The sequence below is a fragment of the Streptomyces sp. NBC_01092 genome (genome assembly GCF_045039535.1).
Taxonomy (GTDB): Bacteria; Actinomycetota; Actinomycetes; order Streptomycetales; family Streptomycetaceae; genus Streptomyces.
Window position 1 is genome coordinate 5,636,523 of the sequence record NZ_CP108659.1, and the last position, 450,471, is coordinate 6,086,993.

Annotated in this window: 429 protein-coding genes, 4 tRNA genes and 10 pseudogenes (2 of these 443 running past the window's edge); 233 read left to right on the plus strand and 210 right to left on the minus strand. The window is 70.7% G+C overall.

Going from position 1 to position 450,471, the window contains the following annotated elements:
• From OG254_RS25570 to OG254_RS25580, 3 genes are all read right to left on the minus strand, one after another.
• A protein-coding gene (locus OG254_RS25570; RefSeq protein ID WP_405595185.1) for a TIGR03943 family putative permease subunit crosses the window boundary here: on the minus strand, positions 1 to 82 show its 5' end (the start). 725 nt of this gene lie to the left of the window's left edge; 82 of the gene's 807 nt are visible here — the first part of the coding sequence; its start codon is at positions 80 to 82; its stop codon lies beyond the left edge, outside the window.
• Entirely contained in the window at positions 79 to 1,086 is a 1,008-nt protein-coding gene (locus OG254_RS25575; protein WP_405585864.1) for a permease, read from the minus strand. The genes OG254_RS25570 and OG254_RS25575 overlap by 4 nt, the downstream gene beginning before the upstream one ends.
• 73 nt (positions 1,087 to 1,159) lie before the next feature.
• Positions 1,160 to 2,509, minus strand: coding sequence for a tetratricopeptide repeat protein (locus OG254_RS25580; RefSeq protein WP_405585867.1), 1,350 nt, complete (start codon positions 2,507 to 2,509; stop codon positions 1,160 to 1,162).
• A 108-nt stretch (positions 2,510 to 2,617) separates the two neighbouring features.
• Between OG254_RS25580 and OG254_RS25585 the strand changes: the two genes are divergently transcribed.
• Positions 2,618 to 2,788, plus strand: a complete 171-nt coding sequence (locus OG254_RS25585) for a hypothetical protein (protein ID WP_405585870.1) — start codon at positions 2,618 to 2,620, stop codon at positions 2,786 to 2,788.
• Here the strand turns inward: OG254_RS25585 and OG254_RS25590 are convergent.
• The 4 genes from OG254_RS25590 to OG254_RS25605 all read right to left on the minus strand — a co-directional run bounded on the left by OG254_RS25590 (position 2,763) and on the right by OG254_RS25605 (position 5,421).
• Positions 2,763 to 3,389 (minus strand): Uma2 family endonuclease, encoded by a 627-nt coding sequence (locus tag OG254_RS25590; protein WP_405585873.1) that lies wholly within the window; start codon positions 3,387 to 3,389, stop codon positions 2,763 to 2,765. The genes OG254_RS25585 and OG254_RS25590 overlap by 26 nt on opposite strands.
• Positions 3,390 to 3,577: 188 nt before the next feature.
• A complete protein-coding gene (locus OG254_RS25595; protein WP_405585876.1) occupies positions 3,578 to 4,414 on the minus strand; it encodes a protein kinase in 837 nt (278 codons plus the stop codon).
• 70 nt (positions 4,415 to 4,484) lie between these two features.
• The gene (locus OG254_RS25600) at positions 4,485 to 4,928 is read right to left on the minus strand and encodes a glycine-rich domain-containing protein (RefSeq protein ID WP_405585879.1); all 444 of its coding nucleotides are present in this window, start codon (positions 4,926 to 4,928) and stop codon (positions 4,485 to 4,487) included.
• A 250-nt stretch (positions 4,929 to 5,178) separates the two neighbouring features.
• On the minus strand, positions 5,179 to 5,421 hold the full coding sequence (locus tag OG254_RS25605) for a hypothetical protein (RefSeq protein ID WP_405585882.1): 243 nt from the start codon (positions 5,419 to 5,421) through the stop codon (positions 5,179 to 5,181).
• 112 nt (positions 5,422 to 5,533) lie between these two features.
• Between OG254_RS25605 and OG254_RS25610 the strand changes: the two are divergent.
• Positions 5,534 to 6,872 (plus strand): annotated as a pseudogene (locus OG254_RS25610) (helix-turn-helix domain-containing protein).
• Here the strand turns inward: OG254_RS25610 and OG254_RS25615 are convergent.
• Positions 6,850 to 7,383, minus strand: a complete 534-nt coding sequence (locus tag OG254_RS25615; protein WP_405585885.1) for an NUDIX hydrolase — start codon at positions 7,381 to 7,383, stop codon at positions 6,850 to 6,852. The pseudogene OG254_RS25610 and the gene OG254_RS25615 sit on opposite strands and share 23 nt — an antisense overlap.
• A 506-nt stretch (positions 7,384 to 7,889) precedes the next feature.
• On the opposite strand from OG254_RS25615, the gene OG254_RS25620 reads away from it, so the two are divergent.
• A complete protein-coding gene (locus tag OG254_RS25620; RefSeq protein ID WP_405585888.1) occupies positions 7,890 to 8,312 on the plus strand; it encodes a YjbQ family protein in 423 nt (140 codons plus the stop codon).
• A 24-nt stretch (positions 8,313 to 8,336) separates the two neighbouring features.
• On the opposite strand, the pseudogene OG254_RS25625 reads toward OG254_RS25620, so the two are convergent.
• Positions 8,337 to 8,814, minus strand: a pseudogene (locus OG254_RS25625) (DUF5994 family protein).
• Positions 8,815 to 9,118: 304 nt separating this feature from the next.
• On the opposite strand from OG254_RS25625, the gene OG254_RS25630 reads away from it, so the two are divergent.
• From OG254_RS25630 to OG254_RS25645, 4 genes are all read left to right on the plus strand, one after another.
• Positions 9,119 to 9,679, plus strand: coding sequence for a DUF5994 family protein (locus OG254_RS25630; RefSeq protein ID WP_405585890.1), 561 nt, complete (start codon positions 9,119 to 9,121; stop codon positions 9,677 to 9,679).
• Positions 9,680 to 9,684: 5 nt separating this feature from the next.
• Positions 9,685 to 9,945, plus strand: coding sequence for a hypothetical protein (locus tag OG254_RS25635; RefSeq protein WP_363150029.1), 261 nt, complete (start codon positions 9,685 to 9,687; stop codon positions 9,943 to 9,945).
• A gap of 2 nt (positions 9,946 to 9,947) precedes the next feature.
• Entirely contained in the window at positions 9,948 to 10,238 is a 291-nt protein-coding gene (locus tag OG254_RS25640; RefSeq protein ID WP_405585893.1) for a hypothetical protein, read from the plus strand.
• A 218-nt stretch (positions 10,239 to 10,456) separates the two neighbouring features.
• On the plus strand, positions 10,457 to 10,705 hold the full coding sequence (locus OG254_RS25645) for a hypothetical protein (RefSeq protein WP_405585896.1): 249 nt from the start codon (positions 10,457 to 10,459) through the stop codon (positions 10,703 to 10,705).
• Positions 10,706 to 11,329: 624 nt separating this feature from the next.
• Here the strand turns inward: OG254_RS25645 and OG254_RS25650 are convergent.
• Together OG254_RS25650 and OG254_RS25655 are read right to left on the minus strand one after the other, a co-directional pair.
• On the minus strand, positions 11,330 to 11,521 hold the full coding sequence (locus OG254_RS25650; protein WP_405585899.1) for a DUF397 domain-containing protein: 192 nt from the start codon (positions 11,519 to 11,521) through the stop codon (positions 11,330 to 11,332).
• The gene (locus OG254_RS25655) at positions 11,502 to 12,329 is read right to left on the minus strand and encodes a Scr1 family TA system antitoxin-like transcriptional regulator (RefSeq protein ID WP_405585901.1); all 828 of its coding nucleotides are present in this window, start codon (positions 12,327 to 12,329) and stop codon (positions 11,502 to 11,504) included. Before OG254_RS25655 ends, OG254_RS25650 begins: the two co-directional genes overlap by 20 nt.
• A gap of 257 nt (positions 12,330 to 12,586) precedes the next feature.
• On the opposite strand from OG254_RS25655, the gene thrS reads away from it, so the two are divergent.
• The gene (gene thrS / locus OG254_RS25660) at positions 12,587 to 13,810 is read left to right on the plus strand and encodes a threonine--tRNA ligase (RefSeq protein WP_405585904.1); all 1,224 of its coding nucleotides are present in this window, start codon (positions 12,587 to 12,589) and stop codon (positions 13,808 to 13,810) included.
• 134 nt (positions 13,811 to 13,944) lie between these two features.
• The gene (locus OG254_RS25665) at positions 13,945 to 14,919 is read left to right on the plus strand and encodes a nucleoside hydrolase (RefSeq protein ID WP_405585907.1); all 975 of its coding nucleotides are present in this window, start codon (positions 13,945 to 13,947) and stop codon (positions 14,917 to 14,919) included.
• Positions 14,920 to 14,927: 8 nt separating this feature from the next.
• Here OG254_RS25665 and OG254_RS25670 read toward each other — a convergent pair whose 3' ends face one another.
• From OG254_RS25670 to OG254_RS25680, 3 genes are read right to left on the minus strand one after another with little or no spacing between them, the layout of a single operon-like run.
• On the minus strand, positions 14,928 to 17,456 hold the full coding sequence (locus tag OG254_RS25670) for an FtsX-like permease family protein (protein WP_405585910.1): 2,529 nt from the start codon (positions 17,454 to 17,456) through the stop codon (positions 14,928 to 14,930).
• Between the two features lie 3 nt (positions 17,457 to 17,459).
• A complete protein-coding gene (locus OG254_RS25675; RefSeq protein ID WP_405585913.1) occupies positions 17,460 to 18,224 on the minus strand; it encodes an ABC transporter ATP-binding protein in 765 nt (254 codons plus the stop codon).
• Complete coding sequence (locus OG254_RS25680) at positions 18,221 to 18,457, minus strand: hypothetical protein (protein ID WP_351195284.1); 237 nt, start codon at positions 18,455 to 18,457, stop codon at positions 18,221 to 18,223. The genes OG254_RS25675 and OG254_RS25680 overlap by 4 nt, the downstream gene beginning before the upstream one ends.
• Before the next feature lie 171 nt (positions 18,458 to 18,628).
• Here OG254_RS25680 and OG254_RS25685 point away from each other — a divergent pair, with 171 nt between their 5' ends.
• The 3 genes from OG254_RS25685 (at position 18,629) to OG254_RS25695 (ending at position 21,898) form a co-directional block, all read left to right on the plus strand.
• Positions 18,629 to 19,906, plus strand: a complete 1,278-nt coding sequence (locus OG254_RS25685; protein ID WP_405595187.1) for a sensor histidine kinase — start codon at positions 18,629 to 18,631, stop codon at positions 19,904 to 19,906.
• A complete protein-coding gene (locus OG254_RS25690) occupies positions 19,894 to 20,553 on the plus strand; it encodes a response regulator transcription factor (RefSeq protein ID WP_351195282.1) in 660 nt (219 codons plus the stop codon). Before OG254_RS25685 ends, OG254_RS25690 begins: the two co-directional genes overlap by 13 nt.
• 181 nt (positions 20,554 to 20,734) lie before the next feature.
• Complete coding sequence (locus tag OG254_RS25695; protein WP_405585916.1) at positions 20,735 to 21,898, plus strand: serine hydrolase domain-containing protein; 1,164 nt, start codon at positions 20,735 to 20,737, stop codon at positions 21,896 to 21,898.
• A 45-nt stretch (positions 21,899 to 21,943) separates the two neighbouring features.
• Here the strand turns inward: OG254_RS25695 and OG254_RS25700 are convergent, their stop codons facing one another.
• Together OG254_RS25700 and OG254_RS25705 are read right to left on the minus strand one after the other, a co-directional pair.
• Positions 21,944 to 22,282: a nuclear transport factor 2 family protein gene (locus OG254_RS25700; RefSeq protein ID WP_405585918.1), complete on the minus strand. Its 339-nt coding sequence runs from the start codon at positions 22,280 to 22,282 to the stop codon at positions 21,944 to 21,946.
• A 120-nt stretch (positions 22,283 to 22,402) separates the two neighbouring features.
• Entirely contained in the window at positions 22,403 to 23,323 is a 921-nt protein-coding gene (locus tag OG254_RS25705; protein WP_405585921.1) for an LAETG motif-containing sortase-dependent surface protein, read from the minus strand.
• A 250-nt stretch (positions 23,324 to 23,573) separates the two neighbouring features.
• On the opposite strand from OG254_RS25705, the gene OG254_RS25710 reads away from it, so the two are divergent.
• A complete protein-coding gene (locus tag OG254_RS25710; protein ID WP_405585924.1) occupies positions 23,574 to 25,238 on the plus strand; it encodes an alpha-amylase family glycosyl hydrolase in 1,665 nt (554 codons plus the stop codon).
• 1 nt (position 25,239) lies between these two features.
• Here OG254_RS25710 and OG254_RS25715 read toward each other — a convergent pair whose 3' ends face one another.
• The 3 genes from OG254_RS25715 to OG254_RS25725 form a co-directional block, all read right to left on the minus strand.
• Positions 25,240 to 25,890, minus strand: a complete 651-nt coding sequence (locus OG254_RS25715) for a DUF4142 domain-containing protein (protein WP_405595189.1) — start codon at positions 25,888 to 25,890, stop codon at positions 25,240 to 25,242.
• A 145-nt stretch (positions 25,891 to 26,035) separates the two neighbouring features.
• On the minus strand, positions 26,036 to 26,857 hold the full coding sequence (locus OG254_RS25720; RefSeq protein ID WP_405585926.1) for an ABC transporter permease: 822 nt from the start codon (positions 26,855 to 26,857) through the stop codon (positions 26,036 to 26,038).
• 31 nt (positions 26,858 to 26,888) lie between these two features.
• Positions 26,889 to 27,824: an ATP-binding cassette domain-containing protein gene (locus OG254_RS25725; protein WP_405585929.1), complete on the minus strand. Its 936-nt coding sequence runs from the start codon at positions 27,822 to 27,824 to the stop codon at positions 26,889 to 26,891.
• A gap of 167 nt (positions 27,825 to 27,991) precedes the next feature.
• Between OG254_RS25725 and OG254_RS25730 the strand changes: the two genes are divergently transcribed.
• The 7 genes from OG254_RS25730 (at position 27,992) to OG254_RS25760 (ending at position 33,671) form a co-directional block, all read left to right on the plus strand.
• Positions 27,992 to 28,705, plus strand: coding sequence for a TetR/AcrR family transcriptional regulator C-terminal domain-containing protein (locus OG254_RS25730; RefSeq protein WP_405585932.1), 714 nt, complete (start codon positions 27,992 to 27,994; stop codon positions 28,703 to 28,705).
• Positions 28,706 to 28,780: 75 nt separating this feature from the next.
• The gene (locus tag OG254_RS25735) at positions 28,781 to 29,059 is read left to right on the plus strand and encodes a hypothetical protein (RefSeq protein ID WP_351195269.1); all 279 of its coding nucleotides are present in this window, start codon (positions 28,781 to 28,783) and stop codon (positions 29,057 to 29,059) included.
• Between the two features lie 129 nt (positions 29,060 to 29,188).
• Entirely contained in the window at positions 29,189 to 30,031 is an 843-nt protein-coding gene (locus tag OG254_RS25740) for a carboxypeptidase regulatory-like domain-containing protein (RefSeq protein ID WP_405585935.1), read from the plus strand.
• Positions 30,032 to 30,310: 279 nt separating this feature from the next.
• The gene (locus tag OG254_RS25745; protein WP_351195268.1) at positions 30,311 to 30,823 is read left to right on the plus strand and encodes a hypothetical protein; all 513 of its coding nucleotides are present in this window, start codon (positions 30,311 to 30,313) and stop codon (positions 30,821 to 30,823) included.
• A gap of 125 nt (positions 30,824 to 30,948) precedes the next feature.
• Positions 30,949 to 31,794: a DUF4097 family beta strand repeat-containing protein gene (locus OG254_RS25750; RefSeq protein WP_405585938.1), complete on the plus strand. Its 846-nt coding sequence runs from the start codon at positions 30,949 to 30,951 to the stop codon at positions 31,792 to 31,794.
• A 93-nt stretch (positions 31,795 to 31,887) separates the two neighbouring features.
• Positions 31,888 to 32,892, plus strand: a complete 1,005-nt coding sequence (locus tag OG254_RS25755; protein ID WP_405595191.1) for an ATP-binding cassette domain-containing protein — start codon at positions 31,888 to 31,890, stop codon at positions 32,890 to 32,892.
• The gene (locus tag OG254_RS25760) at positions 32,889 to 33,671 is read left to right on the plus strand and encodes an ABC transporter permease (protein ID WP_351195265.1); all 783 of its coding nucleotides are present in this window, start codon (positions 32,889 to 32,891) and stop codon (positions 33,669 to 33,671) included. The genes OG254_RS25755 and OG254_RS25760 overlap by 4 nt, the downstream gene beginning before the upstream one ends.
• Before the next feature lie 49 nt (positions 33,672 to 33,720).
• Here OG254_RS25760 and OG254_RS25765 read toward each other — a convergent pair whose 3' ends face one another.
• Positions 33,721 to 34,179, minus strand: coding sequence for an FxLYD domain-containing protein (locus tag OG254_RS25765; RefSeq protein WP_405585942.1), 459 nt, complete (start codon positions 34,177 to 34,179; stop codon positions 33,721 to 33,723).
• 175 nt (positions 34,180 to 34,354) lie between these two features.
• On the opposite strand from OG254_RS25765, the gene OG254_RS25770 reads away from it, so the two are divergent.
• Positions 34,355 to 34,942, plus strand: coding sequence for a hypothetical protein (locus tag OG254_RS25770; protein ID WP_405585945.1), 588 nt, complete (start codon positions 34,355 to 34,357; stop codon positions 34,940 to 34,942).
• Here the strand turns inward: OG254_RS25770 and OG254_RS25775 are convergent.
• From OG254_RS25775 to OG254_RS25785, 3 genes are all read right to left on the minus strand, one after another.
• On the minus strand, positions 34,902 to 35,090 hold the full coding sequence (locus OG254_RS25775; RefSeq protein WP_351195260.1) for a hypothetical protein: 189 nt from the start codon (positions 35,088 to 35,090) through the stop codon (positions 34,902 to 34,904). The genes OG254_RS25770 and OG254_RS25775 overlap by 41 nt on opposite strands.
• Before the next feature lie 88 nt (positions 35,091 to 35,178).
• A complete protein-coding gene (locus OG254_RS25780) occupies positions 35,179 to 35,547 on the minus strand; it encodes a DUF6479 family protein (RefSeq protein WP_405585948.1) in 369 nt (122 codons plus the stop codon).
• A gap of 69 nt (positions 35,548 to 35,616) precedes the next feature.
• The gene (locus tag OG254_RS25785) at positions 35,617 to 36,069 is read right to left on the minus strand and encodes a VOC family protein (RefSeq protein ID WP_405585951.1); all 453 of its coding nucleotides are present in this window, start codon (positions 36,067 to 36,069) and stop codon (positions 35,617 to 35,619) included.
• A gap of 484 nt (positions 36,070 to 36,553) precedes the next feature.
• On the opposite strand from OG254_RS25785, the gene OG254_RS25790 reads away from it, so the two are divergent.
• Together OG254_RS25790 and OG254_RS25795 are read left to right on the plus strand one after the other, a co-directional pair.
• Positions 36,554 to 38,185 carry an IS200/IS605 family accessory protein TnpB-related protein gene (locus tag OG254_RS25790; RefSeq protein ID WP_405595193.1) on the plus strand — a complete coding sequence of 544 codons (1,632 nt, stop codon included), beginning with the start codon at positions 36,554 to 36,556 and terminating at the stop codon, positions 38,183 to 38,185.
• Between the two features lie 128 nt (positions 38,186 to 38,313).
• Complete coding sequence (locus OG254_RS25795) at positions 38,314 to 40,275, plus strand: right-handed parallel beta-helix repeat-containing protein (protein ID WP_405585954.1); 1,962 nt, start codon at positions 38,314 to 38,316, stop codon at positions 40,273 to 40,275.
• A gap of 57 nt (positions 40,276 to 40,332) precedes the next feature.
• Here OG254_RS25795 and OG254_RS25800 read toward each other — a convergent pair whose 3' ends face one another.
• Positions 40,333 to 40,962 carry a DUF305 domain-containing protein gene (locus OG254_RS25800; protein WP_405595195.1) on the minus strand — a complete coding sequence of 210 codons (630 nt, stop codon included), beginning with the start codon at positions 40,960 to 40,962 and terminating at the stop codon, positions 40,333 to 40,335.
• A gap of 120 nt (positions 40,963 to 41,082) precedes the next feature.
• Positions 41,083 to 41,523, minus strand: a complete 441-nt coding sequence (locus tag OG254_RS25805) for a DUF6153 family protein (RefSeq protein ID WP_405585957.1) — start codon at positions 41,521 to 41,523, stop codon at positions 41,083 to 41,085.
• A 185-nt stretch (positions 41,524 to 41,708) separates the two neighbouring features.
• Between OG254_RS25805 and OG254_RS25810 the strand changes: the two genes are divergently transcribed.
• From OG254_RS25810 to OG254_RS25855, 10 genes are all read left to right on the plus strand, one after another.
• Positions 41,709 to 42,092: a sortase-dependent protein gene (locus tag OG254_RS25810; RefSeq protein WP_405585959.1), complete on the plus strand. Its 384-nt coding sequence runs from the start codon at positions 41,709 to 41,711 to the stop codon at positions 42,090 to 42,092.
• A complete protein-coding gene (locus OG254_RS25815; RefSeq protein ID WP_405585961.1) occupies positions 42,089 to 42,742 on the plus strand; it encodes a class F sortase in 654 nt (217 codons plus the stop codon). Before OG254_RS25810 ends, OG254_RS25815 begins: the two co-directional genes overlap by 4 nt.
• A 124-nt stretch (positions 42,743 to 42,866) precedes the next feature.
• On the plus strand, positions 42,867 to 43,358 hold the full coding sequence (locus OG254_RS25820; protein WP_351190363.1) for an RNA polymerase sigma factor: 492 nt from the start codon (positions 42,867 to 42,869) through the stop codon (positions 43,356 to 43,358).
• Complete coding sequence (locus OG254_RS25825; protein WP_405585964.1) at positions 43,342 to 43,845, plus strand: hypothetical protein; 504 nt, start codon at positions 43,342 to 43,344, stop codon at positions 43,843 to 43,845. Before OG254_RS25820 ends, OG254_RS25825 begins: the two co-directional genes overlap by 17 nt.
• Before the next feature lie 135 nt (positions 43,846 to 43,980).
• Entirely contained in the window at positions 43,981 to 45,402 is a 1,422-nt protein-coding gene (locus OG254_RS25830; RefSeq protein WP_405585967.1) for a hypothetical protein, read from the plus strand.
• Between the two features lie 67 nt (positions 45,403 to 45,469).
• Complete coding sequence (locus OG254_RS25835) at positions 45,470 to 46,714, plus strand: AAA family ATPase (RefSeq protein ID WP_405585969.1); 1,245 nt, start codon at positions 45,470 to 45,472, stop codon at positions 46,712 to 46,714.
• A complete protein-coding gene (locus OG254_RS25840; protein ID WP_405585972.1) occupies positions 46,711 to 48,018 on the plus strand; it encodes a DUF2201 family putative metallopeptidase in 1,308 nt (435 codons plus the stop codon). The genes OG254_RS25835 and OG254_RS25840 overlap by 4 nt, the downstream gene beginning before the upstream one ends.
• Positions 48,019 to 48,178: 160 nt before the next feature.
• A complete protein-coding gene (locus OG254_RS25845) occupies positions 48,179 to 50,389 on the plus strand; it encodes an MMPL family transporter (RefSeq protein ID WP_405585975.1) in 2,211 nt (736 codons plus the stop codon).
• A gap of 120 nt (positions 50,390 to 50,509) precedes the next feature.
• Positions 50,510 to 51,736, plus strand: a complete 1,227-nt coding sequence (locus OG254_RS25850) for a sensor histidine kinase (protein WP_405585978.1) — start codon at positions 50,510 to 50,512, stop codon at positions 51,734 to 51,736.
• A gap of 421 nt (positions 51,737 to 52,157) precedes the next feature.
• The gene (locus tag OG254_RS25855) at positions 52,158 to 52,799 is read left to right on the plus strand and encodes a TetR/AcrR family transcriptional regulator (RefSeq protein ID WP_147997707.1); all 642 of its coding nucleotides are present in this window, start codon (positions 52,158 to 52,160) and stop codon (positions 52,797 to 52,799) included.
• Positions 52,800 to 52,904: 105 nt separating this feature from the next.
• Here the strand turns inward: OG254_RS25855 and OG254_RS25860 are convergent, their stop codons facing one another.
• The gene (locus OG254_RS25860; RefSeq protein ID WP_405585981.1) at positions 52,905 to 54,533 is read right to left on the minus strand and encodes an MFS transporter; all 1,629 of its coding nucleotides are present in this window, start codon (positions 54,531 to 54,533) and stop codon (positions 52,905 to 52,907) included.
• Positions 54,534 to 54,653: 120 nt separating this feature from the next.
• On the opposite strand from OG254_RS25860, the gene OG254_RS25865 reads away from it, so the two are divergent.
• Together OG254_RS25865 and OG254_RS25870 are read left to right on the plus strand one after the other, a co-directional pair.
• A complete protein-coding gene (locus OG254_RS25865) occupies positions 54,654 to 55,313 on the plus strand; it encodes a TetR/AcrR family transcriptional regulator (RefSeq protein WP_405585984.1) in 660 nt (219 codons plus the stop codon).
• A gap of 45 nt (positions 55,314 to 55,358) precedes the next feature.
• On the plus strand, positions 55,359 to 56,219 hold the full coding sequence (locus tag OG254_RS25870) for a DUF2993 domain-containing protein (RefSeq protein ID WP_405585986.1): 861 nt from the start codon (positions 55,359 to 55,361) through the stop codon (positions 56,217 to 56,219).
• A gap of 35 nt (positions 56,220 to 56,254) precedes the next feature.
• Here OG254_RS25870 and OG254_RS25875 read toward each other — a convergent pair whose 3' ends face one another.
• From OG254_RS25875 to OG254_RS25885, 3 genes are all read right to left on the minus strand, one after another.
• The gene (locus OG254_RS25875) at positions 56,255 to 56,926 is read right to left on the minus strand and encodes a hypothetical protein (protein WP_405585989.1); all 672 of its coding nucleotides are present in this window, start codon (positions 56,924 to 56,926) and stop codon (positions 56,255 to 56,257) included.
• A 48-nt stretch (positions 56,927 to 56,974) separates the two neighbouring features.
• Positions 56,975 to 59,179 carry a glycoside hydrolase domain-containing protein gene (locus tag OG254_RS25880; RefSeq protein ID WP_405585992.1) on the minus strand — a complete coding sequence of 735 codons (2,205 nt, stop codon included), beginning with the start codon at positions 59,177 to 59,179 and terminating at the stop codon, positions 56,975 to 56,977.
• A gap of 65 nt (positions 59,180 to 59,244) precedes the next feature.
• On the minus strand, positions 59,245 to 59,598 hold the full coding sequence (locus OG254_RS25885) for a hypothetical protein (RefSeq protein ID WP_405585995.1): 354 nt from the start codon (positions 59,596 to 59,598) through the stop codon (positions 59,245 to 59,247).
• A gap of 315 nt (positions 59,599 to 59,913) precedes the next feature.
• Here OG254_RS25885 and OG254_RS25890 point away from each other — a divergent pair, with 315 nt between their 5' ends.
• Positions 59,914 to 61,137, plus strand: a complete 1,224-nt coding sequence (locus tag OG254_RS25890) for an SLC13 family permease (RefSeq protein ID WP_405595197.1) — start codon at positions 59,914 to 59,916, stop codon at positions 61,135 to 61,137.
• 4 nt (positions 61,138 to 61,141) lie between these two features.
• A complete protein-coding gene (locus tag OG254_RS25895) occupies positions 61,142 to 61,633 on the plus strand; it encodes a universal stress protein (protein ID WP_405585998.1) in 492 nt (163 codons plus the stop codon).
• A 68-nt stretch (positions 61,634 to 61,701) separates the two neighbouring features.
• Here OG254_RS25895 and OG254_RS25900 read toward each other — a convergent pair whose 3' ends face one another.
• From OG254_RS25900 to OG254_RS25910, 3 genes are all read right to left on the minus strand, one after another.
• On the minus strand, positions 61,702 to 62,808 hold the full coding sequence (locus OG254_RS25900; RefSeq protein ID WP_405586001.1) for a CU044_5270 family protein: 1,107 nt from the start codon (positions 62,806 to 62,808) through the stop codon (positions 61,702 to 61,704).
• On the minus strand, positions 62,805 to 63,461 hold the full coding sequence (locus OG254_RS25905; RefSeq protein ID WP_351190394.1) for a sigma-70 family RNA polymerase sigma factor: 657 nt from the start codon (positions 63,459 to 63,461) through the stop codon (positions 62,805 to 62,807). The genes OG254_RS25900 and OG254_RS25905 overlap by 4 nt, the downstream gene beginning before the upstream one ends.
• A 100-nt stretch (positions 63,462 to 63,561) precedes the next feature.
• Positions 63,562 to 64,395 (minus strand): class I SAM-dependent methyltransferase, encoded by an 834-nt coding sequence (locus OG254_RS25910; protein ID WP_405586005.1) that lies wholly within the window; start codon positions 64,393 to 64,395, stop codon positions 63,562 to 63,564.
• Between the two features lie 56 nt (positions 64,396 to 64,451).
• Here OG254_RS25910 and OG254_RS25915 point away from each other — a divergent pair, with 56 nt between their 5' ends.
• The 3 genes from OG254_RS25915 (at position 64,452) to OG254_RS25925 (ending at position 67,001) form a co-directional block, all read left to right on the plus strand.
• Positions 64,452 to 65,171: a GntR family transcriptional regulator gene (locus OG254_RS25915; RefSeq protein WP_405586008.1), complete on the plus strand. Its 720-nt coding sequence runs from the start codon at positions 64,452 to 64,454 to the stop codon at positions 65,169 to 65,171.
• 374 nt (positions 65,172 to 65,545) lie between these two features.
• Positions 65,546 to 66,046: a DUF6415 family natural product biosynthesis protein gene (locus tag OG254_RS25920; RefSeq protein ID WP_405586011.1), complete on the plus strand. Its 501-nt coding sequence runs from the start codon at positions 65,546 to 65,548 to the stop codon at positions 66,044 to 66,046.
• Positions 66,047 to 66,347: 301 nt separating this feature from the next.
• Complete coding sequence (locus OG254_RS25925) at positions 66,348 to 67,001, plus strand: class I SAM-dependent methyltransferase (protein ID WP_405586014.1); 654 nt, start codon at positions 66,348 to 66,350, stop codon at positions 66,999 to 67,001.
• Between the two features lie 132 nt (positions 67,002 to 67,133).
• Here the strand turns inward: OG254_RS25925 and OG254_RS25930 are convergent, their stop codons facing one another.
• The 3 genes from OG254_RS25930 to OG254_RS25940 all read right to left on the minus strand — a co-directional run bounded on the left by OG254_RS25930 (position 67,134) and on the right by OG254_RS25940 (position 68,867).
• Positions 67,134 to 67,703, minus strand: a complete 570-nt coding sequence (locus OG254_RS25930) for a tellurite resistance TerB family protein (protein WP_405595199.1) — start codon at positions 67,701 to 67,703, stop codon at positions 67,134 to 67,136.
• A gap of 110 nt (positions 67,704 to 67,813) precedes the next feature.
• Entirely contained in the window at positions 67,814 to 68,335 is a 522-nt protein-coding gene (locus tag OG254_RS25935; RefSeq protein WP_405586017.1) for a signal peptide protein, read from the minus strand.
• Positions 68,336 to 68,546: 211 nt separating this feature from the next.
• On the minus strand, positions 68,547 to 68,867 hold the full coding sequence (locus tag OG254_RS25940; RefSeq protein ID WP_147998966.1) for a GYD domain-containing protein: 321 nt from the start codon (positions 68,865 to 68,867) through the stop codon (positions 68,547 to 68,549).
• Between the two features lie 237 nt (positions 68,868 to 69,104).
• Between OG254_RS25940 and OG254_RS25945 the strand changes: the two genes are divergently transcribed.
• On the plus strand, positions 69,105 to 70,544 hold the full coding sequence (locus OG254_RS25945; protein ID WP_405586020.1) for an MFS transporter: 1,440 nt from the start codon (positions 69,105 to 69,107) through the stop codon (positions 70,542 to 70,544).
• 140 nt (positions 70,545 to 70,684) lie between these two features.
• Positions 70,685 to 71,533 (plus strand): helix-turn-helix transcriptional regulator, encoded by an 849-nt coding sequence (locus tag OG254_RS25950; RefSeq protein ID WP_405586023.1) that lies wholly within the window; start codon positions 70,685 to 70,687, stop codon positions 71,531 to 71,533.
• Positions 71,534 to 71,596: 63 nt separating this feature from the next.
• On the opposite strand, the gene OG254_RS25955 is transcribed toward OG254_RS25950, so the two are convergent.
• From OG254_RS25955 to OG254_RS26000, 10 genes are all read right to left on the minus strand, one after another.
• Complete coding sequence (locus OG254_RS25955; protein ID WP_405586026.1) at positions 71,597 to 72,553, minus strand: 3-oxoacyl-ACP synthase III family protein; 957 nt, start codon at positions 72,551 to 72,553, stop codon at positions 71,597 to 71,599.
• A gap of 18 nt (positions 72,554 to 72,571) precedes the next feature.
• The gene (locus tag OG254_RS25960) at positions 72,572 to 73,552 is read right to left on the minus strand and encodes an aldo/keto reductase (protein ID WP_405586029.1); all 981 of its coding nucleotides are present in this window, start codon (positions 73,550 to 73,552) and stop codon (positions 72,572 to 72,574) included.
• Between the two features lie 9 nt (positions 73,553 to 73,561).
• Positions 73,562 to 74,116, minus strand: a complete 555-nt coding sequence (locus OG254_RS25965; RefSeq protein ID WP_405586032.1) for a carboxymuconolactone decarboxylase family protein — start codon at positions 74,114 to 74,116, stop codon at positions 73,562 to 73,564.
• Positions 74,117 to 74,160: 44 nt separating this feature from the next.
• The gene (locus tag OG254_RS25970) at positions 74,161 to 75,723 is read right to left on the minus strand and encodes an FAD-dependent oxidoreductase (protein ID WP_405586035.1); all 1,563 of its coding nucleotides are present in this window, start codon (positions 75,721 to 75,723) and stop codon (positions 74,161 to 74,163) included.
• Between the two features lie 15 nt (positions 75,724 to 75,738).
• Positions 75,739 to 76,032 carry a putative quinol monooxygenase gene (locus tag OG254_RS25975; protein ID WP_405586038.1) on the minus strand — a complete coding sequence of 98 codons (294 nt, stop codon included), beginning with the start codon at positions 76,030 to 76,032 and terminating at the stop codon, positions 75,739 to 75,741.
• On the minus strand, positions 76,029 to 76,721 hold the full coding sequence (locus tag OG254_RS25980) for a histidine phosphatase family protein (protein WP_405586041.1): 693 nt from the start codon (positions 76,719 to 76,721) through the stop codon (positions 76,029 to 76,031). Before OG254_RS25980 ends, OG254_RS25975 begins: the two co-directional genes overlap by 4 nt.
• 3 nt (positions 76,722 to 76,724) lie before the next feature.
• Entirely contained in the window at positions 76,725 to 76,985 is a 261-nt protein-coding gene (locus tag OG254_RS25985) for a phosphopantetheine-binding protein (protein ID WP_351190421.1), read from the minus strand.
• A 67-nt stretch (positions 76,986 to 77,052) separates the two neighbouring features.
• Positions 77,053 to 78,054: a beta-ketoacyl-ACP synthase III gene (locus OG254_RS25990; RefSeq protein ID WP_405586045.1), complete on the minus strand. Its 1,002-nt coding sequence runs from the start codon at positions 78,052 to 78,054 to the stop codon at positions 77,053 to 77,055.
• Entirely contained in the window at positions 78,051 to 79,064 is a 1,014-nt protein-coding gene (locus OG254_RS25995; RefSeq protein ID WP_405586048.1) for an AvrD family protein, read from the minus strand. The genes OG254_RS25990 and OG254_RS25995 overlap by 4 nt, the downstream gene beginning before the upstream one ends.
• On the minus strand, positions 79,061 to 79,552 hold the full coding sequence (locus tag OG254_RS26000; RefSeq protein WP_405586051.1) for a hotdog fold thioesterase: 492 nt from the start codon (positions 79,550 to 79,552) through the stop codon (positions 79,061 to 79,063). Before OG254_RS26000 ends, OG254_RS25995 begins: the two co-directional genes overlap by 4 nt.
• 237 nt (positions 79,553 to 79,789) lie before the next feature.
• On the opposite strand from OG254_RS26000, the gene OG254_RS26005 reads away from it, so the two are divergent.
• The gene (locus tag OG254_RS26005) at positions 79,790 to 80,767 is read left to right on the plus strand and encodes an aldo/keto reductase (RefSeq protein ID WP_405586054.1); all 978 of its coding nucleotides are present in this window, start codon (positions 79,790 to 79,792) and stop codon (positions 80,765 to 80,767) included.
• A gap of 252 nt (positions 80,768 to 81,019) precedes the next feature.
• On the opposite strand, the gene OG254_RS26010 is transcribed toward OG254_RS26005, so the two are convergent.
• Both OG254_RS26010 and OG254_RS26015 read right to left on the minus strand, forming a co-directional pair.
• Entirely contained in the window at positions 81,020 to 81,706 is a 687-nt protein-coding gene (locus OG254_RS26010) for a LuxR C-terminal-related transcriptional regulator (protein ID WP_405586057.1), read from the minus strand.
• Between the two features lie 229 nt (positions 81,707 to 81,935).
• On the minus strand, positions 81,936 to 82,739 hold the full coding sequence (locus tag OG254_RS26015; RefSeq protein WP_405586060.1) for a helix-turn-helix transcriptional regulator: 804 nt from the start codon (positions 82,737 to 82,739) through the stop codon (positions 81,936 to 81,938).
• Positions 82,740 to 82,903: 164 nt separating this feature from the next.
• On the opposite strand from OG254_RS26015, the gene OG254_RS26020 reads away from it, so the two are divergent.
• On the plus strand, positions 82,904 to 84,181 hold the full coding sequence (locus OG254_RS26020; protein ID WP_405586063.1) for a beta-ketoacyl-[acyl-carrier-protein] synthase family protein: 1,278 nt from the start codon (positions 82,904 to 82,906) through the stop codon (positions 84,179 to 84,181).
• A 140-nt stretch (positions 84,182 to 84,321) separates the two neighbouring features.
• Here OG254_RS26020 and OG254_RS26025 read toward each other — a convergent pair whose 3' ends face one another.
• From OG254_RS26025 to OG254_RS26035, 3 genes are read right to left on the minus strand one after another with little or no spacing between them, the layout of a single operon-like run.
• Positions 84,322 to 85,752 (minus strand): cytochrome P450, encoded by a 1,431-nt coding sequence (locus OG254_RS26025; RefSeq protein WP_405586066.1) that lies wholly within the window; start codon positions 85,750 to 85,752, stop codon positions 84,322 to 84,324.
• A complete protein-coding gene (locus OG254_RS26030; protein WP_405586068.1) occupies positions 85,749 to 86,639 on the minus strand; it encodes a menaquinone biosynthetic enzyme MqnA/MqnD family protein in 891 nt (296 codons plus the stop codon). The genes OG254_RS26025 and OG254_RS26030 overlap by 4 nt, the downstream gene beginning before the upstream one ends.
• Positions 86,640 to 86,650: 11 nt before the next feature.
• Positions 86,651 to 87,424 carry a class I SAM-dependent methyltransferase gene (locus tag OG254_RS26035; protein WP_405586071.1) on the minus strand — a complete coding sequence of 258 codons (774 nt, stop codon included), beginning with the start codon at positions 87,422 to 87,424 and terminating at the stop codon, positions 86,651 to 86,653.
• A gap of 203 nt (positions 87,425 to 87,627) precedes the next feature.
• Between OG254_RS26035 and OG254_RS26040 the strand changes: the two genes are divergently transcribed.
• Positions 87,628 to 88,239, plus strand: a complete 612-nt coding sequence (locus OG254_RS26040) for a dihydrofolate reductase family protein (RefSeq protein WP_405586074.1) — start codon at positions 87,628 to 87,630, stop codon at positions 88,237 to 88,239.
• A gap of 377 nt (positions 88,240 to 88,616) precedes the next feature.
• On the plus strand, positions 88,617 to 89,969 hold the full coding sequence (locus OG254_RS26045; RefSeq protein WP_405586076.1) for an MFS transporter: 1,353 nt from the start codon (positions 88,617 to 88,619) through the stop codon (positions 89,967 to 89,969).
• A 24-nt stretch (positions 89,970 to 89,993) separates the two neighbouring features.
• Here the strand turns inward: OG254_RS26045 and OG254_RS26050 are convergent, their stop codons facing one another.
• Together OG254_RS26050 and OG254_RS26055 are read right to left on the minus strand one after the other, a co-directional pair.
• A complete protein-coding gene (locus tag OG254_RS26050; RefSeq protein WP_405586079.1) occupies positions 89,994 to 91,703 on the minus strand; it encodes a transglycosylase domain-containing protein in 1,710 nt (569 codons plus the stop codon).
• Positions 91,700 to 92,764 carry a sigma factor-like helix-turn-helix DNA-binding protein gene (locus OG254_RS26055; protein ID WP_405586081.1) on the minus strand — a complete coding sequence of 355 codons (1,065 nt, stop codon included), beginning with the start codon at positions 92,762 to 92,764 and terminating at the stop codon, positions 91,700 to 91,702. The genes OG254_RS26050 and OG254_RS26055 overlap by 4 nt, the downstream gene beginning before the upstream one ends.
• A 209-nt stretch (positions 92,765 to 92,973) precedes the next feature.
• Here OG254_RS26055 and OG254_RS26060 point away from each other — a divergent pair, with 209 nt between their 5' ends.
• The 3 genes from OG254_RS26060 to OG254_RS26070 all read left to right on the plus strand — a co-directional run bounded on the left by OG254_RS26060 (position 92,974) and on the right by OG254_RS26070 (position 95,496).
• Positions 92,974 to 93,489 (plus strand): SigE family RNA polymerase sigma factor, encoded by a 516-nt coding sequence (locus OG254_RS26060; protein ID WP_405586084.1) that lies wholly within the window; start codon positions 92,974 to 92,976, stop codon positions 93,487 to 93,489.
• Positions 93,479 to 94,225, plus strand: coding sequence for a hypothetical protein (locus OG254_RS26065; RefSeq protein ID WP_405586087.1), 747 nt, complete (start codon positions 93,479 to 93,481; stop codon positions 94,223 to 94,225). Before OG254_RS26060 ends, OG254_RS26065 begins: the two co-directional genes overlap by 11 nt.
• Positions 94,226 to 94,296: 71 nt before the next feature.
• Positions 94,297 to 95,496 carry a cysteine desulfurase-like protein gene (locus OG254_RS26070; RefSeq protein ID WP_405586089.1) on the plus strand — a complete coding sequence of 400 codons (1,200 nt, stop codon included), beginning with the start codon at positions 94,297 to 94,299 and terminating at the stop codon, positions 95,494 to 95,496.
• Positions 95,497 to 95,523: 27 nt separating this feature from the next.
• Here OG254_RS26070 and OG254_RS26075 read toward each other — a convergent pair whose 3' ends face one another.
• Positions 95,524 to 96,210, minus strand: a complete 687-nt coding sequence (locus tag OG254_RS26075) for a DNA alkylation repair protein (protein ID WP_405586092.1) — start codon at positions 96,208 to 96,210, stop codon at positions 95,524 to 95,526.
• Between the two features lie 85 nt (positions 96,211 to 96,295).
• Here OG254_RS26075 and OG254_RS26080 point away from each other — a divergent pair, with 85 nt between their 5' ends.
• On the plus strand, positions 96,296 to 97,126 hold the full coding sequence (locus tag OG254_RS26080; RefSeq protein WP_405586095.1) for an alpha/beta fold hydrolase: 831 nt from the start codon (positions 96,296 to 96,298) through the stop codon (positions 97,124 to 97,126).
• Between the two features lie 51 nt (positions 97,127 to 97,177).
• Here the strand turns inward: OG254_RS26080 and OG254_RS26085 are convergent, their stop codons facing one another.
• The 7 genes from OG254_RS26085 to OG254_RS26115 all read right to left on the minus strand — a co-directional run bounded on the left by OG254_RS26085 (position 97,178) and on the right by OG254_RS26115 (position 101,577).
• On the minus strand, positions 97,178 to 97,465 hold the full coding sequence (locus OG254_RS26085) for an SCO5918 family protein (protein WP_147998954.1): 288 nt from the start codon (positions 97,463 to 97,465) through the stop codon (positions 97,178 to 97,180).
• Between the two features lie 60 nt (positions 97,466 to 97,525).
• A complete protein-coding gene (locus OG254_RS26090) occupies positions 97,526 to 97,936 on the minus strand; it encodes a CBS domain-containing protein (RefSeq protein ID WP_405586098.1) in 411 nt (136 codons plus the stop codon).
• Positions 97,937 to 98,016: 80 nt separating this feature from the next.
• Positions 98,017 to 99,600 carry a DEAD/DEAH box helicase gene (locus tag OG254_RS26095; RefSeq protein ID WP_405586100.1) on the minus strand — a complete coding sequence of 528 codons (1,584 nt, stop codon included), beginning with the start codon at positions 99,598 to 99,600 and terminating at the stop codon, positions 98,017 to 98,019.
• A 146-nt stretch (positions 99,601 to 99,746) separates the two neighbouring features.
• Complete coding sequence (locus OG254_RS26100; RefSeq protein ID WP_007383480.1) at positions 99,747 to 99,950, minus strand: cold-shock protein; 204 nt, start codon at positions 99,948 to 99,950, stop codon at positions 99,747 to 99,749.
• Between the two features lie 243 nt (positions 99,951 to 100,193).
• Positions 100,194 to 100,532 carry a MerR family transcriptional regulator gene (locus OG254_RS26105; protein WP_405586102.1) on the minus strand — a complete coding sequence of 113 codons (339 nt, stop codon included), beginning with the start codon at positions 100,530 to 100,532 and terminating at the stop codon, positions 100,194 to 100,196.
• A 214-nt stretch (positions 100,533 to 100,746) separates the two neighbouring features.
• Positions 100,747 to 101,241, minus strand: coding sequence for a DUF5994 family protein (locus OG254_RS26110; RefSeq protein ID WP_405586105.1), 495 nt, complete (start codon positions 101,239 to 101,241; stop codon positions 100,747 to 100,749).
• A 132-nt stretch (positions 101,242 to 101,373) separates the two neighbouring features.
• Positions 101,374 to 101,577 (minus strand): cold-shock protein, encoded by a 204-nt coding sequence (locus OG254_RS26115; protein ID WP_147998950.1) that lies wholly within the window; start codon positions 101,575 to 101,577, stop codon positions 101,374 to 101,376.
• Positions 101,578 to 101,937: 360 nt separating this feature from the next.
• Between OG254_RS26115 and OG254_RS26120 the strand changes: the two genes are divergently transcribed.
• Positions 101,938 to 103,278, plus strand: a complete 1,341-nt coding sequence (locus tag OG254_RS26120; RefSeq protein ID WP_405586108.1) for a VanZ family protein — start codon at positions 101,938 to 101,940, stop codon at positions 103,276 to 103,278.
• Here the strand turns inward: OG254_RS26120 and OG254_RS26125 are convergent.
• Entirely contained in the window at positions 103,272 to 103,790 is a 519-nt protein-coding gene (locus OG254_RS26125; RefSeq protein ID WP_405586110.1) for an SRPBCC family protein, read from the minus strand. The genes OG254_RS26120 and OG254_RS26125 overlap by 7 nt on opposite strands.
• A gap of 138 nt (positions 103,791 to 103,928) precedes the next feature.
• Between OG254_RS26125 and OG254_RS26130 the strand changes: the two genes are divergently transcribed.
• The 4 genes from OG254_RS26130 (at position 103,929) to OG254_RS26145 (ending at position 108,417) form a co-directional block, all read left to right on the plus strand.
• A complete protein-coding gene (locus OG254_RS26130) occupies positions 103,929 to 104,840 on the plus strand; it encodes a helix-turn-helix domain-containing protein (RefSeq protein WP_405586113.1) in 912 nt (303 codons plus the stop codon).
• Positions 104,841 to 104,928: 88 nt separating this feature from the next.
• Positions 104,929 to 105,903 (plus strand): SMP-30/gluconolactonase/LRE family protein, encoded by a 975-nt coding sequence (locus OG254_RS26135; RefSeq protein ID WP_405586115.1) that lies wholly within the window; start codon positions 104,929 to 104,931, stop codon positions 105,901 to 105,903.
• A 54-nt stretch (positions 105,904 to 105,957) separates the two neighbouring features.
• Positions 105,958 to 106,863 carry an MBL fold metallo-hydrolase gene (locus OG254_RS26140; RefSeq protein WP_405586117.1) on the plus strand — a complete coding sequence of 302 codons (906 nt, stop codon included), beginning with the start codon at positions 105,958 to 105,960 and terminating at the stop codon, positions 106,861 to 106,863.
• 33 nt (positions 106,864 to 106,896) lie between these two features.
• Positions 106,897 to 108,417: a carboxylesterase/lipase family protein gene (locus tag OG254_RS26145; RefSeq protein WP_405586119.1), complete on the plus strand. Its 1,521-nt coding sequence runs from the start codon at positions 106,897 to 106,899 to the stop codon at positions 108,415 to 108,417.
• 37 nt (positions 108,418 to 108,454) lie between these two features.
• Here the strand turns inward: OG254_RS26145 and OG254_RS26150 are convergent, their stop codons facing one another.
• From OG254_RS26150 to OG254_RS26185, 8 genes are all read right to left on the minus strand, one after another.
• Positions 108,455 to 110,347: a protein-arginine deiminase domain-containing protein gene (locus OG254_RS26150; RefSeq protein ID WP_405595201.1), complete on the minus strand. Its 1,893-nt coding sequence runs from the start codon at positions 110,345 to 110,347 to the stop codon at positions 108,455 to 108,457.
• Between the two features lie 224 nt (positions 110,348 to 110,571).
• Positions 110,572 to 111,165: a hypothetical protein gene (locus OG254_RS26155; RefSeq protein ID WP_405586121.1), complete on the minus strand. Its 594-nt coding sequence runs from the start codon at positions 111,163 to 111,165 to the stop codon at positions 110,572 to 110,574.
• Between the two features lie 212 nt (positions 111,166 to 111,377).
• On the minus strand, positions 111,378 to 111,953 hold the full coding sequence (locus OG254_RS26160) for a hypothetical protein (RefSeq protein ID WP_405586123.1): 576 nt from the start codon (positions 111,951 to 111,953) through the stop codon (positions 111,378 to 111,380).
• Entirely contained in the window at positions 111,950 to 113,341 is a 1,392-nt protein-coding gene (locus OG254_RS26165; RefSeq protein ID WP_405586126.1) for a hypothetical protein, read from the minus strand. The genes OG254_RS26160 and OG254_RS26165 overlap by 4 nt, the downstream gene beginning before the upstream one ends.
• Entirely contained in the window at positions 113,338 to 114,147 is an 810-nt protein-coding gene (locus tag OG254_RS26170; protein WP_405586129.1) for an ABC transporter ATP-binding protein, read from the minus strand. The genes OG254_RS26165 and OG254_RS26170 overlap by 4 nt, the downstream gene beginning before the upstream one ends.
• Before the next feature lie 20 nt (positions 114,148 to 114,167).
• Positions 114,168 to 114,986 (minus strand): zf-HC2 domain-containing protein, encoded by an 819-nt coding sequence (locus OG254_RS26175; protein WP_405586131.1) that lies wholly within the window; start codon positions 114,984 to 114,986, stop codon positions 114,168 to 114,170.
• Positions 114,983 to 115,543 carry an RNA polymerase sigma factor gene (locus OG254_RS26180; protein WP_405586134.1) on the minus strand — a complete coding sequence of 187 codons (561 nt, stop codon included), beginning with the start codon at positions 115,541 to 115,543 and terminating at the stop codon, positions 114,983 to 114,985. Before OG254_RS26180 ends, OG254_RS26175 begins: the two co-directional genes overlap by 4 nt.
• A 62-nt stretch (positions 115,544 to 115,605) precedes the next feature.
• Positions 115,606 to 116,820: an Ig-like domain-containing protein gene (locus OG254_RS26185; RefSeq protein WP_405586136.1), complete on the minus strand. Its 1,215-nt coding sequence runs from the start codon at positions 116,818 to 116,820 to the stop codon at positions 115,606 to 115,608.
• 219 nt (positions 116,821 to 117,039) lie between these two features.
• Between OG254_RS26185 and OG254_RS26190 the strand changes: the two genes are divergently transcribed.
• The 6 genes from OG254_RS26190 to OG254_RS26215 all read left to right on the plus strand — a co-directional run bounded on the left by OG254_RS26190 (position 117,040) and on the right by OG254_RS26215 (position 123,900).
• Positions 117,040 to 118,251, plus strand: coding sequence for a lipid II:glycine glycyltransferase FemX (locus tag OG254_RS26190; RefSeq protein WP_405586139.1), 1,212 nt, complete (start codon positions 117,040 to 117,042; stop codon positions 118,249 to 118,251).
• Positions 118,248 to 119,894, plus strand: coding sequence for a murein biosynthesis integral membrane protein MurJ (murJ, locus tag OG254_RS26195; RefSeq protein ID WP_405586142.1), 1,647 nt, complete (start codon positions 118,248 to 118,250; stop codon positions 119,892 to 119,894). Before OG254_RS26190 ends, murJ begins: the two co-directional genes overlap by 4 nt.
• A 23-nt stretch (positions 119,895 to 119,917) precedes the next feature.
• Positions 119,918 to 120,601 (plus strand): response regulator, encoded by a 684-nt coding sequence (locus tag OG254_RS26200; RefSeq protein ID WP_405586145.1) that lies wholly within the window; start codon positions 119,918 to 119,920, stop codon positions 120,599 to 120,601.
• The gene (locus tag OG254_RS26205; protein WP_405586148.1) at positions 120,598 to 122,076 is read left to right on the plus strand and encodes an ATP-binding protein; all 1,479 of its coding nucleotides are present in this window, start codon (positions 120,598 to 120,600) and stop codon (positions 122,074 to 122,076) included. Before OG254_RS26200 ends, OG254_RS26205 begins: the two co-directional genes overlap by 4 nt.
• Positions 122,073 to 122,693 carry a hypothetical protein gene (locus tag OG254_RS26210; RefSeq protein ID WP_405586151.1) on the plus strand — a complete coding sequence of 207 codons (621 nt, stop codon included), beginning with the start codon at positions 122,073 to 122,075 and terminating at the stop codon, positions 122,691 to 122,693. The genes OG254_RS26205 and OG254_RS26210 overlap by 4 nt, the downstream gene beginning before the upstream one ends.
• Positions 122,694 to 122,757: 64 nt before the next feature.
• Positions 122,758 to 123,900 (plus strand): hypothetical protein, encoded by a 1,143-nt coding sequence (locus OG254_RS26215; protein ID WP_405586153.1) that lies wholly within the window; start codon positions 122,758 to 122,760, stop codon positions 123,898 to 123,900.
• An 83-nt stretch (positions 123,901 to 123,983) separates the two neighbouring features.
• On the opposite strand, the gene OG254_RS26220 is transcribed toward OG254_RS26215, so the two are convergent.
• The 6 genes from OG254_RS26220 to OG254_RS26245 all read right to left on the minus strand — a co-directional run bounded on the left by OG254_RS26220 (position 123,984) and on the right by OG254_RS26245 (position 128,810).
• A complete protein-coding gene (locus OG254_RS26220; RefSeq protein ID WP_405586156.1) occupies positions 123,984 to 124,757 on the minus strand; it encodes a polysaccharide deacetylase family protein in 774 nt (257 codons plus the stop codon).
• A 543-nt stretch (positions 124,758 to 125,300) separates the two neighbouring features.
• Entirely contained in the window at positions 125,301 to 125,522 is a 222-nt protein-coding gene (locus tag OG254_RS26225) for a hypothetical protein (protein ID WP_351190505.1), read from the minus strand.
• A gap of 165 nt (positions 125,523 to 125,687) precedes the next feature.
• Positions 125,688 to 126,854: a DSD1 family PLP-dependent enzyme gene (locus tag OG254_RS26230; protein WP_405586159.1), complete on the minus strand. Its 1,167-nt coding sequence runs from the start codon at positions 126,852 to 126,854 to the stop codon at positions 125,688 to 125,690.
• A 33-nt stretch (positions 126,855 to 126,887) separates the two neighbouring features.
• Complete coding sequence (locus tag OG254_RS26235) at positions 126,888 to 127,523, minus strand: transcriptional regulator (RefSeq protein WP_405586162.1); 636 nt, start codon at positions 127,521 to 127,523, stop codon at positions 126,888 to 126,890.
• Positions 127,524 to 127,624: 101 nt separating this feature from the next.
• Positions 127,625 to 128,086, minus strand: a complete 462-nt coding sequence (locus tag OG254_RS26240) for an NADPH-dependent F420 reductase (RefSeq protein WP_405586164.1) — start codon at positions 128,084 to 128,086, stop codon at positions 127,625 to 127,627.
• Between the two features lie 61 nt (positions 128,087 to 128,147).
• Positions 128,148 to 128,810 (minus strand): TetR/AcrR family transcriptional regulator, encoded by a 663-nt coding sequence (locus tag OG254_RS26245; RefSeq protein ID WP_405586167.1) that lies wholly within the window; start codon positions 128,808 to 128,810, stop codon positions 128,148 to 128,150.
• 126 nt (positions 128,811 to 128,936) lie between these two features.
• Between OG254_RS26245 and OG254_RS26250 the strand changes: the two genes are divergently transcribed.
• Positions 128,937 to 129,968 carry a medium chain dehydrogenase/reductase family protein gene (locus tag OG254_RS26250; RefSeq protein ID WP_405595203.1) on the plus strand — a complete coding sequence of 344 codons (1,032 nt, stop codon included), beginning with the start codon at positions 128,937 to 128,939 and terminating at the stop codon, positions 129,966 to 129,968.
• 57 nt (positions 129,969 to 130,025) lie between these two features.
• On the plus strand, positions 130,026 to 130,679 hold the full coding sequence (locus OG254_RS26255; protein WP_405586169.1) for an SRPBCC family protein: 654 nt from the start codon (positions 130,026 to 130,028) through the stop codon (positions 130,677 to 130,679).
• Positions 130,680 to 130,702: 23 nt separating this feature from the next.
• On the opposite strand, the gene OG254_RS26260 is transcribed toward OG254_RS26255, so the two are convergent.
• A complete protein-coding gene (locus tag OG254_RS26260) occupies positions 130,703 to 132,865 on the minus strand; it encodes a protein kinase domain-containing protein (RefSeq protein ID WP_405586172.1) in 2,163 nt (720 codons plus the stop codon).
• Positions 132,866 to 133,171: 306 nt separating this feature from the next.
• Here OG254_RS26260 and OG254_RS26265 point away from each other — a divergent pair, with 306 nt between their 5' ends.
• Both OG254_RS26265 and OG254_RS26270 read left to right on the plus strand, forming a co-directional pair.
• Positions 133,172 to 133,378: a hypothetical protein gene (locus tag OG254_RS26265; protein WP_405586175.1), complete on the plus strand. Its 207-nt coding sequence runs from the start codon at positions 133,172 to 133,174 to the stop codon at positions 133,376 to 133,378.
• A gap of 9 nt (positions 133,379 to 133,387) precedes the next feature.
• Positions 133,388 to 133,942: a GNAT family N-acetyltransferase gene (locus OG254_RS26270; RefSeq protein ID WP_405586178.1), complete on the plus strand. Its 555-nt coding sequence runs from the start codon at positions 133,388 to 133,390 to the stop codon at positions 133,940 to 133,942.
• Positions 133,943 to 134,021: 79 nt separating this feature from the next.
• Here the strand turns inward: OG254_RS26270 and OG254_RS26275 are convergent, their stop codons facing one another.
• Together OG254_RS26275 and OG254_RS26280 are read right to left on the minus strand one after the other, a co-directional pair.
• A complete protein-coding gene (locus OG254_RS26275) occupies positions 134,022 to 134,414 on the minus strand; it encodes a nuclear transport factor 2 family protein (RefSeq protein ID WP_405586181.1) in 393 nt (130 codons plus the stop codon).
• Between the two features lie 42 nt (positions 134,415 to 134,456).
• Positions 134,457 to 135,680, minus strand: coding sequence for an alpha/beta hydrolase family protein (locus tag OG254_RS26280; protein WP_405586183.1), 1,224 nt, complete (start codon positions 135,678 to 135,680; stop codon positions 134,457 to 134,459).
• A gap of 99 nt (positions 135,681 to 135,779) precedes the next feature.
• On the opposite strand from OG254_RS26280, the gene OG254_RS26285 reads away from it, so the two are divergent.
• From OG254_RS26285 to OG254_RS26295, 3 genes are all read left to right on the plus strand, one after another.
• Complete coding sequence (locus tag OG254_RS26285; protein WP_405586186.1) at positions 135,780 to 136,373, plus strand: TetR/AcrR family transcriptional regulator C-terminal ligand-binding domain-containing protein; 594 nt, start codon at positions 135,780 to 135,782, stop codon at positions 136,371 to 136,373.
• A 343-nt stretch (positions 136,374 to 136,716) separates the two neighbouring features.
• Positions 136,717 to 138,381: a serine/threonine-protein kinase gene (locus OG254_RS26290; protein ID WP_405586189.1), complete on the plus strand. Its 1,665-nt coding sequence runs from the start codon at positions 136,717 to 136,719 to the stop codon at positions 138,379 to 138,381.
• The gene (locus tag OG254_RS26295; RefSeq protein ID WP_405586192.1) at positions 138,378 to 139,067 is read left to right on the plus strand and encodes a hypothetical protein; all 690 of its coding nucleotides are present in this window, start codon (positions 138,378 to 138,380) and stop codon (positions 139,065 to 139,067) included. The genes OG254_RS26290 and OG254_RS26295 overlap by 4 nt, the downstream gene beginning before the upstream one ends.
• Here OG254_RS26295 and OG254_RS26300 read toward each other — a convergent pair.
• The 8 genes from OG254_RS26300 to OG254_RS26335 form a co-directional block, all read right to left on the minus strand.
• Positions 139,048 to 141,900 (minus strand): SpoIIE family protein phosphatase, encoded by a 2,853-nt coding sequence (locus OG254_RS26300; RefSeq protein ID WP_405586194.1) that lies wholly within the window; start codon positions 141,898 to 141,900, stop codon positions 139,048 to 139,050. The two genes, OG254_RS26295 and OG254_RS26300, sit on opposite strands and share 20 nt — an antisense overlap.
• 393 nt (positions 141,901 to 142,293) lie before the next feature.
• Complete coding sequence (locus OG254_RS26305) at positions 142,294 to 143,535, minus strand: PP2C family protein-serine/threonine phosphatase (RefSeq protein ID WP_405586197.1); 1,242 nt, start codon at positions 143,533 to 143,535, stop codon at positions 142,294 to 142,296.
• 303 nt (positions 143,536 to 143,838) lie between these two features.
• Positions 143,839 to 144,105 carry a hypothetical protein gene (locus tag OG254_RS26310; RefSeq protein ID WP_405586200.1) on the minus strand — a complete coding sequence of 89 codons (267 nt, stop codon included), beginning with the start codon at positions 144,103 to 144,105 and terminating at the stop codon, positions 143,839 to 143,841.
• A gap of 76 nt (positions 144,106 to 144,181) precedes the next feature.
• Complete coding sequence (locus OG254_RS26315) at positions 144,182 to 146,743, minus strand: FtsX-like permease family protein (RefSeq protein WP_405586202.1); 2,562 nt, start codon at positions 146,741 to 146,743, stop codon at positions 144,182 to 144,184.
• Positions 146,740 to 147,501 carry an ABC transporter ATP-binding protein gene (locus tag OG254_RS26320; protein WP_405586205.1) on the minus strand — a complete coding sequence of 254 codons (762 nt, stop codon included), beginning with the start codon at positions 147,499 to 147,501 and terminating at the stop codon, positions 146,740 to 146,742. The genes OG254_RS26315 and OG254_RS26320 overlap by 4 nt, the downstream gene beginning before the upstream one ends.
• 32 nt (positions 147,502 to 147,533) lie before the next feature.
• On the minus strand, positions 147,534 to 147,953 hold the full coding sequence (locus OG254_RS26325) for a hypothetical protein (protein ID WP_405586208.1): 420 nt from the start codon (positions 147,951 to 147,953) through the stop codon (positions 147,534 to 147,536).
• A 138-nt stretch (positions 147,954 to 148,091) separates the two neighbouring features.
• Entirely contained in the window at positions 148,092 to 148,766 is a 675-nt protein-coding gene (locus tag OG254_RS26330) for a response regulator (RefSeq protein ID WP_405586211.1), read from the minus strand.
• Positions 148,763 to 149,917 carry a sensor histidine kinase gene (locus OG254_RS26335; protein WP_405586214.1) on the minus strand — a complete coding sequence of 385 codons (1,155 nt, stop codon included), beginning with the start codon at positions 149,915 to 149,917 and terminating at the stop codon, positions 148,763 to 148,765. The genes OG254_RS26330 and OG254_RS26335 overlap by 4 nt, the downstream gene beginning before the upstream one ends.
• A 321-nt stretch (positions 149,918 to 150,238) precedes the next feature.
• Here OG254_RS26335 and OG254_RS26340 point away from each other — a divergent pair, with 321 nt between their 5' ends.
• Positions 150,239 to 150,604 carry a hypothetical protein gene (locus OG254_RS26340; RefSeq protein ID WP_405595205.1) on the plus strand — a complete coding sequence of 122 codons (366 nt, stop codon included), beginning with the start codon at positions 150,239 to 150,241 and terminating at the stop codon, positions 150,602 to 150,604.
• A 74-nt stretch (positions 150,605 to 150,678) separates the two neighbouring features.
• Positions 150,679 to 151,305, plus strand: coding sequence for a hypothetical protein (locus OG254_RS26345; protein WP_405586217.1), 627 nt, complete (start codon positions 150,679 to 150,681; stop codon positions 151,303 to 151,305).
• A gap of 45 nt (positions 151,306 to 151,350) precedes the next feature.
• Here the strand turns inward: OG254_RS26345 and OG254_RS26350 are convergent, their stop codons facing one another.
• The 17 genes from OG254_RS26350 to OG254_RS26430 form a co-directional block, all read right to left on the minus strand.
• Positions 151,351 to 152,493 (minus strand): serine hydrolase domain-containing protein, encoded by a 1,143-nt coding sequence (locus tag OG254_RS26350; protein WP_405586219.1) that lies wholly within the window; start codon positions 152,491 to 152,493, stop codon positions 151,351 to 151,353.
• Positions 152,494 to 152,526: 33 nt separating this feature from the next.
• Entirely contained in the window at positions 152,527 to 153,288 is a 762-nt protein-coding gene (locus tag OG254_RS26355; RefSeq protein ID WP_405586221.1) for a phosphodiesterase, read from the minus strand.
• The gene (locus tag OG254_RS26360; protein WP_405586223.1) at positions 153,285 to 154,259 is read right to left on the minus strand and encodes an EamA/RhaT family transporter; all 975 of its coding nucleotides are present in this window, start codon (positions 154,257 to 154,259) and stop codon (positions 153,285 to 153,287) included. Before OG254_RS26360 ends, OG254_RS26355 begins: the two co-directional genes overlap by 4 nt.
• Entirely contained in the window at positions 154,249 to 155,508 is a 1,260-nt protein-coding gene (locus OG254_RS26365) for an ATP-grasp domain-containing protein (RefSeq protein WP_405586226.1), read from the minus strand. Before OG254_RS26365 ends, OG254_RS26360 begins: the two co-directional genes overlap by 11 nt.
• A gap of 11 nt (positions 155,509 to 155,519) precedes the next feature.
• On the minus strand, positions 155,520 to 157,202 hold the full coding sequence (locus OG254_RS26370; protein WP_405586229.1) for a CTP synthase: 1,683 nt from the start codon (positions 157,200 to 157,202) through the stop codon (positions 155,520 to 155,522).
• A 97-nt stretch (positions 157,203 to 157,299) separates the two neighbouring features.
• Complete coding sequence (locus tag OG254_RS26375; RefSeq protein ID WP_405586232.1) at positions 157,300 to 158,646, minus strand: cation:proton antiporter; 1,347 nt, start codon at positions 158,644 to 158,646, stop codon at positions 157,300 to 157,302.
• The gene (locus OG254_RS26380) at positions 158,633 to 159,160 is read right to left on the minus strand and encodes a dCTP deaminase domain-containing protein (RefSeq protein WP_351190579.1); all 528 of its coding nucleotides are present in this window, start codon (positions 159,158 to 159,160) and stop codon (positions 158,633 to 158,635) included. Before OG254_RS26380 ends, OG254_RS26375 begins: the two co-directional genes overlap by 14 nt.
• Positions 159,157 to 159,720, minus strand: coding sequence for a hypothetical protein (locus OG254_RS26385; protein WP_405586235.1), 564 nt, complete (start codon positions 159,718 to 159,720; stop codon positions 159,157 to 159,159). The genes OG254_RS26380 and OG254_RS26385 overlap by 4 nt, the downstream gene beginning before the upstream one ends.
• A complete protein-coding gene (locus tag OG254_RS26390; RefSeq protein ID WP_405586237.1) occupies positions 159,717 to 160,808 on the minus strand; it encodes a hypothetical protein in 1,092 nt (363 codons plus the stop codon). The genes OG254_RS26385 and OG254_RS26390 overlap by 4 nt, the downstream gene beginning before the upstream one ends.
• On the minus strand, positions 160,805 to 161,269 hold the full coding sequence (locus OG254_RS26395; protein WP_405586239.1) for a type II toxin-antitoxin system RatA family toxin: 465 nt from the start codon (positions 161,267 to 161,269) through the stop codon (positions 160,805 to 160,807). The genes OG254_RS26390 and OG254_RS26395 overlap by 4 nt, the downstream gene beginning before the upstream one ends.
• A 20-nt stretch (positions 161,270 to 161,289) precedes the next feature.
• Positions 161,290 to 161,889, minus strand: a complete 600-nt coding sequence (locus tag OG254_RS26400) for a DUF6031 family protein (protein WP_351190587.1) — start codon at positions 161,887 to 161,889, stop codon at positions 161,290 to 161,292.
• The gene (locus tag OG254_RS26405) at positions 161,886 to 162,995 is read right to left on the minus strand and encodes a DUF6001 family protein (RefSeq protein WP_405586241.1); all 1,110 of its coding nucleotides are present in this window, start codon (positions 162,993 to 162,995) and stop codon (positions 161,886 to 161,888) included. The genes OG254_RS26400 and OG254_RS26405 overlap by 4 nt, the downstream gene beginning before the upstream one ends.
• Before the next feature lie 4 nt (positions 162,996 to 162,999).
• Entirely contained in the window at positions 163,000 to 164,703 is a 1,704-nt protein-coding gene (locus OG254_RS26410; protein WP_405586243.1) for an alkaline phosphatase family protein, read from the minus strand.
• Positions 164,700 to 165,482, minus strand: a complete 783-nt coding sequence (locus OG254_RS26415; RefSeq protein ID WP_405586245.1) for an HAD-IIA family hydrolase — start codon at positions 165,480 to 165,482, stop codon at positions 164,700 to 164,702. Before OG254_RS26415 ends, OG254_RS26410 begins: the two co-directional genes overlap by 4 nt.
• The gene (locus OG254_RS26420) at positions 165,479 to 166,726 is read right to left on the minus strand and encodes a hypothetical protein (protein WP_405586247.1); all 1,248 of its coding nucleotides are present in this window, start codon (positions 166,724 to 166,726) and stop codon (positions 165,479 to 165,481) included. The genes OG254_RS26415 and OG254_RS26420 overlap by 4 nt, the downstream gene beginning before the upstream one ends.
• A 2-nt stretch (positions 166,727 to 166,728) precedes the next feature.
• Positions 166,729 to 169,233 carry a dCTP deaminase domain-containing protein gene (locus OG254_RS26425; protein ID WP_405586249.1) on the minus strand — a complete coding sequence of 835 codons (2,505 nt, stop codon included), beginning with the start codon at positions 169,231 to 169,233 and terminating at the stop codon, positions 166,729 to 166,731.
• A 221-nt stretch (positions 169,234 to 169,454) separates the two neighbouring features.
• A complete protein-coding gene (locus OG254_RS26430) occupies positions 169,455 to 169,592 on the minus strand; it encodes a hypothetical protein (protein ID WP_405586251.1) in 138 nt (45 codons plus the stop codon).
• Positions 169,593 to 169,984: 392 nt separating this feature from the next.
• Here OG254_RS26430 and OG254_RS26435 point away from each other — a divergent pair, with 392 nt between their 5' ends.
• A complete protein-coding gene (locus OG254_RS26435; protein WP_405586253.1) occupies positions 169,985 to 170,779 on the plus strand; it encodes a helix-turn-helix domain-containing protein in 795 nt (264 codons plus the stop codon).
• 25 nt (positions 170,780 to 170,804) lie between these two features.
• Here OG254_RS26435 and OG254_RS26440 read toward each other — a convergent pair whose 3' ends face one another.
• Positions 170,805 to 171,281, minus strand: a complete 477-nt coding sequence (locus OG254_RS26440) for a DUF6578 domain-containing protein (RefSeq protein ID WP_405586255.1) — start codon at positions 171,279 to 171,281, stop codon at positions 170,805 to 170,807.
• Positions 171,282 to 171,382: 101 nt separating this feature from the next.
• On the opposite strand from OG254_RS26440, the gene OG254_RS26445 reads away from it, so the two are divergent.
• Together OG254_RS26445 and OG254_RS26450 are read left to right on the plus strand one after the other, a co-directional pair.
• Positions 171,383 to 172,066 (plus strand): SMI1/KNR4 family protein, encoded by a 684-nt coding sequence (locus OG254_RS26445; protein WP_405586258.1) that lies wholly within the window; start codon positions 171,383 to 171,385, stop codon positions 172,064 to 172,066.
• A gap of 183 nt (positions 172,067 to 172,249) precedes the next feature.
• The gene (locus OG254_RS26450) at positions 172,250 to 172,582 is read left to right on the plus strand and encodes a hypothetical protein (protein WP_405586261.1); all 333 of its coding nucleotides are present in this window, start codon (positions 172,250 to 172,252) and stop codon (positions 172,580 to 172,582) included.
• 577 nt (positions 172,583 to 173,159) lie between these two features.
• On the opposite strand, the pseudogene OG254_RS26455 reads toward OG254_RS26450, so the two are convergent.
• Positions 173,160 to 173,237 (minus strand): annotated as a pseudogene (locus tag OG254_RS26455) (VapC toxin family PIN domain ribonuclease); the annotation flags it as partial.
• Between the two features lie 13 nt (positions 173,238 to 173,250).
• On the opposite strand from OG254_RS26455, the pseudogene OG254_RS26460 reads away from it, so the two are divergent.
• The 3 genes and pseudogenes from OG254_RS26460 to OG254_RS26470 form a co-directional block, all read left to right on the plus strand.
• Positions 173,251 to 173,346, plus strand: a pseudogene (locus OG254_RS26460) (DNA-binding protein); the annotation flags it as partial.
• A 147-nt stretch (positions 173,347 to 173,493) separates the two neighbouring features.
• Positions 173,494 to 173,985 (plus strand): hypothetical protein, encoded by a 492-nt coding sequence (locus OG254_RS26465; protein WP_405586264.1) that lies wholly within the window; start codon positions 173,494 to 173,496, stop codon positions 173,983 to 173,985.
• Entirely contained in the window at positions 173,982 to 174,302 is a 321-nt protein-coding gene (locus OG254_RS26470) for a transcriptional regulator (RefSeq protein WP_405586265.1), read from the plus strand. Before OG254_RS26465 ends, OG254_RS26470 begins: the two co-directional genes overlap by 4 nt.
• An 858-nt stretch (positions 174,303 to 175,160) precedes the next feature.
• On the opposite strand, the gene OG254_RS26475 is transcribed toward OG254_RS26470, so the two are convergent.
• Complete coding sequence (locus tag OG254_RS26475) at positions 175,161 to 176,255, minus strand: peptidoglycan-binding protein (RefSeq protein ID WP_405586268.1); 1,095 nt, start codon at positions 176,253 to 176,255, stop codon at positions 175,161 to 175,163.
• A gap of 275 nt (positions 176,256 to 176,530) precedes the next feature.
• On the minus strand, positions 176,531 to 177,070 hold the full coding sequence (locus OG254_RS26480) for a peptidoglycan-binding protein (protein WP_405586271.1): 540 nt from the start codon (positions 177,068 to 177,070) through the stop codon (positions 176,531 to 176,533).
• Between the two features lie 336 nt (positions 177,071 to 177,406).
• Here OG254_RS26480 and OG254_RS26485 point away from each other — a divergent pair, with 336 nt between their 5' ends.
• The 4 genes and pseudogenes from OG254_RS26485 to OG254_RS26500 all read left to right on the plus strand — a co-directional run.
• Positions 177,407 to 178,204, plus strand: coding sequence for a peptidoglycan-binding protein (locus tag OG254_RS26485; RefSeq protein ID WP_405586273.1), 798 nt, complete (start codon positions 177,407 to 177,409; stop codon positions 178,202 to 178,204).
• A complete protein-coding gene (locus OG254_RS26490; RefSeq protein WP_405586276.1) occupies positions 178,201 to 179,091 on the plus strand; it encodes a helix-turn-helix domain-containing protein in 891 nt (296 codons plus the stop codon). The genes OG254_RS26485 and OG254_RS26490 overlap by 4 nt, the downstream gene beginning before the upstream one ends.
• A gap of 195 nt (positions 179,092 to 179,286) precedes the next feature.
• A pseudogene (locus OG254_RS26495) lies at positions 179,287 to 179,484 on the plus strand (sigma factor); the annotation flags it as partial.
• A 76-nt stretch (positions 179,485 to 179,560) separates the two neighbouring features.
• A pseudogene (locus OG254_RS26500) lies at positions 179,561 to 180,193 on the plus strand (replication initiator); the annotation flags it as partial.
• Positions 180,194 to 181,403: 1,210 nt separating this feature from the next.
• Here the strand turns inward: OG254_RS26500 and OG254_RS26505 are convergent.
• Complete coding sequence (locus tag OG254_RS26505; protein WP_405586278.1) at positions 181,404 to 182,315, minus strand: hypothetical protein; 912 nt, start codon at positions 182,313 to 182,315, stop codon at positions 181,404 to 181,406.
• 494 nt (positions 182,316 to 182,809) lie between these two features.
• Between OG254_RS26505 and OG254_RS26510 the strand changes: the two genes are divergently transcribed.
• Positions 182,810 to 183,169, plus strand: coding sequence for an ATP-binding protein (locus tag OG254_RS26510; protein ID WP_405586281.1), 360 nt, complete (start codon positions 182,810 to 182,812; stop codon positions 183,167 to 183,169).
• A gap of 21 nt (positions 183,170 to 183,190) precedes the next feature.
• Positions 183,191 to 183,412 carry a hypothetical protein gene (locus OG254_RS26515; protein ID WP_405586284.1) on the plus strand — a complete coding sequence of 74 codons (222 nt, stop codon included), beginning with the start codon at positions 183,191 to 183,193 and terminating at the stop codon, positions 183,410 to 183,412.
• 544 nt (positions 183,413 to 183,956) lie between these two features.
• Here the strand turns inward: OG254_RS26515 and OG254_RS26520 are convergent.
• From OG254_RS26520 to OG254_RS26555, 8 genes and pseudogenes are all read right to left on the minus strand, one after another.
• The gene (locus OG254_RS26520; protein WP_405586286.1) at positions 183,957 to 184,310 is read right to left on the minus strand and encodes a MerR family transcriptional regulator; all 354 of its coding nucleotides are present in this window, start codon (positions 184,308 to 184,310) and stop codon (positions 183,957 to 183,959) included.
• A 681-nt stretch (positions 184,311 to 184,991) separates the two neighbouring features.
• Positions 184,992 to 185,303 (minus strand): SCO5918 family protein, encoded by a 312-nt coding sequence (locus OG254_RS26525; RefSeq protein WP_405586289.1) that lies wholly within the window; start codon positions 185,301 to 185,303, stop codon positions 184,992 to 184,994.
• 48 nt (positions 185,304 to 185,351) lie between these two features.
• The gene (locus OG254_RS26530) at positions 185,352 to 185,636 is read right to left on the minus strand and encodes a hypothetical protein (protein WP_405586291.1); all 285 of its coding nucleotides are present in this window, start codon (positions 185,634 to 185,636) and stop codon (positions 185,352 to 185,354) included.
• A gap of 104 nt (positions 185,637 to 185,740) precedes the next feature.
• The gene (locus OG254_RS26535) at positions 185,741 to 187,243 is read right to left on the minus strand and encodes a DEAD/DEAH box helicase (protein ID WP_405586294.1); all 1,503 of its coding nucleotides are present in this window, start codon (positions 187,241 to 187,243) and stop codon (positions 185,741 to 185,743) included.
• Between the two features lie 244 nt (positions 187,244 to 187,487).
• The gene (locus tag OG254_RS26540; protein WP_093912074.1) at positions 187,488 to 187,691 is read right to left on the minus strand and encodes a cold-shock protein; all 204 of its coding nucleotides are present in this window, start codon (positions 187,689 to 187,691) and stop codon (positions 187,488 to 187,490) included.
• A gap of 372 nt (positions 187,692 to 188,063) precedes the next feature.
• Positions 188,064 to 188,132: pseudogene (locus OG254_RS26545) on the minus strand (twin-arginine translocation signal domain-containing protein); the annotation flags it as partial.
• Positions 188,133 to 188,328: 196 nt separating this feature from the next.
• Positions 188,329 to 188,796, minus strand: coding sequence for a DUF5990 family protein (locus OG254_RS26550; RefSeq protein WP_405586297.1), 468 nt, complete (start codon positions 188,794 to 188,796; stop codon positions 188,329 to 188,331).
• Between the two features lie 8 nt (positions 188,797 to 188,804).
• Positions 188,805 to 188,939 carry a fumarylacetoacetate hydrolase family protein gene (locus OG254_RS26555; protein WP_405586300.1) on the minus strand — a complete coding sequence of 45 codons (135 nt, stop codon included), beginning with the start codon at positions 188,937 to 188,939 and terminating at the stop codon, positions 188,805 to 188,807.
• A gap of 245 nt (positions 188,940 to 189,184) precedes the next feature.
• Between OG254_RS26555 and OG254_RS26560 the strand changes: the two genes are divergently transcribed.
• Entirely contained in the window at positions 189,185 to 190,123 is a 939-nt protein-coding gene (locus tag OG254_RS26560) for an SGNH/GDSL hydrolase family protein (protein ID WP_405586303.1), read from the plus strand.
• Positions 190,124 to 190,214: 91 nt separating this feature from the next.
• Positions 190,215 to 190,496 carry a hypothetical protein gene (locus OG254_RS26565; protein WP_405586306.1) on the plus strand — a complete coding sequence of 94 codons (282 nt, stop codon included), beginning with the start codon at positions 190,215 to 190,217 and terminating at the stop codon, positions 190,494 to 190,496.
• A 202-nt stretch (positions 190,497 to 190,698) separates the two neighbouring features.
• On the opposite strand, the gene OG254_RS26570 is transcribed toward OG254_RS26565, so the two are convergent.
• Positions 190,699 to 190,764: transfer RNA gene (locus OG254_RS26570), tRNA-Ser, on the minus strand.
• 271 nt (positions 190,765 to 191,035) lie between these two features.
• A complete protein-coding gene (locus tag OG254_RS26575; RefSeq protein ID WP_405586309.1) occupies positions 191,036 to 191,617 on the minus strand; it encodes a hypothetical protein in 582 nt (193 codons plus the stop codon).
• A 319-nt stretch (positions 191,618 to 191,936) separates the two neighbouring features.
• On the opposite strand from OG254_RS26575, the gene OG254_RS26580 reads away from it, so the two are divergent.
• Positions 191,937 to 192,884, plus strand: a complete 948-nt coding sequence (locus OG254_RS26580) for a restriction endonuclease (protein WP_405586312.1) — start codon at positions 191,937 to 191,939, stop codon at positions 192,882 to 192,884.
• 768 nt (positions 192,885 to 193,652) lie between these two features.
• Here OG254_RS26580 and OG254_RS26585 read toward each other — a convergent pair.
• The 4 genes from OG254_RS26585 to OG254_RS26600 all read right to left on the minus strand — a co-directional run bounded on the left by OG254_RS26585 (position 193,653) and on the right by OG254_RS26600 (position 200,586).
• Positions 193,653 to 194,348, minus strand: coding sequence for a hypothetical protein (locus tag OG254_RS26585; protein ID WP_405586313.1), 696 nt, complete (start codon positions 194,346 to 194,348; stop codon positions 193,653 to 193,655).
• Between the two features lie 1,730 nt (positions 194,349 to 196,078).
• Complete coding sequence (locus OG254_RS26590; RefSeq protein WP_405586316.1) at positions 196,079 to 197,503, minus strand: serine/threonine-protein kinase; 1,425 nt, start codon at positions 197,501 to 197,503, stop codon at positions 196,079 to 196,081.
• 551 nt (positions 197,504 to 198,054) lie between these two features.
• Positions 198,055 to 199,053 carry a pentapeptide repeat-containing protein gene (locus OG254_RS26595; protein WP_405586319.1) on the minus strand — a complete coding sequence of 333 codons (999 nt, stop codon included), beginning with the start codon at positions 199,051 to 199,053 and terminating at the stop codon, positions 198,055 to 198,057.
• Between the two features lie 426 nt (positions 199,054 to 199,479).
• The gene (locus tag OG254_RS26600; protein ID WP_405586322.1) at positions 199,480 to 200,586 is read right to left on the minus strand and encodes a DUF1152 domain-containing protein; all 1,107 of its coding nucleotides are present in this window, start codon (positions 200,584 to 200,586) and stop codon (positions 199,480 to 199,482) included.
• A gap of 81 nt (positions 200,587 to 200,667) precedes the next feature.
• Between OG254_RS26600 and OG254_RS26605 the strand changes: the two genes are divergently transcribed.
• The 9 genes and pseudogenes from OG254_RS26605 (at position 200,668) to OG254_RS26645 (ending at position 206,907) form a co-directional block, all read left to right on the plus strand.
• Entirely contained in the window at positions 200,668 to 201,408 is a 741-nt protein-coding gene (locus OG254_RS26605) for a GntR family transcriptional regulator (protein ID WP_405586324.1), read from the plus strand.
• 274 nt (positions 201,409 to 201,682) lie between these two features.
• Positions 201,683 to 202,120, plus strand: coding sequence for an ATP-binding protein (locus OG254_RS26610; RefSeq protein ID WP_405586327.1), 438 nt, complete (start codon positions 201,683 to 201,685; stop codon positions 202,118 to 202,120).
• Positions 202,121 to 202,209: 89 nt separating this feature from the next.
• On the plus strand, positions 202,210 to 202,938 hold the full coding sequence (locus OG254_RS26615) for a GntR family transcriptional regulator (protein WP_405586330.1): 729 nt from the start codon (positions 202,210 to 202,212) through the stop codon (positions 202,936 to 202,938).
• A gap of 124 nt (positions 202,939 to 203,062) precedes the next feature.
• Positions 203,063 to 203,413, plus strand: coding sequence for a hypothetical protein (locus OG254_RS26620; RefSeq protein WP_405586332.1), 351 nt, complete (start codon positions 203,063 to 203,065; stop codon positions 203,411 to 203,413).
• Between the two features lie 5 nt (positions 203,414 to 203,418).
• A complete protein-coding gene (locus OG254_RS26625) occupies positions 203,419 to 204,798 on the plus strand; it encodes an FtsK/SpoIIIE domain-containing protein (RefSeq protein WP_405586335.1) in 1,380 nt (459 codons plus the stop codon).
• Positions 204,799 to 204,801: 3 nt separating this feature from the next.
• Positions 204,802 to 205,059 (plus strand): annotated as a pseudogene (locus OG254_RS26630) (DUF2637 domain-containing protein); the annotation flags it as partial.
• A pseudogene (locus OG254_RS26635) lies at positions 205,047 to 205,532 on the plus strand (replication initiator); the annotation flags it as partial. The pseudogenes OG254_RS26630 and OG254_RS26635, both read left to right, overlap by 13 nt.
• Positions 205,529 to 205,741 carry an excisionase family DNA-binding protein gene (locus OG254_RS26640; protein ID WP_405586338.1) on the plus strand — a complete coding sequence of 71 codons (213 nt, stop codon included), beginning with the start codon at positions 205,529 to 205,531 and terminating at the stop codon, positions 205,739 to 205,741. The pseudogene OG254_RS26635 and the gene OG254_RS26640, both read left to right, overlap by 4 nt.
• A complete protein-coding gene (locus tag OG254_RS26645) occupies positions 205,741 to 206,907 on the plus strand; it encodes a tyrosine-type recombinase/integrase (protein WP_405586339.1) in 1,167 nt (388 codons plus the stop codon). The genes OG254_RS26640 and OG254_RS26645 overlap by 1 nt, the downstream gene beginning before the upstream one ends.
• Before the next feature lie 90 nt (positions 206,908 to 206,997).
• Here OG254_RS26645 and OG254_RS26650 read toward each other — a convergent pair.
• Positions 206,998 to 207,071: transfer RNA gene (locus OG254_RS26650), tRNA-Gly, on the minus strand.
• Positions 207,072 to 207,639: 568 nt separating this feature from the next.
• On the opposite strand from OG254_RS26650, the gene dcd reads away from it, so the two are divergent.
• The 3 genes from dcd (at position 207,640) to OG254_RS26665 (ending at position 209,161) form a co-directional block, all read left to right on the plus strand.
• Positions 207,640 to 208,215, plus strand: coding sequence for a dCTP deaminase (gene dcd / locus OG254_RS26655; protein ID WP_147994749.1), 576 nt, complete (start codon positions 207,640 to 207,642; stop codon positions 208,213 to 208,215).
• Between the two features lie 23 nt (positions 208,216 to 208,238).
• Positions 208,239 to 208,739, plus strand: coding sequence for a phosphoribosyltransferase (locus OG254_RS26660; RefSeq protein ID WP_405586342.1), 501 nt, complete (start codon positions 208,239 to 208,241; stop codon positions 208,737 to 208,739).
• Positions 208,740 to 208,831: 92 nt separating this feature from the next.
• Positions 208,832 to 209,161 (plus strand): hypothetical protein, encoded by a 330-nt coding sequence (locus tag OG254_RS26665; RefSeq protein ID WP_405586345.1) that lies wholly within the window; start codon positions 208,832 to 208,834, stop codon positions 209,159 to 209,161.
• Between the two features lie 47 nt (positions 209,162 to 209,208).
• Here the strand turns inward: OG254_RS26665 and OG254_RS26670 are convergent, their stop codons facing one another.
• The 11 genes from OG254_RS26670 to OG254_RS26720 form a co-directional block, all read right to left on the minus strand.
• The gene (locus OG254_RS26670) at positions 209,209 to 209,526 is read right to left on the minus strand and encodes an immunity 53 family protein (protein WP_405586348.1); all 318 of its coding nucleotides are present in this window, start codon (positions 209,524 to 209,526) and stop codon (positions 209,209 to 209,211) included.
• A 20-nt stretch (positions 209,527 to 209,546) separates the two neighbouring features.
• Positions 209,547 to 210,182: an MSMEG_1061 family FMN-dependent PPOX-type flavoprotein gene (locus OG254_RS26675; protein ID WP_405586351.1), complete on the minus strand. Its 636-nt coding sequence runs from the start codon at positions 210,180 to 210,182 to the stop codon at positions 209,547 to 209,549.
• Between the two features lie 110 nt (positions 210,183 to 210,292).
• The gene (locus OG254_RS26680; RefSeq protein WP_405586354.1) at positions 210,293 to 211,303 is read right to left on the minus strand and encodes a Yip1 family protein; all 1,011 of its coding nucleotides are present in this window, start codon (positions 211,301 to 211,303) and stop codon (positions 210,293 to 210,295) included.
• Between the two features lie 100 nt (positions 211,304 to 211,403).
• Positions 211,404 to 212,855, minus strand: a complete 1,452-nt coding sequence (locus tag OG254_RS26685; protein WP_405586357.1) for an FG-GAP and VCBS repeat-containing protein — start codon at positions 212,853 to 212,855, stop codon at positions 211,404 to 211,406.
• 45 nt (positions 212,856 to 212,900) lie between these two features.
• The gene (locus tag OG254_RS26690; RefSeq protein WP_405586360.1) at positions 212,901 to 214,331 is read right to left on the minus strand and encodes an FG-GAP and VCBS repeat-containing protein; all 1,431 of its coding nucleotides are present in this window, start codon (positions 214,329 to 214,331) and stop codon (positions 212,901 to 212,903) included.
• Between the two features lie 60 nt (positions 214,332 to 214,391).
• Complete coding sequence (locus OG254_RS26695; protein ID WP_405586362.1) at positions 214,392 to 215,810, minus strand: hypothetical protein; 1,419 nt, start codon at positions 215,808 to 215,810, stop codon at positions 214,392 to 214,394.
• Between the two features lie 41 nt (positions 215,811 to 215,851).
• Positions 215,852 to 217,258, minus strand: coding sequence for an FG-GAP repeat protein (locus tag OG254_RS26700; RefSeq protein ID WP_405586365.1), 1,407 nt, complete (start codon positions 217,256 to 217,258; stop codon positions 215,852 to 215,854).
• A 132-nt stretch (positions 217,259 to 217,390) separates the two neighbouring features.
• Entirely contained in the window at positions 217,391 to 218,866 is a 1,476-nt protein-coding gene (locus tag OG254_RS26705; RefSeq protein WP_351190636.1) for an FG-GAP and VCBS repeat-containing protein, read from the minus strand.
• A 257-nt stretch (positions 218,867 to 219,123) separates the two neighbouring features.
• Positions 219,124 to 219,783, minus strand: a complete 660-nt coding sequence (locus tag OG254_RS26710) for a DUF5701 family protein (RefSeq protein WP_405586368.1) — start codon at positions 219,781 to 219,783, stop codon at positions 219,124 to 219,126.
• A gap of 138 nt (positions 219,784 to 219,921) precedes the next feature.
• Complete coding sequence (locus tag OG254_RS26715) at positions 219,922 to 221,385, minus strand: FG-GAP repeat domain-containing protein (protein ID WP_405586371.1); 1,464 nt, start codon at positions 221,383 to 221,385, stop codon at positions 219,922 to 219,924.
• A gap of 99 nt (positions 221,386 to 221,484) precedes the next feature.
• A complete protein-coding gene (locus OG254_RS26720; protein ID WP_405586374.1) occupies positions 221,485 to 222,825 on the minus strand; it encodes an FG-GAP repeat domain-containing protein in 1,341 nt (446 codons plus the stop codon).
• A 217-nt stretch (positions 222,826 to 223,042) separates the two neighbouring features.
• Between OG254_RS26720 and OG254_RS26725 the strand changes: the two genes are divergently transcribed.
• Positions 223,043 to 223,558 (plus strand): MarR family winged helix-turn-helix transcriptional regulator, encoded by a 516-nt coding sequence (locus OG254_RS26725; RefSeq protein ID WP_405586376.1) that lies wholly within the window; start codon positions 223,043 to 223,045, stop codon positions 223,556 to 223,558.
• Positions 223,559 to 223,692: 134 nt separating this feature from the next.
• Here the strand turns inward: OG254_RS26725 and OG254_RS26730 are convergent, their stop codons facing one another.
• A complete protein-coding gene (locus OG254_RS26730; RefSeq protein ID WP_405586379.1) occupies positions 223,693 to 224,343 on the minus strand; it encodes an FMN-dependent NADH-azoreductase in 651 nt (216 codons plus the stop codon).
• A gap of 190 nt (positions 224,344 to 224,533) precedes the next feature.
• Here OG254_RS26730 and OG254_RS26735 point away from each other — a divergent pair, with 190 nt between their 5' ends.
• From OG254_RS26735 to OG254_RS26755, 5 genes are all read left to right on the plus strand, one after another.
• The gene (locus OG254_RS26735) at positions 224,534 to 225,232 is read left to right on the plus strand and encodes a nitroreductase (RefSeq protein ID WP_405586382.1); all 699 of its coding nucleotides are present in this window, start codon (positions 224,534 to 224,536) and stop codon (positions 225,230 to 225,232) included.
• Positions 225,233 to 225,421: 189 nt separating this feature from the next.
• A complete protein-coding gene (locus tag OG254_RS26740) occupies positions 225,422 to 226,342 on the plus strand; it encodes a calcium-binding protein (RefSeq protein WP_405586384.1) in 921 nt (306 codons plus the stop codon).
• An 89-nt stretch (positions 226,343 to 226,431) separates the two neighbouring features.
• Positions 226,432 to 227,055: a Chromate resistance protein ChrB gene (locus OG254_RS26745; RefSeq protein WP_405595206.1), complete on the plus strand. Its 624-nt coding sequence runs from the start codon at positions 226,432 to 226,434 to the stop codon at positions 227,053 to 227,055.
• A complete protein-coding gene (locus OG254_RS26750; protein WP_405586386.1) occupies positions 227,052 to 228,245 on the plus strand; it encodes an MFS transporter in 1,194 nt (397 codons plus the stop codon). Before OG254_RS26745 ends, OG254_RS26750 begins: the two co-directional genes overlap by 4 nt.
• Before the next feature lie 248 nt (positions 228,246 to 228,493).
• Positions 228,494 to 229,204 carry a DUF2637 domain-containing protein gene (locus tag OG254_RS26755; protein WP_351190658.1) on the plus strand — a complete coding sequence of 237 codons (711 nt, stop codon included), beginning with the start codon at positions 228,494 to 228,496 and terminating at the stop codon, positions 229,202 to 229,204.
• 43 nt (positions 229,205 to 229,247) lie between these two features.
• On the opposite strand, the gene OG254_RS26760 is transcribed toward OG254_RS26755, so the two are convergent.
• Together OG254_RS26760 and OG254_RS26765 are read right to left on the minus strand one after the other, a co-directional pair.
• A complete protein-coding gene (locus OG254_RS26760; RefSeq protein WP_351190660.1) occupies positions 229,248 to 229,541 on the minus strand; it encodes a zinc-ribbon domain-containing protein in 294 nt (97 codons plus the stop codon).
• Positions 229,542 to 229,640: 99 nt separating this feature from the next.
• Positions 229,641 to 231,923 carry a (Fe-S)-binding protein gene (locus OG254_RS26765; protein ID WP_405586389.1) on the minus strand — a complete coding sequence of 761 codons (2,283 nt, stop codon included), beginning with the start codon at positions 231,921 to 231,923 and terminating at the stop codon, positions 229,641 to 229,643.
• A 184-nt stretch (positions 231,924 to 232,107) separates the two neighbouring features.
• Between OG254_RS26765 and OG254_RS26770 the strand changes: the two genes are divergently transcribed.
• From OG254_RS26770 to OG254_RS26790, 5 genes are all read left to right on the plus strand, one after another.
• The gene (locus OG254_RS26770; RefSeq protein WP_405595208.1) at positions 232,108 to 233,172 is read left to right on the plus strand and encodes an MraY family glycosyltransferase; all 1,065 of its coding nucleotides are present in this window, start codon (positions 232,108 to 232,110) and stop codon (positions 233,170 to 233,172) included.
• Positions 233,173 to 233,266: 94 nt separating this feature from the next.
• The gene (dnaK, locus tag OG254_RS26775; protein ID WP_351190664.1) at positions 233,267 to 235,114 is read left to right on the plus strand and encodes a molecular chaperone DnaK; all 1,848 of its coding nucleotides are present in this window, start codon (positions 233,267 to 233,269) and stop codon (positions 235,112 to 235,114) included.
• Positions 235,114 to 235,758 (plus strand): nucleotide exchange factor GrpE, encoded by a 645-nt coding sequence (gene grpE / locus OG254_RS26780; RefSeq protein ID WP_147994771.1) that lies wholly within the window; start codon positions 235,114 to 235,116, stop codon positions 235,756 to 235,758. The genes dnaK and grpE overlap by 1 nt, the downstream gene beginning before the upstream one ends.
• A gap of 36 nt (positions 235,759 to 235,794) precedes the next feature.
• The gene (dnaJ, locus tag OG254_RS26785; protein ID WP_147994772.1) at positions 235,795 to 236,979 is read left to right on the plus strand and encodes a molecular chaperone DnaJ; all 1,185 of its coding nucleotides are present in this window, start codon (positions 235,795 to 235,797) and stop codon (positions 236,977 to 236,979) included.
• A gap of 5 nt (positions 236,980 to 236,984) precedes the next feature.
• Positions 236,985 to 237,431, plus strand: coding sequence for a heat shock protein transcriptional repressor HspR (locus tag OG254_RS26790; RefSeq protein WP_351190667.1), 447 nt, complete (start codon positions 236,985 to 236,987; stop codon positions 237,429 to 237,431).
• 100 nt (positions 237,432 to 237,531) lie between these two features.
• Here OG254_RS26790 and OG254_RS26795 read toward each other — a convergent pair whose 3' ends face one another.
• Positions 237,532 to 239,277, minus strand: a complete 1,746-nt coding sequence (locus OG254_RS26795; protein ID WP_405586393.1) for a fibronectin type III domain-containing protein — start codon at positions 239,275 to 239,277, stop codon at positions 237,532 to 237,534.
• 293 nt (positions 239,278 to 239,570) lie between these two features.
• Between OG254_RS26795 and OG254_RS26800 the strand changes: the two genes are divergently transcribed.
• Together OG254_RS26800 and OG254_RS26805 are read left to right on the plus strand one after the other, a co-directional pair.
• Complete coding sequence (locus tag OG254_RS26800; protein WP_405586395.1) at positions 239,571 to 240,695, plus strand: sugar ABC transporter substrate-binding protein; 1,125 nt, start codon at positions 239,571 to 239,573, stop codon at positions 240,693 to 240,695.
• Between the two features lie 443 nt (positions 240,696 to 241,138).
• Complete coding sequence (locus tag OG254_RS26805; RefSeq protein ID WP_405586398.1) at positions 241,139 to 242,212, plus strand: LuxR C-terminal-related transcriptional regulator; 1,074 nt, start codon at positions 241,139 to 241,141, stop codon at positions 242,210 to 242,212.
• Here OG254_RS26805 and OG254_RS26810 read toward each other — a convergent pair.
• Positions 242,166 to 243,158 carry a LuxR C-terminal-related transcriptional regulator gene (locus OG254_RS26810; RefSeq protein ID WP_405586401.1) on the minus strand — a complete coding sequence of 331 codons (993 nt, stop codon included), beginning with the start codon at positions 243,156 to 243,158 and terminating at the stop codon, positions 242,166 to 242,168. The genes OG254_RS26805 and OG254_RS26810 overlap by 47 nt on opposite strands.
• Positions 243,155 to 244,192, minus strand: coding sequence for a helix-turn-helix transcriptional regulator (locus OG254_RS26815; protein WP_351190679.1), 1,038 nt, complete (start codon positions 244,190 to 244,192; stop codon positions 243,155 to 243,157). The genes OG254_RS26810 and OG254_RS26815 overlap by 4 nt, the downstream gene beginning before the upstream one ends.
• A 307-nt stretch (positions 244,193 to 244,499) precedes the next feature.
• On the opposite strand from OG254_RS26815, the gene OG254_RS26820 reads away from it, so the two are divergent.
• Complete coding sequence (locus tag OG254_RS26820; protein WP_147994775.1) at positions 244,500 to 244,835, plus strand: hypothetical protein; 336 nt, start codon at positions 244,500 to 244,502, stop codon at positions 244,833 to 244,835.
• A 151-nt stretch (positions 244,836 to 244,986) separates the two neighbouring features.
• Here the strand turns inward: OG254_RS26820 and OG254_RS26825 are convergent, their stop codons facing one another.
• Positions 244,987 to 245,400, minus strand: coding sequence for a pyridoxamine 5'-phosphate oxidase family protein (locus tag OG254_RS26825; RefSeq protein WP_405586403.1), 414 nt, complete (start codon positions 245,398 to 245,400; stop codon positions 244,987 to 244,989).
• Between the two features lie 120 nt (positions 245,401 to 245,520).
• Here OG254_RS26825 and clpB point away from each other — a divergent pair, with 120 nt between their 5' ends.
• Positions 245,521 to 248,130 (plus strand): ATP-dependent chaperone ClpB, encoded by a 2,610-nt coding sequence (gene clpB / locus OG254_RS26830; RefSeq protein ID WP_405586406.1) that lies wholly within the window; start codon positions 245,521 to 245,523, stop codon positions 248,128 to 248,130.
• A 58-nt stretch (positions 248,131 to 248,188) separates the two neighbouring features.
• On the opposite strand, the gene OG254_RS26835 is transcribed toward clpB, so the two are convergent.
• A complete protein-coding gene (locus OG254_RS26835) occupies positions 248,189 to 248,683 on the minus strand; it encodes a hypothetical protein (protein WP_405586419.1) in 495 nt (164 codons plus the stop codon).
• A gap of 135 nt (positions 248,684 to 248,818) precedes the next feature.
• Here OG254_RS26835 and OG254_RS26840 point away from each other — a divergent pair, with 135 nt between their 5' ends.
• Positions 248,819 to 249,346: a YbjN domain-containing protein gene (locus OG254_RS26840; protein WP_147994779.1), complete on the plus strand. Its 528-nt coding sequence runs from the start codon at positions 248,819 to 248,821 to the stop codon at positions 249,344 to 249,346.
• An 87-nt stretch (positions 249,347 to 249,433) separates the two neighbouring features.
• On the opposite strand, the gene OG254_RS26845 is transcribed toward OG254_RS26840, so the two are convergent.
• Complete coding sequence (locus OG254_RS26845) at positions 249,434 to 250,618, minus strand: pyridoxal phosphate-dependent aminotransferase (protein ID WP_405586422.1); 1,185 nt, start codon at positions 250,616 to 250,618, stop codon at positions 249,434 to 249,436.
• Between the two features lie 756 nt (positions 250,619 to 251,374).
• Between OG254_RS26845 and OG254_RS26850 the strand changes: the two genes are divergently transcribed.
• From OG254_RS26850 to kynU, 10 genes are all read left to right on the plus strand, one after another.
• A complete protein-coding gene (locus OG254_RS26850; RefSeq protein ID WP_405586425.1) occupies positions 251,375 to 251,950 on the plus strand; it encodes a DUF2617 family protein in 576 nt (191 codons plus the stop codon).
• Between the two features lie 61 nt (positions 251,951 to 252,011).
• Positions 252,012 to 253,649 carry a polyamine aminopropyltransferase gene (locus OG254_RS26855; RefSeq protein ID WP_405586427.1) on the plus strand — a complete coding sequence of 546 codons (1,638 nt, stop codon included), beginning with the start codon at positions 252,012 to 252,014 and terminating at the stop codon, positions 253,647 to 253,649.
• 110 nt (positions 253,650 to 253,759) lie between these two features.
• Positions 253,760 to 254,695, plus strand: a complete 936-nt coding sequence (locus OG254_RS26860; RefSeq protein WP_405586430.1) for an SRPBCC domain-containing protein — start codon at positions 253,760 to 253,762, stop codon at positions 254,693 to 254,695.
• Between the two features lie 71 nt (positions 254,696 to 254,766).
• Complete coding sequence (locus tag OG254_RS26865) at positions 254,767 to 255,564, plus strand: aldose 1-epimerase (RefSeq protein ID WP_405586432.1); 798 nt, start codon at positions 254,767 to 254,769, stop codon at positions 255,562 to 255,564.
• A gap of 10 nt (positions 255,565 to 255,574) precedes the next feature.
• Positions 255,575 to 256,123 (plus strand): orotate phosphoribosyltransferase, encoded by a 549-nt coding sequence (pyrE, locus tag OG254_RS26870; protein ID WP_147994785.1) that lies wholly within the window; start codon positions 255,575 to 255,577, stop codon positions 256,121 to 256,123.
• 183 nt (positions 256,124 to 256,306) lie between these two features.
• Complete coding sequence (fbaA, locus tag OG254_RS26875) at positions 256,307 to 257,329, plus strand: class II fructose-bisphosphate aldolase (protein WP_405586435.1); 1,023 nt, start codon at positions 256,307 to 256,309, stop codon at positions 257,327 to 257,329.
• A 113-nt stretch (positions 257,330 to 257,442) separates the two neighbouring features.
• Entirely contained in the window at positions 257,443 to 258,918 is a 1,476-nt protein-coding gene (locus OG254_RS26880; RefSeq protein WP_405586438.1) for an MFS transporter, read from the plus strand.
• A 203-nt stretch (positions 258,919 to 259,121) separates the two neighbouring features.
• The gene (locus tag OG254_RS26885; protein WP_351190702.1) at positions 259,122 to 259,535 is read left to right on the plus strand and encodes a DUF3151 domain-containing protein; all 414 of its coding nucleotides are present in this window, start codon (positions 259,122 to 259,124) and stop codon (positions 259,533 to 259,535) included.
• 147 nt (positions 259,536 to 259,682) lie between these two features.
• Positions 259,683 to 260,555 (plus strand): tryptophan 2,3-dioxygenase family protein, encoded by an 873-nt coding sequence (locus tag OG254_RS26890; RefSeq protein ID WP_351190704.1) that lies wholly within the window; start codon positions 259,683 to 259,685, stop codon positions 260,553 to 260,555.
• On the plus strand, positions 260,548 to 261,801 hold the full coding sequence (gene kynU, locus OG254_RS26895; RefSeq protein ID WP_405586442.1) for a kynureninase: 1,254 nt from the start codon (positions 260,548 to 260,550) through the stop codon (positions 261,799 to 261,801). The genes OG254_RS26890 and kynU overlap by 8 nt, the downstream gene beginning before the upstream one ends.
• Positions 261,802 to 261,813: 12 nt before the next feature.
• Here kynU and OG254_RS26900 read toward each other — a convergent pair whose 3' ends face one another.
• A complete protein-coding gene (locus tag OG254_RS26900; protein WP_405586445.1) occupies positions 261,814 to 262,416 on the minus strand; it encodes a TetR/AcrR family transcriptional regulator in 603 nt (200 codons plus the stop codon).
• A 209-nt stretch (positions 262,417 to 262,625) separates the two neighbouring features.
• On the opposite strand from OG254_RS26900, the gene OG254_RS26905 reads away from it, so the two are divergent.
• The 10 genes from OG254_RS26905 to OG254_RS26950 all read left to right on the plus strand — a co-directional run bounded on the left by OG254_RS26905 (position 262,626) and on the right by OG254_RS26950 (position 273,596).
• On the plus strand, positions 262,626 to 263,585 hold the full coding sequence (locus OG254_RS26905; protein ID WP_405586448.1) for an alpha/beta hydrolase: 960 nt from the start codon (positions 262,626 to 262,628) through the stop codon (positions 263,583 to 263,585).
• Positions 263,586 to 263,813: 228 nt separating this feature from the next.
• Positions 263,814 to 264,926, plus strand: coding sequence for an alpha/beta hydrolase (locus tag OG254_RS26910; RefSeq protein WP_405586450.1), 1,113 nt, complete (start codon positions 263,814 to 263,816; stop codon positions 264,924 to 264,926).
• The gene (locus tag OG254_RS26915; protein WP_405586453.1) at positions 264,919 to 266,151 is read left to right on the plus strand and encodes an acyltransferase; all 1,233 of its coding nucleotides are present in this window, start codon (positions 264,919 to 264,921) and stop codon (positions 266,149 to 266,151) included. The genes OG254_RS26910 and OG254_RS26915 overlap by 8 nt, the downstream gene beginning before the upstream one ends.
• 10 nt (positions 266,152 to 266,161) lie before the next feature.
• On the plus strand, positions 266,162 to 267,709 hold the full coding sequence (locus OG254_RS26920) for a sensor histidine kinase (RefSeq protein WP_405586456.1): 1,548 nt from the start codon (positions 266,162 to 266,164) through the stop codon (positions 267,707 to 267,709).
• A complete protein-coding gene (locus OG254_RS26925) occupies positions 267,706 to 268,380 on the plus strand; it encodes a response regulator transcription factor (RefSeq protein WP_147994795.1) in 675 nt (224 codons plus the stop codon). The genes OG254_RS26920 and OG254_RS26925 overlap by 4 nt, the downstream gene beginning before the upstream one ends.
• A gap of 814 nt (positions 268,381 to 269,194) precedes the next feature.
• On the plus strand, positions 269,195 to 270,532 hold the full coding sequence (locus OG254_RS26930) for a sensor histidine kinase (RefSeq protein ID WP_405586459.1): 1,338 nt from the start codon (positions 269,195 to 269,197) through the stop codon (positions 270,530 to 270,532).
• Positions 270,529 to 271,194: a response regulator transcription factor gene (locus tag OG254_RS26935; protein WP_147994796.1), complete on the plus strand. Its 666-nt coding sequence runs from the start codon at positions 270,529 to 270,531 to the stop codon at positions 271,192 to 271,194. Before OG254_RS26930 ends, OG254_RS26935 begins: the two co-directional genes overlap by 4 nt.
• A gap of 24 nt (positions 271,195 to 271,218) precedes the next feature.
• Positions 271,219 to 271,653 carry a VOC family protein gene (locus OG254_RS26940; protein ID WP_405586462.1) on the plus strand — a complete coding sequence of 145 codons (435 nt, stop codon included), beginning with the start codon at positions 271,219 to 271,221 and terminating at the stop codon, positions 271,651 to 271,653.
• 41 nt (positions 271,654 to 271,694) lie between these two features.
• A complete protein-coding gene (locus OG254_RS26945) occupies positions 271,695 to 272,915 on the plus strand; it encodes a cytochrome P450 (RefSeq protein WP_405586465.1) in 1,221 nt (406 codons plus the stop codon).
• An 87-nt stretch (positions 272,916 to 273,002) separates the two neighbouring features.
• A complete protein-coding gene (locus tag OG254_RS26950) occupies positions 273,003 to 273,596 on the plus strand; it encodes a Uma2 family endonuclease (RefSeq protein ID WP_405586468.1) in 594 nt (197 codons plus the stop codon).
• Between the two features lie 6 nt (positions 273,597 to 273,602).
• Here the strand turns inward: OG254_RS26950 and OG254_RS26955 are convergent, their stop codons facing one another.
• A complete protein-coding gene (locus OG254_RS26955; RefSeq protein ID WP_405586471.1) occupies positions 273,603 to 275,207 on the minus strand; it encodes an ABC transporter permease in 1,605 nt (534 codons plus the stop codon).
• Entirely contained in the window at positions 275,204 to 276,160 is a 957-nt protein-coding gene (locus OG254_RS26960; RefSeq protein WP_405586474.1) for an ATP-binding cassette domain-containing protein, read from the minus strand. Before OG254_RS26960 ends, OG254_RS26955 begins: the two co-directional genes overlap by 4 nt.
• 73 nt (positions 276,161 to 276,233) lie before the next feature.
• On the opposite strand from OG254_RS26960, the gene OG254_RS26965 reads away from it, so the two are divergent.
• Both OG254_RS26965 and OG254_RS26970 read left to right on the plus strand, forming a co-directional pair.
• A complete protein-coding gene (locus OG254_RS26965; RefSeq protein ID WP_351190729.1) occupies positions 276,234 to 276,731 on the plus strand; it encodes a MarR family transcriptional regulator in 498 nt (165 codons plus the stop codon).
• A complete protein-coding gene (locus tag OG254_RS26970; RefSeq protein ID WP_405595210.1) occupies positions 276,728 to 276,922 on the plus strand; it encodes a pentapeptide repeat-containing protein in 195 nt (64 codons plus the stop codon). Before OG254_RS26965 ends, OG254_RS26970 begins: the two co-directional genes overlap by 4 nt.
• On the opposite strand, the gene OG254_RS26975 is transcribed toward OG254_RS26970, so the two are convergent.
• Entirely contained in the window at positions 276,829 to 277,686 is an 858-nt protein-coding gene (locus tag OG254_RS26975; RefSeq protein ID WP_405586477.1) for a diacylglycerol kinase family protein, read from the minus strand. The genes OG254_RS26970 and OG254_RS26975 overlap by 94 nt on opposite strands.
• Positions 277,687 to 277,881: 195 nt before the next feature.
• Between OG254_RS26975 and OG254_RS26980 the strand changes: the two genes are divergently transcribed.
• On the plus strand, positions 277,882 to 279,165 hold the full coding sequence (locus tag OG254_RS26980; RefSeq protein WP_351190733.1) for an adenylosuccinate synthase: 1,284 nt from the start codon (positions 277,882 to 277,884) through the stop codon (positions 279,163 to 279,165).
• 75 nt (positions 279,166 to 279,240) lie between these two features.
• On the opposite strand, the gene OG254_RS26985 is transcribed toward OG254_RS26980, so the two are convergent.
• Positions 279,241 to 279,687 carry an anthrone oxygenase family protein gene (locus OG254_RS26985; RefSeq protein WP_405586480.1) on the minus strand — a complete coding sequence of 149 codons (447 nt, stop codon included), beginning with the start codon at positions 279,685 to 279,687 and terminating at the stop codon, positions 279,241 to 279,243.
• Positions 279,688 to 279,778: 91 nt separating this feature from the next.
• Here OG254_RS26985 and OG254_RS26990 point away from each other — a divergent pair, with 91 nt between their 5' ends.
• The gene (locus OG254_RS26990; protein ID WP_405586483.1) at positions 279,779 to 280,357 is read left to right on the plus strand and encodes a TetR/AcrR family transcriptional regulator; all 579 of its coding nucleotides are present in this window, start codon (positions 279,779 to 279,781) and stop codon (positions 280,355 to 280,357) included.
• A 51-nt stretch (positions 280,358 to 280,408) separates the two neighbouring features.
• On the opposite strand, the gene OG254_RS26995 is transcribed toward OG254_RS26990, so the two are convergent.
• Complete coding sequence (locus OG254_RS26995) at positions 280,409 to 280,660, minus strand: DUF397 domain-containing protein (protein WP_405586485.1); 252 nt, start codon at positions 280,658 to 280,660, stop codon at positions 280,409 to 280,411.
• Positions 280,657 to 281,502, minus strand: a complete 846-nt coding sequence (locus OG254_RS27000; RefSeq protein ID WP_405586487.1) for a helix-turn-helix transcriptional regulator — start codon at positions 281,500 to 281,502, stop codon at positions 280,657 to 280,659. The genes OG254_RS26995 and OG254_RS27000 overlap by 4 nt, the downstream gene beginning before the upstream one ends.
• 116 nt (positions 281,503 to 281,618) lie before the next feature.
• Here OG254_RS27000 and OG254_RS27005 point away from each other — a divergent pair, with 116 nt between their 5' ends.
• From OG254_RS27005 to OG254_RS27025, 5 genes are all read left to right on the plus strand, one after another.
• Positions 281,619 to 282,014 carry a hypothetical protein gene (locus OG254_RS27005; protein WP_405586490.1) on the plus strand — a complete coding sequence of 132 codons (396 nt, stop codon included), beginning with the start codon at positions 281,619 to 281,621 and terminating at the stop codon, positions 282,012 to 282,014.
• A gap of 228 nt (positions 282,015 to 282,242) precedes the next feature.
• Positions 282,243 to 282,851 carry a hypothetical protein gene (locus tag OG254_RS27010; protein WP_405586492.1) on the plus strand — a complete coding sequence of 203 codons (609 nt, stop codon included), beginning with the start codon at positions 282,243 to 282,245 and terminating at the stop codon, positions 282,849 to 282,851.
• 50 nt (positions 282,852 to 282,901) lie between these two features.
• Complete coding sequence (locus OG254_RS27015) at positions 282,902 to 283,168, plus strand: hypothetical protein (protein ID WP_261989235.1); 267 nt, start codon at positions 282,902 to 282,904, stop codon at positions 283,166 to 283,168.
• On the plus strand, positions 283,165 to 283,608 hold the full coding sequence (locus OG254_RS27020; RefSeq protein WP_405586496.1) for a hypothetical protein: 444 nt from the start codon (positions 283,165 to 283,167) through the stop codon (positions 283,606 to 283,608). The genes OG254_RS27015 and OG254_RS27020 overlap by 4 nt, the downstream gene beginning before the upstream one ends.
• A gap of 135 nt (positions 283,609 to 283,743) precedes the next feature.
• Positions 283,744 to 284,040 (plus strand): hypothetical protein, encoded by a 297-nt coding sequence (locus OG254_RS27025; protein ID WP_405586499.1) that lies wholly within the window; start codon positions 283,744 to 283,746, stop codon positions 284,038 to 284,040.
• 3 nt (positions 284,041 to 284,043) lie between these two features.
• On the opposite strand, the gene OG254_RS27030 is transcribed toward OG254_RS27025, so the two are convergent.
• The 4 genes from OG254_RS27030 to OG254_RS27045 all read right to left on the minus strand — a co-directional run bounded on the left by OG254_RS27030 (position 284,044) and on the right by OG254_RS27045 (position 289,534).
• Positions 284,044 to 284,694 carry a hypothetical protein gene (locus OG254_RS27030; protein WP_405586502.1) on the minus strand — a complete coding sequence of 217 codons (651 nt, stop codon included), beginning with the start codon at positions 284,692 to 284,694 and terminating at the stop codon, positions 284,044 to 284,046.
• Positions 284,695 to 284,803: 109 nt separating this feature from the next.
• Positions 284,804 to 287,263, minus strand: coding sequence for a dolichyl-phosphate beta-glucosyltransferase (locus OG254_RS27035; RefSeq protein ID WP_405586504.1), 2,460 nt, complete (start codon positions 287,261 to 287,263; stop codon positions 284,804 to 284,806).
• On the minus strand, positions 287,260 to 287,961 hold the full coding sequence (locus OG254_RS27040) for a GntR family transcriptional regulator (RefSeq protein ID WP_405586507.1): 702 nt from the start codon (positions 287,959 to 287,961) through the stop codon (positions 287,260 to 287,262). Before OG254_RS27040 ends, OG254_RS27035 begins: the two co-directional genes overlap by 4 nt.
• 217 nt (positions 287,962 to 288,178) lie before the next feature.
• Complete coding sequence (locus OG254_RS27045) at positions 288,179 to 289,534, minus strand: aspartate aminotransferase family protein (protein WP_405586510.1); 1,356 nt, start codon at positions 289,532 to 289,534, stop codon at positions 288,179 to 288,181.
• 171 nt (positions 289,535 to 289,705) lie between these two features.
• Here OG254_RS27045 and OG254_RS27050 point away from each other — a divergent pair, with 171 nt between their 5' ends.
• The 6 genes from OG254_RS27050 (at position 289,706) to OG254_RS27075 (ending at position 298,051) form a co-directional block, all read left to right on the plus strand.
• On the plus strand, positions 289,706 to 290,341 hold the full coding sequence (locus OG254_RS27050) for a type 1 glutamine amidotransferase family protein (protein ID WP_405586513.1): 636 nt from the start codon (positions 289,706 to 289,708) through the stop codon (positions 290,339 to 290,341).
• Entirely contained in the window at positions 290,338 to 290,796 is a 459-nt protein-coding gene (locus OG254_RS27055; protein WP_405586516.1) for a MarR family winged helix-turn-helix transcriptional regulator, read from the plus strand. Before OG254_RS27050 ends, OG254_RS27055 begins: the two co-directional genes overlap by 4 nt.
• 78 nt (positions 290,797 to 290,874) lie before the next feature.
• Positions 290,875 to 292,815: a protein kinase domain-containing protein gene (locus tag OG254_RS27060; RefSeq protein WP_405586519.1), complete on the plus strand. Its 1,941-nt coding sequence runs from the start codon at positions 290,875 to 290,877 to the stop codon at positions 292,813 to 292,815.
• A gap of 162 nt (positions 292,816 to 292,977) precedes the next feature.
• On the plus strand, positions 292,978 to 294,534 hold the full coding sequence (locus OG254_RS27065) for a substrate-binding domain-containing protein (protein ID WP_405586522.1): 1,557 nt from the start codon (positions 292,978 to 292,980) through the stop codon (positions 294,532 to 294,534).
• A gap of 89 nt (positions 294,535 to 294,623) precedes the next feature.
• Positions 294,624 to 296,027: a M20/M25/M40 family metallo-hydrolase gene (locus OG254_RS27070; protein ID WP_405586525.1), complete on the plus strand. Its 1,404-nt coding sequence runs from the start codon at positions 294,624 to 294,626 to the stop codon at positions 296,025 to 296,027.
• Between the two features lie 149 nt (positions 296,028 to 296,176).
• Positions 296,177 to 298,051, plus strand: a complete 1,875-nt coding sequence (locus OG254_RS27075; RefSeq protein WP_405586527.1) for a LamG-like jellyroll fold domain-containing protein — start codon at positions 296,177 to 296,179, stop codon at positions 298,049 to 298,051.
• 59 nt (positions 298,052 to 298,110) lie between these two features.
• Here the strand turns inward: OG254_RS27075 and OG254_RS27080 are convergent, their stop codons facing one another.
• Positions 298,111 to 298,863: an SLATT domain-containing protein gene (locus OG254_RS27080; protein WP_351190770.1), complete on the minus strand. Its 753-nt coding sequence runs from the start codon at positions 298,861 to 298,863 to the stop codon at positions 298,111 to 298,113.
• Between the two features lie 292 nt (positions 298,864 to 299,155).
• On the opposite strand from OG254_RS27080, the gene OG254_RS27085 reads away from it, so the two are divergent.
• From OG254_RS27085 to OG254_RS27095, 3 genes are all read left to right on the plus strand, one after another.
• Complete coding sequence (locus tag OG254_RS27085; protein WP_351190772.1) at positions 299,156 to 299,500, plus strand: YbaB/EbfC family nucleoid-associated protein; 345 nt, start codon at positions 299,156 to 299,158, stop codon at positions 299,498 to 299,500.
• Positions 299,501 to 299,594: 94 nt separating this feature from the next.
• Positions 299,595 to 300,194 (plus strand): recombination mediator RecR, encoded by a 600-nt coding sequence (gene recR / locus OG254_RS27090; protein ID WP_186283470.1) that lies wholly within the window; start codon positions 299,595 to 299,597, stop codon positions 300,192 to 300,194.
• Positions 300,187 to 300,849 (plus strand): DUF5063 domain-containing protein, encoded by a 663-nt coding sequence (locus OG254_RS27095; protein ID WP_405586532.1) that lies wholly within the window; start codon positions 300,187 to 300,189, stop codon positions 300,847 to 300,849. Before recR ends, OG254_RS27095 begins: the two co-directional genes overlap by 8 nt.
• 7 nt (positions 300,850 to 300,856) lie before the next feature.
• On the opposite strand, the gene OG254_RS27100 is transcribed toward OG254_RS27095, so the two are convergent.
• Positions 300,857 to 301,693, minus strand: a complete 837-nt coding sequence (locus OG254_RS27100; RefSeq protein WP_405586534.1) for a PhzF family phenazine biosynthesis protein — start codon at positions 301,691 to 301,693, stop codon at positions 300,857 to 300,859.
• 178 nt (positions 301,694 to 301,871) lie between these two features.
• Here OG254_RS27100 and OG254_RS27105 point away from each other — a divergent pair, with 178 nt between their 5' ends.
• The 3 genes from OG254_RS27105 to OG254_RS27115 all read left to right on the plus strand — a co-directional run bounded on the left by OG254_RS27105 (position 301,872) and on the right by OG254_RS27115 (position 303,249).
• Positions 301,872 to 302,288: an SsgA family sporulation/cell division regulator gene (locus tag OG254_RS27105; protein WP_405586537.1), complete on the plus strand. Its 417-nt coding sequence runs from the start codon at positions 301,872 to 301,874 to the stop codon at positions 302,286 to 302,288.
• Between the two features lie 116 nt (positions 302,289 to 302,404).
• Positions 302,405 to 302,599 carry a hypothetical protein gene (locus OG254_RS27110; RefSeq protein WP_405586540.1) on the plus strand — a complete coding sequence of 65 codons (195 nt, stop codon included), beginning with the start codon at positions 302,405 to 302,407 and terminating at the stop codon, positions 302,597 to 302,599.
• Between the two features lie 137 nt (positions 302,600 to 302,736).
• On the plus strand, positions 302,737 to 303,249 hold the full coding sequence (locus OG254_RS27115; RefSeq protein WP_405586543.1) for an SgcJ/EcaC family oxidoreductase: 513 nt from the start codon (positions 302,737 to 302,739) through the stop codon (positions 303,247 to 303,249).
• Here the strand turns inward: OG254_RS27115 and OG254_RS27120 are convergent.
• The 4 genes from OG254_RS27120 to OG254_RS27135 all read right to left on the minus strand — a co-directional run bounded on the left by OG254_RS27120 (position 303,215) and on the right by OG254_RS27135 (position 307,243).
• Positions 303,215 to 304,567, minus strand: coding sequence for a sensor histidine kinase (locus tag OG254_RS27120; RefSeq protein WP_405586546.1), 1,353 nt, complete (start codon positions 304,565 to 304,567; stop codon positions 303,215 to 303,217). The genes OG254_RS27115 and OG254_RS27120 overlap by 35 nt on opposite strands.
• The gene (locus OG254_RS27125; RefSeq protein WP_405586549.1) at positions 304,564 to 305,250 is read right to left on the minus strand and encodes a response regulator transcription factor; all 687 of its coding nucleotides are present in this window, start codon (positions 305,248 to 305,250) and stop codon (positions 304,564 to 304,566) included. Before OG254_RS27125 ends, OG254_RS27120 begins: the two co-directional genes overlap by 4 nt.
• A 69-nt stretch (positions 305,251 to 305,319) precedes the next feature.
• Positions 305,320 to 306,507 (minus strand): cytochrome P450, encoded by a 1,188-nt coding sequence (locus OG254_RS27130; protein WP_405586552.1) that lies wholly within the window; start codon positions 306,505 to 306,507, stop codon positions 305,320 to 305,322.
• A complete protein-coding gene (locus OG254_RS27135) occupies positions 306,497 to 307,243 on the minus strand; it encodes a tRNA-dependent cyclodipeptide synthase (protein ID WP_405586554.1) in 747 nt (248 codons plus the stop codon). The genes OG254_RS27130 and OG254_RS27135 overlap by 11 nt, the downstream gene beginning before the upstream one ends.
• Before the next feature lie 261 nt (positions 307,244 to 307,504).
• Here OG254_RS27135 and OG254_RS27140 point away from each other — a divergent pair, with 261 nt between their 5' ends.
• The 4 genes from OG254_RS27140 to OG254_RS27155 all read left to right on the plus strand — a co-directional run bounded on the left by OG254_RS27140 (position 307,505) and on the right by OG254_RS27155 (position 312,071).
• Positions 307,505 to 308,779 carry an aspartate kinase gene (locus tag OG254_RS27140; RefSeq protein WP_405586556.1) on the plus strand — a complete coding sequence of 425 codons (1,275 nt, stop codon included), beginning with the start codon at positions 307,505 to 307,507 and terminating at the stop codon, positions 308,777 to 308,779.
• A complete protein-coding gene (locus OG254_RS27145) occupies positions 308,776 to 309,828 on the plus strand; it encodes an aspartate-semialdehyde dehydrogenase (RefSeq protein ID WP_405586559.1) in 1,053 nt (350 codons plus the stop codon). The genes OG254_RS27140 and OG254_RS27145 overlap by 4 nt, the downstream gene beginning before the upstream one ends.
• A 423-nt stretch (positions 309,829 to 310,251) precedes the next feature.
• A complete protein-coding gene (locus OG254_RS27150; protein ID WP_405586562.1) occupies positions 310,252 to 310,938 on the plus strand; it encodes a SigE family RNA polymerase sigma factor in 687 nt (228 codons plus the stop codon).
• Entirely contained in the window at positions 310,935 to 312,071 is a 1,137-nt protein-coding gene (locus tag OG254_RS27155) for a hypothetical protein (protein WP_405586564.1), read from the plus strand. Before OG254_RS27150 ends, OG254_RS27155 begins: the two co-directional genes overlap by 4 nt.
• Positions 312,072 to 312,096: 25 nt before the next feature.
• Here the strand turns inward: OG254_RS27155 and OG254_RS27160 are convergent, their stop codons facing one another.
• Both OG254_RS27160 and OG254_RS27165 read right to left on the minus strand, forming a co-directional pair.
• Positions 312,097 to 312,888 (minus strand): SURF1 family protein, encoded by a 792-nt coding sequence (locus OG254_RS27160; protein ID WP_405586566.1) that lies wholly within the window; start codon positions 312,886 to 312,888, stop codon positions 312,097 to 312,099.
• A gap of 44 nt (positions 312,889 to 312,932) precedes the next feature.
• Positions 312,933 to 313,760, minus strand: a complete 828-nt coding sequence (locus tag OG254_RS27165) for a class I SAM-dependent methyltransferase (RefSeq protein WP_405586569.1) — start codon at positions 313,758 to 313,760, stop codon at positions 312,933 to 312,935.
• 71 nt (positions 313,761 to 313,831) lie between these two features.
• On the opposite strand from OG254_RS27165, the gene OG254_RS27170 reads away from it, so the two are divergent.
• A complete protein-coding gene (locus OG254_RS27170; protein ID WP_405586572.1) occupies positions 313,832 to 315,670 on the plus strand; it encodes a prolyl oligopeptidase family serine peptidase in 1,839 nt (612 codons plus the stop codon).
• A 7-nt stretch (positions 315,671 to 315,677) separates the two neighbouring features.
• On the opposite strand, the gene OG254_RS27175 is transcribed toward OG254_RS27170, so the two are convergent.
• Both OG254_RS27175 and OG254_RS27180 read right to left on the minus strand, forming a co-directional pair.
• Positions 315,678 to 317,306: an IS200/IS605 family accessory protein TnpB-related protein gene (locus OG254_RS27175; protein ID WP_405586575.1), complete on the minus strand. Its 1,629-nt coding sequence runs from the start codon at positions 317,304 to 317,306 to the stop codon at positions 315,678 to 315,680.
• The gene (locus OG254_RS27180; RefSeq protein WP_405586577.1) at positions 317,299 to 317,874 is read right to left on the minus strand and encodes an IS607 family transposase; all 576 of its coding nucleotides are present in this window, start codon (positions 317,872 to 317,874) and stop codon (positions 317,299 to 317,301) included. The genes OG254_RS27175 and OG254_RS27180 overlap by 8 nt, the downstream gene beginning before the upstream one ends.
• 227 nt (positions 317,875 to 318,101) lie before the next feature.
• On the opposite strand from OG254_RS27180, the gene OG254_RS27185 reads away from it, so the two are divergent.
• The 3 genes from OG254_RS27185 (at position 318,102) to OG254_RS27195 (ending at position 320,316) form a co-directional block, all read left to right on the plus strand.
• Entirely contained in the window at positions 318,102 to 318,803 is a 702-nt protein-coding gene (locus OG254_RS27185; RefSeq protein WP_405586580.1) for a flavodoxin family protein, read from the plus strand.
• Between the two features lie 24 nt (positions 318,804 to 318,827).
• The gene (locus OG254_RS27190; protein ID WP_405586583.1) at positions 318,828 to 319,691 is read left to right on the plus strand and encodes a hypothetical protein; all 864 of its coding nucleotides are present in this window, start codon (positions 318,828 to 318,830) and stop codon (positions 319,689 to 319,691) included.
• A gap of 118 nt (positions 319,692 to 319,809) precedes the next feature.
• Complete coding sequence (locus tag OG254_RS27195) at positions 319,810 to 320,316, plus strand: DM13 domain-containing protein (RefSeq protein ID WP_405586586.1); 507 nt, start codon at positions 319,810 to 319,812, stop codon at positions 320,314 to 320,316.
• Positions 320,317 to 320,389: 73 nt separating this feature from the next.
• On the opposite strand, the gene OG254_RS27200 is transcribed toward OG254_RS27195, so the two are convergent.
• The 6 genes from OG254_RS27200 to OG254_RS27225 all read right to left on the minus strand — a co-directional run bounded on the left by OG254_RS27200 (position 320,390) and on the right by OG254_RS27225 (position 326,741).
• Positions 320,390 to 321,733, minus strand: a complete 1,344-nt coding sequence (locus OG254_RS27200) for a hypothetical protein (RefSeq protein WP_405586589.1) — start codon at positions 321,731 to 321,733, stop codon at positions 320,390 to 320,392.
• Complete coding sequence (locus OG254_RS27205; protein WP_405586592.1) at positions 321,726 to 323,396, minus strand: NAD(P)/FAD-dependent oxidoreductase; 1,671 nt, start codon at positions 323,394 to 323,396, stop codon at positions 321,726 to 321,728. Before OG254_RS27205 ends, OG254_RS27200 begins: the two co-directional genes overlap by 8 nt.
• A 96-nt stretch (positions 323,397 to 323,492) precedes the next feature.
• Positions 323,493 to 323,723, minus strand: coding sequence for an anti-sigma factor family protein (locus tag OG254_RS27210; protein ID WP_405586595.1), 231 nt, complete (start codon positions 323,721 to 323,723; stop codon positions 323,493 to 323,495).
• Positions 323,720 to 324,391, minus strand: a complete 672-nt coding sequence (locus OG254_RS27215) for an RNA polymerase sigma factor (protein ID WP_147994834.1) — start codon at positions 324,389 to 324,391, stop codon at positions 323,720 to 323,722. The genes OG254_RS27210 and OG254_RS27215 overlap by 4 nt, the downstream gene beginning before the upstream one ends.
• Positions 324,392 to 324,553: 162 nt before the next feature.
• Positions 324,554 to 324,808, minus strand: a complete 255-nt coding sequence (locus OG254_RS27220; protein ID WP_405586598.1) for an anti-sigma factor family protein — start codon at positions 324,806 to 324,808, stop codon at positions 324,554 to 324,556.
• A gap of 10 nt (positions 324,809 to 324,818) precedes the next feature.
• Positions 324,819 to 326,741, minus strand: a complete 1,923-nt coding sequence (locus tag OG254_RS27225) for an NAD-binding protein (RefSeq protein ID WP_405586601.1) — start codon at positions 326,739 to 326,741, stop codon at positions 324,819 to 324,821.
• Between the two features lie 204 nt (positions 326,742 to 326,945).
• Between OG254_RS27225 and OG254_RS27230 the strand changes: the two genes are divergently transcribed.
• The 4 genes from OG254_RS27230 to OG254_RS27245 all read left to right on the plus strand — a co-directional run bounded on the left by OG254_RS27230 (position 326,946) and on the right by OG254_RS27245 (position 330,275).
• Entirely contained in the window at positions 326,946 to 327,983 is a 1,038-nt protein-coding gene (locus OG254_RS27230) for a permease (RefSeq protein WP_405586604.1), read from the plus strand.
• On the plus strand, positions 327,980 to 328,708 hold the full coding sequence (locus tag OG254_RS27235) for a TIGR03943 family putative permease subunit (RefSeq protein WP_405595212.1): 729 nt from the start codon (positions 327,980 to 327,982) through the stop codon (positions 328,706 to 328,708). The genes OG254_RS27230 and OG254_RS27235 overlap by 4 nt, the downstream gene beginning before the upstream one ends.
• A gap of 77 nt (positions 328,709 to 328,785) precedes the next feature.
• Positions 328,786 to 330,006: an amidohydrolase family protein gene (locus OG254_RS27240; RefSeq protein WP_351190815.1), complete on the plus strand. Its 1,221-nt coding sequence runs from the start codon at positions 328,786 to 328,788 to the stop codon at positions 330,004 to 330,006.
• A gap of 83 nt (positions 330,007 to 330,089) precedes the next feature.
• Positions 330,090 to 330,275: a ferredoxin gene (locus OG254_RS27245; protein ID WP_405586608.1), complete on the plus strand. Its 186-nt coding sequence runs from the start codon at positions 330,090 to 330,092 to the stop codon at positions 330,273 to 330,275.
• Between the two features lie 182 nt (positions 330,276 to 330,457).
• On the opposite strand, the gene OG254_RS27250 is transcribed toward OG254_RS27245, so the two are convergent.
• The 4 genes from OG254_RS27250 to OG254_RS27265 form a co-directional block, all read right to left on the minus strand.
• Entirely contained in the window at positions 330,458 to 331,222 is a 765-nt protein-coding gene (locus OG254_RS27250) for a glycosyltransferase family 2 protein (protein ID WP_405595214.1), read from the minus strand.
• Between the two features lie 264 nt (positions 331,223 to 331,486).
• On the minus strand, positions 331,487 to 335,524 hold the full coding sequence (locus OG254_RS27255; protein ID WP_405595216.1) for an AAA family ATPase: 4,038 nt from the start codon (positions 335,522 to 335,524) through the stop codon (positions 331,487 to 331,489).
• A 398-nt stretch (positions 335,525 to 335,922) separates the two neighbouring features.
• Complete coding sequence (locus tag OG254_RS27260; protein ID WP_405586611.1) at positions 335,923 to 336,855, minus strand: RNA polymerase sigma-70 factor; 933 nt, start codon at positions 336,853 to 336,855, stop codon at positions 335,923 to 335,925.
• A gap of 35 nt (positions 336,856 to 336,890) precedes the next feature.
• Positions 336,891 to 337,364: a carboxymuconolactone decarboxylase family protein gene (locus tag OG254_RS27265; RefSeq protein WP_405586613.1), complete on the minus strand. Its 474-nt coding sequence runs from the start codon at positions 337,362 to 337,364 to the stop codon at positions 336,891 to 336,893.
• A 194-nt stretch (positions 337,365 to 337,558) separates the two neighbouring features.
• On the opposite strand from OG254_RS27265, the gene OG254_RS27270 reads away from it, so the two are divergent.
• From OG254_RS27270 to OG254_RS27280, 3 genes are all read left to right on the plus strand, one after another.
• The gene (locus tag OG254_RS27270) at positions 337,559 to 340,216 is read left to right on the plus strand and encodes a LuxR C-terminal-related transcriptional regulator (protein WP_405586616.1); all 2,658 of its coding nucleotides are present in this window, start codon (positions 337,559 to 337,561) and stop codon (positions 340,214 to 340,216) included.
• On the plus strand, positions 340,216 to 340,707 hold the full coding sequence (locus OG254_RS27275) for a hypothetical protein (RefSeq protein ID WP_405586619.1): 492 nt from the start codon (positions 340,216 to 340,218) through the stop codon (positions 340,705 to 340,707). Before OG254_RS27270 ends, OG254_RS27275 begins: the two co-directional genes overlap by 1 nt.
• Positions 340,708 to 340,825: 118 nt before the next feature.
• Positions 340,826 to 341,023 (plus strand): hypothetical protein, encoded by a 198-nt coding sequence (locus OG254_RS27280; protein WP_147999898.1) that lies wholly within the window; start codon positions 340,826 to 340,828, stop codon positions 341,021 to 341,023.
• A 24-nt stretch (positions 341,024 to 341,047) separates the two neighbouring features.
• Here OG254_RS27280 and OG254_RS27285 read toward each other — a convergent pair whose 3' ends face one another.
• On the minus strand, positions 341,048 to 342,460 hold the full coding sequence (locus OG254_RS27285) for a DUF2252 domain-containing protein (RefSeq protein ID WP_405586622.1): 1,413 nt from the start codon (positions 342,458 to 342,460) through the stop codon (positions 341,048 to 341,050).
• A gap of 212 nt (positions 342,461 to 342,672) precedes the next feature.
• Between OG254_RS27285 and OG254_RS27290 the strand changes: the two genes are divergently transcribed.
• The 4 genes from OG254_RS27290 (at position 342,673) to OG254_RS27305 (ending at position 346,342) form a co-directional block, all read left to right on the plus strand.
• A complete protein-coding gene (locus OG254_RS27290) occupies positions 342,673 to 343,314 on the plus strand; it encodes an HdeD family acid-resistance protein (RefSeq protein ID WP_405586625.1) in 642 nt (213 codons plus the stop codon).
• A gap of 78 nt (positions 343,315 to 343,392) precedes the next feature.
• Positions 343,393 to 343,851: an SHOCT domain-containing protein gene (locus tag OG254_RS27295; protein ID WP_405586628.1), complete on the plus strand. Its 459-nt coding sequence runs from the start codon at positions 343,393 to 343,395 to the stop codon at positions 343,849 to 343,851.
• Positions 343,852 to 343,888: 37 nt separating this feature from the next.
• Positions 343,889 to 344,308, plus strand: a complete 420-nt coding sequence (locus OG254_RS27300) for a hypothetical protein (RefSeq protein WP_405586631.1) — start codon at positions 343,889 to 343,891, stop codon at positions 344,306 to 344,308.
• A 138-nt stretch (positions 344,309 to 344,446) separates the two neighbouring features.
• Positions 344,447 to 346,342: a glycoside hydrolase family 15 protein gene (locus tag OG254_RS27305; RefSeq protein WP_405586634.1), complete on the plus strand. Its 1,896-nt coding sequence runs from the start codon at positions 344,447 to 344,449 to the stop codon at positions 346,340 to 346,342.
• Positions 346,343 to 346,379: 37 nt separating this feature from the next.
• Here the strand turns inward: OG254_RS27305 and OG254_RS27310 are convergent, their stop codons facing one another.
• Entirely contained in the window at positions 346,380 to 346,616 is a 237-nt protein-coding gene (locus OG254_RS27310; protein WP_405586637.1) for a twin-arginine translocase TatA/TatE family subunit, read from the minus strand.
• 193 nt (positions 346,617 to 346,809) lie between these two features.
• On the opposite strand from OG254_RS27310, the gene OG254_RS27315 reads away from it, so the two are divergent.
• The 3 genes from OG254_RS27315 (at position 346,810) to OG254_RS27325 (ending at position 349,692) form a co-directional block, all read left to right on the plus strand.
• Positions 346,810 to 347,217: a BlaI/MecI/CopY family transcriptional regulator gene (locus OG254_RS27315; protein ID WP_405586639.1), complete on the plus strand. Its 408-nt coding sequence runs from the start codon at positions 346,810 to 346,812 to the stop codon at positions 347,215 to 347,217.
• A gap of 6 nt (positions 347,218 to 347,223) precedes the next feature.
• On the plus strand, positions 347,224 to 348,156 hold the full coding sequence (locus OG254_RS27320; RefSeq protein ID WP_405586642.1) for a M56 family metallopeptidase: 933 nt from the start codon (positions 347,224 to 347,226) through the stop codon (positions 348,154 to 348,156).
• Positions 348,157 to 348,300: 144 nt separating this feature from the next.
• Positions 348,301 to 349,692, plus strand: coding sequence for an LCP family protein (locus OG254_RS27325; protein WP_405586645.1), 1,392 nt, complete (start codon positions 348,301 to 348,303; stop codon positions 349,690 to 349,692).
• A 55-nt stretch (positions 349,693 to 349,747) separates the two neighbouring features.
• On the opposite strand, the gene OG254_RS27330 is transcribed toward OG254_RS27325, so the two are convergent.
• Complete coding sequence (locus OG254_RS27330) at positions 349,748 to 350,203, minus strand: tellurite resistance TerB family protein (protein WP_147999889.1); 456 nt, start codon at positions 350,201 to 350,203, stop codon at positions 349,748 to 349,750.
• A gap of 126 nt (positions 350,204 to 350,329) precedes the next feature.
• On the opposite strand from OG254_RS27330, the gene OG254_RS27335 reads away from it, so the two are divergent.
• Positions 350,330 to 351,538, plus strand: coding sequence for an acyltransferase family protein (locus OG254_RS27335; protein WP_405586648.1), 1,209 nt, complete (start codon positions 350,330 to 350,332; stop codon positions 351,536 to 351,538).
• Here OG254_RS27335 and OG254_RS27340 read toward each other — a convergent pair.
• Genes OG254_RS27340 through OG254_RS27355 form a run of 4 tightly spaced genes read right to left on the minus strand, consistent with a single transcriptional unit; the run spans position 351,535 to position 355,652 of the window.
• Entirely contained in the window at positions 351,535 to 352,284 is a 750-nt protein-coding gene (locus OG254_RS27340; protein WP_405586651.1) for an ANTAR domain-containing protein, read from the minus strand. The genes OG254_RS27335 and OG254_RS27340 overlap by 4 nt on opposite strands.
• A 12-nt stretch (positions 352,285 to 352,296) precedes the next feature.
• A complete protein-coding gene (locus OG254_RS27345) occupies positions 352,297 to 353,151 on the minus strand; it encodes a GAF and ANTAR domain-containing protein (protein WP_405586654.1) in 855 nt (284 codons plus the stop codon).
• Between the two features lie 20 nt (positions 353,152 to 353,171).
• Positions 353,172 to 355,037, minus strand: coding sequence for a CheR family methyltransferase (locus OG254_RS27350; protein ID WP_405586656.1), 1,866 nt, complete (start codon positions 355,035 to 355,037; stop codon positions 353,172 to 353,174).
• A gap of 15 nt (positions 355,038 to 355,052) precedes the next feature.
• Positions 355,053 to 355,652, minus strand: a complete 600-nt coding sequence (locus OG254_RS27355) for a chemotaxis protein CheB (RefSeq protein WP_405586659.1) — start codon at positions 355,650 to 355,652, stop codon at positions 355,053 to 355,055.
• Positions 355,653 to 355,964: 312 nt separating this feature from the next.
• On the opposite strand from OG254_RS27355, the gene OG254_RS27360 reads away from it, so the two are divergent.
• Positions 355,965 to 356,339 carry an STAS domain-containing protein gene (locus OG254_RS27360; protein ID WP_405586661.1) on the plus strand — a complete coding sequence of 125 codons (375 nt, stop codon included), beginning with the start codon at positions 355,965 to 355,967 and terminating at the stop codon, positions 356,337 to 356,339.
• A 475-nt stretch (positions 356,340 to 356,814) separates the two neighbouring features.
• Here the strand turns inward: OG254_RS27360 and OG254_RS27365 are convergent.
• The 3 genes from OG254_RS27365 to OG254_RS27375 form a co-directional block, all read right to left on the minus strand.
• Positions 356,815 to 356,888, minus strand: a tRNA-Pro gene (locus OG254_RS27365).
• A 33-nt stretch (positions 356,889 to 356,921) separates the two neighbouring features.
• Positions 356,922 to 357,731, minus strand: a complete 810-nt coding sequence (locus OG254_RS27370) for a Pr6Pr family membrane protein (protein WP_405586664.1) — start codon at positions 357,729 to 357,731, stop codon at positions 356,922 to 356,924.
• 143 nt (positions 357,732 to 357,874) lie between these two features.
• Positions 357,875 to 358,801: a metallophosphoesterase gene (locus tag OG254_RS27375; RefSeq protein WP_405586667.1), complete on the minus strand. Its 927-nt coding sequence runs from the start codon at positions 358,799 to 358,801 to the stop codon at positions 357,875 to 357,877.
• Positions 358,802 to 358,978: 177 nt separating this feature from the next.
• Here OG254_RS27375 and OG254_RS27380 point away from each other — a divergent pair, with 177 nt between their 5' ends.
• Entirely contained in the window at positions 358,979 to 359,443 is a 465-nt protein-coding gene (locus tag OG254_RS27380; RefSeq protein WP_405586670.1) for a GatB/YqeY domain-containing protein, read from the plus strand.
• 170 nt (positions 359,444 to 359,613) lie between these two features.
• On the opposite strand, the gene OG254_RS27385 is transcribed toward OG254_RS27380, so the two are convergent.
• A complete protein-coding gene (locus tag OG254_RS27385; protein WP_405586672.1) occupies positions 359,614 to 361,905 on the minus strand; it encodes a transglycosylase domain-containing protein in 2,292 nt (763 codons plus the stop codon).
• Positions 361,906 to 362,431: 526 nt separating this feature from the next.
• On the opposite strand from OG254_RS27385, the gene wblA reads away from it, so the two are divergent.
• Positions 362,432 to 362,770, plus strand: a complete 339-nt coding sequence (wblA, locus tag OG254_RS27390; RefSeq protein WP_030943388.1) for a transcriptional regulator WblA — start codon at positions 362,432 to 362,434, stop codon at positions 362,768 to 362,770.
• 87 nt (positions 362,771 to 362,857) lie between these two features.
• Here wblA and OG254_RS27395 read toward each other — a convergent pair whose 3' ends face one another.
• Together OG254_RS27395 and OG254_RS27400 are read right to left on the minus strand one after the other, a co-directional pair.
• Positions 362,858 to 364,240 (minus strand): ArsA family ATPase, encoded by a 1,383-nt coding sequence (locus OG254_RS27395; RefSeq protein ID WP_405586675.1) that lies wholly within the window; start codon positions 364,238 to 364,240, stop codon positions 362,858 to 362,860.
• Positions 364,241 to 364,313: 73 nt separating this feature from the next.
• Entirely contained in the window at positions 364,314 to 365,291 is a 978-nt protein-coding gene (locus OG254_RS27400) for an ArsA family ATPase (protein ID WP_405586677.1), read from the minus strand.
• A 350-nt stretch (positions 365,292 to 365,641) separates the two neighbouring features.
• Here OG254_RS27400 and OG254_RS27405 point away from each other — a divergent pair, with 350 nt between their 5' ends.
• The 3 genes from OG254_RS27405 (at position 365,642) to OG254_RS27415 (ending at position 367,225) form a co-directional block, all read left to right on the plus strand.
• The gene (locus tag OG254_RS27405; RefSeq protein WP_369390941.1) at positions 365,642 to 365,812 is read left to right on the plus strand and encodes a DUF4177 domain-containing protein; all 171 of its coding nucleotides are present in this window, start codon (positions 365,642 to 365,644) and stop codon (positions 365,810 to 365,812) included.
• Positions 365,809 to 366,276, plus strand: a complete 468-nt coding sequence (locus OG254_RS27410) for a RidA family protein (RefSeq protein WP_351190913.1) — start codon at positions 365,809 to 365,811, stop codon at positions 366,274 to 366,276. The genes OG254_RS27405 and OG254_RS27410 overlap by 4 nt, the downstream gene beginning before the upstream one ends.
• Positions 366,277 to 366,403: 127 nt before the next feature.
• Complete coding sequence (locus OG254_RS27415) at positions 366,404 to 367,225, plus strand: nucleotidyltransferase domain-containing protein (protein ID WP_405586682.1); 822 nt, start codon at positions 366,404 to 366,406, stop codon at positions 367,223 to 367,225.
• A gap of 30 nt (positions 367,226 to 367,255) precedes the next feature.
• Here the strand turns inward: OG254_RS27415 and OG254_RS27420 are convergent, their stop codons facing one another.
• From OG254_RS27420 to OG254_RS27430, 3 genes are all read right to left on the minus strand, one after another.
• Positions 367,256 to 368,086: an MBL fold metallo-hydrolase gene (locus OG254_RS27420; protein WP_351190917.1), complete on the minus strand. Its 831-nt coding sequence runs from the start codon at positions 368,084 to 368,086 to the stop codon at positions 367,256 to 367,258.
• Between the two features lie 49 nt (positions 368,087 to 368,135).
• Positions 368,136 to 369,005, minus strand: a complete 870-nt coding sequence (locus OG254_RS27425) for an NUDIX hydrolase (RefSeq protein ID WP_405586686.1) — start codon at positions 369,003 to 369,005, stop codon at positions 368,136 to 368,138.
• A 588-nt stretch (positions 369,006 to 369,593) separates the two neighbouring features.
• Positions 369,594 to 370,268, minus strand: coding sequence for a Crp/Fnr family transcriptional regulator (locus OG254_RS27430; RefSeq protein WP_030046018.1), 675 nt, complete (start codon positions 370,266 to 370,268; stop codon positions 369,594 to 369,596).
• Positions 370,269 to 370,658: 390 nt separating this feature from the next.
• Here OG254_RS27430 and nth point away from each other — a divergent pair, with 390 nt between their 5' ends.
• From nth to OG254_RS27445, 3 genes are all read left to right on the plus strand, one after another.
• The gene (gene nth, locus OG254_RS27435) at positions 370,659 to 371,732 is read left to right on the plus strand and encodes an endonuclease III (RefSeq protein ID WP_405586689.1); all 1,074 of its coding nucleotides are present in this window, start codon (positions 370,659 to 370,661) and stop codon (positions 371,730 to 371,732) included.
• Between the two features lie 151 nt (positions 371,733 to 371,883).
• Positions 371,884 to 372,579, plus strand: coding sequence for an NUDIX hydrolase (locus tag OG254_RS27440; protein ID WP_405586691.1), 696 nt, complete (start codon positions 371,884 to 371,886; stop codon positions 372,577 to 372,579).
• Positions 372,580 to 372,699: 120 nt separating this feature from the next.
• A complete protein-coding gene (locus tag OG254_RS27445; RefSeq protein WP_405586694.1) occupies positions 372,700 to 373,899 on the plus strand; it encodes a MarP family serine protease in 1,200 nt (399 codons plus the stop codon).
• 55 nt (positions 373,900 to 373,954) lie between these two features.
• Here the strand turns inward: OG254_RS27445 and OG254_RS27450 are convergent, their stop codons facing one another.
• The 6 genes from OG254_RS27450 to OG254_RS27475 all read right to left on the minus strand — a co-directional run bounded on the left by OG254_RS27450 (position 373,955) and on the right by OG254_RS27475 (position 382,341).
• Complete coding sequence (locus OG254_RS27450) at positions 373,955 to 374,137, minus strand: hypothetical protein (RefSeq protein WP_147994865.1); 183 nt, start codon at positions 374,135 to 374,137, stop codon at positions 373,955 to 373,957.
• 127 nt (positions 374,138 to 374,264) lie between these two features.
• Positions 374,265 to 375,215 (minus strand): alpha/beta hydrolase, encoded by a 951-nt coding sequence (locus tag OG254_RS27455; protein ID WP_351198860.1) that lies wholly within the window; start codon positions 375,213 to 375,215, stop codon positions 374,265 to 374,267.
• The gene (locus OG254_RS27460) at positions 375,212 to 375,709 is read right to left on the minus strand and encodes a phage holin family protein (protein ID WP_405586699.1); all 498 of its coding nucleotides are present in this window, start codon (positions 375,707 to 375,709) and stop codon (positions 375,212 to 375,214) included. Before OG254_RS27460 ends, OG254_RS27455 begins: the two co-directional genes overlap by 4 nt.
• Positions 375,710 to 375,787: 78 nt before the next feature.
• Positions 375,788 to 377,227 (minus strand): Na+/H+ antiporter NhaA, encoded by a 1,440-nt coding sequence (nhaA, locus tag OG254_RS27465; protein ID WP_405586701.1) that lies wholly within the window; start codon positions 377,225 to 377,227, stop codon positions 375,788 to 375,790.
• A gap of 246 nt (positions 377,228 to 377,473) precedes the next feature.
• Entirely contained in the window at positions 377,474 to 379,432 is a 1,959-nt protein-coding gene (gene acs / locus OG254_RS27470; protein ID WP_405586704.1) for an acetate--CoA ligase, read from the minus strand.
• Between the two features lie 278 nt (positions 379,433 to 379,710).
• Positions 379,711 to 382,341, minus strand: coding sequence for a bifunctional SulP family inorganic anion transporter/carbonic anhydrase (locus tag OG254_RS27475; RefSeq protein ID WP_405586706.1), 2,631 nt, complete (start codon positions 382,339 to 382,341; stop codon positions 379,711 to 379,713).
• 296 nt (positions 382,342 to 382,637) lie between these two features.
• Here OG254_RS27475 and OG254_RS27480 point away from each other — a divergent pair, with 296 nt between their 5' ends.
• Positions 382,638 to 383,942 (plus strand): hypothetical protein, encoded by a 1,305-nt coding sequence (locus tag OG254_RS27480; protein WP_405586709.1) that lies wholly within the window; start codon positions 382,638 to 382,640, stop codon positions 383,940 to 383,942.
• Between the two features lie 17 nt (positions 383,943 to 383,959).
• On the opposite strand, the gene OG254_RS27485 is transcribed toward OG254_RS27480, so the two are convergent.
• Positions 383,960 to 384,967, minus strand: coding sequence for an ATP-binding protein (locus tag OG254_RS27485; RefSeq protein WP_405586712.1), 1,008 nt, complete (start codon positions 384,965 to 384,967; stop codon positions 383,960 to 383,962).
• Between the two features lie 148 nt (positions 384,968 to 385,115).
• Between OG254_RS27485 and OG254_RS27490 the strand changes: the two genes are divergently transcribed.
• Positions 385,116 to 385,940 carry an oxidoreductase gene (locus tag OG254_RS27490; protein ID WP_405586715.1) on the plus strand — a complete coding sequence of 275 codons (825 nt, stop codon included), beginning with the start codon at positions 385,116 to 385,118 and terminating at the stop codon, positions 385,938 to 385,940.
• A gap of 443 nt (positions 385,941 to 386,383) precedes the next feature.
• Here the strand turns inward: OG254_RS27490 and OG254_RS27495 are convergent, their stop codons facing one another.
• Entirely contained in the window at positions 386,384 to 387,217 is an 834-nt protein-coding gene (locus OG254_RS27495; RefSeq protein ID WP_405586717.1) for an HAD family hydrolase, read from the minus strand.
• Between the two features lie 557 nt (positions 387,218 to 387,774).
• Between OG254_RS27495 and ssd the strand changes: the two genes are divergently transcribed.
• The 7 genes and pseudogenes from ssd to OG254_RS27530 all read left to right on the plus strand — a co-directional run.
• A complete protein-coding gene (ssd, locus tag OG254_RS27500) occupies positions 387,775 to 388,902 on the plus strand; it encodes a septum site-determining protein Ssd (protein WP_405586720.1) in 1,128 nt (375 codons plus the stop codon).
• A gap of 314 nt (positions 388,903 to 389,216) precedes the next feature.
• Complete coding sequence (locus OG254_RS27505) at positions 389,217 to 390,410, plus strand: TadA family conjugal transfer-associated ATPase (RefSeq protein WP_405586722.1); 1,194 nt, start codon at positions 389,217 to 389,219, stop codon at positions 390,408 to 390,410.
• A gap of 1 nt (position 390,411) precedes the next feature.
• Complete coding sequence (locus OG254_RS27510) at positions 390,412 to 391,263, plus strand: type II secretion system F family protein (RefSeq protein ID WP_405595218.1); 852 nt, start codon at positions 390,412 to 390,414, stop codon at positions 391,261 to 391,263.
• A gap of 40 nt (positions 391,264 to 391,303) precedes the next feature.
• Positions 391,304 to 392,119 carry a type II secretion system F family protein gene (locus tag OG254_RS27515; RefSeq protein ID WP_405586725.1) on the plus strand — a complete coding sequence of 272 codons (816 nt, stop codon included), beginning with the start codon at positions 391,304 to 391,306 and terminating at the stop codon, positions 392,117 to 392,119.
• A gap of 217 nt (positions 392,120 to 392,336) precedes the next feature.
• Positions 392,337 to 392,546, plus strand: coding sequence for a DUF4244 domain-containing protein (locus OG254_RS27520; RefSeq protein ID WP_405586728.1), 210 nt, complete (start codon positions 392,337 to 392,339; stop codon positions 392,544 to 392,546).
• Positions 392,547 to 392,655: 109 nt separating this feature from the next.
• Complete coding sequence (locus tag OG254_RS27525) at positions 392,656 to 392,946, plus strand: TadE family type IV pilus minor pilin (RefSeq protein WP_405595220.1); 291 nt, start codon at positions 392,656 to 392,658, stop codon at positions 392,944 to 392,946.
• A pseudogene (locus OG254_RS27530) lies at positions 392,943 to 393,305 on the plus strand (Rv3654c family TadE-like protein); the annotation flags it as partial. The gene OG254_RS27525 and the pseudogene OG254_RS27530, both read left to right, overlap by 4 nt.
• A gap of 40 nt (positions 393,306 to 393,345) precedes the next feature.
• Here OG254_RS27530 and OG254_RS27535 read toward each other — a convergent pair.
• On the minus strand, positions 393,346 to 396,105 hold the full coding sequence (locus OG254_RS27535) for a DEAD/DEAH box helicase (protein WP_405586731.1): 2,760 nt from the start codon (positions 396,103 to 396,105) through the stop codon (positions 393,346 to 393,348).
• 82 nt (positions 396,106 to 396,187) lie between these two features.
• On the opposite strand from OG254_RS27535, the gene bldG reads away from it, so the two are divergent.
• The 16 genes from bldG to OG254_RS27615 all read left to right on the plus strand — a co-directional run bounded on the left by bldG (position 396,188) and on the right by OG254_RS27615 (position 421,580).
• Positions 396,188 to 396,529, plus strand: a complete 342-nt coding sequence (gene bldG / locus OG254_RS27540; RefSeq protein ID WP_003975386.1) for an anti-sigma factor antagonist BldG — start codon at positions 396,188 to 396,190, stop codon at positions 396,527 to 396,529.
• 122 nt (positions 396,530 to 396,651) lie between these two features.
• Positions 396,652 to 397,089 carry an ATP-binding protein gene (locus tag OG254_RS27545; RefSeq protein ID WP_405586734.1) on the plus strand — a complete coding sequence of 146 codons (438 nt, stop codon included), beginning with the start codon at positions 396,652 to 396,654 and terminating at the stop codon, positions 397,087 to 397,089.
• A gap of 325 nt (positions 397,090 to 397,414) precedes the next feature.
• Positions 397,415 to 399,820: a sodium-translocating pyrophosphatase gene (locus OG254_RS27550; protein WP_405586737.1), complete on the plus strand. Its 2,406-nt coding sequence runs from the start codon at positions 397,415 to 397,417 to the stop codon at positions 399,818 to 399,820.
• Between the two features lie 196 nt (positions 399,821 to 400,016).
• On the plus strand, positions 400,017 to 400,631 hold the full coding sequence (locus OG254_RS27555; protein WP_405586740.1) for a small secreted protein: 615 nt from the start codon (positions 400,017 to 400,019) through the stop codon (positions 400,629 to 400,631).
• Between the two features lie 61 nt (positions 400,632 to 400,692).
• Positions 400,693 to 402,231 (plus strand): methyltransferase, encoded by a 1,539-nt coding sequence (locus tag OG254_RS27560; RefSeq protein WP_405586743.1) that lies wholly within the window; start codon positions 400,693 to 400,695, stop codon positions 402,229 to 402,231.
• 192 nt (positions 402,232 to 402,423) lie between these two features.
• Positions 402,424 to 404,799: a protein kinase domain-containing protein gene (locus OG254_RS27565; RefSeq protein ID WP_405586746.1), complete on the plus strand. Its 2,376-nt coding sequence runs from the start codon at positions 402,424 to 402,426 to the stop codon at positions 404,797 to 404,799.
• A 189-nt stretch (positions 404,800 to 404,988) separates the two neighbouring features.
• On the plus strand, positions 404,989 to 405,186 hold the full coding sequence (locus OG254_RS27570) for a hypothetical protein (protein ID WP_351198900.1): 198 nt from the start codon (positions 404,989 to 404,991) through the stop codon (positions 405,184 to 405,186).
• Between the two features lie 250 nt (positions 405,187 to 405,436).
• Positions 405,437 to 408,274: a type I DNA topoisomerase gene (gene topA / locus OG254_RS27575; RefSeq protein ID WP_405586749.1), complete on the plus strand. Its 2,838-nt coding sequence runs from the start codon at positions 405,437 to 405,439 to the stop codon at positions 408,272 to 408,274.
• Positions 408,275 to 408,504: 230 nt separating this feature from the next.
• Complete coding sequence (gene tmk / locus OG254_RS27580; protein WP_405586752.1) at positions 408,505 to 411,711, plus strand: dTMP kinase; 3,207 nt, start codon at positions 408,505 to 408,507, stop codon at positions 411,709 to 411,711.
• Positions 411,712 to 412,021: 310 nt separating this feature from the next.
• A complete protein-coding gene (locus tag OG254_RS27585) occupies positions 412,022 to 413,227 on the plus strand; it encodes a DNA polymerase III subunit delta' (RefSeq protein WP_405586755.1) in 1,206 nt (401 codons plus the stop codon).
• A gap of 183 nt (positions 413,228 to 413,410) precedes the next feature.
• Entirely contained in the window at positions 413,411 to 415,039 is a 1,629-nt protein-coding gene (locus OG254_RS27590; RefSeq protein WP_405586757.1) for an alpha/beta hydrolase, read from the plus strand.
• Between the two features lie 95 nt (positions 415,040 to 415,134).
• A tRNA-Thr gene (locus tag OG254_RS27595) sits at positions 415,135 to 415,211 on the plus strand.
• A 162-nt stretch (positions 415,212 to 415,373) separates the two neighbouring features.
• Positions 415,374 to 418,214, plus strand: coding sequence for a tetratricopeptide repeat protein (locus OG254_RS27600; RefSeq protein WP_405586760.1), 2,841 nt, complete (start codon positions 415,374 to 415,376; stop codon positions 418,212 to 418,214).
• Positions 418,215 to 418,469: 255 nt separating this feature from the next.
• Positions 418,470 to 419,876: a Tat pathway signal sequence domain protein gene (locus tag OG254_RS27605; RefSeq protein ID WP_405595222.1), complete on the plus strand. Its 1,407-nt coding sequence runs from the start codon at positions 418,470 to 418,472 to the stop codon at positions 419,874 to 419,876.
• Between the two features lie 95 nt (positions 419,877 to 419,971).
• Positions 419,972 to 420,472: a DUF3052 domain-containing protein gene (locus tag OG254_RS27610; RefSeq protein ID WP_405586763.1), complete on the plus strand. Its 501-nt coding sequence runs from the start codon at positions 419,972 to 419,974 to the stop codon at positions 420,470 to 420,472.
• Positions 420,473 to 420,686: 214 nt separating this feature from the next.
• Complete coding sequence (locus OG254_RS27615) at positions 420,687 to 421,580, plus strand: glycosyltransferase (protein ID WP_351198916.1); 894 nt, start codon at positions 420,687 to 420,689, stop codon at positions 421,578 to 421,580.
• A 315-nt stretch (positions 421,581 to 421,895) separates the two neighbouring features.
• Here the strand turns inward: OG254_RS27615 and OG254_RS27620 are convergent, their stop codons facing one another.
• Both OG254_RS27620 and OG254_RS27625 read right to left on the minus strand, forming a co-directional pair.
• Entirely contained in the window at positions 421,896 to 423,599 is a 1,704-nt protein-coding gene (locus OG254_RS27620) for a bifunctional 3'-5' exonuclease/DNA polymerase (protein ID WP_405586765.1), read from the minus strand.
• A 64-nt stretch (positions 423,600 to 423,663) separates the two neighbouring features.
• Positions 423,664 to 424,428 (minus strand): Clp protease N-terminal domain-containing protein, encoded by a 765-nt coding sequence (locus OG254_RS27625; RefSeq protein ID WP_351198920.1) that lies wholly within the window; start codon positions 424,426 to 424,428, stop codon positions 423,664 to 423,666.
• Between the two features lie 90 nt (positions 424,429 to 424,518).
• On the opposite strand from OG254_RS27625, the gene OG254_RS27630 reads away from it, so the two are divergent.
• The gene (locus OG254_RS27630) at positions 424,519 to 425,634 is read left to right on the plus strand and encodes a DUF2786 domain-containing protein (protein ID WP_405586768.1); all 1,116 of its coding nucleotides are present in this window, start codon (positions 424,519 to 424,521) and stop codon (positions 425,632 to 425,634) included.
• Positions 425,635 to 425,649: 15 nt separating this feature from the next.
• On the opposite strand, the gene OG254_RS27635 is transcribed toward OG254_RS27630, so the two are convergent.
• The 4 genes from OG254_RS27635 to rpmB form a co-directional block, all read right to left on the minus strand.
• Complete coding sequence (locus tag OG254_RS27635) at positions 425,650 to 426,174, minus strand: DUF4232 domain-containing protein (RefSeq protein WP_405586771.1); 525 nt, start codon at positions 426,172 to 426,174, stop codon at positions 425,650 to 425,652.
• A gap of 53 nt (positions 426,175 to 426,227) precedes the next feature.
• Positions 426,228 to 426,746 (minus strand): hypothetical protein, encoded by a 519-nt coding sequence (locus OG254_RS27640; RefSeq protein WP_405586773.1) that lies wholly within the window; start codon positions 426,744 to 426,746, stop codon positions 426,228 to 426,230.
• A gap of 111 nt (positions 426,747 to 426,857) precedes the next feature.
• The gene (gene rpsN, locus OG254_RS27645) at positions 426,858 to 427,163 is read right to left on the minus strand and encodes a 30S ribosomal protein S14 (RefSeq protein ID WP_147994896.1); all 306 of its coding nucleotides are present in this window, start codon (positions 427,161 to 427,163) and stop codon (positions 426,858 to 426,860) included.
• Complete coding sequence (rpmB, locus tag OG254_RS27650; protein ID WP_405586776.1) at positions 427,163 to 427,399, minus strand: 50S ribosomal protein L28; 237 nt, start codon at positions 427,397 to 427,399, stop codon at positions 427,163 to 427,165. The genes rpsN and rpmB overlap by 1 nt, the downstream gene beginning before the upstream one ends.
• Positions 427,400 to 427,461: 62 nt before the next feature.
• On the opposite strand from rpmB, the gene rpmG reads away from it, so the two are divergent.
• From rpmG to OG254_RS27690, 8 genes are all read left to right on the plus strand, one after another.
• The gene (gene rpmG, locus OG254_RS27655) at positions 427,462 to 427,626 is read left to right on the plus strand and encodes a 50S ribosomal protein L33 (RefSeq protein WP_351198928.1); all 165 of its coding nucleotides are present in this window, start codon (positions 427,462 to 427,464) and stop codon (positions 427,624 to 427,626) included.
• Positions 427,627 to 427,634: 8 nt separating this feature from the next.
• Positions 427,635 to 427,883 carry a type B 50S ribosomal protein L31 gene (locus OG254_RS27660; RefSeq protein WP_405586779.1) on the plus strand — a complete coding sequence of 83 codons (249 nt, stop codon included), beginning with the start codon at positions 427,635 to 427,637 and terminating at the stop codon, positions 427,881 to 427,883.
• A 4-nt stretch (positions 427,884 to 427,887) separates the two neighbouring features.
• Positions 427,888 to 429,081: a CobW family GTP-binding protein gene (locus OG254_RS27665; protein WP_405586782.1), complete on the plus strand. Its 1,194-nt coding sequence runs from the start codon at positions 427,888 to 427,890 to the stop codon at positions 429,079 to 429,081.
• Between the two features lie 4 nt (positions 429,082 to 429,085).
• Positions 429,086 to 429,316, plus strand: coding sequence for a 30S ribosomal protein S18 (gene rpsR, locus OG254_RS27670; protein ID WP_405586784.1), 231 nt, complete (start codon positions 429,086 to 429,088; stop codon positions 429,314 to 429,316).
• Positions 429,317 to 429,393: 77 nt separating this feature from the next.
• The gene (locus tag OG254_RS27675; RefSeq protein WP_405586787.1) at positions 429,394 to 429,765 is read left to right on the plus strand and encodes a VOC family protein; all 372 of its coding nucleotides are present in this window, start codon (positions 429,394 to 429,396) and stop codon (positions 429,763 to 429,765) included.
• Positions 429,766 to 429,780: 15 nt separating this feature from the next.
• A complete protein-coding gene (locus OG254_RS27680; protein WP_351198938.1) occupies positions 429,781 to 430,134 on the plus strand; it encodes a metalloregulator ArsR/SmtB family transcription factor in 354 nt (117 codons plus the stop codon).
• Positions 430,131 to 430,616: an SRPBCC domain-containing protein gene (locus OG254_RS27685; protein WP_351198939.1), complete on the plus strand. Its 486-nt coding sequence runs from the start codon at positions 430,131 to 430,133 to the stop codon at positions 430,614 to 430,616. Before OG254_RS27680 ends, OG254_RS27685 begins: the two co-directional genes overlap by 4 nt.
• Positions 430,617 to 430,748: 132 nt before the next feature.
• A complete protein-coding gene (locus tag OG254_RS27690; protein WP_351198941.1) occupies positions 430,749 to 431,027 on the plus strand; it encodes a DUF397 domain-containing protein in 279 nt (92 codons plus the stop codon).
• A 92-nt stretch (positions 431,028 to 431,119) separates the two neighbouring features.
• Here OG254_RS27690 and OG254_RS27695 read toward each other — a convergent pair whose 3' ends face one another.
• Positions 431,120 to 431,644, minus strand: a complete 525-nt coding sequence (locus OG254_RS27695) for an ATP-binding protein (protein ID WP_405586791.1) — start codon at positions 431,642 to 431,644, stop codon at positions 431,120 to 431,122.
• 333 nt (positions 431,645 to 431,977) lie between these two features.
• Here OG254_RS27695 and OG254_RS27700 point away from each other — a divergent pair, with 333 nt between their 5' ends.
• From OG254_RS27700 to OG254_RS27720, 5 genes are all read left to right on the plus strand, one after another.
• Positions 431,978 to 432,802, plus strand: a complete 825-nt coding sequence (locus tag OG254_RS27700; protein ID WP_351199017.1) for a helix-turn-helix transcriptional regulator — start codon at positions 431,978 to 431,980, stop codon at positions 432,800 to 432,802.
• A 91-nt stretch (positions 432,803 to 432,893) separates the two neighbouring features.
• Positions 432,894 to 434,354 carry an aldehyde dehydrogenase family protein gene (locus OG254_RS27705; protein ID WP_405586794.1) on the plus strand — a complete coding sequence of 487 codons (1,461 nt, stop codon included), beginning with the start codon at positions 432,894 to 432,896 and terminating at the stop codon, positions 434,352 to 434,354.
• Between the two features lie 69 nt (positions 434,355 to 434,423).
• Positions 434,424 to 435,065 carry a PadR family transcriptional regulator gene (locus OG254_RS27710; protein ID WP_405586796.1) on the plus strand — a complete coding sequence of 214 codons (642 nt, stop codon included), beginning with the start codon at positions 434,424 to 434,426 and terminating at the stop codon, positions 435,063 to 435,065.
• A gap of 74 nt (positions 435,066 to 435,139) precedes the next feature.
• Positions 435,140 to 436,120 carry an ATP-binding cassette domain-containing protein gene (locus tag OG254_RS27715; RefSeq protein WP_405586798.1) on the plus strand — a complete coding sequence of 327 codons (981 nt, stop codon included), beginning with the start codon at positions 435,140 to 435,142 and terminating at the stop codon, positions 436,118 to 436,120.
• The gene (locus OG254_RS27720; protein ID WP_405586801.1) at positions 436,117 to 436,878 is read left to right on the plus strand and encodes an ABC transporter permease; all 762 of its coding nucleotides are present in this window, start codon (positions 436,117 to 436,119) and stop codon (positions 436,876 to 436,878) included. The genes OG254_RS27715 and OG254_RS27720 overlap by 4 nt, the downstream gene beginning before the upstream one ends.
• 19 nt (positions 436,879 to 436,897) lie before the next feature.
• On the opposite strand, the gene OG254_RS27725 is transcribed toward OG254_RS27720, so the two are convergent.
• Positions 436,898 to 438,316 carry a glutamate decarboxylase gene (locus OG254_RS27725; RefSeq protein ID WP_405586804.1) on the minus strand — a complete coding sequence of 473 codons (1,419 nt, stop codon included), beginning with the start codon at positions 438,314 to 438,316 and terminating at the stop codon, positions 436,898 to 436,900.
• Positions 438,317 to 438,404: 88 nt separating this feature from the next.
• Here OG254_RS27725 and OG254_RS27730 point away from each other — a divergent pair, with 88 nt between their 5' ends.
• Positions 438,405 to 439,166 carry a MerR family transcriptional regulator gene (locus tag OG254_RS27730; RefSeq protein WP_405586807.1) on the plus strand — a complete coding sequence of 254 codons (762 nt, stop codon included), beginning with the start codon at positions 438,405 to 438,407 and terminating at the stop codon, positions 439,164 to 439,166.
• 25 nt (positions 439,167 to 439,191) lie between these two features.
• Here OG254_RS27730 and OG254_RS27735 read toward each other — a convergent pair whose 3' ends face one another.
• Positions 439,192 to 439,557 (minus strand): YbjQ family protein, encoded by a 366-nt coding sequence (locus tag OG254_RS27735; protein WP_351198955.1) that lies wholly within the window; start codon positions 439,555 to 439,557, stop codon positions 439,192 to 439,194.
• Between the two features lie 137 nt (positions 439,558 to 439,694).
• Here OG254_RS27735 and OG254_RS27740 point away from each other — a divergent pair, with 137 nt between their 5' ends.
• On the plus strand, positions 439,695 to 440,654 hold the full coding sequence (locus OG254_RS27740) for a DedA family protein (RefSeq protein WP_405586811.1): 960 nt from the start codon (positions 439,695 to 439,697) through the stop codon (positions 440,652 to 440,654).
• Positions 440,655 to 440,713: 59 nt separating this feature from the next.
• Here OG254_RS27740 and OG254_RS27745 read toward each other — a convergent pair whose 3' ends face one another.
• Both OG254_RS27745 and OG254_RS27750 read right to left on the minus strand, forming a co-directional pair.
• Complete coding sequence (locus OG254_RS27745; RefSeq protein WP_405586814.1) at positions 440,714 to 442,345, minus strand: threonine/serine exporter ThrE family protein; 1,632 nt, start codon at positions 442,343 to 442,345, stop codon at positions 440,714 to 440,716.
• Between the two features lie 117 nt (positions 442,346 to 442,462).
• Positions 442,463 to 442,954, minus strand: a complete 492-nt coding sequence (locus tag OG254_RS27750) for an inorganic diphosphatase (protein WP_147994916.1) — start codon at positions 442,952 to 442,954, stop codon at positions 442,463 to 442,465.
• A gap of 79 nt (positions 442,955 to 443,033) precedes the next feature.
• On the opposite strand from OG254_RS27750, the gene dacB reads away from it, so the two are divergent.
• The 6 genes from dacB to folE all read left to right on the plus strand — a co-directional run.
• Positions 443,034 to 444,665: a D-alanyl-D-alanine carboxypeptidase/D-alanyl-D-alanine-endopeptidase gene (gene dacB / locus OG254_RS27755; protein ID WP_405586817.1), complete on the plus strand. Its 1,632-nt coding sequence runs from the start codon at positions 443,034 to 443,036 to the stop codon at positions 444,663 to 444,665.
• Positions 444,666 to 444,737: 72 nt separating this feature from the next.
• Positions 444,738 to 445,862, plus strand: coding sequence for a zinc-dependent metalloprotease (locus tag OG254_RS27760; protein WP_351198963.1), 1,125 nt, complete (start codon positions 444,738 to 444,740; stop codon positions 445,860 to 445,862).
• Positions 445,863 to 446,073: 211 nt separating this feature from the next.
• Positions 446,074 to 447,240: a tRNA lysidine(34) synthetase TilS gene (gene tilS / locus OG254_RS27765; RefSeq protein ID WP_405586819.1), complete on the plus strand. Its 1,167-nt coding sequence runs from the start codon at positions 446,074 to 446,076 to the stop codon at positions 447,238 to 447,240.
• 73 nt (positions 447,241 to 447,313) lie between these two features.
• A complete protein-coding gene (gene hpt / locus OG254_RS27770; RefSeq protein WP_147995251.1) occupies positions 447,314 to 447,874 on the plus strand; it encodes a hypoxanthine phosphoribosyltransferase in 561 nt (186 codons plus the stop codon).
• 207 nt (positions 447,875 to 448,081) lie between these two features.
• Positions 448,082 to 450,121 (plus strand): ATP-dependent zinc metalloprotease FtsH, encoded by a 2,040-nt coding sequence (gene ftsH, locus OG254_RS27775; protein WP_405586822.1) that lies wholly within the window; start codon positions 448,082 to 448,084, stop codon positions 450,119 to 450,121.
• A 141-nt stretch (positions 450,122 to 450,262) separates the two neighbouring features.
• A protein-coding gene (folE, locus tag OG254_RS27780; RefSeq protein ID WP_147994920.1) for a GTP cyclohydrolase I FolE crosses the window boundary here: on the plus strand, positions 450,263 to 450,471 show its 5' end (the start). 397 nt of this gene lie beyond the right edge of the window; 209 of the gene's 606 nt are visible here — the first part of the coding sequence; its start codon is at positions 450,263 to 450,265; its stop codon lies off the right edge, out of view.

Genomic DNA, 450,471 nt, shown 5'->3' on the forward strand with positions numbered 1-450,471 from the left:
GATACAGCTCGCTGAACAGCGAGATCCGCAGGATCGCCGCGCCCGTCAGAAGCAGCAGTGCCGCCGGTCCGTAGCGCCTCACAGCAGCCACCACCCCACCAGCGCGCTGCACACCACGGCCACCACCCAGGTCACGGACGAGAACCGCAGGGCGAAGGACCGTCCGAACGTGCCCGCCTGGAGGGCGATCAGCTTCAGGTCCACCATCGGGCCGACCACCATGAACGCCAGCCGCGCGGTCGGCGAGAAGCCGCTGAGCGACGCGGCGACGAACGCGTCCGCCTCGCTGCACACGCACAGCACGACCGCCAGCAGGGCGAGGAGCAGCACCGACAGCCAGGGCGAGCCGGTGAAGAGGTCCAGTACGGAGCGGGGCACCGCGATGTTGAAGGTCGCCGCGGCCGCCGCGCCGAGGACGAGGAAGCCGCCCGCGTGCAGGAAGTCGTGCTGGAGCCCGGCGGTGAAGGCGCGCGGGCCGGTGGCGGCCGGGCCGGAGGGCCGCTTCGGCAGCCGCAGCCACTCCTCGCGGCCGAACCGCGCCCACAGCCAGCCCATCACCACGGCCGTGGCCAGCGAGGCGACCAGCCGCGCGAGGACCATCGCCGGCTGCCCGGGAAAGGCGACGGACGTGGCGACCAGGACGACCGGGTTGATGGCGGGCGCGGAGAGCAGGAAGGCGAGCGCGGCAGCCGGGGCGACCCCGCGCCGCATCAGGCTTCCGGCCACCGGCACGGACGCGCACTCGCAGCCCGGCAGGACGACACCGGCCGCTCCGGCGACGGGTACGGCGAGTGCCTGGTTGCGGGGCAGCAGGCGGCTGAAGACCCTCTCCGGTACGAAGGCTCCGATCGCCGCCGAGACGACCGTGCCGAGCAGCAGAAACGGCACGCCCTGCACGGCGATGGCCGTGAAGACGGTCCACCAGGCGGCGACTGCCGGGGTGTAGAGGTCCAGCGCGACCATGGGCCCGAGGACCGAGGCGACCGTCGCGATGGCGATGAGCGCGGCGCCGCCGAGTACGGCGTACACGAGCGCCCGTACGACGAGCCGCAGCCCGTCGACCACGCCGGTCCGCTGGTTCTCCACCGTGCCCGTCCCCACCTGTTCGAATCGCCCCGCGAAGGCTAACCGGTGGGAGCTGTGGACAGGCTGGGGTTCCTCACAGAGGAGGCTGTGCGGGAGCGGGCCCCAGGGTGGTGGTGCCGGGGGCCGTGCGGTGGCCCAGGCCCGTGCGGTACGCGTCCAGCGCCGCCTCCACCCGGCCGGTGCGGCGCAGCAGGTCGCCGAGCAGGCGGCACAGGTCGGCCAGGTCGCCCGCCGCGCCCGCGCGCTCCAGCAGGCTCAGTGCGCGGACGTAGTGCTCCTCGGCGGTCTCGGTGTCCCGGGCGTCCTCCGCGATGATGCCGAGCAGCCGGTGGGCGGCGGCGGAGTGCAGGGCGCCGCGTTCGGGGCTGAGGTCGCTGAGCACCTCGTGCAGAAGGGCGGCGGCCTCCTCCGACTTGCCGCGCCGGTGCAGTACGTCGGCGAGTTCGACGGCGACCTGGCTCGTGTAGAGGGCGGCGCGCTTGGCGGTCAGCATGGTCTGCGCCTCGCGCAGTTCCGCCTCCGCCCGCTCCAGGTCGCCGTTCTGGGCGTAGACGTAGCCGCGCATCCAGTGGCAGTTGGCGAGCTCCGTACGGATCTGCAGCTGCCGGTACAGCTCGGCGGCCTTGGCGAGCGAGGCGTCGGCCTCGGCGACGCGGCCCTCGGCGAGCAGGGTGCGGGCGACGGACCGGTGCATCCGGGCGACCAGGGCCGGGTCGCCGGCGTGCGGGGCGAGCGCGAGGGCGTACTCGGCGGCCTGGGCGGCACGCGCGTGGGCGCCCATGTCCATGTACGGGCCGATGACGCTCGCGTAGAGCAGCAGAAGGGCGTCGGGGTCGTGCAGTCCGCCGCGGTTCAGCTCGTCCAGGGTGGATTCGAGGAGGTAGACCGCGTACCGCAGCTCCCCGGCGAGGTAGTGCGACACGGCCCGCCCGCGCATGGCCGGGACACGGGCCGGCAGGGGCGCGTCGACCTCGGCGAGCACCTGCTCGGCAAGCTCGAAGTGGCGCCGGGCGGAGTCGAGTTCACCGGCATCGATCCCGCACTCGCCGAGCCCCAGCAGCGCGGCGGCCCGCTCCTCGGCGAACCCGTTTCCCTCCGCCTCCGCGAGCAGCGCGGTGTACTGCTCCGCGGCGGCCTCGGCGTCGCCGGTCGCGAGCACCCGCTGGGCCTCGGTCAGCTTCATCCGAAGGTCCGTGACGAGGTGCGCGGGGCGCCCCGTGGCGAGCTCCTCGAAAGCGACGCCGAGCCGCTCGGCGATATGCCGCAGCGCGTCGTCGGAGGCACGCACCCGGCCCGCCTCCAGGGTGGAGATGTACGCGGGGGTGTAGGCCGGCTCCGCCAACTGTCGCTGCGTCAGCCCCCGGTCGGCCCGCAGCATCTGAACTCTTCGCCCGATCGTCCCGGGATCATCGCGGTCCGACATCGCTCAACGCCCCCAACTCGCCCTGTGCCCCTTGCCGTTCGAGTCTGACAGCGCTTAGGTTAAACCGCGTATTAAACATGGTTAACCCAGAGCTGTTGCGAGGTCGCCGTGCAGGAACGCACCAGCCCCACCGAGCGCTACACCCGAGGCGCGGCGGCCGCGTTGGTCGCCGTGGCGACGCTGATCCTGGCGGCGAACGCCGGTCCGGCACGGGCTGCTGCACCGGAACCGGCACCGCAGCGGACTCAGCATGTCATCCCGGTGCAGTCGCTGCCGTAGATCTCGCCGACCTGGAGGTTGTCCATGCGGCCCTCCTGCTGGTGCCCACTCGGAATTCCGCTGTGTCCAGCTCGAATCCCAGGGGCGCGGGGAGCGGGATGGTGAGGCCGAGCTTGTACCTGGGGCTCTGGGTGTATTCGTCGCCGGACGGCTCGGAGTAGACGGTGACTTCCGCTACTTCGCGGTCGATCAACAGGTAGACGGGGATGCCGGCGCGGGCGTAACCGTGGATCTTCTTCTCGCGGTCGCGTTCGGCCGTGCTGTCCGAAGTGACCTCGGCGACGAGGAGGACGGAGGACGCCTCGTGCCACTCCTCCCCGTCGTCGAAGCTGCCTTTCGGGGCGATGACCAGATCGGGGACAACATGGCCGGTCTCGGAGGCTCCAGGGACATTGAGGCCGATGCCCGTATACCGGCCCAGCCTTTTATCGTGGTCCCTGAACTGCCCGCTGAGCTCGGACACGATCTCCTCGTGCTCCCCGTTGGCCGGTGGCGTGAGGGAGATCTCCCCTTCGATCAGCTCCACGCGCCAGCCCAGGGGGACTGCCGCACTGATGCGCTCGAAGGCGGTCTCTACGCTCGAATCCGAGTAGTCGGGCAAGCCACTGTTCTCCCAGCCTGTACCGGCGGCCGCAGAGAGAATCCGGAGCCGTTCGCTCGAACGAGTGTGCTATTCGGGGGTTCCGCGACCGGACCGCCCCGACTAGCTGTCCAGGCTGAGGGGTGGTCCGGTCTTTGGTTGTTGGGTTCAGCCGTGCGAGAGACGCCGGATGAACCGGGGCTTCGGGATCAGCTCAGGGCCGCACCCACCTCGTAGATGGTGGGCCGATCCTCGGGGGCATGGCTGAGCATCGCGTCGATCAGCTTGCCCAGCTCGCCAGGCGCCTTCACTGGCCGCCGCCGACCGTTCGCCACGGCCTCCCGCTGCACAGGACGCGGGGCATCGTCCGGATACTCGACCGCCCGCCAGCCCGTGGCTGAGATCAGCAAGGAAGCGCCGAGAGCATAGACATCGGCTTCCTCCGTCGGCTCGGCCTCTCCCGTGTCGAGCACGCTGCGGGAGATCTCCGGTGCCTCGTAGTGGACGAGGCAGCCGCGGAAGGGGAAGTCGTACCCCTCGGGCACGCGTCCGCCTCGGGCAAGGGCAAGGTCGATGAGGTACGTCCGCTCCGGCCCGACGATGAAGTGGGCGGGCTGCACATCACCGTGTGCCCAACCCTGGGAGTGGAGTTCGGCCAGCGCATCGACGCACCCCAGCGCCACGCTGATGTGCGGGGCGATGGCGGAGTCTGGTTTACGGCAGGGCTCCCACAATTGGTACAGGTCCGGCCCCTCACGCCACGGCTGGAAGTTCCACGTCCCGTGGTCCCACTCGCCGTACGCGAAGTCAGCGAAGCCGAGGTGATACAGAACGGCACCTTCACGGGCGGGCGCAAGAGCGGTCCAGGGCTGGGCGGGCCAGTCGGCCGTGGCCTCGATCGGATAGCCGACTTTCACGGCGTAGTGGCCTCGAGGGCCCTCCACCTCCCAGACCGTCGAGCCCCGACGATTGAGCACCAGGCGCCAAGCCGTGGGCATGAGCGCGTCGAGCACCACGATCGGCAGTTCAGGGGTTGAGCCGGACAACGTCTCTTCTCCTTCCGAGCGAACGCGGCCGACCACGAGTCGAGGCCGGCCGCGCCGCTGATGTCGCGTGCTACGCCTGACCGTACGGTCGGCCACAGTCCGAGTCGCACTGAGCGAGGTTCGAGCCGTCCACAGTCCACAAGTCATCGAAGACCATGAACCCAGCCGCCTTCATGGCACGCACCGAGGCGGCCACCAACTCCGGATCACGGCCTCCCCCACCCGGCTTCGGGTTGTGGTGCAGGAAACGGCCCGCGTACTGCTCGCACAGCTCCGCGTACTCCTTCGTGTGCAGAATGAGCGCGTGCAGGCCGAGGTCCACGTCGTCCGACGGAACCATGGGGATGGTGGCGGTGGCTGCGGTGACCACGAAGGCGACCGCCTGGTCCGCGATCCGCTCGGCACGCTCGGGCGACTGCCCGTTGTGGACGACCACAAAGTGGGCGAGGCTTTCGAACAGCTCCTCACCAGCCACCGCGCGACCGGTCCTCTGATCGTTCGCCGTTGCCGTCATACCAGTACTCCTTGTGTGTAGCGGTGCGTGGCACTTACCGCCCGCATCGGTCGCTGAGCCGTGGCTCATGGACGACCAGGAAGCGGGCTTGGATGGCCGCCCCGAACGGGGAAGGGGGGAACCGGGGATGGCACCCGTCCGGGGCGGCCTGTCTACTGGCCCATGGCGAGAGCCATGCCGATCACCAGGCCGCACGATCCGCTGATCATGACGATGAACAGGACTCCCGCGTACCGGCCGATGACGCGCATCACAGCCCGTCCCGACTGCTGCCGTTCCTGATGGCCAGGTGTGCGCTCAGTGCCTCCCGCGCACTCGGCGGCTCCACGTTGTCCGGGATGGCGTCCCACTCCGTGCCGCCGCCGATCGGCCTTATCTGCACACGGCCGCCGAGCTTGCCCATGACGACGCCGATACGTCCCCTGGCGGTGTCCTTCGCCAGTTCACCGATGCCTGGTCTGGTATGCCGGTTGCTCGCCATGGACAAGAGCATCGCGATCCGAGGACCGCCGCCAAAAGGTCAGGCTGATTACCCAACTTGGGTAACATCGCGGCAAGTAGACACCCAACGACGTTGCGTAGCCCTCGCAGTGGGGAGCCACCCAATGCCCGATCCCGACCGGCCGCAGGAACTGCCTGCCAGGCTGCTCACTGATCCCGAGATGATCAATGCGTGCCGGGTACGGGACTTCGCCAGAGTCTTCCGGCTGGTCAAGACCAAAGCGGGCATCTATCCGTCGATGATCGCCAGACGCTGTGAGCTGACCCCCAGCCGTGTCGGCGAAGTGATCGCAGGCCGACGCCAGTTGCAGCACATGGACGTGGTCGAGCGCATCGCGGACGGCTTGCGCATCCCAGGGCACATGCTTGGGCTGGCCCGTCGACCGTGGGAGACGCCTCAGGCCCTCGTCGTAGCCGAGCGCAAGGCGCCAGAAGCACCAGAGCCCGAGCAGCAGATACCCGCGTCTGCCAGGGCCCGATGTAGACAGCATCCTGGCGCTGGCCACTCGAACGAGCCTCAACGCAGCCACACTTGAAGCCTTCCGCTCCTCCATCGAGGACTATTGGCGACGGGACAACCAGCACGGCGGCGAGGCGCTGAGGCCGGCCATCGTCGGCCAACTCCGCCATGTCGTTGGACTCCTGAAGGAGAACCGGCCCCCGTCCCTCCAGAACGGCCTGTACGGAATCGCAGCCGAATTGGCACGCCTCACCGGCTGGACCTACTTCGACGCCCGCCAGTACAACCAAGCCCGCGCGTATTTCACCGAGGCCCTGCAACTGGCCAAGGAAATCGATGACCGGCAGTTCATGGCCAACGTACTGGCCTGCATGAGCTTGCAGGCTACCTACCAGGACAAGCCCGCGGATTCGCTGGCACTCGTAACGGCCGCCCAGGACCAAGCCCGCTCGGACCTTGGCACCACCCCACGCGTCCTGTCCATGCTGTCCATGCGCGAAGCCTTCGCTCATGCCACCCTCGGCAACCGGGACTCCACTCACCGGGCGATCCGAGAAGCCCACCGCCACTACGAGCAGATCCAGACCAGCGACCCCGACCCGTCATGGGTGACCTACTTCGACCAGCCGAAGCTCATCGTGGACACAGGCATCGCGCACGGCCGACTCGGCGAAGCAGCCACCGCCGAACCCTTGATCGCGGACGCCTTGCGGCGCGAAGATCACACCAACCAGCGCGGCCGAGCGTTTCACTCGTTCTGGCTGGCACGTACGCAGCTAGATCAAGGCAAGCTCGAACAGGCATGCCACACCGCTACACGAGCACTTGAACCCGCATCAGCGGTGACCTCCGAGCGAGTGTCAGGCCATCTCAGGGAGTTCTACGGCCAGTTGGCCCCGTACAGGCAAGAACCCGTAGCCCTGGCCTTCGAGGCGAGGCAACGGGAACTCCTACCACCGGTCAGCGGATCGATTCATCCATGAGCAGGTACAAGAGACCGACCAGCGATCCGCTGCTCACGACCTCGCGGCGGTCGATCATCGCCCGCACCTCGCTGAGAGGGATCCACTCGATGCGGTCGGACTCGTTCTTCTCCGTGGGCGGCCCCGCGTAGGTCGCGCCATCCACGCGGAAGACGTGGTGCTGCGAGTCGGTGATGCCGTTGGCCGGCTCGGCGTAGATCAGGGGCTTGATGGGGCCGGGACGCCAGCCCGTCTCTTCGAGGACTTCGCGGGCGACCGCCTCTTCCGGGGTCTCGCCCTCCTCGATCAGTCCCATGGGCAGCTCCCAAGCCCACGCGTCGGTGATGAAGCGGTGCCGCCACATCATCAGGACTTCTTGGCGATCGTTGACCACGGCGGCCACGGCCAAGTGCCGGAGGCGAACGACGTGGTACTCCCACCTGCGCCCGTCGGGTTGCTGGACGTCAACCAGACACAGGTTCACCCACTTGTTGGTGTAGATCTGACGTTCACCGTGGGTCTTCCACTCCATACCTGCGGCCCCTCTCGATCGGTCTCCAGGATCTCAGACCGACGGAGCGACGGACACGGGTTGGGTCATTTCACGTCAGCCTGACGAGATGGCCCTACCGTACTCCTCCGAATGACGGCAATCGAATGACGGCAGCGACGGCACTCAGAGACCGACGATCACCAGCGTCAGCGATCAGGTGGGATGAAGGCGGAGTCCACGCCCAACAAGCAGAAGCCGAGTACTTTCGCCACAGGCTGCCCGATCGGACCCGTATGATGTCCGTCCTCTCAATACACCTGATCGCTCGGGGACGGCATGGACTTCCGCATGGGGCTAGGGCGTGTCCGGTGGGTCACGGGTGACCCACCGGACACGCCCTAGTCCTGCCTGTACGTCGCGAACAGGGATGAACCGACCGGCCCTTGACGTGGGTCGAGCGGCGGGGCGGCTTCGGTGATCGGAGTCCGGCGGAACAACCCGTCCAGCCGTCAGCGCTGCTCCTGTACAGCGGGTACTGGTGAACCATGACCGGCACCTTCACCACCCGCACCGTCGACGTGACAACCGGCTCCGCCGAAACCATGCACGACCTGACGAACGCGTGCTCCGCGTTCCTCCGGGAGGTCGCTCACGGGAGAGACGGACTGCTGAACCTCTTCACCCCGCACGCGACGTCCGGCCTGGCCGTCATCGAGACCGGAGCCGGCAGTGACAACGACCTGCTGGCGGCCCTCCGTGAGGTTCTTCGCGCGGACGACCGCTGGCAGGACCGCCACGGCGGTGCGGTCCCCGGCCGCGAGCACATGCTCCCGGCCCTGGTCCCGCCCCACGCCACGCTGCCCGTGGTCGGCGGTGAGCTGGAGCTGGGGACCTCGCAGTCCGTCGTTCTGGTGACCACCGGCCGGGACACCCCCGACCGAAAGGTCCGGCTGTCCTTCCTCGGCTGACCGTACGTCGCGCCACCCAGGCGTTCAGGTCCGCGGAGTGCTGCCGGTGTCGATGAGGATCTGTTCGGCCTGGGTGACATTGTCGGCCCGTACGGCTCTGGCCATTGCGGCCCGTGCCGCGTCGGGTGCCGCGTCGGGCGGGACCACCAGCAGGGCGAAGTGATCGTTGTCGCCCCGGGTAATGAGGACCGTGTCGTCACCGACAGGGAAGGAGTCGACGCGCACGACCCGGTCGTCGACGGTCTGCCGCGCCGGGAGCTCCTCCCAGGCACTCCCGTCCAGGCCCACGCGCATGATGGGACCGAGGTGCTCGGTCAGGGCGGTGATCAGACCGGGAAGCTCGGCATGGATGTCGCGGGAGCGCGGCCACCACGCACCGTTACAGGACTCCCCCGCGTTCTTGCGTCGTCTCCAGCCGCAGGAGCGCCGTCCCAGGTCTCACGGAATGGTGAATCGCATCCGGCAGAAGCCCGGGAAGGCATGGGGTGTCGGAATCGGCCATGATGTGCTCGCCTGTCTCCGAGAGTTCCGCGCATTCGCTCGTCGTCCGGAATGTGCCGGCAACACCGGGCAAGGGCTCACGGTAGCCCCACCGTACTCCGCAGGCCAGCGGCGGGTCGCCCACAGGGTCGTCGCACGCCCGCGTTCCCGCAAGGTTGCCTGGTCGCGCGAGGCCTGTGGGCCCGCCTGCCGGAGTAGGGTGAAGAAACCGGGAACACTTCACACACCGGCGCCCATGTGGGTGTCGTCCCGGTGATTCGGACTGCCGGGCCGTCGACGACGAGCCCGGGGGCAGGGTTCGCATCATGGCTGTCACTGTCGACCGTACGACCACCGACGAGCATGCCCCTTCGCCGCCCGCTCGCCTGTCCCTGACGCCGGGAACGGCGCCGGGGCTTCTGGACGGTGCCTGGTGGCCTCGCTCGCGTGACCTCTCCCGCGAGCTCCCCGCACTGGCGGAGAGGCTGGACCACTCCTGGGGGCGGGTTACCCACGTCACGGTGAATCCGGCCTTCTGGCCCGTGATCCCGCGCAAGGTTCCCGTCACCGGACACACGGTGCACGTGGGGTGGTTCACGAATGAGCAGGACCCGCACAAGCTCCTCGTGTTCTCCTACACCGCGGAGCGCCTGGACCTGCTGATCATCCCGCCGGAGACCGACCCGGCCGCGGCCGCCAGGCTGATGTCCGCCGCGACCACCCCCGGAGGCCTCCTCACCGCGAGCAGGCTGATGGAGGACGAGCGAGCGGCCGACGACGCGAGGGAGTCACGGGACCGCGAAGAGGAATGGGAGACCGAGGGTGGGACCACACCACCACCGGCCGGGAACCCGACCGGGCCTCCGCCCTCCGCCCGAGGGATGTGAGGGCAGTGGAGATCGCCGTCACCCTGGCCTTGATCCTGGGCCTGATCACTGTGGGAGCCCTCCTGATCCGTCGGCTCAACGCCCAGCACGACGAAAGGATCGCAAGCTTCCACTACAGCGGCGTCCTGCCGTGGCGCGACAGCAGCAGCCGGAAGCGCCCCCGGTCGACCATCGACCCCGCCGGCCCCCTCCTCGCCCGTAACCGCCGCGAGCAACCGCACGGGGACCGCGGACGCCGCCGGATCTTCTCCGGACGGAGGCGGTGAACATGACGTCCGCACACGCCACGCCCACCCCCGCACCAGCGGATCCGGTACCCCCGGCGGGGTACGCCGACATCCGCGTCGTCGCCGCGTCCCCCGAGACCGCCCGCCGCGTCGCGGAAGTCCTCCGGCACTGCTTCGATTCCACCGAGCAACGCAGCTGCCCGGCCGGCCGCGAAGGCGGTACCCGACTCCACCTCACCGTGGACACCACGCATCCCGCCGAACCCGCGCGATCCTGGCTGGCGACCAGCCGGGCTTCGGCCGCCGACCGCTCACAGCACGGCGACGTCTGAACAGCCCGTGCAGTGCATGCCCTGCACAAGCCCTCAGGTCAGCAACCTGAGGGGCATCGGTGAATCGCCACCTCGACTTGATCGGCTTCACCCCGCGTGAAAGAGGCTCCGCCCCCTGCCAGGCTGCCGTGAACAGGAGCAGGGCCCCAGCCAGCGGACGCCTCGACCTCCCCTCGTCCCGGAGGGCGAAGCTCACGAATGGACCGTACCGTTGGCCCATGAGCGTCTTCATCAAGCTGGTGGAGAATCGGCCGCCAAACGAATACGCGAACGAGCGTAGGGCGGATATCTCCTACGACGACACCGTCGAGGAGAATTCCGAGATCACTTACCAATACGACGTACTTTCCAGCGGGGCCCTGAGAATCCTCCGGGTCACGAGAGGAGAGGAAGCCGTCATCCATGCGGTCTACGCCCCGGGTCTGTGGTTCCGCGTCGAGGGCCTCTGCCGCGGCACTACGGAATAGCGGCCCGAACAGGGCCCGAACAGAAAACGTCATACCTCGACTGCTGGAACGAGGCCGGATCGCGCGGGAGCGACCACACGAGATCTACCGACCGAGCCGAACGCGGCGACGTCACCCAGCTCGGGCATCCACTTGAGGCCGTCCAGCCCCGAGAACACCTTGCCGGGGGTGCTCGCCCCATGTCCCGCGCCTCTCCTGTTCAGCAGGACCGTTGCCAGTCAGGAGCCTTCAGGGACTGTCCGGGGACGTTGATCACCCTGCGGTGGCTCTTCCACCGCCCGCCTCGCCCACACGGATCTCGTCGACTCCGCCGACTCGGCTATCAGTTTCGAGGTATCGACCCTCACCTGAGAGCCCCGTTCAAGGCCGTCGTTGGGTCAACGCGGCGTTCGGAGTTGACGGCAACCCTGACGGCAACGACGACACACGACGACCGTTGATCACGATCATCAACGTTCAGTTCGGAAGCAGGCGGAGGCCCAGCCCAACAGCCTGCCCGATCCTACGGATCAGAGGGTTACAAGTTCGAATCCTGCCGCAATACCGGACCCGGTCGGCCGACTCACCGCGAGGCACGCTCGGACTCGCCACCGAGTGGGACGTGTCCTGGGCGGCCGTGGCCCGCTAGCGCATGGAGGTCTTGGGCCTGCGGACGTAGTCGATGAATGCGGCGTAAGTCTCCGGGCCGAGGGTGAGGGCGCCGACCTCGGGGTTCTTGGAGTCGCGGACGGCTATGTGGGGGGTGGCATCGGCGACCTCGACGCAATCGCCGCCGCTGCTGCCGCTGTAGGACGACTTACGCCACTTCAGCTCCATAGCGTTCCTCCATCACCCGTGCGATCAGTGCCGCTGATTCCTTCGGCGAGAGAGCCTCGGCCTGAAGGCGAGCGTAACCGACCGAACGCTCCCTGATCACTGCAGGATTGGCCGTCATGTGCCCCTGGTCGTAGGTCTCGCTGTAGAACAGGTCGGGGTGCTCGTCGAAGCGCAGGAGATTGAAGGAGCCCATCGTTCCGGAGTGCTGTCCGACCGAGAACGGCAGCACTTGGATGTGCACCGATTGGTTGTCCTGGAAGGCCAACAGGTGGGCGAGTTGCTCGCGCATGACCTCTCGGCCGCCGATCTCCCGGTACAGCACCGCCTCGTCCAGTACGACCCACAACGACGGCGGCTGTTCGCGCTCCAGGACGCGCTGCCGTTCCATCCGTGCCGCCACCATCTCGTCGAGTGTGTCGGTGTGGTCCACCGCCATTACCGCCCGCGCGTACGCCCTCGTCTGCAGAAGCCCGTACACCAACTGGCACTGGTACGTGGAGATGTAGGTCGCCTTCGCCTCCATGTCGGCGTACGGCTGGAACCACGTGGGCAGCTGGCTGCGCAGCACCAGGCCCACGAGCCTCGAAAAGTAGCCGTCCGTCACCAGCGCCGCATCCACCCGCTCGGCGAAATCTCGCGTCGGCACCTTCAGGGTCGTCTCGACCTGGCCGATCAACGACCCCGTGCAGAACATGACCGAGCCGAACTGCTTCAGCGTCAGTCCCGCCTCCTCCCGTTTCCTCCTCAGCTCGTAGCCGAAGTAGTCCAACGGAGAGGCCGTGGGATCGAGTTGACGAACGTGAACCAAGGCGTACACCCCCAAGTCGGTCTGTAGCTGAGCGTAACCACACGACTTCGCATGGGTGACGGGAACTGCAAAAATCACCGCGCCCTCGCGCCCGCCCCCCTGTTACCGTCGGCCCATGCAGCGCGCCAATCCGTCTCTCACGACGACGCCGGACCCCGTCCCGGCGCCGCGCTGACACCTGAGCGAATCCGAAGCCCCGGGGCGAGTGCCCCGGGGCTTTGTCGTGGGTGCTCGTCCCTCCATCCGAAGGAGCAGCCATGCACGACCACCGCCGCCTCGGCCGCGAACTCGACCTCTTCGACACCGACCCCCTGATGGGCGCCGGCCTGCCGTACTGGCTGCCCGACGGGGCCGTCGTCCGGCATGCCCTGGAGGAGTACGTCCGGGACGTGGAGCGTGAGGCCGGCTACCGGCACGTCTACTCGCCGGTGCTCGGCAAGCGTGAGCTGTACGAGATCTCCGGGCACTGGGACCACTACAGCGACGACATGTTCCCGCCGATGGAACTCGGGTCCGAACAGGTCGTCCTGCGCCCAAGCCTCTGCCCGCACCACGCCCTCATCTACTGCTCCCGCTCGCACAGTTACCGTGAACTACCGCTCCGCATGGCCGAGCTGGGCGGCATGTACCGCGCCGAGCTGTCCGGCGTTCTCGGCGGCCTCACCCGCGTCAGAGCCATCCAGCTCAACGACGCCCATATCTTCTGCACCCTCGACCAGGCGATCGACGAGGCCCGTGGCGCCCTGAAACTCATCGCCCGCGCTTACGCCGATCTGGGCATCCGGGCCGTCCGCCACCGTCTGTCCCTCCCCGGCGAGGGCGGCAAGTACGTGGCCGACCCCGGACTGTGGCAGCGGGCCACCGCCCTGCTCCGGGAGGTTCTCGACGGCTCCGGCGTGCCGTACGAGGCCGTCGAGGGCGAGGCCGCGTTCTACGGCCCCAAGATCGACGTCCAGATCGCCGACCCGGCGGGCCGCGAGGCGACCCTGTCCACCGTCCAGATCGACTTCCACCAGCCCGAACGCTTCGACCTGCAGTACATCGGCCCCGACGGCGCCAAGCACCGCCCGGTCATGGTCCACCGCAGCATCATCGGCAGCGTGGAGCGGGTCGTCGCTCATCTCATCGAGCAGCACGGCGGTGCTTTTCCGGCCTGGCTGGCGCCCGTGCAGCTGGTGATCCTCCCCGTGGCGGAGGCGCAGATCGGACAGGCGGAAAAAATTCTTGCCCGAGCCCGCCAAAAGGGTCTGCGCGCGGAACTCGCCGGTCCCGAGCACGGCACCCTGGGCGCCCGCGTCCGCGCGGCACGCCTCGTGCCGTATCAGGCGGTCATCGGAGAGCGGGAGGCGGCGGCGGACGGCGACCTCGTGGCCGTACGGCTGCGGGACGGGCGTAGGCCGGGGGGCGTACCCGCGGAGGAACTGGTCGCCCGGATCGCCGACCGCGTCGCGGCGCGCGGGCTTGAGCTGTGGGATGTGTGAGGCGCCAAGACGCCGTATGGCGCCGCGCGCACGTGACCGCACGGCGGCGCCATACGACGACGCACTCCACCTGTGAGACACCGTAAGGTCGCACTCGTACCGCCCGCCACCGCACCCGTGAGGGGAGCTCCGCCGTGACGAACGCCGACGGTCAGCGCATCCCGGTGATCATCGACTGCGACACCGGTGTCGACGACGCCCTGGCGCTGTTGTTCGCCGTACGCCATCCGGGGCTGGACCTGCGCGCGGTCACCTGCGTGGCCGGGAACACGGACGTGGACGGCGTCGTACGCAACACCCTGACCGTGCTGGAGCAGGCCGGTGCCCCCGAGATCCCCGTGGCCAGGGGCGCCGGACGCCCGCTGATCGAGCCCGCCCGCTCGGCGCGGCATGTGCACGGCGACGACGGCATGGGTGACATCGGTCTGCCCGCCCCGACCCGCGCCCCGGCCGACGTGGACGCGGTGACGCTGCTGCGCCGCGAGATCCTGGCGTCCCCGCGCCCGGTCACGCTGGTCCCCACCGCGCCGCTGACCAACATCGCCCTGCTGCTGCGCACGCACCCCGAGGTGACCCGCAACATCGAGCGGATCGTCTTCATGGGCGGCGCGGTGGCCTGCGGAAACGCCACGCCGGTGGCGGAGTTCAACGTGTGGCACGATCCGGAGGCCGCCGCGATCCTGCTCACGGCCGGGGTCCCGATCACCATGTACGGCCTGGACGTCTTCCAGCAGGTCGTGGTCCCCGGAGCGGACGTACGCCGACTGCGGTCGAGCGCGGAACGCGGCGCCCGGCTCGCCGGTGAGCTGCTGGCCCACCGCCCGTCCGCGCCGGACATCACCACCGACGCCGAGGCGGGCGGCATCGGCGACGCGGGCGCGGTCTGCGCGGTCGTGGACCCGGCGGGCATCACCACGCGCCTCCTCCCGGTCGAGGTCTCCCTCGCCCCCGGGCCGACGCGCGGTCAGACGATCGTCGACCGCCGTCCCCGCCCCGGCGAGTCCGAGATCCACACCGGCACCCGCGATCTGCACCTGGTGGACGTGGCCCTGGACGTGGACGTGGACCGCTTCGCGAAGCTGTACCTGTCGACGGTCGAGCGTCTCTGACACCGTCGTCACTCCCGTACCGACAGCGCGTCCGCGGGTGCCGTCCGCAGGGCCTGGCGGGTGGGCAGTTCGACCGTCAGGAAGGCCGTGCAGACGACCAGTGCGGCGAGGCCGGGCAGCAGCCATGCCGGGCCGGCGGGCCAGGGGCGCTCCAGGAAGCCGATGCCGAGGAGGGTCAGCGGGATCGCTGACAGCAGTACGCCTGTGGTGACGGCCGCCGTGGCGATCACCGCGGCCTCGCGGCGCATCATCGCCAGGATCTGCCGGGGTGTGGTGCCGTTCAGTCGGAGCGTGGCGATCTCGTTCCGGCGCTGGGCGGTCGTGGCGACCAGCTTGTTGGCGATGCTCAGCAGGAGATAGCCGAGGAGTACGACGATGACGGCCAGGTTGACCCAGACCTCGGGCGGAGCCTCGTCCAGGCCGTCGGCGTCGCCGGTGTCGGTCGGTGCGAGCAGCAGGCCGGGGTGCGCGGCGGCCGTGGCGGCGAGACTGCGCTCCGCCGCTTCCGTGCCGTCGGTGCGGACCAGGACGCTCTGGTCCAGCCCGGCGGTCGTGTGGTTCCGCGCGAGGTCGTGGGACAGGGCGACCGAGCCGAAGCCGAGGCCGCGTTCGTAGACGGCGACGACCCGGGCCGTGACGGGCGTGCCGTCCCCGAGCACCAGCCGCAGGGTCCGGCCCAGCTCCGCCCCGCGCGTCCGGGCGGCCTCGCTGCTCACCGCGACGGTGTTGCCGGTGAGCCGGTCCAGGTCGCCGTCCCGTACGTCGAGGTCGAGCACCGACCCCGCGTCCGGCGTGAGGATCATCGCCGTACCTGAATCGACCTCGTCCTCGCCGAACATCTTGTACGGCCACACCACGGTCGTGGAACTGACGGGGGCCGCCGCTGTGACGCCATCCGTGTCGCGTACGGCCGTCAGGGCGTCGGAAGGCAGTCCGCCGAGGCCGGGTGCGGTCAGGCGGTGCTGGGCGAGGGTGCCGTCGGAGACGTCGTCCGCGGTGGCCGCCATCACGGTGGTCTGCGCGAAGGTGTACGTCAGCACGAACACGACGGCCATCGCGAGGGCACTGACGACGCCCGCGAGCCGCATCGCGTAGCCGCGGATGTTGGACACCGCCAGCCAGGTCGGCGCCGAGACGCCGGGGCGCAGACGGCGGGCCGCCGTGTTGCCCAGGCCCTTGACCAGCGCGGGGCCCGCCAGCGCCAGGCCGATCGCGCCGAGGATCCCGGCGAGGGAGGTGGCCGTCGCGCCGAGGACCGTCCGGCTCAGCAGCGGCATGGCGGAGAGGGCGGTCGCGGCGACGATCAGCAGCAGACCGGAGTTGGTGCGCAGCTTCGACGGGGTGCGGGGTTCGCTGCGGGACTCGGCGACCGCCTCGGTGGCCGGCATGCGCGAGGTGCGCCATGCGGCACCCCGGGCCGAGACCTGGACCGCCCCGGCCAGCAGCAGGATCGTGGCGACGGCGGGGATCGGGCTGAGGGTGAGGGGGAGGGATTGCGGCAATACCCCGCGGTCGACGAGGAGGTCGCGGAACTGGCCGGCCAGCAGATAGCCGAGGGCCACGCCCGGCACGAGCGCCACGCCCGCGATGAGAGTGCCCTGTGTGGCCGCAAGTCGACGTATTTGCTTGGGAGTTGCGCCCACCGCCCGCATCAGGGCCAGGTCGCGGCGCTGCCCGGCGACCGCCACGGCCAGCGCGCTCGCCATCACGAAGCCGATGATCAGCAGCACGATGCCGGCCAGTGAACCGGCGAGCAGGATCAGCAGGGAGCGTGCCGCTCCGGCGCCGGGGGACTCGATGTCGCCCCGGTCGGCCCCGGTGGTCACGGTGAGGCCCGTGCCCTGGACTTTCTCGCGGGCCGCTGCCGCCACCTCGCCCTCGGCGCCGGGTTCGGTGCGCAGGGCGACCAGGTCGACGGTGGCGCTGCCGGACAGGCGCCGGGCCGTCGTGTCGGCGAAGAGGATTCCCGCGCCGGGTGCGTCGACCACCGCGGAGAGACGGTAGTCGGCGGCGGGGCGGCCCACCGCGACGATCCGTACCCGGTCGCCGACCCGGACGCCCGCGGCCCGCGCGGTCGCGCTGTCCACGGCGACCTCGCCGGAACGGGCGGGTGCGTCTCCCTGGACCTTCGGGTCCGTCAGCAGACCCGTCGAGGACCAGCCGTGCCCGGCGGTCTGCGGTTCCTCGGAGGACGGTACGACCCGGCCGCGGGCGTCGACGAGGGCGGCGGGGAAGCCGACGTCGCCGACCGCCTTGGTGACGCCGGGCAGCCGGGAGAGGTCGGACACCAGCTTCGCCGGGACGGTCCCCCGCTCCGGGAGCGCGATCGGCAGGTCACCGGCGGGGTGGTAGTTCTGGTCGGTGGAGACCACGACGTCCGCGCCGGCGAGGCGGTCGGCCGGGAGCTGGGAGCGCAGGCCGGACTCGGCCAGGACACCGGTGGCGGTGATGAGCGCCGCGCCGCCGAGGACCGCGCAGGCCACCGCGAGGAGCGCGGCGATGCGGTGACCGGCCATGCGTACCGCGAGATGCAACATGACTTACGCCTCTCCCAACGCGACGAGACGGGCGGCCAGTTCGGGTGCGGTGGGCTTGTGGAGGGTTTCCGTCACCTTGCCGTCGGCCATGACCAGGGCCTGGTGGGCCTGGGCCGCTGCGGCCGGGTCGTGGGTGACCATCACGACCGTCTGGCGGAGTTCGTCGACGAGCTCGCGCAGCAGGTTCAGCACCTGGTGGGCGGTACGCAGATCCAGCGCGCCGGTCGGCTCGTCGGCGAACACGACGGCCGGCTTGGCGACCAACGCCCGCACGATGGCGGCGCGCTGCTGCTGGCCGCCGGAGAGCTCGGCGGGCCGGTGACCGAGCCGGTCGGCCAGGCCGACCCGCTCCACCAGCGTCCGCAGCCACTCCTGGTCGGGGGCGCGGCCCGCCAGGCGCAGCGGGAGGGTGATGTTGTCGGCGATGGTGAGGGACGGGACGAGGTTGTAGGACTGGAAGACGAAGCCGATGCGCTCGCGGCGCAGTTCCGTGCGGCGGGTCTCGTTCAGGCCCGCGATCTCGTGCCCGTCGATCGCGATGCTCCCCTCGGTCGGGGAGTCCAGCCCGGCGGCGCAGTGCATCAGCGTGCTCTTGCCGGATCCGGACGGCCCCATCACGGCGAGGAACGTGCCGTGCGCGACCGTCAACGACACGTCGTCCAGGGCTCGTACGCCGCCAGCGTAGGTCTTGCTGACGTGCGCCAGCGCGATGGCGGGCGCGACGCCGGTGACCGTGGAGCGGTGGGCGCGCGCGAAGGGCGCCCTCATCGCCGGTCCCGCAGCCGCTGGACGACGAGCGCGGTCACGCAGAGCGCGGTGACCGCGCCGCAGGCCAGGTGGGCGGGCGTCGCGGCGCCGGCGTAGGAGGCGGCCATGTTGCCGACCACGCTCAGCACCAGCACCACCCACAGGACCGTACGGGCGAGGTCCGCGCCACTGAGGGTTCGCGGCAGGGGGTCGTCGGGGCCGGTCGTGAGGCGGTAGGGGTCGGTGGGCGTCATGGCCTGCTCCTTCGGCGGTCGCTGTCGGTCACCGAAGCTACGGATCGTGACCCCCTGTCTCCGAGCCCGCAGGCCGCCGTCTTCGGGGTACAGCAGGCTGTACTTCCGACCTCCCGGCCGTGACGGAGAACCGGCCGACGCCCTAGGGTCGTTGACGTGCACGCCGAAACCATGGAGGGCACGTCGGGCGGCGAGAAGGCCGCCCCCCTGCGCCCCGGCATCCGGGACACCGTCGTCCGCGCGGCCGGTGGCGCCGTCGCCGCGCTCGAACAGCTCGCCGGCGGGCTCGGTACGGCCTTCGTCGCGCTGGTCGTCCTGCTGCGGCTGGTGTTCGCCGCCGTCACCGTTCCGCTCGGCGTCGGGCTGCTGATGGCGCCCAAGGCGATACGCGCCCTGCACTCGCTGGCCGACCGCGAACGCGAACGGCTCGGCCGCTGGGGGCCCGAGGTCATCGGCCCCGGTCCGGCACCGACACAGCTGCGCCTTGCCCTCGTCGACCTCACCACCCGGCGCGAGCTGCGCTGGCTGCTGCGCCACGCCACGCTGGGGTTCGCGCTGGGCATCTTCGGCATCCTGCTGCCGCTCATGGCCGTACGCGACTCCCTGTTCCCGGCGTACTGGCAGTGGATCCCGAAGGACGCCGACAGTACGTCGGTGGGGTTCGGACCCGCTCAGACCTGGGCGGACGCCTTTGCCGTCGCGCTGCTGGGCCTCGGCTGGATCGCGATCATCGTGGGGCTCACCCCGGGCATGGCCCGGCTGCAGGCGGCGCCCGGACGGCGGCTGCTGTCCGCCGGACCCGACGTGGACCTGTCCCTGCGGGTCGCCGAGCTCACCGCCACGCGGGCCGCCGCGCTGGACGCCCACGCCATCGAACTGCGCCGCATCGAGCGCTCGTTGCACGACGGCACCCAGAACCGGCTCGTCACCGTCACCGTGCTGCTCGGCGCCGCCCGCCGCATGGCGGCCCGCGACCCGGCCGGCGCCGACGAGATCCTGGAGCGCGCGCAGGGCGCCGCCGAACAGGCCCTCGCCGAACTCCGCTCGGTCGCCCGGGGCATCCTGCCGCCGGTGCTGGCCGACCGCGGCCTCGAAGGCGCCCTCACCGGACTCGCCGCGTCCTGCGCGGTGCCCTGCCGGATCGACGTCGACGCGCCCGCCCGGTGTGCCGCGTCCGTCGAGGCCACCGCTTACTTCGTCGTCGCCGAGGCCCTCACCAACATCGCCAAGCACAGCGGCGCCGAGGAGGCCACCGTCACCGTCCGCTCGCACGGCGGGCGGCTGCGGCTGACCGTGACCGACGACGGCCGGGGCGGCGCCGATGAGGAGGGGGGCTCGGGGCTGACGGGCATCCGCGGCCGCGTCGCCGCCCTCGACGGCACCCTGTCCCTGACCAGCCCACGCGGCGGCCCGACAACTCTGGAAGTGGAACTGCCATGCGGATCGTGATCGCCGAGGACGACCCGTTGCTGCGCGAAGGGCTCGCGCTGCTGCTGCGGGCGGAGGGCCTGGAGGTCGTCGCCACCGCCGGCACGCCCGACGGCATCCTGGACGCCATCGACGAGCACAAGCCGGACGTCGCCATCCTCGACGTACGGATGCCGCCGACGCACACCGACGAGGGGATCGTCGCGGCCGTCGAGGCGCGGCGCCGGCGGCCCGACCTCGCGGTGCTCGTGCTGTCGGCGTACGTCGAGCAGAGCTTCGCCAGTGACCTGCTGGGCGGCGGGGTGGGCGGACTCGGGTATCTGCTGAAGGAACGGGTCGGCCGGGTCGAGGAGTTCCTCGACGCGCTGCGGCGGGTGGCCGACGGCGGCACCGCCATCGACCCCGAGGTGGTCGCCCAGCTGTTCACCCGCAGCCGCCAGGACACCCGCCTGGAGCGGCTCAGCCCCCGGGAGCGGGACGTGCTCGCGCTGATGGCCGAGGGCCTCGGCAACAGCGCCATCGCCGAGCGGCTCGTCGTCACCGACGGCGCCGTGCACAAGCACATCCGCAGCATCTTCGCCAAGCTGGACCTGTCGCCCGCGGACCAGGTGGACCGCCGGGTGGCCGCGGTGCTGCGGTATCTGGAGGACGTGCAGCGGCGGGGCTGAGGTGTCGCAAGGACGCACGGCAGCGGGGTGAGGTACAGCTGGCTGTACCTCGCCACGGGCCCAACCACCACCACACAGACGCCAGTTGGCCTGATCGTCCGAACGCGGCCCGGTTCCTAGGTTGGTGACCGCAGCGCAGACGGCGTTGCTGACACCGACCGATCCGCAAGGAGCACCTGCCATGAAGCGCACCGCCACGGCCCTGGTCGCCGCGATCGCCGCGTCCGTCCTGACGATCCCCGTCGCGTCGGCCACCGCCCAGTCCCCGCACCCCGCTCAGGACTCGCTGCGGGACCGCGTGGGCGCCGTGATGGAGACCGGAACCGTCGGCGCCGTCGCCCGCTCGACCGGCCCGCGCGGACAGCGCTCCGCCGCCGCGGGCGTCATCGACAAGGCCACCGGCGAGGCGGCGCGCCCCGGCGACCGGTTCCGGATCGCGAGCGCGAGCAAGACGTTCGTCGCCACCGTGGTGCTGCAGCTGGCCGGCGAGGGGCGGCTGTCGCTGGACGACACCGTCGAGGACTGGCTGCCCGGCGTCGTCTCCGGCAACGGCAACGACGGCAGCACGATCACCGTACGGCAGCTGCTCCAGCACACCAGCGGGCTGTACAACTACACGGGCGACTTCCCGCTGCTGGCGAGCGTCGAGGGCTTCGAGGCCGGCCGGTACACCACCTGGACCGACGAGCAGCTGGTCGCCATCGCCATGAAGCACAAGCCGGACTTCGCGCCCGGCACCAAGTGGTCGTACTCCAACACGGGTTACATCCTCGCCGGGATGATCATCAAGAAGGCCACGGGCCACAGCTGGCAGCAGGAGGTCACCCACCGCATCATCAAGCCGCTGCACCTGCGCAACACCTCCGCCCCGACCACCGAGACCCACATCCGCGGCCGCCACCTGCACGGCTACTCCAACTTCGGCGGCTCCGGCGCGACCATCGACGTCACCGAGTTCAACCCGAGCGCGGCGGGCGCGGCCGGCGCCATGATCAGCACGACCGCCGATCTGACCCGCTTCTACCAGGCCCTCCTCGGCGGGCACCTGCTGCGCCCGGCCGAGATGAAGGCCATGAAGACGACCGTGCGCACCCCCGACCTGGACGTCGTCTGGCCCGGCGCGAGCTACGGCCTCGGCCTGATGCGGATCCCGCTGACCTGCGGCGGGTCGTACTACAGCCACGCCGGCGACCTCCCCGGCTACACCACCCGCGACGGCGTCAGCGCCGACGGCCGCCGGGTCGTGGTCCTGTCGACCACGGGCGACGGCGCGGCCGACATGTCCACCGAGCACGCCCAGAACAAGCTGATCGACGGCGAACTCTGCGCACCCGGCCGGAAGTAGCGCCAGTAGCGTCGAGCGGTTGGTGTACTTCGGCGGGGCGTCCCCTCACACCGCGCCGCCGAAGTACACCTGCACTTCCCTGATCAGCCCGTCCCGGACGGTGATGGCCTCGACGTTGCGGTAGCGGCCGCCCGCGGCGAGCTCGTACTCGTAGTAGGCGAAGACGAGTTCGGCGTCGGCCGGGGTGACCTGCAGCATGCGCTGTTCCTTCATGCGGTCGGCGGTCGGGAAGCACCGCTCGAAGAAGGCCGCCTTGTCGATGTGGTCGTCCCTGGGGCTGGTGAAGGTGAAGTCGTCGGCGTACAGGGGGAAGGCGGCTTCGCGGTCCTGCGCCTGATAGTGGCGGAACGCCGCCCTGACGATGTCCGTAGGAGTGCTGGTCATGCGGGGCTCCTGAGCGGTGGGACGGTCCTCTCCGTCACCGTACCCATCGCGGACGCACGCTGCGGTCGCACCACGAAGGGGCCCGGGGAAATCACCCCGGGCCCCTTCACATGCCGTCGGTCAGGAGCGCGCCGTGCGCCGGCGCTTCGACGCCACGACGAACGCCGCGCCACCCGCGACCAGCACGAACGCGCCGATCGCGATCGGGCCGGTCGCGCTGCTGCCGCCCGTCCGGGCGAGGTCGCCGCCACCGCCGCTGGGCGAGGGGGCCGGGGTGGAGGCCGACTCGGAGGGCTCCGGGGCCGGGGTCTCGGAGGCCGGCGGCGTCGTCTCCTCGGCCGGGGTCGAGGGCTCGTCCGTCGCCGGCTCGGACGGCTCGGCGGGCGGCGTGGTCGGGGGCTCCTCGGTCGCCGGGGGCTCGGTCGTGCAGTCCTTCGTGCCGCCGTTCCAGGCCGCGATCAGCTTGTCCTTGATGACCGGGCGGTCCGGGCCCTTGGGCAGGTCACCGTGCTCGAAGCCGTCGTTCGCGTCGAGCTTGCCGTCGAACTTCACCGCGCCCCGGTACAGGTCGACCTGCGCGAAGCAGCCCGCGTCCGGGACGGCGATGTCGAGGGTGTCGGTCCCGCCGGGCTTGACCGTGACCGAGTCGAAGTCGACGAAGACCTGCTCGCCGGAGGTCGCGAAGGTCGACCCGTGGGCGAGGTAGGAGGCGAGCGAGGCGGTGCAGGTCGTGGCGTCGGCGGCGGCACGCACCGAGACGTGGACCTTGCCGTCGTCGGTGACCTTCAGGTTCTGGTCGTCGACCTTGACCGAGTCGTAGAAGTTCGTGCCGTCCAGCGAGAACTGGCAGCGGTCGGTGGCGGTTTCCGTGCCGGCGCCGGTGCCGGGCTGGTAGGCGCCGCCCGACTTCCAGCCGTCCCCGCCGGGCGTGCCGTGGGCCCAGGCGCCGGAGGCGGAGGCGACGGTGGCCGCGCAGAGGGCGAGCGACGCGGCGCCCGTCCCCAGCAGGCGTCGCGCGATGACACGTCTCGCTATGGACATGCGTATCCCATCGTGGGGTGAGTGAGCGAAGGAGAAACACTGGGCTCATTGGTCACATGCGCCTCAGAGTGAGCACATCGTCGGGGGCGGGGAGACCGCTGTCAACCTGCGTAAACGCAACGGAAGTTCAAGAGGCAATCACAATTCCATCACGCGGGGAACGATCCCCTCCGCTCCTCGCGGTGTTCGCTTTTCTGGCGAAGTGGACAGAGTTCTCACTGTCGTCCGTACGCACCCACGAGGAGACCGCGTGACTGACCGCACCACCACGCCCGACCTCTCGTCCAGCAACCCCGACTGGTGGCGCCAGGCCGTCATCTACCAGGTCTACCCGCGCAGTTTCGCCGACGCCGACGGCGACGGGCTCGGCGACCTCAAGGGCGTCGCCCAGCGCCTCACCCACCTCGCCGCGCTCGGCGTGGACGCCCTGTGGCTCAGCCCCTTCTACCCCTCCGAACTGGCCGACGGCGGCTACGACGTCGCCGACTACCGCGACGTCGACCCGCGCCTGGGCACCCTCGACGACTTCGACGCCATGGCCGCCGAGGCCCACCGCCTCGGCCTGAAGGTGATCGTCGACCTGGTCCCCAACCACACCTCCCACCAGCACGTCTGGTTCCAGGAGGCGCTGCGCGCCGGCCCCGGCTCCGCCGCCCGCGAGCGCTACGTCTTCCGCGACGGCCGCGGCCCGCACGGCGAACTCCCGCCCACCGACTGGCAGTCCGTGTTCGGCGGCAGCGCCTGGCGCCGGGTCCCCGACGGCCAGTGGTACCTCCACCTGTTCACCCCGCAGCAGCCCGACCTCAACTGGGAGCACGAGGAGGTGCGCGCCGACTTCCGCACCACCCTGCGCTTCTGGTCCGACCGCGGCGTCGACGGCTTCCGCGTCGACGTGGCGCACGCCCTCGCCAAGGACCTGAGCGAGCCGCTGCGCGATCTCGGCGCCCCGGAGCTGAGCGGCGAGGACGCGCTCCCCGCCTTCCCGCCCGGCACCCACCCCTTCTACGACCGCGACGAGGTCCACGAGATCTACCGCGACTGGCGCAAGATCCTCGACTCCTACCGCCCGCCCCGCATGGCCGTCGCCGAGGCCTGGGTGAACCCGAGCGCCCGCCGCGCGCTGTACGCCCGCCCGGACGAACTGGGCCAGGCCTTCAACTTCGAGTATCTGCAGGCTGGTTGGGACGCCGGTGAACTGCGGCAGGTCATCACCGACTCGCTCGCCACGGCGCACGCGGCCGGCGCCTCCGCGACCTGGGTGCTGTCCAACCACGACGTCGTACGCCACACCTCCCGCCTGATGCTCCCGCCCGGCACCGACGACAACGCCTGGCTGCTGTCCGGCGGCCACGCCCCGGCCGTCGACGACGCCGCGGGCCTGCGCCGCGCCCGCGCCGCGACCCTCCTCATGCTGGCGCTGCCCGGATCGTCGTACGTCTACCAGGGCGAGGAACTCGGCCTGCCCGAGGTCGCCGACCTGCCCTTCGAGGTCCTCCAGGACCCGATCTGGGAACAGACGGGGCGGGTGCGCAAGGGCCGCGACGGCTGCCGGGTGCCGCTGCCGTGGACGACCACGGGGCCGTCGTACGGCTTCGGCGCGGGCGGGTCCTGGCTGCCGCAGCCGTCGGGCTTCGCGGCGTACGCCGTCGAGGCGCAGGACGGTGTGGAGGGCTCGACGCTGGAGCTGTACCGCAGGGCTCTGCGCCTGCGCCGCAAGCTGCTGGAGGGGGAGGAGTTGGAGTGGGTCGCGGACAGCCCGTCCGGGGTCCTGCACTTCGCCCGCTCGGAGGGCTGGCGGTGCGTGGCCAACCTCTCCGCGGCGGCCGTCGAGTTGCCGCCGGGTGAGGTGCTGCTCGCCAGCGCGCCGTTGCAGGACGGGCTGCTGGGCCCGGACACGACGGTCTGGCTGGCGTAGATCAGGGTTTCAGCGTCACCTGCGGTTCGCCCGATGCCGGTGGTGGCGGGGTCAGGTCCTGGGACGGGAGCTTCGGCGGGGTCGTCTCCTGGAACAGGACCTGGTCGAAGTCGACCAGCCCCGTCTTCTCCATGACCGTGATGTGGTCGAGCACGGTGTCGTTGGCCTGGTCGGCGAGTTGCCGTACCAGGGAGTTCTCGGTCGTGGCCCGGATCTCCGCGACCGTGGAGAAGATCTGGCCGTGCGTGGTGCGCAGGATGTTCGCCATGTCGCTGTCGAACTGCTTGCCGGAGTCGGCGTCGAGCGTCGCGACGAAGCCCTGCTGCTGGGGGCTCGGCCGGTTGGGCAGGGTGATGTGCAGCCGCGCGGCGATCCGGCGGCAGGTGGCGTCCAGCGCCGCGTGCCCGGAGACCAGGTGCTGACCGGCCGTGCGCACCGCACCCGTGGTCCCTTTCCGCAGGGCCATCTTCCCCACCGGGTACTCCCACAGCCCGGCCGCCCGCACCTTGACGACGAAGTCGCGGTCGGCCTCGGTCAGCGGGCCGGTCGGGGTCTGGGCGATGACCCGGGTCTGGGAACTGGAGACCGTGCTGAAGCCGAGCATCGAGGGATAGGCGAGGGCGGCGAGGGTGAGACTCAGGGCGCCGCCCACCAAGAACGTGCCGGTTGCCTGTCGAGTGATGCGCACCGAACTGCCTCCTGCCCCGGGGTCGTCGTACGTGAAGTACGGACCCCGGGGCGTGGAAAACCTTTTGGCTTGGCATCTGTCCCGTAAAGCGATTCCCGTGGCGGGCGCCTCAGCGCTCGGCGCCCTTGCGGAAGGTCGAGCGGGCCCACAGGTAGCCGATCAGGGCGAGGCCCGCGCACCAGGCGAGCGCGATCCAGGCGTCGTTGCCGATGCCGGTGCCGAGGAGCAGGCCGCGCAGGGTCTCGTTGATGGGGGAGAAGGGCTGGTACTCGGCGAACCAGCGCAGTCCCGTGGGCATCGAGTCGGGGGTGACGAAGGCGCTGCTGAGGAAGGGCAGATAGATCAGCGGCATCGGGGCGTTGCTCGCGGCCTCGATGGTCTTGGAGTTCAGGCCGATCGCGGCGGACAGCCAGCTCAGGCCGAAGGCCAGGAACATCAGCAGGCCGAGGGCGGCGGCCCACTCGACGGCCGAGGCGTCGGGGCGGAAGCCGATCGCGTACGCCACCCCGGTCACCAGGGCGAGGATGCACACGACCTGGACCATGTTGCCCAGCACATGCCCCGTGAGCACCGAACTGCGCGAGATCGCCATGGTGCGGAAGCGGTTGATGATGCCCTCGGTCATGTCGGTGCACACGGAGATCGCGGTGGTGATCGTGCCGGAGGTCACCGCCATCACGATGATGCCGGGGACGAGGTAGTTGATGTAGGCGTCGCGGTCACCGACGCCGATGCCCTCGCCGATCGCGCCGCCGAAGACGTACACGAACAGCAGCAGCATCAGGACGGGCAGCGTGACGATCTGGACCGTCAGGGACGGATAGCGCTGCATGTGCTTGAGGCTGCGCCGCAGCATCGTCATGGAGTCGCGCAAGGCGTAGGAGCGGGTGGGCGCGGCGGCGGTGGTGGCGGGGGTGGTGGCGGTGGTCATCGTGGTGTCCTTACGGCAGGTCGGGTGGGGGTCAGGCGGCGACGGACTGGTGGGTCTCGGTCAGCGCGAGGAACACGTCGTCCAGGTCGGGCGTGTGCACGGTGAGCGACTCGGCCTCGACGCCGGCCGACTCCAGCAGGTCGAGGACCGCGCGGACGGTGGCGGGGCTGCCGTCGCCGGGGATGTGCAGGGCGAGGTTCTCCGGGTCGCGGGAGGCGACGTCGAACACCGCGGCGGCGACGTCGAGTCGGCGCTCGTCGGCGAACCGCAGCCGGATGTGGGCGCCGGGGATGCGGCGCTTGAGCTCGTCGGCGGTGCCCTCGGCGACGATGCGGCCGCCGTTCAGCACGGCGATGCGGTCGGCGAGCTGGTCGGCCTCCTCCAGGTACTGCGTGGTGAGGAAGATCGTGATGCCGCGGTCGTCGACCAGGCCGCGGATCAGCTGCCACAGCATGCGGCGGCTGCGCGGGTCGAGGCCGGTGGTCGGCTCGTCGAGGAAGATGATGCGCGGGTCGCCGACCAGGGTCATGGCCAGGTCGAGCTTGCGGCGCATACCGCCGGAGAAGGTGGCGGCGGTCTTCTTCGCCTCTTCCGCCAGGTCGAAGCGCTCCAGCAGGTCAGCGGCCCGGCGGCGGCCCTCGGCGCGGCTGAGGTGGTGCAGGTCCGCCATCAGCAGGAGGTTCTCCTCGGCGGTCAGCAGCCCGTCGATCGCGGCGAACTGGCCGGTCACGCCGATCGACCGGCGTACGTCGTCGGCCTGCCGGGTGAGGTCGTGACCGGCGACGCGGACCTCGCCGGCGTCGGCGCGGATCAGCGTGGACAGGATCTGGACGGTCGTGGTCTTGCCGGCGCCGTTCGGGCCCAGCAGGGCGAAGACCGAGGCCTCGGGGATGCGCAGGTCGATGCCGTCGAGCACCGGCTTCTCCCCGTACGACTTGCGCAGGCCCTGTGCGTGGATGGCGGTCATGACTCTCCCCGGTGACGTGGATCGGTGACGTGGATCGCGGTGTGGATCCGCAACTTGAACGGTGTGCAACTCGATGACTTGCACACCGTAAAACCAGACTTGCACGGTGTGCAAGTCCTTTCGTCCGAGAACTTTTACGGTGTGCAAGTGACGGTTAGGCTGGACCCATGGCGCGAGAGACCCTGAACCGAGAACAGATCGTCCGCGCGGCGATCGAGCTGCTGGACGCCGAGGGCATCGACGGGCTGAGCATGCGCAAGCTCGGCCAGAAGCTGGGCTCGGCGGCCACGGCGATGTACTGGCACGTCGGCAACAAGGAGAACCTGCTGGTGCTCGCGGCCGACGAGGTGTGGAGCGAGGTCCGGCTGCCGGACGTCCCGGCGGTGGGATGGCGGACGGCGGCGCGCGAGCTGATGTACGCGGCGCGCGAGCTGTGCGACCGGCACCGCTGGCTGGTGCGGGTGATCACCACGTACGCGGGCTACAGCGAGGGCATGGCCGGCTTCCAGGAGCGTGCGTACGAGACCTTCGAGGCGGCCGGGTTCCGGGACGCCGACCTCGACTGGGCGGTGAGCACCCCGTTCATGTTCGTGACGGGGCTGGCGTTCATGAGCTCGACCGACGCCGCCGAGGTCAAGGAGCGGACGTCCGCGGACGGGGCCGCGCAGTCCGAGGCGGATGCCGCGCTGGTGGCGCAGGCCGGCGCCATCGCGGAGAAGTACCCACGGCTGCTGGCCAGCATGGAGGGGCAGGCGCAGCGCGGGCAGACCTTCTCGGAGCAGGTCGACGCGGTCTTCGCGTTCGGCGTGGAGACGATCCTCGACGGGCTGGCGGCCCGGCTTGCGGCGCGGGCGGACGCCGTCCGAGTGGTCTCCGAGTGAGATCCGGGTGAGAGGCGCGCGCCGCACGCGTGGCACATCGGGCGGCGCTGCCCCGCTGCCCGAGGATCCGATCGCGTGGCAGGCACCTTCGACGAACTGGTCGCGATGCAGCAGGCGGCGGACCAGGCACACAGCCGGGTGGAGGAGCTGCGGGACCGGTACGGCCCGCCCACCCGCACCCCGTGGACCCAGCCGCAGACCGAGGCCTACGAGACGGCCTGGCGCACCTGGCGCGACCTCGCCCTGGCCGTCCAGACGGCCGTCACCGAACACGCGACGGAGCAGGGCGCGGCCCGCAGCCAGACCGAGGCGGACGTGAAGACGGCGGCCCGGCATCCGGGCGGCGGGCTGTGAAGCCGGACGGGTGGTAGGCGTCGCGCGCTCGGCTCGTACGGGCCAACAGTGCGTGTCATCGGCGGGCGTCGCCGGGAGAATCGCAGGTGGGGGTGGGGTGCCGCCGACGTGTGAGGAGCTCCGCCGACGATGAGCAGGTCTTGCAGGTCCCGCAGGTCTTGGAAGACGTCGGCTCTCGGGTTGCTCGCGGTGGCGGGCGCGGTGGCGGTCGCGCTCGTCGCGCCGGGGACGGCGTACGGCGGTGCGGGCCCCGCAGGACCGGTCGGCCACGACTTGTGGGGCGCCGCGACCATCGAGCCCGGCCGCGAGGGCATCGTCCAGGTCGCGGGTTATGCCGGGGAACCGCTGGGCGCGGGATCGGTGCTGACGTTGACGGCGCCGGCGAAGACGCGCGTGACGGGTGCGCCGTTGGCCTGGCTCGGATACCGGGGCGCGGTGGCAGTGGGCGGGAACAGCGGGACGTACACCTTCGTGGGGGCGTCCCCGTCGGCAGGGGCGCCGGTGTCGGCGTGGCACAGCCCTGCCTTCCCCTTCGTCCTGTCGGTCCCGGCGAACGCCGAACCAGGCACCCGCCTCCCCGACTGCACCCTGACCCTGAGGGACGCGACGGGCGCCGTGCGCGGGCGCGGCACCTGTTCCGTGACGGTCGGTCTGCCCGCGCCGACCCTGTCCCGCCCCACGTCGGGCGTACCGCTGGGCGCGTTGCCGCAGGCGTCGGGCGCGGCCTACCCGGGCGCCCAGGTCACGGTCCGCGACGCGCTGGAGCAGGAGGTCTGCGCGACGACGGCGGCGCCGGACGGCACCTGGTCCTGCGTACCCGGCCTCGCCCTCCCGGCCGGGACGGGCCGCCTCCAGGCGACGGCCACCCTGAACGGCGTCAGCGCGCTGAGCGAGCAGATCGACATCATGGTGGTCGGGTCGGCAGGGGAGCAGCACGACACCGTGTCGGACGGTGGGGGCGGGCGGCTCTAGGGCGCGGGGAGCGCATTGCGCGGCGTTGCGTGGCATCGCGTGGCATCGCGTGGGCCTTGCTCGGCGCCACATGGTGCCGGGTGGCGCCATCGCGTGCCACTTCGGCGCCATTTCATGCTCGTCGGCGCGCTTGGCTGCACATGGCGCCACCGTGGCTCAGATCGGCCGCGGAGTGTTTTCCCAGGTCAGGGCGTTCTGTCGACGACTCCCGGTGGTGTGCGCCGCGCGCGGCACCCAACGGCCTTGCGCATGGCGCCATTGTGGTGCCATGATGGCGTCATGGACCTCACCCCGTATGTCGACACCCTCCGCCGCGAACTCGCGGTGGCCGCCGAAGCCGGTGGGGAGGACGCCCGCGAGCTGGCCGAGCGGCTCGTCGCTCCGCTGGAGTCGGCGACCCGACTGACCATGCTGAACGTGCTCTCGGCCGCGATGGACGAGATCACCCGCGAGCTCGCCCCCGGCTCGGTCGACGTACGGCTGCGCGGGCTCGACCCCGACTTCGTGGTGACGCTGCCGCACACCGACGCCGCCGTCCCCGCGGAGCCGATCGCGCCCGCCGAGGCACTCACGACCCCGGCCGAGGGCGACGAGGGCGGCACCGCCCGCGTCAATCTGCGGCTGCCGGCCCACCTCAAGACCCGCGCCGAGGAGGCCGCGAGCCGCGAGGGCCTGTCGGTCAACGCCTGGCTGGTGCGAGCCGTGTCGGCGGCGGTCGACGGCGGCGCACGGCCGCGTACGGCACAACGGACCCACACCGTCGGACAGAGCTTCACGGGCTGGGTGCGCTAGCCGCACCCCCGACCCGCACCACTTCACCGGCAGCACTTCACCCGCACCACTTCGCCGGCAGCACTTCAACCCCACCACGTCCCATCAGCGGGGACGCCACCAAGACCCAAGAGGACGCCACAGCCATGCCTTCTTTCGACACTCCCGGACCGATCTCCGTCGCCGCCTACGTGGACGCCGGCTCCATCCGCTTCGCCGCGAGCGACCGCCTCGACACCGTCGTCGAGGTGGTGCCCCGCGACCCGAAGAAGGACCGTGACGTGCGGGCCGCCGAGCAGGTCGAGGTCACGTTCGCCGGCGGGACCCTGACCGTCCGGACCCCCAAGCAGCGCAACTCGCTGCGCCGCCCCGGCATCCTCGACGTGACGGTCGAAGTGCCCACCGGCTCCCGCATCGACATGACCGGCGCCTGGACCCAGGTGCTCGGTGAGGGCCGGCTCGGCGAGACCCGCGTCAAGACCTCGTCCGGCGACGTCCGCCTCGACACGACCGGACCGCTGCATCTGACCGCGTCGCACGGCTCGATCACCGTGGACCGGGTCGAGGGCGCGGCCGAGATCACCACCAGCACCGGCAGCCTGCGCGTCGGCACCGTCGACGGCTCCGCCGTCCTGAAGAACTCGCACGGCACGACGATGGTCGGCGCCGTGACCGGTGACCTGCGGGTGAGCGGTGGCCACGGGGACATCGACATCGCGCACGCCGAGAGCTCGGTCGTCGCGACCACCGCCCACGGCACGGTGCGCGCGGCCGACGTGGCCCGCGGATCCGTCCAGTTGGAGACCGCCTACGGCGCCATCGAGGTCGGCATCCGCGACGGCTCGGCCGCCTGGCTCGACGTCAGTTCCGGCTCCGGGCAGGTGCGCAACGCGCTCACCGCGTCCGAGGCCCCGGAGAAGACCGAGGACACCGTCGAGGTCCGCGCCCGCACCCGGTACGGCAACATCGACGTCCTTCGCGCCAGGGCCTGAGCGCCGGCCCCCGCGACCTCGCCCGCACCGCCCAGTCACCTCACCACCCTTCGATCGGGAGGGCCCATGCCTTCTTCTGTCATGCCCATGCCCATGCCCACCCCGCGGCGGGGCGACGGCACGCAGTCGCCCGCCGCCATCTCCACCATCGGTCTGCGCAAGTCGTACGGCGACAAGACCGTCCTCGACGGCATCGATCTGCGCATCCCGGCCGGCACCGTGTTCGCGCTGCTCGGGCCGAACGGCGCCGGCAAGACCACCACCGTGCACATCCTGTCCACGCTCATCGCCGCCGACGGCGGCCAGGCCCAGGTGGCCGGGCACGACGTCGCCGCCTCACCCGACGGCGTCCGTGCCGCGATCGGGGTCACCGGGCAGTTCGCCGCGCTCGACGATCTGCTCACCGCCGAGGAGAACCTGCTCCTCATGGCCGACCTGCTGCGCCTCGGCAAGCGTGAAGGGCGCTCCCGTACGACGGAGTTGCTCGAACGGTTCGAGATCGCGGACGTGGCGAAGAACCGCGCCGCGACCTTCTCCGGCGGTATGCGGCGCCGCCTCGACCTCGCCATGACGCTGGTCGGCGACCCGGAGGTGATCTTCCTCGACGAGCCGACGACCGGGCTCGACCCGCGTAGCCGCCGCACCATGTGGGACACCGTGCGCTCGCTCGTCGCGGGCGGCACGACCGTCTTCCTCACCACCCAGTACCTGGAGGAAGCCGACCAGTTGGCCGACCGGATCGCCGTGCTCGACGGCGGCCGGATCGTCGCCGAGGGCACCGCCGACGAGCTCAAGGCGCGGATCCCCGGCAGCCACGTACGGCTGCGGTTCACCGACCCCGCCGAGTACGAGCGCGCGGGCGCCGCCTTCCCCGGCGCGGCCCGCGACGACGAGAACCTCGCCCTGCGGGTGGCGGGCGACGGCGGCCTCGACGCGTTGCGCGCCCTGCTGGACCGGCTCGACGCCGCCGGCATCCGGGCCGCCGACTTCTCCGTGCACACCCCCGACCTCGACGACGTGTTCCTCACTCTGACCGGCCACGGCACCGCCGACGCCGGTACCGGCACCCCGCTCCACGTCAAGGAGACCTCGCGATGAGCACCCTCACCCTCGCCGTGCACGACTCGACGACGATGCTGCGGCGCAACCTGAAGCACGCGATCCGCTACCCGGCCGTCGGGCTCGGCAGCGCCATGACGCCGATCCTGATGCTGCTGCTGTTCGTGTACGCCTTCGGTGACTCGATCGGCGCCGGGATGGGCGGCGGCCGGGACGCGTACCTGAACTACCTCACCCCCGGCATCATCGTCATGGGAGTGGCCGCCGGCTCGATGTCGACCTCGATCGCGGTCTGCTCCGACATGACCGAGGGCATCATCAACCGCTTCCGCACCATGAACATCACCCGCTCGTCGTTCATGACGGGGCATGTCATCGGCAGCGTCATCCAGACGATGCTGTGCATGGTCCTGGTCGTGGGCGTCGCCCTCGCCGTCGGCTTCCGCTCCGGGGCGAGCCCGCTTCGGTGGCTGGCCGCGGCCGGCCTCCTGGCAGCCATCGCCTTCGCGGTGACCTGGCTGTCGGTGGCCCTCGGCCTGATCTCGAAGACCGTCGAGTCCGCGAGCAACAAGCCGCTGCTGATCCAGTTCCTGCCGTTCCTCGGCTCGGCGTTCGTGCCGGCCGAGTCGATGGCCCCGGGCCTGCGTTGGTTCGCCGAGAACCAGCCGTTCACGCCGATGACGGAGACACTGCGCGGCCTGCTCTCCGGCACGGAGATCGGCAACAGCGCCTGGATCTCCCTCGCCTGGTGCGCCGGCATCGCCCTGCTCGGGTACACCTGGTCGCGCTCACTGTTCAACAGCACGACCAAGAGCTGACTGTTCAACAGCACCACCAAGAGCTGAAAGCCGACCGCCCGCTCCGGTGCTAGTAGCGCACCGCCCGCTCCACCTCGGCCCGTACATCCCCGCTCAGGTCGCGCGTGCTGCGGGCCGTGGCCTTGCCGGACTTGTTCGCCGCCACGTCGGACACCGTCACCACCGCCGCGTCGAGCAGATTGCCGTTCTCGTCCTTGAAGTTGACCTGGACGGCGAAGGACTTCGTCGAGTCCGTGGTGTTGTCCGCCGTGACCTCCACCGACGCGCGGCCGTCGGAGTCGGTCGTCGGGTCGCCCAGCTTCACCGCGTCCGTGGCGTCGATGCCGCCCGCGATCTCGTCGAGTTGGCGGTTCGCCTCCGCCGTCGCCGAGGCGTAGGCCGACGCCGCCTCGCTGGCCACCGACGAGGGGGTGTCGTCGTCGGAGCAGGAGGCCAGGGCGGGGACGGCCAGGGCGGCGGCCGCCAGGAGGATCGTGGTGGTTCTCCGGCGGGGGCGGTGAGCGGGCATACGGGGCTCCAAGGGTTCGATCCGGTCTCCTCAGTGAAGATCCGCATCGCCCCCCGCGCACTCCGGGCGTCACCCGATCGGCGTCTCCCCCGTGGTGGGCACCCCCTGACCGGCCGATCGTCGTACCGACCGCGGAACCGTCCGCGGAACACGCGAGAAGTGGGGTACGGCAGCCATGAGCCAGCAGCAGCCGCAGTCGCATGCGAGCGATGCCGCCCATAGCCCACCGGGAACGCAGACGGCCGGTGGACCCGGTGGACCGGGTGGATCCGGTACGTCCCGGGCGACCTGGCCGTCCGCAGGCGCCGACACCACGCCGGGCACCGCACCCGGCCCCGCCCCCGCCTCCGGCTGGGTCACCGGCTCACTCGTCTTCGCCGGTGTGCTGATGCTGGTGAGCGGGCTGCTCGCCATCCTCCAGGGCATCTCCGCCATCGCCGAGGACGACGTGTACGCCCGGATCGGCGACTACGTGTTCAAGGCCAACCTCACGGCATGGGGCTGGATCCTGCTCTGCCTCGGCGTCGTCGCCGTCGGCGTCGGTGCGGGCATCCTTCAGGGAGCCTGGTGGGCGCGGATCACCGGTATCTTCCTGGCGTCCTTGAGCATGGTCGCCCACTTCCTGTTCCTGCCGTACACACCGGTCTGGTCCGTGGTCATGGTGGGGATCGACTTCTTCGTGATCCTCGCGCTCGCCCTGGCCCCGGACGCCTCGGACGCGGCTAACGCCGCGCAGCGCGGTAACGCCTCAGCAGCTCGGTGACCCTGGCCGGGTCCTTGCGGCCGTTCAGCTCGGTGAGCAGGTCGTCGGGGCACAGCTCGTAGTGATCTCCCCAGAAACGGCGGCCGTGGTTGTCCCAGATGCGATAGCCGCCGGGCACACCCCGGGCCACATAGCGCCGCCTGCTCAATCGACCCCCAGCCCGAGCCACCCTGTCCTGTCCGGACAGGGTGGCATCAGGCCATGGCCCCCGTCGCGCTCTTTTCCGGCTCCCCGGCTCAGCCGTGTCCCAGGCCGCCCCCGCCGAAGGCCCCGCTCTTCCCGGGCAGCCAGCGTTTGCGGTGCTGGTCCTCGCTGCGCCTGCTGCCCGCGTGGTGCAGCTCGTGCGGCAGGAGGCGTTCTCGGCCCACCGCGTGCGGGACCTCGTCCGGCTCCCTCAGCTCGCGTTCCTCATGGACCGCGCCGGTGTCCGGCAGATGTGTTTGTTCCTCGGGAGTGGGCCGTGGCAGCTCTCGGTCACGGACCCGCATGCCGAACTGCACCGCCCAGACCAGTGCACCGGCGATGACCATTCCACCAACGAAGGCGGCGATCACGTTGAGTACTTCGCTCGACGTGGCCGCTAGTTCAAGCGTCGCCGTACTCATGCCCCAATTATCACCGAAACGGGTGAATAAGCTCCCGCAGGAATGAGCGGTTCCGTCGCTCCGGCGGATCTACGCGCGTTCACCTGCTTCGGCGTCCGCCTCATCCAGTTCCGTGAACAGCGTCAGCTGAAGCGCGCCGGGCGCTTCGAGGCGTGAGTTGAGGGAGTTCCACGGCGTGCGGGTGGGTTCCGCCAGGACCTCGGCCCCGGCCGCCGCCAGCCTCGCCGTGGTGGCCGTGGAGTCGTCCACCTGGAAGGCGACCCGGATGTGCCCGGCGACCCGGCGGCCGACCTCCACCTCGTCGATGAAGCCAGCGTGGTTCGGGTCGGTCAGCTCCAGCGTGGCCCTGCCCGCCTCCAGGATGGTGACCCGGCCGTCGGGGGAGGAGAACGCGGCGCGCTCGGGGAGGCCGAGCTCGTCCCGGTAGAAGCGCAGCGCCTCGTCGTAGTCGGCCGCCGTCACCACCAGGCGGAGCTCGTGCACGCGGGCGGCGGGTTCGGCCGGTGTTGCGGACTCTGACATGTGCGGCTCCTCTTCGACGGTCTTGACTGGTCAACCCGGCCGCCGGGGCGGGTGATTCCCGCGCCCGTGCCCGCCTCGCCCACCTCGTCCCGGTCTTCCTCACCCGGCCCTGACCGCGGCCCGCTCGGTCCCGCCCGCGGTGGCTGCCCGGTCAGGAACTCCCGTGCGACGAGCCGGCTCCACCGGCCCAGTACCCCTCGTAGGCGGCTCCCGACGTCCATACGTCGAAGTGCTGCTCTGCCATGCCCGTAACGATCCTCCGTCCGGCGGGGGTTTGGAGCTGCTGTCGCTGTGGTGTGCTCAAGCGTGTTGTGGTGAGCAGGAGCGAGTGCCGGTGGTCTTGGCTCCGCGCGTGCCGGCCATGGCGTCGCCTCTCCGGGAAGGAGCAGATGTTCTCTCTTCGAATGTGTGACCTTTTCGGGCGATGCTCGTTGGTTGCGGTGACGGGATCTTCGGCGTGGGGCCGGGCGGGGGTGACGACGGGGTGGGCGGGCTGCGAGCACTGGCGAAGCCGTTCGTCGGGTCCGGCCCCACCGGTGCGGCGGTTCGGACCCGGCTCAAGCACCTGACGCCTGAGGATGAGAAGGTGCTTGAGCTGGTTGGCGCACACCTCGGCTCGCTCGCCTCGAAGGATCTCAAGACCCGCTGCGCAGACGGTCAGGAACACTCAGCCGACGCGTGGGCTGTGCGTAAGCGGGAGCTGACAGCGGTGTCGTCGTCGCGGTGGGCGGGCAGCATCACCAAGGCCACGCATGATCAGTGGGCGCTCGCCCGCCGCTGCCAGTCGGCCCATATCCACAGCCTCGTAGTGGGCATCAGCACGATCGGGCACCGACTGTCGCTCCCCGTGGGCGAGACGGGCAGCAAAAGAGCTCCGGGCGGCTACCGCTCCCGTCAGGAGTGGCACGCCAAGGCCCGCCGCCTGCACGTCCTCGAAGACCGGCTGGCCACCGAGCAAGCCGACCGCGACGCTGGGATCGTGCACGTGACGCGCGGAGGGAAGCGCCTGGCCCTCACCCGCCACCACCTCAAGGCCGCCCAGCTCACCGAGGACCAGTGGCGGCAGCGGTGGGAAGCCGAACGCTGGTTCCTCCAGGCGGACGGCGAGTCGGGAAAGCGCTACGGCAACGAGACCATCCGTGTCAGCCCCGATGGCGAGGTGAGCATCAGGCTGCCCGCGCCGCTGGCAGACCTGGCGAACGCGCAGCACGGCCGCTATGTCCTCGCCGCGCGGGTCGCTTTCCTGCACCGGGGGCCGGAGTGGTCCGACCGCGTTGAAGCGAACCGAGCCGTCGCCTACCGCATCCACCTGGATGTAGCACGGGGCCGCTGGTACCTCACCGCGTCCTGGCAGTACCAGCCGACGAGCACGATCCCGCTTCAGGCTGCCCTGGCCGAGGGCGTGATCGGCGTGGACACCAACGCCGACCACCTTGCCGCCTGGCGTCTCGATGCCTACGGAAACCCGATCGGCAGCCCGCGCCGCTTCTTCTACGACCTGTCCGGCCCCCGCGATCATCGCGACGCCCAGGTCCGGCATGCCCTGTCCCGACTCCTGAACTGGGCGAAGACCTGTGGCGTCAAAGCGATCGCGGTCGAGGACCTGGACTTCGGTGCGGAGAAGACCCGGGAGAAGCATGGACGTAAGAAGCGCTTCCGACAGCTGATCTCCGGCATGCCCACCGGAAGGCTCCGCGCCCGGCTGACCTCCATGGCCGACCACACGGGCATCGCGATCATCGCCGTGGATCCGGCCTACACCAGCCGCTGGGGCGCCCAGCACTGGCAGAAGCCCCTCACCGGCAAAAACCGCAAGACCACTCGCCACGACGCTGCCGCCGTGGCGATCGGAAGGCGCGCCCAGGGACACCCGATCCGGCGACGGACGGCACCGCCCCCTGCTCACCGGAGTGATGAGCAGGGGCATCGGACCGCCCAGGCCAGGCCGGGCGCCCTTGGGCGTGAGGGAACCCGCCCCCGCATCCCCGGACCACGGACACGATCCGTCGGCGCCGGATGTGGAGCGAACGCGGGGGACCAGAACGCCCAGCACCGTTCGGGGCGTTCGGCTGAGCATGAGTTCTGGCAACAGGACTCACTCCCGCTCAGTCCTTAGGAACGGTCCGAAACCTCCGTATGCCGCGACAGCGACCAAAGACGCGGCGCGAGCGACGATCGGCCGACGCGCGCCGGGCCGCCCTCGCTCGACCATGGACACGTCCGGCTGACGGGAGGAGCGGGAACATGGCGGACCTGCGGGTAGGGGCGGTCGTCTCGGCGATGGTGGTGGCGCTGTCCGGTGGGGCGTGGGCGGCCCCGCCCACGGCCGCGGCGACGGGCGGGCGCCCGGCCGCGCAGGAGTTGTACGTGGCGCCGTGGGGGAACGACGGGTGGCCGGGCACGTTCGAGCGGCCGTTCGCTACGCCGGGGCGTGCCCGGCAGGCGGTGCGGGCCAAGACTGCCTCGATGACCTCGGACATCGTGGTGAATCTGCGGGGCGGGACGTACCGGCTGACGGCTCCGCTGCGGATGTCGCAGGCGGCCGGCGACTCCGGCCGGGGCGGCCACCGGGTGGTCTACCAGGCGTACGGCTACGGCACGGCGCGGCAGGAGCCGGTGACCCTCAGCGGTGGCCGGCGGATCGGGGGATGGCGGCCCGATCCGCAGCGGCGGGGCGTGTGGCGGGCGGACGTCGCCGCGCTGGAGACCCGGCAGCTGTACGTGGAGGGCAGGCGGGCGGCGCGGGCGAGCCTGGGCGACGGGATCCCCGGCGAGCTGAAGGTGACCGGCACCGGCCTCACCACCACGAGCGCCGTCCCCCGTGGCTGGCGCGCGCCGCGCGACATGGAGCTGCGGTTCCGGTTCGACTACCTGGAAGGGCGCTGCGGCATCGCGGGCATCTCGCGCGGCCCGCGCGACGGGACGACGATCACCATGGACCAGCCGTGCTGGCGGCTGGCCCGCGACCTGTACGGGCCGGAGCTGCTGGCCCTGCCGTCCGACGTCGAGAATTCACCGGACTTCCTGGACGAGCGCGGGAGTTGGTACCTCGACCGCTCCCGTCCCGGACACCACGCGCTGCTGTACCGGCCGCGGGCGGGCGAGGACATGCGGCGGGCGGACGTGACGGCGCCGGTGCTGCAGACGCTGGTCGGCGGGAGCGGCGGCGCGGGCCGGCCGGTGCACGACATCGCGTTCAAGGGGCTGACGTTCGCGCACGCCGGCTGGACGGCGCCGAGCGAGCCCGCCGGATTCGCCGCCGCGTGGAGCATGTACCTGCGGCCGGGCAGGGGCGATGAGATCAGGCTGCTCACCGTGCCGGGGAACGTCGCCTTCCGGCATGCCGAGCGGATCGCCTTCCAGGGCAACCGGTTCGTCCATCTCGGCGCCCAGGGGCTCAGGTTCTCCGGGGACAGCTCGCACAACACGGTGGACGGCAACGTCTTCACCGACATCTCCGACGGCGGCGTCGCGCTGGGCGTCCTGCCTCCCAGCGCGACGGGCACGAGCCGCGGCAACCGCGTCACCGACAACTGGATCCACCACACCGGGGCGGATTACCACGCCTCCTCCGGCATCTGGGACGGCGGCAGCCGGCGGACGACGATCGCACACAACCAGGTCGACCACGTGCCTTACACCGGCATCCTCTCCGGCCCCGCCGAGGACGTGCGCGGCCTGATGAGCGGCAACCGCATCGTCGGCAACCGGGTCTTCGCGACCAACCGGCTGCTGGCCGACGGCGGCGGCATCTACCTGCGCGGCGAACAGGGCACCTCGTACGCGGACGGCGCGGTCGTCAGCGGCAACGCCGTCACCGACAGCGCGTACGGCATCTGGAACGTCGGCATCTACACCGACGACAGCAGCAGGTGGATCACCGTGCGCGACAACGCCGTCCACGACTACCGGGCCTCGATCGGCGGGTGCAGCGAGGACTGGGGCGACCGGCCCGTCCGCGACGTCCGCTTCCATGGCAACTTCTGGGACGACACCGTCCCCGACTGGCTGCCGCGCCGGGACCACCCCGGGGGCTGGCCGCCCGCACCGGACTGCGGCGACCCGAAGAACCTGGAGTTCAGGGGCAACACCCTGCTGACCCCGGCCGACGCCGCCGCGGACTGCGCGGCGCGTGCGGTGTGCGCCGGGATCGTGGATCGGGCCGGGCCCAGGGAGTCGTATCAGCGGCGGTTGGGGCTGAGGTGACGGGGGCGGCGGGCGGCGGTCCGTGGGTGTGGGGGAGGGCCGCCGCCCGCCGGAACGTCAGCTGCCGGTCTTGCCGAGCAGCTTGTTCATCTCCTCGATCTCGGCGCTCTGGGCGGTGACGACGGCGTCGGCCAGCTTCGTCGCCGGTCCGAACCGGCCCTCGGCCTTCTCGGTCCGGGCCATCTCCACGGCGCCCTCGTGATGTTCGACCATCAGGGTGAGGAACAGGGTGTCGAAGGCCTTGCCGGACGCCTTCGTCAGCTCGGCCATGTCCTTGTCGTCCATCATCCCGGCCATGCCGGAGCCGCCGCCCGAGTGGCCGGAGTGGTCCATGCCGGGCGCGGCCGACGGCACGTCCTCACCCCAGGACTTCAGCCAGCCCGACATGGTGCGGATCTCGGGGTCCTGGGCCTCGCGGATGCGCGCGGCGAGGTCCTTGACCTCGGCGGACGAGGCGCGGTCGGCGGCCGTCTCCGCCATCTGCAGCGCCTGCTGGTGGTGCGGGATCATGCCCTGCGCGAAGGAGACGTCCTGGTCGTTGTGCGCGCCGGCGCTCGCGGAGGACGAGGCGGACGGGCCGGCGGCGGTGTCCGAGCCGTCGCCGCCGCACGCGGCGAGGACGAGGGCGGCGGTGACGGCCGTCGCGGCCAGGGCGGCGCGACGGACGAGGGGACGCGTGCGCGTCATGCTGGTCATGGTGAGAACTCCTGCGGTGTACGTGAGTTGCCGCGCCCTCGCGAGGGCGTGACACGGGCATGGCTGAGTGCCGTACGCCCCAGCGATGAGGGGGGACGGCTCGGCCTTGTCCTAAGTCCGCAGGATCTGGAGTTCGGCCAGTGAGGGAGGCGCGCGCCCGCTGTCCGGCGCGGTCGCCGGGGAGCGGTGGCCGAGGTCGCCCGTGACGCCGGACCCGGCCGGATCGGGCGCCGGGGCGGGGAGCGCGGGACCGCCGCCGACGGCACCGGAGGCGCAGGTCGGGTCGGCGTGCTGGGCGTGTCCGCCGCCCGTGCCGTTGCCGTGGCAGACGGCCTCGTCGGTCATGGCCGTCATGGCCGTCATCGCCGTCGCAGGGCCGCTCATGGCGCGGGCGTGCCCGTGACCTTGCGCGCTGTGCGGGGCGAGCGGGTTGCCGGGCCCGAGGGCGTGCATCCCGAACAGCCCGGCGAGCAGCCCGAGCAGCACAAGCAGACGCCACGGTCCCGGGATCGGGAGCCGCGGCGCACGGTGCTGCTGTCCACGGGCTGTCACGCCCTCATCGTACGGATGCGACGGGCGAGCGACTCAACGGGTCACCGTCGGCGCGTGCGGGCGCACCCGACGACTTTGCCATCTCTTTACAACCCGCCCCACGGCCGGTTCGTCTCTTCGCTCGACCCGTCACCCAGCCCGCCGGGCACGGCAGTACCGGCGGACCGACGAAAGAGAGCACGTCCATGCGCCGAACCACGCTCAGCGCCCTGGTTCTGACCTGCGCCGCCGTCCTGGCGGCCGGCACGCCCGCGTTCGCCGACTCGGCTTCCCCGGTCCCCAGCGACGAGCCGACCCGGGTCTCGTCCCCCGCCCCCAGCGAGCCGTCGGCCGAGCCGACCCGGGCCCCCTCCCCCGTGCCCAGCGAGGTGTCGCCCGAGCCGACCCGGGCGCCGGGCGGCGGTCAGGTCTCCGTCCGGCCGTCCGGAGCGCCCGACACCGGCGTCACGCCGACGTCCGGCACCGGCACCGACCAGGGCGCGCTGATCGGCGGGGGCGCGGCCGCGCTGCTCGCCGCCGGGGGCGCTGCCACCTTCGTCGTACGGCGTCGGCGGGCGAACGGCGCATGACGGGGCTGTCCAGGCGGGCGTTCACCACGGCGGCGATGGCGTCGCTGCTGGTGGGCTGCGCCGGGCAGGCCACTGAGCAGGACGCGAACGCGAGCAACAGAAGGTCGCGGGGGAGGGAAACGGCGAGGGAAGGGGCGGACGAAGGCCCGTCCTCCGGCTCCTCGGCCTCCACGAACTCGGCGCGCGCACTGGGCCGTTCGGCCCCGGTCCGGCTGCGGATCCCGGCGATCGGCGTCGACACCCCCGTCATCCGGCTCGGCCTGGCGCAGGACGGCACCGTGGCGGTGCCGCCGGTCACGGCCGACGACCGGGCGGGCTGGTACCGCCACTCGCCGACGCCGGGCCAGGTCGGCTCGTCGGTGATCCTCGGCCATGTCACGGTGGGCTCCTACGGGGACGGCGTCTTCCGCCGGCTCGCCGAGCTGCGCCGGGGGGACCGGATCGTGGCCCGCCGGGAGGACGGCACCTCGGCGGAGTTCGTGGTCGGCGCCGTACGGACGGTGGCCAAGGCGGACTTCCCGGCGGAGGAGGTCTACGGGGACGTGGACCGCCCGGAGCTGCGCCTGATCACGTGCGGGGGCCCGCGCGAGGGCGCCGAGTACCGCGACAACGTCATCGTCTTCGCGACGCTGAGCTCGACCGCCCCTTGACCGAGGGAGGAGGATCCGGACCGGGCGGCCGACGGAACGCGAGCCGACGGCCCGGCATCCTCCTCCACGAGTCCCCACGAACCGGTCCCCGCACGTCGTTCCGCCGTCCCGACCATGGAGAGCGTTGAAACGGTCCCGAGACAAGGCAGCGTCCGAGCTGTTCGCCGCCCTGTACCCGCGCCTGGCCGGCTGGTGCCGCCGTCTCGTCGACGACGACGAGACGGCCCACGAGATCGCCTCCGAGGCCTTCACCAGGCTGTGGGCGCGCTGGAGCCGCGTGGAGGAACCGCGCGGCTTCCTCTACGTCACCGCCGCCAACCTCGTCCGGGACCACTGGCGCAAACTGGAGCGTGAACGCAAGGCGATGCGCCGGGTCACGACGGAGGCGGCGGTCACCGCGCACCCGGAACAGACGGACCCGTCGGTGCGCCTCCTCGTCCAGTCCCTGCCGGAACGACTGCGCACCCCGATCCTCCTCCACTACTACGCCGACATGCCGATCCGGGAGGTGTCCGTGCTGACCGGACGCAAAGAAGGGACCGTCAAGGCCGACCTGCACGCGGCCCGCGAACTGCTCCGCGTCCACCTGAGGAGAAGCCTTGACCACACGCTTTGACGAGGACGACGTGGACGGCCCGGAGTTCGCCCCCGACGACCCCCTGATGGTCATCCTCGGCCCGCCCGGCGACCGCCTCGCCCCACCCCCCGGCCACTACGAGACGCTCCGCCGCAGGGCGTCCCGCCGACGCCTGGTGCGTACGGCGACCGGGGTGGGCGTGATGTGCGCCGTGGCGCTGCTGGTCGCGCTGCCGTTCGGCCTGAGCCGCCCGGACACCCCGACCTCCCCGGCGCCCCCGCTCGCACCCCCGCCCGCGAGCGACCGCACGACCGCGCCGACCCCGCCGCCCACCCCGACTCCCTCGGAGCGCCGGACCCGGGCTCCGTCCCCGGTCCGAACGGTGTCCCCGACACCGACGTCCCCGTCGCGGGTGCCGACCTCGGTGCCCTCCGGAGAGCCACAGCCCGCGGACTCCCGGACGCCGGACGAGCGGGTGTCTCCCACGGCCGTACCGTCGATGGACCCGACGCGGGGGGCCGGTTGAGTCAGCGCCCCGCGAACTGGACCGGGGCAGGCGGAAAATCCCTCGCGGCCCGATGCGCGCGGGGCTACGCTCGGCCGCGATGACGACTCACTCTGTTGCCAGATTGGGGGTCCCGTCCGCGCAAGGTGAGTGCTGATGGGCACTCCTTCCGCGAACGGGGAATCCCGGGTTTCCTTTTGGCCGCGCGTGCGCGAGTTCGCCGTGCCGGCCTCCATGATCGAGACCGCGACCGCCCGCCGGCTCACCGGGGACTGGGCGGGGGCGTGTGCCGCCGCGGGGATCGACGTCGATCTCAGTCTGCGTTCCCTGGCCCGCGACCACGGGCGGGAAGTCGCCGCTCTGGTCCGGGACGACCTGCGCGCTCTCGCTCCCGATCTCCTGCGCTGGCACATGCCGCGGATCGCTCCCGACGGGCTGCTGCGTCCCGGCGTGACCCTCGCACTCGCCCGGTACGGCGGCGCGGGGCGGGGACGCCGGCAGCCGCTGCATCTCGTGGTGCGGACGCCGCCCGCCTGGGCGGACGCCGGTCAGCGGATCAGCCTCGCCGTGTGGGACGGGGGACGCGGGCCGGACGGTGTCGCAACCGACGCGGGCCCGCATCCGCATCCACGGCCCAGCCGGCGGTTCCGGCTCGATCTGCATCGGCACCTCTGGGACGCCCGCCGGGCCGGTGAGCTGCGGAGTCGGGCGGGGCGCGGTGCCGCGGCCGACGGCCGGCCGGGGACGGGACGGCCGGATCTGCCGGGGGGTGTTCCGTACGGGGACTTGTGGGCCGTTGACCGGTGGGCCGACGAGGCGTTGGTGCTGCTCCGTGCCGAGGGGCGGTCCTCCGGGGCCGTGATCGTGCGGTTGGGGGGTGGCCGGCGGCTCGTCCTGGAGGTGCCCGCAGAGGCGGAGGCGGAAGCGGGCGGGCTGCGGATCGTGGAGTCCGTCGGCCGCAGTGCCTGCGCTCTGCCCGTGCTGCCCGACGCCGCGACCTGGGTGCTGCCCGACGTCGAGTTGCTGCGGGCCGGTGCGATCGAGGCCGGACGGCTGCATCCGCTGGTCGCCGCCGCGCTCGTACCGGAGTGTGCCGGGGCCGGACGAGCCCCCTCCCCTCAACGGCCCGGACAGCCCCGGTTCGTGCAGTGCCGGGGCGAGCGGCACCGGATCGGGCTGGTCGACGGTGTGCTGGCCCCCCTCGACCACGAACCCGACGAGATCCGGCGCGAAGAACTCCTCGCCGCGCTCACCGGCACTCCGCTGCCCTGCCTCCAGGCCGTCGACGACGCGCACCGCCGTCCCGAGTGCCTGCCCGACGTGCGGGAACGTCTCTGGCACGGCGACATCGCCGGCGCGCTGGCCGTCGTCGAGGGGCTGCTCGGGCCGGACGCGGTGCTGCGGGACGGTGCGCTGCGGGACGAGCTGGCGGCGCTCGCGCGGCGGCGGGTGTCGTACGGACTCTTCAGGGCCGGGCTGGCCGGCCCCCGGCCCGGTCCCGTCCGTTTCGACGAACGCGTGCCCCGCCGTCCCGGTGACCATCGGCGCCGCCCGCGGCACGCGACCTTCTTTCCCTGACCGGCCTGCGCGAAGCGACCTCTCGTACCTGTCCCACGCCCCCTCACGAACCCCACGGTGATCACCCATGCCCACGTGCACTCAGCCCGCCTCCTCCCAACTCGACGTGGCCTCCGACCTGTTGGCCCTCCTGCGCGACACCACGACCGAACCCCGCCCCGACCCCCAGCTGGAGGCCCTCACCCTCGCCGTGGCCGCCGATCTGCCCGTCCTGCTCTGGGGCGAGCCCGGGATCGGCAAGACCGCCGCGCTCACGCAACTCGCCGCCGAACTCGGCCTCCCGCTGACCACGGTGATCGCCAGCGTCCACGAGCCGTCCGACTTCTCCGGGCTGCCCGTCGTCGGGGACGACCCGGCCGAGCAGGGCGTGCCGATGGCCCCGCCGGACTGGGCCGTACGGCTGGTGCGGGCCGGGCGGGGGCTGCTGTTCCTGGACGAGCTGTCGACCGCGCCGCCCGCCGTGCAGGCCGCGTTGCTGCGGGTCGTGCTGGAGCGCAGGATCGGGGCGTTGCGGCTGCCGCCCGGGGTGCGGATCGTGGCCGCCGCCAACCCGCGCTCCTCGGCCGCCGACGGCTGGGAGCTGAGCGCGCCGCTGGCCAACCGGTTCGTGCATCTGCAATGGGCCCACGACCACGAGGTCGTCGTACGCGGACTCGGCGGGACCTGGCCCCGGGCGACGCTGCCCCGGCTCGACCCGCGGAAGCTGGCCGAGGCCGTGGACTTCGCCCGGCGCGCGGTCTGCGGGCTGCTCTCCGGGCGGCCGGCGCTCGTGCACCGGTTGCCGAGCGGGGAGGCGCGGCGGGGCGGGCCCTGGCCCTCGCCGCGCAGCTGGGAGATGGCACAGTCCCTGGTCGCCTTCGCCACGGCCGCCGGATCCTCACGGGAAGTGCTGTCGATGCTGGTGCGGGGCACGGTCGGGGACGGGCCGGGCCTTGAGCTGCTGGCGTGCGTGGACCGGATGGACCTGCCGGACCCGGAGGTCCTGCTCGCCGACCCCGCGGCCGCCGAGCTGCCCGAGCGGGGGGATCTGCGGCAGGCCGCGCTGGACGGTGTGGTGGAGGCGGTACGGGCCCGTCCCGACAAGGCCCGCTGGGACGCGGCCTGGACGCTGCTCGTGCGGGCCGTGGAGACCGGCGCACCCGACCTGGTCGTCGTCCCCGCGAGCACCCTCGCGTCACTCCGGCAGGAGGACTGGGACGTCCCGACGTCGATCGAGCGGCTCTCCGGTGTTGTGACCCTGTCCCGGCGAGCGGACCAGGCGGCTGCCAGAACGGCGGCGATCACCGCGAAGGCGAGGGCGGGCGGCCGATGAGCGCCGACGGCGGCAGGGCCCCGGCCGTGAACGGGGACGACGGCTCGCGCCTCGACCGCGACAAGCTCTTCTCCGCCCGGCTGCACGCCGCCCGGGTCCGTCCCTATCTGGCGACCGCCCTGTTCGCCCTGCATGTCGTCGAGTCGCGGCGGGTGCCGACCATGGCGGTTGACCGGCACTGGCGGTGCTACGTGTCGCCGGGGTTCGTGGAGCGCACGCCGGTGGAGGAGCTGGCGGGGGTGTGGGTGCACGAGGTGTCGCATCTGCTGCGTGACCATCACGGGCGGGGCGACCGGGTGGCGCGTGAGCGGGGGCTGACCGGGCCGGGGGACCGGCTGCGGATGAACATCGCCGCGGACTGCGAGATCAACGACGACGTGTACGGCGACGGGTTGGCCCGGCCCGAGGGCGCCGTCGACCCGGCGGCCCTGATGCTGCGCGACGGTGAGCTGATGGAGGACTATCTGCGCCAGTTCCGGCTGGGCCCGCAGACGCAGGACCTGGCGTGGCTGGACTGCGGCAGCGGGGCCGACGGGCTGGAGCGGGAGTGGGATCTGGGCGCGGGCGGCGCGCACGGGCTGAGCGCGCAGGAACGGGACGCCGTCCGGTTCCGGGTGGCGCAGGGCATCACCGGGCGCCCCGGCAACGCCCCCGACGGATGGCAGCGGTGGGCCGAGGAGGCGTTCCATCCGCCGCAGCCGTGGCGGGAGTTGCTCGGCGCGGCGGTACGGTCGGCCGCGTCCGGTCCCGGCGCCGGCGAGGACTACACGTACGGCCGCCTCTCGCGCCGCTCGGCCTCGGTGCCCGGCGCCGTACTGCCGAGCCTGCGGCGCAGACCGCCCCATGTGTGTGTCGTCATCGACACCTCCGCCTCGGTCAGCGACGCCGAACTGGGCAGCGCGCTGCTGGAGGTCGCCGCGATCTCCCGTGCCGTGGGCGGGCGCCCCGACCTGGTCAGCGTGGTGTCGTGCGACGCGGCGGCAGGAGGTGTGCACCGGCTGTGCCGCGCCGAGGGGATACCGCTGGTCGGGGGCGGCGGTACGGATCTGCGCGAGGGCTTCGCGACGGCGCTGCGGGCCCGGCCCCGGCCCGATGTCGTCGTCGCTCTGACGGACGGTCAGACACCGTGGCCGAGCACCCGGCCGCCGTGCCGGACGGTGGTGGGGCTGTTCCCCCGCTTCCCGAGCTCGTCCCGGCGGGCGCGAGGCGGCTCAGGGGACGAGGACGGCTCGGAGTACGTGCCGGACACCCCGCCGGCCTGGGCACGCGTGGTCGAGATCGGGACGGGCGCCGGGGGGACGTGAGACCTGGGGCCCATCGGGCGGTCGTCCTCCTGGCGGACCCGCCCCCGCCCCGTACTGCATTCTCAGTACCGGCGATTGTCGGCAGCCGCACGACGACACGGCACCCCCCTCCCCGAGAGCCTGGGCACACGTTCGAGTCCCAGATGTGGAGACCCCTGCCGTGGCTACTTTCCTTTATCGCGTGGGCCGTCTGGCCTTCCGGCGGCGTTGGTACGTCGCCCTGGTCTGGGCGGCCGTGCTGGCCGCCGTCGGTCTGGGTGCACTGAAGGCACCGGGAGCCGCCGACGAGGAGTTCTCCATGCCGGGCATCGAGTCCCAGAAGGCGTTCGACCTGATGGACGAGCGCTTCCCGGGAGCGACGGCCGACGGGGCGACCGCCCGGGTCGTCTTCGTCGCGCCGGGCGGCCAGAAGGTGACCGCCGCCGAGAACAAGAAGGCCGTCGAGGAGGCCGTGGCCGAGCTGGGGGACGGCTCGCAGGTCGCGTCCGCCGTCGATCCGTTCCAGGCGAAGGCGGTCAGCAAGGACGGCACGACGGCGTACACGACCGTCACCTACAAGGTCACCGCCAACGACCTCACGGACGCGAGCAAGACCCACCTGGAGCGGACGCTCGACGAGGCCCGCGACTCCGGGCTGACCGTCGAGGCCGGGGGCAGCGCGATGGACGAAGGGGGCGGCGCGGGCGGCGCCGCCGAGGTCACCGGCATGGCGATCGCCGCGGTCGTGCTGCTGATCACCTTCGGCTCGCTGGCCGCCGCCGGGCTTCCGCTGCTGACCGCGATCGTCGGCGTCGGCGTCAGCATGGCCACCATCCTCGCCCTGTCCGACGCCCTCGGCCTGTCCACCACGACCGGCACGCTGGCGATGATGCTGGGCCTCGCCGTCGGCATCGACTACGCCCTGTTCGTCGTCTCGCGCTACCGCGAGGAGCGAGCCAATGGCCTTACGCCGCAGGAGGCGGCCGGGATGGCCGTCGGCACGGCCGGTTCCGCGGTCGTCTTCGCCGGGCTCACCGTCGTCATCGCGCTCGCCGGGCTCTCGGTCGTCGGCATCCCGATGCTCACCAAGATGGGCCTGGCCGCGGCGGGCGCGGTCGTCGTCGGAGTACTGATCGCGCTGACGCTGGTCCCGGCGTTCCTCGGCTTCTGGCCCAACGCCGTCCTGCCGAGGCGGGCCCGCAAGAGCGGCCGTATGGCGGAGACCAAGGCCGACAACGGCGGCACCCGCTGGGCGCGGTTCGTGCTGCGCCGGCCGCTGCCCGTGCTGCTCCTCGGCGTCGTCGGGCTCGGCGCGCTCGCCGTGCCGGCGATGGACCTGCAGCTGGGCATGCCCGGCGACGAGGCCAAGTCGACGTCCACGACCGAGCGCCGCGCCTACGACGCGCTCGCCGAGGGCTTCGGGCCGGGCTTCAACGGGCCGTTGACCGTCGTCGTGGACGCCAAGGGCGACGCGGATCCGAAGGGTGCCGTCACGACGATCTCCAAGGAGATCGGCGGCACGGAGGGGATCGTGTCCGTCTCCCCGGCCCGTTTCAACGAGGCCGGTGACACCGCCGTCTTCTCGGTCGTGCCGTCCACCGCGCCGACCGACGAGAAGACGAAGGACCTGGTGACCGTCATCCGGGACGAGCGTCCGGGCATGGAGGCCGAGACCGGGGCGACCTTCGAGGTCACCGGGACCACGGCCATGAACATCGACATCGCCGACAAGGTGCAGGCCGCGCTGATCCCGTATCTGATCATCGTGGTCGGGCTGGCGATCGTGCTGCTGCTGGTGGTGTTCCGGTCGCTGCTCGTCCCGCTGAAGGCGGCCCTCGGCTTCCTGCTGTCGGTCCTCGCGTCCCTCGGCGCGGTCGTCGTGGTCTTCCAGCAGGGGCACGGCGCCGAACTGCTGGGCGTGGAGCAGACCGGGCCGATCATGAGCCTGATGCCGATCTTCCTGGTGGGCATCGTGTTCGGGCTCGCCATGGACTACGAGGTCTTCCTCGTCTCGCGGATGCGGGAGGCGTACGTCCACGGGGAGCGGCCCGCGCAGGCGATCGTCTCCGGGTTCCGGCACAGCGCCCGCGTCGTCGTGGCCGCCGCGCTGATCATGATCGCGGTGTTCGCCGGGTTCATCGGCGAGAGCGACTCCATGATCAAGATGATCGGTTTCGGGCTCGCCTCCGCCGTGCTGTTCGACGCCTTCGTCGTACGGATGGCCATCGTGCCCGCGGTGCTCGCCCTGCTCGGCGACAAGGCCTGGTGGCTGCCGAAGTGGCTGGACCGGATCCTGCCGCGCGTCGACGTGGAGGGCGAGGCGCTCGGCCGGCGGCCGCAGGCGGAGCCGGACCCGGCCGGGGCGGCCGATCTGGAAGTGGCCCGCACCTGATCGACCGGCCACGCCCGCCAGGGGCCGCCCATGACCTCGTCCTGGGGCATGGGCGGCCCGTCGGCCGTCCGCGACCGCGATCGTCCACCATGGGCCTCAGCCCATCGACCGGAGAGCCGCATGACCACCAGCCAGGAGCGCCGCTACGCGGACCGCCTCGAGGAGTTCTCGGACCGCCGTCCCTTCGCCGTGGACCTGGTACTGGCCGCGGCGCTGATGGGCTGCGCGACCCTCGGCGGCAAGCTCACCCTGCCCGGTGCCACCCCGCCGGACCAGGACGGGACCGCCATCGCCTTCATGGGCGTGGCCTGCCTCGTCCTGCTCAAGCACCGCAGCCACCCGCGCGCCGCCGTGGTCGTGAACGCGGCCTGCACGACCGTCGTGATCGCGCTGGGCTATCTGCTCACCCCGCTGCTGCTGGCCCCCGTCATGGCGGCCCTGTACTGGCTGGCGACCCACACCGACCGCAGAACCACCCGCGTCTACGGTCTGACCACCATGCTGGCGGTGACCGCCGCGGCGGCGATCTCCGACTCCATGGACCATGTGTCGCTGGTGCTCAGGACGATCGGCCCGTTCTTCTGGCTGCTGCTGCCGCTGGCCGCCGGCAACATGACCCGGCTGCGGCGCGCCTACCTCACGGCCGTGCAGGCCCGCGCCGAGCACGCCGAGCGCACCCGGGAGGAGGAGGCGCGGCTGCGGGTCACCGAGGAGCGGATGCGGATCGCCCGCGAGCTGCATGACGTCGTCGCCCACCACCTGGCCCTGGCCAACGCCCAGGCCGGTACGGCCGCGCACCTGGCGCTCAGCAACCCGCAGCAGACGCAGAAGATCCTCACCGACCTGACCGGCACCACGTCGTCCGCACTGCGCGAGCTGAAGGCCACGCTGGGGCTGCTGCGGCAGAACGACGACCCGGACTCCCCGCCGCTGGAGCCGTCGCCCGGCCTTTCCCGGCTGCCCGAGCTGGTCTCGGCGTGCGCGTCGGCCGGGGTCGCCGTCACGGTCAGCACGGAGGGGGAGCCACAGCCGCTGTCCCCCGGCGTGGACCTGACCGCGTTCCGCATCGTGCAGGAAGCACTGACCAACGTCACCAAGCACGCCACCACGGAAGCCGCCTCCGTCCGCCTCACCTACTCCGGCTCCCGCCTCCAGATCACGGTCACCAACGACGGCCCCGCCGCCCCGGTCGCGCAGAGCCGCGGCTTCGGCGTGATGGGCATGCGCGAACGGGCCCACTCGATCGGCGGCGAACTCCACGCGGGCCCACGCCCCGAGGGCGGTTTCGAGGTGACGACGGCTTTGCCGCTGCAGCCGCACGGCGCGGGGGAGGAGGCGGGGGTGTGAGGGGGGCGGGGGTGCGGGGGCGCTGTGCGGCTCGGCTCCTCGGGCTCTCTTCTGCTGATCGCGGTCGGCAACGAAGGCCTGCGCCGCCGCGGTCGCGCAGAGTCGCAGGTTCGGCGTGAACGCGCCCTCTCCGTCGGAGGCGCCCGAGGGCGGCTTCGAGGTGGCGACGGTCCTGCGGCTCCAGCCCGCACGGTGCCGGGAAGGAGACGACCGGGTGGGCGGCGCGGGGCCGCCGGGCGGCTCGGCTGCTCGGGGCTCCCGTGTCCAGAACGACGGCCCTGCCCCGACGGAGGCATCGGCGTGGCGACCGTCCTGCCGCCGCAGCCGCACGGTGCCCGGGACGACGCGACCGCGTGAGGTGTGTAAGGCCATCGTGCGAGAATCCGCGTACGTGTATCCGTCCCGATCCATCGAGGTTTCCGTGACCAAGCCCGTCGCCCGCGAGCCGTTGCGGCGCAATTCGCGGGCCAACCGGGAGCGCATCCTGGCCACGGCCCGTCAGGAGCTCGGGCGGAACCCGGACGTCACGCTGGAGGAGCTGGCGCGGGCCGCGGGAGTCGTACGGCGCACTCTGTTCGGTCACTTCCCGGGGCGGGAGGCGCTGCTGGAGGCGCTTGCGGAGGAGGCGTCCGAGGCGTTGCGCAGCGCGCTGGCGGACGGCGCGCGGTTCGCGGAGACCGAACCGGCCGAGCGGGCGCTCGCCGGCTTCGTGTTCTCGCTGTGGCCGGTCGGTGATCGCTACCGTCTGCTGCTGTCGCTGGCCAAGCGCGACCTGGGCGCGCAGCGCGTCGCCGAGGTGCTGGCGCCCGCCCGCGCGACGGCGACGGCCATCCTGGAGCGGGGGCAGCGGGACGGCGTCTTCCACACGCATCTGCCGGCCCCCGCGATGAGCGCGGGTCTTGAGGCGATGACGGTCGCGCTGCTGGAGTCGGTCAACGCCGGGCTGCTGGAGGACGACGGAACCCGGATCGCCGTCACCACGCTCATCGCGGCCGGGGTGCCGGAGGAGCGGGCGCGGGGTGTGGTCGAGGCGGTCGCGCCCACGGTGGCAGACAGCGACTGAGTCGCCGCCGCTCTCCCCAATGGCCCGTCCCCTCCCGGCACCGTCCGGGGCCGTACGCCGCTCAAGGCACGGCCCGTTCAGGGGTGACGTCCGCGTCCGCTCCGCTCAGGCGGTGCCCGACGCGGCCTTCTGCGAATCGGCCGTCTCCCGCGGCGCGGTCCCGTCCTGGCTAGTGTGCGCGCCCGCCTTGCGGCGACCCGGCAGCACCGCGAGGACGATCATCGTCCCGGCGGCCATGATGATCCCGCCGGTCAGGCTGGTCTGGGCGACGCCGTGGGCGAAGGACTCGTGCACCGCGTCGACGAGGGCCTGCGCCTGCTGGGCGCCGCCGGCGGGGTTCTTCGCGATCTCCTCGGCGACCGCGAGACCGCCGCCCACCGAGTCCTTGGCCGTCTCCAGCGCGGCGTGCGGAAGCTGCGACCCGCCGATCAGGTCCGTGAGCCTGTCGCGGTATGCGGTGCCCAGCAGTGAGCCGAGGATCGCGATGCCCAGGGCGCCGCCCAGCTCCAGCGAGGTGTCGTTGGCGCCGCCGCCGACGCCCAGCTCCGACTCGGGGAACGAGCTCATGATCGTGTCGGTGGCCGGGGACACGCTCAGGCCGATCGCGAAGCCCAGCATGATCAGCGACGCCAGGAAGTCGGTGTACGAGGAGCTCTCGTCGATCCGGGTGAGCAGGAACACGGCGACGGTGCCGATCAGCATGCCGGTGACGACCATGGCCTTCACCCCGAGCTTCGGGGTGAGCCGTCCGGTCACCGCGGCGCCGACGAAGACGGCACCGGCCAGCGGCAGCAGCCGTACGCCGGTCTCCAGCGCGCCGTAGCCGAGGACGAACTGGAGGTACTGGGTGGCGTAGTACAGCGCGCCGAAGGTGCCGAAGAAGAAGAACAGCACCGCGAGCATCGAGCCGCTGAACGGCCGCTGGGCGAACTTGCGCACGTCCAGCATGGGGTGCGGGTGACGCAGCTCCCAGACGACGAAGGCCAGCAGACCGACACCGGCGACCACGGCCGCGGCGACCGGGCCGGCGCCCCAGCCGAAGTGCGGGCCCTCGATGGCCGCGTAGACCAGCGAGCCGACGGAGACGATGGACAGCAGCCCGCCGACGTAGTCGATCCGGCCGATGCCCTGCGCCTTCGACGGCGGCACGAGCGCCAGCGCGCCGACGGCGGCGACGATCGCGATGGGCACGTTGATCAGGAAGGTCGAGCCCCAGGCGTGGTCCTCCAGGAGCCAGCCGGCGACCAGCGGGCCCACGGCGATGGCCAGGCCCGAGGTGGCGGTCCAGCCGGTGATGGCCTTGGCGCGCTCCTCGCGGGGGAAGATCGCGACCAGCAGGGACAGGGTGGCCGGCATGACGACGGCGGCGCCGACGCCCATGACCGCGCGGGCGGTGATGACCAGGCCGGTCTCGTCGACGAGGCTGCCCATCACCGAACCGGCCGCGAAGATCAGCAGACCGGTGACGAGGGCGCCGCGACGGCTGTACTTGTCGCCGATCGCGCCCAGGACGAGCATCAGCGCGGCGTACGGGACGGTGTAGCCGTCGATGACCCACTGCAGGTCGCTGCTGCTCAGGTCCAGATCCCGGGTCATGTCGGGCGCGGCCACGATCAGCGACGTGTTCGCCATGACGACGATCAGCAGGCTCAGGCAGAGCACGAGCAGTGCCCACCAGCGCCGCGCGTACGGGCCGGTCATCTTCTCGACGGGTGTGTTGGCAAGGAAGGGCACGGGGACTCCCAGGGGGCTGCGAGTTATTTGCACATCGATGAGCAGACTAGTTTCTTGCTCGCCGATGTGCAAATATCGCGGTCAGCTTCTCTGAACCCCCCTCCGCACCGAGGTGCCGCCGTGAGCAGCCCGACGCCCCAGCCACCCGCACGAACCCGCCGTACGACGACGGTCACGCGCGCCCGCATCCTGGACGCGGCCCTGCGGGAACTGGGCCGCAACCCCGACAGCAGCCTCGGTGACATCGCCGAGGCCGCCGGGGTGGCGCGCCGCACCCTGTACACGCACTTCGCGGGACGGGCGGCGCTGGTGAAGGGCCTCGCCGAGGACGCCGTAGGGGCGATACGACGTGCGGTGGCCGACGCGAGCGCTCCCGGCCCGGGCGCCGACTGCGGCCCCACGGGTGCCCTCGCCCGCTTCGTCCTCACCCTCTGGCCGGTCGGTGACGCCTATCGCACGCTCATCGGCCTCGCCCGCCAGGACCTGAGCCCCGCGCAGGTCGGCGAACTCCTCGGCCCGGCCCGCGAGACGGTCGCCGGCATCCTCGCCGAGGGGCAGCGCCGGGGCGTCTTCCACACCGTCGTCCCGCCCGGCCCGCTCAGCGCCGCCATCGAGGCCCACCTGCTCGCACTCCTCGACACCGTCCACACCGGGATCTGGGCGGACGACGGTTCGGCCGCCGCCACCTCCGCCCTGATCGCCGCCGGGGTCGACAGCGCCGCCGCCGCCGCGACGGTGCGCCACCTCTCGACGACCCGACCGCCCCACCCACACCCCTGACGACCGACCCATCGACCCACCGACCCCACGCAGGAGGGCAGGCCCATGCGCCGGATGCAGCACGGACACGACGACTACGACTACGGCTACGGCTCTGACGGACACGACAACGGCTATGGCGAACCCGGCTACGGCTACGACCACGAACGTGAGAACGCCTACGCGGGCGCAGACGAAGGGTCCGGCGAGCCCCGCCGCCGACGGCGAACGCTCGCCCTCCTCGCCGCCGGACTCGTCACCCTGGCCCTCCTCCCCGTCGTCGTCGACCGGGCCGTGGCCGCCCGCATCGAGTCGCGTACGGCGAAGGCGTTCCAGCAGGGCATGGACACACCCCTGCCGCCGGAGGTCCATGTGCGCGGCTTCCCGGTCGTGACGCAGGCGGCCTCCGGCACCCTGCGACGGGTCGACATCACCGCCCACGACATACCGGCGCAGGGCACCACCCGCCCGCTGCCGGTGTCCGAACTCTCCCTCCGGCTGGACGGGTTGACGAAGTCCGACGACGACAGCGAGGCCCGGGCCCGCAGCGCGCGGGCGACCGCCTCACTGTCGTACACGGACGTCTCCGACACTCTCGGTCTGGAGATCTCCCAGGGCAGCCGCCCGGGTCGGGTGAGCGCGGTCGTCGTGCTGCCGCTGGGCGGGGAGGTCACCGTGGAGACGTCGGTCTCGGCCGTCTCCGGCAACCGCATCGCCTTCAAGGACTTCGAGGTCACGGGCGGTGCCCTGCCCGCCGCCGGAAGCCTGATCCTGGACCGGGTCTTCGAACGGCCGATCCCGCTGCGGAACATCCCCGACGGCCTGCACCTGCGCTCGGTCACCACCACGGCCGACGGCCTCGACGCCGACTTCACGGGCCGCTCGGTCACCTTCCGACCTCAGGACACGGCGCGGGATGACACCTAGCCAGGTAGGGGCAACCGCAGCGGAGGACGCCGATGTCAGGCGCCCAGGGCGAGCGTCCCCGCCCCCTGGCCGGGCATGTCCTCCCAGCCGCGGATCCTGTCCGCGAGGCGCTTCAGGCGCGCGTCCGACGGGGGCACGTCGATCTGGAAGTGGGACTCGTTCGGGCGGCGGAAGTCTCCGGCCCAAGCCACCACGCCCTGGCATTCCTTGAGGATGTCGCGGACCGTCGCCAGTTGGTGGGGGAAGAGACCGCCCCTGGCGCCGGCCGGGTACCAGGTCGGGCGGATCGCGACCGCCGTCCCCGAGGCGTGGTTGGTCGCGTAGCCCTTCAGCGTCCTGTCCGCCGGGCGGAAGCCGATCACCTCGCCGTGAGCGAGAGTGTCGATCTCGTAGTGGTAGCGCCGGATGACATGCACGAGCACGGTGGCCGCCTCACCGATGCGCAGGGCCACGGAGACCGAGCTGCCCGGCACCTGGCGGGTCCAGATGGCGCCCGACTCGTCGGCCTTCGGTTCCATCGGCCAGCCGTTGGCACTGGTCGGGTGCGTACGCGGGCCGTCCACGGCGGCCCGCGCGGATGCGGACCCGGACCCGGACGCGGACGCCGGGGAGGGGAGCGCGAGCGTCGCGAGGCCCGCCGCCGTGGTCAGGCCGACGCCGGTGCGCAGTACGGAACGCCGCGGCGGGTGTGGGGATGAGAAGGTCATGCCCGTCCTCTCTGAGAGCGAGTGGTGCGATGGGTGGGGACGGGTGCGTCACAGGCCGCGCAGGGGCGCGTTGTACTTCTCGAACACCCGGTGGAGGCCGAGCATCGCGGTGCCGTAGTTCTGGGCCCGGTCATCGGTGCCGTTGTAGCGGGCCAGCGTGCGGCGGGTGTCCTCCTCGCCCGTGAACATGGACGGCTGGGGAACGCCGACGTCGTTCGCGCCCTCGATCAGGACCGCGGGCACTGAGCTGATGTTGTAGTGGTGGTCGTTGTGCAGTTGCTGCCAGACGTTCCACAGATCGTTCTCGTTGGCGGAGTCCAGGATGGAGCCGCCGATCAGGCCCGCCCGGATGCAGTGGTTGCGGCCGCGGATGGCGGTGGCCGCGAAGATCTGCGCGAGACCGGTGCTGGCGTCGTTCTTCGTGCTCAGTCCTGTCCCGTCGTAGTGGTCGATGACCGCCTCGTCGCCGACGACGTCCAGGGTGTTGTACATCCGTATCTCCCAGAGCAGCGGACTCTGGATGATGGCCTTGCGCATTCTGAAGGTGCGCGCGAGCTGGGTGACCAGCCCGTCGAAGCTCATCAGAATGTCGAACGCCTGCGTGGTCGACCGGTAGGTGAGAACCTGGGCGCCCTGGTTTCCGCCCTCCTCCGGCACACCCATGCTGTTGAGGAGATACGACTGGACGTCCGCGAGCAGGGAGCTCCGCCTGGACATGTCCATATCGACGTCCAGTTGACCGGTGATGTGCTCGGGGCTGTAGGTGTTCTGGCCGGCGTCACGGCCCGACACGATGTTGTTGTCGATCTCGATGAGACCGCTGCCCGCTCCCACCGAAACCGTGGAGATCTGGTCGAAGGCCCAGTCACCGGGCAACGGATAGCCGAGATTCCCGGAGAAGCCCGTGGACATGTCGCAGACGAAACTCGCCGAGGTGTAGCCCGCGGCGGCGACGCGGCTGCATACGTTCCGGGGTCCGTAGATGCCCGTCAGGTACCCCTGGCCGTGCTCGTTCATGATGTCCCGGATGCCACGGAAATGCGGAAGGATGTTGTCGGTCACCTCGTGGTCGAGCGCGTCGAAGTCGACGGCGAAGTAGATGCGCGTGCCGGGCTTGAAGCCGTAGCGCTTGGCGCACTCGATGGCGGCGAAGGCGTCGGCGATTCCCTGCTCGCGGCGGAAGTAGGCCGCCTCCCCGCCCCAGGTCTGGTAGATCGGGAAGCAGCTCAGACCGTAGGAGGCCATCCGGCTCAGCTCGCCGGACTTGATCTTCTTGTCGAGTGAGGTATTGGGGACGTTGGACAGGTAGCGGCCCACGATCTGGTAGCCGGCGTCCCTGAGCGCCGCCGCCCGCGCGTCGGTGACCTCGGTGACGCAGTCGGCCGCGGTCCCCCTGCGGGTGGCGTCGCCGGTGGACACCAGCAGCGAGGCCCAGGTCTGGAAGTCGCCGCGTCCGGTGACCGGGAGCTTCGCGAAATTCTGGAAGCTGCGCACGCGTGTCGCCAGGTCGGCGTCGAAGTGGCTGTCGAAGAACACCCCGCCGCGCTTGTTGAAGATCATGGCCGCGGTGAAGAGACTCACCCACGTCCCCGACGAGCCTTCCGACAGGGGGTTGTTCCTGATGCCCTGCTGGGTGCCGGGGCCGAAGACCCCGTTCGCGACGTCGTCGCTCATTCCGATCTCGTACTGGATCGCGAACATGAGCGCCTTCTGTACGTCCCGTGAGAAGTGACCGTCGCACGGCACGATGAAGAAGTTGCGGCGGCCGACATAGCGGCCGTTCATCCACTGCTGCACCGCGCGGGTCAGTTCGCTGCCGCCCTCGATGACGACATACGCGTCCATGGTGAGCAGCGCCTTGAACACCTTCGGCGACACACCGTCCGGAAAGACCCCGTCGACGCCCATGTTCTGCGTCAGCTCACGGACCGACGCCGCGACGGAGTTGTTGTACGTGCCGTCGATGCCGCCGCCGTCGTAGCCCTTGCAGTACAGCGCCGACTGCAAGATCTTGAGGATCTTCTCGTGCCGGGTGCCCGCACCGATGACGGGGTGGCGGGACTGGAGAGTGGCGAGCGTCGTCGGGCCGAAGCTGTCGGACAGGGAGGTGATGCCCAGCTCGTGCTGGAGCGCCCGGGTCAGCGCGAACATCACGGCCCAGCCGGTGCGGCCGTTCTCCTCCACTTTCGGGATTCCGGCAACGTCGTAGGAATTGATGAACTTCTGTGCCTCGATGACCATTTGGTCGGCCATGCCATCTCCTTTCACGCGCGCCCGGCCGAGTGCTCCGACCGGGCGCGGACGTCGTCATGGCCTCGTCAGCAGTCCTCGACGCCGTCGATCCAGTCGGTGGTGTTGCTGATGTAGTAGCTGGCCATGTAGCCGCGGTGGCCGCTCGGGGTGAGCACCCACACCCAGTACGGGTTGCCGCCGACGCTCTGCGCGCCCTCCTGCTGGCAGTACACCCACACCTGGGCCGGGTTGCTCACGGTGGTCTGGATGTCGGGGCAGTTGGCGGCCGACGGGTAGAGATAGCACTGCTCCCCGCCGCCGGCACGGACGTTGACGCCGGAGGCCCAGACGCCGTAGTTGCCCGGACCATGACCGGTCGCGTGGGCGGAGCCGGCCGTGCCGAAGACGAGGCCGGCGGCGGCGATGACGGTGGATGCCATGGTCGCGGCAGCGACTCTCGCAGAGTGGATCATGTCTGTTTCCCCTTTGGAACGGTCGGACGGTCGGACGGTCGGTCCGGGCCTGTGGGCGTAACTCCAGCCGCTGGAAACCGTATGGAGCCGACGGTCGGACCGGTCCTGACAGACGTCAGGACAACAACCTCGCCGAGGTACGGGCTCCCCGGCAGCCGCCGCCCGGCGGAGTTACCGTGCGGCGAGAGTCACCGGTGGCGTGCCGTCGCCGGTCGCAAGGACCCGTAAGCCCGGAAGGACCCGAAGCCGAACACCCCGCTCGCGGAGACCCTGTCCGTGGCCATGCTGGTGCTCGTGCTGGTCGGTGCCGTCGTCCGTCCCTTCGGCCGGCCGGAGGCCGTGGTCGCCGTGCCGGCCGCGGCGCTGGTGGTGGCGACCGGGGCGATCTCGTTCGGCGACGCGCTGGACGAGGCCGAACGGCTAGGGCCGGTGATCGGGTTCCTGGCCGCCGTACTCGTCCTCGCCCAACTCTGCGACGACGAGGGGCTGTTCCAGGCGTGCGGGGCCTGGATGGCGCGTACGGCGGCGGGCCGGCCGCGCCGGCTGCTGGCGCAGGTGTTCCTGGCCGCGTCGGCGATCACGGCCGTACTGAGCCTGGACGCCACCGTCGTACTGCTCACCCCCGTGGTGTTCGCCACCGCGGCCCGGATCGGCGCCCGACCCAAGCCGCACGTCTACGCCTGCACCCATCTGTCGAACACGGCCTCCCTGCTCCTGCCGGTGTCCAACCTGACCAACCTGCTGGCGTTCGCGGCCGGCGGGCTGAGCTTCACCCGGTTCGCCGCGCTGATGGCGCTGCCGTGGCTGGCCGCGATCGCTGTCGAGTACGCGGTCTTCCGGCGCTTCTTCGCCTCCGACCTGGACGCCGGTGCACAGGCCCCGTCCGCCGGCGACGCGCCCGAACTGCCGCTGTTCGCCCTGCTGACCGTGGCGGGCACGCTCGCCGGGTTCGTGCTGACCTCGGCCGTCGGCGTCGACCCGGCCTGGGCGGCCCTGGCCGGCGCGACGGTGCTCGCCGTGCGGGCGCTGGTGCGACGCCGTACGACGCCGAAGGCGCTGGTGAGTTCCGCGTCGGTGCCGTTCCTGGCGTTCGTTCTGGCGCTCGGGGTCGTGGTCCGCGCGGTCGTGGACAACGGGCTCGACACGGCCCTCGGGCACCTGATCCCCGACGGCACCGGGCTCGCGGCCCTGTTCGGGATCGCCGCGCTGGCCGCCGTACTGGCCAACGTCATCAACAACCTGCCGGCCGTCCTGGTGCTGCTGCCGCTGACCTCCGGCTCCGGCCCGGGCGCCGTCCTCGCCGTGCTGCTCGGGGTGAACATCGGCCCCAATCTCACCTATGCCGGATCGCTGGCGACGCTGCTGTGGCGGCGTATCGTCCACGCCCATGACGCGGAGGTGGAGCTGCGGGAGTTCACCCGGCTCGGCCTGTACGCCGTACCCGCGAGCCTGTGCGCCGCCGTACTGGCACTGTGGGCCTCACTGGCCGTGATCGGAGGAGGCTGATCCCATGGCGGTGGTCGTCTGGGTCGTCGAGGGCACCTGGCCCGCCTGCGTGGACGCCGCGCGCACGCACGCGCCCGAGGGCGCCGAGATCGTCCTGCTGCATGTCACCGGGCACGAGGTCGCGGACGCCGCGCACGGCGCGTTCGCCGGGCTGCTCGGCCGCGGCCACCCGGAGCGTGACCCCGGCACCCGGGTCGAGGACCTCGCGGCAGCCTCCGCCGAGAGCCTCCTGCAAGCTGCAGCCGAGCGCCTCGGGCGGCCCTGCACCCGCACCGAGCGCACCGGCCGGGTCGAGCGGGAGGTCGTCGCCGCGACGGAGGGCGCCGACCTGCTGGTCCTGGCCCGCGACGGCGACCGCGTCCGGCTCGGCCCGCACAGTCTCGGCCCGGCGAGCCGGTTCGTCGTCGACCATGCCGCCTGCCCGCTGCTGCTGGTCTGGCCCGAGCCGGCGCCCGACCTGACGACGATGCCGCCCCCGCCGCCGCAGCACCGGTGAGGTCGCCGGCGGAAGGGGCGGAGGGGGCGGAGGGGGCCGTCGGGAGCCGTCGAGAGCCGTCGGGGGTTTCAGCCCGCCTGAGACGGGGTCTGCTTCATCTCGTCGACGATGGCCCGCTGCATGATCGCGCTGGTGTAGAGCACGGTGCCGGGGGTGATCAGGGCGTCCGTGCCGCTGTTCTTGCTGACCTGGACGGTGCGCTGGCCGAGGAAGACATCGGTCTTCCGGTCGAAGATCCACTCCTCGCGCTGCCCGCTGGTCTCGTCGAGCCGGGCCACCGCGATCCCGTGCCGTCCGGCGGCGTCCACCGCGTCGTCGACCACGACGACACCAGGGATCTTCGCGGCGGCCTTGAACAGCGCCGGGTAGAGCTCGGCCGGCGGGTAGCTCTCGCCGAGCAGGTCGCCGATGGTGGTGAACGCCTGCTGGTCGGGGGTGTTGCCCATCCCCTCGGTCTCCTTGTAGATCTTGGCGAGCAACTTGTCCGGGTCGGTGGTGAGCGCGGCCAGGTAGTCGTACGAGGGGGCGTTCAGCGTCGCCTCCGGGGTGTTGCCCTGCTCGTCGGGGAGGCTCAGGGTCTCGCCCTCGGGGCCGTCGTTGACCGCGGGGTCGATCAGCCAGCCCTCGGTGCCGTCCGCGGACTCCCACACCTGACGGGTGTGCAGCGCGTGACTGGCCAGGCTGGACTTGTCGCCGACGGTCTTCACGAAGCTGTCGGCGGACTTGGACTCGACGTAGATGAACTGCCCCGGCTTGACGTCGGGGTGGGACGTGTCGGCCGCCGCCAGCGAGATCCGGTCGAGCAGCTGGGGCATGCCCTTGGTGGTCGTCGCGCCGATCCGCGTGGTCAGCGCCGGTCCGGTGGCGACGCCGCTGTCCCGGACCCCGCCGGCGCCACCGCTGCTCTGCCACACCCCGGCGACGACCGCGGCCGCCACGGCGACCGCTGTCAGGGGCAGCGCTATCGCCGGGCGCGGGAGGCGCAGGCGGCGCTTCCGCCCGGGCGCCGGCGTCGCGTTGTGCTCGTCCTGCCGCATGTCGTGGATCTGGGCCATCAGACGCTCCTTGTGGAACTCGTGGCGGCCCGACGGCAGGTCACGCGCCGTATGCGAGAGCAGCTCGGTGGCGCTCTCGTCCCACTCGGCCGGGTGCGGCCGGGGCGTGTTCGCGTTCATCGGTTTCCCTCCTGTGCGGGCCGGATCACGCTTGTGTGATCACCTCTTGTCTGTCGCGCGGGCCGGCCGCCTTCCCGAATTCCGCGAACTTTTTCGTACGAGGTCCTGGCCGTGGCGCGGGCCGACGCGTCCTCGGCGTGGGTGCGCAGCTTCTTGCGGGCGCGGGAGAGCCGGGAGGCCACCGTGCCGACCGGGATCCCCAGTGCCTGCGCGGCGGCCTCGTAGTCCAGGCCCTCGCCCAGACAGAGTGTGACGACCTCGCGTTCGGGTCTGCGCAACTTGGCGAGCGCGGTGAGGGCCACCGTCAGACGGTGCCCGTCGTCGACCCGGTCGGCCACCTCGTCGGCATGGTCGGGCACCGACAGCTCGGCCGCCGCGGCGGCGTTCGCGGCGGCCCGGTAACGCCGGTTGCTGCGGTACTGGTTGCGGGCCGTGTTGGTCGCGATGCCCAGCAGCCAGGGCCGCAGCGAGCCGCCTTCGGGGTCCACCCTGTCGCGCAGCCGCCATGCCTCCAGGAAGGTCGCGGCCATGACGTCCTCGGCCACGGACCAGTCGGCGGTCAGCCGGAAGGCATGGTTGTAGACCGCGCGGGCGTAGCTGTCGAAGAGCTCCGCGAACGCGCTCGATTCCCCGGCCCGTACCCGGGTTCGCATATGAGTGCTCACTTCAATGAGCTGTCCGGCACGACGTATTGGCTTCCCGTGAGCTGAGTCACATGCCGGGGAATCTATCTCGGGGATGGCTCTGGAGCGGTCATGTCGTTCCTTCAGCGCCACCATGACGCCGCCCGACGGCCAGCAGGTGGGAGCTTGCCGCCAGCAGCTCGGGGTACGGCTCCGCCATCCGGGCCGCAACGAGCGCCGATTCGAAGAGCGCGGAGTGCCGGAAGTCGTTACCGGTGTTTCGCTCGGCCGCGGCGAGCATGGACCAGGCCGGGCCCTCGACACCGAACACCTCGGTGGCCTCGAAGCCCGCCGCGGCCACCTCGTCGCGCAGCTGCACGCCGCTGTGGAAGTAGGCAGCCGTGAATGCCTTCTTCCCGTCGTGGATCTGGGAGTCGAGGATGCCGCTGATGCTGCATCGCATCGCCTCCTTGTGCAGGTGCGCGTAGGCAGCGTGCTCGAACAGGCTGGCGTACCGGTTGATGCCCGCGGCCGCCAGGAGGCCGCCCGGCTTGAGTACACGGCGGGCTTCGGAGAGAGCCTGGTCGCGGTCGGCGCGCTCGACCAGGTGATAGAGCGGGCCCAGCATGAGGACCACGTCGTAGGAGGCATCTTCGGCGGTGAGTCGGCGGGCGTCGCCGAGTTCGACGGTGGCGCCGGTCTTCCTGGCCTGCTCGATGTGACGGGCGATCGGGTCGATGAGGTGCAAGGCGTAACCGTCTTCGACGAGCCACTGGGCGTGAGCGCCGGGCCCGCCGCCGACGTCGAGGATGCGGGCGGGCGGTGGGGGCAGGTACCGGCGCAGCAGTTCCTGCGTGCGTACCATCTCAAGCCGGCCGTCAGCTGTCGTAGTCAGCCGCTGGGCCTCGTCAATGGTCTCGGCGTAGAACCTCACGATCTCCGGCGCTACCTCGGGGCTCGTCATGGGGGCATTCTGGGGGCTTACCGGTGGACCAGTCCAGTGATCGGAAGTGCGCACCGATGTCGTTGCTGAAGTACGAGCAGATTGCCGAGGACCTGCGGACCCGGATCGCGGGCGGCGAGTTCGGTCCCGGCGAACTGCTGCCGTCCGGCCGTGACCTGGCAGAACAGTGGTCTGTGTCCAGGGCGACGGTGGTGAAGGCGTACGACGTGCTCCGCAACGACGGCCTTGTCATCGCACGCCAAGGCGCGGGGTTCACCGTCGCGGAGACGCCGGTTGCGCGGCCTGCTGGTGGGCGCCGGGCAGGCTCTGCCCGGGTGTCGGGCGGTGCGCCTTTTCGGCGGCTGGGCGTACCCGACCGGGTTGAGCCGCCGGAGCATCTGAGAGATGTCCTTGGGCTGAGCGTCGGCGCGACCGCATTGCGCCGGGCGCGACTGGTCCTGCTGGACGACGGAACTCCGGGCACGCTGGTCACCGCCTGGTTCCCACCGGATATCGCGGACGCTGCGCCTCGGCTGGCCATGGCGGGCCCGATCGCCGAGGGAACGACCCACTATGTGCGGCGTGAAACAGGTCGCTCGCCCTTGGAAGGCGTTGACGTCAAGACAGTGCGACTGGCTACCGAGGAGGAGGCCCGTCTGCTGGACGTGGACCAGCCCGTTGCCGTCGCTGTCGTGCTGCACACGGCGTATGACCAGGACGGACGCCCGCTGGTTTGCGAGGAGGGCGTCACCGCGTCGCACGTGTTCGAGGAGATCGACAGGTACCCGATGGGGTAGCGCCTTTCCCGACCCGCTTGACTGGACCGGTCCACCGGTCCAGTCTCTCTGTTGTGCCGTGCTCGTGGTCGCGTCTGCGGTCGCGCTGTGCCCGGCTTTGGGAAATGCGGACCCCGGCGACCGCTGGCACGGCCCCGGGGAGCGGCCAACCTGAGAGAGCAGGTCGACATGACGAACGCTACAACCCCGCCGAATTCCGGGGTCAAGATGACTTTGCGTGTGTACACCGTGGATCGCTGCGGCGCTGTGACCAAGGACCGTGGCACGTTGGACATCCTGCACGACACCGAGCCGCAGCCGCCGCTGCCGCTGATGTCTCCGACCCCGCCCTGCGCATGCCCTCGCTGCCGGACCGAACAGCCGGCGGTGACCCGATGAGCACCGCCCAAGAGGAGGCGGACACTCACGCGCCCAGCCCCGCCGCGATGCGCGCCGCGGTGTCCTGGTTCCTCGATCAGCGGACGTTGCCGCGGCACGAGACGCTGAAGCTCTGGCGCCAGGACCTCGACAGCTTCCTTCGGCAGCTGATCCCGGCGGTCGAGGAGCTCGCGGTCAGCCTGCCCCCGAGCGACGTGCCCGGGCGAGTCGCGTTGGCCGGCGTCGGCGAGGCGAAACGGCGGCTGGACGAGCCGGAAGCGGCAGGCCTGCACGGCGAGACCGAGCGCGTGAAGCGACTCGCCCGCTCCGTCGTCTCCCTGTGCGACCACCACGCCACCCTCACTGACCTGAGCCTGCGCATGTGCTTGGCGTGCGACCAGCCGATCAAGAGCGACGAAGCGTCGGTGCCGTACGAGAACTCCAGCCCCTCCGGGGGCGCGAAGCAGTCCGGCTGCATCCACGCGTCCTGCGCCGGCACAGGGCGTCCCCGCCGCTGACGCCTCGCCGCCCTGCCCCGGCGTGAAGGGGCCCCGCGGCGACCACCGGGTCAGGGTCGCACCCACACACCCGTCCCGCCGGGGGGCCGCAGACTCCGGCGGCACGAGTCCCACAACTCCCGCTCCAGGTCCCCACCCTGGACAGGCCGGGCCGGGGGCAGTCTTCGTACGGCAAGACAACCCAGCTCGCCCTGCGACAACAAGGTCCCCGACAGCCACTGAACCACTACAGTCACCCCCGCCCTCGCGTTCCCCCGGAGGGCGGGGCCCCGCATCCCGACACCACGCGGAGGAACAAGCCGTGCCCGTACCGCACGACATCGCCGCCGAGACGGAACTCTGGGACACCTTCGCCGAGTCCGCTTTCAAGGACGACGCCGAGCCGGTGTTCTGCTGGACTCAGTACGCCGGGCACGGACCCGGGCCGGAACTGCTCGGCAGCCCGCACCGGGTTCTGGAGATCGGGTGCGGCACCGGGCGGGCACTCGCCTACCTGGCCCAGCAAGGGATCCAGGCTCGCGGCGTCGATCTGTCCCCGGTCATGGTGAAGAAGACCAGCGAGCGGTGGGCCCGCACCGGCGCGACGTTCGAACGCGGCGAGGTCCTGGAGTGGCTCGCCGCGTGCGAGGACACCTTTGACGCCGTGTACTCGATCTTCGGGGCGGCCTGGTTCACCGACCCGGGCCGCCTCTTCCCCCTCGTACGGGCCCGGCTCAGCCCTGGCGGCCATTTCGTGTTCGCTCAGCCGCCGGCGATCCCCGGCGCGTACGGACCCCAGGGCATGTACAAGGGCGGCTTTGCCGGGAAGGCGATGTTCACGTATCGCTACAGCTACAAGCCGCAGGTGTGGGAGCGGCACCTGCTGAGCGCCGGCTTCGTCACGGCTGAGGCTGTGGTGCTGGACGCCCCGAAAGAGGGGCACATCGGAACGCTCATCGTGCGCGCCGGGGCATAGCCCACCAGAGCTGGTCCCTCTCGGCTGCTTCCGCCGTGGGGAAGAGGCGGAGTCCGAGCCGGAATGGCCGTGCCGCCCCGCCCGAACATCGCTGACGTCGGCCGGGGCAGCCGTGGCCTCACCGCCGCCCTGTCAGAGGCCGAACTCCTGGGCCGGCAGCCCGAGTGCCTGGCACGCCTCGCGCAGGACCTGCTCCTCCGCCGGTGCGATGTAGCCGTCTGCACCTGCCACCACGAACCCGGTCTGTACGACCGCCCGGGCCTCCGTGGGCTTCTTCGCGGCCTTGGCGATCTCCTGAAGGGCCTCGGCCTTGCCCTGCTGGAAGTTGAACGACAGCTGGTCGACGTGCTTGTTGAACCGCTGGCGCAGCTGCTCGGACGGGAAGTTCTGAAGGACGTCGTTGTTCAGGATCAGCGACTCCACGTGCTGGCGCTCGGCGGGGTCCACATTCCCGTCGGCCGCGGCGACCAGGGCGCACATGGCCATGCTGGCGTCCCGGTAGGCGCCGCTCTTCAGCTCCGTCTTGAGGGAGGTGAGCTGGGTCTTCAGCGCGCTGACCAGCTGCGCCTTGGACCCCCCGCCCGACCGCCCGTGCCCACCGGACCCCGCCCCGGGCCGCCCGTGTCCACCGGCCCCCCGCGCGCCCTGGGCCTGCTGCTGCAACCCCTTGGCCTGGTCCTTGATCCGATCCCACATCGCCATCCGTGCCACCTCGGCTTCAGCCGTGTCGTTCCGGTCGTCCTCGTGCGCTTCGCGTGCCATCCAGCCAACGTCCGCCCCGCCCCAGGAGTTCCACGGCGTCCCGAGGCCGGTCAGCCGTAGAGGGCCACCCTCGGGGCCACCGTGCCCCGGGCGCGCGGGTCGACGACGGTGAAACGGTAGACCTGGGTGAAGGTCTCGCCCGGGTGCAGGGTGCGCCGGGCGGCCGAAAGGTCGGTGAACAGCGTGCCGGCCTGGGTGCCGACCGGCACGGGCACCCAACTTCCGTACGCGGTACGTCGCTCCACCCTGATGTCCGCCGGGTCGAGGAAGGGACCCGCGTCCGGCGACAGCACCAGGAGCTGCGGGGCGACGGTCCGGTCCGCCGTCGCGTCGTTGCGGTGGGCGACCTTGACCTCGTGCCGCCCGCCGTCGGCCCGGAGGGGGCTCGTGGGCAGATCGACGAAGCCGGTGGGTGCCGTGGCGGCCGTACGGGCCCGCTCCCGCGGGGCGGCCTGCGCTCCCGCCACGGCGTCCGGCGTGGCCGCCATCGTCGGTCCCGCCGCGGCCAGGGCGGACAGCGCCACCACGAGGGCGACGAAAGCGAGCCTGGGGCGACTGTTCTTCAAAAACACGTTCGCTGATCCTTCGGATTCGCCCGGGTGAACCGGCCTGACCGGCAAGGCTGTCGGCCACGCACTTCGTCAAGGGTACGCAGGGTACGCAGTCCATGCCGGGCACCGGATCCCGTCCATCGAGGCGGGTGCGGCGGCCCGCGATCCGAACCGGATGCGAACGCGAATGAGCGGGGGGGGGCTCGTCCTCGGGGAAGAGCGACGGGACCGCCTACGAACCCGGCGGGCGGAATTGGACCTGTCGGCGTGACGCCTCGTCGATCTCGTCGACGGTGAGCAGGGGCGTGGCCCGTGTGTGGAGGGCGCCGCTGGCCTTGACGGTGAGGCTGACGGCGGCCATGGACACCGGGTCGGGGAAGTCGACGATGAGGACGAGGTCGTCCTGCCCGAACGTGAAGTACATGGCCTCGACCTTGCCGCCGAGGCCGCTGACGACCTGGTCGACGGCGGTGCGGCGGCCGCTCGCGCCCTCCTTGAGCAGCCCCTTGGTGCCCTCGGACGTGTAGGTCGCCTGGATGAGGAACTTCGGCATCGGGACGCTCCTGCCCATCGCTGGTCCGGTATGCGCAAGGGCCTTCCCGCTGCCGGGGCGGCCACCACGCACCGCCCGGCCGGATTCACCCGTTGGCGACGGATCGCCACCGGCCGGCAGGGCTACAAGGACCTGCTCCGGCCGGACCGCGAAGGTGGCACTGCCAGTGACAGTCCCGGCAGTGCTGCCGTCAAGGAGGATCTGGCTGGCCCGGGCCGCGCACCCGAGTCTGGGGGCATGACCACCGCAGATACCACCACGAGCGCGGCCACCGCGCACTCAACCCCGGTCCGGATGACCGGACGCCAGGTCGCCGCTCTGGTGGTGCTCCTGGCCTCCCAGTTCATGATGGCCGCCGACTTCTCCGTGCTGAACGTCGCGCTGCCCGAGGTGGGTACCGCCCTCGGGTTCTCCACCGGCAGCCTCCAGTGGATCACCACGACGTTCGCCCTGTGCGCCGCCGGCTGCACCCTGGTCCTCGGACGTGTCGGCGACTACGTGGGACGCCGGCGCATCTTCACCGTCGGCATGGCCGTCCTCGCCGTCTCGTCCCTCGTCGGCGGTGTCGCGGACTCGCCCACGATGCTGCTGATCGCCCGTACCCTCCAGGGTCTGGCCACGGCCGCCGTCACACCGGCCGCGCTCGCCCTGCTCACCACCGCCTTCACCGAGCCGGCCCTGCGTACCCGCGCGCTCGGCCTGAACAGCGTGATGATGAGCTCCGGTTTCAGCGTCGGCGCCATCCTCGGCGGCTTCCTCACGGACGTGTTCTCCTGGCGCTGGGCGTTCTTCATCAACATCCCGGTGGCCATCGCGGCGATCCTGGTCGTGCCGCTGGTCGTCGACGAGAGCCGGGCCGAGCGGCGCACCCGGATCGACCTGCCCGGCGCCCTGCTCATCACCCTCGGCCTATTCTCCGGGATCTACGGCGTCACCCGCGTCGGTGAGGAGGGCTTCGACCTCGTCGCCGGTGGCTGTCTCATCGCCTCCGCCGTCCTGTTGGGTGTGTTCTGGGCCGTGGAGAGCCGCACCGCCGACGCGCTGGTGCCGGTGCGGGTCCTGAAGAAGCCCGACATCGCGTTCGGCAACCTGGCCGCCCTGTTCATCTTCGGCGGCGAGACCGCACTGATCTTCTTCACCGGCCTGTACGTCCAGGACGTGCTCGGCCTGTCGTCCCTCGTCGCCGGTCTGGTGCTGCTCGGCATCGGCGTGGGCCAGATCATCGCCGGCACGCTCGGTCCGCGCATCCTCCAGCGCGTCCAGCCGCGCACCCTGCTCGGCGTCTCCCTGTTCCTGCAGGGCGCGTTCATGCTCCCCGTGCTGTGGGCGACCTCCGACTCGCGCTGGCTGATCCCGCTGATCGCCACCCAGTTCGTGAACGCCTTCTTCTCCATGACGGCGGCCCTGTCCTTCATGGTCATCGCCACGTCCTCCGTCGACTCGGACATGCAGGGCATGGCGACCGGCATGGCCACGCAGAGCCAGCAGGTCGGCATCGCCATCGGCATCCCGCTGACCAGCGCGGTGTTCGCGACCGTCATCGGACACGGCACGGTGAGCGTCACCGACGAACTGACCGGCATCCACACCGCGATCGGCGTCGCCGGCGGCTGCCAGGTCGTGGTCGGCCTGCTGCTGTGGGTGGCGCTGCGCCGCAGGACGGCCCTGCCGGGCTGATTGCCCGGGCAGCGGCCCGCGGCCGGGAAGACGGTTCTCCCCCGTCCCGTCTTCCCGGCCGCCGTGGCATAGGTCACGCCGTTCGGGGCGGCATTGCCGATCCCGGACGGCACCTCATAATCGAAAGGGTGGAGCACATCGTGAACACGGATCTCGGCAGCTACCTGCGGCAGATGCGCGAGCGTGTCCGGCCCGAGCAGATGGGACTGCGCTCCAGCGGCTCCCGGCGGGTTCCGGGGCTGCGCCGCGAGGAGGTGGCCGCGCTCGCGGGAGTCAGCCAGACCTACTACACGCGGCTGGAGCAGGCGCAGACCGCGCACGCCTCGCCGCAGGTCCTGCTCTCCATCGCCCGCGCCCTGCAACTGAGCGCCGACGAACGGGACTTCCTGCTCAAGATCGGTACGCCCGTACAGAACCCGCACGAGCCGGAGCCGCGCGGCGACCAGGTGAGCCCGTACACCCGGATGCTGGTGGAGTCGCTCGGGAACGTGGCGGCGGCCGTGCTCAACTACCGCTGCGACATCCTCAGCTGGAACTCCCTCTACCACCGGCTGTTCGCGCCGCACCTCGACTTCGAGGCCCCCGAACACGCCGAGCAGCGCCCGAACATCATCAAGATGAACTTCCTCGACGACGACGTCCGCTCGCTGTACGCGGACTGGGCCACCGAGTCCGAGTCGAACGTGACGTATCTGCGGTTCATCTCCGGAAGCCACCGGCACGACCCGCTGCTGGCCGAGCTGATCGGCGAACTCACCATCCAGAGCGAGGAGTTCGCCGCGCTGTGGTGCCGGCAGCGGGTGTCCAACTGCATCGAGGGCACCAAGCTCTTCGACCATCCGGTCGTCGGTGAGCTGGAGTTGATGTACCAGTCCGCGGATCTTCAGGACGGCAACATCCTGAAGTTCTACCACGCGGAACCGGACTCCCCGCACGAGGCGGCCCTGCAACTGCTGACGATGGACCTGAACTCCGTTCACCACCGCTGACCTGCGCATACGACGGCACCCCGGCCCTGATGGACCGGGGTGCCGTCGGCTGAAGGGGGCGCGTCACGTCCGCCGCAGAGCCGTGACCCCCCAGGTGAAGCCCGATCCGGCGGTCGCGACGATCACCAGGTCGCCGGCGCCGATGCGCTCCTCCTGCTCCAGTTCCTCCAGGGCCTGAAGCGGATCGGCGCCGCCCAGGTGGCCGTCGCGCTCGTACTGGAAGACGCTGCGGGAGGCGTCCACGCCGAGCGCGGCCAGGTACTTGCGGTGGGTGTCCTGGTTGCCATGTGTGACGAGGAAGTAGGCCACATCGGCCACTTCGGCGCCGATGCCGGCGAGGACCTTGTGCGTCAGGGTGGTGAAGTTATCCAGGAAGGCCTCGCCGAGGCCGTCCAGCTTCTCGCCCCGCTCTACCTTGACCTCGCCGTTCTTGATCTCGCCGTAGTAGGAGTCCACCCACTGCGGGTCGGTGTGGTGCGCCCCGCCCAGCACCTCGTACCGGGTGGCCGCCGAGTCCGCGGTGAGCAGTACGGCGGCCGCGCCGTCGGCGAAGTTGAACAGCTCGACGTAGCCGGTGCCGTACTCGACGAGCTCACTGAGCCGGTCCGCGATGACGACGAGGGCGTACTTGTGCGTGCCCGCCCGCACCTGGTCGTCGGCCAGCTGCACGGCCACCATGCCGGCGTTGCAGAAGTTGGAGACCTCGTAGCAGTGCGCCTGCGTGATCCCCAGCTCGCCGGCGATCTTGGCTGCGGGCGACCAGAACGGCGTGCCCCATTCACTGGAGCCCGCGTAGAGGACGAGGCCGATCTCGTCCAGCGGCACCGGGCTGCGGTCCAGCAGCCGGGCCGCCGCGTCCCGGCCCAGACCCCAGGCGGTCTCGCCCTCGGCCAGTACCGAGAACTTCCCCGACGGCAGGATCTGCCCGAGCTTCTCCGGGCCGCAGCCCGACTCCCGGCTCACCTCGTCGACGCTGCGTTTGCCGCTGGGCATCGCCAGGGCGTAGTCGGCTATTCCCATGGTTTCTCCACCTGCCTGTCAGACGTATTCCACGACGGCGTGCGGCACATAGGGCGCCTGGAGCCGGGCCACTTCGGTGTCGTCCAGCTCCAGTTCCAGGGCGGCCACCGCGTCCTGGAGGTGATGCGGCCTGGTCGCGCCGACGACGGGCGCGGTGACCGCCGGCTGCCGCAGCAGCCAGGCCAGGGCGACCTGCGCCATGGGCACGCCCCGCTCGGCGGCGATCTCGGCGACCACCCGGACGACCGCGCGGTCGGCCTGTTCGGTGGGTCCGTAGAACCGCTCCTGGATCGGGTCGCCCGCCGTGCGCGCCGACTCCGTCTCCCAGGGGCGGGCCAGCAGGCCGCGGGCCAGCGGGCTCCACGGGGTGACGCCGACGCCCTCGGCGAGGCAGTACGGCAGCATCTCCCGCTCTTCCTCGCGGTTGATGAGGTTGTAGTGGTTCTGCATGCTCACGAACCGTGTCCACCCGTGCAGATCGGCGACGTACTGCGCCTTGACGAACTGCCAGGTGTGCATCGACGAGGCGCCGATGTAGCGGACCTTCCCTGCGCGCACCACGTCGTGCAGCGCCTGCATCGTCTCCTCGACCGGTGTGTCGTGGTCCCACCGGTGGACGATGTAGAGATCGATGTAGTCGGTGCCCAACCGGCGCAGGCTGGCGTCGAGTTCGCGCATGATCGCCGAGCGGGACAGACCCCCCGACAGCGGGCAAGCGTCGAGCTTCTCGTACACCTTCGTCGCGACGACGACGTCCTCACGGCGGGTCAGCTTCCCCAGCGCCCGGCCGAGGAACTCCTCGCTGGTGCCGAGGGAGTAGATGTTCGCCGTGTCGAAGAAGTTGACGCCGAGGTCGAGGGCCTGCGCGATGAAGGGCAGGCTCTCCTCCTCGGGCAGCGACCAGGGGTGGGTGCCGAGGCCGCGCTCGCCGTAGCTCATACAGCCCAGCGCGAGGCGGGAGACCTTCAGGCCGGACGAGCCCAGTCGTACATACTGCACGTCGCTACCTCAGCCCTTGACCTCGTCCTGGACCTCGGTCAGCCGGCCCCAGGAGGCGATGCCCTCGTCGAGCGGGATGTCCAGGCTGGCCAGGTACATGGCGGTCATGGCGCTGTGCCCGGCGAGGTGTGTGACCTCGGCGATCTCGTTCTGCGAGTAGTGCTTGCGCAGCTCCCGGAACGCCTCCTCGCTCGCCTTGTGGTCGACCATGCAGTCGGTGACGTAGCGGACCAGCGCGGCACGGTCGGCGGGCAGTTCGTCGTAGAGGGCGTCCTCGATCGCCTTGATCTCGGTGTCGCCCAGACCGGCCTTGCGCGCCAGCGGGTAGTGCAGCAGGCGCTCGAACTCGCTGTCGCGCAGCTTGGCCACCCGCAGCACGATCACCTCGCGGTCCAGCAGGCTCAGCAGGCCGACCGTGAAGGTGCCGCCGAGCGCGAGGTGGGCGGCGGCCGAGTTCTTGGTCAGCAGCAGCGCACGGGTCAGGTTCGACTCGAACTTCTCGTAGACCGCCAGCTGTTCGGGCGTCATGTCTGCGACTTCGGTGAGGGTGACGCGGGGGGACATGGGGAGCTCCTTGTGTCGTGAGGGAGAGGGGGTGGGGTGAGGGGTCATGCGGGTACGGCGGTGAGGGCCGCCGGTGCCGTGTCGCGCACATGGCGGGCGAGCGCCCGGGTGACCGTGTGCAGGCAGGACTCGGGGGAGCGGGCGTCCAGCGGGACGAGGACGTCCAGGTGACCGTCCGGCCTGACGACCAACGCGTGGGCCTCGCGCGGGAGTTTGCCGAGCAGCGGGCCGGGGGGCCGGCCGCCGAGGTCGGCGAGCGCGGCGCCGGACACCTTGGCGCGCAGTGCTTCGACGACCTGGGTCCAGAGCTCGTGGCGGTACTGAAGTCCTGGCCACAGCAGGACCGTGAACCGGTCCACGGAGAGCACCGGCTCGGTGCTGGACTCGCGCCAGCCCAGCGGCAGCCGCTCGCCCGGCACCAGGCTGCGCCGCCTCGGCCGGGGCCCGTAGTGGGTGTCGATCTGGGCGAGGCGGGGTGCGAGGGCCTTCTCCAGGGTCCGGGTCGCGGTGCCCAGCCGGTAGACGGCGTCGCGGGCCAGGGTCTGGTGCCGGGTGGAGTACAGCCCGATCCGGGCGAGCCGGGTGGACAGCGCGGCCACCTCGTCGACGGCCGGCCGGCGCTCGGTGTCGTAGCTGTCGAGCAGTTCGGGGCGGTAGTCGCCGCGCACCACGCCGCCCAGCTTCCAGCCCAGGTTGACCGCGTCCTGCAGGCCGGTGTTCAGGCCCTGCGCGCCGGACGGGCTCATGGCGTGCGCGGAGTCGCCGACGAGGAAGACACGGTCGGCGCCGTAGGTGCTCGCGGAGCGCACGTGTGCGGTGAAGACGCCGCTGAACCGCATCTCGCCGAGCCGCCGCGCGCCGGGGACGCGTTCGGCGAGCAGCCGCTCGAAGAAGGCCCGGTCGGGGGTGTCGCCGGTGTAGTCGTCGGGGACGCTCGCGCCGACCCGGAAGACGCCGTCGCCGAGCGGCGCCAGCACCATGTTGCCGGTGCGGGTCAGGTAGTACGCCGCCTCGCTGCTGGTCGTCTCGCCGAGGATCTCGGCGTCGGTGATGGCCAGCCGGGTCTTCAGGGTGCGGCCGGCGAACCGGAAGCCGAACGCCTCGCGCACGCCGCTGTTGTAGCCGTCGGCGCCCACCACGTAGTCGTAGGCCCGGGTCTCCTCGGTGCCGTCGGGCAGGCGCAGCCGGCAGTTCACCGCGTTCGCGTGCCGGGTGCCGGTGAGGAACTCGTGGTCGTAGTCGATACTGCCGCCGAGCGCGGTCAGGTGCTCTTCGAGGATCGCCTCGGTGCGCCACTGCGGGATGGTGATCGCGAAGGGATAGCCGACGCCCCGCAGCCGGTCGAAGCGGACCAGGCCGATCATTTTCTTGTTCGAGTAGTAGTTCATCTGGTCGAAGTAGTGACCGCCTTCGACCAGTTTCCGGCCCACGCCCACCCGGTCCAGCAGCTCCAGGACGCGCGGCCACAGGATCGTGGCCCGCGAGTGCGGACTCTGCCTGCGGAGCTTGGAGATGACGTCGGCCCGTACCCCGTGCCGCAGGAGCTCGGCGGCGAGCACCATCCCCACGGGACCGGCCCCGACGACGAGGACGCGCGGTCGCTGCATGTCGCTCACCACGGCTCAGGCGTCGAGCGCGCGCAGGCGGTGGACGTACGGCGGGCGGACGAACGCGCCCTCGGTGCGGGCGAGGAAGTCGGCGACGTACGGCTCCTTCATGTGCAGGTCGATGGCCTCCTGGTCGGCCCAGTCCTCCACCAGCACGACGACGTCCGGGTGCTCCCCGGACCGGAAGGCGTCGAAGCGCAGCGCGCCCTCCTCCTCGCGGGTCGCGGCGCACAGGTCGTTGAAGGCGGCCGTCACCGCGTCCATGCGGTCCGGTACGACGTCGAAGAGAACGGTGATCTCGATGCTCATGTGTGGGTCACTTCCTTGGCGGTGAGGTCGTCGAGGTCGACGAAGGAGTCAGGTGCGAGGGGGTGGCCGGCCTCGGCGCCCTCCCGCGGGTCGGCGTTGCGCCGGCGTAGCGCGATCCGGGCGCGCCCCTGTGCGGTCCACTCGGCGTCCAGGCAGAGCGCCCGGCAGGTGCCGACCATGCCCCGGGGCTCGTCGTCGCGGGCGGCGACGAGGGCTGCGGCCAGCAGGTTCAGCACTCCGCCGTGCGCCACCACCAGGACCCGCTCGGCGGTGCGCTGCGCGGTGAGCACGTCGTGCAGGGCCGCACAGAAGCGGGCCCGCGCGGCGTGGCCGCTCTCGCCGCCCGGCGGGGCGTAGCCGGGGTCGTCCAGCAGCCGCCGCATGGTCGCTGGGTGGCTCCGCGCGAACTCGGCGCGGTGCAGCCCGTCGAGGCTGCCGAGATGGCGTTCACGCAGGCCGTCGACGCGGTGGTGGGGCACGTCGAGCCGGCCCGCCGCGTACGCGGCGGTCTGGGCCGCCCGGGCCAGCGGGGACGAGTGGACGGCTGCCCAGCCTCCGGCCGGCAGCGAGCGTGCGGCCCGCTGCGCCTGCCGTACCCCGTCGTCGTTGAGCGGGATGTCGGCCTGGCCCTGGAAGAGGTCGGCGGCGTTGCGGTCGGTCTCTCCGTGCCGGAGCAGGACGACGCGCACGGCTCAGGCGGCGGTGCCGGCGGGCGCCGGAGCGCCGAGCGCCTCGACGGCGCGGGCGGCCTCGTCGATGGACTGCTGGGAGGTCAGCACGCCCTCGGCGATGGAGACGCCGAGCCGCTTCTCCAGCAGCAGCGACACCTCCAGCAGGGCCAGGGAGTCCACCGACAGGTCCTCGAAGACGGTGCTCTGCGCGACCTCTTCCTGGGGTATGTCGAACTTGCCGGTGAGGATCTCGATGATCATCGTGGACACGGAACCGGTCATGGGTCACCTCGAAAACGTGGTGGGTGCAGGGGAGTCGAGCAGGCCGCGACGCTGGGGCCCGCCGGGTTCAGCCGATCGGCAGCTCGGGCCAGACGAGAGTGGCCGAGCCCCAGGTGGCGCCGCCGCCGAACGCGGTCAGCAGCACCCGGTCGCCCGCGGTGAGGGTGCCGTCGGCCAGGCCGTCGGCGAGGGCGAGCGGGATGGATGCGGCGGAGGTGTTGCCGACACGCTCGATGTTGAGCACGGCGCGCTCCGGCGGCAGCCCGAGCTGTTCGGCGACGGCGTGGATGATGCGGGTGTTGGCCTGGTGGCCGACGAGCCGGTCGACGTCGGCGACCTCCCAGCCGGTGCGGGCCAGCACGGTGCGCGAGGACTCCGCCATACGGCGCACCGCGGCGAAGAACACGGACTTGCCGTCCATCCGGAAGTACCGGTCCTCGGGGCGAGGCGTCCCGCCCCGGGACCGCTCCTCGGCGCCGCCGCCGCGCACCGTGATCAGGTCCGCCATCGAACCGTCGCTGCCCAGGTGGACGTCGAGCACGGCACCGGGCTCGGCGCGCTCCCCGGCCCGCAGCAGCACCGCGCCCGCCCCGTCGCCGAAGATCACGGACGTGGTGCGGTCCTCGGGGTCCAGGATGGTGCTGAACGACTCGGCGCCGATGACCAGCACCCGCTCGGCGAACCCCGCGGTCACGGCGGCAGCGCCGGCCTGGAGGCCGTAGACGAAGCCGGAGCACACCGCCGCCACGTCGTACGCCGGGACATCGGTCAGACCCAGGCGGGCGGCCACGGCCGGAGCCGTCGCCGGGCACGGGCGGTCCGGGGTCGTGGTGGCGACGATCACCAGGTCGGCGCCGTCCGCGCCGGCGTTCTTCAGCGCCCGCTCGGCGGCTTCGACGGCCAGGTCGCCGGTGCTGGTGCCCGGGTCGACGAAGTGGCGCCGGGCGATGCCGGTCCGGGTGCGGATCCAGTCGTCGGAGGTGTCCAGCCGCCGGGACAGCTCGTCGTTGGTCACCACGCGCGGGGGCACGAAGCCGCCCACGCCGGCGAGCACGGCCGCTCGGGTCATGCCGCCACGTTCCCTTCCGGGAGCTGGTGGGCGACCGCCGAGCGGACCTGGAGGCCGGCGAGTTCGGCCACGACGTCCAGCGTGCGCCAGGTGCCGCCGCCCATGCGCAGCAGCCCCGGCTCGTCCAGCCTGGTCGTCACCGGTACGGCCGTCGTGGGGCGGTCCGGGCGGGAGGCGGTCAGCGTGGTCTGGCGCATCCACAGGGTGTTGCTGTCCTGGCGGCGCATGCCGTCGAGGTCGTAGAGCATGATCTGGGCGAGCTGGAGGGCCGTGACGAAGGCGTCGATCATCGACACGGACGGCTGGTGCGCCCCCTCCAGACCGGCGGTGGGCACCGCGGCGCCGTCCTCGTGGACGACGGTCAGCGCGGCGTCGGCACGCAGGGCCCCCCGGTCCACCGCCACCTCGCGGATGTACTGCCGCCGGGTGGTGAACCCGGTGCCGAAGCAGCGGTCGGGCGCCGGGCCGAGGAGGGCGTCGAGGCCGGAGTACGTACGGGTTTCCTGCGCCGTCCCCGTCGGCAGGGCGTGGACGACCTCGCAGCGCACCCGCATGCTGCCGACCGTGCAGTCGACCAGGGACACGGCGCGTCCGGGTTCCCCGGCGAGCGGGTCGGTGCGGCGCAGCGTCGCGTCGGCCGGCAGCCGTTCGAGGTCCTCCTGCGGGCTGGTGCCGGCCGTCATCCGCACCTTGCGCAGCCAGGCGTCGCGCAGATCCGTGACCGGTCCGGTGAGGCACGCCTCGGCCAGCTGGGCGGCGACGACCAGGCCGTCGACGGTGCTGAAGTGGGGGCGCAGATCGGTGCCGGCGGCCTTCTTCGACCAGTCGGCGGGGTAGCTGACGCCCACCGAGGAGGCGGCGTGCACGGCCGCGTCGGCGCCGCGGGTGAGGCGCAGTTCGCCGATGTCGTAGCCGACCCGGCGAAAGCCCCGGCCGAAGAAGCGCTGCTCGGCCGGGCCGAGAAGATCGTCGACGGACGCCACCACGGTCCGTGCTGAAGTCGGGGTCATCGGTGCTCCGTTCGTGTGGGTTGGTCCCCTGCCGGTCTCGGGGCGGACGCGGTGCGAGCGCCCGGTCTGCGGCCGCCGCCGCGCCGGATGGCGCAGGTGAGCCGTGCCGTGCAGGTCCGGTTGCCGGAGTCGTCGGTGATGACGATCTCGTAGCTGGCCATGGCCTGGCGTTCGCCCAGGGGCCGGCACACCCCGGTCACGGTCCCCGAGGAGACCCAGCGGTGATGGGTGCAGGACAGGTCGACGCCCACCGCGTTGCCGCCGGGGCCCGCGTACAGGAACGCGGCCAGGGAACCGAGGGTCTCGGCGAACACGGCGTTCGCGCCGCCGTGCAGAATTCCCACCGGCTGGCGATTGCCGGAGACCGGCATGGTGCCCACTACAAGTCCCGGTTCGCAGGTGATGATTTCAATGCCCATGCGTCGGGTGAGTTGTTCGCCTTCGTATGCGCCGTCGACCCGCATCGGGCCCAGCATCATGTTCGGCATCACGCTTCTCCGTCTGTTTCCGGGCCCGCACCGGCGGGCCGATTCGAGTCAAACACCGTGATGCGGCCGGCGACAGGTTCGTGGCCTGTTGCTGCCAACTCGCTGACGGTTTTACCGAATCCGGGAAGTCTTGTTCTCGCCAAGTAACCCGAAGGAAAACTGGGAATGCTTCGGTGCGCCCGCCAACTGTGCTTGGGTGGGTACGGAGTTGACGAACAGGAAGGGAGCGCGGTCTCAGTGCAGCGCGTTTCGCTCGGCGGTCTCGATGTATCAAGCATCGGCCTGGGCGCCATGTCGATGTCCGACTACTACACGGGAGCGGGCAGCGACGAGGAGGAGGCGGTCCGCACCATCCGAAGGGCGCTGGACCTCGGCGTCGGCTTCGTCGACACCGCCGAGATCTACGGCCCGTTCGTCAACGAGGAGCTGGTCGGGCGGGCGATCGCCGGACGCCGCGACGAGGTGGTGATCGCCACCAAGTTCGGGCTGGTCTCGCACGACGGCGCCGGCCCCAACGTGCTCGACAGCTCACCGGCCAATGTGCGCAAGGCGGTCGAGGGCTCGCTCAGGCGGCTGGGGACCGACCGTATCGACCTGTACTACCAGCACCGCGTCGACCCCGGCACGCCGATCGAGGACACCATGGGCGCGCTGGCCGACCTGGTGCGCGAGGGCAAGGTCCGGCACGTCGGGCTGTCGGAGGCCGGCCCCGAGACCATCCGGCGCGCTCACGCCGTGCATCCCGTCGCGGCGGTGCAGATCGAGTACTCGCTGTGGTCCCGCGAGCCCGCCGAGACGCTGCTGCCGCTCTTTCGCGACCTGGGCATCGGGCTCGTCGCCTACTCGCCGCTCGGCCGCGGGTTCCTCACCGGCACGATCCGCTCGACCCGGCAGTTCGCCCCGGACGACTTCCGGCTGACCACGCCCCGGTTCGCCGACGGCAACTTCGAGCGGAACCTGCGGATCGTCGACGAGGTGGAGGCCGTGGCCAGGACCGTCGGCGCCACCCCGGCGCAGGTCGCGCTCGCCTGGCTGCTGGCCCAGGGCGACGACGTCGTTCCCATCCCCGGCACCCGGCGGGTGACCCGCGTCGAGGAGAACGCCGCCGCGTCCGAAGTCACCCTCACACCGGACCAACTGGCCCACCTCGACACCCTCACCCCACCGACGGGCGAACGCTACGCCGAGCAGGATCTGGCCCGGACGGGGTTGTAGGGCGACCGGGCCGAAGGCGGCGCCGCCTTCGGCAGGAGTGGCACCGGCCCGCTCCGGGAACGCCCATGGTCCGGGCGCCGGTTGGGGCCGACGACGTTCGTGGCGAGGCCGGCGGGCTTTGCCTCGGGTGCCCGGTTCGGGCGGGCAACGTCCCCGACGTCCCGGGTTCGGCCGACGCATCATGCCCCGGCCCAACCTCCCCGGTTCAGGCCCGCGCCCGCTCACCGCATGCCCAGGCCCGCTGAAGTCGGATCAGATCCACTGCCGTCGAGCCGCTTCCGCCCCCGCCTGGAAGCGGCTCTGGGCGCCCATCCTGGTCATCATGCCCGCTATGGTCCGGCGGACCGTGCGGACGGACAGGCCGGTGCGGCGGGAGATGCCCTCGTCCGTCAGCCCCTGGGCGAGCAGCACCAGCGCCTCCCGCTCCCGCTCGTCCAGCCCGGCGGAGCCTGCCGGACCGGCGCGGTTGTCCCGCGGCGCGCTGCTCGCCCAGACCTGGTCGAACAGGGCCTGATGGCCCGCCACCAGAGACCGTCCGCGCAGCAGCGTGGCCGGCGAGTCGCCCTGCCCGGGGTCCGACGGCACGATCGCCAGGTCCCGGTCGGCCACGGCCATCCAGATCGGCAGATGCGGCAGCGCCCGCAGCTGGGCGCCGGACGCCGCGATCCGCCGCAGGTCCTCGGCCTGGGCGGGATCGCGGGCGACGTCCGCCAGATGCAGGACCCGCACCTGCGCCCCACGGCGCACGAGTTCGGAGCTCAGCAGCGCCGCCCGCTCGCGCACCCGGCGGTCGTAGGGGCGACGGGGCAGCGCGAGGCGCAACTCCCGCACCGTACGAAGGCGCAGGGCGTCCAGCAGTGCCGCCACGGAGTCGGAGTCGGTCAGAGGTTGAAGTGTCGTCCGGGTGGTGTCGGATCTGACGAGCAGCTGACTTTCCATGTCACCATTCCGCAGCAAAAAAGACGGACCTGGCACGGACCCCCCGTGCACCACAGCCGCAATCCCAAAAAGAGGTAAAGACCCTGGCTGCCCAGCCGGCAGAAACCGAACGGATCTCAGGATGCGCCTGAATGAGGTTGCAAGGGTCGTTAGGGCTTGTCAAGCGGCAAAAACTTGCCGCTTGGCAGTCGTCTCTTTCTGTGTAGAGTTGGCCGCGGGGCGGGCGCCGCTACGCCGGCATCAGAGCCACGAAGCGGGCGCCTGGACGGTAAGCGGGGAGGAGGACCTGGGCGGTGACAACCAACTCGGTCTTTGAAATGTGGGGGAGAGACAGGCGGAATTTTCCGCCCTGCCGGAACGCGATGATGCGTGGCCCGGCGTTCCAGAGTTCTCGGCAATCGGGTTCGTGCTGCACACTCGTCAGCACATCATTGAGCGTCGGATCGTCCGGGCTCCGGAAGAGTGCGAACCTCAATTGCGCAAGATACAGCGCGGCCTGTTTCTTCCAGTCCACTATCTGTTCCCGTGATTCCGGGTTCTGCAGAACCCAGCGCATCAGATTGGCTTCCGGCTCACGGACCCAGGGGAACCACCCGGCCATGAGCGCGTTGTAGGCGATGACATTCCACGCGTGGTCGATGAGGTAGGCGGGAAACGTTGTCTGCGCGTCGACCAGTTCCCTGAGCTGGCCGAACCTGCCGCCGCCGTCGTCCGACGGCTGTCTCTCGTCCGACACCTCGGTGATCCGGTACCAGTACAGCGCCGTACGTTCGTCCGGACCGAGGTCCAGTGCCTGCGCGAGCAGCGTCAAGGTGTCCAGCGTGAGCGGGACCTGAGCGCCGCTCTCCAGTGCCCGGTACCAGCGCTCGCTGACGCCCATCCGCTGGGCGACCTCCTTCTGCGGCAGCGCCTTGCCGCGCCCGAGCTTCAGTCCCGCTTCGGTGCGCCAGGCGCGCAGCAGATGCGGAAGGTCGGCGAATTCCAGCTGGAATTCGGCTGGTTCGGGTATCTCCGTATCGCGCGACTCCGTCATGTCTCCCCCGTTCGTGTAAGTCCTCGAACGATCAAACAGTAGCCGGAGGCGCCATCGACCCCTTCGGACGTGAGCATGCCTCACATCGCGCCCGCGCGCAGTCGGTCGGCGAGTCCGCCGGCGGAACTCATCGAAGTCGCAGGAAATGAAGGGAAGCGTTTGCCATGCACAGTGACAGGTACATGCCTCGGCGGGTCGTCGTCACCGGACTGGGCGCGATCACCCCGCTCGGCGTCGGCAACTCCCGCCTGTGGGAAGGGCTGCTCGCCGGCCGCTCGGGCATCCGGCCGCTGACGGGGCCCGAGTTCGCGGACCATCCCGTACGAATAGCCGGGACCGTCCCCGTCGACCCCGCCGAACTGCTGCCCAAGCCACAGGCGCGGCGCATGAACCGGGCCGCCCTGTTAGCCGTCACCGCGGCCCGGGAGGCATGGCGGGACGCCGGGTTCGTGGCGAGCGGCACCCGGGGCAGCGGTCTGGACCCGGAGCGGGTCGGCGTGAGCGTCGGCACCATCATCGGCGGCGCCGCTGTCCTCGTGGCGGGCGACCGCCGGCTGCGGGCCAAGGGCGCCCGGGCGGTGCCGCCGCTCACCGCGCCCATGACCGTGCCCTCCCAGGCGGCGTCCCAGATCTCGATCGACCTGGGCATCACCGGGGAGGCCCGCACCGTGGTCAGCGCCTGCGCCTCCGGCACGGAGGCCATCGGCCAGGCCATCGACCGTATCCGGTACGGCCATGTCGACATCGTGCTCGCCGGCGGGGCGGAGGCCGCCGTGACGCCCGAGGTCATGGCCGCGTTCTCGGCGATGCGCGCGCTGTCCGCCCGCAACGACGCCCCCGAGGCCGCGTCCCGGCCGTTCGCCAAGGACAGGGACGGCTTCGTCAACAGCGAGGGGGCCGGGCTGCTGGTGCTGGAGTCGGAGGAACACGCACGGGCCCGCGGTGCCCGCATCTACTGCGAGGCCGCCGGCTGGGGCCTGTCGGCGGACGCGCACCACATGGCCGCCCCGGACCCGACGGGAGGCGGGATAGCGGCCGCCCTGCGCCGCGCGCTCGCGGACGCCCGGGCCGGCGCCGCCGACGTCACGCACATCAACGCGCACGCCACGGCGACCGTCGAGGGCGACCTCGCGGAGGCGGCCGGCCTGAGCACCGTCTTCGGCGACGCGGACGGCGCGGTGCCGGTGCCGGTCACCGCCCTCAAGGGCAGCCTCGGGCACCTTCAGGGAGGCGCGGGCGGGGTGGAGGCGGTGGTCACGGCGCTCACCCTGCACCACGGGATCATCCCGCCGACCAAGGGCTGCGACGACCTCGACGACGCGATCCCGCTCGACGTGGTCACCACCTTCGCCCGCCCCCTGCCCACCCGCGGCGACCTGGCCTTGAGCAACTCGTTCGGCTTCGGCGGCCACAACGCGGTCCTGGCACTGCGGCGCCGCTGACGCCAGGGCCGGCCGGTGGGGTGCGGGTCGTCGTCCCGCTCCCTCACCGGCCGTGCGCAACGCAGCGTTCCGCCGGTCCGCACCGACCCGCCCACGGTGCCGTGCCCCAACGGGGCTTCCTGCCTTGCCGGTCCGGTCGCTCATGGCGCGTCGGCACCCCAGGGCGTGCTGCGGTCGAGGATCGCGTCGGCGTGCAGGGGGAGGGACGCCGGGCCGCGCAGGACGACATGCGGGCGGTAGCGCGGGGCGCCTTCGGCGAGGCGCGGCCGGACGATCCGCTGGGCGAAGCGGGTGAAGGCGAGTTCGGCCTCCAGCCGGCCCAGCGGCGCACCGAGGCAGTAGTGCGTGGCCAGGCCGAAGGACAGGTGCCGGGCCGCGTCGGTGCGCGCGGGGTCGAAGCGGTGCGGGCGGTCGAACGCGGCGGGGTCGCGGTTCGCGCCGGCCAGCAGCAGCACCATGGTCGTGCCGCGTGGCACGGGGGTGCCGCGTACGTCCATGTCCTCGCGGGCGTGCCGGTGGACGAGCTGCAGCGGGGGCTGGAGGCGCAGCAGTTCCTCGGCCACCGCGGGCGCCGTGGCCGCCGGATCGTCGCGCAGCGCGGCCAGGGTGCCGGGCTCGTCGAGCAGGGTGAGCAGTCCGTTGGCTATCAGGCTGACCGTCGTCTCGTGCCCGGCGTTCAGCAGCAGCCGGCAGGTGGTGACGATCTCCTCGTCGGTGAGCGGTTCGCCGTCGATGTCCGCCGCCAGCAGGTCCGAGACGATGTCGTCACGGGGCTCGGCCCGCCGCTGCGCCGCCAACCGGCCGAAGAACTCGGTGAGTTCGGCCTCCGCCCGCCGACGCCGGTCCAGGCCCGGTGCGGGAACCCCGAGGAACGCCAGGTAGGGGTCGACGGCCTGCCCGAGCAGGGAGGAGCGGGTGCGGTACCACTCCCGCTCGCCGGTGTCGATGCCCAGCACCCGGCAGATGACGGTCACGGGCAGCGGGGACGCCAGGTCCGCGACACCGTCCAGGCGTGCCCGGGCCGCGGCCTCGTCCAGCAGGTCGTCGATCAGTTCCCTGATCATCGGCGTCAGCCGCCGCACGGCCCGCGGGGTGAAGCCGGGGGCGGCGAGGCGGCGCAGCGTGCCGTGCCTGGGCGGGTCCATGAACAGGAAGGACGGCAGCTCTGCCGGGGGCGGGGCCCCGCCGTCGGCCGGGTCGGACGTCCGGTGCAGCAGGGCGTGACGGCGGTCGTTGCTCGCGCGGGGGTCACGCAGCACGGCGTCGCACGCCGCGTGGGAGGCGAGGACCACCACCGGGCGGCCCGGCACCCACACGGGTTCCGCTGCCCGGATCTCGTCGTACAGGGGATACGGGTCGGGCCGCGACGCGGGATCGAGAATCCGCGGCAGCGCGGCCACCGCGCCACGCCCGGCCTCGGCGTCCTGCCCGGCCTCGTCCACAGACTCCGCTCGGCCGTACCCCGCCGGGCAGACCGAGGCGAACCCCGTGCCGGACCGTCCCCGAAGGGCGGACCCGGGAGCCGCCTCGCGGGTCACCGCCGAACCCGACGAGGTCTCGTCAATGCTCACCGTGCCTCCTCGAACCGGCGCAGGGCCCAGTCGCCGGGGACCAGCCCGCGTTGCACGGCGAGGTCGGCGAAGCGGCCGACGGCACGCTCACCCTCCCTTGTGAGGTCGTAGCGCAGGGTCTCGTAGTACGAGAGCAGCTGGGCCTCGGTGAAGCCCGAGCCGACGGACGCTTCGGCGGCGATCCGCGGCAGCCGCTCCAGCGCCTGGTCGCGGGCGGCCAGCAGCGCCCGGTGCACCTGCGCGACGGTCCCGGGCCGGCGCTCGGCGTACTCCCGCCGGACCGCCCACACGGCGAACACCATGGGCAGCCCGGTCCACTCGGTCCACAGCCGCGCGGTGTCGTGGACGAGCGCGGTGCCACAGCCCGGCACGCCCTCGAAGTGGACCCGCAGGGCCGGGTCGCCGATGACGACCGCCGCGTCCGCCCCGCGGAGCAGGGCCGCGGGGTCGGGCGGTCCGGTGAAGTAACGCGGCATCAGTCCCAGCCGCTCCTCCAGCAGGAACCGGGCCAGCAGCACCGTCGTCCGGCTGGTGGAGGTCAGGCCCACGCGCGGGGCGGGGAAGTCGTGCAGCGGGGCCCGGCTGACGATGTGGCACGACATGACGGCACCTTCGGCCGCGATGGCGAGCCCCGGAAGCAGCAGCAGCTCGTCGGTGTGCCGCAGGTACTCGGCGAGGCTGATCGGCCCCAGGTCGAGTCCGCCCGCGAGCAGCCGGTCACCGGCCTTCTCGGCGGAGAGCGACAGCGGCTCCAGGCCCGGTAGCAGGCCCTGTTGCCGCAGCCCCCAAAGGATCGGACGGCAGTTGAGGAAGGACAGGAGACCGACGCGGGGCGGCTGTTCGGCGACGGTGTCCGCTCGGGTGGCGGCGACCTCGGTGGGCGGCATGGCCGGCGCCCCTACTTGTGACCCCAGGACTGCACCAGGGCGGGTGCCAGGTCCCAGAAGGCGTCGTCGTGCAACAGGGCGTAGAACTCGTCCAGTTCGTACGGTGTCACGAAGCCGCCCGCTATCAGCTGCTCGCGGGACATGTCCACGGTCTGCAGCCAGAAGTCGGCGAGCCGGGTGCCGCCGCGCAGGTTCTGCGTGAGCGTGTGGGCGCCGACGTCGCGGTAGCCGTAGTCGAGGAACGACCCGGGCTGACTGCGGGCCCACCAGCTGTCCGTGCCCAGCGTCCCGCAGATCAGGCTGCTCCAGCGCTGCATCACCTTGCGGTACGTCGGATGCGGCGCGCTGTCGATGGGGAACCAGCAGAACGACTCGATCAGCACGAACCCGCCGGGCCGCAGCCAGCGCAGCATCCGCCGCATGACGTCGTCGCGCTGCGGGAGATGGCTGAGCACCAGCCGGGCGTGGATGACGTCGAAGGAGCCGTCCGGGAAGGGGTCGGTGGTGACGTCGTGCACCAGTCGGCGCAGCCGGGGCTCCTGCACGCGTTCGAGCAGCCGCAGATCCAGGTCGGTGGCGATCACCTCGCCGTCCGGGGCCTGCCGGCACAGCCACTGCGCGACGGACCCGGAACCCGCGCCCACCTCCAGACAGCGGGCGTCACGGGCCACGCCGAGCGTGTCGAGGGTGCGGGTGCACAGCGGGTCGAACACCTCGGCGAGCAGACGCAGGCGTGTCTCCTCGTCCTGGTCGAGAGCGAAGAGCGTCTCGCCGTACTTCTCCATCTGGGCCCTCCGGACAGCGTCGGATTCCTCGGAACTCCGGGAAGCCAAACACGCGAGCGGCGGCCGTAGCGGGTGCTGCCGTCGGACTGACAGGTTGCTGCCAAGCTCCCGCCGGACGTGTCGAATCCGCCGCCCCCCGATCGACGTGAGAGTGAGGCAGGACTTCCCCCTACTTCCCCCTACGCATCTCAGGAGCGCCCATCGTGACCGTGACCGCGGACCTCGCCATCTCCCTCGACGGCTTCATCGCCGGTACCGGAGTCACCCTCGACAACCCGGGCGGCGACGGAGCCGAGCCGCTCTTCGAGTGGATCCACAACCTGGCGAGCTGGCGTGAGCGTCAGGGGATGGCCGGTGGGGAGAACAACCGTGACTCCGAGGTGATGCGTGAGTGGTTCGACGCCACCGGGGCGGTGGTGATGGGCCGGACCATGTACGACACGGGCGAGGAGTTCTGGGGCGACAACCCGCCCTTCCGCACCCCGGTCTTCGTGCTCACCCACCGACCGCGCCCCACCCTCGTCAGGGAGGGCGGCACCACCTTCACCTTCGTCACCGACGGTATCCACAGCGCCCTCGACCGGGCGAGGGCCGCGGCCGGGGACCGGAACGTCGACATCGCGGGCGGCGCGAGCACGGTGCGGCAGTACCTCGCTCAGGGCCTCGTCGACGAGCTGCAACTGCACGTGGTGCCCGCACTCCTCGGAGCGGGACTACGGCTCTTCGAGGGACTCGGCCGACGCGACCTGGAGCCGCTCAGGGTGGTGGACACGCCCCTCGCCACCCACCTCAAGTACCGCTTCGTGGGCGGGTGAAGTCCGGCTCCGGTCACCGGCCCGCGTCCAGCGCGGCCACGAACTGTTCGCCGCCCGCACCCGCGCCACGAGCCGCGCCGCCTCACCGGCCGGGATCGGCCGGGTCCGCTGCATGGTCCCGTCCGGCGCGTGTACGGCGGCCCCGTTGGCCGCGATGACGAAGTGCGGCCCGAGCGCCTTCAGCAGAGGCGGCACCGCCCGCGGCGGGCGCCGTCGCTGCGCAGGAGCGTCCCGTCCAAAACCCGTTGCAGCACCGTTGACACCCGGCTGCCCCGGCCAGAGACTCATGCCCAGTCGAAGACGAAGGAATTTTCACCCAGCGAACAACTCGAACAAGCTCGACCGAGCTCACGCTCCCCACCACCCCAAGGACGCAGATGTCCCGCTCCCTCACACCCCCCGGACCCCGTCCCGCGCACACCTTCCGCACCGTGTTCCCGGTCCTGGCCCTGTGCTGGCTGGCCGTGTTCTTCGACGGCATGGACGTCAACATCTACGGCGCCGTCATGCCGCACATGCTCGACGACCCCGGCCTCGGACTGACCCCGGACACCGCGGGCACCATCGGCAGCTGGACCACGTTCGGCATGCTCATCGGCGCGCTCACCGCCGGGAACCTCACCGACTGGCTCGGCCGCCGGCTGATGCTCGTGGCCAGCGTGAGCCTGTTCTCCGCCGGGTCCGCCCTGTGCGCCCTGGCCGACGGCGTCGGCATGTTCGGCGCCGGACGCTTCGTCGCCGGTCTCGGCCTGGGCGGGCTCATGCCGCTGTGCCTCGCCATGGTCCTGGAGTTCGCGCCGCCGCGCCGGGCCGCCCTGACCACCGGCCTGCTCATGACGTCGTACCACTTCGGAGGCATGGCGGCGACCGGCCTCGGCCTGACGCTCGCCCCGGCCGCGGGCTGGCGCTGGGTCTTCTGGGCGGGCGTGCTCCCGGCCGTCGTCGCCGTACCGCTGCTGCTGCGCCTGCTGCCCGAGTCGCCCGGAGTGCTGCTGGCGCGCGGTGAGCGGGACAGGGCCGACGCCGTCGCCGACCGCTACGGGCTGCCCCGGCCCGTCGAGGTCGCCGCCCCGGCCGCCGGCGCGGCGGGCAGGCTCGCCGCCGTACGGGAGCTGTTCCACCCGCGCTCACGCTGGGCGACCCCGCTGCTGTGGCTGGCGTCCTTCTGCGGGCTGCTGCTGGTGTACGGCGTCAGCACCTGGCTGCCGCAGATGATGCGCGCCTCCGGCTACGGCCTGAACTCCTCCGTCAGCTTCCTCCTGGTCATCAACGCGGGCGGCATCGTCGGACTGCTGATCGCCGGCCGGGTCGCCGACCGGTTCGGCGCGGTACGCGTGTCGGCGATCTGGTTCGTCCTCACCGCCGCCGGCGCCCTGCTGCTCAAGGCCCACCTGCCGCTCGGCGTGACCTACGTCGTCGTCGCCGTCACCGGTGTCTGGCTGTTCAGCGCACAGGTGATGGTCTACGCCGCCACCAGCACCGTCTACCGCGACAGCGAACGCGCCGCCGGACTCGGCTGGGTCACCGGAGTCGGCCGCACCGGAGCCGTCGTCGGCCCCTGGCTGATCGGCGAACTCGCCGCGAGCGGCAACGAGAGCTGGGGCTTCACCACCTTCGCCCTGGCCGGACTCGGCGGCGCTCTCGCCATCAGCCTCGTCCCGGCGGCCCGCAGGTTCGCCCGCGACGACACCAAGGCCCCGGCACCGGCGGCGGCCGGCGCCGGCACCTGAACCAGGACGCCGACACTTCCCGCGTCAGCCGCCCCCCTCCGCCTCGCTCTTCGTCGCGGCCCCCCAGATCCCCGCCGCCACCTGCTCGGCGAACTTCGTCGGCGGTGGATCGTTCGGCAGCTGCGCCGGAACCGTCGTGCCCTTCTTGCCGCCCGCCCGGTCGGCGAACAGGGTGACCGTCAGGGCGAGTCGGGTGTCGTAGCCCGTGGTCCACACGGTGCGGCGGGTGGTGCCGCCGCCCGCCCCGCCGGTGATGAGGACCCTCTTCTCCGCCGGGAAGGCGGCGGCGTCGGCGGGGCCCCCGGCGACCGGCACGGACCCGGCCCCCGTTCGCGCGTCCGCCCAGTACGCCATCTGCTCGTCCAGCACGCGCCGCACCTCGGGACGCGCCCGGTAGACGGTGCGGCCCTCCCGGGTGATGCGCGCGACGGTGTAAGGGGTGGCGTACTTGCCGCCCGCCCCCAAAGTCGCGTACGCCGACGTCAGGTTGAGCGGGGTCGGCGCCGGCGTCGCCAGCAGCGCGCGCAGCGGGTCACCCGGCTTCACCTTGCCGAACGGCTCCAGTGCCGTGCCCGCCTCCACCGCCCCGCTCACCGCGTCGTTGAACGGCTGGCGCGCGTAGTCCGAGCCGCCGTACAGCAGCCGCAGCGCTCCGTCGCCGGGCACCATCCCCACGACGGCGGTGTGCACCCGCACGCCGCGCCCGCCGCCGGGACGATCCTGGACCAGCTGCGTGGCACGGTCCTGAAGGGCCAGGTCGAAGGTGGTCGTCACGCTGTAGCCGCCGCTCGCGAGCTGGTCCTCGGTGATGCCGAGCCGGCCGGCGGCCTCCTTCGAGGCGACGTCGATCAGATACTGCCGCTGCCCCTCGGTCTCGCCCGGCGGATAGAACCGGAACGCCGGGAAGCGCGCCTCGGCCCGCTGCTTCGCCGTGATGGCGCCGCTCGCCGCCATCGCGTCCAGCACCCACTCCCAGCGGTTCTCCAGCCTCGCGGTCACCTTCCCGTCGGAGCCCGCCTTCTCGTAGTACGACGGGATGTTGACGATGGACGCCAGCGCCGCGCCCTGCGCGACGTTGAGGTCCTCGGCGTCGACGCCGAAGTAGTTGCGCGCGGCGGACTGGATCCCGGCCGCGCCGCGCCCGAAGTACACGGTGTTGAGATAGCCCTCGAGGATCTCGTCCTTGCTGCGGGTGCGGTCCAGCTTGATCGCGATGAGCGCCTCGCGCGCCTTGCGGGACAGCGACCGCTCCGGGCTCAGCAGCGCGTTCTTCACATACTGCTGGGTGATGGTGGAACCGCCCTGCTGGTCACCGCCCGTCAGCGTCGCCAGCGTGGCCCGCGCGAGGGCCCGCGGCGAGATCCCCCGGTCGGTACGGAAGGAGCGGTTCTCCGCGGCGATCACCGCCTCCTGCACATGCCGGGGCACCGCGGACAACGGCACGTCCTGCCGGTCGACCGGCCCGCGCCGGCCCAGATAGGCGCCGCCGGAGTCGAGGAACACGGTGCTCTGCGTGACGGTCTCCGGGTGCGGCTTCGGAATGGTCGTCAGGTGGTACGCCACGACGACCGTCGCGCACAGCAGTGCGATCAGGGTGAGGAAGGCGTAGCCCAGCCGGCGCAGCCGTCGGCCCCGGGTGCGCCGGAACCGGATCCGCAGCGGGGTGCGCTCGCGGTGCCGGGGACCCGGCGTCGTCGTCCTCGCGGTCACGTCCGCCACCACTTTCGCGTTCATATCCGCCACCACTCCTCGGCCGACCGTGCGGCGACCCTGCCCGAGGCGTCGTACACCGTGACGATCCGTTCGTCCCCGCCCGTGTCGAGGAGCGCCTGCATGTTCCGCTTGGGCAGCGGGGCGCTCGTGTACCAGATGCCCCAGCCCGGACTGCCCGCCAGGACGAGAACCTTCGCGGTGGCCCTGCCGCCCTCGCCGGTGCGGACCTCCACGCGGTCCGGTTCGCCGTTCAGGCCGTGGAAGAGGCCCGACAGGAAGAACCCGCCCTTCACGTTGTCCACCCGCAGGGTGACGCCCGGATCGTCGGACGGCCGGTCACTGTCCTGAAGCCCCTCCGGGCGGACGGGCACCGACCAGTGCCCGCCGTCGGCCGTGAGCCACACCCGCACCCCCGGCCCGGCGCTCACCCGCTCGCCGGGCGCCACGACCCGCATCGGGCTCGCCGCCGACGGCGCACGGCGCCCGGCCGCGGACGCCTCGTCCCGCTCGCCCCCGCCCCCGATCCGGTCGGCGGCGAACAGGGCGCCGGGCGCGATCAGCGCCGCGCAGACGGCCGAGACCACGGCGACCCGGCGCCGCCGCAGCACCCGGCCCCGGGCCTGGACTTCGGCCAGCGGCACCTCGGACGGCACGACGTCCAGGGCGGCGCCGGCGTACACCTCGCGCACCCGCTCGGCGTCGGCGCCGGACGCCCGCAGCCCTTGCCGGACCTGGGCCCGCACCGCACCCGCCGAGCAGCCCAGCACCTGGGCGATCTCCGCGTCCGTCAGCCCCTCCCAGAACCGCAGCACCAGGACGGTCCGCCGCCGCGCGGCCCGCCGCCCGCGCAGCCGGCGCAGATGGCCCCGCACCAGGCAACGCCGTACGTGGAAGTCCACGTCGTCGCGCGGAACCCGCCGCCACCACGCGCACATCCGCGCCAGCGTTCTGCGCACCAACTCCTGCGCCGCACCGTCGTCGTCGGTGAGCAGCCGCGCCGTCACGACCAGCCGGGGCCAGTGCGTGCGGGCGTAGGTGGCGAAGTCGTGGCCGGCGGGGAGTGCGTCGTGAGTCGGGGGCACGTGGGGCTGTCCTTCGGCTCGGGAACTCGGTCGGTCGTGCGGGTAGGTTGAACAGCCGAGGAGCCAACACCGTTGAGGAAAAGGGAGCCTGGGACCCCCGTGCGTCGTCTTACGGGTGGGTTGCGCTGCGCTGGATGCGACCTACGGGACCTGTACGCACGGCGGAGGTGGCCCGGTTGCACGGCAAGGGCAGGGAATCCGGTGGGGGCATGACCGAGGACGAGTTCGACGCGTTCTACGCGGCCGCGTTCCCCCGGCTGACCGGCCAGCTCTACGCCTTCACCGGAGACCACGGCGAGGCCCAGGACGTCGTACAGGAAGCGTTCGTACGGGCCTGGGACCGGCGCGGGCAGTTCCTGGCGGACAGCGCACCCGAGGCGTGGATCCGCACGGTGGCCATGCGGCTGGCGGTGAGCCGCTGGCGGCGCGCGAGGCGCTGGCTGGAACTGGTACGGCGCACTCCGCCGCCCGACTCCACCCCGGGGCCGGGCCCCGAGTACACCGCGCTCGTGGCCGCCCTGCGCGAACTGCCCGAGGCTCAGCGGATGGCGATCGTCCTGCACCATTTGTGCGACCTGAGTGTCGAACAGGTAGCCTCCGAGACCGGTGCTCCCGTGGGGACCGTCAAGGCGAGGCTGTCCCGGGGGCGAGCGGAACTGGCGAAGCGTCTTGCGGGGGACGAGGCCGACGGGCCGGTCCGGAAGGAGAGCGGCCGTGTCCGATGAACTCTCCGCCGCGCTGCGCGAGTTGGCGGCCACGCAGGCAACCGCGCCGGTCGTCGACGGCGCCGGGATCCGGGCCCGCGCGATGCGCCGCAGACGCCGCCGTCGTACGGCCGTCACCCTCGGCGCGGGGACCGTGGCCCTCGCCGTCCTGGGCTTCGCGCTGCACCTCGAACTCGGCGCAGGCCCGGATCACCCGCCCGGGAACCGGATCCCGCCCGCGACGCACTCCTCTTCCTCCCCGCCGCCCACGGCCACCCCGTCGCCCGCCTCCGCCACGCTCGACCTGCGCCGGCACTCCCTCACCGTCGACGGCCGGGTCCTGCGGGTCCTGTCGGACCTCGACGGCCGCACCGGGTTCGCGGGCCCGCTCACGGTAAAGGCGAAGCACGCCTCACTCGTCCTGGGCGTCGAGTTGGCCTCCAAGGGCCCCGTCAAGCTGAAGGTGCCCTACGTGGTCGAGCTCCGCGACACCCGGGACCAGCCCCTCTACGTCGGCGCCCTCGTCGAGCCGCCGGGCCTGGGCGCCCTGGACACCACCGGCGACTGGATCGGCCTGGAGGTCAAGGACGCCGTGTGGTTCCAGGCCCGGGTCCGGGCCGGCGACGCCGTCGCGGTGACGACCGTCACGAGACCGTCGCCGACGCCGACGCCGACGGAGACCTCCACGGGAGCGGAGCCCGCGGTGTCCGCGCCCGAGGAACCCTCTTCACCCACGCCCGAGGAACCCTCTTCTTGATCCACCGCTTTACGGGTCTCGTCCGCGGATGCCAGAGTCTAGGGACTCCCGACCGAAAGCCGAGGCAGGCCATGGCCTTCGACCTGACCGCCCTGCGGGCCCAGTTCCCCGCCCTCGACCAGGGCCTCGCCTTCTTCGACGGCCCGGGCGGGACCCAGACCCCGCGCCCCGTCGCGGACGCCATCGCCAGGGCGATGACCCGCCCCCTCTCCAACCGGGGCACTGTCAGCCCGTCCGAGCTCAACGCCGAGCGCGCCGTGACGGACTTCCGCACCGCCTACGCCGACCTGCTCGGCACCCCCGCGAGCGGCATCGTCCACGGACGCAGCGCCACGCAGCTCACCTACGACTTCTCCCGCCACCTGGCCAAGGGCTGGAAGCCCGGCGACGAGATCGTCGTCAGCCGCCTGGACCACGACTCCAACGTCCGCCCCTGGATCCAGGCCGCCGAGCGCGCAGCGGTGACGGTCCGCTGGATCGAGATCGACCCGGAGACCACGGAGCTCGACCTCGACTCGTTCGAGCGGGCGCTGTCGCCCCGGACGCGGCTGGTCGCGGTCACGGCGGCCTCGAACGTACTGGGCACCAAGCCGCCCGTCCGCCGCATCGCCGACGCCGCGCACGAGGTCGGTGCGCTGGTGTTCGTCGACGGAGTCCACTACGCCGCACACCACCTGGTGGACGTACGGGCCCTCGGCGCCGACCTGTTCGTCTGCTCGCCGTACAAGTTCCTCGGACCGCACTGCGGTGTGCTCGCCGGGGCGCCCGAACTCCTCGAAACCCTCCACCCGGACAAGCTCCTGCCGTCCCCCGACAGCGTGCCGGAGCGCTTCGAGTTCGGCACCCTGCCCTACGAGATCCTGGCGGGCGCCACCGCGGCGGTGGACTTCCTGGCCGGCCTCGCCCCGAGCACCGCACCGACCCGCAGGGAACGGCTCGCCCACTCCCTGGCGGCCCTGCACGAGCACGAGCGGACCCTGCGCACCAGGCTGGAGGACGGCGTACGCGCACTCGGCGACGCCGTCACCGTTCACTCCAGGGCGGCCGACCGCACCCCGACCCTGCTGATGACCCTCGAAGGCCGCGACGCCCGCGAGGCCCAGGCACACCTCGCCGCCCGCGACGTGGTCGCCCCCGCCGGATCCTTCTACGCCTACGAGCCCTTCACCGCGCTGAAACTGCAGAGCCCGGCGCTGCGGGCGGGTCTGGCGCCGTACAACACGACCGAGGACGTGGACCGTTTCCTTCAGGGCCTGTCCTCGTTCCTGTGATCCGCGGCGCCGCCGCCCCGACTCGCGCTACTTGCCGTCCTGCCGGCGCACCATCTCGTTGATCCAGACGGGAGCGAAGGGAGACGTGCAGCCCGGGGAGGTCGGATAGTCCTTGAGCACCTCCAGGCGCTCACCGATGGCGAGCGCACGGGCGCGGTACTCGGCGTGCTCGATGCCGATCTGCGCCAGGCAGTGGTTCATCGCCCACTGCAGGCGCTGCGGAGCGTCCTTCATCTCCGCCTCGATGACGTCGAGCAGTCCCGCGAGGTCGAGGCCCTCCGGCTGCTTCGCCACGCGTTCGGTGGTCAGCGCCCACCCGGCGCTCGCGACCACCGGGTCCGGATCGGCGAACCAGGCCAGGCGCAGCTCCTCGGCGTGCGGGTTCTTCTTCACCACGTAGTTCACGAGCCAGTCGTGCACCTTGGGCGTCCGCGCCTCACGCAGCATGGCGTCCAGCTCGTCCCGTTCGAACGCCTTGGGGCGGCAGATCAGCAGCGCCAGCAGCCGCGCCGCGGTGTCGTCCGTCTCCCAGAGCCCGCGGGCGAGTTCCTGCTGCGTCTTGAGCCGCTTCGCGAGCGCGCGCAGTTTGCCGAGGTTCACACCGTGATCGTCACCGTGCTTCTCGTTCACCGCCCGCGCCTTCGGATCCTCGAGCCCGGCCAGCTCCTGAAGCACCTCGGCCACCGTCGCCTCGGTCGGTGTCGTCCCGGCCACGTCGGCCTCCTGTCGGTCGTGTGCGCTGCGGATGTGCCGTGCACGGCCCGAGCGTACGGTGGTCCGGAGGAGCGGAGGATCAGCGATGGGCACAGTCACGACCGGCGACGGCACCACGATCTTCTACAAGGACTGGGGTCCACGCGGCGGGCAGCCGGTCGTCTTCCACCACGGATGGCCACTGAGCGCCGACGACTGGGACAACCAGATGTTGTTCTTCCTGGCGCAGGGCTACCGGGTCATCGCCCACGACCGCCGGGGGCACGGCCGCTCGACCCAGACCCCGGCCGGCCACGACATGGACACCTACGCCGCCGACGTGATCGCGCTCGCCGAAGCGCTCGATCTGCGCGGCGCCTTCCACATCGGCCACTCCACCGGCGGCGGCGAGGTCGCGCGCTACGTCGCCCGCGCCGAGCGCGGCCGGGTCGCGAAGGCGGTGCTGGTGGGCGCCGTGCCGCCGCTGATGCTCAAGACGGAGTCCAACCCGGGCGGCCTGCCCATCGAGGTCTTCGACGGCTTCCGCGAGGGTGTCGCCACCAACCGCGCACAGTTCTTCATCGACGTTCCCTCGGGACCGTTCTACGGCTTCAACCGCCCCGGTGCGAAGGTGTCGCAGGGGCTGATCGACAACTGGTGGCGGCAGGCGATGATGGGCGCCGCGAACGCCCACTACGAATGCGTCAAGGCGTTCTCCGAGACCGACTTCACCGAGGACCTGAAGCAGATCGACGTACCCGTCCTCGTCGCCCACGGAACCGACGACCAGGTCGTCCCGTACGAGGACTCGGCGCCGCTGTCGGTGGGGCTCCTCAAGAACGGCACGCTCAAGAGCTACGAGGGCCTCCCGCACGGGATGCTGTCGACGAACCCGGACGTCCTGAACCCCGACATTCTCGCGTTCCTGAAGTCCTGAGGAGCTCGCCGCGGGGACCGGCGGGCCGGCTCCTTGCCTACGCGGGCAGCGTCACCAGCCCAGCAGTCCCTCGCCGGCCCGCGCGTCCTGGACCGGCGCGGCCGGAGGGACGTCGTGGCAGGTGAAGCCGAGCCGGGTCAGCGCCCGGCGCATCTCGCCCGTGGTGAAGTCGCGGCGGTCCTGCCGGGTGAGCACTTCCCCGACCTGCATCACGGGGTAGACGCGGCGGCCGATGGTCACGGCCACTCCGGTGACGGGTTCGGGCGTGACGCCCTGCATCGACTGCTCGACCTCGCTCTTGATCAGGTCGAAGGGGAAACCGGCGATGACACAGCGCATGGATGCCTCCACAGACTCGGGGGGAAAAGGACCGGAGGGGGTCGACCGCGCGAACGGCCGTCAGCAGGTGAGGGCGAGGACGCCCAGGGCGTAGCCGTGCTCGTCGATCACGGGGGACACGTCCTGGGCCCGGGCCCGTATGGCGGCTTCCGCATCGCTGAGCACGGCCACGGACGACGTGAACGGTCCGCGGTCGAGCGGGATGTCCCGCAGCCGCGTCCGGTCGCTGTACCAGGTGCCGCCGCCGCGGTGCTCGGAGAGCTGGGCCCGGGTGACCAGTCCCGTGCAGCGCCCGTCCGCGTCCTGGAGGAGCAGGTGCGGGACGCGGGCGCTGATCAGCACGGACAGGGCCACGTCGACGGTCATGTGGTCGTCGACCTGGGGCCCGGGGGCGTGCATGGCGTCGCGGGCGGTCAGGCCGGTGCCGTCGGACTGCTCGGCCTGCCGGGTGCGGTACGGAGTCGGCGTCAAGGGGTGCTCCTCTTCGTGGGTGCGGTCGGGACGGGTGACGGCTTCGTCCCGACCGCTGTGAGTGAGTCCCGTTGCCTGGGCTATGGGTTGTTCCTCGGGGCGGACCGACGGGTCCGGCCGGAGCCTCGTCCGCTCCCACCGCGGCCATTGGCCCCGGCGCTGCCACCGCGGCCGTTTGCCCCTCCGCTCCCGCCGCCGGTGCGCCTCCTGGAGCCGCGGCCCGCGGACCCCGTGCGTTCGGGTTGTTCGGCGACCGGTACAGGGATGGTGACGGGCACGCCGGACGGGGGCCGGGCGCCGGTGATCCGGTGCAGTTCGTCCTCGCCCGGGCGGACCCGGGCCGTCTGCGCGGTGACACCGGCATCGGCCATCAGACGGTCCATCGAGCGACGCTGGTGCGGCAGGACGAGGGTGACGACGGTGCCGGACTCGCCCGCGCGGGCGGTACGGCCGCCGCGGTGCAGGTAGTCCTTGTGGTCACCGGGCGGATCGACGTTCACGACGAGGTCGAGGCCGTCGACGTGGATGCCGCGGGCGGCGACGTTGGTGGCCACCAGGACCGTGACACGGCCGTCCTTGAACTGGGCGAGCGTCCGGTTGCGCTGCGGCTGGGACTTGCCGCCGTGCAGGGCCGAGGCACGCACACCCACGGACAGCAGGTGCTTGGCCAGCCGGTCCACGGCGTGCTTGGTGTCCAGGAACATGATCACCCGCCCGTCGCGGGCGGCGATCTCGGTCGCGGTGGCGTGCTTGTCGTCGTCACGCACGTGCAGCAGATGGTGCTCCATGGTGCTGACGGCGCCCGCGGACGGGTCGACGGAGTGCACCACGGGGTCGCGCAGGTAGCGGCGCACCAGGAGGTCGATGTTGCGGTCCAGGGTGGCCGAGAACAGCAACCGCTGGCCACCGGGGCCGACCTGGTCGAGCAGCGCGGTGACCTGCGGCATGAAGCCCATGTCGGCCATCTGGTCGGCTTCGTCCAGGACGGTGATGGCGACCTGGTCCAGTCGGCAGTCGCCCCGCTCGATGAGGTCCTTGAGGCGGCCGGGCGTCGCCACGACGACCTCGGCGCCGCCGCGCAGCGCACTGGCCTGCCGGCCGATCGCCATGCCGCCGACCACGGTGGCGAGCCGCAGACGCAGGGCGCCGGCGTAGGGGGCGAGCGCGTCGGTGACCTGCTGCGCCAGCTCCCGGGTGGGGACCAGCACGAGGGCGAGCGGCTGTCGGGGCTGGGCCCGCTGTCCGTCCAGCCGGGCCAGCACGGCCAGGCCGAAGGCGAGCGTCTTGCCCGAGCCCGTGCGCCCGCGGCCCAGGACGTCCCGGCCGGCCAGCGCGTTCGGCAGCGTGGCTGCCTGGATCGGGAAGGGGACGGTCACGTCCTCGGCGGCCAGCGCGGTCAGCAGACGTGCGGGCATGTCCAGTTCGGCGAACGTCCGAACCGCCGGCAGCGGCTCGGTGAGGGTCACGGGCAGGGCGAATTCCTGCGAACGGGTGGTGGAGCGTGCTCCAGAGCCGCTCCTTCGTCCGGCGGCCGGACGGGAGCTCTGCCCACCATTGCTCTGCGCGTGAATACGGCCGCTGCGCGGGTTGTCCGCCGAGCGCGTGGAACTTCTGTCCGCACGAAAGCGACCCGGATTTCCGCCGGTACGGCGGGTTCGGTTCATGGAAGGAACCTTCCTCGATGCGGCGTATCGAGGAATTCCGACCGGCGGCGCCGAGCCGCACACGGATTCACAAGAATGAGCCGAAGAAATACGAAAAGGCCCGCACCCCAAAGAGTGCGGGCCTCAGTCGAACGGTCGCGTCAGCGTCAGGCGGGAACGATGTTCTCGGCCTGCGGGCCCTTCTGACCCTGCGTGACGTCGAAGGTAACCTTCTGGCCTTCCTGAAGCTCGCGGAAGCCGCTGGTGGCGATGTTCGAGTAGTGGGCGAACACGTCAGCGCCGCCGCCGTCCTGCTCGATGAAGCCGAAGCCCTTTTCCGCGTTGAACCACTTCACGGTGCCAGATGCCATATTGAATCTCCCTAGGGGGGCAGTGCCGGAATCCGCACTTTACGGATCCGAGTCGCCGCGATGATCACCCCTCCGGAAAGATCCGGAAAGCTGTGCAAAGAAACAAGTCTCTGAAACAAGTCTCTGGCAATCAAAACTGCAACTTCTATTACGCTAACACAGGTCGGGCCGAAGTTTCATGCCTTTTTTGGGTCCGACCACGAATCCTCGTCCGTGCCGACCCGTATTTCTGTACCGGCGGCACTAGGTATCCGTGCCGCGCTCGGCCAGCTTGCGGCGCATGTCCCGGTTCAGGCGCAGCGCGTCGTCGAGCTGGTCCTCCAGGGAGACGATGCGGCAGGCGGCCTCGATCGGGGTGCCCTGGTCGACCAGTTCGCGGGCCCGGGCGGCGATGCGCAGCTGGCGGCGGGAGTACCGCCGGTGGCCGCCCTCCGACCTCAGCGGGGTGATGAGCCGGGCTTCGCCGACGGCCCGCAGGAAGGCGGGGGTGGTACCGAGAACGTCGGCTGCGCGCCCCATGGTGTAGGCGGGGTAGTCGTCGTCGTCGAGGTTCCCCGCGACAGGGGCGTTCTCAGCGTGCATGGCACCTTCGTTCCGGGGGCGGGCGACGGACCCGGGCGGGCGCGGCACGCGCGCTGCGAAGGACTCGGTACGTCTGCCTCGTGCGACAACCCTAGCGCCGTCGGCCGGGAAAATGTGGCCTCGCCGCTACAGACTTTTCCCAGACCTCCCGTGCGGGCCGAGAAGGGCCGGCGCACAGGCATCCACGAACGCGCCGGAACCGGTCATGGACCGTTCACGTGGTGGTCACGCCTGGCGGAAGAGGAGGCTCCGCACGGGTGTCGAGGAGGATCTGCTCGGCCCCTTTGAGGTTGTCGGCGCGCACCGCCTGGGCCATCGCCGCCCGCGCCGCGGCGGGCGACGCGTCCGGCGGTACGACGAGCAGGGAGAAGAGATCCTGATCACCTCGCGTGATCAGGACGGTGTCGTCGCCCACCGACGAGGCGTCGAGGTGCACGACCTGGCCGTCGACGACCAGGCGCGTATGCAGTCCGTCCCAGGCGGCGGAGTCCAGGCCGACCCGGGAGATCGGTCCGAGGTGTTCGGACAGCGTGCGGATCAGGCCTGGTAGTTCGGTGGCGATGTCACGGGAGCGCGGCCACCACGCGCCGTCGAGTAGTCCCGTGCGCTCCTGTGTCGTCTCCAGCCGCAGGAGGGCGGTCCCGGGGCGGACGGCGTGTACGCCCTCCGGGAGGCGTCCCGTGGCGGGTGACGGATCGGTACCGGCCACTGTGCTCACCTCCTGCGCGTCCTGCGAGGAATTCTGGTGGCAATATGAACGGAGCGCAGAATCGCGAGAACGAGCTGGGGCCCGCACCTCATGGTGCGGGCCCCAGCTGCGAAGTACGCGTCAGCGCCGGTGTCAGGCGGGAACGATGTTCTCCGCCTGCGGGCCCTTCTGGCCCTGCACGATGTCGAACGACACCTTCTGGCCTTCCTGCAGCTCGCGGAAGCCCTGGGTCGCGATGTTCGAGTAGTGGGCGAAGACGTCGGGGCCGCCGCCGTCCTGCTCGATGAAGCCGAAGCCCTTTTCGGCGTTGAACCACTTCACGGTTCCGGTGGCCATTCTGTTTCTCCTTCGGGAGACGGTGTTCGGACCCCGCCCTGTGCGGAATCCGGTCGCCGTGATGATCTCCCGTCGGAAAAATCTTCCGGGAACCACACCTGCAACTGTTACCGACACTAGCACGGGCCGATTGACCACGCGTGTTAAACAATTCCAGCAAGTTCGCTGATCAGGGAATATTCCTCGCACGCCCCACGGAAATCCCCCGTACCGCCGTCAGCGATTGCTCCGTCGGGGCGATGCGCCGCGCCACGATCCGCGGCCCGGTCGGCCGAGGGGTGGCCGACGGAGGTCTCTGCCCCACCTCTATACACAACCTCTATACATCGTGCGTATACGCGCTGTGTATAGTGAGGCGCCATGACGGAGACCTACCTCCTGCCGATCCGTACGGCCGCGCTGATCTTCCCCGCGCTGGCCTTCGTGATGTTCGTGCCGACGGCGATCGTCCTGTACCGGCGGCACGGTGTCATGACCCGGTGGCGGGTGCTGTCTCTGTACGGTGGCGTGTTCTACGGGCTCACCGCCTTCTGCATGACGATCGTGCCCCTGCCGAGGCGGTCGATGGACGTCTGCAAGGCCTATCCGACCTTCGCCGAACCCCAGCTCACACCGGGCGTCGCCTTCTCCGACATCTGGAAGGAGGCGCACCACCGCGTCACCCTCGACGCGCTGGTGCTGCACAACCCCGCCTTCTGGCAGACCGTGTTCAACCTGATCCTGCTGGTGCCGCTGGGAGTGTTCGTACGGACGCACTTCCGGCGCGGCCTCGCCGCGGCCACGGCGGCCGGGTTCGCGGGATCCCTGTTCTTCGAGCTGACCCAGTACACCGGGCTGTGGGGCCTGTACTCGTGCCCGTACCGCCTCTTCGCCGTCGACGACCTCATCGTCAACACGGCCGGTGCCGCCCTCGGGTGGGCGCTCGCCGGACCGCTGGTCCGCGCGCTCCCCGAGCTGGACGCCCTGGACGGCCGCGCGCTCGCCCAGCTCGCCGCCGGCCGGATCCCCTTCGGGCGCCGTCTCGTCGCGCTGCTGCTGGATGTCGTCGGCGTCGTGCTGCTGACCCTGGTCGCCGGGGTCGTCGCGCACGTGGTGACCGGCGGGGAGGGGGACCTGCTCGTGCCGCCGGCCGTCCTAGGACTGTGGTTCGTCGTCATTCCGTGGCGGACGGGTACGACGCCGGGCAAGCGCGTCCTGCTGCTGCGGCTGGCCACGCCGGACGGAGAACGGCCGGGCCTCGCCGGGCTCGCGCTGCGCGCCCTGGCCCTGAGTCCCGTCCTGGCGCTCGCGTGCCTCGCCGCGGGCGGGGTCCTCGCCGGCGGGACGGTCACCCTGGCCATGCCGTCCGTGCTGACCGCGATCGCGGACGGCGCGGTGGACTACAGGAACGTGGCCTACCGCCTCGCGGCCGACCCGGTGCTCGGGCTCTTCCTGCTGCTGCTCCCGGTCCTCTGTCTGCTCCTGATCGGCGGTTATGTGAGGCCCGTCCGGCGCCATCGGCAGGGCCTGGGCCCGCACGAGCTCCTCTCCGGCGTCCGTAACCAGGCCCTCCCGCCCACACGAGTACGACCCCGACCGCGGACGCCGGCCGATCCCGGCGATTCACGGCCGGTTGCCACGGTGGCCGGGCCGCGCTCGGAAGGCTCCGACGGCCGGCCTGCGATCGCGCGTCGTCCCGAGTACGAGCACTCTTCTCACTGAGGCCCGGAGCGCTCTTCGGTGAGCCATTCGGCGAGGGCGGTCAGGGTGGCCTCGACGCTGCTCGTCATGTACCGGCGGAGTGCGTCCAGGTCGGCGCGGGTCGTGCCCAGCACCGGGTCGAGGCGCAGCAGGTGCCAGGACTGCCGGACGACGGTTCCGCGCCCCTGGGGGCGGAAGGCCCAGTCCCAGCGCACGATGCCGTCCTCGGCGCCACCGACGACGAAGCCGAACGCGGTACCGGGGTCGGCCTGCACGACCTGGGAGCGGGTGGTCCACTCCTTGCCGTCCCTACGGTTGCGGCCGCTGAACCAGGCGCCGACCCGGGGCCCGGCGCCTGGTTCGTCGAAGGCGACGTCGGTGGCGTTCGGACTCCAGCGACCGATCGCGGACACGTCGCTGATCGCTTCGTAGACGCGGGCCGGTGCGGCGTCGACCCACGCACACCTGGTGAAGGCGAAATCGGCTGCGTCCAAGGCCTCGAAGGGGTCGTGTTCGGTGCTGGTGGCGCTCAAGGCGTCCTCCTGGGTGCGTGCGGGATGCCGGATCGGCGACCCCACTCAACCGACGGCGGGACCGGTCGGCCAGACCCACCGCTGCCTATCCACAGCTGGGTCAGGCTGTGTGTTCCCAGTCGCCGGATACTCGGATCCATGAACGGAAAATCGCAGCTCGGCGACTTCCTTCAGACGCGGCGCGGACAGCTGCGCCCGGAGGATGTCGGGGTGCCCACCTACGGGGAGCGCCGCCGTGTGCCGGGTCTTCGGCGCGAGGAACTGGCGCTGCTGGCCGGCGTGAGCGCCTCCTACTACACCCGGCTGGAACAGGGACAGTCACTGAGCGCCTCGCCCGAGGTGCTGGACGCGATCGCCGGTGCCCTGCGGCTGGACGAGTCCGAGCGGCGGTATCTGCACGACCTGGCCCGAGTGGACAGGCAGCGCAGCCGGGGCCGGCGTCCCGCGCCGGAACGGGTGACGGAGGCGACCCGCCAGTTGCTGGACGTGCTGGCGGACGTTCCCGCGATCGTGCTCGGCCGACGCAGCGACGTGCTGGCGTGGAACCGCCTGGGCCACGCCCTGTTCGCCGGTCACCTGGACCCGGACGGTCCCGACCTGCCGGCCCGGCGTCCCAACATGGCCAGACTGGTCTTCCTCGACTGCCACACCCGCGACCTGTACACGGACTGGCCGGGCAAGGCCAGGGCGGTGGTCGGGAATCTGCGCCTGGTGGCGGCCCAGCACCCGCACGACGCGGCACTGCACGCCCTGCTGGGCGAACTGTCCGCGAAGAGCGCCGAGTTCGCCGCGATGTGGGCCGACCACCGGGTCAAGGCCTGCACCGTCGCAGCGTACGAGATGCGGCATCCGCTGGTCGGCCCGCTGACCGTCATCCAGCAGACCCTGAGCAACGGGTCGGGCCCCGGCGTCGTGGTCGCCACCACAGAAGCGGGCTCGCCCTCGCGGTCCGCGCTGGCCCTGCTCGCCCAGGCCACCGGCCGCCCCACCACGCAGGCCGACTCCTCGGCGGCCCCGGCGCGGACGCTGCCCCGCGCAGACAAGGGCTGACCCCTCACCCACATCGCCATCCCACCCACGTATCCCCACCCATGCGTCGGCGTGCTGCTGCCGCATGCCCGAAAACAGCGAAGGAACCATGTTCAAGAAGATCAAGAAGCTCAAGAGGTCCGCAGTGACGGTGGGCGTCCTGGTCGCGGCCGTTGCGGCTGCCGCGCATCCCGCTCCCGCCTCGGCCGTCTCCCCGCCGCTGAGCGGCGCCCGGATCGCCGCGCACTTCGACCTGGCCCAGGGCCGGACACCGGAGAACGTCGCCCTGGCACCGGGCGGCGCCGCGTACGTCACCTTCGCCAAGGCCCGTCAGGTCGCCGAGGTCTCGCCCAAGGGCGCCGTCCGGATCCTGGCCACCCTCCCCGAACCCCCCGACGGCGGCGTCCACACCCCGGCTCTGGGCTTCCCGCTGACCACCGGCCTGGTCCGCGCCCCCGACGGCACGCTGTACTTCCTGTACGCCACCGGCACACCCGACCTCACCGGCGTATGGCGCCTGCGCCCCGGCGGCACACCGCGGCGCATCGCCCCGCTGCCGGCCGACGGCCTGCCCAACGGCCTGGCGCTGGACCCCTGCACCGGCACCCTCTACGCGGCCGACTCCGTGCTCGGCACCATCTGGAGCGTGCCCACCGCCGGCGGCGCTCCCACCGCCTGGTCCACCGCTCCCGAGCTGGCCTCCGCCGGCTTTCTCGGCGCCAACGGCCTGAAGATCCACAACGGGGCGCTCTGGGCCACCAACTTCGACAAGGGCACCGTCCTGCGCATCCCCGTCCGCCGGGACGGACGCGCCGGCGATGTCCGGACCAGGGCCACCGGCCTCCCGGGGATCGACGACATCGCCTTCACCGGCCGCGGCGACCAGCTGCTGGCCGCCCTCGACGGGCCGAACGAAGTCGCGCTCGTCCAGTCCGACGGCAGCCGCTCCACCGTGCTGACCTCGGCCGACGGCCTGCAGAACCCGACCTCCATCGCCCTGCGCGGCGCCACCGTCCATGTGCTGAGCGCCGGCTGGCTCACCGGCAAGGACCCCAACCTGATCCGCGCCCGCCTGTCCCGGTAGGGCCGCAGGCACAAGAACCGACCCGAGTAAAACCGAACCGTACGGAGAAGCACCATGCAAGACGCATACGAGATCACTCTGGGCGAGGTCACCGTCACCCGGATCGAAGAGATGCACGGGCCGATCATGCCCGCGGACCAGTTCTTCCCGGACCTGCCCGAGCAGGCCTGGCGCGACCACCGCGAGTCGCTCGTGCCCGACCACCTGGGTGCCGAGGACGCCATGGTCCATGTCGCCATGCAGACGTGGCTGTTGCGCAGCGGCGGGAGGACCATCCTGGTCGACACCGGTGTCGGCAACGACAAGGCCCGCCCGGCCGTCGCCGCGTGGGACCACCTGCAGCTCGACTACCTCGGCAACCTCGCCCGCGCCGGTGTGCGGCCCGAGGACGTCGACGTGGTGGTCAACACGCACCTGCACGTGGACCACGTCGGCTGGAACACCCGCCTCGTCGACGGCGTCTGGGTGCCCACCTTCCCGAACGCCACCTACCTGATGCCCAAGGCCGACTTCGACTTCTGGAACCCGGCGAACAACCCGGACATCGCCGGAGGCGTCAACGAGAACGTCTTCGAGGACAGCGTCGCGCCCGTGCACGCCGCGGGCCAGGTACAGCTGTGGGAGACGAGCCACCCCATCGACGCGCACCTGCGCCTGGAAGCAGCACCCGGCCACACTCCCGGGTCCAGCGTCGTCAAACTGCATTCCGGCCGCGACCGAGCCCTGTTCGCCGGCGACCTGTTGCACACCCCGCTGCAGGTCACGCACCCGGAACACAACAGCTGCTTCTGCGAGGACCCCGCGCAGGCCCGCTGGACCCGCCGCAGGCTGCTCGGCTGGGCCGTCGACAACACCGCCCTCGTGCTGCCCGCCCACTTCAGCGGCCACAGCGCCCTGGAGGTCAAGGACATGGGCAGCGGCTTCGCGATCCGCAAGTGGGCACCGTTCGCCCGGTACTGACACCGCCCCCAGGGCTACGGCCCGTAGAAGGGAATGACTGTGCACCACCCTCACCACCCGGTCGTGACCACCGCACAAGGAGCGGTCCGCGGCGTCGGCCAAGGCGACACCGCCGTCTTCCTGAACATCCCCTACGCCGCCCCTCCGCACGGCGCCGCCCGGTTCGCCCGGCCGCAGCCGCATGCGTCCTGGGACGGCATACGGGACGCCACGGTGCCGGGGCCCAACGCCCCGCAAACCGAGCGCAGGCTCGGCAGCGTGGACATGTCCCCCTACTTCGGCACCGGTTGGAGCCGTGGGGAGGACTACCTCACCGTCAACGTCTTCACGCCCGCGGCCGCGGGCGGCGGCCTGCCCGTCATGGTGTTCGTCCACGGCGGCGGATTCGTCGCCGGCTCGACGCGCTCCGCGATGTACGACGGCTCCGCCTTCGCCCGTGACGGCGTCGTCCTGGTCACCCTCAACTACCGCCTCGGCATCCCCGGGTTCCTCCACCTGCCCGGAGCACCCGCCAACCGGGGCCTGCTCGACGTCGTCGCGGCGCTGACCTGGGTCCAGGAGAACATCGCTGCATTCGGCGGTGACCCGCACCAGGTCACCCTCTTCGGCCAGTCGGCCGGGGCGACCATCGTCGGCGGCGTCCTCGCGACCCCCGAGGCCGCGGGCCTCTTCCGCCGGGCGATCGTCCAAAGCGGCAGCGGCCTGGGCGCGTTCACGAGCGAGCAGGCCGAGCGCGTCACCAGGGCGGCGGCCGAAGCCCTGGGCATCGAGCCACGCGTCGACGCCTTCGCGGAGGTCTCCGACGAGCGCCTGCTCGATGCGGCGTCCCGGCTCGCGGGCATCGACCTGCGGACCGAGACGCACACCGACCCACTCGTCGGGCTCAGCCCCTTCAGCCTGGTCCTCGACACGCAGCCCGCCCGCTCCGTGGCCGCCGGACTCGGCGCCGGCATCGACCTGCTCATCGGGACCAACACCGAGGAGGGCAACCTCTATCTGGTCCCCGTGGGCAGGTACGGCACCTCGACCGCCGCTGACGTCGACGCCGAGGCAGCGCGCTCGCACCCTGATCCGGGCCGGCTCGTCCTCACCTACAGGAAAACGCGTCCCGAGGCGTCCTTCGGCGAGCTGCGCTCCGCAGTCATGGGCGACGCCCTGTTCGGCGCGGGCAGTAGGGCCCTGGCCGAAGCACATGCGGCCCACCCGGAGTCCGCCACCTTCAGCTACGAGTTCGCCTGGCGCTCCCACGCCCTGGACGGACAGCTCGGCGCGACCCACACGATGGAGCTCCCCTTCGTCTTCGACCTCGCCCATCTGCCCCGGCTGCACGGACCCGCCGGCCTGCTCGGCCCCGACGAGCCTCCCGCGGACCTCGCCGCCCGCATGCACCGGGCGTGGGTCCGGTTCGCCAGGACGGGCAACCCCGGCTGGGACCCGTACGACAAGGAGCGCCGGGCCACGATGCGGATCAACGCCGAATGGACGCAGCTCGACGACCCACGCGGCCGGGAACGGCGGGCGTGGGCCGGGGCCGACCGGACCAGCCGTACGTGACGGCCGGTCCGGGTTATGGACGGACTGGAGTCATCGGCTACCGGAGCCGCCACCACGCGGCCGACGCGTCGCGCAGGGTGTTGGTGCCGCAGTGCACCTCGCCCATGCCGAGGTGGTACGTGTACCAGTCGTCGATGTACGACACCTTGAAGCCGACCTTCCGGTACACGGCGGTCACCGCTTCCGTGAAGAGGTCCTTGCCGCCCACGACGGGGCCCCACTGGCGCGGGGCGAGGTAGCGGTCGCGGGCCAGGAGCACGCCGTTGACGGCTCCGGGGACGTATGCGCTGGTCATGACCGAGGCGGCCGGGTTCTCGGCGAGCCACTTCTGCTGGCCGCGGTCCTCAAGGGTGTCCACGAGGGGGGAGCCGGCGCCCATGCGCGTCAGGCGCGGCACGGGGATGGCCTGTCCGTCGTCGGTCGGTGCCTCCGACTCGCGGGTGTACAGGGCCGGAACCCGCACGATCTCGTCGTCGGTGACGCCGGTCTCGCGCCCCAGGATCTCCAGGTTGGCGGCGATGCGCCGCGCCGCCATCTCGTTGTCGGCGACGAGGTGCGGGGAGGCGAGCGCCTGGTCGATGGTCTCCTTCGGGGCCGGGGCGCCGGCGCGGCCCGGGACGGAGAACATCTTCGTCCTGCCATGCCCGTCGCGTGCGGCGTCGCGCAGCAGCCGCAGACCGGCCTGCGGGTCGGCGACGCCGATACGCCAGCCACGCGGGGTGTTCGCGGGCAGGAACTGCACGAACTCGTCGACGTGCCCGACGCCCAGCCAGGAGGTGTCCAGCAGCAGCGGGTCCTGGAGCCCCTGCGACTTGAGCAGCGTGCGCATCACCTTGGACGGGCGGGCCCCGGCCCCCCGCTCGCCCATGATGACGCGGCCGGCCGGGAAGGAGCGCCCGCCGTGCGCGTAGGGCGGGATGGTCTCCAGGTTGCCCATGGAGTTGAGCGACCAGTCCTCCGGCTGCGCGGAGTCGGTGACCTGTACGACGCCGACGTCCCGCCCGCGTACCTTCTCGAACAGCTCCCGGCCCGCCTCCCGGTCCGGCTGGGCGGAGCGCAGCATCACGCGCATCACCTGCCGGTGGCCGCCCGGTCCGGTCATGCTGACGTAGGCCGGCTCGACGAAGTCCTGGGCCCAGGGGTCGCCGTACTTGTCGAAGGTGACCAGCGGCTTGGTGACACCGGCCGCCTTGACCTCCTTCTCCAGGTCCTTGACGAACTTCCGCTGCAGGCGCCCGTACTCGCCCCCGCCGCGGACCTTGGTGACCATCACCTGCTGGGTTTTCTGGAGGTGATGCTGGGTCAGCAGCGGTGCGACGCGCAGGGTGACCGAGTCGGACGTGGTCCCCTGGGCGGAGTCCACGGTCAGACGGATCACCGCCCGCCCGTCCCACTTGGCGCTGTCCCGGACGACGTCGGTGGCCTCGACGCCGAGCTCGGCACCCGAGTGCAACTCGGCGGCGGTCAGCCGGGTCCGGGACGTCACCGGTAGCCACTCGCCCGCGCGCTTGAGGAAGAGGTGGGTGTGCTTGCCTCCGGTGGTGACCTTCAGGCTGCCCTTGGCGTCGGCGGGCAGGCCGGGCAGGGGCACGGACCGGATCCGGGCGAGGTCGGCGGCATCCGCGCTGCCGTTGACCAAGTTGTCGGAGGCGTCGTTGCAGGCGGCCAGCTTGGCGTCGGACAGCGGTCTGCCGCCGGGACCGGTGACCGGGCAGCGCTTGGTGTCATCGTCGATGTTGGGCAGGGTGACCGCACCACGACCGACGGACCAGCCGTCCTCGCCGGTCGCGTCGGTGTCGCCGGTGACGTCGACCCGCCCGTCGCGGTTCACATCGGCGCGCAGATCGGCGTGGCCGGACGGTCCGGTGACGGGGGCCGACCAGGCCGGGCCCGCCAGTGCGGACCCCGCGGCGGCGAGCGCCAGCACCAGGGAGCCGGCGGGGTACAGGGGTATGCGTGCCCGAGTACGCGTAGGTGTACGTGAACGCACGGCGCGTTCCTCTCGGTTGGGGGGTGTCGCCGTGCAAGAGGAGGAACCGTGCGTGGTGCGTTCACTGTGAGGCGGGACTTACCACCTGGGTCTGACGACGTCAGGCGCAACGGTGGGACGGACCGGACGGTCGGGGGATTGACGTCGGCGGAACCGGGGTGGGTTCAGTGGTCGTCGCGGACGGTGGTCGCGATGCCGTTGCTGATGACGACCTCCGCGCTGAAGCCCTTCTTGGCGGCCGACTCCAGCTCGGCCTCGGTGCACTCGGTGCCGCCCTGGCCGCCCTCGCCGGTGTTCGCGTCACCGCAGATGTCGCCGTAGCCCCAGATCTTCGTGTCCTCGGCGAGGAGGAACTGCTGCTCCACGCCCTTCATGTCGGAGACCGTGTACTTGCCCGGCGCCAGGTAGGAGACGTTGCCGAACCAGGTTCCGTTGACGCCCTTGCCCTTGTTGATGCCTTCGACGACGGTCTCGTCGGAGTCGGAGTCGGAGTCGGAGCCGGAGCCGGAGCCGGAGCCGGTGTCCTGCTGGGCGGCATTGGACGAGCCGTTGTCGCCCTTGGAGCCCGCGGAGTTCTTGGAGCTCTCGGTGTTCTCGGAGTTCTTGGAGTCCTGCGTCTTCTCCGCGACCGCGGTCGCGCCGCCCGTTCCGCTCTTGTCGGCCGAGCCGGTGTCCGTGCCGCTCTGGCACGCCGTCATCAGCAGCCCGGCGGTGATCGCGGCGGTGGCGACGGCGGCCTTGCGGAGGTGGCGGTTCATCACGGGAGGGTCCTTCCGGGGCGGGTGTAGTGGGGAGCCGGCGGCGTTCTCCGCCGGCTTCCCGCTCTGTGCTGACTAGGAGGAACCCCAGAGACCTCAGGTCACGCCTGTCCTTCCTTCAGGACACCGCCGTGGCGCGGCCGTGACACGGCAACACATCGGCAGTGGACGGTGGTTCGCCGTCGCGCCGCCTTGCGCCGCACCCGGACCGGCTACCGCCTCGGCCCCGTGAAGGCGTACGCCGTGGTGCCGGCGATCGTGAGGGCCAGGGCCGTCCAGGTGGCCGCCGGTGTGCCGGGGGGCAGCAGCATCCAGGACGCCACCTGCGTCGCCGTACTCGTGGCGGGCGGGGCGAAGAACGAGAACGAGAGCCAGGCGAACGGCAGCGTCCATGCGTACTGGCCGCCCGAGAGCGCCGCGCCCAGGGCGGCCAGTCCCATCAGGCCCGCGCTGTCCCGGACGACGAACGCGGTGGTGCCCATGTCCGCGCCCATGGCCTGCACGGCGAGCAGCATCGCGCCGACGACGGCGGCGGCGAGCAGCACGTGCGCCGCTCTGCGGGGCACCCAGCGGATCGCGGCCGTCCGGTCCAGCGCGACGTCCTGTCCGCCGAGCCCGATCGAGGCCGCCATCGCCCCCATGGCGAGGACGAGCACGGGCAGCCGCGGATCAGCGGGCCCGTCGCCCCCGTCCCCGGCGAGTGCCCACACCGCCACCGCGCTGATCACCACCACGGCGAGCGACGCGGGCACCTGACGCGAGCGCGCGTACAGCGTCAGCCATCTCATCGGAAGGCACCGTCGGTCAGCACGTCGAACGCGTCGCCCTTGCAGGAGAGCGCGGTGGCGTGCATGGCGTTGATCCGCGAGAGCTGTTCGGCCCGTGGCAGCGCCTTGAGTTCCTTCCACGCCGGGCGGGCCAGGGCGAGCTCCGAACCCGAAACGGGGCCGGGGTCGCCGAGCGGCTTGAGGTCCCCGAGGACCCAGGCCGCCGCGACGATCTGCGCGGCGTCGTCGCCGCCCGTGCCGCTCCAGCCGGCGGGGGAGCACCCGGGCACCAGGCCCTTGGCGACCAGGGCCCGGGTCAGCTCCTTGTCCTGCGCGGCGGCGATGATGTCGTCGTCGAAGTCGAAGAACACGGTCTCGCGGGACCACTTCGGCGTGGCGCCGTAGGGCAGTAGGGCGGTGTTCTCCCGGAGCGAGGCAGGCGCGCGTCCGCCCAGGGCGTCGTGCAGCAGACGCAGCGCTTCCTTGCCGGGACCCGCCAGGTCGGCGAGTCGCTGCTGGTGCGTCCTGGTCACGCACACCGGGCCGTCGCACACCGGCGCCGCGGCGGCCTCGTCGACGACGTACATCCGGCGCGGGTCGGAGGGGAGGACGAGCAGGGCGAGCGCCGCGCCCGCCAGGACGGGCGTCAGGGCGACAAGGCGGGTGCGCGGGGTCGCGGCGACCAGCAGCGCGAAGCCGGTCGCGGCCATGCCGAGCAGCCAGATCGTCTGCCCGAGGTGCACGGAGGCGGCGAGCGTGACGAACACGTTGCGCACCTCTTCCACCTCCGGTGACAGCAGGGAGACCCGGTTCGGCTCCGAGTTCGTGAGCCCGTCCGCCATCGTCGTCCGCGTCCGGCCCAACGACATGTGCATCAGGGCCGTGAAGGCGAAAGCGGCCATGGCCAGCGCGGGCGGGGTGAGCACGGACGGCAGGGCCCTCCCGGCCCCCATCCCCAGCACGGCACCCGCGACGAGGAACAGGGCCCCCACCAGCGAGATCGGCAGCCACCCGAGGTGTGTGTAGTCGGTGTTGGCGAACACCTGGACGCCGCCCACGAGGACGAGGAGCGCGTAGGCCGAGGCCAGCGTGATCGCCGTCGCGCCCGCCAGGGTGGCCGCGCGGTGCCGGGCGGGCCTCGGTGTGCTCGTCAGCAGCTCGGGCATCTTCGAGCGGCGGTCGCGCAGGCCCTGCAGCGCCCCGAGCCCCACGGCGAGCGGCCACAGGTAGAACAGCAGGGAGCGGGTCCACATGGCCAGGGACGTCCACTGGGCCGTCCACGCCGTGGTGCCCCTCCACCACCCGGCGTTCAGCAGGTACAGGAACGCCAGCGCGCTCGTCAGGACCACGGCGCCGGCCCACGGGGCGACGGAGCGCTTCAGTTCGATGCGCAGGACGCGGGTGTTCACCAGGTCCCCTTTCCCTGGTTCGGGTTGAGCAGCATGGCCGAATAGCCGCGCTCCAGCGGACTGTCACCCACGTGCTCGGGGCCGCCCACCGAGGCCAGTTCGTCCGGAGGCCCCTGGAAGACCAGCTGCCCCTCGGCGAAGAGCACCACGTCGGTGCAGGCGGCGGCGACGTCCTCGACCAGGTGGGTCGAGACGAGCACGCAGGTGTCCGTGCCCAACTCCTGCAGCAGCTCGCGGAAGCGCAGCCGCTGCGCCGGGTCGAGGCCGACCGTCGGCTCGTCCAGCAGCAGGATCGTCGGATCGTTGACGATGGCCTGAGCGATGCCCACCCGCCGCACCATGCCGCCGGACAGCGTCTTCATCCGCGAGTCGGCGCGGTCCGCCAGACCCACCCGCTCCACGGCACGCTGCACCGCCGCCGGTATGTCCGCCTTGGGCACCTCTTTCAGCCACGCCATGTACTCGACGAACTCGCGCACGGTGAAGCGCTTGTAGTAGCCGAACTCCTGCGGCAGATAGCCGATCCTCCGGCGCAGCGCACGGTGCTCGCCCCGGCCGCCCGCGGACTCGCCGAGCAGCTCCAGGGTGCCCTCGGTGGGGCGCAGGACGGTGGCCAGCGTCCGGATGAGGGTGGTCTTGCCCGCCCCGTTGGGGCCGAGGAGGCCGTGCACACCGATGCCAAGCGACAGGTCGAGCCCGTCCACGGCCATCCGATTCCTGCCGACCCTGACCTTCAGCCCGGTGGCCCGGATCTCCCAGGCGTAGGCCTTCGGTGCGAGGTCGGCCGCGCTCACCGAGGGCGTCATGTGGTGTTCCTTTCCGATGGTCAACGGTGGGCTCCCAGCACGGAGTACGCGCCCCTGCGGGCGATCACGACACCGATGCCGAGCGTGAGGATCAGCCCCCACACGGGCATGCCGCCCGACTGCAGGGCGAAGGTCGTACGGCTGGTGGCCAGGGTCGGCGCCACGACCACGGCGGCCCATACGGCGGCCAGCACGACGGCGGCGCGGGTCACCCCGACGACACCGCCGAGCGCCAGGGTCGTGGAGGTGAAGGCCAGACAGGGCAGCAGCCACTGAGCTGCCGTCACCCCCGTCACCCAGCCGGCCACCAGCAGCGCGGGAACGACCACGGCGAGCACGGACGTCGTGCGCCGCAGCACCAGCTGGAGCCCGGCCCTGGGCGCCGACGCCGTCAGCTCGTACGCCGGGTCGAGACCGCGCGACCACGACGCCGCGACGCCGAGCACCGGCAGGACCGGGGCCAGCAGCAGCACCAGCGACACCGCGCCGGAGTCGATGTCGACCAGGTCGAGCAGCAGCGCGAACAGCGTCACGCTCACGACCATGCCCAGCCACGGGACCATCGTGGGCGTCAGCCAGCTCGACAGCCGTGCCGACCGGTGCCGTCGGTGCGACACCGGTGCGATGGCGGCCAGTTGGGGTTCGAGGCCGGACCACACGGTGCCGACCAGCGACGCCACGGCCGGGGCCTGCGCCTCGACGGCGGCCGAGAGCCGGTCACGGCAGACCCGGCACGTCTCCAGATGGGCCTCCACGGCCCACACCTCGTCGGCGGCGAGGTCCGTGCCGCCGCGCGCGTAACCGTCGATGATCCGCATCGACGCGTGTTCCACGCTCATGTCAGCGCCCTCCGCATCGCGATCCGGGCCCGGCGGGCACGGGTCTTGACCGTGCCCTCGGGCAGCCCGAGCAGGAGAGCGGTCTCCCGGACGGACAGCCCGTCGAGCACCATGGCCTGCAGTACCTGCCTGAGTTCCGGTGCCAGATGCCGCAGCGCGTCACCGACGTCCCCGCCGACGGTCACCGCGAGCGCTTCCTCCTCGGCGGCGGGCGCGGCGCCCGCGAGCGCGGCGGCCGGCGGCGGCTCGGCGTGGTGGGCCCTGCGCCGGAAGGCGTCGACGAGGCGGCGCGCCGCGATCGTCCACAGCCACCCGACGGCCGTCCCGCCCACCGAGGCCCCCGCGAACGCGCCCGCCGCGCGCCACACCGCCAGATACGTCTCCTGCATGACCTCGGCGACGATCTGCTCGTCGGCACAGCGCCGGCGCAGCCGCACCGCCATCCACGGCGCGGTGCGCCGGTACAGCTCCTCGAACGCCGCGCGGTCACCCGTGGCAACGAGCTGGACGAGTCGCTCCTCGTCCAGCTCGCCGGGTGCCTTTCTGACTGATCTCACACCCGCTAGACGCCGGGCCCGGACCGTCGGTTTTCCCCTTTACGTGATCCCCGTCACATGTCTCAGCGCAGCGCGCTCTTCCCCTGCCACTCGCTCCACGAGAGATTCCACGCCCCGAACCCGTTCCCGGGCGCGACCACGCCCTTGGTGTCCTTGCCGGTGATCTCGAACGGGTCGCCCGGCCGCACCTGCCCGTAGAACCAGGCCGCGTTCGCGTCGCTCATCCCTATGCATCCGGAACTGTGGTTGGCGTTGCCGAAGTAGCGGGCGTTCCACGGGGCGGCGTGCGCGTACATGCCCGACCAGGTCAGCCGCATCGAGTAGTCGACCATCTTGTCGTAGGCGTCGGCCAGGCCCACGGTCTCGGAGTTCATGTTGATCGTGCCCTCCTTGGCCATGAGGACGGCGGTTCCGCGCCAGGAGCGCTTGTCGCCGCCGGGCGTGCCGCCGGAGACCGGTATGCGCCGGACCGTCTCGCCGTCACGGACGAGGGCGAGCTGGTGGCTGTCGAGGTCGACCTTGACGATCTGGCGGGCGCCGATGGTGAAGGTGGTCGTGTAGTCGCGTACGAACCAGCCGCCGTCCGCGCCCGAGTCGGTGCCGTTCAACTCGGCGTTCAGCGTGACCTTGGTTCCGGCCTTCCAGTACGTCCGGGGCCGCCAGTCCACCCGGTCCAGGCCCGACCAGTCGCGTATCCAGCCCCAGGAGCCCTCGGTGTCGTTCGAGGTGGTGATCTTGAGCTGCTTCTCGACCTCGGCCTTGTTCTTGACCGGATGGTCGAAGACCAGGGAGATCGGCTGGGCGACGCCGACGGTGGCGCCGGCGCCCGGTCGCCAGTCGACCTTGTTGACCTTGTCCGCCTCAGCCGTGGTGAAGGCGGCCTTGCTGGTCCTGACGGTTCCGCCCTCGGTCCGGGTCGCCGCCGTCACCGCGTACGACGCGCCGGGTACGGACTTGCGATCGGAGACCCACGAGCGGCCGTCGGCGGCGACCTTGCCGGGGAGCCGGTGGCCCTCGGCGTCGGTGACCGTCACGGAAGTGAGCCTGCCGCCCGCGGCCGTTACCCGCACGGGCTCGCCCGCCGGGACCCGTTCTCCCTTGGGAGTGACGGTGACCGTGACGGGGCGGTCGTCGGCGGTCGGCTTCGCCTTGCCGTCCGGGGCGCTGGGCGAGCCGCCCGACGAGCAGGCGGCGAGCGGCGCCAGCAGGGCGGCCGTGGCGGCGGTCACGACGACGGCCCGGACGCGGGCATGGGTGAGTACACGTGTGCGCGACAACGGGACCTCCGGGAAGGGCGGTTACGGGGTGGGTGAGTCGGCGATGTCGTGACTGTAGAACCGTAAAAACCCGAGGTCAGCCGCTCCGGAGCCATGTGACGGCGACTGGTGAGGAACGGTCATGGTCCGGTCACATTCGCCGGACGGAGCGGTCATGGGCCGCTGTGAATCTCCTTTGTGTCCCCGCGACAGGCCCGGGGAGAAGGAGAGGTTCAGACTGTGTCAGCGCTGCTCGTGCCGCCCGGCCGCGTGCCCCAGGCACGGAACCGGGACGTGGCCCTGCGAACCATCACCGCTCAGACCTACCGCGCCTTCCTCGCGACCCCCGCCGGCGCGGCTCTCGGCGCCGGATTCCTGCAGTGCCCGTCCTGGGCCGACGTCAAGGAGGGCTGGCGCTCCCAACTGCTCGGCTGGGGACCGGATCCGGAGGCAGGCCGACTGACGGGCGTGGCCCTGGTGCTGCTGCGCCAGTTCCCCGGCACCCGCAAGTACTTCGCCTACCTCCCCGAAGGGCCCGTCGCCGACTGGAGCGACCCCGACGTCGACGGCTGGCTCGGTCCGCTCCTTGAACACCTGCGCCGCGCGGGCGCCTTCGCCGTACGCATCGGCCCGTCGCCCGCCTACCGGCGCTGGGACGCCGCCCTGCTCAAGCCGCTCACCGGCCCGGGCCGACGCCTGGGTGACGTCCTCGCCAGTGAGGTCGACCCGCTCGGCACCGCCGTCGCCGAGCGGCTGCGGGCCCGGGGCTGGCACCGCTGCGGTGGTGACGGGACCGGAGGGGAGGGGACCGGAGGGGACGGGGACGCCCAGCCCCGGCACGTCTTCCACGTGCCGCTCGCCGGACGCACCACCGAGGACCTGTGGTCCGGGCTCAACCAGGAGTGGCGACGCAATGTCCGCCGATCCCAGAAGGAGGGCGTGGAGGTGGTGGTGGGCAGCGCGGCCGAACTCCCCGAGTTCTACCGGCTGCTCGGCATCACCGAGCGACGCGACGGCTTCCGGCTCGGCCGCTCCCTCGCCTACTACGAGCGTCAGTACGCGGCGCTCAACGCCGAGGAACCGGGCCGGATGAAGCTGTACCTCGCCCGGCACCGGGGAGAGATCCTCGCCGCCCACACGATGATCACGGTGGGCCGCCGGGCCTGGTACCAGACCGGCGCCTCGGCCGACCACCGCCGTGAGGTCCGCCCCTCCAACGCCCTGCAGTGGCGGATGCTGCAGGACGCCCACGCGCTCGGCGCCGACGTGTACGACATGCGCGGGGTACCCTCCACACTCGATCCAGACGAACGTGCGTACGGACTGTTGCGCTGGAAGCTCGGCACCGGGGGACAGGTCGTCGAGACGTTGGGGGAATGGGAGAAACCCTTGGGCGGCCACGCCAACCACACGCTTTACCGCGCCTTCCAGGCGTACCTGAGCCGCCGATGAAGCAGACGACGCCGGCGGCACCGACCAAGCCGGCCGGCCCGGAAAGCGCGAGCGCGACGAACGCCGCCCGCGGCAGCGCCGTCATGGCCGCCGGATCCCTCGTCTCCCGGGCCACCGGATTCGCCCGGTCCGCCGTGGTCGCGGCGGCGCTCGGCACCATCGGGCCGACCGCCGACGGCTACGCGGTCGGCAACGCCCTGCCCACCATCGTCTACGTGCTGCTCCTGGGCGGCGCGCTGAACGCCGTCTTCGTGCCCGAGCTGGTCAAGGCCGCCAAGGAGCACGACGACGGGGGTGTCGCATACACCGACCGGCTCGTCACCGTCTGCGTCGTCGCCCTGCTGGCGATCACCGCGACCGCGGTGTGGGCGGCCCCCGCGATCGTCGACGCGTACACCGACTACACCGGCGAACAGGCGGCCATGACGACCGCGTTCGCCCGCTACTGCCTGCCCCAGATCTTCTTCCTCGGACTGTTCACGCTGCTCGGGCAGGTGCTCAACGCCCGCGGCCGGTTCGGCGCGATGATGTGGGCGCCCGTCCTCAACAACCTCGTCGTCATGGCCGTGTTCGGCCTGTACCTGGTGCTGGCCATGGGCGGCGGGGACACGCTCACCGCGACCGAGACCGCCGTGCTCGGCTGGGGCACGACCGCCGGTATCGCCGCCCAGGCACTCGCCCTCGTCCCCGCCCTGCGCGCGGCCCGCTTCCGCTGGCGGCCCCGCTTCGACTGGCGCGGCAGCGGACTGACCCGCCCGCTGCGCGCGGCCGGCTGGCTGGTGCTGCTGGTCCTGGCCAACCAGGCCGCCTACTGGGTCACCACCCGGCTGGCCACGACCGCGGGCCTCGGCGGCGGCCCCGGATACGGCGCGTACAACAACGCCTATGCCCTGTGGGTCGTACCGCACGGCATCATCACGGTCTCCGTGGTGACCGCGCTGATGCCCCGGATGAGCGCGGCCGCGGCCGACGGGGACACCGCCGCCGTGCGCCGCGACGTCTCGCACGCCCTGCGCGTCAGCGCCTCGGCCGTCGTACCCGCCGCCTGCGCGCTGTTCGCCCTCGCCCAGCCGGTGATGGCCCTCGTCTTCGGATACGGCAGGACCAGCGCCGCCGACACGGCCGCCATGGCCGGGATCCTGATGGCCTTCGCGCCGGGACTCATCGCCCTGTCGGGCCAGTACGTCCTGTCCCGCGCCTTCTACGCGCTCTCCGACACCCGTACGCCGTTCCTGCTCAACCTCGTGATCGTCGCCCTCAACGCGGGACTGTCCCTGGCCGCCGCGCACCTGCTGCCGGCCCGCTGGGCCGTGACGGGCATGGCCGCGGCGTACTCGCTGGCGCTGTGCGCGGGCTGGGCGCTGACCGGCCTGGTGCTGAGCCGCCGGCTCGCCGTCGAACGCCCCCTGCGCTCGTCCGCGGTCGGCGCCCAGGTGCGGCTGGTGGCGGCGGCCGTCCCGGCCACCGCGCTGGGCCACCTCGCGGCCGTGGGAACCGCAGCGGCGGGGGCGGTGGTCTCCACGGTTGCCGGCGCGATCGCCGTCATCGTCACCTTCGCCCTGCTCGCCCGTCCGCTGCGGCTCACGGAACTCGACGCGCTGCTCTCCGGAGTACGCCGGCGATGGACCCGGACCCGGACCTGACCATCATCGAGGGAGAACCACCGATGCCCCGCGTGCTTCTCATCGAGGACGACCCCTCCGTACGCGAGGGGGTCGAACTCGGTCTGCGCCGCCGCGGCCATGAGGTACGGGCGGCCGCGACCGGCGAGGCCGGCCTGGCCGCGATGGCCGAGTTCCGCCCCGATCTGATGCTGTTGGACCTGATGCTGCCCGGAATGAACGGCGTACAGGTCTGCCGCCAGGTCCGCGAGCACAGCCAGCTGCCGATCATCATGCTCACCGCCCGCGGCGACGACTTCGACGTGGTCATCGGCCTCGAAGCCGGCGCCGACGACTACATCGTCAAGCCCGCCCGCACCGAGGTGATCGAGGCCCGGATCCGGGCCGTACTGCGCCGCCTGGACGACGGCGGTTCGGGCCGCCAGGCCATCGAGTTCCACGGCGAACTCGCCATCGACCGGGTCGGACTGACCGTCACCAAAGCCGGCCGCCCGCTCGCGCTCGCCCCCTCGGAGCTCAAGCTCCTGCTGCACCTCTCCGGCGCCCCCGAGCAGGTGTTCAGCAGGCAGCAACTGCTGGAGCACGTCTGGGATCACAGCTACCACGCCGACGCCCGGCTGGTCGACGCGTGCGTCGCCCGTCTGCGCGGCAAGATCGAGGACGAGGTCGGCAGCCCCCGCTACGTCCAGACCCTGCGGGGCTTCGGCTACCGCTTCGGGCCGCTGTGACCGCCGGCTCCGGGCGGTCGCGCTTCAGGGCGTTCGGGCTGCGTACGCGGTTGTTGTTCGCCTTCCTGCTGGTCGCCGCCGTCAGCGCCGGCACCACGGCCGCGCTGACCTACCGTGAGGCCCGCACCGCGCTGCTGGAGACGGCCCAGGACACGGCGGTCACGTCGTTCCGTGACCAGGTGCAGCAGACCGCCTTCGGGCTGCCCGTGCAGGGCGGGGAGGACCTGGAGTCGCTCCTGCGTGACATCGCCCGCAAGGGCAAGCCGCACCCCTGGGTGGTGTTCGCCGAGTACGGCTCCGTCCGCGCCTCCTCGGGCGAGAACCCCGTCTCCACCGTCATCACACCCGAACTGCGCCGGGCCGCACGGGCCAACCCTCACGGCAGCTTCGAGCGGGTCGTCAAGGACGGCGTGCCCTACCTGACCATCGCCATGCCCATGGTCTTCAAGACCAGCCCCGACAGCGTGCTGCCCAGCGGACTCGTCCTGTACGCCGTCATGCGGATGACCGACGAGCAGGTCAACGTCGACGCCCTCCTCATGGCCGGCCGGGACGGCGCCCTGCCCGGCCTCGCCATCGCGCTGATACCCGGCCTGATCGCCGCGCGCAGCGTGCTGCGCCCGGTGCGGGAACTGCGCCAGGCGGCCCGGAGCATGGGCAGCGGCAGACTCGACACCCGGATCGCGGTGCGCGGCAGCGACGAACTGGCGGACCTGGCCCGTACCTTCAACGAGTCCGCGGGCCAACTCGAACAGTCCGTACGGGAACTGCGCGAGGCCGAGGCCCGCGCCCGCCGCTTCGCCTCCGACGTCTCGCACGAACTGCGCACCCCCCTCGCCGGAATGCTCGCCGTCACCGAGGTCCTCGACGAGGACGCGGATCACCTGGACGCCGACACCGCCCGCGCGGTCCGGCTGGTCAGCGCGGAGACCGGCAAGCTCGCCGTGCTCGTCGAGGACCTGATCGAGATCTCCCGCTTCGACGCCCGCGCGGCCGAACTGAACGCCGACGAGGTCGACGTGGCCGAGGCCATCCGCAAGACGCTGCAGAATCGGCACTGGACCGACAGCCGGGTCCGTGTCGAACTCCCCGACGGCATCCGCGCCCGGCTCGACCCGCGCCGCTTCGACATCGTGATCGCCAACCTCGTCGGCAACGCCCTGCGCCACGGCAGCGAGCCGGTCACGGTACGCCTGCGCACCGACGCCCGCTCCCCGGCCACCCCCAGCGTGCTGATCACCGAGGTCGCGGACAACGGCCCCGGCATTCAGCCCGCCGTGCTCCCGCACATCTTCGACCGCTTCTACAAGGCCGACGCGGCCCGTACCCGCTCGGCGGGCAGTGGCCTGGGACTGGCGATCACCCTGGAGAACGTGAAGCTGCACGGCGGGACGATCCGCGCGGGGAACCTGCCCGGGGGCGGCGCCGTCTTCACCGTCGAGATACCGCTCCATACGGAGGAGGCCGGCGGATGAGCGTTGCGCGGACGCGCCGACGTGCGGCGGCCGTCGCCCTCACCGTCGCGACGACGGCACCGCTCCTCGGCGGCTGCGGTATCCAGGAGACCGACGTCATCGAGGCGGGCGGTCCCGCCAGCTTCCAGGCCTTCCTCGACCGCGACTTCGACATGCTGCTCTTCTTCCGTTCCCCCGACGGAGGGCTGAGCGCCGTGATCCGGACGACCGAGCCCTCGAACGGGTCCGGCGAAGAGGCCGGCCCGGTGCCGACGGAGAAGGTCGTCCTGGCGTTGCTCGCCGGCCCGGGGAAGGACGACCGGGCCGCCGGCCTGAGCACGGCCCTCCCCGCCGCCCGCCCCGGTGGAACCGTCAAGGTCGAGCCCGCCTCGAACGGCAAGGTCACGACCCGCCTGCCCCTCGCCCTGAAGGGGCTGGACAGCACGGCGCTACGTCAGCTGACCTGCACGATCGCCTACAGCCAGGACGCCGATGGCAAGGTCGTCGTACAGCTGACGGGCCAGGACGGAGCATCGAACTCCGGCACCTGCCCACTCGCCCCCGGCAGCACCGGGAGCGCATCCGCGGAGCCCGAGGTCCGCGCGCGGACCACACCGCCGCCCGGCACGAACGGCTGAGACGGCGTCACCTCCCGCCATCCGAACGGGCCATGGCCTGCGAGCGCCGCCGAGAACCGAACGCGTGGGCAACACCTGGTCCACCAACGGCGTGCCGCCGATGCGCACCGCCGCCCTCGGCCCGGCCTCCGACACGCTGCGGGCCCAGTTCACAGGGGTGTGGAAGACGCACGGCGCGGCCGGCAGGAACGTCGACTACCGGCTCGCCTTCAACCGCAAGGGCAGCTTCTTCACCGGCCTGACCCGCACCCTCACCCGGGCCGATGTGGCCGAGGTGAAGCTCGGGTTCGGCGCGTCCGTCACCGGGGCCAAGGGACAGGTCACCATCAGGCCGATGGACGAACGCGGGATGACCATCGACGTGTCGGAGCCGCAGGAGCAGAAGCTGCCGCAGGCCACCACGCACTACCTCAGCACGGCCGGCGTGCGCTGGTCCTGGACGGCCGCGCAGCTCAACGCCGGCAGCGAGGTACGCATGCTGTACACAAAGGAGTTGGTGACCTACAAGCCGGGCTCCAGCCACACGCTGAGGTTCAACACCGGTGTGGTCGGCCCCGATCTGGCGGCGGGGAGGCAGGAGGAGCAGGGCGCCGAGCGGACCGGTGACTACATCAGCGCCAGGATCCCGCTGTTCAACGACGGCAGCGGCAACCCGGGTTCCTCGATCGTCACCGGCGGCTTCGCCCGGCTGGAGTCCGGCGGGCGGATCCTCGCCGAGGGCCCGGCCACGGACTGGGTGGGCGCCGAGGTTCTGGCCGCGTCAGCCGCGTACCGCCTGACGGTCGAGGCGAGCCGCTCCGCCGAGGACACCTCCACCAGCACGAAGGTGGCGGGGGTGTGGACGTTCAGCTCGGCCCGGCCGGCGTGGGACGGCACGGCCAGGCTGCCCCTGTCCACGGTGCGACTCGCGCCGAAGCTGAGCCTGCAGGGGACGGCTCCGGCGGGCGGCACGCTCACGGTGCCGCTGAAGCTGAGCGGCCCGGCCGCCGCGGCCGGGCAGGTCGCCGCGCTGACCGTGAAGGTCTCCTACGACGGCGGCCGGACCTGGAAGCCGCTCACCGTGACGACCGGTGCGAACGGGGCGCGCTCGGTGAGCGTGAAGCACCCGGCGACCGCCAGGGCCGCGACCTTCCGGGTGGACCTGAAGGACAGGGGCGGCAACACGGTGCGCGAGACGATCACGAACGCCTACCGGCTCGCCCCGTGAGGTGACCGTGCGACGCCAAAACGAACCGGCCTGGTCCCCGCACTTGCGGGAACCAGGCCGGATCCGTGTCCGCTCGCGCCGGCTCAACGCACGGGGAAGCCGTAGGAGTAGCCCTGCTCCTTGAGCCGGGGCAGGATCCGGCGCAGGGCCTCGACGGTCTGGGAACGGTCGCCGCCCGCGTCGTGGAAGAGGACCGTCGGCCCGTTCGGCAGCTCCCGCTCGACGGTGGCGACGATGGCGTCCGCGCCCGGCCCCTCGAAGTCCTTGGTGTCCACGTTCCAGCCCAGCGGGCGCATCCCGCGGGAAGCGGCGAGCCCCCGGCTGTAAGGGGTGAAGGCCCCGCCGGGTGCCCGGTAGTACACCGGCCGTACGCCCCCGGACGCCTCGGTGATCATGCGTTCGGCGTCGAGTATCTGCTGCGACTGGTAGGCCTCGGACTGCTTGTCCATGGTGGTGTCGTGCGACACCGAGTGGTTGCACAGCAGGTGCCCGTCCGCGACCACCTTCTTCACGAGGTCCGGGTGGGCCTGCGCCTGCGTCCCCACCATGCAGAACGTGGCCTTCACGCCGTACTCCCGCAGCACGTCGAGGACTTGAGGGGTCCACACGGGGTCGGGGCCGTCGTCGATGGTGATGTTGACGCCGCGCGCCCCCTTGTCCGAGGCATGCACGATCGTTTCCGCGACCGCCTTGACGTCACTGGCCGGCTTGGCCGACGCGGTCGCCTTCGGCGACGAGTCGCCCGCGAGACTGGCCTGCGCGGTCCACACCGAGGCACCGGTGGCGAGCACCGTCACCCCGAGCGCCGCCCCGATCAGCTTGCCGTACCAGCCCCGCCCGCCGCCGTGCCGTGCCATGTCCGCCCCCGCTTCCGCGCAGTTCCTCGCCGATCCCCGGTCGCCTCGCGACCAACTGGCAGGACGAGGAACGGCGGCCACGGGATCCGTCCGTTACCGATCACGGACAATCTCGGGGGCGTTCGCGGACAACTCAGCCGACACCGGCAATGGTTCGGGGTGATGAGGGCCTGGGGCATCGAAGGCCGGGCGCACGCCTTCCAACTGTGTTGGTGGGCGGCCTGCTTACGGGAAGGTCAGGCACAAGGTCTCGTCCGAGCGACGGTGAACGGGGCTGAACGAGACAGAGACGAGCTAGGCCGCCTCGGGGCGCGCCCCACGCATGCCCGAGGGGGGCTCCTGCGCGTCGTCGAGCGGGAAGGTCTCGTCCTCCCCGAAGTCCGGAGCCTGGAAGGGGTTCGTCGCCGGAGGCGGCGATGCCGCGTTGGAGTTGCGGGTTTGCCCTTCCAGGGCGGAGAACAGCGACGTCAGATCGATGAGAGTCTCTCTTTCATTACAGGTCCCTGAAGGGGACCTGGTGTGCCGTGACCGGGCACAGCGGACCTACAGCTTGGTCATCTTGGAGTACGGGCTCAGGATCCGCATCTGCGACGAGCCGAAATCCACGAGTGCCGCGATTCCGTCCTCGATGCCGATGACACGGCCGAGACCGTACATGTCGTGTGTGACCTGGTCGCCCACGGCGAAGTGCTTGGGAGCCGGGGCTACCGGGGCCTTGAAGGGGCTGGTAGGCAGATGGCGCTTAGGAGCAGCTGGCTTTGTCATTGCCCCCAGTATGCGCCAAGGGCGGTCCCGTTCGCTGTGGTCGTCGGCACAGATCCGAACTGCAACAACCGCTTTGCGAGATCGGTCCGCAAGCGAGACCTGATCCCTCTGGACAGCGATCAAGGCCCAGGTCTCTGACCTGGGCCTTCTGCGGTCCGTGCCGGATCACCAGCCGCTGACCCGGTCCCAGAGGGCCTGGACGGCGGGCGCGTCGTGCGTCGGCCGGGTGCTGTCGACGACGTGGTAGCCGCGGTGCTGGGCCGCGGTCGCGCACGCGTGGTTGGGCAGGATGCGCAGACGGGTGCCGACGGGCAGGTCCGGCAGGACGGCGCCGTCGCGCACGGTGAGGGTGCCGTGTTCCTGGCTCGCGGCGCTCATCACCAGGCCCTCGACGAGATTCCCGCGCAGGTCGGTGACCAGGCCGTAGCCCTGGTCCTGGGGCTGGCCCGCGGTGCCGCGGTCACGGGACATGGCCATCCAGCCGCCGTCGGTGAGGATCCAGCCGTACTCGGGGCGGTGGCCGATGACGGTGACGACGACCGACAGAGCGAGGTCGTCGATCCGGCAGACGCCCAGTCCGGCCATGACCAGGTCGAAGAAGACGTAGTTGCCGGCGCGCAGCTCGGTGACGCCGGTGAGGTCCTCGGCGGCGTGCGCGGTGGGGGTCGAGCCGACGCTGACGGTGGGCACCGGCAGTCCGGCCGCGCGCAGCTTCTCGGCGGCCGCGACGGCGGTGTCGCGTTCGTTCCGCGCGGCCAGCCGCTGCTCTTCGGGGGTGTGGGCGAAGTAGGACTCGCCCGCGTGGACCAGTACGCCGTCCAGGCAGCCGGCGTCGTGCAGGATGCGGCCGATGTCGACGAGTGCGGGGGCGTCGGTGTGGACGCCGCCGCGGTGGCCGTCGCAGTCGATCTCGATCTGGGTGGGGATGCCGAGGCCGGCCGCGCGGGCGGCTTCCACGACGGATGCCGCCTGCTCGGTGCTGTCCAGGATCACGCGCAGGGTGACCCCGCGGCGCAGGAGGGCGGTCACGCGGGGCAGCTTGTGGGGGTCGATGCCGACGGCGTACGTGATGTCGGTGTAGCCGCCGTCGGCGAACGCCTCGGCCTCGGCGAGGGTGGAGACGGTGACGGGGCAGGGTGTGCCGCCGTGCAGGAGGGCGGCGACGTCGAGGCTCTTGGCCGTCTTGACGTGCGGTCGCAGGGCGACGCCGAGCCGGTCGGCCCTGACCGCGAGGCGCTCGATGTTCCGCCGGGCCTTGTGTACGTCGACGACGGCGAACGGGGTGTCGGGGTCGGCCAGGGTCCGTGCGGGGGCGGGCGGGGTGCTGTTCACAGGGCGACTTCCGTGTTCTTCATGAAGACCCTTTCACTTCGTGTAGTTGTAGACCGTCGCCCTGGACACGCCGAGGAGGTCCGCGATGGCCTGCGCGGCGTCGCGCGAGTCGAAGTAGCCGTCCTGGTGCAGCTGTCGTACGAGCGCCTTCTTGCCCTCCCGGCTCAGCGACCTCGGCGTGCCTCCGCGCTGCGCGGACAGCGCCTCCACCGTCCGGCGCAGCTCGCGCGCGTTGCGGTTGCGCAGGGTCTCCAGGGGCTGGTCGCGGGGCTCGGTGTCCGTGGCGACCAGGTTGGACAGGGCGAGTGTCACCGGTGACAGCACGGAGACGTCGAGGTTCAGGCACAGGGCCGCGATGTATTCGCCCGCCGCGTTCTTGATACCGATGGAGGTGCTCTTCGCGGGGCGGCCGTCGGGGAACCGGTTGGGGTAGTTCTGGATGACGCCCGGGTACTGCGGGTCGGCGATGCGGGCGAGTCCCAGCTCGGTCGCGGAGTCCCCGACCTGGCGACCGGAGAGGTTGTTCTCGATCGCCCGGATCGCATGCTGCGGGTCACGCAGATCGTGCAGGACCACTTCGCACAGGCCGGGAAACATCCGGCCCAGGGCCACGGCGATCTTCTCGGCCTCCCGGATGAAGTGCTCGTCCGTATCCGTGCCGTGGTCCATGGATCCTCTTCCGCTGTGGGCACCCAGGCTGCCTTGGGAACAGGAACGCTATCCACGGCTGGCTCAACTGTCCAGATTTGGATTCACAGTCCAAAACCTGGTCAGGAGACGACGCCGAACCCGCCGGTCCACGAGATCTTCTCGCCGGCCGCGAGGCTGATCTGCGGGAACGCCATCGCCTCCAGCTCACGGGCTCGCTTGAGCCCGCCGGCGTCCACGGCCCGCAGGCCGGCCGCGCCGACCACGTCGGCCGGCAGTGCCTTGGCGTCCGCGTCGTCGCCCGCGATGAGCACCGTGGTGGGCTGCCCGCCGACGGTGCCGGCCGCGAGGGTGGCCGCGAAGTTGGTGTTGAACGCCTTGAGGACCCGCGCCTCGGGCAGTGCCGCCGCGATCTCGGCCGCGGCGGAGCTGTCGGCCGCGACGGTCAGCCCGTCGAACGTCGCGGAGTCGATCGGGTTCGTGATGTCCACGACCACCTTGCCGACGAGTTGATCACCACGTTTGGCGACGACGTCGGCGACGGCCGGATACGGGACCGCGAGCAACACGATCTCGCCGGTCACCGGCTTGTCACCGGCGGAGGTGTTGAGCTGCTCGACGGTGTGGCCGCCCTGCCTGTCGGCGTCACCCGGGGGAGGGCGCGCCGGTGACCAGGTCGTCCAGCTCGGCGGCGAAGAGCAGTGCGGGGTCGATTCCCATGCCGGTGAAGTGGCCGGCGAGTTCCAGGGACAGAACGCCGTGCAGCCGGGTCCAGAAACTCAGGGCCCGGTGCAGGGCCGCGGGCGGAGCGGGATGGTCGCCCGCCCAGTCCCGGTGGTCCTCGAGGTGCGCGTCGAACGGTGTCGCCGGTCCGCCCAGGGGCAGCGCGGCACAGGCGTCCAGCAGGGTGGTCATGATCTCCGCCGAGATCGCGGTGGTGTCGTCGGGCGCCCGGTAGCCGGGGACGGGCGTGCCGTAGATGAGGAAGTAACGCTGGGGGTCCTTCAGCGCCCACTCCCGCAGGGCGTGCGCCAGCCCGGTCGCGTCGGCTCCGGCCTGCGCGGCCGCGCCGAAGGTGTCGGCAAGGCTGCGGTACGCGTCCCTGACGAGCTCGGTGATCAGATCGTCCCGGCCGCCGAAGTACCGGTACAGAGCGGGTCCGCTCATGCCCATCTGCTTGGCGATCGCGTTCAGGGAGAGCGCGGACGCGCCCGCCGTGGCGATCTGTTCCCACGCGCGCTGCTTGATCTCCGTACGCACCTGGGCGCGGTAGCGCTCACGCGGGGTCTTCGCTTCCGAGTTCACCATAGTTAGAGGTTATCACTGAAGCTATTGACACTCTCGGATTCGAGTTATAGCTTCTAACTAACGCGAAGCCAAGTAACTCAGGACTCTGTGGAGGTCGCCATGAACGCCATGAACACCGTGAGCGCCATGAACACCGACGTACTCGTCGAGGTCGTTCTGCCGGGCAAGGTCGAGCCCGAAGGACTTCGGATCCGGCAGGGAGCCGTACCCGCCGCGGGCCCTGGCCAGGTCGTGATCCGGATGGAGGCGACCGGCGTCTCCTTCGCCGAGCAGCAGATGCGGCGTGGCCGCTACTACGACCAGCCCCCCTTCCCGTTCGTGCCCGGCTACGACCTCGTGGGCACGGTGCTGGCGACCGGCGAGGGCGTCGAGCCCGGCCTCGCCGGCACTCGGGTCGCCGCGCTGGTCAAGGTCGGCGGCTGGGCCAGCCATGTGCTCGTCGACGCGGCGGACGTGGTGCCGGTGCCCGACGGGATCGGCGCGGCGGAGGCGGAGACCCTCGTCGTCAACGGCATCACCGCCTGGCAGATGCTGCACCGCAAGGCCCGCGTCCGTGCGGGGCACACCGTCGTGGTGCACGGCGCGAACGGCGGTGTCGGTTCGGTCCTGGTCCAGCTCGCCCAGGCCGCGGGCGCCCGGGTGATCGGCACGGCGTCCGAGCGCCACCACGACGCCCTGAGGGAACGGGGAGTCGCCCCGGTCGACTACCGCGCCGCCGACGTCGCCGCCCGCATCCGCGAACTCGCCCCCCATGGCGTGGACGCCGTCTTCGACCACATCGGCGGCCGCGGCATCGTCGACTCCTGGCGACTCCTCGCCCCCGGCGGCACGCTCGTCTCGTACGGCAGCGCCTCGACCCGGGACGACGAGGGCTCCAAGCAGTGGCCCGTGCTCAAGCTGCTCGGCCGGGTGTGGCTGTGGAATGCCCTCCCCAACCGCCGCCGCGCGTACTTCTTCAATGTCTGGGCCGGCCGGGCCCTGTCCAAGAACCGCTTCCGCGCCCGTCTGCGCAGCGACCTCACCCAGGTCTTCGCCGCCCTCCAGCGCGGCGAGGTCACGGCCCAGATCGCCGCGCAACTGCCGCTCACCCGCATCGCCGACGCCCTGCGGCTGGCCGAGTCGGGCACCGTCGCCGGAAAGGTCGTACTGAACCCGTAGCAAGCACCGCACCCGAGTGGCCCGATCCGATCACCGCAACGCATCGAGAGGAACACCATGTTCAGCACCGGCCCGTCGAAGTCGCCCCGCGCGGGTAAGGCCGCGGTCACGACCGCGCTTGCCGTCGCCGCCGTTCTCGCGAGCACCATCCCGACCGCCCAGGCCACACCCCATGGCGGTACGTCGTCCCGGTGCGGCGGGCGAGGCGTGGACTCCGCCGCCCTCATCCGCTACGAGTCCGACGTCCTGATCAAGGCGCCGCTGAGCACGGTCTGGAGGCTGCAGACCGACGTCGAACGCTGGCCGTCCTGGCAGCCGCCTTTCACCACCGCCGAACGTCTCGACCCCGGCCGTCTGAAGCCGGGTTCGCGGTTCCGGTGGACGACCCCCGCGCCCGCCACCCCCACGACCCCCGCCACCACACTCGCCATCACCTCCACCGTCCAGGAACTGAGGCGCCACGACTGCATCCTGTGGAGCGGACCCGCGATCGGCGAGGGGCTGCGTATCGACGAGGGCGTCCACCTGTGGACCTTCAAGAAGGTCAAGGGCGGCGTGCGCGTCCACACCGAGGAAACCTGGACCGGCGACCAGGTCGAAGCGGACGTGCCGACTGCGACCGCGGCCCTGGCCGGGGGCCTCGAAGCGTGGCTCGACGACCTGAAGACCACCGCCGAAGCCGACGCCGGCGAGCACCCGCGTTCCCACTGACCGGATCGGGCGGCACCGGCCGGTCAGGTGGGCCCGTCCGGGCTACGGGAGAACGCCGTGTCGCCGGCGGTCGCCACGATCGCGTCCTTGACGAGCAGCACGCGCGGCGGGGTGCCCTGCGCCTTGTCCCCGGGGTCGTCCAGCGCCGAGGTGCGCCACACCTCCGCTCCGGTGCGGCTGTCCAGTGCCAGCAGGCGGCCGAAGCGGTTGGAGAAGTAGACCCGCTTGTACGTCGCCGACACCACGGGCGCGGACAGACTCTCCATGTCCGTCGTCTTCTGCCAGAGTTGCTTGCCGCTGTCCGCCGACACCGCGGTGACCGACCCGTTGGACCGGACGAAGTAGACGACGCCGTCCACCAGCGTGGCCGCGCCGGTCAGCGGACGTGCCAGCGGTATCCGTCTGACCTGCCGGGTCTCCGGGTCCACTCGCAGCAGCGCGTTGTACGGCCGCTCGTACCCGGATTCGTAGACGTCCTTCGCGGTCTGGGGGGCGAGGAACAGGGGGTGCCCGCCGACGGCGCCGAGCGCTTGCGCCTTCTTGGGCAGTGCGGCGGTTTTCGTCAGGCGGTCGGGTTCGAGCTTCATCAGGTCGACCGGAGCCTGGCCGGGCTCGGTGCCGGCCGAGCACAGGGCGTAAGGGGCGTCTCCCAGCACCGACGTCGTGCAGTACTCGTCCAACGAGGGCGCCCGCCACAGTTCCTTGCCGGAAGGCCCGTAGGCGACGAACCACCTGTGGTCGTCGGACAGGGTCAGCAGTCCTCCGTCGTACAGGATCGCGTCCTCGGACCCGCTGATGTCGCGCTGCCACCGCCGGTGTCCGGTGCCGGCGTCGAGGGCCACCAGACGCCTGGTCGTATCGTCCGGGTCCTCGTAGACGTAGACCAGTCCGTCGCGGACGCCGATCGGTTGCACCCCCTGAGGGCGGGTGCCGGCCCGCCACAGGGTGCGGCCGGAGGCCGCGTCGATCCTGGCGGCGGTGAAGCCCGTACCGCCGCAGAACAGGGCCTTTCCGTCCGCCACGCATCCGGGGGCCTGGTAGTCGAGAGGGACACCCGGCACGTCGTACCGAAGGGCCGTGCGCCACGGTCGCCAGCCGTCGGGCAGCGACGCGGCACGAGCGGTGGCCGTGGCGGCGGCGTTGTCGGAGGGGGTGGTCGTGTCCCGGCCCGAGACGAAGACGCCCGCCCCGATGGTCAACCCCGTGACGGCCAGCGCCGTGCCGAGGCCGGCCAGCAGCATCCGGGTTCGCCGTCTCTTGCCGGCTCCGGTTCCGGTGCGGGTCGCGGCGTGCGCGGAGGCGGTGGCCGCGCCCCAAGGGGCGGGGCGGGGACGGGGTTTCGCGGACTCTCTGACCCTCTGGGGCGCGGCGGCGTCGGATTCCGGCAGCGCCCGGAGCGTGCGATGCAGATCCGCCAGTTCCGGCCGTGCGGCCGGGTCCTTGTCGAGGCAGCGCTCGACAATGCGCAGGAGCGCTTCGGGCACCCCGTCGAGGTCCGGGGATTCGTGCATCACCTGATAGCCGGTCATATAGGGGCTGTCGGAGTCGAACGGCCCTGTGCCGACGGCCGCGAACACCAGCAGTGACCCCAGCGAGAAGACGTCCGAGGCCGGCGTGACCTCTCGGGGAGAGGCCAGCTGTTCCGGCGACATGAAGGGTGGAGTGCCGATGATGCGGCCGGTCACGGTGAGGCTCTGGTTGTCGGAAGCGCGCGATATGCCGAAGTCGATGACGCGCGGCCCGTCCTCGGTCATCAGGACGTTGCCCGGCTTGAGGTCCCGGTGCACCAGGCCAGCCCGGTGGATGTCGCGCAGCGCCTCGGTGAGCCCCAGCCCCAGCGCGCGCAGTTTCCGCCCGCTCAACGGGCCTTCCTTCTCCACGACTTCGGCAAGCGTGGGCCCCGGCACGTAGAGCGTCGCCATCCACGGCCGGTCGGCGTCCGGGTCGGCGTCCACGACAGGCGCGGTGAAGGCGCCGCTCACTCTGCGCGCCGCCGCGATCTCCTGCCGGAAGCGGGTGCGGAACTCTTCCTCCTGGGCGTACGACTCGCGCACGAGCTTGACCGCGACCTGCCGTCCCGAGGCGGAGACTCCCAGATAGACGACTCCCATGCCGCCCACCCCGAGCCGACCGAGAAGGGTGTACCCGCCTATGGACTCCGGGTCCCCGGTGCTCAGGGGCGTCATCGCCGATCATCCTCCCCAGCGCCTGCCTGCCTCACGGGGATCAGCGTAGGGCCTGCCGCCGGAGGCGCAGCGGCGCCTGTCAGGGATCTGCGTCACTGTGCCCCTTGGCCGAGCGAGGGGCATCCGTCCTGTGGGGGGCTCAACTCGACGCGTTCAATGGGTAGTTATACGGGGCCCTCGCCTGCCGGGCCGTGACACCCCGTTCGGAGGGCAGACGGATCACCGCCCCGGCCCCGGCCCCCCACGCGACGTCGACCCGTCGATTACGGGCCGGCCGCACCAGGTGACGGGCTCCACAGCGGGGACGTGGACGGAGCCGCGCAGGTCATCCGCCCGATGCTGGACCTGGAGCCGATGTACCGCAACAACGGCATCATCGTGTCCGCGCAGCGGGTCCGGCAGGCGCTGGCGACGTCCCGTGCGCGTACCGCGGTCGTGGCCCGCGACCTGAGAGAGGAGATCTCCGTGTACCCGCCCCGGCGGTCGTCGTTCCCTACTTCGCCGCGTCGATAGGGTTCCCGCATGTATCCGGTCCAGCGTTCCGGCCGACGTCTTGGCCTGCGCGAAATCACCGTCGATGACGTCGACGCGGTGCTCGCCGTCTACGGTGACCCCGAGGCGACGGAACACCTGTCGTTCGAACCCCGCACCCGGGAACAGACCGGCGACATCGTCGCCCGTTCCATCGCGGCGGCGACGGCGGAGCCCCGTACCGAGTACGCGCTCGCCGTGGTCGCCCCGCCCTCCGGCGGGCTGATCGGCGTCGCCCGGCTGGCGATGGACCCCCACCAACAGCGGGCGGCCACCATGGGTTTCGCCCTCCGCCCGGACACCTGGGGCACCGGCCACGGCACCGAGACCGTACGTCTCCTGCTGGCCCTGGCCTTCGAGGACCTGGCCCTCCATCGCGTCTGGGGCGCCCGCTCCCCCCTCAACACAGCCTCGGCACGCACGATGGCCGCGGCAGGCATGACGCAGGAGGGCACGATCCGCGGCCACATCCAGAAGGCGGGCCAGTGGCGGGACTCGGTGGTCCACGCGATCTTGGCGGAGGAGTGGAAGCCCCAGCCGGACTGACGGCTCAGTTGACGGTCAGGTTCTGCGCGACGGAAGGCGTCACCGGCGGCGGACACGCGTCCTCGCGGCGTGCGGGTGGTCAGCGGGCGCTGCCGAGGGTGCGGTCGGCGTCGGAGCCCTTGAGCATGAGGGTGGTTTCCTCGATGCGCTGGAAGCGGCCGTCGGGGGCGAGGTCGGCGAACACGTAGACCTCCATCGTGACGGTGGTGCCGTCCTTCTTGGTGATGTGGCAGGTGTGCCGGTCGGCGTACCTGTCGCCGTCGTAGAGCTCCTCGTGGACCTCGACCTCGCCGTCGGCGACGAGCGTGCGCAGGTGGCTGATGTGGTCGAGGAACTGGGCGCAGTCGGCCCACTCGCCGTCGGTGCGCTGGCGGTAGTCGGGGGTGAAGTGGCGGTCGGCGGCCTCGGTCAGGGTGATGTCGTCGTTGAGGAGAAGGTCGGTGAGGGCGGCCTTGATGCCGGTGCGGGTCATGAGAGGTCCTACCAGGAGATTCGGACGGGAGGGATGCGCGGGTCACGCGCCGGTGGTGGTGAGGGTGGCGTCGAGCCAGTCGTAGATGCGGGCAAGGGAGAGGCGCATGGCGCCGGGGTGGCAGTGGGCGCCGGCGCCTTCCTCGGCGGTGAACACCATCAGGGTCTTGGGGCAGGTGAGGTGGTCGTAGAGCTGCTCGGGCTGGCCCTTGAAGAACTCGTCCTCGGTGGCGTCGCAGACGAGGGTGGGGCACTGGATCTTTTCGGCGATGCCGCCGCCGAGGGTGTAGTCGAGGTAGGAGGCGCTGAAGGCTCGGGGGGTGTCGACGCCCATGACGTACATGCCGTGGTTGATCGCCCACCGCGCGGTCGCGTCGGTGGCCATGATCCGCTCCATCGCGTCGTCGAGTTCGGGGGCGGAGTCGGCGCGCAGGAGGCGTTCGGCTGCCTCGCGGTCGCCGGGGATGTTGCGGACGGACACCTGGCCGAGGTCGTAGACGCCGTCGACGGCTATCAGCGCGGCCAGGCGCTGTTCGAAGGCCGCGGCCCTGGGGGCGAGTACGCCGCCCATGCTGCAACCGAGGAGTGCGATGCGGCTGTTGTCGACCTCGGGGAGGGTTTCGGCGAAGTCGATCACCGGGGTGATGACGTTCTCCCAGTCGGGGCGGAAGACCAGGTCCTGGTGGTGGCGCGGTCCGGGCTGGCCGGGGCCGTCGAAGACCAGCACGGTGTAGCCGCGCTCGACGCCGGCCATTGCCCCGAAGAAGTGCATCTCCTCGGCCGTGCCGTCGAAGCCGTTGTGCATGATCAGGGTCGGCCGCGGCTCTCCTGTGGTGTCGGCCCGGTAGAGGTAGCCGGGCAGGGTGGTGTCCTCGTAGGGGATGCTGACCGGTTCGATGACCTGGGTGAACAGTGCCGCCGCCGAGCGGAAGCAGGCCACGGAGCGGTCGTAGGCGTGGTCGTGGCGGGGGTCGCAGGGGTGGCCGTGCAGGAAGAACTCCGCCGAGCGGTAGTAGTTCGACGCCCGCAGGAATCCGTCCCGGGCGCTGATCGTGTGGCCGGCGTCCAGGGCCTTCTGCGCCTCGGCGGACACCCGGTCGGCGGTGGCCAGCCACTCCTTGTGCCAGCTGTCGTAGTCGCCCTCGACGATGCGCTCGCTGGTGGAGACGACCTCGCCGAAGTCGGCGCCGCCGTAGGCGATGTGGCTCATCGAGCGCAGGGTCTCGTACCAGAACTGGGCGTTGTTCGGGAACAGCAGCTGCTTCATGGTGCCCTCCTCGGGACCACAAGCACAGATCTGTGCTTGTGGAGATGACAGTAGACCCGCGAGCGCCGCGAAGCAAACATCTGTGCTTACGATGTGGGGGTGACTTCGAAAGAACCGGCCGCCCGTATCCGCAAGAGCTCCGAGCAGGTCCGCTCAGCCGTCCACCAGGCGGTCATCGACCTGCTGTCCGACTCCGCGGGCGCGGACCTCACCATCCCCGCGATCGCTCAACGCGCCGGGGTCAACCACACCAGCATCTACCGGCGTTGGGGCGGTCTTGAGGCTCTCCTGGCCGACGTGGTCACCACCCGCCTCGAACGGGACTGGCCGCTGACCGACACCGGCACCCTGCGCGGGGACCTCACCGCCTGGGTGGAAGCGGGGGTGGAGAGCATCCGCACCCCCGAGGGCCGGGTACTCGTGCGAGCCGTCGTCCTGTCCATGCCGAGCAGCGCCCCCACGCAGGCGGAACGCGCACAGCAATTCCGGCGCCGGCTCCACTCCATTGAGCGCATCCGCGAGCGGGCCGCGGCCCGTGGCGAAACGCCCCCGCCCGTGGAGGAGATCCTCGACCAGCTCATCGCCCCGCTCTACCTGCGGGCGATCTTCGGCATCGACCTGCCGGCCTCCGGCTACGCGGAACTCCTCGTGGACAGACTCCTTGGCGACGCGGGTGCGCCGGGCCCGGCGTAAGCCGCAGCAACCCGTGCGTAAGCCGCAGCAACCCGTGCGTAAGCCGCAGCAAAGAGGAGTCCACCGGCAGTCGGCCCGGCGCAGAAGTCGGCGCGGCAGACCTTGAGGACCAGGCGCACCTCCCGGATACTTCCGGCCACGGCGTGCGAGTCGAGCCTCACCGGCCCGGCAGCGCCATCGATCCGTGCCGTCCAGTGCCTGCCGCGTCGGCCGGTGCCCGGAGCGGGAACCCGTGGACGCCGTACCGCAACCGCTGTGGCCGAAAATGTGTCTCTCTTCGCGCGTGGCCCGGTCGTTCGGGCGCGGGTGAGGTTCCGGTGGCGCGGAGGCCTGGGGGGATGGAATGAACGCATGGGCAGTGCCCGGATACGCCGAATCACTGGAGCTCGGGTCCGGGGCGAGCGGGCGGGTCGTCCTGGCCGTACACGAGGAGACCGGCGTTCCGGTCGCGGTGAAGTACCTCAGCGATTCACTGCGCACCCGGCCGGGCTTCGTGCACGACTTCAGGGCAGAGGCGCGGCTGCTCGGCGGGCTTCAGAGCCCGTACGTCACCGGCTTGTACGAGTACGTGGAGAGCCCGCACGGCGCCGCCATCGTGATGGAGCTGGTGGACGGTGTCTCGTTGCGGGCGCTGCTGACCGGACAGGGCCCGCTCACCCCCGAGGCCGCGCTCGTCGTCCTCAAGGGATCACTGCTCGGTCTGGCCGACGCGCACCGCGTCGGCGTCGTCCACCGCGACTACAAGCCGGCGAACGTCCTGGTCGTGCCGGACGGATCGTCCAAGCTCGTCGACTTCGGGATCGCGGTGGACGCGGGCACCAGCGCCGGTGTGGCGGGAACCCCGTCCTACATGGCCCCGGAGCAGTGGACGGGCGCGCCCGCCTCACCCGCCGCCGACGTGTACGCGGCCACGGCCACGTTCTTCGAGTGCCTGACGGGCCACAAGCCGTACGCGGGTGACAATCTCGCCGAACTCGCCCTGCAGCACGTCGACGCACCGATCCCCGTGGACGAGGTCCCCGAACCGATCCGGGATCTGGTACGGCGTGGTCTGGCCAAGGACCCCGAGGAACGGCCCGCGCAGGCCGAGGCGTTCGTCACGGAACTGGAGGCGGCGGCCGACGGCGCCTACGGGCCCGACTGGGAGGAACGCGGTCGCGGCCGGCTCGCCGCGCTGGTGGCACTGCTGCCGCTGCTGCTGCCCTCGGCCCGGAGCGCGCCCCGGACCACCACGGACACGGCACGTACGGTCCTGAGCAGGGAGGCGGGGCACGGCTCGGCGCGGTCGTGGCTGCCCGGCCGGCCCGGGATGCTCGTCTCAGGTGCCGCCGTGCTCCTGGGTGTTCTCCTGACCTACGGAATCCAGTACAGCCCAGGAGCTGATCAGCAGCAGGCGGCGCAGTCACTGGCCACCACCGGCGCCCGGCCGGGCGCGGAGCCCGCAGCGTCCACCGCTCCCACCGCTCCCGGCGGGTCGGCCTCCACGTCCTCGTCCCCGACGCCCACCGCGTCAGCCGACCTGTCGGCGTCACCCGGTCTGTCGCCGTCAGGAGCGGCGTCCACCGGGACGGGGGGACCCTCGGCCTCCGCCCCCTCGGCCGGGGGCGAGGAGACAACTACGCCCGGCGGTGCGACCACCACGGCGACGCCGACGACCGCTTCCCCCGCCTCGCCTGCCGCTCCGTCCGTCAAGGACGTCGCGGTGTCGGCCTTCCGGCAGACGGGCCCCACGACCGCCACGGCAACCATCGAGGTCACCACGGACGGCACGGGTCCGGTCTCCATCACGGTGTCGTGGTTCAGAGGCGACACAGCGGGACAGCTCGGCACCCCGGACGGTGCGCCCCAGACCTTCGAGCGCAGCGGCGCGAGTCAGTACACGATCACCGTCGACCACACGTTCCCACGCGACGGCTGCTACTGGGCGGTTCAGGCCACGACCACCCCGGCCGCTGCCGGCGGTGGCGCCTCGCAGCAGCTTCTGACCAGGCAGTGTGAGATCCGATGACCGCATCGAACGGCGGAACTCCCGCGCCCGCCGACGACCCCGAGCCGACCGGGCCGACACAGGTGCTGCCACTCGCCGACGCCGAGTACAGCGCCACCGTGCTGGCCAGCCACTGGATCCAGAGACCTGAGTCGCGCGACACGCTCGTCGAACCGCCCTCGGCGCAGACGGGGCCGACGCTGCCCGACCGCATCGAAGGCACCGTGCTGCGTTTCGGCCCGGGTGTGACCGCCGACGTCGCGCACCGCACCCACCGCACTCTGCCCGCCGTGCCGCCGCCTCGCACGCCCCCGCGCAGACGCCTGCGCAGGCACGCCCTGCCCGCGTTGGTGGTGCTCTGTGTCCTCGCGTTCCTCGCCTGGCAGCGCCTCGGTCCGTCGGCCGCGGTGAGCGCGGTGGCGGTCACCGCCCGGTCGACGGTTCTGGGGTGCGACGGCACCGCGGACATCGTCGGCCTCGTCACGACGAACGGCCGTCCGGGCACAATCTCCTACCGCTGGATCCGAAGCGACGGCACCACCTCGGGCGTGCTGCGTGAAGTGGTGGTCCGGGGCCAGCGACAGGCGCGTCTTCACCTGCTGTGGACGTTCCAGGGCGAGGGCCACCACTCGGCACAGGCCGAGCTGCGCATCCTCTCCCCGACCCGGCACGGGGTCACCGCTCACTTCACGTACGACTGCCCCTGACGGGAGCGCCGTCGTGTGCGGGCGGGGCGGCCGGCAGCGGCTGCTCGGTCCAGATGCACTTGCCGTCGAGCGTGTAGCGGACGCCCCAGCGCTGGCTGAGCGCGGCGACCAGCTGCAGTCCGCGCCCGCCTTCGTCGGTGTCCTGGGCACGGCGGACGCGGGGGGTCGTAAGGCTTCCGTCGGAGACCTCGCAGATGAGGGTGCGGCTGCGAACGAGGCGCAGTTGAAGAGGTCCCCTGGCGTGCCGCACGACGTTGCCCACCAGCTCGCTGGCGAGCAGTTCCGTCGTCATCACCAGCTCGTCGAGCTGCCATTCGGCGAGTCGGCTACGGATGAGGGAGCGGGCCTGACCGGCCGCGACGGGGCCGTCCGGGAGCGTCCAGACAGCTATGTCCTCGGGGCGCAGAGCGTGCACCCGGGCGACGAGCACGGCCGCGTCGTCGCCGGTTCGCTCGCCCTCCGGCAGCAGGGCCGCGGTGAGCGAGGCGCACAGTCGGTCCAGGCGGCCGGCCTCGTCCGTCCGCTCCTTGACATCGAACGGCGCCCACGGTCCGGTCGCACGCGCCGGGGGCGCGACGTCCGCCACCGTGGCGAGGGCGGTGGCCAGTTGCACGATGCCGGTGTCGATGTCGCGGCGCGCGGACTCGATGAACCCGTCGGTGTAGAGGACCAGGAGGCTCCCCTCGGGCAGCACCAGCTGGGTCGTCTCGAAGGGCGGGTCGGCAGCGCCGAGGGGTGGGTCGGCCGTCACATCGAGGAGGCGGACCGTGCCGTCTGGGCCGACCACGGCCGGCGGCGGGTGCCCCGCGCTGGAGACGGTGCAGCTGCCGGTGGCCGGGTCGTACACGGCGTACAGACAGGTGGCGTAGAAGTCGTCGCCGAGATCACTGACCAGGTCGTTGAGGTGCGCGAACAATTCGTCGGGGGGCAGTTCGAGGCCGGCGAGGGTGTGTACGGCGGTACGCAGCCGCCCCATGGTCGCCGCCTCGGACAGGCCGTGGCCCATGACGTCGCCGATCACCAGCGCGACCCGGTCGCCGGACAGCGGGATGACGTCGTACCAGTCGCCGCCCAGCATGCCCTCGCTGGCCGGGAGGTAACGGGCGGCGGTGGTGACGGCGGGCAGCAGCGGCAGTACGCGCGGCAGCAGACCGCGCTGCAACTCCTGTGCGCGGTGATGCTCGGCGTCGTAGAGCCGGGCCCGCTCCAGCGTCTGCGCGATCAGCCCGCTCAGCGCGATCAGCAGTCCGCGCTCGGTGTCCTCGAGGTGGCGCGGCTCGTCGAAGGAGATGACGCAGCCGCCCACCACGTGCCCGGAGACCATCAGCGGGAGGAAGGCCCAGGAGTGTTTTCCGCCGAGGGACGCGAAGTCGGCGAGCCCGGGATATCGGGCCTCCAGTTCCTGCGGCGAGCCGATGAACCGCGGCACACCGTCGCGAAGTGCCTGGTCGAAAGGGTTGTGCTCGGGCCGGTCCGGGAGCCGGTCGATGTACGAGCGGGGGTAGCCGACGGATTGGATCGTCGGGGCGGCGCCGGGACCGGAGGCCTGCACGATCAGCCCCGAGGCACCGACCAGCGGCAGCATCCGCTCCGCGACGGCGTTGATCACGTCCTGCACGGTCAGCGCCTCGGCGAGGGCCCTCGTCAGTCCCCCGATACGGGTGGTGCGCTCGGCGGCCGCGCGCTCCTCGGCGGCCCGTCTGGCCTGCGTCTCCCGCTTGTCGGTGACATCGGTCAGATAGACCGTCAGCCCGTCGGGCACCGGGATGATCCGCAGGTGGTAGGAGCGCCGGTCGGTCGGCGACCGCACGTCGAGACCGGTGGCGACGCGGTCCGCCATGGCACCGCGGCACCGTGCTGCGAGGGCGGGCACGGCGACCGCCGACAGTTCCCACAGCACTCGGCCGATGAGATCGTCCGAGGGGCCGAGCAGCATCTGGGCCCGCTCGTTGACGTACATGACGCGCCCGTCGGAGTCGACGGCGAGGAAACCGTCGCTCATGTGCTGCAGGGCACGGCCGACCGAGTCCATGGCTGCCCGGGTCTCGGTGGTCTCCCACAGACGGCCCACCATACGGGCCGGAAGGCCGTCGTCACCCTCGGTGATCCGCCCCCTGGCCTCCACCCACCCGACAGTGCCGTCGGGGCGCAGCACCCGGTGCCTGACGCTGTACTCCCCGCCCTTGCGCAGGGACTGCTCCGCCTTGGTCACCACAGCCGGCAGATCCTCGGGATGGACCAGTGCGCGCCAGGTCTCGATCCGTCCGTCGAAGTAGTCCGGGGGCAGGCCGAGCACGAGCGCCATCTCGTCGTCCCAGACGATGTCACCGGTACGGATGTTCCAGTCCCACGCGCCGACCGGCACGGCCTCCCGTGCCGCCCGGAAGTCCGAGGCGGTGTGCCGGTCCGCGGAGCCGGCACCCAGCAGGTCGGCGATCCACCGTGCGGCCACGTCGAGAAGGTCTCGCTCGGCGGCGGTGGGCGGCCCGGGCCGCCTGGTCACGAGGGACAGTGCCCCGAGGGTGCCTCTCCCGTCGGACAGCGGAACGCCCACCACGCCGGTGTGCGGGGCGGGGGTCCGGCCGGGGGAGGCCGGAAGCCACACCACCGCGCGCTCCTGGATCGCCCGAGCGGCTGCTGCCCCTGCCTCGGCCCCGACCTCCTCCTGGCTGAGGCGGAGGCCTTCGGGTATTGCGCTGGTCAGCGCCGGTTGCAGGCGAAGACGGCCACCGGGCCCGTCGCACAGGTAGACCATGCCGATCAGGGCGTCGGCGGCGGTCACCGTCTGCCGCACCGCCGATCGCAGCGGAGCGGTTTCTGTATGTTCGCCCACTTTATTATCTTCGCACCGGGCGGCGTGGGGCAGCGGTGGGGTTCACGCCCCCGCGGGGCGCCCGAGCCGATGGGCTCGGCTGCGGGCGCCACGAGGTCGATGCCGCCTGTACGACGGCCTGGGTACGGGGCGCGGCGACGGACCCGGCGTCACCGTCCTCGACGACGATGTTGCCCGCACCGTCCGGCAGCCCGGTCACGGGCGTCTGCCCGGCCCCGCCCCCGCGTTGAGGATCTGCGTGGCCCTGGGGACGGCACGCGGGGGCGGCTGGCGGCCGGCAGTACGAACTCTCCTGCCGCGGCGGCCGACTGCGGCGCGGCTGCCGCCGAGGACGGGACGGCGGCGGGCGCGGTGACTTACGGTCCGGCGGGCGGCGCGCCCTTCATCGCGGGCTCAATCGAGGGTGGCGAGATGATCGGCGTCGCCGCCGCGCCACTCGATCAGAAGGATGGTCGCGTCGTCACTCGTGCTGCCGCCGCGTTCCTGCTTCAGGGCGTGGGAGAGCGCTCGCACCACTGCCCGTACCTCGGTGCGGTCGTGGAGAATGCGGTTGGTCCACTCGATGAGCTGCTCCTCACCGAACTGTTCCCCGCCGGTCTGGTGCTCCTCGAACAGGCCGTCGGTGAAGCACAGCAACCGGTCACCGGGTTGCAGCGTCCGCTCGCTGACCACCGGGTCCTCACCGCCGAAGCCGACCGGCAACGTGGTCGGGCTGTCCAGCCGGTCCACCACAGCGCGGTCTCGGATCAGGAACGGCGCCGGGTGGCCGGCGTTGACCCAGTGCAGCCGGCCTGTGGCGATGTTCAGAACCATCATCTGTGCGGTGACGAAGTGGTCGTGGCCGAACTGCTCATTGATGGCCCTGTCCATGAACGCGTACACCTGGGACAGATCGGTATCGGCCCGTCGCGTGTGGCGATAGGCGCCGATGGCCACCGTCGCCATGGTCGCCGCGTCCAGCCCGTGGCCCATCGCGTCGATCATGGCCAGGTGAAGGAGGTCGCCGTTGAGGGCGTAGTCGAAGCTGTCGCCGGCCACGTCGTAGGCGGGCTCCAGGATTCCTGCCACCTCGACCTGCGGAACAGTCATCGACAGCGGGGGCAGCAGCGACCACTGGATCTCCGCGGCCACACTCATCGGGGCGCTGCGGCGGGCCTGGAAGAACAGGTCGGTGTAGGCGTCCTTGGTGACGATCATGTCCGCGACCAGACCGGCGAGTCTGCGGAGCAACCGCCGGTCATCGTCATCGACGATGTCCAGAGTGACGGCCATCGCCCCGATCTGGTCGCTGCCGTCCAGGAGAGGCAGGTACATCCGCACACTGCCGTCCTGCGGCACCTCTACCACTCTGCGGCTCAGGAACGCCTCGCCGGCCGGGGAGCCGTCGACCGGCTCGGGGCTGCCGACCCTCAGCCTCCGGCCCGGCAGCGGCACCAGCAGCAGCTGTTCGTAGTCCTGCAGGAGGATGGAGACGTCCCGCCCTCCGACCCTGGCCACCTCTTCCGCGACGAGTGGGGCGATCAACTGCGGCGGCATCTCGTGGGCCCGGTCCAGCAGCACACCCAGCAGTCGTTCGCCAAACCCCTCCGACCGGTCCACCCCGATCCTGTCCGGCTTCCGCCCACCGTCCGTCATCGTGGTTCTGCTTCCCTTCGTCCCGGGGGATGGGGAACTCATTGGGCGGCAGTGTCCGCATGGTGTCCGCCAGGCGGTCCGGTGCCCCGGCTTCGTCGAACCGCAGCGGGGTGTGGGGCGATGCCGGCCGGAGCGACGCCGGCGCCTTCAGGCCCGACGCCGCCGACCGGCACAGGCTTGCATCGCCGATCGTGCAACGAGCCGATTACGCCACAGGCGGCATGTCGCCCCCCGACGCCCCTCGCCACAGCCACAGCGGCTACGAAGAGGCGGGTGTGCACGGCCCGTGTGAGTGGAGGGAACCTACCGCGGCTGTCGTGAATGCCGCTTCGGGCGTCGACGCACGGTAAAGGCGCAGGCGAGCATGCCGAGGCCCCAGGCGATCAACAGGGCACCCCACAGCGGCATGGTCACCTCTGGGACGAGAAGGCGGATCTCGACGCTCGTGCGGTTCTGGAAGATGAAGACCAGGGCGATCGCGGTGATCACAGCGAACGGTATGAGGCGGCGGACGCCGGGGCGGGAAAGGAACGGCGTGTGAGCCTTGTGGTCTGTGCTGGTCCCGGCCATGGGGTGCCTCTCCCTCAGGTGCCCCTGCATCCAGCATCCACTTTCCCCACGTGGCCCGCCACCGAAGGCGCCCGGCTCATTCGTCGTCGCCCAGCGCGGTCATCGGCGTGACACGGGTGGCACGGCGGGCGGGGAGGAGGCCGGCGAGGGCGGTGAGGACTGCCAAGCCGACGAAGACCAGCAGGAGTTGGGCTCCCGGGAGTCTCAGCGGCGCCTCGGTGACGACGGTGCGGATGAGGAGCCAGGCGTAGGGGACGCCGAGGGCCAGGCCGAGGACGCCGCCGAGGACTCCGTACAGGCCGGCCTCCATGGTGACGGTCCGGCGCAGTGCGCCGCCGCCCAGGCCCAGGGCGCGCAGCAGTCCGAACTCACGGGTGCGTTCGATCGCGGTCAGGCTGGTGGTGGCGGTGACGCCGACGACGGCGATGAGGACGGTCAGGGCGACCAGCCCCAGCGCGATCGTGCCCATCATCCGGACCGTTTCCCGGCCGCTGTCGCGCGTCTGAGCCAGCACGCTGATGCCGATGTCGTCGCGGTCGGGGAGTTCTTCCCGGATCAGGCTCTCCAGCGCCCGCTGTGCTTCTGCGCGGTCGCCGTCGGCATCGGCGATGACACCGCTCGCGTTCCTGGCGGCACCCAACCGGTCGAGATCGGCCGGTACGACGACTACGTCCGCGAGCAGCGGGCCCTGCCCCGGCAGCGTGGCCGCGACGGTCAGCTCGACGCCGCCGCGGCGATGGGGGTCCCCCCGCTCGAGCGAAGTCGAGAGTGGGGGAGGGAGCGTGAACGTGTCGCCCGCCGTCAGCCCGAGCCGCTCGGCCATCCTGGACGCGACGACCGCGTGCCCCGGGCCCAGGTCGGCGAGGGAGCCGGTGGCCGTGGCGATGTCCTTGCCGGTGGACAGGGCGCCCGGATCCAGGTCCGACACCTCGAACTCCGCGCCGCTGAGGGCGACTTGATGGGTGCGGTAGGCGGTGACATGGGTGAGCTGCGGGGATGCGGCGAATTGCCGTACGACGGTGGAGTCCAGGCCTGCACTGCCCGCCGCGACCCGGAAGTCGGCGGGGGCCTCGACCGCGTCGGTGCGTTCCATGTGGCCGCCCAGACAGGCGACGCAGACGAGGGCGCCGGAGACCAGGGCGACGCCGAGGGCGACGACGACGGAGACGGCCGCGGCCCGGCGCGGGGTGCCGCCGACGCCGCCGACCGCCAGCCTGCCGGTGGTGCCCGGGCGGCGCAGCGGCCATCCGGCGACTGCCAGGACCGGGCGGACCAGGAGCGGGCCCAGGGCGATCAGCGCAAGGAAGGCGAGACCCGCGGACGCGACCGTGGCGATCATGGCGAAGTCGCGGTCGCCGTCCTGCCCGGGCTGCGCGGCGAGCCACGCGGCCATGGCGGCGAAGGCGATCCCGGTGATGAGCCGGGCGGGGCCGATGCCGCGTTCGCCGGTGACCGTGCCCGCCGCGCGCAGCGCCTGAAGCGGGGACACGCGAGCCGCCGACAGGGCGGGGGCGAGGACCGCGCCGACCGTCAGCAGCATGGTCCCTACGACGACCAGCACGGCGTACGTCACGGGGAACCCCGGCGCGGACAGCTCCTGCCCCGCCCATCGGGCCACCAGGGGAGCCAGGTGCCCGGCACCCAGCGCCGCCGACACCCCGAGGCCGCCCGCGACCGCGCCCACCAGGGCGCCCTCGACGGCGAGTGCCGTCACCAGCCGGCTCTGCGGAGCGCCGATGGCGCGCAGGAGCGCCAACTGCCGCAGCCGTTGCGCGAAGACGATACGGAAGGTGGAGGTGGCGACCAGGGCCGCGGCGCCCACCGCCACGGCCAGGAACACGGAGATGAGCACGAAGATCTCACGCAGGTCCCCTCCGAGGATCTCGCGTTCCTCCTGGGCACGGACCGCGCTGCCGGACGCGAGCGACGCGCCGTCGAGCACGCCGCGCACCTGCTGGGACAGCTCGTCCGTCGGCACACCGTCCTTCGCGCGGATGTCGACGTGCTCGTAGCCGGGCAGATGCGCGAGGCGCCCGATGTGGGCGTCGGTGGTGTAGCCGCCGGACTGCTGCTCGGCGGTCGCGGTGCTCTTCACGACACCGGTGACGGCGACCGCGACCTTGACGGTCTTCTCGGCGTTCTCGGGGTCGGGGACCAGCAGGGTCGTGCGGGTGCCGGGGGCGAGCTGCAGTTCCTCGGCGGCCCGGCGGTTGACCGCGACCTCTCCGGCGCGGTCGGGGTAGTCGCCCTCGACCAGCCGGACCTGGGACAGCGGTCCGGTGCCGGGATCGGAGTGCAGCTCCAGCCAGTGCTCGGACGGACCGGCGATCGGTGCGCCGGAGTTCACGCGGCCGACGGCCTCGGCGACACCCGGCAACGCGCGGATCTGCCGCAGCGCGGCAGCGCTGATGTCGGAGGCGTCGGAGGTGTCGGCCGTCGCGACGAGGCTCACGGCCTCGGGTGTGCCGCGGAAGCGGTCGAGGGTGGTGTTCGTGGTGATCTGCTGGGCCATGACCGTGGCGAAGACCACGAAGGCGGCGACCAGGACCGACAGTCCGGTCGTCAGCGACCTGCCGGGCCGCCGCAGCAGTTCGGCCAGCTGCGAGCCGAGGACGCTCGCGCGCCAGGGGGCGTTCACCTGAGCCTCCTCACGGTTCCCACGGCCTGCGGGGCCTGCGGGTCCTTTGGGCCCTTCGGGTCCTGAGTGGCATCGACATCGTCGTCGACGACACGCCCGTCGGCGAGGACAAGCACGCGGTCGGCGTAGGAGGCGGCCTGCGGGTCGTGCGTCACCATGACCACGGTCTGGCCGAGGTCGCGCACGGATCGGCGCAGGAGGTCGAGGACCTCCGCGCCGGACTGCGAGTCGAGGTTGCCGGTGGGCTCGTCGGCGAACAGCACGACGGGCTGGGCCAGCAGGGCGCGGGCCAGCGCCACGCGCTGCTGCTGGCCGCCCGAGAGTTCGGAGGGCCGGTGGGACATCCGGTCGCCGATGCCGAGCACGCCGACGAGGTGGTCGAGCAGGTCGCTGTCGACGCGCCGGCCGGACAGGGTGACGGGCAGCACGACGTTCTCCAGAGCGGTCAACTGGGGCAGCAGATTGAACGACTGGAAGACGAAGCCGACCTTGTCCCGCCGTACGCGGGTCAGCTCCCGGTCGGACAGCCCGTTCAACTCCGTGTCACCCAGGATCACTTGGCCCGAGGTGGCCGAGTCGAGACCGGCCAGGCAGTGCATCAGCGTCGATTTGCCCGAGCCCGAAGGGCCCGCGATCGCCGTGAACCGTGCCCGGGCGAAACCGACCGTCACTCCGTCCAGGGCCCTGACCTCTGCCTGCCCCTGCCGGTAGACCTTGACCAGATCCACGGCCGCCGCGATGTGCCCTTGATTACCCATGGTTTCCCTTGGTCTCCCTTGGTCGCGGCGCGTCAGGACGCGATCGGAGGGAATTCGAGGGTGACCTTCGCGGTCGAGCAGTGGCCGTTGGCCTCGTCCGCCAGCTGTTCCAGCTCCTTCTTCTGCGGGGGCGTGCCCACCCCCTTCGCCTGCTGGGCCGCCCATCCGTTGTAGATCGATATGTTGGCGCCGAGGTATCCGTCATCGAGCTGCGACCTGAGCTGCCGCTCGCTCTTCACCCACTCCTCGACGCCGGCCTTGCCGCTGGGGATCTCCTGCGCGGAGTCGACGAGCCTCTGCGCCAGTCGGCAGTCGGCCCTGGACGCCTGGCTGGGCCGGTTGTGCTGGTTCCACCAATAGCTGCCCGCGACCGCGACGGCCGCGAAAACCAGCAGTGCGATGACGCCGAAAAGAATTGCCCTGCTGTTCTGCGGACGTGCGAGAGCAGCCATGATGACCTCCGGAGAATTCCGTACGACGCTCTTTTCGCCGTCCGGTACGGGCAATTCTCGAAGGCCGGGCATCGCGGCACATCGGCTCGGAACCTGATCTCCGCGCCGCGGATCTGCGACCGCAGTCAGAGGGCGGGACTACGACTGTGGGCTGACGAGCCCCGAGTCGTAGGCGAAGATGACGGCCTGCACGCGGTCGCGCAGGTCCAGCTTGGTCAGGATCTTGCCGAAGTGGGTCTTCACGGTCGCCTCGGCGATGAACAGCCGTTCGGCGAGCTCGCTGTTGGACAGGCCCTCGGCGATCAGACCGAGCACCTCTCGTTCGCGCAGGGTCAGCAGGTCCAGCCGCTCGTCGTGACGGGCCGAGGGCGCCAGTTTCCCCGCGAACCGGTCCAGGAGCCGGCGGGTGACGCGCGGGGCGACGACGGACTCGCCGCCCGCCACGACACGGATCGCTGTCACGACCTCCTCGGGCGGGGTGTTCTTCAGCAGGAAGCCGCTCGCCCCGGCCTGCAGCGCGGCGAAGGCGTCCTCGTCGGTGTCGAAGGTGGTGAGCACCAACACCCGTGGCGCATCGGCGAGTTGGTTCAGTCGCCCGGTCGCCTCCACCCCGTCCATGACGGGCATCCGGATGTCCATGATGACGACATCGGCTTCGGTGCGGGCCAGCAACGTCAGGGCGTCCGCGCCGTTCTCCGCCTCGCCCACGACCTCGATGTCGCTCTGCGCGGCCAGCACCATCGCGAACCCGGCCCGGATCAGCGGCTGGTCGTCCACCACGACGACCCGGATGGGCCTGCTCATGTCACTCATGCACCTGTCCTCACCGGAAGTTCCGCCTCGACCTGCCATCCCGCGCCCAGACGCGGCCCGGCGGTGAAACTGCCGCCGGACACCTCAACCCGCTCGCGCATCCCCACCAGCCCGTTCCCACCGCTGACCCGCTCCGCCGCCGCCCCGGGGCCGGCCAGCCTGCCGCCCCCGTCGTCGACCACGCTGATCAGCACGGCATCCCCGTCGAACCGCAGCGTGATCGCGACCTGCGCACCGGGACCGGCATGCCGCAGCACATTGGTCAGGCTCTCCTGGACCACCCGCAGCACGGTCAGCTCGTCTCCCGTCGACAGCCCGCCCCGGTCCCCCTCGACCACCAGGTCCACCTTGAGCCCCGCGGCACGGGCCCGCTCGGCCACCGTCTCCAGGTCCTCAAGCGACACCCGGCGGCGACCGGTGTCCGCATCCTGCCCGGAGGTCCGGCCGGCCCGCAGGACCCGCACGATCCGGTGCATGTCCTCCAGCGCGTCCCGCCCGGTGTCGCCGATCGCCTTCAGAGCCGAACCCGCCTTGTCCGGATCCGACTTGAGGGCGTACCCGGCGCCGTCCGCCTGAAGGATCATCACCGCCAGACTGTGGGCCACCACATCGTGCAACTCCCGGGCGATCTCGGCACGCTCCTCGGCGGCCGCGATCCGCACCAGGTGCTCACGCTCCCGTTCGGCGGTGGCGGCCCGGGCCTCCAGGCTGTCCACGTAGAGCCGGCGGGTCCGCAGCACCAGAGCGGTCATCCACACGGCCGCACAGACACCACCGAGGGCGACGATGTCGGCGACGCTCTCGTCGCTGCCCAGAGCCACTGCCGAGCCCAGCACCACGACCGCGCCCGCCGTGTAGGCATGCCACATCCGCCGGGCATGGGTGACCACCGAGACCATCGCGACGATCAGTGCGATGTCGTACGCCGCCGGCGCGGACGCCAGCGCGTACTGGACCAGCGCGAGCACCGAGACCATGCCCATCACGGCCATCGGCCGACGCCGACGGAACACCAGAACCAGAGCCATCGCCGAGCCGACAAGCTGGTCGTACCCGTCGTCGTACCGCAGGGCCACGCAGACCACCAGCACCGCGATGGCGATGTCGTACGCCGTGTGTATCCACGGCAGTGCCTGTATCCGGCGCAACATGCCGAACAGGCTACGACATTGCTCCGCGCTGTTTTCCTGAAGGGAAGCCAATTCCAGACGCCAGGCAGCACACAACACACCGACAATTCCAGAGCACAAAGTTCGAAGTCACCGTCAGGATCCGCGATCCAGAATCAGAGGGAACTCGTGCGTAGATTGAGGCCGGTCGTCGTCGGCGCCTGATGGCATCCGCCGGAATGCGCGGCAACGACCGGAACCCCCGCCCAGACGCCGCAACAACCAACTGTCCGCCCCAAGTCAGGGGCAGTGGAGACTGTGAGGCAGTTCTCCCCGATGTGATCAGGAGCCCCAGTGGACGACATGGAATTCGCCGACGCTCTGGAGACAGTCTTGCGGGACCTCAAAGCACAGTGCGCGGTGCAGCCAGACATACGTGCGGACGACGAGTTCGGGATCGTGCTCTGGGCCCCGGACGGTTCCGGCCATGGCGTGACTCCGCATCCGGATGGCACCGCCGCAGAACTGCTCGTGCACCTGGCAGATCAGGTCCAGGACTGGGCGGTGGAGACACTGTGGTCCGAAGGCGCATCGGCGGTCTGGCCACAGTGCCCGACACACCCTGACACGCACCCGCTGACGGCGACTGTCCGTACGGACACGGCGGTGTGGGCATGCCCGAAGGGGGGAAGGACGGTGGCCCGGATCGGGGAGCTGAAGACCCGCTAGAGCGGGCCAGGAAGAGCGGGGCGCGTCCTCCGCGGAGGGCTGCGTAGAGTACGCGCGGTCATCGATGGGAGAAGATGGTGGACGCGGTCGAGTTCCCCCTCAGCGCGCGGGTGCGTGGGGCCCGGCGATGGCTCGTCGCCGCGAGCGCGGCGGGTGCCGTACTCGTGGGAGCCGCCGTGGCGTCCGTGGTCGCCGACGCCTCCGGCTGGGCGTCCGTGCCGCGGGCGATTCAGGCAGGTTTGGTGCTGGTGACGCTGCTCGTGCTGCCCGTCGCATGGGTGGGAGTGCACGCTGTGTGGGCGCTGCGCGGGCGCGCCGAGCTGTTCCGCGCCGCCGAAGAGCACCCGCGGCGGCGTCCCACCGACCGGCAGTTGGTCGACCACCTGCGCAACGAGCACCCGCTCACGCCACTGTGGTGGATGGTTGCCGTCCTCGGCAGCCTCGGCGTGTTCTGTCTCGGGTTCGCGCTTCCGTTCGCCCTGGCGGACGGCGCCGTACTGGCCGGTGCACTCCTCGGGGCCGGGCTCGCCGTGTCCCTGACCGCCCTGGCCTTGGCCGTGCCCGGCATCCGCCGCGCTGCCCGCCAGGGCTCCGAGGACCGAAGGCTGCGTACCGAGCTGTGGCACCTGCCCACCGCCGTCGAACGCCGGCTCACGATCCCGCTCCTCGGCGCCGGCGACGGGGCACATCTTGGTGCCTGAACACACGGCCGGCGCCTCCGGCTCGGGATTCATTCGGAGGCGGCCTCAGCCGGCAGCCAGGACCTCATTGATGAGCAGTGTGTTCTCCCGGTCCGCAGCGTCGCCGACGGCGAACTGGCCGCGGACGTAGGCGTACGCGATGCCGAGGCCCGGGCTGGCGAACGCGGCGGAGCCGGCTGCCCCCGCGTGGCCGAAAGCCTGGGAGCCGAGGGCGGGGGAGCGGACGTCGTAGAGCTGGAAGCCCAGCGTGAACCGGCTCTCGGCCTTGGTGACGACGTCCGGTCCCACCGAGTGGGGCCGGGTGAACGTGGCGACCGTGTCCGCGGTGAACAGCGGCGGTGTCCCGTCGAGACCGCCGAGGAGAGCCGCGTACGCTCCCGCCGCACCCCGTGCGGAGGCGACACCGCCCGCCGAGCCCTGGCCGAGTTCCCGGACGCGCCGGACGTTCGAGAAGGTGGCCAGGTCGGGCAGGTGCCGGGTGCTGAAGGCGATGGCGCCGAGGTCCTGGCCCTCCGGGGGGTCCTCGGGGGGCGTGATCTGTCCGGGCTCCGGGGCGGCGGGTCGCATCGGCCGGTAGCGGGGCTCCAGCTCCTGCGGCAGGCCCAGATGGAAGCTCAGCCCGTGCGGGCGGCGCACCCGGTGCTCCCACCAGTCGTGCAGGGTCCGGCCCGTGGCACGGTGTACGACCTCGCCGACGAGTGCGCCGATGACCAGGCCGTGGTAGCCGAAGGCCGTGCCGGGCTTCCAGTAGGGCTTCTGTGCGGCGAGCCGCTCGGCGAGCACACGGTCGTCGGCCAGTTCCTCGACGGTGAAGTGCTCGTCGACGCCGATGACGCCGGCCTGGTGGGCCAGCAGTTGCCGCAGGGTGATGTCCGCCTTGCCGGCCTGTCCGAACTCCGGCCAGTACGCGGCCACTTCCCGGTCGAGGTCGAGACTTCCGTCCTGGACCAGCAGGGCGACGACCATGAACACCGCGCCCTTGCTCACCGAGTACACGCCGAAGAGCGAGTCGCCGTCCACCTCCGGACCCGCCCAGAGGTCCACCACCAGCCGCCCGTTCCGGTACACCGCCAACTGTTGTCCAGGGGTCTCGGGCTGTGCGTCGATCACGTCGGCGAAGGCGGCGCGCACTCCTTCGTACCCGCTGTCCGTCCACCCGTGGACCGGGTGTGCCTCATGGGCCTTCATGTCGGTATCTCCTCCTTGGTCGGCGTCCGCGGGTCACAGGGCCCTGACATGGCTGGTGACACGTCCCTCCTCGTCTCCCTCCTCGTACAGGTGGAAGGTGAGCGCGAGTGGGGCTTCGTGGGTCTTCCAGGATTCCTCGGGGCCCTGCTCCCAGGGGAGGAGCGCCGTGGACGCGATGCCCGGGGCGCAGAGCAGGGGCCGGCCCGCGAAGGCGGTCGTGGCCGCTGTGTGGGCGTGGCCGCACAGGACGGCGAGCACCTGGTCGTGACGTTCGAGGACCTTTGCCAGGGCCGTCGGCTCGCGCAGGGCGATCCCGTCGATGTACGGCAGGCCGAGCGGCGTCGGCGGGTGGTGGAACGCGACGAAGGACGGCCGGTCGGGGGCGGCCGCGAGGGTGTCGTCCAGCCACCGCAGCGTCTGGGGTTCCAGCGCGCCCTCGGGCCGCCCGGGAACGGAGGAGTCGCACATGAGGATCCGTACGCCCCCGATGTCGTGGACCTCGTCGACCGGGGCCGGCCCGGCGGGAAGGCCGAGCAGGACCTCGCGGAACTGCGGCCGGGAGTCGTGGTTCCCGGGACACAGCAGGACGGGGTGACGGTCGTGGAGCGGAGCCAGTACCTCGCGGGCCTGGTGGTACTCCGCCTCGGTCCCGTGATCGGCGATGTCGCCGGTGATGAGAACGGCATCGACCGTGCCGGGCAGAGCGGTGAGGTACTCCACCACTCGCCGGGCACGGTCCGCGCTCTCGGCACCGCCGTCCAGGTGCAGGTCGCTGAGGTGGGCCAGCACGGTCATGCCTTGGCTTCTTCGACCGGCTGTTGCGCGGGATTCTGCGCCTTGGTGCGCTTCCCGTGGCGCCAACGGGCCCAGGTTCCCAGGCACATCGCGGCGGACACCGCCATGATCCCGATGAAGGTGTGCTGCGACTGGTGCAGCCTCGGGTCGAGGAACTGGGTGATGTAGGTGATCAGCAGGTTCGTCCCGAACAGCATCGAGACGGTGATCGGCTCGGTCCGCACGATGCCCTGCTGCAGCAGGTAGAGGGAGATGATGACTCCGACGACGCTGATCGCGAGGATCGCCCCCACGTTGCCCGGGGAGTACGGCCCGAAGCTGTCGCGGACCACGAGCAGGGTGAGCGTGGCCACGATGAGGGCCACGAAACGCGAGGCCATCATCTGCGGGACGGTCATGCCGGCGTCGCCGAGCCGCTTGGTGTAGTAGGTGACCCCCGACAGGGAGATCGAGGTGAGGAAGCACATCACCAGCCCGAAGACCAGTTCCCCGGTGGGCACTTCACCGATGGCCGACGCCCCGTCGGACGCCATCGCCAGCAGGTAGCCCATGGCCGCCAGCATGGCCGCGGCCGCGGCCAGCTCCAGCGGGAGGGCCTTCGTGCCGGGGCGGAGCTTGAAGCCGAGCACGATGGTGATGGTGGGCCCGAGCCCGATGATCACCGAGTTGGCCACGGCGGGCTCAAGGACGGTGAACGCGTACAGCACCGCGATCCAGCAGACCGCGGTGGAGATGTTCAGCATGATCACGTCGGGCAGGCAGCGGCGCACCACGGACTTCAGCGCCTGCTTGTCGCGCAGGGTGAGGAAGTAGAAGGCCTGGGCGATGACGAAGGAGTTGAAGGCGATGAACTCCGGTGAGAGGCCCTGGACCAGGGCGCCCTCGAAGACCGACTTGGTGGAGTTGATGACGCAGTAGCCGAGGACCAGCAAGGGGCCGGCGGCCAGGGCGAGGCGGGCTTCAGACGACATCGTAGAAGCCCTCGCCGTCCAGGTAACGGGCCGTCATGTAGTCGTGCGTGACCACGCCTTCCACCTCGTGGAGGAGGTGGACGAGCATCGGGTAGGTGATGTCGTTGACCGTCCGGGACATCTCGTCGCCCGGCTGCACCTTCAGGAGCACGTCGTGGAAGCTCTCCAGGGCGCGCAGTTCGGACAGCTTCGGGTAGTCGACGAGCTTGCCGCCCTCCGGCGCGATCATGTTGACGCAGACCGCGTGCCGAGCGACCTCGTAGTCGGTGTGCCTACGGGCTTCGAAACCTGCCGGGTCGGTGTAGGCGAGCACCGTCCACTCCAACTGGCTCTCACCGATCGCCGCTCGGGTGAGCAGCGGGAGCATCGCGCCGCAGACCCGGGCGCCGGTCTCGACCAGCCGGGGGCCCTGCGGGGTGAGCTTCAGCTCGGTGTGCGCGGGGCCGTTGCGGATGCCCAGTGCGTCGAGCACGGAGAAGGCGTAGGCGGCCAACAGGTCCTGTTCGGGGCCCTGTCGGACCATCAGCGCCGAACCGCCGAGCAGATCCCGGACCCCGTTGACCCCGAGGTGCTGGGTCTTCCACAGGTCGCACACGTAGTGCTCGCCGTCCAGGCTGACCGTGTTGACGTAGTACTCGGCCCCCACCAGGTACTCCTGGGCGACCACCGCGTCGTTGCGCAGCCCCAGGGCGCTGTCGGCGCCGACGAGTGACGCGAAGGCGGAACGGACTTCCGCGGCGGTGGAGCAGAAGGACACGCCGTCGTTGAGCGCACTGCGCACCGGCTTGAGGACCACGGTCCGGTCGGTTTCGCCGTACCAGGCCAGCAGGGTGTCGAGATCGCCGGCGAGAATCTGGTCGGCGGCCGGCACTCCGGCGGCCTTGACCGTTTCCACCATCCGGAACTTGTCCCGTCGAGCGGTGCTCAGCGCGGTTCCGTTGGTCCGCAGGTCCAGTGCCTCGCTGAGTACGTCGGCCAGTTCGACGCCTATCTCGGCGCCGGGCAGCAGCGCGACCGGGGTGTAGGGGGCGATGGCGGCCAGCGTCTCGGCCACGTCACCGCGGTGGACGACGGTGCCCAGGAAGTCGTCGGGCCGGAAGGTCGCGCCGAAGACCGGGGGTGGTTCCTCCAGGCTCTGCACATGGAGGCAGTCGTAGCCCCGGGCGCGGAAGAGCGGCGCGAGATGGCATGCGCTGGAGTAGGCGTCGACGATGGCGACGACGGGGCGCGGGCCCTGGGGGGTGCTCATACGGGGTTCCTTCAGTTGTGGGCGCGGGGTGCCGCGCAGGGCGTGGAGGTGATGCGGTCGACAGCGGCTCTGACCAGGCCCACGAAGAGCGGGTGCGGGCGGGTCGGGCGCGAGCGCAGCTCGGGGTGGGCCTGCGTGGCGACCAGGTAGGGGTGGATCTCCCGCGGGTACTCGACATGCTCGACGAGCCTGTTGTCCGGGGAGGTGCCGGAGAAGACGATGCCGCTCTTCCTCTCGAGGTCCCTGCGGTAGGCGTTGTTGACTTCGTAGCGGTGGCGGTGGCGTTCCGCGACGTACTCCTTGCCGTCGTACACCTCGCGGACAAGGGAGCCCTCGGCGAGCTTCGCCGGGTAGGTGCCCAGGCGCATCGTGCCGCCCAGGTCGCCCTCGCCGGCCACGATGTCGAGCTGCTCGGCCAGGGTGGAGATGACCGGGTGGGCGGTGGCCGCGTCGAACTCGGTGGAGTCGGCGTCCAGGATGCCGGCGAGGTTGCGGGCCGCCTCGATCACGACGCACTGCAGGCCGAGGCAGATACCGAGCAGCGGCACCCTGTTCTCACGGGCGTACCGGATGGCGCCGATCTTGCCGGAGACCCCTCGGTCGCCGAAGCCGCCGGGGACCAGGACGGCGTCCACGTCGGAGAGTTGCTTGTGTGCACCGTCCTGCGTTCCGCACTTCTCCGACTCCACCCACTTGATCTTGCACCGCGTTCTGTTGGCGAAACCTCCCGCGCGCAGCGCCTCGGTGACCGAGAGGTAGGCGTCGGGCAGGTCGATGTACTTGCCGACCAGCGCGACGGTGATCTCGTGGTCGGGGTTGTGGACGCGGTCGAGCAGGTCGTCCCACCGCGTCCAGTCCACGTCGCGGAACGGGAGGTTCAACTTGCGCACCACGTAGGCGTCCAGGCCCTCGGTGTGCAGCACCTTCGGGATGTCGTAGATCGACTTCGCGTCGACGGCGGCGACCACGGCGGCCTCGTCGACGTCGCACATCAGCGAGATCTTCTGCTTGATCGCCGCCGGTACGTCGCGGTCGGCGCGCAGCACGATCGCGTCCGGCTGGATGCCGATGTTCCGCAGGGCGGCAACCGAATGCTGGGTGGGCTTGGTCTTCAGCTCTCCCGAGGGGCCGATGTACGGCAGGAGCGAGATGTGGACGACGAAGACGTTGTCACGACCGACCTCGTGACGGACCTGGCGGACGGTCTCCAGGAACGGCAGCGACTCGATGTCGCCGACCGTGCCGCCGACTTCGGTGATGACCACGTCGACGTCATCCGTGGCCATGCGGCGGATGCGGTGCTTGATCTCGTGGGTGATGTGCGGGATGACCTGCACGGTGTCGCCGAGGTACTCGCCGCGCCGCTCCTTGGCGATCACGGTCGAGTACACCTGGCCGGTGGTGACGTTCGCCGAACCGTCCAGGTCGACGTCGAGGAAGCGCTCGTAGTGGCCGATGTCCAGGTCGGTCTCGGCGCCGTCGTCGGTGACGAACACCTCGCCGTGCTGGAAGGGGTTCATCGTGCCAGGGTCGACATTGAGGTACGGGTCCAGCTTCTGCATCGTGACCCGAAGACCCCGCGCCTTCAGCAGCACCCCCAGGCTGGAGGCCGTCAGGCCCTTGCCGAGCGAGGAGGCGACACCCCCGGTGACGAAGATGTGCTTGGTCGTCGTTGCTGTGCGCGGCTTGGCCAAGGCGGGGCTCCGGTGGTCGCGAGGGCAGGGGAAGCGGGGGCGAGGAGAAGCGGGGCAAGGAGAAGCAAGCAGGGCGAGGGAGCTGCCCCGGGCGTGCTCAGTCCGCCGTGGCCTTCACGGGCCGCGTGAGCTGCCCGTCCGGAGGCGGATCCAGATCGGGCGGGTCATGAGAGAAGGCCCCCCGGGCCACGGCCCGCTCCAGCCACCAGCCGGCGAACTGTGAGGTGAAGATGGCGGTGAGCACCAGCGTGGTGAACAGCGAGGCGTTGATGATCCCCGCGTCGTAGGACACGGTGGCGAGCACGATGCCCGGCCCGCCGCGCGCGTTCAGCGCGACAGCGAGGTCCAGGGACTCCGCCTTCGGCCGCTTGGCCAGCCGGGCCCCGCCGTACGCACTGGACGCCTTCGCGACACAGGCCACCAGGATGAATCCCCCGGTGAGCCAGGGGTCGAAGGAATGGACCAGGTCCAGCTTCAGGCCGACGACCGCGAAGTACACCGGGATGAAGAACCCGGACGCGAAACCCCGGAGATGACCGAGCGCGTCGCTTCGCGAGAGGCCCCCGGCCATGCCGGACAGCAGACCCACGACGAACGCGCCGAACATGGGCGCGACCCCGAGGAACACGCAGCTCGCGGCCACGGCAAGGATGACGGCCATCCGGACCGCCACCTGGCCGAGTGACCGGTCCGCCGTACCGGACGTGGCGCCCGGCAGGCGCCGCAGCGCCGCTGCCGCCAGCACCATCAGGCCGAAGAAGGCCACCGACGCCACGGAGTGGTAGGCCGCCGAGCCGTTCGCCGAGCTGATCCCCAGCGTGTGCGCCAGGCCGAAGCCGTTCTCCTTGCCGCCCGCGACCATACCCAGCGCCACGGACAGGATCACGTTGAGGACGATGTCCTCCAGCACCGCGACCGACAGCACGATCCGTGCGAACGGGGTCCGGATGATGCCCAGGTCCAGCATGATCCGGGAGATCACCGGGATGCTGGTGATCGCGATGGAGCAGGCGATGACCAGCGTCAGGGCCGACACGTTGGCGGCCGACCCGAGCACGTCCCCGGTGTCGATCGCCTTGACCATGAGCAGGCCCAGTGCGAAGGGCACGACCATGCCCGCCACCGCGATCAGGACCACGGACCGGCCGTCCTTGCGGGAGAAGACCGTACGCATCTCCACGCCCGCGGTGAACATCAGCAGCAGCATGCCGACCTGGTAGACCAGCGTCAGCCCGGACGCCACGGGACCCGTCCCGGGGAAGAGCCAGGTCTGCGCCTGCGGCAGCAGCTGGCCCAGCACGGTCGGCCCCAGGAGCAGCCCGCCGAGGATCTCACCGATCACCGGGGGCTGCCGGAACCTGGCGAAGAGCCGCCCCACCGCGTGGGCCGAGGCCAGGAGCAGGGCGAGGGCCGTCAGGACGCGGAAGAGATCAACCTGTGACACGGGCGTCCAGGCTGAAGCGGGAGGCCACGGCGGAGGAGGAGCCCGTGTACTTGCCGTCGTAGCCGACCGGCTCGCCCTGCATGGACCAGAAGGCCAGCTTGCCGATCACCATGCCCGGGTACACCCGCACCGGGTGAGCGACCTTCATCTCCAGCGTCCACGGGAAGACGGCACCGCTGTGTCCGAGCGGGGCGGAGAACTGGATCCAGATGCCGAGCGTCGAGGCGGACCGGCAGGCGTAGAGGGTGGCGGCGTAGTGCGGGCTTCCCATCGCCTCCATGGTGCCGCCGAGGTAAAAGCGGCCCGGTTCGAGGATCATGCCCTCGGGGCCCATCTTCACGTGCGAGGCCTCGGGCGGCTCGAAGCAGTCGATGACGTCCTGCTCGTACCAGAGGAGGTCGTCGGCGAGCCGGAAGCCGTAGCTGTTCGGCTCGATGCGCTCCGCGTCGAAGTCGTCGATGTGGATACGTCCCGCTCGCACCTCGGACAGGATCTCGGGCCCGCTCAGAATCACAGCCAGCTCCCCAACAGCTCGTGGACGGTGGACCGGTAGGTGTCCAGGCCCGCCCCGTTGTCGATCACGGCATCCGGCTCGATCAGGTCGATCTCCCGGGTGGAGCGGTCCGCGCGCGAAGGGTCGCCGCGCCCGGCCAGCCGTTCCTGGCGCAGTTCCTCGGCACAGGTGATGCGCAGGACCCGGAACCCGTGCCCGCGCAGCGCCGGGGCGTCCACGTGCGGGTCGCGCAGATCGTCGTTGACGACGAGATCCGCGTCGACCGCGGCGAGCCGCGCGGCGAAATCGTCCGCCAGCGACTCGGGCCGGATCCGGCGCATCGCGTCGGCGAGCGCCTCCATCAGGACCTGGTCCTGGGCCCCTTCGTGGAGGGAGCCGCCCGCCCTGCGGTACACCTGCTCCTGCAGGTCGTACAGCGGGGTGGCGAGCTTGACCCGGGCGTACGCCAGGCCCTTGTCCCGGGCGAACTCCTCGATGAGCGTGGCGCAGGTGGACTTGCCCGCGCCGGCCAGGCCGACGACGGCTATCCGTAGGGGGCGGCGGGCTTCGGTCGTCGTCATCGGTTCTCCTGCTCGGAGGTCGTGGTGGTGTCGGCGGGGCGACGGCCGAGGACCACGTCCGGGTCGACGTCGAGCGTGCCGTGCAGCCGCACCATGGCCACAGAGCCCAGCACGGTGCGCAGTTCGCCCAGTGAGCGGTAGAACCGCGTGTAGTCCGGGACCAGGTGCGACTGCCAGGTGAAGAAGGTGGTGTCGACCTGACGGTCCACGATCTTGTTGAGGTGGGCCCAGCGCTCGTTGTCGTCCGTGAGTTGCCGGACGGTCAGCGGCTCCCCGGGCTTGACCTCGGGCAGCAGCAGCGCGGTCAGCCGCTTGGGCTCGGCCGTGAACTCCGCGCCGAGCCAGGACTCGAAGACATCGGGGTCCATGAGGATCTTGTGGCCGGGCTCGTACGTGTCGACCTGATCGTCGACGCCGTCGCGGACCATCTGCTCCAGCCGCGCGTCGGCCCGGATGGTGCCGACGCCCACATACGGGTAGTCGCGCCACGGGTGGACGAGGACCGCGCCGTCCTCGATCGTGCAGAACAGCTTGTCGCCGGTGAAGTACCGCCATCCCGGCCGCCGCAGGACGGACAGCAGGGTGGTGGTCTTGCCGGCGCCCTTCGGCCCGGCGATGATCACGGCCTCGCCGTCGCGGTGCACCCCCGAGGCGTGGAGGACGACCGTGCCGAGGTTCTCCTCGTTGCGGATCACGAGATCGCGGACGAAGTCGAGGACCTGGACGGTGGACTTCTCGGTGATGCGCAGCGCGAAGGTGTTGTCCTTGGCGGTGTCCACGGGAGCGTCGAGCAGGGTCGCCCGGTTGATGTACCGGCGGCGGCCGCCCCCGTCCACGATGTGCGCGTCGAAGTTGAACTCGGCGGCGTTGCTGCGGCGCACGATCGACTGGGGCGTCTCCCAGACCTCGGCGGCGACATCCGCTTCCGGGTCGTAGCCGCGCACGTCGATCCGGAAGGTCGGCTCGTGGGCCGCCTCGGCGGAGATCAGGTGCCGGAAGAAGCGACGCACCGGCTCGAAGACGGCCTCGGCGTCCGTGGCCACGTCGAACCGCACGGTGGTGTGCAGGAAGTTCAGGTACAGGCTCATGTCAGGTCTTTCTCCGGTGCACGGTGTGACGCGGCGCAGGCCGACAGGGAGCGCATCAGCGCGTCCGCGTGAGCCTGGAAGGACTGGGACCAGATGGGTTCGAGGAGCGGGGCCAGACCGTCGACGCCCAGCTCGAACGCGAGGGAGAGACGGACCTGGGTCCCGGCCGGCGCGGCGGTGACGGCCCACTCGCCCGACAGCTGCTCCAGGTCGCCCGTGGTCTGCTCGAAGCGCAGCCGCAGGCCCGGACCGGCGGCCTCCCGCTGCACCCAGGTCACTTCACTGCCGTTGAGCAGCACCTTCCACTCGTTGAGCCGGAAGGTCTTGTCCTGCTCCGACAGCGGGCGTACGCCGACCACGTGCCGGGCCTGCGACGCGATCCTCGCGCTGTCCTTGACCAGCGCCCACATCTCGTCGGGGGTTCGCCCCTCGACGAGCATCTCCGCCTGAATCTCAGGCATGTTCACCTCACCTCTCTGTTTCAGGCGGCCTTCATGAAGGGGGCCAGGAATCCGATGTCGAGCCCGGCCGCGCGGGCGAGGACGGCCCAGACCCGCAGGGTGTGCAGCATGTCCCGCTGTCCCTCGGCCACCAGCCGGTCGGGCAGCTCCCCGGGGAAGGCCGCCAGCAGCCGTTCCCACAGGATGTGGATCTCCTCGACCGCGCAGCTGTCGCCGCCGAACTCCTCGTACAGGCCGAAGACCTCGGCCAGTTCGGGGCCGGTGGCGTCGACCACCTCCCGCATCCCGTACTCCAGGGCGACCGCCAGGCAGTGGGCGTCATCCACCGGGGCGCGGCCGGCCAGCCGCTGGTCGATGTCCAGGAGCTGCTCCAGGAAACGGAGCTTCGCGGCCTGCTGCATCTGCGGCTGCTCCGTGCCTCCTTCGAGGTCCTCGATGTACGCCCGCCCCTCGGCCAGCATCAGCCAGGCGGCCTGCACCCAGGCCTCGACGGCCTGCGGACCGGCCATGACGTGCCCGGCCCGTACCGACGGGAACGCCGTCAGCTCGGCGGCTGCCCGCGTGGCGCGGGGCGTGCGGCCCTCGGTCATGTCCGACTCCTTGTTCGCGTACGTGGTCATCGGCCCGCCTCCGTGACCGGGTAGCCGATGCGCAGTGCGGCCGCGCCCGCGCGCAGCGCCCGCAGCAGCGAGGCCGCGGACTTCGCGTCGAGCCCGGCCAACTCGTCCAGGCCGACGGCGGGGCCGGTGAGCGGAAGGTCCCTCTCCGCGCCGACACCGGGGAGCACGACCCCGTTTCCGGAGCCCATCAGGAGCGCCGAGCCGGCGAGGAACGGCTGTACGGATCCGGTGAGTTCGGCGCGCACGGTGACCGTCTCGGCGGTACCGGTGGCCCGTACGGCGTCGAGGGCGAGCGCGGCGAACGCCCCGGCCAGCGGCTCGCCGGCGGCGGCCGGACGCAGGGCGGCGCCCACGCCCTTGCGCAGCCGCTCCACGTCGGAGGCGACCGCTTGGAGCCGGTCGTCGTGCCAGCCGCCCTCGGCCACGAGCCGCGTCCAGCGCAGCGCGTACCACTTGCGTGTGGTGTAGACGTCGCCGTGGTGCGACAGCAGCGCGTCCATCAGGTGCAGGAGCACGTTGTACGCGTAGCCGACCCGTCCGCGGGCCTCCCCGGCGGCCTCGGCCAGCACGCAGTGGACGGCCTGCTCGACGGCGGTCTGCACAGAGGCCCGGCTCCAGACCCGGCTGAGCGGGGGCAACCAGTCGAGATACGGCGCGGAGCCGTCCAGGGCGATGCCGTTGACAATGCGTTCGGTCTGCTTGCGGCGCGGCTCGCGCTGCTTGTCCCAGGCCCGGAAGCCGGACACGGTCTCCTCGGCCGGCAGGCCGGCGAGCCGGTGCAGCTCGTCGAGGTTGGAGGCGAGTTCGGCCCGGCTGAAGGAGACGACCTCCAGGTGGTGCCCGTTCTCGAAGATCTTGGTGGAGATCCGGGGGCCGTCGATCTCGGCCTCCTGGATGCGGATGAAGTCGAGGTCACTGGTGGGGTTGGCCAGCCCGTGCACCGGGGAGCTGGTCAGCATCAGCAGGCCCTCGCCGACCCGTTCGCGCATCAGGTCGGACAGCCACTCGGCGTCCAGGGACCGGCTCGCGAGGAACGCGGCCACATGGGCGTGGCGGCGTGCTGTCAGGTCGGCCGGGGCCAGGACGTGGGGAAAGCCGGACGGCATACCATCAACTTTCTTCGGTCGGTTCGAATGTGCCGGGGGCGTGTGGGCCCGCCAGGGCGGGGTCCACGCCGAGCTGGCCGAGGACCAGCGCGGCCGGCCAGGTGTTGTCGATGACGCCCTCCCGGCCGTCGGCCGCGATGCCCGGACCGACGGCCGCGTGGACGGCGTGGAGCCTGCTGTCACCGGTGTAGACGACGTGGGCGCCCGTCTTCGGGACCCGCCGCACCACCCCCTCCTCGCCCAGGAGTTGGGCGGTCGGCTGGTAGTCGTCGGCGAGGGCGACATAGGCGACGAAGGGATCGGCGCCCGGGTCGGCCGCACGGACACCGTTCCGGTCCAGGAAGCCGGCCACGACGGGCCGCCCCGTGTCGGGGTCGGTGAGGGAGCTCAGGGCGGTGCGGGCCTGCTCCATGGCGGCCCGGGCTCGTACGGGGTCGCCGGCCAGGCTCGGTCCGGTCCACAGGGAGCCGTTGTTCGCCGGGTGGTAGAACACCGTTGAGCCGTCGGCGTCGAGGCTCCCGTCCGGGGCCGTCCGGGCCAGGCCGGCGCGCACCAACTGGTCGTTGACGTGGACGAGATGAGTGCTCCCGACCATGCCGTGGTCCGCGCCGAGCACCACCGTGTCCTCGGGCCCCGCACGGTCCAGCATCCGGCCCAGCACGGAGTCGGACCACTGGTAGCAACGCCGGATGTACGACCACACCGCCTCGGAGATGTCCGGGCGGTGGGCCGCGCTCTTCTCGTCGCACCAGCCGAGCAGTTCATGACCGACGTCGTCCGTCATCGGAAGGTAGACGACGACCAGATCCGCTTCGTGCGTCTCCAGTACGGCATCGGCCGCGGCGCCGAAGGAGCGGGCCACGCACTCCACCGAGGAGAGGAACACCTCCTCGGCGCTGCCGTCGCCGCCCTCCGCCAGCCGGGGGCCGAAGACCCCCTCCCGGTAGAGCGGGCCCACCCCCTCACCGGCGAACGGCGGGCACTGGGCGAGCCGCTGCAGCGTCTTGCGATTGCGCCCGGCGAAACGGGGCTGCCAGACACCGGTGTGCGCCAGCAGGAGCCGGCCGCCGGTATCGACGCAGGAGATCCAGGTGCCGTGCTCGCGGTCCAGCTCCAGCGGCTGCCAGCCGGTACCGGGTTCGAGCAGCAGTCCGTCCCCGCCGTGGCCCCCCGGCGCCCCGGTGACCTGCACCCGGACCCGCCGGGAGGGCTCCGCCTCCACCGAGACCGCGACCCGGAACCCACCGATCCGCCAGTCCTGGCCCTCGGTGTTCAGCTCGTGTACCGCGTGCCGGGTCACGCGGCGGCTGTACGCCTCCACCGCGCCGTCGATGTGCGGGCCGACCCGGCCCCCGTGGTCGAAGACCCAGGGGGCGTGAACGAGCGCGCTGCTGAGATCGCGTTCCGACAGGGTTTCCCAGACCGGCGGCACCGCGGGGAACCCCGGGGAGAAGCCGCTGACATGGCTGGCGATGCCCTCGCCCGCGCCGGGCACGGTGTACCCCGTGACCTTGTGCTCGCGGGGCCAGGTACCCGTGAACAGGGTCGCCAGCGACGGCGGGGTCTGGCAGTTGGGGTGCGCCGGACGGGCAGCCGCGAAGGCGCCGCGCTCCCGCATGCGGCGCAGCGAGGGCAGGGCGCCCTCCCGTTCCAGCCGGTCCACGACCCAGTGCGCCGCCGCGTCCCACACCACCCAGTACACCGTCATACGGCGACCAGCTCGCGCAGCAGCGTGGGAAGAGAGGCCACGGAGTCGATCTCGTGGTCGGCCCGGCCGGTGAGTCCCTCGGCCCGCTGGTCGGTGTACTTGCCCGTCCGTACCTGCACGGTCCGCATGCCCGCGGCCCGGCCACCGGAGATGTCGGTGGTGGCGTCGTCACCCACCACCACACACGCGTCGGCGGGCAGTTCCAGAGACTTGGCCGCGAGCTCGAAGAAGTCGGTGGCAGGCTTCCCCAGCACCCGGGCCCGCGCGCCCGAGGCGTACTCGACGGCCGCCACCACGGCACCGGTGTCCAGATGGTCGCCGTCGGCCCGCTTGAAGTAGCGGCCGGTCTGCAGCGCGAGCAGTTCGGCCCCGTCGCGCACCGCCCGGAAGGCGCTGTCGAGCGCCGCGTAGTCCAGCGTGTCCCGGCAGTCCCCGATCAGCACATGGGTGTACGGCGGCTCGTCGGCCAGCGTGGGCAATGCCGCGCTCAGCTCCCGCGAGACCATCGCGCGGGTGCGTGCCCCGGCGGCGGTGAGCAGCTGCGTCGCCGCGACCACGGGGGTGAACAGTTCGTCCACCGCCACCGTCAGCCCGTACTCCGCCAGTTCGGCGTGGATCCGGTCCGCCGTCTTGGAGTCGGTGTTGGTCAGGAAGCGCAGCCCGATCCCGAGTTCGCGCAAGGCGGCCACCGCTTCCACCGCACCGTCGACGGCGGCTCCCCGGGCGTACAGGGTGCCCTCCAGGTCGAGCAGGACCGCGCGCACCGGCGTGCCCGTCATCGGTCCACCTTCCGCGCCAGCTCGGGCCGGGCGGCCACGGCGTCCTTGAGGAAGGTCCGCTTGGAGTAGAAGCCCCGCTGGTCATTGAGGCCGCGCGCCCGCAGGAACCCCTCCAGCCAGCCGACGATCTCCGTCATCTCCGTCAGCACCTCGGCCTCGTCCGGCTCGACGGCGACGCGGCTGCGCAGGTACTCCAGCTCGCACTGGTTGAGGGTCACGTCGCGGGCATCGACGAGACTGCAGTGGTCGAAGAAGATCCCGTAGACGTGCCCCGTGCGCACGGACTCGAAGTTGATGTCGTAGCGGACCCGTCGGAACGACGGCAGCCGCACGGCCTGGACCTGGAGTTCCTCCCGGATGTACCGCTCGAACCGGCCGTCGTCCGCGAGGTCGAGGCCGTAGGTGTGCGATTCCCGGCGCTCGAAGGTGTCCTCCGCGTACCACTTGCGCTTCAGCAGGTGCTTGCCGTCGGTGGTGGGGATGAAGGAGGCGTAGCCGCGCTCCTCCTCGGGACCGGTGATCTCGAAGAGGTGGTTCAGGTAGTCCCAGGCCTGGTACTCGTCCCGGTACTCCATGATGTAGCCCGGCAGCCCGCCGGCCAGCATCTCCTGGTACAGCTCGACCGTCAGCGTCCAGGAGTCGACGGGCGGGGTGAGCGTGTACTTGTACTCCAGCTCCTTGCCGCCGAAGCACTTGCGGTAGTAGCGCTGGTGGTTGTTGAGGAAGAGGAACTGCTCCGCGTGCAGCCGCACCGCCTCCGGCAGCCAGCCCAAGTTCTCGACCTCGGAGGTGGCCACCGGCTCGGGGGTGATCCGGATGAAGCAGGCGTCCTCGGCCAGGAACCTGATCTGGCTGTGCACATGGGCCCGGTCGCCCTCCGCCGTCACATAGAAGAGCGGCACCAGGGGGCCGGCCTGCCCGTCGGCGACCGCGGCCACCGCCGCCCGCAGCGCCTCACCCGGCAGCATGCCGGGGAACAGGTCGTCGCCCTGGGCCTTGAGCGTGTGCCGACGCGAGCCGTCGACCGTACGGGCGGACAGTTCCAGCGGCCCGAGGCGGTCCCAGTGCACCACGACCGTGTTGCTGGGAAAGGGCTGCTCCACGGGAGCGTCGAGCTCCACGAGGACCACCGCGTCGGTGCCGGCCAGCGGGGCCGTTCCGTTGAGCAGGTGGAGCCCGCCGAGGGCCAGCCAGGCGCGGCGGCGGCCGGCCGTGTCGGCCGTCGGTACGGAAGTGTCGCTCATGTTCATTCTCCCTTGCGGCCGGTGGTGGCGACGGTGCCGTCGCTGATCACTGCCTCGGCTCCGGTGATTCCGGCGGCGGTCACCGCGGGGATCCGGGCCTCGCGCAGCAGGATCGCCAGGTGTCCGAGCGCGGATCCCTGGTCGAAGACGAATCCGGCGACGTGCTCGATGAGGACGGAGAGCACGGCGTACGGCCGGGAGGCGCTGATCACGGGCTTCTCGTCGTACGACGAGACCAGTTCGAGGATCCGGGCCAGGCCCTCGTGCTCGCTGACGTCCTGGGACTTGTCGATGCTCACGGCCGGGCCGATGGAGAGCCGGCGCAGCAGCGCGTCGTCGTCGAGCCGCAGCAGCGGTCCGCGGGCCGTGCCGGGCGAGATGCAGACCTCGCCGTGGGAGACGGTGACAGAGTCGTCGCCGCCGAGCACCGAGTAGTCGACGAAGTAGAGCGTGCCGTTGTCGTACACCCACTCCAAGGTGACCGGCCCGTGCCCCGCGTGCATGGCCGCGGTGAAGCGGGCGATTTCGTCGAGGTGCGGACGCAGGACGGCCCCGGCGGGCGGGAACGTCGCGTTGGCGGGGTCGTCATAACCCGCCGCCACGTCCTTGACGACGATCGTCTCGCCGCCGGCGGTGCCCCGGTTCAGGGCCATCAGGCCCTCGTCCGTGTACTCGACGACCAGGCCCGTCTCGCCCACCTGACGGGAGATCACCCCGAGTTCGCCGCGGATGAAGTCGCGTACGACCACGCTGTGCAGCGCCGTACCGTCCGCGGACGCCCCGGTCGTGACGGCGAGCTGAGGCAGCACTTCCTCCTTGGGCACCACGATCTGGCGCAGGGTGTCGCCGAAGTCCAGCACGCACTCGTCGCTGCCGCCGCCGAGCATCTCCCGTAGGGACGCGGCGGTCTCGGCACCGTGCAGGCCCCTGCCGTTGAACCGCACGACCCAGCCGGCCCCGGTGGACACACCGTGCTCGTGGGCCATCCGGTGGGCGGGCCCCCGCTTGGCGGTGTAGCCGCCGTAGACGGCCGCCACCGCACCGAGGTTGAAGGAGGAAGGGAGTTCGTCGAGGTAGAGCCGGTGGCCCTCGGCGACCGGCACGGGGGAGGTGGTGGACACCTCACGGGCCGCGGTCAGCGGCCGGACCTGGACGAGATGGACACCGTCGGCGTCGGCCGCCCACTCGACGTCCACGTGGTGGCCCCGGCTCTCGCGCAGGCGCCGGACCATGTCGATGACCTCGACGAGCACAGGGTGGTCCGCGGCGGTCTGGGGCGACGGCCCGGCGGCCACCTCGGCCGAGTCGGTACGACGCGGTACGGCGACACCGGCGACCAGCGCGTCGGCCAGCCCCTCGACGTACTCGACGACCACTGCGTCGTCGTCGGCACCGTCGAGTCCGGTGAACGCCACACCGGCCAGCGTCGGCCGCACCAGACGCTGGACGATCACCGCGAGGCGCGGCGTGGACCTGAAGTTCCCGGCTCGGACCCGGGCTGCGACCGCCGGAGCCTCGTAGTAGGACCTCCAGCACTGCTCGACGGCGTCGATCACCGCGTCGAGGCCGCGAACGCCCAGGACGGACTGGTGTACACCGGCGAGAGACGAGTCCTCGGTGTCCTCGTCCAGGCCCGAGGAGCGGACCGCCAGCTCCACCCCGTCGACGTCGCCGAAGACCTCCGTCACCCGGGCGGCGAGAAGTGCGCGGGCCTGCTCCGGGACACGGATCTCGGCGCTGATCTTCTGGATCTTCGCGACGGAGTCCGTGAAGAAGGCGCCAACGGTGGCCTTGAGATCGGCGAAGGTGCCTGCGAGTGCCGTCTTCTGATCGTCGGTCAGTGCGTCCGCGAATTCACCTGCCGGCACACAGAATGCGGTCGGCACCTTGAAATCGTGGCTGGAGGCGCCGAGTTGGGAAAACTTGGGACCCACTTCGTTCGGCTCGAAGGTGGCGCCGAGTCCAGGAAACCGCTGACGTGCGAACTGCTTGTCGAAGTCCACGTGGATATCGCTGGACCGGGGGCCGACGGAGCCCTGGTACTTGCCGTCGTAAAGGATGATGTCGCCCTGCGGGCGCCACCACATCATCTGGCCGATATTGATACCGGGGTACACGCGGACCCGGTTCATGCTGTAGAGCTGCAGAGTCCACTGGCCGGTGTAGCCGATGTCCCCGAGGCTGGCGGACAGGTTGATGAACAGGCCGAGCCGGGCGACGGAGGAGCGCGCGGCGAAGGTGGGCGCGTAGTGTTCGCTGCCGAGCCGCTCGATGGTGTGGGCGAGATAGAGCCGGCCGGGCTCCAGGACGTAGCCGTCGTCCGGTATCTCTATCTCTTCGAATTGGTTGGTATGCCGGGCATCGAGCGGCATGTCCTGGTAGACCCTCAGGGTCTTGCCCAGGCGGAAGTTGTAGCTGTTGGGATTGACCTGTTCCGGAGTGAACGGCTCGATCGTTATCCGACCATTCTTGCGTTCACGCTCGATTTCGGTCCCGGTCAGAATCATGGATCGCCTATTCGCTAATTCCCGGTGGGAGTGCATGCCGGCACAGCAGTGGGACGTCAGTCGTCCGGTTCGGCGCACACCTGTTGGTCGGGGCAGACATGAAGGGCATCGGTAGCCGCGCCCCCTGCGACGGAAATGGTCTGGCCAGAGGGTGGATGGCGAGGAGAAGAGGGGCCGGGGGCCGGGGGGCCGGGGGGCCACCTGGAGACGGTGGGGGTTGCTCAGCCCCAGCCGGTGTCCTGTGCGGCGACGCCGACCACGCCGGAGGCCGTGGCCGAGACATTCGTCAGTCCGCTCACTGCGCCGACGGCCAGGGCCAAGGCCCAGCCGACGAGAACGGTCTTGTGTAGGAGCTTCATGAGCCTGTCCTTCGCCTGCACGTGGGGTGCTGTTCACCTCCTGATCACACGAGTTGGTGCGAGGTGATGGAGGCGAGACGAATCACCATGCCATTCCATGCATGATGATTACATAATGAAGGGGCGTCATCATGTTGCCTGGCAGCATGATGACGCCCCGAAAAATTGGACAAATACAGCATAAACGGGGGTTGTTGGGCTTGATCGAGGTGGACCGTGGGACCCTGCAAACTGTGTATAAACATGCTCTTGATCACGGTGTGGGGCAGGGGTTCCTCAGAGCCGAAGTGGGCCCGGCCATCGGGCTGCCCGACGCCCTCGCCGCCGCCGCTGTGGAGAAATTGATCGCGATGGGGCTGTTACGCGGTCACTCCAGGGGCAGGCTGTGTGCAGTGGCACCCGGAGGAGCGGTCGACGAAGTCGTGATCCCCATCGAGCGGGAAATCCGGGCTCGCCGCGCCCTCGTCGAGGACACGCGCGCATCCATCATGTCCTTCCTCCCGCTCTTCGAGGCGGCCCAGGTCGCCTACGAGAACAAGAACCGTTTCGAAGTCCTGAACGACCTCTCGAAGGTCCGCATCGCGATCGCCGACCTGACCACTCGGGCCCGCAGCGAGATCCTCACGGCCCAGCCCGGCGGTGCCCGCGAGGAAGGCATCCTCGCCGAAGCCGCCCCCCGGGATCGTGCCGCTCTCGAGCGGGGCGTGAAAATGCGTGTCCTCTACCAGCACACCGCCCGGTTCGGTCTGGGCACCGGTGAGTACGTCGACCGCATCACCCACCTGGGCGCGGAAGTACGCACTCTGGACGACCACTTCAGCCGCCTCCTGGTCTTCGACGACGAGGCGGCGGTCATCTCCGTGCCCGACAACCCCCTTGCCGCGACCATAGTTCGGGAGGCGAACGTCGTCGCCTTCATCAGGGAGACCTACGAGCGGCTCTGGCTCGCGGCCGACCCCTTCACCATGGCGTTCCGCGCCGGGAGCGAGATCACGGACGACATCCGCCAGGCCATAGTCCGTCTCCTCATGGAGGGCATGACCGACGCCTCCATAGCCCTGCGCCTCGGCATGTCCGTCCGCACCTGCCGCCGACACATCGCGGACGTCATGGTCGAACTGGGCGCCCAGAGCCGCTTCCAGGCGGGCTACCTGTGGGCCATGCGCGCCCGACGGAACTCGGCGTAGCAGGCTCGCTCGCCACGAGGGGACTTCACCGAGTCGCGGCCGGTGAGCGCTCGTGGCCGATCGATGCACCGAGCTTGGCTCCCCGCTCCCGAGAAGCTGGGCCTTCCTGCCCCCCGTCTGCGGTCCGCTCGGCAGTCACGAGGTAGCCGGTGAAGCTGACGTATGGGCGAGCCTCTGCCCATCCGTTCGCTACTTGGACCGGTACCAATTCGGTCGTGCCCGGCACTGGATGCTGCACGTTCGACGTGCTGTCTGAAGGGACTTCGTACCGGCAGTGCACTTCTGTGATGGTCAGCACTTGCAACCGGGTTGGCGGGCGCCCGCCTTCCCGGCCGTGATGCTCCTCGCAGAAGTCGATCTCGGCAGCACGTTCGCTACCAACGAGGTCGGCGTAATCCTCGGGATCGATCTCCAGCAGGTGCCACGAGACGACATCACCCGGCGTGAAGGCCTCCCCGCAGCACTGGATCTGCCAGTCATCGACCCAAATCGTCAACGTCATGGGGTCATTGTCCGCAGGGTGCCCGGCGCTCACCAGGGCTTTTGCCCGCCCCCTCCGCACGGACCTCAATCCACCACTCTCCCCTGGCCTACGCTCCGTTCATGGGGGCGGTGATCTGGAGGGATGTCCGAGAGCGGGTGGAGATTCTGGCCCGTGCCGACAAGGCGCGGGAGGTCTTCGGCGCGTGGGACAAGTACGGGGGAACTGGTCACCACTTCAAGCTTGCTGATCCGCTCTCGGAGGCGAATGTCGCCGAGGCAGAGGCTCGGTGGGGTGTCTCGCTGCCTGCGGACTACCGGGCCTTTCTCCTCGAAGTCGGTGCCGGCGGTGCCGGACCCTTCTATGGACTCGCGACCCTGTCCCGCGCAGATGCCGGGTGGCTATGGACTGACCCCGGTGGCGGTACCGCCCACGAGCGACTGCGCTTCCCCTTCCCGGATGCGGAAGAGAGCGTGCGTGCCGAGGAAGAGCAGGAGCGCAAGGAGCCCGTCGAGTCCGACTTCGAGGACGAAGCAGCCTTCGACGCGGCGTACCGCGCCTGGCTGGAGGAGGACGAGAAACTGTCCGACTGGTTCTTGTCCGGCGCTGTGTGCCTCAGCCACGAAGGGTGCGGCTACTTCCACTGGCTGGTCGTGTCCGGCCCACAGCGCGGGCAAGTGTGGCTCGACGAGCGTCCTGGGGACGGACGGTTCAGTCCCCTCGGACAGGTCGGATTCGCTGGCTGGTACCTCGACTGGGTCGAGAAGACTGAGACTGTCGTACGGCGTGGCCGACAGGGCGGCTAGGGCCTGTCGTTTGGATCATGTCGGCGTCGCGGGGCGGCTGGAAGGCGCAGTTCCTTTCAGCCGACCTGATCCAACGACAGACCCTGGGCCGGGCACCCTGACAGATGTCAGGTACCCGGGGCCGCTCCCGTGCCCTTCACTGAGGTCAGCACATGCAAGCCGCAACCTTTCGGGGGCACGAAAATGATCCGCAGTACGAAGATGTTCGCCGCAGGTCTGGCCACCACCGTCTCGGCGGTGGCCCTGTCCGTCGGCGCCATGGCCGCCCCGGCGTCGGCCGCGGGCTCGGTCGACTGCCGTGGCGCGGTCCACGGTGTCGACACGGACCGGGGCATCGCCAGCTGCACGAACAACAGCGACCGCACCATCCGGTTCCGCGCCGAGGTCGTCTGCGGCCGGGCCCCCGACGTCTCCGGTGACTGGGTGACCCTGAACCCGGGCCAGTATGGCCAGTCCTCCGCCACCTGTGCCTGGTACAGCACGGGTGTCGGCAGCGTCGGCTGGACCATCGAGTAGTACCCGGTCGAACGGGGGAAGGGGCGGCGGCCGGATGCTCTCAGGAGTACGGCCACCGCCCCTCGGGCTTGGGCCGTTCCTTCGGATCATCTGATCGTTGGTTTGGTTGTGCGGCTGACTGACGCCCAGTGGGCGCGAGCCTGGCAAGCCGCCTGGCACGGACCTGGCACGCGACCACTGATCACGACAGACAGCTAAGGCCCGGGTCCATGACCTGGGCCTTGGTCGTGGAGCGGGTGACGAGAATCGAACTCGCGCTCTCAGCCTGGGAAGCGACGGCGCTTGGGCGGGCCATACGGCTCTGACGTGCGCAGATGACTTTTGCTCGGGCGTTCGTGCGGGTCGGACCGCACCGCTGTCGACCGTGGTTGTCCGCTCTCATGGGCACACTGTGGGCACGGGCGCGAAGAATGGTGGGCAGATCGTGTTCTCGGACGGGCTCGGTGTTGAGCCGGTCTCGCTCGGACGTCCAGTCGGGGAATGCCTTCGCGTGTGCACAGCGCTCGAGTGATGTCCGTTCTGCGCTGCGAGGCCGATGGGCGCGGCTTTCGCGGAACGGTTGAGGCTCGCCCTTGGTTCATTTGCCGGCTACGGGTCCGTACCGCTGGAGTGCCTGGCCGGTGACGGCGGCGATGCACTCGAAGTCCCGGTCGCGGAGAGCCCACCGTATGAATGACCGCTACCTGTCCGTGGACCAGGTCGCCGAGCTGCTAGGCGCGACCGCCCGCTTCCCTCGGTGGCTGATCGAGGAGCGGCGCATCCGGTAGGTGAAGGTCGGCCGACATGCCCGCATCCCGGAGAGCGCCCCGATCACGAGCGGACAGACAGAACCAAAGCGGCCGAGCCAGTCACTTGCCGTACCGGAAACTCGTTTCTTTCCATGCTGGAAACTGTCCGCTACTCTTTCCGTCATGGAAACTCACGGGGTACGTCTGACGCCGGGGCAGGCCCATGCCGCCCTGGCCGACACTGAGCACATCCGGGCCTCCGCCGCAGCACTGTCGGCCACACCCTGGCCGAACTGGTTCTTCATCACGCTCACGCTCTACATCGCCGCGCTCCCGATCACCTACGGCGGCGTCATGGCGGACTCGGACTGGCTGCTGCCGCGCCCCGCCTGGATGGCCATCATGCTGACGAGCACCGCGGTGTACCTGGCCCTCTTCGCCGTTGCGGCGAAGGCGTGGCGCGACAGGACCGGGGTGGCGCTGCGGTTGGACGTGCTGCCGAAGCGGGCGACCGTGCCGCTCGCGGTCGGCCTGCCCGTGCTACTGGTGGCGGCAGTGCTCGCTTTCCGCGTCACGGGACGGCCGGTGTGGCTGATCGCGGCCTCGCTGATCGGTGCCGCCGTGTCCGTCGGCTTCCACCTTGCCTTCGTCCGCCTGCACCGGAAGACCCCGTGAGCGCCGAAACCCCCGACCGGCTGGAGGGTTTCGACACCACCATCCACGCCCCGAACCGGCTGCGCATCTGCGCCCTCCTGGACGCTGCGGGCGAGGCGGAGTTCGGCCTGGTCCAAAAGCAACTCGACCTCTCCGCCTCCGTGCTGAGCAAGCACGTCACCGTGCTGATGGACGCCGGCTACGTCGAGCAGCGCAAGGCCGTCCGCGACACCCGGCAGCGAGTGTGGCTCCGGCTGACCCGACGAGGTCGGGATGCATATCAGAGGCACCTTGAGGCGCTGCGGGCGATAGTGGGGCCGTCGGATCCGGCTCTCTGATCACGATCTGAGCCGGGTGAGGCGCGCGGCGGCGGCGACCGTGCCGACGTAGAGACGTAGACGCGTCCGGGTTCATTCCGGAGGCCGTCCGCCGCGTGAACTCCGCTGCAGGCGAGCGGCCTTGAGGTCTCTCATGCTGGGCACGGCGGCGACCGCGGCCCGGAAGGCGGCCGACCGTCCGCCGATCAGGCGCGGCAGATCGGGCAACTCCAGAGTCCTTTCCACGTCACCCTCAGATTGGCCTAGACAACAAACAAACCCCAGGCCACTGACCTGGGGGTTTCACATGGAGCGGGTGACGAGAATCGAACTCGCGCTCTCAGCTTGGGAAGCGACGGCGCTTGGGCGGCCAGATAGCTTCTGACCTGGGTAAATGTCTCTCGGTCCAGCGCCCGAAGGTGCGGGATCGCACCGCTGTTGACCGTGGTTCACCGGTCTTACGGGGCCGCCAAGGGCACACCGTGCGGACGGGGCCGCTGGGAGCCCCTCTCCGTGGCCGGCGGACTGCCGATGCCGAGGCGGCTCCTCAACGTCCCCAAGCTGAACTCTGAGCGTCCGGGTCGGCGAAACTCGCCAACTGAGGCGCTCAGTCACACCGGTCCGGGGAGCGCTCACATATCCGCGGGGTCCCACGCGCGCCGTCCAGCGCATCCGCGTTCAGTCTCACCACCGTGCGCCCCCGATCGGGTCCTGCTCCGACCAGCCCGGCGAGTCGGCGTACGAGCGTGCCGTGCCCAGTCAGTAGCCCTCGGGGACGCTGCCACGCCTCCATCGGCTCCACGGATGTACAGCGACGGCTCCTTCCCGCTGCGGGCGCAGTGGGAAGGAGCCGTCGGTCGGCCGCCGGGACCGCTCGCGTCAGCGGGTGCCGAGCAGGGCGCGCCAGGTCTGCGGGCCGATGACGCCGTCGGCCTGCAAGTGGTGGTTCTTCTGGAAGGCGACCGTCGCCGACTTCGACTTCGAGCCGAACCTGCCGTCGGTCGCGAGGCCGTAGCCGTAGACGTTCAGCTGCGTCTGTGCTGCCGTCACCGCCTGGCCGGACGAGCCGTACTGCACCGTCGTGATCAGCTTTGACCAGGTGTTCGGGCCGATGACGCCGTCAGCGGCCAGGGAGCGGGACTTCTGGAACTGGATCACCGCGGAGCGGGTATTCGGGCCGAAGATGCCGTCGGCCTCGACCGTGTAGCCCCGCGCGGTCAGCAGCTGCTGGGCGGACCGCACGTCCGCGCCCTTGGAACCGCTCTGGAGGATCGGCCAGGAGACACCCGGGGAGGGGAGCTGTCCGCCGCCACCGCCGTCACCCAGGTTGACCGGGCGGAAGGGGTCGTAGTTGTCACTGCCGATCCCGTACTTGAGCTGCCGGTGGGTCGTGCCGTACGTACCGCGCTGTTCGTACGCCCAGTAGGCGCTGTGCGACGTGTCGGCCCACTTCTCGAAGATCACTACGTGACGGAAATCGCCGTCAGTGGTGCTGTAGTCGATCAGCAGGTCACCCTTCTTGAGCTGACTCATGCTGCTGAGCCGTGTGGTGACGCCGTTTCGCGAGTCGGCCAGCCCGACGGTGTTCAGGCCGGGCTTCCCCAGCCCGAGTGCCATGGAGACATAGCCGGAGCAGTCCTGGCGGTAGCCGTCCTTCCAAGTGCGCTCCATGCTGTAGGGGACCGGGGCTCCGTTGTTGGCCGTGAGCCAGGTACGGGCCCGGTTGATCATCGTGTCGGGCGAGAGCGTGGCCGTGGCCATGGTCGACAGCTCGCCGGCCTGGGTGACGAGCTTGCTGTCGGCCTCGGGCTCGGGCCCGTAGTCGGTCTCCTTCTGGGCGGCGACCGTCGCCGGCTCCGAGGAGTCGCTGTCGGCGAACGACGGTACGACGGCGATTGCGGCCGCGACACCTCCGGCGGCGACGCCTATGAGAGTGACCTGCGCGCGGCGCGTGAGTCGGCTGCGAAGAGACATGATTCCCCCGTATTTCCTTTCGTTGTGGCACGCCGAGCCGAGTGGGCCGACCAGGGCTTGGAGTGCTTGTCGTTCATCGAGTGCCACCTGCGGCCTGTCCCCTCCTGCACGAGGGATAGGCCGCGTGTGTCAGGGGCGCCGGCCGTCCTTGATGCGGCCCTGCGGCACCTGCCAGGTGCCCGCTGCACTTCCCGTCGTCGGGGTCGCGCCAGATCTTGATGGCGTCGGCGTCGTTCGCCTGGCTGCCGACCGACGGCCCTCGGAAGGACGTGTGGTCAGCTGCAGGTGCGGTAGTTGTAGCCCGCGAGGCGCCAGGCACCGTCCTGGACGAACCCGTACCGGTTGCTGTCGTCGCGCCTCAGGGTGAAGTCGTGGGCCGCGCCGTCGTACGTGAGGTAGAGCGTCCCGGAGGACGTGCTGCCCGAGCTGTACCGCAGCTTGTTGTCCGCCTTGCCGAGCGTCAGGGGGCCGACCCGTCCGTCGTCGTCCAGGCCCCAGCGCGTCTGAAGCCGCTTGCTGGCGTATGTGGTGTTGGAGCCGAAGACGCCGTCGATGTCCGCGTAGTCGTAGGCGGTGCCGTTGCTCTCCGTCGCGCCCTCGGCCCAGAGGATCTTCTGCCACAGGCAGGTGGCGTTGGACCTGGCGTAGCTGCCGGACGACAGCGTTCCCTCGTTGCTCCAGTCGTCCGTCCATGTGGTGCCGTAACCGGTGAAGTACCCCTGGGAGGAGGTGGCCGAGGCGGGCGAGGCGCTCACGGCCAGCGCGCCCGTCGCGACGGTGGCGGCGACGGCGGCTGCGAGGCGGGTCCGGGTCATACCGAAGTTCATTGTGTTCCTTCCCCAATTGGCGTGCGTTTGCCGGAGCCGACCGCACCGGCCGGCTCCGCAACGAGCCTGCGGGTTCGGTGTGATGTTGGGCCACAGCTGACGCAGAAGTGACCTCATCCCGGGACGTCCCGCGCGCTGACCTGCGGAGATGTCGCCCGCCGAGTCCCTGGGGCGGGACCGCGACGAGGGGATGGCTGATTCCGCGCCAGGGCGGGGTCGCGCCGGGGCGGGGTGCCCACTCTGTGATCCCCGTGACAGCTGATGCAGAATGAGACGGGGACACGGGGGGCGGGCCTGCGGTCCCGAACGCGAGTGGGGGAAAGCGTGTCGCGCTGGAAGGCACTGCCTGGAGAACTGCACCCACACGCCCATCAGTTGATCGTGCGACTGCGCAGGCTGAAGGACCGCAGCGAACTGAGCACGCGGCAACTGGCCGCGAAGACCGGGTACAGCGCGAAGTCGTGGCAGCGATATCTGAACGGCAGGTCTCTGCCGCCCCGGGAGGCCGTCGAGGCGATGGCCCGCGTCGGCGGTGACGATCCGCACCGGCTGCTGGCGATGCACGAGATCGCCGCCCAACGCTGGGCGGAGGGAAGGGCGGTCACCACCGACACCCCCGAGGACTTCTCCGCGACACCGGAACACACCCCCACGGAGCAGCAGCCGTACGGGCGTCACCTGCGCGTCGCGGTCACGGCGGGAGCCGTGGTCACGGCGCTGTCCGTCTCCGCCGCGCTCCTGCTGGCCGTGCGGCTCACCGAGGCCCGTGCCCAGCTCGCGCACGACCGCAGCGATGCTGTCGCGACGGCCCCGGCCACCGTGTCGGAGTCCCTGGTGCCGGTCATCTACACCTGCCGGCTGGAGCAGCGTGACGGCCGCTGGTACGCGGGCCTGAGCCGGACCACGGACATCCTCCTGTCCAACACCCACGTGGGGCTCGAAGTGGCCGAGGCGCAGTGCCTGCTGCACCGGGCGGGCACCGCGCCAGGGGACATCGACGGCGTCTTCGGCCCCAAGACGCGCCGAGCGGTCGAGCGCATGCAGAAGCAGAACGGGCTGATCGTGAACGGAGTCATCGACCCGCCCACCTGGCAGGCCCTGCGGTCGGCGGATGCGAAGTGACCGCGGAACACACCCGGCTGGCCGCGGCGCTGCGGGAACTGCGGGCCGGTGCGGGGCTGAGCCTGGCGGCGCTGGCGGAGCGGACGGCGTACAGCAAGTCCTCGTGGGAGCGTTACCTCAACGGCAAGAGCCTGCCTCCTCGCCAGGCCGTACAGGAACTGTGCCGGCTCGCGAACGAACCGGACGGGCGTCTGCTGGCCCTGTGGGAGATCGCCGAGTCGCACTGGAGCGGACGCGCGGTGGCCCCCGCGCCCGCCCCTCCCACGGACGAGTCGCCGCGGCCACAACCTCAGGAGTCGCCGCCGCCCGCCGGGAGCGGGTGGCGGCGACTCCGCAGGGGCAGGCTCCTGGTGGTGCTGGCGTCGGCGTACACAGTGATCGTCGGTGGTGCTGCGGCTCTGCTGTTCCTCCTGCTGCCGGACTCGGAGGCTCAGGAAGCCGAGCCGCCACCGGCCTCCGTCCCGTTCTCACTCGCTCCCCAATGCCAAGGAGCCGCCTGCGAGGGCCGGGACCCGATGCGTCTGATCTGCGGCATCGGCCCCGACACCCTCGCCTCGTACCGCACGGCCACCGGCGCCCACGTCGAGCTGCGCCACAGCAAGAAGTGCGGCGCGAGCTGGGCCCGGACCTGGGGGACCGAGATCGGCGACCGGGTGGACGTCACGGCAGGCGGCCCGACCCACAGCGTGCGCATCAGGAACAAGGACGACGCGGCAACCTTCATCTATACGGAGATGACCGAAGTCCGTCCCGGCAGCACCGTCCGGGCCTGCTTCCGGCCCGCGTCGGCCGACGGCGAACGGGAGTGCTTCGAGGCCCGCGTGGGCGGAGCCGCCACCACGACCCGGCTGCCCTCACCTCCAGTGGCGTCAGGCTCTCGCGAGTAGCGTCCGGCCCTCGGACGTGTCGATGCCGAAGTCGGGAATTCCCAGTGGGGGTAGGCGGGTGGGGAGGCCGTCGGTGGTGGTCGGAAGAGCTCGGCGTCGGGACCCGGGGGTTGCGCGTGAGTCGCTGACTTCTTGTGGTTCGAGGGAGCCGATGCGAGGGAGCCAAGTGGCACGGCGCAGCGTGACAAGAGAGGCATGCGACCACCAGATGAACCGCGCGGCGGCCAGGGTGCCGACGAGCACGAATTCGACGCCTTTTACGCCGCGAGCGTCGGTCGACTCATCGGCCGGCTGTATGCGATGACAGGCGACCTCGCCGAGGCGCAGGATGTGGTCCAGGAGGGTTTCGTCCGGACCTGGGAACGCCGGGCCGAACTGGACTTGAACGGCGCCGGAGGCCGTCGCCCTGTACGTCCGGAGGAACGGTTCCAGCCTGGCCGGCCCTCCGACCGGCGGTCCGGAGATGTGCTGGACGCCTGCGGAGCAGGCAGGGGACGCGACCCCGTACGGCGTGCAGCACCTGCTGTCGAGGGCCAGGTGGGATGCCGACGCGGTACGTGACGACATCCGCGGCTTTGCCATCGAGCGTCTGCGCCACGAGGACGGCCGGACGCACACCTTTGCCTTCGGCCGTCAACTCGACGTCCGCACGATCCGCTCGGCCGACTTCGAGGGCGGCCAGGAGCTCACCGAGCGGGCGGTGGCCGCGTACATCGCGAAGTACGCCACCCAGGGCGCCGAGACAGCGACCGGCACCCTGGACCGGCCGATCAAGTTCCTCGCCGAGCTGGCCGGGGCCCGGATCACCGACCATGCCCGTCGCATGATCCGCACCGCCTGGGACCTCGGCGCACGCCCCGAGCCGGCAGACCTCAGGCTCCGCGCCTGGGCCCACATGCTCGGATTCCGCGGCCACTTCTCCACCAAGTCCCGCCGCTACTCCACCACCCTCGGCGCTCTCCGCGACGCCCGCGCCGACTGGCGCCGCGCCCAAGTCGCCCCGGCCGTCCCGCAGGACGACGAAACCACGCTCGTCCTCGCCCACTGGGTCTTCGCCGGAACTGGTTTCAGCAGTGGTGAGCAGTGGCCGGCCGCATCCCTCGAACCCGCCGCCGGAACGGAAGGCGCGTTACAGGAGGGCTGCCTGATGGCCAACAGCAAAGGCAGGCGGCGCCGTTTCGGGGCGATCAGACGGCTTCCGTCCGGCCGGTACCAGGCGCGCTATCCGGGGCCTGACGGCGTTATGCGCCCGGCGCCCGTCACCTTCGAGACGACGGCTGACGCGGACGACTGGCTTGCTGAAAAGCAGACAGAGGTCCGCCGAGGCGAGTGGCGTGACCCGGATGCCGGGGCTGTGAGCTTCCGTGCCTACGCCGACAAGTGGGTGGAGGAACGGGAGTTGGCGCCACTGTCTCAGGACCTCTACCGATACCTCCTCGACAAGCACCTGTTCGCCCTCGCCGAGTTGGACTTGGATGAGATCACCGCACCGCGCGTCCGCGAGTGGCGGGCCGAACGGCTGCGCCGAGTTCCTAGGCCGCTGGCTGTGGTGATTTGGCCGGATCGGCCAGTGACGGCCATTCCGGCCGCTACCGGGCCCCGGAGGACGCTGCCGGACCTGGGCGATTGCTGGGGTCGCGGTACCTGGCTGCCGTACCGCAGGGTCCTGGCGGGAGTGACCATGGAACGGCATTTGCTGGAGAGGCTGTTGGCCGGTGACGACGAGGCGTCCGCGGCTGCTCTGGCCGCCCTCCGCGGCGGCGCCACCTACCACGTGAGGCTGCGGGAAGGTGGGACGCGTCGGTGAAGCCGTCGATGATTTCGTCATCAGCCTCGTTCCGGCCGAGCAGCGAGAACGAGCCGCAAGCGCCACGGCACCTCGCGGAAACGGGCGATGTCCTCGGTCGGCGCCTCAAGTACTGCCTCGATGAAGGGTCGTGGTCGAGGTCCATCTGCGCCCCGACGGCGCGGGCAACGAACCTGTAGGTCATGACCGCGCTCGCTCAGGGAGCCGACTGCTTCCTGGCTGACCTGCGGCACCTCGCTACGAGTGACGACCCTCATACGGTCAACTATCCCTGGAGTGTCTTGCCTCCAGTACATACGTCGGGTGAGGCGGCCAAGGAGAACAAGGAAGCGCCCCTGCCTGCGCTTTAGGTCTTCGCCGCGTGCTGTCGACGATAGGGGCCCCTCGATAGGCATCGAGGGGCCCCTATGTCATCCGAGGGCTGGGTCACTGCTCTGATCGATCGGGGCTGTTCGCTCGCGTTGCTGTCAACCCGTGATGTCAGCTGATCTTGCGCCCAGCTGGGTCAGGGCTTGGAAAGCGTGACCTCCGACTCCTGCTGTCCCGTGTCGACAGTCACCGGGTAGTCCCGGTCATCTGCTCGGGCCCTGCTGCGCATCGTCGCGGTGCCAGGCTGGAACGAGGTGCCAGGTTCCTGGCTGGTCAGCCTGACAGACCACGGGACGGGAGCGCCCGGGGTGCAGGCCACGGTTGTCTCATAGGACGCGCCCGGCGTCCCCTTCTTCTGGATCTGGAAGACCTGGCCGACGAGCGAGACGCTCGCAGGCTTGTTGCACGTCACGGTGCCACCGACGGTGATCTGGCCATCTGGGACGTCCACCGTGCCCGCGGAGTCGACGTTCATCCCCATGGCGAGTTCGACCGGAGGTTCGGGCATGACCGCGTGAACCGCACCGCGCAGAGGCACTGTCGATCCATTGCAGTACTGCTCGAAGGTGGCATCGAGTTCGCGGACGTAGCCGTAGGGGCCGAAGGCGATGTGCTCGATGGTGAAGGAGCCGGAGTTGGTGTTGCACCCCTTCTCGGTCCCGTTGTCGATTCCGCCGAACGTGAGTTCAGGATCCTCTGGCTGGGCGTAGGGCCATTGCTTCGCCCCGCTGTACGTGGTGCCTTCAGCCAGCTTCTGACCGTCGGGGGCGGCGACGATGAGACGCCAGAGCGTGCCCTGGTCCGAATCTATTGCGACGGTGAGGCCGTTCTGGTCCGTGCCGCCCTGGACGTCGAACATCTGGACTGCTCCAGCCGAGTACTCATACGGCTGACCGCCTGAGATGGGCTCACCGGCGTCGCCGCTGAAGCTCAGCGTTCCCGACGTCGCGCTGTAGGCCTGTGCAGTGCCCGCCAGCGGTGCGGCTATGAGTGCGACTGCCATTGCTGCGACAACGCCCACTGACCGGGTCAGGATGCGTCTCGGCATGGTGCTTCTCGTCAAGGTTCCCCCCAAGGGAATATTTCGATCTTGCCGAATCAGGCATCCGACATATGCGCTATTGAGGGCCAAATCGGATGAAAAGCAACTTTTAGGGGGCCGGCGAACCCCCACTGTAGAAGCGCAAGATCTTTCGCAAGCGTCACAGTGGCCTCAGAAGTCGCGCTGGCCACAAGTCCGCATGCCGTCTTGCCGGTTGCTTTGCCTTCGCCGCTCAACTCACCACTCTCCCCAGCTCCCATCCCGTCCGCCGTCGACCCACACACCGTGGAGCGGGCGTGGTTCATGTCGTCCAGGTGGAGCGCGCCACTGTACGAACGACCTGGACGCCATGGGCCGCGTCTGCTCGGCTCTGCCTGGGTCGATGGCGGACGGGATGGGAGCCCACAGCGTTCACCTCGAACCGGCCGGCACTCGCGTACGGCGCCCCCTCCATCCCAGAGTCCGAGCGCCCCCGCCGGAGGCATGTCTTTGGCCCGCGGATGACGTTCTCGCTTCCGCCCGCATGCACGCAGTTCATCGCCCCGTACAACCCGGCCTGCTCGGTTGACGACTGCCTGTTGATGGTCTCGGAGTTGGTGACCAACGCCATCGCCTACGGTCGGTCGGAAGACCCGTGGCACGTCCGGGTGGAGTGGTTCCGCGAGGGGACCTCGCTCCGTGTCGAGGTACACAACCCAGGGTTTCCGGCGAATGTGAGGCTGCGGCATCCCGACGCCGCCGACGCGCATGGTCGTGGGCTGCTCCTCGTCGACGCCATCGCCGAGTCGTGGCACTCCGGGCCCAGTCGGTGCGGTGGGACGGTCGTTTCCTTCGTGATGGCCGATGCCTGGCCTGTCTGAGACAGGTGTGGCGCCGCAGTATTGCGTAATGGCCTTTATCGCCGGGACATCGACCCCGACGATCTGGTGATCCGCGTCCGCGTCGCCGAGCCGGAGCCGGCCAACGGCAAGCGCGCCCCCGGTGAGGCTGAGTCCGACGCGGGCGTCCGCGTCGTAGTCCTCCCGGCCTTCCTCCGCAAGGCGGTGAAGCACAATCTCGTTTGGTTCGCAGAGAAGGCTCGGCGGCCGGGGCTTCGGCGGTGAGAAAAGGAGCTCCACTCGTCACACTGGACATACGCTCTCGACCCGTTCTGGCGCGACCCTCAAAGGCGCGATGGTGCGGGCGGGCTATTACTCGGAGAAGGCTGCGGGCCGCGCTGATCTACCAGAAATCCGACGACGAGCGGCGGCGCGGCGTAGCGGCCGGGCTCGACGACATGCTCCGTTCCGAGCGTGTGAAGCAGGCAAAGAACAGTCGTGTGCACCACAAGGAGAAGCCCACCGGAAGCCGGCCAAATCTTTATGGTGCGGTCGTGATGTGCGCCCCACCCAGTGGTCAGACAACAAACAACCCCCGGGTCACTGACCAGGGGGCTTTATATGGAGCGGGTGACGAGAATCGAACTCGCGCTCTCAGCTTGGGAAGCGACGGCGCTTGGGCGGCCGTATGGCCGTTGACCTGCGCGGATTAATCGTGCTGGGGCCGTTGCGCGGGACTGATCACACCGCTGTTGACCGTGGCTGTCCGTTCTTACGGGCACGGATGGGGCACGATTCCGGCTTGAGCGACCGGCACGCGCCCACGTGATCAGCTGTCACCGGGAAGGGAGCTGTCGGGCGCTTCGTGCTCGGCACGGCTCCGGTACTCGGCGTTGATGCGCTGAGCTTCCTCGAGCTGGTCCTCAAGGATGACGATGCGGCATGCAGCCTCGATCGGGGTGCCCCTGTCGACGAGCTCGCGGGCGCGCGAGGCGATCCGTAGTTGGTAGCGGGAGTACCGGCGGTGTCCGCCCTCCGAGCGAAGCGGAGTGATCAGACGGGCCTCACCGATGGCTCGGAGGAAAGCCGGGGTGGTTCCGAGCATTTCGGCGGCCCGCCCCATGGTGTATGCGGGGTAGTCGTCGTCGTCCAGACGATCACTGAGGGGGATATCTGCTGTCATGTCACCTCGTTGCGCAACGCGTCGAGGGGCCCTGGTGCCGTACGGCACCAGGGCCCCGAAGGAAATTCAACACCATCTGTCGGCCCTATTGCTGTGCCGACCTTCTGTTCCCGCTACCAGCCCTGCAGAAGGGGGGTGCGGGGATCGAGGCTGCGTGACCGGGGACCACCTTCCAATCCGGGGTCTTGCGGTACCCGGCCGAGTGCTTCCCGGGCCGGGCGATCCTGATGGCGTCTGTGTCCTCCGTCCTTCCTCTGAACCAACCGCTTGGTGAACTGATACTGCGGTACTGCTGTCGGCGGCCCCTCGACCTGCGGGCCGCCCAGTGTGGCCCTCAGCCCCGTCACCGTTCTACGAGCCTTGGCTTCGGGACTCCAGAGCCGCACTGGCCTGCGAACTTCATGTACTGCAACCCGCCAGTTCGTGTCTGCCGGGTTTCGCTTGACCGGTGTCAACGAGAAAAAGGCTAACCGTGCCAGGGCTCAATGTCTACTCTGGCAAGAGTAGATTTCAGCTCTTTGGGGGAACATATAGCCTGTGACCTGCAACAACGGGTGACGCAGGCCGTTGTGGTCGGCGGTCCAGTCGCGGAGAACGGGCGTCGAGACGGCCGTGAGGGCCCTGCCGACACATGTCGGCAGGGCCCTCACGGGGATCCTGATGGCGGTTTGCCGCCCGGCCTCACGCGTCCATGGAGGCGGCGCCGAGCAGTGTCGACGCGGTCTGGAGCGGAGTCGGGACACGCACCGGCGCGGCGTCGGGGCGGGCATGGCAGGTGAAGCCGAGGCGGGTCATGGCCCGGATGACTTCGCCGCCGGAGAAGTCGCGGCGGTCCTGTCGGGTGACGACCTGGCCTACCTGCTTGACGGGGTAGCGGCGGCGGCCGATGGTCACGGACTCACCCGTGACGATCTCGGGCGTGACGCCCCTCATCGAGGCCAGCACTCCGCTCTTGGTCAGGTCGAACGGGTACCGGGCGATGACACAGCGCATGATGCCCTCACAGAGAGAAGGAGAACGGGCTGACCGGGGTGAGGCGGATCAGCGGGAGAGGGCGAGGACACCCGGGGCCCGCCCGTGTTCCCCGACGGCGACGGGCCGAGGAGCGGGCGAGGTGAACGGCCCGTCGAGGACGTCCCGTAGACGGAGTCGGTCCGTGTACGTGGAACTGCGGCGGTGAACGGCGAGTTCGGCCCTGGTGATCGAGCCCGTGCACTCGTCGTCCCCGTCGCACAGGACGAGGTACTCGACATCGGCACTGGCCATGACGGCCAGGGCGACCTCGACGGTCATGTCGTCCCGGACCCGGGGCCCGGCCGCGTCCATGTCGTCGACTGCGCTCCTGGGGGAGGGAACCGTTCGTTGCCGCCGCCTCTGTACCGGTGTCAAAGCTGTCTCCTCGGGGATGCGTGAGCTTCTGATCGATGCCTCTAGGCAGCCGGGTCGAAGGCGGGCCGCTGCGTCCTGCCCCGCCCCGCTCGTCCGGTGGCGCGCCCCTGGGCGGGGCGGGCGCGGCGGCCTCGGGGCGAGGAAGCCGCGGACGACCCGGCGCGGCGGGGGCGTTCCGCAACGGGGGCGGTGATGACGACGGGAATTCCGGAAGGGGCCTGGGCCCCGGTGATGCGACTCAGTTCCTCCTCACCCGAACGTACCGGGGTGATCCGAGGGGTGATGGCGGCCGAAGCCATCAGTCGGCTCATGCCGCGGCGCTGGCCGGGGGTGACGAGGGTGACGACGCTGCCGGACTCGCCGGCGCGGGCGGTGCGGCCGCCGCGGTGCAGATAGTCCTTGTGGTCGGTGGGCGGATCGACGTTGACGACCAGGTCGAGATTGTCGACGTGGATGCCGCGGGCGGCGACGTTCGTCGCCACCAGTACCGTCACATGTCCGGTCTTGAACTGGGCGAGGGTCCGGGTGCGCTGGGGCTGGGACTTGCCGCCGTGCAGGGCCGCAGCGCGGATGCCGCTGTTCAGCAGGTGCTCGGTGAGCCGGTCCACGGCGTGCTTGGTGTCCAGGAACATGATCACCCGGCCGTCTCGTGCCGCGATCTCGGTGGTCGTCCGGTGCTTGTCCGCCTCGTGCACGTGGAGTACGTGGTGCTCCATCGTGGTGACCGCTCCCGCGGAGGGGTCGACGGAGTGGACCACCGGGTCGATCAGGTAGCGGCGGACGAGCAGGTCGACGTTTCGGTCCAGGGTGGCGGAGAAGAGCATCCGCTGTCCTTCGGGCCGCACCTGATCGAGCAGGGCGGTGACCTGCGGCATGAAGCCCATGTCGGCCATCTGGTCGGCCTCGTCGAGGACGGTGATGGCGACGTCGTCCAGCCGGCAGTCGCCACGGCCGATGAGGTCCTTGAGCCGACCCGGCGTCGCGACGACGACCTCTGCCCCGGCCCGCAGCGCCCCGGCCTGCCTGCCGATGGACACCCCGCCGACCACGGTCGCCAGCCGCAGCCGCACGGAGCGGGCGTACGGGGTGAGCGCGTCGGTCACTTGCTGGGCCAGCTCGCGCGTGGGGACGAGGACCAAGGCAAGCGGCTGCCGTGATTCCGCGCGCCGCCCCGCTGTACGGGCCAGCATCGCAAGACCGAAAGCGAGGGTCTTGCCCGATCCGGTACGGCCGCGGCCGAGCACGTCACGTCCGGCGAGGGAGTTCGGCAGGGTCGCTCCCTGGATGGGGAACGGTACGGTCACGCCCTCGTGCCCGAGCGCGGCCAGCAACGGCGCCGGCAGGGCGAGGTCGGCGAACGACTCGACGGCGGGCAGTGCGGGCGTGATCGTCTTCGGCAGCGCGAACTCGCCCTGGCGCGCGGCCGGCCGACGTTCGTAGCCGTTGGAACGCCGCGCCGCTCCCGAGCGCTGGGCGGCAGCCCCCCGGGAGCGGTCGTAGGTGCGGGTTGTGCGGGTCGTGAGTGCGGTGCGTGCGCGGTTCAAGCGGAACCTTTCCTCGATGTGAGCACGTGGGCACGTAGCAAGGAGATTCCGCAGCAAAATGAATGGCGCAGAGAATCGCGAGAACGGGCCGGAGGTGATGGGCGCCGATTCGGATCGACGCGGTAATGCGTCACCGTTCGGTGATGCGGTGAGGCATTCCCGTTATGCGCCCTGAAATGCAGCGAGCTGGGGCCCGCACCCCAAGGTGCGGGCCCCAGCTGCGAAGTATGCGTTGCTGCCGGGGTCAGGCAGGAACGATGTTCTCGGCCGTCGGGCCCTTCTGGCCCTGCCCGATGTCGAACGACACCTTCTGGCCTTCCTGCAGCTCGCGGAAGCCCTGGGTGGCGATGTTCGAGTAGTGGGCGAAGACGTCGGCGCCGCCGCCGTCCTGCTCGATGAAGCCGAAGCCCTTTTCCGCGTTGAACCACTTCACGGTGCCAGTAGCCATGTCATTTCTCCTTCGGAGACGATGTGCGGAATTCGCCCTGTGCGGATTCCGCGTCGCCGTGCTGATTAACCCGTCGGAAAATGAACCTTCTGGCAACCACACCTGCAACTGAGATCAACATTAGCATGCCGCGATCGGCCCTGCGCGGGAAAATAATTCCGCCAGGGTCTGTGATCGAGGAATACTCGCAGTGTGCCGCACCTATTTCTCACTTCACGGATACAGATATTGATCCGCGCGGATGCAGTGTTCCTGCCGAGCGCTTCCGGCCACAGCGCCATGACCTCCGTCGATGAGCCATGCGCCGCTGCCATCGTCATCAGCGGATGGTGCAACGGGTACCCCGCCGAGACCCCACTACCGCGATGAAGGTCACATCGGCCAGAAGGGTACGACGCCGACGGCCGCAGCCACGGCGGTTCCCGTGAGCACCCCGCGTCGTCAACCGGACGGGTGGCCGGTTCGTCGGTCAGGTGCTTTCGCCCGGCTGCCGGCCGCGTTCCGCCCGTACGGCGACGACATCGTGCCGCGCCTGCCGCTACGAGAATCGCTGTGTCTCGCTCAGCCTCACCACCGGTGAGCACTGACCGCGGGTGGCGCGCAGGCGATGCCGGCGAGGGACGGTATGCAACCGCTCTTAGCCGGCGCGTGCGGCGGTCCAGGTGATGTGCGGGGGCTCGACGCGTCCGCACAGGGGCCCGCCCTGCCCGTCGGTCAGGCCGAGTCGTCCGACCAGCAGCCCGTCGCGTGCGGCGGCGGCGAGTACGTGGGCGGAGATGACGTCGAGCATGAGCTTGGCGCGGCGGAACATAGTGAAGGTGCCCGACTCGTCGACCGTGCCCCACGACAGGTAGATGAACCGTCGGCCCAGACGGTCCTGCACGTAGGGCCCTTTGACCTTGGTGCCGGTCGGCGAGGAACTCGTGGTGCACTCCAGGGTCCATGTCGCCGACGGTGCGTCGCCGGGCTGCGGCTCCAGGAGTTCGGCCGGACGGTCGCGGCGTTGCACGGCGATGTGGATGTTCCCGTAGGCGGGCACTTTGCCGTCGACGGAGGCGGGGCGGGTGAGCCCGGGCAGGTCGACGGCGTCGATGCGGATGCGCATGGCGGCCATCATCCCGTCATCGTCCGCGCAGAGGTCAGCCGACCGAAGACATGACCCAGGGCTTCGTCCGTCGTGACGTCAGGGATCGGACGGCCGATGACGACGCCGAGTTCCCCGTCCGAGTCGGCCCGGGTCCTGGGCACCACGGGCTACGCGGCGACGGATGCGGGGATCCTCCGCCACGACCACGCGGCCTGAACTCTGCACCGTCGACGGTGAGTTGCATACGCGTCACAGCCGGCGAACGCCAGCCCTCCGGATGTACTGGTTCTGTCACGCGACAGCCATCAGGTGGTCTCACCAGTAACCACATGCAGCACTGCTTGATGTTCTCTGACAGCACCGGAGCGGACCACACCCCCATGAACCATGAAGACAGGAGCACCTCGTGGCAACGGAGACACCCCGACGAAACGCCCTGATGGCCTGTGCGGCCCTGGTCGTCGGTGCCCTCACCCTCACGGCCTGCGGTGGCAGCGCAACAGCGGACGGCTCCAGCCGGCAGTCGAAGGCGCAACTGGCCCGGACCGCCGACTCGGTCACCACGAAGACCGCTCAGGCGGGGACTGCCTCTACCACGGCGGCCGGTCTCGACTACGTCGCGTTGGGCAGTTCGTTCGCCGCGGGCCCGAGCATTCCGCCGCTGCAGTCGAGTAGCGGGGCGGCGGCGTGCAGCCGGTCGGCCAACAACTACGCCAGCATCGTGGCCCGCGACACCGGGGCGAACCTGACGGACGTCACCTGCAGCGGTGCCACGACGGCGAACATCCTCACCACCAACCAGGGTTCGCAGCCGCCGCAGATCAACGCCGTGAACAGCGGGACCGACCTGGTCACCATCACCATCGGCGGCAACGACGTCAACTACCTGGGGAGCATGGTCACGTACTCCTGCCAGAACAGCGGCGGCACGAACTGCGGCACCGTGGACCAGGCCCCGATCAACACCGCCCTCGGTGTGGTGGGCCAGCGGATCGAGAACGTCGTGAACGCCGTCCACGCCAGGGCCCCGCAGGCACGTGTCCTCCTGGTGAGCTACTCCACCCTCCTGCCCGACACCGGTGGTTGCGCCGGTGTACCGCTCACCGCCGATCAGCGAGTGTTCGAGCGCACCGTCGCCCAACGCCTGGCGCAGGCGACCATCACCGCGGCGAACGACACCGGGGCGACCCTGGTCCGCCTCGCCACCGCCAGCCACGGTCACGACGCCTGCGCGGCCGACCCGTGGGTGGAGAAGTACAAGCCGGCCTCGGGACGGACCACGTACCACCCGAACGAGGCCGGCATGAAGGCCGCGGCCTCCTTGGTGGAGTCCGCGTTGGGGTGAGGCCCGGGCGCCAGGTACCGACACTCTGCGCCCGGGCTTCAGCCGGTGCGCGAGCGAGGGCGGCACCTGCACTTTCACCGGCACCCGCGCGGTGGCCTACGGCGCCGGAACGTACACCTACGAGACGGCGACCGGCAGCACCGGCGCCTCCTTCGGTGGCGCCCCGGCGGCCGACATCATGAAGTCCTGCTCCGTCGCGCCCCTCGGCAACCCGGCCGGCGGCTGGGCCAAGTTCACTTCCCAGAACGGCACTTGTTCGACCGTCGCTGGCATGCCCAAGAGGGTCGCGCAGGACTGGAAAACCATGGAGGGGCTGGTCCAGAGGGACGTGGATGCCCGCATGGGCGTCAGCATCGGTCGCGCGGCAGGCTGAGGGCTCTCTACGTCATCTTGCATTGCTCGGGCGTGAAACCACAGGTCAGCAGTGTGCGCCGCTATGGGGGGCAGCCCCGGCATGGTCTCGACCAGCGTTTGTGCCCTCCACGTGCCCAATCTTCGAGCGCACGCTGTGGTGAAAAACGCCGGAAAACCAGTGAAAAAACGCAAACCCCAGGCCGCTGACCTGGGGTTTCGCATGGAGCGGGTGACGAGAATCGAACTCGCGCTCTCAGCTTGGGAAGCTGCGGTTGTTTGACGCCCGCTTGGTCGCTGACCTGGACGAACGCCCAAGGGGCAGCCTCCTTAAGCCGGGCTGCTTTCACCGTGATTCCCCGCTGTTCCCCGCTCGATCTGGTGCGCTTGTGGTGTGGCCGTGGTGGGTGCCCATAGGCACAACTTTCTGATCCGTAGCTCTATGTGGATCGGCCATTGACGGTCGTATCGGGTGCACCTCGGTCAGGCGTGGCTCCCGTCGGACGGGACTGGTCGTTGCGGTTGCTGTACTTCATTGCTGTACCGCGGCGACGAACCGAGTTACATCGTGCTGTCTGACTCGAGTGCTGGCTCTCGCCGCCTTGGACTCGGAGGGGTGTGGATCACCTGGTGAGCGGCGCTGAAGAACTTTGTGCGTGCTGCATCGGCGCGGTCTTGCAGCTCGTGCAGTTCCTCGAAGGCTGCCTCATCCAAGGGGAAGCGGACTCGACGAACCGTTTGGACTGCCATCTCCGCAGTGTCGGCGAGGGTGACACACGCGACATGAACGATGTTGGGGCCCAGCAGTTGCACCCGTTCAAGGTGCTTTCTGAGGTCCTCTTTGATCTGGAGAGACTCGTTCCAGATGCTCTCTTCCGTCGCCTCGATCAGGTCTCCCTGGTATGTGGCCTCTTGGTGAGTCCAGTACTCCCCGTACGGGGGTAGATCGATGAGCTTCGAGACGCTCACGTCCCAGGCAGCGAGAAGCGCCGTATAGGCCTCCAGCCGTTGTCCGCGGAGCCATTGCTTGTGCTCCACTACCGCCTCGTCCCGAACCTGCCAACGCCCGATGTAGACGCCAACCAACCCCCCACCTACGACACCTATCAAGGCCGCGACCACGGTCGCCTGCTCGGCAGTCATGCCTGAAGTGTGCCGGGTGCTGGCCCTTAGCCGTGTGCTCTCGGCAGGATTCGAACCTGCAACACCCGCTTTAGGAGTTCGATCCGAGCGCTGCCCGCAGCGCCTCTGCTCGATCGGCGGGTACGTGCCGAGCCGTGCATGGGTACCTACGTCCGATGCCGTTGATGTCACCTGTGGATGTCAGCCCGACCAGAATCATCTTGGTGTCGGCGCAGGATCAAAGCCCTTCCGGGATCAAACCCCGTCATACAGGCTGGTCATCGACTGATCGCGCGGTACCGTGATAGGTCGGTCATCGTGCGTAAGGAGGAGGGGGACGGTGCCGCAGCCCAACAACCGCAGTAAGGCCATCCGCCCGGCCGCATACACGGCACTGGTCGAGGCGCTGACCACGATTTACTGGAACAAAGGCCCTTTTGAGCTCTACGTCCGAGCAATGCTGAAGGACCACAGTGAGCTCCTGTCACAGCTGAGCTTCCCGTCGTCCACCAAGCGGGAAGTGTCCGGCCAGTTGGTCAACCTGCTGCAAGCCAATGAGGCCCGGTACCTCGACCTGACGGTCGCACTCATGCTCGACATCGCCGACATGGAGACCTTCCCTAACCTGACTTCCCAGCAAGATGGGGAAGAGAAAATAGCCAAAGCGACTGCGGCTGTAGCGGAGTTGAGGCGTTGGACTGCCAAGCAGCGTGAGGTCATCGCGGAGCATGAGGCACACGCGGTTGCCATCGCGGAGAGCGCCAAGCAGGCCCAGGACGGCCGAGCGTTTGCCCAGGCTCATGAGGAGCTGAAACAACGGTTCATCGTGATGCACTCGGCTACCAACCCGCAGCAGCGGGGGAGAGACTTCGAGGGCTTCATCAATGAGCTGTTCGCCCTGTATGACCTGGAACCGCGGGCAGCATACAGCTTGGACCACGAGCAGATCGACGGTGCGTTCTCTTTCGACACTGACCACTACGTCCTCGAAGCCAAGTGGTGGAAAGCGGCCATCGGTCGCCGGGAGCTGGACGTCTTCAAGAGCAACATCGAGCGGAAGGGAAAGAACACCCTCGGCCTATACATCAGCATGAGCAACTTCACCTCGGACGCCCTGGCGGTCTACAGCCTCAGCACGCCGTTCATCACGATGGATGGGGGCGACTTTATGGCTGTGCTCGACCAACGCATCCGCCTGGACGAGCTGATGCGCCGCAAGAAGCGGCACGCGAGCGAGACAGGGCACTGCTTCCTACCCGTCTCCAAGATCTTCTTCGAGTCGGACTGAGCACTCTGCATCTTGCCGGGTCGGACGGCATCAAGAGCAGACGGCAGGACTGCCCGCCATCCGCCTATTGTCCGTCCGCCGGCGATCACAGTCGTTGCCCCAGACCAGCCCCCGGGGGCTTATCTGTGCCTCAGCCGACGACGGTCAGCCACGAGGGCGCCAACCGATCATGAATGCGTATGCCTCGCTGCCCCCCATCGGACTCAGCCACGCGTTGGGCTAACTCCTAGAGAGGCACACGACGGCCAGCACGTGGCCCCGACACCTGCGCCGTCGGCTTTGATCTTGGGGCTCGGCGGAAGTGGAAGACGTATACCTCCGAGGTCACCCAACACTATCTTCCGTTACTCATGTGGGGTGACCCTGTGCAGGTGCCAGCCTCAGCTTGGCCGATGTCCAGCGGGACCGAAGATTCGATCCACCACTGCGAGTGCGGCTTCCCGCCGTTCCGCCTTCCTGGACCAGACTGCTGGCCCGAGGACAAGCAGAAGGAGCAGACCGACAACACCAAGCACTGCCAGAAGAGCGCTTGGGCTGCCAGTTGCTGCCGAAATGACTCCAGCGGTGATTCCTCCTCCCACTGCGCCTCCCATAGCGGGGGCGAGGGCGGTGGGGCCCGCAGGCGCTGTTCCTTCGGTCGGCCTGTTGACTGGTGTCTGGCTGGCCGCACGCTCGTAGGCGTTGATAGTGGTCTCCTGTCTGATGTTCATTTTCAATGTGTGTCGGTGGCTCTCTGATGATGCAGGGAGCTACCCCCGTCCTCCTGCGCTAATCAGGTCGAATGCTGCGGATTACCACCTTCCCCTTTCCGCTCGAGGGGCCCATTGGGGAAGGTTGAGCCAACCCGTTACGAATGTTCCGGTTGAATGGATCTTCTAGCCTGTAGTAAACGCGCCTCCCGAAGCCGTGCATTTCTTTGAGGCTGGAAGTCGTCTCCTCTCGCGACACGGCGATGATTCCCTCGGCCTCCAACTTGGCTCGCCCCCGCGTCACGGTTGCTTCGGAAATCCCGTACCACTCTGAAGTCCAGCGGTCTGGCAAAGTAAATTCAGGTTTGCGCAGACTCATTGCAATGAATAGGACCGCCTTTGCGGGAAGCGTAAGACGGTTGTGCCAGTTTGAATCCCAGTATTCATACGGAAGTTTGAAATAGACCTCGCCGAGCCGCCCATCCCTTTCAGCCAAGGGTCGCGTGTAGGGCTTCCCGGTGCCATCTTCTCTGAGTTTTTTGACATTCGCCTGCCGTCCGCTCTGGCTCCGCGTGATCAACTTATGGCTTTCGAGTTGGCGCCAGAGGCGAGAAATTTGCGCGGAAGCGCTTCGTTCGTCGTACGAGCCGTTGATGGCTCGGGCCCACGTCGTGGACCAATGAGAGGTGCTGAAGTCTTCCTTTACGGTGACGGCGTACACGAGTAGGAGAAGATCCAATGCCTTCTCTTGCCTGCTCGCCACGAGCTGAGCCATTGGTCCTGGCTTGCTGCGCGCCGCTCCATTTTTTGACCGTAGTGGCCGTTGCACGAAAGACCGCCGGATAGGTACCGCTTTCCCGAGCCTTCGGGAGGATCGAAGCAGTTCCGCAATGGTGTCTTCATGGCTGAGCCTGGGTTCGGTTCGCACGTCCCCAATGTTGGACTGCCTTGCCGGATCTCTGGTAGCTGAGTGCACGGAATGGGGCGCGACGGCGATGCGCAGTACAGCGAGTGCCGTAGGACAACTAAGTATCACTTCACATATATCACCCCTAGTTATAACGTCCTCTACGCGGGTCAACCACGCTGCATGGTGGGGCGATAGTTTTCGATCTTTAACGGCAAGACGGGCCTTTGCTGGCGGCTCGACAGCCGACAGTTGTGTACCTCATCGAGAGCGGATGCACGGGTGGGGCGGCGCTTCACAGCGCGCCGCAGGTCGGGTCGACCAGCCTCCGCGCGTGATCATGATCCGTGAGCGTTGGAGCTGCCCGACCCAGGCTCCAGAAGGTGCGTCCGCGTTCATCGTTGAGGGGGTGCGGCTGGCCCGTCCTCCACAGGCCGACAGACTGGAGGTGAAGGAGAAGAAGTCCGGTCTGGAAATCCCCGCGCGCGTCGGTTCGGTGCGGCGCGTGCTCGCCCGTCGGCGCTGGCGCGCTAAGCGACATCTGGCGGCTGACGCCTACGTCCTGTCACCGACCCCCGGCGACCTGAAGCTGCGTCGACGTGAGCGGTACCGGCAGGCGACTTCCTCCCGGGGTGCGTTGACGCGCGTCAGGACGTCGCCCGAGCGCAGCGACGAGCCCCCTGCCCGCGGAACAATCGCAGGCAGGGGCCGCAGAGAGAGCGAGTGGGCGACATTTCTTCTTGCCCTTGGTCTTGCCGGGGATCTTGGCGAGCTGGGTTTTTGCTGGTCAGGGCGGTGGGCCCGTGTGCCTGGTGGTCGTCGTCGACCGTCATTGGCCGTTGTTGAGCGACCTCGGACGGCCCAAAGACGGCCCCAGCTCTGCCGCACTCGGCTGACTGCCAGCACTGTCGATGCGTCCCGTCTGAACCTCAACCGACGACAGTCAGCCACGACGGCGGGTGCGCCGACCGACCACGCACGCGTATGCCTCGCTGTACCCCGACCGGCCTCCGCCACGCTGCCGGTGCCGTCGACCAGAGCGGGCCACGACGGCCGGCCCGTGACGAGGATGCCGGATCCCTCAGCTTGGGAAGCTCAGGTGATCCGTATGTGCCTTCCTTGCTGCCCTGCGATGGTGCTGCAACGTCGGATGGATCGCTGCCGCCTTGGTCCGCGGTATTCCCCGTTCCCCGTGGCTCCCCGTCCGATCTGGCACATCCGGCCTGGTCGGCTCAGACTCGATGCCGACCAAGTGCTTAGAAGATGCGGGCACCCTCCTGTGGCCCGTTATCACCAGCCCATGTCACTACCGTGACGGGCTGCCGGCTGCCGGCTGCCGCTGCCGTCCGCCGTCGCCGTCGCCGCTGCCGTCACTGCCGTCGACGGCAGAGCCTGGAACACGCCGATGTCAGCAGCCGCCTTTAGGGTGAGGCGCTCATTGAGACCGGTCAGACCGTTAAGGGCAGCGGTCTAAGGGGGGCGGGATCTGAAGTCCCCGGGTTCCGCCTCGGGAATGTAGTTCATGCCAGAGCACCGCCCCCTCCCCCGCATAGTTTGCTGACGAGACCGCTTCGTTCCGAAGCAGCTGCCACTCAGTTTCAGAGAGAAATCAGATCACCAAGGAGTTCGAGAATTACATCTGAGTTCAACTTTTGCTTGGTCATGGTCCACGAGTTTGAATCTGCGCGCAAAATTTCGTACCGATCGGCAATGAACTGCTCTCTTGAGAGGCCGTGCGCGCGATCCCTAGGCCCCTTGGAGTAGTAAGGAATGTACGGGCTCGCCTCGAACTGCACGATATGCCAACTCAGTCGACCCTCGGGCTCCTTTTCGCAAAGAATGTTGGCGTGCGGATCTCGGATATTCAAGGCGGCAATTTTGTGAAGGTAAACTGCGCCTGCGGAAATCAATGGCTGCGTCGACGCGCTGTCAAGTGACCATCCTTCGAATTCTAGACGGCCGCCAGGCACCAGCAGCCAGAAATTCCTCTCGTCGAAGCTTGCTCCGGCAGTCAATTCTGGAATGATGGGCCGTGCGATATTTTCTGCTTCTTCCAGCACGAGACTAAGCTCCGCGTACGCCTGCTGCTGGAAGTCTTCCCGCTGGGGGGCACTCTGGGGGACTTTTGCCTCGACCTGCAAGCGCCGAGCCTCTGCTTGCTGAGCTCGAGTGGCCAAGCGTTGCTGCGCTGGCGTCAGTGGGCCCGTCCTGGACCGGAGCGCCTCGACTACCGCCCGCGCATCGCGAGGTCTCCGTGCCGGGTCCTTTTGAAGGAGTCGGTAGATCAAGGGGGCCACTGATGTCGGTGCCTGGTCCCCCAAGTCGGCTGGAGCCTCAGTCAGGTGCTGGCGCCTGTAGTCAGAATTCTCGGGCCCTCGGAAAGGGCACTGTCCGGTGAGCACCTGGTATGCAAGTACTCCGAGTGCATACAGGTCGGACTTCACCGATGCGCTCTGAAATTCCCACAGTTCCGGTGCGACATATGGCGCGGTTCCAAAGGCGCTTAGAGTATACGTTGCTGTTTTTTGTGCCGTGTCTCGTGAAATCCCGAAGTCTGCCAGCAGCCACCGTTCGTCAACCTGTAGCACGTTATCTGCTTTCAAGTCTCGATGTAGAATTCCAAGACTGTGGAGTTCTTCCAATCCCTGCGCGACTTGGAGCAAGACGCCAATGCGGCTGCCTTCGTCGAGTGTGTCCTCTTGAATGGCCTTCGCAAGTGAGCCTTCGGCGATCGGCATAACGATCAACAGCACGTCATCGACAACAGCGTGGTCCAGCGGGACCAATACATGCTTCAGCGCTTCGGCAGCATGGCTGGCAGCGATTAGATCACCAATTTCAATCTCGCGATCTCGTCGACGCTGCGCTTCCAGGCCTGCGTCTGAAAGATTTACCTTTTTAACTGCTACGGGCGCGCCGTCTTCGTAGGACCCAGCAAAGACAACCCCGCCGCCGCCACGGCCGATGTTTTGGCGTTCATCGTACGTCCATGTCTTCCCAGTGAGGCCTACGAAGCGAGTCATGGGTTCATGATTTGCCTACTGCTGCCCCCGCTCTGGAGCCACGCCACGTGTGGCAACCCGCCTTCGATCGCATGGAGTAAAAGCTCCTACAGTAACGGCGTCGCGGCTCCGCGCTGAGGACCGCTGTAGGTGGGCATGGGGTGCGTCGACCGGTCGGCGCCACTCGATGTCCGGTTGGCCATGCGTCTCCCGTCACCTGTGGCCGTGCTAACACCCTTCAAGTGGCTGATTGCTGTGCGCGCGGCACGGGCGCCGGCCGGGCTGGAGCGGGACGCAGGCAGGAGCGCAGGCCCGGCCGGGGACCGTGCCGCGGGCGGTGAGCGGAGCGAGCCGCCTTGAACCCGTAGAGAAGGTTGTTACTCAGGCATCAGCTGGGATCTTGTCTTGTCTCGGTTGATGCTTGACGCAGTGGCCTCACTTGATGCTTGACACCGCTTGCCTCGGCTTGGCTGTGCGCCTGGATGTGGCGCATGGTGAGGGTCGGGGCCGTGCTGGTGGAGTTGAGCGTGGTCGAGCAGCGCTATCACGCGGTCAGGGACGTGATGCATGGATCACCCTCGATCCTCGACCTCTGCGATCCGCGCTCGCACTCGGGGATCTTCGGCGATATCCGTGGGCAACAGCGTCTTGGAGTCTGGCACTGCCGATACGACCTGCTCGGTCGTGAGTGTGAACGTTCCTCGCAGATCAGTGCCCCGGATATCGGCTCCCCGCAGGTTGGTCGCGTTGAATCCGGCGTGGTAGAAGTGCGCCCCGCGTAGGTCAGCGCCTCGCAGATCGGCTCCGCGCAGGTGCACGCCCTCCATCCGCGCACCGCGGAGATACGCCCCGCGCAGGTCGGCCTCCCGCAGGTAGGCGAACCGCAGCCAGACGCGATTCAGGTCTGCGCCCCTGAGGTCCGCAAGGTTCAGAAATGCCCCCTCCAAGCGGGCTCCGTACAGGTACGCGCCGCGGATCGCGGCATTACTGAGTTCGACGCCCAGTGCGTCGCCACGGCGAATGGTCCGGCTGCGCAGCACTTCGAGAGCGGCAGAGACGTCGGCGGCTGGATAGGGCGGGATCACAGCGATCTTGCCACTGGACGCATTGTGGGGCCTGCGGGCCGGCGCGTGCACACGCACGAAGGCGCACAGGATCCGGACGATGCTTGGCCGGTCGCGTGGCGAGTCCTTCATGATGCGCTGGAGGGCGAAGGCTCCGCCAATGCGCTGGTCGATGGAGTCCGCTCCGAGGTTGGTGACTGCCGCGGTGTAGCGGTCGGTAATCTGCCCCTGCTCTGCGATCCGGAGTTCCTCGCGTGTCTGGTTCACCGAAGTGAACGTGAAGATCAGCGCAAAGAGTGCGGCGAAGCCGGGCAGGAGTGTGGCGAGCACCGTGGCCATCTGGATGCGTAACAGGCGCTTCTCCGTGGGCGTGACAGGATCCGCTACCGGTTGGCTTCCACGATCCGGCAGGCCTTTCGGCGGCGCATCGGCTGCAGCATCGGGGGCACCCGGTGTGCCATCCGGCTGTGCGGCGCCTTCCGGCTCTCCGCTCGGCTCCGGTGACAAGTCGTCCGATTCTCCGTCCGTGCCTATTGGCGACGCTCCTCACCTCACCCTAACCACCGCATAATGGCCCAAACTTGCAGCACGCCGGAGCAGCGTGAGGCGATACGCCGATCTGGTGAGCTGTGGTTGTTGCGTCTCGTGTCGCTGGCTGAGGAAGCCGCATCAGCTCGCCTCGGGGATCAATCCGATCGCAAGGTGCGGTCCAAATGCGTTCTCTTGGTCATCTATGCATGCACCGCAGGGCGCGGTTCGGAGGCGGCCGCCCATCTTTGACCAGATCGGAAACCGCGGTGCACCCTGCCCCGCACCACTGCCAAGTCGTGGCCCGCTTCAAGGCCTACGGCACGAAGAACCGCACGACAGGCTAGGAACCGGAAAGCATCAAGCGACACACATCCGTCAAGCCTCATCTGAAGCTAGACAGCATCAGCTGGGATCCGACACTTCAGCTGGGATGTGCCACAGCGGTGCAACGTAGCGCTCCGGACGGCTGTTGATGAGGAGCTGGCGCAGGTCGTCGCGCTGTGACCCGTCGAAGTTCAGGACCTCTGTGAGGTGCCGGAACGTCGTGTGGGTGACTCCGCGGCTTCGGGCCTCGTCCTCGAACCGGTCGAGCTGCGAGAGCACGTTGTCGCGGTCGAGTTTCACTGCTGGCTGTTCCTTGAGCCAAGCGGCCTTGTTGCGCTCGTAGTCGATTTCCGAGTAGCCGCAGACTTCGCGACTGTGGGCCTCCACCTCATCCAGGGTGGCGGTCGACAGGATGGCGCGAGCCAGCTCATTGCGGTTCAAGGCGTCGTCCAGGTCGACTTCATGGACCGTCGGGCCATCGTCCGTGAGCGGAATGGGGAGTCCGGCGTCCCGTACTTCGCAGATACCTCGTACTCCTCGCGCCGTTGCAGCGAGCATCCCGGTGGCCTCGGACGGGTGCCATTCCAGGACGGAGCTGACCGGCTCCGTGTTTTGCGCGGTCAAGGTGAGGACGAGGGGGCCGAGCATGCTGCGTACTTCGTCGAGCGGGAGTTCACCGTCCAGGCCGGGACCGGCGACCAGGAGCCTGACGGGAGCGTTCATCCGGCAGCACGCGGCGAGCGTAAGGGCGTCGGCAAGGGGGCTCTTCAGGGTCGGTTCGTCGCCTCGCGCGAGGATGTCACCGCCCACGTCCAGGAGGTCGATCGAGGTCGGCTCCAAGTGGCCAACCAGCTCTTCGAGTTGGCGCGTGATGCCCTCGGCTCCGTGGTGCGGGTCGATCAGGGCGAAGGTGTGTGGGAGCTCTGCCGCGAGGCGGGGGAGAGTGGATCCCGCCGGAGCGATCGGGCGGGCCTCGGCCGGCACCGACCAGACCGAGGGAGTGATCGCTTCGAGGCCCGTGAAGTCGGATGGCCCTCGGGGGCCTGGCACGGGGTCGACCAAGAGGCGGTCCCACGCGTAGGTGAGGATCACCGCCTGGTCCTCGTCGCCGTACAGGGCGGCGTCAAGCATTGCGGCGGCGACTGCGTCGCCCCCTCCTCCTGCTGCGACGATCAACCGCGTCATGTGGTCAACATTACGGGTTCGGCATCTGGCCACTCACCCTATAGTGGCTAGAGGCCATAGCCACTTGGATGAGGAGGGGACATGCCTCAGATCGAAGAGGCGCAGCCGAAGTATCTCCAGATCGCTCACTACATCCGCGATCAGATCCTTCGGGGCGACCTGAGGCCGGGGGACGAGGTCCCTTCGGAGCGGCAACTGGCGGCGAACTGGAAGGTGTCCAGGCCAACGGCGGCGCGGTCGTTGGAGGCGCTGAGCCACCAGGGGCTTGTTGAGAAGAGGCAGGGTTCGGGCACGTACGTGCGGAGCCTTGAAGTCAATCGGCGAGCACGGGAGTTGTACGGGCGGGCGCGGCAGACCGGGAAGATCTACACGCCTGGTGAGTACGCGGTCATCACCTCGGCCGGTTGGATGGAGGCGCCGGATCACGTGGCTGAGGCGCTGGGCCTGCTGAAGGATCGTCGGGCAGTGCACCGCCGGCGCGTGACCAACAACCAGGACGGGCCCATCACGCTGTCCACGTCGTGGTTCGCGCCGGATGTCGGGCAACGGGCGCCCAAGCTGCTGGAGCCCGAACGCATCCAAGAGGGCACTCTGATGTACGTCGAGAACATGACGGGACGGCAGGGGAGTTACGCCGAAGACCGCATGTGCGCTCGGCAAGCGAGCGACGAGGAGAGCGCAGACCTCCAACTGGTGTCCGGATCTGCCGTGTTGATCGTGCACCACGTCGTGTTTGACCTCCAGGACCGGCCGTTGGAGTTCGCCGAAGCCACCTACCCGCCGAACCGCTGGGCGTTCGAGCAGGGCTACCCGCTCACCTGATGGACCGTCATTTCGGCGAACTGCTTGCGTCGCGCGAGTGGCTAATGCCACTATCCAGTAAGTGGCTAAGGCCACTTACGAAAGGGGGCATGGCGTGACGGGTCAGCGGCCGGCACATGGCGCGCACTTACCTTGCCGGGGATGTCGTGGGCGGGGCTGGAAGCGAGTCAGCACGCGCACGGCCCTGGCGCTCTCCACCGTCAACGACCGTGCCCGTGCCGCATCGAAACGGCGCTGCCTCGACTGTGACGGCAGCGGCAAGGAGTGAGCACGGATGGCCTACACGATCGACCGCTACCCCTCCGAGGACTCGCCGCGACTCGGTGCGATGACCTTGCACCCCGTGGCGGAGTCGGTGCCTCGGGCCCGGCGCTGGTTCCGGAAGTTCATCGCCCCGTACAACCCGGCCTGCTCGGTTGACGACTGCCTGTTGATGGTCTCGGAGTTGGTGACCAACGCCATCGCCTACGGTCGGTCGGAAGACCCGTGGCACGTCCGGGTGGAGTGGTTCCGCGAGGGGACCTCGCTCCGTGTCGAGGTACACAACCCAGGGTTTCCGGCGAATGTGAGGCTGCGGCATCCCGACGCCGCCGACGCGCATGGTCGTGGGCTGCTCCTCGTCGACGCCATCGCCGAGTCGTGGCACTCCGGGCCCAGTCGGTGCGGTGGGACGGTCGTCTCCTTCGTGATGGCCGATGCCTGGCCTGTCTGAGGCAGGTGTGGCGCCGCAGTATTGCGTAATTGGATTTATCGCTAGTCTGGTTGACCAGTTGACTTGGCCAATCTCGACAGGCGGCGTTCATGGCGTATGAAGTGGAGGCACCTAAGTACGTCCGCCTCGCCCAGACGATCCAACGCCGCATCGAGGATGGCACGTACCCGCCGGGCACGCGGGTCCCCAGTGAGAATCAGCTGGTCCAATCCTTCGGGATGTCCCGCCCAACCGTTGTGCGCGCCCTTGAGCTGCTGAAACGGGACGGTTGGCTGGAGTCCCGGCAGGGGTACGGCACGATCGTGCGGGGGCGGCCGGCCGTCGTCGAGCAGAAAGACCGCCGCGGGCGCGAAGCGCTGGAGCGCGACGAGTCACGGACTCCAGGGCGTCTGGTTGTAGTTGAGCAAGTCCCGGTTCCGGCGCGCGTCGCTTCCGTACTCGGGCTGCCGAAGCGAGCCAAGGTTCTGATGCGTCGGTTCCTGGTCGAGGAGGACGGGGAGGCGGTCGAACTCGTCTCGTCGTACTTCCCCGCCGGCCTTGTCGAGGGCACCGAGCTCGGGAGCTCCGAACCGCTGGGTATCGGCGCCCGGGAACACCTGGAGGGTCGGAGAAAAGTCCGCTTCGACCACGTGACGGAGAGGGTCTCGGCTCGGCTGCCTGATGCAGGTGAAGCTGAGCTGCTCGGATTGCCTGACGGCATGCCTGTCCTCAGTGTCCTGGTCATCGCCCGCGATGCGTCCGGCCAAGCTTTGCAGGTCTCTGACGTGCTGCTTCCTGCCGATGGGCAGGAACTCGAAGACACGTATCGCTTGAACTGAGCTCGTTGCGGGGGCAGTTGAACTTCCTTCCCGCTTGACAAGTCAACTTGGCAACCCTAGCTTCGAACTTGCTAAGTCAACCTGTCAGGTGATGGGTTGATCGATCTCAGAAGGAGAACTCTCTGTGCGTGTGATCCGCGTTGACGCCTCGTCCGCCACGATCCTGCTGACCGAAGCTCCGGCGCCGAAGGTGCGTGACCGGCAGACCGGCGAGATCGCCAAGGACACCGTGAGCGGTGAGGCGCTGATGACCGTCGGCGTTGTCTTCATCGACGAGGGGGACTCGTCGCTCATCCAGGTCACCATTCCTGAGGGCGGTGTTACGGAGGGCCTGACCGTTGGCTCTCCGGTATCGCTGCCGGGCCTCATCGCCCGGCCGTGGGAGAGCGTGTTCAACGGCCAGCAGCGGCACGGGATCGCCTACCGCGCCACCGCGATTGCGCCGGGCGCCTTCCCGGTCGCTCAGGCGGGCTGATCGTTGTGGCGGACCTGATCACGGTGGCTGAGCTGGGCGGCTCGCTCGCTGCGATAGGCGGCGCGGCCTATGCCCGGCACGCTCACCCGGCGGCGTACTGGTCCACAGTCGGGCTGCCGGTTTCGGTGGCCCGGCTGTTGGCCTCGTACTCCTCGACCATGGACGCCTGCGGTCTGACCGTCGAACCGTCCCGGTTGCGGGTGTTGGCCATCAAGGCGACCAGTCGGCGGGAGATTCGTCCCGTCCCGCCCCGCCGGGGCATCATCCGACCCACCACAACCGGGCTGTGTGTCCGGCTCCGGCTGGCGCCGGGCCAGGAACCTGCTGACGTCGCCGCCTCGGCGGAACGGCTCCGCCACGCGTGGGGCGTGCACGGCGTGTACGTGAAAGACGTGAAGCCCGGCGTCGTCGAACTGCGGCTCATCGGTTTCGACGTCCTGCGCAAGGTCCGGATGCCCCGGCGGAGCGACGGCGGGTTCCTCAAGGTGCCGGTGGCGCTGCGGGAGGACGCTACGGCGTTCTTACGCGACTACCGCGCCGTACCGCATGAACTCGTCCTCGGCGCAACGCTGTCGGGCAAGTCCATGTACCTGCGCAACCTGATCGCTGGTCTCGCCCGACAGCCCGTCGCCCTGGTCGGCATCGACTGTAAGCGCGGTGTCGAGCTGGCGCCGTTCGCCTCCCGGTTCGCCGCGCTGGCGACCGATCCGGACGAGGCGTCAGAACTTCTGCCGGTCCTGGTGAAGGAAATGGAGGACCGATACGACCTGATCAAGGCGCGGCAGGGCATCGCCCCGGGCACGCCGGACGAGGAGATCACCTCCGACATCTGGGGCCTTCCCGACTACCAACGACCCGTTCCCATCGTGCTGTTCGTCGACGAGGTGGCAGAACTCTTCCTTGTCGCTACGCGCAAGGACGAGGAACGCCGGGATGAGATGGTCACCCACCTCATCCGGCTCGCCCAACTCGGCCGCGCCGCCGGCATCTACCTGGAGGTGTGCGGACAGCGCTTCGGCGCTGAACTCGGCAAGGGCGCGACCATGCTGCGCGCCCAGCTCACCGGCCGGGTCTGTCACCGCGTCAATGACGAAGCCTCGGCCAAGATGGCTCTGGGTGACATTGCGCCCGAAGCGGTCTACGCCTCTTGCGCCATCGCCGCCGAGCTGCCGGGCCTGGCCGTGGCCGGTGACACCTCCGGCGGCTGGTCCCGCATCCGCACCCCTTACCGGTCGCTGGCCGATGCTGCGGCCACCTGCCGAGACACGGCCCATCTCGCCCCGGACGTTCCTGCGCTCACGCCCTTCCGGCCGTACGTCCCGCCCGTAGCCCCCGCCACACCGGTACCTACGGTGCGCCTCGCCTCTGAGACAGCGGGGGACTGACGAATGCGCACCCATCGGATCCGGCTTGACCCCGTGCTGGTCCAAGCGGGCATCGCTGCCGCGCTGTCCTTCGCCCACCTGCACGACCTCGCTGCGGCGGCTGGGCAGGACGGGTGGAAGGCGTGGGCCTACCCGGTCAGCGTTGACCTGCTCCTCGTCGCGGCGTGGCGACGGCTGCGCTCCGGCATGGCGAAAGCCGCTGGATGGTGCTGGTTCGTTGTCGCGCTGACCGCGTCACTGGGTGCCCATCCGCCGACTTCAACGACGGCCAGGAGCTCACTGAACGAGCCGTAGCGGCCTACATCGCCAAGTACGCCACCAAGGGCGCCGAGACGGCGACGGGCACCCTCGACCGGCCGCTCAAGTTCCTGGCCGAGCTGGCCCAAGCACGCATCACCGACCACGCCCGACGCATGATCCGCGCCGCCTGGACGCTTGGCGCCCGCCCCGAGCTCGCCGAGCTCCGCCTTCGGGCCTGGGCGCACATGCTCGGCTTCCGCGGCCACTTCTCCACCAAGTCCCGCCGCTACTCGACCACTTTGGGCGCCCTTCGCGATGCCCGCGCCGAATGGCGCCGCGCACAAGCCGCTGCCGCCGTCGAGACCGAGGCACCGGAAACCACCCTCGTCCTCTCGCACTGGGCCTTCGCCGGAACCGGCCTCTCCCGCGCCGAAGCCTGGCTTGCCGCATCACTCGAACCCGCTCCCGGAACGGAAGGAGAACCCACCGCATGACCGACCGCTACCTGTCCGTGGACCAGGTCGCCGAGCTGCTCGGCACGACCGCCCGCTTTCCCCGACGACTGGTTGAGGAGCGGCGCATCCGCTACGTGAAGGTCGGCCGGCATGTCCGCATCCCCGAGAGCGCGGTCGAGGAGTTCATCGAATCCCGCACAGTCGAGCCGATCAGGCTCCGTCGCACCGGACTTCGGAGGGTTGCCTGATGGCCAACAAGAAGGGGAGACGTCGCCGCTTCGGCGCGGTGCGCCAGTACCGGTCCGGTCGCTGGACCGCGTCGTACCTCGGGCCCGACAACGAGCGCATCCGCGCGGACGAGACCTTCGAGACCAAGAAGGATGCGGAAGTCTGGCTGTCCCAGGTAGAGGCAGACCTCACCCGAGGGGACTGGCGTGCGCCCGACGCCGGAGAGGTCAACTTCCGTGTCTACGCGGAGAAGTGGGTCGAGGAACGGGAACTGGCCGTTCGCACCGAGGACCTGTACAAGCACCTCCTCCGGCTGTACATCCTCCCGACCTTCGGCCCGCTCGACCTGGACGAGATCACGGCTCCGCGCGTGCGTGAGTGGCGGGCGGAGCGGCTCCGCACCAGCAAAGCGAAGACGGCCGTCGCCAAGTCGTACCGCCTCCTCAAGGGCATCCTTGAGACGGCCGTCGACGACGACCTGATCACCCGCAACCCGTGCCGAATCAAGGGCGCGGGTAAAGAGTCAGCCGCCGAACGCCGTATCGCCACCGTCACCCAGGTCGACGCCCTCGCCAACGCGATCGGTATCCGCTGGCGCCTCATGGTCTATCTCGGCGCCTACGGCCCGATGCGGCCCGAGGAGCTGGCCGGCCTTCGCCGCCGGGACGTCGACCCCGACAACCTGGTGATCCGCGTCCGCGTCGCCGAGCCGGAGCGGACGAACGGCAAGCGCGCCCCCGGTGAGACCAAGTCCGACGCGGGCGTCCGGGCCGTCGTCCTCCCGGCCTTCCTCCACAAGGAGGTGAAGCAGCACCTCGCTTGGTTCGCAGAGAAGGGGGTCGACGGCCTGGTCTTCGTCGGCGAGAAGGGAGCTCCCTTCCGGCGCACCTCCTTCGGCCGGAAGTGGCGTCGGGCCCGTGCGGCCGTCGGCCTCCCGGACGGCTTCCGGTTCTACGACCTTCGTCACACCGGGCACACGCTCTCGACCCGTTCGGGCGCCACGCTCAAGGACACGATGGTTCGGGCGGGTCAGTCCTCTGAGAAGGCCGCGCTGATCTATCAGCACTCCGACGAGGAGCGGCAGCGCGACATCGCGGCGGGGCTCGACGACCTGGTCCGCGCTGAACGTGCGAAGCACCACAAGGACGACCGAGCGCACCACAAGGAGAAGCCCACTGGCAGCTAGCCCGGCTCTTATGGTGCGGTTGTGGTGCGCACCCTGCCCACCGGTCTAGACAACAAAGAACCCCCGGGTCAATGACCTGGGGGTTTCGCATGGAGCGGGTGACGAGAATCGAACTCGCGCTCTCAGCTTGGGAAGCTGATGTTCTACCATTAAACTACACCCGCGTAAGACGCTCGCTTCGGGAAGATTCGAGATCATCCGGGCGGTGTCCGATCGCCTGGTCACTGTACCCCATCACCGGCCCCCGGCGCTGACGCCGTGGGGCCTGAGTGCGTTTCAGGGGGTGGATCCTGGTGCGAGGGGCCGGAGTTGGGGCGTACCGTGGAGGGGTGGGAGAGGGTCCGCGAGGGGTCGGAGTGCCGCCTGGAGGGCCGTCCCTTTGATCCCGTAATGTGGCCTCTCGTCGTCCGGCAGGCAGCAGCCGGACGCGGCTCTTGGGGAAGGGACTCTAGGACTTGATGGAGCGCACCGTCGTCCGTTGTGCCGATGGGCACGTGTTCAGCACCGCTTCGTTCCCGATGCAGCAGGCCGAGCGCCTCGGCCCCGGCCGGCTCGTCCGGTGTCCCCGCTGTGCCCGGCTCCGCAGTGTGGTGCCGGTGCAGTTGGAGAAGCATTAGCGGAGCGGGAAGCGGGAGTGGAGCAGCACCCGCACCAGTAGGAACAGCAGTATCAGTCCTGGCGCGCGGACGGCGCGATTGTGGTCGTTCCGCGCGCCTTGCGTATCCTCGGGGCGTGCTTCTCTCAGACAAGGACATCCGGGCCGAGATCGATGCCGGGCGGGTACGGATCGATCCCTACGACCAGACCATGGTGCAGCCGTCCAGCATCGACGTACGGCTGGACCGGTACTTCCGGGTGTTCGAGAACCACCGGTACCCGCACATCGACCCCTCCGTCGAGCAGGCGGACCTCACGCGGCTCGTCGAGCCCGAGGGCGATGAGCCGTTCATCCTGCATCCCGGGGAGTTCGTTCTCGCCTCTACTTACGAGGTCATCTCGCTTCCCGACGATCTTGCCTCCCGGCTTGAGGGGAAGTCCTCCCTCGGGCGGCTCGGGCTCGTCACCCACTCCACCGCCGGGTTCATCGACCCTGGGTTCAGCGGGCACGTCACTCTTGAGCTGTCCAACCTCGCCACGCTCCCCATCAAGCTCTGGCCCGGCATGAAGATCGGCCAGCTGTGCATGTTCCGGCTCAGCTCGCCCGCCGAGTTCCCGTACGGCAGCGAGCGCTACGGCTCCCGGTACCAGGGGCAGCGCGGGCCCACCGCCTCCCGGTCCTTCCAGAACTTCCATCGGACCCAGGTGTGAGCGAAGGGATACGTGAGACGCCCGTGCGGGAGAATCTGACCTACGAGCGGTTCGGCGTCGCCGTCCGTGAGCTCGCTCAGACCATCGCCGACGACGGGTACGAGCCGGACATCGTGCTCAGCATCGCCCGGGGCGGAGTCTTCGTCGCCGGCGGGCTCGCCTACGCGCTCGACTGCAAGAACCTTCACCTGGTGAATGTGGAGTTCTATACGGGCGTGGGGACCACGTTGGAGATGCCCGTCATGCTCGCCCCCGTCCCCAACGCGATCGACTTCACCGACAAGAAGGTGCTGATCGCCGACGACGTTGCCGACACGGGCAAGACGCTGAAGCTCGTCCATGACTTCTGCCTCGACCATGTCGCCGAAGTCCGCTCCGCCGTGATCTATGAGAAGTCCCACTCCCTCGTGAAGTGCGAGTACGTGTGGAAGCGGACGGATGAGTGGATCAACTTCCCTTGGAGTGTTTTGCCTCCAGTGGGGAAGTCGGGCGCAGCGGCCAAGGAGAACAGGGAAGCGCTCTGATCTGCGCCTCAGGGCTTCGCTGAATCAGGCGAGACCGATACGGATGGCGGGCCGGGCTCGCCGGCATCCACCTCGCTGCCGAAGGGGAAGCCATGGCACTGGTCCGCAAGGGATCACGACGGATCGACGTCGACGGCACGGTCTACCGCTGGCGGCTGCGAGGCCGACCGACCTACTTCCAGGGCCTGGCCTGGGCACCGTGCACATTCGCGGTCGAGCATGCGGACACCCCGGGGATGACGCTCGTGGTCGCCACCGACCAGCCGCATCCGAGCAACTGGATCGGTCGCGAGGCTGAGCCCGTGCTGCCGTCCGGCGTTGCGGCAGCAGTGCGGCTTGCCCTGCGGGAGGGGTGGACTCCGACGGCTCCGGGCTCGGCGTTCCACCTCGACCAGTCCGCCGGCTTTACGCCCTCCCACTGATCCGGCCGAGTGCACCCCCGCCGGGCTTGACGTAGGCGCACAACCGGCTACTGGAGCTCCGGGCCATCCGCGGTGGCCCAGTCTCGGAACAGGCGCAGTACTTCCCCGAGGTTGAGCGGGCCGCAGGACGCCTGGAAGACGTCGTCGGACACCTTCGCCATCACCCAGTCGCAGTCGCTGCGCCGGAAGTCGGTGCGGGCGTAGGGCCGGCCGGCCAGGGACGTCTCTTCGAGGTCGATGTCGACTGTCCAGCCAGGGTTGTCGAGCGTCGCGATCCGAACGCCCCACTCGTGCTCCCAGTCACCGTCACACTGGGCTTCGTACCAGTGTTGGAGCCAGCTGAGTTCCCCGCCTATGTCCGACATGGCAACCAGGGCTCGGTCCCTCAGGCCAGTCGGTGCAGGAGGGAGTCACGCTGATCCTGCTCGACCTCGGCGAGCGTCAAGTCGGGGTCGCGCTGATGAGCGAGAGCGACCTCGGCCGGCGTCGGCTGCTCTTCCTTGAGCGGCCAGGCCTCGGGGCGCCAGATCTTCGACCGGACGAACGCCTTGGCGCAGTGGACGTATACCTCGTCGGCCCGCACGACCAGCGCAGTTTTCGGCGGCTTGCCGACCGGGGTCAGCCGCGCCAGCAGATCTTCATCGGCCGTGATCCAGGCCGCGCCGTTGACACGAAGCGTCGTGTCCCGGCCAGGGATGACGAAATTGAGCCCGGCGTGGCCGTTGGCCAGGATGTTGCGACAGCTGTCCAGCCGGTTGTTCCCCGTCGCGTCCGGAATCACTACGTGACGCTCGTCGAGGACCGTGACGAAACCGGGGGTGCCGCCCCGAGGGGCCACGTCACAGCGGCCATGGGCATCACTGGTGGCGACGAACACCACGGGCGAGACCGCGATGAGGCGGCGCGACATCTCGTCGATGTGGTCGAGTTCTTTGCGTACCGCCCGCTCTCCGGGGTCCGCGTACAACTCTCGGAGTTGCGCCTCACTGGTCAGAGCTCGGGGTATCCGGGTGTCATCCACTCTGGCGATCCTAGCCCTGTGGGTCGAAGCCCAGACAGTGAGAAAGGGCCCCGGCTGTGTGCCGGGGCCCTTGCGTTGCTGTGGGCTCAGAGCGTGGGTGCCCGGTGTCTCTAGAACGTGCCCAGCTTCACGATCGACAGCAGTGCGATCAGCTGGATCGCGCTCGCGCCCAGGGCCTTCGGCCACGGCAGGTCGTGGGACTTGGAGACCATCAGGGTGAGCAGGGCGCCGCCCGCCACCCACGTCGCCCAGCCGAGCATCTGGACGAAGGTCGCGTCGCCGCCCGCGAACGTGGCGAAGATCAGGCGGGGGGCGTCCGTGAGGGACATGATCAGCATCGAGAGGCCGACGGTGGGCTGCCAGGCGCCGTCGCCGCCGAGCTGGCGGGCCATGGTGTTGGTGACCACGCCCAGGACGAAGGACGACAGGACCATCGCGACGGCCGTCACGAGGACGATCGGGACCGCGTTGGAGAGGGTCGCGTTGATCGCGTCCTCACGGGCGGTGTCGAAGCCGAAGACGGCCAGGAGGCCGTAGAGGAACGTCACGATCAGGGCCGGGCCCCACATCGTGTAGTCCCGCATCTGCAGGAAGGTCTGGCCGGGGGAGAGGACGATCCCTCGCAGCAGGGGCTTCCAGTGCAGGCGGGGGCCGACCGGGGCCGCCGGGGCCGAGCCCGCCCGGTAGGTCCCGCCCTGGTTGTAGGGGTCCTCGCCGACCGCGAACGCCTGGGTGTGGCCCGGTTGGTTCGCCGCGTACGGGTCCGGGGCGCCGCCCTGGCCGTGCGGGTAGCCGCCGTCGCCGAAGTACTCCGGCTCGCCGTGACCCCCGTGGCCCCCGTAACCGCCTTGGCCGCCGCCCCCGTTGGCCTGCGGCCAGCCGCCTGCGCCGCCGCCCGAGCCGCCGTACGGCTGCTGGGGCGGCGGGGGATAGCCGTACGCCGGTCCCTGGGGCGCCTGCTGCCCGTACGGAGGTTGTTGGGGGCGCGTCTGCGGGGTGCCGTTGTTCCGGCTGCCCCGTCCGATCCTGAATCCAGCCACGTCTTCGAACGTACCTGGTCCCGGAGAATCGCGTGCCGGGCCCCGGCATTCGGGCCCGGCTTTGCGGCCGACCTGTGACATCCCTTAGGGGGCGCCGCGGTCCCGTTCTCCGTGGTCCGTCAGGGTTCGGCCGTACGGGCGGGGCCTTGACCCGTACGGCCGTGGGGAGCGGGCCGGTGAGTCAGCGCAGCATGACCTGGCCCAGCCGCAGATAGCCGGACGGCAGGCCCAGCGAGCCCGGGCCGAAGCTGATCGCCTTGCTGGTGGTCACGCCCGACGCCGCGCCGCGCAGGCTGTAGATCGCGCCCGCCGGGTGGTTCTCGCCGTCCGCGCCGACGGACAGGTCGGCCTTGCCGTCGCCGGTGAGGTCGGACAGGCGTACCGACGCGCCGAAGCGGTCGGCGGACTCGGCGGTGCCGGGGACGCCTGCGGTGTTCTGGGTGAAGGACTGGGCGCCGGTCGCGGTCAGGCCGGCGGCCGAGCCGCGCAGCACCGTGACGCTGCCGGCGATCTTGGCGGCGCCGATGGTCTCGTGGAGCGCGCCGACGGCCACCTCCGCCCTGCCGTCACCGTTGACGTCGGCGATCGAGAGGGCATTGCCGAAGAAGTCGCTCTCCTCGTCCGAGCCGGGGACGCCGGGGGTGTCCTGGGTGATCGTGGTCTGGGGCTGGGTGCGGACGCCGGACGCGCCGCCGAGGTAGGCGCTTACGGAGCCGCCGAGGCTGGTCCGGCCCTCGTCTCCGTACGTCGACGTGACCACGTCCGCGTAGCCGTCGCCGTTGAGGTCGCCGACCGCGGCGAGCTCGTAGGCGCCGTTCTTGATGAACGCCTGGCGGGTGAGGCCCGAGGCGGAGCCGAGGTAGACGAAGGTGCCGTTGTCGTACGTCTCCGCCTGGCTGCCGCTGACGACCAGGTCGGCGGCGCCGTCGCCGTTCAGGTCGCCCGCGGCCAGGCTCTGGGCGCCGTAGATGCTGTTGCCCGTGCTGTACAGCTCGGTGGCGAGCTTGTAGCGGGAGGCGGCGCCGGAAGCCTTGAGGAAGCCGCCCTTGTGGATCCAGATGTCGCTGCCGGTGCTGCCGACGGCGAGGTCGGCCTTGCCGTCCCCGCTGAAGTCGCCGACGGTCAGGGACATGCCGTACTCGTTGTGGTCCGCGGGAGCGGCGTCGGGGACGACCTGGCCGCCGGACAGGCCGCTCTTGGCACCCCAGACGATCACGACGGCGCCGGCTTCGGCGTTCTCGCCCGTGGCGGCGACGACGAGGTCGGCGTACCCGTCCCGGTTCAGGTCGCCGGAGGTGAGGGACCGGCCGAACTCGTCGTCCTGCTCGGCGGTGCCGGGGATGCCGGCCGTGTTCTGGGTGATGACGGTGCGGCGGGCGGCGCTGATGCCGTTCGCGGAGCCGTAGTTGACGACGACCGCGCCCGCGTCGGTCTTGCCGCCGACCGGGGTGTACGGGGCGGCGGTGGCGAGGTCGCGGTAGCCGTCGCCGTTGAAGTCGTCGGCGTACTTGGCGGGGGCCGCGGCGGCCGGGGCGGCGCTGAGCAGCGGGGCGGCCGTCAGGGTGGCGGCGACGGTGGCCGTGGCGAGGGCCAGGGAGTGGAGGCGGGTGCGGTTCCGGTGGGGCCGGAGCATGGCGGGTTCTCCTGGAGTGGGGTGGATGGTCGGAGAGCGGGCGGGTCAGCCCGCCAGGACGTCGCCGAAGTACGTGAGGCCCGACGGGCCGCCCACCGTCGTGCTGCTGAAGGACTTCGCGCCGGTGGCGGTGATGCCGGAGGAGCTGCCGCGCAGGGTCCAGACGGAGCTCGCGCCGTCGTTCTCGCCGCGGGCGCCGGAGACCAGCTCCGCGCGGCCGTCCTTGCTGACGTCGGTGAGCAGCACGGAGTGGCCGAAGTAGTCGTACGACTCGGCGGTGCCCGGCACGCCGCTGGTGTCCTGGGAGAAGGCCTTGGAACCGGTGCCGGTCAGGCCGGAGGCGGAGCCGCGCAGGATCACGACCGAACCGGCGTCCGTCTTCCCGCCCAGGTCCTCGTTGGCGACGCCGACCGCGATGTCGGTGTAGCCGTCGCCGTTGGTGTCACCGGCGTCCAGGCTCCAGCCGAAGGCGTCGTTGCGCTCGGACGCGCCCGGCACGCCCGCGCTGTCCTGGGTGAACCGGACCGGGGTGCGGGTGCTCAGGCCGCTCGCGGCGCCGTACGTCACGGTCACCGCGCCGCCGGAGCCGCCGTTCGGCTCGTCCGTCGACTTCTCCATGAAGTTGCCGGTGACGATGTCGCCGTAGCCGTCCTTGTTCACGTCCGCGATGACCGCCGCGTAGCCGCCCGCGACCTTGCTGCCGGGCGTGAGGCCGAGCGCCGAGCCCTTGTAGAGAACGCTGCGGGTGCGGTTGCCGCCGCTGATCTCCTCCTGGCCCATCACCAGCAGGTCCGACTTGCCGTCGCCGGTGACGTCGCCCGCGACGATCTGGTCGGTGCTGATGCCGGTCTCCGCGGAGGTGTCGATGCCGCCGAGTTCCTCTGCCCTGCCGGTGCGGGGGATGGGGCCCTCGAAGACGTTCAGTCCCGGGGAGGCGATGTTCGCCGCCGCGAGGTCGGTGTCGCCGTCGCCGTCGAAGTCGCCGGTGGCCACGGACCAGCCCAGCTCGCTGCGGTACTCGGGGAGCGTGGAGATGTCGGTGCCGGACTTGATCCCGGTCGCCCCGCCCCACAGCACCGTCAGGACCCCGGTGTCGTCGGTCGAGCCGATCTGCTCGGCGTGCACGCCGACGACGATGTCGGTGTAGCCGTCGCCGTCCAGGTCGCCGGTGGTGGCACGGTCGCCGAAGTAGTCGCCGCTCTCCGGGACGCCCGGGATCCCGGCGGTGTCCTGGCTGATGACCTGCCGGTTGCCGGTGTTGAGGCCGCTCGCGCTGCCGTAGACGACGGCGACATAGCCGGCGTTGCTCTTGCCGGCGACCTTGGCGAGGGGCGCGGTGATCACGGCGTCGCGGTAGCCGTCGCCGTTGATGTCGCCGGCCAGCCCGGAGGGCGCGGCGGAGGCGCTGGTGGCCGGGAGGGCGGTCAGCAGGCCCGTGGTGAGCGTCGCCGCGAGCAGGAGAGTGCGCTTGCGCAAGGTGAAGTCCCTTTCGGAATAAAGGAGTTCAGGAGTTCAGAGGCTCAGGAGGTCAGGAGGTCAGGAGTTGAGGGCCGTGCCGTAGCCGGGGGTGCCCGCCGTGGAGACGCCCGTCGTTCCCGGACCGAAGCTCGTCGCCCCGCCCGTCGTCACGCCGCTCGGCGCACCCCGCAGGGACCACACCGCGCCGTCGCCGTTCTCGCCGGTCGCGGACACGGTGAGTTCGGCGCGGCGGTCGCCGGAGTGGTCGGTGAGCAGGACGCGGGTGCCGAAGCGGTCGTTCGGCTCGGAGGCGCCGGGCACGCCCGCGGTGTTCTGCGTGAAGGACTGGACGCCGGTCGTCCGCAGGCCGGCCGCCGAGCCGTACAGCACGGTCACCGAGCCGGCCCCGGAGTTCTCGCCGGGCGCGCCGACGGCCAGGTCGGCGTAGCCGTCGCCGTTGACGTCACCGAGGGAGACCCCGGTGCCGAAGCGGTCGCCGGACTCGGACGCGCCGGGGACGCCGGCCGTGTCCTGGGTGAGGACCAGGGGCGTACGGGAGGAGTCCAGGCCCGCCGAGCCGCCGTAGACGACCGTGACCTTGCCGCCCTTGGCGCCGGCCGGGTCGGCGGACGGCTCGCGCTCGTTGCCGATCGCGATGTCCGCGTAGCCGTCCTTGTCGATGTCGCCGATCGCGGAGACGTAGCCGGCGGGCAACTCCTGCATCCAGTCGGTGTAGTTGCCGATGCGCGGTTCGGTCACCAGGTGGGTGATCGCCTCGCCCGTGCCCGCCTTGCGTCCGTGCACGACCAGGTTGGTGTCCCATGCGGCCGTGACCGGTCCGACGGCCAGGGACGTGATGCCGTACGTCTGCGCATACGGGTCGGGGAAGCCGGAGCCGGAACCGCCCTGGAAGGAACTGGTCCTGGTGAAGGGGCCGTTGACGAAGCAGAGCGTGATCGGCCCGTTGGAGCCGACCACGATGTCCAGGTCGCCGTCGGCCTCGACGTCGCCCGCCGCCAGCGACTGGCCGTAGCGGTCCACGTCGGTGCTGAACGGGTTCGGCACCGAACGCGCCCCGGACAGACCGGACTTGGCGCCCCAGATGACGACGGCCGAGCCGTCGTTGGTGTCCCCGTTGACGTCCTCGCCGGGCGCGCCGATCAGCAGGTCCGCGTACCCGTCGGTGTTGAGGTCGGCGGAGGCGACCGCGGTCCCGAAGGCGTCGTCGGCCTCGGCGGCGCCGGGGACGCCGGCCGTGTTCTGGGTGAGGAGGGTGCGCGTGGCGGTGTTCAGCCCACTGGAGCCGCCGTACACCACCGACACGGCACCTGCCTTCGCCTTGCCGGACACCGTGGCGCCGGGCGCGCCGATCGCGAGGTCGATACGTCCGTCGCCGTTGAAGTCGTACGGCTTGGCGGGCGTGGCGGCGTGGGCGGCCGGGGCGGAGAGGGTGAGCGCGAGGGGGGTCAGGGCCGCCGCGAGGAGGGCGGCGGACATGCGCTTCCCCAGGAACATTCGCTTGCTCAGGAAGTGGTACGTCACTGGGCGATCACCGAGCCGAAGTTGTTGCCGACCTTGAGGGCGGCCGCGGTCAGGCCCTGGGCGCCGGACGTGGTCAGGCCGGCGGACGAGCCGCGCAGGGTCCAGACGCCGCCCGCGCCGTTCTCGCCGTCGACGCCGATGGTGAGATCGGCCTTGCCGTCCTTGGTGATGTCCGTCAGGTCGACCGCGGAGCCGAAGCGGTCCCAGGACTCGGCGGTGCCGGGCACGCCCGCGGTGTTCTGCGTGTACGACTTCGAGCCCGAGGTCTTCAGACCGGAGGCCGAGCCGAACAGCACGGTCACCGAGCCCGCCTCCGTCGCCGCGCCGATGTCCTCGCCGGGGGCGGCGACGGCGACGTCGGCGAACCCGTCGCCGTTGATGTCGCCGGTGCTCACATACGTGCCGAAGGCGTCGTCGCTCTCCCCGGAGCCGGGCACGTTCGTGCTGTCCTGGTGGACGACCGTCGGCTGCTGTGCGGGATCGGGGCCGTTCGGGCCGCCGTACCAGACGGTGATCTGGCCGCCCTTGTGGCCGCCGGGCTTGTCGGCGTTCGGGTCCGAGGAGTCGCCGAGGACGAGGTCGCCGTAGCCGTCGCCGTTGATGTCGGCGATGGAACCGCCGAGGCCGTCCGCGTTCGGCAGCGCGGTGAACTTGTAGCCCCCGCCGGTCCAGCGGTAGTAGCGGATGTCGCCGCCGGAGTCGCCGTCCACGCCGAACGGGTACACGCGCTCGGCCGCGCCGTCGCCGGTCAGGTCGCCCGCGAGCACGTCGTAGGTGGAGCCGAGTTCGCCGACGCCGTAGTGGCTGAGCGGGCCGCCGGTGCGGGTGAACGGGCCCAGGTACAGGCGGGTGTGGCTCTGTCCGGTGAGCGTGACGTCCATGTCGCCGTCGCCGTCGAAGTCACCGGTCGCGGCGCCGTGCGAGAAGCCACCCCACTCGGAGAGCGTGGACGGCTGCGGCAGGCCCTTGCCCCCGGACAGGCCGGAGTTGGAGCCCCACAGGACGGTGCCGGAGCCGATGCCGTCGCGGTCGCCGATGCTCTCGCCGGAGGAGCCGACGACGAGGTCGGAGTAGCCGTCGCGGTCGAGGTCGGCGGCGGCGAGGGAGGACCCGAAGACGTCGCCCGTCTCGGCGGTGCCGGGCACGCCCGGGGAGTTCTGCGTGATCACGGCCTTGCGGGTCGCGGACACACCGGACGACGAGCCGTACAGCACGACGACGGCGCCGGCGCAGGACGCGGAGCCGACGTCCGTGCACAGGGCGCTCACGGCGACATCGCGGTAGCCGTCGCCGTTGAAGTCACCGGCCAGGCCGGAGGGGGCCGCCGAGGCGCTCGTCGCCGGGAGCGCGGTGAGCAGGCCGGTGGTGAGGGTGGCGGCGAGGAGGAGGGGGCGCTTGCGCAAGGTGGGTGCTCCTGGGAGGAGGGGGCGCGTCCGATGCCCGGTGGGGGCGAGCCCGGGGTGCTCCGTGTGTCAGGAGGCCGGGCCCGTGAAAGGAAGGGCCCGGCCGGTCGGTCGTACGGTGGCTACGGTCGCTCAGTCGGCGAAGTTGGCGCCGAACCACGGCGTGCCCGTGGTCGAGACGCCGGACGTGCTCGGCGCGATCGAACGGGAGCCGGTGGCGGTGATCTTCGAGCCGTTGGACGGCAGGTACGTGACCCCGCCGTTGGCGGCGTTCTCGGCGGAGCCGGCGATCAGGTCGGCCTTGCCGTCGCCCGTGACGTCGTCGAGCTTCAGGTCGATGCCGAACATGTCGTCGTCCTCGTCGTTGCCGGGGACGCCCGCGGTGGACTGCGCGAAGGACTGCGCGCCCGAGGCGGTGTTCAGACCGCTCGCACCGCCGTACAGGACGGTGACGGCGCCGGTGTTCGCGGCGCTGCCGATGTTCTCGCCGGCGACGCCGATGGCGAGGTCGAGGAAACCGTCGCCGTTGATGTCGCCGAGGTCGAGCTCGTAGCCGAACCAGTCGTTGGTCTCGGAGGCACCGGGGACGTTTCCGGTGTCCTGGGTGATGCCGGTGGCCGAGCCCGGGCCGTCCACCGTGCCGTACGTCACCCAGACCTTGCCGCCCTTGGCGGAGTTCGGGACGGTGGTGCCGTCCTCGGTGGTGGCGTTCCACTGGGCGCCGCTGACGATGTCGCCGAAGCCGTCGCCGTTGATGTCGCCGATCGCGGTGATCACGCCGGGCTTGAGGGTCCGGATGTTGCCCACGGCGAGGCCGCTGGAGGCGCCGGGGATGTAGGAGTTCTCGTTCCAGCCGTAGTCGGTCTGGTACTCGTAGCCGTCGACGACCAGGTCGGTGCGGTTGTCGCCGTTGACGTCACCGGCGCTCAGGTTCAGCGGGCCGCCCGCGTCCGTGCCCATGATCGGGGGCTTGATGGTGTAGCGGCCGCCCGGGATGCCGGAGGCGGCGAAGCCGCCCTTGAAGACGTAGAGGGTGGCGTTGTTGCTGCCGACGGCCAGGTCGGCCTTGCCGTCGCCGTCGAAGTCGCCGGCGGCGAGGTTCTTGCCCCAGCGGTCGTGCGCGGTCGGGGCCGGGTCGGCGATCGTGACGCCCTCGCCGGTGATGCCGGAGGCCGAGCCCCACAGGATGGCCAGGCCACCGCCGTCGACGTCGCTGCCGACGTCCTCGCCCTGGGCGCCCACGGCGATGTCGTCGTAGCCGTCGTCGTTGAAGTCGGCGAAGGCGGTGTCGTAGCCGAAGCGGTCGCCGGCCTCGGCGGTGCCGGGGGCGCCGGTGGTGTTCTGGCTGATGGTGTGGCGCTTGGCGGACGAGACGCCGGTGGCGGTGCCGTACAGGACGACGAGCTGACCGGCCTCCTTCTTGCCGCTCACGTAGGCGCCGTCGGCGGAGAAGGCCACGTCGCCGATGCCGTCGCCGTTGAAGTCGGCGCGCGGGACGTGCGTGGAGTCGGCGGCGGTCGCCGTCGAGGCGGCGAAGGTGAGCAGACCGCCGGTCAGCGCGGCCGCGGTGGCCGTCGCGAGGGCGAGTCGCAGGTGGTGCTTTTGCATGCGGGTTCTCCTGCTGCATGCGGGGATGCCTGGCGGGGCATCCGCAGTTGGTGGGGTGCGACCGTGGGTGTTCTCCGGGCGTTGTCCTCGGGTTCACCATGCGGTCGGCGATCAGGAGACCTGCGATGGGGCGGAAGGGTTGTACGTGAGTTCGGTAATTCTTTGAGGCGGCGGTGGCTATCTGACATTGGTGGCGACTTCGGCGTTTACGTCCTCCACACCGAAGCCGCCACCGCCTGCCGGGGAGCCGGTCGGCGCTAGCTTCCGCGGCCGGTCGTGGAGCCGAAGCCCAGCCAGGTGTGCCGGTTGCCCCACCAGCACCAGCCGACCTTCGGCGCGTTACGCCGCTCGCGGCCGTCACGCCCCGTGCCGTTGCTGATCCAGATCGCCGGGGTACGGGCGTCCAGGGTGCCGTTGGCCTTGCGCAGCCGGGAGCCGATCGTCATGAAGCAGCGGTTGCGCTCCAGGGCCGCCGGCTGCTGGAGCACCCAGTGGATGCCTTCGCTGAGCACGAGCGGCGTCCGGCCCTCCTTGGTGAGCGCGGGCAGCGCCTCCTCCGGGCTCCAGTTGGCCATGTGGTCGCCGCGGTCGAGGCCGGTGACGAGATAGAGGGGCGCGTCGGGAAGTTCGACGGATTCGGGGGCGAAGTCATCGACGTCGGGCATGTCGACGACGACGAAGCCGGGCTTGTCGTCACGGCGGAGCAGCGGGGTGAGGGCGGAGGCGGGGACGCGGTCCGGGTGGACGGCGAGCAGGGCGCCGCCGTCACCGCCCCCGGCCGCCTTCTCGGCGAAGGCGCGCATCTCATCGGCGGGTATCCCCGCGAGGTCGTGCACCCCGAGCGCGATCAGGCGGTCCGCCTGGGCGGCGAGCGGGGGAAGAGGGGACAGGGCGGCGTTCGAGGCCGTGTCGGTCAAGGGACTCCTCGGATTCAGGTGAGGGCGGGTGGCCTGGGGGCCAACGATGGGGGCCAACGAGGTGTGCGCGCGGAACGTTCCCGACCGCTTGGACGCGGCCTGGTCCAGCCCACCGTGTGCGCGGCATCGGGCGGTCCGTCAGCCGATCAGCCCCGCCCCGAAGCCGCCGTACGTCCGCGGCTGTCCCAGGCTCCCCGGACCGAAGGTGCGTGCGCCCGTGGTCGTGATGCCCGTCGCCGAACCCGGCAGAGCCGTGATCGCCCCGACGCCTTCGTCCTCGAAGCCGGCCGTCACCGTGAAGTCGGCGTGGCCGTCGGCGTTGACGTCCGAGAGCACGGCGTCGGAGCCGAAGTAGTCCGTGGCCTCGCCCGTGCCCGGGACGCCCGCGGTGTTCTGGGTGAAGGTACGTGCGCCGGTGCGGGACACCCCGGAGGACGAGCCGTTCATGACGATCGTCGCGCCCGCGTCCTCGGTCGTGCCGAGGTCCTCGAAGACGACACCGATCGCGAGCTCGCCGTGCCCGTCACCGTTGGTGTCGGCGATGGAGACGGCGCTGCCGAAGCCGTCGTTCGCCTCGTCGGCGCCCGGAACTCCCGTGGAGTCCTGGGTGAGTTCGGCCATGGGGGCGTCGCCGTTGACGGGGCCGCCCTCCGAGCCGCGGATGACGACCACCTTGCCGCCGAGGCTGCCGCTGTGGTCGTCCTCCGTCTTGAAGACGTTGCCGAGGGCGATCTCGTCGTAGCCGTCGCCGTCGATGTCGCCCAGGGCGATCGAGGTGCCGCCGTTGAGGATGCGCGGGGTGGCGGTGTCGGGACCCGAGGCCGAGCCCAGGTATGCCACGCCCTTGGACCAGCTGCCCGACGGGTCCGTCGTCCGGTCGGTGCGGTAGGTCAGGACCAGGTCGGCCCTGCCATCGGCGTTGGTGTCGCCCGCGTCCATGGCGTCGATGGCGTACGCCTGCTCGGGGACGTCGATGCGCCGGGCCGGACCCGTCGTCCCGTCGGCCTTGAAGCCGCCCTTGATGACATAAGCGTGTGACGCGCCGGTGCCGACCGCCAGGTCCGCCTTGCCGTCGCCGTCGAAGTCGCCGGCGGTCAGGAGCTTGCCCCACTCGCCGTGCGCGGCGGGCGCGGGGTCGGCGACCTCAGTGCCTTTGGCGAGGCCGTTCGCCGAGCCCCACAGGATCGTGACCGAGCCCTCGCCGCCGTCCTCGCCGGCCGCGCCCACCGCGAGGTCGGTGTAGCCGTCGGCGTTGAGGTCGGCCACGGCGAGCGCGGAGCCGAAGGTGTCCTCGCTCTCCACGGTGCCGGGGACGCCCGCGGTGTCCTGGTTCACGACGGTGCGCCGGGCCGGGTCGATGCCGTTCGCGCCGCCGTACAGCACGGCCACGTATCCGGCGAAGCCCTTGTCGCCGAGCTTCACGTACGGGGCGGCCAGGGCGACGTCGCCGTAGCCGTCACCATTGAAGTCCGCCTCGTACGGGCGGTCTTCGGCTGCGGCGGTCGCCGGTGGGGCCGCGAAGGTGAGCAGACCGCCGGTCAGGGCGGCGGCGGTGGCCGTCGCGAGTGCGAGTCGTGCCGGGCGGGGGTGCTGCTGGGGCATGAGGTCTCTCCTGCGGGGAGCTGATCATCCGGTGATCAGGAGACCGCTGGGGCCCCGGCAGGGTTGTACGTGTGTTCGGCAACAGCCGCCGTGGGGCTGCTACTTGACCAAAAACTCCGAGCTGGAGAACGTCACCGACGGCTCCGCCGCCACCAGCCCCTTCTTCGTCCCCGGGTACACCGCCACCGTGTCCTTCGTCTCGCCGACGTACGTGCGCACCACCAGGTCCGCCCGGCCGTCCCCGTCGAAGTCGCCGGTCGACACGACACGGGTGGTGCCCTGTGCGGGCGGCTGTACGGTCACCATCCCCGCCGTCGCGAGTCCCGCCGTACGGCCGTGGAAGATCCGCAACTGCGAGCCGCTGGAGAGGAGTTCGCTCAGGCCGTCGCCGTCGAAGTCGGCCGCGTCGAGCGTGGAGCCGGGGGACTGGAGAGTTCCGCGGCCGGCCGCCGCGGTGAGGTCGTAGCGCAGGGACGTTCCGCCCATCGTGCCGATCGCCGCGTCCAGGGCCGCCCTGCCCTTGCCGAACGTGCCCAGAGCCACGTCGATGCCGGCGGGGAGGGCGGCTCCGGTGCGGGTCGGACCGGCCGGGCCGCCGAGGACGACCGCCGAAGTGCCCTTGCCCTCCGCCGTACGGACCACCAGGTCGTCGTATCCGTCGCCGTTGACGTCGGCCGCCGGGCCCGTGGGGACGTTGCCGGGCGACTGGATGGGGGCGCCCGCCTTGCGCGGGGTGCCCTTGCGGCTGAACGGGCCGTGCAGGAAGCTCAGTTGGCCGCCGGAGGCGTGCACGACCAGGTCCTGCGCGTCGTCGCCGTCGAAGTCGCCGCACACCGGCTGGTCGGGCCAGTCGTTGCCGACGCGGGCGCCGTCCGGGATCGCGAGCTTGACGGCGTTGCCGGTGAGGCCCTGCGGGGAGCCGAAGAGGAGCTGGAGCGGCACCGGGGGCTGTCCCTGGCCGTCGTAGGGCGGGTCGGTGGACACGACCAGGTCCGTGAAGCCGTCGCTGTCCAGGTCGCAGGTCGCCTCCGCGTCGAAGACGGCCGGGCGCCGGCCCTTGGTGGGGGCAGCCTGCCGCTCGGGGCTGAGCAACTGTCGTGCGCCCGGAGTGAGTCCGCGTTCGCTGCCGTAGACGACGCCGATGCCCGCGTCGTCCGCGTGGGCCTGCGCCTTGACCAGGTCGTTGAGGACGAGGTCGCGGTGGCCGTCGCCGTTGAAGTCGTCGGCCGTCTTGCTGCCCTTGCCCTGGGGTACGGGGAGCATGGCGGGGGCGTCGGCCACCTGGAGGGGGGTGGGGCGGGCCGGCTCCGCGTCGTCGTGCCGGTTCGGGCCGCAGGCCGTGACCGCGAGGGTGAGGACGCCGAGGATTCCGAGGACGCCGGTCGTGGCCGCCGTACTCTTCCCGCTCCCTCTCCCACTCCCGCTTCTTCGCGCGCGCACCGCTCACCTCGTCAGCATCAGGGCAACCAAGGGCAACCAAGGGCAACCAAAGGCAACAACTGAGCAATGATGCACGTGTTCGAGAGGGGGTGACAGGGCTGTGCACGGACTGTGCGGCGGCGCCGGGGACATCGGCCGGGATCAGCCGCGCAGGAACCATCCCATTTGGTTTCAATCGATACCGTATCGAATGGCCGAACGGCGCTAATCTGGCCGCATGACCGCCGATGATCCCTCCGGAACCACCGCCTCTCCGCCTCCCGGAACCACCGCCCCGCGAGCGACCGACCGCCCCGGTGACGGATCGCCCTTCGCGCTGGGCCTGCTGCTGCGCCGGGCGCACTGGCGGGCGCAGACGGTGATGACGGAGGCGCTGCGGCCGCTCGGCATCGAGCTGCGGCACTTCTCGGTGCTGATCGTGCTGGTCAACAGCGGACCCACGGTGCAGCGCGACCTCGCGGCGGCGACGGGGACGGACAAGGCGGGCGTCATGCGGGTCGTGGACGACCTGGAACGCAAGGGGTTGGCCGTACGCAAGGCCGTGCCGGGGGACCGGCGGGTGAAGGCGGTGGAGATCACGCCGCAGGGCGTCCAGCTGTTCGACGCGGCGCATGTGGCGGCGAAGCCGTCGGCCGAGCGCCTGGTCGCCGAGCTGGGAGCCGGCGAGACGGAGCAACTGACGGATCTGCTGACGCGGTTCGCGCATCCGGGAGGGGATGAGGGCTCCGGCTGAGCGCCGACTGACCTCGGGCGACGGCCGCCGAGCGGGAAGCCGTGTGACGTCCGGAGGGGGCTGGCGTCACACGGCGTTCCGCTCGGCGGCAGGCGAGCCGTCACCCGGCTTCCCGCTCGCGAGCCGTCGGACGGTCACGCCGCGAGGCGCTCCGCCAGTTCCTTGGCCTTGACGGCGGCGTCCTCGAACGCCCGCTTGCGGGAGGCCTCGTAGAGCGGGACCAGCTCGGACATCGCCGGGTTGCGCGGAGCCATCGTGAGCTCCGGGACGATGAAGTCGAGGTCCAGGCCGAGGGTGTCCCGGAGCACGGCCTCCAGATAATTCCGCACGAACTCGAAGCCCTCGCGCGGCGTGCCCGGCGCGTACGAGCCGCCGCGGCTGGCGACGACGATGACCGGGGTGCCCTTGGCCGAGGGGTTCGGGCCGGCGGTGCGGCCGAGCAGGAGGACGTTGTCCAGCCAGGCCTTGAGGGTCGACGGGATCGAGAAGTTGTGCATCGGGGCGCCGATCAGGACGGCGTCGGCCTGCTCCAGCTCCGCCATGAGCCGCTCGCGCCCGGCGAACGCCGCGGACTGCTCCGGCGTGCGCTCGGACGGGGCGACGTAACCGGCGGTCCAGGCGGCGGCGGTGATGTGCGGGACGGGGTCGGCGGCGAGGTCGCGGTACACCACCGTGCCCTCCGGGTGCTGCTCCTCCCAGGCCTCGCGGAAGGCGGCCGCGACCGAACGGGACGAGGACGCCTCGCCCGGGAGCACGGACGAGTCGATGTGCAGCAGCGTGGCCATGGGCTTTCTCCAAGGGGCCGAGCCCCGGGGCCGAACCGAACCAGGGGCTGATGTCTTGTTCTCGCCCATACTTTAACTCGCGATCGTCTCGAATGATACCGTCGCAGTCGCAACGAAGAGGAGCGCGCTGAGCAAACCGAGCTGAGCAAACCGAGCGCGAGCGCGCTGTGCGAACGGGAGGCAGTCGACCTTGGACGTCTACGAAGCGGTCACGAGCCGACGGGCGGTACGCGGCTTCACCGACCGGCACGTTCCGAAGGAGGTGCTGGAGCGTGTCGTCGCCGCCGCGGCCTGGGCGCCGTCCGCCTCGAACCTCCAGCCGTGGCGTGCCTACGTGGTGACCGGCAGGCCGCTGGCCGAGCTGAAGAAGTGTGCCGGCGAGCGCCTGGCCTCCGGCGACGCCTGGGACGAGCCCGAGTACGAGCAGTACCCGCCCGACCTGAAGTCCCCGTACCGCGAGCGCCGGTCCGCCTTCGGTGAGCAGCGCTACGGCGCGCTGGGCATCCCGCGCGAGGACCTGGAGGCGCGCCGGCGGGCCGCCTCCGCGAACTGGGACTGCTTCGGCGCGCCCGCCGCGCTGTTCTGCTACATCGACCGCGACATGGGGCCCGCCCAGTGGTCCGACGTCGGCATGTATCTGCAGACCGTCATGCTGCTGCTGCGCGCCGAGGGGCTGCACAGCTGCGCGCAGATGGCGTGGGCGAAGTACCGCAGGTCCGTCGCGCAGGTGCTGTCACCGCCGGACGGGCTGATCCTCTTCTGCGGCATGTCGATCGGGTTCGAGGATGCCGACGTCGCGGGTGCCGCCCGCACCGGGCGGGCGCCGCTGGAGGAGACGGTGACGTTCGTCGACGGTTGCGGGGCGTCGGCCGGGCCGATGAATTCCTGACGACGACTGCATGGAGGTCAGGTGTTGATCGGAGGCGCGATGGATGGATCTCCGCTGGTCGGCGGGGTTTCGCGGTCATCGTCGGGGCGGTGACCCGATGTGATCGCACGACTCCGGGTGCAACCACCCACAAACTCCGCGAGTCACCTGTGGTTGTCGTATCCACCTGTTTCTCACGGAGGTTGTGCCATGTTCGCTCGCCCCGCCCGCCGCAAGGCCTTAATCGCCACCTCGACCCTGACCCTGGCCCTCGGTACGGCCCTGACCACCTCGATCGCCCTGCCCGGCGTGGCCGGTGCCGCGGCGCCGTCGGCCAGGGTGGAGCAGGGTGCCGGCGGCCACTCGATCGTCTACATAGCGGCCGAGGGCCAGACCAACAAGCTGAGCGTCACCGCGACGAAGAGCGAAGGCCTGGCGCGGATCACCTACGTCCTCGACGACGTGGTCCCGCTCGAGATCGCCCCGACGGCAACGGAGTGCAGCTACCCGGTCAGCGCGGACCGCACCAAGGTCTCGTGCACGGTGACCACCCTGGAGTCCCAGGACCCGTACGCCACGCTGTACCTGAACCTGGAGGACGGCAACGACAGCGTCGCCTTTGACAACGCCACCGACCAGGCCTACTACCACGCCTCGATCGACCTGGGCGCCGGCAAGGACAAGTACACCCACACCGGCAGTGTCGACGGAAACCGGCTCAACGGCGGAACGGGTGACGACAACATCACGGCGGGCGGCGCGGGCGTGGTCTTCGGCGAGGACGGCAACGACACGATCCACGCCGGTGAGTCGTCCGTCGTGTTCGGTCATGGCGGCGTCGACACGATCTACGTCAACGGCGACGAGGCCGCCGCGGACGGCGGCGTGGGCAACGACGTCATCCACGGCGGAGCGAGCCGGCAGCACCTGACCGGCGGAGACGGCAACGACACGGTGCGCGGCGGCACCGGCAGCGACTACCTGTACGGCAGCCCGGGCAACGACATCCTGTACGGCAACAGCGGCGACGACACGATCTACGGCAACAGCGGCAACGACAAGCTGTACGGCGGCCCGGGCCGCGACACCCTGTCGGGCGGGCCGGGCACGGACGTAGAGCGCCAGGACTGACACCTCCCGCACCCACCCCCGGTCAGCCCGGTCACCCGGTCGGGTGCCGCTCGGATGTAACGGCTGCTACATTCCGAAGTGTGACTGCGATGGAGAACGGCGAGGGCGGCGACGCGCGTGCCGGAACGCGCTGGATCGTCCTCGTCGTCAGGGTCCCTGCCGAACCCTCCCGGCATCGGGTCGCCGTCTGGCGTGAGCTGCGCAAGACCGGTGCGCTCTCGCTCGGGCAGGGCGTGTGGGCCGTACCGGACGTGCCGTTGTTCGCCGACGGGATCGGCCGGGTGCTGGAGCTGACCGAGCGCGCCGGGGGCGAGGCGGTGTCCCTGGCGGCCACCGGGCGTGGCACGCAGGACGGGCAGCGGCTGCGGGCCATGTTCACGGCCGCGCGCTCCGCGGACTGGGCCGAGTTCATCGCCGACTGCGGCAAGTTCGAGGCGGAACTGGCCAAAGAGATCCGTATCGCCAAGTTCACGCTCGCCGAACTGGAGGAAGAGGAGCAGTCGCTGGAGCGGCTGCGCCGCTGGCACCGGGACCTGACGGCACGCGACGTGTTCGGCGCCCCCGAGGCCGCCGAGGCCACCGAGCGGCTCAAGGTCTGCGTGGCGGCCTGCGAGGACTACGCCGAGCGCGTCTTCGCCGCACTGCATCAGGTGCCGGAGCAGCGGATGCCCGAAGGGGGCCGGCGCGAGCCCGGGGACGAGAGCGGCCGATGACCACGACACAGCCCCGGCAGGCTGCCCCCGCGGCCCAGATGTGGCCCCTGTACGCCGCCGGCTTCACCACCGCCTTCGGCGCGCACGGCATCGCCGCCAACCTCGGCGGCCACTCCGACGACGCGGTGACCTCCCTGCTCGTGCTCGGCGGTCTGCTCGCCCTGTACGACGGCGCCGAGGTGCTGCTCAAGCCGGTCTTCGGCACCCTCGCCGACCGGATCGGCGCCCGGCCCGTGCTGCTCGGCGGGCTGGTCGCGTTCGCGTTCGCCTCCGCCGCCTACGTCGTCGCCGACAGCCCCGCCTGGCTCTGGGCCGCCCGGCTCGGTCAGGGCGCCGCGGCCTCGGCGTTCTCGCCGTCCGCGTCCGCGCTGGTCGCCCGGCTGAACCCGGCTGCCAAGCACGGGCGGGCGTTCGGCAGCTACGGCTTCTACAAGTCCATCGGCTACACCCTCGGCCCGCTGCTCGGCGGAGTCCTGGTGTGGGCCGGCGGTCTGCGGCTGCTGTTCGTCGTGCTGGCGGTGCTCGGCGCCGCGGTCGCGCTGTGGGCCGCCGTCGCCGTCCCGCATCTGCCGCCGCTTCCCAAGCAGCGGCAGACGGTCGTGGACCTGGCCCGGCGGCTGGCCGACCCGGCCTTCCTCCGCCCCACGGCAGCCCTGGCCGCCGCGACCGCCGCCCTCTCCGTCGGCGTCGGCTTCCTGCCGGTTTCCGGCGCCGTCGCCGGGCTCGGCACGGTCGCGACCGGCGCCGCGGTCTCGGTGCTGGCGGCCTGTGCGGCCGTCGTACAGCCGAAGGCCGGGCGGGCCCTGGACGACGGCCGCCTCACCCTGCGCACCGGCCTCACCGCCGGACTGCTGACCACGGCGGCGGGGCTCGCCTGCGCGATGCTCCCCGGTGCGGCCGGGATCCTCCTCGCCGCGGCTCTGATCGGCGTCGGCACCGGTCTGATCACGCCGTTGGGCTTCGCCGCCCTGGCCGCCTCCACCCCCACCGAGCGGCTCGGCCAGACCATGGGCTCCGCGGAGCTCGGCCGGGAGCTGGGCGACGCGGGCGGGCCGCTGCTGGTCGCGGGCGTCGCCGCCGCGGCCACCCTCACCTACGGTTACGCCGCTCTCGCCCTGCTCATCGCCATCGGCCCCGTCCTGGCCCTCAGTCACAGATATTCTGAATTTCGATCTTCAGAATTTAGATAATCACCGTTGACGCGTATTCCCCCGAATGCCAGATGTCCGGTCCCGCGTGGTGCTCGTTAGATGAATGTGACGTGGCGGGAAAAACTTGCATCCGAGGACAGTTCTATGAGCCCGTTCCGGGCAGCTGATCAGACCAGTGCGGAAAGCATCACCGGGTGCTCTGATCTGCTTGAGGACTTTCTGAGGGCGATCGGTCGGATGGAGAGTGAATATCTCCGTGCGGCACTGGAGGGGGAGAAGATCTAGAAATGAGGTCGGACTATGACGCGGTAGACGAGCAGCTTCAGTACGCTCAGCGGCTCGATATGCACAACCTCTGGCAGGCTCCTGAGCAGCCGATCTCTTCGTCGGGCGGCTGGGATCTGGACGCGGAGCTGGCTCAGATGCTGAGTACGACACAGGGCCTGGATCTCGCTGATCTCGTTCCACCTCCGCCGGCGCCGCAGCGGAGCGATGACAGACCCCCGCCTCGCCCGGTCCATCGGAAGCGACCTCAGACGGGTGCCCGGATCCTCGGCGGGAATCCGAAGATCGTGAGCGTCTCCGTTCTGGTCACGTTAATCACCCTGTGTGCGGTGACGATGCTCACCTGGTCAATCTCGTATTCGTACGATCAGCTCCGCGACATCGCGCTTCTCGTCGTGTCGGAGAAGTTGGCGCAATGGTGGCCCCTGACGGTGTACGGACCGTGGCTGCTGGCCGGCCTGTCCATCCTGCGGGCATCCGTTCAGCGCCGGACCGCTCGGCGGTCCTGGGCCGTCATGCTGATCTCCTCGGGCACCGCGGTCGCCCTGTGCATCGGCCAGTCGGCGGATTCCCTGCTGGCGATGGTGATCGTCGGAATTCCGCCGATCACCGCCCTGGTCTGCTTTCGCGAGCTTGTCGGCCAGTTTTCGTCGCGGCCGGGCCCCAGGCACGCCGCCGACACGATGAACGGCCCCAAGCAGCCGAAGTCGTAGACCGCCGCCCGGGGTTCCGGAGACCCCCGGCCCACCGGGTCGGTCAGGACCGGTACGGCTGCTGAGGCTGTCCGTACTGCTGCTGACCCCCGGGGCCCCCGGCGGCTGCCTGCGCCTGGAGCTGCTCGGCCTGCTCCTGGGTCACCTTCTGCTCGGCGCCGCAGAAGGTGCACTGCGTCGCGTACTTGGTCGAGATCGGGAACAGCGGCACGAAGAACAGCGTGAACTTCGTGACGCGCTTGCGCAGCGTGTGCGCCGAGGGGTTGCCGCACTGGCCGCACACCAGCGTGAGTATCGCGAGCTGGTAGAGGTAGCCCTTGGTGCCGAAGATGATCACGCGGTGGTCCCTTCCGATCAGTTCCTGCCTACAGCCTGCCGTACAGACAAGCCCCCTGTCCCGTGCGGGACAGGGGGCTTCGTGCTGTCGTCGGGGCGGTTACTTCGCCGGCGCCGGCTCCGGCTCGCTCTCCGCCTCGGCGGTGTCCTGCGGGTCCACCGGGGTCTTGACGGACTCCAGCAGTAGCTGGGCGACGTCGACGACAGTGATGGACTCCTTGGCCGTGCCGTCGTTCTTCTTGCCGTTCACGGAGTCCGTGAGCATGACCAGGCAGAACGGGCAGGCCGTCGAGATGATGTCGGGGTTGGTCGAAAGAGCCTCATCAACACGCTCGTTGTTGATGCGCTTGCCGATCCGCTCCTCCATCCACATCCGCGCACCACCGGCGCCACAGCAGAAGCCGCGCTCCTTGTGGCGGTGCATCTCCTCGTTCCGAAGACCCGGGACGCTCGCGATGATCTCGCGCGGCGGCGTGTAGATCTTGTTGTGGCGGCCCAGGTAGCAGGGGTCGTGGTAGGTGATGATGCCCTCGACCGGGGTGACCGGGACCAGCTTGCCCTCGTCCACCAGGTGCTGCAGCAGCTGGGTGTGGTGGATGACCTCGTAGTCGCCGCCGATCTGCGGGTACTCGTTGCCGATCGTGTTGAGGCAGTGCGGGCAGGTCGCGACGATCTTCTTCGCCGACTTCGGCTTCGCCGACTCGGGGACGACCTTGCCGTCGTCGTCCAGCTCCTCGCCGAACGCCATGTTCAGCGCCATGACGTTCTCCATGCCGAGCTCCTGGAACAGGGGCTCGTTGCCGAGGCGGCGGGCGGAGTCACCGGTGCACTTCTCGTCGCCGCCCATGATCGCGAACTTGACGCCCGCGATGTGCAGCAGCTCGGCGAAGGCCTTGGTGGTCTTCTTGGCCCGGTCCTCCAGGGCGCCGGCGCACCCGACCCAGTACAGGTACTCGACCTCGGTGAGGTCCTCGATGTCCTGGCCGACGACCGGAACCTCGAACTCGACCTCCTTGAGCCACTCCAGGCGCTGCTTCTTCGCCAGGCCCCAGGGGTTGCCCTTCTTCTCCAGGTTCTTGAGCATCGTGCCCGCCTCGGACGGGAACGCGCTCTCGATCATCACCTGGTAGCGGCGCATGTCGACGATGTGGTCGATGTGCTCGATGTCCACCGGGCACTGCTCGACACAGGCGCCGCAGGTGGTGCAGGACCAGAGCACGTCCGGGTCGATGACCCCGTTCTCCTCCACGGTGCCGATCAGCGGACGCTCGGCCTCCGCGAGGGCGGCCGCGGGGACGTCCTTCAGCTGCTCCTCGGACGCCTTCTCCTCGCCCTCCATGCTCTTGCCGCCGCCGGCCAGCAGGTACGGCGCCTTGGCGTGCGCGTGGTCGCGCAGCGACATGATCAGCAGCTTGGGGGAGAGGGGCTTGCCCGTGTTCCAGGCGGGGCACTGCGACTGGCAGCGGCCGCACTCGGTGCAGGTGGAGAAGTCCAGCAGGCCCTTCCAGGAGAACTGCTCGACCTGGGAGACACCGAAGACGTCGTCGTCACCGGGGTCGGTGAAGTCGATCGGCTTGCCGCCGGAGGTCATCGGGAGCAGGGCGCCCAGCGCGGTGCCACCCTCGGCGTTGCGCTTGAACCAGATGTTCGGGAACGCCAGGAAGCGGTGCCAGGCCACACCCATGTCGGTCTTCAGGGCGACCGTGATCATCCAGATGAACGAGGTCGCGATCTTCAGGCCCGCGAAGAAGTAGGTGAGGTTCTGGAGCGTGGAGATGTCCATGCCCTCGAACCACGACACCACCGGGTACGAGATGAAGAACGACGCCTCGTAGCTGTCCACGTGGTGCTGGGCGCCCTCCAGCGCGTGCAGCGTGAAGATGCAGACGCCGACGATGAGGATGACGCTCTCGACGAAGTACGCCTGGCCGGTGTTGGAGCCGGCGAAGCGGGACTTGCGGCCCGCCTTGCCCGGACGGCTCAGCTGGCGGATCACGATCAGGGTGAGGATGCCGAGAACCGTCATCGTGCCGAGGAACTCGACGAAGACGTTGTACGGCGCCCAGTCGCCGATGATCGGCAGGATCCAGTCGGCCTTGAACAGCTGGCCGAAGGCGTTGACGATCGTCAGCAGCAGCGAGAAGAAGCCCACCGCCACGAACCAGTGCGCCACGCCCACGATGCCCCAGCGGTTCATCCGGGTGTGGCCGAGGAACTCCCTGGCCACGGTGACGGTGCGCTGCACCGGCTCGTCCGTGCGGGTGCCCGCGGGCACGTTCTGGCCGAGCCGCATGAAGTTGTAGATCTGAACGATGGCGCGGGCGAACAGGGCCACGCCGACCACGATCAGAACCAGCGACACGATGATCGCGGCGAGTTGCATTTCGGGGCTCCTCGGGCCTGCGAGGCGACATTACTAAGCGGTAACTTATGCAGTCCTCTGAGACTACCCGCATCCTCCGTCGCACTGTAGCCAGGGGCGGGGTGATCTGAGTCGCTGAGGCTTGCCTTAAGAACGATTCGTGTTATTCATCCCGAAATGGTATATACGCCACTAATCTATGCCTGTGCTTTACGGGATCGCCGCCGCCACGACCGCTCTCCTGGTCACCGCCCTCCTAGCGATGCTGCTCCGCCTGCCCGCCCTGCGTCTCGGCATCGTCGACCGCCGCCGGCAGCGGCCGCTGCCTCTGCTCGGCGGGGTCGCCGTCGCGCTCGTCACCTGTCTGGTCGCCGCCGCCGGGGAGTGGACGCGGTTCGCCCCGCTGGGCTCCGAGATCGGACGGCTGCTCATCGCCGCGGGCGCCGTCGCCCTGCTCGGACTCGTCGCCGACGTGCGGCGGGTGAAGGCCCGGTTCCTCGTCGGCGGTACGGCCGTGGCGGCGGCCTGTGTCGTGCCGTACGGCGACACCGGGATCCTGCTGGGCCTGGTGGCCGTCGGCTGGATCGTCCTCGTCGCCGTCGGCTTCAAGGCGCTCGACCACGCGGACGCGCTGGTCGGCACCGTCGGGGTGCTCACCGCCTTCGGTGTCGGCATCTGCGCGGCGGCCGAGGTGATGGACGAACTCGCCGTGCTGCTCAGTGTGCTGGCCGCCGCCCTGACCGGGTTCCTCATGCACAACTGGCCTCCCGCGCGGATCGGCCTCGGCGCGTGCGGGTCCCTCTTCGTCGGGTTCGTGCTCGCGTCGTCGGCCGTGATGACCCGCGCCGGGCACGATCCGGTGTCGAGCGCGGGCGTGCTGTACTCGCTCACCGCCCTGGCCACCGCCGACGTCCTCCTCGTGACGCTGTCGCGCCGGCTGGCCGGACGGCCGCTGCTGCGACGCGGGCCGGATCATCTCGCCCACCGGCTGCGCCGGATCGGCCTCACTCCGCAGGGCGTGACCGTTCTGCTGGGTGTCGGGGCCTTTGCCGGGGTACTCGTCGGCGTCCTCGTGCACATGGGATGGATGGCGCGCTCGGGGGCGTTGTGGGTGGGGGTGGGTGCCGTGATCGCCGTACTGGCGCTGCTGCACATCAAGCCCTACGGGCCTCGGCGTCAACCCAGAGTTCCGGTTCAGGACTCCGCTCGGGCTTCCGATCGGATCGCGTCTTCGCAGGTCGGAGCCCAGTTGCGTGTAAGGAACGGATAAGAGTTGAGTGAGGTCGACTCAGCTCTGTTGACCCATTCCGAGCCGTCGTGCACACTTGAGTCCGTTCCACTCAAGTCAGCTGGAGGAATTAACCATGGCACGTGCGGTCGGCATCGACCTGGGCACGACAAACTCCGTCGTCAGCGTTCTTGAAGGCGGCGAGCCCACCGTCATCACCAACGCAGAGGGCGCCAGGACCACGCCGTCCGTCGTCGCCTTCGCCAAGAACGGCGAGGTGCTCGTCGGCGAGGTCGCCAAGCGTCAGGCGGTCACCAACGTGGACCGGACCATCCGGTCCGTGAAGCGTCACATGGGCACCGACTGGAAGATGGAGCTGGACGGGAAGCCCTTCAACCCGCAGCAGATCTCCGCCTTCATCCTGCAGAAGCTGAAGCGCGACGCCGAGTCGTACCTGGGCGAGAAGGTGACCGACGCGGTCATCACCGTCCCCGCGTACTTCAACGACTCCGAGCGTCAGGCGACGAAGGAGGCCGGCGAGATCGCCGGTCTGAACGTCCTTCGTATCGTCAACGAGCCCACCGCGGCCGCGCTGGCGTACGGCCTCGACAAGGATGACCAGACGATCCTCGTCTTCGACCTCGGCGGCGGCACCTTCGACGTGTCCCTGCTGGAGATCGGCGACGGCGTCGTCGAGGTGAAGGCCACCAACGGTGACAACCACCTCGGTGGTGACGACTGGGACCAGCGCGTCGTCGACTACCTGGTGCAGCAGTTCAAGTCCGGCCACGGCGTGGACCTGGCCAAGGACAAGATGGCCCTGCAGCGTCTGCGTGAGGCTGCCGAGAAGGCCAAGATCGAGCTGTCCTCGTCCACCGAGACCTCGATCAACCTGCCGTACATCACCGCCTCCGCCGAGGGCCCGCTGCACCTGGACGAGAAGCTCACCCGGGCTCAGTTCCAGCAGCTGACGGCCGACCTGCTGGAGCGCTGCAAGACCCCGTTCTTCAACGTCATGAAGGACGCCGGCGTCTCCATCAACGAGATCGACCACGTCGTCCTCGTCGGTGGCTCCACCCGTATGCCCGCCGTCGCCGAGCTCGTCAAGGAGCTGACCGGCGGTCAGGACGCCAACAAGGGCGTCAACCCGGACGAGGTCGTCGCCATCGGCGCCGCCCTGCAGGCCGGTGTCCTCAAGGGTGAGGTCAAGGACGTCCTGCTCCTCGACGTGACCCCGCTGTCCCTCGGTATCGAGACCAAGGGCGGCATCATGACCAAGCTCATCGAGCGCAACACCACGATCCCGACCAAGCGGTCCGAGATCTTCACGACGGCCGAGGACAACCAGCCGTCCGTGCAGATCCAGGTCTACCAGGGCGAGCGCGAGATCGCGGCGTACAACAAGAAGCTCGGAATGTTCGAGCTGACCGGTCTGCCGCCGGCGCCGCGTGGCGTCCCGCAGATCGAGGTCGCCTTCGACATCGACGCCAACGGCATCATGCACGTCACGGCCAAGGACCTTGGCACGGGCAAGGAGCAGAAGATGACCGTCACCGGTGGCTCCTCGCTGCCGAAGGACGAGGTCAACCGGATGCGCGAAGAGGCCGAGAAGTACGCGGAGGAGGACCACGCCCGCCGCGAGGCCGCCGAGTCCCGCAACCAGGGCGAGCAGCTCGTCTACCAGACGGAGAAGTTCCTCAAGGACAACGAGGACAAGGTCCCCGGCGAGGTCAAGACCGAGGTCGAGGCCGCCGTCGAGGAGCTGAAGACCGCGCTCAAGGGCGAGGACACCGCCGAGATCCGCACGGCCACCGAGAAGGTCGCCGCGGTCTCCCAGAAGGTCGGCCAGGCCATGTACGCCGACGCCCAGGCCGGTCAGGCCGCGGGCGGTCCCGAGGGCGGCGCCCCCGGTGGCGCCAAGGCCGACGACGACGTCGTGGACGCCGAGATCGTCGACGACGAGCGCAAGGACGGTGTCGCGTAATGACGGAGGAGACCCCGGGCTTCGAGGAGAAGCCCGACGTCCCCTCCGGCGCGACCCCTGACGACGCCGAGTCGAAGGCCGCCCCCCAGGAGGGGGCGGCCCCGGCCGGGGACGGAACTGCAGACGCGGGTCTGGTGGCCCAGCTGGACCAGGTGCGTACGGCGCTCGGTGAGCGCACGATGGACCTCCAGCGGCTCCAGGCCGAGTACCAGAACTACCGCCGCCGTGTGGAGCGCGACCGGATCACGGTCAAGGAGATCGCCATCGCGAACCTCCTGACCGAGCTCCTGCCCGTGCTCGACGACATCGGCCGCGCGCGGGAACACGGCGAACTCGTCGGCGGATTCAAGTCCGTCGCGGAGTCGCTGGAGACCGTCGCGGCGAAGATGGGCCTCCAGCAGTTCGGCAAGGAGGGCGAGCCCTTCGACCCGACGATCCACGAGGCGCTGATGCACTCCTACGCGCCGGACGTCACCGAGACGACTTGCGTCGCGATCCTCCAGCCGGGGTATCGCATCGGCGAGCGCACCATCCGCCCCGCGCGGGTGGCCGTCGCCGAGCCCCAGCCGGGCGCGCAGACCGTCAAGGAGGAGTCTGCCGAGGCGGCCGACGACAAGGAGAGCGGTGGCCCGGACGAGGGCTGACGTTGAACTGACGAGGAGAGAGGAGGGACGTCGAGGATGAGCACCAAGGACTTCATCGAGAAGGACTTCTACAAGGTCCTCGGCGTCCCCAAGGACGCCACCGAGGCCGAGATCAAGAAGGCGTACCGCAAGCTCGCCCGCGAGTTCCACCCGGACGCCAACAAGGGCAACGCCAAGGCGGAGGAGCGTTTCAAGGAGATCTCCGAGGCGAACGACGTCCTCGGTGACCCCAAGAAGCGCAAGGAGTACGACGAGGCACGCGCCCTCTTCGGCAACGGCGGCTTCCGCCCGGGGCCGGGCGGCGCGGGCGGCGGCAACTTCAACTTCGACCTGGGCGACCTCTTCGGAGGCGGCGCCCAGGGCGGCCAAGGGGGAGCCGGCGGCTTCGGCGGCGGAATCGGTGACGTCTTCGGGGGCCTGTTCAACCGCGGCGGTACCGGTACGACCCGTACCCAGCCCCGGCGCGGCCAGGACATCGACACCGAGGTCAGCCTCAGCTTCACCGAGGCGATCGAGGGTGCGACGGTCCCGCTGCGGATGTCCTCGCAGTCGCCGTGCAAGGCGTGCGCGGGCACCGGCGACAAGAACGGCACGCCCAGGGTGTGCCCGACCTGCGTCGGCACCGGCCAGGTGGCCCGGGGCTCGGGCGGCGGCTTCTCGCTCACCGACCCCTGCCCGGACTGCAAGGGGCGCGGCCTGATCGCCGAGCACCCCTGCATGGAGTGCAAGGGCAGCGGCCGGGCGAAGTCGTCGCGCACCATGCAGGTCCGCATCCCGGCGGGGGTGTCGGACGGCCAGCGCATCCGCCTCCGGGGCAAGGGCGCGCCGGGCGAGCGCGGCGGCCCGGCCGGCGATCTGTACGTCACCGTGCACGTCGACGCCCACCCGGTGTTCGGCCGCAAGGAGGACAACCTCACGGTGACCGTCCCCGTGACCTTCACGGAAGCGGCCCTGGGCGGCGAGGTCAGGGTTCCCACCCTGGGCGGACCGCCGGTCACCCTGAAGCTGCCGCCCGGCACGCCCAACGGCCGCACCATGCGGGCGCGGGGCAAGGGCGCGGTCCGCAAGGACGGCACCCGCGGAGACCTCCTGGTCACCGTCGAGGTGAGTGTCCCCAAGGACGTGACGGGGAAGGCTCGTGACGCGCTCGAGGCGTATCGCGAGGCGACCGCGGGTGAGGATCCGCGGGCGGAGCTGTTCCAGGCCGCGAAGGGAGCTTGATGGAGATGGACGGCCGTCGACGCAATCCGTATGAACTGACCGAGGAGACCCCGGTCTACGTCATCTCGGTGGCGGCCCAGCTCTCCGGCCTGCACCCGCAGACACTGCGCCAGTACGACCGCCTCGGCCTGGTCTCCCCGGACCGCACCGCCGGCCGCGGCCGGCGTTACTCGGCCCGCGACATCGAACTGCTCCGCCAGGTGCAGGCGTTGTCGCAGGACGAGGGCATCAACCTGGCCGGCATCAAGCGCATCATCGAACTGGAGAACCAGGTCGCGGCGCTCCAGTCCCGCGTGGCCGAACTCCAGGCCGCCGTCGAGGGCGCCGCGGCGGCGATGCAGCAGCGCGAGGCGGCGGTACACGCGTCGTACCGCCGCGACCTGGTGCCGTACCAGGAGGTACAGCACACCAGCGCGCTGGTGGTGTGGCGGCCGAAGAAGGCCAAGGACTGAGGCGCACGCATGCGAGCAGGGGCCGGGATCTCCCGGCCCCTTTCGCATGCCCGGCCCTTCCGGAGGGCCACCGGTCCTGCGGTGATCTTCGCAGGTGGGATCAGGTGACGGGTGCCGTGACCGTCCAGTCGCCCGCGGGCACCGACTCGGTGCCGTCGGCCAGCACCCCGGTCACCCAGTAGTAGGACGTGGTCCCGCGCTTCGCGCCCGTGTCGAAGTACTCGAAGGCACCGGCCCCGAGATCGGCGATCTTCTCGTACGCGGAGGTCGCAGGGTTCCAGCGGTAGATCCGGAAGCCCTTCGCCGGGTCGGCGCTCTCCTCGCCCGCGCCCAGCCCGGTCCACGAGAGCTGGTTGCCCTCGTCGCCCTCCGCCGGCGCTGCGGTCAGGTGCAGCGGCGAGCCCTCGGGCGTCGGCACGCTCGGCGTCATGTCGAGTTCGGTCACGGCCACGGCCGGGACCAGGTCGTCGCTCCACTTCATCGCGGAGTTGCCGTCGTCGTCCACGGCGTCGACGAAGAAGCAGACCTCGTCGCCGTCCGGGTGCGTCGTGTACGAGTAGGAGGTCTCGTCGGGCGAGACGTACTCCACCAGGCTGCCGTAGCAGACCTGCTCGTCGTCCTCGTCGCCGACGAGTTCGCCCTTGTGGATCGTGTAGTACCGCAGATCCTCGGCCGGGCTCTTGTCCCAGTCCAGCCGGAAGCCGTACTCGGTCGGGGTGACGCTCAGTCCGGTGACGACCGGCGGCGGATCGTTGTCCCAGATCCGGCCCAGCTGGGGAACGGACCGCGCGGACTCGTTGCCCGCCGCATCGACGGCCGACACCCGGTAGTGGTAGGCGGTGCTCTCGGCCGCCGAGGTGTCGAGGTGGGACAGCTGGTCCGTGGTCGCGATCCGGGTGTACGTGCCGTTCTCGCTCGCCGCCCGGTAGACGCGGTACGTCGCGGCGTCCGTGACCTTCCTCCAGGCGACACGCAGCCCGCCCGTGCTCCCGGTCGGGGTCACCTCGCCCGTCGCGCTCGTGATGGTGGGCGCGGCGGGGGCGACTCGGTCGACGGTGGTGACGGCCTGGTCGGTCGTGCCGGCCGACTCGTTGCCCGCCTTGTCGTAGGCGCGCACCTCGTAGTAGTACGTCGCTCCGGTCACCGGCAGGGTGCTGTCGGTGTATGTGGTCGAGGTGCTCGTCGCGAGCGGCGTGCTGCCGAAGGAGGCGCCCTTCAGGCGGCGGTACACGCGGTACCCGGCGAGGTCCATCTCCTTGTTCCTCGACCAGGTGAGCTTCGCCTTGCCGGTCGCCGGGTCGTACGAGACCGAGGGCCCGGTCGGGGCGAGCGGCTTGACGGTGTCGACAGTGGCCGAAGTCCTCGGTCCGTAGCTGAAGTTGACCTTGGCCGAGCCGGTCCAGTTGACGTAGTCGATGCGCAGGGTGTGACCGCCTGCGGGGATGGTGACGTTGACGGTCTTGGAGACGGTCGTGGAGGTGTTCTTCCACAGGTCGACCTTGCGGCTGCCGTCCACGTACACCCGGATGCCGTCCAGCCCGGACGCGGCGAGGGTGAACGGGCCGCCCGAGCCGAAGTCCCGGGTCAGGGTCCAGCGGACGGCGAAGTTGTCCTTCGGGAGGTCCGCGGCGGGGGCGTTGGTGCCCCAGTTCGAGTCGATCGTGGTGTCGCAGTCGGTCTTTTTCGGGGTGCCCGAAAAGGACGTGTTCGCGAAGAACTGCCGCTTGAAGACAGGCGAGGCGCAGGTCGTGGCGGCGGATGCGGGTGCCGTCGTGAGCAGGGTGCCCGCGGTGGCGAGCACGACCGTCGCCGCGGCCGCGGCGGTCGTGCGTCTGGCTGGGATCATTCGCTCCCCTGGTCGAGTAGGGGACAGCGGTGGGCGCTGTCCTGATCTGGACTCGCGGGGAATGGGGTTGGTTGTACGGATCTTGGGCTCGCGCTGGATCAAGATTTGGTGGAGGGGGTGTAAGGGGTATTTGGAGAGGTTCCGCCTTGTCTTTACATGGTCAGCTGAGCGTGGTGTTGCGCACTCGTTAAGTGATTCCGCTTGACGCTGGGTGCTGTCGACGCGTTGGCTTTTCAGTCATCTGGGTGCGTTGACGCGCCCGTGTCCCGAAGGCACCAGAAGTGAGCTCCTCTATGCGTCCTTTGCGCCCCCTGCGCCGCACCGCCACAGCCGTGGCCGCCGCGTCCACGATGACCCTCTCGCTGGCCGCATGCGGGGCACTGGGCGTCACCGGGGACGGCAGCGAGGCGAGTCCGACCAAGGGCGACGACGTCACCGTGGGGCTGCTGCTGCCGGAGACGGCGAACACGCGCTACGACAAGTTCGACTACCCCATCATCAAGAACAAGGTCGCCGAGCTCACGAACAAGCTGGGCAGCGTCGTCTACCGCAACGCCGACGCGGACGCCAAGAAGCAGGCGAGCCAGCTTCAGCAGATGATCGACGACCAGGTCGACGTGATCCTGCTGGACGCCGTCGACTCGCACGCCATCGCCGGCGGGGTGAAGGCGGCCAAGGACGCGGGCATCCCGGTCATCGCCTACGACCGGCTGGCCGAGGGGCCGATCGACGCGTACGTCTCCTTCGACAACGAACTGGTCGGCGAGGTCCAGGCCCGCACGCTCCTGGAGGCCATGAACCCGGTCGACTCCTCCGACAAGATCGTCATGATGAACGGCTCGCCCACCGACCCGAACGCCAAGCAGTTCAAGGCGGGCGCCATGTCCGAGCTCAAGGGCGCGGTGGACATAGCCAAGACATTCGACACGAAGGACTGGAAGCCGGAGAACGCCCAGGCCAACATGTCCGAGGCGATCAAGGCCGTCGGCGTGAACAACATCAAGGGCGTCTACTCCGCCAACGACGGCATGGCCGGCGGCATCATCAAGGCCCTCCAGGCGGCGGGCGTGAGCGAACTGCCGCCGATCACCGGCCAGGACGCCGAACTCGACGGCGTGCAGCGGATCGTGAGCGGCGAGCAGTTCATGAGCGTGTACAAGTCGTACCCGCAGGAGGCCGAGAGCGCCGCGGAGATGGCCGTGGCCAAGGTCCAGGGCCACGACATCCAGTTCGACTCGCTCACCCAGGACCAGGTCGACAGCCCGACCGACAAGGACATCTCGGCCCTGCTGGTGCCCGTGGTCGCCCTGACGGAGGACAACATCAAGGAGACCGTCGTCGCCGACGGGATCTACTCGGTGGCCGACATCTGCACGGCCAAGTACAAGGCGGACTGCAACTCGCTCGGGCTGAAGTAGCGCCCTCGTTCGTTGCGCACGAGTGCCGCCGGGGCCCGTCCCCGGCGGCACTCTGCTGTGCCCACGCCCCGGCCCCGCCCCGCCGCCGTATGCGATTTCGTGTCGCGAACTCCGGTCGGGGCGCGCCGGTGTTCCGCGCGCCCGGCAAGGGCCGGAAAACCACCATCAGCTTGTTGCATCTCGACGTGCGGAGGCCCGGGGATAACGGGGCGAACCCCTGTATTACGGCGGCCGTCCCGGTAGGAGCCGTGTTGCGGAGCAAGGCCGGTCCGCGCATAGTTGCGCTGCGGAAGCGCGAGCGAACCGCGGGGCCGACACGGCCGAGCACGGTGGGTCCGTCGACCAGGCCCCGCCCTGCCGCTGTGTCCCGGCAGGGGTGTCGACACCGCGCTCCGGAGGTGAGCGAGCCGGCGACAGAGGCAAGAACCGGGGGTGGATGGGCGATGGCCGGGCACGGGGCGCAGGAGCATCCACACGGCGCCGACCGGCTGTGCGAGGCCGGGGACCGCGTGTACTCCCGGGCCGTACGGCGTGGCCGGGTGCCACGCGGCGACGCGGATCCGGTGCCCTGCCTGCTGGAGTTGGCCCTGCTGCACCCGGACCCCGACGACATGGACTGGCTGGTGCCGACCTCCCCGCAGGAGGTCATGACGCGGCTGCTGCGCGGGGTGTACGACGAGGTCAGCGCGAGCCAGCGGCGGATGGGCTCGGCGGTGGCGGCCTTCGAGTGGTACGCCGGTCTCGGCCCGCAGCCGAACCAGGCGTCCGGCGTCGAGGGCACCGCGCCCGGTTCGGCGATCCGGGTCCTGGAGGGCGACTCGCGCATCCAGGGCGCGCTGGACGAGGCGACGCAGGCGTGCACGACGGAGGTGCTGACCGTGCAGCCCGGCGGCATCCGGCCCGAGCACGAGCTGACGGAGGGCCTGCACCGGGCGATGGCGCTGCGGGGGCGGGGCGTGCGGATGCGCGACCTGTACACGCACGTGGCCCGGCACGGCCAGGGCCTGCTCAACTACCTGGAGCTGATGGGCGATTCGGTGGAGGCCCGCACGCTGGACGAGGTGATCGACCGGCTGATCCTCTTCGACCGCACGGTGGCCTTCATCCCGGCGAACGCCGACCGCACGCTGGCGCTGGAGCTGCGGCACCCGGGGCTCGTGCACTACCTGGTGACGGTCTTCGAGCGGCTCTGGCGCCTCGCGATCCCGCTGACGGCGTCTCTGCCCGACACCGGCATCGAGGGCATCTCCCACCGCGAACAGTCCATCGCCGCGCTGCTCGCCGAGGGGCACCAGGACGCGGTGATCGCGGAGCGGCTGGGGATAAGCGTACGGACCTGCCGGGCGCACATCGCGCGGCTGTCGGAGACGCTGGGGGCGGCGAGCCGTACCCAACTCGGGGTGCGCATAGCGCAGGTGGGGCTGGACGGGCCACGGGCGTCGTCGTCCGACGCCGCCGGGTCCGCCGTGATCAGGGCTGCGGGTGTGCCTGGTCAAGAATCCCCGACTGGCCGATGAGATAGCCGAGTTGGGCGCGGCTCTCGCTGCCCAGCGTCGCGGCCAGTTTGGCGATGTGGACGCGCACGGTGCGGACGTTCATGCCGAGCCGGTCGGCCATGGCCGCGTCCGTGTGGCCCTCGATGAGCAGGCTCGCGATGGCCCGCTGGCGCGGCGTGACGCCGTTCAGGGTGGGCTGCTGGACGGCCTCGGGGTACATGGGCGTCGCCAGCCGCCACAGCCGCTCGAAGGTCGTGACGAAGTAGCCGACGAGGGCCTCGTGTCGGATCTCCAGGGCGAGGGTGCGGTCCTTGTTGGCGGGGATGAAGGCGACCTCGCGGTCGATGACGAGGAGCCGGTCGGTGACCTCGTCCAGGGTGCGGGCCTCGGCGTCGCCCCGGAGGTGCTCGTAGCGCGCCATGACGAGGGGCCGGTAGCGCTGTGTGTGCTGGTACAGGGTGCGGATGCGGCCCCCGCGGTCCAGCAGGGCCTGGTCGCGGTCCAGCGCCAGCGCCTGGGCCGCTTCGGTGCGCGCCTCGCTCTGCTGGGTGGTGGGCTGGATGCTCAGCAGTTCCCGGGACGCCTCGATCATGGCCTCGGTGAGGGCGTGGTTGATCCGCTCGGTGCCGCTGAGCACGGTGATCGCCGGGTTGTCCGCCGTCGACGCGTGCCGGCGTTCCATCCGCATGAGCGGCTCGAAGGCGTCGGCCAGCAGCTGTTCGCGGCGCCGTTCGCCGGCGATGCGCTCCTCGGAGGTCCGCAGCAGCCGGTGGAGTACGACGGCGGGGGCGACGGGCTCCAGCCAGTCGAGGTCGTCGACGGTGGCGTGCAGCAGGCCGAGGTCGACCAGGCAGGGCGCGGGCGCGGCGTCCTCGGCGTGCAGGCGGCCCTCGTGCAGGGCCTTGCGGTACAGCGTGAGGCCCGGTTCGCACAGTTCCCGGTCGGTGTGTGGATGCGCCGTGGTCACGAGTGGACGTCTCCCCCCGGCAGTCCGGGATCCTCGTCCAGGAGCCCGGACTGTGCGATGAGGAAGCCGAGTTGGGCGCGGCTGCCGCTGCCCAGGGCGGTCGCGAGTTTGGCTATGTGGGCGCGGCAGGTCCGCACGTTCATGCCGAGGCGGCGCGCTATGGCCTCGTCGACATGGCCCTCGACGAGCAGCCGGGCGATGGAGCGCTGGACGCCGGTGATGCCGTCGCGGGTGGGTTCGTAGGGGGCTTCCTCGCGCAGCGGGGTCGCCCGGCTCCACAGGTTCTCGAACACCTTGATCAGGTACTTGACGAGCCCCGGGTGCCGCAGTTCCAGGGCGACCTGCTGGTCGTCGTGGGCCGGCACGAAGGCGACCGTCTCGTCGCAGATGATGAGCCGGCCGATGAGCTCCTCCAGCGTGCGGATCTCGACCTTGCCGCGCGACATGACGTCGACGTAGGCCATGGTCCCCAGGCTGTGCCGCACGGTGTGCTGGTAGAGCGTGCGCATCCGCACGCCCCGCTCCATCAGCGGGCGGTCCCGTTCCAGGGCCTGCCTCAGGATGTGCTCGCTGCGTGCGCCCCCCGGCTGCACGGTCAGCACCTCGTGGCGGCACTCGGCGGTCGCGAGGTTGAGGGCCGCGTTGATCCGGTTGTTGCCCTCCAGCACGGTGATGGCGTGGGTGGGCGCCGGCGCGAGCGCGCTGAGCGCCATGAATGGCTCGAAGGATTCGGTGAGATCGATGGACATCCGCCGACGGTCGAGGATCTCGCGCTCCAGCGGGTGAAGACGTTGTGCGAGCACGACGGAGGGCGGAACCGGCCGCAGCCAGTTCTCGTCATCAGGGTCCGGGTGCAGCAGCGCGAACTCGAGCAGGCAGGGGGCGTCGGCGATCTCAGCCCGTGCGATGCGGCCGGTGCTCAACGCGGTCGCATAAAGCTGCGTCCCTTCCTCACAGAGATTTGTGATCGCATGGGGATGTGTCCCTTTTATGTGATTGTTAGGCAAATCTCCACCCCCCAGGGTCCTGAACATGCAGGAACATGATGCATCGCCCCTGTGGCATTGACGTGTCCGAATGAGCCATCGTCGTCGTGGCACGGGGGAAGGGAACTCGTTGAGTGAGGACGAAGCCGACTATGTTCAAGAGAATGCTTCGAGCGGCGCTTGCCGTTGCCTTCTCTGCGGCCGTGGTCTTCGGTGCTGGGGCGGGAACGGCGCAGGCAGCCAGTACGACCTTGAAGGACACGGGCTGGGGAGCTGCTGAGGCGACGGGAATCGTCGTCGTGGCGGAGGACACCGGCTGGGGGGCCGCACCTGCGGACCCGACTGGTGCGACGTCATGACCACCCCACCCGACGATCGTTCCTTCCGCCGAGAAATGGCCACCGCCTACCGCTCCGGCTGGCACTTCATCGACCTGGTCACCGCGATCCCCCACTCCGGTGACTCGTTGATGGTGACTGTCTTCGGAGAGCCGGTCGTCGTCACCCGGGACGACGACGAGGACGTGCGGGCATACCGATGTCTGCGGCGGCCTCGGGGGGCGCCGCAGCCCGTGCGGTGTGCCATCCGGTACGGAATGATCTTCGTCAATCTCGATCAGCGCGACCACCGACTGGTGGAGCCGGAGGCCCCGGCCCCAAGGACCATCTCAGCCACCCCCCGCAGTGCCTGACGCGATTCCCCCGTCGTAACAGATCGCTCAGGTGCTTCCCCCCGCAGCGGCGTCACCGTGACCTGAACACGGTGACGCCGCTGCAGTTTTCCGGGGACATTTCCCCGTATCCGCCTGTTCATCCGGTCGCTGCCGGAACGGCCGGATCCGGTCACCCCCGCCCCATCGCCCGCGTCAGCTCGATCTCGATCGCCACCCGGTGGGGATTCGGCGCCGGCATCCGGCCGTAGCGCTCCGCGTACCGTCGCACCGCCTCCGCGACCCGCTCCGGCTCCGTGCGGACGTACGCCCGCCCCTCCAGCGTGGCCCACCGTCTGCGGTCCACCTGGCAGACCGCGACGGCCGCCCCGTCCGGGCCGGCGGCCAGGACGTTGCCCACCTTCGTGCTCGACTTGTTCGTGATCACCCGAGCAAGTCGCGCCCCGGGGTCGTATGTGACTCCGACGGGTACGACATGCGGGGTGCCGTCCGGGCGCAGGGTCGTCAGAGTGCACAGGTGCCTCTCCTGCCAGAAGGTGAGGTACGGCGCGTCCGGCGCGCCCGGATCCTGAGGGTATGCCGCCATGGCCCTGGAACCTAGCCGTCCCAAGCCTCTTGGTACTACCTTGAGCGGAATAGACTCAACTTTGTGTACGCTGATTCAGTCAGTACTGGGCGACGCTGACACCAGGAGGAGAACGGACACGTGGACGCAGAGCTGACCAACAGGAGCCGGGACGCGATCAACGCGGCCAGCAACCGGGCCGTGACCGAGGGGCACCCGGACCTCACCCCTGCCCACCTGCTGCTGGCTCTGCTCCAGGGCCCGGGCCAGCGGCAGGACAACGCGAACATCATCGACCTCTTGGCGGCCGTCGACGCCGACCAGGCCTCCGTGCGGGCCGGCGCCGAGAAGGCGCTCGCCGCGCTGCCCAGCGTGACCGGGTCCACGGTCGCGCCCCCGCAGCCCAACCGTGAGCTGCTCGCCGTCATCGCGGACGCCCAGGCGCGCGCCCAGGAGCTCGGGGACGAGTACCTCTCCACCGAGCACCTCCTCATCGGCATCGCCGCCAAGGGCGGCCAGGCCGGTGAAGTCCTCACCCAGCAGGGGGCCAGTGCGAAAAAGCTGCTGGACGCCTTCCAGAAGGCGCGCGGCGGGCGCCGGGTGACCAGCGCCGACCCCGAGGGGCAGTACAAGGCGCTGGAGAAGTTCGGGACCGACTTCACGGCCGCGGCCCGCGAGGGCAAGCTCGACCCCGTCATCGGGCGGGACCAGGAGATCCGGCGCGTCGTGCAGGTGCTCTCCCGCCGCACCAAGAACAATCCCGTCCTCATCGGCGAGCCCGGCGTCGGCAAGACCGCCGTCGTCGAGGGGCTCGCCCAGCGGATCATCAAGGGCGACGTGCCCGAGTCCCTCAAGGACAAGCGGCTCGTCGCGCTCGACCTCGGTGCCATGGTCGCCGGAGCCAAGTACCGCGGCGAGTTCGAGGAGCGGCTGAAGACCGTGCTCGCGGAGATCAAGGACTCCGACGGGCAGATCATCACCTTCATCGACGAGCTGCACACCGTGGTCGGGGCCGGGGCCGGCGGTGACTCCGCCATGGACGCCGGCAACATGCTCAAGCCCATGCTCGCCCGCGGCGAGCTGCGCATGGTCGGCGCCACCACGCTCGATGAGTACCGCGAGCGGATCGAGAAGGACCCCGCCCTGGAGCGGCGCTTCCAGCAGGTGCTGGTCGCCGAGCCGACCGTCGAGGACACCATCGCGATCCTGCGCGGACTCAAGGGACGCTACGAGGCCCACCACAAGGTGCAGATCGCGGACGCCGCGCTGGTGGCCGCCGCGACCCTCTCCGACCGGTACATCACCTCCCGCTTCCTGCCCGACAAGGCCATCGACCTCGTCGACGAGGCGGCCTCCCGCCTCCGTATGGAGATCGACTCGTCCCCCGTCGAGATCGACGAACTCCAGCGCGTCGTGGACCGGCTCAAGATGGAGGAGCTGGCCCTCGACAAGGAGACCGACCCGGCCTCCCGTGACCGCCTGGACAAGCTGCGCCGCGACCTCGCCGACAAGGAGGAGGAGCTGCGCGGCCTGACCGCCCGCTGGGAGAAGGAGAAGCAGTCCCTCAACCGCGTCGGTGAGCTGAAGGAACGGCTCGACGAGGTGCGCGGCCAGGCCGAACGCGCCCAGCGCGAAGGCGACTTCGACTCCGCCTCCAAGCTGCTGTACGGCGAGATCCCCGGCCTGGAGAAGGAGCTGGAGGCCGCTTCCGAGGCCGAGGAGGAGGCCGCCAAGGACACGATGGTCAAGGACGAGGTCGGCTCCGACGACATCGCCGACGTCGTCGCGGCCTGGACCGGCATCCCGGCCGGACGTCTCCTGGAGGGCGAGACGCAGAAGCTGCTGCGCATGGAGGACGAGCTCGGCAGGCGCCTGATCGGCCAGCACGAGGCCGTCCAGGCGGTGTCCGACGCCGTACGCCGCACGCGCGCGGGTATCGCCGACCCCGACCGGCCCACCGGCTCCTTCCTCTTCCTCGGCCCGACCGGCGTCGGCAAGACCGAACTCGCCAAGGCGCTCGCCGACTTCCTCTTCGACGACGAGCGGGCCATGGTCCGCATCGACATGTCGGAGTACGGCGAGAAGCACACCGTGGCCCGCCTGGTCGGCGCCCCTCCCGGGTACGTCGGCTACGAGGAGGGCGGCCAGCTGACGGAGGCCGTGCGCAGGCGGCCGTACAGCGTCGTCCTGCTCGACGAGGTGGAGAAGGCGCACCCCGAGGTCTTCGACATCCTGCTCCAGGTGCTGGACGACGGGCGGCTGACGGACGGTCAGGGTCGTACGGTCGACTTCCGCAACGCGATCCTGGTGCTGACGTCGAACCTCGGCAGCCAGTTCTTGGTGGACCCGGTCACCAGCGAGGCGGAGAAGAAGGAACAGGTCCTGGAGGTGGTCCGGACCTCCTTCAAGCCGGAGTTCCTCAACCGCCTCGACGACCTGGTCGTCTTCTCGGCCCTGAACAAGGACGAGCTGAGCCGGATCGCGCGGCTCCAGATCGACCGCCTCGCCAAGCGGCTGGCCGAGCGGCGCCTCACCCTGGAGGTCACCGACGCGGCCCTGGCCTGGCTCGCCGACGAGGGCAACGACCCGGCCTACGGCGCGCGCCCCCTGCGCCGCCTCGTCCAGACCGCCATCGGCGACCGCCTCGCCAAGGAGATCCTGGCCGGCGAGGTCAAGGACGGCGACACGGTCCGGGTGGACGCGTTCGGCGACGGCCTGATCGTGGGGCCGGCCACCGGGAAGACGCTCTAGCCGCAGGCAGTGGGCACGACGGCCCGTCCCGCATCCGGGGCGGGCCGTCGTCGCGTGCTCACATGGTGAACGCGGTGAAGCGCACGAGTGCGGTGCCGCCGTCCTCGTAGTCCACCCGCACCTGCACCGCGTGGGCGCCCGCGCCGGGATGGTCGCCCGGGGCATCCAGATCGAGACAGAGATCGGCGTCCGGGGTGCAGAACTCGGTCTCGGGCGCCGGGGCGTCCGGATAGGTCCGCGTGAGCCAGTCCGGCACGTCGGCGCGCGGCATCCGGAAGGTCGCGCGGTAATGGATGTCCTGGAACCCCTGCACCTCGCACGCCCCGACGGTCTTGGCGCCGTCCGGCAGCGCGGCCCCGCCGAAGCGCAGGGCGTCGGCGCAGGGGACCTTCTCGGGCCCGGAGCGGGTCAGGTCGTCGTCCGCCAGCACCCACACCGCCACCATGACGACGAAGCCCGCGAGGGCCAGCGCCGGCACGGCCACGAGCGCGGCGAACAGCCACCACCTGGTGTGCCCGCGAGGCGCCTGCTCCCCGCCCTGTTTTCCGGACATGCCCCCACCCTCCGTACGGGACCGTCACGACAGGCCAGATCATGTCAGCCGAGGGCTGACAGGCCCGGTCCGGGGTTGCCACCCCCCTCCCCGCATGAGGGAGGATGGCGTAATCCGTACGAAGGGAAAATCACGGTGAGCATCGACCCGTCCTCGATTCCGAACTTCGGGGGCCAGCAGCCGCAGCCCGGGCCCCCGCCCGGCCCCGTAGTCCCGGATCAGGACCTCGTGAAGCAGCTCCTCGACCAGATGGAGCTGAAGTACGTCGTCGACGACGAGGGTGACCTCGCGGCGCCGTGGGAGCAGTTCCGTACGTATTTCATGTTCCGCGGCGAGGATGACCAGCAGGTCTTCTCGGTGCGGACGTTCTACGACCGGCCCCACAAGATCGACGAGAAGCCCGAGCTTCTGGAGTCGATCGACGACTGGAACCGCCGGACCCTGTGGCCCAAGGTCTACAGCCACACGCACGACGACGGCACCGTCCGCCTGATCGGCGAAGCACAGATGCTGATCGGCACGGGCGTGAGCCTGGAGCACTTCGTCTCGTCGACGGTCAGCTGGGTGCGGGCCGCCATCGAGTTCGACAAGTGGCTCGTCGAGCAGCTCGGCCTTGAGCAGGAGGTCAACGACGCGGAGGAGCCGGAGGACGGCGAGGAGTAGTCCCGCAGACGCGCAGAGGCAGAGCCCGGCAAGGGCACCGGTCGTAACGGGCCGAGTGCCGAGGCCGGGCTTCGCCGTTTGCGCCGCTCACAGCGCCCGCAGTCGCTTGGCCGCCTCCTCCAGCACCTCCGTCCGCTTGCAGAAGGCGAACCGCACGAAGGGCGCTCCCGCCTCCCGGTGGTCGTAGAAGACCGCGTTGGGGATGGCGACGACCCCGGCACGCTCCGGCAGCGCGCGGCAGAAGGCGAAGCCGTCGCTCTCGCCGAGTGGGCGGATGTCGGTGGTGATGAAGTAGGTGCCGGCCGGCCGGAACACCTCGAACCCGGCCTCCGTCAGCCCCGTGGCCAGCAGGTCCCGCTTGGCCAGCATGTCCTCGCGGAAGGCCGTGAAATAGCTGTCGGGCAGGGCGAGCGCCTCGGCGACCGCGTACTGGAACGGCCCCGACGAGACGTACGTCAGGAACTGCTTCGCCGAGCGTACGGCCGTGACCAGGCCGGGCGCCGAGGTCACCCAGCCGACCTTCCAGCCGGTGAAGGAGAAGCTCTTGCCGGCCGACCCGATCGTCACCGTCCGCTCGCGCATGCCCGGGAAGGTCGCCAGCGGCAGGTGCTCGGCGTCGTCGAAGACCAGGTGCTCGTACACCTCGTCGGTCACCACGAGCAGGTCCCGCTCGACGGCCAGCTCGGCGATCGCCGTCAGCTCCGCGCGGGTGAGGACGGTGCCGGTGGGGTTGTGCGGGGTGTTGATCAGCAGCAGCCGGGTGCGCTCGGTGACGGCGGCCCGCAGCTCGTCCAGGTCGAGCCGGAAGCTTCCCTCGTGCGGGCGCAGCGTGACCGGCACGCGGGTGCCGCCCGCCATGGCGATGCAGGCCGCGTAGGAGTCGTAGTACGGCTCGAAGGCGATGACCTCGTCACCGGGCTCCAGCAGCGCCAGCAGCGCGGCCGCGATGGCCTCGGTGGCGCCGGCGGTGACCAGGACCTCGGTGTCGGGGTCGTACGACAGCCCGTAGCGCCGCTGCTGGTGCGCGGCGATCGCCGTGCGCAGCTCCGGGACGCCGGGGCCCGGCGGGTACTGGTTCCCGCGCCCGTCCCGCAGCGCCCGCACGGCCGCCTCGCGGACCTCCTCGGGTCCGTCGGTGTCGGGGAAGCCCTGCCCCAGATTGATGGACCCCGTGCTCAGGGCCAGCGCGGACATCTCGGCAAAGATCGTCGTCCCGAACTCGGCGAGCCGGCGGTTGAGCAGCGGGCGGGTGGTGGAGGTCATGCGGGTCATCCTGCGCCCAAGCTCTGGAGTTCCTCAACTCTGCTTTGGGCCGCGAGAAGGGCGGGAATCTGACTGCCACGCACCGAGCGGTGGCGCCCACGGGGGGACGCCCAGGGCCGCTTCGGGGGAACGGAAGGAGGCTGACGCCATGGTTACTGGTTTCTTCGTGGTGCTGGTCGCAGTGGTCCTTGTGGTGATCGTCAAGTCCGCCACCCGCAGTGGTCGCAACCGCCGGGGGCGCTCGCGCAGCGGCAGCTGGTGGGCCGGCGGCGGAAGCAGTGGATCGTCCTGCGGGGGTGGCTCCAGCTCCTCCTGCGGAGGCGGCTCGTCCTGCGGAGGCGGGTCGTCCTGCGGAGGGGGCGGTGGCGGATGCGGTGGCGGAGGCAGCTGACACGGGGCAGCTGAGCTCCCCGAGCAGGGGGAACCGCATCCGCGACGAGCGGGGCCGGTGTCTGGGACCGGCCCCGCTTTCGTGCGTTCGGCCGCGCACCGGCGCACGCCCCGTTCCCATCGGCGTACGCCGGAGTTGAACAGTTGAGCTGATAAGCCCTCTGAGGGGTGGAAACCCTACGAACTTGGGTAAAAACCCTGTGATGGCGCCCTAGTTCATGATTCAGTGAATTTCGCCAACGCAGCCCCTCGGACGTCCTGCAGACACTCATCTGACCTGCCGATCAATGAGCTGACCGGGTCGACCTCGCCGTGTCGGGGCCGGGGTGCGCCGGAGACCCACACCTCCCCTTGTTCGCGTAGCGGAGCCGACCCATGCTCACGACCCTGAACACCGCCTATACCGACACGCGCGCGGCCGACCTGGCCTGGGCCCTGGGGCGCGAGCCGCTGCCCGCGCTGGCCGCACTCGACCTCGAACTGACCGGTGCGAAGCTTCAGTTGAGACTGCTCGGCGCGTCCCACCAGGTGCTGTTGGAGGAGGAGCGGGGCATCTGTTCCGAGACGGTGGCCTGCATACCCGGCAGCAGCACACCCCTGCCGCTCGGCGTGGCCAAGCGGGCGGGCGACTGGGAGTACGAGTTCGCGGCCCGGGTGGAGATCCTGTCGCCGGGCCAGTTCGCGGGCCGTGCCCAGGAGTTGCTCGCCCTGGTCGCCGACCATCCGCACGGCCTCGCCGGTGTCTTCCCGGGCAGCCCGCACGCCTTCACCGCGATGCTGGCCCAGCACCACGAGGGTCAGGTCCACTGGCGTACGTGGCACGCGTACCCGCAGGACGGGCAGTTGGTGGCGACGCGGACGAGGGTGGGGGTGAGGGTGTCTCCGGTCACCGCCCGGCCCAGGGCGGACGAATCCGATGGTGGCCGCATAAACCACCGGGTACGGAAATGACGGTCAGTTCCACACGTGTGGGTGACGTAGCGTGCGGCAGCCGTAACGTACCGTCGGCAGCGTGATCGAGCCGCACGCCCCCGCCCCACCCGGCACCAGGTCGCCCTGGCCCGGTCCCGCGCGGCTTCCGGTCCGGCCGGGCACCGGACGGTTCCTGGTCCTCGCGGGCGTCTTCGTGTGCGCCGCCTGCGGACTCGTGTACGAACTCGAACTCGTCGCCCTCGCCTCGTACTTGATCGGCGACTCGGTCACCCAGGCCTCCGTCGTGCTGTCCGTCATGGTGTTCGCGATGGGCATCGGCTCCCTGGCCGCCAAGCGCCTGCGCCCGCACGCCGCGGCCGGCTTCGGCGCCATCGAGGCCGTACTCGCCCTGGTCGGCGGGTCCAGCGCGCTCGGGCTGTACGCCGTCTTCGCCTGGACCGGCGACTGGGGCGGGATGTGGGCCAACGGCCCGCGCGCCCTCCTCGTCGCCTTCTCCCTCACCATCGGCCTCCTCATCGGCGCCGAGGTGCCGCTGCTGATGGAGCTGATCCAGCGCATCCGGCGCCAGGACGCGGGCGGCGCGGTGGCCGACCTGTTCGCCGCGGACTACGTCGGCGCGCTGGTCGGCGGCCTCGCCTTCCCCTTCCTCCTGCTGCCCCTGCTGGGCCAGTTGACCTCCGCCCTGATCACCGGCGCCGTCAACGCCGTGGTGGGCGGCGCGCTCGTCCTCGGCCTGTTCCGCCGGGACCTCAGCCGCCGCGCCCGCTGGCTGCTGGTGATCGCCAATGTCACCGTGCTCGGCGTCCTCGCCTCCGCCGCCGTACTCGTCGACGACTTCGAACGGGCGGCACGGCACGCGGTGTACGGGCGGGACGTACGCGTGGCCGTCCAGACGGACATCCAGGAGGTCGTCATCACCGGCGGCACGCAGGGCCGTCCGCTCGACCTCTTCCTCGACGGACGCCTGCGGGTCAGCGGCCGTGACGCCCGCCGGTACCACGAGGCGCTGGTCCACCCCGCGATGAGCGGCGAGCACACGCGCGTGCTCGTCCTCGGCGGCGGTGACGGACTGGCGGCGCGCGAAGTGCTGCGCCATCCCGGGGTGCACCGGGTCGACGTCGTCGAACTCGACGCCGGTGTGGTGCGGTTGGCGCGCGAGGACCCTCCGCTGTCCCGGCTCAACGGCCATGTGTACGACGACCCCCGCGTCCACGCCATGACGGACGACGCCTTCCGCTGGCTGCGGGCGGCGCCGCCCTCGACGTACGACGTGGTCATCTCGGACCTGCCCGACCCCGGCATCACCGCCAGCACGAAGCTCTACTCCCAGGAGTTCTACGACCTCGCCCGCCGCGCCCTGACGCCGCACGGACGTCTCGCGGTGCACGCCGGGCCGGTCTCCACCCGCCCCCGCGTCTTCTGGACGGTCGACACGACCCTGCACACGGCGGGCCTGCGCACCGCGCCCTACCGCGTCAGGGGCCGTGACTCCGGCTTCACGGCGGGCCCCGACCGCTCGACGGGACCGGCGCGGGCACCGCACGACTGGGGGTTCATCCTCGCGGGACGGGACGAGCGTCCCGCGCTGCGGCTCGGCGCGGGGGCGCCACGGCTTCAGACGCTGACCCAGACGGGGCTGACGGCCGACGCGCGGGCCGCGGAGGGGACGCGGGTGTGGGGGCTGGGGGCTTCCACGCTGGTGCATCCGCGGTACTGAGCGGCGGGGGGCCGGGGGCCGGGGGAGGATACGCCCGGCGGGCGGGTGTCCGGTGAGAATCCCGGGATGTGTGGGTGCGGTTCACGCCATGCTGGGTAGGCTCGATCGGCATGGAGCATGAGGTGTTCGTTCCGGTTCCGGCGGAGCGGCTCAGGGAGGTGCTGGCCGATCCCGTACGGGTCGCCCGGGCGGTCCCCGGGCTCCAGCAGGATGCCGGGGCCGAGCCGGTGACCGGGCGGCTGAAGGTGCGCGTCGGCGGCCACACCATCACCTATCGGGGCGCCGTGCGGATCTCCGCCCGGGACGACGGTTCCTATGCCGTCGAGGGCGACGCGACCGAGGCGCGCGGGAGCGGGTCAGTGAAACTGGCGCTCACCCTGCGGGTGGACGAGGCCGACGGCGGGTCCACCATGCGGTTCGAGGGGAGCGCATCGGCGGACGGGCGGATCACGGAGTTCTCGGCGGAGGCGGTGGGGTCGGCCGTCACCCGGTTGCTGAACCGGTTCGGGGGGCAGCTGGGAGTGGTGGCCGGGGAAGAGCGGTCCGAGCCCGAGCCCGAGCCGGAGGTCGAGCCGGAGCCCGGGGCGTCCGTCGAGGCCGTCGAGGAGGCGTTGGCGCCCGGGGAGTTCGAGACCCGGGTGACCAGTGACTTCGAGACGACGCCGGACGCGGATGATGCCGCGGCTCCGGAGGTCGGGGCGCCTGAGGTCGGGGCGCAGCCCGCGTCCGTCTTCGAGAGCGAGGTGCCGCCGCCGGCGCTGGATCCCCGGGCCCAGGACGACGAAGCCGATGAAGATGACGCGGACGACGGGCACGACGAAGGCGACGAGGAGCCGCCCGTCGCGGAGGCGGCGCACGCCCGGCGGACGATGATCGGTCGTAGCGCGGAGGAAGTGGACCACGCGCCGCCGCGCGGCCGGTACGCGCCTGTTCCGGCGCCGCAGACCGTCGCGCCGCATTCCACCCTGCGGTGGGCCGCTCCGGCGGCGGCGCTGGTGCTGGCCTCGGCGTTCGTGGTGGGGCGGATGCTGCGGCGACGCCGCTGAGCGGTCCCGCCCCCGCCGCCCCGGACGGGCTGAGCCTGCCCACGCTTGATCACCCCAGTAGGGTCGTCCCCGTGAGTAACGAAGACATCACGCTGACCGCGGGTGACGCGGAGGTGGACGTGCTGCCGGGGAACGGCGGGCGGGTCGGGGGGCTTCGCGTCGGCGGGACGGAGCTGTTGCGGCAGGGGGAGCGGTTCGGGTGCTTCCCGATGGTTCCCTCGTGCGGGCGGATCAGGGACGGCCGGTTCCTCGACGGGGCCCGGGTGCGGCAGATGCCGCTCAACGCCCCGCCGAACGCCATCCACGGCACCGCCCGCGACGGCGCCTGGAACGTCGCCCGGGTCACCGACGACGAGGCCGTCATCACGTACGACCTGGTCGAGCCCTGGCCGTATGCCGCTCGCGTCACCCACGTGATCGCGCTCACCCCGGACAGCCTCAGCCTGACCATGTCGGTCGAGACGTACGGGGACTCGTTCCCGGCGCAGATCGGCTGGCATCCCTGGTTCAACCGGAACCTCGGCGGCGAGGGCGCGCAGGACGCCCGGCTCGACTTCACCCCGGCCTGGCAGGAGGAGCGCGGGGACGATCACCTGCCCACCGGCAACCGGATCGAGCCGAAGCCCGGCCCTTGGGACGACTGCTTCGGCATGCCCGGAGGCGTCGACGTCACCCTCACCTGGCCGGGGCAGCTGGAGCTGAAGGTGGCCAGCCGTGAGGAGTGGGTCGTCGTGTACGACGAGCAGGAGGCCGCCGTGTGCGTCGAGCCGCAGACCGGGCCGCCCAACGGTCTGAACACCCTGCCCCGCCTGGTCACGCCCCTGGAGCCGCTGGAGGCCACGACCGTCTGGAGCTGGCGGCGCCTCTAAGCTGGGCGGCATGACTGACGTACGTGGCGAGCTGCTGCAGCAGATCAAGGACAAGGCCGTGGTGCACGGCAAGGTGACCCTGTCGTCGGGTCTGGAAGCCGACTACTACGTCGATCTTCGGCGCATCACCCTCGACGGGCAGGCCGCTCCGCTCGTCGGGCAGGTGCTGCTCGACCTGACGGCCGACCTGGAGTTCGACGCGGTGGGCGGGCTGACCATGGGCGCCGACCCGGTCGCCGCCGCGATGCTGCACGCGGCCGCCGCCCGCGGCAAGCGCCTCGACGCCTTCGTGGTGCGCAAGGCCGCCAAGGCGCACGGGCTGCAGCGCCGGGTCGAGGGACCGGACATCGCCGGCCGCCGTGTGCTCGTCGTCGAGGACACCTCCACCACCGGCGGCTCCCCGCTCACCGCCGTCGAGGCCGTGCGCGAGGCCGGCGCCGAGGTCGTCGCCGTCGCGACGATCGTCGACCGGGCCACCGGGGCCGCCGAGAAGATCCAGGAGGGCGCGGGAGTGCCGTACCTCTTCGCGTACTCCAAGGACGAACTCGCTCTGGACTGACGCCGGCTCCCGAGCGGCTTCCGAGCGGCTTCCGTCTCGGCTGGTGACAGGCGCTCGGAGCATCCCGGTTCGTCTGGAAAGATGGGGCCGACGATGACGTCACACCCCCCAAGGTCTAGGTCAGGGCCGTAAGAAAAACGCCGTACGCAGTACGTCAACCCGCACACTCCAAGGAGCGGACAGATGCCCATCGCAACCCCCGAGGTCTACAACGAGATGCTCGACCGGGCGAAGGCAGGCAAGTTCGCCTACCCGGCCATCAACGTGACCTCCTCCCAGACCCTGCACGCGGCCCTGCGCGGCTTCGCGGAGGCGGAGAGCGACGGCATCATCCAGATCTCCACGGGTGGTGCGGAGTTCCTCGGCGGCCAGCACAGCAAGGACATGGTCACGGGCTCCGTCGCCCTGGCCGAGTTCGCGCACATCGTCGCCAAGAAGTACGACATCACCGTCGCCCTGCACACCGACCACTGCCCGAAGGACAAGCTCGACGGGTACGTACGCCCGCTGCTCGCCGTGTCCGAGGAGCGCGTCGGGCGCGGTGAGAACCCGCTGTTCCAGTCGCACATGTGGGACGGCTCGGCCGAGACCCTCGCCGACAACCTCTCCATCGCCCAGGAGCTGCTGGAGCGCGCCCGCGCCGCGAAGATCATCCTTGAGGTCGAGATCACCCCGACCGGCGGCGAGGAGGACGGCGTCACGCACGAGATCAACGACTCGCTGTACACGACCGTCGACGACGCGATCCGTACGGCCGAGGCGCTCGGCCTCGGTGAGAAGGGCCGCTACCTGCTGGCCGCGTCCTTCGGCAACGTCCACGGTGTGTACAAGCCGGGCAACGTCGTGCTCCGCCCCGAGCTGCTGAAGGAGCTGAACGAGGGCGTCGCCGCCAAGTTCGGCAAGGCGTCCCCCTTCGACTTCGTCTTCCACGGCGGCTCCGGCTCCACCGCCGAGGAGATCGCGACCGCGCTGGAGAACGGCGTCGTCAAGATGAACATCGACACCGACACGCAGTACGCCTTCACGCGTCCGGTGGCGGCCCACATGTTCCAGAACTACGACGGTGTCCTGAAGGTCGACGGCGAGGTCGGCAACAAGAAGACCTACGACCCGCGCACCTGGGGCAAGCTCGCCGAGGCGTCCATGGCCGCGCGCGTGACGGAGGCCTGCGGCAACCTGCGTTCTTCGGGTACGAGGATCAAGTAGTTCCCTGGGTTTCCCCGGATTTCCCGGGTTTTCCCGGGTTTCCCCGGGTTTCCCTGGATCTTCCGAGCCCGGCGCCTGTTCTACGGCGCCGGGCTCGCTGTATACCTGAGGGCATGCCCGACGTCCGGCTGGCCTCACCGCAGGGCAAATGGATCCTGCTCACCACAGTCCTCGGCTCCAGCATGGCCATGCTGGACTCGACCGTCGTCAATGTCGCCCTCCCCCGCATCGGCGAGGACCTCGACGCCGACCTCGCCGCGCTCCAGTGGACGGTCAACGCGTACATGCTGACGCTGGCCGGGCTGATCCTGCTCGGCGGCTCGCTGGGGGACCGGTACGGGCGGCGCAAGGTCTTCGTCATCGGCGTCGTGTGGTTCGCCCTGGCCTCACTGCTGTGCGGGATCGCCCCGAACGCCGGGGTGCTCATCGCCGCGCGAGCGCTGCAGGGCGTCGGCGGGGCCCTGCTCACGCCCGGTTCCCTGGCCCTGATCCAGGCGTCCTTCCATCCCGACGACCGGGCGCGGGCGGTCGGCCTGTGGTCGGGCTTCGGGGGCGTCGGCGCGGCGGTGGGCCCCTTCGTCGGCGGCTGGCTGGTGGACGGTCCCGGCTGGCGGTGGGTGTTCCTGCTCAACGTCCCGCTGGCGCTGGCGTGCGCGCCGATCGCCGTGAAGCACGTCCCGGAGTCCGGGGACGGCGGCAAACACGGCAGCTTCGACGTGCTCGGCGCGGCCCTCGGTGCCCTGTCCCTCGCCCTGGTGACGTACGCGCTGATCGAGGCCCAGAACGGCTCGGTGCTCGTCGCCGTGTCCGCGGTCGCCGGCGTGGCAGCGGGCGTCGCCTTCGTGGTCGTCGAGAAGCGCCGGCCCGATCCGATGATGCCGCTCGGCATCTTCGCCTCCCGTCAGTTCACCGCCGTCAACCTCGTCACCCTCTGTGTGTACGCGGCCCTCGGCGGCTTCTTCTTCCTCGCCGCACTCCAGCTCCAGGTCGTCTCCGGCTACTCGGCCCTGGGCGCCGGTACGGCCCTGCTCCCGACGACCCTCCTGATGCTGCTGTTCTCCGCCCGCTCCGGCGCGCTCGCCGCCCGGATCGGCCCACGCATCCCGCTCACCGTCGGGCCCCTGGTCTGCGCGGTCGGCATGCTGCTGATGCTGCGGGTCGGCGAGGACGCCTCGTACGTCGCCGACGTGCTGCCCGCCGTGCTCGTCCTCGGCATCGGCCTGGTCACCCTCGTGGCCCCCCTGACCGCCACGGTCCTCGCCTCGGTCGACGTCGCCCGCGCGGGCCTGGCCAGCGGCATCAACAACGCGGCGGCCCGAGCGGCGGGCCTGATCGCGGTGGCCGCGCTGCCACTGCTCGCCGGCATGGGCGAGGAGGCGTACCGCTCGCCGGACGCCTTCAACACGTCGTTCGACCGGGCGATGGTGTGGTGCGCCGGGGCCCTGGTCGTCGGCGCGGCGATCGCCTTCACGACGGTACGGGCGCTGCCACCGGACTGCCTCCGGCCGGAGTGCCTCCACCACGGGTCGATCAATTCGCCGCCGTTGGAGGGGGTGCGGAGTCGGGGCCGGTTGTCGGGGGAGGGGTAGGCGTTTTCAGCCTGTCTGGGGGTCCCCCCTGCTCGAAGAGCTTGGGGGAGTTTGAGGACGAGGCCCCTTGGGGCCGAAGCGGGGTCTGGGGCGGCAGCCCCAGTGGGGTCGAAGGGGCGGAGCCCCTGGGGGAGGGACGGGTAAGGGCGGCGGGGGCGAGGACACGACGCCCACCGCCCCCGGCGATGGCCCACACTTGACCCATGTCCATTCACGAAAACCTCCTCGGGGGCCCGCCCCCGACCCACCTCCCCGACGACCCCGAGCCGCGCGAGCTCCTCGCCGGCGGCACCGCCCCCGCGGACGTCGCAGCGAAGTACCCCACCTCCTCCCTGGCCTGGGCCCAGCTCGCCGACGACGCCTTCGAGCGCGGCAGCGTCGTGGAGTCGTACGCCTACGCCCGCACGGGCTACCACCGCGGCCTGGACGCCCTGCGCCGAAACGGCTGGAAGGGCCACGGCCCGGTCCCCTGGGAGCACGAGCCGAACCGCGGCTTCCTGCGCGCCCTGCACGCCCTCGCCCGCGCCGCCGGAGCGATCGGCGAGCAGGAGGAGTACGAGCGCTGCTCGCAGTTCCTGAAGGACTCCTCGCCCGTGGCGGCCCAGACCCTGGGCTAGCCGCGCACCCCGCGTGAGGCCCGCCGATGTGACCAGGCGGGCCTTGCGCCACCCGGGGCGATACCTGAGGATGCCGGGTGGGGACCGGGGCCCCTTTGTCGATAACGGCAGGGCGGACCGCTACCCGGAGTTACACAGGAGACAGCAATGTCCCAGCAGGCTCACCAGCCCGTGGAGACGTCCAAGGAGACGTCGACGGAGACTCAGGAGCCCGAGACCCCCAATCTCGACTTCGCAGGCACGACGCCGTACGAGGACTACGTCAAGGCGGATGTGCTCACCCACCTCCAGCACACCCTCTCCGACGACCCCGGAGAGATGGTCTTCCTGGTCACGACCCAGGTCATGGAGCTGTGGTTCACGGTCATCGTCCACGAGTGGGAGACCGCGGCACGCGCCCTGCGCGAGGACCGCCCGGCCGTGGCGATCGACGCCCTGAAGCGCTCCGTACGGGAACTGGACGCCCTGAACTCCTCCTGGAAGCCGCTCGGCCAGCTCACTCCGGCCCAGTTCAACTCCTACCGCAGTGCCCTCGGCGAGGGCTCCGGCTTCCAGTCGGCGATGTACCGCCGGATGGAGTTCCTGCTCGCCGAGAAGTCCGCGTCCATGCTCGTCCCGCACCGCGGCGCCCCGCGCGTCCACGCGGAACTGGAGAAGGCGCTGCACGAGCCGAGCCTCTACGACGAGGTGCTGCGCTTCCTCGCCCGGCACGGCTGCGCGATCCCGCAGGCCGTGCTGAAGCGGGACGTGTCCCGGAAGTACGAGCCGTCGCAGGAGGTCGAGGCGGCCTGGACGGCGATCTACGCCGGCGACCAGAACTCCGAGCTCGCCCGCCTCGGCGAGGCGCTCACCGACGTAGCCGAACTGGTGTGGCGCTGGCGCAACGACCACCTGGTCGCCACTCGCCGCGCGATGGGCGCGAAGGCCGGCACGGGCGGTTCGGCCGGCGTGGCCTGGCTGGAGAAGCGCGCGCAGAAGAACGTGTTCCCGGAGCTGTGGACGGCGAGGTCCCATGTCTGAGTTCACCGAACTGGCCGCCAAGGCCGAGAAGCTGGACGCGACCGACGAACTCGCGGGCAAGCGCGCCGAGTTCGTGCTGGACGAGGTCGTCTACCTCGACGGCAACTCACTGGGCGCCCTGCCGGCGAACGTGCCGGGACGGGTCGAGGACGTCGTACTGCGGCAGTGGGGCCGGATGCGCATCCGCTCCTGGGACGAGAGCGGCTGGTGGACGGCGCCGGAGCGGATCGGCGACCGGATCGCTCCGCTGGTCGGTGCCGCGCCGGGCCAGATCGTGGTCGGCGACTCGACAAGTGTCAATGTTTTCAAGGCACTTGTGGCAGCGGTGCGGATTGCGGAGTCCACCGGTTCCGCCGCTTCCACCGGTTCTGGCGGTTCTACCGGTTCCGCCGGTTCCGGCCGGGACGAGATCCTCGTCGACGCGACGACCTTCCCCACGGACGGCTACATCGCCGAGTCCGCCGCCCGGATGACCGGTCGTACGCTACGGCCCGTGACGCCCGCGGAGGTGCCGGCCGCACTGTCCGGCCGTACCGCCGCCGTCCTCCTCAACCACGTCGACTACCGCACCGGCCGGCTGCACGACCTGCCGTCCCTGACCGCCGCCGTGCACGCGGCGGGCGCGGTGGCCGTCTGGGACCTGTGCCACAGCGCGGGCGCCCTGCCGGTCGGGCTCGACGAGCACGGGGTGGACCTGGCCGTCGGCTGCACCTACAAGTACCTGAACGGCGGCCCGGGTTCACCGGCGTACCTGTATGTGCGCCGGGACCTCCAGGACCGTTTCGACTCCCCGCTGCCCGGCTGGAACTCGCACGCCGAGCCCTTCGGCATGCGGCCCGACTTCGAACCGGCCTCCGGCGCCCTGCGCGGCCGCGTCGGCACGCCCGACATCCTCTCCATGCTCGCCCTGGAGGCGGCCCTTGAGGTCTGGGACGGCGTGCCGATCGAGGCGGTGCGGGCCAAGTCGCTCGCGCTGACGGACTTCTTCCTGGAGTGCGTCGCGGCGTATGTGCCGAAGGGCCGTGTGGAGTCGGTGACTCCGGCGCCCCACGCGGAGCGCGGCAGCCAGGTGGCGCTGCGCTGTGCGGACGCCGGGGACGTGATGAAGCGGCTCATCGAGCGCGGGGTGGTCGGCGACTTCCGCCACCCGGACGTGCTGCGGTTCGGTTTCACGCCGCTGTACGTCGGGTTCGCGGATGCGGAGCGGGCGGCCCGGGTGCTGGCCGAGGTGCTGCTGCGGCGCTGACCCCGGTCGGTCCTAGCCGGCGTACACCCCCGCCACGGCAGCCGCGTGCGCGGCCCGCGCGGCGCGCTCCGCGGCGGGGGCGTCGGGGATCTCCCCGGTCGTCAGCAACTGGTAGTAGAGGGGCGCCGACACCGCCCGTACGACCGCCTCCGGGTCCGTACCGACGGGCAGCTCCCCCCGGGCGACGCCCTGTTCCACGCAGGGTGCCCACTCGGCCACCCGCACCTCGTAGAAGCGCCGCAGCGCCTGCGCCGTACGCTCGTCGCAGGTCGCGGCGGCGATGACGGCACGGAACAGTGCGCCCTGCCGGGGGTCGGCCAGGGTGCGCCACACCAGCTCCGCGTTGGCCCGCAGGTCACCCAGCACGGAGCCGGTCTCCGCGCGCGGCAGCGACTGCTCGGCCATGTCGGCGAGCAGGTCGGCCACCAGCCCCGTCACCGAGCCCCACCGTCGGTAGACGGTCGTCTTGCCGACCTCCGCGCGGCGGGCGACGTCGGCAAGGTCGAGGCCGTCGAAACCCTGCTCCGCCAGCACGTCTCCGGCGGCCCGCAGCACGGCCGTACGGACACGCGCGGTGCGTCCTCCGGGACGGACGGTGCCGGGTTCGGCGGACATATCGGCCTCCTTGGTGCACGTGCGCGCTGCGGCGTGATCCGCGGTGCCAGCGTAACGAAACAACGGTACCGTTTAACCCTTACCGAGCGTGACATGCGCGTGTCCGTGCACGTGACGGGCCTGGTACCGTCCCGCCAACGGCCGAAGTCGCACCTGGTCCGCCACCCCCGCTTTCGTCCAAATCCGTTTGATCGCTGAGAGGTTGGAGCATGCCGGACGACGCCGCCGCTGCCCGGGACGCCGCCGAGGAGGAGTCGGCCTTCTCGCATCCGCCCGTCGATCCCGACGCCATTGCCTCCTACGGCGACCACCCCGACCAGGTGATCGACTTCTACGCGCCCCGCGGCGAGACCACGCCGGGCGAACCGGCCCCGCTGATCGTCGTCCTGCACGGCGGGGCGTGGCGTACGCCGTACGACCGCCGGCATGTCACGCCGTTCGCGGACTTCCTGGCGCGGCGGGGGTTCGCGGTGGCGAATGTGGAGTATCGGCGGGGGGCTGCGGGCGGGGTTGACGGTGCTGGTGCTGGTGCCGGGGGTGACGCGGGTTCGGCGGGTTCGGCCGGTTCGGCTGGTTCCGCGGGTTCGGCCGGGGGTGGGGCGGCGGTCGCCGGGCGTTGGCCGGACACCTTCGACGATGTCGCCGCCGCGCTGGACGCGCTGCCGGCGCTGGTACGGGAGGCGTTGCCGCAGGCCGACGCGCGCCGGACGGTGCTCACCGGCCACTCCGCCGGCGGCCATCTGGCCCTCTGGGCGGCGGCCCGCCATGTCCTGCCGGCGGACGCTCCCTGGCGCATCGACCGGCCCGCGCCTTTGCGGGGTGTGGTCGCCCTGGCCCCGATCGCCGACTTCACGGTCTCCGACAAGCTGGACGTGTGCGGGGGCGCTGCTCGGCAACTGCTGGGCGGGAGCGAGGAGTTCGCGGAGCGGCAGCCGTATGCCGACCCGTCGTTCCTGCTCCCGACGGGCATCGCGACGACGCTCGTCCAGGGCCGTACGGACATCGTGGTCCCGATGGCCGTCGCCGAGTCGTACGCTGACGCGGCGGCGAAGGCGGGCGAGGTGGTCGGTCTGACGCTGCTGGAGGACGTCGGCCATTTCCCGCTGATCGATCCTGCGGCGGACGCGTGTGCGGTGGTGGTGGAGGAGATCGCGCAGTTGGCGTGGTGAGGCGGCGTGTCGCCCTTCGTGGGAGTGCCCCCTCCGAGGGTGGCCCCCGCCAGGAATGCGGCCCCTGCAGGGCGTGACCCGTCGTACTCGTCGTACCCGTCATACCCGTAGTACCTGAGAGCTACGTCGCAGGTGAGCTCCCTGGCATGACGCGGACGACGAGTTCTGATCCGTAACTTCCCCTTCAGACAAGCCCGATGGCCGGGCGGACTGGAAGGGAAGACGACCATGGGGCGTACGACGGGGTCGGGCGAGCGAAGGACGACCCACCGCACCCACCGATGGCGCCGGGCGCTGCTCGCCACCGTGATCACCGGTGCCGTGGTCGTCCCCTTGTCCGGTGCGGCGCGCGCCGAGATCCCGGCCCCGGCTCCGGCCGCCCTCGCCCCCTTGTCGGCGGCGACGCTGGACGAGACGTACGAGGCCAACCGTGCCAACGCCGCCGAGGCGTCCCGCATGGCGGCAGCCCACGGCAACCGGGATCGTGCGGCCGCGGATCGCGCGATGGCCGACCCGTCCCGCCGGTTCCTCGCCTTCGACGGCCGCGGTCTCGGCCTCGCGACGGAGGTCTTCGGAGATCTGGCCCACGCCGACCGCATCGCGGTCCTGGTCCCGGGCTCCGACACGTCCATCGACACCTACGACCGCTTCCGCGACACCGCTCGCGCTCTGCACGACCGACTCACCCGGGAAGCCCCGCAGGGCACCCGCACAGCCGTGGTGGCCTGGCTCGGCTATGAGACACCGGGCACGGTCAGCACCACGGTGGCGACGATGGGCAGAGCCGATGACGCGGCCCCGAAGCTGCGGGAGTTCATACGGCAGCTCCGGGCGCTCACGATCGACGAGCGGACCGGGGCGACCCGGGCGACCCGGGCGACCCGGGTGACCGGGGAGGCCGGGGCGAGCGGGGAGGCCGGGGAGGCCGGGGCGCGCAGAGCGACCGGGGCGGACGAAGGGCGTCCCCGTATCTCCCTCCTCTGCCACTCCTACGGCTCCGTGGTCTGCGCTCGCGCCGTCTCCGACCTGGACGTCGACGACATCGCCCTGGTCGGCAGCCCCGGCACCGGTGTGGACACCGCCGCCGGCCTGGACACCCGGGCCCGCGTCTGGGCGGCCCGCGGCACTGACGACTGGGTGGGGGAGGTCCCGCACGTCAGGCTCGACCTGCTCGGCACGACCGTCGGCTTCGGCACCGACCCGATCTCCCCGTCCTTCGGCGCCCGCGTGTTCACGGCGGGCGACGGCGGCCACAGCGACTACTTCAGGCCGGGGTCGACGTCCCTGGCGAACCTGGCCCGCATCGTCCTGGGCGAGACCTCGGAGGTGACCCATGGCTGAGTCGACGACGGCCGCGCGCCTGACGGTCGCATGGAAGGGCATACGCCGGGGCGCCGCCCAGGTGGATGCCGCCACCCCCGCCGAGCGCGACCGGGCCGTGGACGCCCTGCGCGCCTTCGCGATCCTCGGCGTTGTCCTCGGCCACTGGCTGGTCACGGCCTTGGTGGCGGACGGCGGCGGCACAGGGCTGCGCACCGCGAGCCCGCTCCACGACATGCCCTGGCTGGCCCCGATCTCCTGGGTGTTCCAGACCCTCGCCGTGTTCTTCCTGGTCGGCGGTCATGTGGCCACCCGCGGTTACGCCTCGGCACGCAAGCGTGGCACGACGTACGGCCAGTGGCTGAAGTCCCGGCTGTCCCGCCTGTTCAAACCGGTGGCGGCCGTCCTCACCCTGTGGACGGTGGCAGCGGTTCTGCTTCTCCTGTCGGGCACGGAGATGGACACGGTCCACACCCTGCTCAAGCTGGCCCTGTCCCCTTTGTGGTTCCTCCTGGTGTTCGCGGCGCTGACGGCGGTGACACCGCTCCTCCTGCGCCTCCACCCCCTCTGGCCGCTGGCCGTCGTCCTCCATGTGGACCTCGTCCGCTTCGGTTTCGGCGGCCCCGACTGGCTCGGCTGGGTGAACCTGGCGGCGGGCTGGCTGGTGCCGTACACGCTGGGCGCCGCCTGGACCAGAGGTGAGTTGGAGCGTCGGCGCGCGGGCTGGATCCTGCTGACGACCGGAGCGACGGTGACGGCCGCGCTGATTGCCTGGGCGGGTTATCCGGCGTCCATGGTCGGCGTCCCCGGCGCCGAAGTCTCCAACCTCAACCCGCCGACACTGGCGGCCGTCACCTTCGGCCTGGCCCAGTGCGGTCTGGCCCTGCTCCTGCGTGAGCCGCTGCGCCGCGCGATGCGGCGCCCGCTCCTGTGGGCGGCGGTGGCCCTGCTCAACCTCTCCGCGATGACGATCTTCCTCTGGCATCAGACGGCCCTGATGGCCACCACGGCCACGGCCCTGACGGTAGGTCACCTCCCCGGCCTGCACACTCTCCCCGACCACCTGACCTGGGTGGCGGCCCGCGTGGCCTGGCTGCCCCTCTTCGCAGCGGTGCTGGCCGTGTGCTGGGCGGCGTTCCGCCACTACGAACAGGGCCCGCGCCGCCCGAAGGGCCGCGAGTCGCGCGTCATCCGCGCCCACCCGACCCCGAACAGCCGCGAAACGAAGGCCAGGAACCATGCTTAGGGTTGACCACGTGAACGAAAAGGAGGACCCGAGCGCCCGCTCCGCCCACCGGCCCGAGGCCGCCGACGGCGCTCAGCCCTTGCAGGGGCCACCTGCACCCGACGACGATGTCCGCACGGGTGGTGCGAGTGGGAACCCAAACGCGGCCGAAGGCCGCGTGCCCACCCACAAAGCGGCAGCGGCACCGGCACCCAGGAAACGCCGCTGGACCGCCCACCTCCGCAAACCCTTCGGCACAACCTGGCTCCGCTGGCTGACCATCCTCCTCACCGTCTGGATCGCCTTCGGCGTCTCCCTGGCCGGCGGCAACGAACTCAGCTCCAGCTACGACCTCACCATGGCCAACGGCCTGGTCGCCGGCTTCGCACTGGGCTTCACCCTGGTCCTCGCCCTCTGGCACCCGGGTCCGGCCTGGGCCCTGAGCCTCGCGGTCACGGTCGCCATCGCCACGACCGCCCGCCCCCACCTGGCGGGAACCGCGGCCCCCGGCCCCAACTGGCCCTGGAGCACCCCCGCGCTCATCGCCCACGCCACGGTCCTACTGCTCCTGGCCCTCCGCGTCCGCACCCGCAACGCCGTGGCGGCCCTCGCGGCGTCCGCCCTGGTGACTTTCCTCCTTCAAGGCATCATCGGCGCCCAGCGCTACTCCGGCACCGGCATGGTCGCGGTCGCCATCTTCGCGGTGGCCGTCCTCGTCGGCACCGCACTGCGCGGCCGCAAAGAGGCCCGCACCCAACTCGTCGAGCAGGAAACCCTCACCGCGTCCGAACGCGCCCAGCGCACCGTCCTGGAGGAGCGCAGCCGCATCGCCCGCGAACTGCACGACGTGGTCGCCCACCACATGTCGGTCATCTCCATCCAGGCGCAGGTCGCCCCCCACCTCGTCGAGAACCCGACCGACGAACTCAAGGAGAACCTGGAGGGCATCCGCCAGAACGCCCTGGAGGCCCTGACCGAACTGCGCCGCGTCCTCGGAGTCCTGCGCTCGGAGCACCCCGACGCCCCGAGCACTCTCGACCCGACGGGCACCGACACCACCGCCCAAGCCGCCCCGCACGCGCCGCAACCCACCCTCGACCGGCTGGAAGCGCTGGTGGACAACATCCGCGGCGTCGGCCTGACCGTGCACCTCGACATCACCGGCCGACGCCGCCCGCTGGCGCCCGGCGTGGAACTCTCGGCGTACCGGATCGTGCAGGAGGCGCTCAGCAACGTGCTGCGCCACGCCCCCGGCGCGGTCGCCGAGGTCTCCGTCGCCTACGAGCCGTTCGGAGTGAGCTTGCGGGTCGTCAACTCACCGCCGCAGTGGCCCGCGCCGCCGTCGCAGGGCGCGGGGCACGGGTTGCTCGGCATGCGGGAGCGGGGCGCGATGCTCGGCGGCTCCGTGTCGGCGTACCCCGCGAAGGACGGCGGCTACGTGGTGAGCGCGTTCCTCCCGGCGTACCCGCGCGTCGAGGGCCTGTCCTACGTACCGCAGGACCCCGGGCACGCCGCCAACGCGAAGGCGTCCGCCCACGACCCGAACCCTCACCACCCCGACAAGGACGGCACCGCATGACGAGCAGCCCCATCCGCGTAGTCATCGCCGACGACCAGCAGATGGTCCGGCAGGGATTCTCCGTGCTGCTCAACACCAAGCCCGACATCGACGTGATCGGGCAGGCGGTCGACGGCCTGGACGCGCTCGCGAAGGTCGCCGAACTCGTCCCGGACGTCGTCCTGATGGACATCCGGATGCCGGAGCTCGGCGGCATCGAGGCCACTCGCCGCATCACCACGGCGACACCGCACATCAAGGTGCTGGTGCTGACGACGTTCGACCTCGACGAGTACGTCTACGAGGCGCTGCGCGCGGGCGCCTCGGGCTTTCTCCTCAAGGACGCCTCCGCCGACCAGCTGGCCGAGGCGGTACGGGTCGTGGCGGCCGGCGACGCCCTCCTCGCGCCCGTCATCACCCGCCGTCTCATCGCCGAGTTCTCCCGCATGGACGGCCGGCCGCGCGCCCCCCTGAAGGAACGCGTCGGCGACCTGACCGAACGCGAGACGGAGGTCCTCGCCCTGATCGCGCAGGGCCTGTCGAACGCGGAGATCGCCGACCGCCTCGTCGTGGCCGAACAGACCGTAAAGACCCACGTGGGCCGCATCCTGGTGAAACTGGGCCTCCGGGACCGCACACAGGCGGCGGTCTTCGCGTACGAGTCGGGACTGGTACGGCCCACCGGCTACTGAACGACCACGGGGCTGAGCGGCCGCCTCATCTGGGGGCCGACTTCACGTGTGGGGGGCGCCCGCTGCACCCGGCGGCCGACCCCGGCCCGAAGGGCCGTGCGCCCACCCGTCCCGCGGCTCACTCTGAGCGTGAAGTCTCGCGCCTGCCCCACCCGGTGGCCGCCTCCGGGGGTGGGGCTGTGCGCCTGCCCGTCCTGCGACCCACTCCGAGTGCGGGGCCGCGCGCCCGCCCGTCCTGCGGCCCACTCCGCGTGTGTGGGCGCGCGCCCACCTCGCCCGGCGGCCGACCCCGGCCGAAGGGCCGTGCGCCCACCCGTCCCGCGGCTCACTCTGAGCGTCGCGGCCCACTCTGAGTGAAGCCTCGCGCCCGCCCCGTCCGCGGCCGACCTCGCGTGCGGGGCCGCGCGCCCTCCCGCCCTGCGGCCCACTCCGCGTGTGTGGGCGCGCGCCCACCTCGCCCGGCGGCCGACCCCGGCCGAAGGGCCGTGCGCCCACCCGTCCCGCGGCTCACTCTGAGCGTCGCGGCCCACTCTGAGCATGAAGCCTCGCGCCCGCCCCGTCCGCGGCCGACCTCGCGTGCGGGGCCGCGCGCCCTCCCGCCCTGCAGCCCGCTCCGCAGCCCATCCCACGGCCCGCCCGCCCGCCATCCCGCAGTCCATCCCCCGGCCCGCCCACGCCCGTCCATCCCCCAGCCCGCCCCGGCACGCGCAACGGGTGCGACCAGCGGTGATACCCGTAGTACCTGAGATGGACCTACAGGAACCCCTCTCACTGGGGACGACCGCCACGGCCCTTGGCGCCTACCTTTCTGTACGTGACCGAGACGACTCAGATGCCGACCCCGCCGACGGGGGACGCGGCCAAGCAGCACAGCCCGGAGTACCGGCTGGCCGCGCGCGCCCTGCGGGGGCTGCGGCAGGACCTGTTCGAAGACGCCTTCGCCTATCGCCCGCTGCGGCGGATGAGTGTGGACGGCCCCGTGACCAGGCGGCTGCCGGGCCGCCTGCGCGATTCCGCAGCTTGGACACCGCACGCCCTGATCACCGGGATCGCCCTGATCGCGCTGCCCATGGCGATCGTCGACGGCGGCGGCGCGGGCCTGATCCTCGGCCCGCTCGCCGCGATTCCGATCCTGCTGACCATGCTCCGGCCGGTCGGAGCGTTCTGGCTGTCCCTGGCGGCCACGCCGGTCAGCCAGGTCTTCGGCAGCTCATGGGACGGCTGGCCGTGGCTGCCCGCGGCCTTCGCCTGCCATCTGACCGTGCTGACGGTCGTGGCCATACGCACCAGGCCGCGCACGGCCGCGTACATGTGGGCCGTCACTGCGGCGTACGCCTTCGTGGCGGACTTCCTGTTCGGGCCGGGCTACTACGGCACGAACAGCGGACCCATGCTGGTGCTGTCCGCGCTGATCCTGCTCGTCGTCGCCGTCTGGCACACCCGCAAGGAGGCCCGCCAGGAGGTGACGGCGCAGCAGACGGTGACCGAGCACGAGCGCTCCCGCCGCACCCTGCTGGAGGAGCGCACGAACATCGCCCGCGAGCTGCACGACGTGGTGGCCCACCACATGTCGGTCGTCGCCATCCAGGCGGAGGCCGCCCCCTACCGGGTGGAGAACCCGCCGCCGGAGCTGGAGCGGGCCTTCGCCACCATCCGGGAGAACGCGGTGGCGGCGCTCACCGAACTGCGCCGCGTCCTGGGCGTCGTCCGCGCCGAGGACTACGAGGCCCCGGACACCCCGCAGCCCACCCTCACCGATCTGGAGGGGCTGCTGGCGAACGTGCGGGACACCGGCCTGAGCGTCGAGAAGACGGTGACCGGAGCGGTGCGCGCACTCCCGCAGGGCGTGGAGCTGTCGGCGTACCGGATCGTGCAGGAGGCGCTCAGCAACAGCCTGCGGCACGCGCCCGGCGCGAGCGCCAGAGTGGAGATCGCGTACGTCCTCGGCGGCCTCGGCGTGCGCATAGTCAACGGCCCGCCGCCCGCGCCGGCCCTGGTCAAGCCCTCGCCGGGCGCCGGCCACGGCATCACGGGCATGCGGGAGCGTGTCACGATGCTGAACGGTGAGATGACGGCGGGCGCGACGGACGAAGGCGGCTACGAGGTGACGGTGTTCCTGCCGGTCACGGCGACCACAGAGGACGGCTCATGACCATCCGCGTGCTGATCGCGGACGATCAGATGATGGTGCGCGAGGGCTTCTCGGTCCTGCTGAACGCGATGCCGGACATCGAGGTCGTCGGCGAGGCGGTCAACGGGCGCGAGGCGGTGGACCGGGTCCGTGAGCTCACGCCGGACGTCGTGCTGATGGACATCCGCATGCCCGAGCTGAACGGCATCGAGGCGACCCGCGAGATCGTCGCGGCGGACGGCGCCGCCAAGGTGCTGGTGCTGACCACCTTCGACCTCGACGAGTACGTGTACCAGGCGCTGCGCGCGGGAGCCTCCGGCTTCCTGCTGAAGGACGCCTCGGCACGCCAGCTCGCCGACGGCGTGCGGGTGGTGGCGGCCGGCGAGGCGCTGCTCGCCCCCTCGATCACCAGGCGGCTGATCACGGAGTTCTCGAAGATGTCCGACTCCCCGCGCCTGATGCCGTCGGCGCACGCGGCGTACGGAGATCTGACCGAGCGGGAGACGGAGGTGCTGGTGCTGATCGCCCAGGGCCTGTCGAACTCGGAGATCGCCGAGCGGCTGGTGGTCGCCGAGTCGACGATCAAGACCCATGTCAGCCGGATCCTGGTGAAGCTGGGGCTGCGCGACCGCACGCAGGCGGCGGTGTTCGCCTACGAGGCGCGGCTGGTCACGCCCGGCTGAGGCGCCGGGGCTACGGTGAGGGGCATGGAACAGCGCATCACTCTGATCACGCTGGGAGTCTCCGATCTCGCCCGTTCCAAGGCCTTCTACGAGGCGCTGGGCTGGCGTGGGCAGGAGGTCGAGGAGACCGTGTTCTTCCAGGCGGGCGGCCTGGGGCTGGTGCTGTGGGGCCGGGAGAAGCTGGCCCGGGACTGCGGTCTGGAGCCCGGGGCGGCGGGCGGGTTCGGCGGGATCGTCCTCGCGCACAACGTCCGGTCCGAGGCGGAGGTGGACGCGCTCCTCGCGGCGGTGGAGGGAGCCGGCGGGAGGGTCACCAAGCCCGCGGCGGTCAACGCGATCGGCTTCTACTCCAGTGCCTTCGTCGATCCGGACGGCCATGCCTGGGAGGTCGCCCACAACCCCGGGTTCCCGCTCGCCGAGGACGGTTCCGTCACTCTCCCGGACTTCGGCACCGCCTAGGCCCCTGGTCAGACCGGGGGGAGCCGGGCTAACGTCCGGACATGGCAGCTCCCTTTGCCCTCGCCTTCGATCCGTGGGCCCCGGCCTTCCTCGCCGACCCGTACCCGGCCTACGCCGAGCTGCGGGCCCGTGGCCGCGTGCACTACTACGAGCCCACGAACCAGTGGCTGGTCCCGCACCACGCGGACGTGTCGGCGCTGCTGCGGGACCGCAGGCTGGGCCGGACGTACCAGCACCGTTTCACTCACGAGGACTTCGGGCGGACGGCGCCCCCGCCGGAGCACGAGCCGTTCCACGTCCTGAACGACCACGGGATGCTCGACCTGGAGCCGCCGGATCACACGCGGATCCGCCGGCTGGTGTCGAAGGCGTTCACGCCGCGCACGGTGGAGCAGCTGAAGCCGTATGTGCGGCAGTTGGCGGGGGAGCTGGTGTCCGGGCTGGTGGAGGCGGGCGGCGGTGACCTGCTGACGGATGTCGCGGAGCCGCTGCCGGTCGCGGTGATCGCCGAGATGCTGGGCATTCCCGAGGCGGACCGGGGGCAGCTGCGGCCGTGGTCGGCGGACATCTGCGGGATGTATGAGCTGGCCCCGTCGCAGGAGACGGCGCGCAAGGCGGTGCGCGCGTCGGTCGAGTTCTCGGACTACCTCATGGAACTGATCGCGGTCCGCCGCAAGGAGCCGGGGGACGACCTGATCTCCGGCCTGATCGCGGCCCACGACGAGGGCGACCGTCTCACCGAGCAGGAGATGATCTCCACGGCGGTCCTGCTCCTCAACGCCGGTCACGAGGCCACGGTGAACTCGACGGTCAACGGCTGGTGGGCCTTGTTCCGCAACCCCGGACAGCTGGCGGCCCTGCGCGCCGACCACTCCCTGATCCCGTCCGCGATCGAGGAGCTGATGCGCTACGACACCCCGCTCCAGCTCTTCGAACGCTGGGTCCTGGACGAGATCGAGATCGCCGGCACGACGATCCCCCGCGGCGCGGAGATCGCCATGCTCTTCGGTTCCGCCAACCACGACCCCGAGGTCTTCGAGACCCCGGACAGGCTGGACCTCACCCGCGCGGAGAACCCGCACATCTCCTTCAGCGCGGGCATCCACTACTGCATCGGCGCCCCGCTGGCCCGCATCGAGCTGGCGGCCTCGATGACGGCACTGCTGGAGCAGGCGCCGACCCTCCGCCTGGCGGCGGAACCGGAGCGGAAGCCGAACTTCGTGATCCGGGGCTTGGAGGGGCTGAGCGTCGAGGTGGGGTGATCACTCGTACGGATGATCGCTGAACGAATCCGATCGATGGCCGTCGGCGGCTCGTCATCCTGGTGCATGCCTGCGAAGGGAGGCACCATGACGGTTATGGCAGAGCGCGCGTCGTCTCAGTTGTCGGTGGACATGTTCGAGCGGATCACCGAGTTCGCCGAGCGGGAGGACGAGACCGTCAGGTTCGAGTTCATCGACGGACGGATCGGGCTCAAGAAAGTGACAAACGGCAACCACGGCGCGATCACCATGTGGCTGATCCGGCAATGCATGCGTGCCAGGCCCGAGCTCGACCTCAACCCATTGCAGGGTCTCAAGGTGGAGGCCTACCGCCAGGGACGGGCCCGACCTGACGGGGTGCTCGCCCCGGTCGATCACTTCGTGGGCCAGGGGGACTGGGCCGACCCCCAGGGCGTGCTGATGGCAATCGAAATCACGTCGTACGACTCGGACACGCACAATCGCGACCGGGTCGAGAAGCCTCGGGCGTACGCCGAGGCCGGCATCCCGGTCTATCTGCTGATCGACCGGGACAACCTGTCCGTCCTCGTGCACAGCGATCCGGACCTGGAGGACGGCTACCGGGACATCCACGTGGTCAGGCTCGGCGGCAAGGTCACTCTCCCCGACCCGGTCGGCATCGAGCTCGACACGGAGGAACTCAAGCTGTACTTCGACTGATCCCCGTCACGTCGTCACGTCCCGCCGCCGCAACCCCGCCAGCCCTCCAGCCACCAGCACCACCGCGAGACCGGTAAGGATCAGCACCGGCCCCCACTCCATCCCCCCGCCCGGCAGCTTCGGCAGATGCCCGAACGGGGACAGGTCCAGCACCGCCTGCGGGACGTCGAGCGCGGGGCCCACCCAGCCGATCAGCAGGACCGCCCCGGCCACCGCCCAGGCCCCCATCGCCGCTCCTGGGACGAGGCCGTACAGCAGGACCGCCAGGCCGCCGACGACCCAGATCGCCGGGAGCTGGACGAGGCAGGCGCCCAGGATCGGGCCGATCTCCTTGCCGTAGCCGACGGCGAAGCCCAGGCCGGCCAGGAGCATGATCAGGGCGGAGCCCGCGAAGGCGATCACGAGGTGACCGGCGGCCCAGCGCAGCCGTCCCACCGCGTTCGCCAGGATCGGTTCCGCCCGCATCGAGGTCTCCTCGCCGTGCAGCCGCAGGACCGACGCCACGACGTACAGGGCCGCGATCAGGCCCAGCATGCCGATCATCGACGCCAGGAAGGCGTCCGTCAGCCCCGACTGGCCGCCCATGCGCTCGAAGATCTCCCGCGCGTTGTCGTTGTCGCCGACCAGGTCGGCCACCCCGTCGGTCAGCCCGCCGTAGATGACCCCGGCCAGGAAGAAGCCGATGCTCCAGCCGAGGACGCCGCCGCGCTGCAGCCGCCAGGCCAGCGCACCCGCCGTGCCGAGGCGGCCGACGGCCGGGCCCGGTCGGGCGGGCAGGAAGCTCATGCCGACGTCCCGGCGCCCGGCGAGTTCGTACGCCACGACGCCCTGCACCAGGACAGCCCCGGCGAACAGCAGCAGCACCCACCAGCGCTCGCTCGCGAACGGCCGCAGGTTCTCCAGCCAGCCCAGCGGTGAGGCCCACGTCAGCGCGGAGGAACCGTCGTCCGACGCCGAGTCGCCCGCCGCGCGCAGCGCGAACGCGGCGCCCACCAGGCCCGCCATCAGCCCCCGCGCCAGCCGGGCGCTCTCCGTGAACTGGGCGACGATCGCCGCCGGCGTCGCGAAGACCATGCCGACCCCGGCGAGCCCGAGGCCGAACGCCAGCGCCCCCGAGGCGCCCTGGCCGGCCAGCCCGGCCGTCACCAGCAGGGCCAGTGCCGCGTTCGCGACCGCGGCCGTCAGCAGCGCCGCCGCCAGCGAGGCCCTGCGGCCCACCATCCCGGACGCCACCAGCTCCTGACGGCCGCTCTCCTCCTCGTCCCGGGTGTGCCGTACGACGAGGAGCATGCTCATCACGGCCGCGAGCGCGCCCGCGTACACGCCGACCCGCCAGGCCGTCAGGGCGCCGATCGAGTCGTCGAAGACCGGGCCGATCAGCGCGCGGAAGGAGGCGTTGGTCGCGGTGTCCTGCACGAGGTTGGCGCGGTCGGCGGGGGAGTCGTACAGGTTCTCCAGCGTGTTCGGCATGGAGAGGATCATCAGCGCGTTCACCGCCACCCAGACCGGGATCATCACCCGGTCCCGGCGCAGGGCGAAGCGCAGGAGGGTGCCGGTGCCCGCCAGTTGGCGCGAGCCCGACGGCCGTACCTCGAAGGCTGCGGCGGTCATCGGGCAGCCACCTCGCTCATGTCCGCCTGGTAGTGGCGCAGGAACAGTTCTTCCAGCGTCGGCGGAGTCGAGGTCAGCGACCGTACGCCGGACTCGCTCAGCGAGCGCAGGACGGCGTCGAGCTTGTCGGTGTCGACCTGGAGGCGGACGCGCCGGCCCTGTACGTCGAGGTCGTGGACGCCCGGCAGCTGCGACAGCCCGTTGGGTGGACCGGCGAGCTCGGCCGTGACGCTGGTCCGCGTCAGGTGGCGCAGTTCGGCCAGGGAGCCGCTCTCGACCGTACGGCCCTTGCGGATGATGCTGACCCGGTCGCAGAGCTCCTCCACCTCGCTGAGGATGTGGGAGGAGAGAAGGACCGTCCGGCCCCGGTCGCGCTCCTCCTCCACGCAGCGCTGGAAGACCTCCTCCATCAGCGGGTCCAGGCCCGACGTCGGCTCGTCCAGGATCAGTAGGTCGACGTCCGAGGCGAACGCGGCGACGAGGGCGACCTTCTGCCGGTTGCCCTTGGAGTAGGTGCGGCCCTTCTTCGTCGGGTCCAGCTCGAAGCGCTCGATCAGCTCGGCGCGGCGCCCTTTGTCGAGGCCGCCCGCCCGTCGCCCACCACCACCCTGCCTGACGCGCTTCGCGCGGCCCCCTTCACGCAGCCGGCCGTAGAGATCGATGACCTCACCGCCCGACAGGTTCCGCCACAGCGTCACGTCCCCCGGCACGTAGGCGATCCGGCGGTGCACCTCCACCGCGTCCGTCCAGGGGTCGCGGCCGAGCACCTGGACGCCGCCGGAGTCGGCCCGCAGCAGGCCGAGCAGGACGCGGATGGTGGTGGACTTGCCGGAGCCGTTGGGGCCGAGGAAGCCGTGGACCTCGCCCGTCTCGACGTCCAGGTCAAGGCCGTCCAGGGCGTGCGTCTTGCCGAACGACTTGTGCAGTCCGGAGACGGTGATTGCCTTCGTCATGGTTCAGAACGTACGCTTCTTTCAGAAATTTGTGAAGTTAAAGAAGCGTATGAAGGCCCGATAGGATGGACCGATGACGGAGACAATCGGGGCCGGCCGGGACGCGGAGAGCGTGTCGCAGTTCGTGGAGTCCTTCGCGGCGCAGCTGGTGGAGGCCGGGATGCAGCGCATGGCCGCTCGGGTCTTCGCCGCGCTGCTCGCCTCCGACAAGGGTGTGCTGACCTCCGCCGAGCTGAGCGAGCAGCTGCGCATCAGCCCCGCGGCCGTCTCCGGCGCCGTGCGCTACCTCGCCCAGACCCACATGGTGTCCCGCGAGCGGGAGCCCGGATCGCGTCGGGAGCGCTACCGGGTGCACGGCGACCAGTGGTACGAAGCCCTCACCAACCGCGAAGCCGTCCTCAAACGGTGGGAGTCGGCCCTGCGCGAGGGTGTCACGAGCCTTGGCGCCGACACCCCCGCCGGCCGCCGCCTGGCCGAGACGCTCGCCTTCTTCGAGTTCATCGACGGTGAGATCGCGGCCATGATGGAACGCTGGCGGGCGCACCGCGAGAAGACCTTCGGGCAGACCTGACCCCGGCAGACCTGATCCGGGCAGACCTGATCCGGGCAGACCTGATCCGGGCAGACCTGACCCGGGCAGACCTGACCCGGGCCGGCCCTTCCGAGGCTCACCGCCCCGGCAGCACCAGCCGCAGCGCGCCTTCGCCCACCGTCCAGGTCCGCCGGCGCACCGGCCCGGAGACCGCCTCGTCCGCGCGATAGCGGAAGTGCGCCCCCGACACGGTCACCGTCCGGCCCTCGGCCCGCAGCGGGGACGCCTCCGCGCCCACCGAGGCCGGTCGCACCTCCACCTCGGCCAGGCCCGCGATGCCCGGTGTCACCGACACCGCCGCCACCGGCTGGTCGAGGTCCACCAGCGTCGCCCCGTCGACCTCGACGCGCAGCCGCGACGGCCCGGACGTGCCGGCCGGGGACGGGCCCCGCGGTGGCACCAGCGTCCGTACGAGCGACTGGCACGTCCGCAGCCACGGCGGCCGCCCAGCAGCCGGCCCCGCCGCATCGGCCGATGCGGCGGGCTCCCGTATCGGGGGGATGCGCAGCCCGCCCAGCACCACGCCGTCGCTGTCGTCCACGAGCAGATCCAGCCGCCGCTCCGCCCCGTCCAGCACCGCCCGCGCCGCCGCGACCGCCCCCGTTGGCACCCCCAGGGAACCGGCCAGCGACAGCGCACCCCCGACCGGCACCACCGACAGCACGCATTCGGCCAGCTGCCGCTGCCGGTGCAGCAGCGCCACCGTGCGCAGCAGCGCCCCGTCGTCGCCGACGACCACCGGCCGGCGCGACCCGCGCTTCGCCAACGCGCGGGCGAACTCGTCCGGGTCCTCCGGCAGGCACACTTTCGTCGCCGCACCCGCGCTGAGCACGTCTTTCGCGATCCTGACGGACTCGCCGTCGGTCCTCAAGGCGATCGGATCGATCACCACCAGCAGCTGATCGGACATCGCGAAAGTCGCCACCTCGGCCATGCCTCGCTTCCTCGGGTAGCATCTTTGTGCAAGAGCCCCTTGCGCTATTGCGCCAGGGGCTTCGTCTATTCCGGGGCCATCCGGTCCGACGGCTCGCGGCCAATGACGGTCGCGGTCCGTGGTGGTGCACGCGGCGGAACCTTACGCGTGCGCCCCTGACCTTGGACATGCCCCGCCCGGAAGGGGTGTACGCGCGTGCCCGCACTTGTGCTGCTCGGTGCTCAGTGGGGTGACGAGGGTAAAGGGAAGGCCACCGACCTGCTCGGCGGCTCCGTCGACTACGTGGTCCGCTATCAGGGCGGCAACAACGCCGGCCACACGGTCGTCGTCGGCGACCAGAAGTACGCCCTCCACCTTCTTCCCTCCGGCATCCTCTCGCCGGGATGCACCCCGGTCATCGGCAACGGCGTCGTCGTCGACCCGTCGGTCCTGCTCTCCGAGCTGAGCGGTCTGAACGAGCGTGGCGTCGACACGTCCAAGCTCCTCCTCAGCGGAAACGCGCACATCATCACGCCGTACAACGTGACGGTGGACAAGGTGACGGAACGCTTCCTCGGCAAGCGGAAGATCGGCACGACCGGGCGCGGCATCGGCCCGACCTACGCCGACAAGATCAACCGCGTGGGCATCCGGGTCCAGGACCTCTACGACGAGTCGATCCTGACGCAGAAGGTCGAAGCCGCCCTCGACGTCAAGAACCAGGTCCTCACCAAGCTCTACAACCGGCGCGCGATCGCCGTCGAGCAGGTCGTCGAGGAGCTGCTGGGCTACGCCGAGAAGATCAAGCCGTTCGTCGCCGACACGGTCCTGGTCCTCAACAAGGCGCTGGAGGACGACAAGGTGGTCCTCTTCGAGGGCGGCCAGGGCACGCTCCTCGACATCGACCACGGCACGTATCCCTTCGTCACGTCGTCCAACCCCACCGCGGGCGGCGCCTGCACGGGTGCGGGCGTCGGCCCGACGAAGATCAGCCGCGTCATCGGCATCCTCAAGGCGTACACGACCCGTGTCGGCGCCGGCCCGTTCCCGACGGAGCTGTTCGACGAGGACGGCGAGGCGCTGCGCCGCATCGGCGGCGAGCGGGGCGTGACGACCGGCCGTGACCGTCGCTGCGGCTGGTTCGACGCGGTGATCGCCCGCTACGCGACCCGCGTGAACGGCCTCACCGACTTCTTCCTCACCAAGCTCGACGTCCTCACCGGCTGGGAGCAGATCCCGGTCTGCGTGGCGTACGAGATCGACGGCAAGCGCGTGGAGGAACTCCCCTACTCGCAGTCCGACTTCCACCACGCGAAGCCGGTCTACGAGACCCTCCCGGGCTGGTCCGAGGACATCACGTCGGCCAAGTCGTTCTCCGACCTGCCGAAGAACGCCCAGAACTACGTCAAGGCGCTGGAGGAGATGTCCGGCGCCCCGATCTCCGCGATCGGCGTGGGTCCGGGCCGGGACGAGACGATCGAGATCAACTCGTTCCTCTGAGAATCCCTGGTTCCGCTCCACTCGAAAAGCAGCTGCGCCGCGTCCGGCTTCCGGGCGCGGCGCAGTTCTTTGTGTTCAGGCGAGGGCGGCGACCAGCAGGGTGAAGGCGGCGATGATGACGGCGACGCGGACGTAGTGGAAGCGGTCCCAGCGGTTCATCTGCTCCTTCCAGTCGTCGGGCCGGTTCTCGGGGGTCCATGTCTTGCCCCGGTTGTTGATCGGGACGAGCAGCAGGAGCGACATGACCACGCTGAGGATCAGCAGCGCGCCGGCGGTGACGACGAGTCCGGCGCCGTCGTGGTGCCGTCCGGCGATGGCCCAGACCGCGACGAGGGCGAGCGAGCCGATGTACCAGACCGGCATGACGGCGCCGAGCATCCGGCCGCCGTGGCTTCGGCCGGCTTGGTTGCTGTCGTCGGGGAGGGCGTTGAGGATCGGGTTGATGACGAAGGCGACGGAGAACTCCACCCCCACCATCAGGCCGACGATCACGGTGGTGACGATCTCAAGTGCGTTGAGCATGATGACCCCTCCTGAAATCTAGCGTCGCTAGGTGATGATGCAACGCTAGTACTGCTGCCGCTCGATTGTCTAGCGGTGCTAGGATCGAATCATGTCGGTACAGGAACGCAAGGAACGCGAACGGGCGGTCCGTGAGCGCCTCATCGTGGCGACGGCCCGCGAACTCGCCGAGCAGCAGGGCTGGGACGCGGTCACCACCCGCCGGCTCGCCGAGCGCATCGAGTACAGCCAGCCCGTCCTCTACAGCCACTTCCGCGGCAAGCGCGAGATCATCGGCGCCGTCGCCCTGGAGGGCGCCGCCGAGATGGCCGTGGCGCTGCGGGCCGGGGCCTCCGCCGCGGACGGCCCGCGCGCCCGGGTCACCGCCCTCGCCCGCGCCTACCTCGACTTCGCCGAACGCAACCCGGCGGTCTACGACGCCATGTTCCAACTCGACGGCGGCCTGGCCTTCGCGAAGGAGGACACCCCGGAGCCACTGAAGGACGGCTTCGCCGCCCTGCTGGAGACTCTCGCCGAGGTCGCCGGGGACGGCGTCGACCCGGGACTGTTCACCGAGACGTTCTGGGCGGCCCTGCACGGGCTGGCGACCCTGACCCGGTCGGGACGGCTGCCCACAGGGGACGCCGAGCGGAGGGTGGAGTTGCTGGTGGACCGGCTTGCCATGGTCTGAGACGCAGTCCCGGCGGGACGCGGCCGAGGTCCTCGGGCCCTGCGGCGGCGCCTAGGCCCGTGAGATGAAGGCGGTCCAGGCCTTGCCGGAGACGGTGAGGTTTGGGCCGTCGGGGTTTTTGGAGTCGCGGATGTGGATGGTGGTGGTGGGGGTGTGGGGGCAGGGGGCGACTTCGAGGCAGGCCCCGCCGCCGTCATCGCTGTACGAGGACTTGCGCCAGGCGTAGGCGACTTCGACGCAGGCTCCGCCGCTACTGTCGCTGTAGCTTGACTTGAACCAGCGAAGGGTTCCGGTGCCGGTCATCGCTTCTCTCCTGCCAACTGCTCGATGAAGGCCAGTGATTCGTCCGGACTCAGGGCCTGTGAACGGATCCTCGCATAGCGCTGAGACAGTGGGGATACCTCGGCCGGATCGCTGACCAGGATGCCCTGGTCCTCCACCTCCAGGTAGATCACATGCTGGTGGTCCTCGGTCTCAACGAGGTGCATGGGGCCGCGGGCGCCTGCGTACGTTCCGCGCAGCCCACGCTCCAGGGGCAGCACCTGCACACAGACATTGTCTCGCTGGGCGTCGTCGGCGAGCGAGAGTAGTTGGCCGCGCAGAATCTCCCAGCTTCCGAACGGCCTCCGCAGCACGCTCTCTTCGAGGATCAGCTCGATGAGCGGGGCAGGATTCCGGTCGAAGAGTGCCCGGCGGGCCAACCGCGCCTCGACCAGTTCCTCGCGCTTCGGATCGGATAGAGGTGGATAGCCGCCGCCGATCAACGCCCGCGCGTAATCCTCGGTCTGGAACAGGCCATCCACCACGAGAGTCTCGTACGAACAGATCGTGACCGCCCCCGCCTCCAGCTCCGAGAACCCCCGGAAGCGAGCCGGGTATTTCTCCAGCAGTATCCACTTGCGGGCCTTCTCGAAGACCCCCAACCCGCCCCCGATCGCCGCCTCCAACTTCACCAGCATCTGATCGCTCGCCGGCTGCGCACACGTCTCCATCGCGCTGACCGCCGCTGCCGTGTAACCGAGCTTCTCGCCCAACTGCGGCTGTGTCAGCCCCTGTTGCTCCCGCAACGCTTTGGCCAGGGCGGCGACCATATGGGCCGTACCGCCCGCCTCCGTCTTGTTCTCCGCCCGCGCCATCGCGGTCACCTCCGAACTCAACCGAACTCAACCGGTCACAACTCACGGACGTCGGTGCTCAACCGTGTTCAACCGACAACGCAGAGTCATGGATCAAGCTAGCCCCGCACCCGCAAACTGACCCCGTGAATACGCAATGTGACCTGAGTTGGATCCCCGCGACCGGCGTTCAACTCCGCAAGGCGGGCGTCCAGTTCGACGCGATCAGAGTCGACGGCGAGGAGGGGCGGGACGTCGCCGACTGGCTCGCGCGGATGACCGGCGGTGATCCGGGGCCGATCGTCGAGACGGCGACGGGACGCCGCGGGGTCTACTTCCTCGTGCCCGTCGGCAGTACGTCCCACCGCGCATGGCCCGACGGAGTCACCCGCTTCATCGCCGGTCCGGGCCACGTCTCGTACATCCCGGTGCCCGCCCTCAACGGTCTGACCTGGCCTTTGAGTTGGCGCTACCGCCCCACGGCCGCCGACCGCCTCGTCCACGCGCTGCTGCTGTGCACCGCACTTCACTCGCAGGAGTGAAGAACGCGAACTTCCGCCTGGGAAAAGACGGTTTCGACTTGCAATCGTCGCTCTGCGTGGCCTTAGAGTCACGCCAAGAACGAAATGCCCCCGCAGTGCGCCAACACTCGGGGGCTCGACATCAGGAGCTCAACCCTCCCAATGCGTACTCATCGTACGACGCCTGCGCGCGTCTTTTCAGGCCTGTCTGCCGCCCTTCTCCGCGACCGGAGCATCTCCTGGTGCGCGGTGAGCGTACTGACGTACTTGCTGGCCCTCCCGAACCACGCCCGCGTCACCCTTCGCGCGCTTGCCGTGGAGCGCGTGGAGGGGCGGTCGCGGATCGCCGCCGCCCTGCGTGAACTGGAGGAACGGCGGTATCTGCGGCGGGTGGTGCGCGAGGGCGGGACGGCGGGAGTCGCGGGCCAACTCTCCGTCTTTTACGAGGTGTTCGACGCCCCGTACGAAGCCGTGCCACGAACGGGTGAAACCGAAAAAATGCCGGACCGGCGTGCGTCGAGGGGCGCCCTGACCGCCGTAGCCGCGCGTCTGTTGCTCTCGTTCGGGGACTTCGACCGGCGCCTCACGCTCGACGCCGCCGAGGCGCTGCGGCTTGCGCCGCTGGTGGAGGAGTGGTGGCTGCGGGGGGCGAGCAGTGCCGAGGTGCGGGCGGCGGTGACGTGGGACGGGCCGCGGTGGGTGCGGTCGGCGTACGGCCATGTCGAGGCTCGGTTGCGGGGTGGGGCGTGTCGCCCGGTGGTGTCAACTGCCGCTCCTGTCACGGCAGTTGAGGTTGATTTCCGTAAGCCGGGCGGTCTCGCCTGGCGGTTCCTCCGAGAGAAATGGAGCGTTCGATGACCGTCGTACTGGAGCGGCCCGAGGTGGTATACCGTCGGTATACTCTCCTCATGGCTGACACCACGATCAAAGTCGACCCCGCTGTCCGCGACCGCCTGCAGGAGCTGGCCCGCGAGCGCGGGATGAGCATGCGGGACTTCGTGGCGGAGCTGGCCGGGGCCACGCCCACCAAGGAAGAGCTGCGGAAGCGGTACGAGGAGACCAAGGCGTACGTCGAGGAGCACTTCCTGGGGCGGCCGTACACCGAGGAGGACGAGCGGGCCGGCGAGAAGCTGTGGGCCGACCTCGAGGCCGGGCGGATCGGAGAGGTCCAGTGACGCAGGAGAAGCAGTACCCGCTGCCGCGCGCCGTCATCTTCGACGACACGGCCGCGCTCGCCCTCGGCGCGGGGAACAGCATGGCCTCGCGGCTGGTCGTCGAGGCCGAGAAGGACCCCGCCCTGCGGGTCTACATCCCGGCACTCAGCCTCGCCGCCGCCGAGCGCGAGCGGGCCGGAGTCGCCGAGCACCTGGGCGCCCTGCCGTCCGTCAATGTCGAGGCGCTCGACTTCCCGGCCGCTGCCTCCGTGGGCAAGCGCCTGCGGACGGCCGGTATCAACGACGAGGGCAAGGACGAGCCGGACTGGAGCGGCGCGCAGGTGCTGCACCTCGCGCTGCCCACCGTCGAGTGGCCGCGCGGACGTCCAGTCCTGACCAGGACGCCGACCCGCTATCGGGGCACGGGCATCCGCACGATCCGCATCGTCGAGCAGAACTGACGAGCCGCGAAGGGGGCACCGGCCAGGTGCCCCTCTCCTCCGGTCCGCCCCCGATGGCGTACTGAGCGGGCGAAGTGTGCGTGGCGCTCATAGCGTGAAGCCGTACCACTCAGCTGCGACAGAAGAAGGTGCGTCATGCGTGTGCTGCTTCAGGCTCATTTCGACACCGACAAGGCAAACGAAATCATCAGCAGCGGAACGATGCCGAAGCTGATGCAGGAGATCGTCGGAGCGTTCAAGCCCGAGGCGACCTACTTCACGGCCGCCGGCGGGGTCCGCACGATGTTCCTGGTCTTCGACATGCAGGACTCCGCCCAGATGCCGCCGCTCACCGAGCCGCTCTTCGAGAAGCTCGGAGCCGAGGTGGACTACTCGCCGGTGATGAACACGGAGGACCTGCAGAAGGGGCTGTCCCAGCTGCAGGCCGGCTGACGGTCAGCTGAAGACGATCATCGAACCCTGCGCCAGGCTCCGGGTCGCCGCCGCGTGCAGGCCCAGCCACACGTGCCGTTCGCGGGCGAAGGGGCTCGGGTCGTAGGGGGCGGGGACGGCCGGTTCCTCCAGGGCCGTGGGCGTGAGCGGGGGTTGGGGAGCCGTCGGCGGGTTGGCCGGGTCGATGCCGATCACCGGGGCCACGAACTCCAGCTCGCGCAGGAGCGCCTGTGCGGAGCCCAGCGGGCCGCCGCCCGCGAGGAGTTCGTCGCTGGCGAGCGGGCTCGGGAAGTCCACGGGGACGTAGGCGCCCGCGTGGTCGTAGTGCCAGACCAGGTGCGACTGCTGGGCCGTCGAATCGAACATCTCCAGGAGCTGCTCGTAGTCACCGCCCAGTTCGTCGACCGGGGTGACCGCGAGCCCGCAGACCTGGAGCAGATACGCGCGGCGCAGGAAGTGCAGGGCGTCGTAGTCGAAGCCGGCGACCGGGGCGACGTCTCCGGACAGGCCCGGCATGTACTGGTACACCGGCACCGGTGGCAGCCCGGCCCCGGCGAGCACCTTGTTGTATTCCGCGAGTTCCTCGGCGAACGGGTTGTCGGGGGTGTGGCACAACACATCGACGAGCGGTACCAGCCACAGGTCACAGGCCAAAAGAGGGCTCCTCACACAGCAAGTCGTCACAGGGCGGTCGCGGGGCGTGGCTCAGGCGTAGCACAGTGGTCAGGGAAGGGTAATCGCTGCGGCTCGGCGGCGGACCCCCTCATGCAGGTCCCCGCTGGTGCAGGTCCCATACCCACACGCCGTCGACCCACCTGCCGGGGCCGCCCACCAGCTTCTCCACGGTCTCACGCAGCGCGTCGGCGTTCGGCTGCGGAGCGAGCACGAGTGCGCCCGCCCTCCAGTACGCCAGGTCCGCCCGGGCCTGCTCCCGCCACGAGTCGTTGACCGGCGGGACGTCCCCCGAGTTGCGCACGTCACGCAGCAGGTTGGAGGTGAAGCGGGGCTCGGCGCCGTAGATGCCGACGCGTTCGGCGCCGTAGGGGCCGTTGAAGTAGCCGCCGGGCAGTCTGAAGGCGAGCCCGGCCTCGGTCTGCCAGTGCAGCGCCTCCGCGTCGCCGGGGTCGGGCAACGGCACCGGCACGAGTGACTCGCCCTCGCGGACGTACGACGTCCAGGTGCCGTCCGCGATGAAGGCGGGCACGTCGATCCGGTCGACGGCCCTGAGCGGGGCCGGGACCAGGGGGAGCAACGCGAGAGCGATACCCAACAGGCCGGCACAGCGCGTCCCCAGGGGGCGGGCCGTCAGCAGGCGGTCCACGGCGACGGCGAGCAGCATGCCCAGCGCGGGCGCGCAGATCATCGCGACCCGGCTCTCGATGACCGCCTCGAACAACGGCCTGTCGGCGAGGAGTTTCCAGGGGCCGGGCAGGGTGACGCCGGTGAGCGGGATGCGCAGCTCCCGCCCCAGGGACAGGAAGGCGGCGGCCACCGCCGTGAACGCCAGCGCCTTGACCTGGGCCCGCGCCCACAGCCGTACGACGATCGCGAAGGCGAGCAGGACCAGCGGCCAGCCGTAGAAGGCGTTCTGTTCGGTGGTGTTGAAGGCCAGCGCGTTCGCCGTCTGCGCGTCGCCCGCGAGCCAGGAGCGCTCGGCGAAGGAGAGCAGGGCGAGGGGGCTGTTGAAGGAGCGGGGGTTGTGCTCGATGTCCGTGTAGCTCTGCGGCCCGGCGAACTGCCAGACGAGCGGATACACCACGATCGGCAGGCAGACCGAGGCGCCGATGAGGATGCCCCGGAGCAGCGGCCGCCAGGAGTCCCGTGCCGCATCCGGGCGTACGACGGCGTAGGCGGCGGCGAACAGCAGCATGCCCAGCGCCGCAAGGAGCAACGGCTCCTCGCCGAGGAAGACCTGGTAGGCCGCCATCAGGCCCAGGACGATCCCGTCCCGTACGACCCGGGTGCCCGTGCACAGACGCAGGGCGCGGTCGATGATCAGCGGGATCATGAACAGCACCACGAAGTTCGGGTGCGCGTGGGCGTGGCTGACCATCGGCGGGGCGAAGGCGGCCAGGGACGCGCCGAGGAAGGCCGCGATCCGGCCGCGTACGACGTACTTGACGATCAGCCAGTACCAGGCGGCCGCGGTCGCGGCGAGGCCCAGCGTCATGACCAGGCTGAGGGTGACCGCGGGGCCGGCGGCCAGGGTGAGGGGCGTGAGGGGGACGGACAGGCCGAGCATGACCGTGTTGGCCATGAGGTTCACGCCGTCGGGGAAGCCCTGGAGGTCGGTGAAGAGGGGGCTTCGGAAGTGGGCGACGTTGTCGGCCGTGACCGCGAAGAACCACTCCCACTGGTTCTGGTCGCGCATCGAGTCGGGGAGATAGCGGTGGGCCGGGGCGAAGAAACGGCCCGAGTACAGGGCCACCGACATCAGCAGGAAGAGCAGGGCGGCGAAGACGTCGGCGGGGCGCAGGGAGCGGGCGGCGATCCGGACGATCTCGGTGAGGGAGCGGGCGTAGTCGGCGGGGCCGACCTTCGAGCCGGGCTGGTGGGACCAGCGGACGGGGACCTCGGCGACGGTCAGGCCGGCCCGGCGCAGGTGCCTTAACACCTCGACGTCTATGCCCCAGCCGTTGACGCGGGAGGCGGCGTAGGCCTCGCGGGCGGGGTCGCCGTCGAAGAGCTTGAAGCCGCACTGGGTGTCGTGGATGCCGGGCAGGGCGGTACGGCGGATGAGTACGTTGCCCGCGCGGCCCAGGAGTTCGCGTACCCGGTGCTGGCGGGCGCCGATCGAGGCGCCGGGGGCCGAACGGGAGCCGATCGCCGCGCAGTTGCCCTCGCCGAGCGCCTTGTCGAGCCGTTCCAGCTCCTCGATCGGCGTGGCCAGGTCGGCGTCGGTGACCAGCACACGGCGCCCGCGGGAGGCGGCGACACCGAGGCGCAGGGCGTGGCCCTTGCCGCGGTTGCGGGGGCCGGGGACCAGCTGGATCCGGGGGTCCTGGCGGGCGGTGACGAGATCGGCGGTGGCGTCGGTGGAACCGTCGTCGGAGACGACGATCTCCCAGGAGCCCCAGCGGGCTTCGTCGGCGGACAGGTAGTTGGTGAGCGCGTCGAGGGTGGGGGCCAGCCGGTGCTGTTCGTTGTAGGCGGGGATGACGACGGAGAGGTCGGGGACCTCGGGCGGGGCGGGGGTTTTCGTCGCCTCCCGCTCTTGGCTCACTCGGCCGCCAGTCGCTCGATCAGGGCCACCGAGTCCTTGTCGTGGGCGGCAATGATCTGGCGGGCGGTGGGCAGGTCGCGCTGCATCAGGGCGTCGACCAGGTCGGTGTGCCGGGACCACAGGTGGCCGCGCAGATCGTCCAGGCGGCGCAGGTGCTGGACCGCGCAGACCCAGGACTGCACGCGCAGCCGGTGCAGGAAGTCGGCGAGGTAGGGGTTGCCGAAGAGGGCGCCGAGCTCGCGCCAGAAGCGCAGGTCGTAGCCGATGAGGACGGTGAGGTCGCCGGCGGTGGCGGCGCGCTGGGCCTCCTCGGCGCGGCGGCGTACCCCGGCGACGGCGGCGGCGACGCGCGGGTTGTCGGGGTCGCGGTGGCTGGAGCGGTCGGTGGCCAGGACCTGGAACATGCCGTTCGTGACCAGGCCGCGGGCCTCGACGATGCCGCGGTAGTCCTCGACCGAGTACTCGTGGACGCGGAAGCCGCGGTGCTGGTCGGCCTCCAGCAGGCCCTGTGCGGAGAGGTCGACGAGTGCCTCGCGTACGGGGGTCGCGGAGACGCCGTACTGCTCGGCGATCTCCTTGACGGTGAACTCGCGGCCGGCCTGGAGTCGCCCGGCCAGTACCTCGTCCCGGAGTGCGTCCGCGATCTGCTGGCGCAGGGTACTTCGCGTCACGGAGCCGTTGCCGCCGGTGCCGGGCATGGTCGGGGCGTCTCCCGTCGTCGCGATGAGGTGGCGTGCACGTATATGTCTACGAGCACGCCACCTTACGCGTTCGGGTTCTGGGGACGTTTCTGTGGCGACCAGGTTCTTCTTTCGCCCCGCCGCCCCTACGCATCCCGTCCCCCGGGGGCTGCGCCCCCGGACCCCCGCTTTCGGCCCGAAGGGCCTCGTCCTCAAGCGCCGGACGGGCTGAAAACTAGTCGGCGTACTCGTCTGCCACTCCCAGCGCCGTGTCCAGCGCCGCCAGTCCCTCCTTCAGCTCCGCCTCGGTCACGTTGCACGGCGGTACGACATGGGTGCGGTTCATGTTCATGAACGGCCACAGGCCCCCGGCCTTCGCGGCGGCGCCGAACGCCGCCATCGGGGCGTTCGCCTCGCCGGCCGCGTTGTAGGGGACCAGCGGTTCGCGGGTCTCGCGGTTCTTCACCAGTTCGAGGGCCCAGAACATGCCCACGCCCCGCACCTCGCCGACGCAACGGTGCCGCTCCGCCAGATCGCGCAGCGCCGGTCCCACCACGTCCGCGCCCAGCCGGGCGGCGTTGTCGACGACGCCCTCCTCCGCCATGACGTTGATCGTCGCGACGGCGGCCGCGCAGGCCAGCGGGTGGCCGGAGTAGGTCAGGCCGCCGGGGTAGGGGCGCTTGGCGAAGGTCTCGGCGATGGCCCCGGAGATGGCCACCCCGCCCAGCGGTACATAGCCGGAGTTCACGCCCTTGGCGAAGGTCATCAGGTCAGGGGTCACGTCGAAGAGGTCCGCCGCGAACCACTCACCGGTCCGCCCGAACCCCGCCATGACCTCGTCCAGGATGAAGACGATCCCGTACTTGTCGCAGAGCTCACGGACGCCGGCCAGGTATCCGGGCGGCGGGATCATGATTCCGGCCGTCCCCGGGACCGTCTCCAGAACGATCGCGGCGATCGTCGCCGGCCCCTCGAAGGCGATCGTCGTCTCCAGGTGCTCCAGCGCCCGGGCGCACTCCTGCTCCTCGGTCTCGGCGTAGAAGCGGGAGCGGTAGAGGAAGGGCGCCCAGAAGTGGACCACGCCCGCCGCGGCGCTGTCGGAGGCCCAGCGGCGCGGGTCGCCGGTGATGTTCACGGCCTGCTGGGTGCCGCCGTGGTACGAGCGGTACGCCGAGAGCACCTTCGCGCGGCCCGTGTGCAGCCGGGCCATGCGCACGGCGTGCTCCACCGCGTCCGCGCCGCCGTTGGTGAAGAAGATCTTGTCGAGGTCGCCCGGCGTCCGCTCGGCGATCAGCCGGGCCGCCTCCGAGCGGGCCTCGATCGCGAACGCCGGCGCGAAGGTCGTCATCCGCGCGGCCTGCTCCTGGATCGCGGCGACGACCTTCGGGTGCTGGTAGCCGATGTTGGTGTAGACGAGCCCGCTGGTGAAGTCGAGGTACCGCTTGCCGTCGTAGTCCCAGAAGTACGACCCCTCCGCACCGGCGACGGCGAGCGGGTCGATGAGCTCCTGTGCGGACCAGGAGTGGAACACATGCGCACGGTCCGCGGCCTTCACGGCGGCGCCGACCTCGGGATTTGGCTGAGGGGTCATGCGCCGAGCGTAGGGATCGGCGCCCCGGACGGGATATCGGCGTCCTGTCTGCGGTCCGGGGGTTTCCGCGACAGGTTGTCGACGGCTGCCGCGGTCCCAATGGTTGACAGCTTGCTGTCCAAGTGGCAGGATGCTGTCATCTTAGAGGTGACGAAGTCTCCAGGAGGAGCCATGAGCGACAGCACCGGCACCACCACCCACGAGCCCCGCAGGCCCGTGTATCTCGCCGTCTACGACACCCTCGCCGACTGGGAGCCCGGCCACGCCACCGCCCAGCTGGCCCGGGCCGGGTACGAGATCCGCACCGTCGGCCCGACCCGCGAGCCCGTCACGACCGTCGGCGGACTGCGCATCCAGCCCGACCTGGCCCTGGACGACGTACGGCCGGCCGACGCCTCCCTGCTGATCCTCCCGGGCGCCGACCTCTGGGACGCGGGCGACGAACTCGCCCCCTTCGCCCGCAAGGCGCGGGAGTTCCTCGACGCCGGCGTGCCCGTCGCCGCGATCTGCGGGGCGACGGCCGGTGCGGCGCGCGAAGGTCTGCTCGACGGCCGGGACCACACCAGCGCGGTCTCCTTCTACCTGGCCGCGACCGGGTACGGCGGCGGCGAGCGGTACGTCGAGGCCGACGCCGTCACCGACGGCGGGCTCGTCACGGCCGGACCCACCGAACCCGTCGCCTTCGCGCGGGAGATCCTGCGGCTGCTGCACGTGTACGACGACGAGGCCGTCGACGCCTGGTACCGCCTGTTCCACGACTCCGACCCCACCGCGTACGCCGTGCTGGAGAAGGCCGGCGTGCTGTGAGCCGGGAACGTCAGGATCTGCTCAGCCGCAGCGCGCTGGGTGTCTTCCGGCTCAACGGCCAGTTCCTCGGGGTCGCCGAGGAACTGGCCCGGCCGTCCGGGCTGACGGCGGCCTGGTGGCAGGTGCTGGGCGCGGTGCTCGGCGAACCCCTGCCCGTCGCCGGTGTCGCCCGCGCCATGGGCATCACCCGGCAGAGCGTGCAGCGCATCGCCGATCTGCTGGTGGACAAGGGGCTCGCGGAGTACCGGCCCAACCCGGCCCACCGCCGCGCCAAGCTCCTCGCGCCCACCGAGGAGGGGCGGGCGGCGATCTCCCGGATCGACCCCGGCCACGCGGAATTCGCGGACCGGCTGGCGGAGGCTTTCGGGGAGGCGGAACTCGTCGATGCCGTAAGGGTTCTGGAACGGTTGTCGAAGGTGCTCGACCAGATCGCCGGTCCTGTTACGGAACCGTAGACACCGGCCCGCTCACCTCCCCATATGCCGCACTATCGTGGGGCCGACGCATTGGCGGGGGCGGGTTGGGGGCGTGCGATGGAGAAGCTGGGGCCCGGGGATCCACAGCGGATCGGGGTGTACCGGCTGCTGGCGCGGCTGGGCGCGGGCGGCATGGGGGACGTCTATCTGGCCCGGTCGGAGCGCGGCCGTACCGTCGCCGTGAAGCTCGTACGGCGGGAGCTGGCCGCGCAGGAGGAGTTCCGGGCCCGGTTCCGGCAGGAGGTGCAGGCCGCGCGGCAGGTCGGCGGGTTCTGGACCGCGCCGGTGCTCGACGCGGACACCGAGGCCGAGGTGCCCTGGGTCGCCACCGGGTATGTCGCCGGACCCAGCCTCCAGCAGGTGGTCGGGCGCGATCACGGGGCGCTGCCCGAGCGTTCGGTACGGATCCTGGCGGCGGGGCTGGCGCACGCGCTGAAGGACATCCACGCCGCCGGGATCGTGCACCGGGATCTGAAACCGTCCAACGTCCTGGTCACCATCGACGGGCCCCGCGTCATCGACTTCGGGATCGCCCGCGCGCTGGAGTCGGTGGGCGAGAGCGGGCTCACCCGCACCGGCGCGCTCATCGGGTCGCCGGGGTTCATGGCGCCCGAGCAGGTCCGCGGTGACCTGCGGATCACGCCCGCCTGCGACGTGTTCTGCCTGGGCTCGGTGCTCGCCTACGCCGCCACCGGCAATCTGCCCTTCGGGTCCCTCGACAGCGGCGCGCACGCCGTGATGTTCCGCATCGCCCAGGAGGAGCCCGACCTGGAGGGCGTGCCCGAGGGCATCGCCGAGCTGGTGCGGGACTGTCTGCGCAAGGACCCCGGAGCCCGGCCGACCCTCGACCGGATCCTGGAGCGCACGGGCGCCGAGGACACCGTCTCGGGCGGGCGCTCCCGGGATCCCTGGCTGCCGAGCGCGCTGGTGGCACAGCTCGGGCGGCACGCGGTGCGCCTGCTGGACGCGGAGGACCCGGTCGGCGGAGCGGGAGCGCAGACCCCGGCCCACGACGGCGACCCGGCGGGGGAGAGCCCCGCGGATCCCGGTGTGCCGGGCCCCGCCGACCCGACCCCCACGGCCTCCCCCGAGCACGCCCCGACGCCGCCGGACCAGCTCCCCACCATGGCCGCGCCCCGGAGCGGCCCGACCCCGCCGCCGGGCCCCGCCGCGCCCCCCGCCGGCTCCTTCGGAGACGCCGCCGCCCCCGGCGGCACCCCGGCCCACCCGGCGTACGGCTATCCGCAGCAGCACCCGCAGCAGCCGGCGTACGGCTACCCGCAGGCGTACGGGCCGTACGGCCCGAACCCTTCCTACGGTCCGAATCCTCCGTACGGCCCGAACCCGTCGAACGGCTCCACCCCGCCGTACGGGGCCACCCCGCCCTACCAGCCGCCCCTGCCGTACCTCCCCGCGCCGCCGCCCGAACCGCCCCGGCGCAGCGGCCGTTCCACGGTGGCGCTCGTCCTGGTCGCGGTGGTCGTCGCGCTCGGCGCCGGCGGTTCGGTGTACGCCCTCATGAACGGCGACGGTGACGACACGACCGGCGGCGGTCCGACCGCCACGGCCACCGCGACCGACTCCGCCACCGATGACCCGACGGCTTCCACCCCGTCCCCGTCCCCGACGCCCCCGGCACCCGAGGACGGCGTGATCCCGACGCGCTACCTCGGCACCTGGACGGCCACCATCGACAACGCCACCGGTCAGAACACCCGCACGCTGACCATCCGGCAGGGCGAGGTGGGCGACCCGGTCCTGTCCCTCGTCGCCGACGGGCCCGCAGGCAACGGCACCTACCACTGCGAGTTCGCGGCGGACCTCTCCGCGGCGCCGGGCGGCGACGGCCCGTTGAGGATCGGCCCGTCCACGGTGACGGCCGGCGCGCCGCCCACCTGTTCGCCGGGCAAGGCCACCGAGATCTCGCTGCTGCCGGACGGCAGCCTGGAGCGGGTGACCACCGGCACCGGGGAGAAGCTGACGTACACCAAGCAGTGACCCGGCAGGGCCGCTGCTGGGTGCGCGGGCGCGGGTGAAGTGCCGTTTCCCGTGAGGCAGTTGAACGTCCGGCGAACTTCCCCGCCCGAGCGCCGCCGCAGGCCCCGAACGGACGTACGGTGACCCCACACTACGGCTCTGGTGAGTTGCGGGGGCACCACAGTGGAGTGGCTGAGCGCAGAGAACGTCGTGGCCGTCGGCACAGCGGTGCTGGGTGTCGTCGCGTCGGGCGTCATGGTCTGGTACGAGCGGCGCGTGCCGCGCAGGAAGCGGATCGGCTACCGCGTCCAGATGGACAACCCCATAGGCTACGGCGTGCGTTCGGGCCGGGCTGGGGGTCCCCCCTCTGGGGGAGTGCGGCTCGGCCTCTTCGACGCGGACATGGACGACGCGACCCTGGTGCTGCTGCGCGTCGAGAACGACGGCTCGCAGACCATCGACCGTGACGACTACACGGACCCCGGCCCCCGCGGCCTCACCGCGGTGTTCACGGACCGCACCATCCGGGGCGTCTCGGTCACCCAGCCGACCGACATCGACCACCTGATGGACCACTTCACCGAGGAGCGGGGCTTCGGCTACGAGGGCAACCGGCTGCGCATCCCGCGCGTCCCGCTCAACCCCGGCGACTACTTCAAGCTGCTGGTGCTGCTGTCCGGCGGTGACGTGGGCAGTGACATCCGGCTGCGCGGCGGCATCCGCAACGGCGAGGTGCACCCCAACCGCAGTGCCACACCGGACGACACGGCGCCGGTGTTCAGCCTGCAGGCCCGGATCTTCACCGGGCTGCTCACCCTGTCCGTCCTGGCGCTGGCGGGCATCGTCGTCTTCCGTGACGGCAATCCGATCGAGTGCGAGCAGGGCGAGTTGACGGTGATCGGCTCGACGGCCTTCGAGCCCGTGATCTCGACGCTGGCGAAGAGTTACGAGGGCAAGTGCGCGGGTGCGGAGATCGACGTCCAGACCCGCGGGAGCGAGTCGGGTGTGGCCGAACTCGCCGCGCTGGCCGACCGGTCGAAGAACAGGGCACGGTCGGTCATCGCGTTCTCCGACGGCCCGCTGGGCGACCGCCTCGGCCTGAAGGGGAAGAAGGTGGCGCTGTCCGTCTTCACCCTCGCCGTCAACGACGGGATCGACCTCGGTCCGGACGGGCTGTCCGTGCAGCAGGTGCGGGACATCTACAAAGGCAGGTACAAGCGGTGGGGCGAGGTGATCCCGGGGGCCGCCAAGGCCGTCGCCGACCTGCCGATCGTCCTGGTCAGCCGCAGTGACACCTCGGGGACGCGGCAGGTGTTCCAGGACCGGGTGCTCGGCGGATGGGAGCAGACGCAGAGCACGTCACTGGACTGCCGGCCGCCGAAGGGTGCCGCCACCGTGGTGACGCGGTGCGAACTCGCCAGTACCGGGGACGTGTTGGACAAGATCGCCGAGCAGCCCGGCGCGATCGGGTACAGCGAGCTGAGTGTCGCCGCCAAGCACAAGGGCGTGACGACGGTGCCGCTGGACGGCGACCGCGCCGACGTGGACGAGATCGAGCGCGGCGACAGCGCCTATCCGTACCGCGACATCGAGTACGCCTACACCTACGGCATCGCCCCGAACGACTCCCTCACCGCCGGGTTCCTCGCCTACCTCGACAAGGAGAGCAGCCGGCAGGTGATCCGTACGCAGGGGCATCTGCCGTGCGGGACGCCGGTGGGGCTGACGTTGTGCCGCTGAAGTTGTGCGGCTGAGGCACCCTTGCCGTTGGTTGCCATGTCCACAACCATGACCAGGGTCGGCCGGCATCGGCAGCCCCGGGAGGACACATGCGTCGCAGCCCCACCAGGAGAACGGTGTTGACGGCCACGGCGGTGAGCGCGGCGGCGCTGACGACGACCGGTACGGCCGAGGCGGCGCCCGCGCCGGCGACCCGCCCTCCGGCCACCGCCCAGCGCCCCACCCGCGAACTGCGCACCCTCCTGAAGGAGATCGACCCCGCCCGCATCGAGGCCACGGTCCGCAAACTCGTCTCCTTCGGCACCCGCCACACCCTCTCCGTCCAGGACGACCCGAACCGGGGCATCGGCGCGGCCAGGGACTGGCTCCTCGCCGAACTGAGCTCCTACGCGACAGCCTCCGCGGGCCGGATGACGGTGGAACTCCAGTCGTACGTGCAGCAGCCGGCACCGCGGATCCCAACCCCCACGAAGATCACCAACATCGTCGCGACGCTGCGGGGTTCGGTGACGCCGGAGCGCATCTACGTCGTGTCCGGGCACTACGACTCCCGCGTCACGGACGTCATGGACGCGACCTCCGACGCGCCGGGCGCCGACGACGACGCGTCCGGGGTGGCCGTCGTCCTGGAGCTGGCCCGGGTGATGGCGAGGCGCCGGCCGGCCGCGACGATCGTGTTCGCGGCGGTGGCGGGGGAGGAGCAGGGCCTGTACGGGGCGGGGCACATGGCGCAGACGCTGAAGGCGGCGGGCGCGGACGTCCAGGCCATGTTCACCAACGACATCGTCGGCAGCGCGACGGCGGACGACGGCGCCCGCGATCCGTACACGATCCGCCTGTTCGCCGAAGGCGTCCCTTCCTCCGAGACCCCCGAACAGGCGGCGCTGCGCCGCTCGGTGGGCGGCGAGAACGACTCGGCGACCCGCCAACTGGCCCGCTTCGTCCGGGACGTGGCCGACAACGACGCGACCGGCATGCGGGTCCGGGTGATCTACCGCCGGGACCGCTACCTCCGGGGCGGCGACCACATCCCCTTCCTGGAACGCGGCTACCCGGCCGCCCGCTTCACCGAGCCGGCCGAGGACTACGCCCACCAGCACCAGGACGTCCGCGTCGACGACACCGGCAAGCAGTACGGCGACCTGCCGGAGTTCTGCGACTTCGCGTACACGGCGAGGGTGGCCAAGGTGAACGCGGCGGCCCTGTGGACCCTGGCCCAGGCCCCCGGCACCCCGAAGTCCGCCAGGATCATCACCAGCGCCCTCACCAACTCCACCCGCCTGACCTGGGCGAGGGGCGCCGAACCGGACCTCGCCGGCTACGAGGTCGTCTGGCGCGAGACGACCGCCCCGGAGTGGACCCACGTCCTGCCGGTGGGCGACGTCACGACACACGAGGTGGACCTGTCCAAGGACAACGTGTTCTTCGGGGTGCGGGCGGTCGACGCGACCGGCCTGCGCAGCCCCGTGGCGTTCCCGGCCCCGCAGGCGTGAGCGGTCCCGTGCCGTAGCCGGACCTCGGAAATCGTGCGGCAATCGTGCGGCACATGACAGGTGACGTTCAGTCGGCTGCCATCGCAGGGACTTGGCCGGTGTAGACCATTCGGCCTGTCCAGGCACCCGAGCTCAGGCATGGAGTGTGCATGAGTACGTCACCCGACCAGAACCGCCTGCACAGACGCACGTTGCTGCGTGCCGCGGTCGTCGCACCGGCCGCCGGCGCCGCGGTCACGGCACTCGACCCGACGGCGGCGCAGGCCGCGACCACGGCACGGCACGGCGGCTTCGATCCCGAGAACCCGCGCTTCACCCTCGCCGTCCTCCCCGACACGCAGTACCTCTTCGACGCCGACAGCGCCGACCCGGCCCCGCTGCGGGAGACCTTCCGCTACCTGGTCGCCGAGCGCGCCGAGGCGAACATCGCCTTCATGACCCACCTCGGGGACGTCACCGAGCACGGCACCGAGGACGAGATCGCACTCGCCGCCGACACGTTCCGCACCCTGCACGGCAAAGTGCCGTACAGCGTGCTGGCCGGCAACCACGACATCCGTTCCTCCACCGACGACCAGCGCGGCGACTCCGCCTACCTCGCGGAGTTCGGGCCCAGGCGCTACGCCTCCATGCCGACCTTCGGCGGTGCCTCGCCCGACGGCTACAACAGCTACCACGTACTGCGCGCGGCGGACCGCGAGTGGCTCGTCCTCGCCCTCGACTGGAGGGTGTCGGACAAGGGACTGCGCTGGGCGCAAGGCGTCCTGGACGCGCACCCCACCCTTCCGGCCGTCCTCACCACGCACGACATGGCCTGGTCGGACGACGACGGCAAGGCACAACTGTCGGACAACGGCCGACGCCTGTGGGACGGCCTCGTCCGCGACAACGACCAGATCTTCCTCGCGCTGGGCGGACACTACTGGCCGCCGGGCCGCACGGTCCTCTCCAACGACGCCGACAACGATGTCCACGTCCACATCACCAACTACCAGGACCGCTACTACGGCGGTGCCGGAATGATCCGCACCTACGGATTCGACCTGGCCCGGGGCGTCATCGACGTCGAGACGTTCTCCCCGTGGTTCCTCGCCCGCGACCCGGACCGGCGCACGCCGCTGGAGGCGGAGACCATCGAACTGACCGGCCCGGTGGACCGGTTCACCCTCACGATCGACTTCAACGAACGCTTCAAGGGCTTCGCCCCGGTGGTACCGCCGAAACCCCGCCCGGCCTCCGCGGTGATGCCCCGGGGCACGGTCGCGTACTGGCGCTTCGACACATCGGGCACGACCGCGGCCGGATCGCCGGGCACGCCCATCGCGGACGGCGCGGTGGTCCGCGACCTCAGCGGCAACGGCAACGACCTGACCGTCAGCCGTCTGCACTCCAGCGGACCCGACGCCCTGACCTGGTCGGCGGACCACCACCCGGGCCAGCCGGCGCACGCCAGCCTCCGTTTCGACGGCGGCAAGAGCCCCGACCGCGGCGCCATCCTGACCACCGGCCCCCAAGCCGCCCTGAACAGCCGGAAGTTCACCGGCGGCTACACCATCGAGACCTTCATCCGGCTCCCCGAGCCCTTCGAGGGCGACCACAGCTGGATGGGCATCCTCAGCTGGGAGGGGCGCAACGGCGACGCGGGCAAGACGACCGGATGGTCCCCCCTGGAACCCACCTGCAGCCTCAACCTCTCTCCCGAGCGCTTCCTCCAGTTCGTCGTCTACCCGCACGCCCAGGACGCCGACCCGACGTCCTGGAGCCACGCCCTTCCCGTCGGCCGCTGGACCCACATCGCCGTCGTCAACGACGGCCGCCGCACCGTGGTCTACGTGGACGGCTCGAAGATCGCCCGCAACCCCACCCAGCGCTCCACCGGCATAGCCACCCTCGGCAAGCCCTTCGTCCTCGGCGCAACCCAGTTCGACGAACGCTTCGGCCAGAGCTTCTACGGCTGGATAGGCGACACCCGGATAGTCAACCGGGCGCTGCCCGTACGGGACTTCTTGACGCCGTTCGCGTAAGGAGCCCACCACTTGGGGTCTGGGGGCCGAAGGCCCTCAGACAACCGGGAGAGTCCCCGTCACCGCGGCTCGGGCGGCCGCTGCCGAGGCATGTTCGGCCGGGCCCCGTTCGACGGCGGCACAGCGAACCGCCCCTGCCCCACCCCCGCGTCCTGCCGACTCCCCCCGGCCACCGCCGACTGAATCCCCAGCGGCGCCGACCCCGTCCGGAACTCCACCATCCAGTCGGCCGTCTCCGCCCGCACCAGCTCGGTCACATCCTCGGAGAACCGCCGCAGCACCCCCAGACACCGCTCCGCGGCCTCACTGGCCGTCCCCTCCGCCGGCCCCAGAACCTCGCGCACACACTCCGTCGCCCAGTCGAACTGAAGGACCTGAACCCGCCGCTGCACGGCCTGCGCAGTGGCGACGTCCCTTATCCACCCGGACGTGATCCCGAAGAACCGGTCGACCGCCACACAGGCCACGGCCATCAGCAGCGCCAGATACCCCCAGGGGGCCACCCCGCTCGTGACCCCGGTCAGATCCAGCAGCGGCAACGAAGCCCCCACGACCGCCCCCGCCGCAGCCCCACCCCGCAACGCCCGCGCCACCCGCCGCTTCCACACCCGGTCCGCGAGATACCACGCCGCCGTGTCCAGCGCCCCCCGCTCCACCCACCGGTACAGCTCGTCCAGCCGCATCGCCGGCTCCCCCCAGTCCCCGTGCGGAAACGCCCGCCCCGTCAGATCGCCGGGCCGCAGCCCGGCCGCCCCTTCACCGCCCCGCCCGTCCCGAGGCGACCTGTCGGGCTGCATCTCCGGCTGACCCACCCGGCACTCCCTACTGTCACGGTGCGTGACATCACGTACGACCTACGACGTGGATGCGACCCCCGCAGCGCACGGAACGTCACGCAACACCTGAGGCTGACGCGCCGGACCCTTCCTACCGCCCAATGGGTGTCGAAGAGATGCCTTTCGCCTCTTTTCCGCCCGGAAGGGGGCCTTGATCAGGTATAGGACTCCAGTTCCTCTCACTCGAAAGAGTGCTGGGGCGACGGCCACGCAGACCACGTAGGCTCGTGCTGAACGGGAAACGCGTAACACACGCAAGGAGCTGATCGTGATCCCCGGTGGTGGCCAGCCCAACATGCAGCAGCTGCTTCAGCAGGCTCAGAAGATGCAGCAGGACCTGCAGCGGGCGCAGGAAGAACTGGCGCAGACCGAGGTCGAGGGCCAGGCCGGCGGCGGTCTGGTGAAGGCCACCGTCACCGGCGCCGGCGAGCTCCGCGCGCTGAAGATCGACCCGAAGGCGGTGGACCCGGAGGACACCGAGACCCTCGCCGACCTGGTCATCGCGGCCGTCCAGGCGGCCAACGAGAACGCGCAGAACCTCCAGCAGCAGAAGCTGGGCCCGCTGGCCCAGGGCCTGGGCGGCGGCAGCGGCATCCCCGGCCTGCCCTTCTGACGCTTCGGGGCGTTCCCCGCCTTGTCTTTCTAAGAGGGGTCGTCGCCAACTACCGTACGTACCGTAAGGAACCCCCAGGAAGGACGGCAGTCCGTTGTACGAAGGCGTGGTCCAGGACCTCATCGACGAGCTGGGTCGGCTGCCCGGCGTCGGTCCCAAGAGCGCGCAGCGGATCGCCTTCCACATCCTCCAGGCGGAACCGACGGATGTACGGCGCCTCGCCCAGGCCCTGATGGAGGTCAAGGCGAAGGTCCGCTTCTGCGCGACGTGCGGGAACATCGCGCAGGAGGAGCTGTGCAACATCTGCCGGGACGCGCGCCGCGACCCGGCGGTGATCTGCGTGGTCGAGGAGCCGAAGGACGTCGTGGCGATCGAGCGGACCCGTGAGTTCCGCGGCCGTTATCACGTCCTCGGCGGCGCGATCAGCCCGATCGAGGGTGTCGGACCGGACGACCTGCGTATACGAGAACTTCTCGCGCGGTTGGCCGACGGGACGGTCACGGAGCTGATCCTGGCCACCGACCCGAATCTCGAGGGCGAGGCCACCGCCACGTACCTCGCACGCATGATCAAGCCCATGGGCCTGAAGGTCACCCGCCTGGCCAGCGGCCTCCCGGTGGGTGGCGACCTGGAATACGCGGACGAGGTCACCCTCGGCCGCGCCTTCGAGGGGAGACGACTCCTAGATGTCTGACGCCACGCTGCACGCGACCGAGCACAACCCGGACGACTTCGCGGTCCAGATCTCGGACCAGATCGAGAGCTTCCTGGTCGCCGTCACGGAGGTCGCGAAGGGCGACGAGCCGGGCTCGACCGTGCCCTTCCTCCTCCTGGAGGTCTCCCAGCTCCTGCTGGCCGGCGGCCGCCTCGGCGCCCACGAGGACATCGTCCCCGACGAGCGCTACGAGCCCGACCTGGGCCCGGAGCCGGACGTGGACGAGCTCCGCGAGAACCTCGCCCGCCTCCTGGACCCGGTCGACGTCTACTCCGAGGTCTTCGACCCCTACGAGCCCCGCAAGGCCCCAGTCCCGGCGCGGATCTCCGACGATCTGACCGACGTCATCACCGACCTGCGCCACGGCATGGCCCACTACCGCGCCGGCCGCACCGCCGAGGCCCTGTGGTGGTGGCAGTTCTCCTACTTCTCCAACTGGGGCTCGACGGCGTCCGCGACGCTGCGCGCACTGCACTCGGTCCTGGCCCACGTCCGCCTTGACCAGCCCCTGGAGGAGTTGGACGGCCTGGACACGGACCAGGGTGTGATGGGTGACGAGACGCTGGAGTTCGAGGCCGGCAAGGTCATGGAGCAGGAGATCGGGGAGCAGCTGGGGCTGCGCCCGGCGCAGTAGCGGCGGTTCAGATCCGTACGGCCGTGCCGGTCACGCCGATGCCCGCGCCGGGCTCCTTCGGCACGGTCACCGTGATCGTGCTCGGCCTGCCCATGTCCACACCCTGATGGATCGTCAGGGTGGCGGGTGCCGCCACGAGTTCGAGCTCCCGTAGATAGCCGCCGAAGGCGGCCGCCGCCGCACCCGTGGCCGGGTCCTCCACGACACCGCCGGGCGGGAACGGGTTGCGGGCGTGGAACACGGTCTCGGACTCCCGCCGGACCAGGTCGACCGTGGTCCAGTCCTCGCGGGCCATGAGGGCGGCCAGCGCCTCCATGTCGTAGTCCAGGTCGGCCAGCCGCTCGCGTGTCGCGGCGGCGAGGATCGGGTGCCGGGCTCCGGCGAAGGCCACGCGCGGCGGCAGCGCCGGGTCCAGGTCCGCGGTGGACCAGCCCAGGATCGCCAGCAGCTCGGCCAGGTCGGCCTCCGCGAGCGGTTCCGTGTGCGGGGCCACGCTCACCAGGGTCGCCGTCAGGGTGCCGTCCGCCGCCCGGTCGGTGGTCACGGGGACCGGGCCGGCCTTCGTGCGCAGCAACAGCCGGCCGGTGCCGTGGCGTTCCGCGTAGGCGACGGCCGTGGCGATCGTCGCGTGGCCGCAGAACGGCACCTCGGCGAGCGGGCTGAAGTAGCGGATGTCCAGGGTGTCGTCGTCGGCCGGCACGACGAACGCCGACTCGGAGTAGCCGAGTTCGGCGGCTGTCGCCAGCATCACCGAGTCGTCGACCCCGGTGGCGTCGAGCACCACACCTGCCGGGTTGCCTCCCGCGGGGTCGCTGCTGAAGGCCACGTAGCGCGAAATCTCCATCCGTGGACGGTAACCGCGGGCGGGGAGCGGGGCGAGTGGATTACCCGGCCACGGTGGAGTGACGCAGGTTACAGAAGAAGTCTGCGGAAGCGGCGTAATGGACGGGCCCCTCGCGGCGTCTCACACTCACAACGGCCAGACCCGGCCGCTGCCCCGCCCCCGAATCGGAGCCCCGACCATGCACGTCACCCTGGAGCAGCCGACCGGCGCCCGTCTGATCACCGACGCGGGCCAGGAAATCGCCATACCGGCCACGCTGCGCTACACCGCCGGCGACCCGCTGGCCGTGCACATCGACTTCCCGCGCCATGTCACCCTCGACGGCGAGGCCACCACCTGGACGTTCGCCCGGGTACTGCTCGGGGAAGGCCTGCGGGCCCCGGCCGGGATCGGCACCGTACGCGTCCGGCCGCGCGGGGAGTCGGACACGTCTGTCGAGTTCCACTCGCCGGTGGGGGTGGCCGTGCTCCGGTTCGCCACCGCGGACCTGTACCGCTTCCTGGCCCGCACCTACACCGTGGTCGCACCCGGCGAGGAGACCTTGGGCGCGGAACTGGACCAGGGCCTGGTGACGCTGTTCGGGGGGATGGTGTAGCCCGCTGCACCCCGCCTTCGGGAGTCCGCTCCCTCGTCGCCGGCCCCGGGACACGGAATCGTTGATCGTGCTAGGTCAACGGCCGCAGCGGCGGCCCCGCCCCGAAGGAAACCGTCGTGAAGGCTCTGCTCTCCTCCCGCCCCGTCCTGTGGTTCCTGTTCCTCTTCAACGCCGTCGTCGCCGCGGCCGCCCCCTTCGTCGTGGACGGCACGCAGGGCGTCATGACCGCCGTCGGCATGGGCGTCGTATCGCTGGGCGCCGGGGGCGAGTTGGTGCGCGGGCGCGGCCGCAAGAGGGCTGCCGCTGTGTGACCGGGCGGGTACGCGGCGCGAATTGGAGACGTGCTGTCCCGGGCCTGTACGTCCGCTGCACGGCCCCTAACCAGTGCGAAGCGAGTCTGGAGTCACTTCCACCGCAGTGAACCCACCAGACCCGTACTGGAGATGCGATGACTCGTCGTTCCCTCAGCAAGCGCGCAGCCATTGTCACCGCCACCGCCATGGTCGCCGTCGGCACCGTCGCCGCCGGCGGCGCGGTCGCAGGGCCCGGCTGGGGCGACAGCAAGCCCAGCAAGCCCGGCAAGAAGCAGATAGCCGGGCTGTTCGACCAGTGGAACAGAGCCCTGCAGACCGGCGACCCGGAGCAGGTCGCCGACCTGTACGCGAGGGACGGGGTGCTGCTGCCCACCGTCTCCAACAAGGTCCGCACCGACCGCGCCGGCATCGTCGACTACTTCGAGCACTTCCTCGCGAACAAGCCGGTCGGCACGAAGATCGAGACCCACGTCAACGTCCTCGACAGCAACTCGGCCATCGACACCGGCACTTACGAGTTCGCGCTCACCGACCCCGAGACCGGCGAGAAGAGCACCGTCGAGGCCCGCTACACCTACGCCTACGAGAAGCGCGGCGGCGAGTGGCTCATCGTCAACCACCACTCCTCGAAGATGCCCGAAGGCTGATCGTCACCTTCAGCCCGCCCCCGGGAGCGTCCCCGAGCGCCACGGTCCCGCCGTCGTCGGTCACCAGCTGCTTGACGACGGCGAGGCCGAGGCCCGAACCGGTCTTCCCGGTCAGGCCCCTGCCGCGCCAGAACCGGTCGAAGGCACGGGACTTGTCGGTGTCCGACATGCCGGGGCCCTCGTCGAGCACCGACAGCACCACCTCGTCGCCCCGTTGCTCCACCTCGACGGTGATCGTGCCGCCGTCCGGTGACACCTCAAGGGCGTTGGAGAGCACGTTGTCCAGCACCTGGTCCAGATGACCCGGGCTGGCCAGCACGAACGGCCGGCCGTCGGCACTCCCCCCGAGCGCGATGGTGACTCCGCGCTCGTCGGCGGCCGGCCTCCATACCGTCAGCCGTTCCTCCACGATCTCCCTCAGCGACAGCGGCTCCGCGGCCGACACCTTCGCCTCCGCGCGGGCGAGGACCAGCAGACCGTTGACGAGACGGCTCATCCGCACGACCTCGGCGGTCGCCTGCTCGACGTCCTCGCGCACGAACTCGTCGTCCACGCCGTCCGCGATGTTGTCCAGGGACAGGCGCAGCGCCGTGAGAGGCGTACGGAGCTGGTGCGAGGCGTCGGCCACGAAGATCCGCTGTGAGGCGACCAGGGTGTCCAGGCGTTCCGCGCCCTGGTTCAGGGTGCGGGCGAGGGTCTGGGTCTCCGGCGGACCCGTCACCGGGGAGCGCGCGGTCAGGTCGCCGTCGCTGAACTTGCTCGCCATGGAGTTCAGTTCGCGCAGCGGCGCGGTGATCCGGCGGGCGGCGAACGCGCCGATCGCGGCGGCCGCCGCCAGCACGAGCACGGCCAGGGCCGCCCGGAAGCCCCAGATCGACCACAGTCGCGTGGTCATGTCCGAGGTCGAGTAGACGATCCGTACGGCCGCGTCCCCCTGGGCCGGGACGGTGATCGTCAGGTGCTTGCCCCAGATGAAGTCGGAACCCCAGTCCGTGGACTGCTTGTTCTGCTCCACGGCCCGCGTCAGCGCCGCGTCCGCCGCGGGCCGCGGTACGTCCGGGGCGCAGCCGCCGGTGGGGGTCACCTGGACGTCGCCGGGTGTCTCGGTGCCGTAGGCCTTGGCCACCCGGGTCAGGGCGTCGCAGGAGAGGCCGTCGCCGTTGCCCAGCAGCAGCGCCATGGTCTTGGCCTCGCGCAGGACGGACAGTTCGGTGTCGTCGCGCAGCTGCTTGGTGAGCGTGAAGGCGACCGGCACGGTGAACAGGAAGATGGCGACCGCGACGAGCAGGATGTAGCTGCGGATGAGCTGGCGGTTCATGAGGCGCTGCTGCCCGCGGCGATCTCCAGCCGGAAACCGACCCCCCGTACCGCCTCGATCGTGATCGCCCCGGCCAACTTCCGCCGCAGCGCCGCCACATGCACGTCCAGCGTCTTGGTCGGGCCGAACCAGTTCGCGTCCCAGACCGCCTCCATGATCTGCTCGCGCGACATCAGCGCCCCGGGCTCCTCGGTGAGGAAGGCCAGCAGGTCGTACTCCTTGGGCGCGAGCGCCACCTCCTCGCCGTCCAGCCGGACGCGGGCCGCCTTGCGGTCGATGGTGAGGCGGTCGCCGTAGCGGTCGGGGCCGGCGTCGGCGGCGGGCGTACGCGGCTGAACGCGGCGCATCACGGCTCGTATCCGCGCGATGACCTCGCGGACCCCGAACGGCTTGGAGACGTAGTCGTCCGCGCCGAGCTCAAGGCCGACCACCCGGTCCGTCTCGTCGCTGCGCGCGCTGATCACGATGATCGGCACGTCGCCGCGCTCGCGCAGCGCCTTGCAGACGTCGAGTCCGTCGGTGTCGGGCAGACCGAGATCGAGGAGCACGACGTCGTAGGGATCGCTGTGGCTCAGCGCCGCGCCGCCCGTGGTGACCCAGGCCACCTCGAAGCCGTAGCGCAGGAGCCCTCGCCGGAGCGACTCGGCGACCGGTTCGTCGTCTTCCACCAGAAGTACGCGCACACGGCGAACCATAGTGGTTGAACTTTAAAGACGTCCGGCCGCCGAGCCCATGACCGGGCAGAACGGGAGTTACCACATGATCGGCAGCCGCTCCGGGATCCGCTTCATGAAGCCCGTCCGCCACACCAGCTGCTCGATCGGCACCGCGAGCCGCAGCTTCGGCATCCGCTCCAGCAGGGTCTGAAGGGCGATCTCGGCGTGCCTGCGGCCGAGGGCGGTGGCGGGGCAGTAGTGGCGTCCGCCGCCGAAGGAGAGGTGGGCTGTGGCGTTCTCCCGGCCGAGGTCGACCCGGTGCGGGTCGGGGAAGGCGGCCGGGTCGAAGTTCGCGCCCTCGACGAGGACCAGCACGAGGTCGCCCTTGCGGACGTCGACGTCTGCGAGCCGTACGTCGTCCAGGGCGAGGCGCGGCAGGCCGTCGCCGATGGACAGGTTGATGCGCAGGAGCTCCTCGACGGCCGCCGGGATCTTTCCGTTGTCCGCGACCAGCTCGGCCTGGAGGTCCGGGTGCTGGATCAGCGACACCAGGGCCATGGTCAGGAAGCCCGCGGTGGAGATGACCCCGGCGCCGAACATCGTCACGCCGACCGTCGCGAGCATCTCGTCGGTCAGTTGGGCGTACTCGGGGTCCGCGCGCAGGGCGGCGAGCTCGGCCATCAGACCGGTCGTCGCCGGGTCGTCGAGCCGCTCGGTCATGTAGGCGATGTCCCGGTCCCAGTTGAGCCGGGCGCCCGTGACGGGACAGGCCGAGTTCATGAACGCGATGTCCAGGCTCCGCATCAGCCGGGGCGCGTCCGCGTGCGGGATGCCGAGGATGCGGCAGTGCATGCCCGCGGAGTACGGGTCGGCGAAGCCGCCGCGCAGGTCCGCCGGAGCGCCCTCGCGCATCAGGGCGTCGACCAGCTCGCCGGCGCGGGAGCGCATCCACTCGGCCAGGCCGGGGCTCTTCGGGTTCAGCGCCTTCAGCACGGCCTTGCGCAGCCCGGCGCCGGTGATGTTCCCCATGTTGTTGACGACCTCGGGCGGGATCGTCAGCGCGTACTGGCGGGGCACGCCCGGGGCGGAGGTGTCCTTGAGGCTGAAGCGGGGGTCTTCGAGGACCTGCTTGCACAGGTCGTACGACGACACCAGCCAGGCCTCGTCGCCGGCGATGGTGCGCACCCGGCGCACGGGAGTGCCGGCGCGCAACTCCTCGACCTCGTGCGGGAGCTGGTCGCCGCGCCAGGAGAAGGGGAAGTCGATGGGGGTCTCAGTGAGCATCGGTGGTTCCCTCGGTCGGCGTGACGATGGCGTGTCCCTGGTTGCGGGAGGCGCGCAGTCCGGCGCCGCGGGAGTAGAGCAGCTCGGCCATCGGCAGCAGCTGGTGGTAGCAGTTGAGGGAGGACGGGACACCGAGGATGGCGGGGGTGTCCAGGAAGAGCGGGGCCTCGGCGCAGACGTAGGCGAGGCAGACCTCGCGCTGGGCGGCGCTCACCCGTCCCGCCCGGCCGTCCAGGAAGGAGTCGACGAGCTTCTCGCAGGTCGTGCGGAACTCGTCGTCGGTGGCGAGGCGGGCCTGGAGACGGTCGTGGATCTCCCGGTACGCCGCGTTGCCGCGGAAGTCGGACATGGCGTGGGCGTGCAGGCGGGTGCCGTCCGGGTCGGCCGCCTCGACGGCGCCGAGGACCTTGGCCCGTACCCCGCGCAGGTTCTTCACCGCCTTGCGGCGGGCGTCCTCGGGCGGATAGCCGGACGCCGCGTACATCTCGGCCACGTACAGGTCCGTGTAGACGAAGTCGACCCGTTCGAAGCGGGCGAGGCCCCAGCGGGCCAGGTCGTGGACCCGGCGGGCGGAGAAGTAGCTGTTGCCGGGGGAGACGCCGACCACGGCGTGGTCGCCGGCGGTGCGGATGACCTCGCAGTGCGGGGTGAAGGGCTGGATCTTGAATGAGCCGGCCGGAGAATCCGTATCGGCTGATGTGACGTGCTGGATCTCGGAAGCGGTCGCAGTCGTCAAAGGATGCGGGTCCTTCGCGTCGCTAGTCCCGATGGAGCCTTGTGCCCCTGGTGTGGCGACGACGACGCGAAGTTAGTGTGCGACTACGGAGAGCGTCAATGGTGAGGGGGGTGGTGAGCTGTGCCACTTCTTCGTGTGCCGTGCCCTGCGCCGGGCAGACACCACCCCGAGCGTCCGAATCTCACCATCTGGGAACCCCAAGGTCGTTTTCGGACGCTCTATAGACTGAGCCGACACACACGGACTGAGCGAGGAGCGCACGTGGGCCTTGTCGTGCAGAAGTACGGAGGCTCCTCCGTAGCCGATGCCGAGGGCATCAAGCGCGTCGCCAAGCGGATCGTGGAAGCCAAGAAGAACGGCCACCAGGTGGTTGCCGTGGTTTCCGCGATGGGCGACACGACGGACGAGCTGATCGATCTCGCCGAGCAGGTATCCCCGATCCCTGCCGGACGCGAGCTCGACATGCTGCTGACCGCCGGAGAGCGGATCTCCATGGCATTGCTGGCCATGGCGATCAAAAACCTGGGCCACTCGGCCCAGTCGTTCACCGGCAGCCAGGCAGGTGTCATCACCGACTCGGTCCACAACAAAGCCCGGATCATCGATGTCACGCCGGGCCGGATCCGCACCTCGGTGGACGAGGGCAACATCGCCATCGTCGCCGGTTTCCAGGGCGTGAGCCAGGACTCCAAGGACATCACCACGCTGGGCCGCGGCGGGTCCGACACCACCGCCGTGGCGCTGGCCGCCGCGCTCGACGCCGAGGTGTGCGAGATCTACACCGACGTCGACGGTGTGTTCACCGCCGACCCGCGCGTGGTCAAGAAGGCGAAGAAGATCGATTGGATCTCCTTCGAGGACATGCTGGAGCTGGCTGCGTCCGGCTCGAAGGTGCTGCTCCACCGCTGCGTGGAGTACGCCCGCCGGTACAACATCCCGATCCACGTCCGGTCCAGCTTCAGCGGACTGCGGGGCACGTGGGTCAGCAGCGAGCCGATCGAAGGGATCAAGCAGGTGGAGCAGGCCATCATCTCCGGTGTCGCGCACGACACCTCCGAGGCCAAGGTCACGGTCGTCGGTGTGCCGGACAAGCCGGGCGAGGCCGCCGCGATCTTCCGCGCGATCTCCGACGCCGAGATCAACATCGACATGATCGTGCAGAACGTGTCCGCCGCCGCCACCGGTCTGACGGACATCTCCTTCACGCTGCCGAAGTCCGAGGGCCGCAAGGCCATCGACGCCCTGGAGAAGAACAAGGGCGGCATCGGCTTCGACTCGCTGCGCTACGACGACCAGATCGGCAAGATCTCCCTGGTCGGCGCCGGTATGAAGACCAACCCGGGCGTCACGGCCGACTTCTTCAAGGCGCTGGCCGACGCCGGTGTGAACATCGAGCTGATCTCGACCTCCGAGATCCGTATCTCGGTCGTCACCCGCGCCGACGACGTCAACGAGGCCGTGCGCGCCGTGCACTCCGCCTTCGGGCTCGACTCCGACAGCGACGAGGCTGTCGTGTACGGAGGCACCGGGCGATGACCCGACGACCGACGCTCGCGGTCGTGGGAGCGACCGGGGCCGTGGGCTCGGTCATGCTCCAGATCCTGTCCCAGCGTGCGGACATCTGGGGCGAGATCCGTCTGATCGCCTCGCCGCGCTCGGCCGGCCGCAAGCTGACCGTGCGCGGCGAGGAGGTCGAGGTGGTGGCGCTGACCGAGGAGGCCTTCGCCGGGATCGACGTCGCGATGTTCGACGTACCGGACGAGGTGGCCGCCCAATGGGCGCCGATCGCCGCCGCCAAGGGCGCGGTGGTGGTGGACAATTCGGGCGCCTTCCGGATGGATCCGGAGGTGCCCCTGGTCGTGCCCGAGGTCAATTCGCACGTGGTGCGCAGGCGGCCGCGCGGCATCGTCGCCAACCCCAACTGCACGACCCTCTCCATGATCGTGGCGCTCGGCGCGCTGCACGCCGAGTTCGGGCTGCGCTCCCTGGTGGTGTCCTCCTACCAGGCGGTGAGCGGGGCCGGCCGCGCCGGCGTCGACACCCTGCGCCAGCAGCTGTCCCTGGTCGCCGGTACGGAACTGGGGACCAGCCCCGGAGACGTACGGCGGGCCATCGGCGAGAACACCGGGCCGTTCCCGGAGCCGGTCGCGCTGAACGTCGTGCCGTGGGCCGGGTCGCTGCGCGAGGACGGCTGGTCCTCGGAGGAGATGAAGGTGCGGGACGAGTCCCGCAAGATCCTCGGGCTGCCGAAGCTGCCGGTCGCGGTGACCTGTGTGCGGGTGCCGGTGCTGACCGGGCACTCGCTGACCGTGCACGCCCGCTTCGAGAACGAGGTCACCGTCGCCAAGGCGCGCGAGATCCTGGCCACCACGCCGGGCGTCGTGCTGTACGACGACCCGGAGGCCGGTGAGTTCCCGACGCCCGCCGATGTCGTGGGCACGGACCCGACCTGGGTCGGCCGGGTGCGGCGCGCGCTGGACGATCCGACGGCGCTCGAACTCTTCGTCTGCGGGGACAATCTGCGCAAGGGCGCGGCCCTCAACACCGCACAGATCGCCGAGCTCGTGGCGGCGGAGTTCTCGTGAAGCGGCCGCGCCGCAGGAAAACTCGCTGGGCACCCGGCGGATCGTTTGTAGGATCTGTGTGAAAAGTGTGAGCTGATCGATGGTCCGGACCACTTGAACCGGACCTGGCCGGCAGCCGAAGATTTTTCTCCCCGCCCTTGCAACCGCTTGCAGGGCGGGGAGCGTCTTTGCGGTCGCCCTTATGGGGCGTGGAGACGCGTTTTTCTGTGGCGTGGGGACGCCACGAGCAGGGCGTGGGGACGCTCTGCTTATTGAGGACATAAGGGAAGAGCGGGTAGGCATGTGGGCGTTTGACGCACGGTCAGCTGTGCTGCCTGGGACGAGACCGTCCGGAGCGGGAACCGGAGGGTCGATTGCGAGGACTGGCGCAAAAGTGACGTCCGGCACGTACAACCCTCTTGGGGGGACGCGTGTCAAACAGGCGTGGCAGAGGTACTCGACTTCAGCGCGGCGACCCGCGGTACGGCCCTACGGCCGCCCCGTCGGACCGTCCGACCCCGCATGCCCGGTGCGCCCGGCGGCGGCATGCCGGTGATCGCGCCCATGCCCGCAGCGCGGCCCACCCGCATCCCGAGTCAGCGTGACGGTGCCGAGCACGCGGAGAACACCGCGGCGGCCGGCACGACCGTCGATCACCTCACCGAGACCTACCGGGCGCACTACCGCTCCCTGCTGGGTCTCGCGGCCCTCCTCCTCGACGACACCGCCTCCTGCGAGGACGTCGTCCAGGAGGCCTTCATCCGCGTCCACTCCGCGCGCAAGCGGGTGCGGGATCCGGAGAAGACACTGGCGTATCTGCGCCAGACCGTCGTGAACCTCTCCCGCTCCGCCCTGCGCCGCCGCATACTCGGCCTGAAGCTGCTGTCCAAGCCGATGCCCGACATGGCGAGCGCGGAGGAGGGGGCCTACGACCAGCTCGAGCGGGACTCCCTCATCAAGGCGATGAAGGGCCTGCAGCGCCGCCAGCGCGAGGTGCTCGTCCTGCGCTACTTCGCGGACATGACCGAGGCTCAGGTCGCCGAGACGCTCGGCATCTCGCTGGGCTCGGTGAAGGCCTACGGCTCGCGCGGCATCGCGGCGCTGCGGGTCGCCATGGAGGCGTCGGCATGAGCGACGACCATGACGGGCGGCCCGAGCCGGCGAAGCGGCCGGACGAGCAACAGCCGAAGCAATCGCACGCTGGGAACCGAACTGTGAACCACGGCCCCGACGACCAGGGCCCCGAGGGGCTCGTCTCGGACGAGCTGGAACTGCGCCGCATGCTGCACGACGTGGTCCAGGAGATCGAGCCGCGCGACGGCACCCTGGACCATCTGCGCCGGGCGGTGCCCGCCCGGCGGGCACGCAAGCGGCAGGCGCTCGTCGGCATGGCGGCCGCGGCCCTCTTCATCGGCACCGCCGTCCCGGCCCTGGTGCACGTGTCCAACTCCACCGGCCCCAACGTCAACCCGGCGAACGCCGGCCATGGCGAGCAGGCCCAGGGCGGGGCGGGTCAGGGCAAGGAGACCAACGGCGGCCAGAGCACCTCGGGCGGCTCCTCGGGCAAGACCGAGGACCAGGGCAAGGGGCACGACAAGGACGAGGACAAGGACCCCGGTACCGGTACGGGCACCGGACCCGGAAGCTCCGCCGACCCCTCCGCCCCCAGCGCCGCCGACGTCACGCCGTGTACCGCCGACCAGCTCGGCACCTCCGGCGGGAGCGCGGACGGGCCCGACCCGTCCGGCACGGTGTACGGCACTTTCCGCTTCAGCAACATCTCGACGGTCGACTGCACGGTGAGCAGCCCCGGCACGGTCAGCTTCGTGACGGGCGGAGCGGCGGACGCCACGAAGATCTCCGCGATCCGGCATGTCGCGGGCGACGCGGCGGCCGGTCTGCCCGACCCGGCCCAGGAACTCACGTCCCTCGCCCTCAAGCCGGGCGAGTCGTACGCGGTGAAGTTCGCCTGGATCCCCTCGGAGACCTGCCCCACCACGACCGACCCCACGACCGGCGGCCCGGGCGGTGGCGAACCCTCACCCGACCCGACCCCGACCGACCCCACCAGCGGCACCACCGAGGGCAGCTCCACGGGCACCGACTCGGGTACCTCGACGCAGCTGCTGAGCGAGGACACCACCCTCGACGGCAGCGTCACGATCACCAACACGACGGCGGCGGGAGCCCCGACGGCCACGGTGGTCGTGTCCAACGCCTGCGCGGGGGCCATCTACTGGACGGGCGTGCTGGCGGGGGCGTAGCCCGTAGCCGCACCCCGTGGCGGTCTCAGACGCCGGACGGGCTGGAGACGGGCTCCTCGTCCGGCGTCAGCCCGAGCTCCGCGTCCCGGATGAACTCCACCTCGCGGCGCAGCAGCCGGAACCACATGAAGACCACGAAGCCGGCGAAGACGAACCACTCGCCGGTGTAGCCCAGGTTCTGGAACGCCTTCAGGTCGAGGCCGGTGTCGTCGGCGGCGGCCGCCGGGACCGGCCGCATGCCGGAGTCGGCCTTGGCGAGGGTGATCCAGCCGTCGTAGACGTCGTACGGCACCAGGTTCACCAGCGACGCCGCGCTGATCGCCCCCGTCTGGCCGACGGGCAGGCCTCCCTGGCCGGGCACGCCGTTCTCCCCGGGCACCTCGGACGCCTGGAGCGCGCCGGTGACCGTGACCTCGCCGGTGGGTGCGGCGGGAGCGTCGGCCGGGTCAGCCCTGCCCGGCAGCCAGCCCCGCACGACCGGCAGCGCCCTGCCGTCGGCGGTGCGCAGCAGCGTCAGGACGTAAGTGCCCTGCTTGCCGTCGAGCTTGCGGTCCGGGACGAGCAGCTGCTTGGCGTACCGGCCGGTCGCGGTGGCCTGCCGGCCCGACGTCGCCTTGTCCACCGGCAGCAGCTCGGCGAGCGGCCGGGCGGCCTCCCGCTTGTTCTCCGCGGCCTGCTCACCCGCGTTGCGATGGTCCTGCACCCGCGCCTCGAACCGGCTCAGCTGCCAGGACCCCATGAACACGCAGAAGGGGATGGCGAGCAGCACGAAGACGTTGATCCCCCACCAACGGGGCGTCAGCAGAAACCGGTACACACCGTCAACGGTACGGGGGCCCCGTGGCGGGACCGCCCGCGGGGTCAGTACGGCCGGCTCGCCTTCAGCGAGTACATCAGCGGGATCCGCGGCTGGCCCGCCGGAAAGCGGTGGTAGCCGTCCCGCTCCTCGAAGGTCTCGAAGCGGCGGAACAGCGAGACGTCGTGTTCGTGCAGGAACTCGATGCGCAGGCCCGTCGCCGCGAGCGCGGTCACGACCTCGCCGATCGGGTGCTGCCACTCGACGCTGCGGTTGTTGACCGTGTCCGTGCTGTCGGAGGCGTAGGTGCCGGGGATGTCGTACACCTGGGCGTCGCGGTCGAAGTAGTCGCGGACCACCCGGGAGCCCGTCTCGTCGTCGAGGACCTCGGTGAGGGGATGGAACTCGGCGAGGTAGAGGAACCCGCCCGGCGCGACGAGCGAGGCGGCCGTCTCGGCCCAGCGTGTGAGGTCGGGCAGCCAGCACAGCGCGCCGCCGCCGGTGTAGACGATGTCGTAGGACGGGTCGGGCACCGCGTCCGCCGCGTCGTACACATCGGACGCGACGAAGGCGGCCCGGTCGGGTCCGAGGCCGAGGTCGGCGGCGAGTGCGCGGGCCGCGTCCACCGCCGGTGCGGAGAAGTCCAGGCCCACGACGCGGGCGGCGCCGTGCCGGGCCCAGGACAGGGTGTCCAGGCCCATGTGGCACTGCAGGTGCAGCAGCGAGCGCCCCGTGACGTCCCCGACCTCCGCCCGCTCGAAGTCGCGCAGGGGGTCGGTGCCGGCACGGAATCCGTCGAGGTCGTAGAAGGCGCCTACGGCGTGCAGCGGGACGCGTTCGTCCCACAGGGCACGGTTGGCATCATTCCAGTCCGTGGGGGTGGTGGAGGGCATGGTCACGAAGTTATCCACAGGCTGGGGACCTCGCCAGCGAATTTGTCGTCCGGGCCAGGCACTATGGGGCCATGACTGAGAGCCACGGGTCCGATTCGCGGGATCGCCAGATGCAGGACAAGGACATGCCGGACTGGGAGAAGCGCTTCCGGGCGCCGCGGGTGTCGCTGCCCGACTGGGCGGAGGACGCACCGGACCGCTCCTTGTTCGTGTCGAACGCCACGGGGACGTACGAGCTGTATGCCTGGGACCGTTCGACGGGCGAGCAGCGCCAGGTGACGGACCGGCCGAACGGCACGACGGACGGCGTGCTCACCCCGGACGGCGCCTGGATCTGGTGGTTCGACGACAAGGACGGCGACGAGTTCGGCGTCTGGCGCCGCCAGCGGTTCGACGGCGGCGAGGACGAGCTCGCCGCGCCGGGCCTGGACCCGTCGTACCCGGCGGGCCTGGCCCTCGGCCGGGACGGGCGTACGGCGATCGTGGGCCGCTCGACGGACGAGGACGGCACGACCGTCCACCTGGCCCGCACCGGCGAGCCCCCGGTGGAGATCTACCGCCACCGCGAGTCCGCGGGCGTCGGCGACCTGTCGCACGACGGCACGCTGATCGCCGTCGAGCACACCGAGCACGGCGACGCGATGCACTCGGCCCTGCGCGTCCTGCGCCCGGACGGCTCGGCGGTCGCCGAGCTCGACGACACCAAGGGCGGCAGCGAGGAGCTGGGCCTGGAGGTCCTGGGCTTCGCCCCGGTGGACGGGGACACCCGGCTGCTCATCGGGCATCAGCGGCGTGGCCGCTGGGAGCCGCTGGTGTGGGACGTGGCGACGGGGGAGGAGTCGGACCTCGCGCTGGAGCTGCCGGGCGATGTGAGCGCGGAGTGGTATCCCGACGGCACCGGACTGCTGATCGTGCACAGCTTCGAGGCGCGCAGCGAGCTGTTCCGGTACGACCTGGCCCGACGTGAGCTGGAGCGCGTGCCGACCCCGGCGGGCTCGGTGTCGGGGGCGACGGCCCGGCCGGACGGCAGCGTGGAGTACATGTGGTCGTCGGCGGCGGAGCCGTCGGCGGTGCGCTCGACGACCGGACAGGTCGTCCTGGACCCGCCCGGCATGAAGTCCCCCGGCTCGGTCGCCGTCGAGGACGTGTGGGTGGAGGGCCCCGGCGGCCGCATCCACGCGCTGGTGCAGCGCCCCGCGGGCGCCGAGGGCCCACTCCCCACCGTGTTCGACATCCACGGCGGCCCGACCTGGCACGACAGCGACGCGTTCGCGGCGGGCCCGGCGGCCTGGGTGGACCACGGGTACGCGGTCGTGCGGGTCAACTACCGCGGCTCGACCGGCTACGGCCGCGCCTGGACCGACGCCCTCAAGCACCGGGTCGGCCTGATCGAGCTGGAGGACATCGCGGCGGTCCGTCAATGGGCGGTGACATCGGGCCTGGCCGACCCGGCCCGTCTCATCCTGACCGGCGGCTCCTGGGGCGGCTACCTCACCCTCCTCGGCCTCGGCGCCCAGCCGGACGCGTGGACGGTGGGCATCGCGGCGGTCCCCGTCGCCGACTACGTCACGGCGTACCACGACGAGATGGAGGCGCTGAAGGCCATGGACCGCACCCTCCTGGGCGGCACCCCGGAGGAGGTACCGGAGCGCTACGAGGCCTCGTCCCCGCTGACCTACGTCGACGACGTCACGACCCCGGTCTACATCTCGGCGGGTGTGAACGACCCGCGCTGCCCGATCCGCCAGATCGACAACTACGTGAAGCGTCTTCAGGCCCGCGGCGCGGTGCACGAGGTGTACCGGTACGACGCCGGGCACGGATCGCTGGTGGTGGACGAGCGGATCAAGCAGGTCCGGCTGGAACTGGACTTCGCGGAGCGGCACTTGAAGGGGCGGCGCGATTCCTGAACCGTTCCTAATCAGTGAGCAGGAGTGAGTCTTGGACCCATGCCTGGTCACTGCGGACACCCCGAACGGTTTTGGATGTCCTGGTCGCCCGCGTACTCGCCGCGTCCGGCGGCACGGATCGTGTCCGTGGTCCGGGGATGCGGAGGCGGGGTCCCTCACGCCCAGGGGCACGCCGGTCGGTCTGGACGGTCCGATGCCCGTGCACATCGCTCTGGTGTGCACGGGGCGGTGTCGTCCGTCGCCGGATCGGGTGCCCCTGGGCGCGTCGCCCGATCGCGATGCTCGCCGCATCGTGCCGGGTGGTCTTACGAGTGGGGCCGGCCATCGGCTTTTGCCAGTGCTGGGCGCCCCACTTGCTGGTGTAGGCCGGGTCCACGGCGATGATCGCGATACCTGTGGCGTCGGCCATGGAGGCCAGCCGGGCGCGGAGCTTGCCGGTCGGCATGCCGGAGATCAGCTGCCGGAATCGGCGCTTGCGCCCGTGCTTCTCTCTGGTTTTCTCGGCCTGGAAGTCGAGGTCTTCGACCGCGATGGCCTTGACGCCGCAGCTCTTGGCCCAGTTCAGCAGCCGCGTGAGGGCGTGCCGTACCTGGGCGTCGCGGTGCTGGGCGTTGCCAGACAGGTCGTAGAAGAACCGGCGCGGCCGGCCGATCGGGTTGCCGTGAGTGTCCAGGCGCCATGCGGCGAGGTGGTCGACATTGGTGTCCACGCCGATCACGCCATCGGTGAGGGCGGCTTCCAGTGGGATGGTCTTGGTGGGTGGGATCTGCCAGGAGGCGTCCACGTACCAGCGCCCGCGCCCCGTGTCGTAGTGGGCGCGGTAGGCCACCGCCCGGTTGGCCTCCACACGGTCGGCCCACTCCTTCCCCCGGTGAGGGAACCGCACCTTCGCAGCGAGTACGTACCGGCCGTGCCTGGCGTTCGCCAGGTCGGCGAGCGGGGCCGGGAGCTTGATCGACACTTCGCCCTCGGGCGTGATGCGGATCGTCTCGTTGCCGAACCTCTTACCCGACTCGCCGTCCGCCTGGAGGAACCAGCGCCCGGCTTCCCACCGCTCACGCCACTCGACCTCGGCCAGCTGCGCCTTGTCGAGGTTGCGGCGGGTGCCCAGCAGACGTTTACCGCCACGCACGACATGCACTCGGCCCGCTTCCCGGTCGGCCCGAACCTGGTCGAGCCGGTCCTCCAGCACATGCAGCCGTCGCGTCTTGTGGAACCACTCGTGCGCGGAGCGGTAGCCGCCCGGAGCCCGCTTGGTGCCCTTCTCCCCGACCGGCAGCGACAGCCGGAGCCGGATCGTTGTGATACCGGCTTCGAGGGACTGCACGTGCGCGGCCTGACTGCGCCGGGCGAGCGCCCACTGGTCATGCGTGGCCTTCGTGATCGACCCCGCCCACCTGGACGACGACTCGGCCGTCAGACCCCGCTTACGGGCCGCCCATGACTCGGTGGAGTGCTCCAGGCCGTCAGCGCAACGCGCTTTGAGGTCCTTCGAGGCGAGCGAGCCCAGGTGCGCACCCACCAAGCGTAGAACCTTCTCATCCTCAGGCGTGAGGTCTTTGAGCCGGGTACGTACCGCCACACCGGACGGGCCGAGAGCGACGAACGGCGCGGCGATCGGGCGGAGGTCAGCCATGTTCGGCGGCTTCCAGTGCCTTGCGGGCGCGGTTCTTCGCCGACCTGCGCCCGTACAGGCGGGCGCAGAACGAGGTCAGCACCTCCACCATGTCCCGCACCAGGTCGTCTTCGACCTCGCCGTCGTCCAGCACCAGCAGGCGACGGCCCGTCGCGGACAAGGCGGCCTCGACAAGCTCGACGTTCATCCGGCCGAGCCGGTCCTTGTGCTCCACCATCACGCAGGTCACGCGCGGGTCGGCCAGCAGGCGCCGGGCCTTGGGACGGTAGCCGTTCATCCCGGAAGCGATCTCCGCCTCAACACGAACGACTCGGTGACCGGCCTTCGCTGCCCACGCCGACAGCCGAGCGACCTGGCGTTCCAGATCGCTCTTCTGATCGTGCGAGGACACGCGGGCATATAGGCCCAGACCGCCGATGGCCTCGGGCGTGGTGTTCGCGTCGATGTTCACCAGGATCGTGCGCGGCCCGACCCGCTGAGCCGGTACCGGCAACGTCCCCTCACGGAACCAGCGATACGCGGTCTGCGGATGCACGCCCTGCGTCTTCGCCCATTCCGTGAGATTCACGCTCTGACAACGACACTCACTCATACATGGTTACGCTCACTTACCCGACTTCGAGGACCAGCAGGTGGAGACCCCGCCCGCCCGTAGTGGGCTGAGCCTTTCGACGTCGGCCCGCGCATGCGTCTCCCAGCCATCGCGGGCCGACCGCTCATGACCTCGGTGCCGTCCGAGCCAGGCAACTGCCAAGCCGACTTGTAACGTTCGGCGGGCCGGCGGCACTGAGAGGTATGAGCCATGACGACCTGCGTGCACTGTTCGTCAACTGCACGCTGAAGAAAAGCCCGGAGCGCAGCCACACGCAGGGCCTGATCGACCTCAGCTCGCGGATCATGGAGAAGCAGGGCGTCCAGGTCGAGCACCTGCGGCCGATCGACCACGAGATCGCCACCGGTGTGTGGCCGGACATGACCGAGCACGGCTGGGAGCGCGACGCGTGGCCGTCGATCTACCAGCAGGTGATGTCCGCCGACATCCTCGTCCTCGCCGGCCCGATCTGGCTCGGTGACAACAGCTCGGTCGCCAAGCTGGTCATCGAGCGCCTCTACGCCTGCTCGGGCCTTCTCAACGACGCCGGTCAGTACGCCTATTACGGGCGTGTGGGCGGCTGTCTGATCACCGGCAACGAGGACGGCGCCAAGCACTGCGCCATGAACGTCCTGTACAGCCTGCAGCACCTGGGATACACCATCCCGCCGCAGGCGGACGCCGGCTGGATCGGAGAGGCCGGGCCGGGCCCCTCGTATCTCGATCCGGGCTCCGGCGGACCCACCAACGACTTCACCAACAGGAACACCACCTTCATGACGTGGAACCTGTTGCATCTGGCACGGCTGCTCAAGGACGCCGGCGGCATTCCGGCGCACGGGAACCAGCGGTCGCGGTGGGACGCGGGGTGTCGGTTCGACTTCGAGAATCCGGAATATCGCTGAGTCATGCAACGAAAGGCCGAAGAAATGACTGTTGAGACCACCGAAACCGTCCCCACCTGTGCCTACCCGGGCTGCACCAATCCGACCGAGCCGCACGCCCCGGACGCGCAGGGTCCGGCGTCGCGCTACTGCGGGCACCCCGAGCACAACGCGCTCGGCGCGTTCCGGAAGTTCCGCGCCAAGCGGCAGCAGCGCAAGGAGGACAAGCGCGTGGCGGCCGAGGCCAAGAAGGCGGCCAAGGACGATGCGAGGGGGCCCGAGGCGCCGGTCGCCGGGCAGGCCTGGCCCGTCGTCGAGCAGCCGGTACCGGTTCCCGTCGCCGCCTCCGAGCAGCCCGCGCAGGCGCCCGTCGCCGAGCCTTCCGAGCAGGCGCTCATGGAAGCCGTGGACAGCGAAATGGCGGCACTGGCGGCCACGTCGACGGCCGACGGCGACCGTGCCGCCCAGTCACGCGACGACCTCGTCGCGCTGATCAAGCAGCTCGCCACCGAACTGCCCTCCTACATAGAGGAGTTGGCGATCATCACCGACTCCGCGGCGGCCGAGGCCCGGATCGAGACGGTCACCCGCGCCTGCGCGCAGCGCATCCTGGCCGCCGAGGAGCGCGCCACGCTCGCGGAGGAGGCGGCCGAGATGGCCGTCACCGCGCTCGACGCCGCGAAGGAGAAGTTCGCCGAGGAGACCGACGCGATCCGTGAGGAGACGGGCGCTCAGGTGGCGGACGCCGTGTTCGTCCGGGCCGAGCTGGAGCGCTACCGCGAGCGGGTCGGGATGCTCGAGGTCAGGCTCGACGCCGTCCGCGACGAGGCCGACGAGCTGCGCCGCGCCAGGGCCACGCACACCGCGGCACCCGAGCAGCCGCACCCTGCCGCTCCCGAGAACTGCTGACGGCCGGCGGCCCGGCAGGCACCTGATTTCCGGAAGAGCGGCGGGCGTTCATCTGTAACGTTCGCCGCTCTTTCCGTCTCTGAATGCCAACACCCGAACAAGAAACGGAAAAACCCTCATGTGCCGAAACAAGCGCCCCGTCCTCTGGATCACCACCGCGGTGGTCGTCGTCGCGGCAGCCGTCGGGCTCTACCTCTTCCAGCCCTGGCGGCTGTTCACCACGGAGCGCGTGGACGAGGCGGCTCCCGTGGCCCCCGCCCGGCCGGGAGCAGCGGCCAAGCCGTCGGCGACCGGCGCCTTCATCACCCACGAGCACGAGACCAGCGGCTCGGTGCAGGTCCTGGACCTCGACGGCGGGAAGGCGACGCTGCGGCTGACGGACCTGCGCACCTCCGACGGCCCGGCCCTGCACGTGTGGCTCAGCGACCAGCCGGTCAAGAAGGACGGCGGCGGCAACCTCGACGACGGCAAGCACATCGACCTGGGCGACCTCAAGGGCAACGAGGGCAACCAGAACTACGCGATCCCGGCGGGCACCGACCTGAACAAGTTCACGACGGTGACGATCTGGTGTGAGCGGTTCAGCGTGTCGTTCGGCGCGGCCGAGCTGAAGCAGAGCGCCTGACGGAACCGGATCGCGCCGGTAAAGCAGTGGGGCGGGTGGCCATGCCACCCGCCCCACTGCTGTGTGAAACCTCTCAGGACACCAGGATCGGGACGAGCAGCGCCACGCACGTGATCAGGCTCCACAGCGCAGGGGCCGCACTCAGCGTCTGCTCGTGACGGGCGGCCGCGCGGGCCGCGGTCGCCTCACTGCGGGTCAGGTGCCACGGCCCGACCCGCTCCTCGAGGCGCTGGTACACCAGGCCCAGTACGGCGCCGTAGGCGAGGTGGCCGACCAGCGACGGGAAGGACACGGCCAGCGCGGCGGCGCTCCACCGGGGGTCGGCCCCGAGCAGCACGGGAAGCAGCGTCAGGTTGCCGAGAACCCACCAGAGGAAGCCGTAGGACACGCCCCAGCCGATCCCCGAGGCCGGGTCGAAGCTGCGCCGGCGGAAGAAGACCGCGTAGGTGACGCCGACGACCTGGGAGATCAGCAGATGGATGACGAGGCCCACGACCGCGGACCGGGAGCCGACCAGGGCCGCGACGACCGGCAGGTAGCCCACGGCGACCATGACACCGGTGAAGATCACGCCGCCCGCCAGCCCGGCGATGACGCCGTGCCAGACCGAGATCACCCGCCCGCCGGCGAGGCGTCCCTCCAGGGCGTGCCGTACGTCGTCGGAGAACACCGCCCGCGACAGGCCGCCGAGCCAGCCGGTGACGAGGGCCGTACCGGCGCCGAGCAGCAGGTGGCCGGGCAGGGACGCCACGGCGGTGCGCACCGCGGCCGGCGTCCACTGAAGCCCGTCGCCGTCCAGCAGCGGCGCGATCGTGACCGCCGCGAGCACCCACCACGCGAAGCCGAAGGCGGCGCCGCGGATCAGGGCCGGGCCGGAGCCCTCGCGGGGATCACCGAAGAACACCGCGTACGAGGCCCCGACCAGCACCCCGACGAGCAGCCCCTTCCAGCCGAGCCCGAGCACCGGGGAGACGAGCAGCCCGGCGGCCGACGCGCGCACCAGGAGGCCGGGCCTGAACTCCCGTTCCCTGTGCACCAGCAGGGCGAGGACGGAGGCCGTGGCCGCTCCGTAGGCGAGGTGGCCGAACAGGCTGGGGATCAGCGCCTGCGCCGTCTCCACGTCCCAGGCCACCGGCTTGCCCAGCAGGACCGGCAGCAGCGTCAACGGCCCGAGGAACCACCACAGCACGCCGTACGCGAGCCCCCAGAACAGCAGCTCGCGCTGGCGCGTCACGAGGGCGCCGAAGACGGCCCCGATGACCGCCGCGATCAGCAGGTGGACGCCGAAGCCCACGACGGGCGAGTCGGTCCTGACGATCGCCGCGACGGTGGGCAGATACCCGATCTCCGCCATCACGGCGCCGAAGACCAGCCCTCCCACGAGGCCGGCGAGTGCTCCGAGTCCGGCGTTACGCATGACGATCACCCTTCGACGAAACGGTCGGGCCGGTGGAGACGGCCGAGGTGCCCGAGAGGGCGATGTCCCTGGGGAAGACCAGGTCGAGGGTCCAGTCGGCGAGTACGCGCAGCCGCTTCTCCGCCGTGGGCAGCTTGCTCAGGTAGACCGAGCGCCACAGGATCCAGGCGAACAGGCCGGAGACCTGGCGCCCGCCGACCTCACCGGCCGCCGTGCGGTGCCCGAGCGAGACCAGTACGCCGAGCCCGCCGAAGCGGAACGGGACGGGACGGCGTCCGCGCAGCACCGCCGCGATGTTCTTCGCGACCGCCTTGCCCTCGCGGATCGCGTGCTGCGCGGTCGGCGGGTGGAATCCGCCCCCGAGGTCCGGGATCCTCGCGCAGTCGCCCAGCGCCCACAGGCCGGGCATGCCGGGGACCTGCAGGGTGGCTTCCACGGCGAGCGGCGGCTGCATGATCTGCCCCACCAGCGGATGGGGCCGGTTGCCCGCCGTCCAGGCCAGGGTGCGGGTGGGGATGGTCTCCCCGGAGTCGAGCGTGATGTCCTCGGCGGTGGCCCGGCTCACCCGCGCGCCGAGGCGGAACTCGATGCCGCGTCCGCCGAGTTTGCGCTGCGCGTACAGGCCGAGCTTCGGCGACAGCTCCGGCAGCAGCCGCTCACCGGCGTGCACGATCACGAATCGGGGCCGCAGCCCGTGCAGCCGCGGATAGAGGTGGAGCACGTCATGCACCAGGTCGAACAGTTCGGCCACCAGCTCCGTCCCGGCGAATCCGCCGCCCGCCACCACGAACGTCAGCAGCCTGGCCTGCTCGGCCGGGTCCGGTTCGAGGTCGGCCCGCTCCAGCGCGCCCAGCACCTGGTCGCGCAGCCTGGTGGCGTCCTCGACGGACTTCATCGGAAAGGCGTGCTCGCCCACTCCCGGCAGGTCGAAGAAGTGCGGTACGGCCCCGACCGCCAGGACCAGATGGTCGTACGGCACGCGCAGCGTTCCCTCCTTGCCCGCGGAGACATAGGCGTTGCGCGTCTGCGCGTCGACGGAGACGACCCGCCCGTGCAGGAAGGAGGCGTTCTCCAGCCCGGCCCGCACCGGGGCGCTCACATGCCTGGCCTCCACCGTGCTGGAGGCGACGCCGACCAGCAGCGGGGTGAACAGCAGGAAGTTCGAGTCGCTGATCAGCGTCACATGGGCGTCGAGCCCGCGGCCCACCAGCCGGTCCAGTTCACGGGCGGCCCCGACGCCGCCGAAACCGCCGCCGACGATCACCACATGGGGTTTGGCCCGCGCGGGTGCCGGCGCGGTCGGGCGCCAGGACGAAAGGGCGTGCAAGGCGAGCCCGGTGATCGCGCCGAACAGGGCGGCGCCGACGAGTTCGGGGAAGCGCGACACGGCCACCGCGATCGTCCATGACGGCGTCCTCCCCTCCAGCGCGGGGGCGAGGGTCAGCGTCCAGGTCACCCAGTCGAGCAGGCCGATGAGCAGACCGACGGAGAAGGCGGAGCCGTTGCTCTGTCGGCGTTCGCCGAAGAGGAGGCCGAACACGGCTCCCAGGACCGCGGTGTGCGCGGCCCATGGCAGCCAGGGCGGGTTCGTCACGGCCGCCACGATCGCGCCGCCCGGCAGTGCGGCGATGATGCCGAACAGGAGTCTTCTGAGCAGAGTCATGGACGTTCAGAGCGGCGCGCCGCGCGAGCGTTACAAGACCTCCGGGCACAAACAGGCCAAAGCGGGCGAGCCGCCGTCAACGTCCCGCATGCGGGCTCAGCTCCGGCGGAAGTCCCGGAACGCGGAGAGCAGGTGCTGCCTGGCGTCCGGTGAGATGCCGTCCGGGGTCAGTTCGCCCGTGGTGGCGATCGTCTGACGGAACTGGTCGAGGTAGGTCTCGCACCCGGAGCACTCCGACAGGTGCTCGATGAAGCGCCGCTCGTCCGCCTCCGGCAGGGCGCCGTCGAGGAACTCGGTCACCAGCTCCACGAAGTCGTTGCAGTTCACGCTCGACCCCTCCCGCCTGCGACGTCATGGGCACCGGACAGGTACTCCTCCAGTTTACGGCGCAACAACGCCCTGGCCCGATGGAGGAGGACGCGTTGGTTTCCGGGCGAGATCTCCAGCAGGGCACACACTTCCTCCGAGCCGTACCCGGCGACGTCGCGAAGTGTGATCACCGTGCGCAGGCGGGGCGGCAGTTCGTCGATCGCCTCCGTGATCATCTCGCGGACCTCGCCGCGCAGCACGTGGTCCTCGGGAAAGTGCCAGGGCTGCGGTTTCTGCCCGACGGCCCAGTGCCCGGCGTAAGGGTCGCCGGAGGCGCGGAACCGCTCGGCGTCCACCGTCGGCCCTTCCTCCTCCGGCAGCAGGCTCGCGAAGGGAACCGTCCTGCTCTCCTTGGTGCCGCGCGCCTTGGACGTGTTGACCAGGATCCGGTAGACCCACGTCTTCAGGGACGAACGGCCCTCGAAGTCGCCGATCCCTCTGATGACCGCGAGCCAGGTGTCCTGGACGGCCTCCTCCGCGGAGTCCTTGGTCGACACGAACGACATGGCCAGCCGGAGCATGCTGCCCGACCAGGTGTCCAGCACCAGGGCGAACGTCTCCTCGTCACCGTCACGCAGCCGCTGGACGAGGACCTCGTCCGGGGGCAGTTCGCGTGCGCCCGCCATTCGTCTCTCCTTGCCGACGGTCAACTGAGGGGGTCAGCCTAGGGCAGCGCAGCGGGTGGGACCGTAGGGCGGTCCGCTTGTTCATGTCCCGGTAAGGACCTGCACGGCCGGGAGCGGGCGGTCGCGGGCGGCGGCGGGCGGCGGCGGGCGGCGGCGGGCCGCTCAGTCGCGCCGCACGGCCCGGAAGGCGCCCAGCAGTTGGTCGCGCGCCCCGTTGGACAGGCGCGGCCCGGGCAGCGCGCCCAGGACCGTGATGGTCCGCCTGAACTGGCCGAGGTAGGTCTCGCAGTCGTCGCAGCCCGTCAGATGCACCAGGCAGCGCAGCTCGGTCGGCTCGTCCATGGCGCCGTCGAGGAAAGTGGTGACCAGCTCGACGAACTCATCGCAGTTCATGACACCCGCCCGATCTCGCTCCACCGCTCCCAGGCTACGCCCCCGCCCGCTCCCGCGACCGCCTCCCCAGCAGCTCAGCCAACCCCCGCCGGGTGGCGGCCAGGACGACCCGGTCCTCCTTCTGCAGGACGTACCCCTCGGGCAGGTCCCACACCCACCCCGACGCCCCGTCGCCGGCCCGCGTCTCCTCGTAGGACTCCTCGGCGGCCGGTTCCTCCCGGCGTTCGTCCGGCGGCGTCCGGTCCAGGGCCAGCACCCGCCAGGAACCCGGCTGGAAGGCATCCCCGACGGTCCGGTCCTCCAGCTGGGGATGCCCGGCCACGTCCAGCGCGGCGAACAGCAGCACCCGCCGCTCGACGGGAATCGCGCCCAGGATCTGCCGCCCCATCATCGCCCCGGCGAACGCGGGCGCGGCCAGATGCGTCACGCTGCGGCTCCGGGTGGACGCCTGGGGGTGTGCGGCGCGCAGGGTGCGGTAGACGGCGGTGGCGAAGTCGTCGTCGTACAGGCGCAGGACCACGCGCAGGTCGGGGCGGACGGAGCGGGCGTACAGGGCGGCTTCGAGGTTCGTCGTGTCCGCGCTGGTCACCGCGAGGAGGGCGTGCGACCGATGGACCTTCGCCGCCTCCAGGACGCCCTCCTGGGTGACGTCCCCGAGCACCACCGGCACCCGCAGCCGCCGCGCCGTCGCGAGCCCGCGTGCCTCGGGGTCGGCCTCGACGCACACCACGGGGATGTTCAGTTCGCGCAGCCGGGTCAGTACCCGGGTGCCGATCTTGCCGAGCCCGAGCAGCACCACATGGCCGCCGAGCCCACGCGGCGGCTTGCGCAGCGCGGACGCGGTACGGAACGTACCCAGCGCCTCCAGCACCGCCGCCAGCAGCACCGGAAGGAGCAGCAGACCGGTCAGCCCGGACAGGAGCTGGAGGATCTGCCGGGCCAGCGGCTGGTGCAGCGCGGGTTCGTTGATGGCGAAGAGGTCGAGGAGGGTCATGTACGTGGCGTAGAGCGGGTGTTCGCCGGTCACCACCGTCAGTGCCACGGCCAGCGCCGCGACACAGCCGACGATCCCTGCCAGCGACCACCTCAGGCGCCGCGAGAACAGCGAGCCGAACGCCGGCACGATGCCTCGCCCGCCGCCGCCGGCCGGCATCGACGTACCCGCGTACGACACCTGCTCCAGGACGACCGTCCCTCGGTTCTGCGCGTCCCGCACGGCCGCCGCGTCCGGCAGCAGCAGCGGGCCGTGCTCGCCGTTGCCCTCGGAACCGTCGGCTCCGGCCGGGTCGTTGCGGGACAGCAGGGCCAGCGTGATCAGCCCGGAAGGCGGGGCCTGCCCCGGCCGCAGCGGCGCTCGCTCGACCGCGCGCAGCAACAGTCCGTCCGCCTGGACGACCTTGGTGGTGCCGGCGACCGCCGCCGCGGCCAGGGCGGGGGCGGCGGTGTCGGCGTCGGACAGGACGGTCGTGGAGGCGTCGTCGGGAGCCGCGTCGCCCGCGGGTGTCGCCAACGTGGCCGCCTGGTCGAGGAGTTCCTCGATGTGCTGGCCCAGCCGGCGGTTGTACAGGCGCAGCACGAGCCGGAGGCGGGGGTTGAGGCGGCGGGCGGTGAGGGCGGCGCGGATGTTGGTCTCGTCGTCGTCATAGACGAGGGCGAGGGCGTCGGCCCGCTCCACGCCCGCCTCGGCGAGCTTGGTCTCGCTCGCCTCGGCGGCCTCCACCACCCGCACGCTCCCGGCGGGTTCGCTGCCGCCGCCGGGTGCGCCGGCCGCACGGCCCACCGCGGCGGTCACCATCCGGTCGAACAGCGCCGCCGACGCCGCCCGGGCCCGGCCCACCACCGGTGGGCGTTCCGTGCGTTCGGACGGCGGCACGACGAGCGTGACCTGCTCGCCGTACACCCCGCGCAACTCGGCGGCCAGCCGGTGCGCGAGCCCGTCGTCGCCGCACACGACCATGTGCGCGACCGTGTCATTCGCTAAGCCCTGATTCGGAACGCTCACCACAAGGGGAAAGAGTGCCTCAAGGTGACGGGTGGTTCCAGATACGACCCTGATGCGACCCTGATGCGGCCCTTCCGGACCTGAACGCCCGCGCCCCTTCGGCCGTACTGGAGGGGAGGGAAACCAGCGCCCTTCCGCACCACCGGAGGTACCTCGCCCGTGGCGATCACCAAGCCCGTCCCGCAGCGGACCGACGACCGCGGGGAGCCGGCGAAGCCGAGGGAACCGGCCGAGCCGGACGCGGAGGGCCGGCACCTCAACTCCCCCCTCCTGCTGACCATCGTCATGCTCGCGCTGGTGCTGCTGCAGGGCCCGATCCGCGGCGCGCTGGCCGCGCCGGTCATGCAGAGCTGGACCACGGTGTTCGTCGCGGTGATGGTGCAGGCGCTGCCCTTCCTGGTCCTCGGCGTACTGCTCTCGGCGGCCATCGCGGTGTTCGTGCCGCCGTCCTTCTTCGCCCGCGCCCTGCCCGCCCGCCCCGCCCTCGCCGTCCCGGTCGCCTCGGCGGCGGGCGCGGTGCTGCCCGGCTGCGAGTGCGCGTCCGTGCCGGTCGCGGGGGCGCTGGTCCGGCGCGGGGTCACCCCGGCCGCGGCGCTGGCGTTCCTGCTGTCCGCCCCGGCGATCAACCCGATCGTGCTGACGGCGACGGCCGTGGCCTTCCCCGGCAACCCGGAGATGGTCCTCGCCCGCCTGGTCGCGAGCCTGCTGGTGGCCTGCGCGATGGGCTGGCTGTGGCTGCGCCTGGGCCGCACCGACTGGCTGAAGCCGCCGGTCCGTCCGTCCCACGACGGCCAGAGCAGGGGCGAGGCGTTCTGGGGCTCCGTGCGGCACGACGTGATGCACGCGGGCGGCTTTCTGGTGATCGGCGCGATGGCGGCGGCGACGCTCAAGGCGGTGGCGCCGGAGAGCTGGCTGCGCGCGGCGGCCGACAACCCCGTACTGGCGGTGCTCGCCCTGGCCGTCCTCGCCGTGGTGCTGTCGATCTGCTCGGAGGCGGACGCGTTCGTGGCGGCGTCGCTGTCGCAGTTCTCGCTGACGGCCCGGCTCACCTTCCTCGTCGTGGGCCCGATGATCGACCTCAAGCTCTTCGCGATGCAGGCGGGCACCTTCGGCCGCGCCTTCGCCCTGCGCTTCGCCCCGGCCACCTTCGCGCTGGCCGTGATCGTGTCGGTGCTGACCGGATGGGTGATCCTGTGAACCGCCAGGCCCAGTCGGCCGTTCTGTTCCTGCTGGGCGCGTCCCTGCTGCACGCGGCCACCACCGACCTGTATCTGCGCTACGTCAAGCAGGGCCTGCGCCCGCTGGTGCTGGTGGCCGGCGCGGTACTGGTCGCGGCCGCGATCGCGACGGTCTGGTACGAGCGGGCGCGGGCCTGCAGGCACAAGGGCCGCGAGGCGGACGAGGGCCACACCCACCACGAACCCCGCGTCGCCTGGCTCCTCGTCCTCCCCCTGTTCGCCCTGATCCTGGTCGCCCCGCCCGCGCTCGGCTCCTACAGCGCGACCCGCACCGGCACGGCCCTCCAGGAACCCCTCGCCTATCCCGCCCTCCCGGCCGCCGACCCGCTGCCCCTGAGCGTGGTCGACTACGCGGGCCGCGCCGTCTACGACCACGGCCGCACCCTGCGGGGCCGCCAGGTCCGGCTCACCGGCTTCCTGGCCCTGGACCGCGACGGCACCCCCTACCTCGTCCGCATGGCCCTCAACTGCTGCGCCGCCGACGCCCAGCCGGTCAAGGTCGCCCTGACCGGCCGGATCCCGCCGGTCCTCCAGCCGGACACCTGGCTGCAGATCACCGGCACCTACACCCCGCGCCGCGTCGAGGACCCGGTCAACGGCCGTCCGATCCCGTTCATCGACGCCACGGAGGCGAGGCCGGTGGCGGAGCCGACGGATCCGTACGACGAAAGCTGGAACAGCTGACGAGTGCCTTCTCTTGCCGCTCCCGGGGACGCCCCCTACGCTGAATCTGATGGACCGTCAGATTCGGGAGGCATGGCGTGGCCAGTACCGAGAGCGGCACGAAGGACCTGCCCAAGGTCATCAGCGTGGACGACCATGTGATCGAGCCCGCGCATCTCTTCGAGACCTGGCTCCCGGCCAAGTACCGGGACCGGGGCCCGAAGCCCCTCACCGCCGGAATCGGCGAACTCGAGTACATCGGCGGGAAGTACCGGTTCACCACGGACCCGGACGGCCAGCTCACCGACTGGTGGGAGTACGAGGGCGACCTCTTCCCGTACAAACGCATCATCGCGGCCGTCGGCTTCTCCCGGGACGAGATGACGCTCGACGGCATCACCCGTGAGCAGATGCGGCGCGGCTGCTGGGACCCCAAGGCCCGGCTGGCGGACATGGACATCAACCATGTCGAGGCCTCGCTCTGCTTCCCGACCTTCCCGCGCTTTTGCGGCCAGACCTTCGCGGAGGCCAAGGACAAGGAGGTCGGGCTCGCCTGTGTGCGCGCCTACAACGACTGGATGGTCGAGGAGTGGTGCGGCGACAGCGGCGGCCGGCTGATCCCGCTGTGCCTGATCCCGCTGTGGGACATCGACCTCGCGGTCGCGGAGATCCACCGCAACGCGGCGCGTGGCGTGCGCGCGGTCACCTTCAGCGAGATCCCCACCTATCTCGGGCTGCCGTCCATCCACTCCGGCTACTGGGACCCGTTCTTCGCGGCCTGCGAGGAGACCGGCACGGTCGTCAACATGCACATCGGGTCCTCCTCGCAGATGCCAGCCGCGTCCCCCGACGCCCCGCCCGCCGTGCAGGCCTCGCTGAGCTTCAACAACGCGATGGCGTCGATGATGGACTTCCTCTTCTCCGGGGTCCTGGTGAAGTTCCCGCGGCTCAAACTCGCGTACAGCGAAGGCCAGATGGGCTGGATCCCGTACGCCCTGGAGCGCGCGGACGACGTCTGGGAGGAGCACCGGGCGTGGGGCGGCGTGAAGGACCTCATCCCCGAGCCGCCGTCGACGTACTACTACCGCCAGATCTTCTGCTGCTTCTTCCGCGACAAGCACGGCATCGAGGCGATCGAGACGGTCGGCGTCGACAACGCGACCTTCGAGACGGACTATCCGCACGTCGACTCGACCTGGCCGGAGACCAAGCGGGTGGCCCAGGAGCACGTCGGCGGACTCTCCGACGAGGTCGCCTACAAGCTGCTGCGCGGCAACGCGATCCGGATGCTCGAACTCCCCTTTGACCAGGAGGATTAGGACGACCGGGTCGCCGGGCAGTCCCGTCGTGCGGGGTCATTGGCCGCAAGTCGCAAGTCGCAAGTCGTACGACGGGAGCGCGGATGAAGGTCTCCATCGACCGGAGCCTCTGTTACGGCTCTGCCGAGTGTGCGCACCGGGCACCGGCGGTCTTCGACTTCGTGGACGACTACGGCGTCGTGCGACCGGGACGGGAGGGCAGCGGCGACGACCCGCAGGTGCGGGAAGCCGTCGAGCAGTGCCCGTCCCAGGCCATCTCCCTCACCTGAGCGCTCCGCTGGGTGTGCCGCGCCGTGCCGTCGTTCGTCTGCGGCGCCGTGGTGGCTGGTCGCGCAGTTCCCCGCGCCCCTGGGGCGTTGCCGGACCGCTGGTCGTCTTTGCCGGGTCGGCTTGGCGGGCGGGTACCGCCGCGCCCCCCCGGGGGGTGCCGCCGGACCGGCGGTCGGCTTCGTCAGGTCTGTTCGGCGGGCGGGTAGCGCCAGCCCGACGAGGCCAGGGCCCGGGCCCTGGCGGCCACCACCGCCATCCGGGCCTGCCGTTCCGCCGGGTCGACGTGCGCCGCCTGGCCCGTCGCCTGGCCGTCCCACTTCCGGTAGAGCAGCCCCGCCTCGGCCGTGAACCAGCCCCGGCTCACGGCGCCCAGCGCGAGCAGCAGGCCCGTGTCCTCCGAGGCCGGCAGGGCCATCCAGCCGCCGAGCGCGAGCAGGAGGTCCCGGCGCATGCACAGGGTCGCCGGGTGGACCTGGGCGCGGAAGTCGTTGGCCTGCCAGAAGTCGAGTACGGCGCCCGGTGCGATGGGCCCGTCGTCGGGGTCGCCGGGGAAACCGGCCGTGCTGCCGTCCGGCAGAAGGTCCAGGGCGCGGGAGGTGGTCCAGCCGACGGCGGGGTCGGCCTCCAGGACGGCGAGGTCACGGGCCAGCGTCCCGGGGGTGAGCCGGTCGTCGGCGTCCAGGATCTTCACGTACTCGCCCTCGGCGTGTGCCAGTGCGAACGTGCGGGCCACACCCGGGCCTCCGGGCCGGCCCTGACGGAAGGTCACCCGAGGGTCGTCGGGGACGTGCGGGCGGACCTCGTCCGTGCGCCCGTCCTCCTGGATCACCCAGTGCCACTCCCAGCCGGGCGGCAACTCCTGTGCGCGCAAGCTCGCGTGGGCCTCGGGCAGGAATCCCGCCGAGGGGCCGTGGACAGCGGTGACGACGATGACGCGCCGGGACATGGCGTCGTTCACCACCTTTCCCTCGTACGACTCAGCACGTACGACTCATCACGTCGGACATGATCGGACATGAGAAGACCCGATCGCTGGCGACGGGGGATGCACCAGCGATCGGGCTGTCCACAACAGTAACAAGGCTGCCTGCCTCGTGGGAGCTGCCTGATCGGCTGCGACCAGGGGTGTGATCGGGATCACGGAAACCGCTGTCCGCCGAACCGGTGGCGACGTCACTTGCGTCGCAGCCCGGTCACTGAGCGCACCGGACTAGCCCGCGCACGGCGGTTCGTACGACAGCCGGGGCAGGTACTCGTCCCACTTCTCCCTGGTCAGCACGCCCTGTGTGGTCGAGCAGACGCGGCTGATCGCCTGGTCCACGTCCAGGTTCCACAGCCGGACCGTGTCGGTGCCGCTGGAGACGCCGAGCATGTGACTGGTGGGGCTGAAGGAGAGGAAGTTGCCCGTCTTGGCGTTGGGGCTCATCGCCTGGCCGATCGCGGAGGCGTCCGACGGGGTGGACACGTTCCACAGGCGGACCGTGTTGTCGTTGCCGCCGCTGGCGAGATAGCGCCCGCCCTTGCTGAACGTCAGCGACACGACCGCCTCGGTGTGACCGGTGAGCGGGGAGCCCAGCCCGGTCGCCGCACCCGGGTCGGTGACGTCCCAGAGCCGCACGGAGTCGTCGTCGCTGCCGCTGGCCAGCGTATGGCCGTCCTGGCTGTAGTCGAGCGCGTTGACCGGCCCGGTGTGGCCGGTGAGCCTGGCCAGCGCCTTCGGCCGGTCCGGTGCGGTCACGTTCCACAGCCGCACGGTGGAGTCCGCGCTGCCGCTGGCCAGGGTGCGGCCGTCCGGGCTGAACGCCAGGGAGTTGATGTAACCGGTGTGCCCGGTCACCGGTGCGCCGAGCGGGACGACATGGGAGGGGTCGGCGACGTTCCACAGCCGGATCGTGCGGTCGTCGTAGGCCGTGGCCAGGGTGCGCCCGTCCGGGCTGAACGCCAGGGCGTCGGGGCCCATGAACCGGGTGCGCAGGGTGAGGGGCGGGCCGAGGGAGACGGGCCGGGCCGGGTCGCCGATGTCCCACAGATGGACCGCGCGGCTGCCGGTCAGCACCGCGAGGGTGCGGCCGTCGGGGGAGAACACCAGGGAGCGCTGGCCGCCGTCGCCGGGCATGAAGGGCCGGTTCAGCAGGACGGGCCGGGCGGGCTTCGCCACGTTCCACAGCCGGACGCTGCCGTCGCGCGCGGCCGTGGCGAGCACCTTCCCGTCCGGCCGGAACGCCCCGCCGCGGCCGATCATGTCCGACGTCGGGATCGACCACAGCCGGACCTTGCTGTCGCCGCTGCCGGTGGCCAGCGTGCGGCCGTCGGGACTGAAGCCCAGCGCGTACATCTCCCCGCTGCTGCCCGCGAGGGGCTCGCCGACCTGGGAGGGATACGCCGGGTCGCTGACGTTCCACAGACTCGCGGTGCTGTCCGCGCTGGCGGCGGCGAGCATGCTGCCGTCGGGGTTGAAGGCGACCGACCAGATCGGGCCGGTGTGGCCGGTCAGCGGCGCGCCGAGCTGGTGGCCGTGGCGCGGGTCGGCCACGTCCCACAGCCGGATCGTGTCGTCCGCGCTGCCGCTGGCGAGCGTGCGGCCGTCCGGGCTGAAGGCGACCGAATGCACCAGGTCGGTGTGGCCGGTGAGCGTGGCGAGCTGCTTCGGGCGGTCCGGCGCGGCCACGTCCCACAGCCGCACGGTGTCGTCGTCGCCCCCGGCCGCGAGCGTGTCGCCGTCCGGGCTGAACGCCACCGACCGTACGGCGGCGTCGGTACCGGTCAGCGTGGCGAGCGCTTTCGGCCGCCGCGGATCGGCCACGTCCCACAGGCGTACGGTGCGGTCCTCGCTGACGGAGGCGAGGGTGCGGCCGTCCGGGCTGTAGGCGACCAGGTAGATCGTGCCCTCGTGCCCGGTCAGGGGCGCGCCGATCGGACGCGGCCGGCTCGGCCGGGTCACGTCCCACAGCCGGACCGTGCCGTCGTCGGCGGCGCTGGCGAGGGTGCGGCCGTCCGGACTGAAGACCGCGCTGCTCACCCAGCTCTTGTGCCCGGTCAGGGGCTTGCCCAGGGGCCTGGGCCGATCCCGGTCGGACACGTCCCACAGCCGTACGGTCCGGTCGTAGCTGGCGGTGGCCAGGAGCCGTCCGTCCGGGCTGAAGGAGGTGAGATAGACGGCGCCCGTGTGGCCGCGCAGGGGCGTGGCCAGCGGCGCGTTCACGATGGAGATCAGCCTGCTGGAGGTGTCCTCGTCGTCCGGGCGCAGCCGGTGCGCCACCAGGCCGAGCTGGGCCGACAGGGAGGGGTCGGTGTACTGGAAGCGGTCGGCCTCGGCGAGCACCTGCGCGAACACGGCGTCGTCGCGCTGCTGCCAGGCCACCACCGCCGCGCCGACGGCCACCATCACCAGGGCGAGCAGCGCCGCGACCGCGCTGCGCATGATCCAGACCGTGCGCCGGCGCAGCCGGACCGAGGCGGCCAGGAACTCCACCGCGCTCCGGGTCAGGAACGTGTCCCCGGCCGACCGCGCCCAGCCGCGCGCCTGCTCCAGCCGCGAGCCCCGGTACAGCAGCGACGAGTCACGGTTCGAGCCCTCCCAGGCCCGGCCGTCCTCCTCCAGCTGCTGGCGCAGCAGATTGCCCTGCCGGTCCTCGTCGATCCAGTCCCGCAGCCGGGGCCAGGCGTGCAGCAGCGCCTCGTGCGTGATCTCCACGGTCTCGGCGTCCAGCGTCACCAGCCGCGCCCGCACCAGCGCTTCCAGCGACTCCTCCGTCTTGCCGGGATCCGTGGACTCCGCCGCCAGCTGGCGGCGCGTGCCCCGTCGCCGGGTCGTCTGGGTGTCCTCGCCGAGCCGGACCAGCCTGAGCAGCAGGAGCCGGGCCGCCGAGCGGGCCGCCGGGTCGAGGCCGGACCAGGCGCGTTCGGCGGTGGCCGCGACCGCGCCCTGGATGCCGCCCGCCGCGCGGTATCCGGCCACCGTCAGCCGGCCTGACTTGCGGCGCTGCCAGGTGGCGAGCAGGGCGTGCGACAGCAGCGGCAGCGCGCCCGCGTCATGCGTCCCGCGCGCCCCGTCCGCGCTCACCTCCCGCACGATCAGCTCCGCCAGCCCCGGCTCCAGTTCGAGACCCACCGCCTTGGCCGGCGCGGTCACCGCCTCCCGCAGCTCCGGCGTGGTGAGCGGCCCGAGCACCATGTGCCGGTGCTGGAGGGCGTCGGCCAGCTCCGGGTGGCCCAGGCACTGCTCGTAGAAGTCGGCGCGGATGCCGAGGACGACGAGGACGGGCGGCGGGTCGCCGGGGCCGGCGGGGGTGCAGGCGGCCTGGAGGAGCTTGACGAAGGTGCGGCGGTCGGATTCGTCGGGGCAGAGGGTGAAGGTCTCCTCGAACTGGTCGACGATCAGGACCGCGGGGGCGCCGTCGGTGCCCTCGCGGCGGGCCCAGGCGGCGACGGCCTCGCGTGCGGCGTCCACGAAGCCGGCGCACGGCTCCCGGGCGTCGGACTCATCGGCCTGCGCCGGGCCGCCCGGGTCCTGCGCGTCCGCAGGCTCCTGCACGCGGTCCGGTCCGGCCGACGCGACGACGTCCGTGAGTTCCGGGATCCGGCGGGTCAGCTCGGCGAGCGGATCGCCGCCCGGCACGAGCTGTACGACCGCGCCGGCCCCGGTGCTCCGACCGCCCAGCGCGCCGCCGCGCAGGGCCGGCACCAGGCCGGCGTTCAGCAGGGAGGACTTCCCGGCGCCCGAGGCACCGACGAGCATGACCAGGCCGCCGCTCTTCTCCACCGCGCGCAGCTGGGCGACCAGCGCCTCGGTGCCGCGCTCCCGGCCGAAGAACCAGCGGGCGTCCTCCTGCCGGTAGGAGGCGAGCCCCCGATACGGGCACACCCCGCCGGACATCGCGGGGACCTCGACCGGAGCCTGCTCCTCCTCTTCCCCGACCGTCGCCCGCTCCCACAGCCGCTGCCACTGCCCCAGGTCGTACAGCCCGGCGGACACCGGCACGGGCCGCTCGCGTCGCGCCTGGGGGATCAGTACATGCAGGACGGCCGACAGGGCGGCGAACTGGGCGGGTACGTTCCTGGCGCGGCGCCAGTCGCTGATCCGCTGGGCGGAGACCCGTACGGGCCGCCCTCGCTCGTCGACCCGCTTGAGCCGGACGACCGCCTCGGCCACGCTCTTCAGGGGCGGGTTGCCGGCCTCCTTGTAGAGCAGCGCGAGCCGTTCGGCGAAGGCAGTGCGCGCCGACGACTCGGAACTCAAGGCCTGCACTCCTTTGGTCAGCCGCACCTGGGCATCCGGACCGGAAAACTCACTTTATACGGCTGACCTGCGGTTAATGCGGCGTCCGGAGACCGGAACCTCCTCGCCGGCCCCCTCGGCTGGCAGGATCACGACGCAATCGCGCGGCTCTCGCGCGTCACCCAGGCGGGCGACCAGCCCGGAGCTCGCAGACACCACTCATGGCGCCGCATGTTCTCGGACACCTTCCGCAGGACGGACTTTCACGGGATCTCCTTCCGCGGGAGCCGGAAGCACGTCGCGCCGCCCGAATCCTGCTCGATCCTCACTGACCCGCCGGCCCACCGGCCGGCAGGTCGAGGATCGACGCCGCCCCGCCGTTCGGCACCGGTCCCCACGAGGGGAGGGACCGGTGCCGGACGATGCGGTCAGGGCCGGCGGGGGTCCTCGGCGGGGGTGCGCTTCAGCTCGTCGGTGATCGCCCAGGCGTCCGCCACCGGACCCATGTGCCCGAGCTTGTCGGGGTTGAGCACGGTGCGGATCGTCTGGATCTGCCCGTCGAGCACATCGAGCACCAGGGTCTGGAGCACCCTGCCGTCCCGGTCGCGGTAGATCGCGCCCGGCTGGCCGTTGATCTCGTGCGGCTCGAAGGACACCTCCAGCCGGGCCAGCCGCGGGAAGACGGAGGCGAGCAGCCGGGCCACCTTCTGCGCGCCCACGACGGCCCCGGCCAGCTGCGGAGCCTTGCCTCCGCCGTCCCCGACGAGCTGCACGTCGGCGGCCAGCAGGTCCCGCAGCCCGCCCACGTCCCCGTCCTTCAGCGCGTCGAAGAACCGGGTCGCCAGCTCCCGGCGCTCCTGCCGGTCGGCCGCGAACCGGGGCCGCCCGGCCTCCATGTGCCGCCGCGCCCGGACCACCAGCTGACGGCACGCCGCCTCCGACCGTCCCACCGCCCCGGCGATCTCGTCGAAGCCGAAGCCGAACACCTCCCGCAGCACGAACACCGCCCGCTCCAGCGGACTGAGCCGCTCCAACAGCAGCAGCGCGGCCATCGACACCGAGTCGGCCAGCTCCACCGAGCGCGCCGGATCCTGGTACGGGTCGCTCAGCAGCGGCTCGGGGAACCACGGGCCGGCGTACTCCTCCCGCCGTACCCGCGCCGAACGCAGTACGTCGATCGAGATCCGCGTCACCGTGGCCGACAGAAAGGCCTTGGTCGACGTGGGCCGGGTCGAGGAGCCGTCGAAGCGCAGCCAGGTCTCCTGCACCGCGTCCTCGGCCTCGCCCACGCTGCCCAGGATCCGATAGGCGATCGAGAACAGCAGCGGCCGCAGCTCCTCGAACTCCTCGACCTTGCTCATGCGCGTCCCCCTCCTGTCGCTGGCGGTCGGTCGGGTCAGTGGAACCGGCCGGCCTCGTAGTCCCCGGCCGGCTGACGCGTGATCACGTTCAGCCGGTTCGCCATGTTCATGAATGCGATCAGCATCAGCAACGCGGCGAGCTGCTCCTCGTCGTGGTGCCGGGCGGCGTTCTCCCACACCTCGTCGGGGACCCCGCCGGCCCCGTCCGCGACCCGGGTCCCGGCCTCCGCCAGCTCCAGCGCGGCCCGCTCGGCCTCGCTGAAGACGCCGGCCTCCCGCCACGCCGCCACCAGGTGCAGCCGCACCGGGCTCTCACCGGCCGCGGCGGCCTCCTTGGTGTGCATGTCGATGCAGACCGCGCACCCGTTGATCTGGCTGACCCGCAGCGACACCAGCTCCTGCGTCGCGGCCGGCAGCGCCGAGTCCTTGACCACCCTGCCCGCCGACATGACGTGCTTGAGGGCCTTGCCGGTGATCGGGTTGGTGAAGAAGTCCAGTCGCGCGTCCATGCCGTGCTCCCTTGGCCGTCGTAGTGGCTACACCCCCGAGACGAGGCGGCCCGAGCCCCTGTGACATGAGCGAATGTGACGCGCGTCTCCCTCCCGGAAAGCGGAGGTGGGGCGCCTTTCGGACCTTGGCGCGCAGGAACGCGGCAAAGCTGTGATGGTGGTGGGGGGAGCTGGATCCCCGATCGCGCAGGGCGGTGAGCGTGGTGGCGACGAGCGACGAGAACCGGGACGCAGCGGCCACCGCCGACGTCGATCCGCTGGGCGACCCGTTCCTGCGGACCCGGTTCGCCCTGCCGGCCCGGCCGGGCACCTTCCTGCGGCGCGAACGCCTGGTGGAGCACCTCGACCAGGCGCTGCTGACCCCCCTGACGATGGTCAACGGCGCCGCCGGAGCGGGCAAGACCCTGCTGGTCGCCGACTGGGCGGCGGGCCTGGACGGGCCGGTCGCCTGGCTCACGCTCGACCCGGCACTCCAGGGCCCCGGCATGTTCTGGGCCCATGTGCTCCAGGCCCTGCGCATCAGCGGGGTGCCGGTCGCCGACGACATCGGCTTCCCCGCCGACGCGAGCCGGGTGAGCCGCACCCTGCTGACCCGGCTCGCCGCGCAGCTCGGCGACAGCGGGCGGATCGTGACCGTGGTGCTCGACGAGTACGACCGCGTGAGCGCCCCGGAGATCTCCGAACAGCTGGAGTTCGTGCTGCACCACGCCGGGCCGGGGCTGCGCCTGGTCATCGTCACCCGGACCGAGCCGTTGCTGCCGTTGCACCGCTATCGCACGGCCGGCGCGATGACCGAGATCCGGGGCGCCGAGCTGGCCTTCACGCCCGAGGAGACCGTCGCCCTCCTGGACCGGCACGGGCTGAGCCTGCCCGTCCACGCGGCGGACGCCCTCGTCGACCGCACCCGGGGCTGGGCGGCCGGGCTGCGGCTGTGCGCCCTGGCCGCGCGGCAGCAGCCGGACCCGGAGATCTATCTGAAGGAGTTCGAGGCCGGGCACAGCGCGGTCGCCGACTTCCTGCTGGCGGAGGTCCTCAAACGGCAGCCGCCCCCCACCCAGGACCTCCTGCTGCGGGTCAGCGTCCTGGAGCGGTTCTGCGTCGGGCTGGCGGGCGAGCTGACCGGGCGGACCGACGCCGAGTCGATCCTCGCCGGGCTGCACCGCGAGAACGCCTTCGTCGAGGACCTCGGGCACACCTGGTACCGCCTCCACCCGCTGTTCCGGGAGATCCTCCGGGCCCACCTGCGCGAGCGCTGCGCGGACCTGGAACCGGAGCTGCACCTGCGCGCCGCGCACTGGCTGGGGCGTTCCGGGCTGCTGCCGGAGATGCTGGCCCACGGCGCGGCCGCGGGGGAGTGGGACTTCACCGCCCGCGCCTTCGTCGACGACCTGGCGATCGGCCAGCTCTTCACGGGCCTGCGCTCCGACGACCTGACCGAGCTGTTCGCCGGCATGGGCCCCGAGACGACGAGCCCCGCGGCGGACCTGGTCCGTGCGGCGGGCGACCTGTCCCGGTGCGACCTGGATCAGGCGCTGGCCCATCTCCAGCACGCCGAGGAGCAGTTGACCGCCGACGGCTCCGGCCCCGCGGCGGCCCAGCTGAGCTGCGCCCTGCTGCAGGCCCTGGCGGCCCGCCTCGCCGGGTCCCCGCGCCGGGCGGAGCAGGCCGTACGGACCGCGCGTGAGCTGGAGCAGGAGGTCCCCGCCCAGCTGCTGGACAAGCACCCGGAGCTGCCCGCGCTGCTGCTGACCCACTTGGGCTCGGCGCGGCTGTGGGCCGGGCGCTTCGACGCGGCGCGCGACGCGCTCAGCACCGTCGCCGACGGCACCGCCGGCGCCGCGACGGCGCTGCCGCGGGAGGAGTCCCTGGAGCATCTGGCGCTCATCGACTACCTCGACGGCTGGCCGACCCGGGCGGAGCGCAAGGCCGTCGCGGCGATGACCGAGACGGAGCGGTTCAGCCTGCCCCGGGCGTCCGTCTCCGCACTCGGGTGCCTGGTCCTGGCCGCCGTCGCCGTCGACCGGGGCGAGCTGAGCGAGGCCGAGGAACTCCTCGACCGGGCCAGCCGGAGCGCGCCGCGCGACCCGGTGACGGCGGCGGGCCGGTCCATCGCGACCGCCCAGCTCCTGCTGGCCCGGGGCAGGGCGCGCGCCGCGCTCGCGGCCACCGAGGCCGCCGTGACCGCCGATGTGGCCTCCCCGTGGGAGCGCGGCCACGCCGCGCTGGTCGCCTCGGCCGCCCACCTGGCCGAGGGCCGGCCCGACGAGGCGGCGGAGGTGCTGGAGCAGGTGGCCGCCGAGCAGCCGGCCTGTGCGGTGGGCGCGGCGCGGGCCCGTCTCGCGGCCGGCGACCCGGACGCGGCCCTGCGGCTGCTCGACGCCGTCGACGCGGCCGGCGCCGGGGAGCGCACCGGCCCGGCGGTGCTCGTGCGGGCCACGCTGCTCAGGGCGCAGGCCGCGAACGCGGCGGGGGACGTCGTCACCGTGCGCAGGCTGCTCGCCCGGTCACTGACCGAGGCCCGGCGCGAGCGGCTGCGGCTGCCCTTCCTGGAGGCGGGGGCGTGGCTCGGGCCGTATCTGGCCGGCCCGACGCTGCACGGGCTGGCCGCGGGCTGGCTCACGCCGGGGCCCGCGTCCGACGAGCCCGGGCCGCTGCTGGTGGAGCACCTGAGCGGACGGGAGCGCGACGTGCTCCAGCGGCTCGCCCAGATGATGTCGACCGAGGACATCGCCGCCGATCTGTATGTCTCCGTGAACACGGTGAAGACCCACCTCAAGAGCGTCTACCGGAAACTGGCGGTCAACCGTCGAGGCGACGCCGTACGACGAGCCCGCGAACTGCACCTGCTGTGATGTCCCGACGGCCTGAGCTGAGGGCGCGCACCGACTACACCGGCGGCGTCTACGGCTCCATGCTCGCCGCCTCGGTGGTGATCGGGGCCGGCACCCTGGGCTCCTTCCCGCGTGCGGAACTGGTCGCGCTGCTGCTGGTGACGGGCCTGGTCTTCTGGGTGGCGCATGTGCACGCCCACCTGTTCGGCGCCCGCCTGACCCATCACGCCCTGGACCGCCGGACCGTGCTGCACGTGTGCCGTGACGAGTGGCCGATCGTCAACGCGGCCGTCCCGCCGGCCGTGGCGGTGGCGATCAGCCCGCTCCTGGGCCTTGACGTGTCCGGGGCCGCGTGGCTCGCGGTGTCCGTGGCGGTGGCCGGGCAGGTCGGCTGGTCCGTGGCCGCGGCCCGGCGGGCCGGCGCCTCGAGGTCGCTGATGGCCATCAGCGCCTCGGTCAACCTGGTGCTCGGTCTGCTGATCATCCTGTTCAAGCTCGTCGTGACGCACTGACTCGGGCAGAAGGGCCGGGCAGAAGGGGGGTCACCTGCGCCGGGTGAGGTGGTCCCCTGCTCACGGCGGGACGATGGGCGCGGCAGGTGGGCCGGCGGCTGTCGGCGGGAGGCAGCACATGCGCTACGAGATCCGCGTCGAAGGACATGTGTCCAAGACCCTGGCGAAGGTCTTTCCGGAACTGGATCACGTGGTCATGTCCGGGCAGACGGTGCTGTTCGGGCCCGTCGTCGACGACGCCCACCTCTACGGCCTGCTGGCCCGCTGCCAGTCCCTCGGCCTGCGGGTGCTGGAGATGCGTCAGCTGCCGGAGTGACCCCGGCGGCCGGTTTCCCGCACTTCAGAGGTCGTGCGCCTGCACCCGGCCCGAGCGGGCGGCGACGCCCAGCTCCTCGAAGTCCCGGTCGTTCTGATCGGCGTAGGCCTGCGCGAACTCGGTCAGCGCACGGTCGAAACTGTCGCCTCCGCCCAGATAGGCCGCGAGGGCGACGGGGTCGCCGGAGCGGGCGTGGGCGCGCGCGAGGCTGCCTCCGCAGACCTGGCCGAACAGCCGCAGCATCGCGGGGTCCCAGGTCTCCGGGCGTGCGATGCCCTTCCAGTCCCGCAGCTGGCGTACGTAGAAGTCCCGGCCGCGGCCGTCGAGGCCGCTCGTGATGTGGGTCCAGCCCAGGAAGATGTCGCTGGTCGTCTGGATCAGCCGCTGTCCGGTCACCACACGGCGGCCCTGGTTGTCGAAGCGCTCACCGCCGGCGTGCGCGGCCAGCACCGACTCCGAGGCCTCCTTGGCCTGGAGCAGCAGGGGATCGTCGTCGTCCCGGCCGAGCAGCAGGATGATCCAGCAGCGGGTGCCGACGCTGCCGACGCCCACCACTTTGCGGGCGATGTCCACCAGGTGGTAGCGGCTCAGCAGGTGCCGGCGCTCGGACGACAGGGTCTTCGTGTACTCCTCGAAGACGGTCTCGAGCTCCTTCTCCTCCTCGCCGGCGGACGAGCCGGCCGTGAGGTCCCGCAGCGGGGTGATCAGCGGTGGGTCCGCTGCGATCCGCCGGCCCTCGGAGGTGATCCGGGTGAGCTTGGCGAAGGCCTGGAGGTAGGTGCGGGTGCGTGCCTTCGCCGTCGCCGCGGCCGCCTGGCGCCTGGCGTGCTTGCTCATGGAGGACGCCAGCAGCTCACGCATGCGATCGACGGCGTCCTGCGCGTACCAGATGTCCAGGGTGTGCATACCGGCGAACTCCCGCATCCGCGTCCGGTACCCCTTCACGCACTCCCGTACGGCGCCCTCCTGCTCGGCGGTGGAGAACCCGTTGGCGCGCGCGGCGATCACGAAACTGGCCGCCAGCCGTTTGACGTCCCACTCGAACGGGCCGGGATACGTCTCGTCGAAGTCATTGATGTCGAAGACCAGCTGGCGCTCCGGGGAGGCCAGCAGCCGGAAGTTCAGCAGATGGGCGTCTCCGCAGAGCTGTGCCGTCAGGCCCGAGTCCGTCATCCGGCCCAGGTCCATCGCCATGATGGCCGCGGCGCCCCGGTAGAAACGGAACGGGGACTCCAGCATCCGGCCGTAGCGGATCGGCACCAACTCCTGGACGCGCTGCGCCGACTGACGCTCGATCACCTCGATCGGATCGGGCCGCTCCGCTCCCGCCTCGAACCGGCCGTGGCCGGAACGCGGGGCGCGCCGCCGGGCGCTTCTGCCGTGTGCCGCCCGCTCCTCGGGCGACAGCGAGGCCGTGAACGCACTCGGTATCGACATGGCTCACCCTCCACCTCCGGGCGGCCGTGGCCCTGCTCCCGCGCAGAACCGGCGGGCCCTTGAATCCCAGCTCATCGCCTCCGCCCCGTCCGCGGATCACCCGTGAGGGGTGACCCGGCCCGCGGCGGCGCGCGCGACGCTGAGCCGGTGAGGGTGCCGTACACCGTCCCGTCGGTGGCCCGGTTGCCGGCCGTAGCACGCGAGGAGGAGCCATGACAGTTTCGCGTGAACCGGCGCCGGACACCGGGCCGGATCCTCTGGCCGACGGGACGGTTCTCACCGACGACCCGGACACCGAGCGGGTGCTGGCGCAACTCGGCGGCTCGTGGACCTGGCTGCTGGGGTCGGCGGTGGCCACGCTGGTGCCGGGCATCGTGGCCCTGGCCTGGCCGGACGCCACCCTGCATGTGCTGGCGGTGATCATCGGGCTGTATCTGCTGGTCACGGGCGCGTTCCGGTTCGTCTCCTCGTTCGCCCGGGAGCACGGCGACCGGCATCTGGGTCTGCTCGCCGCGGCGCTGTACGTCCTCGCCGGGGTGCTGTGTCTGCGCCACCCGCTCCAGACCATCGCCGCGCTCTCGCTGATCGTCGGGGCCGTGTGGGTCGTGACGGGCATGCTGACCGCCTGGACGGCGCTTGCCGCCAAGGGGCTGCCGCACCGCGGATTCGTCCTCGGCGCCGGGCTGCTCGGCCTCGTCGCGGGCGTCGTCGTACTGGCCCTGCCCAGCGAGTCCGCCGTCGTACTGACCCGGCTGCTCGGCCTGTGGCTGCTGCTGCTCGGGCTGACCGAGCTGGGGGTCGCCCTCGCCTGGCGCTCCGCCCTGCACCGGGCAGGCTTCACCCGTCCTGGGTGAGGCCGTTCCCGTTGAGCATGCGCACGCTGAAATCGGCGGGACCGGCACAAGAGCCCCCGCCCGGGACGGAGGCAGACGATGAGCGCGAACACGTACCTCGCCTACGACTATCCGCTGCTGAGCATGTTCTGGACGCTGCTGTGGTTCTTCCTGTGGGTCATGTGGTTCGTCCTGCTCTTCCGGATCATCGGCGACATCTTCCGCGACGACAGCCTGAGCGGCTGGGGCAAGACCGGCTGGCTGGTCTTCTGCATCGTGCTGCCCTTCCTCGGCGTGTTCGTGTACCTCATCGCCCGTGGCAAGGACATGGGCCGCCGCGAGATCGAACACGCCCAGGCACAGCAGCGGGCGTTCGACGACTACGTCCGCGACCGGGCCGGTGAGAGCAAGCCGTCCAGCAGCGCCGAGGAGCTCGCCAAGCTGTCCGAGATGCGCTCCCACGGCGACATCACGGACGACGAGTTCCGCCGCGCCAAGGACCTCGTGCTGAGCGGCGCCGGTTCCTCGGCCCGCAGCGACTCCACCACCCCCTCCTGACGCATCCGAGTACGTACAAGGGAAGCGAGGAACAACCATGGCCGCCATGCACACCAAGCAGGCGCACGAGACGAAGTACGCCTGGGCCGGGGGCCTGACGGTCTTCGCCGCCGTCATGCTGACCATCGCCGGGCTGATCGCGGTCTTCCGCGGGATCATGGGCATCGCCGAGGACGACGTCTTCGTCAGCACGCAGAACTACGTCTTCGAGTTCGACCTCACCGGCTGGGGCTGGGTCCATCTCATCCTGGGCGCGGTCGCGGTGATCATCGGCATCGGGCTGTTCCAGCCGGCGGTGTGGGCCCGGGTCGGTGGCGTGGCCATCGCAGGGCTGATCATCATCGCCAACTTCCTCTCCCTGCCGTACTACCCGGTGTGGTCGGTCGTGATGATCGCGATGGCCGGGTTCATCATCTGGGCGCTGTGCGTCGCGAAGAAGGAAGACTTCAGCTCGTAGGACCGCGAGTGACGTCGATCGACCGCGTGCTCCGCGGCGGCGGGTGAGCCACCACGCACGCGCGTGCGGGGAGCACGGCGCACGAACCGCTGATGCCGACCGTCCGGGCCTTGCGTCCACCTGCCGTAGGAGGGGCTCGTGAACCCGTACCCACCCATCGCGGACCATGGCATGGTCGGCGATCTCCAGACCGCTGCCCTGGTGTCCTCCGCCGGCACCGTCGACTGGTGGTGCACACCCCGCTTCGACTCGCCCAGCCTCTTCGCCTCGCTGCTGGACAGCGAGCGCGGCGGCCACTGCCGGCTGGCCGCGGAGCTGGACGACGGCGGGATGACCGTGCGCCAGCTGTACCTGTCCGACACGGCCATCCTGGTCACGCGCTTCATGGCGCCCGGCGGCGTCGGTGAGGTCGCCGACTTCATGGTGCCCGTCGAGTCGTCGGCCCCGACGGACCGGCACACGCTGCTCCGGGTCGTCCGGGTCGTCCGCGGCAGCCTGCCCTTCGCGTTCGCCTGCCGCCCGCGCTTCGACTACGGCCGCGCCCCGCACTCCCTGAGCCTGGCGGACGACCACTACGCCGTCCTGCGCGGGCCCGGGACCGATCTGCACGTGCGCACCAGCGGTGACGTCGACCTGCGGGCCGACGGCGACGACGTCACCGCCCGGTTCACGCTCTCCGCCGGGCAGATCGCCGCCTTCGCGCTGACCAGCACGGCCGGTGGGGGCGCCGCACCGCCCGCGCCGTCCCTGGCGGAGATGGTCGGGGAGCTGGAGCACTGCCGGGCCTTCTGGCTGTCGTGGCTGCGGTCGTGCACCTACCGGGGACGCTGGCAGGACATGGTCAACCGGTCGGCGATCACGCTCAAGCTCCTCACCTACGCCCCCAGCGGGGCGCCCATCGCGGCCGCCACCATGGGCCTGCCCGAACAGGTCGGCGGCGAGCGCAACTGGGACTACCGCTACACCTGGATCCGCGACGCCTCCCTGTCCGTGCGGTCGCTGATCGATCTGGGTTTCCAGGCCGAGGCCCACTCCTTCCGGCGCTGGCTGCGCGACCGCATCGAGGCCGGACGCACGGCCTCGGGGGACCCTTTGCAGATCATGTACCGGGTCGACGGGGAACCCCATCTGACCGAGGAGATCCTCGACCACCTGGAGGGCTACCAGGGCTCACGACCCGTCAGGGCCGGCAACGCCGCCGCCGACCAGCTCCAGCTCGACATCTACGGCGAGGCCGCGCAAGCCCTGATCGTGGGCAGCGACACGGGCGCGCTGCGCGGCTGGAAGTCGCTGAGCGGCGTGCTGGACTGGCTGTGCGACCACTGGGACCGGCCCGACGAAGGGATCTGGGAGACCCGTGGCGGGCGGCAGAACTTCACCTACAGCCGGCTGATGACGTGGGTGGCCTTCGACCGGGGCATCCGCGCGGCCATCTACACCTCCCGCCCCGCCGACATCGAGCGCTGGACCGAAGCGCGCAACGCGGTCTTCCAGCAGATCGTCGAGCGTGGCTGGCACGACAAGCGCCAGGCCTTCGTCCAGCACTTCGACACCGACGTCCTGGACGCCTCGCTGCTGCTCATGCCCCGGGTCGGCTTCGTCTCCGCGCACGACCCGGACTGGCTGAGCACCCTCGACGCCATGAACGAGGAACTCGTCAGCGACAGCCTGGTCTACCGCTACGACCCGGGGGCCTCCCCGGACGGCCTGCGCGGCTCCGAGGGCACCTTCAACCTGTGCAGCTTCCTCTACGTCGAGGCCCTCGCCCGCAGCGGCCGGCTCGCCCAGGCCCAGTACGCCTTCGACAAGATGCTCACCTACGCCAACCATGTCGGCCTGTTCGCCGAGGAGATCGGCCCCTCGGGCGAGCAACTCGGCAACTTCCCCCAGGCGTTCACCCACCTCGCGCTGGTCACCGCGGCGATGGCGCTGGACGAGGAGCTGGGCCGGCAGGGCGTCGAGCCGGGAGCGGGCGATCAACTGCACGCGACCGTCCGTGGCCTCACCCTCCGCCCCGGCCGCGGAGGAGGCTGAGGTGACCGAGCCGGCGCATCCCGCGCCGGACGGCGTCTCACGGCCGGGGCTGCGGTGTGCCCCGGTCCTTCGGTTCGGCCGAGCCCGGCGTGACCGTCTCGCCCCGGATCACCCGGGCCGTCGCCGGATCGTCCTCGTCCCTCGCCGCCCTGGCCTCGGCCTTGAGGATGCGCGCCGACTTGCCCGCCGAACGGGCCAGTTCGGGCAGCTTCTTCGCGCAGAGGACGGCTATGACGACGACAAGGATGATCGCGAGTTCGCTCAGTCCGAACATGGGGTCCTGTCCTCCTGGTGAGCGGGGCCGGGGGTGCGGCGGCGTGCCCCTTAATGCCTCTTCGTGCCCATGAAAACTACATCACTGTAGAAATGGGGGAAGACCGCCTCCGCCGGACGGCCTCTGCTTTCCTTACGATGTACCGCTCGATGTATCGCACATGACGTGCATGCCAGCGGAAGGGAGACAGGGCATGGCGGATCACCGCCAGGGTTCCCGGCGCCGGGGACAGGGCGAGCTGGAGGCGCTGGTCCTGTCGGCACTGACCGAGGCGGACGGACCCGCGACGGCCGGCTGGGTGCAGGAACGGCTCGGCGGCGACCTCGCCTATACGACGGTGATCACGATCCTGACCCGGCTGCTGGCCAAGGGCGCGGTGACCCGGGAGCGGGCCGGCCGCTCCTTCGCGTGGACGCCGGCCTCGGACCAGGCGGGCCTCGCGGCGCACCGGATGCGCAAGGTGCTGGACGCCGAGAGCGACCGGGAGGCGGTGCTGGCCAGCTTCGTCACGGGCCTCGGCCCGGACGACGAGCGGCTGCTGCGCGACCTGCTGGGGCAGTCCGCGGGCACGGGCCGGTCCCCGGGCGAAGGGGAAGTCTGACGCCGCATGGGGGTCTTCGTCTTTCTGCCGCTCGTCCTGCCGCTCACGGCATGGCCGATCGCCCGCCTGGCCGAGCAGCATCTGCATCCCCGCACCGCCACGCGACTGCTCACCGCCGTCGCCGCGGTGATGGCCGCGTGCAGCACGGTGTGCCTGGCCCTGGTGATGGTGGTGGGCACCGCCCAACTGCCCGGCAACCCACTGCCCGACGGCTGGTCGGACCCCGAGGTGCGGGCGGCGGTGCCCTACGACGAGGTCGTGGGCAAGGCGGCGATCCCGGCGCTGTGCGCGGTGGTCGTGGCCTGCGCCCGGACCCTGTGGCGGCACGTCCGGGTACGCCGCCGCGCCCACCGGGCGCTGGCCGGGCTGCCGGGGACCGGGGTGGCCGTACTGCCCGACGCGTTGCCGTACGCGTACGCGCTGCCCGGGGGACGACGCGACCGCGTGGTGGTGACCACCGGCCTGCTGGACCACCTCCAACCCGCCGAACGCCGGGCGCTGTTCGCCCACGAGCGGGCCCATCTGAGCGAGCGGCACCACCGTTTCCTGCTCGCCGTCCAACTGGCCGCCCGCGCCAACCCGTTCCTGCGCCCGCTGCGTACGGCGGTGTCGTACACGGCGGAGCGCTGGGCGGACGAGGCCGCGGCCCAGCAGGTCGGCAGCCGGCGGACGGTGGCGTGCGCGATCGGCCGGGCGGCGCTGGTGTCCCGGGGCGCGCCGGTCGCGACACTGGCCGGCTTCGCGGCGCCGGGGCCGGTGCCGCGCCGGGTGGCCGCGCTGCTCGGGCCGGCCCCCGTGGCGCGCCGCTGGCCGTCGCTGTTCACGTCGGTGGGGCTCGCGGTGTGGGTCGCGGCCGTGGGGACGGCCGTATCGGCGATGTCGTCGGCGAACTCGGCGGTGACGATGGTCCTCATCCTGCACGCGGCGACGCCGCTGTGACGGGGCTGGCCGCAGTGACCGGACCGGGGTGATCGGACTGGCCGCTGTGACCGGACCGGGGTGATCGGGCCGTTCAGGCAACGGAAGTGACGGAGTTCGCCGTCTGTTCATGGGGGGACGGCTGTGAGCGAGGGGGAGGGCGCAGTGAGCGGATCGGGGAAACGGCGGCGTACGCAGGACGGGGCCGGTACGGGCAAGGCCCGGCTGACCCGGCGGGGGCGGATCCTGGCGTGGAGCGCGGGGGTGACCTCGGCGGTCGTGCTCGGTGTCGCCGGAGTGGGCGCCTGGGTCTACCAGGACCTCGACGGCAACATCAGGTCGGCCGACGTCGACGACAAGATCGGCGGCGACCGGCCGGTCAATCTCAGCCCCGGCTCGAAGAACATCCTCGTCGTCGGCTCCGACAGCCGCGACGGCGCCAACGCGAAGTACGGCAAGGACCTGACCACCATGCAGTCGGACACGCTGATGGTGCTGCACGTGCCCGCGAACCGGAAGTGGGCCACGGTCGTGTCCTTCCCCCGCGACTCCTGGGTGGGGATACCGGCCTGCGACAAGGGCGACGGCAGCACCTCCTCGCCGCACCACTACAAGATCAACGAAGCCTTCGCGATCGGCGGTACCAGCGGCGAGGTCGCCGGGGCGGCCGCCTGCTCCATCAAGACGGTCGAGGCCAACACCGGCCTGCGCATAGACAACTTCATGTCCGTCGACTTCCAGGGCTTCAAGGGCATGGTCGACGCCCTGGACGGCATCGAGGTCTGCCCCGAGCAGGCCATCCACTCCAAGAAGGCCCGGCTCGACCTGGAGCCCGGCTGCCAGACCGTCCGCGGGGAGCAGGCGCTCGGCTATGTGCGGGTCCGCTACGGCGTCGGCGACGGCTCCGACATCAGCCGCATCGGGCGTCAGCAGGAGTTCATGAACGCCCTGACCGAGAAGGCACAGTCCAAGCTGACCAGCCCGAACTCGCTCTACGGCTTCCTGCGGTCCGCCACCAAGTCCCTGACCACGGACCCCGATCTGGCCGGCATCAGGCCGCTGTACTCCCTCGCCTCGGAACTCAAGGGCATCCCGAGCGACCGCCTGACCTTCCTCACGGTCCCCAACTACCCGCGTGAGGCGGACGTCGCCACCGACAAGGCCAATGTCGTCTGGCAGTACCCGCAGGCCACCGACCTGTTCACGGCCCTGGCCAAGGACAAGGAGGTCGACAAGAAGCGGCTGGACGCGGAAGCGAAGAACCCGCTGTACGCCTCCGCCGTGCGCGTGCAGGTCCTCAACGGCACCTCGGTCCAGGGCCTGGCCGGCACCGTCGCGGAGAAACTGCGCACGGCCGGCGTCACCGTCACCGGCACGGGCAACGCGCCCGAGAACACCGGCGCCACGGAGGTCAGCTACCCCGCGGGTCTGGAGAAACAGGCCAAGGCGCTCGCCGCACGGCTGCCCGGGGTACGGGCCACACCGGCGTCGGACGCGACCGCGGGCGTGGTCACGCTGGTCGTCGGCAAGGACCTCGACATCGGGCGCATCCGCTGACGGGCCGTGCCGGACGGGCCCCGCTCGGGTCCGTCCGGCACGGGTGCGAGGCCGGTCAGAGGTCGAACTCGTGCGGCGGCAGACCGAGCGCGTAGCACGCCTCGCGGACCACGGCCTGCTCGTCCTTGTCGAAGTCGCCGTCGGCGCCGCCGATGACGATGCCGATCTGGATGACGGCACGCGCCTCGGCGGGCTTCTTCTTCGCCTTGGCGACCTCCTGCATGACGCTCACCTTGCCGAAGTCGAAGTCGGTGGTGAGCCGGTCGAGGTTCTCCTCGAAGCGGCGGCGCAGATCGTCGGCGGGGAAGTTCTGCAACACCTCGTTGGTGGCGATCAGTTGGGCGACGCGCTGCCGCTCGGAGGGGTCGACGGTGCCGTCCGCCGCGGCGACGAGCGCGCACATCGCCATGCTCGCGTCGCGAAAGGCACCACTCTTGAGGTCGTTCTTCCTCGCCACGAGCTGGGTCTGCATCGTCGATGCGGACTCCTTGATGCGGTCCCACAGGGCCATGAGAACTCCAAACGATGGGTTACTTCTACACTGCTGTAGAAGTTACCAGGTGCGCGAGGAGCGAGCTCAGCGTTGTGCTTTTCGGGGGTTGAGCCAGGCCTCAACGGTGTGTTTAGGGTGCTGGCAATGCTCCCCACTCACGCCACACCGGCAACCGACGCCACTGCCGTACCGGAACCGCGGTCCGCAGGAGCGACGGCGAGACCGGCGCCGACGCGGCGGGACCCGTTCCTCGACAACGCCAAGTACCTGGCGATCGTCCTGGTCGCGATAGGCCACGCCTGGGAGCCCCTGCGCGAGGGAAACAGGTCGATCACCGCCCTGTACACGCTCGTGTACGCCTTCCACATGCCGGTGTTCGCCGTGATCGCGGGCCATTTATCGCGTGGCTTCGAGGCGAGCCCGAGGAAACTCGCGGGCCTGCTGAAGCGCACGGCGCTGCCCTACGTGGTCTTCGAGACGGCGTACACCTTCTTCACCCGCTGGACCAGCGAGGACCCCGACCGCCCGGTCACCCTCCTCGACCCCCTCTACCTCACCTGGTTCCTGGCGGCCCTGTTCCTCTGGCGCCTGACGACCCCGGTCTGGAGGCTCGTACGCCGGCCGCTTCCCGTCGCCCTGACGATCGCCGCCCTCGCGACGCTCACCCCCTCCCTCGGCAACGACCTCGACCTGCAACGCGTCCTGCAGTTCCTGCCGTACTTCGTGCTGGGCCTCGTCCTCAAGCCCGAGCACATCCACCGGCTGCACCACCGCAGGACACGCCTCCTGGCGGTGCCGCTGTTCGCCGGCGCGCTGGCCTTCGCCTACTGGGCGGTCCCGCGCATGAACTACGCCTGGTTCTTCCACAACGACAGCGCCACAGCCCTGGGGGCACCGGCCTGGTCCGGCCCGATCATGACCCTGGCGACATTCGGCTGCTCGGTGATACTTTCCGCTGCCTTCCTCGCCTTGGTGCCACGGGGCAGACGGTGGTTCACGGCCCTGGGCGCGGGCACCCTGTACGCCTACCTCCTCCACGGCTTCATCGCCCAGGCGGCCGAGCACGGGGACTGGTACGCCGGTCCCTGGCTCCACCACCCCGCCGGCGAGGCGACGGTCACCGTGCTGGCAGCCACGATCATGACGACGCTGTGCGCACCTGCCGTACAGCGGACGCTCCGCGGCCTGCTGGAACGGCCGTTGAGGTGGGCGTTCCGGGACGCGGACACCGTGTCGCCCGTGATCTCCGACGGATCGCGACCGGAGTCCAACCCCCTGATTCACCTGCGCGTGTCCGACCGCACTACGGTCGGCTGCGTGTCGACCGTCCACAGTCCGGCTCGGCGGCCCTAAACGTCAGGTGTCATTTCCGTGGGACCGGTCAGACCGGGGTCCGCGTGACCGTCCACCACCTCGTGCGCCACGTCCCGAACCGGCCGCTGGAGTGAACGGGCGTGCTTGCGCAGAAGCTCGAAGGCCTCGTCCGGTGTCACCGATCGGCGGTTCGCTATCACGCCCTTGGCCTGCTCGATGATCACGCGGCCGGTCAGGGCCTGTTCCAGCTGGGCGGTGAGTGTCCGGCTGTGGTCGGCCTCGCGGGCACGTTTCAGGATGACGGCGGTGAAGTCCGCCATGGACTGGCCGATGGCCAGTTCCCCCGGGGCGAGGGGGTGGCGTTCGCCGGACAGCAGGACGAGCGCACCGCTCGTTCCGGTGGGTTCGCGCAGGGGGATGGCCGCCACGCTGGCGTAGCCCAGCTCCAGGGCCCGTGGGGTGTAGTGCGGCCACCGCTGCCTGTTGGGGAGGCTGTCGAGGGTCGCCTGCACTCCGGGCTTTTCGGCCTGGTGGCAGTCGTGGCCGGGCCCCTCTCGCCACCCGACGGCTTCGAGCTCCAGGCGGGACACATCGGCGTCGGAGCCCGCGACGTGGGCCGCCTCGTAGCCGTCGGGGGCGAACAGCACGGCAGCGGCGCGGGCACCGAGCAGGGACGGGGCATGGTTCACCAGCACGGACAGGGTCCCGGGTATGTCCAACGGACCCTCCGCCGTGCTGCCGGCCAGGGTGACGAACGCGTCGGCCAGCCGCTGTTCGCGGGTCATGCCACCTCCTCCTCAGCCGAGTCTCAGGTCCCCATGCACGATCTTGCGAGCAACCGTCTCGATGGGCGCGTCTTCGGTGAACGCCCGAGCCTTGATGAGCGCCAGTGCGTCGGCCACGGAGCAGCCGATCCCCGCCGAAAGGATGCCGGCCGCCTGGTGAACGGTGGCTCGGAGGTCGGTTCCGCCGTAGAGGTCCGGGTCGGCGTCGGGGCCGAGGAGCACGATGCGCGTGAGGGCCTCGGCGACCTCGGTGAGGCGGGCCGGCTTCGCGGTCGCGGGCCGCGCGTCGAAGACGGTCAGCGCTCCGATGCAGTCGTCCTCGGCCTGCAACGGTACGGCGGCCACCGTGGCGACGCCCAGAGAGGTGAGGGAAGGCCCGTACCCGGGCCAGCGCTCCACGATCTCCCGCCCCGCCACATGGACCGGCCGGCGCTGCGCCGCCGCGTCCTGGCCGGGCCCCTCGCCGAGCACGTACTCCAGGTCCTGCGCGGCGCGAGAACGATCGTCGGACACCGCCACCGCGAGTTGGTTCCGCCCGGAGTCCAGCAGAGTGATCGCCGCGCTGCCGGTGCCGCACGCCTCGGCGACCACGGTCATGAATCGCGGCCGGGTGCCCTGTCCCCCGTCCCAGGCCGTCGCGCGGTGGGCGAAGCTCTCCTGGAGACGAGCGGAGTCACGATGGCACGCCGCCGTTCTGCGGTGTGTCCGAGCGATATGCGCGTGGATCTCACGACCGGGCTTCGCCGCCAGGAGCTCGTGCCGCTCGGCGGCCGCCTCCGCCCGGTCCGCGCGCTCGCGGGCCAGCGCGGCCCGACGCCGCGCCACTGCTGCCAGGCCGAGGTCGTCCTCGTGCCCTTGCGGGTCCATGAGGCTCAGCGTACGCCGAGTCAGCCGGGGGTGTCGTTGCGGCTCTTCTCCATCATCAGGACGACGCCGTCGTCGGGTCCGCCGAGCGGGGAGAAGAACACGTCACAGGTGAGCTGCCGGCCGATGCGGCTGCGGGCCTCCACGGCGACCGGACCTGAGCGTTTGCCGGTCTTCAGGCACCGCTGCACGACGGGCTGGAGCACATCGGTGGGCAGTCCGAAGTCCAGGTCGAAGAAGGGCACGTCCAGCACTTCGTCGGCGCGCAGTCCCCACATGTCGACGGCACCCCGGTTCCAGCTCCTGACCTTCAGATCCTTGTCCAGGACCACCACACCCGCCGCGATGCTCGTCAGAATCGCATCCAGGAACGCCCTGGCCGTGTCCAGTTCGTCCGTGCGGATGCGCATCTCGTCGTTCATGGTCTCCAGTTCCTCGTTGCCGGACTGGAGTTCTTCGTTGGTGGTCTCCAACTCCTCGTTGGTGGACTGGAGTTCCTCGTTCGTCGTCTCCAGTTCCTCGATGCTGGACTGGAGTTCTTCGTTGGTGGTCTCCAACTCCTCGTTGGTGGACTGGAGCTCCTCGTACGCCGTCTCCAGATCCTCCCGGATGCGCTTGACCTCGGCCTTCAGGTGCGTGACGACGGTGACGTCGGTGAAGGAGATCGTGGTGGCGACGTGCATGCCGCTGGGCCCGGAGAGCGGCTGGATGAGGATGTCGAAGTACTGGACGTCCTCGCCCAGCCTGCGCTCGACCTGGTTGACCCGCAGAGTCCGGCGCTCGTGCGTGGACTGGTCGATCAGGGAGCGGAGTTCGGCCGGGCGGTAGGAGATCTCCAGGTCCTGGAAGGGACGACCCAGGTCGGTGGTGGTCAGGCTGAACTGGATCCGCGCCTGGCTGTTGATCACCACGACGGTTCCGTCGCCGTCGAGGGCGATCGCCGGGGTCGGTCCGGCGTCGAGGGCCAGGTCGCGCAGCTGACGGGTGCGCGCGACGGAGTGCAGTTCGGCGCCCGCGCCCGACCTGATCTTCACGGTGGCGGGGTGGTACGGCAGCCCGGCGTCGCCGGCCCGGCGCCTGAACATGCGCTGGCGCATGTTCACGACCTCGAACCGCTCGGCGTCGTTCAGCAGCATCTCGGCCTTGCCGAGGAAGAGGAAGCCTCTGGGGCGAAGGGCGAAGTGATAGCGGTCGACGATCTGCGTCTGGGCCTCGGTGTTGAAGTACATCAGGGTGTTGCGGCAGACGAGCAGGTCGAGCCGCGAGATTGGGGCGTCCCGGGTGATGTCGTGCCGCCCGAAGATCACCCGCCGTCGCAGGTCGGCGCGGAAGCTGAACCGGGCGCCGTTCTGCTCGAAGTACTTCTCCCGCAGATCCACGGGGAGCGGCTCCACGGACTTCGGCGGGTACAGCCCGGACCGGGCCTCACGCAGCGCCTCCTCGTCGACGTCCGTGGCGTAGATCTTGACCCGGCGCACGCACTCCTCGATGCCCAGCGCTTCGGCGAACATGACGGCCAGCGAGTACGCCTCCTCGCCGCTGGAGCAGCCCGCGCTCCACACCCTGATCTCCTCGTCCGCTGCGAGAGCCGCGAGCAGCTCGGGGACGACCTCGTGCTGGAGGAAGGTCCAGGCCTCGGGGTCCCGGAAGAAGGAGGTGACGTTGATCAGGATCGTGTTGAACAGAGCGCCGAACTCCTCCTGGTTGGTCTCCAGGAGATCCTGGTAGTCCAGATAGGAGCGAATGCCGACGTCGCTCATCCGCTTGTGGATGCGCCGGGCCAGTGTGGAGCGCTTGTACCCGGTGAAGTCGAAGCTGCGGGCTTCCCGGATGAAGCCGAGCAGCTCCTCCAGCCCCGCGTTGTCCCCGGCGTCCTGAGGTTCGCCCATCAGCCCATCAGCCCATCACTGCCTCTTGGCCTCGACAAGTCCGCGTACGACCGCGGCGATTTCCCCAAGAGGTAGCACGAAGTCCACCGCTCCCGTGTGGACGGCCGCCTGCGGCATCCCCGTGAACTCGGCGGTCTCCGGATCCTGTGCGATCACGGTGCCACCGCGTGACTTCACCGCGTCGACTCCCATGGCGCCGTCCCGGCCGGTCCCGGTGAGCACGCAGGCGATCGCCTCCTGCCCGTAGGCACCGGCGACCGATTCGAAGAGAAGGTCGGCGGAGGGGCGTACGAAGTGGACGAGCTCGGTGTTGGTGAGGGTCAGGACGCCGTCGGAGCCGATGAGGAGGTGCCGGTCGGGCGGCGCGATGTAGACGGTGCCGGGCAGCGCGACCTCTTCCGCCTCGGCGAGCTTCACCCCGAGCTCGGTGCGACGGGCGAGGACCTCGGCGAGCACCGTTCGGTGCCGGGGGTCGAGGTGCTGGACGACCAGCACCGGTACCGGCAGATCGGGGCCCAGGGCCCCGAGTAGCACGCTCAGTGCTTGGATGCCGCCCGCGGACGATGCGACGGCAACGATGCTGTAGTGATCCGCGGGTGCCTGGTCGGCCGTCACGCTGTGAGCCTAGCGGAACCCGGGGCGGCGGGTGAGATGTAACAAGCGGCCGATACGGAGGGCAGGGCGGCGCTCGGCGCGCCGGCCCGGCACCCTGGAGCGAACCGTCAAGATGGCCGGAAGGTATTCACCCGAAAGGAGGAATATCCTCTCAGGTGAAGCGATTCTGTTCGAGTTCCCGGCCCGCCTCCGCAGCGTGTCGGCTTAGATTCGCGTCGTCGTCACCCCTGCTCCCGGTGGCTGTGCACATCCGTCGCCGTCCGCCGCTCCGACACCGAGGCGGGCAGCCTGCTGAACCACGGTGATGCCGCCATGTCCGGGAACGCTGCTGCTGCTCCCGCCCAGCACCTTCGCATCTACGAGGAGGCAGGGCGAACGGTCATCGAGTTGCTGGGTGAAATCGACCTTGCCGCCGCCCTCCGTATAACCGCGGAGCTGGACGCGGCGACAGGCCGCCCGTCGGCCGAGCTCGTGATCGATCTCCGTCCCGTCGAGTTCCTGGACTGCTCCGGGCTGAGGCTGCTGTGCCGGGCACGGCGTCGTGTCGAGGAGCGAGGCGGACACCTGACGCTGGTCTGCCCCCACCCCCTCATCCGCAAGATGCTCCGGATCGTCGGCCTCAGCAGGGTCTTCGCCATGACGGCCACGCTGTCCGAGGCGCTGGACGGCCGAATGTCCGCGAGCTGAGGGCGGACATGAGCCGACGAGCGTACGGCTTCCCGGCCAAAGGCCGATCCCGGACTATTGCCTTCCGTGTCGCTCGCTCTAGGCTGTCAGCCGAGACCTGCCGCTCTGTGAAGCGGCAGCAGCGCGGCCCGTGCACCGGGCCATCGCCGACCCCGTGCCCCCGGGTCGGGAGAGACGCACCCAACAGGCGACCGGAGCCTCAGTCCCACTTCGGACCCGGACACGAACAGACTCCGCCTCGTCCTCCCGGCCTGTCCTTCGAGACGGGGCACACTCCCGCGTCGCCCCTGTCGGCCGTGAGGACGATCCTCGCGCGGGGACCTTGCTTGCGAGGGGGAAACAAGGTCCACGCGCCGGTGGCGGCCGCCGCCAGGCAGGCAGCGGCCGCCACCATCGGCCTGTGCCGCAACGGTCCCACAACCACTCAGGGGCCCGACCCGCGATGCGGATCAGGCCCCTAAGTGATGTTTCTCTGTCGGGGTGGCGGGATTTGAACCCACGACCTCTTCGTCCCGAACGAAGCGCGCTGCCAAGCTGCGCTACACCCCGATGTCGCTGCTTCTCGCGGCGACGACGTTTACTTTAGCCCACCGGTGGCTGGAGACGAAATCCGGTTTTCGCGCGGTGGTGGACGCGGTGGCGGAACGGGTTCGGGCGGGCGTGGTCGAGGGCCACGAGGAGGATGGCCAGGGCGTAGATGGCGAGTCCGAGGAGGAGGGCGTTGCCGAGGACGCTCTTGTAGCCGTCCTGGGCCACGTCGAGGAAGGGGTAGAGGTAGCGCCCCGGCGTGCCGGGGACGAGGAGCTCGCCTCGGGTGAGGGTGAAGGCCAGGTAGGTGAGGGGGTAGAGGAGCCACGTCGCCGCCTGGCGCAGGTGCAGGTCGCCGGGGGGTGTGAGGAGCAGCCAGTCCAGCAGGGCGGCGATCGATGTCACCGTGTGGAGGATCTGGGTGGTGATCGCGTGCCAGCCCGTCGGGTCGGCGGCCTCGCCCGTGAGGACGCCGGGCAGGGCGAAGGGGCTCGACTCGTTGGCCAGGAGCAGGTGGTAGACGAGGCCCGTGACCAGGGCGTAGAGCAGTGTGCCGCCCGTCAGGGACGAGGGGAGCGGGGGGCGGGCGGTCCAGGCGCGGCGGGCCGAGGCGAGGAAGACGAGCGCCAGCAGGACGTTGCTCTGGATCGCGAAGTGGCTCAGGGTGCGCAGGGGGCTGCCGAGGGTCAGTTCGACGGTCACCGCCGCGGCCGCGGACAGGGCCACCAGCAGGCGGAACATGGCGGCCAGGCGGCGGGGTGCGGGGGCCGCCACCGCCGTGGCGGGGACGTGGGACGGCATCAGCACGGGCATGCCCGGTATCGCGGGGAGGTCCGGGATGTCCCTGGGTATCGGGGCGGTCATGGCCTCACGCTAAGCAGCGTGGGCGAAATGGGCGATATGAGTGGTCCGTGCGAGTTAGGGAGGCGCTGCGGATTGACCGGGCTTGGCGTCGCCCCAGGCCGGCCTACTTCTCGGCCTACTTCTCCCGCGTGAGCCTTACGGCGTCACTCCCGCCCCACCAACGTCAGCAAAGTAGCCTCCGGCGGGCAAGCGAAGCGGAACGGGGTGTAGCGGTTCGCGCCGCAGCCTGCCGAGACGTGCAGGTAGGACATGCGGTCCTGGGCGGTGTGCGTGGACAGGCCCCTCGCCCGGTCCGTGTCCAGGTCGCAGTTGGTGACCAGGGCGCCGTAGAAGGGGACGCGGAGCTGGCCGCCGTGGGTGTGGCCGGCCAGGATCAGCGGGTAGCCGTCCGCCGCGTACGAGTCCAGGACGCGCAGGTACGGCGCGTGGACCACGCCCATCGCGAAGTCGGCGGCGTCCGAGGGGCCGCCGGCCACCTGCTCGTAGCGGTCCCTCTTGATGTGCGGGTCGTCCAGGCCGGTGAGCTCCACCGAGATGCCCTCGACCTTCAGCATCCCCCGCGTGTTCGTCAGATTGAGCCAGCCCGCGGAGTCGAAGCCGTCGCGCAGGTTCTGCCAGGGGTTGTGGATCACTCCGACGGCGGGCGCGTTGCCGTTCAGGCCGTGCCGGCCCTGGGCCTTCTCCAGCAGGTAGAGGGCGGGGTTGCGCAGCTTGGGGCCGTAGTAGTCGTTCGAGCCGAAGACGTACGCGCCCGGGAACTCCATCAGCGGGCCCAGCGCGTCCAGCACTTCCGGCACGCCCTCGGGGTCCGACAGGTTGTCGCCCGTGTTGATCACGAAGTCGGGGCGCAGGCCTGCCAGCGAGCGCAGCCAGCGCTGCTTCTTGCGCTGGCCGCCGACCATGTGGATGTCGGAGACCTGGAGCAGCCGCAGCGGGCGCATACCGGCGGGCAGGACGGGGACCGTCACCCGTCGCAGCCGGAAGGAACGGGCCTCGAAACCCGCCGAGTACAGCAGACCGGCGGCACCAACCGCCGTGATTCCCAGGGGTACTCCGTATCGCGCGCGCATACGACCATCGTGTCAGACCGGCGAGGTCCCCCGATCCCGGCCGCCCCCGGCCCCCCGGCCCTCCCGGTCCTCCCGGCGGCTCCCGACGGTCACGGCCGCCTCCGCCACGGCGCCCTTCCCGCACGCCCCTTGAAATCAACGGGCGTTCCGCTCCCCACACCTGCGACAATCGAGCCCATGACCACGCTCAAGTCGAAGCTGCAGGAAGACCTCAACGCCGCGATCAAGGAGCGCGACGAGCTCCGCTCCTCGACGCTCCGGCTGACGCTCGCCGCGATCACCAAGGAGGAGGTCGCGGGCAAGGTGAAGCGCGAGCTCTCCGACGACGAGGTGCAGAAGGTGATCACCCGCGAGGCGAAGAAGCGCCGCGAGGCGGCCGACGCTTTCGCGCAGGGTGGTCGTCCCGAGCAGGCCGAGCGGGAGAAGGCGGAGGGCGAGGTGCTCGCCACGTACCTGCCGAAGCAGCTCAGCGACGACGAGCTGAACGACATCGTCGCCCAGGCCGTCGGGGAGGCCAAGGCGGCCGGCGCCGAGGGCCCGCGGGCCATGGGTGCCGTGATGAAGATCGTGAACCCGAAGGTCGCGGGCCTGGCCGAGGGCGGCCGGGTGGCCGCGGCGGTCAAGAAGCTGCTGGCCGGCTGAGGCACACAGCCCCGCAGGACTCGGTACGAGCACGACTCGGTACAAGCACGACTCGTACGACGACGGCCCCTACCCCCCGAAGCAAAGGGAGGTAGGGGCCGTCGCCGTCCGCAGAACCTATGGCGGCAGAATCTATGGCCGCAGAACCCATGGCCGCTCGGGCCGCCGCGTCAGCCGCGCCCGCCGGTGCCGTTCCCGTTCGTCTGGCCCTGCCACCAGCCCTCCGGGAGCGAGAACGTCGGGGTCGGGGTCGTGGTCCCGCCGTCCGAGCCGCCGTTGCCGCCATTGCCGCCGCCGTTGTCCCCGCCGCCGATCAGGCCGCCGATGAGGTTGCCGTCGCCGTTGCCGTTGTCGTCACGGTCGTCGTCACCCCGGCCCTTGTCACGGTCCTCGTCGTCCGGGATGTGGATCTCGTTGAACTCCTCGACGGGCTTGCCGTCGAGGGCGCCGACCATGGCGTCCTTCCAGATCGGGCCCGGGACCTGGCCGCCGTAGACCAGGTCGTGGTACTCGCCGCCGATGTAGATGTTGCGCATCTTCACCTTCTGGGTGGCGCTGCCGACCCAGACGGCGCCCGCGAGGTTCGGCGTGTAGCCGACGAACCAGGCGTTGCGGCGCTCGTCCGTCGTACCCGTCTTACCGGCGCTGTCGCGGTCGGTGAGACCGGCAGACTTGCCGGTACCGGAGTCGACCACGCCCTGCAGCAGGTTGTTGATCGTGTCCGCGGTCTGCTCGGACATCGCGCGCGAGCACGTCGACTTCGGCACCTCCAGCGACTTCTGCTGGCCGCCGACCTTCTGCGAGATCGACTCGATGGCGATCGGCGTGCAGTACATGCCGCGGGAGGCGAAGGCGGCGTACGCGCTCGCCATCGTCAGCGGTGAGAGGCCGACGGAGCCGAGGGTGACGGCGGGCGTCTCCGGGAGCTTGTCGCCGTTGCCCTGGCGGACGTGGAGCTTGTCGGTGACGTTGACCACCGGGCACAGGCCGATGTCGGCGACCATCTGCACGAAGTAGGTGTTGACCGACAGCTCCATCGCCTTCTTCAGACGGTAGGGGCCGCGCTCCGACTCGCTCTCGTTCTCCAGCTTCTCGCCCTGCAGGTTGGTCCACGGCTTGCTCTCGCACGTCTGGACCGGGCTCGGGTACTCCATCTGGTACGGCGACGGGTACTCCTGCGTCGGCGGCCGGCCCTCCTCCAGCGCGGCCGCCGCGACGAACGGCTTGAACGTCGAACCGGTCGGGAAGCCGAAGTTGGAGCCGCCGTACGCCGCGTCGACCGAGTAGTTGTACTCGGTCTCGTTCTTGCCGTAGCCGTACGGCTTCGACTGGCCCATGCCGAGGATCTTGCCGGTGCCGGGCTCGACGAGGGTGGTCGCGGCGGCGACCTTGTCGTCCTGGTTGACGTGGTCCTTGAGCGAGGCCTGGACCGACTCCTGGGACTGCGGGTCCAGGGTCGTCGTGATGGTCAGGCCGCCCTGGTTCCAGATCTTGGCGCGGGCCTCGCGGTTCTTGCCGAAGACCGGTTCGCTGAGGAAGACCTTCTCGACGTACTTGCAGAAGAAGCTGGCGCCCTTGACCGCGGTGATGCAGCCGTTGTTGGGCTTGCTGACCTTCAGGCCCAGCGGAGCCTTCTTGGCCTTGTCCGCCTCCGCCTGCGAGACGTCGCCGATGTCGGCCATGCGCTGCAGGACGGTGTTGCGCCGCTTGGTGGCCTCGGCCTCGTCGTTGACCGGGTCGTAGCGGCTGGGCGACTGGACGATGCCGGCGAGCAGCGCGGCGTCCTGGAGCTTGAGGTCCTTGGCGGACTTGGAGAAGTAGCGCTGGGCCGCGGCCTCGACGCCGTACGCCTGCTGGCCGAAGAACGTGATGTTCAGGTAGTTCTCGAGGATCTTCTTCTTGCCGAGCTCCTCCTCCACCTGGATCGCGTACTTCAGCTCCTTGATCTTGCGGCCGAGGGTCTGCTGGGTGGCCTGCGCGACCTTCGTCGGGTCGTCGCCGGCCTCCTCCACGAAGACGTTCTTCACGTACTGCTGCGTGAGCGTGGACGCGCCCTCGCTGACGCCGCCGCTCTGGGCGTTGCGGTTGAGGGCGCGCAGGACGCCCTTCAGGTCGACCGCGCCGTGCTGGTAGAAGCGGGCGTCCTCGATCGCGACGATCGCCTTCTGTATGTACGGCGAGATGTCCTTGAGGTCGACGACCGTGCGGTCGCGCGAGTAGACCGTGGCGATCGTGCCGCCCTCGGCGTCCAGGATCGTGGTGCGCTGGCTCAGCGGAGGCGTCTTGAGGTTGGCCGGGAGCTCGTCGAAGCTCTCGACGGACCCCTTGGCCGCGAGCCCCAGCGCACCGACGGCGGGCAGCGCGAGTCCGGCCAGCACGGCTCCCGCGAGCACACTGACACCGAGGAACTTGGCGGCCTGCTGCGTCGGCGACAGACCACCGCCCGAGCGGTTCTTTGGCATGGGGGCAGCCTAAACCGTAGACATGAGCGAACCGAGGGCCGATCGTGCGCGAGCCCGGTACGGAGACGTGAGTCACGCCATGCGCACGGGCGGGCCGGCGTGAACCGTGGCACGGCGGAGCCGGCCGGCTGCCTTCCCATTTGCCGGACAGGGGCGCAGGCCTTGGCCTAAGCTGCTCTCAACTGTCACAGCAGTGCGGCCACGTATCAATACGTCCGGCGACCCCGAATCGTTCTGGCGGTAGCCCACTTTTTTGGTGGGGACGTGTCCGAATCCGCCTTGTGTGTCATCCGGCGTCCGTTGTGACTCAACAGAACTATCCCGGTTTGCCGGGAAAGTCACGCATGTCGCCAGCTCACTCCCCCGGGTGATCTGCCGCTTACGCATAGTCCGTTCGGGCCATTCAAGATTGGGCCCGAAGGGGGTGTTGCGCTGTGCCCACCTTCCGTAACGTCCTCAACTGGCGGCGGTGAATATGCCGCTGCCGCCGTGGGGGAGCCTCGATTCGGGAGAGGACGGCGCCGGTATGGGCTGGGTAACCGACTGGAGTGCGCAGGCGGCCTGCCGCACTACCGATCCGGATGAACTGTTTGTTCAGGGAGCAGCGCAGAACAGGGCCAAGGCGGTGTGCACCGGATGCCCGGTGCGCACGGAGTGCCTGGCGGACGCGCTGGACAACCGCGTCGAGTTCGGCGTGTGGGGAGGAATGACGGAGCGCGAGCGCCGTGCGCTGTTGCGCAGGCGGCCGACGGTCACCTCGTGGCGCCGGCTGCTGGAGACGGCGCGCACGGAGTACGAGCGCGGGGCGGGCCTGTTGCCGCTCGATGATGACGAGGTGTACGAGAACTTCGCGGCGGTCGGCTGAGGGCGCCACGAGCCCACGAGGTCTCACCCCGGGTGGCACAGCGGCACAGCGGCCCAGGAGGGCCCCTCAGGGAACCGATCGCGCTGTTCAGGCCTCGGGAGAAGGCAGCTCCGGCCGATGCGCCGCGAGCCGGTTTCCGATGTCCCGCAGCCCCGCGAGGTCATGCACATCGCCGGGCAGCGCGGCCACTTCGGCCACGGCCACCTCGGGGTGGAGTGTGGTGAAGCGGTCACGCGTGCGCTGCTCTCGGGAGAGCAGCTGCATACGCTCGGTGTGCAGTCTCAACAGGCCTGCGGTGAGCTGGTCGACGGACCGCTCCACATGCGGAGTGACGGACGGTGGGTCGACGGAGTCCGGGTCGACGTCCGTGGCGGCGGGGGAGCCTGCGTCTGGAGCCGGTGCCTCGGAAGCGGCTGATTCTGAACTGTCGTACGTGTCGGGGGAGTTACGAAGTCCAGCTTTCCCGCCCTCCTGATCCACAATGCGGGGCTCTTCAAGATTTTCCGCGGCGGCGAGCGCGCGCTCGGCCGACAGCCGGTCGGCGCCGCTGCCGTGGACCCGGTTGAGCACCAGACCCGCGAACGGCATGTCCTCGGCGGCCAGCCGCTCCACGAAGTAGGCGGCCTCCCGCAGCGCGTCCCGCTCCGGCGCCGCCACGACCAGGAAGGCCGTCCCGGGCGCCTGAAGCAGCTTGTACGTCGCGTCCGCGCGCGTGCGGAAGCCGCCGAACATCGAGTCCATGGCCGCCACGAAGGTATGTACGTCCTTCAGCAGCTGCCCGCCGAGCAGCTTGCCGAGCGCGCCCGTCATCATCGACATGCCGACGTTCAGGAACTTCATTCCCGCGCGCCCGCCGACCTTCGCCGGCGCCAGCAGGACGCGGATCAGCTTGCCGTCCAGGAACGAGCCGAGCCGCTTGGGCGCGTCCAGGAAGTCCAGGGCGGAGCGGGACGGCGGGGTGTCCACGACGATGAGGTCCCACTCGTCCCTGGCCCGCAGCTGGCCCAGCTTCTCCATCGCCATGTACTCCTGCGTGCCCGCGAAGCCCGCAGAGAGCGACTGGTAGAACGGATTGCCCAGGATCGCGGCCGCCCGGTCGGGGTCCGCGTGCGCCTCGACGATCTCGTCGAACGTGCGCTTCATGTCGAGCATCATCGCGTGCAGCTCGCCGGCGCCCTCGACGCCCTTCACCCGCCGCGGGGTGTTGTCCAGCGAGTCGATGCCCATGGACTGGGCGAGCCGGCGGGCCGGGTCGATGGTGAGCACGACCACCTTGCGTCCGCGCTCGGCGGCCCGCAGCCCCAGCGCCGCCGCGGTCGTGGTCTTGCCGACGCCGCCCGAACCGCAGCACACCACGATGCGGGTCCTCGGGTCGTCGAGCAGCGGGTCGAGGTCGAGCACGCGCGCGGCGGAGAGGTGGTGGGGCCGGCGGGCGGCGTCCTGTGTCTGGGCCGGTTCCGGACGACTCATGACATCCCCTGCTTCCGACGTACCGCGTACGGCTGCTGACGTTCCGCGTACGGCTCCCGACTTGTGAACGGACTCATGACAGGTCCTGTTCCCGCAGCTCGCGCGAGAGCGCGTACAGGCCGGCCAGATCCATGCCCTCGGCGAGGAGCGGCAGTTCGTGCACCGGCAGCCCCAACTCGTCCAGGACCGCCCGCTGCTCCTGCTCCAGCGCGTGCCGCTCGGCGTACTCGTCGGCCTGCGTCAGCAGCGGGTCCACCAGCTTCTCGGCGTTCCCACCGCGCCGCGCCCCGCCCAGCCCCGCCGAGGACAGCGACTTGGCGACGGCCGCGCGCGGGACACTGCGGACGAGTTCCAGATCGGCCGCGTCCAACACCTCCGGGCGCACCATGTTCACGATGATCCGCCCCACCGGCAGCCGCGCCGCCCGCAGCTCGGCGATCCCGTCCGCGGTCTCCTGGACGGGCATCTCCTCCAGCAGCGTGACCAGATGCACAGCCGTCTCCGCCGACTTCAGCACCCGCATCACTGCCTGCGCCTGATTGTGTATCGGCCCGATCCTGGCGAGCCCCGCGACCTCGTCGTTCACGTTCAGGAAGCGGGTGATGCGGCCGGTGGGAGGCGCGTCCATGACGACACAGTCGTAGATGAACCGCCCGGCCTTGTCCTTGCGCCGCACCGCCTCGCACGCCTTGCCGGTGAGAAGTACGTCTCTCAGCCCCGGCGCGACGGTGGTGGCGAAGTCGATCGCGCCGAGCTTCTTCAGGGCCCGGCCCGCACCGCCCATCTTGTAGAACATCTGGAGGTAGTCCAGAAGGGCCAGTTCGGGGTCTATGGCGAGGGCGTACACCTCCCCGCCCCCAGGAGCGACGGCGATCTTCCGCTCCTCATAGGGCAGCGCCTCTGTCTCGAAGAGCTGCGCGATGCCCTGCCTGCCCTCGACCTCGACGAGAAGCGTCCGCTTCCCCTCCGTCGCGAGGGCGAGCGCTAGAGCGGCGGCGACCGTGGTCTTTCCGGTCCCGCCCTTGCCGCTGACGACCTGGAGCCTGCTCACGCCTTCGAGCCTAACCAGTCGGTGCGCGAGTCACGCGGCAGCCTGTGGACAACCTGAGCGAGGTCGGCCGCTCGGCCCTTCGCCGACTACGGATAAAGTCGGCCACATGACCAAGTGGGAATACGCAACCGTGCGGCTGCTGGTTGAGCGAATGCGGGAAGCTCTGGTGCGCTGACCCGGCGCGGAGTGGCGCGGTCAGCGTGTGACCGGCCACGGACGGCCGTCAGGGGCATGGCCGCACTTCCAGCGGAGCGTCGGCTGCACCGCGGCTCCTGCGGGCGGCTGATCGGCCGCGTATAACCTGCTGCGTGAACGGTCATCTCGCTCACGAGCTCGGAATCATGAGGTTCATGGTGTCACCCGTAAAGTACGAATACGCAACCGTGCCGCTGCTCGTCCACGCCACGAAGCAGATTCTGGACACCTGGGGCGAGGACGGCTGGGAGCTCGTCCAGGTCGTGCCCGGGCCGAACAACCCCGAGCAGCTCGTGGCCTACCTGAAGCGGGAGAAGCAAGCGTGAGCGCGGTCGAGGCGAAGCTCGCCGAGCTGGGCCTGAGGCTCCCGGAGGTCGTGCCGCCGCTCGCCGCGTACCAGCCGGCGGTCCAGTCCGGCGTGTACGTGTACACCGCCGGCCAGCTGCCCATGGTGGAGGGCAAGCTCCCGGTCACCGGCAAGGTGGGCGCCGAGGTCACCGCCGAGGAGGCCAAGGACCTCGCCCGTATCTGCGCGCTGAACGCCCTCGCGGCCGTGAAGTCGGTGACGGGTGATCTGGACCGCATCGCGCGCGTGGTGAAGGTCGTGGGGTTCGTGGCGTCGGCGTCCGACTTCACGGGGCAGCCGGGCGTGATCAACGGCGCGAGCGAGCTCCTGGCGGAGGTCCTCGGCGAAAAGGGCGTCCACGCGCGCAGCGCGGTGGGCGTGGCCGTGCTGCCGCTGGATGCGCCGGTCGAGGTCGAGGTTCAGGTGGAGCTGACGGGGGCGTAGGCCTTCGGCGGTCACGCCGGTCGTCCAGTTCGCAGCAGCCTGTCCGGGATGCCCGGGCAGGCTGAACATCGCCCGGCGGGGCCGTAAATGGGCCGTCGTCGGTCTTTCGGCAGGGCACAGTGGCTCCATGGCCGAAACCGTTCCAGGCAGAGGGCTCGACGCCCAGGGGTACATCGCGCCCGAAGGGTCCCTCGGGCGGGTCTCGCACGCGTTCCGGCCCGTCGTCGCGGCCGCGCGGGACCGTCTGCTGGACGTGTTCGGGGCGCGGCTGCACAGCGCCTACCTCTACGGGTCGATTCCGCGCGGCACCGCGCGCGTGGGGCGCAGCGACCTGGATCTGCTGGTCGCCCTGCGCGAGGAGCCGACCGAGGCGGACCGGGCGGACGCGCGCGTGCTCGACGAAGCACTGGACAAGGAGTTCGCGCAGATCGACGGCGCGGGGACGCTGCTGAGCAGCCGCGGGCGGCTGCTGAGTGACCTGGAGAGGTACGACGGCGGGTGGTTCGTCGCCTGCCTCTGTACGCCCCTTCTGGGCGAGGACCTCGCCGAGTTCCTGCCGCGCTACCGGCCCGACTCGCTGCTCGCGCGAGAGACGAACGGCGACCTCGGGCTGCTGCTGCCCCGCTGGCGCGCGCGGATCGCCGACGCGGGCGGGAGCGACGAAGCCCGGCGGCCGCTCGTGCGGTTCATGTCCCGGCGTCTGGTGCGGACGGGGTTCACGCTGGTCATGCCCCGGTGGGGCGGGTGGACCAGCGACCTGGGGGAGATGGCGGAGGCCTTCGGGTCGTACTACCCCGCGCGGGCCGAGCAGATGAAGGCGACGGCGGAGCTCGGGTACGAGCCGACGGGGGACGAGGGCGTCCTTCGGTCGTATGTCGATGATCTCGGGCCATGGCTGGCGCACGAGTACGCGCGCGTGCACGGCGTGAAAGCCCCCAGGCCCGACTGAGTGCGGCCAGGAGCGCGGCTAGGAGCCCGGCTAGATGAGCCCGTGCTCCTCCAGGTAGTCGATCTGCGCCCGTACCGACAGCTCGGCCGCCGGCCAAAGGGAGCGGTCGACGTCCGCGTACACGTGGGCGACGACCTCGGCCGGGGTGCGGTAGCCGTCCTCGACCGCCGTCTCGATCTGGGCGAGGCGGTGGGCGCGGTGGGCGAGGTAGAACTCGACCGCGCCCTGGGCGTCCTCCAGGACCGGCCCGTGGCCCGGGAGGACGGTGTGCACGCCGTCGTCGACCGTGAGGGACCTGAGCCGTCGTAGCGAGTCCAGGTAGTCGCCGAGGCGGCCGTCGGGGTGTGCGACCACCGTCGTGCCGCGGCCCAGGATCGTGTCGCCGGTCAGGACGGCACGGTCGGCCGGGAGGTGGAAGCAGAGGGAGTCGGCGGTGTGCCCGGGCGTCGGTACGACGCGCAGCTCCAGGCCGCCGACGGTGACCACGTCCCCGGCGCCGAGGCCCTCGTCGCCGAGTCGCAGCGCCGGGTCGAGGGCACGCACGCGTGTGGCGGTCAGTTCGGCGAAGCGGGCGGCGCCCTCGGCGTGGTCCGGGTGGCCGTGGGTGAGCAGGGTCAGGGCGACGCGTTTGCCGGACTTCTCGGCCGTGGCGATGACGTTGCGCAGGTGGCCGTCGTCGAGCGGGCCGGGGTCGATCACGACGGCCAGGTCGGAGTCCGGTTCGGAGAGCAGCCAGGTGTTGGTGCCGTCCAGGGTCATCGCCGAGGCGTTGGGGGCGAGGACGTTGACGGCACGGGCGGTGGCGGGGCCCGAGAGGACCTCGCCTCGCGGCTGGCCGGGGAGGGCTGCTGCGTCCGTCATGCGTGGGGGCCTTCCAGGGCTGTCGGTACTGCGGGAACCTCGGGCAACGTCATGCGGGGGCTCCGCCGGTCGGGATGTGCTTGGTGAACTCGTCGTGGCCGGGCCAGGCGAGCACGATCTCGCCCTCCTCCAGGCGGGCCTGCGCCAGGACGGCGGTGAGGTCGCGGTCGGGGGCGGCGGACAGGGCCTGGGCGGCGCTGTCGTACGCGGTCAGCTGGCGCAATGTCGCGATGGTCGGCGGCATCATCAGCAGCTCGCCCTTGTCGTACGAGGCGGCGGCGTCCGTGGGGCGGATCCACACCGTACGGTCGGCTTCCGTGGAGGCGTTGCGGGTGCGCTGGCCCTTCGGGAGCGCGGCGACGAAGAACCATGTGTCGTAGCGGCGGGGTTCGAACTCCGGGGTGATCCAGCGGGTCCAGGCGCCGAGGAGGTCGGAGCGCAGAGCCAGGCCGCGGCGGTCGAGGAACTCGGCGAAGGAGACGTCGCGGGCGACGAGGGCGGCGCGGTCGGTTTCCCAGTCGTCGCCCGTGGTGTCGCCGACGACGGAGTCATCCGTGGGCCCGGCGAGCAGAACGCCGGCTTCCTCGTACGTCTCCCGCACGGCGGCGCAGACGATCGCCTGCGCGACGGCCTCCTCGACGCCGAGCCGGTCCGCCCACCACGCGCGCGTGGGGCCGGCCCAGCGGATCTGCTGTTCGTCGCGGGGGTCGACGCCGCCGCCGGGGTAGGCGTAGGCGCCGCCGGCGAAGGCCATGGAGCTACGGCGACGCAGCATGTGCACGGCGGGGCCGCCGGTGTCGGTGTCCCTGAGCAGCATGACGGTGGCCGCCCGTTTCGGGGCGACGGGGGTGAGACTGCCGTCCGCGAGCGCGCGGATACGGTCCGGCCACTCCGGTGGGTACCACTGCCCGTTTGCCATGGGCGGAGGCTATCTCTTGGTGGGCGGATGTTCGAGGGGTGCCTGGGGGGATGCCTGCGGCGGCCCGTTGCTGGCCGGTGGGGGTGCGTGTAGCGCCTACGGGTCGGTTTGTGGGTCGGGGCCGCGTCGGGGGGTGTCCGTCCTCGGTCCGGCGGTTGCTGTGCCTCGGACGGCTCTGTCCTTTGACGCCGGCCGCTGCGGGCGGACACCCCCCGACGCGTCCCCTTGCCGCCGTGGGCGAGTGCGGGCGCGTGGGGCTGCCCTCTATGGCGCTCACTGTGCCGGTCTCTCATCAGCCCCGGCCGGCATCTCTCAGCCCGTCTGGGGGTCCCCCCTGCTCGAAGAGCTTGGGGGAGTTTGAGGACGAGGCCCGTTCAGGGCCGAAGCGGGGGTCTGGGGTGGCAGCCCCCAGTAGGCGCCGGGGTTGAAGGGGCGGAGCCCCTGGATGGGGGTCCCCCCTGCTCGAGCGAAGCCGAGAGCTTGGGGGAGGGACGGGTAGGGGCGGCGGGGGCGAGAATCCGCGGCGGGAAGCCGAAACGGGGCCCCGCCTCGTGGTGAGGCAGGACCCCGGGGGGCGTAAGGGCGGACCTAACGCGAACGCTTGGCCAGACGCTCGACGTCCAGCAAGATCACCGCACGGGCCTCCAGCCGAAGCCACCCACGCTGGGCGAAGTCGGCCAGCGCCTTGTTGACCGTCTCACGCGACGCACCGACCAGCTGGGCCAGCTCCTCCTGCGTGAGGTCGTGGACGACATGGATGCCCTCCTCGGACTGCACGCCGAACCGGCGGGACAGGTCGAGCAGCGCGCGAGCCACACGCCCGGGCACGTCCGAGAAGACCAGGTCGGACATCGCGTCATTGGTGCGGCGCAGCCGACGAGCGACGGCGCGCAGCAGCGCGGTGGCGACCTCGGGACGGGCGTTCAGCCAGGGCTGAAGGTCACCGTGGCCCAGGCCCAGCAGCTTGACCTCGGTCAGCGCGGTGGCGGTCGCCGTGCGCGGGCCCGGGTCGAAGAGGGACAGCTCGCCGATGAGCTCTCCGGGGCCGACGACGGCGAGCATGTTCTCGCGGCCGTCGGGAGACGTCCGGTGAAGCTTGACCTTGCCCTCGGTGACGACGTAGAGCCGGTCGCCCGGGTCGCCCTCGTGGAACAGGGAGTCGCCACGTGCGAGGGTCACCTCACTCATGGAGGCGCGCAGTTCCGCGGACTGCTCGTCGTCGAGAGCCGCGAAGAGCGGATTGCGCCGCAGAGGGTCGTCCACGAGTTCTCTCCTTGTCGACCTGCTCAGGGGATCGCTCCCCCGCGTACCAGGGGACCGTGCTCCCCATTTTGCCGGACGGTCCAAACAGTGTGATCTGTCACAAGGATGCCGCACAGGTGTCCCGAGGTAAGCGGCAGGGGTCCAATTGGGGGCCGATCTTCAGGGTCCGGGGCGGATGTCAGTGCCGGGCTTTAGGCTGGCCGGGTGTCCAAATCGCCGGTGAGAGCACAGGCCAAGGGGGCTGGGCGGGTGGTTGTACGTCGCGATTCCGCTGTGGGCGAACAGGACCCCGGTGGCGGAAAGAAAACGACAAAGGCGGCGAAAAAGGCGCCGGGTGAGGTGGCGGCCAGTGGCCGGAAATCGGCGGCGGCGGTGAAGAGGTCGACGGCCGTGAGCAAGACGACGGCCGCGAAGAAGACGACGGCCGCGAAGAAGGCGACGGCCGCGAAGAAGGCGACGGCCGCGAAGAAGGCGACGGCCGCGAAGAAGGCAGGACCTGCGAAGAAGGCGGCGGCGCCGGCGAAGAAGGCAGCGGCCTCGAAGAAGGCGGCTCCTGCGACAAAGACCCCTGTCGCGAAAGTGACCACCAAGAAGGCCGTCGGAAAGAAGCCCGCCATCGCTCCCGAGAAGGCCACCGCCGTCGTAAAGGCCGCCTCCCCGGTGAAGACCGTTGCCCCCAAACCCCCTACGGCCGAGTCCCGCACCGCCCTCGTCCGCCGTGCCCGCCGCATCAACCGCGAGCTCGCCGAGGTCTTCCCTTACGCCCACCCCGAGCTGGACTTCGACAACCCCTTCCAGCTCCTGGTCGCCACGGTGCTGTCCGCCCAGACCACCGACCTGCGCGTCAACCAGACGACCCCGGCGCTCTTCGCCAAGTACCCGGCCCCCGAGGATCTGGCCGCCGCCAACCCCGAGGAGGTCGAGGAGATCCTCCGGCCGACCGGGTTCTTCCGGGCCAAGACCAAGTCGGTCATGGGCCTGTCGAAGGGGCTCGTGGAGAACTACGGCGGCGAGGTCCCGGGCCGGCTCGAAGACCTGGTCAAGCTGCCCGGCGTCGGGCGCAAGACGGCCTTCGTCGTGCTCGGCAACGCGTTCGGGCGGCCGGGCATCACCGTCGACACCCACTTCCAGCGGCTGGTGCGGCGCTGGCAGTGGACCGAGCAGACCGACCCGGACAAGATCGAGGCCGAGATCGGCGCGATGTTCCCCAAGGGGGAGTGGACCGATCTCTCGCACCACGTGATCTGGCACGGCCGGCGCATCTGCCACGCCCGCAAGCCCGCCTGCGGAGCCTGCCCCATCGCGCCGCTCTGCCCGGCGTTCGGCGAGGGCGAGACGGATCCGGAGAAGGCGAAGAAGCTCCTCAAGTACGAGAAGGGCGGCTTCCCGGGGCAGCGGCTGAATCCGCCGCAGTCCTATCTGGACGCGGGCGGCAAACCGGCCCCGCCGCTGGGGGCCGGATGACGGGGCGAGCGGGAAGGGCCGGGGCGCCGGCAGGCCGTCGTACGGCCATGAGGGCTCGGTCCGTCCGGCGGCGGGCCGGCGGGCCTAGCGGTGTCTTGGAACGATCTAGGTGCCCTCACGCGTTGGACTCGGCAGGACGACGGGGGTGGCTATGACGAGGGCGAGCGATACGCAGGACGGGCCGGTGGTGGTCAGCAAGGACGGACTGCCGGCCTGGCTGGACCCAGTGGTGCGGGTGGTGGAGACCGTCGAGCCGCTGCAGCTGAGCCGCTTCCTGCCGCCGGAGAGCGGCGCGGGGCGCCAGTCCGCCGTACTGATCCTGTTCGGTGAGGGCGAGCAGGGGCCCGAGCTGCTGCTCATGGAGCGGGCGAGCTCGCTGCGCTCCCATGCCGGCCAGCCCTCCTTCCCCGGTGGCGCCCTCGACCCGGAGGACGGCGACCCGCAGGACGACGGGCCGCTGCGGGCCGCGTTGCGCGAGGCCGAGGAGGAGACCGGGCTCGATCCGGGCGGCGTCCAACTCTTCGGCGTCCTGCCGAAGCTGTACATCCCGGTCAGCAGCTTCGTCGTCACACCCGTGCTGGGCTGGTGGCGTGAGCCGACGCCGGTCGACGTCGTCGATCCGAACGAGACGGCCCGCGTGTTCACCGTCCCCGTGGCGGATCTCACGAATCCGGACAACCGCGCCACCACCGTCCACCCCAGCGGCCACAGAGGTCCGGCATTTCTGGTCGAATCGGCGCTCGTGTGGGGGTTCACGGCCGGGATCATCGACCGTCTGCTCCATTTCTCGGGCTGGGAGCTGCCCTGGGACCGGGGCAAGCAGGTCCCGCTCGACTGGCGGTCATGACAGGGTGTCTGCCGTGCTGTGTCTTCCCGGGGGCCGTCGTGTCCGAAAGCCGCTGTGTGGCGGGCCGGGCCCGTGGCCGACCTGTGGTGAGCGAAGAGTGACGAGGCGAGGCTCGAACCGGTGAACGTGCTGGACATCCTGTTGCTGGTCGCCGCCGTCTGGTTCGCGATCGTGGGCTACCGCCAGGGCTTCGTCGTCGGCATCCTGTCGGTGATCGGTTTCCTCGGCGGCGGCCTCGTGGCCGTCTACCTCCTCCCGGTCATCTGGGACGCGCTGACCGACAACGCAGAGGTGAGCACCACCGCCGCCGTCGTCGCGGTCGTCGTCGTGATCGTGTGCGCCTCGGTCGGCCAGGCCCTGACCACCCACCTGGGCAACAAGCTGCGGCGGTACATCACCTGGTCCCCGGCCCGCGCCCTGGACGCGACCGGCGGGGCTCTCGTCAACGTCGTCGCGATGCTGCTCGTGGCCTGGCTGATCGGCTCCGCCCTCGCCGGGACCACCCTGCCGACGCTCGGCAAGGAGGTCCGTAGCTCCAAGGTGCTGCTCGGCGTCTCGCGGGCCTTGCCCAACCAAGCGGACACCTGGTTCGCGGACTTCTCCTCGGTCCTCGCTCAGAACGGCTTCCCGCAGGTCTTCAGCCCCTTCTCGAACGAGCCGATCAACGAGGTCCGGCCGCCCGACCCGGCCCTGGCCAACAGCCCGGTGGCCACCCGCGCCCAGCGATCCATCGTCAAGGTCATGGGCACGGCGACGAGTTGCGGCAAGGTCCTTGAGGGCACCGGCTTCGTCTTCGCCGACCGCCGGGTCATGACCAACGCGCATGTCGTCGGCGGCGTCGACGAACCCACCGTCCAGATAGGCGGCGAGGGCAAGCGGTACGACGCGACGGTCGTCCTCTACGACTGGGAGCGCGACATCGCCGTACTCGACGTACCGGACATGGACGCGCCCGCCCTGAAGTTCACGGCCACCGACGCCGAGAGCGGCGACGGCGCGATCATCGCGGGCTTCCCGGAGAACGGCGCGTACGACGTGCGTGCCGCACGCGTGCGCGGGCGCCTGCCCGCCAACGGCCCGGACATCTACCACCGCGGCACCGTGCGCCGTGACGTCTACTCGCTGTACGCGACGGTGCGTCAGGGCAACTCCGGCGGCCCGCTGCTCACGCCCGAAGGCAAGGTGTACGGCGTGGTCTTCGCCAAGTCGCTCGACGACGCCGAGACCGGCTACGCGCTGACCGCGGACGAGATCCAGGAGGACATCGTCAAGGGCCGTACCGCCAACCAGCAGGTGGACAGCGACAGCTGCGCGCTGTAAGCCCGTGAGCCCGGGTCAGGGGTGTGCCCGGTCGTGGGGTGAAGGGTGGCGGCGGTCAGCCGCGCGGGTGGCGCAGGCGCACCGAGACCCAGCGGGCCCGGCGGCGCAGAATGCGCGGAATGCCCACCCGGAGGTCCGCGCCCGGCATTTGCGGGGCGCTGCCCCGCTGGTGGGAGCTCAGCCCACTGGCCGAGCGGCGATTGCGTGCTGCGTCACTGTAGTCGTGCGTCCAGCCCATACCCCGACGTCTGCCCCTGCCCCAAGGTCGATAACCGCCCCCAGGGCCCCCAATTGGCCTATGCGCCAGGCAATTGGCTGTTCGTAGGACAGGTGTTCAGTTCCGGATACCGGGCGCATCGGCGCGGTCACCGATCGGGTTCGGGATCCTTCAGCCAGTTGATGAGCTCGGTGGAGAAAGCGACCGGGTCCTCCTCGTGCGGGAAGTGCCCGAGACCGTCGAACAGCCGCCAGCGGTACGGCGCTTCGACGTACTCGCCCGAACCGGCCGCGCTGCGGGTGCGCATGACGGGGTCGAGGGAGCCGTGCAGATGGAGCGTCGGCACGCGCACCGGCCGCTTCATACGGCGGTTGAACTGGATGCCGTCGGGGCGGGCCAGCGAGCGCACCATCCAGCGGTACGGCTCGATCGAGCAGTGCGCCGTCGACGGGATACAGATCGCGCGGCGGTACGTCTCCACCGCGTCGTCGTCCGGCAGCCGCGGGCCGGACCAGTCCCGGATCAGCCGGCCGACGAGCGCTCCGTCGTCGGCCGTCAGCTGCCGCTCGGGAATCCAGGGCCGCTGGAACCCCCAGATGTAGGAACTGGCACTCGTCTGCTTGACGTCCGAGAGCATCGCCGAGCGCCAGCGCCGCGGGTGCGGCATGGACGCGACCGCGAGCCGGCGCACCAGCTTGGGGCGCATCACTGCCGCCGTCCACGCCAGGTATCCGCCCAGGTCGTGGCCGACCAGCGCGGCGTCCGGCTCGCCGAGGGAGCGGATCACGCCGGTGATGTCGAGGGCGAGGTTGGCCGGGTCGTAACCGCGCGGCGTGCGGTCGCTGCCGCCGACGCCCCTGAGGTCCATCGCGACCGCCCGGAAGCCCGCGTCGGCGAGCGCGACGAGCTGGTGCCGCCAGGTCCACCAGAACTGCGGGAAGCCGTGCAGCAGCAGCACCAGTGGACCGTCGCCCATTTCGGCGATGTGGAAGCGTGCGCCGTTCGCCGCGACGTCCCGGTGCGTCACCTCTTTCCCGCCGAGGACGTCGAGTCGTACGACCGAGGCGGCTTGAGCCGAGGGTGTGGCGGGATCCGTCATGACGACGAGCGTGCCACAGCCTCGATGGCCGCGGGCGCCCGGTCCTCCAGCTCCGGCTGTGCGGCCGGACGCGGGTGCGGCTTGGCCTTCTGCAGGACGCCCGCGGTCTCCTTCATCGAGGCGGCGACCTTCTGCGGGCTCTGGCTCTTCTTGGCCTTCTTCGCGAAGACGACGCCGATCAGCGCGAGGAGACCCGCGACGAGGACGTTCGCCGCGAAGGAGAGCACGAAGCAGATCGCGAGGTTCCAGCCGCTCCAGGTCCGAATGCCGTACGCGAGGGCGAAGTTCAGCATCGGCAGCGAGAACACCAGCACGGCGCCCGCCGCCATGAACGCGCCGCCGCTTGTCGCGCCGCGCTTGACGTCCTGCTTGAGCTGCGCTTTCGCCAGTGCGATCTCGTCATGCACCAGCGCCGACATCTCGGTCGTGGCCGAGGCGAACAGCTGGCCGATGCTGCGTTCGGCGCCGACCGGGCTGCCGTCGGGTGCGCTCATCGCGGTCTCCCTCGTCGTGTACGGATCCGTCTTCTGCCTGACTGCGTACGGTTCCGTCTTTTGTACCGTCCCGTCAGATCATGCCCGACGGTGGTCCTCCTCGCCTGCCCTGCCCGTCACTTCGGCAAGCGCGTGGCGTGCGGCGATCTTCTCCTCGGCGATCCGGCGGTGCTCGACGGCCTTGCGCTCGTGGATGGCGGCCATGCGCAGGTGGTACTCCGGCTCGTCCTGCTCGTAGATGTCCGGAATGCCGTCCGCGTCCTCGTCGCGCTCCTCGGCCTCGACCATCCTGCGGTACTTGGCGTTCCGTATCTTCAGCAGCACCGTCGCCAGGATCGCCGCGGTGAGGGACCCGAGCAGTACGGCGGCCTTGATCTCGTCGGTCAGCGTGGCGTCGCCCGCGAAGGCGAGCTCGCCGATGAGCAGCGAGACGGTGAAGCCGATGCCGGCCAGGGTCGCGACGGCGAACACGTCCGCCCACTCCAGGTCGTCGCTGAGCGAGGCCCTGGTGAAACGTGCCGTCAGCCACGTACCGCCGAAGATCCCGACCGTCTTGCCGACCACCAGCCCCAGGACCACGCCGAGCGTCTCCGGCTGGGTGAACACATCGCCGAGCGCGCCGCCGGAGATCGCCACACCGGCGCTGAACAGCGCGAACACCGGGACGGCGAGCCCCGCCGACAGGGGGCGGACGAGGTGCTCGATGTGCTCGCCGGGGGAGTGCTGCTCGTCCTCGTGCCGGGTGCAGCGCAGCATCAGACCCATCGCGACGCCCGCGATGGTGGCGTGGACGCCGCTGTTGTACATCAGCCCCCAGATCACGAGGGCGAGCGGGACATACACGTACCACCCGCGTACGCCCTTGCGCAGCAGCAGCCAGAAGACGCCCAGCCCGACGACGGCGCCGCCGAGGGCGGCGAAACTGATCCGGTCGGTGAAGAAGATCGCGATGATGATGATCGCGAACAGGTCGTCGACGACGGCGAGCGTGAGCAGGAAGGCGCGCAGAGCGCTCGGCAGCGAGGTGCCGATGACGGCGAGCACGGCGAGCGCGAAGGCGATGTCGGTGGCGGTCGGGACCGCCCAGCCGTCCATCGCGCCGCCGCCGGTGACGTTGGTCAGCGTGTAGACGAGCGCGGGCACCGCCATCCCGCACAGCGCGGCGACGACCGGCAGCACGGCCGCCTTCGGGTCCTTGAGATCGCCGGCGACCAGCTCACGCTTGAGCTCGATCCCGGCGACGAAGAAGAAGATCGCGAGCAGTCCGTCGGCGGCCCAGTGCTCGACGGACAGGTCCAGGCCGAGGGCCGCGGGGCCCAGGTGGAAGTGGCCGACGGTCTCGTAGCTGTCGGCCAGCGCGGGTACGTTCGCCCAGATCAGCGCGCCGATCGCGGCGAGGAGCAGCAGGACGCCGCCGACGGTCTCGGTGCGCAGCGCGTCCGCGATGAAGGTCCGCTCGGGGAACGAGAGCCGTCCGAAGACCTTGCGGACGGGAGCGGGGGTGCGGGGCGCGGTCACAGGGGAGACCTCCGGTCGGTGGGCAGCACGGAGCACTTGCCGACCAGACTTCCCGGCGCACCTGAGGTTGACGTCTTTGGGTTGACGAGGGTTGACGTCTTTTTTATTAGCTTACCTAAGGTGGCTTTGTTTACTTTGCCTAAGGGGCGACGGAAGGGGTCCGGTACGTCTCACGTTAGGCAGAAAAGGGCCGCCCGGCGCGTGATGCGCGGGGCGGCCCTTCAGCGGATTTCCGCAGCCGCAGACTCAGTCCTCGCTCGGCGCCGCCGGGAGCTTCGCCTGGATGAGGTCCATGACGGTCGAGTCGGTCAGCGTCGTCACATCGCCGAGCTGGCGGTTCTCGGCGACGTCCCGCAGCAGTCGGCGCATGATCTTGCCGGAGCGGGTCTTCGGCAGCTCGGCCACCGGCAGGACACGCTTCGGCTTGGCGATCGGGCCGAGGGTGGTGCCGACGTGATTGCGCAGGTCGTTGACCAGGCCCTCGTCCTCGGCGTTCGCCGTGCCGCGCAGGATCACGAAGGCGACGATGGCCTGCCCGGTCGTCTCGTCGGCGGCGCCCACGACGGCCGCCTCGGCGACGGACGGATGCGAGACCAGGGCGGACTCGACCTCCGTGGTGGAGATGTTGTGCCCCGACACGAGCATGACGTCGTCCACCCGGCCGAGCAGCCAGATGTCCCCGTCGTCGTCCTTCTTCGCCCCGTCACCGGCGAAGTACTTGCCCTCGAAGCGCGACCAGTACGTGTCGAGGAACCGCTGGTCGTCGCCCCAGATGGTGCGCAGCATGGACGGCCACGGCTCGGTCAGGACCAGGTAGCCGCCACCGCCGTTGGGCACTTCGTTCGCCTCGTCGTCCACGACGGTCGCGGAGATGCCGGGCAGCGGGGTCTGCGCCGAACCGGGCTTGGTCTCGGTGACGCCCGGCAGCGGCGAGATCATCATCGCGCCGGTCTCGGTCTGCCACCAGGTGTCGACGATCGGGGTCCGGTCCGCGCCGATGTGCTTGCGGTACCAGATCCACGCCTCGGGGTTGATCGGCTCACCCACGGAACCCAGCACCCGCAGGCTGCTGAGGTCGAACTTCGCGGGGATGTCGTCGCCCCACTTCATGAACGTACGGATCGCCGTCGGCGCCGTGTACAGGATCGTCACCCCGTACTTCTGCACGATCTCCCAGAAACGGCCCTGGTGCGGGGTGTCCGGGGTGCCCTCGTACATCACCTGCGTCGCGCCGTTCGCCAGCGGCCCGTACACGATGTACGAGTGGCCGGTGACCCAGCCGACGTCGGCGGTGCACCAGTACACGTCCGTCTCCGGCTTGAGGTCGAAGACCGCGTGGTGCGTGTACGCCGCCTGCGTGAGGTAGCCGCCGGAGGTGTGCAGGATGCCCTTCGGCTTACCCGTCGTACCGGACGTGTAGAGGATGAAGAGCGCCTGCTCGGCGTTGAAGGCCTCGGGGGTGTGCTCGGCGGACTGCCGCTCGACGATCTCGTGCCACCACACGTCACGGCTGTCGTCCCAGGCGACGTCCTGGCCGGTGCGCCGCACGACGAGCACGTGCTCGACGTTGTCGACCTTGCCGATCGCCTCGTCGACGGCCGGCTTGAGCGCGGACGGCTTGCCGCGCCGGTAGCCGCCGTCGGAGGTGATGACGACCTTGGCGTCCGCGTCCTGGATACGGGTGGCCAGCGCGTCGGCCGAGAACCCGCCGAAGACGACGGAGTGCGCCGCGCCGATCCGGGCGCAGGCCAGCATCGCGACCGCCGTCTCCGGGATCATCGGCATGTAGACGGCGACCCGGTCGCCCTTCTGAACGCCCAGCTCCAGCAGGGCGTTGGCCGCCTTGGAGACCTCGTCCTTGAGCTCGGCGTAGGTGAGGGCGCGGCTGTCGCCGGGCTCGCCCTCGAAGTGGATGGCGACCCGGTCGCCGAGCCCGGCCTCCACATGCCGGTCCACGCAGTTGTACGCGACGTTGAGCTCGCCGTCCTTGAACCACTTCGCGAACGGCGGGTTCGACCAGTCCAGCGTCTCGGTCGGCTCCTTGGCCCAGGTCAGCCGGCGGGCCTGCTCGGCCCAGAAGCCGAGCCTGTCAGCCTTGGCCTGTTCATACGCCTCCGCCGTGACGTTGGCGCCTGCGGCCAGGTCGGCGGGGGGTGCGAACCTGCGCTCTTCCTTCAGCAGGTTGGCCAGGCTTTCGTTGCTCACGACATCTCCCTTTCCCAGGGTGTCCGTTGTGTCCCAGGCCACAGCTCATCAGACCCGGGGGTCCGATGACAAGGGTCGCCGGAAAATTGGTTTAGACCTGTCAGTGGGGGTCAGGGCCCGAGCGGCTGTCGGCGCTTGGGTCACCCGTTCCCACGGACGCCGGACGGGGGCGGTTCAGGTCTGTAATCCCTGTCACATCCTGGCCGGGCGCGGGCGAAACGCGGGCCCCACGGGAAGCGCGGCCCCGCACAGACCGGGGCCGCGCACGACTGCCTGGATCAGGCCGACAGATCCGCCACGCCCACATGATCGAACACCTTGTCCCCGTGTCCCTCGGCGAGCAGATACGCCTGTGCCTCGCCCACGTGGAAGTACATCCCGTGCAACTCCAGCGCTCCCGCCCGTAGGGCCCGGGCCACCGACTCGTGCGCGCGCAGGTGCTCCAACTGCTGGACCACGTTGGTCAGGCAGAGCTGCTCGACCGCGTCGGCCGGCGCCCGCCCGGCGAGCCTCGCCCAGGGCCGGCTCTCGTCGGAGATCCGCTCCAGGCTCGGCCGCCCGTGCCGCAGCCACCGGCTGAGCGGGGTCTGCGAGGCGCCGGGCTCGGAGGTGAGCAGCGTCTGCATGGCCCCGCACCCGGAGTGCCCGCACACCGTGATCGACCGCACCTGGAGCACGTCCACCGCGTACTCGATCGCGGCCGCCACCGAGTCGTCCCCGCTCTCCCGGCCGGGCAGCGGCACGAGGTTGCCCACGTTGCGCACCACGAACAGGTCGCCGGGACCACTGGAGGTGATCATCGACGTCACCACTCGTGAGTCCGCGCAGGTGAGGAACAACTGCGAGGGCTGCTGCCCCTCACGCGCCAGCCGCGCCAGCTCGCCCCGTACCAGGGGTGCGGTGTTGCGCTGGAACGCGCTGATGCCGCGGGCCAGTTGCCGGGCACTGGGGCGACTGGCGTCGGGGCTGGTGCCGGTGCCGGTGCCGGTGACGGTCCCTGTCCCTGTACCTGTGCCTCTGTCTTCGCCCATGGCGGCAGGGCTGTTGTGGGGGTGGCCGGGGTGGGTGAGGCCGTCTGCGCCGGCGGCATCGCCGGGCCCGCCCCCCGGGTGGGGGTCGCCGGTGTCGCGAGCGCCGCCGGTACCGCCGGTGCCGCCGTGGGCGTCCGTGTCGGAGGGCGCCGTGGATCCGTCGCTCCCGGTCGCCTGGGCCTCCCCGGGCTGCCCGTCGCGGGACAGGGCGGCCTCCGGGAGCTCGCACTGGTGGTTGCGCCAGGCCGTCCAGGGGTGGCAGCGGCAGTCGGCCGACTCGTCCGCGACGATCCCGGTGGCCTGGAGACCGGCCGGTCCCGTCGGCTCGCCGATGCGGACTCCGGACCTGCGGCCGACCAGCTCGACGGTGCCGCCGTGCACGGTGTGCGTGTTCTGCCAGTCCTGCAGTGACTCGTACGCCGCGTGGTCCATGAACGACCCGTCCAACTCCACCACGGCGTGGGCGCCTTGGGGTACGAGATGCAGGGCCCGGCTGAGCCGCGGCACCGCGAGGAACGTCAACTGCCCTCTTACATGTACGTGATGGACTCCTTCCGTCTCGTCATGGGTGATCCGGGTGCGGGTGAGGCGGTGCAGGGCGACGCCGACGGCCATGGCGATGCCCAGGGTCACGCCCTCCAGGACCCCGAAGAGCACCACGCCGAGGGTGGTGACGGCGTACACCAGCACCTCTCGGTGGCGGGTCACCGTACGGATGTGGTGCAGGGACACCATCTGGATGCCGACGGCCATCACCAGGGCGGCGAGCGAGGCGAGCGGGATGAGCTCCAGGATCGGGACCATCAGCAGCGCGGCGACTACTACGAGAACGCCGTGCAACATCGTGGAGTTCCGGCTCACGGCACCGGCTTGCACATTCGCGGAACTGCGCACGGCCACGCCGGCGATGGGCAGTCCGCCGAGGGCGCCGGAGACGACATTGGCGGCGCCCTGGCCGAGCAGCTCGCGGTCCAGGTGGGAGCGTCCGACACGGGCGGACTGCGCCGGTCGGCCGGCGACCAGCTTGTCCACGGCGACCGCGCCGAGCAGCGACTGCACGCTGCACACCAGCGTGACGGTGAGCACGGCGGCGACGAGGCCGAGCACCGGGCCGTCGGGAAACGCGGCCAGTGCGTGGCTGCTCCAGGACGGCAGGTCGACCTTGGGCAGGCGCAGGCCGGTGAGTGAGGCGGTCGTGGTGGCGACGGCGACGGCGACGAGCGGGGTCGGCACCTTGCGCAGGAGCCGTCCGGCCCGGCCGGGAATTCTGGGCCAGGCGACCAGCACGGCGAGGGTCAGCACGCTCACCGACAGGGCGGCGGGATGCACACCGGCCAACTGGGCGGGCAGCTCACGCATGTTGTCGAGGACCGAGCTGTGCGGGATGCCGCCGAGGACGATGTGCAGCTGGGCGACGGCGATGGTGACGCCGATGCCGGCAAGCATGCCGTGCACGATGGCGGGGCTGACGGCGAGCGCGGAGCGTGCCACGCGCAGCAGGCCGAGGCCGAGTTGGGCGAGGCCGGCGAGGACGGTGATGGCGCAGGTCGTACGCCATCCGTATCGGTGGATGAGCTCGGCGGTGACCACCGTGAGTCCGGCGGCGGGGCCGCTGACCTGGAGCGGGGAACCGCCGAGCCGTCCGGCGACGAGTCCTCCGACGGCGGCGGCGACGAGGCCGGCCTGCAAGGGCGCGCCGGTGGCGAGGGCGATGCCGAGGGACAGGGGGAGTGCGATCAGGAAGACCGCGATCGAGGCCGACAGGTCGGCACCCGCGATGTGCGGGCGGCGGCGCCGGGTCGGAGGCGGGCTGTGTGCTTCGTGGCTGTGCTCTTCTCGACGTGGCTCGTCGGCGCGGGTGGGGACGCAGGCTGACATTTTTCCCGTCTCCTCCGGGGCAGCGCGGTCGCGGATCTGGCGGTCCCCGCTCGAGGCGGGGGTCGGGTCGCGGCCGTGTGGTCACGGCATGCAGCGGCGGGATGCATCAACTGTCGGTAAACGGATCGTAATGCAGAGTAAAGGCCCGGAATAGATTTTCCGAGCAAATGGACTAATAAATCCCCCTGAAGAGTGAAGTAGCTAATTAGTCGGCTTGTCGTATTAATTCCTTCTCGGTCCCATGCGACCTTGGCGGCGCTGTCGCCACCCGAGAGAAGGAAGTAGGTGGACCGAACATGGCTGCCACCCGCAGGTTCGCCGCCCCCCGAAAAACCGCCGCGACACACCGAATCGCCACGGGTACCGCCGTCGCCGCGGTCTGCGCCGCATCGCTCGCCGGATGCACGAGCGGCCGCTCCGCTCCTGTGACGTCCGGGCCGCAGAAGGCGAAGCCCGCGGCGCCCGCGCCCGGGACCGCGATCCACCTGATCGGCGACGGGTCCACCGCGTACACCGGCGCGCAGCCGCATCTGTCCAGGCCCGAACGGCTGAAGCCAGGTCAGAAGCCCCCGCAGTTCGTGGTGTTCTCCTGGGACGGCGCCGGCGAGGACAGCCAGAAGCTGTTCTCCCACTTCCGCAAGGTCGCCAAGGCGAACAACGCGACCATGACGTACTTCCTCAGCGGCGTGTACATGCTGCCGGACCACAAACGCGACCTGTACCGGCCCCCGCAACACTCCCCGGGCCGCTCCGACATCGGCTTCAACGATGAGGAGGGCATCCGCGACACCGTGAGGCAACTGCGCTTCGCATGGCTGGAGGGCAACGAGATCGGCACCCACTTCAACGGCCACTTCTGCGGCAGCGGTGGAGGCGTTGGCGAGTGGTCGGTGGAGGAGTGGAAGGACGAGATCACTCAGGCGAAACGATTCGTCAAGTCCTGGAAGACCAACACCGGCATGACGAAGGCGTCCCCTCTGCCCTTCGACTACGACAAGGAGCTCATCGGCGCCCGCACGCCCTGTCTGGAGGGCCGCAAGAACTTCGTCAGGGCGGCCCGGGAGATGGGCTTCCGCTATGACTCAAGCGGCGTCAACAACCAGCTCTGGCCCGTGAAGAGAGAGGGCCTGTGGGACCTGTCGCTGCAGCTCGTGCCATTCCCGGGGCACTCCTACGAGCAGCTCACCATGGACTACAACTTCATGGTCAACCAGTCCGGCACCACGAGTCAGGGCGACCCCGACAAGCACGAGTTCTGGGGCGACCAGATGCGGGAGGGCCTGCTCATGGGCTTCCACCGGGCCTACGACGGCAACCGCGCGCCCCTGATCATCGGCAACCACTTCGAGTCCTGGAACGGCGGCACCTATATGCGCGCCGTCGAGGAAGTCGTCGAGGCCGTCTGCAACAAGCCCGACGTGCGCTGCGTGTCCTTCCGGCAGCTCACCGACTGGCTCGACGCCCAGGACCCGGCGACCTTGCGGAAGCTGCGCACCCTGGAGGTCGGCGAGGCCCCGAAGCAGGGCTGGGCGTCCTTCCTGTCGGGGCGTCCCGCACCGGCTCCGAAGGGGGTGCCCGGGGCTCCGCCCCTCAAGCAGTAGGCATCAGGCTCCGCCCCTCAAGCAGTAGGCATCAGAGGGGAGTTGCTTCCGGGGGCGGACACGCTCTCCCCGAGGACGAAGCCGGGGTCGATCTGCGCCGCCAGGTCGGCCCCGGTGCGCTCGTTCCCCCACGACCGGGCATTCTTCAGGTGGAAGTGCGCCATCTGGCGGGTGTAGCGCTCCCAGTCCCGCAGCTCGTACGTCGCGTCCACGGCAGTGCGCAGCCGGCGCAGGGCGAGGTGGTTCGCGTCCTCCAGGAGCTCGAACCGGGACGGTCGGCCCTTCTCCATGGAGCGCACCCAGTCCGAGTGCCCGACGGTCACCAGCAGGTCGTCCCCGACCTCGGCGCGGAGGAAGTCGAGATCGTCCTGCCCTTGCACCTTGTTGCCGACGACCTTCAGGACGACTCCGAAGTCGCGGGCGTATTCCTGGTACTGGCGATAGACGGAGACCCCCTTCCGGGTCGGCTCGGCGACGAGGAACGTGATGTCGAACCGGGTGAACATCCCGGAGGCGAAGGAGTCCGAGCCCGCCGTCATGTCGACCACGACGTATTCGTCGGGGCCGTCCACCAGGTGGTTCAGGAACAGCTCCACCGCCCCCGTCTTGGAGTGGTAGCAGGCGACCCCGAGGTCGGATTCGGTGAAGGGGCCGGTGACCATCAAACGGACGGTGCCGCCGTCGAGTTCCACCGGCCGGGCACAGGCGTCGTACACCGGGTTGTGCTCGCACACCCGCAGCACCCGAGAACCCTCGCCGGGCGGTGTTGTCTTGATCATCGTCTGCGTGGAGGCGATCCGCGGGTTGGTGCCGCGCAGGTAGTCCTTGATGAGCGGCAGCCGCTCGCCCATGGCGGGCAGTGCGGCCGCCTGCGCGTCGGCCAGGCCGAGCGCGGCTCCCAGGTGCTGGTTGATGTCGGCGTCGACGGCCACGACCGGCGCTCCGGCGGCCGCGAGGTGACGGATGAAGAGGGAGGACAGGGTCGTCTTGCCGCTGCCGCCCTTTCCGACGAAAGCAATTTTCATGTTCACGAACAGTAGTCGCGCGATAGCTGTATGTGGCAGGCGTACGTGAAGAAGGCCACTCGATCGTGGGGGGAGGGCGATCGAAGGGGCGCGCGAAGCTCGTTGGGGGGTGGCGGTCGGGTGACCGGGGGCGCGTAGTGTCGTACTCATGAGTACGACAGGTGCGAGCGCCGATCCGCTCGCGGCGCTCGGTTCACTGACCGGGGTGCCCGAGTCCGTGGAGTCCGTGCGCAAGGCAGTGGACCGGGTCTACGGGCACCGCATCATGCGGCGCCGCAGCAACGAGATCACTTCCGAGGCGGCCCTGCGTGGCGCCCGTGGCTCCGCGGCGCTGTCGGGTGCCGACTGGGCTCTCGAAGAGGTGCGCCGGCGTACCGACTTCAGCGGTAAGGACGAGTCCCGCGTCGTGGGTGCGGCCCTGCGGCTGACGGCCGAGGCGGGCCAACTGCTGTCCATCTGGCGGCAGTCGCCGCTGCGGGTGCTGGCCCGGCTTCATCTTGTGGCCGCGGCGAGCAAGGAGGACGAGGTCGGGCGCCCGCGCCAGGCGGGCGAGCCGGTCGACGAGCCCCTGATCGAGCTCCCGCTGCCGAGCGCGGCCGAGGTGCACGGCCGTCTGGAGGGACTGGCCGAACTGGTCATCGCCGGCGGTTCGGCGCCCGCCCTGGTGACGGCGGCCGTCGTGCACGGTGAGCTCCTCGCGCTGCGCCCCTTCACCTCCCACAACGGCCTGGTTGCGCGCACGGCCGAGCGCATCGTCCTGGTCGGCAGCGGCCTCGACCCGAAGTCCGTCTGCCCGGCCGAGGTCGGCCACGCCGAACTGGGCCGCGCGGCCTATGTGGCAGCGCTTGAGGGCTATGTGTCCGGCACTCCCGAGGGCATGGCCGCGTGGATCGCCCACTGTGGCAGGGCGATCGAGCTAGGGGCGCGCGAGTCGACGGCGGTGTGCGAGGCGCTCCAGCGCGGGGCGGCATAGCGCGACGTGGCGTAGCGGCCCGGGGCGGTGTGGCGCACGCGCGCGTGAGGCGTCGTGGCGTTCCAGGATTCACGCGCGGGGCCTGAACAGAGTTGCGGCGGTACGAGATTTCGTACCGCCGCTGGCATGTTCACCGGGTTACCAAGCGTCCTCGATATATTGCCCATCAGGTCGGGAGCTTTGCCCGTCACCTGGTGCGGCTGGCCCGTAATCGACGGGTCGACGTCGCGTGGGTGCCCAGTGTTCATGCTCGGTCCGTGGGGCCAAATGCGTATTTAAGGTGATCCTCGCGGATGTCCTTGGTCTCGCGGGCCGTTGACTCCTTTGTACTCCAGGTCACAACCAAGCGGAAGGGGTTGCCGCAGTTCTTTACTTTTAGTCTCAAATCACTTGAAACGGGCATCGATTTGTCGAATCGGTGCCCGGAATGCGGAAAGTGCAGGTCAGGCAAGCGACGTACGGCGTCGGTTCGCGTACCAGACCAGGCCCGCCGTGGCCGCCGCGGCTCCTATGGCCGCCGCCGCGACCAGGGCCGGACGCGGCGGTACGGAGAAGGAGGGGATCCGCTGCTTGAGCCGGACCGGGCGATGGAAATCGAGAATGGGCCACCCGCGCGCGAGAGCCTCGCGGCGCAGCGCTCGGTCCGGGTTCACGGCGTGCGGATACCCGACCGACTCCAGCATCGGCAGATCGGTCGCCGAGTCGCTGTAGGCGAAGCAGCGGTCGAGGTCGTAGCCCTCGGATGCGGCGAGCTCCCTGATCGCCTCGGCCTTCGTCGGGCCGTACGCGTAGTACTCCACCTCGCCGGTGAAGCAGCCGTCGTCCCCCACGACCATGCGCGTGGCCACCACGCGGTCCGCGCCGAGCAACTCGCCGATCGGCTCGACCACCTCGGCGCCCGAGGTGGACACGATCACCACGTCGCGGCCGGCGATGTGGTGCTCCTCGATGAGGGAGGCGGCCTCGTCGTAGATGATCGGGTCGATCAGGTCATGCAGCGTCTCGGCGACGATCTCCTTGACCTGCTGGACGTTCCAGCCGCGGACGAGCGCGGAGAGGTACTCGCGCGTGCGCTCCATCTGGTCATGGTCCATACCGCCCAAGCGGAAGACGAACTGGGCATATGCGGTCCGCAAGGCGGCCCTGCGGTTGATCAGACCGCCTTGGTAGAACGACTTGCTGAAGGTGAGCGTGCTCGACTTCGCAATGACCGTCTTGTCCAGGTCAAAGAAGGCCGCTGTGCGGGGCAAGGAGTGGTTTTCCACGACCCTGAGCATAGGCGCAGCCCATTCGGCGTAAGGTGGGCGCGTGGGTTTGCCTGAGAGGGCTCTCGGGTACACCATGGAAGTCACGGATCGTTCGCGACCGTGCTAACGCGGTCCGACTCCTCCCCCCCCGAGTCGGCCGTGGAGACGACCCCCGCTCTCCCCCCCGGCGGGGGTCGTCGCATGTCCCGGTGGGTTTTCCCCTTTCGAACGTGGCCGCGAGGCCGGAACGAGGCGGCTGCGGCCGCCTATTCGGCATGTTCATGATCCGTGACTGTGTGTAGCCGTCGTGCTGCTCTGCGGGAGTCGCACAGGGGTCGGTGCCGGGTCACCGGTTTGGGTGACGGCGATATTCACAACCACCGAGTTGTCCACAGTTATCGACCAAGATCCACACGATTTCCGGGATCGCTGCACCGTGATTCCAACGCGTCCGGCTCGGGCCGACTTGATGGCCGGTTCCGGTTAGTCGGGCGTGTTTGGCCGGTTCGTATCGGCCGTTCATATGGAGGCCGGTTGCCGGTTCTTCACACGTTTGGGAATCGCGGGGCCGCAGGGCTGCGCGAGTGATGCAGCGAAGGGGGACGGAAACCGTGACCGCAGCCGTCACACACGATCCACCGCCCGCCGCCTCAGGGCAGCCGGGCAGGCCGTTGATCGTCACGGAAGACGCCGAACTGCTGGACGACCTGCTGCGCCTGTGCGCCGCGGCCGGCGCCACACCCGAGGTCCACCACTCAGTGCCCGAGCCCGGAGGCAGCTGGGAGGCGGCGCCGCTCGTCCTGGTCGGGGACGACGCCGCACGCCGCGTGCATGGCGCGGGACGCAGGCGCGGGGTGGTGCTCGTGGGCCGCGACCAGGACGATGCCGGGGTCTGGCGCCGGGCCGTCGAGATCGGGGCGGACCACGTCCTGATGCTGCCGGACGGCGAACAGTGGCTGGTCGACCGCATCGCTGACGTCGCCGAAGGAGTCGGCCGACCCGCCCTCACCGTCGGCGTCATCGGCGGCCGAGGCGGCGCCGGAGCGTCCACGCTCGCGTGTGCCCTCGCCGTCACCGCCGCGCGTGAGGGACTGCGCACCCTCCTCGTGGACGCCGATCCGCTGGGCGGCGGACTGGACGTCCTGCTCGGTGGCGAGGCGGCAGAGGGGCTGCGCTGGCCCTCGTTCGCCGGCTCACGCGGGCGGCTCGGCAGCGGCGCGCTGGAGGAGTCGCTGCCGAAGCTGCATTCCCTGCGGGTCCTCAGCTGGGACCGTGGCGAATGCGTAGCCGTTCCGCCGCAGGCGGTGCGAGCGGTGCTCGCCGCGGCCCGTCGCCGGGGCGGCACAGTCGTCGTCGACCTGCCCCGCCGCATCGACGACGGCGTCGCCGAGGCCCTCGCCCAACTCGACGTCGGCATCCTCGTCGTCCCCGCCGAACTGCGCGCCGTCGCTGCCGCCCGGCAGATGGCATCCGCGGTCCGGCTGGTCCTGCGGGACCTACGGGTGGCAGTTCGGGGTCCCTACGCGCCCGGACTCGACGACCGCGAGGTGGCCCGACTGCTGGATCTGCCCCTGGTGGGTGAGGTGCCGGTCGAGCCGGGGCTGTTGCGACCGCACGAGAGCAAGGAACCTCCGGGGGCGATGGGACGGGGGCCGCTGGCGCGGTTCTGCCGAGAGTTCTGGGAGCGGTCGATGCTCGAAGCGAGGGCGGCATGAGTGCGGCATCGGAGCTCCACTGGGTGAGCGGGGGCGAGGCCGGGTCGGTGCGGGCGGCGCCTGAGCGGTGGCGGTCGGGCAGGACGGTGGCCGCAGGGGTGCGGGCCGGTTCGACCGCATCAGCGGTGGACGGCTCAGGTGGCGCCGCTGCCCGGTGGCGGCTGTCGCAAGGGGCGGTCAGCGCGGTGAGTGGGGCCATTGCGGTGAATTCGGTGAACTCGGTGAGTCCGGGCGGTGGGCGGCCCGACTCGGGCCAACGGGGCGGTCCCTCGGGCGGGAGCCGGGCGCCGGACCGGTCGGCAGCCAGGGCGGGCATGCCGTCGGAGCTGCTGGACGGGGTGCGGCAGTGGTTGGCCGAGAGCGGGGCCGAGCCGACGCCCGCGCGCGTGGCGCAGGCTCTGCGGGAGCAGGGCAGGGTGCTGGGGGACGCCGAAGTCCTCGGGGCAGCCGAGCAGTTGCGGTCCGAGCTGGTCGGGAGCGGCCCGCTGGAACCACTGCTCGCCGATCCCTCGGTCACGGACGTGCTGGTGTCGGCACCGGATCGGGTCTGGGTGGACCGAGGCGGCGGCCTGGAGCTGACGTCCGTGTCCTTCCCGGACGCGGCTGCCGTACGACGTCTCGCGCAACGCCTGGCTGCGGTGGCCGGGCGGCGACTGGACGACGCACGGCCCTGGGCGGACGCCCGGCTGCCCGACGGGACCCGGCTGCACGCGGTGCTGCCGCCCGTCGCCATCGGCTGCGCGTGCCTGTCGCTGCGAGTGGTACGGGCACGAGCGTTCACGCTCGAAGAACTGGTCGCGGCGGGCACGGTGCCGCCGGGCGGGGACCGGGTGCTGCGCGCACTGGTCGACGCACGGCTGTCGTTCCTCATCAGCGGCGGGACCGGCAGCGGCAAGACCACGCTGTTGAGCGCGTTGCTCGGACTGGTCGGCGCAGGTGAACGGATCGTGCTCGCCGAGGACTCCGCGGAGCTCAGGCCGGAACATCCCCATGTCGTACGGCTGGAGAGCCGACCCGCCAACCAGGAGGGCGCCGGGCTCGTCACCCTCGAGGACCTGGTGCGGCAGGCGCTGCGGATGCGGCCGGACCGGCTGGTCGTGGGCGAGGTGCGCGGCCCTGAAGTCGTCCATCTGCTGGCCGCGTTGAACACCGGTCACGAAGGAGGCTGCGGGACCGTCCACGCGAATGCGGCGGCCGATGTGCCGGCCCGTTTGGAGGCGCTCGGCACGGCGGCCGGGCTCGACCGCGCCGCGCTGCACAGCCAGTTGGCGGCAGCTCTGTCGGTCGTCATCCATCTCGTACGCGACCGGACCGGGCGTCGGCGGATCGCCGAGGTGCATGTGCTGGAGCGGGACCCGTCGGGGTTGGTGCGGACGGTGCCGGCGCTGCGGTGGGGCGCGGAGACGTTCGCGTACGAGCGGGGGTGGGAGCGGCTGCGGGGGTTGCTTCGCGGCGAGGGCGATGGAGGGCGCCGTGTTCATGAGGGGTTCGGTGATGTGAGTGGGTGAGATGTCTGCGGGCGCGGCCGTGCTGTGCCTCGGCATGGCGGTCTGGTTGCTGGGTGGGCCGAACTCCGGAGTGCGGCGAGCGCAGTTGCTCCTGGCCGGCGGCGGGGCCGTGGGCGCCGGACCGCCCGACTGGCGGCAGTTGGCAGGGGGGCTGCGGCGGCTGCGGGGGCGGATGCGGGCCGAGTGGTGGGCACCGGTCGTCGGACTGGTGCTGGCGCTGCTGGGGTCGTCGGTGCTGCCGGTCGTCGCGGGGGCGGCCGGGGTGCCTTTGCTACGGCGGGTGCGGTTGGCCCGGGAGGCGCGAAGGGCTCGGGAGAGTCACGGGAACGCGGTGATCGTGCTGTGCGCGACGCTCGCCGGAGAGGTACGGGCCGGGCGGCAGCCGGGTGAGGCGCTGCAGCGGGCGGTACGGGATGCCGGCGGGCTCGGTGAGACGCAGTCCGCGGTGTTGGCGGCGGCGAAGTTCGGCGGGGATGTGCCGGGTGCTCTGGCCTCCGCGGCACGGCAACCGGGTGCCGAGGGCCTGTTGGGTTTGGCGGCGTGCTGGCGAGTGGCCGTGGACCAGGGCGCGGGGCTCGCGGCCGGGCTGGACCGGCTGGAAGGGGCGTTGCGGGCCGAGCGGGACCAACGTGCCGATCTGCGCGCCCAGTTGGCAGGCGCCCGATCGACGGTGCTGATGCTCGCCGGGCTGCCGGTCCTGGGACTCATGCTCGGGGCCGCCATGGGAGCCGACCCGCTGCATGTGCTGCTGCACACCGGGGCGGGGCTCGGGTGCCTGGTCGTCGGCGGAGTGCTGGAAGGGCTGGGGATGTGGTGGGCGACGCGGATCGTGCGGGGAGCGGAGTCGGCGTGAGAGGCCGAGTCGATGGTCGCCGGAAGAGTGAGGTGGCGGTGTGAACGTGGAGGTTGTCCACAGGCTGGGGACGGCGATGGGGGCGGTGCTGGCTGTCGGGTGGCTGTGGCGCTGGTCGGCGGAGGTACGGCGCGAACGGAGGGTTCGGCGACGGCTGGGGTCGTTGGTGACGACGGCCGACCGGACGGCCGGCGGAGCGACCGGCGCGACGCCTATTGGCAGACGGTACGACGTCCGGCAGGGCGTACGGCAATGGCTGCCGCTGGCAGCGGTCGTGGGCGCAGGTTGGGCGCTGGTCGGCGGGGTCGCCGGCCTGGGCGTGGGGCTGGTCGGCGCGGGCGGGCTGTGGCTGTGGCGGCGTCGGCAGAGAGCCGTTGAGGGCGCCGCGGCGGAGGTCGACGCCGGTGAGGTGGCACGTCGGCTTCCGCTCGCCGCCGATCTCCTCGCTGCCTGCATCGCGGCCGGAGCCGGCCCGGTGATCGCGGCTCAGGCCGTGGGCGAGGCGCTGGGCGGTCCCGTCGGGGAAGGGCTGGCGCGCGGTGCCGCGGAGGTGCGGCTGGGTGGTGAACCGGGCGAGGCGTGGCAGCGGTTGGCCTCAATGCCCGGGGCAGGGCCGCTGGCGCGGTTGCTGGAACGGGCCGATGTGACGGGGCTCCCGGCGGCCGGACCGGTCGCGCGGCTCGCGGCGGAGGCCCGCGCCGAGTGGACGCGCTCCGCGACGGAACGGGCCCGGCGGGCGGCCGTCATGGTCAGCGCGCCGGTGGGCCTGTGCTTCCTGCCCGCGTTCATCGCGGTGGGCGTGGCGCCGGTGGTGATCGGGCTTGCGGGCGGGGTGTTGGGAGGGGGTGGTGGATGACGGGGTGAGGGCCGGGACGGTCGCAGGTTGACCGTCTCAGCTGGCTCTGCAGGTCGCAGGTCGACGGTCGAGAGGTCTGCAAGACGGTCGAGGGTTCTGCAACAGGCGGGCCCGGCTGCGGGCGCTCGCGGGCGTTCCACAGCGGAAGTTCAACGGGTCGTTTCAACGATTTGTTTCAACGGTTTGCTCAACGAGACTGAACCTTACGGGGGTTGAGATGTACAAGGCGGTATGGGCACGGATGCGCGCGCTGGCGTTCAGGGTGCGGGCGGCGCGGGGTGATGCCGGGATGGTCACCTCCGAGTACGCGATGGGGATCGTGGCGGCGGTGGCGTTCGCCGTGGTGCTCTACAAGGTCGTGACGAGCGGGCAGGTCAGCGAGGAACTGCAGGCCATCGTGAAGCAGGCGCTCGATGCACGGATGTGAGGCGGAGGGCGAGCGGGGGCCGGACCGGGGAACCGCCCGAAAGGCAGGCTGGGGCTCGGATCGTGGCTTCGTCACCGCGGAGTCGGCTGTCGTGCTGCCTGTTCTGGTCATGTTCGCGATGGCGTTGGTGTGGGGCCTGCTGGTGTTGGCGGCACAGATCCAGTGCGTGGACGCGGCCCGGACCGGTGCCCGCGCGGCAGCCCGGCAGGATCCCACCGACGCGGTCATCGAGGTGACCCGAGAGGCAGCGCCCCGCGGCGCGACGGTCACGGTCGGCCGGGAAGGTGACGAGGTCCGCGTGGTCGTCGTGGCCAAGCCGCCGGTGCTGACCGGACTCCCCTTCGAGGTGCGGGAGGAGGCCGTCGCGGCGGCGGAGGAGACGGTGGGGTCGGGGACATGAGAGGAGGTTCCGTAGCGGGCCGAAGGGCGGGTGCCGGGCGCCGTAACGGACGGGCCGCGGTCGGCGGTCCACGCACCGCCCGGAAGGCTGCCGTCGGGCTGCGCTCCGATCGGGGTTCCGCGACCGTGTGGAGCCTTGGCGCCATCGCCGTGCTCTGTGTGGTCTTCGGCGTCGTACTCGCCCTGGGCCACGCGGTCGCGACCCGGCACCGTGCGGCCGGTGGTGCCGATCTCGCGGCGCTCGCGGCGGCCGACCACTGGGCGGAGGGCGGCACGGCGGCCTGTGCACGGGCCGAACGGGTTGCCGGCGCTCAGGGCGTGCGGCTGGTGCGATGCGTACTGGTCGGCGAGGTCTCGGACGTGACGGCGGCCTCGGGCCGGGGCCCCTTCGCGGCGGAGGTCAGGGCGAGGGCGGGGCCTGCGGAGCCGGGGGTGCCTCTGCCGCCGCCGGGGCTTCCGCCGCGGCCGGGGCTTCCGTCGCCGCCGGGGCCTCGGCCGCCGACGGCGCCTGCGGGGCAGACCCCGACGACGGGACATCCGCCGCCCGGCCCTGCGCTGATGGACCGGCCGACACCGGATCCTTGACCGGTCCCGCAGCCACCGTCGCCCCGCCCGGCGCCGGCGCGGACCCCCCGTCCTGGCCCGAACCGGGCACCCCGTCCTGGACAGACCCGGGCTCCCCGCTCCCGTCCGCACCCTCTCCCGACTCCTCCTCCGGCGCCCCACGCAGCAACACCGTCAGCAACCGCACGGCGCCCCTCTTGTGCAGCGGATCGTTCCCGTTGCCGCACTTGGGGGACTGGATGCAGGACGGGCAGCCGGCGTCGCACTCGCAGGAGGCGATGGCCTGGCGGGTGGCGGTGAGCCAGGAGCGGGCCGTGTGGAAGGCGCGCTCGGCGAAGCCCGCGCCGCCGGGGTGGCCGTCGTAGACGAAGACCGTGGGGAGCAGCGTGTCGGGGTGGAGCGGGATCGAGACGCCGCCGATGTCCCAGCGGTCGCAGGTCGCGAAGAGGGGCAGCAGGCCGATCGAGGCGTGCTCGGCGGCGTGCAGGGCGCCGCCGAGGATCTCCGGGTTGATCCGGGCCTCGTCCAGCTGGTCCTCGGTGACCGTCCACCACACCGCGCGCGTGCGCAGCGTACGAGGAGGGAGGTCGAGTTTCGTCTCGCCCAGGACTTCGCCGGTGATCAGCCGGCGCCGCAGGAAGGAGACCACCTGATTGGTGACCTCGACGGAGCCGTAGCACAGGCGGCCGTCGCCCCACGGGACCTCGACGTCCGTCTCCAGGACGGAGATCGCCGTCGTGTCGCGGGCGACTGTCGAGTACGACGGGGCGGCTTCCTCGACCAGGGCGACCGAGTCCTCCAGGTCGAGGGAGCGCACCAGGTACGTACGGCCCTGGTGCAGATGGACCGCGCCCTCGTGGACCGTGGAATGCGCGGCGCCCGCGTCGACCGTGCCGAGCAGCCGGCCCGTCCCGGCCTCGACCACCTGGACCGGGCGGCCGCCCTCGCCGCGGATGTCGGTGAGGTCGGCGGCCCGTTCCCGGCGCGTCCAGTGCCAGGCCTTCGTGCGGCGGCGCAGCAGCTTCGCGGCCTCCAACTGCGCCAGCAGGCCCTCGGTCTCGGGGCCGAACAGCTCCAGGTCCTCGTCCGTCAGCGGGATCTCCGCGGCCGCCGCGCACAGATGCGGCGCCAGGACGTACGGGTTGTCGGGGTCGAGGACCGTCGATTCCACCGGACGGTCGAACAGGGCCTCGGGATGGTGGACGAGGTAGGTGTCCAGCGGATCGTCGCGGGCGACGAGGACCGCGAGGGCGCCCTGTCCGGAGCGGCCGGCCCGGCCCGCCTGCTGCCACAGGGAGGCGCGGGTGCCCGGGTAGCCGGCGATGAGTACGGCGTCGAGGCCGGATACGTCGATGCCGAGTTCCAGCGCGGTGGTGGCGGAGAGGCCGAGGAGTTCCCCGGAGTGAAGGGCCTGCTCCAGGGCGCGCCGTTCCTCGGGGAGGTAGCCGCCGCGGTACGCCGCGACACGCCGGGCGAGGGAGCGGTCGACCTCGGCGAGGCGCTCCTGGGCGATGACCGAGATCAGCTCGGCGCCACGCCGGGACCGCACGAAGGCGACCGACCGCACGCCCTGCACGGCCAGGTCCGTCAGGAGGTCCGCCGTCTCGGCGGTGGCGGTACGCCGGACGGGTGCGCCCTTCTCGCCCTGCATCTCGGTGAGCGGGGGCTCCCAGAGGGCGAAGACCAGTTCGCCGCGTGGGGAGGCGTCGTCGGCGATCTCCAGCACCGGGAGGCCGGTCAGGCGGCGGGCTGCCACCGCGGGCTCGGCGGCCGTCGCAGAGGCCAGCAGGAAGACGGGAGAGGCGCCGTAGCGGGCGCACAGGCGGCGCAGTCGGCGCAGCACCTGGGCGACGTGGGAGCCGAAGACGCCGCGGTAGGTGTGGCACTCGTCGATGACGACGTACTTCAGCGACTTGAGGAAGGAGGACCAGCGAGGGTGGGACGGGAGTATGCCGCGGTGCAGCATGTCGGGGTTGGTCAGGACGTAGTTGGCGTACTGGCGGATCCACTCGCGTTCCTCGAACGGAGTATCGCCGTCGTACACGGCCGGACGTACGGAATTGCCCAGCGGATGTGAAAGTTCCTTCACCGAACGGCACTGGTCCGCCGCAAGGGCTTTGGTCGGGGCCAGGTAGAGGGCGGTGGCGCCGCGGCCGTTCGGGGCCTCTGAGCCGTCCAGAAGGGTCGACAGAACCGGCACGAGGTAGGCCAGGGACTTCCCGGAGGCCGTGCCCGTGGCGACGACCACGGACGCGCCGTCCAGGGCGTGCTCGGCGGCGCGTGCCTGGTGGGCCCAGGGATGTTCGATTCCGGCCGTCTGTACTGCGGCGATGACCTCCGCGCGGATCCGGTCGGGCCAGACTGCATGGCGACCCTCCCGCGGGGGCACATGCTCCGTATGAGTGATGCGCGAAGCCCGGCTCGGCCCCGAGGCGAGTCGGCCCAGCACCGCGCCCGGGTCCACCCGGGAAACGGTGCCCGTCGGGGATCGATCGGATCGGTGATTCTTGGCCATCGGCACCGAGTGTGTCACTGGCGTGACGGACAATGGGACCAAGGCGTCGTGCACGCCTGCCGGTAAGTGATTGAATGCCATCGCGGCTGGCGAACCGACCTTGGGGTTGCAAGCCGAGGTGTCCCGAGGGGCGACCGCTCGATAGCAAGGTGCTGGAGGATCCGTGGACCTGTCCCTGTCGACCCGTACCGTCGGCGATCGTACGGTCGTCGAGGTCGGTGGCGAAATCGACGTATATACCGCGCCCAAGTTGCGCGAGCAGCTGGTCGAGCTGGTGAACGATGGGAGTTTCCACCTCGTCGTAGACATGGAGGGCGTGGACTTCCTCGACTCCACCGGGCTCGGCGTGCTGGTCGGCGGCCTGAAGCGGGTGCGTGCCCATGAGGGCTCGTTGCGCCTGGTGTGCAACCAGGAGCGCATTCTCAAGATCTTCCGCATCACCGGCCTCACCAAGGTGTTCCCGATCCACACCTCGGTCGAGGAAGCGGTAGCGGCGACCGACTGATCACAGGCCCGGGCCCGCCGTACGCGGGGTGCCCGGGGCTGCAGAAGGTGAAAGCGAAGGGGGACTGGGCTTTCGGCGGCCCGGTCCCCCCGACAGCACGCCCGAAGTTCTGAGGGGGATGCATGGCCACCGTTGAACTCCGCTTCAGCGCGCTGCCCGAGCACGTCAGGACCGCCCGGTTGGTGGCGGCGGCGGTGGCGCGCAGGGCCGGAGTGGACGAGGCCGTCCTGGACGAGGTCAGACTCGCCGTCGGCGAGGCCTGCACCCGGGCCGTCGGGCTGCACCAGAGCGTCGGCATCACGGCGCCGGTGAAGGTGTCGCTGATCGAGGAGGAGAAGCAGTTCTCCATCGAGGTCGGCGACGAGGCGCCGCGCTCCGTTCCCGGCGAGCGGTCGTCCGGCGCCGCGGGCGACGACGCTGAGGTGGACGCCGAGGAGGACGAGATGGGCCTCGCGGTGATCAGCGGCCTCGTCGACGACGTGGAGGTCTCCGCCGGAGAGCGTGGCGGCCTGATCCGTATGACCTGGCCGACCACACCGCCGGCCGCGGTACTTTCCTGAACAGCTTCACCCACCCGTCTCATCACGAAGGGGCCCTGCTCAGCAGGGCCCCTTCGTGTTTTTTCCTCCGACGCCGGGGAATTCGTGAAGGAATTCACGATCGATACTCCGATAATTGATCAAGCTCCTCATAATTTGATCAAGCGTCAAAGCCGGCGTCAACGGTTTTAGGGCATTAGCGCTTTCGGGTTCAGTGGCTTGATGTCGATCATTTGCTGAACGGCACGTGAAGGCCGATTCCGCTTACCGCCATCTGTTTTGATCAGGTTCCGGTACCTAGAATCCGTCCACATCTTGAGCTCAGCCCAAGCGTCAAGGAGGACGAATGGCGGGGCTTTCTACCCCTCATCAGCTGGACCATCCCACTGCCCTCGCGGCTGCAGTGCTGACAGACGACAACCGGATCATCATCACGATCATCGGTGTCGTCGCACTGGCAGCGCTCGTTGTCGCCGGAGTCCTGGTGCGCCAGGTGCTCGCGGCGGGCGAGGGCACCGACAGCATGAAGAAGATCGCGACGGCCATCCAGGAAGGCGCGAACGCCTATCTGGCCCGGCAGTTGCGCACGCTCGGCGTATTCGCCGTGGTCGTGTTCTTCCTGCTCATGCTGCTGCCCGCGGACGACTGGAATCAGCGCATCGGCCGATCGGTGTTCTTCTTGATCGGCGCTGCGTTCTCGGCGGCCACCGGCTATATCGGCATGTGGCTCGCCGTGCGCGCCAATGTGCGGGTCGCCGCGGCGGCACGGGAAGCGACCCCGGCGGCGGGCGAACCGGAAAAGGATCTCACCGCCGTCTCGCACAAAGCCATGAAGATCGCTTTCCGCACGGGCGGCGTCGTCGGCATGTTCACAGTGGGGCTCGGTCTGCTCGGCGCCTCCTGTGTGGTGCTGGTGTACGCGGCCGACGCGCCGAAGGTGCTCGAAGGATTCGGACTCGGTGCCGCGCTGATCGCGATGTTCATGCGTGTCGGCGGCGGCATCTTCACCAAGGCCGCCGACGTCGGCGCCGACCTGGTCGGCAAGGTCGAGCAGGGCATTCCGGAGGACGATCCGCGCAATGCCGCGACCATCGCCGACAACGTGGGCGACAACGTCGGCGACTGCGCGGGCATGGCAGCCGACCTCTTCGAGTCGTACGCGGTGACCCTGGTCGCCGCCCTGATCCTCGGATCGGCGGCGTTCGGTGACTCCGGGCTCGCCTTCCCGCTGATCGTGCCCGCGATCGGCGTGATCACCGCGATGATCGGCATCTTCGCGGTGGCGCCGCGGCGCAGCGACCGCAGCGGCATGACTGCGATCAACCGCGGATTCTTCATCTCCGCGGTGATCTCGATCGTGCTGGTCGCGATCGCCGTGTACGCCTATCTGCCGTCGTCGTACGCCGACCTCGACGGCATCAGCGACGCGGCCATCGCGGCCAAGGACGGCGACCCGCGGATCCTCGCGCTCGTCGCGGTGGGGATCGGCATCGCGCTGGCCGCCGTCATCCAGCAGCTGACCGGCTACTTCACCGAGACCAACCGCCGCCCGGTCCAGGACATCGGCAAGACCTCGCTCACGGGGCCCGCCACTGTCGTCCTGGCCGGTATCTCGATCGGTCTCGAATCGGCCGTCTACACCGCCCTGCTGATCGGCCTCGGCGTCTACGGGGCGTTCCTGCTCGGCGGCACGTCGATCATGCTGGCGCTGTTCGCGGTGGCGCTGGCCGGCACCGGTCTGCTCACCACGGTCGGCGTGATCGTCGCCATGGACACCTTCGGTCCGGTCTCCGACAACGCGCAGGGCATCGCCGAGATGTCCGGCGACGTCGAGGGCGCCGGCGCCCAGGTTCTCACCAACCTGGACGCGGTCGGCAACACGACCAAGGCCATCACCAAGGGCATCGCCATCGCCACCGCCGTCCTGGCGGCGGCGGCGCTCTTCGGGTCGTACCGCGACGCCATCACCACCGGCGCGCGGGACGTGGGCGAGAAGCTCAGCGGCGAAGGCGCGCCGATGAACCTGATGATGGACATCTCGCAGCCCAACAACCTCGTCGGTCTCATCGCGGGCGCGGCGGTCGTCTTCCTCTTCTCGGGTCTCGCCATCAACGCGGTGTCCCGGTCGGCGGGCGCCGTGGTGTACGAGGTGCGGCGGCAGTTCCGTGAGCGTCCCGGGATCATGGACTACACGGAGAAGCCGGAGTACGGCAAGGTCGTCGACATCTGCACCCGGGACGCCCTGCGCGAGCTCACCACGCCCGGTCTGCTCGCCGTGCTGGCGCCCATCTTCATCGGGTTCACACTCGGCGTCGGAGCCCTGGGCGCGTTCCTGGCGGGCGCGATCGGCACCGGCACGCTGATGGCGGTGTTCCTGGCCAACTCCGGTGGTGCCTGGGACAACGCCAAGAAGCTCGTCGAGGACGGCCACCACGGCGGCAAGGGCAGTGAGGCCCACGCCGCGACGGTGATCGGCGACACGGTCGGTGACCCCTTCAAGGACACCGCCGGGCCGGCGATCAACCCGCTGCTGAAGGTGATGAACCTGGTCGCGCTGCTCATCGCGCCCGCGGTCATCCAGTTCAGCTACGGCGAGGACAAGAACGTCGGCGTGCGGGTCCTGATCGCCGTCGTCTCGCTCCTTGTGATCGCCGGCGCGGTCTACGTCTCCAAGCGGCGCGGGATCGCCGTGGGTGACGAAGACAACGCCGAGCGGTTGGCCAAGCCGGCCGATCCCGCGGTGGTCTCGTAGGCGGTCTTACGACGGTCCTGCTCAAGAGGCGGGCGGGCGGCGCGCATTGACGTGCCGCCCGCCCGCCTCGTGCTGGTTCACGCCCTTGCCGTGACCCTTCTCTCACATGGTGCAAAAGGTATGAAAAGCCTACGGATGGCGTATGGGGCACGGTGTCGTCCCCGATCCGACGTGTAGGGTCCCGTGGCCGATAGCCATGGAAGGGACCAAACCGGTGAACAAGAAGCTCGCGGCCGTAATGTCCGGCGGTGCGGTACTGGTACTGGCGCTGACGGGATGCACGAGCGAAGAGGGCAACAAGGAGCTCGACGCCTGGGCCAAGAAGGTCTGTGACTCGGTGCCGGCGCAGAACGCGAAGATCTCGGCGGCCTACGTCGCGATCACCAAGGCGGCCAAGGACACGACCAGCACGCCCAAGGAGCTCCAGGCGGCCGACTCCAAGGCCTTCCAGGACCTCGCCGACGGCTACAAGGAGCGCGCGACGCTCATCAGCTCCGCCGGGGCGCCTCCGGGGGTCGAGGACGGCGCGAAGGCCCAGAAGGACGTCGTCACGAAGCTCACCGCCCTCTCCGCGGCCTACGCGGACCTGAAGAAGCGGGTCGACGGGCTGGACACGAAGGACCAGGCGAAGTTCGCGTCCGGCCTGAAGGACGTGTCGGCCGAGATGAAGCAGGTGGAGACCCAGCGCAAGAGCGCCGTGACGGCGTTGAAGGAGCTGGAGTCCGGCGACACCAAGAAGGCGCTGACCTCGCAGGAGGGCTGCAAGCAGGCCGCCGCGGCGTCCGGCGCGGCCGGGGCCACCGACAGCTGAGCCGAAGCGGCCGCCCGCGGCCGTGCCGACTTGGGGCGCGGGCGCGGGTCACAATGAGGGCGTGAGTGACTCCACGCTGCCCTCCTTGCCCACCTCCGACCGCCCCGATGTCGCCGTGCGGCTGCGGGAGGCCCTGCTCAGGGCCTCCTTCACCGCCGACGGACTGCTTGAACTGCTCGGCGCGCCCGCGTACGCGGCGCTCGCCAGGAGCGAGACCGTGCCCGCGCTCCGGGCGACCCGCGCGGACGCGCCGCTCGAAGCGCTCGTACGGCTGTTCCTGTTGCAGCAGCCCGTTCCGCACGCGCGCGTGGCGGGCGTGTTGCCCGTCGACGCGTGCCTGGAGAGCGGGTGGCTGGTCCGGGTCGGCGGCGACTCCGACGACGTCTGCGCGACCGTGGACGTACGGCCGTACGGCGGGCCCGGGGGCGAGGACTGGTTCATCGTGTCCGACCTGGGCTGCGCGGTCGGCGGTGCGAGCGGCAGTGGCAGTGACGGCCGTCAGGCGGACGAGGCTGTCGTCCTAGGCGTCGGCGGCGCCTCCACGACCCTCGCCGGCATCACCGTCCGCACGCCCGTCGCCTCCGCCCTCGACCTCGGCACCGGATCCGGCATCCAGGCGCTGCATGCCGCGCAGCACGCCACGCGCGTGACGGCGACCGACCTCAACCCGCGCGCGCTGCACATCTGCGCGCTCACGCTGGCCCTGTCCGGCGCGCCGGCCGCGGATCTGCGGGAGGGCTCCCTGTTCGAGCCGCTCAAGAACGGCGAGACCTATGACCTGATCGTGTCCAACCCGCCCTTCGTGATCTCGCCGGGCGCGCGGCTGACGTACCGCGACGGCGGGATGGGCGGGGACGATCTGTGCCGGTCGATCGTTCAGGGGGCGGGGGAGCGGCTGAACGAGGGCGGGTTCGCGCAGTTCCTCGCCAACTGGCAGCACGTGGAGGGGGAGGACTGGCAGGACAGGCTCAGGTCATGGGTGCCGCGCGGGTGCGACGCGTGGATCGTGCAGCGCGAGGTGCAGGACGTCACGCAGTACGCCGAGCTGTGGCTCAGGGACGCCGGTGACCACCGGGGTGACGTGGCCGAGTACCAGGCGCGGTACGACGCCTGGCTGGACGAGTTCGAGGCGCGCAAGGTCAAGGGCGTGGGCTTCGGGTGGATCACCCTGCGCAAGGCGTCGGCCGCCGTGCCCTCGATCACGGTGGAGGAGTGGCCGCACCCGGTCGAGCAGCCGCTCGGCGACACGGTCCGGGCGCACTTCGACCGGCTCGACTACCTGCGCGCCCGCGACGACGCGGCCCTGCTGGACGACCACTTCAGGCTCGTCGCCGAAGTCGTGCAGGAGCAGGTCGGGCTGCCCGGCGCCGAGGACCCGGAGCATGTGGTGCTGCGCCAGCACCGCGGCATGCGCCGGGCCACGCAGGTGGACACGGTCGGCGCGGGCTTCGCCGGGGTGTGCGACGGCACGCTGAGCGCGGGCCGCATCCTGGATGCGATCGCCCAACTGATGGGCGAGGATCCGATGTTGCTGCGCGACCGGACGCCCGCGCAGATCCGGCTGCTGGTGGAGCAGGGGTTCCTCGAACCGGCTCGGTGACCCCGCCCGGGGTTCGCCCCTGCCGCGTCACACCTGAGATGGATTGGCACCCCTGATGCCCAAGTGTCCGGTCTGCCAGGATTGATCCTGAAAAGGTCTCCTGTCAGTGGTGGGTGCGAAGCTACCTTCGAGAGACGGACTCGACGCGCCCTCGGGGGAGACGCGCTGCCTCGGGTCTCGGGGGGAGGCGTGATGGCGGGGGAGACGCCGGATCACGGCGAAGGCAGGCTCATCAACGGGCGCTACCGGCTGGTGCGGACGCTCGGCGCGGGCGGCATGGGCCGCGTCTGGCTCGCCTACGACGAGGAGTTGGCCTGCGAAGTCGCGATGAAGGAGATCGCGCTTCCGGACGTGCCGATGGACGCGAGCGAGACGGGGCACCGCGTCGCCCGGGCCCGTAGCGAGGCCCGGCACGCGGCGCGGCTGCGAGGGCATCCGCATGTGGCGACGGTGCATGACGTGGTGGTGCACGAGGAGCTGCCGTGGATCGTCATGGAGCACGTGCCGGACGCGGTGGATCTCCAGGCGGTCGTGCGGAGTTCGGGGCCGCTGACGCCCGTTCAGGTGGCCCGCGTCGGGCTCGCCGTGCTCGACGCGCTGACCGCCGGGCACCGGATCGGCATCCTCCACAGGGATGTGAAACCGGCCAACATCCTTCTGGCGCCGGACGCGTCGGGCGACCCCTACGCGCGCGTGCTGCTCACCGACTACGGCATCGCCCTCCAGCCCGAGTCCCGCGAGCCCCGGCTCACGGCCACGGCGGGCATCCTCGGCACGCCGGGCTACCTCGCCCCGGAGCGTGCGCGTGGCGAGCCGCCCACTCCGGCCGCCGACCTGTTCTCCCTCGGCGCCACGCTCTACGCCGCTGTGGAGGGCCGCGGCCCCTTCGACCGCCACGGCGACTACGCCACCCTGACGGCCCTCCTCGGCGAGGACCCGACGCCACCGGTCCGTGCCGGTGAACTGGCGTCGGTGCTTCAGGGGTTGCTGGTGAAGGACCCGGTGCGCAGGTCGGCGCCGGAGGTGGCGGCTCGGGGGCTGGAGCGGGTGGTGCAGGGGGCGCCTGGCGTGACGCCGGCGCCGGATGCGGGTTCCGGGGCGCCGCCCGGGTGGGGCGTGGAGCCGGCGGTCGGTGCGGGGCAGGCGGGGTTCGGGCCGTCGCCCAGCGGCTTAGGACCGGCGCCGGGTACGCCGCAGACGCCGGGTGCGGCGCCGACCCCGAACACTCCGGCCGGGGGCGGTCCTGGCGCCGGCGGTCCGGCCACGCCCGGACACACGCCCGGCTCGGCACCGTACAACCCGTGGCGCCAGCCCGCCCCGCAGCCGCCCTTCGACCCCGGGAACCCCTACGCGCAAGGCCCCTACGGGCAAAGCCCCTACGCGCAAGGTCCCTACGCGCAGGGCCCCGGTGCCACCTCCGCGGACGGCGCCGGGCAGTCGCCCTACGCCGGGAGCGGCGGTCAGCCTCCGCACGCGGGAGGGGCCGCCGCCCAGTCGCCGTACGCCGACAGCCCCACCTCGTCGCCGTACGCGGGCGGTGCCACCACGCCGTCGTACCTGAGCGGCGCCTCCGGCGGCCCTGGAGGCCCGGGAGGTTCCTGGGCCACCGGCGGGCTCGGCGGTCCCCTGCCTGGTGGGGGAGGTCAGGGGCCACCCCCGGCTTCCGCCGCCAGGAAGCGCACCGCGCTCATCGCCCTGGTCGTGGGGCTCGTCCTCGTCGTCGCCGGTGGTACATGGGCCGTCGTGTCGCTGACCGGCGACGACGGAGGGGACAAGAAGAACTCCGCGACGAAGAGTTCGCCCTCGGCGAGCGCGTCACAGGGGTCGCCATCGCCGACCGGGCCCGTGTATCCGTACGGCGATGCCGTGGGGCTCACCGAGCCGCTGGAGACGGGGGACTGCGTGCAGGCGGTGTGGGCGGGGACGCCCTTCAAGTCGATGCCGAACCTCGGGGTCGTGGACTGCGACGACGACTGGCCAGACGGCCAGGTCGTGGCCGTCGACACCGCCACCGACTTCGCCGACGCCCGCGCGCAGGGTGCGCGGCGCTGCGAGAAGCAGAGCGGGGCGATCGCCACCGCGCTGCCGGACGCGGCCGGATATGCGGTCGTACCGACGCAGGAGGGGTTCGCCGCGGCCAACAGCGGTACGGCGTGCCTCGTGCTCGGCCGGCATGCCGCGATAGGTGGCGAGGTGGGCGGTTTCCGCGACGACGGCGAGAACCTCTGGGTCGGTCAGATGGGCGTCGGTGACTGCTGGATCTACGAGGAAGAGGACGACGGCTACAACGCCCCCTTGATCGGCTGCGCCAAACCGCACACCGACCAGGTCATAGGCACTGTTCAGGCACCCGGCGAAATGAGTCACAAGAACGGCTCGGACAACGCCACCAAGCTGTGCCGGAACAAATTCGAGTCGATCTGGGCGCCCGGTGCGGAGCGGGCCGTCTACGGCTGGATCGCGGACGACGAGGACTGGGAAGCGGGCTTCAACAAGGTCGTGTGCACGGTCGGCCGGGTCGACAACGCGAAGACGACCGGAAAGATACCGGCGCCCGGCGCGGTCTGAGGCGGACGGGGCCGATGAGGGCGGAGGATGCTGTGGGGCTGTCGTGGCGGCCGGGACCGGAGCGATTCGGAGAGTCCACAGCAGCGTCGGTCCCTCGTTCACCTGAGGTTCGCCTGTGCGCCGTCCGCGCGTGTCAGCCTCCCCGGGCTGGGGCACTCGCGTACGGGAAGAAAAGGGGCATACGGAGCCATGGAAAGCGGACCGGCGCTCTTCGCTGGGATCGTGTTCGCCCTGTTCGGAGGCGGGCTGCTGGTGTGGACGGCGGTCCGGGTGCGACAGCGTCAGCCCGTCGCTCACGGTGTGAACCCCGTCGCATCGGCGACCCTCGCCGGCGTCGTCTCGGTGATCGCGCTCATCCTCGGAACCTGGTGCTTCACCCGCCTCTGAGAACGGCCCGCGAGCTGGGCGGCCAGTAATTGGCAGGGCCTCTTCCGGAAAGGCTCGAAAAGACCTGTCGGCACTCCGGGCGGCAGGAATGGCGGAAGTCGGGTTACCGTTCGAGTGGCCGTTGCGGGCTTTTCCCGTTTGACAACGGGGCGGGATGTACCGTCACACTCCGCAGCGTCACCACCACCCGACCCCGGGAGCCGAGCGACCCCCGGGGAGGCCCCAGCGTCGACCGGAGAGAAGAGCGAAGTTGTCCCCGACCAGCGAGACCGCACATGGCGGCCGCCGACTCGTCATCGTCGAGTCGCCTGCCAAGGCGAAGACGATCAAGGGCTACCTCGGCCCCGGATACGTAGTCGAGGCGAGCGTCGGGCACATCCGCGACCTCCCGAACGGCGCCGCGGAGGTGCCGGAGAAGTACACCGGTGAGGTCCGCCGCCTCGGTGTGGACGTCGAACACGACTTCGAGCCGATCTATGTGGTCAACGCCGACAAGCGGGCCCAGGTCAAGAAGCTCAAGGACCTGCTGAAGGACTCCGACGAGCTCTTCCTCGCCACCGATGAGGACCGCGAGGGCGAGGCCATCGCCTGGCACCTCCAGGAGGTGCTCAAGCCCAAGGTCCCGGTCAAGCGGATGGTCTTCCACGAGATCACCAAGGCCGCGATCCAGGCCGCCGTCGCCAACCCGCGCGAGCTGAACCAGAAGCTGGTCGACGCCCAGGAGACCCGCCGCATCCTCGACCGCCTCTACGGCTACGAGGTCTCGCCGGTCCTGTGGAAGAAGGTCATGCCGCGACTGTCGGCGGGCCGTGTCCAGTCGGTCGCCACGCGACTCGTCGTGGAGCGGGAACGCGAGCGCATCGCGTTTCGTTCTGCTGAGTACTGGGACCTGACGGGCACCTTCGCGACCGGCCGCGCGGGGGATTCGTCGGACCCGTCGTCGCTGGTGGCGCGCCTGCAGACCGTCGACGGCAGGCGGGTCGCGCAGGGCCGCGACTTCGACTCCCTCGGACAACTCAAGAGCGCGAACACCCTTCACCTCGACGAGGCGGGCGCCCGCGGCCTGGCCGCCGCCCTGGAGCAGACGCAGTTCGCGGTCCGCTCGGTCGAGTCGAAGCCGTACCGCCGCTCGCCGTACGCCCCGTTCCGTACGACGACGCTCCAGCAGGAGGCTTCGAGGAAGCTCGGCTTCGGAGCCAAGGCGACCATGCAGGTCGCCCAGAAGCTGTACGAGAACGGCTTCATCACCTATATGCGTACGGACTCCACGACGCTGAGCGACACCGCCGTCGCCGCGGCCCGTGCCCAGGTCACGCACCTGTACGGCGCCGACTACCTGCCGCCGCAGCCCAGGACGTACGCCGGAAAGGTCAAGAACGCGCAGGAGGCGCACGAGGCGATCCGCCCCTCCGGCGACCGCTTCCGCACGCCCGCCGAGACCGGACTGACCGGCGACCAGTTCAAGCTCTATGAGCTGATCTGGAAGCGCACCGTCGCCTCCCAGATGAAGGACGCGACCGGTAACTCGGTCACCGTCAAGATCGGCGGCGCGGCGGCCGACGGGCGGGACGTCGAGTTCAGCGCGTCCGGCAAGACGATCACCTTCCACGGCTTCCTGAAGGCCTACGTCGAAGGCGCCGACGACCCGAACGCCGAGCTGGACGACCGCGAGCGCCGCCTGCCCCAGGTCAGCGAGGGCGACGCGCTCAGCGCCGAGGAGATCACGGTCGACGGGCACGCCACCAAGCCCCCGGCCCGCTACACCGAGGCCTCCCTGGTCAAGGAGCTCGAAGAGCGCGAGATCGGCCGCCCGTCGACGTACGCGTCGATCATCGGCACGATCCTCGACCGCGGCTATGTGTTCAAGAAGGGCACGGCACTCGTCCCGTCCTTCCTGTCCTTCGCCGTGGTCAACCTCCTGGAGAAGCACTTCGGCCGGCTCGTCGACTACGACTTCACCGCGCGGATGGAGGACGACCTCGACCGCATCGCCCGCGGTGAGGCGCAGTCCGTGCCGTGGCTGAAGCGGTTCTACTTCGGCGAGGGCACGCACAACGGCGGCGCGGCCGACGCAGGCAACGGCGACGGGGACCACCTCGGCGGCCTCAAGGAGCTGGTGACCGACCTGGGCGCGATCGACGCCCGCGAGGTGTCGTCGTTCCCGGTGGGCAACGACATCGTGCTGCGCGTCGGGCGCTACGGCCCGTACATCGAGCGTGGCGAGAAGGACTCCGAGAACCACCAGCGCGCGGACGTCCCCGAGGACCTGGCCCCGGACGAGCTGTCCGTCGAGCTGGCCGAGGAGCTGCTGGCCAAGCCGAGCGGCGACTTCGAGCTCGGCGCCGACCCGCAGACCGGCCACCAGATCATCGCCCGCGACGGCCGCTACGGCCCGTACGTCACCGAGGTGCTCCCCGAGGGCACCCCGAAGACCGGCAAGAACGCCGTCAAGCCGCGTACGGCCTCGCTGTTCAAGTCGATGTCGCTCGACACGGTGACGCTCGCTGAAGCCCTCAAGCTGATGTCCCTGCCGCGCGTCGTCGGCGCCGACGCGGAGGGCGTGGAGATCACCGCGCAGAACGGCCGCTACGGCCCGTACCTGAAGAAGGGCACGGACTCGCGCTCGCTCCAGACCGAGGACCAGCTCTTCACGATCACGCTCGAAGAGGCGCTGGAGATCTACTCCCAGCCCAAGCAGCGTGGCCGGGCCGCCGCCAAGCCGCCGCTGAAGGAGCTGGGTGCGGACCCGGTCAGCGGCAAGCCGGTCGTCGTCAAGGACGGTCGCTTCGGGCCGTACGTGACGGACGGCGAGACCAACGCGACCCTGCGCTCCGGCGACAGCGTCGAGGAGATCACCCCGGAGCGCGGCTTCGAGCTGCTCGCCGAGAAGCGCGCGAAGGCGCCCGCCAAGAAGACGACCAAGAAGGCCGCCGCGAAGAAGACGACCGCCAAGAAGGCCGCCCCGGCCAAGAAGACGGCCGCCAAGAAGACCGCGGCGAAGAAGACGACGACGGCCGCGAAGAAGACGACGGCGAAGACGGCGACCGCCAAGAAGGCGACCGCTTCCAAGTCGTCCTCGGAGGACTGAACCGCCGCAGGGACCTTCGCCCGCTGGGACCTTCGCCCGCCGGGACCCTCGCCCGCAAGGCGGACCGGGTCCCGGCGAGGACCAACCGCGCCTCTAACGGGACCGGTTGACGGTCCGGTCCTTCACTCACGGTTCGCAAAACGAACGCCTCGGCATCAGTTTGGTGTCGGGGCGGTCGTACGTTCGGGCGGGGGCACCGGGCTGTCGGTGGGTCCCGATAGGCTGAAAGCATGACCCGTGCCGAGCAGCCAACGGCCCCCCAGCCGGCCCCCGACGACGCCCTGGTCGTGGACTCCCGCGAGCGTGCCGTCCGCGCCCTGCTACGCCGACCGCAGCTCAAGCGGCTGTGGAGTGCGCAGTTGGTGGGCGGTGTCGGCGACATTCTCGCCCTCCTGGTGCTGGTGCTGCTGGCCCTTCAGGCGGCGATCGTCGAGGGGTCGTTCGGTGGCGGCTACCGAGGCGTGGCATTCGCAGTGGCGACCGTCTTCGGCGTGCGCATCCTGGCCACGCTGCTCTTCGGCGCCGTACTCCTCGGCCCCCTGACCTCGCTGACCTCGCAGGAGGGCCCGCTCGACCGGCGCTGGACCATGGTCGGCGCGGACGGACTGCGGGCCGCCCTGCTGATCGTCGCGCCCCTGTGGATCGACTGGACGCCGGAGAATGCGCTGGCGCTCCTCCTGGTGACGGTCTTCGTGACCGGCGTGGCCGAGCGTTTCTGGACGGTGTCCCGCGAGAGCGCGGCGCCCGCCCTGCTGCCGCCCCCGCCGCCGGAGGGCGCGACCGTACGACCGCTGCCGGACCACATGGACGCCCTGCGCCGCCTGTCGCTGCGCACGAGCTTCGTGGCGGTTCCGCTGGCTGCCGCCGCACTCGTCGCGGCCGCCCTGCTCAACAACCTGCTCGGTGCCGGGCTCGACTGGTTCGAGCAGCACCAGGCGGCCCTCGCGTCGTATGTCGCGGCCGGTCTGTTCGCCGCGTCCCTGTCCGTGCTGACGTTCCTGGAGCTGCCCGACACGCGCACCCCGCGCGCGCGGTCGCCGCTGGAGGGGCTGCGCCGGCCGAAGACCGGCTCGGGCGTCGACAAGGGTCGTACCGGCGCGATCGCGCTGCTGGTGACGGCGTGCGCCGCCGTCGCCGCGGCGGTGGCCGCCGCGGTCGCCGTGGCCGTGCTGCACGCCAAGGACCTGGGCGGCGGCCCCGTGCTCTACGGCCTCTTGGTGCTCGCCCTGACCGGCGGAGTGGTCGTCGGCATCCGCACGGCCCCCTCCCTGCTGCCCGCCCTGTCCCGGCGCCGCCTGCTCGCGCTCGCGATCGCCTTCACCGGCGTCGCCCTGCTGGCCGCCGGACTCGTCCCGGACGTCACCACCGTCCTGCTGATCGTCGCGCTGGCCGGGGTCGGCGCCGGTGTGTCCGCCAACACCGGGCACACCCTGCTCGACCAGGAGGCCGAGGAGTTCCGGCGCTCGCGCACGACGGAGCATCTGCACGCGGTCGTGCGGGTCTGTGTCGGGCTCGGCGCGGTGATCGCGCCGCTGGTGGCCGCGCTGATCGGGCCGCACCGGCTGGAGAGCGGCAAGTTCGTCTTCGCGCACGGCGGGGCGGCGTTCACGCTGATGCTGGTCGGCGCGCTGCTGCTGCCGGTGGCCGTGCTGGTGCTGGCCAAGGTCGACGACCGCTCCGGCGTGCCGCTGCGGCAGGACCTGCGGGACGCGGTGCGCGGCGGGGACGACCCGGATCAGGTGCCCGCGACGACCGGCTTCTTCATCGCCCTGGAGGGCGGCGACGGCGCAGGGAAGTCCACCCAGGCCGAGGCGCTCGCCGAGTGGATCCGGGGCAAGGGCCACGAGGTCGTCGTCACCCGCGAGCCGGGCGCGACGCCGGTCGGCAAGCGGCTGCGGTCGATCCTGCTGGACGTATCGAGCGCCGGCCTGTCGCACCGCGCGGAGGCGCTGCTGTACGCGGCGGACCGCGCGGAACACGTCGACACGGTCGTCCGGCCCGCCCTGGAGCGCGGCGCGGTCGTGATCTCGGACCGCTACGTCGACTCCTCGGTGGCCTACCAGGGCGCGGGCCGCGACCTGTCGCCGACGGAGATCGCCCGCATCAACCGCTGGGCCACGAACGGCCTCGCGCCGCATCTGACGGTCCTGCTCGACGTCTCGCCGGAGATCGCCCGCGAGCGGTTCACCGAGGCGCCGGACCGGCTGGAGTCGGAGCCTGCCGAGTTCCACGCGCGCGTGCGCTCCGGATTCCTGACGCTGGCCGCGTCCGACCCCGGGCGGTACCTGGTGGTGGACGCCGGCCAGGAGCCCGAGGCGGTCACGACCGTCATCCGGCACCGGCTCGACCAGATGCTTCCGCTGTCCGAGGCGGAGATCCAGGCGCAGGCGGAAGCGCGTCGCAAGGCCGAGGAGGAGGCCCGCCGCAAGGCCGAGGAAGAGGCCGCCCGCAAGGCCGAGGAGGAGCGCCTGGAGCGTGAGCGCCAGGAGCAGCTCGCCCGGCTGCGCGCCGAGGAGGAGGAGCGCAAGCGGCGCGAGCTGGAGGAGGCGCAGCGGCGCGAGGCCGAACGGCAGGCGGAGGAGGCCCGGCAGCGGGCCGAGGAAGCGCGTCGGCGTGCCGAGGAGGAGCGTCAGCGGCTCCTCGCGGAGGAGAAGGTGCGCGCCGAGGAGGAAGCGCGCCGCAAGGCCGAGGAGGAGCAGCGTCGCAAGCAGGCCGAGGAGGAGGCGCGTATTCGTGCCGAGGCCGAGGAGCGGCGTCTGGAGAAGCAGCGCAAGGCGGAGGACGCTCTGCTGCGGGCCGAGGAGGCCCGTCGGCTGGCCGAGCAGGCGGCGGCCGCGGCGGAGGCGGGTCCGAAGCCGACGGGGCCCGCGGCCGGGGCCGGCTTCGGGGACGCGGCGACGGTTGCCACGCCTGCGGTGACGCCGGGGAACGCGCCGGGTGGGGCGTCGGACGAGACGACCGTGCTGCGGCCGGTGCGTGATGAGGAGCGGCCGCAGACGGGCAGTGAGCGGCCTTCCGGTAACCGCGCCCACGGGCAGTCCGAGTCCGAGGTGACGGCGAAGCTGCCGCAGCCTCCGGCGCCTGCCGGGGCGGCGGACGAGACGGCCGTACTGCCGCCGGTTGTGCCGGGTGCGGCCGATGAGACGGCTGTGCTGCCGCCGGTTCCTCCGGGGGCCGCGGACGAGACGGCCGTGCTGCCTCCCGTGCCGGCGGACGGGCCCGGGGACCGGGTTCCGCCCGGCTACTTCCGGGAAGAGGACCGGACGCGTGAGATGCCCCAGGTCGACGAGGCGGGCGCGCCGCGTCGCAGGGCCCGGTCCGACTGGGCCGAGGAGACCCCGCTGGACGATCTGCCGACGCTGGCGGACGAGCTGCTGGGTCCGCGCGAGGACGAGTACGACGAGGACGGAGGCCGGGGGCGCGGCCGTCGGCGCTGAGGCCGGCGGGGGCTACGGTCGACCGGGTGCCGTTGGTGCCGTTGGGCTTACGTCGGCGTGATCGGACCCACCCGAGGGGCGCGGGGCTGTGCTCGCGATGCGGCTCCGCCGCGATGGGGGTCCCCCCTGCTCGAGCGAAGCCGAGAGCTTGGGGGAGCGACCAGCCCCCACCGGCCCGCAGCCGCACGACGGCCGATGCCTCCCCGCCCCGGCCGGCGCCCATTGTCAGTGCCGCCCCGCACAATGGATCTCACCACGCGAGCTGTGTGGATCTCACCACGCGAGCTGTGACGAAAGGCGGGCGTGACCCATGACCGTATGGGACGACCTGGTGGGGCAGGAGCGGGTCAGCGAGCAGCTGGACGCCGCCGCTCGGGACGCCGATGCCCTGGTCACCGCAGTTGCCGCCGCGGCGCCGCGGCCCGAGGCGTCCAGGATGACGCACGCCTGGTTGTTCACGGGGCCGCCCGGAGCGGGCCGGAATCAGGCGGCGCGGGCCTTCGCCGCCGCGTTGCAGTGCGTCAGCCCCGACCGGGCGCTCGGCGGCGCCCCCGGCTGCGGGTTCTGCGACGGATGCCATACGGCCCTGGTGGGCACGCATGCCGACGTCACCACGGTCGCGGCCGTCGGCACCCAGATCCTCGCCGACGACATGCGGGACACCGTCCGCAAGTCGTTCACCTCGCCGGCGAACGGCCGCTGGCAGGTCATCCTCGTCGAGGACGCCGAGCGACTGAACGAGAAGTCGGCCAACGCCGTCCTGAAGGCCGTGGAGGAGCCCGCCCCCCGCACGGTCTGGCTGCTCTGCGCCCCCTCCCTCGAGGACGTCCTGCCCACCATCCGCTCCCGCTGCCGCCACCTGAACCTGAGCACGCCCTCGGTCGACGCCATCGCGGACATGCTGGTGCGCCGTGAGGGCATCGAGCCCCAAGTCGCCGTCGCGGCGGCCCGCGCCACTCAGGGCCACGTGGACCGGGCCCGCCGCCTGGCCACGGACCCGGCAGCGCGCGAGCGCCGGGCCGCCGTACTGAAGCTGCCCCTGCGCGTCGGCGAGGTCGGCGCCTGCCTCAAGGCCGCCCAGGAACTCGTGGACGCCGCCGCCGAGGACGCCAAGCAGCTCGCCGAGGAGATCGACGTCAAGGAGACCGAGGAACTCAAGGCGGCCCTGGGTGCGAGCCAGGGCGGCAGGATGCCGCGCGGCACGGCGGGCGTGATGAAGGATCTGGAGGACAAGCAGAAGCGGCGCCGTACGCGCACGCAGCGCGACAGCCTCGACCTCGCCCTGACCGACATCACCGCCTTCTACCGCGACGTCCTCGCCCTCCAACTCGGCTCCCGCATCGCCCTCGCCAACACCGACGCCGAGGACGCTCTCCAGCGCCTCGCCCGCGACAGCTCCCCGGAGTCCACACTCCGCCGCATCGAGGCGATCGCCGCCTGCCGTGACGCCCTGGACAGCAATGTGGCGCCGCTGCTGGCGGTGGAGGCGATGACCATGGCGCTCAGAGCGGGCTGAGTCGGCGGCGCGGGCTGAGTCGGCGGCGAGTGGTCAGAGGGGTGGGCTGAGGCGACGCGGCCCACCGGCCGGACAGCCCGAAGGACCCGCCGCATGATCAACAGGAGGTTGACCATGTAACCCGTACGAGCCGTGACGCGCACGCAGGGCATCCAATCGGCTGCGCAGAGTTACGCTCGCCAGATGCACCTCAGGCACAGCTCCACGGTCGGCCCAGACCCGAGCCCGAGCGGGCGGGGCCCCCGCAACAGCCGCCGACCCCGCCGTCACGCGGGCGCGCTCGGCGCCCTCCTCGCCGCAGTCGGGCTGCTCGCGTCGGCCTGCACCTCCGGCGGGTCGACGCACTCGGAGAGCGGGGCGGCCGAGGCCGGGTTGGCGGCGCTGCCGCGGTCGACGCCGGCCGCGCTCACGCCGTACTACACACAGAAGCTGACCTGGCGCAGTTGCGGGATGCCCGGCTTCCAGTGCGCCACGATGCGGGCGCCGCTCGACTACACGAAGCCGGACGCCGGGGACGCCAAGCTCGCCGTGGCCCGCAAGAAGGCCACGGGACCGGGCGCCCGTCTGGGGTCGCTGCTGGTGAACCCGGGCGGACCCGGCGGCTCGGCGATCGGCTACCTCCAGCAGTACGCCGGGATCGGCTACCCGACCGACGTGCGCGCCCGCTACGACATGGTCGCGGTCGACCCGCGCGGAGTCGCCCGCAGCGAGCCCGTCGAATGCCTCGACGGACGGGAGATGGACGCGTACACGCAGACGGACTTCACTCCCGACGACGCCGAGGAGACCGGCGAACTCGTCGAGGCGTACAAGAAGTTCGCCGAAGGGTGCGGGGCCGACGCGCCGGGTCTCCTGCGCCATGTGTCCACCGCCGAGGCGGCGAGAGACATGGACATCCTGCGGTCGGTGCTGGGCGACGAGAAGCTGACCTATGTGGGGGCGTCGTACGGCACCTTCCTCGGGGCGACGTACGCCGGGCTCTTCCCGGACCGGGTGGGCCGGCTGGTCCTGGACGGCGCGATGGACCCGTCCCTGCCCGCCCGCCGGATGAACCTCGACCAGACGGCGGGGTTCGAGACGGCGTTCCAGGCCTTCGCGAGGGACTGCGTGCGGCAACGGGACTGCCCGCTGGGCACCAAGGCGAGCGAGGTCGGTCGGGGCCTCAAGGCCTTCTTCGAGAAGCTCGACGCCCAGCCCGTCCCGACCGGCGACCCGGACCGCCGTGACCTGGGCGAATCCCTCGCCACGACCGGGGTGATCGCGGCGATGTACGACGAGGGGGCCTGGGCGACCCTGCGCGACGCGCTGACCTCGGCGATGCGGGAGAACGACGGAGCGGGCCTGCTCGCCCTCTCCGACAGCTACTACGAGCGCGACGGCGACGGCCGCTACACGAACCTGATGTTCGCCAACGCAGCCGTGAACTGCGTGGACCTCCCGCCCGCCTTCTCCACCCCGGACCAGGTCCGGGGGGCCCTCCCCGCCTTCGAGAAGGCGTCCCCCGTCTTCGGCGAGGGCCTCGCCTGGGCCACCCTGAACTGCGCGTACTGGCCGGTGGCCCCCACGGGTGAATCGCACCGCATCGAGGCGAAGGGCGCGGCCCCGATCGTCGTGGTCGGCACCACGCGCGACCCCGCGACCCCCTACCGCTGGGCCCGGGCCCTCACCACCCAGCTCTCCTCGTCCCGCCTCCTCACCTACGACGGCGACGGCCACACGGCGTACGGCCGTGGCAGCACCTGCATTGACGACACGATCAACAGGTACCTCCTCCGAGGGACGCCGCCAACCGAGGGAAAGCGCTGCTCATAGCCTTGATCCCGACCGACGAAAGGGCCGGTACGGAGCACCTTGGAAACTGTGTAGACTTACCGACGTTGCCGATCGCACCATAGTGCGGACGGCTCGCCGCCTTAGCTCAGATGGCCAGAGCAACGCACTCGTAATGCGTAGGTCTCGGGTTCGAATCCCGAAGGCGGCTCCATTCAACCCCAGCTCAGGCAGTCTATGAGCTGGGGTTTCCTTGTTCCGTCAGTGCGGCGACGGCGGTCGGGATCGGTCCGGTGAGGCTGGGTGCTCACTAAGCTGAGTTTCCATCGGGGCTGCGGAAGTCTGCCGGCGGTTGCCGGAGCGTCGGGGGGCGTCCATGGAGGGTGTTGAGCAGGGGGCGCCGGGGCGCGAGCCGGCGGTGGTGTTCCTGAGTTACGCGCGGGCGGATCGGGAACGCGTGCTGCCTCTGGCGGAGTCATTGCACGCGGCCGGTGTGCCCGTGTTCGTGGACGAACACCGGATCGATGAGTTCGAGGGCATCACCGAGAAGATCCGGCAGGCGCTCGCCGGGGCGCGGTTGTTCGTGGCGTACTACTCGGCGACGTATCCGTCGCGGCCCGCCTGCCAGTGGGAGCTGCTGACGGCGTTTCGTGTCGCGAGCGCGCTGGGCCCGCCGGGCAAGCGCATCCTCGTCGTGAACCCCGAGCAGTCCACCGCACACATCCAGCCGGTGGAGTTGGCGGATCCCCGTTACCTCGAGCCCGGCGACCACGCGGCCGACCGGTTGGTGGAGCGGCTCTCGGCACGGCTGGCCGGTGGTCCGGAGCCGTTCGGAGACGCCGTTCAGAGCGTTCGCCCGGTCTGGAGGCCGACCGAGCATCTTGGGTCCGAGCGTTTCGTCGGACGGGTGGCGGAGTTCTGGCAGCTGCACACCGCGCTGCATGCCCACGAGTACCCCGCGACGCAGGACGATGCCGCCACCGGGCAGGCTGCCGTGATCGGTTTGGGAGGAGTCGGCAAGACCCTGCTGGCCGAGCATTACGCACGCCGTTTCGCGTCCTTCTACCCCGGTGGCGTCTACTGGTTCACCGCCGCCGCGAGCCACGCCCCCGAGACGGCCGAGGAGGGCGCCGGCAACCGCGGTAGGCCCCTGACGGACACCGTTGCTCTGCACGCCGAGGTGCGCGCCCAGCACTACCAGCAGGTCGCCGCGGCACTTGCTCTCGACCCCGCTCGGAACAGCCCGGAGGAGATCCGGGAAGCCGCTCGGCGGCACATCGAGCGGATCGGGGCACCCTGTCTGTGGATCGTCGATGACCTTCCGGGGCACCTCACTCCCGCGGTCCTGCGCGAGCTGGCTGCCCCTCATCCGCTGGGCCGTACTCTGGTGACCACCCGGTGGCGTGGCTATCAGTTACCCCGCATCGATGTTGACGTCCTGGCCCCGGAAGAGGCGTACCGCCTGCTGACCGGGACTCGTGAGCCGGCCGGGCCGGTGGAGGAGGACAGCGCTCGTACCCTGGTCGCCCGGCTGGGTTGCCATGCGTTGGCCATCGATCTGGTCCGAGGCTGCCTGGAGGACCAGCGCGACCTGACCTACAGCGCTCTCCTGCGTGAGCTTGACGACACGCAGCACGGCGACGGCTTTCAGGACCTCCTCGACGACCTCTACCTCCAGGTCCCCACCGACCACACCGCGGACATCGCCGCTACGTTCACCCGTAGCCTCCGCCACCTCGACGAGGACGCCCTCACGCTGCTGCGCGCGGCTGCCAACCTCGCTGCCGCCCCGATTCCGACCCGCCTGCTGACCGCCGTGACCGCCACCGTCCGGGGCATCGACGAGTCCGCTGCCGAACGCGCCAACCTCCGTGCCCTCAGCACCGCCCAACGTCGGTCGCTCATCCGGCAGACGGGGGACGAGGCAGGCGGATGGTTCCTCCACGCTCTCGTCAGCCGCACCCTGACCCTCGATCCCGCCCAGCAGGAGGACCTCCCGGCTCTCCGGGCTGCCGTCACGGCGGCGGCAACCCGGCTGATGCAGCCGGTGTATCAAGCTGGGCGTCTCGACCTCGCCGACCTCACGCCCCACGTTCGCGCCCTCACCGAAACCTTGGATACGCCCCCCTCACTCGAACTGCTCGCCAGCCTGGCCCGTTACGACCTCGAAACCGGCCACCCGGCTCGCGCCGCAACCCACTACGAGCGCCTTGCCCAAGCCCGCGAAGCCCGACTCGGCCGTCACCATCCAACGACCCTCACGTCCCTTCACAACTTCGCTTTGGCCTGTAGGACCGCGGGGGACTTCGATCGGGCCATCCCTCTGCTACTGGAGAGTCTGGCCGACCGCACGCGGGTACTGGGTACCGACCACTCCGACACCCTCGTGGCTCGTAACAGCCTCGCCTACGCCTATGTGGAGGTGGGGGACCTTGATCGTGCCATCCCGCTCTTACTGGAGGGTCTCGCCGACAGCGAGCGATTGTTGGGTCACGAACACCCCCGCACGCTCACGTCCCGCAACAATCTGGCGGTCGCCTATGAGGAGGCGCGAGACTTCGGTCGGGCGATCCCCTTGCACATCATGACGCTGGAGGGCCGCGAGCGGGTGCTGGGCGCCGACCATCCCGACACCCTGTCGTCCCGTAACAATCTCGCCGTCCTCTTCAAGGAGACGGGGAATTTCGACGCGGCCATCGCACTCTTCAAGGAAATTCTGGTTTCGCTCGAGCGTGTGCTCGGGAGCGACCACCCCGACACTCTGCTGTGCCGTAACAACCTGGCGGCCGCGCACCGGGGAGCGGGAGATCTGGACCGTGCCATCTCCCTGTACGAACAGACACTGACCGACCGTGAGCGCGTGCTGGAACCGGGGCATCCCAGCATTCTCAGATCCCGCAACAATTTGGCGGCCGCCTATCAGTCGGCGGGGGATTTCGACCGGGCCGTGCCACTCCTGGTGGCCGCGCTGGCCGACCGCGAGCGGCTCATCGGGTCCGACCATCCCGACACTCTGATGACTCGTCACAACTTGGCGGCCACCTACGAAGCGGCAGGTGACTTACGCCGTGCCGCCCTCCTGTACGAGCAGACTCTGGCCGGCCGTGAGCGGGTGCTGGGTGCCGAACATCCCAGGACACTGAACACCCGCGCGGGACTTGAGCGCGTGCGTCGCGCCGCAACTCGCGTATCGCACGACGCGGAAGGCACCGCCTGAGCAGCGACCGGAGGGCGCCGAAGCCGTTTCCGGTCTCGCCGGCGTCGGCGATCTCTCAGTCGGCCGACTCGTCCAGCCCGCCCACGGAACTGCCGACTTCGCTCATGCCTGCTCCAACCCATAGCGCTGCCAAGGGCGTTGACCCGCTCCCGGTGCACCAGCAGAATGAGCGCGCCTTGCTGAGAGCGCTCTCAAAGTGGCGCCGCAAGCGCGTGTCCAACCGTCGGCATCATCCGAGGGAGACCCATGAACGGCATGAATGGCATGACCGGCATGACCGGCAGACAATCCCCCGCGCTCAGCCGTCGCACAGTCATCGGAGCCGGTATCGGTGCCGCCGTGCTCACCGCGACCGCGACCCGGGCCGGAACGGCACAGGCCGCCTCCGCCTCCGCCTCAGCCCCGCATCGAGCCGGCGCCTTCCTCGCCGCCGCCATCGACGCCTACCCCGACCACGGCCCCACCCGTCTCGCCCAGAGTTACGCCGACCAGGCCGGTCTCTTCAGTACCGCCTTCACCTATGACAACGCCCTCGCGATCCTCGCCCTGCTCGCCACACGTACCGCCGGCGGACAAGAGCGGGCGGCCTCGCTCGGGGACGCGCTCCTGTATGCGCAGGCGCATGATCCGGTTCATGGCGACGGTCGGCTTCGGCAGGGGTACAACGTCGGGCCGTACACCTTCTATGACGGTTCGCGGCAGCCGGACGGGTTCGTGCGGGCGGACGGGACCGTCAATGTGGGGACGCAGTTCGGGTTCACGGGGACGGCCGTGGGGGACATGGCCTGGGCCGGCATCGCGCTCAGCGCGCTCGCGCGGACGGCGGGGGAGCAGCGGTTCCTTCGGGGCGCCGTGCGGATCGGGGAGTGGATCGAGCGGTACGGGCGTACCGACGAACCACTCGGGGGCTACAAGTTCGGGGTCGACGGGGGCAATCAGAAGCTGCCCTTCACCTCCACCGAGCACAACACCGACCTTGTCTGTCTCTTCGGGCGGCTGGCCCGGCTCACAAAAGACTCGGTGTGGTGGGAACGGCGTGCTCGGGCCCGGGAGTTCGTCCTGAGGATGTGGGAGGCGGAGGGCGGGTTCTTCTACACCGGGACCAATGACGGGGTCACGGTCAATACGTCGCCGATTCCCGAGGACACCCAGACCTGGACCCACCTCGCCCTCGACTCCCGTGTCCACGCCCGGTCGTTGGACTGGGCCGCGCGCGAGCTCGCCGTCCTCGATCACGCTGGGCGGCGCAACAGCACGGTGCCCGCGGGGCAGTCGTACGACGGTGTCACCTTCAGTTCCGCCAGTCTCCTCGCGAACGAGGACGTGCCGATCGCCGACTCCCAGCCCAAGCCGGACAGGAACGGTGTGTGGTTCGAAGGGACCGCCCATCTCGCGCTCGCCCTGCGCGAGCGGGCCGGGCGGGGTGACGAGGCGCGGGCTCGGCTGCTGATCAGCTCCATCGAGCGGGCTCAGGAACGGCTCGGGGCTGGTCAGACCGTCGGCGGGCGGGCGCTTCCCGAGCGGGCGGGCGTCGTGTCGGCCAGCAGTCCGATCGACACCGGGTTCGGATTCGGGTACTACCCGTACCGGCATGTGGGAGCGACCGCCTGGTACCTGATGGCGGCCACGCGCTCCAATCCCTTGCGGGGCGGCATCGTCTGAGCCTGGTCCTGGTCCTGGTCCTGGTCCTGGTCCTGGTCCTGGTCCTGGTCATGAGTGTGCCGGGCCTTCGTTGTGCGTGTCGCGGGGAATCGGGCATGTCGGATTCCGCTGCGCCAAGATGGCATCCGGACGGTGCCCGCAAACGGCACACGGACGGCGCGCAGAGAGGCGGACAGTTCGGTATGGGCGACTCCGACCGGGGATCCAGTACGCCGCTCGCCAGGAAGATCGGCATCAAGCCGGGCCACCGGGTCCGGCTCCGGCACGCGCCCGACCGGTGGGATGTCCCCGGGCTGCCGGAGGGCTGCGAGGTGGCTGAGGGAGGCCCGCGCGGCGCGGACGTCACCCTCGCGTTCTATCGGTCGTACGGCGATCTGGTCGCCGAAGGTCCCGCGCTGGCCGGCGACCTCGCCGACCCCGCCATGTTGTGGATCGCCTGGCCCCGACGGGCGGCCGGCCACGTCAGCGACATCACCGAGAACGCCCTGCGCGACCTCTTCCTCCCCCTCGGCCTGGTCGACGTGAAGGTGGCGGCGCTGGGGGAGGACTGGTCGGGCCTGAAGTTCGTGCGGCGTCGGGAGAACCGCCGTAAGTAGCCCTGGCCGGCGGATCGTCCTGTACGGCTCGACGACGACCTCGCCCAACTCGACGACAGCCTCGCCCAATCCGAGGATGCCCCGTAGTCGCCCCATCCCCGCCACCTCCCCCCCCGCCGACCCCCCCTCAATACGGCGAACTTGAGAAGTCTTTACCGTGAACCACTAGCATCGCGCCGGTAATCGAAGCCGGAGCGAGGCGAGGGGGCGGGGTATGTCCGAGTTGAGGGTCGCCGTCGCCGTGGTGACCATGGGCAACCGTCCCGCCGAGGTCGACGCGCTGCTGGAGTCCGTGGCCAAGCAGGACCTCGCCCCCGACCGGATCGTCGTCGTCGGCAACGGCAGCCCGCTGCCCGAGTTCGCCGAACGGCTCGCGCTGCCGGGCGAGTTCACGGCGATCGAGCTGGACGAGAACCTCGGCTGCCCGGGCGGGCGCAACGCCGCCCTGGAGCGGCTGCTGGCGTTCGGGGACGTCGATGTCGTCGTCGAGCTGGACGACGACGGGCTCCTCGTCGACGCCGATGTCCTGCGCCGCGTGCGGGACCTGTACGCCGCCGACGACCGGCTCGGCATCGTCGGCTTCCGCATCGCCGACGAGCACGGCGAGACCCAGCAGCGGCACGTGCCGAGGGTCGGCAAGTCGGATCCGCTCAGGGGCGGTTACGTCACCGGCTTCCTCGGCGGCGGACACGCGCTGCGGACGGCGATGCTGACCCGGACCGGCAGCTGGCCGGCGGAGTTCTTCTTCGCCCATGAGGAGACCGATCTGGCCTGGCGGGCCGTCGACGCGGGCTGGCGCATTCTCTACGCTCCCGAACTCCTGCTCCAGCACCCGAAGACCTCGCCCGCGCGGCACGCCATCTACTACCGCGTGAACGCCCGCAACCGCGTCTGGCTGACCCGTCGTCGGCTGCCCCTGCCCCTCATCCCGGTGCACCTGGGCGTCTGGGTCCTGCTCACCCTCGCCCGCACCCGGTCGTTCGGCGGACTGCGCGCGTGGTTCGGCGGCTTCGTCGAAGGTGTGCGGGAACCGGCAGGTGAGCGGCGGCCCATGCGCTGGCGGACGGTGTGGCGGCTGTGCCGGCTGGGGCGGCCGCCGGTCATATGACCCGAGGGCCCGGGGGCCGGGGGGAGGAGGAGCGGGACGCGGGTCCCGGTCGTTCACCTCCGCCGACCGGGACCCGACTGAGTCCCCGGATCCGGCCACGGCGGCGACGCTCCCCCGAGCTGCGCGTCGTACGCGCGCACCGTCGGGCCGGACCCGATGTAGTGATCAGATTAAGCCATACCGACAGGTCGCTGACATCTCGTCGATTGTGTTCCGCGACACTCGACGGCAATGCCGAACGCCCCGCGCGGTCACCCGGGGAACTGGGACCTGGGACCCGGGACCTGACGCCAGGAACGTCCTCCACCACTCCGGTCACTTCGCGTCGGCGTAGCACTCCACCACCGCCGTGGTGAACGGAAACCGCACCGGCGTCTGGCCGAACGTCAGTCGTCCGGCCAGCTCCGCCGCCTCCCGGATCGCCGTCACCACCGTCTCGGCCTCCTCCTCGGGACAGTGCACGATCACCTCGTCGTGCTGGAAGAAGACCAGCTCCGCCGCCATCCCCGCGCAGGCCTGCCGCAGTGCGGCGAGCAGCAGGAGTGCCCAGTCGGCGGCGCTGCCCTGCACGACGAAGTTGCGCGCGAAGCGGCCCCGCGCGCGGGCGTTGGTGGAGGCGTAGCCCGGCACCCATTCCTGCGGCCCGGAGCCTTCGGCCGGCTCGCCCTCCGCGACCGGCACCGGAATGCCGGCCTCCTCGGCCGCGTCGTCCGTCGCCCCGGCCGCCGGCGGACAGGTCCGTCCCAGCCACGTCCGCACGAGCCGCCCCTCCTCGCCGGCCCGCGCCGCGTCGTCGACGTAGGCCACCGCCCTGGGGAAGCGGCGTCTGAGAGCGGCGAGGTTCTTGAGGCCGTCGCCGGAGGTCTGCCCGTAGACGGCGCCCAGTACGGCGAGTTTGGCCTGGCCGCGATCACCGGAGAAGGCGCGGTCGGACACCGACTGGTACAGGTCGGTCTCCCGCCCGGCCACCTCCATCAGCCCGGGATCACGGGAGATCGCGGCGAGCACGCGCGGCTCCATCTGGTCGGCGTCGGCCACCACGAGCCGCCAGCCCGGGTCCGCGACCACCGCACGCCGGATGACCTTGGGGATCTGCAACCCGCCCCCGCCGTTGGTCACCCATCGCCCGGTGACGGTCCCGCCGGCGAGGAACTCCGGCCGGAACCGCCCGTCACGCACCCAGTCCTGGAGCCAGGACCAGCCGTGGGCCACCCAGATCCGATACAGCTTCTTGTACTCGATCAGGGGCTTCACGGCCGGATGGTCGACGGTCTCGATCTCCCAGCGCCGGGTCGATCTGATCTTGATGCCGGCCTGTGCGAAGGCCTTGATCACATCGGCCGGCAGGTCGGGCCGCACCCGGCGTCCGAACGCCGCCGACACCTCGTCGGCCAGCTCGGCCAGCCGGCGTGGCTCCCCGCCGCCGGCATACCGCTCGCCCAGCAGCTCGTGCAGCACCGCACGGTGCACGTCGGCGCTCCACGGCAGCCCCGCCCGGTTCATCTCGGTGGCCACGAGCATCCCCGCCGACTCCGCCGCCGTCAGCAGCCTCATCCGCTCCGGTTGCCCGGTCCGGTCGTGGCGCCGCTGCTGCTCGGCGTAGACCTCGACGAGGTCGGTGAGCGGGACATGGACCGCCTGTGGCTCGAAGAGCGGGGACTGTGAGCCGGGTTCGGCCGCGCGCTGGGGCGGATCGGACGGTACGGCGCCGCCCCGCAGCCGGGCCAGCGCCGCCGCGGCCGATCTCGGTTCGCCGTAGCGCCCCTCGTGGCCGAGCAGGAGGGTCTCGGCGTCCTCGATGTCGTAGCACCGCTGCACTCGCACCCCCGTGGCGAGCAGCCGTGGATAGACCTCGGCGGTGGACCGCCACACCCAGCGCGCGACCTCCGGCCGCCCGCGCACGGCCGCGGCCGGATCCGGCTCCCGGCGCACCGGCCCGGCGAGCAGCCCGTCCGGGCCGAGGGGGGCGACCTCCACGCCGCCGTCCTCGGCCGGAGCGAGTGCCCACCGGTCGGTCATGCTGCGAGTGTGGCACCCGGGTCTGACAACGGCCCCAGCCCTGCCTTTCGCCCTACCCCTCGCCCTACCCTTCGCCCTGCTCCCGGGCCTGCTTGGTGGTCTCCTCGCCGCTCTTGAGGAACTGGGAGAGCAGCTCGACGATGTACTGCTCGACCTCCTGCTTGGTGAGGCCGAGGCCGGACAGGACGCCGGTGCCGTTCTCGAACTCCAGCAGGGCCAGCAGGATGTGCTCGGTGCCGATGTAGTTGTGCCCGAGGCGCAAGGCCTCGCGGAAGGTGAGCTCCAGGACCTTCTTGGCGTCGGAGCCGTAGGGGATGAGCTCGGGGACCTCGTCGGCTGCGGGCGCCAGCGCGGCGGTGGCGGCCTGGCGCACGGAGTCCAGCAGGACGCCCTTGGCCGTGATCGCCTTGGCGGCGATGCCGTCCGGCTCGGCCAGCAGACCGAGGACGAGGTGCTCGGGACGGCCCTCGGGGTTGCGGGCCGCGATGGCCTCGTTGTGCGCGGCGACGACCACATTGCGGGCACGCGGCGTGTAGCGGCCGAAGCCCTGCTGGGGGTCGAGGTCGGTGCCCTCCTTCGGCACGAACCGCTTCTGCGCGGCCTGCCGGGTGACGCCCATGCTCTTGCCGATGTCGGACCAGGAAGCGCCGGACCGCCGCGCCTGGTCCACGAAGTGACCGATCAGATGGTCGGCCACCTCGCCGAGGTGATCGGCGGCGATCACCGCGTCCTCGAGCTGTTCGAGGGGTTCCGGGTGGACCTTCTTGATGGCCGCGATGAGTTCGTCGAGACGTACGGATGACGTGATGGTGGTCGGGTTCGTCGACATGTGTCAACCGTAGGTTGACACGCCTGGGGTGTCAACCCGAGGTTGACATCGATCTTCGCCCGCCTGGCGCAACCGACTTACGATCCCTTGGTGAGTACGCCCAGCACCGTCGACCGCGCCTTCGAGGCGGCCCTCTACGACACCGAGCACAGCACCCTCGACACGGGCGCCTCCCTGCTCGCGGCCGACCGCGGGGCGGACCCCGAACTCGCCCGGCGCGGCGAGGAGTTCGTGGCGGCGGCCTGGCGGCGCGGCTGGCAGCCGGCGGATGTCGTACGGCTGGTGAGGCGCGAGCTGGACGACGTACACATACGACTGCTCGCGGCGCTGATCCGCGCACAGGTACCGCACGACCGCCCCCGCGGCCCCCGCTGGCAGGCGCAGCTCGACGACCTGCCCACCGAGGCCCCGGCCCGCGGCGACCGCTTCTCGCATGCCACCGCCGTCCTGGAGCTGTACCGCCTGCTGCTGCGCCTGCCCGCGCTGGAGCCCCTCGACGAGGCCCCCGGTACGGCCGGAAAGGCCGCCCGGCCCGAGTCCCGCATGCTCACCCGCATCCGCGCGCTGCTGGCGAAGGCGGAGGCGACCGGGTTCCCCGAGGAGGCGGAGGCGCTCAGCGCCAAGGCGCAGGAGCTGATGGCCCGGCACAGCATCGACGAGGCCCTGCTGGCGTCCCGCGCGCCCGACGCCAAGGACGCGCCCGGCGCCTGCCGGATCGGTGTGGAGCCGCCGTACGAGCAGGCGAAGGCCGTGCTGCTGGACGCGGTGGCGAGTGCCAATCACTGCCGTGCCGTGTGGAACGAGCCCTTCGCCTTCTCCACCGTCGTCGGCTTCGAGGCCGACCTGGAGGTGGTCGAACTCCTCTACACCTCGCTCCTCGTGCAGGCCCAGTCCGCGATGACGAGGGCGGAGGCGGCCCAGCGTGCGGGCGGCCGCAAGCGGACCAAGACCTTTCGGCAGTCGTTCCTGGTGGCCTACGCCCACCGCATCGGCACCCGACTGGACGCGGCGGCACGGACGCAGCTGACCGAGGACCTGCTCCCGGTCCTCGCCTCGCGCGAGGTGGCGGTGACCGGCCGCCTGGACCGGATGTTCCCCGAGACCACCACGACCCGCCTGCGCGGCGTCAGCGACGAGGCGGGCTGGGTGCAGGGCGCGGAGGCGGCCGACCGGGCACAGATGGCACCGCGCCGGCCGCTTCCCTGAACCGTCGGCCCGGCGTCAGGCGCCGGACTGCTGGAACCCGCTCACCGAGGCGTCCGGCGTCTTGCTGTCGCTCTTCAACGCGACGGCGCCGTACGACCACTTGAAGCTGTGCCCCTTGGTTGACCCGGGCAGCGTCACCTTCGCCTTCTGCGCGACGAGGCTCTTGCCGCCGCCCTCCTCGCCCCGCACGTAGGTGAGCGTGAAGGACGTGGAGGCACCCTTCGCGAGCTTGGTCTTCCCCGACGGGGCGGCCTGGTCGGGCGCGACGGCCGTCGAGGCGGCGCCCGCGTCCAACTCGACTGCGGGCAGGCCGTCCAGGGCGCATTCGGCGCCGCCGCGGTTGGTGACGGTGACGGGCACATTGCCGGTGTCCCCGGCGGCGGGGGCGGCGTTGGCCGGTCCGAACTCCACGGCCAGCTCGTCGACGCACGAGGCGGCGGCCTTGCGGTCCTGCTTGCTGTCCTTGTCCCCGCCGCTGGAGCAGGCGGTCAGGAGGAGGGCCGCGGAGAGGGCGGCGACGGTGAGGGAGGTGGCGCGCATGAGGTCCTTCGGGGAGTCACGTCGGTCATCGCGGGCAGTGACCGAATCAAACCTCACGATCCCAGACCGGCCGTGGGCAGCCCCGTAGGCAGCTTGCCGCCCTCCGCCTTGGTGTACGTCTCCGCGCCGAGGCCGTCCTTCCAGGTCACCTTCAGCGAGGTCTCGCCGACGGATTCGACCATCCCGATCGCCCGGTCCTTGCTGCCGTCGGTGCACTTCAGACGGATCATCTTCATCCCGCCCTCCTCACCGGCGGTCCCGCTGCACACGGTCCCGCCGGTCGCGAAGAGGCCGGCCTGCTTGCCGGTGACGACCAGCGCGACAGCCTTGCCGTCGGTCGTGGCGAGCCAGCTGCCCTCCAGCTCACCGGACGCGGAGGCAGACCCTCCGCCCGTGCCGCCGGTGTCGGCGCTCGCGGTCGCGGAGCCGCTGGGGCCGGCGTCGCCGTCGGAGTCGCCGTCACTGCTGCACGCGGTCAGTGCGAGCGCGCCCGCCAGCGTCGCGGCCAGGGCCGCGGCCCGCATCCGCCGGCCCGACATCGTGCGCGTGCGCGAGTAAGTCGCCGAGGTCACTGGAAGCTCCCAAGCTGTAGCGGTCGGCATACGGCCGTTTCGGCCGACGTGGCCGAAACGACCGCAGCAAGTTACCAGGGAGTCGTGTCCGGACCCCAGCATTCGCCCGGCCTACCAGGACGCCTTGCGCACCCCTGGCAGATATCCGGCGTGCGCCTGCCCCCGCAGGCTCACCCGGGACAGCCCGAAGGTGCGGAAGTAGCCGCGCGGCCGTCCGTCCACCTGGTCGCGGTTGCGAACGCGCGTCGCGGACGCGTCCCTCGGCTGGCGGCCCAACTCGCGCTGGGCGGCGAGCCGTTCGGCGTCCGTGGACGACGGCCGCCGGATGATCTCCTTCAGCTCGGCCCGCCGCTCGGCGTACCGCGCGACGACCTCCTGCCGCTGCCGGTTCTTCGCGATCTTGCTCTTCTTGGCCATCAGACCTTCACTCCCCGGGCGCGGATCCGCGCGACGGCCGCCTCGACACCGATGGCGTCGACCGTCTTGATCCCCTTGGTGCTCAGCCGCAGCCGCACGTGCCGGCCCTCGCCGGGCAGCCAGTACCGCTTGGTCTGGATGTTGGGGTCGAAGCGGCGGGGGGTCCGCCGATGGGAGTGGGAAATCTTGTTGCCGAAGCCGGGCCGGGCGCCGGTCAGCATGCAGTGGGCGGACATGGGTGACGAACCTCTCCTCGAGCGTTGCTGTTAATGGAATTCATTTTCAGTAAGATAGCAGCATGCCACGCAACGAACTCCGCCCGGTCATCAAGCTCCGGTCCACCGCCGGCACCGGCTTCACCTATGTGACCCGCAAGAACCGCCGCAACGACCCCGACCGCATGACCCTGCGCAAGTACGACCCGGTCGCGGGCCGCCACGTCGACTTCCGAGAGGAGCGCTGAAGACAGCCATGCGCAACGGAATCCACCCGGCCTACGGCCCCGTCGTCTTCCGCGACTGTGCCGCGAACCACGCCTTCCTCACCCGCTCGACGATGACCAGCCAGAAGACGATCGAGTGGGAGGACGGCAACACCTACCCCGTCGTCGACGTCGAGATCTCGAACGTCAGCCACCCCTTCTACACCGGCACGGCCCGCGTCCTGGACACCGCCGGCCGCGTGGAGCGCTTCGAGCGCCGGTACGGAAAGCAGGGCTGACGCGGTGCCCGAGCTCTCCGTCGTGATCGTCGGCGGGCTGCACGCCGACGCCCGCAAGGCGGCCGTGGCGCGGCTGCTCGCCGACGTCCCCGACAGCGTCGTTCTCCACCACGACCTGGCGACGGCCGTCGCCGGCACTGTCGTACGGACGGTCCGTGACGTCACCGGCCTCCTCGACGCCGGCGAGGCGCCCCTCGTCAACGACTGCGCCTGCTGCGCCCTGCGTGAGGACCTGGTGCCGGAGCTGCTGAGGATCCGGGACGCGGGCGGCACGCGCATGGCCGTCGTCGAACTGTGGGACTCGGTCGAGCCGAAGGCCATGGCCGAGGTGGTCGCGGCCGGCGGGCTCACGGTCACCGGTGTGCTCACCGCGGTCGACCCGGCGCTGGTCCTGCCGTATCTGGGCAACGGCGACGACCTGGCCGAGCGCGGCCTGGCCGCCGCGGCGACCGACCAGCGCACCGTCGCCGACACCTTCGCGCGCCAGCTGGAGTACGCGCCCGTCCTCGCCGTCGCCGACTCCCCGGACGCCGACGACGAGGACCGCGAGCTGCTCGCCCAGCTCCACCCGACGGCCCGCCAGATCCCGATCGGCCACGGTGACCCGGCGGGCGCGGAGCAGGACGACCTGACGGTGCCCGCCCCGCGGCGGCGCCCCGCGTCGCCCCTGGCCCGGGCGGCGCTGGGCGGCTTCGACATCGAGGCGGCCGCGGCCGCCCAGCATCCGGCGTGCGCCCTGCTCCCCGCCGAGGCCGATGCGCACGGCGTCGGCACCCTGGTCTGGCACCGCCGCCGTCCCTTCCACTCGGAGCGGCTGTACGAGGCCCTGGAGGACATCACCTGTGCGGCGGCCCGCAGCAGGGGCCGCTTCTGGCTCGCCGACAAGCCCGACGTGCTGCTGCACTGGGACGCGGCGGGCGGCGCCCTGTGCGTGGAGAGCGCCGGCCCCTGGCTCGCCTCGCTGCCCGACGCGGCCTGGGACATGGTCCCGCCGGTGCGCCGGGCCGCCGCCGCCCTTGACTGGCACCCCGAGCACGGCGACTGCTGCCAGCACCTGGTCTTCACCTCGCCCGGCCTGGACCGCGACGGCCTCGAACGGCTCCTCGAGTCCTGCCTGCTCACTGACGCCGAGTACGCCGCCGGCCGCACCGCCTGGAAGCGGCTTCCGCCCGCCTTCGACACCCTCCTGGAGGTCTGACCCCATGCCCCGCAAGCCCGAACGCAAGCCCGTCAAGAAGCCCAACCCCCTGGACCAGGCCGGCATCACCTACGTCGACTACAAGGACACCGACCTCCTGCGCCGGTTCATCTCCGACCGCGGCAAGATCCGCAGCCGCCGCGTCACCCGCGTGACGGTCCAGCAGCAGCGAAGGCTGGCGAAGGCCATCAAGAACGCGCGGGAGATGGCGCTGCTGCCCTACTCGCCCCGGTAGCCGTCTCCCGCCACCCTAATAGGTAGGAGATTCCCTACGTTTAACGCGTAGGGAATCTCCTACCTATTGTCGTTCCCATGAACATCACTCACGCCTCCTTCATCACGCTCCCCGTCGCGGACCAGGACCGCGCCCTGCGCTTCTACACGGAGGTCCTCGGCTTCGAGGTCACAGCCGATCTGGACATGCCGCAGGGGAGGTGGCTCCAGGTCGCGCCCAAGGGTGCGCAGACGGTCTTCACGCTCTCCGGCCCCGGGATGGGTGGCTTTGAGGCGGGCTCGACCCGGGGGATCATGTTGGTCACGACCGATGTCGACGCGGACTGTGCCTGGCTCGCGCAGGCGGGCGTCCCCGTGCAGGGGCCGGACGCCATGCCCTGGGGGCGGATGGCCGGCTTCCAGGACCCCGACGGCAACGGTCTGATGCTGCTGACGGAGGCCGCTCAGTAACGGAAAGGGCAGGGCATGACTGCGACCGGGGCCCGGGAGGCCATGGAGGACCGCGTCTTCGCAGCGCTCGCCAACGGCACCCGCCGCGAGGTGCTGCGGCTGCTGCGCGACGGTGGGCCCCAGCCGGTCCAGGTCCTGGCCGATCACTTCGACATGCGCCGCCCCAGCCTCTCGGAGCATCTGAAGGTGCTCCGGGACGCCGGCCTCGTCTCCGAGGAGCGCTCCGGCCGGCAGCGCATCTACCGGCTGGAGGCGGCCCCCCTCGCCGAGGTGCAGGACTGGCTCCATCCGTACGAGCGGTTCTGGCGCGACCGGATGAAGGGCCTCGGCGCGTTGCTCGACCGCATGCCCGACGATGAGCCGACATGAGCACCGAACCCGGCCCCCACCTCGGCCCCGAGCCCGACGACGACCTGACCGTCATCCGCGTGGACCAGTACTTCGCGCACCCGCCCGCCAAGGTCTGGCGTGCCCTGACCGAGCCCGAGTTGCTCGTGCAGTGGCAGATGCAGGGCGTCGAGGGCTTCCGGCTGGAGATCGGGCACCGGTACACGATGACCTCCGTGCCGCGGCCCAACACCGACTTCTCCGGCACCGTCGAGGTGGAGGTCCTGGCGTACGAGGCCGGGCGGATGCTGAGCCTGGGATGGAGTGACCCTTCTCCGGCCAACTCCGCCAAGTGGAGGGTTACTTGGCGTTTGGAACAAGAAGGGCGCGGAACGCGTCTGTTCCTAGTGCACGAGGGATTCGATCCGGACGACCCCGCTCAGCTCATGGCCAGGAAGATCATGGGCGGCGGCTGGCGGACGCATGTGATGCGATCGCTGGGGCAAACGCTGGAACGCATGTAGGCCCGCGTACGTCACAGGAGTAACCACAGGAACACCCCGCGTGCACGTGCATCTGCTCATGCAGTTGCACGTGAACAGAGCTATGATCCGGAAGCAGTTGACTTCCGCATCACTGCACCACCTCTTGCCTCAATGGCCTCGAGCCACCGCACCACCGGGGAGCGACCTGTGGACCACGACGTGTACAACGGCATGGCGGCCACGGAGCTGAACGGGGTTGCCTGGCAGAAGAGCCGGCACAGTAACTCGCAGGGTTCCTGCGTGGAGTTCGCGCGGCTGCCCGGCGGGGACGTGGCGGTGCGCAACTCGCGCTTCCCGGACGGCCCGGCGCTCGTCTACACCCGCGCCGAGATCGAGGCCATGCTCCTCGGCGTCAAGGACGGCGAGTTCGACCACCTGGTCGCGGGCTGACACACCCTCCCACTCGGGTGCACAACTGGGGGTAATCCTCGCCTATCGCTCGGTAACGCGCGTAGAACCGCGGCGCCATCGAGCGCCGCGGTTCATGAGTCCGCCGAACCACCTGTGGTCGCCTGCCCCGGCTGCAGCCGGAACAGCGCCCAGACCACCTTTCCGCTGAGCGCACCCGCCAGCGGTTGCCATCCCCAGCTGTCGCTGAAGGAGTCGACGAGGAAGAGACCGCGCCCGGACTCCGCGGAGAAGTCGTCGGAGTCGCGTGCCACCGGACTGTCGTGACTGGGGTCGCGTACCGCGCACACCAGCCGCTCCGTCCACCGCATCAGATGCAGCCGCACGGGCGGCGTCTGCTCCGGCGACCGCTGCGCACCGGCCGGCAGTGCGTGCCGCAGCGCGTTGGTCACCAGCTCGGACACCACGAGGCAGACGTCGTCGAAGCGATAGCCCAGGTCCCACTGGTCCATCGTGCGGCGGGTGAACTTCCGTGCCTCGCGCACCGCTTCGTAACGGGCGGGCAGAGCGCAGGAGGCGGCGCTGGAGACGGCTGCGGGATCCAGTGGCGGAAGGCCCTGCCGTAACGGCTCGAGCATGGTCGATCCATTCGTCCCCATGCGAGGCACTCCCGGGAGTTCGCGGTCGTTGCGATGCAGCGGTGGCGCGGGACCATGGTTTCCGATGCGAAGGGCAGATGCAAGGGCAGATGCACGTGCACGTGACCGAATTGGACGTTCCCGTACCGCTTGTTGGCCATTTTTTCCGCCAACTTCCTTCCCTCTCCTTGCGTTCCGATGTCTCCTTCCTGGGTGAAATCCTTGTCTTCTTTCCATCTCTGTAATCGGGCGAGTACTGCTCGAAGTGATTTAGTGGCAGACTGCGGGCCCTGAAGACGGTTGGGGAGGCTGGCGAACGTGAGCGCGGGAGAGCCCGGATCGGTGGTGCGGCGCATGCTGCTCGGCTCGCAACTGAGGCGACTTCGGGAGGCGCGCGGGATCACACGCGAGGCGGCGGGGTACTCGATCCGTGCGTCCGAGTCGAAGATCAGCCGCATGGAGTTGGGCCGGGTGAGCTTCAAGACGCGTGACGTCGAGGACCTGCTGACGCTGTACGGCATCACGGACGAACAGGAGCGCGGTTCGCTGCTGTCCCTCGCCCGCGAGGCCAACGTGGCCGGCTGGTGGCACAGTTACTCGGACGTCCTGCCCAGCTGGTTCCCCACGTATGTCGGACTGGAGGGCGCGGCCAGTCTCATCCGCGCCTACGAGGTGCAGTTCGTGCACGGCCTGCTGCAGACCGAGGCCTACGCCCGCGCGGTGGTCCGGCGCGGCATGAAGGGCGCGAGCGCCGCCGACATCGAAAAGCGCGTGGCGCTGCGCCTGGAGCGGCAGAAGTACCTCGCCGACGAGAACGGCCCCGAGTTCCACATCGTCCTGGACGAGGCCGCCCTGCGCCGCCCCTACGGCGACCGCGAGGTGATGCGCGGTCAGCTCCAGCACCTCATCGAGATCTCCCAGCGGCCCAACGTACGGCTCCAGATCATGCCGTTCGGCTTCGGCGGCCACTCCGGGGAGTCCGGCGCGTTCACCATCCTGAGCTTCCCCGAGTCCGACCTGTCGGACGTCGTCTACCTGGAGCAGCTCACCAGCGCGCTCTACCTCGACAAGCACGAGGACGTCGCCCAGTACGAGAAGGCGCTCAAGGAGCTCCAGCAGGACAGTCCGGGCCCGGACGAGAGCCGGGATCTTCTCCGGGGTCTCCTTCAACTCTCTTGAATCGCAAGTACGATGACGTGTGATCAGACCGTGAAGACGAGCGCGATGGCGGCCGTGCCGATCGCGGGTCTGCTAGGGATTGAGGGATCACATGTCGTCCTACTTCACCGACCTGGCTCAGCAGTACATCGACGGTGAGTGGCGCCCGGGCACCGGCTCCTGGGACATCATCGACTTCAACCCGTATGACGGCGAGAAGCTGGCGTCGATCACCATAGCCACGGTCGACGAGGTGGACGACGCCTACCAGGCGGCCGCGCGCGCCCAGAAGCAGTGGGCCACGACCAACCCCTATGCCCGCCGCGCCGTCTTCGAGAAGGCACTGCGCCTGATAGAGGACCGTGAGCAGGAGATCACCGAGGTGATCATCGCCGAGCTCGGCGGCACCCGGTTGAAGGCGGCGTTCGAGCTGCACCTCGCCAAGGAGTTCCTGCGCGAGGCGGTCCATCTGGCGCTGCGCCCCGAGGGCAAGATCATTCCGTCGCCGGTGGACGGCAAGGAGAACCGCGTCTACCGCGTGCCGGTCGGCGTCGTGGGCGTGATCAGCCCCTTCAACTTCCCCTTCCTGCTGTCGCTGAAGTCGGTCGCCCCGGCCCTCGCGCTCGGCAATGCCGTCGTTCTCAAGCCGCACCAGAACACGCCGATCTGCGGTGGCTCCCTGGTCGCGAAGATCCTTGAGGACGCGGGCCTGCCGGCCGGTCTGCTCAACGTCGTCATCACGGACATCGCCGAGATCGGTGACGCCTTCATCGAGCACCCGGTCCCGAAGGTCATCTCCTTCACCGGCTCCGACAAGGTCGGCCGCCACGTCGCCACCGTCTGCGCCTCACACTTCAAGCGCTCGGTCCTCGAACTCGGCGGCAACAGCGCGCTGGTGGTCCTGGACGACGCCGACATCGACTACGCCGTCGACGCGGCGGTCTTCAGCCGGTACGTCCACCAGGGCCAGGTCTGCATGGCCGCGAACCGCGTCCTCGTGGACCGCTCGGTCTCGGACGAGTTCACCGGGAAGTTCGTCGCCAAGGTGAAGTCGCTGAAGGCCGGCGACCCGCGCGACCCGGAGACCGTCATCGGCCCGGTCATCAACTCCTCCCAGGCGGAGGCCATTTCGGCCACCGTCGAGCAGGCCATCGCCGAGGGCGCCACGGCCCTGGTGCACGGCACGACGACGGACAACCTCGTCGAGCCCTCGGTCCTGACCGGCCTCCCGGCCGACTCGCCCCTGCTGAAGCAGGAGGTCTTCGGCCCGGTCGCCTTCCTCGCCACCTTCGACGGCGAGGAGGAGGCCGTACGCCTGGTCAACGACACCCCGTACGGCCTGAGCGGCGCCGTCCACACCGGGAACATCGAGCGCGGCGTCGCCTTCGCCAAGCAGATCGACACGGGCATGTTCCACGTGAACGACGGCACCGTCCACGACGAGCCGATCGTCCCCTTCGGCGGCGAGAAGCACTCCGGGCTCGGCCGTCTGAACGGCGAGACGATGCTGGACGCGTTCACGACGATGAAGTGGATCTCGGTGCAGCACGGCCGCAGCGGCTTCCCGTTCTGATCCGACATTCGGCGGCGCGTTCCGGGGCTGACCTCGGCCCCGGCCCGGCGCGGTCATAACCTGGAGCGCATGTCAGCGATCCGTCTCCTCGTGCTCGGTGCGGTCCGGCAGCACGGGCGGGCCCATGGGTATCAGGTGCGCAACGACCTGGAGTACTGGGGCGCGCACGAGTGGTCCAACGCCAAACCCGGCTCGATCTATCACGCCCTGAAGCAGATGGCGAAGCAGGGGCTGCTGCACGCCCATGAGATCGCGCCGTCCACGGCAGGCGGGCCGCCGCGCACGGAGTACGAGATCACCGAGAAGGGCGTCGAGGAGTACCTCGGGCTGGTCCGCGAGGCGCTGACCTCCTACGACCAGAAGATGGACGTCAAGTCGGCGGCCATCGGCTTCATGGTCGACCTGCCGCGCGGCGAGACGGTCGCCCTGCTCAAGGAGCGCATCCGGCGCATCGAGGAGTGGCGCTCCGCCGTCACCGAGCACTATGTGCCCGAGGCGGGCCCCGGCCAGCTCGGCCACATCGGCGAGATCATGAACCTCTGGGTCCACACCGCCGACGCCGAGGCCGAGTGGACCCAGGGGCTCATCGCGCGGATCGAGGGCGGCGCGTACACCTTCGCCGGGGAGGGTGATCCGTTCGTCGGGGTCCTCGCCGAGGATCAGGAGAACCCGTACGCGACGGGGGAGCGGCATCCGGAGGACGACCGCTAATCAAGTTTGACTATCTGATTCCCGGGTACTAGCTTCGGGCTGGTAGTCAACTTTGACTAGCAAGGGAGTTCTCAGTGGCCGACACGGCGATCATCGTCGAAGGGGCACGCAAGAAGTACGGCGGCAAAGCCGGCAAGTACGCACTCGACGGGCTCGACCTCACGGTCGCGCGGGGCACCGTGCAGGCGGTGCTCGGCCCGAACGGCGCGGGCAAGACGACCCTGGTCCGCATCCTGTCCACCCTGCTGCGGCCCGACAGCGGCCGCGTCGAGGTGGCCGGACACGACGTGCTGCGCCAGGCGTACGAGGTGCGCCTGCGCATCGGCCTCCTCGGTCAGCACGCGGCCCTGGACGAGGAGTTGGACGGCCGTCAGAACCTGGAGATGTTCGGCAGGCTCTACCACCTCGGAGCCCGCCACGCGCGCGTGCGTGCCGGCGAGCTCCTGGAGCGCTTCGGCCTGGCCGACACCGGCCGCAAGCCGGTCAAGCAGTACAGCGGCGGCATGCGGCGCCGCCTCGACCTGGCCGCGTCTCTCATCGGCGACCGGCACGGCGCCGACCCCGAGGTGCTCTTCCTGGACGAACCCACCACCGGCCTCGACCCGCGCGGCCGCGCCGAGGTCTGGTCCGCCGTCCGCTCCCTGGTCGGCGGCGGCACCACGGTCCTGCTCACCACCCAGTACCTGGAGGAGGCCGACCAGCTGGCCCACCGCATCTCGGTCGTCGACGCCGGCCGGGTCATCGCCGACGGCACGGCGGACGAGCTCAAGGCGACGACCGGCGGCGACCGCATCGACGTCGTCCTGCGCGACGCGGGCCAACTGGGCGCCGCCGTCGCCCTGTTGCCCGTACCGAAGGACGCCGTCTCGGTGGACCCCGACCGCCGGCTGCTCAGCGCCCGCGTCACCGACCGGATGGCGGCGCTCTCCGGCGTCGTACGGGCCCTGGAGGCGGCCGGGATCGAGGCCGAGGACGTCGCGCTGCGCCGCCCGACGCTGGACGAGGTGTTCCTGCACCTCACCGGGGACGACCACCGCGTGAAGGAGCCCGCATGAGCACGAACGCCTACGCCCTGACCGACTCCTGGACCATGACCCGCCGCGAACTCGCCCACTGGGCGCGCCAGCCCGTGCAGGTCGTGGTCAACCTGGTCTTCCCCGTGATGCTGCTGCTGATGTTCGGCTACCTCATCGGCGGCGGCCGCGGCGTCGACGGCTCCTACATCGACTACCTCGTCCCCGGCATGCTCGCGCTCACCATGGCCTTCGGCCTCGAGGGCACGATGATCGCGGTCACCCAAGACCTCAACAAGGGTGTGATCGACCGCTTCCGGTCCATGCCGATGACCAACGGGGCGGTCCTGGTGGGCCGTTCGGTGGCCGACATGTTCCAGTCGGCGCTGGCCCTGCTGGTCCTCATGGGCGTCGGATTCGCGCTCGGCTGGCGCGCGGACGGCGGCCCGGGGGCCTTCCTGGGCGCCGTGGGACTGCTCCTGCTCTTCCGCTTCGCCATGCTGTGGATCGGCATCCAGCTGGCCCTGGTGGCCGGCAAGCCGGAGCTGGTGCAGGCCGTGCAGATCCTGGTCTGGCCGATCGGCTTCCTGTCCAACGCCCTCGCCCTGCCCGAGTCCATGCCCGGCTGGCTGGGCACGGTCGTCGAGTGGAACCCGATGTCCCATACGGCGACGGCCGTACGGGACCTGTTCGGCGGCACCGGCACCGAACACCTCGGCGCGGCGATCCTGTGGCCGTTGGTGCTCCTGGCGGTGTTCTTCCCGCTGGCGGTACGGCGGTTCGCGCGCCTGAGCCGCTGACGGCCCCGCCGGACAGGCCCTAGTGGTGGAAGCCGGTGGCCGCGCCCTTGTCCTGGGTGTAGGGGCGCGGCTGCCGGCGCAGCTCCGGCAGGGACCGGCTCAGGTCCTCCACGAACAGCTCGGCGAGATCGGTGGAGAAGCCGTTGCGGCAGACCACCCGCAGCACCGACAGGTCCTCGCGATTCGGCGGGAACGTGTACGCCGGAACCAGCCAGCCGGCCTCACGCATCCGCCGCGAGACGTCGAAGACGTCATACGCCTTGACCTCCGGGGCCGTCGTGAACGCGAACACGGGCAGGTGGTCACCCCTGGTCACCAGCCGGAAATCGCCGAGCTGCTCCACGGCCTCGGCGACCTTCCCGGCCACGTCCCGCGCGGCCTGCTGCACGGCCCGGAACCCCTCCCGCCCCAACCGCAGGAACGAGTAGTACTGCGCCACGACCTGCCCACCCGGCCGCGAGAAGTTCAGCGCGAACGTCGGCATGTCGCCGCCCAGATAGTTGACGCGGAACACCAACTCCTCGGGCAGCGCCTCCTTGTCCCGCCACAGGGCCCAGCCGACGCCCGGGTAGACCAGGCCGTACTTGTGCCCGGAGGTGTTGATCGAGGCGACCCGTGGCAGCCGGAAGTCCCACTGGAGGTCCTCGTCGAGGAACGGCGCCACCATGGCGCCGGACGCCCCGTCGACATGCACCGGGACATCGAGCCCGGTGCGCTCCTGGAGGGCGTCGAGCGCGGCGCACAGGTCCCCGATCGGCTCGTACGAACCGTCGAAGGTCGAGCCCAGGATCCCGACGACGCCGATGGTGTTCTCGTCGCACAGCTCGGCCGCCGCCTGCGGATCGAGATGGAACCGCTCGCCCTCCATCGGCACCAGCCGGGGCTCCACCTCCCAGAAGTTGCAGAATTTGTCCCAGCAGACCTGGACGTTGACGCCCATCACCAGGTTGGGGCGCGCGCCGGGGTAACGGTCGGCGTTGCGCCGCATCCAGCGCCGCTTCAGCGCCATCCCGGCGAGCATGCAGGCCTCGCTGGAGCCGGTGGTGGAGCAGCCCACGGCCGCCGACGGGTCGGGCGCGTTCCACAGATCGGCGAGTATCGCCACACAGCGCCGCTCCAGCTCGGCGGTGCGCGGGTACTCGTCCTTGTCGATCATGTTCTTGTCTCGGCACTCCGCCATCAACACGCTCGCCTGCGGCTCCATCCACGTGGTGACGAAGGTGGCGAGATTCAGCCGTGAGTTGCCGTCCAGCATCAGCTCGTCGTGCACGAGCTGATACGCCGACCACGGCGACATGGGGGCGTCGGGGAGCCGATGCGTGGGCGGGGCCTCCGTCATGCCGCCGACCGGGTTCGCCTCGCCGTAGAAGGGATTCACGGACAGCCTGCGCAGGCCGTCCTTGTCCGGTGCTTCGCTGTTCCCACGATGCAGTGGCATGCAATCGACGGTAGAACCGAGCCGCCCGGCTTGCACCTCACGCCACGTAAGGACCCAGTGTGAAGCGTGAACCGAGAAGGGAGCGGAAGTGAGCTACTCCGTGGGACAGGTCGCGGCCTTCGCCGGCGTGACGGTGCGCACCCTGCACCACTACGACGACATCGGCCTGCTCGTACCCGGCGAGCGCAGCCACGCGGGCCACCGGCGCTACAACGACGCCGACCTCGACCGGCTGCAGCAGATCCTGTTCTACCGAGAGCTCGGCTTCCCGCTCGAAGAGGTCGCCGCCCTGCTCGACGACCCGGCCGCGGACCCGCGCGAACACCTGCGCCGGCAGCACGAGCTGCTGACCGCCCGGATCGAGAAGCTGCGCAAGATGGCGGAGGCCGTGGAGCACGCCATGGAGGCACGCAAGATGGGGATCAATCTCACGCCGGAGGAACGCTTCGAGGTCTTCGGCGACAACGACCCGGAGCAGTACGCCGAGGAGACGGAACAGCGCTGGGGCAACACGGAGGCGTACGCCGAGTCACAGCGCCGCGCCGCGAGCTACACCAAGGAGGACTGGAAGCGGATGCAGGCGGAGGCGGCCGAGTGGGGCGAGCGCTACGTCGCCCTCGTGGCCGCCGACGAACCGCCGACCGGTGAGCGTGCCATGGACCTCGCCGAGGAACACCGGCAGCACATCGGCACGTGGTTCTACGAGTGCGGCTACGAGATGCACCAGTGCCTCGCCGAGATGTACGTCGCGGACGAACGCTTCAAGGCGTTCTACAACACCATGCGTCCCGGCCTCGCCGAGCACCTGCGGGCCGCGATCGTCGCGAACGCGGCCCGGCACTCCTCGTGATCCCTGGCCCGGGACCCCGCACGGGTCACTCCCGGGCCAGGACCACCGCGGTCCCGTAGGCACACACCTCGGTGCCCACGTCGGCCGCCTCGGTCACGTCGAAGCGGAACGCCAGCACACCGTTCGCGCCACGCGCGCGTGCCTGCTCGACGAGCCGCTCCATGGCCTGGTTGCGGGTCTGAACGAGCGTCTTGGTGAGCCCCTTGAGCTCACCGCCGACCAGTGACTTCAGTCCGGCGCCGATCTGACTGCCGACGTGCCGGGAGCGCACGGTCAGTCCGAAGACCTCGCCGATGACTTCCGTGACCCGGTGTCCGGGGACGTCATTCGTGGTCACTACCAGAACGTCGGGCTGGGGTTCCTGCCCGCCGCCGTACTCTTCGATGCCCATGGCTCACAGCTTTGTCCCAGCGGGGGCACAGTGCATCCTGAACGGGTCCATGGAACCTGGGCGACCGGCGCGGCGTTGATACTTTTGACGCGCCAGTCACAGCCCGCCCGCCCCTTCCCCGCAGGAGCCACAATCCCGTGACCACGCTTGCGCTCGCACCCGAGTGGCTCAGTCCGGACTATCTGATCGAGACCTTCAGCCTCCCCGGCATCCTGCTGATCGTCTTCGCCGAATCCGGTCTCTTCGCGTTCCTGCCCGGGGACTCCCTGCTGTTCACGGCGGGCCTGTTCGTGGCCGAGGGGAACTACATCAGCCAGCCGCTGTGGCTGGTCTGCACGCTCATCGTCCTGGCGGCCGTCATCGGCGACCAGGTCGGTTACATGATCGGCAAGTTCTTCGGACCCAAGCTCTTCAACCGCCCGAACTCCAGGCTCTTCAAGAAGGAGAACCTGGAGAAAGCGCACGAGTTCATGGAGAAGTACGGCCCCAAGGCGATCGTCCTCGCCCGCTTCGTGCCGATCGTGCGCACCTTCGCCCCCATCGTGGCGGGCGCCGGCCGCATGAGGTACGCCACATTCCTCACGTACAACGTCATCGGCGGTATCGCCTGGGGCACCGGCGTCACCCTCGCGGGCTACTGGCTCGGCCAGATCGCGTTCATCAAGACGAACGTCGAGGCGATCCTCATCCTGATCGTCTTCGTCTCCGTGGTCCCGATCATCATCGAGGTCCTGCGCGAGCGCGCCAAGAAGAAGCGCGCGGCGGCACAGGCTCCGGCCCCCGCCCAGCAGCACCCCCAGGCGATGGACGACGCGACGACCCAGCTCCGCCGCATCGAGCCCGACGACCAGCCCCAGCAGCAGAACGGCCAGCACGGCCAGCAGCAGTACGGCCAGCACGGCCAGCAGCAGTACGGCAACCACGATCAGCAGCAGTACGGCAACCACGATCAGCAGCAGTACGGCTACGACCAGCAGTACTACGGCCAACAGCCCCAACAGCCCCAACAGCCCGAACAGCAGCAGCCGTACGCCCAGCAGTACCCCCAGGGCTACGGCCAGCAGCACCAGCAGTACCCGCCGAACCAGGGCTACTGACACGCCCTCAGGCAACCCGCAGTCGCCGTCCACCCGGAAGTGACCGAGCTGCCAGGCGCTCAGAACCCTCGAGTCCGCTTGGCGGCCCGCCGCTTCTCCGGGGACCCGATCCGCAGGAACAGTCGGGAGATCTCGGCCCCGAGGTTCACCCCGATGGCAATGGCCATGGCCAAGGACGCCGCCGTGGCCAACGAGACCAGCCCCTTGTCGACGTTGTTCTGCGCGATCGACAACAGCCCGAAATACGTCGCGGAACCCGGCAACAGAGGCCCGATCGCCGCGGTGGTGTACGGCAACGCCGAAGCGAACCGATACCGCGCCATCAGCTGCCCGAACAGCCCCACCAGCCCGGCCGCGACAGCCGTAGAGGCAACCGGCGAGAACCCACCGGTGTAGTGCATGGCGCCGTACACGACCCAGGCGACACCCCCGTTGAGGGTCACGGCGAGCACGGTGGACCGTTCCTGCTGGAGCAGCACCGCGAAGGTCAGCGACAGCAGCATCGACGCGGCGATCTGCCAGTAGGGCCGTGAGGAGATCTTCAGCGCCGCATCCGGGTCGAGCTCGGCGCCCAGGTTCACCCCGAAATACAGGACCACCAGCACCCCGACCACGATGCCGACGAAGAGGTACATGACCTCCAGCAGCCGTGCCGCCGCGGTGATGTAGAAGCCGGTCAGCCCGTCCTGCACGCCCGCCACCAGCGCCCGCCCCGGCAGCAGCGCGAACAGCCCACCGGTGATCACCGCCGACGCCTTCACGTCGACGTGCGCCAGGGTCAGCGCGACCCCTATCGCGGCCGGCGGCATCGCGGCCACCGTGAACTGGTAGAACTCCGGCAGCCCCCGCCCCGCGCACAGCCACGCCAGCCGGTCGCCGAGCATCGCGCCGATCATGGCCGCGACGAACACGATCAGGTCACCGCCGACCAGCACGGATGCCGCGCCCGCGAGCAGCCCGCTCGCCGAGGTGAGCACCCAGGTCGGGTACGGGTGCCGGTTGCGGCGGATCTCCGCGAGGCGCCCGTAGGCCTCCTCCAGCGAGATGTGGCTCTCCGGGTCGCTGAGGTCGTCGACGAGCTGGTACACGGCCGCCAGACGCGTGTAGTCGGTGCCGCGCCGCCGTACCGTGCGCGCCGCCGTCACCGGATCGTCCACCAGCGAGGGCTGGTGCGAGATCGACAGCAGCGTGAAGGTGACGTTCGGCTCGCAGCGGTCCAGTCCGTAGGACCGGCAGACCGCGAACATCGCGGCCTCCACGTCCTCCGCGCCCTCACCGCCCGCCAGCAGCAGCTCGCCGATGCGAAGCGTCAGGTCGAGCACGCGCGGGACGGCCGGACCCTCCTCCTCCGCCTTCGGCATCCGCTCCGGCGCGGGCCGCTCGGCCACCGGCATGCGCAGCATCGTGCGCATCCGGTCCTGCCACGGCAGGTCCTTGGTCAGGCTGATCTTCGGTATGCCGCCGGCGGGGGTGAACGCGGGCACGACGTCCTCGACGTCGTAGCCGCTGGGCGTGCTGAACGCCGAGTGCTCGGGTTCGTGGACCGGCGGCTGCGGCACGCCCAGGCCCTTGGGCAGGGCGAACTCGGAGGTGGTCTCCGACTCGCTGTCCCCCACCTCGATCCCGGCGGGCGGCGTGAACGCCATCCTCGCCTCGTCCGACTGCGGCTTGCGGTCCTCCGCGTCCGTCACCTGCGTAGCACTCCCTGTACGACACCTCCTGCCGCACTCAGTATGCGCACAGACACACGAACGGGCTGCACGCGTGCGCGTACAGCCCGTTCACATGGCCAAAGGCCAGGGGTTGCCTCAGTGGCCGCCCTGGTCCTTGAAGCGCTTGTAGGAACGCTCGATCTCGACCTCGGCCTCGGTGCGGCCCACCCAGTCGGCGCCCTCGACGGACTTGCCGGGCTCCAGGTCCTTGTACACCTCGAAGAAGTGCTGGATCTCCAGGCGGTCGAACTCCGACACGTGGTGGATGTCGCGCAGGTGCTCCACGCGCGGGTCGGACGCCGGCACGCACAGCAGCTTGTCGTCGCCGCCCGCCTCGTCGGTCATCCGGAACATGCCGATCGCGCGGCACTTGATGAGGCAGCCGGGGAACGTCGGCTCCTCCAGGATGACCAGCGCGTCCAGCGGGTCACCGTCCTCGCCGAGGGTGTTCTCGACGAAGCCGTAGTCGGCCGGGTAGCTGGTCGAGGTGAAGAGTCGACGGTCCAGGCGGATCCGACCGGTCTCGTGGTCCACCTCGTACTTGTTCCGCGAACCCTTCGGGATCTCGATCGTGACGTCGAACTCCACCGGTGGCTCCTCCATGATCAACACATAGTTCTGGTGGTTAAGTGTCCCTCACGCAGGTGTGTGATCGCGAAAGGGGCTGGTGGTCGTGCCAGAGCTGAGGCCTTGGCGAGCCGCGAGACCGCATGTGACGCGGGTCGCGGGTGCCGTACGACCCCGTCTGGCACGGGCCGCGGAGGCCGTACGCCCCCGTCTCGCACGCGCCGCGACGGCCGCGAAACCGCGGGTCGCACGGTTCGCGCGAGCCGTATCCCCGCAGGCCGCGCGGATCACGAGGCCGAAGACCTGGCAGTACACCGCGGGCGCCGCCACCGCCGGACTGGCGCTGGCCGCCGCCGTGGTGACCTCCGCCGGACCCTGGGACTCCACCGGTCAGCGTACGGCCGAGCGGGACTGGGCGGTCGCCCAGAAGCGCACGGGTGGCACAGATCACGGCCGTAATGCCGATACATCCGATTCCTCCGGCACCTCGGCCGAAGGCCCCCGCCCGGCCCCCAGCGCGGCCTCCGTCCTGACCGGCCTGGGCGGCGGCGTCGGCGCCGTGAACACGGCCCCCGACGGCAAGGCCGTCGCCGGCCTGGTCGGCCCGCTCCTGGACGACCCGGCGCTCGGCCGCAGCTCGGCGGCGATCGTCGACGTGGCCAGCGGCAAGCGCCTGTACGGCGACGGCGCCGACGAGGCCCTCACGCCCGCCTCCACCACGAAGATCGCCACCGCCGCGGCTGCCCTCGCCGCACTGGGCCCCGACCGCCGCCTCACCACCCGTACCGCCCTGGAACCCGACACGAAGGAACTGGTCCTGGTCGGCGGCGGCGACCCCACACTCACGGCCCGCAAGGACGCCGAAGGCTGGGCGAGCCTGCGCGAACTGGCCGACCGCACGGCCGAGGCCCTGGCACAGCGGGGCATGCGCCAGGTCACCCTTTCGTACGACAAGACGCTGTACGCCGGTCCCGAACTGCACCCCATCGGGGACAACGGCAACCTCGCCCCGGTCAGCGCCCTCATGGTCGACGAGGCCCGCCCCTCCGACTCCACCAGCGGCCCCGTGGAGCGGGTGGAGGACCCTGCCAGGGACGCGGCGGTCAAGTTCGCGGCCCTCCTCGCCGACCACGGCATCAAGACGAGCGCGCCCGGCCCGTCGAAGGCGACCGGCCGAGCCCAGTCGCTCGCCCAGGTCTCCTCGCCGCCGCTGTCCGCCCTGGTCGAGCGCATGCTCACCAACAGCGACAACGACATCGCCGAGCACCTCGCCCGCCAGACCGCCGTGGCGAGCGGCGCGCGCGCCGACTTCACCGGCGCGGGCAAGGCGATCGGGGCTCAGCTGAAGAAGCTGGGGCTCCCGGTGGCGGGCGCCGACTTCAAGGACGGCAGCGGCCTCAACCGCGCCGACAAACTCACTGCCGACCTGCTCACGGCCCTTCTGGCCAAGGCGGCGGACCCGACCCACCCCGAACTCCGCCCGGTCCTGACCGGCCTGCCCGTGGCAGGCTTCACCGGCACCCTGGCCGGCCGCTACACGGACGGCGCGGCCGGCATCGTCCGGGCGAAGACGGGCACCCTGTCCAGCGTGAACTCCCTGGCCGGCACGGTCGTGGACCAGGACGGCCGCCTGCTCGCCTTCGCGTTCCTGTCGACGGGCACCGACACCGAGGCGGCCCGGTCCGCGCTGGACCGAACGGCGACGGCACTGGCGGCGTGCGGCTGCGGCTGACCACCGCCAACCCCCGCCGCCGCAAACCTCCACGGCCTGCCCCAAGTGGGAACGCTCACGTACGGTTGACACATGACGAGCATCGGTGGTGCCGAGATGGTCGACTGGAATCTCGCGGTCGCGACCGCGACCCGGTTCGTGAGGCCGGGCCCGGAGGTGAGCCGCGACGAGGCCCGCGCCGTCGTCGCCGAGCTGCGCCGGCATGCCAAGGCCGCGGAGGAACACGTCCGGGGCTTCACCCTCATGGGTACCGGCGACATCCACGACACCCCCGTCCTCGTCGTCGACCGCCCCGGCTGGGTCCGGGCGAACGTCGCCGGCTTCCGCGAGATCCTCAAGCCCCTCCTCGACAAGATGCAGGAGCGGCGCACCAGCAGCCCCGGCGGCGCGGTCCTCGGCGCGGTCGGCGGCAAGGTCACCGGCGTCGAACTGGGCATGCTGCTGTCCTTCCTCGCCTCCCGCGTCCTCGGCCAGTACGAGACCTTCGCCCCGGCCACCCGCGACCTCCCGGCGGGCGAGCACGGCGGCGGCCGCCTCCTCCTCGTCGCCCCGAACATCGTGCACGTCGAGCGCGAACTCGACGTGCACCCCCACGACTTCCGCCTGTGGGTGTGCCTGCACGAAGAGACCCACCGCACGCAGTTCAGCGCGGTGCCCTGGCTGCGCGACCACCTGGAGGGCGAAATCCAGTCGTTCTTGGGGGAGACGGACGTCGACCCCATGACCGTGCTGGAGCGCATCCGCGAGGCCGCCCAGTCCCTCACCGGCAGTCGGCCCGAGGCCGAGGAGGACGACGGCGGACGTTCGTTCGTCGAACTGGTGCAGACCCCGGCCCAGCGGGAGATCCTCGGCCGCCTCACCGCCGTGATGTCCCTCCTGGAGGGCCACGCCGACTTCGTGATGGACGGCGTCGGCCCCGCGGTCGTGCCGTCCGTCGCCGAGATCCGCGAAAAGTTCCAGCAGCGACGCGCCAAGGGCGCCTCAAGGCTGGACATCGCCCTGCGCAAGCTGCTCGGCCTGGACGCCAAACTCAGGCAGTACCGCGACGGGGAACGCTTCGTACGAGCCGTCGTGGAACAGGTCGGCATGGACGGCTTCAACCGTGTCTGGACATCCCCGAACACCCTCCCCACCAAGGCGGAGATCGCCAAACCGGCGGACTGGATCGCGCGGGTGCACCGCAAGGCGGAGTCGTGAAACACGCGCCGAGTCGTGCATCTCATACGAAGGTCGTGAACCGAATCCGGCCGACGGCAGGCGAACGCCCCTCCAATCACCCGTCCGAGGGACCGTGAGCCATGGGTAGGCGTGCAATGCTCGGGGAACGGCCCGGTTCTGTCACCATCTACACACTCTGAGTGACTGAACTCGGACTCACCCCCCGACAACTTCATGAAGGGAACCGGACATGGGTCCCCATCCTGCGGTCGCGGCGATACGCCTGGCGGTCCGCCGCGTCCTCCACGACATCCTCACCGAACACAGCCGCATCACCGACGTCCCCGCGCCGAGCAGCCCGCGCGCGGCCTCGCCCAAGGCGCCGCCCGTGCTGTCGACCGGCGCCCAGCGCGCCCCCCACGGCACCGCGCTCGAAACGTCGTACGAGCTCCCCGGCCAGAGCCCCCAGGAGCCCCCGCGCGCTGCCCTGCACGAGCGGCCCCCCTCCCCGCTCGTGCTCGTCGCATGCTCCGGCGGCGCCGACTCCATGGCCCTCGCCTCCGCCCTCGCGTTCGAAGCCCCCAAACTCGGCATCCGCGCCGGCGGCATCACCGTCGACCACGGCCTCCAGCCCGGCTCCGATCTGCGCGCCGACGAAGTCGCCCTGCGCCTGAGCGAACTCGGCCTCGACCCGGTCGAGTCCCTCGCCGTGACCGTCGGCCGCACCGGTGGCCCCGAGGCAGCCGCCCGCGACGCGCGCTACGCCGCCCTCGACGACGCCGTCGAACGCCACGGCGCCACCGCCGTCCTGCTCGGCCACACCCGCGACGACCAGGCCGAGACCGTCCTGCTCGGCCTCGCCCGCGGCTCCGGCATCCGCTCCCTGTCCGGAATGGCCGCGGTCTCGGGGGCCGGCGGCCGTTACCGCCGCCCCTTCCTCGGACTCGACCGGCAGACCGCGCGCAAAGCCTGCATGGTCCAGTCCCTGCCGGTCTGGGACGACCCCCACAACTCCGATCCCGCGTACACCAGGTCGCGACTGCGCCAGGAAGGCCTGCCCGCCCTGGAGAAGGCGCTCGGCAAAGGCGTCGTCGAGGCCCTCGCCCGCACCGCCCAGCTCTCCCGCGACGACGCCGACGCCCTCGACGCCTGGGCCAGCCAGGCCGAGGCCGCCGTACGCGACGCGACCGGCCTCCTGGAGTGCGCCAAGCTGTACGCGCTGCCGCCCGCCGTACGCCGCCGGATCCTGCGCCGCGCCGCCATCGAGGCCGGGGCGCCCGCCGGTTCGCTGTTCGCCCGTCACATCGAGGAAGTCGACCGTCTGATCACCGGCTGGCGCGGCCAGGGGGCCATCAATCTCCCCGGCAAAGTCGTCGCCCAGCGCCAGGGTGGCAGACTGGTGATTCGGCAAGGCTGATTCGCGACCCCTCCGCAGTGCAGATCACGGAGGGGCCGGCGGGCCGAGAATGCGGGACGACCGACCGAAAGTGATGCGGGTGGACGCGAAAGACATGGGTGACGACCTCCAGCAGGTGCTGATCACCAAGGAAGAGATCGACGCCAAGCTGGCAGAGCTGGCAGCGAAGATCGACGCGGAATACGAGGGCAAGGACCTCCTCATCGTCGGTGTCCTCAAGGGCGCGGTGATGGTCATGGCCGACCTCGCCCGGGCGCTGTCCACCCCCGTCACCATGGACTGGATGGCCGTGTCGTCGTACGGCGCCGGCACCCAGTCCTCCGGTGTCGTGCGGATCCTCAAGGACCTCGACACCGACATCAAGGGCCGCCACGTCCTGATCGTCGAGGACATCATCGACTCCGGCCTGACGCTGTCCTGGCTGCTGTCCAACCTCGGCTCGCGCGAGCCGGAGTCGCTCAAGGTGTGCACCCTGCTGCGCAAGCCGGACGCCGCGAAGGTCGCCATCGAGGTCGAGTGGGTCGGCTTCGACATCCCCAACGAGTTCGTCGTGGGCTACGGCCTCGACTACGCCGAGAAGTACCGCAACCTCCCGTTCGTCGGTACGCTCGCGCCCCACGTCTACGGCGGCTGAGTCCGACGGTCCGCGACCGCGGACCCGAAGGGCCCAACCCCCGTACGAAGATCGGGAACCCCAGCGGGCCTCGCGCCGTTGGAGCATGCAGACGGGCTTACCGGCCGTCCCGTGCGGCTACGCGCGACAAAGCTGGGGTACCGTCAGAAGAACTGTCTTATCAAACTCACTATGGCAGGAGGGACGGGGCGACACCGCTCCGTATGGATGGACGTGAAGCGATACTTCCGTGGGCCGGTCATGTGGATCGTGCTGGCCGTCCTTGCCGTGGTCGTGTTGATGCAGGTCGTCGGCTCGTCCGGCGGCTACAAGACGGTGGACACCGGCCAGGTCGTCCAGGCGATCAATGACAACAAGGTCGAGTCGGCCAAGCTGACCACTGGTGACGAGAACACCATCAAGGTCCAGCTCAAGGACGGCGAAAAGGTCGAGGGCGCCACCAAGATCCAGGCGAGCTACATCGGCGACCAAGGCGTGACCATCGCCAGCACGCTGCAGAACAAGTACCAGGACAAGCAGATCCCGGACGGCTACACCGTCTCGCCGTCCAAGCAGAACCCGTTCGTCGGGATCCTGCTTTCGCTGCTTCCCTTCGTCCTCATCGTCGTCGTGTTCCTGTTCCTGATGAATCAGATGCAGGGCGGCGGCTCCCGGGTCATGAACTTCGGCAAGTCCAAGGCCAAGCTCATCACCAAGGACACCCCGAAGACGACGTTCTCGGACGTCGCCGGCTCGGACGAGGCCGTCGAGGAACTCCAGGAGATCAAGGAATTCCTCCAGGAGCCGGCCAAGTTCCAGGCCGTCGGCGCCAAGATTCCCAAGGGCGTACTGCTCTACGGTCCTCCCGGTACCGGCAAGACGCTCCTCGCGCGCGCCGTCGCCGGCGAGGCGGGCGTCCCCTTCTACTCGATCTCCGGTTCCGACTTCGTCGAGATGTTCGTCGGTGTCGGTGCCTCCCGAGTCCGTGACCTGTTCGAGCAGGCCAAGGCGAACGCCCCGGCGATCGTCTTCGTCGACGAGATCGACGCGGTCGGCCGCCACCGCGGCGCCGGCCTCGGCGGCGGTCACGACGAGCGCGAGCAGACCCTCAACCAGCTGCTCGTCGAGATGGACGGCTTCGACGTCAAGGGCGGCGTGATCCTCATCGCCGCGACGAACCGGCCCGACATCCTCGACCCGGCCCTCCTGCGCCCCGGCCGCTTCGACCGCCAGATCGCGGTCGACCGCCCGGACATGCAGGGCCGTCTGGAGATCCTCAAGGTCCACCAGAAGGGCAAGCCGGTCGCCCCGGACGTCGACCTGTCGGCGGTCGCCCGCCGCACGCCGGGCTTCACCGGCGCGGACCTGAGCAACGTCCTCAACGAGGCAGCGCTGCTGACGGCCCGCTCGGACCGGAAGCTGGTCGACAACCAGATGCTGGACGAGGCCATCGACCGCGTCGTGGCGGGCCCGCAGAAGCGGACCCGGATCATGTCGGACAAGGAAAAGAAGATCACCGCGTACCACGAGGGCGGACACGCCCTGGTCGCGGCGGCCTCCCCGAACTCCGACCCGGTCCACAAGATCACGATCCTCTCCAGAGGCCGTGCTCTCGGCTACACGATGGTCCTGCCGGACGAGGACAGGTACTCCACGACCCGCAACGAGATGCTGGACCAGCTGGCCTACATGTTGGGCGGCCGCGCGGCCGAGGAGCTCGTCTTCCACGACCCGACCACGGGCGCTGCGAACGACATCGAGAAGGCCACGACCACGGCCCGCTCGATGGTCACGCAGTACGGCATGACCGAGCGTCTCGGCGCCATCAAGTTCGGCGGCGACAACACCGAGCCGTTCCTCGGACGTGAGATGGCTCACCAGCGCGACTACTCGGAAGAGGTCGCCGCGCTGGTGGACGAGGAAGTCAAGAAGCTCATCGAGAACGCGCACAACGAAGCCTGGGAGATCCTCGTCGAGAACCGCGACGTCCTCGACAACCTGGTGCTTCAGCTGCTGGAGAGGGAGACGCTGGGCAAGGAGGAGATCGCCGAGATCTTCGCCCCCATCGTCAAGCGCCCGCCCCGGCCCGCCTGGACCGGGTCCTCCCGCCGCACGCCGTCCACCCGTCCGCCGGTGCTCTCCCCCAAGGAGCTCGCACTGACGAACGGCGCCAACGGCGCGACCCCGGCGATCTCCACCGCCAAGTCGACGGTGACGGAGCCCGCCCCGGCGGCCGAGCCGGCCCCCGAGGAGCGTCCCGAGAGCTGACGCCGTGACCCGGTGAGTCCACCGGGCCCGGAATGGATGCCGCGCCCCCCTGGTTTTAGCCTGGGGGGCGCGGCATTCTCGTATGCCCGCAGTTCAGACGCGTGACCCACACGCGCCACCCGCACAGGAACGAGGCACCACATGACCGACCCCGTGACGCTGGACGGCGAGGGCCGCATCGGCGAGTTCGATGAGAAGCGCGCCGAGAACGCGGTGCGCGAACTGCTGATCGCGGTCGGCGAGGACCCGGACCGTGAGGGCCTCAGGGAGACGCCGGCGCGGGTGGCGCGGGCGTATCGGGAGCTGTTGGCGGGACATACGCAGCAGCCTGAGGATGTGCTGACGACCAC

Coding starts and splice junctions, on each gene's coding strand:
- OG254_RS27115 (WP_405586543.1), top strand. CDS start 302,737: ATGACTCGTCGTTCCCTCAGCAAGCGCGCAGCCATTGTCACCGCCACC.
- OG254_RS26825 (WP_405586403.1), bottom strand. CDS start 245,400: ATGGCGGCATACCCTCAGGATCCGGGCGCGCCGGACGCGCCGTACCTC.
- OG254_RS26420 (WP_405586247.1), bottom strand. CDS start 166,726: ATGAGCGACACTTCCGTACCGACGGCCGACACGGCCGGCCGCCGCCGC.
- OG254_RS26235 (WP_405586162.1), bottom strand. CDS start 127,523: ATGGACCACGGCACGGATACGGACGAGCACTTCATCCGGGAGGCCGAG.
- OG254_RS27490 (WP_405586715.1), top strand. CDS start 385,116: ATGAGTACGACAGGTGCGAGCGCCGATCCGCTCGCGGCGCTCGGTTCA.
- OG254_RS27215 (WP_147994834.1), bottom strand. CDS start 324,391: ATGGCGGGCGCACGCGAACTGCCCCCGGACGAGGTCCTCGTCCAGCGG.
- OG254_RS25830 (WP_405585967.1), top strand. CDS start 43,981: ATGGGCACTCCTTCCGCGAACGGGGAATCCCGGGTTTCCTTTTGGCCG.
- OG254_RS26805 (WP_405586398.1), top strand. CDS start 241,139: ATGGCCGGGCACGGGGCGCAGGAGCATCCACACGGCGCCGACCGGCTG.
- OG254_RS26755 (WP_351190658.1), top strand. CDS start 228,494: ATGAGGTCGGACTATGACGCGGTAGACGAGCAGCTTCAGTACGCTCAG.
- OG254_RS26665 (WP_405586345.1), top strand. CDS start 208,832: ATGGCACTGGTCCGCAAGGGATCACGACGGATCGACGTCGACGGCACG.
- OG254_RS26670 (WP_405586348.1), bottom strand. CDS start 209,526: ATGTCGGACATAGGCGGGGAACTCAGCTGGCTCCAACACTGGTACGAA.
- OG254_RS25895 (WP_405585998.1), top strand. CDS start 61,142: ATGGCGGTGGTCGTCTGGGTCGTCGAGGGCACCTGGCCCGCCTGCGTG.
- OG254_RS27395 (WP_405586675.1), bottom strand. CDS start 364,240: ATGAGTCGTCCGGAACCGGCCCAGACACAGGACGCCGCCCGCCGGCCC.
- OG254_RS26600 (WP_405586322.1), bottom strand. CDS start 200,586: ATGACGCGGTTGATCGTCGCAGCAGGAGGAGGGGGCGACGCAGTCGCC.
- OG254_RS26050 (WP_405586079.1), bottom strand. CDS start 91,703: ATGAACGCGAAAGTGGTGGCGGACGTGACCGCGAGGACGACGACGCCG.
- OG254_RS26250 (WP_405595203.1), top strand. CDS start 128,937: ATGAACACCGACGTACTCGTCGAGGTCGTTCTGCCGGGCAAGGTCGAG.
- OG254_RS26585 (WP_405586313.1), bottom strand. CDS start 194,348: ATGGCTCAGCTCGTGGCGAGCAGGCAAGAGAAGGCATTGGATCTTCTC.
- OG254_RS26590 (WP_405586316.1), bottom strand. CDS start 197,503: ATGACTCGCTTCGTAGGCCTCACTGGGAAGACATGGACGTACGATGAA.
- OG254_RS25945 (WP_405586020.1), top strand. CDS start 69,105: ATGACCACCGCAGATACCACCACGAGCGCGGCCACCGCGCACTCAACC.
- OG254_RS26325 (WP_405586208.1), bottom strand. CDS start 147,953: ATGGCTGCTCTCGCACGTCCGCAGAACAGCAGGGCAATTCTTTTCGGC.
- OG254_RS26350 (WP_405586219.1), bottom strand. CDS start 152,493: ATGAAGGCCCATGAGGCACACCCGGTCCACGGGTGGACGGACAGCGGG.
- OG254_RS27550 (WP_405586737.1), top strand. CDS start 397,415: ATGGCGGGGCTTTCTACCCCTCATCAGCTGGACCATCCCACTGCCCTC.
- rpmB (WP_405586776.1), bottom strand. CDS start 427,399: ATGTCCGCCCACTGCATGCTGACCGGCGCCCGGCCCGGCTTCGGCAAC.
- OG254_RS26410 (WP_405586243.1), bottom strand. CDS start 164,703: ATGACGGTGTACTGGGTGGTGTGGGACGCGGCGGCGCACTGGGTCGTG.
- OG254_RS26610 (WP_405586327.1), top strand. CDS start 201,683: ATGGCCTACACGATCGACCGCTACCCCTCCGAGGACTCGCCGCGACTC.
- OG254_RS25685 (WP_405595187.1), top strand. CDS start 18,629: ATGGAGGGCACGTCGGGCGGCGAGAAGGCCGCCCCCCTGCGCCCCGGC.
- OG254_RS26310 (WP_405586200.1), bottom strand. CDS start 144,105: ATGGCCGGGACCAGCACAGACCACAAGGCTCACACGCCGTTCCTTTCC.
- OG254_RS26080 (WP_405586095.1), top strand. CDS start 96,296: ATGGGCACAGTCACGACCGGCGACGGCACCACGATCTTCTACAAGGAC.
- OG254_RS25725 (WP_405585929.1), bottom strand. CDS start 27,824: ATGACCGCCATCCACGCACAGGGCCTGCGCAAGTCGTACGGGGAGAAG.
- OG254_RS26640 (WP_405586338.1), top strand. CDS start 205,529: ATGACCGACCGCTACCTGTCCGTGGACCAGGTCGCCGAGCTGCTCGGC.
- OG254_RS26680 (WP_405586354.1), bottom strand. CDS start 211,303: ATGTCACAGGTCGGCCGCAAAGCCGGGCCCGAATGCCGGGGCCCGGCA.
- OG254_RS27375 (WP_405586667.1), bottom strand. CDS start 358,801: ATGCGCGCGCGATACGGAGTACCCCTGGGAATCACGGCGGTTGGTGCC.
- tmk (WP_405586752.1), top strand. CDS start 408,505: ATGACCCGTGCCGAGCAGCCAACGGCCCCCCAGCCGGCCCCCGACGAC.
- OG254_RS27360 (WP_405586661.1), top strand. CDS start 355,965: ATGTCCGGGAACGCTGCTGCTGCTCCCGCCCAGCACCTTCGCATCTAC.
- OG254_RS25940 (WP_147998966.1), bottom strand. CDS start 68,867: ATGCCGAAGTTCCTCATCCAGGCGACCTACACGTCCGAGGGCACCAAG.
- OG254_RS26415 (WP_405586245.1), bottom strand. CDS start 165,482: ATGACGGGCACGCCGGTGCGCGCGGTCCTGCTCGACCTGGAGGGCACC.
- OG254_RS27485 (WP_405586712.1), bottom strand. CDS start 384,967: ATGAAAATTGCTTTCGTCGGAAAGGGCGGCAGCGGCAAGACGACCCTG.
- OG254_RS27590 (WP_405586757.1), top strand. CDS start 413,411: ATGCACCTCAGGCACAGCTCCACGGTCGGCCCAGACCCGAGCCCGAGC.
- OG254_RS25695 (WP_405585916.1), top strand. CDS start 20,735: ATGAAGCGCACCGCCACGGCCCTGGTCGCCGCGATCGCCGCGTCCGTC.
- OG254_RS26320 (WP_405586205.1), bottom strand. CDS start 147,501: ATGGGTAATCAAGGGCACATCGCGGCGGCCGTGGATCTGGTCAAGGTC.
- OG254_RS27075 (WP_405586527.1), top strand. CDS start 296,177: ATGAGTACGTCACCCGACCAGAACCGCCTGCACAGACGCACGTTGCTG.
- OG254_RS25645 (WP_405585896.1), top strand. CDS start 10,457: ATGAGCGTCTTCATCAAGCTGGTGGAGAATCGGCCGCCAAACGAATAC.
- OG254_RS26705 (WP_351190636.1), bottom strand. CDS start 218,866: ATGCAAAAGCACCACCTGCGACTCGCCCTCGCGACGGCCACCGCGGCC.
- OG254_RS27510 (WP_405595218.1), top strand. CDS start 390,412: ATGTCTGCGGGCGCGGCCGTGCTGTGCCTCGGCATGGCGGTCTGGTTG.
- OG254_RS27480 (WP_405586709.1), top strand. CDS start 382,638: ATGGCTGCCACCCGCAGGTTCGCCGCCCCCCGAAAAACCGCCGCGACA.
- OG254_RS27345 (WP_405586654.1), bottom strand. CDS start 353,151: ATGGACCCGCAAGGGCACGAGGACGACCTCGGCCTGGCAGCAGTGGCG.
- OG254_RS27760 (WP_351198963.1), top strand. CDS start 444,738: ATGACGAGCATCGGTGGTGCCGAGATGGTCGACTGGAATCTCGCGGTC.
- OG254_RS27460 (WP_405586699.1), bottom strand. CDS start 375,709: ATGAGCGCACCCGACGGCAGCCCGGTCGGCGCCGAACGCAGCATCGGC.
- OG254_RS27205 (WP_405586592.1), bottom strand. CDS start 323,396: ATGACTCTGCTCAGAAGACTCCTGTTCGGCATCATCGCCGCACTGCCG.
- OG254_RS27120 (WP_405586546.1), bottom strand. CDS start 304,567: ATGAACCGCCAGCTCATCCGCAGCTACATCCTGCTCGTCGCGGTCGCC.
- OG254_RS25910 (WP_405586005.1), bottom strand. CDS start 64,395: ATGACGAGCCCCGAGGTAGCGCCGGAGATCGTGAGGTTCTACGCCGAG.
- OG254_RS27320 (WP_405586642.1), top strand. CDS start 347,224: ATGGGGGTCTTCGTCTTTCTGCCGCTCGTCCTGCCGCTCACGGCATGG.
- OG254_RS25810 (WP_405585959.1), top strand. CDS start 41,709: ATGCGCCGAACCACGCTCAGCGCCCTGGTTCTGACCTGCGCCGCCGTC.
- OG254_RS27025 (WP_405586499.1), top strand. CDS start 283,744: ATGCGTGTGCTGCTTCAGGCTCATTTCGACACCGACAAGGCAAACGAA.
- OG254_RS26365 (WP_405586226.1), bottom strand. CDS start 155,508: ATGAGCACCCCCCAGGGCCCGCGCCCCGTCGTCGCCATCGTCGACGCC.
- OG254_RS26835 (WP_405586419.1), bottom strand. CDS start 248,683: ATGTCCGGAAAACAGGGCGGGGAGCAGGCGCCTCGCGGGCACACCAGG.
- OG254_RS26430 (WP_405586251.1), bottom strand. CDS start 169,592: ATGAAGCTCCTACACAAGACCGTTCTCGTCGGCTGGGCCTTGGCCCTG.
- OG254_RS25780 (WP_405585948.1), bottom strand. CDS start 35,547: ATGAGTACGGCGACGCTTGAACTAGCGGCCACGTCGAGCGAAGTACTC.
- OG254_RS27155 (WP_405586564.1), top strand. CDS start 310,935: ATGAGCGACGACCATGACGGGCGGCCCGAGCCGGCGAAGCGGCCGGAC.
- OG254_RS27605 (WP_405595222.1), top strand. CDS start 418,470: ATGAATGGCATGACCGGCATGACCGGCAGACAATCCCCCGCGCTCAGC.
- OG254_RS25880 (WP_405585992.1), bottom strand. CDS start 59,179: ATGGCCGACCAAATGGTCATCGAGGCACAGAAGTTCATCAATTCCTAC.
- OG254_RS27660 (WP_405586779.1), top strand. CDS start 427,635: ATGCGCAACGGAATCCACCCGGCCTACGGCCCCGTCGTCTTCCGCGAC.
- OG254_RS26155 (WP_405586121.1), bottom strand. CDS start 111,165: ATGAACCGCCACCTCCGCAAGGCCGCCGTCGCCACCGCCGCGATCACC.
- OG254_RS26520 (WP_405586286.1), bottom strand. CDS start 184,310: ATGACAGCAGATATCCCCCTCAGTGATCGTCTGGACGACGACGACTAC.
- OG254_RS26915 (WP_405586453.1), top strand. CDS start 264,919: ATGGCTGAGTCGACGACGGCCGCGCGCCTGACGGTCGCATGGAAGGGC.
- OG254_RS27185 (WP_405586580.1), top strand. CDS start 318,102: ATGAGCCATGACGACCTGCGTGCACTGTTCGTCAACTGCACGCTGAAG.
- OG254_RS26615 (WP_405586330.1), top strand. CDS start 202,210: ATGGCGTATGAAGTGGAGGCACCTAAGTACGTCCGCCTCGCCCAGACG.
- OG254_RS27555 (WP_405586740.1), top strand. CDS start 400,017: ATGGAAGGGACCAAACCGGTGAACAAGAAGCTCGCGGCCGTAATGTCC.
- kynU (WP_405586442.1), top strand. CDS start 260,548: ATGTCTGAGTTCACCGAACTGGCCGCCAAGGCCGAGAAGCTGGACGCG.
- OG254_RS26450 (WP_405586261.1), top strand. CDS start 172,250: ATGATCCGCAGTACGAAGATGTTCGCCGCAGGTCTGGCCACCACCGTC.
- OG254_RS26900 (WP_405586445.1), bottom strand. CDS start 262,416: ATGTCCGCCGAACCCGGCACCGTCCGTCCCGGAGGACGCACCGCGCGT.
- OG254_RS25755 (WP_405595191.1), top strand. CDS start 31,888: ATGCCCACCCCGCGGCGGGGCGACGGCACGCAGTCGCCCGCCGCCATC.
- ftsH (WP_405586822.1), top strand. CDS start 448,082: ATGGACGTGAAGCGATACTTCCGTGGGCCGGTCATGTGGATCGTGCTG.
- OG254_RS27275 (WP_405586619.1), top strand. CDS start 340,216: ATGTCCCGACGGCCTGAGCTGAGGGCGCGCACCGACTACACCGGCGGC.
- OG254_RS26540 (WP_093912074.1), bottom strand. CDS start 187,691: ATGGCTACTGGCACCGTGAAGTGGTTCAACGCGGAAAAGGGCTTCGGC.
- thrS (WP_405585904.1), top strand. CDS start 12,587: ATGCACGACCACCGCCGCCTCGGCCGCGAACTCGACCTCTTCGACACC.
- OG254_RS25785 (WP_405585951.1), bottom strand. CDS start 36,069: ATGTCAGAGTCCGCAACACCGGCCGAACCCGCCGCCCGCGTGCACGAG.
- dnaJ (WP_147994772.1), top strand. CDS start 235,795: ATGAGCACCAAGGACTTCATCGAGAAGGACTTCTACAAGGTCCTCGGC.
- OG254_RS25985 (WP_351190421.1), bottom strand. CDS start 76,985: ATGACCGGTTCCGTGTCCACGATGATCATCGAGATCCTCACCGGCAAG.
- OG254_RS26275 (WP_405586181.1), bottom strand. CDS start 134,414: ATGACCCGCACCGGCATCAAGGCCGCCCTCACCGACCTTCTCCTCAAC.
- OG254_RS26800 (WP_405586395.1), top strand. CDS start 239,571: ATGCGTCCTTTGCGCCCCCTGCGCCGCACCGCCACAGCCGTGGCCGCC.
- OG254_RS26140 (WP_405586117.1), top strand. CDS start 105,958: ATGCAAGACGCATACGAGATCACTCTGGGCGAGGTCACCGTCACCCGG.
- OG254_RS27585 (WP_405586755.1), top strand. CDS start 412,022: ATGACCGTATGGGACGACCTGGTGGGGCAGGAGCGGGTCAGCGAGCAG.
- OG254_RS27350 (WP_405586656.1), bottom strand. CDS start 355,037: ATGGGCGAACCTCAGGACGCCGGGGACAACGCGGGGCTGGAGGAGCTG.
- OG254_RS25745 (WP_351195268.1), top strand. CDS start 30,311: ATGGACCTCACCCCGTATGTCGACACCCTCCGCCGCGAACTCGCGGTG.
- OG254_RS27675 (WP_405586787.1), top strand. CDS start 429,394: ATGAACATCACTCACGCCTCCTTCATCACGCTCCCCGTCGCGGACCAG.
- OG254_RS25740 (WP_405585935.1), top strand. CDS start 29,189: ATGAGCAGGTCTTGCAGGTCCCGCAGGTCTTGGAAGACGTCGGCTCTC.
- OG254_RS27625 (WP_351198920.1), bottom strand. CDS start 424,428: ATGTCGACGAACCCGACCACCATCACGTCATCCGTACGTCTCGACGAA.
- OG254_RS26790 (WP_351190667.1), top strand. CDS start 236,985: ATGGACGGCCGTCGACGCAATCCGTATGAACTGACCGAGGAGACCCCG.
- OG254_RS26505 (WP_405586278.1), bottom strand. CDS start 182,315: ATGCCGAGACGCATCCTGACCCGGTCAGTGGGCGTTGTCGCAGCAATG.
- OG254_RS26290 (WP_405586189.1), top strand. CDS start 136,717: ATGAACGCATGGGCAGTGCCCGGATACGCCGAATCACTGGAGCTCGGG.
- OG254_RS27475 (WP_405586706.1), bottom strand. CDS start 382,341: ATGTCAGCCTGCGTCCCCACCCGCGCCGACGAGCCACGTCGAGAAGAG.
- OG254_RS26020 (WP_405586063.1), top strand. CDS start 82,904: ATGCACAGTGACAGGTACATGCCTCGGCGGGTCGTCGTCACCGGACTG.
- OG254_RS25720 (WP_405585926.1), bottom strand. CDS start 26,857: ATGACCACCGCCACCACCCCCGCCACCACCGCCGCCGCGCCCACCCGC.
- OG254_RS26815 (WP_351190679.1), bottom strand. CDS start 244,192: ATGTTCAGGACCCTGGGGGGTGGAGATTTGCCTAACAATCACATAAAA.
- OG254_RS27520 (WP_405586728.1), top strand. CDS start 392,337: ATGTACAAGGCGGTATGGGCACGGATGCGCGCGCTGGCGTTCAGGGTG.
- OG254_RS27505 (WP_405586722.1), top strand. CDS start 389,217: ATGCCGTCGGAGCTGCTGGACGGGGTGCGGCAGTGGTTGGCCGAGAGC.
- OG254_RS27705 (WP_405586794.1), top strand. CDS start 432,894: ATGTCGTCCTACTTCACCGACCTGGCTCAGCAGTACATCGACGGTGAG.
- OG254_RS26095 (WP_405586100.1), bottom strand. CDS start 99,600: ATGAACCGAACCCGCCGTACCGGCGGAAATCCGGGTCGCTTTCGTGCG.
- OG254_RS26480 (WP_405586271.1), bottom strand. CDS start 177,070: ATGACCCGGACCCGCCTCGCAGCCGCCGTCGCCGCCACCGTCGCGACG.
- grpE (WP_147994771.1), top strand. CDS start 235,114: ATGACGGAGGAGACCCCGGGCTTCGAGGAGAAGCCCGACGTCCCCTCC.
- OG254_RS27060 (WP_405586519.1), top strand. CDS start 290,875: ATGGAGAAGCTGGGGCCCGGGGATCCACAGCGGATCGGGGTGTACCGG.
- OG254_RS27015 (WP_261989235.1), top strand. CDS start 282,902: ATGGCTGACACCACGATCAAAGTCGACCCCGCTGTCCGCGACCGCCTG.
- OG254_RS26010 (WP_405586057.1), bottom strand. CDS start 81,706: ATGGAAAGTCAGCTGCTCGTCAGATCCGACACCACCCGGACGACACTT.
- OG254_RS26685 (WP_405586357.1), bottom strand. CDS start 212,855: ATGCTCCGGCCCCACCGGAACCGCACCCGCCTCCACTCCCTGGCCCTC.
- OG254_RS25680 (WP_351195284.1), bottom strand. CDS start 18,457: ATGACGCCCACCGACCCCTACCGCCTCACGACCGGCCCCGACGACCCC.
- rpsN (WP_147994896.1), bottom strand. CDS start 427,163: ATGGCCAAGAAGAGCAAGATCGCGAAGAACCGGCAGCGGCAGGAGGTC.
- OG254_RS26340 (WP_405595205.1), top strand. CDS start 150,239: ATGGAATTCGCCGACGCTCTGGAGACAGTCTTGCGGGACCTCAAAGCA.
- OG254_RS26030 (WP_405586068.1), bottom strand. CDS start 86,639: ATGCCGCCCACCGAGGTCGCCGCCACCCGAGCGGACACCGTCGCCGAA.
- OG254_RS26135 (WP_405586115.1), top strand. CDS start 104,929: ATGTTCAAGAAGATCAAGAAGCTCAAGAGGTCCGCAGTGACGGTGGGC.
- OG254_RS26860 (WP_405586430.1), top strand. CDS start 253,760: ATGGAGCATGAGGTGTTCGTTCCGGTTCCGGCGGAGCGGCTCAGGGAG.
- OG254_RS27685 (WP_351198939.1), top strand. CDS start 430,131: ATGAGCACCGAACCCGGCCCCCACCTCGGCCCCGAGCCCGACGACGAC.
- ssd (WP_405586720.1), top strand. CDS start 387,775: ATGCAGCGAAGGGGGACGGAAACCGTGACCGCAGCCGTCACACACGAT.
- OG254_RS25760 (WP_351195265.1), top strand. CDS start 32,889: ATGAGCACCCTCACCCTCGCCGTGCACGACTCGACGACGATGCTGCGG.
- OG254_RS26750 (WP_405586386.1), top strand. CDS start 227,052: ATGACCACGACACAGCCCCGGCAGGCTGCCCCCGCGGCCCAGATGTGG.
- OG254_RS27710 (WP_405586796.1), top strand. CDS start 434,424: ATGTCAGCGATCCGTCTCCTCGTGCTCGGTGCGGTCCGGCAGCACGGG.
- OG254_RS26035 (WP_405586071.1), bottom strand. CDS start 87,424: ATGGAGAAGTACGGCGAGACGCTCTTCGCTCTCGACCAGGACGAGGAG.
- OG254_RS26510 (WP_405586281.1), top strand. CDS start 182,810: ATGACGTTCTCGCTTCCGCCCGCATGCACGCAGTTCATCGCCCCGTAC.
- OG254_RS27735 (WP_351198955.1), bottom strand. CDS start 439,557: ATGGGCATCGAAGAGTACGGCGGCGGGCAGGAACCCCAGCCCGACGTT.
- OG254_RS27405 (WP_369390941.1), top strand. CDS start 365,642: ATGGTGTCACCCGTAAAGTACGAATACGCAACCGTGCCGCTGCTCGTC.
- OG254_RS26305 (WP_405586197.1), bottom strand. CDS start 143,535: ATGACGGACGGTGGGCGGAAGCCGGACAGGATCGGGGTGGACCGGTCG.
- OG254_RS27380 (WP_405586670.1), top strand. CDS start 358,979: ATGACCACGCTCAAGTCGAAGCTGCAGGAAGACCTCAACGCCGCGATC.
- OG254_RS26765 (WP_405586389.1), bottom strand. CDS start 231,923: ATGCAACTCGCCGCGATCATCGTGTCGCTGGTTCTGATCGTGGTCGGC.
- OG254_RS26795 (WP_405586393.1), bottom strand. CDS start 239,277: ATGATCCCAGCCAGACGCACGACCGCCGCGGCCGCGGCGACGGTCGTG.
- OG254_RS26965 (WP_351190729.1), top strand. CDS start 276,234: ATGACGGAGACAATCGGGGCCGGCCGGGACGCGGAGAGCGTGTCGCAG.
- OG254_RS26405 (WP_405586241.1), bottom strand. CDS start 162,995: ATGCCGTCCGGCTTTCCCCACGTCCTGGCCCCGGCCGACCTGACAGCA.
- OG254_RS26130 (WP_405586113.1), top strand. CDS start 103,929: ATGAACGGAAAATCGCAGCTCGGCGACTTCCTTCAGACGCGGCGCGGA.
- OG254_RS26950 (WP_405586468.1), top strand. CDS start 273,003: ATGACGGTTATGGCAGAGCGCGCGTCGTCTCAGTTGTCGGTGGACATG.
- OG254_RS26995 (WP_405586485.1), bottom strand. CDS start 280,660: ATGACCGGCACCGGAACCCTTCGCTGGTTCAAGTCAAGCTACAGCGAC.
- OG254_RS27615 (WP_351198916.1), top strand. CDS start 420,687: ATGTCCGAGTTGAGGGTCGCCGTCGCCGTGGTGACCATGGGCAACCGT.
- OG254_RS25930 (WP_405595199.1), bottom strand. CDS start 67,703: ATGGCGATGTGGGATCGGATCAAGGACCAGGCCAAGGGGTTGCAGCAG.
- OG254_RS26070 (WP_405586089.1), top strand. CDS start 94,297: ATGGCCTTCGACCTGACCGCCCTGCGGGCCCAGTTCCCCGCCCTCGAC.
- OG254_RS25800 (WP_405595195.1), bottom strand. CDS start 40,962: ATGACGCGCACGCGTCCCCTCGTCCGTCGCGCCGCCCTGGCCGCGACG.
- OG254_RS26925 (WP_147994795.1), top strand. CDS start 267,706: ATGACGAGCAGCCCCATCCGCGTAGTCATCGCCGACGACCAGCAGATG.
- OG254_RS26425 (WP_405586249.1), bottom strand. CDS start 169,233: ATGATTCTGACCGGGACCGAAATCGAGCGTGAACGCAAGAATGGTCGG.
- OG254_RS27565 (WP_405586746.1), top strand. CDS start 402,424: ATGGCGGGGGAGACGCCGGATCACGGCGAAGGCAGGCTCATCAACGGG.
- OG254_RS26645 (WP_405586339.1), top strand. CDS start 205,741: ATGGCCAACAAGAAGGGGAGACGTCGCCGCTTCGGCGCGGTGCGCCAG.
- OG254_RS27425 (WP_405586686.1), bottom strand. CDS start 369,005: ATGGCAAACGGGCAGTGGTACCCACCGGAGTGGCCGGACCGTATCCGC.
- OG254_RS26605 (WP_405586324.1), top strand. CDS start 200,668: ATGCCTCAGATCGAAGAGGCGCAGCCGAAGTATCTCCAGATCGCTCAC.
- OG254_RS26890 (WP_351190704.1), top strand. CDS start 259,683: ATGTCCCAGCAGGCTCACCAGCCCGTGGAGACGTCCAAGGAGACGTCG.
- OG254_RS26945 (WP_405586465.1), top strand. CDS start 271,695: ATGGCAGCTCCCTTTGCCCTCGCCTTCGATCCGTGGGCCCCGGCCTTC.
- OG254_RS27635 (WP_405586771.1), bottom strand. CDS start 426,174: ATGCGCGCCACCTCCCTCACCGTCGCCGCCCTCTCCGCGGCCCTCCTC.
- OG254_RS26255 (WP_405586169.1), top strand. CDS start 130,026: ATGTTCAGCACCGGCCCGTCGAAGTCGCCCCGCGCGGGTAAGGCCGCG.
- OG254_RS26845 (WP_405586422.1), bottom strand. CDS start 250,618: ATGACCCGCATGACCTCCACCACCCGCCCGCTGCTCAACCGCCGGCTC.
- OG254_RS27495 (WP_405586717.1), bottom strand. CDS start 387,217: ATGCTCAGGGTCGTGGAAAACCACTCCTTGCCCCGCACAGCGGCCTTC.
- OG254_RS27100 (WP_405586534.1), bottom strand. CDS start 301,693: ATGGAGATTTCGCGCTACGTGGCCTTCAGCAGCGACCCCGCGGGAGGC.
- OG254_RS26225 (WP_351190505.1), bottom strand. CDS start 125,522: ATGACAAAGCCAGCTGCTCCTAAGCGCCATCTGCCTACCAGCCCCTTC.
- OG254_RS26575 (WP_405586309.1), bottom strand. CDS start 191,617: ATGACTGCCGAGCAGGCGACCGTGGTCGCGGCCTTGATAGGTGTCGTA.
- OG254_RS27165 (WP_405586569.1), bottom strand. CDS start 313,760: ATGCCCTCCACCACCCCCACGGACTGGAATGATGCCAACCGTGCCCTG.
- OG254_RS25850 (WP_405585978.1), top strand. CDS start 50,510: ATGACCACCAGCCAGGAGCGCCGCTACGCGGACCGCCTCGAGGAGTTC.
- hpt (WP_147995251.1), top strand. CDS start 447,314: ATGCGGGTGGACGCGAAAGACATGGGTGACGACCTCCAGCAGGTGCTG.
- OG254_RS27700 (WP_351199017.1), top strand. CDS start 431,978: ATGCTGCTCGGCTCGCAACTGAGGCGACTTCGGGAGGCGCGCGGGATC.
- OG254_RS27300 (WP_405586631.1), top strand. CDS start 343,889: ATGGCCGCCATGCACACCAAGCAGGCGCACGAGACGAAGTACGCCTGG.
- OG254_RS27280 (WP_147999898.1), top strand. CDS start 340,826: ATGCGCTACGAGATCCGCGTCGAAGGACATGTGTCCAAGACCCTGGCG.
- OG254_RS27245 (WP_405586608.1), top strand. CDS start 330,090: ATGAAGGTCTCCATCGACCGGAGCCTCTGTTACGGCTCTGCCGAGTGT.
- OG254_RS25890 (WP_405595197.1), top strand. CDS start 59,914: ATGCTGGTGCTCGTGCTGGTCGGTGCCGTCGTCCGTCCCTTCGGCCGG.
- OG254_RS27335 (WP_405586648.1), top strand. CDS start 350,330: ATGCTCCCCACTCACGCCACACCGGCAACCGACGCCACTGCCGTACCG.
- OG254_RS25615 (WP_405585885.1), bottom strand. CDS start 7,383: ATGGAGTGGAAGACCCACGGTGAACGTCAGATCTACACCAACAAGTGG.
- OG254_RS25795 (WP_405585954.1), top strand. CDS start 38,314: ATGGCGGACCTGCGGGTAGGGGCGGTCGTCTCGGCGATGGTGGTGGCG.
- OG254_RS26045 (WP_405586076.1), top strand. CDS start 88,617: ATGTCCCGCTCCCTCACACCCCCCGGACCCCGTCCCGCGCACACCTTC.
- OG254_RS26880 (WP_405586438.1), top strand. CDS start 257,443: ATGCCCGACGTCCGGCTGGCCTCACCGCAGGGCAAATGGATCCTGCTC.
- OG254_RS26440 (WP_405586255.1), bottom strand. CDS start 171,281: ATGACGTTGACGATTTGGGTCGATGACTGGCAGATCCAGTGCTGCGGG.
- OG254_RS27310 (WP_405586637.1), bottom strand. CDS start 346,616: ATGTTCGGACTGAGCGAACTCGCGATCATCCTTGTCGTCGTCATAGCC.
- OG254_RS26270 (WP_405586178.1), top strand. CDS start 133,388: ATGTATCCGGTCCAGCGTTCCGGCCGACGTCTTGGCCTGCGCGAAATC.
- OG254_RS26390 (WP_405586237.1), bottom strand. CDS start 160,808: ATGAGCCTGTACCTGAACTTCCTGCACACCACCGTGCGGTTCGACGTG.
- OG254_RS27455 (WP_351198860.1), bottom strand. CDS start 375,215: ATGACGGATCCCGCCACACCCTCGGCTCAAGCCGCCTCGGTCGTACGA.
- OG254_RS26465 (WP_405586264.1), top strand. CDS start 173,494: ATGGAAACTCACGGGGTACGTCTGACGCCGGGGCAGGCCCATGCCGCC.
- OG254_RS26975 (WP_405586477.1), bottom strand. CDS start 277,686: ATGGCCGAGGTGGCGACTTTCGCGATGTCCGATCAGCTGCTGGTGGTG.
- OG254_RS27130 (WP_405586552.1), bottom strand. CDS start 306,507: ATGCTCACTGAGACCCCCATCGACTTCCCCTTCTCCTGGCGCGGCGAC.
- OG254_RS26245 (WP_405586167.1), bottom strand. CDS start 128,810: ATGGTGAACTCGGAAGCGAAGACCCCGCGTGAGCGCTACCGCGCCCAG.
- OG254_RS26445 (WP_405586258.1), top strand. CDS start 171,383: ATGGGGGCGGTGATCTGGAGGGATGTCCGAGAGCGGGTGGAGATTCTG.
- OG254_RS27525 (WP_405595220.1), top strand. CDS start 392,656: ATGTTCGCGATGGCGTTGGTGTGGGGCCTGCTGGTGTTGGCGGCACAG.
- OG254_RS26715 (WP_405586371.1), bottom strand. CDS start 221,385: ATGCCCCAGCAGCACCCCCGCCCGGCACGACTCGCACTCGCGACGGCC.
- OG254_RS25675 (WP_405585913.1), bottom strand. CDS start 18,224: ATGAGGGCGCCCTTCGCGCGCGCCCACCGCTCCACGGTCACCGGCGTC.
- OG254_RS27285 (WP_405586622.1), bottom strand. CDS start 342,460: ATGTCGATACCGAGTGCGTTCACGGCCTCGCTGTCGCCCGAGGAGCGG.
- OG254_RS25920 (WP_405586011.1), top strand. CDS start 65,546: ATGAGCACCGCCCAAGAGGAGGCGGACACTCACGCGCCCAGCCCCGCC.
- OG254_RS26400 (WP_351190587.1), bottom strand. CDS start 161,889: ATGACCACGTACGCGAACAAGGAGTCGGACATGACCGAGGGCCGCACG.
- OG254_RS27190 (WP_405586583.1), top strand. CDS start 318,828: ATGACTGTTGAGACCACCGAAACCGTCCCCACCTGTGCCTACCCGGGC.
- OG254_RS26850 (WP_405586425.1), top strand. CDS start 251,375: ATGCTCACGACCCTGAACACCGCCTATACCGACACGCGCGCGGCCGAC.
- OG254_RS27295 (WP_405586628.1), top strand. CDS start 343,393: ATGAGCGCGAACACGTACCTCGCCTACGACTATCCGCTGCTGAGCATG.
- rpmG (WP_351198928.1), top strand. CDS start 427,462: ATGCCACGCAACGAACTCCGCCCGGTCATCAAGCTCCGGTCCACCGCC.
- OG254_RS26160 (WP_405586123.1), bottom strand. CDS start 111,953: ATGAGATGGCTGACGCTGTACGCGCGCTCGCGTCAGGTGCCCGCGTCG.
- OG254_RS27145 (WP_405586559.1), top strand. CDS start 308,776: ATGACCCGACGACCGACGCTCGCGGTCGTGGGAGCGACCGGGGCCGTG.
- OG254_RS27600 (WP_405586760.1), top strand. CDS start 415,374: ATGGAGGGTGTTGAGCAGGGGGCGCCGGGGCGCGAGCCGGCGGTGGTG.
- OG254_RS27340 (WP_405586651.1), bottom strand. CDS start 352,284: ATGACCCGCGAACAGCGGCTGGCCGACGCGTTCGTCACCCTGGCCGGC.
- OG254_RS25905 (WP_351190394.1), bottom strand. CDS start 63,461: ATGCGAACCCGGGTACGGGCCGGGGAATCGAGCGCGTTCGCGGAGCTC.
- OG254_RS25875 (WP_405585989.1), bottom strand. CDS start 56,926: ATGACCTTCTCATCCCCACACCCGCCGCGGCGTTCCGTACTGCGCACC.
- OG254_RS25965 (WP_405586032.1), bottom strand. CDS start 74,116: ATGTCCCCCCGCGTCACCCTCACCGAAGTCGCAGACATGACGCCCGAA.
- OG254_RS25835 (WP_405585969.1), top strand. CDS start 45,470: ATGCCCACGTGCACTCAGCCCGCCTCCTCCCAACTCGACGTGGCCTCC.
- OG254_RS26280 (WP_405586183.1), bottom strand. CDS start 135,680: ATGAAGCAGCTGCTGTTCCCGAACAACGCCCAGTTCTGGTACGAGACC.
- OG254_RS26695 (WP_405586362.1), bottom strand. CDS start 215,810: ATGTCCGCCGCCCTCCTCGCGGCGGCCCTGACCCCCCTCGCGCTCACC.
- OG254_RS26745 (WP_405595206.1), top strand. CDS start 226,432: ATGGAGAACGGCGAGGGCGGCGACGCGCGTGCCGGAACGCGCTGGATC.
- OG254_RS26085 (WP_147998954.1), bottom strand. CDS start 97,465: ATGCGCTGTGTCATCGCCGGTTTCCCCTTCGACCTGATCAAGAGCGAG.
- OG254_RS25750 (WP_405585938.1), top strand. CDS start 30,949: ATGCCTTCTTTCGACACTCCCGGACCGATCTCCGTCGCCGCCTACGTG.
- OG254_RS27250 (WP_405595214.1), bottom strand. CDS start 331,222: ATGTCCCGGCGCGTCATCGTCGTCACCGCTGTCCACGGCCCCTCGGCG.
- OG254_RS27680 (WP_351198938.1), top strand. CDS start 429,781: ATGACTGCGACCGGGGCCCGGGAGGCCATGGAGGACCGCGTCTTCGCA.
- OG254_RS26395 (WP_405586239.1), bottom strand. CDS start 161,269: ATGCCTGAGATTCAGGCGGAGATGCTCGTCGAGGGGCGAACCCCCGAC.
- OG254_RS26730 (WP_405586379.1), bottom strand. CDS start 224,343: ATGGCCACGCTGCTGCACATCGACTCGTCCGTGCTCCCGGGCGAGGCG.
- OG254_RS27570 (WP_351198900.1), top strand. CDS start 404,989: ATGGAAAGCGGACCGGCGCTCTTCGCTGGGATCGTGTTCGCCCTGTTC.
- OG254_RS25990 (WP_405586045.1), bottom strand. CDS start 78,054: ATGACCCGAGCGGCCGTGCTCGCCGGCGTGGGCGGCTTCGTGCCCCCG.
- OG254_RS26105 (WP_405586102.1), bottom strand. CDS start 100,532: ATGCACGCTGAGAACGCCCCTGTCGCGGGGAACCTCGACGACGACGAC.
- OG254_RS25870 (WP_405585986.1), top strand. CDS start 55,359: ATGCGCCGGATGCAGCACGGACACGACGACTACGACTACGGCTACGGC.
- OG254_RS25730 (WP_405585932.1), top strand. CDS start 27,992: ATGGCGCGAGAGACCCTGAACCGAGAACAGATCGTCCGCGCGGCGATC.
- OG254_RS26385 (WP_405586235.1), bottom strand. CDS start 159,720: ATGACGACGACCGAAGCCCGCCGCCCCCTACGGATAGCCGTCGTCGGC.
- OG254_RS25700 (WP_405585918.1), bottom strand. CDS start 22,282: ATGACCAGCACTCCTACGGACATCGTCAGGGCGGCGTTCCGCCACTAT.
- OG254_RS26360 (WP_405586223.1), bottom strand. CDS start 154,259: ATGTCGTCTGAAGCCCGCCTCGCCCTGGCCGCCGGCCCCTTGCTGGTC.
- OG254_RS26990 (WP_405586483.1), top strand. CDS start 279,779: ATGTCGGTACAGGAACGCAAGGAACGCGAACGGGCGGTCCGTGAGCGC.
- OG254_RS26955 (WP_405586471.1), bottom strand. CDS start 275,207: ATGACCGCCGCAGCCTTCGAGGTACGGCCGTCGGGCTCGCGCCAACTG.
- OG254_RS25705 (WP_405585921.1), bottom strand. CDS start 23,323: ATGTCCATAGCGAGACGTGTCATCGCGCGACGCCTGCTGGGGACGGGC.
- OG254_RS25765 (WP_405585942.1), bottom strand. CDS start 34,179: ATGCCCGCTCACCGCCCCCGCCGGAGAACCACCACGATCCTCCTGGCG.
- OG254_RS25640 (WP_405585893.1), top strand. CDS start 9,948: ATGACGTCCGCACACGCCACGCCCACCCCCGCACCAGCGGATCCGGTA.
- OG254_RS27385 (WP_405586672.1), bottom strand. CDS start 361,905: ATGCCAAAGAACCGCTCGGGCGGTGGTCTGTCGCCGACGCAGCAGGCC.
- OG254_RS27175 (WP_405586575.1), bottom strand. CDS start 317,306: ATGGCTGACCTCCGCCCGATCGCCGCGCCGTTCGTCGCTCTCGGCCCG.
- OG254_RS27370 (WP_405586664.1), bottom strand. CDS start 357,731: ATGACCGCCCCGATACCCAGGGACATCCCGGACCTCCCCGCGATACCG.
- OG254_RS27195 (WP_405586586.1), top strand. CDS start 319,810: ATGTGCCGAAACAAGCGCCCCGTCCTCTGGATCACCACCGCGGTGGTC.
- fbaA (WP_405586435.1), top strand. CDS start 256,307: ATGCCCATCGCAACCCCCGAGGTCTACAACGAGATGCTCGACCGGGCG.
- OG254_RS27725 (WP_405586804.1), bottom strand. CDS start 438,316: ATGCCACTGCATCGTGGGAACAGCGAAGCACCGGACAAGGACGGCCTG.
- OG254_RS27170 (WP_405586572.1), top strand. CDS start 313,832: ATGACTGAGAGCCACGGGTCCGATTCGCGGGATCGCCAGATGCAGGAC.
- OG254_RS25885 (WP_405585995.1), bottom strand. CDS start 59,598: ATGGCATCCACCGTCATCGCCGCCGCCGGCCTCGTCTTCGGCACGGCC.
- OG254_RS26475 (WP_405586268.1), bottom strand. CDS start 176,255: ATGTCTCTTCGCAGCCGACTCACGCGCCGCGCGCAGGTCACTCTCATA.
- OG254_RS25770 (WP_405585945.1), top strand. CDS start 34,355: ATGAGCCAGCAGCAGCCGCAGTCGCATGCGAGCGATGCCGCCCATAGC.
- OG254_RS26330 (WP_405586211.1), bottom strand. CDS start 148,766: ATGAGTGACATGAGCAGGCCCATCCGGGTCGTCGTGGTGGACGACCAG.
- wblA (WP_030943388.1), top strand. CDS start 362,432: ATGGGCTGGGTAACCGACTGGAGTGCGCAGGCGGCCTGCCGCACTACC.
- OG254_RS26985 (WP_405586480.1), bottom strand. CDS start 279,687: ATGCTCAACGCACTTGAGATCGTCACCACCGTGATCGTCGGCCTGATG.
- OG254_RS26355 (WP_405586221.1), bottom strand. CDS start 153,288: ATGACCGTGCTGGCCCACCTCAGCGACCTGCACCTGGACGGCGGTGCC.
- OG254_RS26530 (WP_405586291.1), bottom strand. CDS start 185,636: ATGGACGCGGCCGGGCCCCGGGTCCGGGACGACATGACCGTCGAGGTC.
- OG254_RS25900 (WP_405586001.1), bottom strand. CDS start 62,808: ATGAACGCGAACACGCCCCGGCCGCACCCGGCCGAGTGGGACGAGAGC.
- OG254_RS27050 (WP_405586513.1), top strand. CDS start 289,706: ATGAGCGACAGCACCGGCACCACCACCCACGAGCCCCGCAGGCCCGTG.
- OG254_RS26115 (WP_147998950.1), bottom strand. CDS start 101,577: ATGGCCACCGGAACCGTGAAGTGGTTCAACGCCGAAAAGGGCTTCGGC.
- OG254_RS25995 (WP_405586048.1), bottom strand. CDS start 79,064: ATGACCCCGACTTCAGCACGGACCGTGGTGGCGTCCGTCGACGATCTT.
- OG254_RS26015 (WP_405586060.1), bottom strand. CDS start 82,739: ATGACGGAGTCGCGCGATACGGAGATACCCGAACCAGCCGAATTCCAG.
- OG254_RS27620 (WP_405586765.1), bottom strand. CDS start 423,599: ATGACCGACCGGTGGGCACTCGCTCCGGCCGAGGACGGCGGCGTGGAG.
- OG254_RS26295 (WP_405586192.1), top strand. CDS start 138,378: ATGACCGCATCGAACGGCGGAACTCCCGCGCCCGCCGACGACCCCGAG.
- OG254_RS26725 (WP_405586376.1), top strand. CDS start 223,043: ATGACCGCCGATGATCCCTCCGGAACCACCGCCTCTCCGCCTCCCGGA.
- OG254_RS26905 (WP_405586448.1), top strand. CDS start 262,626: ATGCCGGACGACGCCGCCGCTGCCCGGGACGCCGCCGAGGAGGAGTCG.
- OG254_RS27720 (WP_405586801.1), top strand. CDS start 436,117: ATGAGCACGAACGCCTACGCCCTGACCGACTCCTGGACCATGACCCGC.
- OG254_RS27105 (WP_405586537.1), top strand. CDS start 301,872: ATGCACGTCACCCTGGAGCAGCCGACCGGCGCCCGTCTGATCACCGAC.
- OG254_RS25915 (WP_405586008.1), top strand. CDS start 64,452: ATGTCGTTGCTGAAGTACGAGCAGATTGCCGAGGACCTGCGGACCCGG.
- OG254_RS27200 (WP_405586589.1), bottom strand. CDS start 321,733: ATGCGTAACGCCGGACTCGGAGCACTCGCCGGCCTCGTGGGAGGGCTG.
- OG254_RS25840 (WP_405585972.1), top strand. CDS start 46,711: ATGAGCGCCGACGGCGGCAGGGCCCCGGCCGTGAACGGGGACGACGGC.
- OG254_RS27045 (WP_405586510.1), bottom strand. CDS start 289,534: ATGACCCCTCAGCCAAATCCCGAGGTCGGCGCCGCCGTGAAGGCCGCG.
- OG254_RS26345 (WP_405586217.1), top strand. CDS start 150,679: ATGGTGGACGCGGTCGAGTTCCCCCTCAGCGCGCGGGTGCGTGGGGCC.
- OG254_RS25630 (WP_405585890.1), top strand. CDS start 9,119: ATGGCTGTCACTGTCGACCGTACGACCACCGACGAGCATGCCCCTTCG.
- OG254_RS27225 (WP_405586601.1), bottom strand. CDS start 326,741: ATGGTCGTGTGCGGCGACGACGGGCTCGCGCACCGGCTGGCCGCCGAG.
- OG254_RS27420 (WP_351190917.1), bottom strand. CDS start 368,086: ATGACGGACGCAGCAGCCCTCCCCGGCCAGCCGCGAGGCGAGGTCCTC.
- OG254_RS26820 (WP_147994775.1), top strand. CDS start 244,500: ATGACCACCCCACCCGACGATCGTTCCTTCCGCCGAGAAATGGCCACC.
- OG254_RS27315 (WP_405586639.1), top strand. CDS start 346,810: ATGGCGGATCACCGCCAGGGTTCCCGGCGCCGGGGACAGGGCGAGCTG.
- dnaK (WP_351190664.1), top strand. CDS start 233,267: ATGGCACGTGCGGTCGGCATCGACCTGGGCACGACAAACTCCGTCGTC.
- OG254_RS25815 (WP_405585961.1), top strand. CDS start 42,089: ATGACGGGGCTGTCCAGGCGGGCGTTCACCACGGCGGCGATGGCGTCG.
- OG254_RS26550 (WP_405586297.1), bottom strand. CDS start 188,796: ATGCGCATCCGCATCGACGCCGTCGACCTGCCCGGGCTCACCCGCCCC.
- OG254_RS25970 (WP_405586035.1), bottom strand. CDS start 75,723: ATGCAGCGACCGCGCGTCCTCGTCGTCGGGGCCGGTCCCGTGGGGATG.
- OG254_RS26210 (WP_405586151.1), top strand. CDS start 122,073: ATGAGCGTTGCGCGGACGCGCCGACGTGCGGCGGCCGTCGCCCTCACC.
- OG254_RS25690 (WP_351195282.1), top strand. CDS start 19,894: ATGCGGATCGTGATCGCCGAGGACGACCCGTTGCTGCGCGAAGGGCTC.
- OG254_RS27690 (WP_351198941.1), top strand. CDS start 430,749: ATGGCCTCGAGCCACCGCACCACCGGGGAGCGACCTGTGGACCACGAC.
- OG254_RS25670 (WP_405585910.1), bottom strand. CDS start 17,456: ATGTTGCATCTCGCGGTACGCATGGCCGGTCACCGCATCGCCGCGCTC.
- OG254_RS26935 (WP_147994796.1), top strand. CDS start 270,529: ATGACCATCCGCGTGCTGATCGCGGACGATCAGATGATGGTGCGCGAG.
- OG254_RS25620 (WP_405585888.1), top strand. CDS start 7,890: ATGACCGGCACCTTCACCACCCGCACCGTCGACGTGACAACCGGCTCC.
- OG254_RS25600 (WP_405585879.1), bottom strand. CDS start 4,928: ATGACGGCAACGGCGAACGATCAGAGGACCGGTCGCGCGGTGGCTGGT.
- OG254_RS26200 (WP_405586145.1), top strand. CDS start 119,918: ATGCCCCGCGTGCTTCTCATCGAGGACGACCCCTCCGTACGCGAGGGG.
- murJ (WP_405586142.1), top strand. CDS start 118,248: ATGAAGCAGACGACGCCGGCGGCACCGACCAAGCCGGCCGGCCCGGAA.
- OG254_RS25955 (WP_405586026.1), bottom strand. CDS start 72,553: ATGGGAATAGCCGACTACGCCCTGGCGATGCCCAGCGGCAAACGCAGC.
- OG254_RS25975 (WP_405586038.1), bottom strand. CDS start 76,032: ATGAGCATCGAGATCACCGTTCTCTTCGACGTCGTACCGGACCGCATG.
- OG254_RS26525 (WP_405586289.1), bottom strand. CDS start 185,303: ATGCGCTGTGTCATCGCCCGGTACCCGTTCGACCTGACCAAGAGCGGA.
- OG254_RS26335 (WP_405586214.1), bottom strand. CDS start 149,917: ATGTTGCGCCGGATACAGGCACTGCCGTGGATACACACGGCGTACGAC.
- tilS (WP_405586819.1), top strand. CDS start 446,074: ATGGGTCCCCATCCTGCGGTCGCGGCGATACGCCTGGCGGTCCGCCGC.
- OG254_RS27535 (WP_405586731.1), bottom strand. CDS start 396,105: ATGGCATTCAATCACTTACCGGCAGGCGTGCACGACGCCTTGGTCCCA.
- OG254_RS26170 (WP_405586129.1), bottom strand. CDS start 114,147: ATGACGCCCTCGGTGAGCGCGGCCGACCTCGCACCGAAGGCCTACGCC.
- OG254_RS27695 (WP_405586791.1), bottom strand. CDS start 431,644: ATGGGGACGAATGGATCGACCATGCTCGAGCCGTTACGGCAGGGCCTT.
- OG254_RS26885 (WP_351190702.1), top strand. CDS start 259,122: ATGTCCATTCACGAAAACCTCCTCGGGGGCCCGCCCCCGACCCACCTC.
- OG254_RS27290 (WP_405586625.1), top strand. CDS start 342,673: ATGACAGTTTCGCGTGAACCGGCGCCGGACACCGGGCCGGATCCTCTG.
- OG254_RS26120 (WP_405586108.1), top strand. CDS start 101,938: ATGACGGAGACCTACCTCCTGCCGATCCGTACGGCCGCGCTGATCTTC.
- OG254_RS26740 (WP_405586384.1), top strand. CDS start 225,422: ATGTTCGCTCGCCCCGCCCGCCGCAAGGCCTTAATCGCCACCTCGACC.
- OG254_RS26220 (WP_405586156.1), bottom strand. CDS start 124,757: ATGGCACGGCACGGCGGCGGGCGGGGCTGGTACGGCAAGCTGATCGGG.
- OG254_RS26175 (WP_405586131.1), bottom strand. CDS start 114,986: ATGAGCGTGGAACACGCGTCGATGCGGATCATCGACGGTTACGCGCGC.
- OG254_RS26940 (WP_405586462.1), top strand. CDS start 271,219: ATGGAACAGCGCATCACTCTGATCACGCTGGGAGTCTCCGATCTCGCC.
- OG254_RS26060 (WP_405586084.1), top strand. CDS start 92,974: ATGACCGAGGACGAGTTCGACGCGTTCTACGCGGCCGCGTTCCCCCGG.
- OG254_RS25605 (WP_405585882.1), bottom strand. CDS start 5,421: ATGCTCTTGTCCATGGCGAGCAACCGGCATACCAGACCAGGCATCGGT.
- OG254_RS26100 (WP_007383480.1), bottom strand. CDS start 99,950: ATGGCATCTGGCACCGTGAAGTGGTTCAACGCGGAAAAGGGCTTCGGC.
- OG254_RS26000 (WP_405586051.1), bottom strand. CDS start 79,552: ATGCCGAACATGATGCTGGGCCCGATGCGGGTCGACGGCGCATACGAA.
- OG254_RS27440 (WP_405586691.1), top strand. CDS start 371,884: ATGACGAGGGCGAGCGATACGCAGGACGGGCCGGTGGTGGTCAGCAAG.
- OG254_RS27040 (WP_405586507.1), bottom strand. CDS start 287,961: ATGCCCGGCACCGGCGGCAACGGCTCCGTGACGCGAAGTACCCTGCGC.
- OG254_RS26145 (WP_405586119.1), top strand. CDS start 106,897: ATGACTGTGCACCACCCTCACCACCCGGTCGTGACCACCGCACAAGGA.
- OG254_RS25580 (WP_405585867.1), bottom strand. CDS start 2,509: ATGTCGGACCGCGATGATCCCGGGACGATCGGGCGAAGAGTTCAGATG.
- rpsR (WP_405586784.1), top strand. CDS start 429,086: ATGCCCCGCAAGCCCGAACGCAAGCCCGTCAAGAAGCCCAACCCCCTG.
- OG254_RS26910 (WP_405586450.1), top strand. CDS start 263,814: ATGGGGCGTACGACGGGGTCGGGCGAGCGAAGGACGACCCACCGCACC.
- pyrE (WP_147994785.1), top strand. CDS start 255,575: ATGACTGACGTACGTGGCGAGCTGCTGCAGCAGATCAAGGACAAGGCC.
- OG254_RS27095 (WP_405586532.1), top strand. CDS start 300,187: ATGTCTGACGCCACGCTGCACGCGACCGAGCACAACCCGGACGACTTC.
- OG254_RS27070 (WP_405586525.1), top strand. CDS start 294,624: ATGCGTCGCAGCCCCACCAGGAGAACGGTGTTGACGGCCACGGCGGTG.
- OG254_RS27545 (WP_405586734.1), top strand. CDS start 396,652: ATGGCCACCGTTGAACTCCGCTTCAGCGCGCTGCCCGAGCACGTCAGG.
- OG254_RS25650 (WP_405585899.1), bottom strand. CDS start 11,521: ATGGAGCTGAAGTGGCGTAAGTCGTCCTACAGCGGCAGCAGCGGCGGC.
- OG254_RS27330 (WP_147999889.1), bottom strand. CDS start 350,203: ATGGCCCTGTGGGACCGCATCAAGGAGTCCGCATCGACGATGCAGACC.
- OG254_RS27415 (WP_405586682.1), top strand. CDS start 366,404: ATGGCCGAAACCGTTCCAGGCAGAGGGCTCGACGCCCAGGGGTACATC.
- OG254_RS27610 (WP_405586763.1), top strand. CDS start 419,972: ATGTCGGATTCCGCTGCGCCAAGATGGCATCCGGACGGTGCCCGCAAA.
- OG254_RS27260 (WP_405586611.1), bottom strand. CDS start 336,855: ATGAGCAAGGTCGAGGAGTTCGAGGAGCTGCGGCCGCTGCTGTTCTCG.
- OG254_RS26260 (WP_405586172.1), bottom strand. CDS start 132,865: ATGACGCCCCTGAGCACCGGGGACCCGGAGTCCATAGGCGGGTACACC.
- OG254_RS27450 (WP_147994865.1), bottom strand. CDS start 374,137: ATGGGCTGGACGCACGACTACAGTGACGCAGCACGCAATCGCCGCTCG.
- OG254_RS27265 (WP_405586613.1), bottom strand. CDS start 337,364: ATGGACGCGCGACTGGACTTCTTCACCAACCCGATCACCGGCAAGGCC.
- OG254_RS26960 (WP_405586474.1), bottom strand. CDS start 276,160: ATGACGAAGGCAATCACCGTCTCCGGACTGCACAAGTCGTTCGGCAAG.